The organism is Anaerobacillus alkalilacustris, from assembly GCF_001866005.1.
GTDB lineage: Bacteria > Bacillota > Bacilli > Bacillales > Anaerobacillaceae > Anaerobacillus > Anaerobacillus alkalilacustris.
The window spans coordinates 57,672-519,044 of record NZ_MLQR01000001.1 but is presented as its reverse complement, the minus strand read 5'-3'; the positions used below and the strand labels follow the sequence as shown (position 1 = coordinate 519,044).

The 461,373-nt window shown below is 36.3% G+C and carries 433 protein-coding genes, 40 tRNA genes, 6 rRNA genes, 1 other RNA gene, 13 pseudogenes and 10 other annotated features (2 of these 503 running past the window's edge); of the genes and pseudogenes, 209 read left to right on the top strand and 284 right to left on the bottom strand.

Annotation, left to right across the window (positions count from 1 at the left end; translation table 11 throughout):
* The 6 genes from BKP37_RS02665 to BKP37_RS19875 form a co-directional block, all read right to left on the bottom strand.
* On the bottom strand, positions 1 to 1,013 hold the 5' portion of the coding sequence (locus BKP37_RS02665; RefSeq protein ID WP_425424971.1) for a methyl-accepting chemotaxis protein. It extends 907 nt beyond the left edge of the window; only the first 1,013 of its 1,920 coding nucleotides appear in the window; its start codon is at positions 1,011 to 1,013; its stop codon lies beyond the left edge, outside the window.
* 733 nt (positions 1,014 to 1,746) lie between these two features.
* A complete protein-coding gene (locus BKP37_RS02660; protein ID WP_084034514.1) occupies positions 1,747 to 3,111 on the bottom strand; it encodes an MFS transporter in 1,365 nt (454 codons plus the stop codon).
* 160 nt (positions 3,112 to 3,271) lie between these two features.
* Entirely contained in the window at positions 3,272 to 5,074 is a 1,803-nt protein-coding gene (locus BKP37_RS02655) for a glycoside hydrolase family 2 protein (RefSeq protein ID WP_071308149.1), read from the bottom strand.
* Between the two features lie 203 nt (positions 5,075 to 5,277).
* Positions 5,278 to 6,198, bottom strand: a complete 921-nt coding sequence (locus tag BKP37_RS02650; protein ID WP_084034513.1) for an ArsR/SmtB family transcription factor — start codon at positions 6,196 to 6,198, stop codon at positions 5,278 to 5,280.
* A 923-nt stretch (positions 6,199 to 7,121) separates the two neighbouring features.
* Positions 7,122 to 7,197 (bottom strand) — tRNA-Ala (locus BKP37_RS02645).
* An 87-nt stretch (positions 7,198 to 7,284) separates the two neighbouring features.
* Positions 7,285 to 7,443 (bottom strand): hypothetical protein, encoded by a 159-nt coding sequence (locus BKP37_RS19875; protein ID WP_169823070.1) that lies wholly within the window; start codon positions 7,441 to 7,443, stop codon positions 7,285 to 7,287.
* A 186-nt stretch (positions 7,444 to 7,629) separates the two neighbouring features.
* On the opposite strand from BKP37_RS19875, the gene BKP37_RS02640 reads away from it, so the two are divergent.
* Together BKP37_RS02640 and BKP37_RS02635 are read left to right on the top strand one after the other, a co-directional pair.
* Positions 7,630 to 8,625: a potassium channel family protein gene (locus BKP37_RS02640; protein ID WP_071308148.1), complete on the top strand. Its 996-nt coding sequence runs from the start codon at positions 7,630 to 7,632 to the stop codon at positions 8,623 to 8,625.
* Positions 8,626 to 8,739: 114 nt separating this feature from the next.
* Complete coding sequence (locus tag BKP37_RS02635; RefSeq protein ID WP_071308147.1) at positions 8,740 to 10,290, top strand: GGDEF domain-containing protein; 1,551 nt, start codon at positions 8,740 to 8,742, stop codon at positions 10,288 to 10,290.
* 39 nt (positions 10,291 to 10,329) lie between these two features.
* Here the strand turns inward: BKP37_RS02635 and BKP37_RS02630 are convergent, their stop codons facing one another.
* The gene (locus BKP37_RS02630) at positions 10,330 to 11,685 is read right to left on the bottom strand and encodes a glucose-6-phosphate isomerase (RefSeq protein ID WP_071308146.1); all 1,356 of its coding nucleotides are present in this window, start codon (positions 11,683 to 11,685) and stop codon (positions 10,330 to 10,332) included.
* Positions 11,686 to 11,882: 197 nt separating this feature from the next.
* On the bottom strand, positions 11,883 to 13,049 hold the full coding sequence (locus BKP37_RS02625; RefSeq protein WP_071308145.1) for an iron-containing alcohol dehydrogenase: 1,167 nt from the start codon (positions 13,047 to 13,049) through the stop codon (positions 11,883 to 11,885).
* A 266-nt stretch (positions 13,050 to 13,315) separates the two neighbouring features.
* Between BKP37_RS02625 and BKP37_RS02620 the strand changes: the two genes are divergently transcribed.
* Complete coding sequence (locus tag BKP37_RS02620) at positions 13,316 to 13,543, top strand: DUF378 domain-containing protein (RefSeq protein WP_071308144.1); 228 nt, start codon at positions 13,316 to 13,318, stop codon at positions 13,541 to 13,543.
* 648 nt (positions 13,544 to 14,191) lie between these two features.
* Here the strand turns inward: BKP37_RS02620 and yugI are convergent.
* The 11 genes from yugI to BKP37_RS02565 form a co-directional block, all read right to left on the bottom strand.
* Positions 14,192 to 14,605, bottom strand: a complete 414-nt coding sequence (gene yugI / locus BKP37_RS02615) for a S1 domain-containing post-transcriptional regulator GSP13 (protein ID WP_071308143.1) — start codon at positions 14,603 to 14,605, stop codon at positions 14,192 to 14,194.
* Positions 14,606 to 14,946: 341 nt separating this feature from the next.
* A complete protein-coding gene (locus BKP37_RS02610) occupies positions 14,947 to 16,866 on the bottom strand; it encodes a tetratricopeptide repeat protein (RefSeq protein WP_071308142.1) in 1,920 nt (639 codons plus the stop codon).
* Between the two features lie 580 nt (positions 16,867 to 17,446).
* Complete coding sequence (locus BKP37_RS02605; protein WP_071308141.1) at positions 17,447 to 18,589, bottom strand: DEAD/DEAH box helicase; 1,143 nt, start codon at positions 18,587 to 18,589, stop codon at positions 17,447 to 17,449.
* Between the two features lie 413 nt (positions 18,590 to 19,002).
* Positions 19,003 to 20,178 carry an aminotransferase gene (locus tag BKP37_RS02600; protein WP_071308140.1) on the bottom strand — a complete coding sequence of 392 codons (1,176 nt, stop codon included), beginning with the start codon at positions 20,176 to 20,178 and terminating at the stop codon, positions 19,003 to 19,005.
* Positions 20,175 to 20,687 (bottom strand): Lrp/AsnC family transcriptional regulator, encoded by a 513-nt coding sequence (locus BKP37_RS02595; protein WP_071308139.1) that lies wholly within the window; start codon positions 20,685 to 20,687, stop codon positions 20,175 to 20,177. Before BKP37_RS02595 ends, BKP37_RS02600 begins: the two co-directional genes overlap by 4 nt.
* A gap of 152 nt (positions 20,688 to 20,839) precedes the next feature.
* A complete protein-coding gene (locus tag BKP37_RS02590) occupies positions 20,840 to 21,118 on the bottom strand; it encodes a ferredoxin family protein (protein ID WP_071308138.1) in 279 nt (92 codons plus the stop codon).
* A complete protein-coding gene (locus BKP37_RS02585) occupies positions 21,118 to 22,413 on the bottom strand; it encodes an FAD-dependent monooxygenase (RefSeq protein WP_071308137.1) in 1,296 nt (431 codons plus the stop codon). Before BKP37_RS02585 ends, BKP37_RS02590 begins: the two co-directional genes overlap by 1 nt.
* A complete protein-coding gene (locus tag BKP37_RS02580) occupies positions 22,406 to 23,437 on the bottom strand; it encodes an electron transfer flavoprotein subunit alpha/FixB family protein (protein WP_071308136.1) in 1,032 nt (343 codons plus the stop codon). Before BKP37_RS02580 ends, BKP37_RS02585 begins: the two co-directional genes overlap by 8 nt.
* A gap of 3 nt (positions 23,438 to 23,440) precedes the next feature.
* Complete coding sequence (locus BKP37_RS02575; RefSeq protein WP_071308135.1) at positions 23,441 to 24,265, bottom strand: electron transfer flavoprotein subunit beta/FixA family protein; 825 nt, start codon at positions 24,263 to 24,265, stop codon at positions 23,441 to 23,443.
* Between the two features lie 916 nt (positions 24,266 to 25,181).
* Entirely contained in the window at positions 25,182 to 25,652 is a 471-nt protein-coding gene (locus BKP37_RS02570; RefSeq protein WP_071308134.1) for an S-ribosylhomocysteine lyase, read from the bottom strand.
* A 165-nt stretch (positions 25,653 to 25,817) separates the two neighbouring features.
* A complete protein-coding gene (locus BKP37_RS02565; RefSeq protein ID WP_071308133.1) occupies positions 25,818 to 26,075 on the bottom strand; it encodes a DUF3006 domain-containing protein in 258 nt (85 codons plus the stop codon).
* Positions 26,076 to 26,421: 346 nt separating this feature from the next.
* On the opposite strand from BKP37_RS02565, the gene BKP37_RS02560 reads away from it, so the two are divergent.
* Positions 26,422 to 27,672, top strand: coding sequence for an EAL and HDOD domain-containing protein (locus BKP37_RS02560; RefSeq protein WP_071308132.1), 1,251 nt, complete (start codon positions 26,422 to 26,424; stop codon positions 27,670 to 27,672).
* Between the two features lie 85 nt (positions 27,673 to 27,757).
* On the opposite strand, the gene BKP37_RS02555 is transcribed toward BKP37_RS02560, so the two are convergent.
* The 4 genes from BKP37_RS02555 to BKP37_RS20925 all read right to left on the bottom strand — a co-directional run bounded on the left by BKP37_RS02555 (position 27,758) and on the right by BKP37_RS20925 (position 32,812).
* Positions 27,758 to 28,552, bottom strand: coding sequence for a DUF6612 family protein (locus BKP37_RS02555; protein WP_071308131.1), 795 nt, complete (start codon positions 28,550 to 28,552; stop codon positions 27,758 to 27,760).
* Positions 28,553 to 29,273: 721 nt separating this feature from the next.
* Entirely contained in the window at positions 29,274 to 30,731 is a 1,458-nt protein-coding gene (locus tag BKP37_RS02550; RefSeq protein WP_071308390.1) for an IS1182 family transposase, read from the bottom strand.
* Positions 30,732 to 31,169: 438 nt separating this feature from the next.
* A complete protein-coding gene (locus BKP37_RS02545) occupies positions 31,170 to 32,174 on the bottom strand; it encodes a DUF3231 family protein (protein WP_071308130.1) in 1,005 nt (334 codons plus the stop codon).
* A 320-nt stretch (positions 32,175 to 32,494) separates the two neighbouring features.
* On the bottom strand, positions 32,495 to 32,812 hold the full coding sequence (locus BKP37_RS20925) for a CBO0543 family protein (RefSeq protein WP_071308129.1): 318 nt from the start codon (positions 32,810 to 32,812) through the stop codon (positions 32,495 to 32,497).
* A 408-nt stretch (positions 32,813 to 33,220) separates the two neighbouring features.
* Here BKP37_RS20925 and BKP37_RS19870 point away from each other — a divergent pair, with 408 nt between their 5' ends.
* The 7 genes from BKP37_RS19870 (at position 33,221) to BKP37_RS02515 (ending at position 37,626) form a co-directional block, all read left to right on the top strand.
* Positions 33,221 to 33,358, top strand: a complete 138-nt coding sequence (locus BKP37_RS19870; RefSeq protein WP_169823069.1) for a hypothetical protein — start codon at positions 33,221 to 33,223, stop codon at positions 33,356 to 33,358.
* A 137-nt stretch (positions 33,359 to 33,495) separates the two neighbouring features.
* Positions 33,496 to 33,669, top strand: a complete 174-nt coding sequence (locus BKP37_RS19865; protein WP_169823054.1) for a hypothetical protein — start codon at positions 33,496 to 33,498, stop codon at positions 33,667 to 33,669.
* Between the two features lie 481 nt (positions 33,670 to 34,150).
* Complete coding sequence (locus BKP37_RS20365) at positions 34,151 to 34,354, top strand: hypothetical protein (RefSeq protein ID WP_245712424.1); 204 nt, start codon at positions 34,151 to 34,153, stop codon at positions 34,352 to 34,354.
* 135 nt (positions 34,355 to 34,489) lie between these two features.
* On the top strand, positions 34,490 to 35,140 hold the full coding sequence (locus BKP37_RS20360; protein WP_342707755.1) for a tyrosine-type recombinase/integrase: 651 nt from the start codon (positions 34,490 to 34,492) through the stop codon (positions 35,138 to 35,140).
* 281 nt (positions 35,141 to 35,421) lie between these two features.
* Complete coding sequence (locus tag BKP37_RS02525; RefSeq protein WP_071308127.1) at positions 35,422 to 36,477, top strand: HD-GYP domain-containing protein; 1,056 nt, start codon at positions 35,422 to 35,424, stop codon at positions 36,475 to 36,477.
* A 506-nt stretch (positions 36,478 to 36,983) separates the two neighbouring features.
* On the top strand, positions 36,984 to 37,253 hold the full coding sequence (locus BKP37_RS02520) for an AbrB/MazE/SpoVT family DNA-binding domain-containing protein (protein WP_071308126.1): 270 nt from the start codon (positions 36,984 to 36,986) through the stop codon (positions 37,251 to 37,253).
* Positions 37,246 to 37,626, top strand: coding sequence for a type II toxin-antitoxin system VapC family toxin (locus BKP37_RS02515; RefSeq protein WP_071308125.1), 381 nt, complete (start codon positions 37,246 to 37,248; stop codon positions 37,624 to 37,626). Before BKP37_RS02520 ends, BKP37_RS02515 begins: the two co-directional genes overlap by 8 nt.
* Before the next feature lie 439 nt (positions 37,627 to 38,065).
* On the opposite strand, the gene BKP37_RS02510 is transcribed toward BKP37_RS02515, so the two are convergent.
* On the bottom strand, positions 38,066 to 39,067 hold the full coding sequence (locus BKP37_RS02510) for a DUF3231 family protein (RefSeq protein WP_071308124.1): 1,002 nt from the start codon (positions 39,065 to 39,067) through the stop codon (positions 38,066 to 38,068).
* A gap of 606 nt (positions 39,068 to 39,673) precedes the next feature.
* Here BKP37_RS02510 and BKP37_RS20920 point away from each other — a divergent pair.
* The 7 genes and pseudogenes from BKP37_RS20920 to BKP37_RS02485 all read left to right on the top strand — a co-directional run.
* Positions 39,674 to 39,844, top strand: a pseudogene (locus BKP37_RS20920) (DUF6978 family protein); the annotation flags it as partial.
* Positions 39,831 to 40,094: a DUF1829 domain-containing protein gene (locus tag BKP37_RS20915; RefSeq protein WP_169823068.1), complete on the top strand. Its 264-nt coding sequence runs from the start codon at positions 39,831 to 39,833 to the stop codon at positions 40,092 to 40,094. The pseudogene BKP37_RS20920 and the gene BKP37_RS20915, both read left to right, overlap by 14 nt.
* A gap of 483 nt (positions 40,095 to 40,577) precedes the next feature.
* Positions 40,578 to 42,200 carry an ABC1 kinase family protein gene (locus BKP37_RS02500; protein ID WP_071308122.1) on the top strand — a complete coding sequence of 541 codons (1,623 nt, stop codon included), beginning with the start codon at positions 40,578 to 40,580 and terminating at the stop codon, positions 42,198 to 42,200.
* A gap of 157 nt (positions 42,201 to 42,357) precedes the next feature.
* Positions 42,358 to 42,873, top strand: a complete 516-nt coding sequence (locus BKP37_RS02495; protein ID WP_071308121.1) for a hypothetical protein — start codon at positions 42,358 to 42,360, stop codon at positions 42,871 to 42,873.
* Positions 42,874 to 42,998: 125 nt separating this feature from the next.
* On the top strand, positions 42,999 to 43,256 hold the full coding sequence (locus tag BKP37_RS02490; RefSeq protein ID WP_071308120.1) for a hypothetical protein: 258 nt from the start codon (positions 42,999 to 43,001) through the stop codon (positions 43,254 to 43,256).
* A 13-nt stretch (positions 43,257 to 43,269) separates the two neighbouring features.
* Positions 43,270 to 43,632, top strand: coding sequence for an aspartyl protease family protein (locus BKP37_RS19045; RefSeq protein WP_084034509.1), 363 nt, complete (start codon positions 43,270 to 43,272; stop codon positions 43,630 to 43,632).
* Between the two features lie 181 nt (positions 43,633 to 43,813).
* Positions 43,814 to 44,755, top strand: coding sequence for an anti sigma factor C-terminal domain-containing protein (locus BKP37_RS02485; RefSeq protein ID WP_071308119.1), 942 nt, complete (start codon positions 43,814 to 43,816; stop codon positions 44,753 to 44,755).
* Positions 44,756 to 45,680: 925 nt separating this feature from the next.
* Here BKP37_RS02485 and BKP37_RS02480 read toward each other — a convergent pair.
* Positions 45,681 to 45,911: an ATP-binding cassette domain-containing protein gene (locus BKP37_RS02480; protein ID WP_071308118.1), complete on the bottom strand. Its 231-nt coding sequence runs from the start codon at positions 45,909 to 45,911 to the stop codon at positions 45,681 to 45,683.
* A gap of 432 nt (positions 45,912 to 46,343) precedes the next feature.
* Between BKP37_RS02480 and BKP37_RS19860 the strand changes: the two genes are divergently transcribed.
* Together BKP37_RS19860 and ssb are read left to right on the top strand one after the other, a co-directional pair.
* Positions 46,344 to 46,499, top strand: coding sequence for a hypothetical protein (locus BKP37_RS19860; RefSeq protein ID WP_169823067.1), 156 nt, complete (start codon positions 46,344 to 46,346; stop codon positions 46,497 to 46,499).
* Positions 46,493 to 46,682 (top strand): annotated as a pseudogene (ssb, locus tag BKP37_RS02475) (single-stranded DNA-binding protein); the annotation flags it as partial. The gene BKP37_RS19860 and the pseudogene ssb, both read left to right, overlap by 7 nt.
* A gap of 767 nt (positions 46,683 to 47,449) precedes the next feature.
* Here the strand turns inward: ssb and BKP37_RS19855 are convergent.
* Positions 47,450 to 47,602: a hypothetical protein gene (locus BKP37_RS19855; protein WP_169823066.1), complete on the bottom strand. Its 153-nt coding sequence runs from the start codon at positions 47,600 to 47,602 to the stop codon at positions 47,450 to 47,452.
* Between the two features lie 135 nt (positions 47,603 to 47,737).
* Between BKP37_RS19855 and BKP37_RS02465 the strand changes: the two genes are divergently transcribed.
* The 15 genes from BKP37_RS02465 to BKP37_RS02405 all read left to right on the top strand — a co-directional run bounded on the left by BKP37_RS02465 (position 47,738) and on the right by BKP37_RS02405 (position 59,049).
* On the top strand, positions 47,738 to 48,529 hold the full coding sequence (locus BKP37_RS02465) for a hypothetical protein (RefSeq protein WP_071308116.1): 792 nt from the start codon (positions 47,738 to 47,740) through the stop codon (positions 48,527 to 48,529).
* Position 48,530: 1 nt separating this feature from the next.
* The gene (locus tag BKP37_RS02460; RefSeq protein WP_071308115.1) at positions 48,531 to 48,992 is read left to right on the top strand and encodes a hypothetical protein; all 462 of its coding nucleotides are present in this window, start codon (positions 48,531 to 48,533) and stop codon (positions 48,990 to 48,992) included.
* Positions 48,993 to 49,370: 378 nt separating this feature from the next.
* Positions 49,371 to 49,814: an SRPBCC family protein gene (locus tag BKP37_RS02455; RefSeq protein WP_071308114.1), complete on the top strand. Its 444-nt coding sequence runs from the start codon at positions 49,371 to 49,373 to the stop codon at positions 49,812 to 49,814.
* Positions 49,815 to 49,921: 107 nt separating this feature from the next.
* Positions 49,922 to 50,059 (top strand): hypothetical protein, encoded by a 138-nt coding sequence (locus tag BKP37_RS19850; RefSeq protein WP_169823065.1) that lies wholly within the window; start codon positions 49,922 to 49,924, stop codon positions 50,057 to 50,059.
* Positions 50,060 to 50,519: 460 nt separating this feature from the next.
* Complete coding sequence (locus tag BKP37_RS02445; RefSeq protein WP_071308112.1) at positions 50,520 to 50,984, top strand: MarR family winged helix-turn-helix transcriptional regulator; 465 nt, start codon at positions 50,520 to 50,522, stop codon at positions 50,982 to 50,984.
* A gap of 2 nt (positions 50,985 to 50,986) precedes the next feature.
* Complete coding sequence (locus BKP37_RS02440) at positions 50,987 to 52,714, top strand: ABC transporter ATP-binding protein (protein WP_071308111.1); 1,728 nt, start codon at positions 50,987 to 50,989, stop codon at positions 52,712 to 52,714.
* Positions 52,714 to 54,573: an ABC transporter ATP-binding protein gene (locus BKP37_RS02435; protein ID WP_071308110.1), complete on the top strand. Its 1,860-nt coding sequence runs from the start codon at positions 52,714 to 52,716 to the stop codon at positions 54,571 to 54,573. Before BKP37_RS02440 ends, BKP37_RS02435 begins: the two co-directional genes overlap by 1 nt.
* A 150-nt stretch (positions 54,574 to 54,723) precedes the next feature.
* The gene (locus tag BKP37_RS19845; RefSeq protein WP_169823064.1) at positions 54,724 to 54,900 is read left to right on the top strand and encodes a hypothetical protein; all 177 of its coding nucleotides are present in this window, start codon (positions 54,724 to 54,726) and stop codon (positions 54,898 to 54,900) included.
* Positions 54,901 to 54,979: 79 nt separating this feature from the next.
* Positions 54,980 to 55,120 (top strand): DNA alkylation repair protein, encoded by a 141-nt coding sequence (locus BKP37_RS20910; RefSeq protein WP_084034540.1) that lies wholly within the window; start codon positions 54,980 to 54,982, stop codon positions 55,118 to 55,120.
* Between the two features lie 105 nt (positions 55,121 to 55,225).
* Positions 55,226 to 55,516, top strand: coding sequence for a DNA alkylation repair protein (locus BKP37_RS02430; protein ID WP_071308109.1), 291 nt, complete (start codon positions 55,226 to 55,228; stop codon positions 55,514 to 55,516).
* A gap of 266 nt (positions 55,517 to 55,782) precedes the next feature.
* Positions 55,783 to 56,166, top strand: a complete 384-nt coding sequence (locus BKP37_RS02425) for a GntR family transcriptional regulator (protein ID WP_071308108.1) — start codon at positions 55,783 to 55,785, stop codon at positions 56,164 to 56,166.
* Positions 56,163 to 57,065, top strand: a complete 903-nt coding sequence (locus tag BKP37_RS02420) for an ABC transporter ATP-binding protein (RefSeq protein WP_071308107.1) — start codon at positions 56,163 to 56,165, stop codon at positions 57,063 to 57,065. The genes BKP37_RS02425 and BKP37_RS02420 overlap by 4 nt, the downstream gene beginning before the upstream one ends.
* The gene (locus BKP37_RS02415) at positions 57,046 to 57,780 is read left to right on the top strand and encodes a hypothetical protein (protein ID WP_071308106.1); all 735 of its coding nucleotides are present in this window, start codon (positions 57,046 to 57,048) and stop codon (positions 57,778 to 57,780) included. The genes BKP37_RS02420 and BKP37_RS02415 overlap by 20 nt, the downstream gene beginning before the upstream one ends.
* Positions 57,781 to 58,476: a hypothetical protein gene (locus tag BKP37_RS02410; RefSeq protein ID WP_071308105.1), complete on the top strand. Its 696-nt coding sequence runs from the start codon at positions 57,781 to 57,783 to the stop codon at positions 58,474 to 58,476. It begins immediately after the preceding gene.
* A 150-nt stretch (positions 58,477 to 58,626) separates the two neighbouring features.
* Positions 58,627 to 59,049, top strand: a complete 423-nt coding sequence (locus BKP37_RS02405) for a VOC family protein (protein ID WP_071308104.1) — start codon at positions 58,627 to 58,629, stop codon at positions 59,047 to 59,049.
* 396 nt (positions 59,050 to 59,445) lie between these two features.
* On the opposite strand, the gene BKP37_RS02400 is transcribed toward BKP37_RS02405, so the two are convergent.
* Positions 59,446 to 60,441 carry a DUF3231 family protein gene (locus BKP37_RS02400; RefSeq protein ID WP_169823063.1) on the bottom strand — a complete coding sequence of 332 codons (996 nt, stop codon included), beginning with the start codon at positions 60,439 to 60,441 and terminating at the stop codon, positions 59,446 to 59,448.
* Positions 60,442 to 61,152: 711 nt separating this feature from the next.
* Here BKP37_RS02400 and BKP37_RS02395 point away from each other — a divergent pair.
* The 3 genes from BKP37_RS02395 to BKP37_RS02385 all read left to right on the top strand — a co-directional run bounded on the left by BKP37_RS02395 (position 61,153) and on the right by BKP37_RS02385 (position 64,835).
* Positions 61,153 to 61,920 carry a MerR family transcriptional regulator gene (locus BKP37_RS02395; protein WP_071308102.1) on the top strand — a complete coding sequence of 256 codons (768 nt, stop codon included), beginning with the start codon at positions 61,153 to 61,155 and terminating at the stop codon, positions 61,918 to 61,920.
* Positions 61,921 to 62,468: 548 nt separating this feature from the next.
* Positions 62,469 to 63,932 (top strand): Msr family ABC-F type ribosomal protection protein, encoded by a 1,464-nt coding sequence (locus BKP37_RS02390; RefSeq protein ID WP_071308389.1) that lies wholly within the window; start codon positions 62,469 to 62,471, stop codon positions 63,930 to 63,932.
* A 9-nt stretch (positions 63,933 to 63,941) separates the two neighbouring features.
* Positions 63,942 to 64,835, top strand: a complete 894-nt coding sequence (locus tag BKP37_RS02385) for a macrolide 2'-phosphotransferase (RefSeq protein ID WP_071308101.1) — start codon at positions 63,942 to 63,944, stop codon at positions 64,833 to 64,835.
* A gap of 188 nt (positions 64,836 to 65,023) precedes the next feature.
* Here BKP37_RS02385 and BKP37_RS20355 read toward each other — a convergent pair whose 3' ends face one another.
* A complete protein-coding gene (locus BKP37_RS20355) occupies positions 65,024 to 65,098 on the bottom strand; it encodes a DUF4275 family protein (RefSeq protein ID WP_245712436.1) in 75 nt (24 codons plus the stop codon).
* Positions 65,099 to 65,341: 243 nt separating this feature from the next.
* Here BKP37_RS20355 and BKP37_RS02380 point away from each other — a divergent pair, with 243 nt between their 5' ends.
* From BKP37_RS02380 to BKP37_RS02170, 43 genes are all read left to right on the top strand, one after another.
* Complete coding sequence (locus tag BKP37_RS02380) at positions 65,342 to 65,728, top strand: DUF2500 domain-containing protein (RefSeq protein ID WP_211271414.1); 387 nt, start codon at positions 65,342 to 65,344, stop codon at positions 65,726 to 65,728.
* Between the two features lie 78 nt (positions 65,729 to 65,806).
* Complete coding sequence (locus BKP37_RS02375; RefSeq protein WP_071308100.1) at positions 65,807 to 66,775, top strand: NAD(P)-dependent alcohol dehydrogenase; 969 nt, start codon at positions 65,807 to 65,809, stop codon at positions 66,773 to 66,775.
* Between the two features lie 918 nt (positions 66,776 to 67,693).
* Complete coding sequence (locus BKP37_RS02370; protein WP_139193037.1) at positions 67,694 to 68,701, top strand: 2-oxoacid:acceptor oxidoreductase family protein; 1,008 nt, start codon at positions 67,694 to 67,696, stop codon at positions 68,699 to 68,701.
* Between the two features lie 19 nt (positions 68,702 to 68,720).
* Complete coding sequence (locus tag BKP37_RS02365; RefSeq protein ID WP_071308098.1) at positions 68,721 to 71,030, top strand: thiamine pyrophosphate-dependent enzyme; 2,310 nt, start codon at positions 68,721 to 68,723, stop codon at positions 71,028 to 71,030.
* A gap of 409 nt (positions 71,031 to 71,439) precedes the next feature.
* Positions 71,440 to 71,683: a binding site (T-box leader), on the top strand.
* A gap of 68 nt (positions 71,684 to 71,751) precedes the next feature.
* Positions 71,752 to 73,422, top strand: coding sequence for a 2-isopropylmalate synthase (locus tag BKP37_RS02360; protein ID WP_071308097.1), 1,671 nt, complete (start codon positions 71,752 to 71,754; stop codon positions 73,420 to 73,422).
* Positions 73,423 to 73,782: 360 nt separating this feature from the next.
* Positions 73,783 to 73,992 (top strand): hypothetical protein, encoded by a 210-nt coding sequence (locus tag BKP37_RS02355; RefSeq protein ID WP_139193036.1) that lies wholly within the window; start codon positions 73,783 to 73,785, stop codon positions 73,990 to 73,992.
* Between the two features lie 34 nt (positions 73,993 to 74,026).
* The gene (locus BKP37_RS02350; RefSeq protein ID WP_071308095.1) at positions 74,027 to 74,638 is read left to right on the top strand and encodes a hypothetical protein; all 612 of its coding nucleotides are present in this window, start codon (positions 74,027 to 74,029) and stop codon (positions 74,636 to 74,638) included.
* Between the two features lie 587 nt (positions 74,639 to 75,225).
* Positions 75,226 to 75,792, top strand: a complete 567-nt coding sequence (locus BKP37_RS02345) for a Uma2 family endonuclease (RefSeq protein ID WP_071308094.1) — start codon at positions 75,226 to 75,228, stop codon at positions 75,790 to 75,792.
* Positions 75,793 to 76,408: 616 nt separating this feature from the next.
* Positions 76,409 to 76,651: a hypothetical protein gene (locus BKP37_RS02340; RefSeq protein WP_071308093.1), complete on the top strand. Its 243-nt coding sequence runs from the start codon at positions 76,409 to 76,411 to the stop codon at positions 76,649 to 76,651.
* Positions 76,652 to 77,115: 464 nt separating this feature from the next.
* Positions 77,116 to 77,241, top strand: coding sequence for a hypothetical protein (locus BKP37_RS20635; RefSeq protein WP_281242981.1), 126 nt, complete (start codon positions 77,116 to 77,118; stop codon positions 77,239 to 77,241).
* Between the two features lie 875 nt (positions 77,242 to 78,116).
* Positions 78,117 to 79,394, top strand: a complete 1,278-nt coding sequence (locus BKP37_RS02330; protein WP_071308091.1) for an IS4 family transposase — start codon at positions 78,117 to 78,119, stop codon at positions 79,392 to 79,394.
* A 585-nt stretch (positions 79,395 to 79,979) separates the two neighbouring features.
* Complete coding sequence (locus BKP37_RS02320) at positions 79,980 to 80,462, top strand: phage terminase small subunit P27 family (RefSeq protein ID WP_026673625.1); 483 nt, start codon at positions 79,980 to 79,982, stop codon at positions 80,460 to 80,462.
* On the top strand, positions 80,455 to 81,999 hold the full coding sequence (locus tag BKP37_RS02315; RefSeq protein WP_071308089.1) for a terminase large subunit: 1,545 nt from the start codon (positions 80,455 to 80,457) through the stop codon (positions 81,997 to 81,999). The genes BKP37_RS02320 and BKP37_RS02315 overlap by 8 nt, the downstream gene beginning before the upstream one ends.
* Before the next feature lie 256 nt (positions 82,000 to 82,255).
* Positions 82,256 to 83,980 (top strand): ribonuclease H1 domain-containing protein, encoded by a 1,725-nt coding sequence (locus tag BKP37_RS02310; RefSeq protein ID WP_071308088.1) that lies wholly within the window; start codon positions 82,256 to 82,258, stop codon positions 83,978 to 83,980.
* A 26-nt stretch (positions 83,981 to 84,006) separates the two neighbouring features.
* Positions 84,007 to 84,363, top strand: coding sequence for a type II toxin-antitoxin system RnlB family antitoxin (locus BKP37_RS02305; protein WP_071308087.1), 357 nt, complete (start codon positions 84,007 to 84,009; stop codon positions 84,361 to 84,363).
* A gap of 169 nt (positions 84,364 to 84,532) precedes the next feature.
* Positions 84,533 to 85,756, top strand: a complete 1,224-nt coding sequence (locus tag BKP37_RS02300) for a phage portal protein (RefSeq protein ID WP_071308086.1) — start codon at positions 84,533 to 84,535, stop codon at positions 85,754 to 85,756.
* 3 nt (positions 85,757 to 85,759) lie between these two features.
* Positions 85,760 to 86,446 carry a head maturation protease, ClpP-related gene (locus BKP37_RS02295; protein ID WP_071308085.1) on the top strand — a complete coding sequence of 229 codons (687 nt, stop codon included), beginning with the start codon at positions 85,760 to 85,762 and terminating at the stop codon, positions 86,444 to 86,446.
* Positions 86,447 to 86,460: 14 nt separating this feature from the next.
* Positions 86,461 to 87,651 (top strand): phage major capsid protein, encoded by a 1,191-nt coding sequence (locus BKP37_RS02290; protein ID WP_071308084.1) that lies wholly within the window; start codon positions 86,461 to 86,463, stop codon positions 87,649 to 87,651.
* A 16-nt stretch (positions 87,652 to 87,667) separates the two neighbouring features.
* Complete coding sequence (locus BKP37_RS02285) at positions 87,668 to 87,889, top strand: head fiber protein (protein WP_071308083.1); 222 nt, start codon at positions 87,668 to 87,670, stop codon at positions 87,887 to 87,889.
* 15 nt (positions 87,890 to 87,904) lie between these two features.
* Positions 87,905 to 88,216: a head-tail connector protein gene (locus BKP37_RS02280; RefSeq protein WP_071308082.1), complete on the top strand. Its 312-nt coding sequence runs from the start codon at positions 87,905 to 87,907 to the stop codon at positions 88,214 to 88,216.
* Positions 88,213 to 88,548, top strand: coding sequence for a phage head closure protein (locus BKP37_RS02275; RefSeq protein ID WP_071308081.1), 336 nt, complete (start codon positions 88,213 to 88,215; stop codon positions 88,546 to 88,548). The genes BKP37_RS02280 and BKP37_RS02275 overlap by 4 nt, the downstream gene beginning before the upstream one ends.
* A gap of 4 nt (positions 88,549 to 88,552) precedes the next feature.
* Positions 88,553 to 88,987 carry an HK97 gp10 family phage protein gene (locus tag BKP37_RS02270; protein ID WP_071308080.1) on the top strand — a complete coding sequence of 145 codons (435 nt, stop codon included), beginning with the start codon at positions 88,553 to 88,555 and terminating at the stop codon, positions 88,985 to 88,987.
* Positions 88,984 to 89,328: a hypothetical protein gene (locus BKP37_RS02265; RefSeq protein ID WP_071308079.1), complete on the top strand. Its 345-nt coding sequence runs from the start codon at positions 88,984 to 88,986 to the stop codon at positions 89,326 to 89,328. The genes BKP37_RS02270 and BKP37_RS02265 overlap by 4 nt, the downstream gene beginning before the upstream one ends.
* Positions 89,328 to 90,209 carry a major tail protein gene (locus tag BKP37_RS02260; RefSeq protein WP_084034507.1) on the top strand — a complete coding sequence of 294 codons (882 nt, stop codon included), beginning with the start codon at positions 89,328 to 89,330 and terminating at the stop codon, positions 90,207 to 90,209. Before BKP37_RS02265 ends, BKP37_RS02260 begins: the two co-directional genes overlap by 1 nt.
* 24 nt (positions 90,210 to 90,233) lie before the next feature.
* Complete coding sequence (locus tag BKP37_RS02255; RefSeq protein WP_071308078.1) at positions 90,234 to 90,659, top strand: hypothetical protein; 426 nt, start codon at positions 90,234 to 90,236, stop codon at positions 90,657 to 90,659.
* 11 nt (positions 90,660 to 90,670) lie between these two features.
* Positions 90,671 to 90,847, top strand: a complete 177-nt coding sequence (locus BKP37_RS19840) for a hypothetical protein (protein ID WP_169823062.1) — start codon at positions 90,671 to 90,673, stop codon at positions 90,845 to 90,847.
* Positions 90,848 to 91,115: 268 nt separating this feature from the next.
* Positions 91,116 to 93,176, top strand: a complete 2,061-nt coding sequence (locus BKP37_RS02250; protein ID WP_211271413.1) for a phage tail protein — start codon at positions 91,116 to 91,118, stop codon at positions 93,174 to 93,176.
* A 27-nt stretch (positions 93,177 to 93,203) separates the two neighbouring features.
* On the top strand, positions 93,204 to 94,361 hold the full coding sequence (locus BKP37_RS02245) for a phage tail protein (RefSeq protein WP_071308076.1): 1,158 nt from the start codon (positions 93,204 to 93,206) through the stop codon (positions 94,359 to 94,361).
* A 250-nt stretch (positions 94,362 to 94,611) separates the two neighbouring features.
* Entirely contained in the window at positions 94,612 to 95,421 is an 810-nt protein-coding gene (locus BKP37_RS02240; RefSeq protein WP_245712422.1) for a hypothetical protein, read from the top strand.
* A gap of 91 nt (positions 95,422 to 95,512) precedes the next feature.
* Entirely contained in the window at positions 95,513 to 95,941 is a 429-nt protein-coding gene (locus BKP37_RS02235; protein WP_071308387.1) for a phage holin family protein, read from the top strand.
* Positions 95,925 to 96,620 carry an N-acetylmuramoyl-L-alanine amidase gene (locus BKP37_RS02230; RefSeq protein ID WP_071308074.1) on the top strand — a complete coding sequence of 232 codons (696 nt, stop codon included), beginning with the start codon at positions 95,925 to 95,927 and terminating at the stop codon, positions 96,618 to 96,620. The genes BKP37_RS02235 and BKP37_RS02230 overlap by 17 nt, the downstream gene beginning before the upstream one ends.
* Positions 96,621 to 96,753: 133 nt before the next feature.
* Positions 96,754 to 96,981 carry an SHOCT domain-containing protein gene (locus BKP37_RS02225; protein WP_071308073.1) on the top strand — a complete coding sequence of 76 codons (228 nt, stop codon included), beginning with the start codon at positions 96,754 to 96,756 and terminating at the stop codon, positions 96,979 to 96,981.
* 52 nt (positions 96,982 to 97,033) lie between these two features.
* A complete protein-coding gene (locus BKP37_RS02220; protein WP_071308072.1) occupies positions 97,034 to 98,599 on the top strand; it encodes a recombinase family protein in 1,566 nt (521 codons plus the stop codon).
* Positions 98,600 to 99,031, top strand: coding sequence for a recombinase family protein (locus BKP37_RS02215; protein ID WP_071308071.1), 432 nt, complete (start codon positions 98,600 to 98,602; stop codon positions 99,029 to 99,031).
* Positions 99,018 to 100,589, top strand: coding sequence for a recombinase family protein (locus BKP37_RS02210; RefSeq protein ID WP_071308070.1), 1,572 nt, complete (start codon positions 99,018 to 99,020; stop codon positions 100,587 to 100,589). Before BKP37_RS02215 ends, BKP37_RS02210 begins: the two co-directional genes overlap by 14 nt.
* 498 nt (positions 100,590 to 101,087) lie before the next feature.
* Positions 101,088 to 102,146 (top strand): hypothetical protein, encoded by a 1,059-nt coding sequence (locus tag BKP37_RS02200; RefSeq protein ID WP_071308068.1) that lies wholly within the window; start codon positions 101,088 to 101,090, stop codon positions 102,144 to 102,146.
* A 32-nt stretch (positions 102,147 to 102,178) separates the two neighbouring features.
* Positions 102,179 to 103,015, top strand: a complete 837-nt coding sequence (locus BKP37_RS02195; protein ID WP_071308067.1) for a hypothetical protein — start codon at positions 102,179 to 102,181, stop codon at positions 103,013 to 103,015.
* Between the two features lie 47 nt (positions 103,016 to 103,062).
* A complete protein-coding gene (locus BKP37_RS02190) occupies positions 103,063 to 103,980 on the top strand; it encodes a bacteriophage abortive infection AbiH family protein (RefSeq protein WP_071308066.1) in 918 nt (305 codons plus the stop codon).
* Between the two features lie 49 nt (positions 103,981 to 104,029).
* Complete coding sequence (locus tag BKP37_RS02185) at positions 104,030 to 105,010, top strand: bacteriophage abortive infection AbiH family protein (RefSeq protein ID WP_071308065.1); 981 nt, start codon at positions 104,030 to 104,032, stop codon at positions 105,008 to 105,010.
* Positions 105,011 to 105,697: 687 nt separating this feature from the next.
* Positions 105,698 to 106,282 (top strand): BMQ_0737 family morphogenetic spore coat protein, encoded by a 585-nt coding sequence (locus tag BKP37_RS02180; protein WP_071308064.1) that lies wholly within the window; start codon positions 105,698 to 105,700, stop codon positions 106,280 to 106,282.
* A 293-nt stretch (positions 106,283 to 106,575) separates the two neighbouring features.
* The gene (locus BKP37_RS19525; protein WP_139193035.1) at positions 106,576 to 106,755 is read left to right on the top strand and encodes a hypothetical protein; all 180 of its coding nucleotides are present in this window, start codon (positions 106,576 to 106,578) and stop codon (positions 106,753 to 106,755) included.
* A 165-nt stretch (positions 106,756 to 106,920) separates the two neighbouring features.
* Positions 106,921 to 107,583, top strand: a complete 663-nt coding sequence (locus tag BKP37_RS02175; RefSeq protein WP_483860428.1) for a BclA C-terminal domain-containing protein — start codon at positions 106,921 to 106,923, stop codon at positions 107,581 to 107,583.
* A gap of 73 nt (positions 107,584 to 107,656) precedes the next feature.
* On the top strand, positions 107,657 to 108,091 hold the full coding sequence (locus BKP37_RS02170) for a BclA C-terminal domain-containing protein (protein ID WP_071308063.1): 435 nt from the start codon (positions 107,657 to 107,659) through the stop codon (positions 108,089 to 108,091).
* A gap of 135 nt (positions 108,092 to 108,226) precedes the next feature.
* Here the strand turns inward: BKP37_RS02170 and BKP37_RS02165 are convergent, their stop codons facing one another.
* A complete protein-coding gene (locus BKP37_RS02165; RefSeq protein ID WP_139193034.1) occupies positions 108,227 to 108,472 on the bottom strand; it encodes a glycosyltransferase family 2 protein in 246 nt (81 codons plus the stop codon).
* 345 nt (positions 108,473 to 108,817) lie between these two features.
* On the opposite strand from BKP37_RS02165, the gene BKP37_RS02160 reads away from it, so the two are divergent.
* The 4 genes and pseudogenes from BKP37_RS02160 to BKP37_RS19025 all read left to right on the top strand — a co-directional run bounded on the left by BKP37_RS02160 (position 108,818) and on the right by BKP37_RS19025 (position 110,334).
* Entirely contained in the window at positions 108,818 to 109,012 is a 195-nt protein-coding gene (locus tag BKP37_RS02160) for a hypothetical protein (RefSeq protein WP_071308061.1), read from the top strand.
* 290 nt (positions 109,013 to 109,302) lie between these two features.
* Positions 109,303 to 109,544, top strand: a pseudogene (locus tag BKP37_RS19030) (ATP-binding protein); the annotation flags it as partial.
* Positions 109,544 to 109,915 (top strand): recombinase family protein, encoded by a 372-nt coding sequence (locus BKP37_RS20905; RefSeq protein WP_425424970.1) that lies wholly within the window; start codon positions 109,544 to 109,546, stop codon positions 109,913 to 109,915. The pseudogene BKP37_RS19030 and the gene BKP37_RS20905, both read left to right, overlap by 1 nt.
* Positions 109,816 to 110,334 (top strand): recombinase zinc ribbon domain-containing protein, encoded by a 519-nt coding sequence (locus BKP37_RS19025; RefSeq protein WP_211271412.1) that lies wholly within the window; start codon positions 109,816 to 109,818, stop codon positions 110,332 to 110,334. The genes BKP37_RS20905 and BKP37_RS19025 overlap by 100 nt, the downstream gene beginning before the upstream one ends.
* A gap of 109 nt (positions 110,335 to 110,443) precedes the next feature.
* Here the strand turns inward: BKP37_RS19025 and BKP37_RS02145 are convergent, their stop codons facing one another.
* The 3 genes from BKP37_RS02145 to BKP37_RS02130 form a co-directional block, all read right to left on the bottom strand.
* Positions 110,444 to 111,628 (bottom strand): DUF2812 domain-containing protein, encoded by a 1,185-nt coding sequence (locus BKP37_RS02145; RefSeq protein ID WP_071308058.1) that lies wholly within the window; start codon positions 111,626 to 111,628, stop codon positions 110,444 to 110,446.
* Positions 111,625 to 111,963 carry a PadR family transcriptional regulator gene (locus tag BKP37_RS02140; RefSeq protein WP_071308057.1) on the bottom strand — a complete coding sequence of 113 codons (339 nt, stop codon included), beginning with the start codon at positions 111,961 to 111,963 and terminating at the stop codon, positions 111,625 to 111,627. The genes BKP37_RS02145 and BKP37_RS02140 overlap by 4 nt, the downstream gene beginning before the upstream one ends.
* Before the next feature lie 447 nt (positions 111,964 to 112,410).
* Positions 112,411 to 112,713, bottom strand: a complete 303-nt coding sequence (locus BKP37_RS02130) for a VanZ family protein (RefSeq protein WP_084034506.1) — start codon at positions 112,711 to 112,713, stop codon at positions 112,411 to 112,413.
* Between the two features lie 240 nt (positions 112,714 to 112,953).
* Between BKP37_RS02130 and BKP37_RS02120 the strand changes: the two genes are divergently transcribed.
* The 13 genes from BKP37_RS02120 (at position 112,954) to BKP37_RS02060 (ending at position 129,124) form a co-directional block, all read left to right on the top strand.
* On the top strand, positions 112,954 to 114,108 hold the full coding sequence (locus BKP37_RS02120) for a hypothetical protein (protein WP_071308053.1): 1,155 nt from the start codon (positions 112,954 to 112,956) through the stop codon (positions 114,106 to 114,108).
* A 368-nt stretch (positions 114,109 to 114,476) separates the two neighbouring features.
* Complete coding sequence (locus tag BKP37_RS02115) at positions 114,477 to 115,466, top strand: phosphate/phosphite/phosphonate ABC transporter substrate-binding protein (protein ID WP_071308052.1); 990 nt, start codon at positions 114,477 to 114,479, stop codon at positions 115,464 to 115,466.
* Between the two features lie 72 nt (positions 115,467 to 115,538).
* Positions 115,539 to 116,288 (top strand): phosphonate ABC transporter ATP-binding protein, encoded by a 750-nt coding sequence (gene phnC / locus BKP37_RS02110; RefSeq protein WP_071308051.1) that lies wholly within the window; start codon positions 115,539 to 115,541, stop codon positions 116,286 to 116,288.
* Between the two features lie 16 nt (positions 116,289 to 116,304).
* The gene (gene phnE / locus BKP37_RS02105) at positions 116,305 to 117,150 is read left to right on the top strand and encodes a phosphonate ABC transporter, permease protein PhnE (protein WP_084034505.1); all 846 of its coding nucleotides are present in this window, start codon (positions 116,305 to 116,307) and stop codon (positions 117,148 to 117,150) included.
* On the top strand, positions 117,147 to 117,947 hold the full coding sequence (phnE, locus tag BKP37_RS02100; RefSeq protein ID WP_071308050.1) for a phosphonate ABC transporter, permease protein PhnE: 801 nt from the start codon (positions 117,147 to 117,149) through the stop codon (positions 117,945 to 117,947). The genes phnE (BKP37_RS02105) and phnE (BKP37_RS02100) overlap by 4 nt, the downstream gene beginning before the upstream one ends.
* 428 nt (positions 117,948 to 118,375) lie before the next feature.
* Positions 118,376 to 120,133 carry a sensor histidine kinase gene (locus BKP37_RS02095; RefSeq protein ID WP_071308049.1) on the top strand — a complete coding sequence of 586 codons (1,758 nt, stop codon included), beginning with the start codon at positions 118,376 to 118,378 and terminating at the stop codon, positions 120,131 to 120,133.
* Positions 120,123 to 121,292 carry a response regulator transcription factor gene (locus BKP37_RS02090; RefSeq protein WP_071308048.1) on the top strand — a complete coding sequence of 390 codons (1,170 nt, stop codon included), beginning with the start codon at positions 120,123 to 120,125 and terminating at the stop codon, positions 121,290 to 121,292. The genes BKP37_RS02095 and BKP37_RS02090 overlap by 11 nt, the downstream gene beginning before the upstream one ends.
* Before the next feature lie 31 nt (positions 121,293 to 121,323).
* Positions 121,324 to 122,559: an ABC transporter substrate-binding protein gene (locus tag BKP37_RS02085; RefSeq protein ID WP_071308047.1), complete on the top strand. Its 1,236-nt coding sequence runs from the start codon at positions 121,324 to 121,326 to the stop codon at positions 122,557 to 122,559.
* A gap of 396 nt (positions 122,560 to 122,955) precedes the next feature.
* On the top strand, positions 122,956 to 124,341 hold the full coding sequence (locus tag BKP37_RS02080) for an ABC transporter substrate-binding protein (protein ID WP_071308046.1): 1,386 nt from the start codon (positions 122,956 to 122,958) through the stop codon (positions 124,339 to 124,341).
* A 68-nt stretch (positions 124,342 to 124,409) separates the two neighbouring features.
* Positions 124,410 to 125,339 (top strand): carbohydrate ABC transporter permease, encoded by a 930-nt coding sequence (locus BKP37_RS02075; RefSeq protein WP_071308045.1) that lies wholly within the window; start codon positions 124,410 to 124,412, stop codon positions 125,337 to 125,339.
* Entirely contained in the window at positions 125,336 to 126,169 is an 834-nt protein-coding gene (locus tag BKP37_RS02070) for a carbohydrate ABC transporter permease (protein ID WP_071308044.1), read from the top strand. The genes BKP37_RS02075 and BKP37_RS02070 overlap by 4 nt, the downstream gene beginning before the upstream one ends.
* A gap of 11 nt (positions 126,170 to 126,180) precedes the next feature.
* A complete protein-coding gene (locus BKP37_RS02065) occupies positions 126,181 to 127,635 on the top strand; it encodes a glycoside hydrolase family 32 protein (RefSeq protein ID WP_071308043.1) in 1,455 nt (484 codons plus the stop codon).
* 61 nt (positions 127,636 to 127,696) lie between these two features.
* Positions 127,697 to 129,124 (top strand): glycoside hydrolase family 32 protein, encoded by a 1,428-nt coding sequence (locus BKP37_RS02060; protein ID WP_084034502.1) that lies wholly within the window; start codon positions 127,697 to 127,699, stop codon positions 129,122 to 129,124.
* A gap of 622 nt (positions 129,125 to 129,746) precedes the next feature.
* On the opposite strand, the gene BKP37_RS02055 is transcribed toward BKP37_RS02060, so the two are convergent.
* On the bottom strand, positions 129,747 to 129,944 hold the full coding sequence (locus BKP37_RS02055) for a hypothetical protein (protein WP_071308042.1): 198 nt from the start codon (positions 129,942 to 129,944) through the stop codon (positions 129,747 to 129,749).
* Between the two features lie 628 nt (positions 129,945 to 130,572).
* A complete protein-coding gene (locus tag BKP37_RS02050) occupies positions 130,573 to 131,451 on the bottom strand; it encodes a MurR/RpiR family transcriptional regulator (protein WP_071308041.1) in 879 nt (292 codons plus the stop codon).
* 240 nt (positions 131,452 to 131,691) lie between these two features.
* Between BKP37_RS02050 and BKP37_RS02045 the strand changes: the two genes are divergently transcribed.
* From BKP37_RS02045 to nifV, 26 genes and pseudogenes are all read left to right on the top strand, one after another.
* Positions 131,692 to 133,122, top strand: a complete 1,431-nt coding sequence (locus BKP37_RS02045; protein ID WP_071308040.1) for a 6-phospho-beta-glucosidase — start codon at positions 131,692 to 131,694, stop codon at positions 133,120 to 133,122.
* A gap of 170 nt (positions 133,123 to 133,292) precedes the next feature.
* Positions 133,293 to 134,705 carry an aryl-phospho-beta-d-glucosidase gene (gene bglH, locus BKP37_RS02040; RefSeq protein ID WP_071308039.1) on the top strand — a complete coding sequence of 471 codons (1,413 nt, stop codon included), beginning with the start codon at positions 133,293 to 133,295 and terminating at the stop codon, positions 134,703 to 134,705.
* Between the two features lie 149 nt (positions 134,706 to 134,854).
* On the top strand, positions 134,855 to 135,718 hold the full coding sequence (locus BKP37_RS02035; protein ID WP_071308038.1) for a Cof-type HAD-IIB family hydrolase: 864 nt from the start codon (positions 134,855 to 134,857) through the stop codon (positions 135,716 to 135,718).
* 193 nt (positions 135,719 to 135,911) lie between these two features.
* Positions 135,912 to 136,979 (top strand): dual-specificity RNA methyltransferase RlmN, encoded by a 1,068-nt coding sequence (gene rlmN / locus BKP37_RS02030; RefSeq protein WP_071308037.1) that lies wholly within the window; start codon positions 135,912 to 135,914, stop codon positions 136,977 to 136,979.
* Between the two features lie 168 nt (positions 136,980 to 137,147).
* Positions 137,148 to 138,614: an alanine/glycine:cation symporter family protein gene (locus BKP37_RS02025; RefSeq protein WP_071308036.1), complete on the top strand. Its 1,467-nt coding sequence runs from the start codon at positions 137,148 to 137,150 to the stop codon at positions 138,612 to 138,614.
* Between the two features lie 181 nt (positions 138,615 to 138,795).
* Positions 138,796 to 139,152 carry a lmo0954 family membrane protein gene (locus tag BKP37_RS02020; protein ID WP_071308035.1) on the top strand — a complete coding sequence of 119 codons (357 nt, stop codon included), beginning with the start codon at positions 138,796 to 138,798 and terminating at the stop codon, positions 139,150 to 139,152.
* 21 nt (positions 139,153 to 139,173) lie between these two features.
* The gene (locus tag BKP37_RS02015) at positions 139,174 to 139,824 is read left to right on the top strand and encodes a PspA/IM30 family protein (RefSeq protein WP_071308034.1); all 651 of its coding nucleotides are present in this window, start codon (positions 139,174 to 139,176) and stop codon (positions 139,822 to 139,824) included.
* Positions 139,825 to 139,923: 99 nt separating this feature from the next.
* A complete protein-coding gene (gene liaF / locus BKP37_RS02010; RefSeq protein ID WP_071308033.1) occupies positions 139,924 to 140,655 on the top strand; it encodes a cell wall-active antibiotics response protein LiaF in 732 nt (243 codons plus the stop codon).
* Positions 140,652 to 141,683: a sensor histidine kinase gene (locus BKP37_RS02005; protein ID WP_071308032.1), complete on the top strand. Its 1,032-nt coding sequence runs from the start codon at positions 140,652 to 140,654 to the stop codon at positions 141,681 to 141,683. The genes liaF and BKP37_RS02005 overlap by 4 nt, the downstream gene beginning before the upstream one ends.
* Positions 141,684 to 141,686: 3 nt before the next feature.
* Entirely contained in the window at positions 141,687 to 142,319 is a 633-nt protein-coding gene (locus tag BKP37_RS02000) for a response regulator (RefSeq protein WP_071308031.1), read from the top strand.
* A 274-nt stretch (positions 142,320 to 142,593) separates the two neighbouring features.
* Entirely contained in the window at positions 142,594 to 143,490 is an 897-nt protein-coding gene (locus BKP37_RS01995; protein WP_071308030.1) for an AEC family transporter, read from the top strand.
* A gap of 327 nt (positions 143,491 to 143,817) precedes the next feature.
* Positions 143,818 to 145,272, top strand: a complete 1,455-nt coding sequence (gene nifB, locus BKP37_RS01990; protein WP_071308029.1) for a nitrogenase cofactor biosynthesis protein NifB — start codon at positions 143,818 to 143,820, stop codon at positions 145,270 to 145,272.
* A gap of 64 nt (positions 145,273 to 145,336) precedes the next feature.
* Positions 145,337 to 146,212 carry a nitrogenase iron protein gene (gene nifH, locus BKP37_RS01985; RefSeq protein ID WP_071308028.1) on the top strand — a complete coding sequence of 292 codons (876 nt, stop codon included), beginning with the start codon at positions 145,337 to 145,339 and terminating at the stop codon, positions 146,210 to 146,212.
* Positions 146,213 to 146,253: 41 nt separating this feature from the next.
* Positions 146,254 to 147,684: a nitrogenase molybdenum-iron protein alpha chain gene (gene nifD, locus BKP37_RS01980; protein WP_071308027.1), complete on the top strand. Its 1,431-nt coding sequence runs from the start codon at positions 146,254 to 146,256 to the stop codon at positions 147,682 to 147,684.
* A gap of 18 nt (positions 147,685 to 147,702) precedes the next feature.
* Positions 147,703 to 149,229 carry a nitrogenase molybdenum-iron protein subunit beta gene (gene nifK, locus BKP37_RS01975; RefSeq protein ID WP_071308026.1) on the top strand — a complete coding sequence of 509 codons (1,527 nt, stop codon included), beginning with the start codon at positions 147,703 to 147,705 and terminating at the stop codon, positions 149,227 to 149,229.
* 29 nt (positions 149,230 to 149,258) lie between these two features.
* Positions 149,259 to 150,623 carry a nitrogenase iron-molybdenum cofactor biosynthesis protein NifE gene (gene nifE / locus BKP37_RS01970; RefSeq protein ID WP_071308025.1) on the top strand — a complete coding sequence of 455 codons (1,365 nt, stop codon included), beginning with the start codon at positions 149,259 to 149,261 and terminating at the stop codon, positions 150,621 to 150,623.
* Entirely contained in the window at positions 150,613 to 151,947 is a 1,335-nt protein-coding gene (gene nifN, locus BKP37_RS01965; protein WP_071308024.1) for a nitrogenase iron-molybdenum cofactor biosynthesis protein NifN, read from the top strand. The genes nifE and nifN overlap by 11 nt, the downstream gene beginning before the upstream one ends.
* A complete protein-coding gene (nifX, locus tag BKP37_RS01960) occupies positions 151,919 to 152,281 on the top strand; it encodes a nitrogen fixation protein NifX (RefSeq protein ID WP_071308023.1) in 363 nt (120 codons plus the stop codon). The genes nifN and nifX overlap by 29 nt, the downstream gene beginning before the upstream one ends.
* A gap of 16 nt (positions 152,282 to 152,297) precedes the next feature.
* A complete protein-coding gene (locus BKP37_RS01955; protein WP_071308022.1) occupies positions 152,298 to 152,744 on the top strand; it encodes a DUF269 domain-containing protein in 447 nt (148 codons plus the stop codon).
* A 56-nt stretch (positions 152,745 to 152,800) separates the two neighbouring features.
* Positions 152,801 to 153,595 (top strand): HesA/MoeB/ThiF family protein, encoded by a 795-nt coding sequence (locus BKP37_RS01950; protein WP_071308021.1) that lies wholly within the window; start codon positions 152,801 to 152,803, stop codon positions 153,593 to 153,595.
* A complete protein-coding gene (gene nifW / locus BKP37_RS01945; RefSeq protein WP_071308020.1) occupies positions 153,573 to 153,881 on the top strand; it encodes a nitrogenase-stabilizing/protective protein NifW in 309 nt (102 codons plus the stop codon). Before BKP37_RS01950 ends, nifW begins: the two co-directional genes overlap by 23 nt.
* A complete protein-coding gene (locus tag BKP37_RS01940) occupies positions 153,881 to 154,123 on the top strand; it encodes a nitrogen fixation protein NifZ (RefSeq protein WP_071308019.1) in 243 nt (80 codons plus the stop codon). Before nifW ends, BKP37_RS01940 begins: the two co-directional genes overlap by 1 nt.
* On the top strand, positions 154,120 to 154,449 hold the full coding sequence (locus BKP37_RS01935; protein WP_071308018.1) for a HesB/IscA family protein: 330 nt from the start codon (positions 154,120 to 154,122) through the stop codon (positions 154,447 to 154,449). The genes BKP37_RS01940 and BKP37_RS01935 overlap by 4 nt, the downstream gene beginning before the upstream one ends.
* 24 nt (positions 154,450 to 154,473) lie before the next feature.
* Positions 154,474 to 154,554 (top strand): annotated as a pseudogene (locus BKP37_RS19520) (IS607 family transposase); the annotation flags it as partial.
* Positions 154,532 to 155,653 carry an RNA-guided endonuclease InsQ/TnpB family protein gene (locus tag BKP37_RS01930; protein WP_071308017.1) on the top strand — a complete coding sequence of 374 codons (1,122 nt, stop codon included), beginning with the start codon at positions 154,532 to 154,534 and terminating at the stop codon, positions 155,651 to 155,653. The pseudogene BKP37_RS19520 and the gene BKP37_RS01930, both read left to right, overlap by 23 nt.
* 162 nt (positions 155,654 to 155,815) lie before the next feature.
* Positions 155,816 to 156,934 carry a homocitrate synthase gene (nifV, locus tag BKP37_RS01925; RefSeq protein WP_071308016.1) on the top strand — a complete coding sequence of 373 codons (1,119 nt, stop codon included), beginning with the start codon at positions 155,816 to 155,818 and terminating at the stop codon, positions 156,932 to 156,934.
* Positions 156,935 to 157,413: 479 nt separating this feature from the next.
* Here nifV and BKP37_RS01920 read toward each other — a convergent pair whose 3' ends face one another.
* Both BKP37_RS01920 and BKP37_RS20630 read right to left on the bottom strand, forming a co-directional pair.
* On the bottom strand, positions 157,414 to 158,196 hold the full coding sequence (locus BKP37_RS01920) for a DUF4397 domain-containing protein (protein WP_071308015.1): 783 nt from the start codon (positions 158,194 to 158,196) through the stop codon (positions 157,414 to 157,416).
* A 107-nt stretch (positions 158,197 to 158,303) separates the two neighbouring features.
* Entirely contained in the window at positions 158,304 to 158,426 is a 123-nt protein-coding gene (locus tag BKP37_RS20630; protein WP_281242979.1) for a hypothetical protein, read from the bottom strand.
* A gap of 290 nt (positions 158,427 to 158,716) precedes the next feature.
* Here BKP37_RS20630 and BKP37_RS01915 point away from each other — a divergent pair, with 290 nt between their 5' ends.
* A complete protein-coding gene (locus tag BKP37_RS01915) occupies positions 158,717 to 160,435 on the top strand; it encodes a WG repeat-containing protein (protein ID WP_071308014.1) in 1,719 nt (572 codons plus the stop codon).
* A 215-nt stretch (positions 160,436 to 160,650) separates the two neighbouring features.
* On the opposite strand, the gene BKP37_RS01910 is transcribed toward BKP37_RS01915, so the two are convergent.
* The 11 genes from BKP37_RS01910 to BKP37_RS01865 all read right to left on the bottom strand — a co-directional run bounded on the left by BKP37_RS01910 (position 160,651) and on the right by BKP37_RS01865 (position 169,140).
* Positions 160,651 to 161,331, bottom strand: coding sequence for an endonuclease/exonuclease/phosphatase family protein (locus tag BKP37_RS01910; RefSeq protein ID WP_281242993.1), 681 nt, complete (start codon positions 161,329 to 161,331; stop codon positions 160,651 to 160,653).
* Between the two features lie 194 nt (positions 161,332 to 161,525).
* The gene (locus BKP37_RS01905; RefSeq protein WP_071308012.1) at positions 161,526 to 161,921 is read right to left on the bottom strand and encodes an ectoine synthase; all 396 of its coding nucleotides are present in this window, start codon (positions 161,919 to 161,921) and stop codon (positions 161,526 to 161,528) included.
* A 43-nt stretch (positions 161,922 to 161,964) separates the two neighbouring features.
* Positions 161,965 to 163,248 carry a diaminobutyrate--2-oxoglutarate transaminase gene (ectB, locus tag BKP37_RS01900; protein WP_071308011.1) on the bottom strand — a complete coding sequence of 428 codons (1,284 nt, stop codon included), beginning with the start codon at positions 163,246 to 163,248 and terminating at the stop codon, positions 161,965 to 161,967.
* A gap of 78 nt (positions 163,249 to 163,326) precedes the next feature.
* Complete coding sequence (ectA, locus tag BKP37_RS01895; protein WP_071308010.1) at positions 163,327 to 163,830, bottom strand: diaminobutyrate acetyltransferase; 504 nt, start codon at positions 163,828 to 163,830, stop codon at positions 163,327 to 163,329.
* 346 nt (positions 163,831 to 164,176) lie between these two features.
* Positions 164,177 to 164,395, bottom strand: coding sequence for a DUF5654 family protein (locus tag BKP37_RS01890; RefSeq protein ID WP_071308009.1), 219 nt, complete (start codon positions 164,393 to 164,395; stop codon positions 164,177 to 164,179).
* Positions 164,396 to 164,461: 66 nt separating this feature from the next.
* The gene (locus BKP37_RS01885; RefSeq protein WP_071308008.1) at positions 164,462 to 165,325 is read right to left on the bottom strand and encodes a hypothetical protein; all 864 of its coding nucleotides are present in this window, start codon (positions 165,323 to 165,325) and stop codon (positions 164,462 to 164,464) included.
* Between the two features lie 254 nt (positions 165,326 to 165,579).
* Positions 165,580 to 165,726, bottom strand: a complete 147-nt coding sequence (locus BKP37_RS01880) for a YfhD family protein (protein ID WP_071308007.1) — start codon at positions 165,724 to 165,726, stop codon at positions 165,580 to 165,582.
* 42 nt (positions 165,727 to 165,768) lie between these two features.
* Entirely contained in the window at positions 165,769 to 165,897 is a 129-nt protein-coding gene (locus tag BKP37_RS19020) for a YfhE family protein (protein ID WP_084034500.1), read from the bottom strand.
* Positions 165,898 to 166,191: 294 nt separating this feature from the next.
* Entirely contained in the window at positions 166,192 to 166,743 is a 552-nt protein-coding gene (locus tag BKP37_RS01875; protein ID WP_071308006.1) for a GNAT family N-acetyltransferase, read from the bottom strand.
* Between the two features lie 312 nt (positions 166,744 to 167,055).
* Complete coding sequence (locus BKP37_RS01870) at positions 167,056 to 168,183, bottom strand: amidohydrolase (protein ID WP_071308005.1); 1,128 nt, start codon at positions 168,181 to 168,183, stop codon at positions 167,056 to 167,058.
* Positions 168,184 to 168,234: 51 nt separating this feature from the next.
* Positions 168,235 to 169,140, bottom strand: coding sequence for a TIGR01777 family oxidoreductase (locus BKP37_RS01865; RefSeq protein WP_071308004.1), 906 nt, complete (start codon positions 169,138 to 169,140; stop codon positions 168,235 to 168,237).
* Positions 169,141 to 169,208: 68 nt separating this feature from the next.
* Between BKP37_RS01865 and recX the strand changes: the two genes are divergently transcribed.
* From recX to BKP37_RS01850, 3 genes are all read left to right on the top strand, one after another.
* Entirely contained in the window at positions 169,209 to 170,018 is an 810-nt protein-coding gene (gene recX / locus BKP37_RS01860; RefSeq protein WP_071308003.1) for a recombination regulator RecX, read from the top strand.
* Between the two features lie 153 nt (positions 170,019 to 170,171).
* Positions 170,172 to 171,854 carry an L-lactate permease gene (locus tag BKP37_RS01855; RefSeq protein ID WP_071308002.1) on the top strand — a complete coding sequence of 561 codons (1,683 nt, stop codon included), beginning with the start codon at positions 170,172 to 170,174 and terminating at the stop codon, positions 171,852 to 171,854.
* 561 nt (positions 171,855 to 172,415) lie between these two features.
* Complete coding sequence (locus tag BKP37_RS01850; RefSeq protein ID WP_071308001.1) at positions 172,416 to 172,730, top strand: YfhH family protein; 315 nt, start codon at positions 172,416 to 172,418, stop codon at positions 172,728 to 172,730.
* Positions 172,731 to 172,816: 86 nt separating this feature from the next.
* Here BKP37_RS01850 and BKP37_RS19015 read toward each other — a convergent pair whose 3' ends face one another.
* Positions 172,817 to 172,972: a YpzG family protein gene (locus BKP37_RS19015; RefSeq protein ID WP_084034499.1), complete on the bottom strand. Its 156-nt coding sequence runs from the start codon at positions 172,970 to 172,972 to the stop codon at positions 172,817 to 172,819.
* 44 nt (positions 172,973 to 173,016) lie between these two features.
* Complete coding sequence (gene sspK, locus BKP37_RS01845) at positions 173,017 to 173,166, bottom strand: small, acid-soluble spore protein K (RefSeq protein ID WP_071308000.1); 150 nt, start codon at positions 173,164 to 173,166, stop codon at positions 173,017 to 173,019.
* Between the two features lie 136 nt (positions 173,167 to 173,302).
* Here sspK and BKP37_RS01840 point away from each other — a divergent pair, with 136 nt between their 5' ends.
* The gene (locus BKP37_RS01840) at positions 173,303 to 173,551 is read left to right on the top strand and encodes a YfhJ family protein (RefSeq protein WP_071307999.1); all 249 of its coding nucleotides are present in this window, start codon (positions 173,303 to 173,305) and stop codon (positions 173,549 to 173,551) included.
* A gap of 26 nt (positions 173,552 to 173,577) precedes the next feature.
* Here BKP37_RS01840 and BKP37_RS01835 read toward each other — a convergent pair whose 3' ends face one another.
* Positions 173,578 to 174,558, bottom strand: coding sequence for a metal-dependent hydrolase (locus BKP37_RS01835; RefSeq protein WP_071307998.1), 981 nt, complete (start codon positions 174,556 to 174,558; stop codon positions 173,578 to 173,580).
* A 445-nt stretch (positions 174,559 to 175,003) separates the two neighbouring features.
* Here BKP37_RS01835 and mutY point away from each other — a divergent pair, with 445 nt between their 5' ends.
* Complete coding sequence (gene mutY / locus BKP37_RS01825) at positions 175,004 to 176,089, top strand: A/G-specific adenine glycosylase (protein ID WP_071307996.1); 1,086 nt, start codon at positions 175,004 to 175,006, stop codon at positions 176,087 to 176,089.
* A 2-nt stretch (positions 176,090 to 176,091) separates the two neighbouring features.
* The gene (locus BKP37_RS01820) at positions 176,092 to 176,850 is read left to right on the top strand and encodes an SDR family NAD(P)-dependent oxidoreductase (protein ID WP_071307995.1); all 759 of its coding nucleotides are present in this window, start codon (positions 176,092 to 176,094) and stop codon (positions 176,848 to 176,850) included.
* 435 nt (positions 176,851 to 177,285) lie between these two features.
* Here the strand turns inward: BKP37_RS01820 and BKP37_RS01815 are convergent, their stop codons facing one another.
* From BKP37_RS01815 to BKP37_RS01800, 4 genes are all read right to left on the bottom strand, one after another.
* The gene (locus BKP37_RS01815) at positions 177,286 to 178,224 is read right to left on the bottom strand and encodes a DoxX family membrane protein (RefSeq protein ID WP_071307994.1); all 939 of its coding nucleotides are present in this window, start codon (positions 178,222 to 178,224) and stop codon (positions 177,286 to 177,288) included.
* 474 nt (positions 178,225 to 178,698) lie between these two features.
* Positions 178,699 to 179,850 (bottom strand): LL-diaminopimelate aminotransferase, encoded by a 1,152-nt coding sequence (locus tag BKP37_RS01810; RefSeq protein ID WP_071307993.1) that lies wholly within the window; start codon positions 179,848 to 179,850, stop codon positions 178,699 to 178,701.
* 59 nt (positions 179,851 to 179,909) lie between these two features.
* Positions 179,910 to 180,443: a hypothetical protein gene (locus BKP37_RS01805; protein WP_071307992.1), complete on the bottom strand. Its 534-nt coding sequence runs from the start codon at positions 180,441 to 180,443 to the stop codon at positions 179,910 to 179,912.
* Between the two features lie 244 nt (positions 180,444 to 180,687).
* Positions 180,688 to 180,915, bottom strand: a complete 228-nt coding sequence (locus BKP37_RS01800; protein WP_071307991.1) for a cytosolic protein — start codon at positions 180,913 to 180,915, stop codon at positions 180,688 to 180,690.
* A 131-nt stretch (positions 180,916 to 181,046) separates the two neighbouring features.
* Here BKP37_RS01800 and fabL point away from each other — a divergent pair, with 131 nt between their 5' ends.
* The 6 genes from fabL (at position 181,047) to BKP37_RS01770 (ending at position 186,011) form a co-directional block, all read left to right on the top strand.
* Positions 181,047 to 181,796 (top strand): enoyl-[acyl-carrier-protein] reductase FabL, encoded by a 750-nt coding sequence (fabL, locus tag BKP37_RS01795; RefSeq protein ID WP_071307990.1) that lies wholly within the window; start codon positions 181,047 to 181,049, stop codon positions 181,794 to 181,796.
* Positions 181,797 to 181,978: 182 nt separating this feature from the next.
* Complete coding sequence (locus tag BKP37_RS01790; protein WP_071307989.1) at positions 181,979 to 182,140, top strand: gamma-type small acid-soluble spore protein; 162 nt, start codon at positions 181,979 to 181,981, stop codon at positions 182,138 to 182,140.
* A 528-nt stretch (positions 182,141 to 182,668) separates the two neighbouring features.
* Positions 182,669 to 182,962, top strand: a complete 294-nt coding sequence (locus BKP37_RS01785; RefSeq protein ID WP_071307988.1) for a hypothetical protein — start codon at positions 182,669 to 182,671, stop codon at positions 182,960 to 182,962.
* A 163-nt stretch (positions 182,963 to 183,125) separates the two neighbouring features.
* Complete coding sequence (locus tag BKP37_RS01780) at positions 183,126 to 183,575, top strand: DUF3939 domain-containing protein (RefSeq protein WP_071307987.1); 450 nt, start codon at positions 183,126 to 183,128, stop codon at positions 183,573 to 183,575.
* Positions 183,576 to 183,593: 18 nt separating this feature from the next.
* Positions 183,594 to 184,124, top strand: a complete 531-nt coding sequence (ntdP, locus tag BKP37_RS01775; RefSeq protein WP_071307986.1) for a nucleoside tri-diphosphate phosphatase — start codon at positions 183,594 to 183,596, stop codon at positions 184,122 to 184,124.
* Positions 184,125 to 184,280: 156 nt separating this feature from the next.
* A complete protein-coding gene (locus BKP37_RS01770) occupies positions 184,281 to 186,011 on the top strand; it encodes an ABC transporter ATP-binding protein (RefSeq protein WP_071307985.1) in 1,731 nt (576 codons plus the stop codon).
* 566 nt (positions 186,012 to 186,577) lie between these two features.
* Here BKP37_RS01770 and BKP37_RS01765 read toward each other — a convergent pair.
* The 3 genes from BKP37_RS01765 to BKP37_RS01755 all read right to left on the bottom strand — a co-directional run bounded on the left by BKP37_RS01765 (position 186,578) and on the right by BKP37_RS01755 (position 194,439).
* Positions 186,578 to 187,657, bottom strand: coding sequence for an FUSC family protein (locus tag BKP37_RS01765; protein WP_071307984.1), 1,080 nt, complete (start codon positions 187,655 to 187,657; stop codon positions 186,578 to 186,580).
* A 397-nt stretch (positions 187,658 to 188,054) separates the two neighbouring features.
* Positions 188,055 to 192,524, bottom strand: coding sequence for a glutamate synthase-related protein (locus BKP37_RS01760; protein ID WP_071307983.1), 4,470 nt, complete (start codon positions 192,522 to 192,524; stop codon positions 188,055 to 188,057).
* 619 nt (positions 192,525 to 193,143) lie between these two features.
* On the bottom strand, positions 193,144 to 194,439 hold the full coding sequence (locus BKP37_RS01755) for a glutamate-1-semialdehyde 2,1-aminomutase (RefSeq protein ID WP_071307982.1): 1,296 nt from the start codon (positions 194,437 to 194,439) through the stop codon (positions 193,144 to 193,146).
* Positions 194,440 to 194,848: 409 nt separating this feature from the next.
* Between BKP37_RS01755 and BKP37_RS01750 the strand changes: the two genes are divergently transcribed.
* The 8 genes from BKP37_RS01750 (at position 194,849) to BKP37_RS01715 (ending at position 201,517) form a co-directional block, all read left to right on the top strand.
* Entirely contained in the window at positions 194,849 to 195,847 is a 999-nt protein-coding gene (locus tag BKP37_RS01750) for an ABC transporter ATP-binding protein (protein ID WP_071307981.1), read from the top strand.
* Positions 195,844 to 196,635, top strand: coding sequence for an ABC transporter permease (locus tag BKP37_RS01745; RefSeq protein WP_071307980.1), 792 nt, complete (start codon positions 195,844 to 195,846; stop codon positions 196,633 to 196,635). Before BKP37_RS01750 ends, BKP37_RS01745 begins: the two co-directional genes overlap by 4 nt.
* 5 nt (positions 196,636 to 196,640) lie before the next feature.
* Positions 196,641 to 197,426 (top strand): ABC transporter permease, encoded by a 786-nt coding sequence (locus BKP37_RS01740; RefSeq protein ID WP_071307979.1) that lies wholly within the window; start codon positions 196,641 to 196,643, stop codon positions 197,424 to 197,426.
* 61 nt (positions 197,427 to 197,487) lie between these two features.
* Positions 197,488 to 197,919 (top strand): potassium channel family protein, encoded by a 432-nt coding sequence (locus BKP37_RS01735; RefSeq protein ID WP_071307978.1) that lies wholly within the window; start codon positions 197,488 to 197,490, stop codon positions 197,917 to 197,919.
* A gap of 108 nt (positions 197,920 to 198,027) precedes the next feature.
* Positions 198,028 to 198,498 (top strand): thioredoxin-dependent thiol peroxidase, encoded by a 471-nt coding sequence (gene bcp, locus BKP37_RS01730; RefSeq protein WP_071307977.1) that lies wholly within the window; start codon positions 198,028 to 198,030, stop codon positions 198,496 to 198,498.
* A gap of 403 nt (positions 198,499 to 198,901) precedes the next feature.
* On the top strand, positions 198,902 to 199,849 hold the full coding sequence (locus BKP37_RS01725; RefSeq protein WP_071307976.1) for a D-2-hydroxyacid dehydrogenase: 948 nt from the start codon (positions 198,902 to 198,904) through the stop codon (positions 199,847 to 199,849).
* A gap of 150 nt (positions 199,850 to 199,999) precedes the next feature.
* Positions 200,000 to 200,434, top strand: a complete 435-nt coding sequence (gene perR, locus BKP37_RS01720) for a peroxide-responsive transcriptional repressor PerR (protein ID WP_071307975.1) — start codon at positions 200,000 to 200,002, stop codon at positions 200,432 to 200,434.
* 219 nt (positions 200,435 to 200,653) lie between these two features.
* Positions 200,654 to 201,517, top strand: a complete 864-nt coding sequence (locus BKP37_RS01715; RefSeq protein ID WP_071307974.1) for a nucleotidyltransferase-like protein — start codon at positions 200,654 to 200,656, stop codon at positions 201,515 to 201,517.
* Between the two features lie 397 nt (positions 201,518 to 201,914).
* Positions 201,915 to 202,252 (top strand) — a sequence feature (16S ribosomal RNA rRNA prediction is too short).
* Here BKP37_RS01715 and BKP37_RS20900 read toward each other — a convergent pair.
* From BKP37_RS20900 to gltB, 4 genes and pseudogenes are all read right to left on the bottom strand, one after another.
* Positions 202,250 to 202,345, bottom strand: a pseudogene (locus BKP37_RS20900) (transposase); the annotation flags it as partial. (Overlaps the previous feature by 3 nt.)
* 238 nt (positions 202,346 to 202,583) lie before the next feature.
* The gene (locus BKP37_RS01710) at positions 202,584 to 203,012 is read right to left on the bottom strand and encodes a protein-tyrosine phosphatase family protein (protein ID WP_071307973.1); all 429 of its coding nucleotides are present in this window, start codon (positions 203,010 to 203,012) and stop codon (positions 202,584 to 202,586) included.
* Between the two features lie 513 nt (positions 203,013 to 203,525).
* Entirely contained in the window at positions 203,526 to 205,004 is a 1,479-nt protein-coding gene (gltD, locus tag BKP37_RS01705; protein ID WP_071307972.1) for a glutamate synthase small subunit, read from the bottom strand.
* An 18-nt stretch (positions 205,005 to 205,022) separates the two neighbouring features.
* Positions 205,023 to 209,576, bottom strand: coding sequence for a glutamate synthase large subunit (gene gltB, locus BKP37_RS01700; RefSeq protein ID WP_071307971.1), 4,554 nt, complete (start codon positions 209,574 to 209,576; stop codon positions 205,023 to 205,025).
* Positions 209,577 to 209,709: 133 nt separating this feature from the next.
* Here gltB and gltC point away from each other — a divergent pair, with 133 nt between their 5' ends.
* Together gltC and BKP37_RS01690 are read left to right on the top strand one after the other, a co-directional pair.
* Positions 209,710 to 210,603, top strand: coding sequence for a glutamate biosynthesis transcriptional regulator GltC (gltC, locus tag BKP37_RS01695; protein ID WP_071307970.1), 894 nt, complete (start codon positions 209,710 to 209,712; stop codon positions 210,601 to 210,603).
* A gap of 1,058 nt (positions 210,604 to 211,661) precedes the next feature.
* Positions 211,662 to 212,309, top strand: a complete 648-nt coding sequence (locus BKP37_RS01690) for a M50 family metallopeptidase (protein ID WP_169823058.1) — start codon at positions 211,662 to 211,664, stop codon at positions 212,307 to 212,309.
* A gap of 73 nt (positions 212,310 to 212,382) precedes the next feature.
* On the opposite strand, the gene BKP37_RS01685 is transcribed toward BKP37_RS01690, so the two are convergent.
* The 5 genes from BKP37_RS01685 to ppnP form a co-directional block, all read right to left on the bottom strand.
* Positions 212,383 to 213,771: a PAS domain-containing sensor histidine kinase gene (locus tag BKP37_RS01685; protein WP_071307968.1), complete on the bottom strand. Its 1,389-nt coding sequence runs from the start codon at positions 213,769 to 213,771 to the stop codon at positions 212,383 to 212,385.
* A 149-nt stretch (positions 213,772 to 213,920) separates the two neighbouring features.
* The gene (locus BKP37_RS20895; RefSeq protein ID WP_139193033.1) at positions 213,921 to 214,184 is read right to left on the bottom strand and encodes a glycerophosphoryl diester phosphodiesterase membrane domain-containing protein; all 264 of its coding nucleotides are present in this window, start codon (positions 214,182 to 214,184) and stop codon (positions 213,921 to 213,923) included.
* A 642-nt stretch (positions 214,185 to 214,826) separates the two neighbouring features.
* Positions 214,827 to 214,916: a YjcZ family sporulation protein gene (locus BKP37_RS01680; RefSeq protein ID WP_071307967.1), complete on the bottom strand. Its 90-nt coding sequence runs from the start codon at positions 214,914 to 214,916 to the stop codon at positions 214,827 to 214,829.
* Positions 214,917 to 215,282: 366 nt separating this feature from the next.
* A complete protein-coding gene (locus tag BKP37_RS01675; protein ID WP_071307966.1) occupies positions 215,283 to 215,378 on the bottom strand; it encodes a YjcZ family sporulation protein in 96 nt (31 codons plus the stop codon).
* A gap of 751 nt (positions 215,379 to 216,129) precedes the next feature.
* Positions 216,130 to 216,444 (bottom strand): pyrimidine/purine nucleoside phosphorylase, encoded by a 315-nt coding sequence (ppnP, locus tag BKP37_RS01670; RefSeq protein WP_071307965.1) that lies wholly within the window; start codon positions 216,442 to 216,444, stop codon positions 216,130 to 216,132.
* Between the two features lie 318 nt (positions 216,445 to 216,762).
* Between ppnP and ffs the strand changes: the two genes are divergently transcribed.
* Positions 216,763 to 217,028, top strand: an RNA gene (ffs, locus tag BKP37_RS01665) — signal recognition particle sRNA large type.
* A 307-nt stretch (positions 217,029 to 217,335) separates the two neighbouring features.
* Here ffs and BKP37_RS01660 read toward each other — a convergent pair.
* The 4 genes from BKP37_RS01660 to BKP37_RS01645 form a co-directional block, all read right to left on the bottom strand.
* Positions 217,336 to 218,775, bottom strand: coding sequence for a phospholipase D-like domain-containing protein (locus BKP37_RS01660; protein ID WP_084034497.1), 1,440 nt, complete (start codon positions 218,773 to 218,775; stop codon positions 217,336 to 217,338).
* A gap of 289 nt (positions 218,776 to 219,064) precedes the next feature.
* Positions 219,065 to 219,736, bottom strand: coding sequence for a GTP pyrophosphokinase (locus BKP37_RS01655; RefSeq protein ID WP_169823057.1), 672 nt, complete (start codon positions 219,734 to 219,736; stop codon positions 219,065 to 219,067).
* Between the two features lie 275 nt (positions 219,737 to 220,011).
* Entirely contained in the window at positions 220,012 to 220,524 is a 513-nt protein-coding gene (locus BKP37_RS01650) for a CBO0543 family protein (protein ID WP_071307964.1), read from the bottom strand.
* Positions 220,525 to 220,958: 434 nt separating this feature from the next.
* Positions 220,959 to 221,291 (bottom strand): toprim domain-containing protein, encoded by a 333-nt coding sequence (locus tag BKP37_RS01645; protein WP_071307963.1) that lies wholly within the window; start codon positions 221,289 to 221,291, stop codon positions 220,959 to 220,961.
* Positions 221,292 to 222,468: 1,177 nt separating this feature from the next.
* Between BKP37_RS01645 and BKP37_RS20345 the strand changes: the two are divergent.
* Both BKP37_RS20345 and BKP37_RS01630 read left to right on the top strand, forming a co-directional pair.
* Positions 222,469 to 222,868: pseudogene (locus tag BKP37_RS20345) on the top strand (hypothetical protein); the annotation flags it as partial.
* A gap of 17 nt (positions 222,869 to 222,885) precedes the next feature.
* Positions 222,886 to 224,247, top strand: a complete 1,362-nt coding sequence (locus tag BKP37_RS01630) for an iron ABC transporter permease (RefSeq protein ID WP_071307961.1) — start codon at positions 222,886 to 222,888, stop codon at positions 224,245 to 224,247.
* A gap of 485 nt (positions 224,248 to 224,732) precedes the next feature.
* On the opposite strand, the gene BKP37_RS01625 is transcribed toward BKP37_RS01630, so the two are convergent.
* From BKP37_RS01625 to BKP37_RS01610, 4 genes are all read right to left on the bottom strand, one after another.
* Entirely contained in the window at positions 224,733 to 225,482 is a 750-nt protein-coding gene (locus tag BKP37_RS01625; protein WP_071307960.1) for a sulfite exporter TauE/SafE family protein, read from the bottom strand.
* Positions 225,483 to 225,676: 194 nt separating this feature from the next.
* Positions 225,677 to 225,901 carry a DUF4181 domain-containing protein gene (locus BKP37_RS20890; protein ID WP_071307959.1) on the bottom strand — a complete coding sequence of 75 codons (225 nt, stop codon included), beginning with the start codon at positions 225,899 to 225,901 and terminating at the stop codon, positions 225,677 to 225,679.
* 139 nt (positions 225,902 to 226,040) lie between these two features.
* Positions 226,041 to 226,220, bottom strand: coding sequence for a hypothetical protein (locus BKP37_RS01615; RefSeq protein ID WP_071307958.1), 180 nt, complete (start codon positions 226,218 to 226,220; stop codon positions 226,041 to 226,043).
* 153 nt (positions 226,221 to 226,373) lie between these two features.
* Entirely contained in the window at positions 226,374 to 226,802 is a 429-nt protein-coding gene (locus tag BKP37_RS01610) for a hypothetical protein (RefSeq protein WP_071307957.1), read from the bottom strand.
* A gap of 901 nt (positions 226,803 to 227,703) precedes the next feature.
* Between BKP37_RS01610 and BKP37_RS01605 the strand changes: the two genes are divergently transcribed.
* A complete protein-coding gene (locus BKP37_RS01605) occupies positions 227,704 to 228,663 on the top strand; it encodes an arsenic resistance protein (RefSeq protein ID WP_071307956.1) in 960 nt (319 codons plus the stop codon).
* Positions 228,664 to 229,003: 340 nt separating this feature from the next.
* On the opposite strand, the gene rrf (BKP37_RS01600) is transcribed toward BKP37_RS01605, so the two are convergent.
* Positions 229,004 to 229,119, bottom strand: a 5S ribosomal RNA gene (gene rrf, locus BKP37_RS01600).
* Between the two features lie 223 nt (positions 229,120 to 229,342).
* Positions 229,343 to 230,978: a sequence feature (most likely nonfunctional fraction of RNA operon), on the top strand.
* A 265-nt stretch (positions 230,979 to 231,243) separates the two neighbouring features.
* On the opposite strand from rrf (BKP37_RS01600), the gene BKP37_RS01590 reads away from it, so the two are divergent.
* The 26 genes from BKP37_RS01590 (at position 231,244) to BKP37_RS01465 (ending at position 237,780) form a co-directional block, all read left to right on the top strand.
* Positions 231,244 to 231,320: transfer RNA gene (locus tag BKP37_RS01590), tRNA-Ile, on the top strand.
* A 14-nt stretch (positions 231,321 to 231,334) separates the two neighbouring features.
* Positions 231,335 to 231,410: transfer RNA gene (locus BKP37_RS01585), tRNA-Ala, on the top strand.
* Positions 231,411 to 232,874: 1,464 nt separating this feature from the next.
* Positions 232,875 to 233,469, top strand: a sequence feature (most likely nonfunctional fraction of RNA operon).
* A gap of 237 nt (positions 233,470 to 233,706) precedes the next feature.
* Positions 233,707 to 233,822, top strand: a 5S ribosomal RNA gene (gene rrf / locus BKP37_RS01580).
* Between the two features lie 9 nt (positions 233,823 to 233,831).
* Positions 233,832 to 233,907, top strand: a tRNA-Ala gene (locus BKP37_RS01575).
* 53 nt (positions 233,908 to 233,960) lie between these two features.
* Positions 233,961 to 234,037: transfer RNA gene (locus tag BKP37_RS01570), tRNA-Met, on the top strand.
* Between the two features lie 23 nt (positions 234,038 to 234,060).
* Positions 234,061 to 234,153 (top strand) — tRNA-Ser (locus BKP37_RS01565).
* Between the two features lie 10 nt (positions 234,154 to 234,163).
* Positions 234,164 to 234,239, top strand: a tRNA-Asp gene (locus tag BKP37_RS01560).
* 26 nt (positions 234,240 to 234,265) lie between these two features.
* Positions 234,266 to 234,349, top strand: a tRNA-Tyr gene (locus tag BKP37_RS01555).
* 81 nt (positions 234,350 to 234,430) lie between these two features.
* Positions 234,431 to 234,506 (top strand) — tRNA-His (locus BKP37_RS01550).
* A gap of 14 nt (positions 234,507 to 234,520) precedes the next feature.
* A tRNA-Gln gene (locus tag BKP37_RS01545) sits at positions 234,521 to 234,595 on the top strand.
* 27 nt (positions 234,596 to 234,622) lie between these two features.
* Positions 234,623 to 234,711: transfer RNA gene (locus tag BKP37_RS01540), tRNA-Leu, on the top strand.
* Between the two features lie 184 nt (positions 234,712 to 234,895).
* Positions 234,896 to 234,972, top strand: a tRNA-Arg gene (locus tag BKP37_RS01535).
* A gap of 88 nt (positions 234,973 to 235,060) precedes the next feature.
* A tRNA-Arg gene (locus tag BKP37_RS01530) sits at positions 235,061 to 235,137 on the top strand.
* Positions 235,138 to 235,145: 8 nt separating this feature from the next.
* Positions 235,146 to 235,222, top strand: a tRNA-Pro gene (locus tag BKP37_RS01525).
* A 17-nt stretch (positions 235,223 to 235,239) separates the two neighbouring features.
* Positions 235,240 to 235,313: transfer RNA gene (locus BKP37_RS01520), tRNA-Gly, on the top strand.
* 7 nt (positions 235,314 to 235,320) lie between these two features.
* Positions 235,321 to 235,397 (top strand) — tRNA-Ile (locus BKP37_RS01515).
* A 12-nt stretch (positions 235,398 to 235,409) separates the two neighbouring features.
* Positions 235,410 to 235,484 (top strand) — tRNA-Asn (locus tag BKP37_RS01510).
* A 6-nt stretch (positions 235,485 to 235,490) separates the two neighbouring features.
* Positions 235,491 to 235,581, top strand: a tRNA-Ser gene (locus BKP37_RS01505).
* A 17-nt stretch (positions 235,582 to 235,598) separates the two neighbouring features.
* Positions 235,599 to 235,673 (top strand) — tRNA-Glu (locus BKP37_RS01500).
* Positions 235,674 to 235,713: 40 nt separating this feature from the next.
* Positions 235,714 to 235,789: transfer RNA gene (locus BKP37_RS01495), tRNA-Val, on the top strand.
* A 48-nt stretch (positions 235,790 to 235,837) separates the two neighbouring features.
* A tRNA-Thr gene (locus BKP37_RS01490) sits at positions 235,838 to 235,910 on the top strand.
* A 14-nt stretch (positions 235,911 to 235,924) separates the two neighbouring features.
* A tRNA-Lys gene (locus BKP37_RS01485) sits at positions 235,925 to 236,000 on the top strand.
* A gap of 34 nt (positions 236,001 to 236,034) precedes the next feature.
* Positions 236,035 to 236,115: transfer RNA gene (locus tag BKP37_RS01480), tRNA-Leu, on the top strand.
* A 60-nt stretch (positions 236,116 to 236,175) separates the two neighbouring features.
* A tRNA-Arg gene (locus BKP37_RS01475) sits at positions 236,176 to 236,252 on the top strand.
* Between the two features lie 239 nt (positions 236,253 to 236,491).
* Complete coding sequence (locus BKP37_RS01470) at positions 236,492 to 237,349, top strand: tyrosine-type recombinase/integrase (protein WP_084034493.1); 858 nt, start codon at positions 236,492 to 236,494, stop codon at positions 237,347 to 237,349.
* Between the two features lie 248 nt (positions 237,350 to 237,597).
* The gene (locus BKP37_RS01465) at positions 237,598 to 237,780 is read left to right on the top strand and encodes a hypothetical protein (protein ID WP_071307955.1); all 183 of its coding nucleotides are present in this window, start codon (positions 237,598 to 237,600) and stop codon (positions 237,778 to 237,780) included.
* Between the two features lie 464 nt (positions 237,781 to 238,244).
* Here the strand turns inward: BKP37_RS01465 and BKP37_RS01460 are convergent, their stop codons facing one another.
* A complete protein-coding gene (locus tag BKP37_RS01460; RefSeq protein WP_071307954.1) occupies positions 238,245 to 239,609 on the bottom strand; it encodes a sodium-dependent transporter in 1,365 nt (454 codons plus the stop codon).
* A 925-nt stretch (positions 239,610 to 240,534) separates the two neighbouring features.
* On the opposite strand from BKP37_RS01460, the gene BKP37_RS01455 reads away from it, so the two are divergent.
* Together BKP37_RS01455 and BKP37_RS01450 are read left to right on the top strand one after the other, a co-directional pair.
* A complete protein-coding gene (locus tag BKP37_RS01455) occupies positions 240,535 to 241,527 on the top strand; it encodes an alpha/beta hydrolase (protein ID WP_071307953.1) in 993 nt (330 codons plus the stop codon).
* 3 nt (positions 241,528 to 241,530) lie between these two features.
* On the top strand, positions 241,531 to 242,358 hold the full coding sequence (locus BKP37_RS01450; RefSeq protein WP_071307952.1) for a hypothetical protein: 828 nt from the start codon (positions 241,531 to 241,533) through the stop codon (positions 242,356 to 242,358).
* 15 nt (positions 242,359 to 242,373) lie between these two features.
* Here BKP37_RS01450 and BKP37_RS01445 read toward each other — a convergent pair.
* Positions 242,374 to 242,577, bottom strand: a pseudogene (locus tag BKP37_RS01445) (ATP-binding protein); the annotation flags it as partial.
* 476 nt (positions 242,578 to 243,053) lie between these two features.
* Positions 243,054 to 243,980, bottom strand: coding sequence for an EamA family transporter RarD (gene rarD, locus BKP37_RS01440; protein ID WP_071307950.1), 927 nt, complete (start codon positions 243,978 to 243,980; stop codon positions 243,054 to 243,056).
* A gap of 690 nt (positions 243,981 to 244,670) precedes the next feature.
* Here rarD and BKP37_RS01435 point away from each other — a divergent pair.
* Positions 244,671 to 245,783: a glucosaminidase domain and LysM peptidoglycan-binding domain-containing protein gene (locus BKP37_RS01435; protein ID WP_071307949.1), complete on the top strand. Its 1,113-nt coding sequence runs from the start codon at positions 244,671 to 244,673 to the stop codon at positions 245,781 to 245,783.
* Positions 245,784 to 246,327: 544 nt separating this feature from the next.
* Here the strand turns inward: BKP37_RS01435 and BKP37_RS01430 are convergent.
* From BKP37_RS01430 to selD, 8 genes and pseudogenes are all read right to left on the bottom strand, one after another.
* Positions 246,328 to 246,726, bottom strand: coding sequence for a hypothetical protein (locus BKP37_RS01430; RefSeq protein ID WP_071307948.1), 399 nt, complete (start codon positions 246,724 to 246,726; stop codon positions 246,328 to 246,330).
* An 88-nt stretch (positions 246,727 to 246,814) separates the two neighbouring features.
* Positions 246,815 to 248,122: a B12-binding domain-containing radical SAM protein gene (locus BKP37_RS01425; RefSeq protein WP_071307947.1), complete on the bottom strand. Its 1,308-nt coding sequence runs from the start codon at positions 248,120 to 248,122 to the stop codon at positions 246,815 to 246,817.
* A gap of 94 nt (positions 248,123 to 248,216) precedes the next feature.
* The gene (locus BKP37_RS01420; RefSeq protein ID WP_071307946.1) at positions 248,217 to 248,438 is read right to left on the bottom strand and encodes a helix-turn-helix domain-containing protein; all 222 of its coding nucleotides are present in this window, start codon (positions 248,436 to 248,438) and stop codon (positions 248,217 to 248,219) included.
* Positions 248,439 to 248,448: 10 nt separating this feature from the next.
* Complete coding sequence (locus tag BKP37_RS01415) at positions 248,449 to 248,925, bottom strand: DUF2975 domain-containing protein (RefSeq protein WP_071307945.1); 477 nt, start codon at positions 248,923 to 248,925, stop codon at positions 248,449 to 248,451.
* A gap of 476 nt (positions 248,926 to 249,401) precedes the next feature.
* The gene (locus tag BKP37_RS01410) at positions 249,402 to 249,716 is read right to left on the bottom strand and encodes a hypothetical protein (protein ID WP_084034492.1); all 315 of its coding nucleotides are present in this window, start codon (positions 249,714 to 249,716) and stop codon (positions 249,402 to 249,404) included.
* Positions 249,717 to 250,103: 387 nt separating this feature from the next.
* Positions 250,104 to 251,381 (bottom strand): MFS transporter, encoded by a 1,278-nt coding sequence (locus BKP37_RS01405; protein WP_139193032.1) that lies wholly within the window; start codon positions 251,379 to 251,381, stop codon positions 250,104 to 250,106.
* A 41-nt stretch (positions 251,382 to 251,422) separates the two neighbouring features.
* On the bottom strand, positions 251,423 to 251,743 hold the full coding sequence (locus BKP37_RS01400; protein ID WP_071307943.1) for a DsrE family protein: 321 nt from the start codon (positions 251,741 to 251,743) through the stop codon (positions 251,423 to 251,425).
* Between the two features lie 147 nt (positions 251,744 to 251,890).
* A pseudogene (gene selD / locus BKP37_RS01395) lies at positions 251,891 to 252,874 on the bottom strand (selenide, water dikinase SelD); the annotation flags it as partial.
* 130 nt (positions 252,875 to 253,004) lie between these two features.
* Between selD and BKP37_RS01390 the strand changes: the two are divergent.
* Positions 253,005 to 253,892 carry a LysR family transcriptional regulator gene (locus BKP37_RS01390; RefSeq protein ID WP_071307942.1) on the top strand — a complete coding sequence of 296 codons (888 nt, stop codon included), beginning with the start codon at positions 253,005 to 253,007 and terminating at the stop codon, positions 253,890 to 253,892.
* A 102-nt stretch (positions 253,893 to 253,994) separates the two neighbouring features.
* On the opposite strand, the gene BKP37_RS01385 is transcribed toward BKP37_RS01390, so the two are convergent.
* From BKP37_RS01385 to BKP37_RS01315, 15 genes are all read right to left on the bottom strand, one after another.
* Positions 253,995 to 254,429 (bottom strand): VOC family protein, encoded by a 435-nt coding sequence (locus BKP37_RS01385; RefSeq protein ID WP_071307941.1) that lies wholly within the window; start codon positions 254,427 to 254,429, stop codon positions 253,995 to 253,997.
* A gap of 386 nt (positions 254,430 to 254,815) precedes the next feature.
* On the bottom strand, positions 254,816 to 255,595 hold the full coding sequence (locus tag BKP37_RS01380) for a YhfM domain-containing protein (protein ID WP_071307940.1): 780 nt from the start codon (positions 255,593 to 255,595) through the stop codon (positions 254,816 to 254,818).
* Positions 255,596 to 255,780: 185 nt separating this feature from the next.
* On the bottom strand, positions 255,781 to 256,317 hold the full coding sequence (locus BKP37_RS01375) for a putative periplasmic lipoprotein (protein ID WP_071307939.1): 537 nt from the start codon (positions 256,315 to 256,317) through the stop codon (positions 255,781 to 255,783).
* Between the two features lie 394 nt (positions 256,318 to 256,711).
* A complete protein-coding gene (locus BKP37_RS01370) occupies positions 256,712 to 257,857 on the bottom strand; it encodes a M20 metallopeptidase family protein (protein WP_245712421.1) in 1,146 nt (381 codons plus the stop codon).
* A gap of 81 nt (positions 257,858 to 257,938) precedes the next feature.
* Positions 257,939 to 258,784, bottom strand: coding sequence for a glycerophosphodiester phosphodiesterase (locus BKP37_RS01365; protein WP_245712420.1), 846 nt, complete (start codon positions 258,782 to 258,784; stop codon positions 257,939 to 257,941).
* A gap of 79 nt (positions 258,785 to 258,863) precedes the next feature.
* Positions 258,864 to 259,586: a rhodanese-like domain-containing protein gene (locus tag BKP37_RS01360; protein WP_071307937.1), complete on the bottom strand. Its 723-nt coding sequence runs from the start codon at positions 259,584 to 259,586 to the stop codon at positions 258,864 to 258,866.
* A gap of 29 nt (positions 259,587 to 259,615) precedes the next feature.
* On the bottom strand, positions 259,616 to 259,924 hold the full coding sequence (locus BKP37_RS01355) for a molecular chaperone TorD family protein (RefSeq protein WP_281242992.1): 309 nt from the start codon (positions 259,922 to 259,924) through the stop codon (positions 259,616 to 259,618).
* Between the two features lie 27 nt (positions 259,925 to 259,951).
* Positions 259,952 to 260,239 (bottom strand): hypothetical protein, encoded by a 288-nt coding sequence (locus BKP37_RS01350; RefSeq protein ID WP_071307935.1) that lies wholly within the window; start codon positions 260,237 to 260,239, stop codon positions 259,952 to 259,954.
* A gap of 17 nt (positions 260,240 to 260,256) precedes the next feature.
* Complete coding sequence (nrfD, locus tag BKP37_RS01345; RefSeq protein ID WP_071307934.1) at positions 260,257 to 261,339, bottom strand: NrfD/PsrC family molybdoenzyme membrane anchor subunit; 1,083 nt, start codon at positions 261,337 to 261,339, stop codon at positions 260,257 to 260,259.
* Positions 261,340 to 262,040: 701 nt separating this feature from the next.
* Positions 262,041 to 262,595, bottom strand: coding sequence for a hypothetical protein (locus tag BKP37_RS01340; RefSeq protein WP_071307933.1), 555 nt, complete (start codon positions 262,593 to 262,595; stop codon positions 262,041 to 262,043).
* A gap of 9 nt (positions 262,596 to 262,604) precedes the next feature.
* Complete coding sequence (locus tag BKP37_RS01335; RefSeq protein ID WP_071307932.1) at positions 262,605 to 264,230, bottom strand: sodium:solute symporter family protein; 1,626 nt, start codon at positions 264,228 to 264,230, stop codon at positions 262,605 to 262,607.
* A gap of 16 nt (positions 264,231 to 264,246) precedes the next feature.
* Entirely contained in the window at positions 264,247 to 265,386 is a 1,140-nt protein-coding gene (locus BKP37_RS01330) for a glycerate kinase (protein WP_071307931.1), read from the bottom strand.
* 9 nt (positions 265,387 to 265,395) lie between these two features.
* A complete protein-coding gene (locus BKP37_RS01325) occupies positions 265,396 to 267,159 on the bottom strand; it encodes an alpha-amylase family glycosyl hydrolase (protein ID WP_071307930.1) in 1,764 nt (587 codons plus the stop codon).
* Between the two features lie 454 nt (positions 267,160 to 267,613).
* The gene (locus tag BKP37_RS01320) at positions 267,614 to 268,972 is read right to left on the bottom strand and encodes a glycosyltransferase family 4 protein (RefSeq protein WP_071307929.1); all 1,359 of its coding nucleotides are present in this window, start codon (positions 268,970 to 268,972) and stop codon (positions 267,614 to 267,616) included.
* A 190-nt stretch (positions 268,973 to 269,162) separates the two neighbouring features.
* Positions 269,163 to 270,359: a CdaR family transcriptional regulator gene (locus BKP37_RS01315; protein ID WP_071307928.1), complete on the bottom strand. Its 1,197-nt coding sequence runs from the start codon at positions 270,357 to 270,359 to the stop codon at positions 269,163 to 269,165.
* Positions 270,360 to 270,968: 609 nt separating this feature from the next.
* Between BKP37_RS01315 and BKP37_RS01310 the strand changes: the two genes are divergently transcribed.
* Entirely contained in the window at positions 270,969 to 271,259 is a 291-nt protein-coding gene (locus BKP37_RS01310; protein ID WP_071307927.1) for a hypothetical protein, read from the top strand.
* 318 nt (positions 271,260 to 271,577) lie between these two features.
* Positions 271,578 to 271,737, bottom strand: a sequence feature (23S ribosomal RNA rRNA prediction is too short).
* Between the two features lie 273 nt (positions 271,738 to 272,010).
* The gene (locus BKP37_RS01305; protein WP_071308379.1) at positions 272,011 to 273,378 is read left to right on the top strand and encodes a hypothetical protein; all 1,368 of its coding nucleotides are present in this window, start codon (positions 272,011 to 272,013) and stop codon (positions 273,376 to 273,378) included.
* A gap of 163 nt (positions 273,379 to 273,541) precedes the next feature.
* Here the strand turns inward: BKP37_RS01305 and BKP37_RS01300 are convergent, their stop codons facing one another.
* The 3 genes from BKP37_RS01300 to hmpA all read right to left on the bottom strand — a co-directional run bounded on the left by BKP37_RS01300 (position 273,542) and on the right by hmpA (position 276,498).
* Positions 273,542 to 273,979: a GNAT family N-acetyltransferase gene (locus tag BKP37_RS01300; protein ID WP_071307926.1), complete on the bottom strand. Its 438-nt coding sequence runs from the start codon at positions 273,977 to 273,979 to the stop codon at positions 273,542 to 273,544.
* Between the two features lie 133 nt (positions 273,980 to 274,112).
* Positions 274,113 to 274,646 (bottom strand): dihydrofolate reductase family protein, encoded by a 534-nt coding sequence (locus BKP37_RS01295; protein WP_071307925.1) that lies wholly within the window; start codon positions 274,644 to 274,646, stop codon positions 274,113 to 274,115.
* 616 nt (positions 274,647 to 275,262) lie between these two features.
* Complete coding sequence (hmpA, locus tag BKP37_RS01290) at positions 275,263 to 276,498, bottom strand: NO-inducible flavohemoprotein (protein ID WP_071307924.1); 1,236 nt, start codon at positions 276,496 to 276,498, stop codon at positions 275,263 to 275,265.
* Positions 276,499 to 276,674: 176 nt separating this feature from the next.
* On the opposite strand from hmpA, the gene BKP37_RS01285 reads away from it, so the two are divergent.
* Positions 276,675 to 277,133, top strand: a complete 459-nt coding sequence (locus BKP37_RS01285; RefSeq protein ID WP_071307923.1) for an Rrf2 family transcriptional regulator — start codon at positions 276,675 to 276,677, stop codon at positions 277,131 to 277,133.
* Between the two features lie 274 nt (positions 277,134 to 277,407).
* Positions 277,408 to 278,334 (top strand): RpnC/YadD family protein, encoded by a 927-nt coding sequence (locus BKP37_RS01280; RefSeq protein ID WP_071307922.1) that lies wholly within the window; start codon positions 277,408 to 277,410, stop codon positions 278,332 to 278,334.
* Between the two features lie 242 nt (positions 278,335 to 278,576).
* Here the strand turns inward: BKP37_RS01280 and BKP37_RS01275 are convergent.
* The 4 genes and pseudogenes from BKP37_RS01275 to BKP37_RS01260 all read right to left on the bottom strand — a co-directional run bounded on the left by BKP37_RS01275 (position 278,577) and on the right by BKP37_RS01260 (position 285,120).
* Positions 278,577 to 279,791: pseudogene (locus BKP37_RS01275) on the bottom strand (TolB-like translocation protein).
* A 263-nt stretch (positions 279,792 to 280,054) separates the two neighbouring features.
* Positions 280,055 to 280,975, bottom strand: coding sequence for a hypothetical protein (locus BKP37_RS01270; RefSeq protein ID WP_071307921.1), 921 nt, complete (start codon positions 280,973 to 280,975; stop codon positions 280,055 to 280,057).
* A gap of 252 nt (positions 280,976 to 281,227) precedes the next feature.
* Positions 281,228 to 283,057, bottom strand: a complete 1,830-nt coding sequence (locus tag BKP37_RS01265) for a hypothetical protein (protein ID WP_071307920.1) — start codon at positions 283,055 to 283,057, stop codon at positions 281,228 to 281,230.
* Positions 283,058 to 283,059: 2 nt separating this feature from the next.
* A complete protein-coding gene (locus tag BKP37_RS01260; protein WP_071307919.1) occupies positions 283,060 to 285,120 on the bottom strand; it encodes an efflux RND transporter permease subunit in 2,061 nt (686 codons plus the stop codon).
* 146 nt (positions 285,121 to 285,266) lie between these two features.
* Between BKP37_RS01260 and BKP37_RS01255 the strand changes: the two genes are divergently transcribed.
* Positions 285,267 to 285,833 carry a TetR/AcrR family transcriptional regulator gene (locus BKP37_RS01255; protein ID WP_071307918.1) on the top strand — a complete coding sequence of 189 codons (567 nt, stop codon included), beginning with the start codon at positions 285,267 to 285,269 and terminating at the stop codon, positions 285,831 to 285,833.
* Positions 285,834 to 286,176: 343 nt separating this feature from the next.
* Here the strand turns inward: BKP37_RS01255 and BKP37_RS01250 are convergent, their stop codons facing one another.
* The 12 genes and pseudogenes from BKP37_RS01250 to BKP37_RS01190 all read right to left on the bottom strand — a co-directional run bounded on the left by BKP37_RS01250 (position 286,177) and on the right by BKP37_RS01190 (position 301,945).
* Positions 286,177 to 290,604 carry a coiled-coil domain-containing protein gene (locus BKP37_RS01250; RefSeq protein ID WP_071307917.1) on the bottom strand — a complete coding sequence of 1,476 codons (4,428 nt, stop codon included), beginning with the start codon at positions 290,602 to 290,604 and terminating at the stop codon, positions 286,177 to 286,179.
* Positions 290,605 to 291,339: a DUF6063 family protein gene (locus tag BKP37_RS01245; RefSeq protein WP_071307916.1), complete on the bottom strand. Its 735-nt coding sequence runs from the start codon at positions 291,337 to 291,339 to the stop codon at positions 290,605 to 290,607.
* A complete protein-coding gene (locus BKP37_RS01240) occupies positions 291,329 to 292,840 on the bottom strand; it encodes a replicative DNA helicase (RefSeq protein ID WP_071307915.1) in 1,512 nt (503 codons plus the stop codon). The genes BKP37_RS01245 and BKP37_RS01240 overlap by 11 nt, the downstream gene beginning before the upstream one ends.
* The gene (locus BKP37_RS01235; RefSeq protein WP_071307914.1) at positions 292,825 to 293,853 is read right to left on the bottom strand and encodes a Wadjet anti-phage system protein JetD domain-containing protein; all 1,029 of its coding nucleotides are present in this window, start codon (positions 293,851 to 293,853) and stop codon (positions 292,825 to 292,827) included. The genes BKP37_RS01240 and BKP37_RS01235 overlap by 16 nt, the downstream gene beginning before the upstream one ends.
* 223 nt (positions 293,854 to 294,076) lie before the next feature.
* Entirely contained in the window at positions 294,077 to 294,619 is a 543-nt protein-coding gene (locus BKP37_RS01230; protein ID WP_071307913.1) for a hypothetical protein, read from the bottom strand.
* 49 nt (positions 294,620 to 294,668) lie between these two features.
* A pseudogene (locus BKP37_RS20885) lies at positions 294,669 to 295,912 on the bottom strand (ABC transporter permease).
* The gene (locus BKP37_RS01215; RefSeq protein ID WP_071307911.1) at positions 295,899 to 296,603 is read right to left on the bottom strand and encodes an ABC transporter ATP-binding protein; all 705 of its coding nucleotides are present in this window, start codon (positions 296,601 to 296,603) and stop codon (positions 295,899 to 295,901) included. Before BKP37_RS01215 ends, BKP37_RS20885 begins: the two are co-directional and overlap by 14 nt.
* Positions 296,596 to 297,792 carry an efflux RND transporter periplasmic adaptor subunit gene (locus BKP37_RS01210; protein ID WP_071307910.1) on the bottom strand — a complete coding sequence of 399 codons (1,197 nt, stop codon included), beginning with the start codon at positions 297,790 to 297,792 and terminating at the stop codon, positions 296,596 to 296,598. Before BKP37_RS01210 ends, BKP37_RS01215 begins: the two co-directional genes overlap by 8 nt.
* 216 nt (positions 297,793 to 298,008) lie before the next feature.
* Positions 298,009 to 298,677 carry a YknW family membrane protein gene (gene yknW, locus BKP37_RS01205; RefSeq protein ID WP_071307909.1) on the bottom strand — a complete coding sequence of 223 codons (669 nt, stop codon included), beginning with the start codon at positions 298,675 to 298,677 and terminating at the stop codon, positions 298,009 to 298,011.
* Positions 298,678 to 299,244: 567 nt separating this feature from the next.
* The gene (locus BKP37_RS01200) at positions 299,245 to 299,889 is read right to left on the bottom strand and encodes a response regulator transcription factor (protein WP_071307908.1); all 645 of its coding nucleotides are present in this window, start codon (positions 299,887 to 299,889) and stop codon (positions 299,245 to 299,247) included.
* Between the two features lie 23 nt (positions 299,890 to 299,912).
* Complete coding sequence (locus BKP37_RS01195; protein ID WP_281242991.1) at positions 299,913 to 300,539, bottom strand: sensor histidine kinase; 627 nt, start codon at positions 300,537 to 300,539, stop codon at positions 299,913 to 299,915.
* Positions 300,540 to 300,756: 217 nt separating this feature from the next.
* Positions 300,757 to 301,286: a sequence feature (16S ribosomal RNA rRNA prediction is too short), on the bottom strand.
* A gap of 416 nt (positions 301,287 to 301,702) precedes the next feature.
* Positions 301,703 to 301,945 (bottom strand): hypothetical protein, encoded by a 243-nt coding sequence (locus BKP37_RS01190; protein ID WP_071307906.1) that lies wholly within the window; start codon positions 301,943 to 301,945, stop codon positions 301,703 to 301,705.
* Between the two features lie 146 nt (positions 301,946 to 302,091).
* Between BKP37_RS01190 and pdaB the strand changes: the two genes are divergently transcribed.
* Both pdaB and gerD read left to right on the top strand, forming a co-directional pair.
* Positions 302,092 to 302,853: a polysaccharide deacetylase family sporulation protein PdaB gene (pdaB, locus tag BKP37_RS01185; RefSeq protein ID WP_071307905.1), complete on the top strand. Its 762-nt coding sequence runs from the start codon at positions 302,092 to 302,094 to the stop codon at positions 302,851 to 302,853.
* A 308-nt stretch (positions 302,854 to 303,161) separates the two neighbouring features.
* Positions 303,162 to 303,740 carry a spore germination lipoprotein GerD gene (gene gerD, locus BKP37_RS01180; protein ID WP_245712418.1) on the top strand — a complete coding sequence of 193 codons (579 nt, stop codon included), beginning with the start codon at positions 303,162 to 303,164 and terminating at the stop codon, positions 303,738 to 303,740.
* 96 nt (positions 303,741 to 303,836) lie between these two features.
* Here gerD and BKP37_RS01175 read toward each other — a convergent pair whose 3' ends face one another.
* The 5 genes from BKP37_RS01175 to BKP37_RS01155 all read right to left on the bottom strand — a co-directional run bounded on the left by BKP37_RS01175 (position 303,837) and on the right by BKP37_RS01155 (position 308,035).
* Positions 303,837 to 304,886, bottom strand: a complete 1,050-nt coding sequence (locus tag BKP37_RS01175) for an Mrp/NBP35 family ATP-binding protein (RefSeq protein ID WP_071307904.1) — start codon at positions 304,884 to 304,886, stop codon at positions 303,837 to 303,839.
* A gap of 145 nt (positions 304,887 to 305,031) precedes the next feature.
* The gene (cwlD, locus tag BKP37_RS01170) at positions 305,032 to 305,748 is read right to left on the bottom strand and encodes an N-acetylmuramoyl-L-alanine amidase CwlD (RefSeq protein WP_071307903.1); all 717 of its coding nucleotides are present in this window, start codon (positions 305,746 to 305,748) and stop codon (positions 305,032 to 305,034) included.
* A gap of 125 nt (positions 305,749 to 305,873) precedes the next feature.
* Positions 305,874 to 306,308, bottom strand: a complete 435-nt coding sequence (locus BKP37_RS01165) for a DUF2521 family protein (protein ID WP_071307902.1) — start codon at positions 306,306 to 306,308, stop codon at positions 305,874 to 305,876.
* A 120-nt stretch (positions 306,309 to 306,428) separates the two neighbouring features.
* Positions 306,429 to 307,220, bottom strand: a complete 792-nt coding sequence (locus tag BKP37_RS01160) for a class I SAM-dependent methyltransferase (RefSeq protein ID WP_071307901.1) — start codon at positions 307,218 to 307,220, stop codon at positions 306,429 to 306,431.
* A 149-nt stretch (positions 307,221 to 307,369) separates the two neighbouring features.
* Positions 307,370 to 308,035: a Crp/Fnr family transcriptional regulator gene (locus BKP37_RS01155; protein ID WP_071307900.1), complete on the bottom strand. Its 666-nt coding sequence runs from the start codon at positions 308,033 to 308,035 to the stop codon at positions 307,370 to 307,372.
* 94 nt (positions 308,036 to 308,129) lie between these two features.
* Here BKP37_RS01155 and BKP37_RS01150 point away from each other — a divergent pair, with 94 nt between their 5' ends.
* Positions 308,130 to 308,795, top strand: coding sequence for a 4Fe-4S binding protein (locus BKP37_RS01150; RefSeq protein WP_071307899.1), 666 nt, complete (start codon positions 308,130 to 308,132; stop codon positions 308,793 to 308,795).
* Between the two features lie 180 nt (positions 308,796 to 308,975).
* On the opposite strand, the gene rpsI is transcribed toward BKP37_RS01150, so the two are convergent.
* From rpsI to rpsJ, 37 genes are all read right to left on the bottom strand, one after another.
* Entirely contained in the window at positions 308,976 to 309,368 is a 393-nt protein-coding gene (gene rpsI, locus BKP37_RS01145; protein WP_071307898.1) for a 30S ribosomal protein S9, read from the bottom strand.
* Between the two features lie 19 nt (positions 309,369 to 309,387).
* Positions 309,388 to 309,825, bottom strand: a complete 438-nt coding sequence (rplM, locus tag BKP37_RS01140) for a 50S ribosomal protein L13 (protein ID WP_071307897.1) — start codon at positions 309,823 to 309,825, stop codon at positions 309,388 to 309,390.
* A gap of 162 nt (positions 309,826 to 309,987) precedes the next feature.
* A complete protein-coding gene (truA, locus tag BKP37_RS01135) occupies positions 309,988 to 310,731 on the bottom strand; it encodes a tRNA pseudouridine(38-40) synthase TruA (protein ID WP_071307896.1) in 744 nt (247 codons plus the stop codon).
* Positions 310,732 to 310,746: 15 nt separating this feature from the next.
* Positions 310,747 to 311,544, bottom strand: a complete 798-nt coding sequence (locus BKP37_RS01130) for an energy-coupling factor transporter transmembrane component T family protein (RefSeq protein ID WP_071307895.1) — start codon at positions 311,542 to 311,544, stop codon at positions 310,747 to 310,749.
* Positions 311,545 to 311,546: 2 nt separating this feature from the next.
* Positions 311,547 to 312,413: an energy-coupling factor ABC transporter ATP-binding protein gene (locus tag BKP37_RS01125; protein WP_071307894.1), complete on the bottom strand. Its 867-nt coding sequence runs from the start codon at positions 312,411 to 312,413 to the stop codon at positions 311,547 to 311,549.
* A complete protein-coding gene (locus tag BKP37_RS01120) occupies positions 312,389 to 313,234 on the bottom strand; it encodes an energy-coupling factor ABC transporter ATP-binding protein (protein WP_071307893.1) in 846 nt (281 codons plus the stop codon). The genes BKP37_RS01125 and BKP37_RS01120 overlap by 25 nt, the downstream gene beginning before the upstream one ends.
* 161 nt (positions 313,235 to 313,395) lie before the next feature.
* Positions 313,396 to 313,758 (bottom strand): 50S ribosomal protein L17, encoded by a 363-nt coding sequence (gene rplQ, locus BKP37_RS01115; RefSeq protein WP_071307892.1) that lies wholly within the window; start codon positions 313,756 to 313,758, stop codon positions 313,396 to 313,398.
* A gap of 215 nt (positions 313,759 to 313,973) precedes the next feature.
* On the bottom strand, positions 313,974 to 314,918 hold the full coding sequence (locus BKP37_RS01110; protein ID WP_071307891.1) for a DNA-directed RNA polymerase subunit alpha: 945 nt from the start codon (positions 314,916 to 314,918) through the stop codon (positions 313,974 to 313,976).
* Positions 314,919 to 315,121: 203 nt separating this feature from the next.
* On the bottom strand, positions 315,122 to 315,514 hold the full coding sequence (rpsK, locus tag BKP37_RS01105; protein WP_071307890.1) for a 30S ribosomal protein S11: 393 nt from the start codon (positions 315,512 to 315,514) through the stop codon (positions 315,122 to 315,124).
* Positions 315,515 to 315,532: 18 nt separating this feature from the next.
* Positions 315,533 to 315,898 (bottom strand): 30S ribosomal protein S13, encoded by a 366-nt coding sequence (gene rpsM / locus BKP37_RS01100; protein WP_071307889.1) that lies wholly within the window; start codon positions 315,896 to 315,898, stop codon positions 315,533 to 315,535.
* Positions 315,899 to 315,920: 22 nt separating this feature from the next.
* Positions 315,921 to 316,034 (bottom strand): 50S ribosomal protein L36, encoded by a 114-nt coding sequence (gene rpmJ, locus BKP37_RS01095; RefSeq protein ID WP_003322638.1) that lies wholly within the window; start codon positions 316,032 to 316,034, stop codon positions 315,921 to 315,923.
* A 101-nt stretch (positions 316,035 to 316,135) separates the two neighbouring features.
* Positions 316,136 to 316,354, bottom strand: a complete 219-nt coding sequence (gene infA / locus BKP37_RS01090; protein ID WP_071307888.1) for a translation initiation factor IF-1 — start codon at positions 316,352 to 316,354, stop codon at positions 316,136 to 316,138.
* Positions 316,355 to 316,358: 4 nt separating this feature from the next.
* Positions 316,359 to 316,664, bottom strand: a complete 306-nt coding sequence (locus BKP37_RS01085) for a KOW domain-containing RNA-binding protein (RefSeq protein WP_071307887.1) — start codon at positions 316,662 to 316,664, stop codon at positions 316,359 to 316,361.
* Positions 316,665 to 316,680: 16 nt separating this feature from the next.
* A complete protein-coding gene (gene map, locus BKP37_RS01080) occupies positions 316,681 to 317,427 on the bottom strand; it encodes a type I methionyl aminopeptidase (RefSeq protein ID WP_071307886.1) in 747 nt (248 codons plus the stop codon).
* Positions 317,424 to 318,077: an adenylate kinase gene (locus tag BKP37_RS01075; RefSeq protein ID WP_071307885.1), complete on the bottom strand. Its 654-nt coding sequence runs from the start codon at positions 318,075 to 318,077 to the stop codon at positions 317,424 to 317,426. Before BKP37_RS01075 ends, map begins: the two co-directional genes overlap by 4 nt.
* Positions 318,078 to 318,140: 63 nt before the next feature.
* The gene (gene secY / locus BKP37_RS01070; RefSeq protein ID WP_071307884.1) at positions 318,141 to 319,433 is read right to left on the bottom strand and encodes a preprotein translocase subunit SecY; all 1,293 of its coding nucleotides are present in this window, start codon (positions 319,431 to 319,433) and stop codon (positions 318,141 to 318,143) included.
* Complete coding sequence (gene rplO / locus BKP37_RS01065; RefSeq protein ID WP_071307883.1) at positions 319,433 to 319,873, bottom strand: 50S ribosomal protein L15; 441 nt, start codon at positions 319,871 to 319,873, stop codon at positions 319,433 to 319,435. The genes secY and rplO overlap by 1 nt, the downstream gene beginning before the upstream one ends.
* Before the next feature lie 26 nt (positions 319,874 to 319,899).
* Positions 319,900 to 320,088, bottom strand: coding sequence for a 50S ribosomal protein L30 (rpmD, locus tag BKP37_RS01060; RefSeq protein ID WP_071307882.1), 189 nt, complete (start codon positions 320,086 to 320,088; stop codon positions 319,900 to 319,902).
* Between the two features lie 12 nt (positions 320,089 to 320,100).
* Positions 320,101 to 320,601 (bottom strand): 30S ribosomal protein S5, encoded by a 501-nt coding sequence (rpsE, locus tag BKP37_RS01055; RefSeq protein WP_071307881.1) that lies wholly within the window; start codon positions 320,599 to 320,601, stop codon positions 320,101 to 320,103.
* 17 nt (positions 320,602 to 320,618) lie between these two features.
* Complete coding sequence (rplR, locus tag BKP37_RS01050) at positions 320,619 to 320,981, bottom strand: 50S ribosomal protein L18 (RefSeq protein WP_071307880.1); 363 nt, start codon at positions 320,979 to 320,981, stop codon at positions 320,619 to 320,621.
* Between the two features lie 31 nt (positions 320,982 to 321,012).
* Complete coding sequence (rplF, locus tag BKP37_RS01045) at positions 321,013 to 321,549, bottom strand: 50S ribosomal protein L6 (RefSeq protein ID WP_071307879.1); 537 nt, start codon at positions 321,547 to 321,549, stop codon at positions 321,013 to 321,015.
* Positions 321,550 to 321,579: 30 nt separating this feature from the next.
* Complete coding sequence (rpsH, locus tag BKP37_RS01040) at positions 321,580 to 321,978, bottom strand: 30S ribosomal protein S8 (RefSeq protein WP_071307878.1); 399 nt, start codon at positions 321,976 to 321,978, stop codon at positions 321,580 to 321,582.
* Positions 321,979 to 322,006: 28 nt separating this feature from the next.
* Positions 322,007 to 322,192: a 30S ribosomal protein S14 gene (gene rpsN, locus BKP37_RS01035; RefSeq protein ID WP_011064535.1), complete on the bottom strand. Its 186-nt coding sequence runs from the start codon at positions 322,190 to 322,192 to the stop codon at positions 322,007 to 322,009.
* Between the two features lie 31 nt (positions 322,193 to 322,223).
* A complete protein-coding gene (rplE, locus tag BKP37_RS01030) occupies positions 322,224 to 322,763 on the bottom strand; it encodes a 50S ribosomal protein L5 (protein ID WP_071307877.1) in 540 nt (179 codons plus the stop codon).
* Positions 322,764 to 322,788: 25 nt separating this feature from the next.
* Complete coding sequence (gene rplX / locus BKP37_RS01025) at positions 322,789 to 323,100, bottom strand: 50S ribosomal protein L24 (RefSeq protein ID WP_071308377.1); 312 nt, start codon at positions 323,098 to 323,100, stop codon at positions 322,789 to 322,791.
* Between the two features lie 120 nt (positions 323,101 to 323,220).
* Complete coding sequence (gene rplN / locus BKP37_RS01020; RefSeq protein WP_071307876.1) at positions 323,221 to 323,589, bottom strand: 50S ribosomal protein L14; 369 nt, start codon at positions 323,587 to 323,589, stop codon at positions 323,221 to 323,223.
* 43 nt (positions 323,590 to 323,632) lie between these two features.
* A complete protein-coding gene (rpsQ, locus tag BKP37_RS01015; protein WP_071307875.1) occupies positions 323,633 to 323,896 on the bottom strand; it encodes a 30S ribosomal protein S17 in 264 nt (87 codons plus the stop codon).
* Positions 323,897 to 323,916: 20 nt separating this feature from the next.
* A complete protein-coding gene (gene rpmC / locus BKP37_RS01010) occupies positions 323,917 to 324,120 on the bottom strand; it encodes a 50S ribosomal protein L29 (RefSeq protein WP_071307874.1) in 204 nt (67 codons plus the stop codon).
* Positions 324,110 to 324,544: a 50S ribosomal protein L16 gene (gene rplP / locus BKP37_RS01005; RefSeq protein WP_071307873.1), complete on the bottom strand. Its 435-nt coding sequence runs from the start codon at positions 324,542 to 324,544 to the stop codon at positions 324,110 to 324,112. Before rplP ends, rpmC begins: the two co-directional genes overlap by 11 nt.
* Positions 324,545 to 324,546: 2 nt before the next feature.
* Complete coding sequence (gene rpsC, locus BKP37_RS01000) at positions 324,547 to 325,206, bottom strand: 30S ribosomal protein S3 (protein WP_071307872.1); 660 nt, start codon at positions 325,204 to 325,206, stop codon at positions 324,547 to 324,549.
* Between the two features lie 3 nt (positions 325,207 to 325,209).
* Positions 325,210 to 325,551 (bottom strand): 50S ribosomal protein L22, encoded by a 342-nt coding sequence (gene rplV / locus BKP37_RS00995; protein ID WP_071307871.1) that lies wholly within the window; start codon positions 325,549 to 325,551, stop codon positions 325,210 to 325,212.
* A 20-nt stretch (positions 325,552 to 325,571) separates the two neighbouring features.
* Entirely contained in the window at positions 325,572 to 325,850 is a 279-nt protein-coding gene (gene rpsS, locus BKP37_RS00990; RefSeq protein ID WP_071307870.1) for a 30S ribosomal protein S19, read from the bottom strand.
* Between the two features lie 57 nt (positions 325,851 to 325,907).
* Positions 325,908 to 326,738 (bottom strand): 50S ribosomal protein L2, encoded by an 831-nt coding sequence (gene rplB, locus BKP37_RS00985; protein ID WP_071307869.1) that lies wholly within the window; start codon positions 326,736 to 326,738, stop codon positions 325,908 to 325,910.
* A 26-nt stretch (positions 326,739 to 326,764) separates the two neighbouring features.
* Positions 326,765 to 327,055, bottom strand: a complete 291-nt coding sequence (gene rplW, locus BKP37_RS00980; RefSeq protein ID WP_071307868.1) for a 50S ribosomal protein L23 — start codon at positions 327,053 to 327,055, stop codon at positions 326,765 to 326,767.
* Positions 327,055 to 327,678, bottom strand: coding sequence for a 50S ribosomal protein L4 (rplD, locus tag BKP37_RS00975; protein ID WP_071307867.1), 624 nt, complete (start codon positions 327,676 to 327,678; stop codon positions 327,055 to 327,057). Before rplD ends, rplW begins: the two co-directional genes overlap by 1 nt.
* A 26-nt stretch (positions 327,679 to 327,704) precedes the next feature.
* Positions 327,705 to 328,334 carry a 50S ribosomal protein L3 gene (gene rplC / locus BKP37_RS00970; RefSeq protein WP_071307866.1) on the bottom strand — a complete coding sequence of 210 codons (630 nt, stop codon included), beginning with the start codon at positions 328,332 to 328,334 and terminating at the stop codon, positions 327,705 to 327,707.
* Between the two features lie 68 nt (positions 328,335 to 328,402).
* Positions 328,403 to 328,711 carry a 30S ribosomal protein S10 gene (gene rpsJ, locus BKP37_RS00965; RefSeq protein WP_071307865.1) on the bottom strand — a complete coding sequence of 103 codons (309 nt, stop codon included), beginning with the start codon at positions 328,709 to 328,711 and terminating at the stop codon, positions 328,403 to 328,405.
* 437 nt (positions 328,712 to 329,148) lie between these two features.
* Between rpsJ and BKP37_RS00960 the strand changes: the two genes are divergently transcribed.
* The gene (locus BKP37_RS00960; protein WP_071307864.1) at positions 329,149 to 330,054 is read left to right on the top strand and encodes a nuclease-related domain-containing protein; all 906 of its coding nucleotides are present in this window, start codon (positions 329,149 to 329,151) and stop codon (positions 330,052 to 330,054) included.
* Positions 330,055 to 330,518: 464 nt separating this feature from the next.
* Here BKP37_RS00960 and tuf read toward each other — a convergent pair whose 3' ends face one another.
* The 35 genes from tuf to BKP37_RS00790 form a co-directional block, all read right to left on the bottom strand.
* Positions 330,519 to 331,709: an elongation factor Tu gene (gene tuf, locus BKP37_RS00955; RefSeq protein WP_071307863.1), complete on the bottom strand. Its 1,191-nt coding sequence runs from the start codon at positions 331,707 to 331,709 to the stop codon at positions 330,519 to 330,521.
* Between the two features lie 117 nt (positions 331,710 to 331,826).
* The gene (fusA, locus tag BKP37_RS00950) at positions 331,827 to 333,905 is read right to left on the bottom strand and encodes an elongation factor G (RefSeq protein ID WP_071307862.1); all 2,079 of its coding nucleotides are present in this window, start codon (positions 333,903 to 333,905) and stop codon (positions 331,827 to 331,829) included.
* A gap of 139 nt (positions 333,906 to 334,044) precedes the next feature.
* Positions 334,045 to 334,515 carry a 30S ribosomal protein S7 gene (rpsG, locus tag BKP37_RS00945; protein ID WP_071307861.1) on the bottom strand — a complete coding sequence of 157 codons (471 nt, stop codon included), beginning with the start codon at positions 334,513 to 334,515 and terminating at the stop codon, positions 334,045 to 334,047.
* Between the two features lie 45 nt (positions 334,516 to 334,560).
* Positions 334,561 to 334,983: a 30S ribosomal protein S12 gene (gene rpsL, locus BKP37_RS00940; protein WP_071307860.1), complete on the bottom strand. Its 423-nt coding sequence runs from the start codon at positions 334,981 to 334,983 to the stop codon at positions 334,561 to 334,563.
* Positions 334,984 to 335,092: 109 nt separating this feature from the next.
* Complete coding sequence (locus BKP37_RS00935) at positions 335,093 to 335,341, bottom strand: 50S ribosomal protein L7ae-like protein (protein ID WP_071307859.1); 249 nt, start codon at positions 335,339 to 335,341, stop codon at positions 335,093 to 335,095.
* Positions 335,342 to 335,419: 78 nt separating this feature from the next.
* Positions 335,420 to 339,046: a DNA-directed RNA polymerase subunit beta' gene (gene rpoC, locus BKP37_RS00930; RefSeq protein WP_071307858.1), complete on the bottom strand. Its 3,627-nt coding sequence runs from the start codon at positions 339,044 to 339,046 to the stop codon at positions 335,420 to 335,422.
* Positions 339,047 to 339,082: 36 nt separating this feature from the next.
* The gene (gene rpoB, locus BKP37_RS00925) at positions 339,083 to 342,625 is read right to left on the bottom strand and encodes a DNA-directed RNA polymerase subunit beta (protein WP_071307857.1); all 3,543 of its coding nucleotides are present in this window, start codon (positions 342,623 to 342,625) and stop codon (positions 339,083 to 339,085) included.
* Positions 342,626 to 343,199: 574 nt separating this feature from the next.
* On the bottom strand, positions 343,200 to 343,802 hold the full coding sequence (locus tag BKP37_RS00920) for a class I SAM-dependent methyltransferase (RefSeq protein WP_071307856.1): 603 nt from the start codon (positions 343,800 to 343,802) through the stop codon (positions 343,200 to 343,202).
* 310 nt (positions 343,803 to 344,112) lie between these two features.
* Positions 344,113 to 344,475: a 50S ribosomal protein L7/L12 gene (gene rplL, locus BKP37_RS00915; RefSeq protein ID WP_071307855.1), complete on the bottom strand. Its 363-nt coding sequence runs from the start codon at positions 344,473 to 344,475 to the stop codon at positions 344,113 to 344,115.
* 53 nt (positions 344,476 to 344,528) lie between these two features.
* Complete coding sequence (rplJ, locus tag BKP37_RS00910) at positions 344,529 to 345,044, bottom strand: 50S ribosomal protein L10 (RefSeq protein ID WP_071307854.1); 516 nt, start codon at positions 345,042 to 345,044, stop codon at positions 344,529 to 344,531.
* A 111-nt stretch (positions 345,045 to 345,155) separates the two neighbouring features.
* Positions 345,156 to 345,294, bottom strand: a sequence feature (ribosomal protein L10 leader region).
* Between the two features lie 43 nt (positions 345,295 to 345,337).
* Positions 345,338 to 346,078: a 50S ribosomal protein L1 gene (rplA, locus tag BKP37_RS00905; RefSeq protein ID WP_281242975.1), complete on the bottom strand. Its 741-nt coding sequence runs from the start codon at positions 346,076 to 346,078 to the stop codon at positions 345,338 to 345,340.
* A gap of 197 nt (positions 346,079 to 346,275) precedes the next feature.
* Positions 346,276 to 346,701 (bottom strand): 50S ribosomal protein L11, encoded by a 426-nt coding sequence (gene rplK / locus BKP37_RS00900; RefSeq protein WP_071307852.1) that lies wholly within the window; start codon positions 346,699 to 346,701, stop codon positions 346,276 to 346,278.
* 159 nt (positions 346,702 to 346,860) lie between these two features.
* Positions 346,861 to 347,394: a transcription termination/antitermination protein NusG gene (gene nusG, locus BKP37_RS00895; RefSeq protein WP_071307851.1), complete on the bottom strand. Its 534-nt coding sequence runs from the start codon at positions 347,392 to 347,394 to the stop codon at positions 346,861 to 346,863.
* Positions 347,395 to 347,534: 140 nt separating this feature from the next.
* Positions 347,535 to 347,729: a preprotein translocase subunit SecE gene (gene secE / locus BKP37_RS00890; protein ID WP_071307850.1), complete on the bottom strand. Its 195-nt coding sequence runs from the start codon at positions 347,727 to 347,729 to the stop codon at positions 347,535 to 347,537.
* A gap of 188 nt (positions 347,730 to 347,917) precedes the next feature.
* Positions 347,918 to 348,067, bottom strand: coding sequence for a 50S ribosomal protein L33 (gene rpmG, locus BKP37_RS18990; RefSeq protein WP_084034485.1), 150 nt, complete (start codon positions 348,065 to 348,067; stop codon positions 347,918 to 347,920).
* A 351-nt stretch (positions 348,068 to 348,418) separates the two neighbouring features.
* Positions 348,419 to 349,072, bottom strand: a complete 654-nt coding sequence (gene sigH, locus BKP37_RS00885) for an RNA polymerase sporulation sigma factor SigH (RefSeq protein WP_425424967.1) — start codon at positions 349,070 to 349,072, stop codon at positions 348,419 to 348,421.
* Positions 349,073 to 349,297: 225 nt separating this feature from the next.
* Complete coding sequence (locus tag BKP37_RS00880; protein ID WP_071307849.1) at positions 349,298 to 349,810, bottom strand: NYN domain-containing protein; 513 nt, start codon at positions 349,808 to 349,810, stop codon at positions 349,298 to 349,300.
* 1 nt (position 349,811) lies between these two features.
* Entirely contained in the window at positions 349,812 to 350,561 is a 750-nt protein-coding gene (gene rlmB, locus BKP37_RS00875) for a 23S rRNA (guanosine(2251)-2'-O)-methyltransferase RlmB (protein ID WP_071307848.1), read from the bottom strand.
* Complete coding sequence (locus tag BKP37_RS00870; protein WP_071308375.1) at positions 350,551 to 350,982, bottom strand: Mini-ribonuclease 3; 432 nt, start codon at positions 350,980 to 350,982, stop codon at positions 350,551 to 350,553. The genes rlmB and BKP37_RS00870 overlap by 11 nt, the downstream gene beginning before the upstream one ends.
* Before the next feature lie 8 nt (positions 350,983 to 350,990).
* Positions 350,991 to 352,391, bottom strand: coding sequence for a cysteine--tRNA ligase (cysS, locus tag BKP37_RS00865; RefSeq protein ID WP_071307847.1), 1,401 nt, complete (start codon positions 352,389 to 352,391; stop codon positions 350,991 to 350,993).
* 167 nt (positions 352,392 to 352,558) lie between these two features.
* Entirely contained in the window at positions 352,559 to 353,197 is a 639-nt protein-coding gene (cysE, locus tag BKP37_RS00860) for a serine O-acetyltransferase (RefSeq protein ID WP_071307846.1), read from the bottom strand.
* 275 nt (positions 353,198 to 353,472) lie between these two features.
* Positions 353,473 to 353,697, bottom strand: a binding site (T-box leader).
* Complete coding sequence (gene gltX, locus BKP37_RS00855) at positions 353,693 to 355,147, bottom strand: glutamate--tRNA ligase (RefSeq protein ID WP_071307845.1); 1,455 nt, start codon at positions 355,145 to 355,147, stop codon at positions 353,693 to 353,695. It overlaps the preceding feature by 5 nt.
* 84 nt (positions 355,148 to 355,231) lie before the next feature.
* On the bottom strand, positions 355,232 to 355,708 hold the full coding sequence (gene ispF, locus BKP37_RS00850) for a 2-C-methyl-D-erythritol 2,4-cyclodiphosphate synthase (RefSeq protein WP_071307844.1): 477 nt from the start codon (positions 355,706 to 355,708) through the stop codon (positions 355,232 to 355,234).
* Positions 355,705 to 356,397: a 2-C-methyl-D-erythritol 4-phosphate cytidylyltransferase gene (gene ispD / locus BKP37_RS00845; RefSeq protein ID WP_071307843.1), complete on the bottom strand. Its 693-nt coding sequence runs from the start codon at positions 356,395 to 356,397 to the stop codon at positions 355,705 to 355,707. Before ispD ends, ispF begins: the two co-directional genes overlap by 4 nt.
* A gap of 115 nt (positions 356,398 to 356,512) precedes the next feature.
* On the bottom strand, positions 356,513 to 357,598 hold the full coding sequence (locus tag BKP37_RS00840; protein WP_071307842.1) for a PIN/TRAM domain-containing protein: 1,086 nt from the start codon (positions 357,596 to 357,598) through the stop codon (positions 356,513 to 356,515).
* 196 nt (positions 357,599 to 357,794) lie between these two features.
* A complete protein-coding gene (gene disA, locus BKP37_RS00835; RefSeq protein ID WP_245712417.1) occupies positions 357,795 to 358,874 on the bottom strand; it encodes a DNA integrity scanning diadenylate cyclase DisA in 1,080 nt (359 codons plus the stop codon).
* Positions 358,874 to 360,247, bottom strand: a complete 1,374-nt coding sequence (gene radA, locus BKP37_RS00830) for a DNA repair protein RadA (RefSeq protein WP_071307841.1) — start codon at positions 360,245 to 360,247, stop codon at positions 358,874 to 358,876. The genes disA and radA overlap by 1 nt, the downstream gene beginning before the upstream one ends.
* Positions 360,248 to 360,479: 232 nt before the next feature.
* Positions 360,480 to 362,924 carry an ATP-dependent protease ATP-binding subunit ClpC gene (gene clpC / locus BKP37_RS00825; protein WP_071307840.1) on the bottom strand — a complete coding sequence of 815 codons (2,445 nt, stop codon included), beginning with the start codon at positions 362,922 to 362,924 and terminating at the stop codon, positions 360,480 to 360,482.
* A 25-nt stretch (positions 362,925 to 362,949) separates the two neighbouring features.
* Positions 362,950 to 364,023 (bottom strand): protein-arginine kinase McsB, encoded by a 1,074-nt coding sequence (mcsB, locus tag BKP37_RS00820; RefSeq protein WP_071307839.1) that lies wholly within the window; start codon positions 364,021 to 364,023, stop codon positions 362,950 to 362,952.
* Positions 364,023 to 364,553: a protein-arginine kinase activator protein McsA gene (mcsA, locus tag BKP37_RS00815; protein ID WP_071307838.1), complete on the bottom strand. Its 531-nt coding sequence runs from the start codon at positions 364,551 to 364,553 to the stop codon at positions 364,023 to 364,025. Before mcsA ends, mcsB begins: the two co-directional genes overlap by 1 nt.
* Positions 364,554 to 364,571: 18 nt before the next feature.
* Positions 364,572 to 365,033, bottom strand: a complete 462-nt coding sequence (locus BKP37_RS00810; RefSeq protein WP_071307837.1) for a CtsR family transcriptional regulator — start codon at positions 365,031 to 365,033, stop codon at positions 364,572 to 364,574.
* A 126-nt stretch (positions 365,034 to 365,159) separates the two neighbouring features.
* On the bottom strand, positions 365,160 to 365,873 hold the full coding sequence (locus BKP37_RS00805; RefSeq protein ID WP_071307836.1) for an MgtC/SapB family protein: 714 nt from the start codon (positions 365,871 to 365,873) through the stop codon (positions 365,160 to 365,162).
* A 768-nt stretch (positions 365,874 to 366,641) separates the two neighbouring features.
* Positions 366,642 to 366,757: ribosomal RNA gene (gene rrf, locus BKP37_RS00800) — 5S ribosomal RNA — on the bottom strand.
* Between the two features lie 225 nt (positions 366,758 to 366,982).
* Positions 366,983 to 367,098, bottom strand: a 5S ribosomal RNA gene (gene rrf, locus BKP37_RS00795).
* 98 nt (positions 367,099 to 367,196) lie between these two features.
* Positions 367,197 to 367,459 (bottom strand) — a sequence feature (23S ribosomal RNA rRNA prediction is too short).
* Positions 367,460 to 367,478: 19 nt separating this feature from the next.
* Positions 367,479 to 367,578: a sequence feature (23S ribosomal RNA rRNA prediction is too short), on the bottom strand.
* Positions 367,579 to 367,730: 152 nt separating this feature from the next.
* Complete coding sequence (locus tag BKP37_RS00790) at positions 367,731 to 368,174, bottom strand: SF0329 family protein (RefSeq protein ID WP_071307835.1); 444 nt, start codon at positions 368,172 to 368,174, stop codon at positions 367,731 to 367,733.
* Positions 368,175 to 368,499: 325 nt separating this feature from the next.
* Here BKP37_RS00790 and BKP37_RS18985 point away from each other — a divergent pair.
* A pseudogene (locus BKP37_RS18985) lies at positions 368,500 to 368,884 on the top strand (transposase); the annotation flags it as partial.
* Positions 368,885 to 369,177: 293 nt separating this feature from the next.
* Here the strand turns inward: BKP37_RS18985 and BKP37_RS00780 are convergent.
* Positions 369,178 to 369,378, bottom strand: coding sequence for a cold-shock protein (locus tag BKP37_RS00780; protein ID WP_071307833.1), 201 nt, complete (start codon positions 369,376 to 369,378; stop codon positions 369,178 to 369,180).
* Positions 369,379 to 370,111: 733 nt separating this feature from the next.
* Here BKP37_RS00780 and BKP37_RS00775 point away from each other — a divergent pair.
* Entirely contained in the window at positions 370,112 to 370,642 is a 531-nt protein-coding gene (locus BKP37_RS00775; protein WP_071307832.1) for a GNAT family N-acetyltransferase, read from the top strand.
* A gap of 260 nt (positions 370,643 to 370,902) precedes the next feature.
* Here BKP37_RS00775 and BKP37_RS20340 read toward each other — a convergent pair.
* The 5 genes and pseudogenes from BKP37_RS20340 to BKP37_RS00755 all read right to left on the bottom strand — a co-directional run.
* Positions 370,903 to 371,055: pseudogene (locus BKP37_RS20340) on the bottom strand (sporulation protein YhbH); the annotation flags it as partial.
* A gap of 73 nt (positions 371,056 to 371,128) precedes the next feature.
* The gene (locus BKP37_RS00770; protein ID WP_245712416.1) at positions 371,129 to 371,284 is read right to left on the bottom strand and encodes a hypothetical protein; all 156 of its coding nucleotides are present in this window, start codon (positions 371,282 to 371,284) and stop codon (positions 371,129 to 371,131) included.
* Positions 371,285 to 371,563: 279 nt separating this feature from the next.
* A complete protein-coding gene (locus BKP37_RS00765) occupies positions 371,564 to 372,052 on the bottom strand; it encodes a hypothetical protein (protein ID WP_071307831.1) in 489 nt (162 codons plus the stop codon).
* A gap of 13 nt (positions 372,053 to 372,065) precedes the next feature.
* On the bottom strand, positions 372,066 to 372,551 hold the full coding sequence (locus BKP37_RS00760) for a replication-relaxation family protein (protein ID WP_071308373.1): 486 nt from the start codon (positions 372,549 to 372,551) through the stop codon (positions 372,066 to 372,068).
* A 19-nt stretch (positions 372,552 to 372,570) separates the two neighbouring features.
* Positions 372,571 to 373,923 (bottom strand): FtsK/SpoIIIE domain-containing protein, encoded by a 1,353-nt coding sequence (locus BKP37_RS00755; RefSeq protein ID WP_071307830.1) that lies wholly within the window; start codon positions 373,921 to 373,923, stop codon positions 372,571 to 372,573.
* Positions 373,924 to 374,288: 365 nt separating this feature from the next.
* Between BKP37_RS00755 and BKP37_RS00750 the strand changes: the two genes are divergently transcribed.
* A complete protein-coding gene (locus BKP37_RS00750; RefSeq protein ID WP_071307829.1) occupies positions 374,289 to 374,519 on the top strand; it encodes a helix-turn-helix domain-containing protein in 231 nt (76 codons plus the stop codon).
* Positions 374,520 to 375,042: 523 nt separating this feature from the next.
* Here BKP37_RS00750 and gp17 read toward each other — a convergent pair.
* From gp17 to BKP37_RS00590, 33 genes are all read right to left on the bottom strand, one after another.
* Entirely contained in the window at positions 375,043 to 375,411 is a 369-nt protein-coding gene (gene gp17, locus BKP37_RS00745; protein WP_071307828.1) for a tail completion protein gp17, read from the bottom strand.
* Positions 375,408 to 375,860 carry an HK97-gp10 family putative phage morphogenesis protein gene (locus BKP37_RS00740; protein WP_071307827.1) on the bottom strand — a complete coding sequence of 151 codons (453 nt, stop codon included), beginning with the start codon at positions 375,858 to 375,860 and terminating at the stop codon, positions 375,408 to 375,410. Before BKP37_RS00740 ends, gp17 begins: the two co-directional genes overlap by 4 nt.
* The gene (locus tag BKP37_RS00735; RefSeq protein WP_071307826.1) at positions 375,847 to 376,179 is read right to left on the bottom strand and encodes a phage head closure protein; all 333 of its coding nucleotides are present in this window, start codon (positions 376,177 to 376,179) and stop codon (positions 375,847 to 375,849) included. Before BKP37_RS00735 ends, BKP37_RS00740 begins: the two co-directional genes overlap by 14 nt.
* Positions 376,176 to 376,454, bottom strand: a complete 279-nt coding sequence (locus BKP37_RS00730; protein ID WP_071307825.1) for a hypothetical protein — start codon at positions 376,452 to 376,454, stop codon at positions 376,176 to 376,178. Before BKP37_RS00730 ends, BKP37_RS00735 begins: the two co-directional genes overlap by 4 nt.
* Positions 376,455 to 376,778 (bottom strand): hypothetical protein, encoded by a 324-nt coding sequence (locus BKP37_RS00725; protein ID WP_071307824.1) that lies wholly within the window; start codon positions 376,776 to 376,778, stop codon positions 376,455 to 376,457.
* A gap of 15 nt (positions 376,779 to 376,793) precedes the next feature.
* Positions 376,794 to 378,200 (bottom strand): phage major capsid protein, encoded by a 1,407-nt coding sequence (locus tag BKP37_RS00720; protein WP_071307823.1) that lies wholly within the window; start codon positions 378,198 to 378,200, stop codon positions 376,794 to 376,796.
* The gene (locus tag BKP37_RS20840; protein WP_211271411.1) at positions 378,191 to 379,111 is read right to left on the bottom strand and encodes an HK97 family phage prohead protease; all 921 of its coding nucleotides are present in this window, start codon (positions 379,109 to 379,111) and stop codon (positions 378,191 to 378,193) included. Before BKP37_RS20840 ends, BKP37_RS00720 begins: the two co-directional genes overlap by 10 nt.
* Positions 379,104 to 380,297: a phage portal protein gene (locus BKP37_RS00710; RefSeq protein ID WP_071307822.1), complete on the bottom strand. Its 1,194-nt coding sequence runs from the start codon at positions 380,295 to 380,297 to the stop codon at positions 379,104 to 379,106. Before BKP37_RS00710 ends, BKP37_RS20840 begins: the two co-directional genes overlap by 8 nt.
* 4 nt (positions 380,298 to 380,301) lie before the next feature.
* Positions 380,302 to 382,020 (bottom strand): terminase large subunit, encoded by a 1,719-nt coding sequence (locus tag BKP37_RS00705; protein ID WP_071307821.1) that lies wholly within the window; start codon positions 382,018 to 382,020, stop codon positions 380,302 to 380,304.
* Complete coding sequence (locus tag BKP37_RS00700; RefSeq protein WP_084034483.1) at positions 382,017 to 382,367, bottom strand: P27 family phage terminase small subunit; 351 nt, start codon at positions 382,365 to 382,367, stop codon at positions 382,017 to 382,019. The genes BKP37_RS00705 and BKP37_RS00700 overlap by 4 nt, the downstream gene beginning before the upstream one ends.
* Positions 382,368 to 382,459: 92 nt before the next feature.
* Positions 382,460 to 383,209 (bottom strand): HNH endonuclease, encoded by a 750-nt coding sequence (locus tag BKP37_RS18975; protein WP_211271410.1) that lies wholly within the window; start codon positions 383,207 to 383,209, stop codon positions 382,460 to 382,462.
* On the bottom strand, positions 383,210 to 383,395 hold the full coding sequence (locus tag BKP37_RS00690) for a hypothetical protein (protein WP_139193030.1): 186 nt from the start codon (positions 383,393 to 383,395) through the stop codon (positions 383,210 to 383,212).
* A 90-nt stretch (positions 383,396 to 383,485) separates the two neighbouring features.
* Entirely contained in the window at positions 383,486 to 383,878 is a 393-nt protein-coding gene (locus BKP37_RS00685) for a beta-sandwich lipoprotein (protein WP_071307819.1), read from the bottom strand.
* 26 nt (positions 383,879 to 383,904) lie between these two features.
* A complete protein-coding gene (locus BKP37_RS00680; RefSeq protein ID WP_071307818.1) occupies positions 383,905 to 384,789 on the bottom strand; it encodes a sigma-70 RNA polymerase sigma factor region 4 domain-containing protein in 885 nt (294 codons plus the stop codon).
* A complete protein-coding gene (locus tag BKP37_RS00675; protein WP_071307817.1) occupies positions 384,773 to 385,897 on the bottom strand; it encodes a hypothetical protein in 1,125 nt (374 codons plus the stop codon). The genes BKP37_RS00680 and BKP37_RS00675 overlap by 17 nt, the downstream gene beginning before the upstream one ends.
* Before the next feature lie 634 nt (positions 385,898 to 386,531).
* Positions 386,532 to 387,065, bottom strand: coding sequence for a hypothetical protein (locus BKP37_RS00670; RefSeq protein ID WP_071307816.1), 534 nt, complete (start codon positions 387,063 to 387,065; stop codon positions 386,532 to 386,534).
* A gap of 13 nt (positions 387,066 to 387,078) precedes the next feature.
* A complete protein-coding gene (locus tag BKP37_RS00665) occupies positions 387,079 to 388,455 on the bottom strand; it encodes an SNF2-related protein (RefSeq protein ID WP_071307815.1) in 1,377 nt (458 codons plus the stop codon).
* Between the two features lie 2 nt (positions 388,456 to 388,457).
* Positions 388,458 to 388,733 carry a VRR-NUC domain-containing protein gene (locus tag BKP37_RS00660; RefSeq protein WP_071307814.1) on the bottom strand — a complete coding sequence of 92 codons (276 nt, stop codon included), beginning with the start codon at positions 388,731 to 388,733 and terminating at the stop codon, positions 388,458 to 388,460.
* A 283-nt stretch (positions 388,734 to 389,016) separates the two neighbouring features.
* On the bottom strand, positions 389,017 to 391,398 hold the full coding sequence (locus BKP37_RS00655) for a virulence-associated E family protein (RefSeq protein WP_071307813.1): 2,382 nt from the start codon (positions 391,396 to 391,398) through the stop codon (positions 389,017 to 389,019).
* Positions 391,399 to 391,431: 33 nt separating this feature from the next.
* A complete protein-coding gene (locus BKP37_RS00650; RefSeq protein WP_071307812.1) occupies positions 391,432 to 393,390 on the bottom strand; it encodes a DNA polymerase in 1,959 nt (652 codons plus the stop codon).
* Positions 393,391 to 393,495: 105 nt separating this feature from the next.
* A complete protein-coding gene (locus BKP37_RS00645; RefSeq protein ID WP_071307811.1) occupies positions 393,496 to 395,037 on the bottom strand; it encodes a PcfJ domain-containing protein in 1,542 nt (513 codons plus the stop codon).
* A 13-nt stretch (positions 395,038 to 395,050) separates the two neighbouring features.
* The gene (locus tag BKP37_RS00640; RefSeq protein WP_071307810.1) at positions 395,051 to 395,377 is read right to left on the bottom strand and encodes a Cas9 inhibitor AcrIIA9 family protein; all 327 of its coding nucleotides are present in this window, start codon (positions 395,375 to 395,377) and stop codon (positions 395,051 to 395,053) included.
* A 130-nt stretch (positions 395,378 to 395,507) separates the two neighbouring features.
* Positions 395,508 to 395,669, bottom strand: coding sequence for a Fur-regulated basic protein FbpA (locus tag BKP37_RS18970; RefSeq protein ID WP_084034482.1), 162 nt, complete (start codon positions 395,667 to 395,669; stop codon positions 395,508 to 395,510).
* Between the two features lie 15 nt (positions 395,670 to 395,684).
* A complete protein-coding gene (locus BKP37_RS00635; protein ID WP_071307809.1) occupies positions 395,685 to 396,218 on the bottom strand; it encodes a hypothetical protein in 534 nt (177 codons plus the stop codon).
* Position 396,219: 1 nt separating this feature from the next.
* A complete protein-coding gene (locus BKP37_RS00630; RefSeq protein ID WP_071307808.1) occupies positions 396,220 to 396,801 on the bottom strand; it encodes a hypothetical protein in 582 nt (193 codons plus the stop codon).
* Positions 396,802 to 396,836: 35 nt separating this feature from the next.
* Positions 396,837 to 397,217, bottom strand: a complete 381-nt coding sequence (locus tag BKP37_RS00625) for a DUF3797 domain-containing protein (RefSeq protein WP_071307807.1) — start codon at positions 397,215 to 397,217, stop codon at positions 396,837 to 396,839.
* An 85-nt stretch (positions 397,218 to 397,302) separates the two neighbouring features.
* A complete protein-coding gene (locus BKP37_RS00620) occupies positions 397,303 to 397,899 on the bottom strand; it encodes a DUF2815 family protein (RefSeq protein WP_071307806.1) in 597 nt (198 codons plus the stop codon).
* Positions 397,900 to 398,065: 166 nt separating this feature from the next.
* Positions 398,066 to 399,259 (bottom strand): DUF2800 domain-containing protein, encoded by a 1,194-nt coding sequence (locus BKP37_RS00615; protein ID WP_071307805.1) that lies wholly within the window; start codon positions 399,257 to 399,259, stop codon positions 398,066 to 398,068.
* A 1-nt stretch (position 399,260) separates the two neighbouring features.
* A complete protein-coding gene (locus BKP37_RS00610; protein WP_071307804.1) occupies positions 399,261 to 399,803 on the bottom strand; it encodes a hypothetical protein in 543 nt (180 codons plus the stop codon).
* A 71-nt stretch (positions 399,804 to 399,874) separates the two neighbouring features.
* On the bottom strand, positions 399,875 to 400,084 hold the full coding sequence (locus BKP37_RS00605; protein WP_071307803.1) for a hypothetical protein: 210 nt from the start codon (positions 400,082 to 400,084) through the stop codon (positions 399,875 to 399,877).
* 264 nt (positions 400,085 to 400,348) lie between these two features.
* Complete coding sequence (locus BKP37_RS00600; protein WP_071307802.1) at positions 400,349 to 400,711, bottom strand: hypothetical protein; 363 nt, start codon at positions 400,709 to 400,711, stop codon at positions 400,349 to 400,351.
* A 179-nt stretch (positions 400,712 to 400,890) separates the two neighbouring features.
* Positions 400,891 to 401,064 (bottom strand): hypothetical protein, encoded by a 174-nt coding sequence (locus tag BKP37_RS19835; RefSeq protein ID WP_169823056.1) that lies wholly within the window; start codon positions 401,062 to 401,064, stop codon positions 400,891 to 400,893.
* Positions 401,065 to 401,171: 107 nt separating this feature from the next.
* Positions 401,172 to 401,453, bottom strand: coding sequence for a hypothetical protein (locus BKP37_RS00590; protein WP_071307800.1), 282 nt, complete (start codon positions 401,451 to 401,453; stop codon positions 401,172 to 401,174).
* A gap of 693 nt (positions 401,454 to 402,146) precedes the next feature.
* Here BKP37_RS00590 and BKP37_RS00585 point away from each other — a divergent pair.
* The 4 genes and pseudogenes from BKP37_RS00585 to BKP37_RS00570 all read left to right on the top strand — a co-directional run.
* A pseudogene (locus tag BKP37_RS00585) lies at positions 402,147 to 402,362 on the top strand (immunity repressor protein); the annotation flags it as partial.
* 18 nt (positions 402,363 to 402,380) lie between these two features.
* Complete coding sequence (locus tag BKP37_RS00580; protein WP_071307799.1) at positions 402,381 to 402,812, top strand: ImmA/IrrE family metallo-endopeptidase; 432 nt, start codon at positions 402,381 to 402,383, stop codon at positions 402,810 to 402,812.
* 59 nt (positions 402,813 to 402,871) lie between these two features.
* Complete coding sequence (locus BKP37_RS00575; protein WP_071307798.1) at positions 402,872 to 403,792, top strand: exonuclease domain-containing protein; 921 nt, start codon at positions 402,872 to 402,874, stop codon at positions 403,790 to 403,792.
* A gap of 70 nt (positions 403,793 to 403,862) precedes the next feature.
* Positions 403,863 to 405,410 carry a recombinase family protein gene (locus BKP37_RS00570; protein WP_071307797.1) on the top strand — a complete coding sequence of 516 codons (1,548 nt, stop codon included), beginning with the start codon at positions 403,863 to 403,865 and terminating at the stop codon, positions 405,408 to 405,410.
* Here the strand turns inward: BKP37_RS00570 and yhbH are convergent.
* The 4 genes from yhbH to BKP37_RS00550 form a co-directional block, all read right to left on the bottom strand.
* The gene (gene yhbH / locus BKP37_RS00565) at positions 405,407 to 406,498 is read right to left on the bottom strand and encodes a sporulation protein YhbH (protein WP_071307796.1); all 1,092 of its coding nucleotides are present in this window, start codon (positions 406,496 to 406,498) and stop codon (positions 405,407 to 405,409) included. The two genes, BKP37_RS00570 and yhbH, sit on opposite strands and share 4 nt — an antisense overlap.
* Positions 406,499 to 407,158: 660 nt before the next feature.
* Complete coding sequence (gene lepB, locus BKP37_RS00560) at positions 407,159 to 407,746, bottom strand: signal peptidase I (protein ID WP_071307795.1); 588 nt, start codon at positions 407,744 to 407,746, stop codon at positions 407,159 to 407,161.
* A gap of 193 nt (positions 407,747 to 407,939) precedes the next feature.
* Entirely contained in the window at positions 407,940 to 408,359 is a 420-nt protein-coding gene (locus BKP37_RS00555) for a universal stress protein (protein ID WP_071307794.1), read from the bottom strand.
* Positions 408,360 to 408,705: 346 nt separating this feature from the next.
* Positions 408,706 to 410,601 carry a PrkA family serine protein kinase gene (locus tag BKP37_RS00550; protein ID WP_071307793.1) on the bottom strand — a complete coding sequence of 632 codons (1,896 nt, stop codon included), beginning with the start codon at positions 410,599 to 410,601 and terminating at the stop codon, positions 408,706 to 408,708.
* Positions 410,602 to 410,815: 214 nt separating this feature from the next.
* Between BKP37_RS00550 and BKP37_RS00545 the strand changes: the two genes are divergently transcribed.
* On the top strand, positions 410,816 to 412,690 hold the full coding sequence (locus tag BKP37_RS00545; RefSeq protein WP_425424969.1) for a transglycosylase domain-containing protein: 1,875 nt from the start codon (positions 410,816 to 410,818) through the stop codon (positions 412,688 to 412,690).
* A 58-nt stretch (positions 412,691 to 412,748) separates the two neighbouring features.
* Here BKP37_RS00545 and BKP37_RS00540 read toward each other — a convergent pair whose 3' ends face one another.
* The 12 genes from BKP37_RS00540 to BKP37_RS00485 all read right to left on the bottom strand — a co-directional run bounded on the left by BKP37_RS00540 (position 412,749) and on the right by BKP37_RS00485 (position 426,199).
* Entirely contained in the window at positions 412,749 to 413,306 is a 558-nt protein-coding gene (locus BKP37_RS00540; protein WP_071307791.1) for a DUF5366 family protein, read from the bottom strand.
* Between the two features lie 139 nt (positions 413,307 to 413,445).
* Positions 413,446 to 414,273, bottom strand: coding sequence for a carbohydrate ABC transporter permease (locus tag BKP37_RS00535; protein WP_071307790.1), 828 nt, complete (start codon positions 414,271 to 414,273; stop codon positions 413,446 to 413,448).
* A 47-nt stretch (positions 414,274 to 414,320) separates the two neighbouring features.
* Positions 414,321 to 415,226, bottom strand: coding sequence for a carbohydrate ABC transporter permease (locus tag BKP37_RS00530; protein ID WP_071307789.1), 906 nt, complete (start codon positions 415,224 to 415,226; stop codon positions 414,321 to 414,323).
* A 68-nt stretch (positions 415,227 to 415,294) separates the two neighbouring features.
* Positions 415,295 to 416,566 (bottom strand): ABC transporter substrate-binding protein, encoded by a 1,272-nt coding sequence (locus tag BKP37_RS00525; protein ID WP_071307788.1) that lies wholly within the window; start codon positions 416,564 to 416,566, stop codon positions 415,295 to 415,297.
* A gap of 59 nt (positions 416,567 to 416,625) precedes the next feature.
* Entirely contained in the window at positions 416,626 to 418,722 is a 2,097-nt protein-coding gene (locus BKP37_RS00520) for an amylo-alpha-1,6-glucosidase (RefSeq protein ID WP_071307787.1), read from the bottom strand.
* A 242-nt stretch (positions 418,723 to 418,964) separates the two neighbouring features.
* A complete protein-coding gene (locus tag BKP37_RS00515) occupies positions 418,965 to 419,981 on the bottom strand; it encodes a LacI family DNA-binding transcriptional regulator (RefSeq protein ID WP_071307786.1) in 1,017 nt (338 codons plus the stop codon).
* 204 nt (positions 419,982 to 420,185) lie between these two features.
* The gene (gene trmL, locus BKP37_RS00510; RefSeq protein ID WP_071307785.1) at positions 420,186 to 420,659 is read right to left on the bottom strand and encodes a tRNA (uridine(34)/cytosine(34)/5-carboxymethylaminomethyluridine(34)-2'-O)-methyltransferase TrmL; all 474 of its coding nucleotides are present in this window, start codon (positions 420,657 to 420,659) and stop codon (positions 420,186 to 420,188) included.
* Between the two features lie 364 nt (positions 420,660 to 421,023).
* Positions 421,024 to 421,917 (bottom strand): amidase domain-containing protein, encoded by an 894-nt coding sequence (locus tag BKP37_RS00505; protein ID WP_071307784.1) that lies wholly within the window; start codon positions 421,915 to 421,917, stop codon positions 421,024 to 421,026.
* Positions 421,918 to 422,074: 157 nt separating this feature from the next.
* Entirely contained in the window at positions 422,075 to 422,605 is a 531-nt protein-coding gene (locus tag BKP37_RS00500) for a methylated-DNA--[protein]-cysteine S-methyltransferase (protein WP_071307783.1), read from the bottom strand.
* Between the two features lie 65 nt (positions 422,606 to 422,670).
* Positions 422,671 to 423,813 (bottom strand): tRNA epoxyqueuosine(34) reductase QueG, encoded by a 1,143-nt coding sequence (gene queG, locus BKP37_RS00495; protein ID WP_071307782.1) that lies wholly within the window; start codon positions 423,811 to 423,813, stop codon positions 422,671 to 422,673.
* Between the two features lie 309 nt (positions 423,814 to 424,122).
* Positions 424,123 to 424,845, bottom strand: coding sequence for a helix-turn-helix domain-containing protein (locus BKP37_RS00490; protein WP_071307781.1), 723 nt, complete (start codon positions 424,843 to 424,845; stop codon positions 424,123 to 424,125).
* A 139-nt stretch (positions 424,846 to 424,984) separates the two neighbouring features.
* Entirely contained in the window at positions 424,985 to 426,199 is a 1,215-nt protein-coding gene (locus BKP37_RS00485; protein WP_071307780.1) for a PocR ligand-binding domain-containing protein, read from the bottom strand.
* A gap of 347 nt (positions 426,200 to 426,546) precedes the next feature.
* On the opposite strand from BKP37_RS00485, the gene BKP37_RS00480 reads away from it, so the two are divergent.
* The 4 genes from BKP37_RS00480 (at position 426,547) to BKP37_RS00475 (ending at position 427,727) form a co-directional block, all read left to right on the top strand.
* Complete coding sequence (locus BKP37_RS00480) at positions 426,547 to 426,807, top strand: hypothetical protein (RefSeq protein WP_071307779.1); 261 nt, start codon at positions 426,547 to 426,549, stop codon at positions 426,805 to 426,807.
* Positions 426,807 to 427,061: a hypothetical protein gene (locus tag BKP37_RS19500; RefSeq protein WP_139193028.1), complete on the top strand. Its 255-nt coding sequence runs from the start codon at positions 426,807 to 426,809 to the stop codon at positions 427,059 to 427,061. The genes BKP37_RS00480 and BKP37_RS19500 overlap by 1 nt, the downstream gene beginning before the upstream one ends.
* 234 nt (positions 427,062 to 427,295) lie before the next feature.
* Positions 427,296 to 427,430 carry a hypothetical protein gene (locus tag BKP37_RS20625; protein WP_281242972.1) on the top strand — a complete coding sequence of 45 codons (135 nt, stop codon included), beginning with the start codon at positions 427,296 to 427,298 and terminating at the stop codon, positions 427,428 to 427,430.
* Positions 427,431 to 427,442: 12 nt separating this feature from the next.
* Positions 427,443 to 427,727: a hypothetical protein gene (locus BKP37_RS00475; protein WP_071307778.1), complete on the top strand. Its 285-nt coding sequence runs from the start codon at positions 427,443 to 427,445 to the stop codon at positions 427,725 to 427,727.
* Positions 427,728 to 427,987: 260 nt separating this feature from the next.
* Here the strand turns inward: BKP37_RS00475 and BKP37_RS00470 are convergent, their stop codons facing one another.
* Both BKP37_RS00470 and BKP37_RS00465 read right to left on the bottom strand, forming a co-directional pair.
* Positions 427,988 to 428,176 (bottom strand): hypothetical protein, encoded by a 189-nt coding sequence (locus tag BKP37_RS00470; protein WP_071307777.1) that lies wholly within the window; start codon positions 428,174 to 428,176, stop codon positions 427,988 to 427,990.
* A gap of 330 nt (positions 428,177 to 428,506) precedes the next feature.
* Positions 428,507 to 429,634 carry a CAP domain-containing protein gene (locus BKP37_RS00465; protein ID WP_071307776.1) on the bottom strand — a complete coding sequence of 376 codons (1,128 nt, stop codon included), beginning with the start codon at positions 429,632 to 429,634 and terminating at the stop codon, positions 428,507 to 428,509.
* Between the two features lie 223 nt (positions 429,635 to 429,857).
* Here BKP37_RS00465 and BKP37_RS00460 point away from each other — a divergent pair, with 223 nt between their 5' ends.
* A complete protein-coding gene (locus BKP37_RS00460) occupies positions 429,858 to 430,823 on the top strand; it encodes an RICIN domain-containing protein (protein ID WP_071307775.1) in 966 nt (321 codons plus the stop codon).
* A gap of 689 nt (positions 430,824 to 431,512) precedes the next feature.
* On the opposite strand, the gene BKP37_RS19830 is transcribed toward BKP37_RS00460, so the two are convergent.
* From BKP37_RS19830 to BKP37_RS00450, 3 genes are all read right to left on the bottom strand, one after another.
* Positions 431,513 to 431,662, bottom strand: a complete 150-nt coding sequence (locus BKP37_RS19830; RefSeq protein ID WP_169823055.1) for a hypothetical protein — start codon at positions 431,660 to 431,662, stop codon at positions 431,513 to 431,515.
* A gap of 379 nt (positions 431,663 to 432,041) precedes the next feature.
* Positions 432,042 to 432,126 (bottom strand) — tRNA-Leu (locus tag BKP37_RS00455).
* Positions 432,127 to 432,335: 209 nt separating this feature from the next.
* Complete coding sequence (locus BKP37_RS00450) at positions 432,336 to 433,388, bottom strand: LacI family DNA-binding transcriptional regulator (protein ID WP_071307774.1); 1,053 nt, start codon at positions 433,386 to 433,388, stop codon at positions 432,336 to 432,338.
* Positions 433,389 to 433,817: 429 nt separating this feature from the next.
* Here BKP37_RS00450 and BKP37_RS00445 point away from each other — a divergent pair, with 429 nt between their 5' ends.
* The 4 genes from BKP37_RS00445 to BKP37_RS00430 all read left to right on the top strand — a co-directional run bounded on the left by BKP37_RS00445 (position 433,818) and on the right by BKP37_RS00430 (position 439,298).
* Positions 433,818 to 435,104 (top strand): ABC transporter substrate-binding protein, encoded by a 1,287-nt coding sequence (locus BKP37_RS00445; protein ID WP_071307773.1) that lies wholly within the window; start codon positions 433,818 to 433,820, stop codon positions 435,102 to 435,104.
* Positions 435,105 to 435,208: 104 nt separating this feature from the next.
* Entirely contained in the window at positions 435,209 to 436,144 is a 936-nt protein-coding gene (locus BKP37_RS00440) for a carbohydrate ABC transporter permease (RefSeq protein WP_071307772.1), read from the top strand.
* The gene (locus BKP37_RS00435) at positions 436,144 to 436,974 is read left to right on the top strand and encodes a carbohydrate ABC transporter permease (RefSeq protein ID WP_071307771.1); all 831 of its coding nucleotides are present in this window, start codon (positions 436,144 to 436,146) and stop codon (positions 436,972 to 436,974) included. Before BKP37_RS00440 ends, BKP37_RS00435 begins: the two co-directional genes overlap by 1 nt.
* Positions 436,975 to 437,009: 35 nt before the next feature.
* The gene (locus BKP37_RS00430) at positions 437,010 to 439,298 is read left to right on the top strand and encodes an alpha-galactosidase (protein ID WP_071307770.1); all 2,289 of its coding nucleotides are present in this window, start codon (positions 437,010 to 437,012) and stop codon (positions 439,296 to 439,298) included.
* A 64-nt stretch (positions 439,299 to 439,362) separates the two neighbouring features.
* Here BKP37_RS00430 and BKP37_RS00425 read toward each other — a convergent pair whose 3' ends face one another.
* From BKP37_RS00425 to BKP37_RS00315, 23 genes are all read right to left on the bottom strand, one after another.
* A complete protein-coding gene (locus BKP37_RS00425) occupies positions 439,363 to 440,412 on the bottom strand; it encodes an aldose epimerase family protein (protein WP_071307769.1) in 1,050 nt (349 codons plus the stop codon).
* A gap of 31 nt (positions 440,413 to 440,443) precedes the next feature.
* Positions 440,444 to 441,685 (bottom strand): ROK family transcriptional regulator, encoded by a 1,242-nt coding sequence (locus BKP37_RS00420; RefSeq protein WP_245712415.1) that lies wholly within the window; start codon positions 441,683 to 441,685, stop codon positions 440,444 to 440,446.
* Between the two features lie 398 nt (positions 441,686 to 442,083).
* A complete protein-coding gene (gene galT / locus BKP37_RS00415; RefSeq protein WP_071307768.1) occupies positions 442,084 to 443,607 on the bottom strand; it encodes a UDP-glucose--hexose-1-phosphate uridylyltransferase in 1,524 nt (507 codons plus the stop codon).
* A gap of 22 nt (positions 443,608 to 443,629) precedes the next feature.
* The gene (gene galE / locus BKP37_RS00410) at positions 443,630 to 444,628 is read right to left on the bottom strand and encodes a UDP-glucose 4-epimerase GalE (RefSeq protein WP_071307767.1); all 999 of its coding nucleotides are present in this window, start codon (positions 444,626 to 444,628) and stop codon (positions 443,630 to 443,632) included.
* Between the two features lie 27 nt (positions 444,629 to 444,655).
* Positions 444,656 to 445,819, bottom strand: a complete 1,164-nt coding sequence (locus BKP37_RS00405; RefSeq protein ID WP_071307766.1) for a galactokinase — start codon at positions 445,817 to 445,819, stop codon at positions 444,656 to 444,658.
* Between the two features lie 473 nt (positions 445,820 to 446,292).
* Positions 446,293 to 446,381 (bottom strand) — tRNA-Leu (locus BKP37_RS00400).
* A gap of 27 nt (positions 446,382 to 446,408) precedes the next feature.
* Positions 446,409 to 446,482, bottom strand: a tRNA-Cys gene (locus tag BKP37_RS00395).
* Positions 446,483 to 446,494: 12 nt separating this feature from the next.
* Positions 446,495 to 446,569, bottom strand: a tRNA-Gly gene (locus tag BKP37_RS00390).
* A gap of 4 nt (positions 446,570 to 446,573) precedes the next feature.
* Positions 446,574 to 446,648 (bottom strand) — tRNA-Gln (locus tag BKP37_RS00385).
* A gap of 13 nt (positions 446,649 to 446,661) precedes the next feature.
* Positions 446,662 to 446,737 (bottom strand) — tRNA-His (locus tag BKP37_RS00380).
* A gap of 15 nt (positions 446,738 to 446,752) precedes the next feature.
* A tRNA-Trp gene (locus tag BKP37_RS00375) sits at positions 446,753 to 446,826 on the bottom strand.
* Between the two features lie 12 nt (positions 446,827 to 446,838).
* Positions 446,839 to 446,922 (bottom strand) — tRNA-Tyr (locus tag BKP37_RS00370).
* A gap of 76 nt (positions 446,923 to 446,998) precedes the next feature.
* Positions 446,999 to 447,074 (bottom strand) — tRNA-Thr (locus BKP37_RS00365).
* 49 nt (positions 447,075 to 447,123) lie between these two features.
* A tRNA-Phe gene (locus BKP37_RS00360) sits at positions 447,124 to 447,199 on the bottom strand.
* A gap of 166 nt (positions 447,200 to 447,365) precedes the next feature.
* Positions 447,366 to 447,441: transfer RNA gene (locus BKP37_RS00355), tRNA-Asp, on the bottom strand.
* Positions 447,442 to 447,450: 9 nt separating this feature from the next.
* Positions 447,451 to 447,527, bottom strand: a tRNA-Met gene (locus BKP37_RS00350).
* Positions 447,528 to 447,671: 144 nt separating this feature from the next.
* Positions 447,672 to 447,747, bottom strand: a tRNA-Val gene (locus BKP37_RS00345).
* Positions 447,748 to 447,774: 27 nt separating this feature from the next.
* A tRNA-Glu gene (locus tag BKP37_RS00340) sits at positions 447,775 to 447,849 on the bottom strand.
* A 12-nt stretch (positions 447,850 to 447,861) separates the two neighbouring features.
* A tRNA-Ser gene (locus tag BKP37_RS00335) sits at positions 447,862 to 447,955 on the bottom strand.
* A gap of 3 nt (positions 447,956 to 447,958) precedes the next feature.
* Positions 447,959 to 448,033: transfer RNA gene (locus BKP37_RS00330), tRNA-Asn, on the bottom strand.
* A 10-nt stretch (positions 448,034 to 448,043) separates the two neighbouring features.
* Positions 448,044 to 448,159, bottom strand: a 5S ribosomal RNA gene (rrf, locus tag BKP37_RS00325).
* Between the two features lie 85 nt (positions 448,160 to 448,244).
* Positions 448,245 to 451,357: ribosomal RNA gene (locus BKP37_RS00320) — 23S ribosomal RNA — on the bottom strand.
* 762 nt (positions 451,358 to 452,119) lie between these two features.
* Positions 452,120 to 453,649, bottom strand: coding sequence for a malate:quinone oxidoreductase (locus BKP37_RS00315; protein ID WP_071307765.1), 1,530 nt, complete (start codon positions 453,647 to 453,649; stop codon positions 452,120 to 452,122).
* A gap of 989 nt (positions 453,650 to 454,638) precedes the next feature.
* Here BKP37_RS00315 and mgtE point away from each other — a divergent pair.
* Both mgtE and BKP37_RS00305 read left to right on the top strand, forming a co-directional pair.
* On the top strand, positions 454,639 to 455,997 hold the full coding sequence (mgtE, locus tag BKP37_RS00310; RefSeq protein WP_071307764.1) for a magnesium transporter: 1,359 nt from the start codon (positions 454,639 to 454,641) through the stop codon (positions 455,995 to 455,997).
* Positions 455,998 to 456,496: 499 nt separating this feature from the next.
* On the top strand, positions 456,497 to 457,363 hold the full coding sequence (locus BKP37_RS00305; RefSeq protein WP_071307763.1) for a nuclease-related domain-containing protein: 867 nt from the start codon (positions 456,497 to 456,499) through the stop codon (positions 457,361 to 457,363).
* A gap of 1,157 nt (positions 457,364 to 458,520) precedes the next feature.
* On the opposite strand, the gene rlmH is transcribed toward BKP37_RS00305, so the two are convergent.
* The 4 genes from rlmH to BKP37_RS00285 all read right to left on the bottom strand — a co-directional run.
* Positions 458,521 to 459,000: a 23S rRNA (pseudouridine(1915)-N(3))-methyltransferase RlmH gene (gene rlmH, locus BKP37_RS00300; protein ID WP_071307762.1), complete on the bottom strand. Its 480-nt coding sequence runs from the start codon at positions 458,998 to 459,000 to the stop codon at positions 458,521 to 458,523.
* Between the two features lie 68 nt (positions 459,001 to 459,068).
* Positions 459,069 to 459,227: a CxxH/CxxC protein gene (locus BKP37_RS00295; RefSeq protein WP_071307761.1), complete on the bottom strand. Its 159-nt coding sequence runs from the start codon at positions 459,225 to 459,227 to the stop codon at positions 459,069 to 459,071.
* Between the two features lie 241 nt (positions 459,228 to 459,468).
* Positions 459,469 to 460,689, bottom strand: coding sequence for a S1C family serine protease (locus tag BKP37_RS00290; RefSeq protein WP_071307760.1), 1,221 nt, complete (start codon positions 460,687 to 460,689; stop codon positions 459,469 to 459,471).
* Between the two features lie 113 nt (positions 460,690 to 460,802).
* Positions 460,803 to 461,373, bottom strand: the 3' portion of a protein-coding gene (locus tag BKP37_RS00285) for an MBL fold metallo-hydrolase (RefSeq protein ID WP_071307759.1). Its footprint extends 224 nt past the window's final position; 571 of the gene's 795 nt are visible here — the last part of the coding sequence; its start codon lies beyond the right edge, outside the window — the gene reads right to left on this strand; its stop codon occupies positions 460,803 to 460,805.

Here is a 461,373-nt window from a genome sequence, read left to right as displayed (position 1 = left end):
GATTTCTGAATCCCTTCAATCAGTATGATAGTATTTTCATGCATAGATGCTAAACTTTTGGAAATCTCACCAATTTCATCATTCTTCTTTAAATATTTTTTATCAACCATTGTACGATAATCATAATCGGAGAACTTCGAAACAGTCTGTGATAATCGTGATATTGGATATAATTTGAAATGTAAATAAAACAATGTTGCTGTCCCTACTCCAACAAGCAATATTGTAAAGATTACCGAAGAGATAATAGCATCATCTAACTGTTGTTTTTTTAACTCATCGATTGATACACCAACAAACAAGACACCTTCTACATCACCAGTTACTGACTTAATCGGATAGTAGCCCCCCTGAATTTCCCTTCCGTTCTCTAGGCTAAGTTGTTCTATCACAACTTCACCTTTTTCGATTACTGTTTCAACTATTTCTGGATCTTCTATCTCTATGTCTACAAGGCGAACCTCTGGAGTATTGACAACATCATCACTAGTATCAAAAATGGTCGATACTACACTCTTGTTTCCATTAAAAATTGATACTTCTGTTCCAGTAGCATGAACAAGATAATCAAAATAGGTATTATCTAGGAAATTAGAAATTTCAACAAAACCAACTAAATCATTTTCGGCATTATATATTGGTCCAATTGAACGTAATACCATTCCGTGCTGGTTAACAGACTGACTTTCTAATCTATTTTTAGTCTGCTTTGCATCAATCAAAAAAGGATCAGATTCCCATCCTCCCCGGTTGTTGTTAGAGTAATAAATCGCATTCAATTCAGGTGAATAGATTGTAAGTAAATTCGTATTGAAATTTCTAGCAAAATTAAGGTGATACTTATAAGCTTCCTCTTTTATTTGTGCTCTAATTTCTTCAAGATCGTTACTTGAAAGCTGTTCCTGAAAAAAACTAGAGGTTGCGATCGACTCAACAAGTGCTGCCAATCTTAAATTTTCTTGCTCCATAATTGTGTTAAAAATTAAATAGTTTTTAGCATGACTATCGTGCATTACTTGATTTGAATACTGATAACTTCGATACATCAATGTACCACTAACAATTACNAAAGAAAGAAATAATGAGATTATAACAAATAACGTTACTTTAGCCNTAAGTGATTTTCTCAGCACTTCCACCTCCATCTTTATTGCTGTCTAGTTTTCCAAAGCGCTTTGTTAAAAAAATGATTTCTCCCCCTTCGTATGTTAAGTTAACTACATATCCCTTTCTTTCGAAAGCGCTTTAGTTTCTAGTTTATGTTTATTGATTTCTGTTGTCAATGCTATATGTTGATAAATATAGTAAATTTTCGAAATATCTTAACTACTTAAACTATTAGCCTTATAATACTGAAGCACCCTGGAACACTCTCACCCACTAAGAGGGTGTAACCCCGTTTTTCTGCAAAAATAGGAAATTTATTGTTTTGAATACACTTTGGCTAACACCTGTTTAGTTAATTTAATTCACTGTATGAGCTTTACCCAGAGCTATTTGCAATCTGACTACCGTTTAAATCGAACTTTTCTGTTTCGGGGGTATAATGAAAAATAATGATAAAAGATCAGTGAAGTTAAGTTAGGATCGGGTCCGGTAGACTGATTGATTAAGCGAGAAAGCCACTGGAAAAACGTAACAGAAAAAATAAATAGGAAATAAAACTACCCTTCGCCACAACAGCAAAGGGTAGTTTTGCCTACCTCTCATGAAATGCTCGAACAATTGAGGGGGAGGAACTTAATACTAAGATTTATTATCATTTAACTTTGCAACAACCTCTGTATATGCATCTTCAGTAAATTTGTAGAAATACATAATAATCAAACGAATCAGTGAACCTAATGCAGGGAGTAAGGCGATAACAAAGAACAATCCTTGTAATGTAGCAGGGTTTTGTGCTTGGTTTGGTACATAATTGATTATTGTTAAAATGACACCAGTTGCTCCACCTGCAATAGCAACAGATAGTTTTCCTGTAAAGGTCTGACCGGAGAAAGTAACCGCTTCAGCACGCTGTCCAGTTCTCAACTCTGTAAATTCAATCGTTTCTGCAAGCATAGTTGAAATAAGTGGACCGGTTGCTGTATACAAAATCATCGTAATTGTTAAAAATGCTAGAACGACAGTCGTATTGGTATACCCTGAAAAATAAAAGGCAAACCTGACAACGATATCAATAATTAGAATAGTCATTAAGATATGCTTTTTATAGAAACGTTTCGTAAGCATCGGAATAAAGAAAAACCCGAGACAACTGAGCAAGCTGATAATACCAAATACCGCTAAAAGTGAAGCGTTTCCAAGATTGTAGGTGAAAAAGAATATATTCAATCCTAAAGTAATATTTACAAAGATATTACAGAAAAAAGTAGCTAGTATCATAAACATTGGTTTATTTCCCTTGATGACTTTGATGGCATCACGGATTCGCACCTTAGTCGCTGGTGGTTCAACTCTTTCTCTTGTTTTACGGAACCCATTGATCATTAATGGTAAACTTAATAAAGATAAAATCACAACTGCATAAAAGAAGCCATCATCAAGATTACCACCACCTAAAAACTGTGCAAGTGGCGTAAATAAGAGCGTTGGAATTCCAATTCCGACAAAAACTCCCAAATTAGCAAATGTAACAAGTTTTGTCCTTTCCTGAGGATCTTGGGTCATGACCGCAGACATTGACCAAAAAGGCACATCAGAAACTGTATAAATCAGACCCCATAATATATAGGTCGCTCCAGCAAATAAAACACTGGCTGTCGGCCCTAAATTTAACGGTGCAAAAGCGATAATCGTAATAAATGTGATAAAAAATGGAGCATATAATAGGTACTGCCTAAACTTACCGTGCTTTGAACGTAAAGTATCCATAACCGATGCCATGAATGGATCATTGATTGCATCAAAGGTTCTTGCAATTAAGAAAATCGCACTCGCAGCTAATGCTGAAATCCCTAAAATATCCGTATAAAAATAAAGTATAAAAGTACCAACTAATCCAAAACTGATACACTGTCCCATTCCATAACCAAAATAGGAAAAAACCTCTTTATTACTGATTGGTGTTTTTATTGGTCTCATCTCTTTCTCTTGCATCGGTATACCCATGCTTCTTCCTCCTCGTATAGTAGCTTATAGTCCTCTTTTGAGGGAATTACCATTTAATTAATTGCTCTTTAACAACTCTAGGTTTTCTTTATTAAGATTTCCAATTCGTTATCTTTTTGTACTCGAAATATTATTTCAAGACTTCTTATCAACACTTTCTTTATTCAAAAATAAATCCGCCTGTTTGAAATGAATTTAAAATTCTTCTTATATCAGCAGGGTCAAATTTATAATTGTGGTCTGAATCTAATAAGCCATTAATCTCTTGTTCCACGTCAGTTAGTTGTGTATAACAGAAACCGCAAAACGTATCGTTTTTCATCACTTCATATACTAATTCTTCAAAGCGCCTCAGTGCTTCTTCTTTTGAACGCGGACGGTTGCCATAACCCCAGTCTCCTTCACTGGCTTTGTCTGTCGTGTAGGCAATCCCCCCAAACTCGCTTAACATAATCGGTTGTTCTTGATATGAATACCCATTAGAGAAGTTATATTTTTTGCTGGTTACTGACGGTGCACCATTTTTAGTTGCCTCGTTATCGCCATAATTATTTTTTAGATTTTCACTTGACTGAGAATAATCATGAATTGTTAAGATGTCGGTTAATGTATGTTCCCAACCATCATTGCCTATGACAAGCCTTGTCTTATCCAACGCCTTAGTCAAGTAATATAAAGCGTTCACAAAACTTTGCTGTTGTTGATTCGAGTAAATTTCATTGACACCCCATGATTCATTCATTGCGGTATATGCAATGACACTTGGATGATTATAATGTTTTTTTATCATCTTTTGATATTCATAAGTGACGTTTGCGACCATTTCATCTCCATATTCAAAAGGACTCGGCATTTCAGCCCACATCACTAGCCCAAGTTTATCGCATAAATACATGTACCGATGATCAGCTACTGTTTGGTGTCGTCTCACCCCGTTAAAACCCATTTCTTTTACTTTCCTAAGGTCACTTTCCAACATCTCAATCGTTCCAGGTGTCATAAGGCCTTCACCGTAGTACCCTTGATCAAGGATTAGCTTTTGATAAAAGCGTTCATTATTTAGGAGAATATCTTTGTTATGAATGCTTATCTTTCTCATTCCAAAATAGCTTTCTACTCTGTCATGAACTTTATTATCAACTATTAACGTATAAGTGATATCATATAAGTTCGGCTCATCAGGAGTCCAATAGGCCAATCGAAAGTCTGGTGAAGTAGAGCTTACGTTCAAACATAAGTTCACTTTATTGTTAACAATCATAGCAGAGGCCTTTTGAATCGTTTCTTCAGAAAGGCTAATTTCTACTTGGATCATAGCATCCTGCCTTGTTAAGCCCTCTATCAAAGCTTCAATATGAACTTCACACGTATCAATATTAGGTGTTACTTTCACATCCTTTAAATAGCAATCGCTTACATATTCCAGCCATACAGATTGCCAAATTCCTGTTGTCTTTGTGTACCAGCACAAGAAATTTTCTTCCTTCCATGACTGCTTACCGAGCGGTTGTGTACAACTTGTATGATCTTCCACTCGAATCGTTATAGTAAGTTCATCAACCTCACACTCATCAATCGTAAAAGAAAAAGGAACAAATCCTCCTCGATGTTCTCCAATAAACTCCCCGTTTATCCAAACCATCGTATAATAATCAACGGCTTCAAAATGAAGAAGTATTTTTTCTCCGTTGCTTTCACGCTCTTTTAACTTAACTTGCTTTTGATACCAGACAATCGGTGCTTTAGCTTCGTTTTCCTTGATTCCTGAAAGGGGGCTTTGAAAACAAAAAGGAACCTGAATAGATTGTGTCAAAGTTCTTCCCTTAAACCATTTTTCTTTCACCCCCTTATCTTCTCTGTCGAATTCAAACGCCCACGTCCCATTTAAATCCAACCATTCTCTTCGTTTAAATTGAGGACGAGGATATGATAATTCTAACTGAGTTCTTTCTTGGGTTAACAAATGTACCACTTCCTTCTAATTTAATTACTGAAATAATAATTTTATTACTTTTTTTATCGTTATAAAATCCTAAAAAAAATTCCCTCTTTCATATGTTTTTTAGATTTTCTTGATATTTTTATTGTAACCGCTTTTTTAGTAATAATCAAGGTTTTTTTGTAATAAAATAAGGCCTTTATAAAAAGACCTATAGCTTCAATTAATTATTGTATTGTTATACTCATTAATAATCCTTGTTCATAATTACCAAACTGATTTCCAAATAAATTAAATCCCCCTTTATTAATTGCATCTTCTTTTATTCCAATTTTCAAAGAAATAAAAGGGTATTCTTTTATGCGAAGGTCGTCAATCATAATAGCATTGTTTAATTTCGTTCCATCTAAATAACTACCCTTTTCATTTACTTTAAATCGCTTTAATAAGCCGTATTGTGTATAATTAGTGAGCCACCATTTCGGGGTTAAATATCCCCGCCTCCCACCAAAATCTCCTGGCGAGGTCCAGGTACCTAGCTCAACATTGTTTATCCAAACCGTTATATCCGATGGCCAGTCAAGCTTATGATTCGGGGCTTCTGAACATAGTTCAGCTGACACTTCGATCTCTTTAACTGTTGCTCCATAAGGAACTTTGTTTTGAAACCGATATTCAACGTATCCATCTCGCATAAATAGTAGTTGAGCTTTTTTTCTAAATGGATCATAAAAAGAACGTGGATCATCTTGCAACCCAATATAGTCGTTTTCTCCAACTATTCCGCAGTGAGGTTTTACACAGCAGTCAAAATATTCTCCGATCGGCATATCTACTATTATTTTTTTATTATTTTCTTCAGTTTTTTCCTTCTCAAACAAGTCGATAATTATTCGATCCAAATTTTTAGCATTGACCTTTTGAGTTCCCCTTCCCGGAACAAGTTCAGTCGAAATTAAATTCGCTTCCTCAAGCTTTTTTACATTTGTTGCAGTTGTAGAAAAAGGTAAATTTAGTTTTTCCGCAAGTTCATTTACATTATGTGGCTCCACACTTAGTAACCGTAAAATCTCAAGCCTATGTTTATTAGCAATCGCTTTATAGACAGTTAAAGAATTTTCATCAAACCCTAGATGTATCGACTTCAAACGCATCACCTCATTATTCCCAATTATATTGTAATAAACAGAAAGCAAGGGGATAGTTCTCTTGCCCCCTTCTTTTGTTCGCCGATCAACCGTTTTCTCAAAAAAATATTTTTATAATTTGATAATCTCGGCCGTGGCTTCCTACAATTTTTTACTTAAATCAAGTGTATATGACCTTAACTAACTTGTCCAACTAAGTCTAACCAATCCTCAACAATATTTACCCTACATAATTTATCATCTATAAACGGACTCACTCTTTATTATCGGAACCGTTCCGTCGACCTTTTGGATACTAGAGTAAAAATTGAACTTTTCAGCTAGTTTCATATACTCTATTAAGAGTTATCCAATAATGATTTTTCAAGGTTCTAATGACCTATAGAACAAGAATATCATGAAAATTAGTTACTCTTATCTTAATTTTATCATCAACTAGTTTATATTTTATTATTGGTTGTGGCACAAATGAATTAAAAGAGAAATAATGATGTAGCTATAGGTTGGTAAAACACAAAAAATTTGACATTTTTCCATTTAGGCTGAAAAATACAGACAAAACACTTCTATCTATAAAATAAAGAGGCTGTAGTATGATCAAATGATACCCAAACAAAAGGGAAAGTTATCGTTACAAGTAACATCGATAATTAAGGAATGACCCAGCTTGAAATAAAGACTATAATTATTCGTATACCAGCCTTGCCTTCTTCTTTGATCTATTAGATCATTCTGAGATAGAAGGGTATGAAAAGTTAGAAATCTTCTGAACGTCACTGCAACTCATCGAAGATTATCGTAAATTGTCACTAATAAAAAACGACATAATTCCTCGCTCTATTACGAAAAACTACGTCGTTGTACACAATATGTATGTTGCATGACATGCACTGCTATGGATGAGTTTTTTAGCCACCTAGGGATGGTGGAGACTAGCGGGATCGAACCGCTGACCTTTTGGCTGCCAGCCAAACGCTCTCCCAGCTGAGCTAAGCCCCCGTTTCTTAAACTCAATAAGATGATTATAATGAATACAAATGAAAATTTCAACATATTTTTTTATTTTTTTCGACATTTTTTTAGAATTTACAACAAACCAAATAAAAGGTAATATAAACCCCCTGCAACAACACCAGAAATACCAGCTGATAAGACGTTTTCCTTCGTCAACTTTTTATGTTTTACAAAATCTAATAGTAACCAACCAACAAATATTGTAACCATAAGTACGGTTACTTGAACCATCTATACCACCGCCTATTTACGAGTTTTATCTTGCATATCATACCATAGTAAAATAATCAAAATGAGTTACGGTACTCTCCTCATTTTATTTTTTCAAGAGATAGTAAGTAGATTAATCGGTTTGGACATACTACGTAATACATGTATTTTTTTACAATAACCTTTTACTATAAAGAGGTGATTTACATGAATTTTTCTGCTGTTATCCATACGTACGCTAGGTTTCCAGTTGTTCTTCGATTATTTTTAATCGTCATTGCTTTAATTATTACGTCTGGAATAGCGATGCATTTTATCGAGCCTGAAACGTTCCCTACTCTTTTCGAAGGAGTTTGGTGGGCCATTGTGACCGCTTCAACAGTAGGGTATGGAGATTATACACCAGTTACAGTATTCGGTCGATTATTAGCTTTTTTAGTCATTATGTTTGGGATTGGTGTTGTGTCATTTTTCGTAACGACATTAGCTTCATCTACCATTACAACTCGCAATTCTCTTAAATATGGGGAACTCTCTTTTAAGAAAGATAACCATTATGTTGTCATTGGCTGGAATGAACGAGCAAAAAATGTGATTTTTCACTTACAACAACTTAATCCTCGTCAAGAAATTGTATTGATAGATCAAACAATGAAGCAATGTCCCTTGAAAAACAATATGATTCATTTTATTCGTGGCAATCCATTAGAAGATGCAACGCTAAAAAGAGCCAATATACAGAAGGCACATACAGTTGTGATCACCGCTAACCTTCATGGACAGGAAGCAGAATCTGATGCTAAAAGTATTATTACCTTATTAGCTATCAAAGGGATTAATCCTGACATCTATAGTATTGTGGAAATATTAACTCCCGATCAAAAAAATAATTGCATACGTGCAGGAGCCGATGAAATTATCGAAACATCACTATTGTCTAGCTTAGCAATGGTTAATAGTACGTTATATCATGGAATAACAAAGGTGATACATCAAATTTTGGATCATCAAAATGAACATATGTTGTTATATGAAAAAATTGAAAATAAATTTGTTGGAAAAGCATATCAAGAGTGTATCTCTCAATACGAACATCAAGGTAAATTAATAATTGGAATTTACCGTAAAAACGAAGTATTATTACAACCAACAGCATCCTTCACTATTCAGCACGGAGACCAATTTATAGTCATTAAAAGTTAAAGCTACTGCAGATAGTTAATCAGTGGTAGTCTTTTTTACATTTTCCCATTGAAAGAAGTACTTTAGAAATAGTATAATTTTCCTAATGAATAAGAAATAGGAGAAAACATATAGATGAAAAAAACAATGGCATTTATCATCGGAAGCTTTTCCTTTGTTAGCATTTATTTTCTTTGGTTACTTTTTTCTCCAGAAAGCTTGACTACATTGGGTTCAAGTCTATTTGCTATAACCGCAGTGGTTATATCATTTTTATTACAATTAACAGTATATCGTCATGCCTCTGGTCAAAAACGAAAATTTCTTCTTTTGTTTTTATTAGCAACTTTATCTTATTTGATTGCTGAACTTGTTTGGAAATATCAAGTTACCTATATTTACGAAGAAGAAATTGTTTTTCCGGGACCGAGTGATATTTTTTATTATTTTAGTACAATACTGTTTATTGTTGCCTTTTTCTATCTTGTTTCAACTAATAATCACCGCCTTCAATTTATGATTTATTTATTAGATCTATTAATTATCTACGCAACCATTGTTGTCTTATTATCAGTAGAGTTTTTTGTTCCAGTTTTTAAGGCTAGTGGGTTTACTATATTGGAAACATTTGCTTCAACGTTATATCCTGCTTTAGTTTTATTTCTACTTTTCGCAATAGTAAATTGCTTTATTTTTAATCAAAACACCTTATTTTCTCAGCTAACCATTAAAATTTTCCTTACAGCTATTTCACTTCAAGTGATCGGGGATATGTTATTTGCTATAACACTATATCATTATATTTATACGTATAATAGTCTATTGGAAATATTATGGAGTCTAAGTATATTATTGTTTGGGGTAGCCACGTATAGTTTATCTGAAACTCAGAAAGTAACTCAAGAAAAAACAATACTTTTTCCTGAGCGTTTTAAATGGAATGTTTTTCGAATGATTGTACAAATTGGATGTATATTGGCTCTACACATATTTTATATCCAAACAAATAATAAGATTTATACCTTGTTTTTATTTGGAACTATATTTTTAATTCTTCTAAGGCAAATATTGTCTAGCTATCATATTAATAGACTGCTTGGAACAATCTCAGAAATGAAAAACAAGTTAGAAGAGAAAGTTATTGAACGAACTGAGCAACTTTCAAATAAAAATCAACAGCTGATAATGGCCATCGATAAAATTAATTATATGGCTTTACATGACGACTTAACAAACCTTCTTAATCGTCGTGCACTTTATGAAAATCTTAATAATTTCATGAGAGATTCAAAGCCTTTCACATTAGTTTTTATTGACGTAAATAAGTTTAAACCAATAAATGATTCATTTGGGCATAATTATGGCGATGAAGTGTTGAAGGTGATTGCAAAGTTATTAACAGTAGCCACAAAAGATTTTGGTATTGTATATAGACAAGCCGGTGATGAATTTATCCTCATCATTAACGAAGTAGACCAAACCTGTATTGATGAGGTCATAAAAAGATTGATTCATGACGTAATGAAGCCTGTCCAGATTTTCGATCAAAAATTAACAATAAGTTTAAGTATTGGGATTTCTCAATACCCAAAGGATGCAAAAGAAATTGATGAACTAATAAAATTGGCTGATAAAGCTATGTACAAATCAAAACAACATTCACTCGAATGTTGTTACTCCGAATAAAGCCAGCTCCTTTTTATTTAGGAACTGGCTTTATTTTTATTATTTATTTAAACGTGCTTCTAATTTTGCTTTTTCTTCTTCAAATCCTGGTTTTCCAAGAAGCGCAAACATGTTTTTCTTATAAGCTTCAACCCCAGGCTGGTCAAATGGGTTAACACCTAACAGGTATCCACTAACTGCGCATGCTTTTTCAAAGAAGTATACTAAATAACCAAAGTGATAAGCATTTAATTCTGGAATAGAAACGATTAAGTTCGGTACCCCACCATCTGTATGAGCAAGCATTGTTCCTTCAAAGGCTTTCTTATTTACGAAGTCCATTGTTTTTCCTGCTAAGTAATTTAATCCATCTAAATCACTTGCTGCTTCTTCAATAACAATTTCTTTTTCTACTTTTTCAATATGAAGAATTGTTTCGAAAAGATCGCGACGACCATCTTGAACATATTGCCCCATAGAATGCAAGTCTGTAGAGAAATCAACTGAAGCTGGGAAGATACCTTTTTGATCTTTCCCTTCACTTTCACCATAAAGCTGCTTCCACCATTCAGCAACGAAATGAAGAGCTGGTTCATAGTTAACCATTAACTCAATAGTTTTCCCTTTATTATATAAAGCATTTCGAACTGCAGCATATTGATATGCAATGTTTGTATTTAAGTCTGGATTTTCTAAATCTGTACGAGCTTCAGCAGCACCTTGCATCAATGCATCAATATCAATACCACTAACTGCAATTGGTAATAATCCTACAGCAGTAAGTACTGAGAAACGCCCACCAACATCATCTGGAACAACAAATGACTCATAACCTTCGTCAGTTGCCAATGTTTTTAGTGCACCACGAGCTTTATCAGTTGTTGCATAAATACGCTTACGGGCTTCTTCTACACCATATTTCTTCTCTAAGTAAGAACGGAAGATGCGGAAGGCAATGGCAGGTTCAGTTGTCGTTCCTGATTTTGAAATAACATTTACAGAAACATCTTTCCCTTCAAGAAGATCCATTAAATCTTTCACATAAGTAGAGCTAATGTTATGACCTACAAAGATTACTTGAGGTGTTTTTCTTTCTTCTTTTGTTAAAACGTTATAAAATGTATGATTTAATGCTTCAATTGCTGCACGTGCTCCTAAATATGATCCACCAATTCCAACTACTAACAATACATCTGAATCAGACTTAATTTTTTCTGCTGATTTTTTAATACGTGCAAACTCTTGGCGGTCATAGTTCTCTGGGAGATCAATCCAACCGAGATAATCATTACCTGCTCCTGTTTTATTATGTAATGCTGTATGCGCTGTAGTAATTGCATCTTGTAAATATGTAACCTCATGTTCTTGAATAAAATCTAAAGCTTTGGAGTAATCAAATTGCAATTTTTCACTCATTAATTAAAACCTCCCGAATTTTTTATTTTAGTTTTTCCATAAAGCTAAAATGTCTTAAACTAAGAAAACTCTTCATCTACACTTTATTAAAATAGGACAAACAAATCAAGTTACTTTTTCGATGTAAGCGCTATCACTTGAGAAATATAAAAATATAGTGAACACCGGACTAAGTTAGCCGATGTTCTAGAGTATTGTTATGATAACGATCTCATTAAAATTTCAATTACATTATCTTTATTTAATTTTTTATAATTTCCAAACTCACCTCTAGCCATTGCTTTATCAGCAATTAAATCAATCTTTGAGTCATCAATTTGATAATCGATTAATTTACTAGGTGCTCCAATACTTCTCCAAAACTCCTCTAATCTCACAATCCCTTCTTCTGCAATTTCATCTTCTGCTTTTCCAATAGGGTCTACGTTCCACACCCGAATTGCTAACTGGTTTAATTTTCGTATACTAAGACTTTTCACATGGCGTAACCACTGCGGATAAATAATTGCTAAACCTCCTGCATGTGGGATGTCGTAAACAGCTGATATGGCGTGTTCAATATTATGCGATGCCCAATCTCCTCGAGCTCCCATTTGTAGAAAGCCATTTAAAGCAATTGTACCTGAAAATAGAATTGTCTCACGTAATTCATAACTGTCGAGATGATTAATAAGTTGTGGTGCTGCTTCAATAACTGTTAATAAAACAGATTCACACATTCTTTCTTGTAACGGTGTATTTGTAGCAGGGTGAAAATATTGTTCTAAAACATGCGTCATCATATCGACTATTCCATACACAGTGTGTTCTTTTGGTACAGTAAAAGTATTTACAGGATCTAAGATAGAAAATTTCGGAAACACATGTGGACTTCCCCAACCGTACTTTTCTTTTGTTTCCCAGTTTGTGATAACAGATCCTGAGTTCATTTCTGATCCTGTAGCCGCTAAAGTCAAGACTGTTCCAAATGGAAGAGCATCAGTTGGCAGATGTTTTTTTGTTACGATATCCCAAGGATCGCCATCATACTTCACCCCAGCCGCTATTGTTTTCGTGCAGTCGATAACACTTCCACCACCTACGGCTAGAATAAATTGAATTTCCTCTTGTTTACAAATTCCTATGCCTTTATGTACAGTCGTAAGGCGTGGATTCGGTTCAACTCCACCAAGCTCAAAAACCACTGAACCAATAGTTTCTAATTCTTGGATTACCTTCTCATATAACCCATTCCGTTTAATACTGCCACCGCCATAAACTAAAAGTACCTTATCGCCATACTTAGGAACCTCAGTTTTAATGTGCTGAAGTTGCCCTTTCCCAAAGATTAACTTTGTCGGATTATGAAACATAAAATTTTCCATCTCTTATCCACACCCTTTCCATTTTATTATGTACGTTTCTAAACTCATTCGTAAAGCGAAAGCACTTTTTCTACATACATTTTTTTCTATTTTCAATTAATAAATGTATAAATAACGCAATTATTTGTCATTCTAACAGTAGAAGATGTTAGGATTCTTGTACTATCATCCATGTTTAAAATAGATAATACAAGATAAACTAATACCTATTAACGAAGGTAGGTTCTTCTAAATTTACTTATCCCCCGCTTAAGGAGGTGAAAGAAATGAGTGGAATTCAACGTTTTGCTTTAGTTCTTGCGATTATTGGTGCTATAAACTGGGGCTTAATTGGGTTCTTTCGCTTCGATTTAGTTGCTGCTATCTTTGGAGGGCAAGCAGCAGGATTTTCTAGATTTATTTATGCACTAGTTGGACTTGCTGGCTTATACTGTATTTCCATCCTATTTAAACCTGATGAGGAATTAGAAAGAAGCCCACAGCCAGAAAGGTAATCCATCTTTCAACATGAGGTTGACTGAAATTGTCCATTTACATTGTAACTGTGTTTGTAATGGTATACTTTCAGTCAGCTTTTTTTCATTTCCAGGGGAATAATTTGTCAATTTTTCCATAGAAATGTTTACTTCATGAAGAATTTGTAAAAGACTTTTACCGTTCGACAGCAATTTATTTATCACCATTTTGTTCCAATGGATCCGATATTAAATTGAAGACCTTAGGAACTAAAAAGCTTACATACCAAACAAGAAAAGCGCAAGCGCCTTGGTCACGAGCAGCTGCTCCTGTGCCACTCCGTTTGCTCGTCGCAAAGCAGCTTCGAAGTAATCCAAGCAGTAGCTTCACTGGGGCGACCTTTGACAGATGCCGCTCTTTGGCTTCTTACGTTTACGTGCTTCTGCGTCTTCTAGCATAGCTTCGTAGCAAGCTTCCTGGAAGCAGTGTTTTGTGCGACGAGTAACCGCAGGAGCAAAGCTGCATGAAGCTAATCGACGAAGGATCTCAAGCAGTAATTGAAGTCCGTTGCTTGACTGGGTGTGACCGAGCTCGTAGGCTGCTTGCGCTAGACAGTTTTCAAGTTAGAAATTTATAAATTCTGATAATAATAAAAAAGCAACCGAATGATCGATTGCCCATTTTATTTATTTTTTTGTACGTTTGTTAAGGTCAGCTTGAATTTCGTTTGATTGCTTTAACCAGCTTTTTAACTTTTCTTCAAGTGTATTGAAACCTTGGTTCTTTTCTTGACTTACTTTAGCTTCTACCTTTTTCGGTTTATCAAAACGTGGTTTCGCTTCTGGTCGCTCTGGTGCTGGTACTGTTTCACGAATAGATAATGAAATTTTCCCTGTTTCGCTGTCTATAGACATTACTTTAACTTTAACTTCATCACCAACTGATAGGTGTTCGTTAATATCTTTTACAAACCCGTGAGCAACTTGTGAAATATGAACTAAACCTTGTTTTTCTTCGTTTATAGCAACAAATGCTCCGAAAGGCTTAATTCCTGTAACTTTACCTTCAACTACACTTCCAACTTCAAATTGATCTGACATAAAAACAACTCCTAAATTTTTTTAACTAACTAAGTATAGCATAGATCGATTGAATAAACAAAGATTGTTCTTATAGTAGTTATTCCAAAAAGTGAATTTTATAATTACCAAAATGGAGCTATATAAAACTAAATGTTGTTGAAAATGTTCTTCACCCAACAACATTTAGTAGCATAGTAGCAAAAATAAGCTATTTATGAAATTTACTAACATATAGTTTAAATAAATGACCATCATCTTACAGGTTTCCCAGGAAAATAAGGTCGAACCCAGCTGAAAACATGTGATTTTTAACTAGCATAAAGGAATATAACGTTGATTCTTTGCATTTACTATAAAATTTATCTCACTAATTGGAGTTGCCACTCCTTTTCATCATTGAGTGTAGCTATTAACGCACCTTTTAGTAATAGGCTACCATGATCGGATTTCATATCGTTAAAGTCTGTGTTATCTCTAAGTTCGATAAAAAATAAATTTGCATCAGTAGCACTATGTTTCACAACCTCTTCCTCAGAAAGGGATGTACCTTTTTCCGCTAAGCTATTGTATAACGACAGTTCTTTTTGTGTCAGAGATGTTTTCCATAATTTATTTTCATAAACCTCTTTTATAATAAGTGAAATAAGATCTTTTTTATTTAACTTAGAATAACCTCTAATTTTATAAAATTTCACTATTGAAATAAGTTTATCCTTTGTATATCGTTCGAAGATTTCAAGTAAATCTAGTGGTTCTGTCACGGCTACTTGTCTAATATTTACCGGTTCAACCGCTTCAACTTTCGGCTTTTCTTTAGATATTAAATTATTTAAGTCCATTTCGAACTCTTTCCAACCATCTAATACTAATTCAAACTTTTCCTTTTCTTCTTTTAACACATCTACTGCTCTTGTCTTATCCGTCAACTCCGTAGTTATTTTTATTTTGAGTAAAACAGCTTCAAAAATATCTTCTTTGTTCTCTAATTCACGTGTATCAAATTGGCTTACGTGTTCCATTGCACTTGTCATATCGCCAATATCGAAATAATATTTGCTGTAACCTAAAAATACAGATGCTAACGGAGCAATATTTTTGGCTTCATCAAGAGCGGTTTTCGCTTTTTCAAATTCCTTAATTTTCAGATGAGTATTAGCCAACTGTAGGTATACAGGTAAATAGGTTGGAGCTTCACTTTTCACTTTAGTAAAGAGGTCAATTGCATCAAGATAACTTCCTTCTGAAGCTTTAACTTTCCCTTTTAAGAAAACTTCACCTAAATTTTCGTTTAAAGTTAACTCCACGGGCTGCAGTGATATTAATTGAATTTCGCCATCTAATAAAACGGTAATAGGTTCCATTGCCTCCCCAAAATCCGCCAGTATAGAAAGTAGCGACTTTTTCACCCAATCTTCGAGCTTATTTGTTTTGAGTAAACGTTTTATTAATTCTTTCATCTCTACGCTTTCATTATTTTTTATGTAATTAAAACTAGCTTGTTTTTTTGTTTCTTCACCATCAAATAATGAAGCGACTGCCATAGTCAGTTTAAAACCTTCTTCCTCTTCAGCAAATAGTAATGGTACTGGTATCCCTACTTCCACAAAGAGCTTTAAACTTCTATCTAATAACCTTACTTGTTCTTTGATAGGTGTATGATCATATATCGTTTGAAAAGCTACTCTAGCTTCATCGTAGTGGCCTTCATTACTTAAAGATAATGCCGAACGATATAAAGACATTGGTGATAATTGACTTTTTCGTTCATGGTAAAGCTTTGATAAAGTTTCATCTTCCCTTAGTACAGAGAGCATTTCAACCAACTTTTGAAGTAGATCATAATCAGTATAGGAATCATGCCCCTCACGTTCATGGAATGAATGTAACGCTCTTTGTGAATATGCTTCTGCTTCTTTTTTACGATCTAGTCGATAGAGAAAAATTGCTCCCTGGATATAAGCAAAAACATTCTTATCATCGAGTCTTATAACTTGTTTCACAATTTTTAATGCTTCAAGATAATTATTTAGTAAACCATGGATAACCGCTAAATAATTTTGAGCTGGTATGTATTCGCGATAAATACGTAATGCTGCTTCGAAACTATCTTTTGCTTGGTGAACTAACCCATGATTTAACTCGTTCTGACCTTTTTGATAATAATCAAACACTTGTTTAAATTTTTGTGGCTGTTTCGTTTGAAATTGATTTAGCCGCTCTAATGTATTAGCTATCGATGATGTCTTAATTTTTTTCTTTATCACATGATTTTTCTTCATAGTTGTTAACTCCTTTTTCCGCCCAATACTTTCTACCAACTATATATCATAATACAAATTTAAACTTCTAGCCAACTTAATTTTATTATCCGCTAATTAGCGAAAACAAATAGAGTTGTTCTTTAAAGAAATGCGCAAGCGCCTTGGTTACGAGCAGCTGCTCCTGTGCCACTTCGTTTGCTCAAGAGCAATTGTTTTCCGTGCGACGAGTAACCGCAGGAGCAATTGTTTTCCGTGCGACGAGTAACCGCAGGAGCAAAGCTGCATAAAGTTAATCAACGAAGGATTTAAAGAGGTAATTGAAGTCAGTTGCTTGACTGAAGTGACCGAGCTCATAGGCTGCTTGCACTAGACAGTTTCCAAGTTAGAAAATTATAAATTCTGATTATAAAAAAAAATAGAGTTCGGATTCATCAACTCTATCGAAGTTTATTCTATTTATTACAATTTTTCAGAAGATATGTAGGGCAGCAAAACCGCCACCTCAAAATTAAAGAGAAAAATTTGGTGGAGAATAAGCCGCCCTAAAGATCGCATGTTTCAATCCGCGTGGGATGTAAAAATCCCCCCTGAATGAAAGTTAAGCTTTATTATAAAGTTTTCCGTATGCTAATTTTTTTTCTGTGATTGTTATGCCTAATTTCTTCTGAAATTTATCAATAATAAACAATTCTTTAGGCGTAACCAATGTAAGGACTGCACCAAACTTGCCCATTCTCCCAGTTCGACCAGCACGATGAACATAAGCGTCCTCATCAACAGGTGGATGAAGGTTGATAATATGTGTTACATCATCAACATCTAGACCTCTAGCTGCTAAATCAGATGCTACGACAACCTGTATTTCCCCATTTTGAAGTTGGTGAATTACTTGAGCTCTTTGTTGTTTATCACTTTCACTTGAGAGGGCAGCTGCCTTTATACCTTTATACTGCAGTTTCTTGGTCGTTTCTACCACTTTATCTAAGTGATTCACAAAAATAATTCCTCGTGTTACTTTTAAGCTATGAATAAGGCGCCTTGCCGTATCTATTCGATCACGATCGTCACATTTAATGAACTCGTGTTGTACCTTTTCTGCCTCTATTTTTTCATCACTAGATATAAGTGTTACATTTGCTCTAATTAAAGCTTCAATATCTGTTTTTAATTCATCAGATATGGTTGCTGAGAAAAACATATAGTTTGTTTCTTTATCCATCCGCTTGGAGATTTCAACAAACGATTGTCTCGTTTCTCTCTCTTTTAACATACGATCCGCTTCATCAACAACCACCATTTTACATTGGTGAATTTTCAGTTTTTTTTGTTGAGCAAGTTCAAGAATGCGCCCTGGTGTTCCAACAACCACTTGTGGTTTTTGCTTTTTCAATTTATCAAGCTGCCTTTTAATATTGGCACTTCCAATGAACACATCAATTTGAATGTTCGTTTCTGTTACTAACTCCTCTACCACTCGATAAATTTGCATTGCTAGCTCATGAGTCGGTGCTAAAATCATTGCTTGCAATTCTTTATTGGCTTCATCTACTTTTGATAGCAATGGAAGTAAAAATGCTAATGTTTTTCCAGAACCCGTTTTAGAACGGCCAACTACATGTTCACCTTTTAAGATAGTAGGGATCGCCTCTTGTTGTATTTGTGTCGGTGTCGTAATATTCATTTTTTCTAACCCTTTTAATAAAAACGGGGCAATTTCTAACTTTTCAAACTCTTTCTCCATCTCATTCACCTTTCAATTCAATGTTCATTCTACTTGTTACTATACAGAAAACAAAGTAAAAGAACAAATTTGTTTAAATATTACAGTAAAAATATCATAAATTTCAAAAATTTATGATATTTTAATGTTTAAATAATTAATTTCCGGAAAAGATATAGATGTATACAATTTAGTATTCCCCCTATTTTAGCGAAACTTTTATAGTTTCGCTTTTTTTGTATCCCGGCGTTAGTATTGAATAACTTTTGCTTTATTTATACGTTTTGGAAGTTAGTTTCTGGAATTTACTTTTCACTTTGCAAATCCCTTATTTACTTATCGAAAATATGATTTCACTTACGGAGAGACGTCCTTCGAAAAAATCAAAACACACAAAGAAGCGATTAGCTCGAAAAATGCTAATCGCTCCTAAATTATAGTTTCTCCAAGAAACGTCCAATTCTAGTAACTGCTTCTTTTAAATTATCTAGTGAGGTTGCGTAGGAGCAACGAATATGCCCTTCACCACCACTACCAAAAACATGTCCTGGTACTACAGCCACTCGTTCAGATATTAACAGTTGTTCTGCAAATTGTTCTGATGTTAGCCCTGTATCTTTGATTGATGGAAACGCATAAAAAGCTCCACCTGGTACATGACAAGGAAGTCCGATTTCTTCGAATGACTTTACAAAGTAATTCCTGCGCTGTTTATAACTTTGCACCATCTTATTTACATCTTCCATACCAGTTTGTAATGCTTCAACGGCAGCATACTGAGCCATTGTAGGAGCACACATTAATGTGTATTGATGAATTTTCAGCATTGCGCTTACGATATCACTAGGTCCAGTTACAAACCCTAAGCGCCAACCTGTCATCGCGAATGCTTTTGAAAAACCTGAAATAATGATTGTTCTCTCTTTCATTCCTTCGATATTAGCAATACTCGCATGTTTATTGTCATACGACAATTCTGCATAGATTTCATCTGATAAAACGATCAAATTATGTTCTTCTACGATTTTTGCAATTGCTTCTAGTTCTTCCTTCGTCATCGTTGCCCCTGTCGGATTATTCGGGAAACTTAACATAATTGCCTTCGTTCGTGGTGTAATAGCCTTTAGTAGTTGGTCAGGAGTTAGTTTGAAATTTGTTTCTACTGTCGTCCCTACCGAAACCGACTTTCCACCAGCTAGAGTCACTAACGGTGCATAAGAGACGAAAGTCGGTTCAACGACAATGACTTCATCTCCTGGATCAACAATAGCACGTAAAGCGATATCTAAAGCCTCACTAGCACCTACAGTAACGATAATTTCATTTTTAGGATCATAAGATAGTTGAAATTGCTTCTTCATATACTCACAAATTTCAACTCTTAGCTCCAAAAGACCTGCGTTAGCTGTATAAGCTGTGTAGCCTCTTTCTAAAGAAGAAATACACGCTTCACGAGTTGCCCATGGGGTAACAAAGTCTGGCTCACCAACCCCAAGAGAAATAATGTTATCCATTGATGATGCTAAATCAAAAAATTTACGAATGCCTGATGGTTGAATTTCATTTACAAGTTTAGAAGTTCTGATGTTGCCTTTTACCTTTGATGTCATGGCGTAATCACAATCCTACGATCTTCTTCACCATCGCTAAACACAACCCCATCATGTTTATATTTTTTTAACTGGAAGTGTGTTGTAGTTGAGATAACCGAATCAATGGTAGAGAGTTTATCTGAGACAAAACGCGCAATTTCATTCATTGTCTTTCCTTCAATCACTACAGAAAGGTCATAAGCACCAGACATTAAATACAGTGCACGAACTTCTGGGAAACGATATATTCGTTCAGCAACATCATCAAAACCAACCCCACGCTTTGGTGTCACTTTCACATCGATCATTGCCGTTACTGTCTCAGTCGTCTTAACCTTTGTCCAATCAATAACCGCAGAATAACCTAAGATAACTTTTTGGTCTTCTAACTTTTTAATAATTGCTTGAGTTTCTTCTATCGATAAGTCAACCATTTTTGCTAATGTGTCTACTGCTATCCTTGCATTTTCTTCAATTAGTTGTAAGATTTCTCGCTCTTTAGCTTCCAAAGAAAATCCCCCTTGCATTTATCCTAAAAAAATTCATTTATGCAGTTTATCATATCATAAGTAAAGTACTCAATGGAAATTATTATTTATAAATTCAGAACTTTTGTTGATTATATTTTAAAAAGAACCTTGAGGAACTTTCAAAAGTTCTTCAAGGTTCGCAACTATTATTAAGCCAATCGGAACACTATGCCATGTCCACCTAATGGATATTCCCATTTAATATTATCACTCGGACATCCGATGCGACAGCTCCCACATTCATGACAGCCTTCGTAACCTACAAACATTCGGTCTCCTTCCCACTTATAAACTTCACCTGGGCAAAATAATGTACAAACTTGCCCTTCGCACTTGGCGCATTCTTCTTGGTTTAAAATGGTTAAATGGGATTTCTTGTCTGCTTTATATCGAACTAGATATTGTTTTTCTTCAATTGTTTTCGCCATTATTTCATCACCTTCCAAGCTTGATAAATATCTTTTACGACACCTAACTTACCTCGGTTTGCTGTGAAAGATTTCATAATTTGCGATTGTTTTTCTCTTTTCGGTGTCCCATCAATGGTAAAGAACTGGCTCGCCGCACGATTCATTAAAGGAATATACTCATTTAAATACTGAGGGTTTGCCTCAAACGTATGAGTAAGGTCTTTGTATTTCTTTAAATCTTTTCCTATAAAACTATCATAAATACTAGTACGATAGGAATCTAATGATGCCTCTGAGAAGTCTTTCTTTTCATTAGCCTTAACGATAGCCTCTGCTGCCATTTTACCTGAAGCCATCGCCATATTGGATCCTTCACGGTGAATCGCATTAACTAATTGAGCTGCATCACCAATAACAAGAACACCATCACCTACGAGCTTCGGAATAGCATGATAACCACCTTCTGGGATCAAGTGAGCTAAGTACTCTGCCGGCTCACCGTCTGAAATATAAGGACGGATCATCGGATGATTTTTTACATACTCTAACAACTCGTATGGTTTTACTTTTGCCCTAATCATTCCTGAAAGAGTGGTACCTACCCCGATATTAATGCTATCTTTATTTGTATACATAAATGCTGTACCTAATTGTCCATGTGTGGCATCACCAAAGATTTCAACTGAACATCCTTCATTCCCTTCTAGGTTGAAGCGATCGTTAATCTTTCCTTTTGGCATATTCAATACTTCCATTGCACAAAGGGCTACTTCGTCAGGCTTAAACTCTTTATGGAAACCTAGTGATTTAGCAAGTAATGAGTTTACCCCATCTGCCAAAACAACTACATTTGCATAAATATCACCATCTGGGCGGTCTGTTCGAACACCTACCACTTTTCCATTCTCTTGAATACACTCTAATACGACGGTTTCATTAATTAATAGTGTACCTTGTTCAACAGCTTTTTTCGCAAACCATTGGTCAAATTGCGCACGTAGTACTGTAAAGTTATTGTAAGGCTCCTGGGCCCACTCTTTTCCTTTGTAGCCCATAGACATCATAGACTCTTTTTCTAAAAACCAAAAGCGTTGTTCAACCACTGGCCTTTCAATCGGAGCTTCCTTCCAAAACTCTGGTACAATTTCTTCTGTTTGCTTTCGATATAAAATTCCACCCATTACGTTTTTAGAACCTGGATATTCACCACGTTCAATCATCATTACTTTTAATCCATTTTGAGCACAAATATTTGCACAGGCTGCACCAGCAGGTCCAGCACCTACGACGATTACATCAAATTGTTCAGGCATGAGTTTTGACACCTCCAACATCATTTAACGCTGCTTTGAATTCTTCAGTTAACAATGGAACGATTTCAAATAAATCCCCGACCACTCCGTAGTGTGAAGCATTAAAAATTTGTGCATCTGGATCTTTGTTAATAGCAATAATCGTTTCAGAGTTGTTCATACCTACAACATGCTGGACCGCTCCAGAAATACCAATAGCAAAATAAAGCTTTGGTGTGACTGTTTCACCTGTTTGACCAATTTGGTGTGAATGCCCGATTAATCCAGCTTCCACCACGTCACGTGTTGCTCCAACTGTTGCATTTAATGCGTCTGCTAAATCACAAACTAGTTTAAAGCCAGCGGCATCTTTCACTCCTTTACCAGCTGCTACAATAATATCTGCGTCTGCTAAGTTCACTTTTTTACTAGTGTCACGTACAATTTCTAATACTTTTGTACGTAAATCTTCTTCTTTTAAACTAATCGTCTCCTCAATGACTTCACCTGTACGTCCTGGTTGTGGTTCTAACGCTTTCATTACTTTTGAACGAACGGTTGCCATTTGTGGGCGATGCTTTTTACAAAGGATCGTCGCCATAATGTTTCCTCCAAATGCTGGACGACTTGCTTCAAATAAACGTTTATCCAAATCAATATCAAGCATCGTTGTATCTGCTGTTAAACCAGTCATTACCTCTGTAGCAACAGCACTTGCTAAATCTTTTCCATTAGCTGTAGCACCGTATAGGAAAATTTCAGGTTTATATTTACGAACAAGATCACCTACTGCCTTCATATAAGTTTCAGAACGATACTTATCGAGTATTGGATCATCAATCACATAAACTTTATCTGCACCATATTCGAATAACTGCGGGCAAAGTTCTTTTACATTAGACCCTAGTAATACTCCACATAGATCTACTTCAAGTTTGTCCGCTAACGCACGTCCTGCCCCAAGAAGTTCTAATGAAACTCCAACCACTTGTCCTTCAATTTGTTCAATAAATACCCAGACACCTTTGTATTCTTCTGTGTTCATCGTTTACTTCCCGCCTTTCTGTGCGAATAGTTCACGTTTTTCTAGAACTATTGAAACAAGTTGACTAACTTGAGATTTTGCATCACCTTCAATTAACTTTGCCCCTTCACTCTTAGCTGGCGGCCACATTTTTCCTACAATTGTCGGAGATCCCTTAATCCCTAACTGTTTTCGGTCTACGTCATCAAGATCTGCAACTGTCCAAACCGTCGGCTTATATCTAGCAGCTCTAATCATGTTCGGAAGTGGCGAGTAAGAAACTTCATTTATTTCTTTCTCTACCGTTAATAAACAAGGAGTAGTTGATTGAATAATTTCATAGCCATTTTCAATTTTGCGGCGTATTTCAACCTTCCCTTCGTTTACTTTAACGTTTTCAATTTTTAATACATTTGTAATTGGTGGAATTTCCATTCGTCGAGCAATACCAGGACCAACTTGACCTGTATCACCATCAATAGCGTGTTTTCCACAAAGTACTAAATCAATCGGTTCTTGTTTTTGAATTTTTTCAATTGCTTTTGTAAGAGCGTAACTAGTGGCTAACGTATCTGCACCTGCAAACGCACGGTCAGAAATTAACACCCCTTCATCAGCTCCTATTTCTATACATTTTTTAATAGCATTTACAGCCTGTGGTGGCCCCATGGAAAGTACTGTAACCTTGCCACCATACTCTGCTCTCAGGCGAACAGCCTCTTCAACCGCATGGGCATCATACGGATTTAAAATAGCTGGAGCACTTGATCGATCTAGTGTGTTTGTTTTGGGATTTACTTTAATTATCTTAGTATCGGGTACTTGCTTAATACAGACGACAATGTGCATTGCTTCCCACTCCTAACGTATACTTTTTATTATTAAATTTTTATGTTTAGAAAAATATTGGTCTACATACGAAAAGCATATGTAATTGCTTTTAACACCACTATTTTCTTAAACGATAATTACTAATGAGTGAATGAAATAATAAAAACATTGAATATCTTCTGTGGAGCAATAAGTAAGTTCAATCATTCACTTACTTGATGAAAATAAAAAAGCTTTGACACTAATTGTGACGAACTTGTTTCTAATTTCTGTAAGTCTATCATTCTAGTATCATACTAAGAAGTTAGTTGTGGTGTTGAATAGAGGATAATGTTTGCTTTCAAACAAAAATAACTTGATACAATGAAAGCGATTTCTTAGTTTATTTATACCAAAATAATTGATTTTGAACAACCACATTTTGTATAATTTTACACTGAATTCTATTTTTCCTTACTTTGGTATAGTGATATTTAACAATTAAGTAGTTCAAAAGAGCCGTACTGTTAGTTCCCCTTACCTGTCCGACACCTTTATTACTTTCTTAAAATAATTAATTCTTCATTTTGAAATTTTTATTTTTATTAGTGAGGTTACCAGTACTTTTTCGTATCCGTCACATATTGAACATAATATGAACAAAAAACTACCAGTATGCTTAGAAAATTAAATGTAAGAAGAATTTTTTTGTACTACCAATCAGCTAAGAGAACTCGTTCTAGCTTCGAGAAATTTAGATGGAGTCTCAACTCCACCTGAATGGAAGTTCCCACCTACGCTACGCTTAGAGGTGGGGGTCTATGACCCTTAAGTACAAATCAGTTTGATTAACCTCGATACTCTACTATTTATTATCTATTTCTACTACAAAAAAAGTTCATTCAGAACTAAGAAAAATATCTTAGCTGAATGAACTTCTTAGTAATATTAATCTTTAAAATACAGTACGTAATGTTTCTTTATCATGTGTTAACCAATATTTCATTAGCTTTTTGGCTCCATCTAAATCATGAAGCTTTGCTTGACCGCATTCTTTTTCTGTAGCTGCAGGAACTACTTCTATTTCAAGACTATAATTTAAAGCAGCCTCCATTACATCAATAATTTCATCGATAGAAGGTTCGCCACTTACAATAAGATAAAAGCCTGTTTGACATCCCATTGGCGATACGTCTATCACATCAAAGTGATCATACTTTTCTGTGAATCTACGAATGTTAATTGCTAGTAAATGTTCAAGCGTGTGAATAGCTCCTGGATTCATCGCTTGTTTGTTAGGCTGACAAAAACGTATATCAAATTTATTCACAACACCATCTGTACCTATTTTATGAACTCCACAATGTCTCACAAATGGAGCTTTTACAAGATTATGATCTAATTCAAAACTTTCGACTGAAGGCATTTGTCATCCCATTCCTTTCAACATGAAATATCAATAAGTATTTATTATATAGCAACTATTTAGATTTGTCTAAATAAACTGAATATAACACATACAAAAGATAGAAGTATAACCTACTTCAAAGAAGCTAAAAAGTTCATGTATTTATCCTAACTAATAATAATTTTAACGTTTAAAATTGCTTCGCTGCCTAGATTTTAACAAATTCATTTTATCATTGATTATATTTTTTTGAGAATTTGTTTCATCTTCTAAAAGGTTCATTGAAACAACTACATTACCTTCTAGTTTTACAGAAACAACACTTCCTTCTTTCGCCTTCAGTGGCAGCTTTTCAATTGGTACATTGTATTCAGTCTCATCTTTTCCCACTAGTATAACTGCCCATTTACCATCTAAGATTCGATCAATAATCCCTTTCATGGATTACCACCTCCAGAGTTTCAATTTTACACGTGGTCCTACTTAAAATTTCTTTAAATGAGTGATTTCATAATTACCAAAAACGAACCTCATAAACCTATATTTGGTTAAATTAGTGCGATATTAACTAACTAGGTAGTATACTGTCACTCGATTAATAGCATTATGAAATTCACTCCTTTCATACAACTTTAAACCAATTTTCAGTTTTTTTATTGCATAATATATTAAATTAGATCTTTATACCTATTTCCACTTTGTTTTCAATACTAATTTACTAATATCAGTTAGCATTCATATACACATATGGTAAAATATAGATAAAATAAAAAGCAAGAGGTGAACTATGGAGATTTTCGTTGCTAGACAGCCAATTTTAACAAAAACTGAAGAAGTAATAGGATACGAGCTTTTATATCGAAATAGTCACAACAACGACTTTACTAAAATTGACGGTGATGTAGCAACTATTGAACTACTGTTAAATAGTTTTATTGGCATTGGCAACAAAAAAATTTCTAATGGAAAAAAATTATTTATTAACTTTACTAGAAACCTACTCATAAAACGTGTACCACGTCTTTTTTCTCCTGAAAAAATTATTATTGAAATCCTCGAAGACGTGGAAGGCGATGCTGAAATAATTGATGCTATAAGTGAATTTAAACAACTAGGTTATACTATTGCACTTGACGACTTTTTTCTTAAAGATATTAATAAAAGTTTAGTTACTTATGCAGACATAATAAAGGTTGATTTTGGTCAAACTTCTTACGCCCAACGAAAGATCATTCAAAATATTGCCCAATTCAATAACATTACTCTACTTGCCGAAAAAGTTGAGACAAGAGATGAATTTAATCGCGCATTAATGGAAGGTTATGCCTTATTTCAAGGGTATTTCTTTAGTAAGCCCGTCATTTTATCTACTCAAGATGTTCCTTTTTATACGAACAATTATTTAGGTCTATTAAATGAATTGCATAGTCCCGAACCGTCCATTGATAAGCTTACAGCAATAATCGAGTGTGATCTTTCCCTTTCCTATAAAATATTAAAAATTGTTAACACCATGGATTATTTTACACGTATAAAAATTACTTCAATTAAACAAGCAATCTTAACTTTAGGAATTAATGAATTAATCAACTTAATTGCCATTATCTCTTTAAGTAAGCAAAAAGATAGTTCTTCTGTTTCTAATGAACTTTTGCTAAGATCATTAACTAGAGCAAAATTGTGTGAAGCTTTAGGTGAAAAGTTATATGGTAATACGAAAAAATCAGAATGTTTTATGTTAGGGATGTTTTCATTATTAGACGTAATATTAAAACAACCACTAGAAAAAACTCTTGAAGTATTACCTTTATCTGATGATATAAAATATGCATTACTCGGTTATCAAAGCCCATATAATCTATTATTAGATTTGATTGTTGCAATTGAAATGGCCGATTGGAGCAAACTAAAGTTGATCGCTCCCATCGTTGCTCCTAAAAATTTATCTAAACATTACGAGGATGCTATTTTGTGGGCAACAAAAATTAATAGTAATCTAGATAATGAATACGATAGTGAGAAGGCAATTTCTAAGTAATTCTTATGTAAAGTACCTTTCATTTAATACCATATACTTTTACCTAAAATCAGTGGGGATATAAGTCCCCACTGATTAGTTTAAACTATTTAATTACTTCTTCAGGAAGTACGATTTCATCAACTTCATTATACCCAAATATTGTTGCACTCATTGTCTGTACAGTATGAACTATCTCGTCATCGACTCCCATTTCCATTTCCATAATCATATTTAGTCTTGTTTGGTACAACGTTTCTTTATCAATAAAAATCTCATACTCTATGTTATTTAATTCTAGATGACTAAACAGCTCTAACATTTCTTCAAAATATTCAGTCCCTACCCCACCAAAAAGTTTAGCAATTTCAAGAAATTCTGTACCTTCACCAGTAAGCTTTAGTACATATTCGTTACCTGATTCTGTCAAATCGATCTCATCGATAAAACTCATTAACAAATTTAATTGTTGTTCAGGGCTTATTTGTATTTCTGATATCGCACCAAGCTCTTCTGTTAACTCTATCGGTAACTCAAACCACTCATTTGTCATCGGTTCATACATATAAATACGTTCTTCTACTAAATACATCTCAGTTTCAAATGCGCCCATCATTTCCATATCTGTTTCCATGACCATTTTTTGATAATATGCTAAAGGATTTTGAGTCATCTCAGCATCTATAGTTAAATACATTTGAACCGTTTCTTCTTCATTTATTGTCATCGTCTGTTCACTCTCTATTTTCATGGAGTAACTATTTAGTTCTTCCATTACCTGCAAAGATTTTTTTAGTACATCCTCAGCACTCCTTAAAGTTCCCGAACTCTGACTATTACAAGCAGCCAAAACTATGACCAGTACAATGACTACAACAACTGATTTAAACTTCTTAAGCATAACATCCCTCCAATATTTTGACTCCTATAATACTTACGCTATTCATTTCCAAAAGTTTCAAATTATTTCGGAGACTTACTTTACAGTACTGTAAAGCTAAGGGCCAAGTGCCAATTCTAAGAAGTGTTTGATATAGTGACTGAAAATCAATCGTTCGTTCTTTTCCTTCATCTCCCACCTAAACTTTCAATTGCTTAAGTTTTGAGGCGAGGGGATTACTGCCCCTAAGAGTGGGATAAAGTCTTTAGTGAGTCTCACGTAACCGAATACACAGACGTAGTAGCTTCACTGGGGCGACCTTTGACAGAAGCCGCTCTTTGGCTTCCTACGTGCTTTTAGCGTCTTCTAGCATAGCTTTGAAGTAGGCTTCCTCGAAGCAGTGTTTTGTGCGACGAGTAATCGCAGGAGCAATTGTTTTTCGTGCGACGAGTAATCGCAGGAGCAAAGTAGCATGGAGCATATTCAAGAAGTAATCCAAGAAGACATTTAAGTCAGTAACTTGACTGAAGTGACCGATCTCGTAGGCTGCTTGCGCTAGACAGTTTGCAAGTTAGAAATTTATAAATTCTGATTATGTAAAAAAGACAGCCCTACGATAGAGACCACTGAAAAACTTACGTTTTTAAAAAGTCTTAGAAATTAACAGAGTAAAAAAGACAGCCCAAATTCATTATTTTGAATTTCGGAGCTGTCTTTTTGTGTTATTCGATAATTTGTATCCCTATTTTTTGTTCATTAGTGTCAATATTCTTTTCACATTCACTGTGAAAATAGCCATTGCCCCTTGCAGTTGCATGCCAATTAGACCCGNGGATTCTGCAACATCGTACCCGTGTCTATGTTTTAATTCACTATTTTTAGCTTCTATTTTGTAGCGCTCTTTCGACTTTTCTTTAAAATAGTCGCTCTCTTGAAACTTTATTTGTTCTGTGTGTATGTCTGATTTAATCGTGACAGAATAAGTTTTACTTTTAGCCCCTTCCTTATAACACCCGTCTTTAAAAGGGCATTGCTTACACTTTTCGATATCAAAGTAGTAGGTATGAGCTTGATTGGTAGCTACGCCTTTTTTTCCAGTTCTAGCTTTTCTTATTGCAAGATGACCTGCCTTACAAACATACATACCCGCATCTTTATTAAATTCAAACTCATCCTCTTTTTTGCGAAATCCTTGTGTTACAGAGGGGTTTAATTTAGCTACTAAATGTATTTCATTCGTATTAGCATATTCAATATTTCCTTTTTCCGAATACGCTGCATCACCAATTATTGCTTTTACTTCGAATCCAGCCCCTTTACTTTTTTCAACTAAAGTTTCTAAATGCTTCCCATCATTTTTTTCTCCCGTTGTAATAACTGCAGCTGTGATAATTCTTTCTTCACTCATTGCAAGATGTGTTTTATAGCCAAAAAATGAAGAGTNCGCTGTCTTATGGCCGACACGTGCATCAGGGTCATTGGATGTTTNGAGTTGTTCATTCATATCTTCGAGTGTTTCTTTTAATAGATTCACCTTTTCTTTTACTTTGGGATACTCACGGATTACTTCATTTTTTTCAACTACCTCCATAAGCTTCTGACAATATACAATTTCATCCTCNAGTACATCTGTATTAGATTTGGATGGAAATTGATCCTTCATATTTTCATNAACTTGGTAAATAGCTTTTCGAAGCAACTTAGATTTTTCCATTAATATTTCTTTTGGAGACTTTTGGTTATATCGAGCCTTCGAGTGGGTCGCATCAACGATAACAGAATTACTTTTGATGATTTCCTTCTCAATCGCAATTTCTACGGTTTTATTTATAAGTAAGTCTAAAAGATTTACATCCTTTAAACGCAGTTTACGGAACTTAGTCAAAGAACTNGGATCAATGACTTNATCCTCAGGGGACATATCTAAAAAGTACTTAAACGACATATCGTACTTTGAACGTTCTACTATGTCGACGTCCGATAAATCGTGGATAGATTTTAGAAATAAATATTTAAACATACGAATTGGGTGAACAGCATTTCTTCCATTGTCGTGACAATAATTGCCCTTAAGTTCATTATATACAAAGGAAAAATCAATNAGTTCATTAATTTTTCGAAGCATGTTATCTTTGGGCACGATTATATCATATAGTGCCATATAAGGGCTTAAACTCATTGCTTGTTGATTTGGAATCATCGTTAACACCCACTTCTTATTTGTTAATAAAATAATTCGACAAAAAAGCACCCTTTCCTTCATAAAATAGAAGGAAAGGGTGCTTTTGAGTTTGAAAGGGACTTTTTCAGTGCCCTCNTTAAGTTCATTATATACAAAGGAAAAATCAATAAGTTCATTAATTTTTCGAAGCATGTTATCTTTGGGCACGATTATATCATATAGTGCCATATAAGGGCTTAAACTCATTGCTTGTTGATTTGGAATCATCGTTAACACCCACTTCTTATTTGTTAATAAAATAATTCGACAAAAAAGCACCCTTTCCTTCATAAAATAGAAGGAAAGGGTGCTTTTGAGTTTGAAAGGGACTTTTTCAGTGCCCTCCCGATGATGTATGTTCACTTTTTTATTCATTTTATGATTTACTGAGTCAAGAGTTCATTAAACGGTTTAGGATTATTTTGTTAAACCTACACGATCTTCACTTTGTGGAGGTTCTTCAAACCATCCATTTTTAATCATTAGCTTTGTCCCTTCGTTTGAGTACAATAAAATGTCTTTTGCGGTCATTCCTGAGTCCATAATAAGATCGTTTCTTAACGTAAACATTGTTCCAAAACTGCTACCTACCATACCAAATCCGTTTAAAAGGTAGATGCAGTACATCATTAATTTATTACTAAACGGAGCGATTGTTGAAGTTGTAACCGTACTTCCAACAGCGGCAGAAGGTTGGACATTATTATTGAGAAGATCGTCTTCATACATTTTGATCTGTTTCTTGGCTAGTTCCATTCCTTTTTTTATATATTTTTTTACATCTTGGTTGTTGGTACACTGAGCAAAGCCTGTAATTAACTGAAGTCCAATTAGATTCGATTCAATACCATGATGCATGATACCAATTTCAAGGTCGTTTAATGCTCTTTTATCGTTGAATAGACGAAATCCCTTTAAGTATTCTTTGCTTTGAATGAACTCAGTCGTAACCGGCATCGTTACTTTAGGCGGTAAACTAAGTAATCCATTTTTCAAAAGATATTGGGTAGAGATTTTGTAAGTTTTTTGGGTTAGTGAACTGAAATTTTCGAATATAGAAATAACATCTTCACGATAAGACATATTTAAACAAATGGAGTACATTCCCATACTTATCTCCTTGAATACACGTAAAAACAAAATGTCGAAACCGTTATCATATAATTTAGGAGCTTCTAGGTTAATATCAGCTTTTGTAAAGCCAACAGGAACAACTGCCCCGTCTTCTTCGAATGTCCGTTTTACTTTTTCAACAAGAGGGTCTAATTCTTGCCATACCCCACCCATAATATTTTTAGCTTGTTGGTTATCGGATTTTTCTAAAAAGTATTCCAACATTCTTAAGATGAGGGTTTTTTGTTGATATATTAACCAAAGTACGCCTAGTTCTGATGAACTTAAACTGTTTTTATTTACATTCAATCACTCCAACTCCTTTTTAGTAGCATCTTTATATATTATTGACAGATAGAAAAATCTTATTTATTGCTGAAGAATTTAGAGGACTATTGTTAAATTACTTTGAGGGAATGTATGCATTAGTGAAAAAATGTATTTAAAGTAAACGAAAGCTAATGTTGAGGAAGAAAATTATTTGCTGCGCAGCAACGATACTTGATGCTGTGTCCATTTTCTTGACACAGTTTCATAATAATTAAATATTGTGTGTTATTCATTTGTTTTTTTATTATCATAGTTGGCATCATTAAGATATTTTTTAATTAAATCCAGAACAATAATATTTAATATTTACTGAAAATACGAGTAAAAGAGATTATACCACTTCCAATTCCTTTTAAACTCATCATATTAGTTTCCTTTTCAAGTAGGATTTCAAAAAGGCCTTGTGGTATGGAAAAAAAGAATAAATACAATATTTTTTTAAAAGGTTTTGACTTATATATTGTTTGTCTAAACCAAACAGATAAATACGGACAAACTAAAAATTCATAAACTGCATTGATTTTAAAAACTTGTGGGAGAAATCTCATAGGATATTTTATTCGATTTGTTTCAACTAAGGTTTTATCAAAGACATAATTTTTAAAGCAAGCAACCAACCAAAAATAAAGAAATCCATAATATTGCAGAAGGTCTCTTGAAAAGAGTTGGAAAGGACAGAGTTCCGAAAATAATACCGAAATATATAATAAAACGTTCCACTATAATTCCATAACACCCCCATAACTTTCCTAATAAAATTGCCCCTAATGATAAATAAAGAGATTTTTCCGCATTTAATGTAAATACAATTGAAATCGTAGTTCTAAAGTCCTTAAATAAGTCTTTGTAATTATAAAAACTTGTATACAAAAATTGAATTGAAAGCATTTTCATCGTGGTAAAGTATTAAACTCAATTTAGGAATAATTACCTAATAAAATATCCATTATAAATTTAGTGCATATGTTTTTGTTTTAAAAGTAAATGCACATGTTTTATAAATACATAAAAAAGGAGGGAAATTCGTGACAAAACGTAATGATAACCGAAAGCAACCTCAAACTGGGGGCAGTAAGGGAAGCGACACTGAATTTGGTGCAGAATTGGACAATTTTAGTAAAAAAGCGAGGAAAAGAGCAGCAAGAGAAGCAAAAAGTAAGTAGTAATAAAAAAACAAAAAAACCGCCTTTCCCGTCAGCGGTTTTCTTGTGTAGTAACAAGTTAATAATAACTCGTTACTTATAGAATGTTTCAAATATTGAAAATTATACATAAAATCGAAATCAAGGTGGTAGTAAACGTGACAATTAATATGGACAAAGAAGATGTATTATCAGAAATTCTGCAATTATCTAGAAGTGGTGCAGACATAGATAAGAAAATTGTTAAAAAGTTTCATCCAACATTAATGAGAAATGCATTGCATTATTTTTCTAACTGGGAAAATGCTGTGAAAAATAGCCAAAGTTTTTGAGTAAACATTTGGGTCTGGGACAAAACCCATATCTGAAATGAAATAACCTCACCCGTTCGGTTGAGAGGGAGAAAAACGTAATTCACAATCTAAATAACTCCTTGTTTAACAAAGTGATTAGCAGGCCAAATCGCAAGGTCTGCTTTTAATTTTAAATATTGAGAATATTATACTTAGTAATGTTATAATAAAGGTTTGAAATGACGTAAAAAACAGAACGCATTGTTTAATAAGTGTTATAGAACGAATGCGTATGTTGAATAAGAAATTACGAAAAAAACACCAGATCACTTGCTGCACAGTACAACGATACTGGCGATATACAACCATTGAAAGACGATTACGCTTAGCGTAATCGTCTTTCTTCTTACATCAAGAATATCCTAGCAAGGTACGAAACTACCATATTCCCAAAAATGTATTTTGTATTTGAATAGGTAATCCTTAGTTTACTAATAAAATCTAAGGAGAGTTGAATATTATGAACCAAGGAGAGCAAATTTTATCAGATTTAGTCGCAGCTTTAAAAGAGTTGTATCCTAACATCGAAGTGGAAAATACAAAGAATAAATTGTCTACTGTTCTATCAGAGTATTATATTCGAAGAGTTGAGTTAGGTGAGGTTCATCCTGATCTTGAGGATAAAATACAATTGTTCATTTCGGCAAGAGACTTGAAGGATTAAGCTCTATTACTCTAGATAACTATCTCCTAGAATTAAGTATGTTTACTGACAGCGTAAAAAAGAAGGCTAAGGACATAGCTACAGCAGACATTCGAATGTACCTAAGTCAAGATGGGACCTTAAAAATGAGTACAAATCAGAAAGAAGCTATCTATTATAAAGAGTTTCTTTAGTTGGTTAGTTTCAGAAGAATATATTAAACATGATCCAACTACGAAATTAAAAACTCCAAAAGATGAATATCGGCTTCCTAAATCCTTATCAATCCAAGAACTGGAGATGTTAAGAGAAGCCTGTGAAACAATAAGACAACGTGCCTTTCTTGAAGTATTATATTCAACTGGCTGTCGTTTATCTGAAGTTCATGGGTTAAATAAAGTTTATATCAATCAACAGAATATGAGCACATTAATTATAGGTAAAGGTGATAAACAAAGGGAAGTCTATTTTTCAATTAGAGCAATGTATCATTTAGATAGATATTTAAAAGATCGGAAAGATGATTGTGAAGCCTTAATGATTACAGAGAGAAAGCCTTATAGAAGGTTATCTAAACAAGGAATACAAAGAGAAATAGGAATGATAGTTAAAAGGACAGGTTTGCAAGACAAAGTTAGTCCCCATGTTTTAAGACATACTTTTGCAACATTAACATTAAATAATGGAGCTGAACTCGTAGCCATTCAAGAGTTGTTAGGTCACAGTTCGCCAGATACCACACTTAGGTATGCAAAAATAACTCACGAAAGAAAACGTGAGCAGCATAAAAGATATCTAATTCTATAAGAGTGATTGTCATTAGACTCTTACTGTGCAACAAACTAGTTGGATTACATTTATTTTTTGTAATTCGATAACATAAACACATATAAGAATTTTTCCATTAACTTGTTCGAAAGAATCATTTCCATTTTTTGAAAAAAAGAACAATAATCCGTTATTTTTTGGTATTATTATATGAATATCCGTGATATTGTGAATTTCACCTAAACTAACGAAGCAGAAATCTTTATTAAAGATTATCATTTCTTCTTAAAGTTTTATATAAAATATGGTAATAGTTTTGTTTGAAGGAGGGGAAAAAGATTAATAATTTAATATTAAAGGTCATAGACAACTGGCAAAAACCAAAGGGCAGTTTTTTATTAATATCAGTATTTTTTTTATCTTTTCTTGTTTTCTTGTCTTGGGGAATTGTCTATATTACAGGTGGTACAAAGTATGTTTATTTACACCTTATGTATATACCAATAGTCTTTGCGGCTTTCCTTTTTAGAGTTTGGGGAGGAATAATAACAGCTATTGTTGCAGGTGTATTGCTCGGTCCTCTTATGCCTTTAGATGTTGAAAACAATATACAACAACCATTTATAGCTTATATATATAGGACAATATTCTTTCTAATCATTGGTGTGCTTGTAGGTTTTATGGCAAAGTGGTTGAACATTCGGTTATTAAAGATAAAGGAGGTACTTGGGGAAATATCATTGGTATATGCGCATACATTGAAAAACTATGCAGAAATGGTTGCGGTACGAGATGAACAAACTTCCTTTCATTGCGAACGAGTAGCCTATAATGCTTATTTGTTAGGAAGAGAAGTTGGATTAGATGTTAAAAAACTCGAATCCCTTTATTGGTCAGGTTTATTGCATGACTTAGGGAAAATAGGAATTAAAGAAGCAATTTTATTAAAACCAGGCAAATTAACAGATGAAGAATTTAATGAAATTAAGCTCCATACTGAAATTGGGTACAAGTTGTTAACATCTTTATCACCCAAAATGGAAGAGATTGCTCAAGGAGTACGTTCTCATCATGAAAAATGGGACGGTAGTGGATACCCAGATAAGTTAAAACAAGATCAAATACCTATTTTTGGTAGGATATTGTGTATTATTGATGTTTTTGAAGCATTAACAAGTGAGAGACCTTATAAAGATGCATGGGATCCAAATGATGCAATAAATTTTTTGGAAAAAAACAAAAATGCTTATTTTGATCCAGAGTTAGTTGGTATTTTCAAAAGATTGTATTACGAAGGAAAAGTTTGGGTTGGAAATAACACCTTAGTGAAAAATGAAGTTGATGTTCCAAGAATCTTTAATAACGAACAAATTTAATAGTATTTTTCAATTAATGAGGTTTCAGTAAGTATCAATCTTTCACAATCGGGCACTTATCTGAATGCGTTATTCAATTAAAATGGATGCTTATGTTATGTTTAAGAAGAACAACTAACAAAACAATGACATTTACTGCGCAGTGGGAATAAAGGATGAAACTGTTGATAAATTTATAGAAGTTGTATTTCTAATGGTCTAACGATAAAAGAGGCGTTAAGAAATATCAAGGAGGCTATGGTTGGCTAAATTGAGGTCAAACTTGAATTTGACGATAAACTACCAAAGCCAATCAACGACAAACTCATTGTAGAAATACAAGGTAAATACACCGAAGAAGAAAGACAAGAGTGCTACAATGCAGTAGAAAAAATGAAAGAACTAATTGAATAACTAAATCTTTAATACGTAGTAGACTAAATACTATTCAGGTAAGTTTGCAAAACATCCGAGTAATACTTATAATGAAAGTAATACAATAAAATGAAGTAAGAGGTGAAGCTAAGATGGAATTAGTTAGTGGAAAGATGACGAGTAAAGGACAAATAACAATTCCAAAGGAACTTAGAGAAAAGTTAGGTTTAAGTGAAGGTGACCAATTTAAATTTTTAATAGAAAACGATGAAGTGAGAATAGAGCCGGTTAAGAAAAAATTATTAAGTCAAGCAATTGGAAGAATTACTTCTAAAGAGGAAATCAACCTTGAAAAAGTGAGAGAAATTTGTCACAAGGAAGCGTCTAAACATATTCTATATAAGGGATTGAAACATGAATAAATTTCTAGTCGATACAAATGTTCTTATTCGACTGCTAGTTAAAGATGATCCAATTAAATTTAATACTATAGTGAAGCTTGTAGAGAAGGTTGAAAAAAATGAATTAACTTTGGTGATCCCTACTGTCGTAATCGCTGAATGTTGTTGGTTGCTAAAGTCTTTCTATAAATTGGATAAGACCGAAATAACTGAATATCTACTAGATATAGTTGAATCTGAAAATGTTGAAGTAGAGGAAGATGATGTAATCATTGCACTGAAAATGTATTCGGATAAAAATGTTGATTTTGCTGATGCCCTTCTATCAAGCAAATCTAATACCAAACTTCCTGTTTTAACTTGGGATAAAAAAGATTTTAAAAAGTTGGAATGAGAATACTATATTCCAGAAGAATTATTGTAGTTGCACAGTACAACGATACTGTAAAAGAATTATAATGTTTATAAGGCGATCACTTTTCTAGGTGGTCGCCTTTCGTATTTGACGCATACTGTGAAACAAAAAAAACTTCCTTTTTTATATTGAAAAGAATGTACTTAAAGTAGAGAATTCACTTTTTTTTAATAGGTGATTAGTTCAACAAACGGTCCATTTAATTGAGCTACACTTTATAGGAAATTGGATACTTGTATTAAAGTTTAGAAGAGAGTATGAAGGGATTTTGCCGAAGAAGGAGTAGAAAAAAAGGGACTAAAATTAGTTAAATATAGACAAAACCTCAATTCAATAGATGAGTTTTTTCTAAGTGAAATAATACAAGAACTCCTTATTATTCAGGAGAGCTTGTATTATTTCAGTATTTCCATCTTGATTATTTTGTTAATTGATTCCTATCCTGCATTTGTGGAGGCTCTTCAAGCCAACCATTTTTCGCCATGAGTTTTCCACCTTCCTGCCCATAAGTTAAAATGTCTTTTGCTTCACTAACCATTTTTAATGGGAGGTCACTTCGTAAACTAAATGCTGTTCCTAAAGCACTGCTTCCTAAACCAAAGCTGCAAAACAGACTGGTACAGTACATCATTAGTTTATCTGAAAATGGAGCTAGTTTTGAGTCTGTTGCATTTGCGCCCCATGTTGAAGGTGGTTGAATATCACTCTGAAGAAATAATTGCGTATTTTCAGTTACAATTTTTTTAGCTAATTCCTTTCCTTTTATGAAGTATTTCTTTACTTCAGGTTCATTTGCTACTTGGGCGAACCCCGTTATCAATTGCATTCCAATAATATTTGATTCAATTGCATGATATAAATGTGCGACTTCCACTGTATTCAATGCTCGCTTTTCAGAAAACAAGTTGAAACCACTCATATAATTTGTTCCCTCTACAAACTCCACAGACTTTGGCATAGTTACTGCAGGAGGACGTGGTAAAACATTTTTCTCTTGCAAATAATCCACGCATTCGTCATATACACTTTGGGTAAATGCAGTTAATTCCTTATATAGAAGAATGATATCTTTGCGATATGCCATATTTAGATGCAGCGTATGTAATCCCATGCTTATTTCCTTGACAAGACGAAGAAACATAATATCAAACATGTTGTCATATAGCTTAGGTACGCCAATATTAACATCTTGCTCTGTGTATCCGACAGGAAGGACAGCACCTTCATTTTTGAGGATAGCTTTTATATCTTCAAGATAGTTAATAATTTTCATATGAGTATCTTGCATAATCCCTTTAGCTCGATTGTCATCGGCTTGTTCTATAAAATATTCAAGCATTCTCAATGTCATTGTTTTTTCCTGATAGGTCATCCACAATGTTCCTAATTCACTTGAAGTTAAAGCCTGCTTTTGAGTCATAATATAATCCTCCATAAATTTACTACAAATAGTAAGCACTATTATTGAATCTTAATACGCATTACAATTCACTTTACAAAATTCCCTACCATAAGGCCTGGAATTTAACGTTAATGAGACTAAAAAAATAAAAATTATACCTTTAACAAATTTTCTGTTTAATAACTGAGCAAAGCCTGGGAGAGCTATATTCCAGAGAATAGCTTCTAACTTATCAGTTATAGTCATATTGTCCTTATAATTGTTATAGATTTATTATTTACTACAAGAGAAATAATTATGTAATAAAGTATTGATTCTTCAGTTCTGCTTCAATTAAAGGGTGTCTTATAAGGTTTGAGTAATCACTACTACATCAATTTGTTTGCGATAACTGCTCAAGCCATTTTGAAGCCGTGCTAGAATTGATCAATGATTAGGAGGGGGAACATTTATGGATTTTGAACAAATTCAAGAACTGATAATTCTTTGAAAGTGATTTTAAATGAAGAGCCAGATATTGTTATACCAAATTTAGAGAATAAAGACAAAATTGAATTAAAGAGTAGTAGTTATTTATTTGTTGTAGATATGAATAGAACTGGTCATTAAAAACCTAAATGTACATTTCAATTAAGAAAACAACAACACAAAGATAATCCTATACTACGTTTGGACTTAGTGGGAAGAGCACATCCAAACCCACAAGGTGATTTTCCATTGGCAGGTCAAGAGATTCCTTGTCCACATATACATATCGCTGACCCAGATTATCGTCAGAGTATTGCATATTACTGAGTCCGCAGGTTTTATAGGGAAATCGGGAAGAAGTCAGACATTTGATTTTGCTTTACCTAGAACGAGAAAGGTAAAACCCAAATTAATAAAAGCCATTAATAACCCAACCTCGGAATCATATAAGGACCCATTGCTATCCTTTATAGATGTACAAGAAACCAAAAGTGATCACGTATTTTTGGTACTGGCTAATGATACAAACATAGTTATTTCTGATAAGTTTATTCAATCACTTGAAAATATAATATAAGGGTGATCCCATGGGCCGCTAGGGGATTTTTAACTGGTTCTTTTTATTTCTGTAGAAGTATAATTCTAATTTAAGGAAGACACCCAAATATTTGCTACTTTCACTTAATTCCACAATAAGAATGAAGAATAATAAAAAAACAAAGTCATTCGCTGCCCAGTACAACGATACTGTTAAAAAATTATCTATCCAATGAGGCGGTTACTTTCAAAATAATCGTCTTTTTAAATTTGTCTAAATACTGTGCAACAAACTATTAGGATAAAATTATATTTTTGTAATTCGAAAGCATAAATTCAAAAATGGATTTCTCCATTAATTGATTTGAAGGAATTATTTTAAATTTTTATTGAAACTATGACCAACAATTTGTTATTTATTGATATTATTATTTTATGAAGATTCATTAGATTGTGAATAAATTCACTTAAAGTAACGAGCACTCGATACTTTAATAGTTATAAAAAAGAAATGAGTGATTTGATGAAATCTAATAGTAAATTAAAACGAATGTCAAAGGTGCTATCAATGGCATTTGTCACCTTCATTCAAATTTATTGGTATAAAGTTAGAAAAAAACCTGAAGCTGATTGGGAAAAATTGTGGAATAAAATAGGAGAAAGGTTTCGAAAAACATTATTTGAATTAGAAGGATTGCTTATTAAAATGGGACAATTATTAAGCATTCGTGCGGACTTACTTCCTAATGGGTTTATCCGTCAAATTCAAGACCTTACAGATCAAGTTCCCCCTTCAGAATGGGAGGAAATTGAGGGAATCCTTAAAGCAGAATGGGGAGGTCCCCTGGATCATTTTTTACTTTCCATCGATAAAAAGGCTGTAGCTTCCGCCTCCATAGGAGAGGTTTATAAGGGTATTTTAAAAGATGGTCAACATGTTGCCATTAAAGTACAACGCCCCAATATTCAATCAATCATAAAAACTGATTTCCGTACATTAAGTATTATTATATGGTTTGCCCATAACTTTGTTCCCATGCCAAAAGGTTTTATAAATTTAAAGGTTTTATTTAAAGAACTCAAGGAAGTTATTGAACGGGAGCTTGATTTTTCGCAGGAAAAAAATAACCTACTCTTTTTTCAAGAACGATTTAAGGATGTAGATGGACTAAAAATTCCAGACGTGTATTCCGAGATGAGTACGTCAAAAGTTTTGGTGATGGAGTGGATCGATGGAATAAAGCTTACAGATGAAGAAGGAGTAAGTCAATTAGAAGTTAACCAACGTGAATTGGCGGAGCGTCTTATAGAAGTTTTTCTTCCCCAGTGGCTTGAACCAGGTATGTTCCATGCTGATCCCCATTCAGGAAACGTACTCGTATCAAAGGAAGGACAAATTATATTACTAGATTTCGGAATGGTAGGGGAAATATCTAAGAAGGACGCTACATATTTTCAAGCATTAATAGAGGGCTTACTATCAAAAAATTACCCTAAAGCTGTGGAGTCCTTAACTCATTTAGGATTCTTGCTCCCTGAGGCAGACCCAAGGACGATGGAAAGGCTATTGGCTGAATTATTGTCTTTTCAACCTGCGAAATTGAAAGAAATGGATCTTATAGCATTAAAATTAGAAATGAACGATATGATTCAAGCACTTCCAATTCAAGTGCCAACGAGATTTGTTTTCTTAGGACGTTCTTTCATTACGATGGAAGGAATACTTCGAAACTTGGCATCAGAGGATGATCTCATTAACGTTTTAAAACCAGTTTTTATGGATTGGTTGAGTAAACAAGGGAATAACAAGTGGTCGTTTATATGGTTTTGGTTGCAGTCACAGCCTTTATTTAAGACGGTCCATTCCTTTACTGAATTTCTAAAACTACCTCAAAAACTGGAGAATATTAAGGAAATCGAGCAGCGGAGACATTTTCAATTTTGTATATTTGAAAATTACAAAAAACAATTATTTCAATTAATACTCCTTTGTATTTTCGGAATAGGGACAGGGATATTTACTTCCCATCAACTGATTTTGAAGATTTCCATTGGAGTTTCTGTCATCTCTGGTATCGGATACTTTATTTGCAGTTATAAGTTAAAAAAGTGGATGAAATACATGCATGAAAAACGTAGAGAATAAATTAAAGGTATCAGTGATCAATATAGATTGTGAATAACTGTACTTAAACTATCGGGGTGCGATTGTTCAAAAAGAGCAGTCGCTTTTTCACTTATGAGCAGGTTAATTAAAAATAGCTTTGGGATTAAGTGTTAACATTTATAGAGGAGGTGCTTAATTGAAAAAGTGGTTTATTATACTTATAGCTACGCTATTATTAATCGTTATTACATTTAACTATGTTTTTTCAAAAGGAGAATTTGTTATCGGGTCAACCTCTTATATCGCTATGGATGCCCCAATTGTAAAAGAAAGACTTCCGTTTTATATGGGCTACGCTTTGCATTGGGATGGCCTTGGAAAACCGACTTTAAACAACGTAACATTAATAAAGCAAGATGGAACGGAGCTAAATGAGGACGATATACAAATATCGGTCACTTCAATGATTGATAAAATGGGTGTGACGGGAGTTATTGACGAGGAAAGTGTAATTAAAGAGGGATATATCAATGATTACCTCTTAGTTGAAAACTATAAAGTAGACGATAACTTCCTGCTCGTCTTTCGGGTGGAACTACACGATGCAAACTATGAAAATAACATTAGCCATCTAATTATCAACTACCAAAACTTTGGCTTTCGACAACAGCAAATTCTTGAATTCGAAGGCTTTTTCAAGGAATTAGAATAAAGTTTGAGTATAGTTATTGAAGTAACGGAAGCTTTCTATAATAAAGAAATTATTTTTGGGTGTATTAAAGAAATTTTTGATAAAATGAAAATAGGAAATTACTACTTCTCAAAGGGGGATTATAAATGTTATGGGAAGATGTTCGAAAAGCATATCCAGATAAATGGGTTGTATTTGAAGCAATTGAAGCTCACTCAGATAGTAATTATCGTATAGTAGATGATATTGCTGTAATAGATTGCTTTGACGACTCAATGGACGCATTCCGTCGTCATAATGAATTACACAAACAAAAGCCTAATCGTGAACTTTACTTCTTTCATACATCTAGGGAAGATCTCGAAATACGTGAGAAGAAATGGACAGGACTTAGAAAAATATGATTAAGATAAAAGAATTGTCAGAATTACCATTATAGAAGCTATAGTTACTTTTCGAGGTCAAAGCTTAAAATTAGAAAATGTTTTAATTGATACTGGATCTGCTGGAACAATTTTTAATGTTAACAAACTCGAAGAAATAGGGGTAAAACCAGAATCAAATGATGTAACTCAAACGATTCAAGGAGTCGGTGGACTTGAGTTTGTTTATATTAAAAACATAGATGAAATCTCTATTAACGATGAAATAGCAATTCAAAACTCCCGTGTTGAATTGGGGTCGATGGATTATGGTCTTGAGATTGATGGTATTATCGGCTATGACTTCATGAAGGAAGTAGGTCTTATTATTAACTTACAATACATATCCATAAAGTAAGTCCTCTTTTAAAGGGGACATTTTTATTTTAGCGATTATTAAACATAAGGGTTACAAAAGAAAGTTTAGGTTATGTGAACTGTTACACTTAAAGTAACGGAAGTGATAGCTGAATAAGGGACCATTAGGACTTATTTATTTCGAGCAAGAAAAGAATTTCAAAAGAAGTGGAGGAATCTTCATGAGTGAATATACAGATGATATTTTTGATGAAATGAAGATAAAAAAGGCGATTAAAAAAGGCAAAACGAAGTCAATAATTAAGATTATTTTAGTTTCTTTATTAGTATTTGTTGTTTTTAACATATCAAATTTCGCTATTTCTGCCTATTTTAGCCAAAAGGCATTTAAAGAATGGGATGCTTATGTCAGACTTACTACTCCTAATGGCTTTATAAGTGAAACAATTGATTCAAATGGTTTTCTTGGAGGAATTAGCAATTATAAAGTTTCAAAAGACATGAAAAGAAAAGCGGTTGTAATTGAACAAAAACAATATTCATTTGGTCTTTTTCCATCTATTTTGGTTTCAAGAGGTTCAGGCGGAAGTATTGGAAAAAAAGGCGAAGATTGGCAGTTTGCGTATAAAGAAAATGGATGGAGAGAAATGATGTTTTTTCACCCCAATGTCACTTATAAAAAGTACAATAATGACGAAGAGCTAATTAAAAGTATGCAAGGGGATAAAATTTTCGAGGTTGCGCTCTCCTTTAATAAACCGTATAAACAAAGTGAATTACCTTTTGTTGAACTTCCAAAAATGACTTGGTTCTGGATTAACACCTACACCGATTACCAAATAAAAACATTTCAAGAAGAAGTAATAGAATATGATTGGTCTGCAACATTTATTAGTGAACATGAAGCTTTAGGTTTTTCAACTAATTCAATTTATAATTCAACAACTGATTTGGACTATGAATTTAACAAATTTCTCAAATTACTTCAAACCAGTTTTTCAAGCGAACACAATAAAGCATACAGCACCCTAGATGGCAAAAAAATAAAAGATATAGAAATGTTAGGTATAGTCGTGTATGGAACGAAGGATCAAATCTTAGAAATTATGAAAGAACCTATTATAAAAGCAGCTTCTTTAGGGGGAATCGTTGACAACTATTAGTATTCTTAAGAAATAAATTCATTCAAAATAGGAAATGCTCTCCTGTTTTTATATAGAGAATGAGAGCAATTCAATTAAACAAACGGCTTTACTTTAATAAGGAAGTAGAGCTTTCTTTAATGAAATAATGGGGATCTTTATGGAAAAGAGAATAATTATATTAAATGAAACGTTAGGGTATGCTCCTGTAAGGTTATCCTTTGTACAGCTTTTACTTTAAATCAGCGGATGTTTCTGAAAGACCTGTGAGTGAATTTTTAACTCTGTAAAGGAACAAGTTATTAATTGAAAACTAATAAGCATCCAAACTACCAATAAATTATTTTTTATTTAACAAAAGGGAGAAAAAATTCAACACTGAACCGACTAGACATTGTAGTCGGTTCAGTGAACGTTTGTTTATTTAAAAAGATAGGAAAGCTAAGATTCCTTCCATAGAAACTCTGTCTAGCGAAAGAGAGACTAGAAGACGAGAGAAGTACAAAAGAAGCAAATAGCGGCTTCTTACCAATGGACCACCTTCAACTCATATGTTTACATCTCTCCTAGAAAAAATCACAGTTGATACAATGAAAAACACTATCATATGAATCGTTATATTCAGAACGGAGAAGGAAAGAGTCATCCCTTCAAATAATGGTCGCCCAAGGAAATGCTGTGTTAAGTTTGTGTTGGCAAATAATAAATATTTGCACATTTGTATTTGATAATGAGCGAGCAATTCTAATAGTAATGTGATAGACATTAGTAAAAAAATAATTTTCTACTAAAAATCGATTGATGGAGGCAGCTTCACGCTCTGATACATGGATTGAAAAACCATCTGAAACGATGTCAACTACTTAATCATATTGGGGGAGAAGCGCCAATACTTCTTTTAGCTTGTCTGTTTCTAACACGTGAAATTGATAAAGACTTTCTTGAGTCACACCCGTCTTAATTCTTCTAGCTTTCCATCACTAACCATCCTTCCATTGTCAAGAATAAGAACACTGTCACAAATTAGTTCAATCTCAGCTAATAAATTTCCTGAAATAATAATCGCTGTCCCGTCATTTGCAAGCATTTTCAAGTGTTTTCTGAGGTCTTGAATCCCTGGAGGATCCAGACAATTCGTTTGTTCATCTAACAAACGAATTGCAGGACGATGTAACATGGCTTACTAAACACCTGCATGAATTAACGTCATCGTTACTTAAACGTTACTTAAAAAAACTCATTTCTTAAATCCAAAAGTGGATCAAATATTATTTTCTCCTTCTTCTTGATAAATTTTTGCTGCCGAATCTGTAAGTTCGTCAAAATTATTGGAGTTTGGCGAAATTTGAAATACTATTCAATAAGTGTTTTTACTAAACCTTCCCTACATCTCGCCCTGTCGTTTAGAGAAAAAGGTATTGAGGATGTTAAATTTTTTTGGAATGAAGGACATTCCTAAGTAGATATATATAACGTGTTAAGGAAACGCGATTGGGAACGGACATATGACGAGGTGTGCTTATTAATTTCTGACCTTTCTAGAAAAGGAGAAATTAAGAAACGACCAAACGGTATCCAAGACAATAACAAAGTAATGGGAGGTAATTAAGTGGAATTACGCAGACAGGTATTGATAAAAAAGTTAAATGATTTAGGAGTTTTCGTAAGCACAGATGGTAGATTACTAAGTTCAATGACTCCTGATGAATTAGAGCTTGAATATTGTAGAGTGCAGGATCGAGAGGAGAAAGATAAAAAATGCTAAAAAGAACGGTTGTTGTTGGACGCTTAACGAGAGATCCAGAATTAAGATATATGCCCAATGGGATTGCAGTAGGGACTTTAACGCTAGCTGTGAACAGACCCGTATTCAAATGGCGAGGGAAATAGAGAAGCTAATTTTATAAACATACTCGTATGGCACAAGCAAGCAGAAAGTGTTGCTTCTTAATTTGCGAAAAGAAAATCAAACTGATTTGTACTTTAGGGTCATAGACCCCCACCTCTAAGCGTAGCGTAGGTGGGAACTTCCATTCAGGTGGAGTTGATACTCCATCTGAATTTCCAATGTTCTGGAGAAGCGTGGGGACGGACCTGTTGCTTCTTTCGTTTTGCTAAACGAAGGAAGCGCAAGAACCGCATTATGGATTTATTAATAATACTAATGTTTGGAGAAGGTGATAATCTTATTGATAAACTCGAGAGGGGTGAAATTTAAATACAAATATATGAATTCGGTATGGAAGTAAATGCCTTAGTAAATAGTATGAGTATGCAAGTGGCCAATATGGAAAGTCAAGAAAAGGGAAGAGCCAATTATTCAGAATATGAATCACTATTAGTAGAGATTTGACCTGTAAACACGCGAAGGAGTCGCCAAAATAGCAAGCTGAATAAAATGACAGTTTATTTTCGGACTAATGTTATTTTTGATAAGGGCTGGAGTGAATGTTTGGAAAATAATAGATACATAGAGACAGGGGAGCTGTCGCTACTACATTTTTACTTGTGGAACAAATGACCCGGCCCCTCGTTTCACTTCATCATTTTTTACTACTATAAGAGTACGATGTGTGTTTGCTTTAGGAGTGATGTCTGATTGTTGGGCCGTACCATTCCAGCTCTTGCTTGTAACATAGCTAATTAGGAGCTGAAAAATGTACTTCTTTAACTTCGCTAATAAATCAAGCAGTTAAGTGGTCTTCAAAGAATGGTTTAAGATGCAGAAATATCAATAGATTGACTGCCGTCAAAACCAATGCTCTCTCCAGTCTCTATAATTAGATCTGCTATTCCACGACCACTCCGCCTATTCCATGCATCTAAAAGTTGCTTATAAACTGCATGTATTTCAAGTGTATTATCCATAATTATTTCACTCAAATTCTGTTATTTCTAACTCATTTTAATTCCATTAGGGTCTTGTTTTACTTGATAGGAATATAAGTACCAAATATAGTAAATAGTAACCTTAACTTTAAAAAGTTTGAGGGTATATACATCATGAAAAATTTTAATCCAACAAACAGTGAGCGTCGTTTTAAAGCATACGTAAGTTCTATCGGCACTACACAATTACATCTTCGAAACCCATATATTATTGCTTGGTGGTCAGCAGCTTTTCCTGGTTTTGGGCATCTCCTTTTATCCAAGTATTTAAGAGGTTATGCACTTTTTCTTTGGGAAATTCTCGTAAATAATATGGCTAATTTAAATCATGCGATTGTCTATTCTTTCACTGGGAATATCAGTATGGCAAAGGACGTTCTTGAACCTAGGTGGTTGCTTTTGTATATACCAGTTTATCTCTTTGCAATATGGGACAGCTATCGAACGACTGTTGATATGAATAAAGTATTCATTTTAGCAGAACGAGAAAATGCAGGTTTTAATTCGTACACAATTTCTGCTATTGAAATCAATTATTTAGATAAAAGAAGACCATTGATGGCAGTGGTATGGTCGCTTTTCACACCTGGATTGGGGCAACTATATATCCATCGAGTTATAACAGCCATTTTTACAATGGCGTTTATGGTTGTTTTTGTGTACTTTTCTAATATTCTCATTGCAGTTCATTTCCTTTTTATAGGGGAAATTCCACAAGCAACACAAGTCATTGACCCGCAATGGTTCTTGTTTATTCCTTCTCACATTGGGTTTGCTGCATACGATTCGTATGTTAACACAGTTGAAAACAATAAATTATTTGAAAGTGAACAAAGGAAATTTTTAAAAACGTATTATCAGCAGCATCGTGTAAAGTTCCTAGTACCAGCAGATGGAGTGAAATAAATTGCAAATCTTTTCTACTTTTGAGCATTCAACGTATCTTGAGTTAGCGATAACTTCTTTGGTAAAAGTAGGTGTAAAAAAAGAACATATACTTGCAGTTCCCCTTATCAATCGTGTGGAAGAACGAAGGTTATTTGATACACTTCACCGTGCGGATGGAATTAGCTTATTTGATAAAGGTGCAGCAGTTGGAACTGCATTTAGTGTTATTGGAGCAAGTGTCGGTTTTGTATTGGAGTGGGGTCCTATTTATTGGGGATTAATCGGTGCTGTAAGTGGATTTATTATTGGATTTATCATCGATTACATCATTTTTAAGATTGTTCATAAAAGGAAAAGAGAAGTGAAGGGTAAACAGTCAGAAGTTGTTTTAGTGGTAGAGTGCCCCACTGAACTTGTAGAGAAAGTAGAAGAGGTACTTTGGGACCATTTAGCACTAGGAGTTGCTAAAGTGGATGAGTAATTTTTAACTTAGTTGAATAAATGTTTGGAAAATAAAAATAAAGCTCAGTTAATTTGTAACTGAGTTTTTTGCATAATCAGAATTTATAAATTTCTAACTTGGAAACTGTCTAGCGCAAGCAGCCTACGAGCTCGGTCACTTCAGTCAAGAAACGGACTTCAATTACTGCTTGAGATCCTTCGTCGATTAGCTTCATGCAGCTTTGCTCCTGCGGTTACTCGTCGCACAAAACACTGCTTCGAGGAAGCTTGCTACGAAGCTATGCTAGATGACGCAGAAGCACGCGGAAGCCAAAAAGCAGTTGATTAATGTCAAATGAAATAATGTGGGGAAAAATACTCCACTTGTTAAAAATAATCTGATAGAGGTGCTCTTAAAATGAAACAATGGACAAAGGATATAGAAATAAACGCGCCAATTGATCAAATTTGGCGGCTTTTTGATGGCTCTCTTGAAAATATGCAAAAAATCATGCCTCAAGTAGTTGAACATAAACCAATTAAAATAACTGAAGAAGTAATCGGAAGTGTATATCGCCAAAAATATAAAGAAGGAAAACGTATAGAAGAGTATGATGTAGAAACATTAGAGTATTCAAGTGCACCTAATAAGAAAAGGTTAAAAGTAGGTTTTTCACTTGCTAATATGTTTGAAATAACAGCTCTTTATGAATTGAAAAAAATGAATGATGATAAGACTTCATTTAAATATACAGTGACTAATCGCCCGCTAAAGTGGTATGTAAATTTATTTTTGTTGTTTGCTTCAGAAAAAGTGGTGGTTAATTTTTTAGAACGTGTAAAAAATGTTGCGGAAGCTTAAAAAATAAGTGACGATTGTATTTTTCTTGCGCATCATAGTCATGCACCCATTTTTTCACCTTATCATATATTAACTTTTGTGAAGGCTTATCGAAAGGAAGGGTAAAAATGAAGAAAAATCACACGGGTATATTAATTAAAAGAGAGTTGCAAGCGGTTGGGAATGGATATAAAGTCATTAAAGTTGAAGTTTCAGATTCAACGAAATATTTATATGCTGTTTGCACGCCTATTAAAATGCAATAATCGGGTGGAACACAGGGACAAGTAACACGAGCCAATAAATGGGGAAGCAGTTGATTGCTTCCCCATCTATGATAAATTTTGTAATGAAACAGGGTAACTGGTTTGCTGTTCCGATTGGATTTTTATCCCACTCTTTAGGGGCAGAAATACCCTCCTCAAAACTTAAGGAAATCGAAAAGTTTAGGTGGGGATTAACTGCTCCTAAAGGTCTGATATAGAATAACTTTCATCAGTGGGGGATGAGGGGAAACCCCCACTGATTGAAGTTTAACTTTATTTTGGGACAAAATTGACCAATTCCTGTGACTAAGGAAATGACGATGTATAGAAATGAAAAATTATTAAATGGTTGCAGTCGAATTAGTTTTCAGACTATTTAAATGTTTCTTGTAGTAATATAATAGATAACAAAGTAATTAATTAACTTACTTATCTATTTTCGTACGAGAGGTGAATGGGATTGGAAGAAAAAAGTCAGCAGCAAGCTTACAACCAAATCGATAATCAGACCGTTGAGGATTTAATGCAAGCCTTTATCCGTTTAAAACGAAAACACATAGAGGCAACCAATGATAAGAAAACAAGTGAAGCAAGGGCATTAGTTTTACTTAGGCATGCACCAGAAGAAGGGTTACAAATTATTGAATTAAGCAAAAAAATGTATGTGAGTTCGCCTTTCATTACGCAGTTAATCAATAAGATGGAGGAAAGTGGATGGATCGTTCGTAAAAATGATCCAAAGGATAGACGGATCGTGAGGGTTGTCCTTTCGGATTCTGGCAGGGAGGCTGCAGATGCTGTAAAGGAACAGTTTCATCAACGCTTCATGTCTCTTGCTGAGCATTTAGGACCTGACGATAGCCGCCAATTGTCAAAACTCCTAAATAAAACCTTTCAATTTTTTGAATCAAAAGTAGGTGAGTAATCGTGATATCCATCCTTAAATATTTAAAGACCTATTGGTTTTTTATGGTGATGGTTTTCGTTTTTACCCTTTTGGCTATTCTTCTTGAACTTTATTTACCGACGCTAATGGCAGATGTCGTTGATATCGGTATCGTTAATCAAGATATTTCTTTTATTCTTCATACGGGAGCGTTAATGATTGCATCTGCTTTTTTAGCGATTCTCTTTAACATTATTTCCATTTATTTTTCAACGAAGGTGGCACTTGGTCTTGGAAGAGATATCCGTCGAAAGTTGTTTCTAACAGTGGAAAATTTTTCTTTAAAAGAATATGAAAAATTCGGTCCATCATCACTCATTACGCGAACGACAAATGATATTAAACAGGTTCAAGATGTGATCAATATGATGCTACGAATGATGACCAGAGCGCCTTTGATGCTTGTTGGAGGGATCGTTCTAGCAGTTTCTAGAGATGCTGTTTTATCGCTTGTTTTTTTAGCTGCCTTACCGATTTTAGGCGGTCTGATCTTCTTGATATCAAAAAAAGCATTACCTTTGTTTGGACTTCTACAGAAAAAGACGGATCGATTAAATCTGCTATTAAGAGAGACGTTAATAGGAACGAGAGTGGTTCGTGCTTTCAATCGTGTCGAGTATGAAAAATCTAGATTTAATCAAGCGAACCGTGATTATCGAGATACTGGTATTAAGGTTAATCAGACCATGTCCTTTATGTTTCCTGTGATGATGCTTGTCATGAACTTTACGAGTATTGCGATTGTTTGGTTTGGGGCGATTCGAATTGATCAGGGGATGATGCAAATAGGGAATTTGATGGCCTTTTTACAATACTCCTTAATGATCTTATTTTCATTAATCATGCTTTCCATGGTTTTTGTGATGATCCCACGTGCAGAAGCTTCGGCTAAAAGAATTAGCGAGGTCCTGCATGTAAAGCCAGAGATTATGGACTCGAGTGATGAATTCATAGAAGAAAATGGATTGCGTGGACATTTAGAATTTAAGAACGTGGCCTTTCGTTACTCAGGAGCTGAAAAACAAGCATTGGAAAGCATTTCCTTTACTGCCGAACCGGGTAAAGTGACGGCTATTATCGGAAGTACGGGTGCTGGAAAGACGACGCTTACTCAATTAATTCTACGATTTTATGATGTAGAAAGTGGAGAGATTCTATTAAATGGAGAGGATATACGATGTATGAAGCAGCATACCCTTCGTCAAAAAATAGGGTATGTCCCACAAAAAGCATCCCTTTTTAGCGGGACAATTGCCGAGAATCTCCTTCTAGGTAAGAAAGATGCGACTGAGGAAGAGATTTTTGAAGCTCTTGAAACAGCGCAAGCGCTCGATTTTGTGCAAGAAAAGGAAGATGGTATTTTTGCACAAATCGAGCAGTCTGGATTGAACCTATCTGGAGGGCAAAAGCAGCGTTTATCAATCGCGCGTGCACTTGTGAGAAAACCAGAGCTTTATATTTTTGATGATAGCTTCTCTGCACTAGATTATAAGACGGATGCAAAATTAAGAGAAGCTTTAAAAAAAGCGGCAATGAATTCCACGATTTTGGTGGTTGCTCAGCGAGTGAGTACAGTGATAAATGCGGATCAGATTTTGGTACTAAATGAAGGGAAGCTAGCAGGTATTGGTACCCATGAACAATTGTTAAACGAAAATAATATTTATCAAGAGATCGTGGAATCTCAAAGGACAGAGGAGAGTGCATGATGCAAAAAAATAGTCAGAATGATCAACGTACTCCTTCACAGTCAAGTGGTCCAAAGGCTTTTGGACCTGGTCCCTTCGTCCCGAGTGAAAAACCAAAAAATTCCAAAAAAACCTTTTGGCGTTTACTGAAATATCTTTACCCTAGGAAAAAAACACTGATTATTGTACTAATAGCTGGTTTATTAGCTACATTATTTAACGTGATAAGCCCTAAGCTATTAGGTGATGCGACCTCTTCTATTTTTGAAAGCTTTATAGCTGGTAGTGGAGTGGATTTTCATTTTTTAGGCAAGTTGCTTCTCATCCTGATTCTGCTTTATACTTCTTCCCCGATTTTTTCCTGGTTACAGCACTATCTGATTGCTGGGGTATCTCAAATCACGATAGCTGAATTAAGGCAGGAAGTAAATGAAAAGCTGTCGCGTTTACCGCTTCGTTATTTAGATAAGCATGCACATGGAGATGTTTTAAGTAGAGCGGTCAATGATATTGACAATATCAATACATCCTTGCAGCGAGCTTTAACTCAAATGATCACTTCAATCCTTACAATCATTGGAGTTATTGTGATGATGCTGATCATCAGTCCGATCATGACCCTTGTTGTTTTGCTGATGCTCCCGTTAAGTGGACTCATTGTAAAAAAGGTTGTTACTTTTTCACAGATTCATTTTGTCAATCAACAAAATGAGCTAGGCAGTATGAATGGGCATGTAGAAGAAATGTTTAGTGGTCATCAGGTAGTAAAAGCTTTTGGCTATGAGGAGGATGCGATTAAAAAATTTGATGCGATTAACGATCGATTGTATAAAGCAGGCTGGAAGGCTCAATTTATTTCCGGTATAATGATGCCCTTGATGTCTTTTGTTGGAAATCTCGGCTTTGTAATGATTAGCATTGTCGGTGGGCTGTTCGTGTTAAATGGGAATCTTCGTATCGGTGATGTGCAAGCGTTTATTCAATATTCTCAACAATTCTCCCATCCGATGGCCCATTTAGCGGGTATTGCTAACCTTATCCAATCGGCGATTGCCTCTGCAGAACGAATCTTTGCTTTGCTAGATGAAGAAGAGGAGAAAGAAGAACAGCCCGCTGAAGTGGATCTATCAAAGCTTCAAGGGCATATTTCAATAAGGAATGTTAGCTTTAGCTATGATAATCAATCACCGATTCTAAAAAATATGAGTATTGATGTCAAGGAAGGAGATACGGTTGCTATCGTCGGACCAACAGGGGCAGGGAAAACGACGATGATCAATTTGCTTATGCGCTTTTATGAATTAGACCGTGGGTCGATTCATATTGATGGGATCAACTTAGAAGAATTTTCTCGTGAGCAGGTACGTAGCATGATTGCGATGGTATTACAGGATACATGGTTATTTAATGGAACCATACGAGAAAACATTGCGTATGGACGAGAAGGAGTCACTAAAGAAGAAATTATAGCAGCAGCTAAAAGCGCTTTTGCTGATGATTTTATCCGTACGTTACCTGAAGGCTATGACACGATCTTGGGTGAGGATGCTTCGAATATTTCACAAGGACAAAAACAGTTGCTTACGATTGCGAGAGCGATTATCTCAAATCCAAAAATATTAATTTTAGACGAAGCGACTAGTAGTGTAGACACGCGAACAGAAAAGAATATTCAAAAAGCGATGAAAAAGCTGATGGAAGGCCGCACTAGCTTTGTGATTGCACATCGACTTTCCACTATCCAAGATGCCGATGTCATATTAGTGATGAATCAAGGTGAGATTATCGAAAAAGGAACACATCAAGATCTTCTTAATAAAAATGGCTTTTATGCAGAGTTATACTTTAGCCAGTTTTCAAAGAAGGCTGAAGTTAGCTAATGTATGAAATGTTTGAGGTAATCATGCGTGAAACAAGGGGACAGTTAACTGTTCCTGTTTTTTTATGCTCATATAATGGGAAATAGTGGTAAACTATAGGTGGGTTTTAAGAAGCAGTTTTTCCACACAATTTGAGAGGGGGAGAAATAAATGAAGTATTTCTTATGCGGTACAATAGGGTTCGTCTTATTATTTATTGTTCTAAATTTATTAAATCTTGATGGTTTTGCTATTATTATTGGATTTTTTGAGTGGGCAACTCGTTATGTACTTCCTTGGATAGCGTTGTATTGGTTTGTTCAATTTGTTAAAAGTAAAAAAGAATAGCTATCTCCTATTCAAAAATCCCTGAAAGGACTGAATACATGAAGAATAAGCAGTCTATCGAAAATAGGAATGCAAATCGATTTGTATTGTCAGTACCTTTGCATTTACAAAAAGTGGAGATGTAGAAGATACATCTCGAATTACTAAATTATTAGTGGACGATAAAGAGGAACTAATTAACAAAGCTGTTGGAACTTTTATATATTATCAGAATTTATAAGTTTCTAACTTGGAAACTGTCTAGCTCCAGGCGCCATCGGCTCGATCACTTCAGACCAGTTTCTGACTTCACTGACTTCCTGGATTGCTTCTTTGATGATGCTTCATGCTACTTTGCTTCGAGGAAGCCTACTTCGAAGCATTGCTGTCAGACGCAGAAGCACATAGATTTCGGTCAAAAACCGACCGCTACGAGCAGTTCTTCCAGTGTTTGTCGCCGATAGGCGGGCGCCTTGCGCTTTTCTTGCGTGAAGCTGGTAAGAAAGTTGAAGATCGACTAAAGCAATTTTTGGACAAATATGCAGCAACAATGCCAAGAGTCACTTTACGATATGCGAATGAAAAATTAGATAAACGCACGAAAAAGCATTATATGACTTTAGGCAAATTAATATGACAGAAAAAGTATCCTTTCAAAATCCATAATTATCGTGAGGTCACTTCGAAGAGCTTTTGTTCAGTGGCCTCTTTTCCTTTTGTGGCCCATTACGAACTCTTAATTTTGTAGATAAAAGGGCTTGTTACACCCAAAATAAAATCTATTATTTTTCAATACCCCCCTTGCTAAATTTTCCCCCTATCGTTATAATATACATACACACCGTACTACATTACATCAGTAATGCACTATGTTGGCAATCCTCGCAAGGAGGTGGAAATGAAATGGTTCTTAATCCAAATAGCAATAAGCCTATATATGTCCAAATAGCTGAATGGCTAGAAACGGAAATATTGTCAGGAAACATCAATAGTGACGAAAAAATTTATTCGCAGTATCAATTAGCAGAGATTTTTACGATTAATCCAGCCACTGCTGCAAAGGGGTTAAATATATTGGTTGATCAAAAAATCCTTTATAAAAAGCGAGGGTTGGGTATGTTTGTATCTGAAAATGCAAAAGAAATGGTACTTATGAAACGAAAAAGTGAGACGTTACAACAAATGATAGAGGATCTAGTTTCTGAAGCTCAGCGTTTAGCTGTTTCAGAGGCTGAATTAATTGAGATGATTAAATCGGTAAAGAAGGAAGAGGAGGGAAGGTTATGAATGTCATAGTGGCAAGAGAGCTATCGAAGCAATACGGCAGTGTGAAAGCAATTAAAAACATCAGTTTCACCATTGAAGAAAATAAAATAACTGGACTTATCGGAAGGAATGGAGCTGGGAAAACTACGTTACTAAAAATAATGGCAGGGTATTTACGTGAAACATCAGGGGAAGTACGTGTTTTTAATGAAGAGCCATTTAATCATTTAAAAGTGGCTTCCAATATGGTATTTGTAGATGAACAAATGACGTTTCCTGAAGCATTAAGTCTTGCGGATATTTTAGAGGCAGCAGAAGCTTTTTATGAAAATTGGGATCAGGAACTAGCTCAACGATTGTTTGAGTATTTTTCCTTTACAAAAAAGCAATATCACAGTCACCTTTCCAAAGGGATGAGAAGTACATTTAACATGATCGTCGGTTTAGCTGCGCGTTGTCCATTAACAATTATGGATGAACCGACATCAGGAATGGACTCATCGGTTCGGAAGGATTTTTATCGCGCGTTACTAAAAGATTACATGGAATGGCCCCGAACCATTATTTTATCAAGTCATCTATTAAACGAAGTTGAAGATATTCTTGAGGATATGATACTTGTAAAGGAAGGAGAAATTGCCCTTCATAAGTCAATCGCAGAAGTGAAGGAATATGCAATTGGTCTGAGGGGTAATACAGTGAAAATTAATGAGTTTACGCTGAATAGAGACGTGCTCCACCAACGATCTATCGGGGGAAATACTTCCTATGTCGTTGTGCGAAATGTTTTTTCAAATCAAGTAGTACAAAACATCAGAAATGCAGGAATTGAAGTCACACCAGTATCTTCGGATGACTTATGTGTGTACTTAACGAATTCGACGAAGGGAGGGATTGACGATGTATTTAACCGAAGCTAATGTAGCTGACATTACGAAAAAACAATATAAATACAAAATGAATGCCTATTTAAATGCATTTACAGCAATGATTGCCGTACAAATTGCAGCTCTTTCCTTGTCGTTACTAGGAGTTGGGAGTATGGGTTCACATTCTGAAAATATTTCCTTATCGGCAAAGTTGTTTTCATCCAATTTAGTTATTGGTTTTACGATGATCTGGGGCCTCTATATTGGGGTTACAATGACCACCCGGGTATATCGCAACTGTGATTTTACGTTTGTGACAAACCGATTGACAAGTAACGTATCCAATATTCTGTTTTTAATCACAGCAAGTGTGATTGGCGGAGTAACCTCTATGTTATCCGGAATGTTGTTAAGGGTAGGGATGTTTTTTTATTACGACCAACAATTTATTATTAATGAAGTTATTACTCTCGGACAATTATTCGTTGGAACCATCGTCGCAATTTTATATATAGTACTCCTTGCATCTGTTGGTTATTTTGTTGGTACGTTATCACAGCTTCATAGTATGATCAAAATTGTACTACCAATATTGATTTTTGGAGCATTGTTTTTTGGTGCGGGAAACGATGGAATAGCTACAGCCACTATTCAATTTTTTATTGGAGAAACAACACTTTACCTATTTATAGTAAAGGTGATATTAACTAGTATTGCATTATTTATCGCATCACTATTTGTTTCTAATCGATTGGAGGTGCGCTAAATGGGCTTACTTTTACCACTGCTCGTCGTTTTGTTGATCGCAATCTTGTTTTCTTTCAATGGAAAAAGGCTAAAATTCACTAGTCCTATCATGTACAAAAAAAGAGCGAAGTATATATTAATCATTTATTCTAGTATTTTACTCTTTTCTACAGTGTTGTTTTACTTAATACAACCACAGTTGGTACCGATAAACAAGGAAGATAATCAAGAAATTATTTATGAAATTAATAATTATGTACAAGACTTTTATGCAGCGATAAATGAAGGAGAAACGGAAGCTATTTCCCAACTAGAAAAATGGCAATTTCCGTACACTGGAGATACGATCGAAATTAGTAATAACAACCACCATTTTATTTTAATGGTAGAAAGAAAGAAAACTGAGGATGATACCATTGATGTAACGTACCTTACTACAAAAACATTTATCGAAGGTGTGGAATTTACCGATTATTTAAAGCCACCAACAGTAGAATTGTCAGGAGGTAGAATCATTATTGGAGAGCCACCACCAGTTACGATAAATGTTGCTAAATTTGATAAGGAGTTTACGATCAATCAATTTTATAAAGAAAACCGTTGGATGAACGAATGGAGAAGCTCCATTGGTATGTCCGCTATTTATATTCAAATACCACGTAATGTGGAAGTGATTCAGCAAGAGCATCAGTATATTGAATATGTTGGTGAATGACAAATCAACGTAAAATAATTTGAAATTTGTAGTAACGAGTGGCTTCCAATAATAGTAGAGTTATCCAACACTAACATTAATGTTGAAGTATTACTTTTTGGGGTATAATGAATGAGGTTATCAAAATTTTTTCCAAGGAGCTGCTGAAAAATGTCAATCAGTTTAAACCCATATTTGTGTTTTGACGGCAACGCGAAAGAAGCGGTACATTTTTACGAGAAAGCACTAGGCGGGAAAGTGATGGGCATCATGACGTTTGGAGATATGCCAACGGATCCGAATCATCCGTTGACGGATGATATGAAGGATCGTGTTATGCATGCGCATTTGAAGGTTGGGAACACGGATCTCATGTTCTCCGATACGTTCCCAGGCATGCCTTATCAGCCAGGTGATTCGGTTCAGATTGCCATCCATCCTACTGTAGAGGAAAGTGCGAGAGAAATCTTCGCTGCTTTGCAAGATGGCGGGCAAGTTATCATGCCCCTTCAGAAAACGGATTGGAGCCCCTTATACGGGATCGTTAAAGACAAGTTCGGAGTTACTTTCCAAGTTAATGTCCCAGTGAACTAACAATGCTAGCCCACAGACATTTGCTCCGACAACAAACAAAGCCTCCTTTTCTCGAATGAAAAGGAGGCTTTCTAATATAATCAGAATTTATAAATTTCTAACTTGAAAACTGTCTAGCGCAAGCAGCCTACGAGCTCGGTCACTTAAGTCAAGTTTCTGACATCAATGACTACATGAATAACGTCTCTGAATAGCTTCATGCAGCTTTGCTCCTGCGGTTACTCGTCGCACAAAACACTGCTTCGAGGAAGCTTGCTACGAAGCTATGCTAGAAGACGCAGAAGCACGTAACCGTAAGAAGCCAAAGAGCGGCTTTGCGACGAGCAAACGGAGTGGCACAGGAGCAGCTGCTCGTGACCAAGGCGCTTGCGCTTTTCTTGAGAGTTATTTGTTTTTCTAAGGATTTTCATAATTTGGAACCTGTGGTGGTTGTTCCAACCATTGATTTTCTATCATTATATCTGCACCATCTTCTACATAAGCTCCAATCTCAGCAATTAAGCGACCGTATTGGAATGCTAAGTCATGTCTTGCACTCACTGACATTGCTAGACCGTATTTCCCTATTCCTATTGCAATCATCGCATTAATATGAAACATCATTAATTTATCAGAAAATGGTGACTCATTTGATGGAAAAACAACTGTATCTGCTGCCATAGATGCTGGTAAATCACTAGATTGAAGTAGTAAACTAAAAATTTCAATGTGTTTTGTTGCTATTTTTTTTCCTCTTAGAAAGTAGTCTCGAACCTGTGGAGATTTTGCTACTTGAGAAAAACCTGTTATTAACGACTTACCTATTTCATTAGTTTTCAAATTGCCAAAAATATGTGTTACCTCAATGGCATTTAGGGGTCTTTTCCCTCCAACCAAACCATTTAAGAAATTTTTCTTTTGTATAAATTCAACTTGTTTAGGAATTGGCATGTAAGGAGGTCTTGTAAAAAGTCCTTTGGATAACAAAATTTCAATTGACTTGTCCATAAGTTCAGCTGATTGATTCATATATTTTTTAAATAGTTGCCGTATATCGTTACGAGCCGCAAAGGAAAATGCCATGGAATACGCTTCTACTCCTACCTGCCCCATATAATAAATATAAATGAGATGGAAGTTTTCTGAAAATAATTGTGGAGCTGATAAATTCACATCATCTTTGTTGAAACCATGTGGGAATGGACACTTTACTTCTTTAAAAATAGATGAGATTTCTTCAAGATGTTGTTGAGCTAATTTTTTTGAAAATTCTAGAACTTCTTTTATTTGTTCATCTGTTGTATGTTTTAAATAATAATTGATAACTAGATTTGACATACTATCATTCATATATGTAGACCAAAGTCCCGATAATTCTGCTGAGGTTAAGTTTATATTATGTTCTGTTGCCACGATTATCATCCTTCTTTTTTTTACGAGTGCTATTTATTATAAAATCCTAGCGCTTTAAAATTTTCTAAGTTGGCTTTATTTAGTATTATTTTTTCTTCAAACATAAAAGCTATTTAGTCTCCTGCGTTTGTTTCAAGAATATCTCTATCTAAATTTAGGAATGGTTTTTTATCCTTTAGGACTTATCATTGCAGGTTGTTTTAAAAATCCCCCTCGAAAAATTTCTTTGTTTTCATTGTTAATGTTTACTTACCAATGTATTTTTATGCGAAGCCTCTCTTTAACAAAAGGGGGAAATAACAGTTGGAAGATATCTGTAAAAGTAGATAAAAAAATACATGGATTTTTTATAAAAAATCATGAGTGCATGGTAAAGAATTTAAGCAAATCAGGTTAACGTTTCTAGGGTGCTATTGAACCTTGTTCTAATTTAGAAGAAATGGTTAAAGTGTAATACCTCAACACTAAATGGTTTAATGACATAATCATCAGCAACAAGTTCCATCCCTAAAACTTGATCCGGATCATTATTTCTGGCAGAAATCATTATAAACTGTACAGGATAGTAGGGGCTATCTGGTTTTTCGCTGCCAGAAGTTTTTTTGTTTATAGCGACACTGGGATGATTGAATATCGGAAATACATGAAAAGATTCAGTTGACTTTCACGCATACGTAAAGGTGTAGAGTAAAAGTATCAGGAGGTGAACAAATGGAATACACGATACAGAACCTGGCTCAATTAGCCGGAGTCAGTACGAGGACACTTCGGTATTATGATGAGATCGGGATTCTGAAGCCAGCAAGAATCAACTCGTCAGGATATCGAATCTATGGTCAGAAAGAAGTGGATCGATTGCAGCAAATCATGTTTTATAAAGCATTAGGGATATGTCTTGAAAGGGTCAAAAAAATCATTACTTCCCCTTCATATGACGAAACCGAAGCCTTAAAGGACCACCGGGAACAACTTCTTGGAAAAAGAAAGCAGTTAGATGTTCTAATTGCCAATGTAGAAAAAACAATTGATTCAATGGAAGGGAGAACAATGATGATAGATAAAGAGAAATTTGAAGGTTTTAAGCAGCAATTGATTGATGAGAACGAGGCAAAATACGGGAAAGAGATTCGTGAAAAATATGGCAATGATATGGTGAACCGGTCTAATGAAAAACTTAAGAATATGAAAAAAGAAGATTATGACGAGGTTAGCCGTCTTGCCATTGAAGTTCAGGAAACTCTTGAAAAAGCGTTTAAAACTGGAGACCCATCGGGCGATAGTGCACAAAAAACGGCGGAGTTGCATAAAAAATGGCTTATGTATTACTGGAGTGAGTACAACAAGGATGCTCACGCTGGTCTAGCTCAAATGTATCTAGATGATGAACGGTTTAAAAAGTACTATGAAAAGAAACCAGGGATGACAGAATTTTTAAGAGATGCGATTTTTGTTTATACCGGTACTATGAAAAAAAACTAACCAATTTCTTAATAAGAGGAAAGTTATTGTTGACTTTCTACTAATATAGTGCTAAGGTTTTTATGTCAATTAGTTTAAATTTTAAGGAGGATTATTAAAAAGATGTTACCATCCAGAATTCGGTTCCGTACTTTGAACAAGTAATTTCATACGTTCAAAGGCTCTGCTTGTGTATGCAGAGTAAACGGGATCAGTCTGTCCTTTTTTAATAATCTTCATTTCGCATAGAAATATGCTATATGTAGAAAGGCGGATCATTCTGCCTTTCTTTTTTATACTTTACGTTAAACTTCGCTATAGGAAAGCTAAGTCTAAAGCCAGGAGTTGGCGATAAGCTAGATTTTTTTATGCTTATATATGTGAAAAGTATAAAATCGATGGAGGCTATCGGCCACAGGTATTCCTTCTTTTGTAGTTAAAGTGGGTTTATTTGGTCAGGCGATTGTACGTTAGGATCTATGATAAGGATTGTTATCATCCGTTTACTCAAAATCACAGGCAGTAGCCTGTGATTTTTTATTTGGGTAAATAACGGGAGGTAACGAATGATGGAACAATTATGTTTAGAACTATTGAAAATAGAAATTTCGTATTTAGATAAGGTTGTATTAGACATTGAAAAATTATCAGTTTATCAGTTTGATCGAATTGGGATTGTTGGAAAGAACGGTGAAGGAAAGAGTACTCTATTAAAAGCCTTGGCTGATAGAGTCACTCTTAATAAAGGAAAAGTCAAACGTTTGATAAACGTTGGCTATTTTGAACAAATGACAAAGCCTGTGGAGATAGAAGTCGATGATGAGCTACTAGGAAAACTAGCGGTTCCCAAAACGGAAATTGAGAAATTAAGTGGTGGAGAACAAACACGGATGAAGTTAGCGCAGTTGTTTTCCACCTATCATGAAGGATTATTGATTGATGAGCCCACGACCCATTTAGATGCTGAGGGTATAGATTTTTTAGTTGAGGAATTGAAGTATTACTACGGCGCTCTTGTCCTCGTTAGTCATGATCGTTATGTGCTCGATCAATTGGTGACAAAGATTTGGGAAGTGCAAAATGGAAAAGTTACCGAGTATGCGGGCAACTATACCGCTTACGTTGAGCAAAAACAATTAGAGAGAAAACAGCACAAAGAGCAGTATGAAAAGTATACAAAAGAAAAAAATCGACTACTGAAATCGGCAGAGGAGAGAATGAAAAAAGCAGAAAAGGTTACCAAAGCGAATAAACAAACGACGAAGAAAGAAATAAAGACAAAAGGTAATCGAATGTTCGAAACAAAATCAAAGGATACAAGTCAAAAGTCCATGCAACGTGCCGCGAAAGCGATTGAGCAACGAGTGAAGCAGCTTGATGCGGTGGATGCTCCCAAAAAAGAAAAAGTAGTTCAGTTTCAACAACCAAGAGCACTTCAATTACACAATAAGTTTCCAATTATCGCTGATCGCATAACGTTACAGGTTGGTGAAAAGACGTTATTAAAGAATGCAAGCTTTCAATTTCCGTTAGGGAAGACGATTGCCATAACAGGGCCTAACGGGTCTGGTAAAACGACACTTCTTAAGCACATTTTAAACGGCGGTGAGGGGATTACTCTTTCTCCAAAGATCGAGTTTGGTATGTATGAGCAATTGAATTATCAGTTTGAAAAATCTGAAACCGTCCTTTCATATATGAAAAATAAAAGTGACTATGACGAAAGTAAAATCCGAGCGGTACTACACAATTTGAATATTAAAGGGAATGATTTAATAAAAGATATATGCAAGTTAAGTGGGGGAGAAGCAATTCGACTCGTATTGTGTCAATTGTTTCTAGGACGATACAATGTCCTTGTTTTAGATGAACCAACGAACTTTTTGGATGTTGACTGTATCCTTGCATTAGAAAAGTTTCTATCAGCATATGAAGGAACGGTCCTTCTTGTTTCCCATGATCGAATGTTTGTAGAACGTGTTGCTGACGTTGTTTATTGCTTGGAGGAGCAACAATTAAAATTAAGGAAGTAGGGATTACCGATGAATAAAAAAGTAAAAGAGTTTGCTAAGAGGAATGGAATTATCATTGCGGAAGATTCCATTAAAATCAACGATTCTGGCTTGGACTTTCAAGTCGTTCATGCGGTTGATCATGAAGGGGTTCCATGGATATTGCGGTTACCGAGACGAGAGAATTCGATGGCGAAAGCTGATGTCGAAAAGAAAGTGTTGGATATTGTGAGTCGTCATGTCTCGTTCGAAGTGCCTGTATGGTTGGTATATACAGATGAATTCATTGCCTATAAGCAATTATCAGGTATTCCAGCAGGAACAATTGATCCAACAATTAAAAACTATATTTGGGAGATTGATATAAACAATGTTCCCAAAAGCTACCTTAACTCGCTAGGAAAAGTGTTAGCAGAGCTGCACCAAGTTCCGAAAGAAATGTTGAACATACCGGGATTAAAGGTACAAACCATGACTGAAGCGAAAGCAAGCATGAAAAAACGAATGTCAGTGGTAAAAGAAAAGTATGGCGTTGGTGAGGAGTTATGGAATAGGTGGCAAGCATGGGTGGACAATGACAAAATGTGGCCAATGCATACCGGGCTGATCCATGGTGATGTTCATGCCGGTCATACGTTAATCAATGACCAGGCTGAGGTAACTGGATTAATCGATTGGACAGAAGTTGCTGTAACAGATGTTTCAAAAGATTTTGTTGGCATTAACATGACGTTTGGTGAACAGGTGTTAGAACAAGTTATTGCCTCCTATGAAGCAGCAGGTGGAGTTACTTGGCCTATGATGAAAGACCATATCATTGAGCTTCAAGCAACTTATGCAATTGATATTGCCGAGTTTGCGGAAGTATCGGGTTCAAAAGAATATGTACAAATGGCTAAAGAAAGTTTAGGTGTAGAAAAGTAGCAACACGCAAAAGGCAAAACCATTTGCAAAATAGGGATTCCATCATAATGGTCTCCCTATTTTACTTTGCAAGTAATAGGTTAGGTGTTATTATTCACTTTTTTTAAAGACTGGCTCTTTCGTGATAACGTACTCATCTTTATAGAGAAGTGATGTCACACACCGCAAACTAAAAAATCAAACGATATTTAACAAATTATCCTTTTTTCATGTGTAACGACAAAGGTCCAATTAAACTTTTTATCTACGACGTATAAATATATTCGTTTAGCAGGTCAATAGATTTCATAGTAGAAGCATTTTCAAAAATTAAAGCATCATTCGAATGTTAAAAAAAATATAGTACCTCCATATCTACATATATATTAGGTAGTTTTATTTCCTGAAGACCATAAACCACCGTAAAGACGATGCAACCAAAAGAAATTCATGTGAAAGTTTAATGATCCTAAATTTATGTAACCTTTGCAGCTATTTTAGCGTAAATATTAGAAACGAATTGGAGAGTGATAACTATTATAGATCCTTTTTCTTTTGCCCAATTTTTTATACCTTTAATTTTCATTATTGTGATTGGAGGAATTATTTTTAATGTTGCTAAAGGTGTGTCTGAATGGCATAGCAATAATCAGCAACCTACTTTGACAGTAAATACACGGGTTGTTTCCAAAAGAACTGAAACATCTAGACATATGCATAATCACAATGGGCATCATCATCACCATACTACAACGCACTACTATATTACATTTGAAGTAGAAAGTAGTGATCGGATTGAACTTTCTGTAAAGGGTAAGCAGTATGGTCTTATTGCGGAGGGAGATATCGGAAAATTAACATTTCAAGGCACTCGCTATCATAACTTTGAGAGAATAAGTAACACTCAAAATTAATAATTTGTAGATAAACTATTTGTTAACGGCGAAAGTAGTACAAAAATGCTGCATTAACAAAAAGAGGAGGGGAATTTTGTGAAAGCGATTGTATGTCAGGAATATGGTCCATCTGATGTTCTTCAACTTCAAGAAGTTGAAAAGCCTTTCCCTAAAGATAATGAAATATTAATTAAAATTCATGCGACAGCAGTAAACTCCGCTGATTGGCGATTGCGAAAAGCTGACCCGTTTATAGTAAGGTTTTTCTTTGGTTTTACCAAACCCAAACGAGCTATTCTTGGAGGTGTCCTTGCTGGTAAGGTTGAAGCTGTTGGTAAAGCTGTAACACGGTTTAAACAAGGTGATCAAATTTACGGATCTACTGGTATGAGTTTGGGTAGTTATGCTGAGTACAAATGTCTACGTGAAGATGCTCCAATAGCATTAAAACCGCAAAATCTAAGCTATGAAGCAGCAGCAGCTATTCCGTTTGGGGGAATGACAGCGATACACTTTCTTAGAAAAGTAAAAATCGAAAGTGGACAGAAGGTTCTTATTTATGGCGCTTCTGGAGCTGTTGGAACAGCTGCTGTTCAGCTTGCCAAGTACTATGGAGCAGAAGTAACTGGGGTATGTAGTACCTCAAATCTAGAAATGGTTAAATCATTAGGAGCAGATAAGGTAATTGATTATACAATAAATGACTTTACTAAAAGTGGTGAGAAGTATGATGTTATTTTTGACACGGTAGGTAAGATTTCTTTTTTCGAAACTAAGAGTAAACTTACCAAACATGGCTATTTACTATTAGGTTCGGCTGGTGTTTCTCATACATTATTAGGAGTTGGAACGTCATTAGTAGGCAGCAAGAAGGCGATAGTAGGAGTCGCCCAAGAAAAGTCTGAAGATTTAGTCTTCTTGAAAGAACTTATTGAGGCTGGAAAATATACATCCGTTATCGACCGAACCTATCCGTTGGATCAAGTACCCGAAGCACATCGCTATGCTGAGAAAGGTCATAAAAAGGGCAATGTAGCCATCTCGATTGAACATGAGAAAAGTTAAATGAATGTACGTTAAAAGGGGTTTGATCCCCACTGCGTTAACGATACTGCGGTGGGAACTAGATCCCTTTTTACACTGACCAAAATCGTTAAACTGTACATTGAAATACTGTTAATTTCTACCTGAAATTAACTTATGACCAGTGGTCACATTTTATCCGAAACGCGCGTAAGGATGTGTATTGAAATGGATCAATATCGTTATTCCAGAACTTTAGGCTACTTTCACTCGCATTTGTTAAGTCCTCAGATAATCTTTTTTTGCTTTTATATGCTCAGCAAAGTCGAACACTTTTATTGCATTAACACCGACAGTCAATTTCCATTTTGGAAATTGGCTGTTTTAATTTTTTTGAATTAGGATAGACCAATAGACGATTTAGGGAATGAAGGTGTAAACAAAGATTTGAGAAAATACATTATCATTTATTCTTCGCTAAAGGATTAAAGTATAAGTGGTTCTCAAATTAACCGACGCATCAATAAGTTAGTAACTGAATGGGTGCAAAATCTCTTCTTAAAAAGTGGTTCAAATTCTTCAAGGGAAAAAAGGAAGGGACAGGTACCTTGTCCCAAATGAATTTTAGGTAGCCTAACCTGTCCATCTTTATAGGGCAGTGATGTCGCTCACCGCAAACTAAAAAATCAAACGATAGTTAACAAATTATCCTTTTTTCACAATAAACCTGTCCTATGTTGCACGTTCTGTTGCAAAACAATAAAAAACTGTACTATACCAAAATGTACTATAGACTATATATTTTAAAAGTTACATGCCCTATAAAATTTATTGTAGGAAAAATAATATAAGTTTCTGTTGTTCTCAATTTCGTATGCTGTTACAATAAAGTTGTAATTTTAAAAATATTTTAAATATTTAAGTATCGAAATGTGTTTTTTAGAGATGGGAGGGCTATGTTTGGGAAAGTTACCAAAAGTTAATGAGTTAGGTTTTTATGAAATCCGACTTGAATCGATTGGAGGATTAGGAGCAAACTTAGCAGGAAAAATGCTTTCTGAAGATGGAGTAGTTGGAAATGGATTAAATGGAGTAGGTTTTTCTTCTTATGGGTCAGAGAAAAAAGGATCACCAGTGAAAGCACATATTCGTTTTTGCGATCCTAAAACAAACATTCGAGATAATACACCCATTGAACGTCCCCATGTTATAGGTATTTTTCATGATGCGCTATTTAAAACGATTAACTGTACGAGCGGGATTTATCCCGATAGTACTGTTCTGGTCAATTCACTAAAATCCCCTGACGAATTAATGAAATTAATGAATATTCCAAGCGGAAGCATTGCCGTTGTCGATGCCACTGGAATAGCTTTAGAAGAACAAACGAAAGCAAATACCGCAATGTTAGGTGCACTTTACCGAATTTTAGACTTCCTAGATCCTGAATCAATGAAAAATACCATTCGTCGAACATTTCAAAATAAATACCCCCATCTTGTTGAACCAAACATTCGTACATTTGAACGAGGGTTTAGTGAAGTGGTTTTTCAAACCTATGAAGCGAAAGAGGAAACCGCTTTACAATCATTCTCAAGGCATGAACCTTTCCTTGGATACGAAACACAACCTCTCGGCGGGATGGTAACGAATCCCGGAAACAGTATTTTAAAAGATTTAAGTATTTCTCGTGTAGGAATGCTTCCGCACTTTCATGATGATAAATGTATCAATTGTGCAGCCTGTGATACAGTGTGCCCTGACTTTTGTTTTGTATGGGAAGAAAAACCAGATAAAAAAGGACGTCCGCAAATGTTCCTAAAAGGAATTGACTATCAGTATTGTAAAGGCTGTCTCAAATGTGTTCATGCTTGTCCTGTTGATGCCCTAACAAGAGAACGTGAATACAATGACGGTTATGCTGAAAAAAATCGTGTACCTCATTTATTTGATTTAGCAACGAAATAAACAGAAAGGTGGGAGAGGGATGTCAGTAGAAACTAACAAAGATCATGTGAATGTACCAGGGGAAATTGAACAGAGTATCGTTTTTGAATCTGGAAATGAAATGGCGGCGTTTGCAGCTCACCAAATCAATTATCATGTCATGGGCTATTATCCGATTTCTCCTTCAACGGAAGTGGCTCAGTTTCTTGATAGTATGAAGGCTAAAGGCGAGCATGATATCGTATTAATTCCTGCAGATGGCGAACACGGCTCAGCAGGAATATGTTACGGAGCTTCAACTGGTGGAGGGCGTGTTTTTAACGCTACTAGTGCAAACGGATTTTTGTATATGCTTGAGCAGCTGCCCGTTCAATCTGGAACACGCTTTCCAATGGTTTTAAACCTAGTCAATCGTTCAGTATCTGGACCATTAAATATTCATGGCGACCATTCAGATCTATATTTTGCCTTAAACACAGGGTGGCCAATTTTGATGGCTCGTGAACCGCAAATGGTTTATGATATGAATTTAATTGCGATTAAATTAGCGGAAGATCCTGAAGTTCGCTTGCCGGTTATCGTGTCGTTTGATGGCTATTTTACCTCTCACCAAAAAAGACGCGTACAAGTGTTTAAAAATAAAGAGGATGTACATCAGTTTATAGGTGAACCACCGACAGGGTTTCTTCATGCATTAGATCGAGAAAATCCAGTGACAATTGGACCGTATATGAATGAACCCGATTATATTAATAACTGTTTCCAGCAGTCTGAAGCCATGTACAAAGCAGAAAAAGTATACGAAAGAATTGCTGTGGAATATCGGGAATTAACAGGCAGAGATTATCCTGTTCTTGATCTATATCGAATGGATGATGCTGAAGTTGCTGTATTTATGTTAAACTCCTCAGCTGAAGTTTGTAAGGATGTAGCCGATCGCTTGCGTTCACGTGGAATAAAGGCTGGAGTGATTTCTCCCAATATCATTCGTCCATTTCCGCAAAAACAGCTTGCCGAAGCATTGAAAAATGTAAAAGCCGTAACCGTTGGCGACCGTGCCGATTCTTATGGCGCCCATGGTGGAAATATGGCCCTAGAATTACGAGCAACACTCCAAGTACACGGGAATGTTTCTACCAAGGTGATTAATCGAATTTATGGTTTAGGAGGCAAAGACTTTTTTGCGGACGATGCAGAAAACTTTTTTCAACTAGCGATAGAGGCTGCTGACACTGGCTATATAGAAAAACCATTTGATTACTTTGGCCACACACCTGGGAAGAAGGAAAATGCTCCAAAGAGAGTACTAAATCCAATGAAAAAGGATGATTTGAATTCCGGCTTAATTAAAGTGACGAAAGATGAGAGTACTGGTAGGCTAAAAGTCCGCATCCCGCCTTTACGCAGTTTAACGAAAAAGCCAAAACGAATTGCTTCTGGTCATGGAGCATGTCCAGGCTGTGGAATCTTCTCAGGATTAGAATTATTCTTTAAAGGAATTGAAGGGGACATTGTGACCTTATTTCATACGGGATGTGCAATGGTAGTGACAACAGGGTATCCGTATAGCGCGCATAAAGCGACCTACATTCATAATCTATTTCAAAATGGTTCGGCTACATTATCTGGATTAGTGGAAATGTTTCATGAAAGAAAGCGAAGAGGTGAGTTTGAACAATTAGGACTAAGTGATGACTTTACTTTCGTTATGGTTACTGGTGACGGTGGTATGGACATTGGAATGGGTCCGGCTATCGGGACTGCTTTGCGAAATCATAAAATGATTATTCTTGAATATGATAATGAAGGCTATATGAATACGGGAAGTCAATTATCGTATTCAACTCCAATGGGACATATGACGAGTACTTCAAGTGTTGGTAACTTTCAAAAAGGAAAACCGTTTCACCATAAGGATACGGCACAAATTATGGCTGCAACACATATTCCGTATGTTTTCACCGGTACAGAAGCTTTCGACCGTGATTTATTACAAAAAGCAGCAAAAGCTCAATGGTATGCGCAAAATGAAGGACTTGTTTATGGGAAAATCTTAATCACTTGCCCGCTAAACTGGAAATCAAAAGACGAATTAGGGCAAACCATTGTAGAAGCTGCTGTTAACTCCTGTTTCTTCCCGCTTTATGAGGTTGAACATGGCGTTACGACCATCACGTATAATCCTGAGGAGAAAAAGAAACGAATTGACGTTTCCGATTGGTTAACGCTGATGGGGAAAACAAAGCATTTACTAAAAGAAGATAGTAAGGAAGTCCTTCAAATGTTTAATGATGAGGTAGAACGCCGCTGGAATCAGCTTAAAGCAAAACATGAAAGTCCTTATTTATAAATAAAGTGGGATTAAAGGCAGGACAAAAGGGACAGTATCTTGTCCCAAAAGAATTAGGTAGCCTAACCTGTCCTTTCCAAGAACCGTTCCTGCGAATGTAAATTATTACCGGATTAAAGGAACCTTTTCTGGCTTGGGACAGAGAACTTGTCCATCTTCCCAAAACTAGTTAAAAATATAAACAATTACGAAAAAAAGAAATGAAAAGGCCATTAACAGATGAACCTTTCTTCTGATCCGCTAGATTTTTTGTGTCTTCTATAACCTGTAATTAATAGAATTAGCAACATACTAAAAGCAATAAAAACTACTATCCATTTTGAAATTTGTAAGAACCTGTCCCTCTGTCCCATAAATATAGTATTGACAACTCGAGTTTATCGATATATTATATTATTTAATTTAATAATAATAAGCAAAGATTGGAAATAGTAAAAGGAATTATTAACTTGTCAGAGAGCCGATGGTTGGTGGGAATCGGTAGTTACACCCTTTGAACTCATCCAAGAGCTACTCCCTGAATATAGTCAGTAGGGGATGTCGGTTTTCTACCGTTATCTAGATAGGTGGTGATTGCCACCGAAAATAAGTGGGTTAATATTATTATTGTTAATCAATTAGAGTGGTACCGCGAGTAATGCCTCGTCTCTATATTTTTATAGAGACGGGGCTTTTTTATTTTAATAAACAAACAATTATTAATGAGAAGGTAGGAGTCAGAATGAAAAATACAAATAAATATTCTAGAGGTTACTTTATGCCCCCAGTACAAAGCTTGAAATGGACAGAGAAGGAGTATATTACAGAAGCTCCTACCTGGTGTAGTGTGGATCTTCGCGATGGAAATCAAGCTTTGGTCGTCCCGATGAGTCTAGAGGAAAAGTTAGAATATTTTCAGTTACTTTTACAAGTAGGTTTCAAGGAAATCGAAGTAGGTTTTCCTGCTGCCTCGGAAACCGAATTTGCTTTTTTACGTACATTAATTGAAGAAAATTTGATTCCGGATGATGTGAAAATTCAAGTTTTAACACAGTCAAGAGAACATATTATCAAAAAAACATTCGAAGCGTTACAAGGTGCGAATAAAGCGGTGGTACACTTGTACAATTCCACATCTGTGGCACAGCGTGAGCAAGTATTTAGAAAATCTAAGGAAGAAATTGTTAATATTGCTGTAACTGGAGCAAAAATGCTAAAGAAATATGCTGCAGAAACTGAAGGGAATTTTCAATTTCAGTATTCTCCAGAAAGTTTTACGGGTACAGAAGTCGATTTTGCGCTTGAAATTTGCAACAAGGTACTTGATATTTGGCAGCCCTCAACTGATAACAAAGTAATTATCAACCTACCAGCTACAGTATCAATGTCCATGCCTCACGTTTACGCAAGTCAAATTGAGTATATGAGTGAAAATTTGAGCTACCGTGATAATGTTATCCTATCACTTCATCCGCACAATGACAGAGGAACTGGGGTGGCAGATGCCGAGCTAGGAATGCTTGCCGGAGCCCAAAGAGTCGAAGGAACATTGTTCGGAAATGGAGAAAGAACTGGGAACGTTGACATCGTAACGCTTGCATTAAATATGTATTCACACGGGGTAGATCCTAAGTTGAATTTTGAAAACATCCCTAACATTATTTCCAAATATGAAAAATTAACAAGGATGAAGGTTCACGAAAGACACCCATATGGCGGTGAACTTGTCTTTACTGCATTTTCAGGTTCCCATCAAGATGCCATTGCCAAAGGTATGAAATGGCGTGATGAAGAAGAATGTCATGATTGGACTGTCCCTTATCTTTTAATTGATCCGATGGATATAGGAAGAGAATATGAAGGTGATATCATCCGAATTAACAGTCAATCTGGTAAGGGGGGCATCGGTTATATCCTTCAGCAAAAGTATGGAATTGATCTGCCTAGCGAAATGCGTGAGAGTTTTGGATATTGTGTGAAAAATGTTTCAGATCATCAGCACAAGGAACTTATGCCGAATGAAATCTATGACATTTTCATTAACGAATATGTAAATATTAATACCCCTATAGAATTAATCCGATACAAATACACTCAAAATGGTCATTATGAAACGATCGTATCGATCCGGATGAATAATGAAGAACATGAATTTACTGGTGTGGGAAATGGAAGGCTTGATGCTATCAGTAACGCTCTTCAAACCCAATTGGGTATCAACTATACAGATTTGATCTATAAGCAGCATGCGCTAGAAATAGGCTCAGGTTCAAACGCTGTCTCTTATGTAGGAATTACCGCAAAGAATGGTGCTGTATATTGGGGCTGCGGAATTGACAATGATATTATGACATCCTCAGTAAAAGCCCTGTTTAGTGCCGTTAACAACATGGTATCAAGCTTACAACTATAAATTACAGGATGTTGATGCTGATTTTCTTATTGGTATGAACAAGGGAGTTCAAGGATTTAGATTAAAAATCAACAAGATAGAGGGTAAGGCGGAGTTAATTCAAACCATCTATTTGACCGTCAAAAACTTGTCATCAATCACTTGGAACAGATTTCATATGACAATGAACAAAAGATTGCCTCTCTAATGAAAGCAAATATAGAAGAATAAAATAGTCTTTATGTTATTGAACTATCGAAGCAGGACTAATCAATATGAGGGGGAAACTAAGAATGAAAGTAGCATTTGTTATTTTTGAAAATACAGTTGTTAGAAACAGAGTTGAAAAGAGAAGAAGCCATCTATTTAGAGCTAGGCCAAATGAAAGAGAAGCATAATTTGAAAGGGATAACAAACAAAATAACAGAGAAAGAAAATTTTATTAAATCAAATGAACTTAAGTTAATCAATTATACAGAGGAACTTATTAACTTACAAAAGTTCCATACATTTGTGTATGATAAAGTTATTGGGGAAGGTCAAATCGAGTTAAGAGATTCCTTACAACAGATGATGAACGAGCGGGTTTAACCACGCCGCTACTGAAGATGTAGACTGAGCCGCTTTGGACAATTATGAAGTTGTGAAGCAAGAATTCGAGAGCTTAGACAATGAATACATACGAACCAAAATATTGTTAGAGCAAGACATTGAACGAACAGAGCAATTAAATGATCATCTCGAAAAAACAGTCAATATGAGAGTGTTAGAATTACAACAACGCTTTTGGTCGTATATGTCACAGTTCCAATTTGATGGAGAAATAAGCTGGGAAACGTTTGAAGATAAACGGAAACGTACTTTATTTAGACTGTATATTAAAGCGAGAAAAGAAGGACATAGAGGAGTAATGCAGGATGTAAGTGTAAAAGCAAGAGGCGACAAAGTTGGAAAAGGAGTTTCAGGTGGTGAAGAGTCATTAAGTTCGCTACTAATTGCCCTTGCGCTTTTGCAAAATCTTCAAACAGCTCCAGGCTTTATTGTTTTAGACGAATTTGACAGTGCCTTCGGTGAAAATCGCAAATCAAAAGTATTTGACCTGTACGTCAATGAGTTACAAAGAAAGCTTATCATCCTAACACCAAAGTCACATGAAAGCACGTATTTAAACCGGTTTGACCACGATCCGACCATACCAATTAGTAATGTAGTAGGGTTGAAGAACGCCACGATTTGATAGAACAATGCAGGCCGTTGAAAATTTTCGACTGGCCTGTTTTTTATTTTTGCTTTTGGAATGGAACAAGGCCGTTACGGTAGATGAATGTGGAGCTTCCGAGTCCGTGAAAATTGCCCAACCGAATTATTAAGCAAAATAAGAACCCGCTCAGTCCGCTGAAATGTTCCATCTAGACTTGAAGGTCCCAAAGCCAACTCTGTTACGCCCCATAATCACACAAAATACCGTCTTCACATACCGTTTTTATTTTTCATAAAACAACCACCTTCCTAAAATTTCGCTGTAATATCCCATATAATCCAAAAAGTAGGTGAATCGCCCATCTCAAATACATATCCTTTATTTATGTCTATTATACTTATAAAAGTAGTTAACAATTTAGATAAAATTGTATTCATTTTCAACTTTAAAGAATGTTAGATATTTTTCACTCTGAAAAAGTTCCTATGGATAGGGGTTGGCATACAACGTAAAAATAGAATAAAAGAGGATGTGTGTATTGTAGGATCCTCGACAAGTGACAAGGATTTGTCACTTGATTTATGTTATAATTAGAAAAAAATTAATAGAAATGGGTGGAAGTTTTGTCGATAAGCAAAAATTCTTTTATTACAATAGAGAAATTTTATGCTATGAGAAGTGAAACAGATTGTTTATTAGAGTATATAGACGGCATAATCTATATGTCACCTTCCCCATCAACAAAACACCAGAGGGTTTCAAGCCGTTTACAGCTAAAGTTTGGAAATTTCCTTGAAGATGGTCCCTGTGAAGTATTTGTAGCTCCTTATGATATTGAGCTTAAAAAGGAAGGGATCGAAGGAAATAAAATAGTAATTCCTGATATAAGCATTATTTGTGACAAAAAAGGGTTTACGGAAACGAAATATCAAGGTGTTCCTGCACTTATTGTAGAAATCCTAAGCCCATCTAATCAATCACATGACCTAATTACAAAGCTTAATTTATATATGAAATTTGGTGTCAGCGAGTATTGGATTGTCAATCCAATGCTTGAGTCAATTACCGTTTATGTTTTAAATTCAGAAGGAATGTACGAGCAGTTTGATATTAAAACTGGAAAAGGAAGAGTTTCTTCCAAAGTACTTAGTGGGTTTGAGGTGGCATTAGAAAATGTCTTTTCACAATAATAATGAAAAGGGAACGAGAGGACAGGAATGTTGTTCCACCAAATACTGTAAAATACAAAAGCCATTTTAAGTGACAGTTGATGAGAGTGTCCTAAAACAAAGTGTCTGACACCGTATCACAACTATTTATAGATGGATGTCGAAACCGAACCTCTGTATATAGTTGATGCCAACCATTTTTGAGACATCCTCTTTTTATTAATATTTTTTTGTAGACACCCCATTTCCTATTTTAAGAAATGGGGTATCTCTGTTATTAAAAATATGATTTTAGAAGAAAACGACGGACGGCTCCAGTTTTGGTTAAAACTAAGCAGCCTTAAACAGATATTTGTTTGTTAAACAAACGAGCTGCGTTCTGTAACAGAAGTAGGAGCGCTTTTTCGCTAATGCGCGTTTAAATAAACAAGCTTTACTTCTCTTTACGCTAATAATTGAATATAAAAGAGTAGTAAATAAGGTATGAATTGAAAAGGTTCTTAATACTTATGTTTATAGCAAATACGTTATCTGCCTGTAATAATGAGTTGAAGATGGCTGAAGAGGGACGGCTGCATATTGGTAGTCCACCGCTAATGAAATTTTATCCGAAAACAAAAAAGAAGATATGTTCCTTATGAATGAAGTGGTTTACGTTAATGCCGAAAGAATTGATTGGGTAAAAAAAGCAGATTTGACATTAGGTAATGTAGTTTTAGAAATAGTTAGACAATCAAGTGATGGTAGAGATTTCACCGAAGGTACAGCAACAAAATTACCCGTAGGAACAAAAATATATAAACCGATTGAAAAGGGTGATATTTATATCGCTATTGTAGACGGAAGAGAAATACGATATTTAGGTTTTCGCGAAGGATAAGATATTTCTTATTTAAATAACGATCAGCATTACTTCAACATTTTTGATAAGCACTGCTTATTGTGTTAACGAACAGGTTTGTGGAAGAAGCATAGATTTCTTGTTAGCATATAAGTATATTGAAATAAATTGGGGTGTTTTAACTTTTTTGAATGGAATAAGATAACTGATATTGGTGTAGTTTTCGGAATACAGGTTTTAGAAGTGAAATCAGCTACCAACACACCCAAGTGCTTGTGACAACCTAAAAAGGTACTGTATAGTGCTTAATGATAGAATTGTAGATCAAGATATGGAAGATACTTTGAAAAAAAATACATGCCGAGCTTCAAAAGGTTACTAACCGTTTAGATGGTTTAGAAAACGAGCAGCAAGAGGTGAAAAAAGATCTTTCAAGTATTGTATTAAAGATAACCTTATCAGTGGCTTAGGGTCATACTTTTAACGCATTGAGAAACATATAGATGAAAAAACAAATGTTAAAAGATACATTAGGAGACCATCAGCGTGTTATTGATACTTTATCAGTTCCTTCAATTAAACATGAACGTGAAGTAAAAGACTTTAAGCGAATGCTAAAAAATCAATAAGGACCTACCTATTAGGTTCTTTTTTCTTGTTCTTGAAATAATATCCAAATTGGACAGGATTCCTGTGCTCCCCTTGTACCTTCAAGTAAACGTGTGCTTCAACGAATAGATGGAGTTTGTCGTTCCCAAAAACTCCTTTTTGTGCTAAAGAGGCAATTTCATCAAAAAAATGTCCTTCATAAAGCCGATGATGAAGGACAAAAGAATGTAGAAAAGCAAGGAGGGGTAAGGAGGGGTAAGGAGGGGTAAGGAGGGGTATGGGGTCTGACCCCAATGTCATCAGGCTAAGGATACAAATATTGGAATGTTACTTTGAGGCCACTGAAAAAGTGAATGTTTTTGAAAAACGAATGATTATAGGGGGGCAAAAATGTCGCCCTAACCCTCAAACGAGCCTTAGAAGCGATTCTAGAGGCTCGTTTTTTGAATATTATTTTTCAGATAAAAAAATTTGGACTTTTTCAGCAGTCCGTGTTACTTTCTGCTTCTTTTTTTGTAATGAGCTACTATCAAAGNCAATGTCATCAGGCTAAGGATACAAATATTGGAATGTTACTTTGAGGCCACTGAAAAAGTGAATGTTTTTGAAAAACGAATGATTATAGGGGGGCAAAAATGTCGCCCTAACCCTCAAACGAGCCTTAGAAGCGATTCTAGAGGCTCGTTTTTTGAATATTATTTTTCAGATAAAAAAATTTGGACTTTTTCAGCAGTCCGTGTTACTTTCTGCTTCTTTTTTTGTAATGAGCTACTATCAAAGTCCCGTAAAATAATCATTGAAATATAGAGAAATAACTTGACTTTTGAAAAAACGCCTAACAATCGATTTGAATACCTTTCGTTGGTATATCAAATGTGATGGTGGGGATTTTGATATGGAAAATAAGACTTTTTTAGAGGCAGTACGTGTGACAGAACGGCTTTTGAACGATGTAATATTTATGTGTGAGTCACGGATGAAGTCGACCTACTTTACACGTCTTGGAAACAACAAAATGGACTTTTCAAGCCTTATATTATTTTGTTTGAATTTCGTGAAAAAATCGATTCAACTTGAATTAGATGATTTTCACAAGCTACTAAATCTGCCCGATGTAAGTATATCGAAGCAGGGGTTTTCTGAAGCTCGACAGAAAATATCTCCGAACGCATTTATGAAATTAGTAGACGTTGTGACAGAGTGGTTTTATGAAGATGGCGTCATAAATACGTNTAAAGGGTATAGGCTTTCCGCTATTGATGCCTCTATTTTAGAATTAAATAATTCTGAACGATTAAGAATGGCATTCGGCTTTTGTGAAAATAAAACGAAAAAATTTGCCCGTGCTCTCGCTTCCGGTATTTATGATATCGAAAACAAAATCATGATCGCATCAATAATCACTCGGTACAATACTAGTGAGCGAGATGTGGCCATTGAACTGATTGAAAAACTTAAGGTAATGGGCTTGAAAAATGACCTTATCCTCTTTGATCGGGGATATCCCTCTAGACATTTCATCTCATACTTACACAGTAACACCATTAAGTTTTTAATGCGCGTTTCTTCTTCAACATTGAAAGAAATCAATGAGAGCAAGGGTCCAGACCAACGAATTCAGATAAAAGGTGTGGATGGAGAAGTGATTGCTTTACGTGTTCTACGATTCACTTTAGATTCTGGAATTGAAGAAATTCTCGTTACAAATGTAATGCATGAAGACTGGGGTATTCAAGAATTCAAAGAGCTTTATTTTAAAAGGTGGGGAATTGAAGTTAAATACATGGAATTAAAAAGCAGGCTTCAACTTGAAAATTTTACAGGTGACACTGCCATCTCTGTGGAACAGGACTTTTACGCTTCGGTTTATTTAGGCAATATGATGGCGCTTTTGAAACACGAAGCGAATGAAAAGATTACAGAGGAAAATGACGGAAAAGACCTAAAACATAAGTATGAAGTAAATGCCAATATCCTTGTTGGAAAGTTGAAAAATTCGTTGATTCTNATGTTTCTAGAAAAGCAGCCGGAAAAACGCACCTCTCTCTTCCATCGCATCATGCAAGAAATCGTACGAAATAAGGTGCCTATACGACCTGGGAGAAGTTTTAAGCGTAATATGGGATTGAAAGCAAATAAATATTCACTTAATAGAAAGAGATGTCTGTNTTGAAAATTTTACAGGTGACACTGCCATCTCTGTGGAACAGGACTTTTACGCTTCGGTTTATTTAGGCAATATGATGGCGCTTTTGAAACACGAAGCGAATGAAAAGATTACAGAGGAAAATGACGGAAAAGACCTAAAACATAAGTATGAAGTAAATGCCAATATCCTTGTTGGAAAGTTGAAAAATTCGTTGATTCTNATGTTTCTAGAAAAGCAGCCGGAAAAACGCACCTCTCTCTTCCATCGCATCATGCAAGAAATCGTACGAAATAAGGTGCCTATACGACCTGGGAGAAGTTTTAAGCGTAATATGGGATTGAAAGCAAATAAATATTCACTTAATAGAAAGAGATGTCTGTAAGGATTTTCGTTTTAGCTTAAAAGAGTAACGTGTAAGCTTTTAATAGAATTGGAGAGTAAGAAAACAAGGACTTGTAAAAAAATGACATACAAGCCCCGGGTATCCTATTGCCTTTTTTCCTAAGTTGGTTGATAAACTTTTCTTTAGACTGGATTATATTTTCCTGATTTAGAGGTTTAGATGTAATTTGTAAGTTATTGGCTCTTTAGCCTGATGACATTGAGCCTGTGGCCCAACGGGGAAGGAAACCAAAACCAACAGCGATTAAAGCATTGGAAGGCAATCCGGGAAAGCGAGATCTTAATCAAAATGAACCCAAGCCGGATAAGAAAGCCCCTAGATGCCCAGCTTGGTTAGAACCTGAAGCTAAAAAAGAGTGGCGCAGAATGGTGAAGCAATTGGAGCAGCTAGGAATATTAACAGAAGTAGATATGGCAGCCTTTGCGGGATACTGCCAAGCCTATGCAAGGTGGAAAGAGGCAGAAGAATTTATCACGAAACATGGAACGATTGTAAAAACCCCTTCAGGGTACTGGCAACAGGTGCCACAGGTGTCCATTGCTCAGAGCTACCTCAAAATCATGAATCGTTTCTGTGAGCAGTTTGGGTTAACTCCTTCATCGCGAAGTAGAATTGTTGCCGACAAACCAACGGATGCGAATGATCCAATGGAGTTTATGCTCTTTCAAGGTGGTGGTAAGGGTGTATGATGAGAAAAAAGCACAGCATGCCGTTAACTTTATAAACTGCTTAAAGCATACGAAAGGCCAGTGGCGAGGGGTTCCTTTCGACCTTTTACCTTGGCAAGATCAAATAGTCAGGGATATTTTCGGAACGGTAAAAGATAATGGGTACCGACAATATAATACAGCTTATGTTGAAATTCCAAAAAAGAATGGGAAAAGTGAGCTTGCAGCTGCTCTGGCTTTATTAATGACCTGTGGTGATGGGGAGTGGGGAGCTGAAGTTTATGGTTGTGCATCAGATAGGCAACAAGCTTCGATTGTGTTTGACGTTGCAGTAGAAATGGTAGAACAGTCACCCGCATTGAAGAAACGATTTAAACCTGTTATGTCAATGAAACGACTAGTCTATAAACCTACGAATAGTTTCTATCAGGTTCTTTCCGCTGAAGCGTACACGAAACATGGCCTGAATGTTCATGCTGTTGTGTTTGATGAGCTACATGCTCAACCGAACCGAGATTTATTCGATGTAATGACCAAGGGGTCTGGTGATGCTCGCTTGCAACCTTTGTTCTTTTTAATTACTACGGCAGGTACAGACCGAAATTCGATTTGTTATGAAGTACACCAAAAGGCAGTGGATCTTTTGGACGGTAGAAAAATTGACCCTACTTTTTATCCTGCCATTTACGGAATTGATGATGACGATGACTGGACTGACGAAAAAAACTGGTACAAAGCCAATCCATCTCTTGGCCATACCATTGACATAGAAAAAGTAAGAAATGCGTATCTAAGTGCAAAGGAAAACCCTGCGGAAGAGAACATCTTTAGACAGTTGCGGCTAAATCAATGGGTGAAGCAATCAACTCGTTGGATGCAAATGGAGAAATGGGACGCTTGCGATGAACCGGTTGATTTGGACTTGCTCCGTGGTAGAGAGTGTTATGGTGGCTTAGACCTTTCGAGTACAACGGATATTACAGCTTTTGTACTTGTTTTTCCACCAAAGACTGATGATGAGAAGTTTATTGTTCTCCCTTACTTTTGGATCCCTGATGAAAACATGAAAGTAAGGGTTAGGAGAGATCATGTACCTTATGACATTTGGGAGAAACAAGGCTATATCAAAACCACTGAAGGAAACGTAGTTCATTATGGATTTATTGAGAAATTTATCGAAGAGCTAGGATTGAAGTATAACATTAAAGAAATAGCCTTTGACCGATGGGGTGCGGTACAAATGGTTCAGAACTTAGAGGGAATGGGCTTTTCTGTTGTTCCTTTTGGTCAAGGATATAAAGATATGTCTCCAGCTTCAAAGGAATTGATGAAAATAACGTTAGAAAGAAGAATCGTTCATGGTGGAAATCCAGTATTACGGTGGATGATGGACAACATCTTTGTTAAAACAGACCCAGCAGGCAATATAAAGCCTGATAAAGAGAAAAGCACCGAGCGAATAGACGGTGCCGTGGCAATGATTATGGCTTTAGATCGAGCAATAAGAAACGAAAATAGAGAGAGCGTTTATAATGGTCGAGGGATATTGATACTATGAGTTCAGAACCAGTCATTGCATTTGTTTTCATTGCAAACTGTCCCTAACTAACGTATAATAATAAGAGTTTAGTTTAATAGACAGATAGTTTAATATTTCATATGTGCCTGGGCAACTAGTTCTTTTGATTAGAAACTGGTTGTTTATTTGGTTTAAGATAGATTTTCTTCAATCTCCATTCTGTAAGGCACTTTTTCATATTTTTATCATTAATAAATTTGCAAAGAAATTTGCACTTACAGGAGCGGTGATACAGGTGGCTAAAAAATACTATGCAGTAAAACAAGGCAAAAGAACTGGGATCTTTACTACATGGGATGAATGCAAACAAAATGTACACGGATACCCAGGTGCAGAATATAAAAGCTTTACGAGTAAAGCACAGGCAGAAACCTACTTGACTGGCACACAAGAAACTGGCGATCCGGAAAAAGATAGGGCGGCCGAAAGTGAAGCTGAAGTTGTAGCTTATGTTGATGGTAGCTTTAATGAAGTGAGCAATGAGTTTTCTTACGGTGCAGTTATTTTTTACCAAGGAGAACAAACACATTTTGCTGAAAAATTTAGTGATCCTGACCTAGTTTCCATGAGGAATGTAGCAGGGGAAATTAAGGGTTCAGAAAGAGCGATGGCTTTTGCTGTCGAAAGGGAAGCCAAGAGCCTGACAATTCATCATGATTACGAAGGCATTGCTAAATGGTGTACAGGTGAGTGGCAAGCAAAGAAAACAGGCACTATTGCTTATAAACAATATTTTGACAAAATTAAAAATGATGTAAATGTTAAATTCGTTAAGGTTAAAAGCCACTCTGGTGATGAATTTAACGATTTGGCAGATAAATTGGCTAAGGAAGCTTTTGTGCAAACAGAATCTGTAGAGAACTCAGTAGATAGTGTCTCCGAAAAGCCAAAAAATATTGGTATTTATGTAGATCCTACCGATTTAATAGAGCTAATTAAGACTGCTGGTACTCAAGAATGGGATGATTTTCATTTCATATCCCTGGAAGAGAAGGGCAACGTTAATAAGTGTGATTTCACAGTAAATGACAAACCGTGCTCTTTAAACTTTCATAGTAAGAATAATGGGACAACAACGATGAGCCCAACAGGGAAAAATACGGAATTTTCCTCTGTACTTAAAGAACGGATTATTGAATTGAGTGATTATAAAGATACTGGTGTTTCCAAATCACATACGTTTAGGATTACTCAGGAGTGGTCATATAAACTTGTGGACTTTTTAGAAGGATTAGAAGATATTTCAAAAGACTGTATCCATCATGAAAATCCAAAATATGAACAGTGTAAATTTCTGAGCACCAAAGGTGACCGATTAAACATAAATATCTATGAAACAGGTAAAGTTGTCTTGCAAGGAAAACCGGCTTATCTCTATACGGAAGCAATGTCTTTTCTGTCCTACTGCCCAGAAATCAGTATGACTGACGTTGTTGAAGCTAATAATTCTTTTCATGAAGTGGATGTAAAAGTCGAAGATACACGAACTGAGCTTCAGCGGTTAATGCCAAACACATATGGAAAGATTGACGACACGCTTTTCAAAATTCTTTCCCCTGCAATTGCGCTTAAAAAAATCGGTAGGGAAGTGGAAGATTACTCTTGTTACGCTTTTCCGGCATTGCGTGCTTTGGAAGGGTACCTAATGCACACATTTAGTATAGAGAATATCGTAATTGGGCATAAATATGGAGAGCAATGTGGGAGTCATTTTAAATATGTAAAAAGAAATGATTCACACGTTTTAAAGAAAGACACTGTTGATAGATTATCGAATCATAAAAGCAAAGCAGTACTTGAGGAAGTTTATAATTACTTGAAGAAAAATCGTCATACCTTATTTCATTCGGAACAAATATTATTTACTACTCGCATTTTAGAGGATAAACTAGAAGCAGATCAAATTGTAAATGAAGTCATTGATCTGATTGAACGAACATATACGTATCTTATAGCATAAAATAACTGAGGGAGAAGGTGGTTACTATGGCTAATTTTGATGTGATACAACTTAATAATGCCCCATATGACTACTTGTTTATCGCGACAAGTTTTCGCAGCTCCCTCAGTGATTTAGCAAAGCTAGACAATGTAGTGAGTATAGGGCAAGGTAAGATTTTGGTTGACTTTATGCTAATTCATGGAAACAAAAAGAACCGTTTTGTGGAATGTAATGTTGTAAATGATGCTTGCCAAAGACAATCAATAAAAATTGCAGATTATGTTGACGAAAATATTCGTCAAAAGAGCTCATCGTTTTTTAAGGAAAATGAACAGCTCGTAAAAAACAGTGTACTACCAAAAGCCCTTCAGTACCTAATTACAACTGGTGATGCTATATAGCAAAAAACTGTTGGAAGGCTTGAGTAATGCCTTAATCCAAATAATATTTCATTTGCGGGAGGGGTAAGACTATATGTCTTGCTCCTTTTTTATGAACAAGAATATAATAAATTCGCGCATCTACTGAGAAGTGGGTGCTTTTTTTATGCCAATTTCGGAGGTAAAGCTGATGAAGATACCAGTTATATCAAAACTTTTTCAATCAAGAGCTAGTCCAAAGAACAGCTTTTTAGGAAGCACCTATAGCTTTTTTTTTGGTGGGACAACCAGTGGAAAAGCAGTCAATGAAAGAACAGCTATGCAGACGACGGCAGTGTACGCATGTGTTCGGATATTAGCAGAAACCATCGCCAGTCTTCCGCTGCATCTATACAAATACACTGATAACGGTAAAGAAAAAGCACTGGAACACCGTTTATATAATATGCTCCATGATGAGCCAAACTCCGAGATGACTTCGTTTGTGTTTAGGGAAACACTGATGAGTCATCTTTTATTATGGGGAAATGCCTATGTACAAATCATCAGGGATGGAAGAGGAAATGTGCTTTCTCTTTATCCCTTACTTCCTGACAAGATGACGGTGGACCGAACTTCAACAGGTGAGCTTTATTATAAATACCTAAAGGACAGCGGGACAGTCATTCTTAGAAGTGATGAGGTTCTTCATATCCCAGGACTAGGTTTTGATGGTCTTGTGGGTTACTCACCAATTGCTATGGCCAAGAATGCGATTGGAATGGCACTAGCCACTGAAGAATATGGAGCTAAGTTTTTTGCTAACGGGGCTAATCCCGGTGGGGTGTTAGAACATCCCGGTGTCGTAAAGGATCCTGCAAAAATAAGAGAAAGTTGGAATGCTGTTTATCAAGGAAGCGGGAACTCTCATCGGATAGCGGTTTTAGAAGAAGGAATGAAGTTTCAGAGTATCGGCATTCCACCAGAACAGGCTCAGTTCCTTGAAACGAGAAAGTTTCAAACGGAAGAGATCTGTCGTATTTTTAGAGTTCCACCTCATCTGGTGGCCAATCTTGATAAGGCAACCTTTAGCAACATTGAACATCAGTCCATTAGCTTTATTGATAATACGATTATGCCTTGGGTGACGAGGATTGAGCAATCGATGAAGAAATCATTGTTGAGTGAATCCGAGAAAAGCGAGTATTTCATTAAGTTTAACCTTAATGGTCGCCTTCGGGGAGATGCGGGATCGAGGGCTCAATTTTATCAAATCATGCGACAAAACGGTGTTATGTCTGCTAATGACATCCGTGAGCTAGAAGAAATGAATTTAATTCCGGATGAACAGGGTGGAGACAAATACTTGGTGAACGGGAACTTTGTTGATATGTCAAAGGCTGGTGCTTGGACAGAAAAATATGAGGAGGGATAAACCTTGAATAAATTTTGGAATTGGGTCAAGAACGAGAGTGGAAGGACGCTTCATCTTGACGGAGTGATTGCGGAAGAGTCATGGTTTGGTGACGAAGTAACACCGAAGCAATTTAAGTCTGAACTGACCAATGAAAGTGGGGATATTACTATCTGGATTAACTCCCCCGGTGGCGATGTGTTTGCGGCGAGTCAGATTTATAACATGCTGATGGATTATAAGGGCAAGGTTACTGTGAAAATTGATGGGGTTGCTGCTAGTGCTGCATCGGTCATTGCGATGGCAGGTGGAGAGGTGCATATGTCCCCTGTTTCCATGATGATGATCCATAATCCGATGACCATTGCCTTTGGGGATACTGTTGAAATGGAAAAAGCCATCAATATGCTGAGTGAAGTTAAAGAAAGCATCATTAATGCTTATGAATTGAAGACGGGTCTTTCAAGGACAGAGCTCTCTGACTTAATGGATGCTGAAAGCTGGTTTAATTCCAAAAAGGCAGTGGAAATGGGGTTTGCTGATAAAGTTATGTTTATAAATAAAAGTGAATCAGACTCACCAGAGGAAGGGATCATCTACAGCAAAATGGCAGTAGTGAACTCGTTCTTACACAAACTGCCACAAAAAGAAGAGAAAAAAGGTACCGATATCACAATCTTAGACAAGAGATTAGAACTCTTGAAATATTAAAGGAGGAGATTTGAATGAGTAAAGTATTAGAGCTTCGTGAAAAAAGAGCAAAAGCATGGGAAGGAGCTAAGGTTTTTCTTGATTCCAAAAGAGGAAAAGATGGTCTACTCTCAGCTGAAGATACATCCACTTATGAAAAGATGGAAGAAGAGGTCGTCAATCTTGGGAAGGAAATCGACCGATTGGAACGACAACAAGCAATAGACTTTGAGCTATCAAAGCCAATTAACCAGCCGATTACGTCAAAACCTACTGGGACTGGCGAGCATAAAACAGGACGAGCAACGGATGAGTACAAAGATGCCTTCTGGAAGTCGATGCGAAACAAAAGCAACTTCGATGTTCAAAACGCCTTAAAGGTTGGTACGGATTCTGAGGGAGGTTATTTAGCACCAGATGAATTTGAACGTACACTCATTGAAGCGTTAGAAGAAGAAAATATTTTCCGAACGCTCGCCAAGGTCATTACCACTTCTTCGGGTGATCGCAAAATTCCAGTGGTTGCTTCAAAAGGAACAGCTTCTTGGGTCGATGAAGAAGGGCTTATTCCAGAGTCAGATGACAGCTTTGGTCAAGTTTCAATTGGTGCTTATAAGCTAGCCACCATGATTAAAGTATCTGAAGAACTATTAAACGACAGTGTGTTTAATTTACAAGCGTATATTGCCAAAGAATTTGCCAGACGGATTGGTGCCAAAGAGGAAGAAGCATTCTTCGTGGGAGATGGTACCGGAAAGCCGACTGGCATTTTTAATGCCACAGGTGGGGCAGAACTTGGCATTACAGCATCATCTGCAACGGCTGTTTCTGTTGATGAGATTATGGACTTATTCTATTCTCTACGCTCGCCATATCGTAAAAATGCAGTCTTTGTCATGAACGATGCGACCGTGAAACTGATTCGTAAGCTAAAAGACGGAAACGGGCAATATTTATGGCAACCTTCTATTCAAGCTGGACAACCAGATACGATTTTAAATCGTCCAGTGAAAACATCAGCGTATGTACCAACAGTTGCTACTGGTGCGAAGACGATCGCTTTTGGTGACTTTGGTTACTACTGGGTTGCAGATCGACAAGGCCGTTCGTTCCAACGCTTAAACGAATTGTACGCTGCAACGGGACAAGTTGGATTTAAAGGAAGCCAACGTGTAGACGGAAAATTAATCCTTCCTGAAGCCATTAAAGTACTTCAGCAAAAATAAAGGTAGGTGAGAAGAAATGAGTAACGTCAAGAATTATACAGAACAAGGTGGAGAACGAACCGTTATTGGAGGAACGCTTGATATAACCGAAGATGGAAAACTGACCTTTGCTGGTGTAGAAGTAAGCCCGGCGGTGAATCAAGTGGATAGTACAGCAACAGATGTGGAAGGTCTCGTGGCTGATTTTAATGCTCTATTAACCAAGCTCAAGGAATCGGGTCTAATGGCAAGCGAATAATAAGGAGGGGCAGTGATGGAAGCACTATTGGTTAGGGTGAAAAGCAACCTGATTTTAACCCACAACGAGGATGATGATTTACTACTTGGTTTCATTGCTGCTGCGACCTCTTATGCAGAGAGTTATCAAAAGAAAGCGGATGGATACTATGGAGAAAATCCAATGCACCCAACGACAGAACAAGCGGTCATCATGCTATCGTCTCACTTTTATGAAAGTCGGGACGGTAGCACTGGTGGCTTTTTTGCAGATAAGGTAGAGGCCAGTCAGCAAGTATGGCAAGTTGTAAACATGCTTCTTAGGCTAAATCGGGAAGTGGTTATATGAGTTTTGGAAAAATGAGAACGCTGATAGACATCATTCAAACACAGTCCATTAAAGATAAAGACGGTTTTGCAACTGATCAGGAGAGTGTAATTGCTTCAATCCGTGCTTATAAAGAAGACCGACATGGGAATGAGGCATGGAAGAATCGGGCAAGTTTTTCAACGGCCACTTCTCTTTTTCGCTTTAGAAAACCTCATGGTTTTAAGGTCACAACGTTTTTAAAGATTATTTGTCGAGGGGAACGATATAACATTTTAAGTGTTGAGGATTTGAAGGAAAGAGGAATGTATCTCGAAGTGTTAGCAGAAAAAATTGTAAGTTCAAAGGGGTGAGGGGATGGCACGAGCAACTTTTAAAATGCCGGATGACTTTTTAGAAAAGCTATCTAAGCTTAATAACCAATTTGATCGGATTGTCCCTGAAGTCCTGCAAGCGGGTACAGAACCTATTGTCAAAAAAGCGAAGAGTAATCTGGCTGCAAGGATAGGGGTTGGAACGAAAAATCCCTCTGAGAGTACGGGTGAACTCATTGCGTCCTTAGAAACGACAAAGCCTGTCCAAGACTATAAAGGAAATTGGAACCTGCGTGTTGGAATTCCAACCACCAAAGATAGCAAAGGTGTATCCAACGCCTTAAAAGCAGCGGTCATGGAGTATGGGAAAGCGGGTCAGCCACCTAAACCATGGCTAAAACCAACAAAATCAGCGACAAGAAAAGCTTGCATTGAAGCGATGAAAGAGGCACTGGATAAGGAGATTGATAAACTATGAAGCTATTAGCAGAGTTAAATTCCATTATTCATCCTATGAACATTCCTATCGAAACAGGTTACTTTTCTGGTTTACCTCCAGATGAATACATGGTCCTCACGCCCCTCTCTGATAGGTTTGATTTATTTGCGGATAATCAAGCTCATTCTGTTATTGAAGAAGTAAGAATTTCTGTGTTTTCAAAGAAGAACTATTTGCCTATCAAAAAGCAGCTGACTAAAATACTGCTACAGAAAGAGATCACAATCACTGATAGGCGATACATCGGGTTCGAAAATGAAACAAAATATCATCATTATGCTATAGACGTAATGAAAGAATATGAAATGGAGGAGAATTAATGGCAACGATAGGACTTGACCGTTTATATTATGCCAACATTACGGAAGATGAAAATGGCATTGAGAGTTACGGAACTCCAAAGGTTCTAGCAAAGGCAATGACAGCTGAACTAAGTGTTGAGCTGATAGAAGCCATTCTATATGCCGATGATGGGGCGTCTGAGATTGTAAAGGAATTTCAAAGTGGGACTTTAAATTTGGGTATTGATGACATTGGACCACTAGCAGCTCAAGATTTAACAGGATGTAAGATTGATAGTAATAATGTCGTCGTTTCAAGAAGTGAAGATGGAGGAAAACCTGTGGCCATAGGGTTTCGTGCGAAGAAATCAAATGGACGATATCGCTACTTCTGGTTGTATCGTGTCATCTTCAGTATCCCTACGACGAGCTTGGCGACCAAAGGAGAATCGATCACGTTTAGTAGTCCAACCATTGAAGGGACTGTATTTAGACGAAATAAATTAGACGGAGAAAGCAAACACCCATGGAAGGCAGAAGTAACAGAAGGGGATTCAGGTGTAGCGACATCAACGATTACAGAATGGTTTAACAAAGTGTATGAACCGGACTTTACTCCCGTGGAACCGGTGATCACCATTACGACCCAGCCAGCTGAGCTGACGGAAGTAGTGGAAGGAGATATTTCCGGTAGTCTTTCAGTTGTAGCAAGTGTGAATACAAGTCATCCAATCACTTATCAGTGGTATGAAAACACGACTGATAGCACGGTTGGGGGAACGGTTAGTAATGGAGAAACTTCCGCAAGCTTTAACATTCCAACTGACCTACTTGCTGGAACATATTATTACTATTGTGTACTAAGCTCCGTTGGTGCAACAGATGTTAAAACGGATGTGGCTATTGTTAATGTATCTTAAGAGTTATAGGAAGGACGATGAAAAATGACGAATGAAAATGTAGAACCGAAGCCTCTAGATCTCGACGAAGTAGCGGGTGAAAGAAGTGCAGCTATTGAAATTGGTGGAGAGAAATATAAGCTAATTCTTACGACGAAAGCAACAAAGGAAATAGCGAAACGATATGGTGGATTGGAGAATCTCGGAACAAAGCTCATGGAGAGTAAGGATTTTGAACTGGCCCTGGATGAGGTCGTCTGGCTTGTAACATTACTCGCGAACCAATCTATCCTTATCCATAACATTAGAAACAAGAACGACAAGAAAGAGTTGTTACAAGAAGATGAAGTCGAACTGTTAACAACACCTTTTGAATTAGCCGAATACAAAAATGCGATCATGGTCAGTATGATGAAAGGTACAAAACGGCACATCGAGAGTGAACCAGTAAAAAACGTGGAAGTCGGGTAAGCGATGAAGAATTGTTTATCCGACTTATTTATTATGGTACGGCCCATTTAAACCGTAGGGAAGAAGAAGTCTGGCTCACACCTTTTGGATATTTGCTGGATTTATGGGAATGCCACAAGCAGTTTACTGGGATCGCTCAACCGAAGAAAGAAGTTTCAATAGATGATGTAATTCCGATGGGGATCTAATGATAGCACTCTGAGGAGTGTATTTTTTTATGCCTAAAAGAGAGGAGGTGGAAATGTGTCTGATAATTTTGGTCTAAAGATTGGTGTTGAGGGAGAGAAGGAGTTTAAAAATGCCTTAAGGGATATTAATCGTAACTTTAAAGTACTAGGCAGTGAAATGAAACTCGTTAGCTCTCAATTTGATAAGCAGGATAAATCGGTTCAGGCAGTCACGGCGAGAAACGCAGTACTTAATAAAGAGATTGATGCCCAGAAAGATAAAGTTGGCATGCTGGAAAAAGCTCTAGCAAATGCGGCCTCTTCCTTTGGTGAAAATGATAGACGGACTCAAGCTTGGCAAATTCAGTTGAACAATGCGAAAGCTGCTTTGAATGGGATGGAAAGTGAGTTAGAGGAAAATAACCGAGCGTTAGAAGCAGCGAGTGATGGTTTTGATGAAGCTGGAGATGAAGCAGAGAAGTTTGGTGATGATATCAGCGATGCAGCAGATACTGCAGATGATGCAGGTAGTAAATTTGAAAAACTAGGCTCCATCGTAAAAGGAGTAGCGGTTGGAATTGGTGTAGCCATGGCTGCCATTGGTACGGCTGCAATTACAGCAGGAAAGAAGTTATATGATATGGCCAATGATGCTGCCGCAGCAGGTGATGAAATTGACAAAGCGAGTCAAAGGGTCGGTTTTTCCAAAGAGGCTTATCAAGAATGGGATTACGTTTTATCTCAAAATGGTGCCAGTATCGATACGTTAGATAACGGTATGAAGAAACTCAATAATACGGTCGATGATGCGATTAACGGAAGTGATTCTGCGGCTAAAAGGTTTGAACGGTTAGGCATTTCCATGGATGATCTACAAGGGAAAAGCCGGGAAGAAATCTTTGAAATGACTGTTCGTGGTCTTCAAGGGATGACGAATGAAAGTGAAAGAGCAGCAGTAGCCAATGATCTACTCGGGAGTTCTTCTGTAGAATTATCTGCACTACTCAATCAGACAGCAGAAGGTACGGATGAGCTAAGGCAAAAAGCTCATGAACTTGGTCTTGTCATGAGTGAAGATGCGGTAAATGCAGCAGTCGAATATACCGATGCGATGGATAACTTCACGAGAACTTTCCAAGCGGTAAAGAACAATATTGCTTCAGAATTACTGCCAGGATTTACGATGATTCTTGATGGTTTAACGGGTCTTATTACGGGACAAGAAGATGCTTCAGAAAAGCTAAAACAAGGAGCAGAGGAAACCGTCCAGCAGATTGGAGTGATACTTCCTCGAATACTTGATGTTGTGACAGGGTTGATTTCAGCGATTGCAGAAGTGGCTCCAGATCTAGTAATGGCCCTAGTGAATGGAATTATTGAGAATTTACCGACGTTAATTACTGCTGCAACAGATATCATTATGACTTTGGTGGGCGGCATTATCGAAGCGCTGCCTCAGGTCACAGAAGGAGCCCTTCAGCTGGTGCTTGCTCTCGTTAATGGCATCGTCGAAAATTTACCTTCATTAGTGGAAGCAGCACTAGTAATGGTTGTTACATTGGCAGAAGGGATTGGAGAAGCGATACCTGAACTGATTCCGGTCATCGTAGAAACGATTATGGTCATTGTAAATACGATCATAGGCAATTTGGATAAGGTACTTGATGCAGCTTTTAAAATCATTGAAGGGTTGGCGTTAGGGTTAATTAATGCACTGCCCAGACTTGTTCAAGCTTTACCAACGATTATTTTAACGCTTATCAATTTTATTACTAGTAATCTACCAAAGATCGTTGAGATGGGTGTGAAGTTGATTATCCAATTGGCAGCTGGAATTATTCAAGCCATTCCTCAACTTGTCGCTCAATTGCCACAAGTCATTTCCGCTCTCCTGGTCGGATTAGGCAAAGCGGTTGTATCCATCGGGGCTATTGGTCGTGATATCGTTCGAGGCCTGTGGAACGGAATTGCTTCCATGATTGGTTGGATCAAAGATAAGATTGGTGGATTTGTCGGTGGGATTGTCAGCAATGTGAAAGGCGTCCTTGGTATTCGTTCTCCTTCAAGAGTCTTTGCTGGCATAGGTGAGAACATGGGTGAAGGGATTGGTGAAGGTTTTTCTAGTGCGATGAGAGATGTGGAAAAAGACATGGAAGGTGCCATCCCGACTGATTTTGACCTTGACCTGAATAGTGAAATTGGAGCGACTGCAAAAGGACCGAACGGCTCTTTATTAGATGTAACCATTCCTTTGACTATTGATGGAACACTGTTAACTCGAGTCATTGCACAGCTCCAATGGAACCAAAACACCGTAACCATTAGAAATTTAGGAGTGGCTAAATCATAGCAGTTTTGAAGGGAGGGCAGATGAGCAATGATTGAAATTTATGCAGGAAACACCATGATCCAAACCGTGAAGAAAGTTATGACTGCTAATCTCCGAGAAACGCTCGAAGGGGAGTTTACTCTATCTTTTACGGTACTAGCTAAATCTGCCCTTGCCTTAAAAACAAAACAGCTGGCCAAGATTAATGGGCAGTTCTTTGAAATTGTACAAATTAATAAGTCGATTCAAGGTAGTCTACCAATATGTTCAGTTACTTGTGAGCATGTATCCTACACCTTAAATGATGATCGGTACCAAATTGATGAGTTTGATTTTTCAGGAGATCCAGCTGAAGGGTTGGGGTTGCTACTAGAAGGCACTCCTTTTTCAGTAGGGACGGTTGAATTTATAAATACTATCAATATGAAAATCAACCAATTGGTTAGAAGACGGGCGGCCTTGATGCAGTTCATTGCTCTATTAGGTGGGGAGATTGAGTACGATGGTTATCAAATAAACATAAGGAAACATCGAGGAAGTTTGGAACATAAAGCAGTTATGGATTCAAAGAACGTAACGAATGTTTCCGTTTCTTATGACTCAAGGGAAAATGCCTCTTCCTATGATATTTCTTTCTTTAAATTGTTGAACTTATCCGTTGGTGACAATGTACATATTGTCTTTAAACCGCTTGGAATTAATGTGAAAACGAGAATTATTTCATTAGAATACAATCCTTTTTACCGGTATAACATTCGTGTGGAAGTTGGAAGGTTCAGGCCGAGCATTTCTGATACGTTTTACAGGCTTGAAAGCTCAATGAGTACATTCGAATCATCAATCACTCAGGTCGGTAGTTCTGTCGATGGCCTTCAATATCAAGTGAATCAGCTCGGCATTTCTTATACGATTGTGAAAAGCCTGACTGTTGATTCGAATTCGATTAACGTCACTTATGAAGTGGAAAAAGGAGATACCCATCAGTACCATGCCGAGTACAGCTACACTGTGGACAGTAACGGAAGAATTACGTCGATTACACTCGAAGATATTTTTTCGGAATTACTGTTAAAAGAAGTCTCTAGTTTACTAGTTGATGCAACGAGATTTGAGATTACTTATGTGGATGGGACTACAGCGAATTACAATTATACGACAGATAGCAGTGGAAGGATTACTGCGATTGATAAGGTAGAGGGAGGATAGTTTCATGAGTTATGATCGAAATTTCAATAATACATTAGCGATCTGGACTGCCTTTGGTGGCAGAGGTGAAATTGTTTTACCCATCCCTACCTTGAACTGGCAAAGGAAATATTATTACGATTTTGGTTACAGTCAATATGGAAGCGAAAGACAAATAAACGTCCACGACAACGGGAATGTACAAATCGCTGTGTATTATGCAAAAACACCATATATGTCTTACTACAATAAAACCACGAAGCAATGGACGGTGGTAGATGTATCTTGGTGGGCACACGGTGAACCGGAGATCCTTTATGCTGGTGGTGGCGTGTTCTTAGCCAAAATCACAGGCTTTGCAAACATCATCGCTTCCTTTGACGGCATCACATGGCATAATGCTGGATACTGTGTGGGTGCACAAAATGCGATGACAACTGGTGCTTATGATGTTAGTAGAGGCAGCGGGGTTGTTAGTTGGTGGTACAATCAAACCCCAATATACTACAGTTTTGATTCTTTAACTGAAAGAACGGAATGGCCACTAGCAAGTGGAGGCGGTGTTCCTATCTTTAGATATCTTACTACTCATAAAGGGCAATTCGTCGGTGTAGTTGGGGGAGATCGTTCTATTGCAGCAGCCAGTTCTTCTAGTCCAACATTATGGAACACAACAATACCAGAAGATAGTTACAACAGTCGTTATATGTTTATCCGTTCTGTTAATGGAAAACTGTTTGTGATGAGATGGCGATATGTGAATAACACTTACCATGTAAGGCTTTGTGTGTTGAATGATAGTGCGACCCAATTAACAGAAACCAACCTTTCCCATGTTGGTGATCTTGCTGATAACCGTATCGCTAACCCACAGAATATCATCTGGATGGAAGCTTGGGGGAAGTTTGCTCTTTTTAATGAAAGCATGCTTTATGTATCAGATGATGGAGTGACTTGGGAAGGAGTAGAACAACCGGGGTTCACGACAACGACTTATGATACTTTTGGTGGAGCAATTTATGTTCCAGGAGATGGTTTTTATGTGAAGGCGAGTGGCTTTGTTTATTATGCGCCGTATTAAATAGAAATCTCAGACGCTTAGTGGCCTACCTTAGTCACAGGCGTCTTTTTTATAGATATAACTTAAAAGAGAGTGGGGAGGTAACGTGCCAATTAAAGAACTATGGATATATGTGCAGATTGCGATTGCAGCAGTCGGTGGTTGGTTAGGGTGGTTTCTTGGTGGGTTTGACGGCTTTTTATATGCTCTTATTACCTTTGTGGTTGTTGATTACATCACAGGGATTATGGTTGCAATTATAAATCGGGAACTTTCGAGCGAAATTGGTGCAAGAGGCATTTTTAAAAAGATACTTATTTTTATTCTTGTCGGTGTTGCTCATATCATTGACACTCGGATAATTGGTGACGGTAGTGCGATACGTACTGCAGTCATCTTTTTTTATATGTCGAATGAAGGGATTAGTATTATCGAAAATGCCTCTAGAATTGGACTTCCGGTTCCACAGAAGCTCAAAGATGTACTTGCGCAACTAAACGGAAAATCAAAAGGAGATGAGAAGAATGAACCTAAAAACTAAGTTCATGACAAGGAATGATTGTTATAAGGCAGGGAGAAAAATTACACCCAAAGGAATTATGATTCATTCGACAGCCGCTCCGGGTGTGATGGCTGCGGCTTGGTTTAGTCGCTGGAACAAGTCGTATCAAGCTGGCGAAATCAATCGCCAAGTTTGTGTTCATGCCTTTGTAGATGATAAAGAAGTGTGGCAGTACCTTCCTTGGGATCATCGTGGTTGGCATGCCGGTGGTTCAGCAAATAACACTCATATTGGAATTGAGATTTGTGAGCCAGGTGGTTTTTCGTATTCAGGTGGTTCAAACATGGTTGGTTATAATGTATCAAGGAATGAAGCTTATTTTAGAAAAGCTTGGCAGAATGCAGTAGAGCTTTGTGTCTTTCTGTGCAAAGAGTATAATTTGACGGAGAAAGATATTATCGGTCATGCTGAAGGACACAGACAAGGTATTGCGAGTAACCATGCCGATCCTTTGCACTGGTTTCCTAAGCATGGAGAGGGTATGGATACTTTTAGGGCTGAGGTTAAGAAAGCGCTGGCAAGTAAACAGAAGCCCTCCCCCTCTCAGAAATACTATCGTGTTCAAATAGGTGCCTATTCTATCAAGGCCAATGCAGAAGCTCAGCTTGCCAGAGCAAAAAAAGCGGGTTTTCCCGATGCGTTCATTAAATATGATTAGTTTTATAAGTGTTGAGTACCCGAAGAGTATAAAAAGCTCTTCGGGTTCTTTTTTTGCCTTTTAGGGGTTCGATTCACTGCTTTTTTTGGCATATAGGTGCAGGGGTTTCCTGTAGAAATGGAGGTCAACCTATATGCAAATTACAAGAATCACAGAACAAAATCCACTAATAACTTCAGAACAAAAGCCTATAACCCCTGAACAGCTTCAAAGAGAGTTTGACTACTATAGGGCTGAAAAGCTGCTCCGTAAGATGCTTGAAAAAGAGCTTCTATCTGATGAGGAATTTAACAAAATTATGCTACTCAACCGTAAATCTTTTTCGCCTATATTAGCACAGCTAATGCCCGATAAACCTTGATATAGAGGGCACTCAGAGGTAATATGTCACATACCGGAAAGGAGATGAATCAGTGAGAAAGGTAACGAAAATAAAAGAAAATAACGGTGAACATAAATTAAAGTCCAAACTACGGGTGGCGGCTTATGCCAGGGTATCTACAGAAAATGCAGATCAACTGGTCAGCTTAGAAGCACAAAAGCATCATTATGAAGCCTACATCAAAGCAAACTCTAATTGGGAGTTTGTAGGGATATATTATGATAAAGGGGTTTCAGGAACCAAAAAGGAAAAGAGAACAGAGCTTCTTAGGCTTATCTCAGACTGTGAAAACCGAAAAATTGACTTCATCATAACGAAGTCCATCAGCAGATTTGCCCGGAACACAACTGATTGCTTAGAGCTTGTTCGAAAGCTGACGGATATTGGGGTGTTCATTTATTTTGAGAAAGAGAACATAAATACCCAGTCCATGGATAGCGAGCTGATGTTAAGTATTCTAAGTAGCCTTGCAGAAAATGAATCAGTTTCAATTTCCGAAAACAACAAATGGGCTATTAAAAGAAGGTTTAGAAATGGAACTTACAAGCTATCATATCCACCCTATGGCTATGATTATCTAGACGGTGAGATTGTAATAAATAAAAAACAGGCCGAGGTTGTGAAACGGATTTTTGCCGATGCACTATCTGGCAAGGGTTCGCAAAGGATCGCTCAAGAGTTAAATGACGAAGGAGTACCTACAAAGAGAGGTGGTCAGTGGACTGGAACTACTGTCCGAGGCATTCTTTGTAACGAAAAGTATACCGGCGATTTACTCTTGCAAAAAACCTATACCGACGAGACTTTTAAAAGGCGGGCAAACAAAGGCGAACTGGACCAGTATTTTATTGAAAGCCATCATGAAGCCATCATAAGTCATGCTGATTTCGAGGCGGTAAATGAAGCAATCGAACAGCGTGGTAAAGAAAAAGGGATAAAGAAAGGCAACAATAAATATTTAAACCGCTATCCCTTCTCTGGAAAAATTATATGCGATGAATGCGGCAGTACCTTTAAAAGGCGGATTCACAGTTCAAAAACGAATAAGTATATCGCCTGGTGTTGTTCGAAACATTTATCGAAGATCAAAGAATGCTCTATGATTTATATACGAGAAGATAGAATCCATGAAGCTTTTATCATGATGGTAAACAAGCTGATCTTCTCCCATAAGGTTGTATTAAAGCCACTTCTTCGAAATTTGAAATCCATAGATTATGCAGATAACCTCATGAAAGTCCAAGAGATCGAGTCAAAGATAGAAGAAAACACAGAGCGGGTTAAGGTGCTGGTAAATCTCATGACGAAAGGGTATCTGGAGCCTGCTCTTTTTAATACACAAAAGAACGAACTACGAGTAGAAGCTGAAAAATTAAAAGAACAAAAGAAAGCCCTCTATCGATCAATTAATGGTGGAATGAACAAAGTGACAGAACTACAACAGCTCCTAAAATATGCTTCAAAAACAGACCAGATTGAGAGATTCAATGAGGAGATATTTGAGCAGTTTGTTGATAGAGTGATTGCATTTTCACCAACTGAAATAGGCTTTGAACTAAAATGCGGTGTTACACTGAAAGAAAGGATTGAGAGATAAGTGCAACATGTGCCTTATGGATACAAGATCGAAAATGGAAAAGCTGTCATAGACCATGAAGCAGCATCAAAGATTAAGGAATTGTATCGCCTTTACCTCTCGGGTCTTTCACTTAGTAATGCTGCCAAAGTAGCGGGAATAAAGGGATATCATTCATCGATTGCAAGAATACTTACAAACAAACATTACCTCGGCGATGGCTACTATCCACAAATTATTGATAACGATACGTTTAAACAAGCAGAGACTGAAAAGCTAAGACGGGCAGAGAGGTTGGGAAGAATACGAGAACCATCATCGAAAGAAGAAAACATAAAAAAGTACCGGTTCTCTATGCCAACACCAAAACAGCTTTATGACGATCCTTTTATTCAATCAGAATATGCTTACAGCTTAATAGAAAGCGAGGTGGTTAAAGTTGGCGCTGAATAGAAGTGTTACGGTCATACCCGCACGTGCTCGTAATAGAAATAATGACAAAGAAGAAGCCAAACCGAAACTTCGAGTAGCCGCTTACTGTAGGGTTTCAACAGATAGTGAGGAGCAGGCATCCAGTTATGAGGTGCAGGTGCAGCATTACACCTCCTACATTGAAGGAAATCCTGAATGGGAGCTTGCAGGAATCTTTGCAGATGATGGGATTTCAGGAACCAACACTAAAAAGCGTGAAGAGTTTAATCGAATGATTGAAGCGTGTATGGAAGGCAAAATCGATAAGATTATCACCAAGTCAATCAGCCGATTCGCCAGAAACACGCTGGATTGCTTGAAATACATCAGGCAACTCAAGGATAAAAGCATCCCTGTTTTTTTTGAAAAAGAGAACATTAACACAATGGACTCCAAGGGTGAAATCATGCTAACCATTATGGCTTCCCTTGCCCAGCAAGAGAGTCAGTCCCTAAGCCAAAATGTAAAACTAGGAATTCAGTACCGTTATCAGCAAGGAGAGATTCAAATCAATCACAACCGATTTTTGGGATATACCAAAGATGAAAACAAGCGATTGGTGATTGATCCTGAAGGTGCGGGGGTAGTAAAGCGTATCTTTCGGGAGTACCTTGAAGGAGCAAGTCTACTGCAAATCGCTCGTGGATTGGAAGCTGACGGCTATTTAACTGCAGCTAACAAGACGAAGTGGAGACCAGAGACCATTAAGAAGATATTGCAGAATGAAAAGTATATCGGAGATGCTCTGCTTCAAAAGACTTACACCATCGACTTCCTTTCCAAAAAGCGAGTAGTCAATAATGGTATTGTTCCGCAATATTATGTTGAAAACAGCCACGAGCCCATCATCCCACGTGAAATTTTCATGCAGGTCCAAGAAGAGATGGTAAGACGAGCTAACCTTTATACAGGAAAGAACGGGAAAAAGCGTGTCTATAGTAGCAAATATGCTTTGTCTAGCATTGTGTATTGCTCAGAGTGTGGTGAGATATACAGACGGGTCCACTGGAACAATCGAGGTTGCCGATCCATCGTGTGGAGATGCGTTAGCAGACTTGAGGAAAAGGGTTCTGACTGTACTTCCCAAACGGTGAATGAAGAAGTGCTAAAGGGAGCGGTGCTAAAGGCCATCAACGAGATACTGGCTGTTAAAGATAATTTCCTTTCAACTTTGAAAGAGAACATTGCCATTGTTTTAAATGAAGAAAGTGATAAAACCACAAAAGACATAGATGAAAAGTTGGATAAGCTTCAAAAAGAACTTTTAAGACTGGCCAATTCCAAAGCAGATTACGAGGAAGTTGCTGATGAGATATATCGGTTGCGGGAATTGAAGCAAAGGGCACTGGTTGAAAATGCAGAGCGTGAAGGAAAAAGGCAACGAATCGAGGAGATGACAGCCTTTCTAAATGAGCAACCCTGTGAAATTACAGAATATGATGAGCAGTTGGTAAGGAGGATTATTGAGAAGGTAACTGTTGATGATGATAAAGTGACTGTAGAGTTCAAGTCAGGAGTTGAGCTTGACGTTGAAATATAAGATATTGATCCGACCGCCAATCAAGGGGACTATCACCTGATTGGCGGTTTTATTGTTTATACAAATATATGAAGATATACATAGATAAAAGGGTATAAGGTATGTATAATTATGGTAATAAATCTAGCGTGTCGAGGTGTAAAGTAATGAACGGTGAAACATTATGGAGTAGAGTTATATCAGGACTTTCTTCTTCAGGAGAGGATCTGCAAACTACAACTGGTCTTTGGTTTAGGGCTTCAGTCCAAGGAGAGAAATTGTACATCGACAGCACTACTGAACATACACCATCCTGCAATCTATCTAAGCAAAGGGCTATATCAAAGAAGGATTTTTTGTTTGTTTATTCTTACTATGATCGTTGGGTGAATGGGGAGACGGGAGTTAGACATGAGGTCAGCAGAAAATCAAGAAACACTGCGTATATTTTTTCTCTGATTAGTCGATTTGCTGATTGAGAGTAGGTTTATTTATACATATTAAAAAGTGGGGCTGGTTATGGATATATTTAATAGAACTTATTGGCAGCAAGGTGGTGGCGATGGAGATAGAGTTTACTGCGACATATGCTTTCAGTACGGAGTTATCTTAAACGGACCAGGATATGCTGGAAAGTTGAATATTAATGTTAAAAAGAAGATGCTGTCTGATGGCATCTCCCCGAGGAAGGTATCAGACCTCCAGAGATTTTGCTTTGAAATGCAAGAAGGAGATATAGTTGTTCTTCGTGTTGGAACAAAAGAAATTCATGGCGTAGGGGTTATTGTTGGCGAATATGAGTGGAATAACATATTTTCTGATGTTGATGGTTGGGATATGCAACATTGTCGACGAGTACGATGGCTTTGGAAAGCCGAAGGCAAAACCAAGGCTAAGGAATTTCCTGTTTACACATTGAAACAAGGTGATACAACACAAAAATTAACTTCTGATGATGTGAAAGACTGGATTGATAGCTTGGGATTAGATTTAAAAAAAGAAGTTAAGATACCTGTTTTACCAGATGAAAATACCGAAGAAACAAGTATTGAGGATATTTCTGATTACTTATATGAAAAAGGTGTAGCTGGAAACTCAATAAAAACACTGGTTGACGTCATTGATGATTTACATATGATTGCGAAATGGTACAAGCGAACTCCTGCACCCTCTGAATTTGAAACGGAAGCATATTTGATAATACCTTTATTGCGTGCCCTTGGATGGACACCACAAAAAATGGCTATTGAGTGGAATAGAGTGGATATAGCATTGTTCGATAAATTACCTAGAGAAGATGCAAACCTGATTGCAGTTGTTGAAGCCAAAAGAAAAGGTAATTCTTGCTTAACTGCTTTTTCTCAAGCAGAGGATTACTCGAAAAATAAATCTCGCTGCAACCGACTGATTGTTACTGATGGTTTACGATATGGAGTTTTTATTAAAGATGGAGATGTATATATAAGGCATGCATACATGAACCTCACAGAGTTTAAAGGAAAGTATGAGATTTACGAGTGTGCTGGAATTAAAGAGGCTCTATGGGCGATGACTCCTGATTGGCATTTAGATGTCTAGCTCTATAGTATTTTTGTTTGGGGTGGTTTTTTATGCTTAGTATTGAAGAGTATATTGCACGCAGAAAAAAAGAAGACAAGCTTAATGAATTCGATCTTGATGCACGCACTCAGAATATGAAAATATGTGTAGATTATATCTTTGAGTACTTCAATAACTATCTTAACACTACTGAAGCTGAAGAAAAAACAGTGCTTCACAGCGAGAAGCTGGAAAAATATCGTAAACAGTTAGATGAATATGAGCCTGAAGTTAGAGATTGGGCTGTTAGTATGTATGATGAATATGGAAAGCAGGTCAACAAGTATATAGGTAATATGTTGAAGGAGGATGAGCTGTTTTTTCTTTATAATACTGACAGCGAATTTAGGAGTGTCTCATATGACTGCTATACCAAACTCATTAAGAAGCTTCCATTTCTTAAGGAGCAGACGGAAATGCTTTTTCTCTTTATCAAAGACTATCATAGGGTTCAAAGTCAAAAACATTTTGCCTTTCGCGTGCCAACAATAACTGAAGAGATTAGTGATTGGCTCGAAAAAACTTGGGCGAAGCATCAAGTAAACCTTGCTGCATTTGCTTTTGATTGGATTAACAGATTTCATGATAATGAAGATATTTGGCCTACTTCACATAGGAAAAAGAGTCAGTATTCCTATAGGAAGTACGACTATGATTATAAGCAGAAAAGTAATCTATTTAATCTCAATTCTTTGTATAGAAAAATACCAAAGAAACCATTCATAAAAGGAAAAAAGCAAGTACTTGAAATGCTATTTATGTACTATTGGCTGCATGACATGGAAGGCGATAATGATTATTGGCAGGAATATTTAGAGAAAGTTTTGTCAGCTTTGAAAAAGGATTGAAAAACACAGTGATAATGATAATATACCAAACACAGGAGTTTTGAGAGATGAATTTATTCATTATTGGAAACGGCTTTGACAGAGCTCATGATTTACCTACAAATTATATAGATTTCAGAAAATATTTAGAGCGGGTGGACTGGCACTACTTAACTAACTTGGAAGCACCGTATAATTGTGTTCCTGAAAGTACGCAAGATTATGTTGAGAAGTACTTATGGAGGGAGTTTGAAAATAATCTATCAGAAATAAATGATACTGAAATAATAGATGGGGCCCTGTCTATTGATATGGGACTTGAAAGTGGAGATGTTGGGATTGAAGATACATTAAATGCATATTGGGAAGAGCGGTACGGATATATTCAGCAGTTAAATGATTTTATAAAATCATGGATTGAAGAGATAAATGTTCATGTTAAAAAGAAAACAAGTAAAATAAAACGGAATAATGATCTTTACATTTCGTTTAATTACACATTGCTTCTAGAGGAAGTCTATAAAATTGATAAATCCCAAATTCTCCATATACATGGCTCTGTAGATGAGGATGATATGACACCAATTATAGGTCATGGAAATTTGAGAAGAATCGAAGAAGCTAAAGCATTAGCTGTTGAAGCAGAAAATAACTTTTTGGAGAAAGAAACCAGTATTTTCAAAGCCTTGGTGAATTATTATGAAAGTACTTTGAAGGATGTGACTTCTTATCTGTTTATCCATAGCAACTTTTTTGAGAAGCTCAAATCTGTAGACAGTGTAAATATAGTGGGACATTCATTTGGCGATGTGGATTTACCATATTTTAAGAGGGTTATGGATAGTATCCCAAAAAATGCTATTTGGAATATCTATTTTTACGATGATAATGATGCTAGTGTTTTTAAAGACAAAATCCTTTCGATTGGAGTGCGATCCGAACAAGTTAAAATGCTACAATCTAAGGAGTTTTTTGATAAGGACTAGGAAATTTGGTTAAATACCGATATTGAAATCAAAAGTCCGAGGAGGAAGAATGAAACTCTACATATGTGGAAATGGTTTTGACTTACATCATGGGTATAGAACCGGGTATAGAGATTATCGCGATTTTATATTGAAACATCATTCACATGCATTTAATGCTCTTGAGGACTTTCAGTATTTAGACTTGTCTATTTCAGATAAGTGGAGCGATCTGGAACGATCATTCACGATTAATTATGAGGAATGTATTGATGATGCAATTAATGAATATTACCCGGATTTAAATGACGACAGCGATTCAAGATGGTATGGAATTGATATAGATTTAGAAGAACAAACAAAGTTTATATTCGATTTTACCGGCCGATACTTTTTGGAATGGTTAGTCAATATAGATTTCTCAGACCCGAAAAATGAAATACCTCTAAGTGGAAGTGACTCATATATTACTTTTAATTACACCAGCACTTTAGAACAAGTTTATAAAATTGCGCCGGACAACGTTTTTCATATTCATGGGCACATTGACTTGCTTAACACTCGTGATATGTTTGACTGGTTTACTCCAAGTTTTACAACAATTGAAGAAGCTGAGATTGCTGAACAAGTAAGGGTCGATTTAATCAATAACGATACCGTAAGACAACAAATACAGTTTGGGTCAGTAGAAAATAACATAGAGGTTATCAAAAAAGAAATGGAAGAAAAGTATGGACACAATGATTTCTATACTGTCTCAATTGAACCGGGGATTAACAACATTATTGAATTTTGTAATGCTTCATCAAAAAATTTAGAAAAGAATTATGCCTCGCTAAAGTCTTTTATTATTAGCAAAGATATCGATGAAGTTATTGTGATGGGACATTCTATTATGGGTGTCGATTTTCCTTATTATTCTGATGTAATTGTTCCTATTTTAAGGTGCCGTAAGTGGGTATTTTATTGGCATAGTAAAGATGATCGAGATAACATAGAGTTATTTATAAAGCTGTTCTCACTAAAGAATTTTACATTAGTTAAGTGGTAAGAGGTATCGTGGAAATGTTTCCTTGAACGTCCGTTTTCAGAAAAACGGCGAAAAAGTTATTGATATGTTCCCGCATACGTCGAACTCTAAAATCAGTTCAAGACATCAATGCCATCAACTCAAGCCACGTTGAGACAGTCGCGTTGATAGAGTTGAAATAGCTTGGTATCAATGGTTTTTGAGTATTTGATTGAAAATTGAAGTGTGTTTTATGTTCCCTCGGACTAATGGTTCGGGGGATTTTCTTTTGATGGGGGTCTTACTTTCACGCGGAAAGGAATTAGCTAACTTAGATTTGAAAGTTTTGCGTTAAAGTATAGATTAAATAGAAGAAATGTTAAGTCAGATTTATGAGAGGTTTTTAGGGAGAAGAATAACAATTGAAAAGGGACGACAATTTCATATTTTAGAGGAGCCAGAAGTATATGCTTATACCCTGCCCTAAATCGCAATTCGAATGGAGGATTACTTATAAAGATATGATACATCTTTATAAGCTTTTTTCAATAAACCTCCTAGAATAAAGATTGTATAATATTTGAACAAATTCTTAAGTGAAGCCTCTCTAAAATATGGAAATATTTCTTAAATTAAGAGGGAATTAGATTTTTGTCCAAGCATATTATTTTTGTTTAGAATAAATTATTTTACGCTTTCCTATATTAATCAGTTTATAAAGGAGGCGTTATGTTAAATCTGCCTATTAATCTATGTGATATTTTAAAAGCAAATTGCATTCTTACAAATCAAGAAGGAATTCCTATAGACCCTTTATCACCAGGTTCTATCAGCTGTAAAGAAATACCTCAGAAAAACGGCAGGAAAAATATCAATACGACGTTACCAAACGGTAAGCTCATAACTTTACAAAAAGTATTCGTCCAAAAAAGTGGATTTATTATCATTGAAATTACTGGACCTGGAACCACCTGCCGCAGCCAACCTCTTCCATTTAGTTTTATTGAATCTTTTATACTATGTGCGCCAGAAGGTACAGAACTTGGATGTAATATAACTGAATTTGATTGTATTGCACAGCTAAACTGTCAAAATGGACTTGTTACTTCAGTGGACCTATTTTTCACTCTTTGCCAAGATGTAGAAATAGTTGCAGACACCGTAATTAGTATTCCAGCGAAATTGTGTACTCCGCGTCAAGAGATTAAAATCAACAGTTGTCCAATTACTCTTCCAAATCAATGTCCAGGGGTATTTCCTACTTCTAATACCTCTGCAGGAATCCAAGGAGGAGATTATCTCATACAGTTATGACAGGGTGAAGGTGGGGATTATTTGATGCTTGCTTTTGTAATCCTCAGTAAATTTTTGCTTGTTGTAATTCATAGCTGTAACACGTCCTCTTTGGAGTTATTATAGAACCTTTAGACGTGTCCAGCAAACTCACTACACTCAACAGGATACAACGCCATCGGCATTTATAACATAGTCAATTTGGAGAGAATAAGGAAATACGATTTTCACAGCTCAATTATGACGTCAACCATGTAAAAAATTTATATATTGAAGATGACTCGCTGTTCGTGTCGATTACGAGAGGGTTAGCTGTGACCGATCAGTTTTTGTTTGTGGGAGAAAGTCTCTCACGAAATATGAATACGAAACAATTCAATGAAGCTGTAAAAAACATAATCAAGTGCGGCATTCATATCATTGATCGAGTCAGTCAAGAGAGCTTATTTATTCCGTTACTCTCTGTAGAAGTGTACGGAATTTCACTTTATTAGATTTACGAAAAGTTCAGTATCACGTCCAAATGATGCATTCCTAAATCCGGGAATACCAGTGGTATCAATCGCTGGTATTTTTGAATATTTCGTATTAATTCCGCTCATCCACTCTAACAAAATTAATTTTCATAGAATATACTGTACTAACTTCGGACAAACATTTTGAGCGTCTTGGAAAGGGGGGGGAGGAGAATAGGGACTAGGATAACTAAGAATATCGACACTCTATTTTATATAGCTGTGAAGCAATTAATGATTGCTCAGCAATTGAATGAAGCCGCAGAAAGTGTACAGCGTGCTTTCGATACTGAAGTTTCGGTTGATTATTTGTTAGAAGTTAATGATCGTGTACAAGAAACATTAGAATGTGCAATCGAACAAGAAATTGTTTTGCTGAATATCATGAAAGGAACATTGGACTGCGAGTTTGCTTATATTTATAACGAGAGTGCACTAACGGTACCTGTAGAATCAGATGTCACCTTTGATACGAATGGTATAACTACGGCCGGAATTACGCATACGCCCGGAATCGCTGAGATTTCTATTGCCGAGGCAGGGCATTATAATATTAGCTTCTCTGTGTCAGGTGTGGAAACTAACCAATTTGCCCTATTTTTAAATGGGGTAGAGGTTTCTGGCACGGTATACGGTTCAGGCGCAGGAACTCAGCAAAACAACGGTCAGGCGATCATCGCCATAGCAGCCGGTGATATTCTTACCCTCCGGAATCATAGTTCAGCTGCCGCGGTAACCCTTCAGACTTTGGCCGGAGGCACCCAAACCAATGTAAATACTTCTATTCTCATTGAAAAATTAACCTAGAACTGCCCAATACTAATATAGAATATTTATTTGAAACGATTGATTTATAATATTATAGAAAGCAGGGATATTCATGAGATGCAATTGTGTTTGTTGCAAGTCGTGCGAGTATGCTTATATTTATAATGAGAGCGCACAAACGGTACCCGTAGAATCGGATGTCACCTTTGATACGAATGGTATAACTACAGCCGGAATTACGCATACGCCCGGAACCGCTGAGATTTCCATTGTCAGAGCAGGCAATTATAGTGTTTCCTTCTCTGTGTCAGGTGTGGAGCCTAACCAATTCGCCCTATTTTTAAATGGAGTAGAGGTTTCTGGCACGGTATACGGTTCAGGCGCAGGAACTCAGCAAAACAACGGTCAAGCTATCATTGCCATAGCAGCCGGTGATATTCTTACCCTCCGGAATCATAGTTCAACTGACGCGATAACCCTTCAGACTTTGGCCGGAGGCACCCAAACCAATGTAAATGCTTCTATTCTCATCAGAATGTTAAATTAGGCTGTATTTAATCGGGTGCCTTAATAATGTATTGATAAGCTTAAAATTGAGCGCTGCCGCTTACATCGGATAATTGCGTTAACCGCTCGATCCATTGCTAGTCTTCTGTTGTTTTGGTCAAGAAGACCGATTTCTTTATAGGTCCATTTCCCATTTATCCTCAAATTTTTTGTTGTTGTCATAGAAGGCTTGAGCAAAATTGGAATGGTCAGCTTTCCAGGAAGTACTTCCTGCATGATTGATGAAAGTATTTCTGCACAGCTTCAATATATATCCATTTTGCCATATCCGTAATGAATAATCATTGTCCTCAAAATTTCCCGGCGTGAATCTTTCATCAAGCAAGCCTACTTTCTCGACAACCTCTCTTTTGATCAGCACACAGAAGCCGACCAACTTAAACCTGGAATCCCATTCTTCAACCTGCATTATTCTGATCAAGATAGATTAGAAAATGTACAACCTGCCCTTTTTTACTCTGTATTGTACGATTGAATAATTCAATTCTGTTTGGAGCTGAATATATTCCTCTAAAATATTTTTAAAATGATGAGGTATCTGCCTACCTGGGCGCTGATGACACATTTTAAATGATTTATGTTTGCGATACTCCCATCATTGGAAGCGAGTGTTCTTATTAAACACTCGCTACCATTTAATTTAAGTAAAACATTTGACAATATCAAAATCATACTTATTCTAGTATATCTAAAGGGGGAGATAAGATTGAAGTATCAGCACAATGTTTACAAGAATTGGTTTGGGAGAGAAGATCAAGATTTTGATGTTGGCTTTAATAAAAAATATAAAAATGGTAATTTCACTATAGGTGGTAAGATACTTATTTATGTTGTTGGGGAATTCTTCGAAAATAAATCTGAATCTCAACATCTATTGCGGCTACCAATAAAAAATTTATAGAATAGAAGATAATTCCCCTGCTGTTATAATGAAATTATAAGGGTTGTTCCTGGGTTTAAATCTAATGAATTAACTAGCTTTGGGACATTACTGAAGAACAATATAAAAAATTAGAAGCTATGCTTGTTAATGCGTAAACCTCACCAGCCCCCCGTGTGTGTTGCCACATACACTCTGGACACGTGGAGACAGTCGCGTTGATAGAGTTAAAGTAGCTGTTGGGAATGGGTTTAATGGATTTTAGGTGAAAATCGAAGTATGTTTTACCATTATGGAAAGCTTTTCATAATGGTAAAACACATTTGGCAACTTCAATAGGTATCGCAGCTGCTAAAAAGCGGACAAGTACCTACTTTATCAAATGTAATGAACTTATTTGACTAATATAAGCTTTAAAGAGTGGGGCGGAGTGTTCCGGGATACTAAATTAGCAAATGCCATTTTAGATCGCGTTCTACATCACGCATCAGTAAATAATATTGTTGGTCCTTCTTATAGAATTAAGAATCACTTAGAACCATCTGATAAGTAATTTTTCCCGATTATTTGAATGGAAAAGGACCAAATCGAATTGCAAGGGAACTTGAATCAGAGGGACCAAACTGGAACGGGAAAACAAAATGGTATGAAGGTAGCATCATGAATATGTTAAAAAACGAAAAATACAAAGGCGATGCCCTTTTGCAAAAGACCTACACAGTCGATTATTTAACAAAAAAACGAGTAGCCAATACCGGACAATTCCAAGGTATTATGTTGAAGACACCCCCCCATCCATTATTGATAAAGAGATGTGGGAAGCAGTGCAGCTTGAAATGGAAAGGAAAAAATCTTTTGCAGAAAAACACGGATTTAAAAGAGTGGACTATGGAATGGATGATAACCCCTTTGCAAGTAAAGTGATATGCGGAGATTGTGGGGGTGAATATGACAGAAAGGTTTGGAATTCAAATGATGAAAGGTTTAGGCAGAGAGTTTGGAGATGCAACAAAAGATATGTAGAGAAAGGCAAAAAGGGTTGCGACAACACGCACATCAACGATGAAGTTTTATACCAAATCTTTATTAACGTATTCAACCCCATTTTAGAAAACAAAGACTACTTTACGCAAAAATGGCGAGAAAAGCTTAGTAGTGAGAATCTACTAGAAAAATATAAAGCAAAACAGTTTATTGAGATCATAACGAAAGCCAAGCCAACCACACAGTTCGAGGCAAACTTATTCTTTGCATTTGTTGAAAAAATGACGGTGTTTAAAGAAGAACAAGTAATCGTAAGGTTGCTTGATGGAACAGAAATTGAATGTGAAATTGACAAATAGGAAAAGGGCTTGGAAATGACTCCAAGCCTAAGTTGCTTCCTGCACTAAACGCTATCCGTTCGATATTTCTAATTGTTTATTTCATGATTTATTGATCCTCAATCCCATTCTATTGACCTCTTACTCTAAAATAATAAGCCCATGCTCGTAGAATATTTATTAAAAATATGAACATGACGAGAGGATAAACAGTTGTGTTGAAACGTTCAATTTCAGATATTGAAAAATAGCCTTGTTCCAATACATTTGGAAGCATAAATGAAAAGAAGTTAAAACCGAATATAAGTATTAGAGGCGCAAACATCAATGTATAAATTTTTGCCACACGTATCGCTGCCCGTTGCTTGCTCTCACGATCGTCATTGATCTTAAGTTTTTCCGTTTCATCTGAGTAGGCTTGCCGCCAGACCGACCATTGTGTCCAGGAACTACCTGAGACGTACACTCGCTCCCATCCTGCTTCCCTGTGAAAAGCATGAGCGTTACTATCAGCTCTCCCTTCAAAAAGGACGTTGTATGCATATAACTTCGTGTCCGATTTCTCAAACCGGAACTTAAATCCCCCTTTATGGACGTTGGTAAGATGCCAGCCCGACTTTTCTTTCTCTTCTAGCCAGCTTTCAAGTTTGTCTGGAGCATACATCCAGCCAAATTTAAACTTGTTTAGTCGTTCGCCTGATAGATCTGTTTGTTTCTCTTCAAAATCGACCAATAATTGAGATTGAGTGTTCTCCTCAGATAAACGCCTTGATTCTTTTTTGAGCGTAATGACAGAATAAATCCCTATCAGTGTCACAACGATCTGACCGGCAAACATGATATACGTGAAGATCCACATCGGACTATCGACGCGGGTTACAGTAACCGACTCGCTGCTCAAATAGAGAGGCAGTAACAACCCAACCTGCAAAGCAATAGAGAAAGTGATGTAGATGAAGTAAATCCACCAAAACATTGCGATTTTGCTATTTCTTGATTCTAAATTATCTCGAACAATGGACGTTTTTACTTCTTCTTTTTGCTTAGGATTACCATAAACCGCCCATTTCCCTTGTTTATTCACGACTTCCCAATCGTCTACCTCAAGCGCTTTGGGGAGAGGGTGCTGCCGACTACGATCAAAAGATATAGAAAATGTTTCATGAGATGACGCTTCCTCTGTAAATATAAAACGGCTTAATTTAGGTTGAAAACGAGAAAGAGTGTATCCCTTTTTTGCCATCTCTCCAATCCAATGCTCCGTGCTCTGAATGTGAAAACTCCAAAATGGTTTCCAAATAGATTTTTCACTCATTTCTTATCCCCCCGGTGTGCAATAGCATTCGTATACAACTCTTCAAGTCGGGTCATTTCCCGTTCAATCACCACTTTACCCAGCTCAGTAATCTCATACGTTTTTTTCCGCTCTTCGTTGGCATAAACTACGATTAAATGGTCTTTCAGCATTTTCGTAATCGTCCCGTAGACTGTACCTGAACCAAGCTTCAATCGACCTGATGTAATATCCTCCACATATTTTACGATCCCATAACCGTGCTGCGGTTGTTTAAACAGACTTAATAAAATATAAAAAGCTGTTTCGGACATGGGCACGTATTTTTTGATTACTTTATCAGTATGTGCGGTCATATCCTTCCTCCTTTTTATGTCACGATGTGATATATATCATAACATGAGTATATCACATCGTGACATGCTAGCTACAAAAAAATTCCTGATTTCTACAGCGCCAAAACAATAACGCCGTGGGGATCAGGAATTTAAATTAGTTTTATTGTAAAGACGCAACCTAACGGGTGGTTCTTTTAACACATTCTCATAAATTTGCAACTTTATCAGCATATATCCTTTTCTAGTGGTATGTTTTCCGAATTGTTGTAACAGTTCACCTCTGTGATTTTCCCCCATGGCAAAATACAAAATGATTTTCGCTTTCCACGATGAAAACGCAACCAGTTGCACAACTCCTTCATGCCCAGTTCTATAAAATAAAATAACAGGAACAACCATTCTTTTACAGTTCCTGCTGTTTCACTAAAGATTGCGTTAGTGTAAGTATATCTTTTCACAAGGTTCCTAGTTTTCTGTATAAAAAAACTTATACAGAAAACTCACATTCTTACTTAAAACTTTTAATACTAAAAATAAAATGAACCCAATTACTGCTCCAAATGTATTAAAAAATAAATCATCAACAGTTCCGCTTCGAGTAGTAGTAAAAATTGCTTGGGTTAGTTCAATTGTTAAAGAAAATGCAAAGCCCAAACCCAAAATTCCAAAGAAATTACGAGCAGGTTTGAACAATAATGGTGCAAAAATACCGAAAGGAACAAACATCATTATATTTCCTACTGAGTAAAGCAATTGTTGTTGGAGCATTTATGTTACGACAGTTAGGCTTAGAGCAACAGTTCATTCAATATATTATTCAGTTTAGCTATGCGGAACTCATGAGATTTGACCAGTTCGTTGCGTTCAATGTCTTTGGGCAGCCTGTATTGTACCCATATTTGCTTCTGTCCATCTTCCTGTTGGTTGCTGCTGTGAATGTTCTACTTATATTTCGCATGTATAAAAATCAGCAAATTATGAACTGAAACAGGGAAGGAGGATGGAACGGTGTATAAACAGGAATGTTATAAGATTTTTATGAAAAAGAGTATTTATTTTGTTTTAGCAATCATTGTTCTTTTACTAGTCTATGTCAATTCGCTACCATTGGATATGACGATGAAGGAAGAACTTTTTGAGGAGCTTGAAGAAACATGGGGTCGACCTGTAACGGAGGAGAAGGTCTCCCTTGCGAAGGAGACTATGCATGCTTCTGATGCAGGTGCGGTCTCGAATAATACGTTTGAGTCTAGGGCAACAGATTATGTGCAGTTTCTCGTAGTAAGTACCTCGATGCAAAAAGAAGAACAGAGTGAGCGGATTCGAATGCGTGAGGGGCATCTGGTGGAATTCGCGAATGGAACGTATGAATACAGAGAAGCTTTGAAGGAACGGGATATGTTAATGGAGTTAGGAGAGACTCACGGATTTTACCTAATTCGCTCATGGCGTGGAATGTTCGAATTGATAGAGCCAGTGACTTCTGTGCTTTTGCTGTCTGCTTTGATATTTATTGGCATAACACCTGTGTTTGCAGAGGAATATTCCAAGCGAACGACAGATTTAATATTAGCTACGAAACATGGAAAAAGAAAGCTTGTTTCTGCAAAAATAATGGCTGTAATAACCTATATTGTTACGGTTTTCCTGTCTCTTCAATTGGTGAATAGCATTCTAAAAATATGGAAGTTTGGTGGTGCAGCAGGTTGGGATGCACCAATACAAGGTATATCCTCTGGATTGGACTCCTTTTCCTTCATAAGCTACGACGGATCCCAGTATAGCTTCGAGATATGGCAGTTTTTCTTGATAATTTTAGGTCTGCAGTTGTTAGCGTGTTTAGCAGTAGGAATTCTTGTATTACTTCTTTCGTTTCTTACGAAAAATACGATGCTAGCCTTTTTTATCAGTGGAGTTGTAATGGCTGTGCCAGTTCTGCTCCAGCAGCTTGGAGTAACACGTGGGATACTGGGATATGTAGCTAATTTTAGCTATACAGAGTTAATGCAGGTTTCCAGTATGTTTACGTATTTTAAAGCCTACAACGTATTTGGAATTCCTCTGCTGTATCCAACTCTCGTATTCACTGTATTTGCGATATTATCTGGTGTGTTGGTTTTTCTTATATATCAGCTGTTCAGAAAACGGCAGGTTAGTAGTTAGGTTACTCTGAAAACCAAGGAACTCTAGTAGATGTGGTAGAGCGTTTGGAGATGCAGTGTGATAATCCTGCTGATGACGTGGGACCTGCCCTTTGTCGACTTTTTGTAAGAATTATTAAGAATTTATAAATTAAAAAAATGGAAAAATATCGATGTAGTGTAGAATTTTTTTAATAAATACTTTGCTACATCGCTTTTTTGTCATTAATTGTTAAAATTCAGGTTACATTTAACTTTTATGTAATTATTTACAATTTTAATATAGTTAATAAAAGACAAACACTCCCTTTAAACAGACTTAATATCTTTTCTGTAACATGAGAAAAGTAATAACAATATTTGGGGGATAGGAAAGAAAGGAGACAGATTATGTCGAAATGGTTTTTAGGTTTGTTGTTAGCATTTTTATTAGTCGTTGTTACAGCTTGTGGGGGAGAGAGTGCATCAAAAACTCCGGAAGTAAGTTCAGCTAATGAAGGATCTGAAAATGTAGTGAGCGGTGGCGATGAGCGTAGCGACTGGCCTGATAAATTTATCTTTGGGTTGTTGCCAACAGAGGACCAAGCGGAACTTGCAAAGCGCTATGACCCTCTAGTTGAATATTTAGAAGAATATTTTGGGATGGATGTTGAGCTCTATAATGTAGCAAATTATACAGCGCTAATTGAAGCGATGGCAAACGGTCATATTCACGGTTCGACGTTTGGGCCATTCTCTTATCTATTGGCACACGAAAGGGCAAATGGAGAAGCATTTGCAATTCCAATAAGACAAGAAGGCGGCACTTTAGATGACATTTTTTACTATGCACAAATGATCACATTAGAGGAACATGGGATCAATAGTCTAAAAGATATTAAAGGGAACTCACTAGCTTACGCTGACCCAGCATCTGCATCTGGTCACTTATTTCCAAAGGCAATGCTTATAAACGAATTAGGATTAACGATGGATAATGTTGATGATTTTCCTTCTGATGTTATTTTCTCTGGAAGTCATGAAGCGTCTTTATATTCAGTATTAAATGGTGACGTGAAAACGGCCGGCGTTTGTAGTACTTGTATCGAGAGAGTCTTTGATCGAGTAAAAGATCATAAAAACTTTGATCAGCTAAAAGTATTCCATGAATCAGCTCCAATTCCAGGGGGACCGTATGTCATTCAAGGAGATTTACCTCAATCATTTAAAGATAAGGTAAAACAAGCATTTTTAGACATGAAAGACCACGAGCAAGGCAAAAAGTTCTTAGAAGAAAATGATTACTTAGGTGGTTACGCTGAAGTTGGTCATGAAGTGTACAATGTTGTTCAGGAAACGGCTGAAGCACTTGGGTTAAGTCCAGAAGATCTACTAAACTAGAACTTATGAGGAGGGACGCCCCCTTCCTCTCTTTAAATAATGTTAAAGATAATTATGTGAGGTGTAAGGAATATGTCTGACATCGTATTACAAACAAACTCTTTAGGAATGACCTTTCCAGATGGTACAAGAGCTTTAAATAATATTAATCTGACAATTCGTAAAGGTGAATTAGTATCAATCATCGGCCCGAGTGGTGCAGGTAAAAGTACATTTATGCGCTCAATTAACTTGCTTAACAAGCCGACAGAGGGAACAATCATGTTCGAAGGGGAGGAAGTTTGTAAGGCAAAAGGGAAAAAACTTCGACTTATTCGCCGACAAATAGGGATGGTTTTTCAACATTTTAATTTAATTAAACGTTCACCTACTTACCAAAATGTTTTACATGGAAGGTTAGGTTATATGTCTTCGTTTAAAGGTGGTCTAGGACGTTTCTCTGAAGAAGATACTCGTCAAGCTTTAAATATTTTAAGGAGAGTAGGCTTAGAGGAGCAAGCCTTTAAACGTGCCGACGAACTATCAGGTGGTCAACAACAGCGAGTTGGTATTGCGAGGGCCATTGCTCAGTCGCCCTCTTTGTTACTTGCAGATGAACCAATTGCTAGTTTAGATCCATCCTCATCTGAGAACGTAATGAATTATTTAAAGACTGTTTGTGAAGAAGATGGATTAACTTCGATTGTTAACTTACACCAAGTAGACTTTGCAAAAAAATTTGCAAATCGAATTATTGGTATTAAAGCAGGAGAAGTAATCTTTGATGGCTCACCAAAAGAACTAACCGACGGAATTATTAATTATCTTTATTATAACAAATAGTGGAGGAGGGAAAGACATGGGGACACCGGCAGAAAAAATAATAACTCCTTTGGTAGAGGAACCAAGAAAAGATATGTACGCTGAATTAATGCGTAGGAAAAAAATCTTATTTAAGAATCAGTTATTTATCTGGGCTATCATCATTGCAATGATAGTTTGGGGTTGGACGGGAACGAATTTTAACCTTTCTTTCCTTTATAAAGGGACAACAAACATGGCTGTCTTTATTTTTACTGACTTACTGCCACCCGATATTTCCGCTATTGGCAGTTATATACAACCTGCTTTGCAGACGATTTATATGAGTTTTGTAGGTATGGTTTTCTCTGTTGTATTATCGATTTTCTTTGGGTTTATGGCTGCAAAAAATACAACTCTTCACCCATTGGTTGCATTAGTTAGTCGGTCAATTGTAGCATTTATTCGGGCAACCCCAGCTCTAATTTTGGCGATTATACTAGTGGTTGCGTTTGGGTTAGGTACCTTATCAGGAACACTTGCGTTAGGTATATCTGGAGTTGGAATTCTTGGGAAAGCATTTCCTGATGTTTTAGAAGAAATTGACCAAGGTCAGGTTGATGCTGTAAGGGCTACTGGTGCTTCTTGGTTTCAAGTAATGGGTCAAGGAGTTTGGCCACAATTTAAGACTGGGTTTGTTGCTTGGTCTTTATACAAAATGGACTTAAATATTCGTGAAGCAGCAGTCCTAGGTTTAATTGGCGCTGGTGGGATAGGATACACATTACAAGGTCATATAAATTTGTTCCAATATAATAAAGCTTCTGTTGGAATTGCAATGATTTTCTTCTTAATTTTAATCGTTGAATTTACGACGGCAAAAGTGAGGGAACGATTATTATGAATCAGTTAATAAACAAGAAAAAACAAACAACAAATCAAATGATCGTTTGGCTATTGTTTGTGTTTTTTATTTTTAGCTTACTTCAAGTTGGTATTTTAGACGAAAGAATATTTCAGGCTTTTTCTAGAGTTGAGGGTTTACTACTTGGCATGTTTCCTCCTGTAGTAAATGAACCGATAGATTTAGCAGGTGCAGCTATTGAGTCTTTGCAAATAGCTATTATGGGAACATTATGGGGAATTATTTTTTCAATTGCTCTAGCAATGTTCGCAGCCAAAAATCTAACTCCACATATTAGCATAAGTTATGCTTTAAAAGCTTTTGGTGCATTTGTTCGTGCAGTTCCAGCATTAATTTGGGCTCTACTATTTATAATAGCAATTGGGCTTGGACCAACTCCTGGTATTTTAGCGTTGGCTATTAATAGTATTGGTATGTTGATAAAAGTATATTCAGAAGCAATTGAAGAAATGGATACTGGCTTGATTGATGCTTTGAGGGCTACTGGTGCCTCAAAATTTCAAATAGTTATGCAAGGAATTATTCCTAGTATTATGAGTATATTTATCTCTTGGTCTATCTTCCGCTTTGATATTAACATTCGTTATTCAGCAGTTCTTGGTGTTGTTGGAGCTGGTGGGATTGGTTGGGAGCTAGTTAGAGCATCACGTATTGCTGCCTATGATCAAGTACTAGGAATTACATTAGTCATTTTTGGAATGATTTTGCTAGCAGAACTGCTAACAAGATTTTTAAAAGAAAGAGCAGACTTAGCAACAGCCAAAGCAATGGAATAAACTCAGGGACAAAGGGGAGAGGCACCTTGTCCTTTTTCACCTTACTTAAAACGATTTTATGTACGATATAAATAAAACGGCATGTAAAAGCGTTGAATGAAGAACGGCTCGAAGGTTAAAAGCATTTCTTGGAGTGCTTATACGTCCCGGAATGCTGCTAATATAGGACAATAATAAAAATTTAAACATTAATCAAAAAAATACCTCATGTAAAAAATGTGATTATAATTGAGAAATAGGTAGAAAATTCTAATGAATAATACTCTATCTTTCGAAACAATATCTTTTCTTCTTCCCTTTGCCAAATGCATTTCATTACAACCTCCCCTACCCTTTTTACACATTGTTAATAGAATAACATGTATACTTGTTTAACACGATATGCTACTATTTTTATAATAAAAATTTTTAGAAAAATGGGTGTTTTTGTGAGACTTCAAAATAAAATTCTCATTGCATTTTTGTTTTTCATATTAGTTCCAATATTCATTTTAGGCTTTGTTTCGTATCATGTCACATCATCAACGTTAAAGAATAAAGTAGGAGATGAGACATTATATACATTAGAAGCGATTGATTTAAATATACAAATGGTTATGTCTGAAGTTAATACTCTATCAAATTACATAATCTCTTCTCGAGAGGTTCAAGACTTTATTAAATATAATGATGAACAGTCATTGCTCGATTTTTATAACAAAGGCCAAGCCATTGCAGGACTTCTTTATGGTCAATCTAAACTTGACGATTTAGTTCTTTATAGTGCTATTGGACAAGTTTATAGCTTTAAAAAAACACAAACACCATCATATGGCCAATTTCTAGAATCTGAGTTTTACAATATGATGGTTGAAGAAGAAGGACGGCCTGTTTGGATATCAACTGTTGAAAGTGATAAGTTTGTAAATATTGACCAACCTATTTTTTCACAAGGTCGTGTCATTAAGGATATTCATACTCTTCGTGATATCGGTTATCTCATACTTGATGTGAAGCTAGATCGTTTCGATGAAGTGTTTAAGAGACTTCAGCATCCTAATTCACAGGAAATGATCGTAAATGATAAAGGTGAGATTGTCTATAACCGTAACCACCAATTGATTGGTGAAACAGTTCCTCTCCCAGAAAAAATAATGTTCAAACAAGCAGGTTTCTTCGTTGACGATTGGGAACAAGAGAAGAGTTTAATCACATTTATCCCCGTAACTTTTAATGAGTTTGAGTCTTCTAATTTTTTTCTTATTTCGGTTAAGCCATGGAGCTTTATAACAAATGAGACAAAGTTTATTCGACAGGTGACTATTTTTTTAGTTATTTTTGTTACAGTGTTTGCTATTTGCTTTAAACAGTTATTCTTGAATAGAATTATTTATTTTATTACTGAATTTCAATCTAAAATGAAACAAGTAGAAAATGGGCAATTAACAACAAGAATGAAAGCGTTTGCTATAATGGAGTTAAATCATTTAGCAAAAGGTTTTAATCGAATGGTTGAGGAAATATCAACTTTATTAATACGAGTTAATAACGAGCAGGAACGAAAAAGAAAAGCTGAATTTAAAGTGTTACAAAATCAAATTAATCCACATTTTTTATATAATACATTAGAATCTATTAATTCTATGGCAGTGTTACATGGCAGCAGAGATATTAGTAAAATGACAATTAATCTTGGAAAGCTACTTCGCATTAGTATAAATACTGATGACAAAGTTACAGTCAGTGATGAAGTACGTCATGTAATTAGTTATATGGAAATTCAGAAGGTTCGTTTTGATGAACGGTTTAGGTTTGAAATTGAGATTGATAAACAGTTAGAACATTATTTTATATTGAAGCTTGTTCTACAGCCGTTAGTTGAAAATATTTTAATCCATGCCTTCCACCGTAACAAAACTGATGGTGTTATAAAGATTCGTGGTGGTATCTCAAGTAACAAAGGTTTCTTCTTTATTGAAGATAATGGAGTGGGAATAACTAACGATGTTCTTAGGTTTTTTAACGAATACAAACAAGGTAGCAAAACATCAAGTCAGAAAATTGGTTGTGGAGTGATGAATGTTCAAGAACGTATAAAGCTTTATTATGGTGAACGTTACGGGATCATGATTTGTTCGGAGGAGAACAGAGGAACAACGATGAAACTTACATTTCCGCTAAGTGAGGGTGAAAGAGATGACCTATAAAGTGGTACTAGTTGATGATGAATCGCTCATTCTTAAAAGTATAAGTAAGATTATTGATTGGAAAGCTTTTAATTGTCAGATTGTAGGAACGGCTAATGATGGACAAGATGCGTATTCTCTTATTCATGATATTCATCCGGAAATTGTCATAACTGACATTTGTATGCCAGAAATGACTGGCCTTGAATTATTAAAAAAAGTACAAACACTTCAGGTAAGGCCAGAAGTCATTCTCTTAAGTGGACACAATGAATTTAAGTATGCTAGGGAAGGGCTACAAAATAATGCCTTTGATTATATTTTGAAGCCAATTGATCATGAAGAGTTAGAAAAATGTTTACAAAGAGTCATTGTTAAATTTGAAGATGTTAAGAAAAAAGAATATGAATACCGGAAACATCTGATCTATGAAGCTCTAACAATTGGGAAAGATAACTCTAGTCCTAGCATTGACGATTATCATTATTTAATTGTAGCTTTACAATTAAATAAAACTTCAGCAAGTGATGAACAACAGTTGAGGGAGTGGATAAAGAAAGAAAGAGAAGACCATTTCTCAGATTTATTTTTCTATAAGTTTGAGAGTTCTCGATATGTCATTGTTTATACTCATTCCAAAGAGGATATTAATTTTACAACTACGGTTAAATCAGCTATGCAGAAGTTAATTGAGCAGATAAATGCACATATGAAAATAGCAGTAGGAAAAGGGGGTATTGGGATGAATGGTCTCACTGTCTCATTTCAAACGACTTGTAAATTACTTGAATCTGCAACTTTCTTAAAAATGAATCTAGTTTCAGAAGAGGATATAAAAAATGAGTATCGTACTAAATACTCTCCTGATGCAGCGATTAAAAAAGCAAAGTCATACTTACAGGAAAATTTCACAAAGGAGATTGGTATAGAAGCTGTATGTGAAGTAGTCGATTTAAGCGTGAGTTATTTTAGCGTTTTATTCAAGCAAAAAACAGGAGTGACCTTTTTAGAATATTTAACAAATCTAAGAATGGAACATGCGTGTGTACTTTTAAAAACAACTGATTTAAAAACTTATGAGATTGCTAATATGGTAGGTTATAGTGACCAACGATATTTTAGTCAGGTGTTTAAAAAGCGTATGCATGTTACACCAAGTCAATATCGAACTAGCGATTGATATTCTCTTTATATGAAAAGGGGGGCTCAAAATGAAAACTAAAAACATGATTTATTTTTTGCTTGTTATTTTGAGTGCTTGTTCTGCAAAGGAAGAAGTCCTTTTAGAAGCTGAAAAAAAGCAAATTGAATTTTTTCAGGCAAAACCAGAAACAGTTGAATTTTTTAATGAAATGATTAAAGAATTTGAAATGCAAAACCCCGATATTGAAATTCAACAAGTGAATGTTCCAGATGGCATGGCCGTTTTAAAGACACGTATTGCACGTGGCGATGTTCCAGATATTTTTATAAACTACCCGATTGAGCAAGATTATCTAGTGCGTGCTAAAAATGGATATCTTTTAGATCTTACAGATGAAGATTTTATACGTTATGTAGAACCTGATATTCAAGAACGTTATACAATTGATGGACGGATGTATGGAGTAGCGTTGTCACAAAACGCAGTTGGAGTGATTTATAACACGGACATATTTAAGGAATTAGAGCTCGAAATTCCTAAAACATGGGATCATTTTTTAGAAACATTAGAGAAGTTAAAATTAACAGGTAAGCAGCCGTTTTTATTAGGTAATAAAGAACTTCAAAGTATTAGCGTATTTAATTTAAACTTTATTGCCAATCAATTTGAGGTTGATTATTGGGATCAATTGAATAGAGGTAAAATTAAAATCAAAAATGATCAAAAGTGGATAGACCTTTCCAAAAAAATGTTACAAGTGTTAGAGTTTGCTCAGCCCAACTCATTTAACTATGACTCCGATGCAGTCATTCAAGCATTTGTTAATGGTGAGGGCGCCATGTTTATTGAGGGAGTCTGGATGCTTCCAAGAATCGAAAAATTAAATCCACAAATAAACTATGGTATTTTTCCATTTCCAGTTATGAATGATATTGACAAGAACAACGTACTTGGCGGTGTTGATGGCGGATTTTCAATTTCAGCGGATACGAAATATCCTGATGAAGCAAAAAGATTTTTAGAGTTTCTTCTAAAAAAAGAAAATGCACAACGATTCTCTGATTATGAAGGAAATATTAGTGCTGTAAAAGGTGTGATGATGAACAAAAAAGAAGTAAGGCATTTAGCAGCTCATGTTTTAATAGGGAAAACTGTAAATTGGCCAAACCACTACTGGGTAGGAGGCACAGCTGCTGAAGATGACTTCAGAAGAATTTCACAACAATTCTTTCTAGATCGTGATATTTATAGCTATCTTGAAAGTTTGGAGAAAATGTTTGAGAAATATAGACAGATGAATTAGAAGTAATAAATAATTGTTTTTTCATTAAAATCCTCCATCATTAATGGGGGATTTTTAATTTTTGGAAAATGAGTTATTGAAAGTATAGATGCAAGGTACTTACTGAAGAAAAAAGATTCTATCTAAATGAGTGAATTTTATAATACCAAAAACGAGCCACATCATTCGACGTAACTAGACTTAATATTCTAGTGGCGAGGATTTTTAATGGTGAGAGATTCAGCATTAAAATAATAAAAATTTAAACATAAATCAAAGATATACCACGTTTTGAAAGCGCTTCAATAGAATTATAATAAACTTGTAAAGAAGTTGAAACAAAAGAGGAGGGAACGGTCAAAACACGCAAAAAAAGTTCTTTTAGAAAAATAATACATGAGGAGGGTCAATGAAAATATGAAAAAAATAGCATATTTAGTCTTAGGGTTAGGTTTAATATTTTCATTAATAGGTTGTGGTTCAAATCAGGCTTCAAAAGGGTCAAATGAAAAAATTGTCATTTGGACACAAGCATCAGCAGATCACCCAGAGGGTAGAATGTTTGCTGAACGGATAGAGCGATATAACGAGGAAAATCCAGACAAGCTTCAAGTAGAGATTGAAAACATTACAAGAGCTGGGGCTGGTTCCGGTTATATTGATAAGTTAAATGCAGCGATTACCTCTAGAAATGTACCTGATATTTTTACGCTTGACGGACCGGATGTAGCCGCTTACGTTGATGCAGGAATCTTAGGTGAATTAGATAGTTATATGACACCAGGATTTAAAGAGGGCTTCACTGAAGCGATGATCGATCAAGGAACGATTGATGGAACGTTTTATGCGATGGGTTACCAAGATTCTGGTGTAGCAGTAATGTACAATGAAGACATGATTAATGCTTTACCAGATGATGTTAAAGCGATGGTGCCAGCTGTTGATGAAGATTGGACATGGGATCAATTCTTGACTCTAGCTCGAAAAATAGATGATTTTGCCAAAGTAACAGACGATCCATCTTTTGAGAATTATGAAATTGCCGTTAGTCTATTGTTAACAGACATTCCTGCAGGTGCGTATGAATTGGGAACATACTATTTCACACCTTTACTTTGGGGGAATGACACAAACATTATTGCTGAAGATGGCCTAACAGTAGATGGTGTGTTGAATAGTGAAAAAAGTGTGGAAGCTTTAACGAAATATGCACAATTGTTTGAAGAAACACCACTTGCGAATGCATCAGAATCAGAAAAAACATTTCATACAGGTAAATCAGCCTTATCTGTAAGTGGTTTCTGGTATATCAGCGACCTTGTCAATAATTATCCGAGCCTTAAATTTAAAACTGTTCGTTATCCAAAAATGAGTGAAAATTTTGATGGTTTATATACGCCATCTGGAAGTTGGGCATTTGTTAGAAGTGGTCAAGTGGAAGATGAAGAACGTATTAAGCAGACGATAGAGGTTATGGAGTGGCTTAATAATGACGAAGCACATAAAGAATATTTCCATGCAAATGGTGCTATTCCAGGGAGAATTAATTCTATTGAGGTAATTGATACGAATACTGAAAGTGAATACCATAATGAGGCATGGACGGTATTGAAGTACCAAGTACAAAATACAAATAAGTCTCGTCCGGTATCACCAGGATATCCATATTTATCTGAAACATTTGCAAGAGATGTCATTTTAAGGATTGCTCAAAATAAAGCAACAGATCCTGAGACTATTAAAGGTTACTTAGATGATGCGGTTAACAAAATTGATAGAGAATTTGAGAAGTACCGTAAATAGTCTATAGACGTAAAAAGAGGTGAGGCCTTTGTCTCACCTCTTATGCAAAGGATAAAGGATGTGAAACAGTGGGAAATCTAAATCTTAAACGATATGTCAAAGTGAGAAATCTAAATGAATACTCTAAAAGACGAAATGATACTTTATCAGCATTTGGATTTTTAACTCCTGCGATGGTATTGGCGATTCTCTTTATTGTATTACCGATTATATTAGCATTTACGTATGGATTTACCGATTATTATTTATTAAAGCCAAATGATAAACAATTTAATGGGCTGGACAACTTTAGACGAATGTTGTCGGATGAAGTGTTAATCAAAAGTTTTTATAACACGTTTAAATTTGTTTTGTTTGTTGTACCACTTCAACTTTCAATGGCTCTCGGATTAGCTATGATTGTTAATAAAAGAATTAGAGGAAATAGCTTTTTTAGAACCGCTTATTTTGCACCAGCTGTTTTATCTTTAGTTGTTATTTCGATCCTATGGACAGTAATGTTAAATCCTACTTCTGGATTGATCAATCAAATACTTTCCAATATTGGTCTACCGAAACAACCATTTCTTACAAGTTCTGAGCAAGCGATGTATACAATTGTAGCCATTTCAGCTTGGTCTGGTTGTGGATATCAAATGATGATTTTTTTAGCGGGTTTAAAAAACATTGATTCTAGTTTATATGAAGCAGCAGACATTGATGGTGCAAACGTCATGCATAAATTTTTGTATATTACACTGCCTTCGTTAAAACCGATCATGATGTTCCTTGTCATTACAACTACAATTCAAGCATTTAAACTAATTGTGCAACCAATGGTTATGACAGGTGGGGGACCAGATTATTCAACTATGACAATTTTACAATATATTTACGAATACGGATTCCGTCACAGAAATATTGGCTATGCAAGTGCGATTACCTTAATGTTTACAATTTTCTTAGTTATTGTGTCTATTGTAATTAAAAAGTTATTTAGAGAGGAGCGGGCAGCATGAAGATCGTAAAGAAAACATTATTTTATCTATTGGCCATTATGCTAGCGCTACAATTCCTTGTTCCTCTCGTTTGGATGATTCTATCCTCATTTAAAATAGATGAGGTCATCTACAAGGATGTAGGTACAATCTTTGCAGTGATTCCTAGATTTTCTGATTTATCACTTAAATCCTATTTCGAATTGTTAGGCTACTACAATATCTTTGGAAATTTGTTAAATAGTTTAATCTATGCTTCTATTACAGTTGTATTCGGGTTAACTATTAACTCATTAGCTGGATATGCTCTTGCAAGATTTATTTTTCCATTTAAAGATGCCATTTTAATTTTTATTATTGCCCTCATGATTGTCCCAATTGAGGCAACTATTCTTCCTTTATTTTTAGTTGTGAATGAAATGGGAATGATTAATACGGTTCCAGGTTATTTACTTCCGTTTTTTATTAACGTGATGAACATATTTTTATTTAGACAGCACTTTCTATCATTTCCAGGTGAATTGATCGAATCAGGAAAAATGGATGGATTAGGTGAGATTGGATGTTTCTTTCGAATCGTCGTTCCTGCAAGTTTAAATATGTACATCACAGTGGGGATTTTAACATTCTTAGCTTCTTGGAATGATTTCTTATGGCCGGTTATGGCGCTTTCGAATGCACAATTAATGCCAATTCAAGTTGCTTTAAATGCGATCTTTAGCGATACGTATAATATTTTTACAAGTCATATTATGGCTGCATTAACGATTGTCACGATCCCGATTGTTGTTCTGTTTATTATCTTCCAAAAATACATTGTTGATGGTTCGATGCGAAGCGGCATCAAATAGAGAGGAGTATTATGAATAAATTAGAAAAAGCAAATGAATTTATTAAAAAGAATAAAGAAAAGGTTACAAGTCGACCATATTTTCATTTTACCCCTGAAGTTGGTTGGATGAATGATCCGAATGGATTTACTTTTTATCAAGGGGAATATCATCTGTTTTATCAGTATTATCCTTATGATGTTGTTTGGAACGACATGCACTGGGGTCATGCCACAACGAATAATTTTATTCATTGGAATTATCAGCCTGTCGCAATGGCAAATGATAAAATATATGATGCTAATGGCTGCTTTTCTGGAAGTGCTATTGAAAAGGACGGAAAGTTATACTTAATGTATACTGGTCACATTGACCCTAATCTGGGTTTTGATCGCGATGAAACACAAATTATTGAACAGCAATGTGTTGCGTTCTCTGAAGATGGAATTGAATTTGAAAAGTATCTAAATAACCCTGTTATTGGTGATAAAGAATTACCTGAAGGATATATGATTTGTGATTTTAGAGATCCCAAAGTGATTGAAGTAAACGGTGTTTATTATTGTGTGTTGGCGGTAAGAAACGAACAGAGACGTGGCGAAATTATCATGTTCAAGTCAAACAATCTACTAGATTGGACCTTTCATTCTTCTATTTACCAAACACACTTAGAAGAAAATACCCTTTTAGAGTGCCCAGATTTATTTCGTATCGATGATAAAGATGTGTTAATCTTTTCTGTCATGCCTTGTGATCCTGAATATAAAGAAGAAGTGATCCAAAATACGATCTATGTGATCGGGGAAATGGATTATGAAAAAGGAATCTTTCATGCTGAAAATCGAGGACTTCTTGATTACGGATATACATTTTATGCTCCTCAGTCAACCGAAGGAAAAAACGGAGAAAGGTTGTTGATAGGGTGGATGCACCGGTGGCATCAAACAACACCGCCAAAGGAATATGGATTTAATGGAATGATGTCATTGCCAAGGCAATTAAGTATAGAAGGTGAAAAACTAATCCAACAGCCTTTCATTGATAAAGAGAAGTATTTCAAGCCTTCGATTAAAGAAGAAAGAGTTCAATTAGGGGTAGAAGAAACATTCGAAATTAAAAATAAGGATGTTGGGTATTTGCATATTAGTGTACCTACTTCCAATACGAAACGCTTTAGTGTTGAACTTAATAAAAATGAAGCGAAGTCTACTTGTATAGAAATAGATGTAGAGAACAATAGAATATCATTTTCATCTGATTATGGTAGTAAGGACCGCATCAACATTAGTGATTTCAGCAATGAAAAAGAAGACATGACGTTAGAATTCCTCATGGATCTTCATTCCATTGAGTTATTTATTAACTCTGGAGAAAAGGTAGTGAGCTTTACTTCGTATGATCAGGATAAAGGGAAAAATATTTCTATTTATGGAAGAGAACAGGTGGAATTGAAACAAATTATTTATGGGGAATTTCGTTCTGGATGATTTAGATGGTTATGAACATAGGAAATTGATGGAGCAGTAAAATAGGTAGGAGGTTTTTCTTTTGAAAACGAAATCAACGAACTACACAATTGAAAAGGCAAATGAAGAGTTACAAAAAAATGCTCAAAAAGTGAAGCAATCAAAGTTCTGGTTAGGGTATCATATTGCACCGCCAGCTGGTTGGCTAAACGATCCTAATGGACTTGTGTTCTATAAAGGGGAGTACCATGCATTTTATCAACACTATCCATATGCATCTGAATGGGGACCAATGCACTGGGGCCATGCAAAAAGTAAAGATTTAATTCATTGGGAGCATTTACCTGTAGCTCTTGCTCCTGAATATGACTATGAAGCAGGTGGGTGTTTTTCAGGGAGTGCGGTCGTTTCAGGTGATGAAATGTATTTAATTTACACTGGTCATAATGAACAGCGAGATCCAAAAGAAGTTCAATGTGTTGCAAAATCAACAGACGGAATTCATTTTGAAAAATTAACTGAAAATCCTGTGATTTCAGTTCCGCCAGCTGATGGATCACCTGACTTTCGTGATCCGAAAGTATGGATGCAAAATGATATTTGGAACATGGTCGTTGGTTCTAGTAAAGACGGAATTGGAAAAGCAGTACTCTATCGATCAAAGGATTTGAAGGACTGGGAGTACACTGGAGTAATGGTCGAGAGTGATGGCACACAAGGAGATATGTGGGAGTGTCCGGACTTTTTCTCCCTATCTGACGACATCGATGTATTAATCTTTTCTCCAATGAACATGGAAGGGTCTAAGACAAGATACATGATTGGAAAAATGGATCAAGAAACAGGGAAGTTTGAGGCAAAGAATAGTGGTGAGATTGATTATGGAATTGATTTTTACGCGCCACAAACGTTTCAAGATGATCAAAATAGACGAATTCTCATTAGTTGGATGAATATGTGGAAAAAAGATATGCCGGAACAAACAGATGGTTGGGCAGGTGCATTAACAATCCCACGCGAACTATCAGTAGAAAATGAAAAGCTGATCATGAAGCCTGTTGAAGAAATGAAAAACTTAAGAACCAATCAACTTGTATCTACTTACGAAAAAGAAATAAAAGTAGCCGATCTCTGTTTGGAAATAGAGATGGTAGTAACGTTAGACAGTTCAAGTAAATTAGGATTTATACTCTCATCTGAAATAGGTGAATCTATTGTTGTTGGCTATGATGCAAACGAAAAACAAATTATTACTGATCGAAGAGGGATGCAACAAGGGGAACAAGACCTTTGTCAAGCTCAATATCAAACAGAAAATAATGAAATTACGTTAAGAGCTTACATTGACCGTTCAAGCATCGAACTTTTTGTTGATGGTGGTAAACTTGTCATGACTAATAGATTTTACTTTAAGGGAGATAACATTACACTTTCAATAGAAGGAGAGAAATCAGATATTCAAGAGGTCTCTGTTTGGGAGCTAAAGGCTACAATGGAGAATAAACTATAATCGCTCTGCGGCTTGAAGGAGCAATGACAGCTTTGTCGACGGTTAAAAAATTAAGAAGTATAAAAAATCGGACTATTAGTTGAAGAATAAAAAGTTAATCCCCGGCAAAACTTATCTAAGTGATGCCGAGGATTTTTGTCATAATCAGAATTTATAAATTTCTAACTTGGAAACTGTCTAGCGCAAGCAGCCTACGAGCTCAGTCACTTCAGTCAAGCAACGGACTTCAATTACTGCTTGAGATCCTTCGTCGATTAGCTTCATGCAGCTTTGCTTCTGCGATTACTCGTCGCATGGAAAACAATTGCTCTTGATCAAACGAAGTGGCACAGGAGCAGCTGCTCGTGACCAAGGCGCTTGCGCTTTTCTTAATATATTTATATCGGACAAGAGAGCCGTTATTTGTGAACAAACCAGTGTTTTATCAAATTAAGAGGACACCAGGTTCGCTATTTGGCTATTTTTACTTCTTTTTTAGTAGATTTTTATGAAATAAGGAACCTGGTGTCCTTTTAAACAAGAATATGGTCAAAATCAGCAAAATAAGGGCTTCTGTGTCCGCAAGAAAGCGAACTTTGTCCCCAAGGTAGAAACCTACCCTCATTGCCAGTTGTTTAAAACACTAAACATCTAACCTCAAAAAAGAAATTGCCGCGTTTTTTATTTTTGATATAACATCCTTTTCATTAAACCCTAGAGGTACATTATCATATTGAAGCCTATCTATCATTTCACTAATCTCATACCATACAAGTAAATCATCAGGATAATCTAACTCTGCCGCAACAATTCGAAGAATACTTTTAGCTAAGTGAAACATTTCTGGTTGATTATTAACCTTTATTATTTTGTAAATTTTCTACAACCTTCACGCAACAAACACTTAACTGTTTGTTCGTATAGTAACTACTGCATTACAAGTATGATAAATATTAACAGCAATATAGTTCTGATTGGGAAATAATTTCAGGGAATTTATAAACACATACTTAATACATGCATGAAACAGTTCAAATAACTTATGAAAATTTCTTCCTAGTAATTCTTCTGAGTAGTTTGCACAAATTATTCCAGTCTTCTGGATACTTGTTATCTCCGTATTTTTTTATGTAATCAGAATTTATAAATTTCTAACTTGGAAACGGTCTAGCTCCAGGCGCCCTCGGCTCGATCACTTCAGACAAGTTTCTGAATTCACTGACTTCCTGGATTGCTTCTTTGATGATGCTTCATGCTACTTTGCTTCGAGGAAGCCTACTTCGAAGCATTGCTGTCAGACGCAGAAGCACATAGATTTCGGTCAAAAACCCGACCGCTACGAGCAGGTCTTCCAGTGTTTGTCGCCGATACGCGGGCGCCTTGCGCTTTTCTTGTTTATAGGCAAAACAATTCTCAACGGTTATAACATTTTTAAATAGGAGTATGTTTCGGATTTTAGTTTTTACGTGTTATTTCTCCTGGATTAAAACACTACTTGAAACTCTATGATCAAATCTTTTAGATACATTTGTTTTGTATTCTAAATTGTGCTGGTAGTTTAATTTAAACAAACACGAATACAAAATATCCAAGATAAGGTGAATAGAGTTATTCGTTGAGTAGGAGGCAATTTTAGAGTAAAGTTTCTCACGTGTTGATATAGAAAGAGTACAATCTGAATAGTTCTTTAATGTGTTTTCGCCAATACTTGATAAAGCAATTATGGGTGTCTTTTTATCCCTTAGTATTTCAGCGATTTTCAAAACTTCATCAGATTCTCCTGAATATGAAATTAATATTGCACAGTGATTTGGAGAGGAATTTGAAGCAACAAATATTTGCTCGTCTTGTAAGCTCATAATTTCAACATGTCGACTAATCCGAAGCATCTTATGCTTGAAATCATAAGCCATAAGAAGAGAGTTACTAATACCGTAAACGTTAATAGTTTGAGCTTTATTTAATAAATCAACCGCTTTTTTTAGTTCATCGTGTTTTATTAGGGAAAGAGTATCCTCAATAGTTTCTGTTGCAAGATGGGCAATTTTTGAAGCAATATTCATCAACGTATCGTTTGCTTCAAAAGGGAAATTCGGATCAATGTTAGAAAAGTGTTGGTTTAAGTAAGTAAGTTCCTCAATATATTTTTCTTTGAATTCATTCCACCCACTAAAACCTAACTTTTTTGATAAACGAACTGCTGTTGAAGGTGAAGTGTATGTAGCTTCTGCTAAATCCTTAGTTGAAAGTTTCTCTATATTTTCCTTTTCGTTAAGTATATATTTAGCTAGGATTTCTTCTGATTTAGAAAAAGAGTCCACCGATTCAAGTTTATTTGAAATAATCATAAAAAAAGTACTCCTTTACCTTCATTTTTGAAATGGCATTTCAAAATTTAATCTAAAATAACTATAAAAATTAGAATGGTATTCTAATGTACTTGCAAAGTATTTAAATGTGAATGCTAGTTCTGTACTATTATACTATAGTCAGTTATTGAAAACGTAACCAAACAGAACTTAATAAATTACTATCTTTTATGGACATATTAAAACGTAGTTTCTATACAAAAGTAGGAGGTAAATTTTATGGCTTTTAAAGAGAACTTTTTATGGGGTGGAGCAGTTGCTGCTCATCAATTAGAAGGTGGATGGAATAAAGGTGGCAAAGGTCCTAACGTTGCAGATGTTATGACTGCTGGCGCTCATGGTGTACCAAGAGAGATTACTGATGGGGTCATTGAAGGGAAATACTACCCTAATCATGAAGCGATTGACTTTTATGGTCGTTATAAAGAAGATATCGCATTATTTGCAGAAATGGGCTTTAAATGTTTCCGTACAAGTATTTCGTGGGCACGTATCTTCCCTAATGGTGATGAACTAGAGCCAAACGAAGAAGGATTACAATTTTACGATGACATGTTTGATGAATTATTAAAGCATGGGATTGAACCTGTCATTACACTAAGCCATTTTGAAATGCCTTACCATTTGGCAAAAGAATATGGTGGATGGCGTAGTCGTAAAGTGATTGACTTCTTTGTACGCTACGCAACAACTGTGATGGAGCGTTATAAGGATAAAGTTAAGTATTGGATGACTTTTAATGAAATTAATAATCAGAAGAATACAGCTAATCCATTATTTTCATGGACATGTTCTGGAGTACGTTTTAAAGAAGGCGAAAACAGAGAAGAAGTGATGTACCAGGCTGTTCACCATGAGCTAGTTGCGAGCGCTTTAGTAGTAAAAGCTGGACGTGCTATAAATCCAGACTTCGAAATAGGTTGTATGATTGCTTTTGTTCCTATTTATTCTTACTCTTGTAATCCAGATGACATGATGCTACAAGTTGAATCTATGCATGATCGTTGGTTCTTTGCTGACGTACACTGCAGAGGTCACTACTCATCTTATGCATTAAAAGAGTGGGAAAGAAAAGGCTACAATATCAAAATGGAGCCTGAGGACGCTCAAATATTAGCTGAAGGTACGGTAGATTACATTGGTCTAAGCTATTATATGTCTGATGCTGTTAAATCTGGTGTGAATGAACAAACGGAAGATAAAATTGTTGGATCGAGTGCGAGCGTGAAAAACCCACATGTAAAAGCCTCTGACTGGGGATGGCAGATTGACCCTGTTGGATTACGATATTCGTTAAACTTGTTGTATGAAAGATATGAACTTCCATTATTTATTGTAGAAAATGGATTCGGTGCGATTGATGTTAAGGAAGAAGATGGTACTTGTAATGATGACTATCGTATCGATTACTTACGAGCACACATTCAAGAAATGGAAAAAGCGGTCGAGTTAGATGGTGTTGATCTAATGGGCTACACTCCATGGGGATGTATTGATTTAGTTTCATTTACAACTGGTGAAATGAAGAAACGTTATGGTTTTATCTTCGTTGATAGAGATAATGATGGGAACGGAACATTAACAAGATCTAAAAAGAAATCGTTCGATTGGTATAAACAAGTGATTGCTACTAATGGAGAACAACTTTAGTTAACAGATAAACAAAGTACTAAGTGTCTTATTTGAGAGACCTATGCATGTAAGGCGCTTTTTATAAAAGTTGAAGGTTATATATTTGGAAAATACGAAAATCTACCAGTAATTAGTTTCTTAGTTTTATAGAAGAGAATAAATACAGGTGAAAATATGGGGTGGAGAAAATGAGTAAAATTGAAAAAACGTTTCCAGAAAACTTCCTTTGGGGTGGAGCAGTAGCCGCAAATCAATTGGAAGGTGCTTATAATGTTGGTGGTAAAGGATTGTCAACAGCAGATGTTTCTCCAGATGGTATTTTATATCCTTTTGATGAAGCGATGTCAAAACTAAATTTATACCATGATGGTATTGATTTTTATCACCGTTATAAAGAGGACATTGCTTTATTTGCGGAAATGGGTTTTAAATGTTTCCGTACATCAATCGCTTGGACAAGAATTTTTCCAAACGGGGATGAATTAGAACCGAACGAAGAAGGATTAAAATTTTATGATGATTTATTTGATGAGTTACTAAAATATAATATCGAGCCAGTAGTAACAATCTCTCATTATGAAATGCCGCTAGGTCTTGTGAAAAATTATGGTGGTTGGAAAAACCGTGAGTTAATTGGTTTTTACGAGCGTTATGCAAAAATAGTATTAGAGCGTTTTAAAGATAAAGTGAAATATTGGATGACATTTAACGAAATTAATGTTGTTTTACATGCACCTTTTACAGGTGGTGGGCTTGTATTTGAAGAGGGAGAAAACAAAAAGAATTCCATGTACCAAGCTGCACATCACCAATTTGTAGCAAGTGCGTTAGCGGTGAAAGCTTGTCATGAAATCAATCCAGAAGCAAAAATCGGTTGTATGATCGCTTCAATGCTCACATATCCATTTACATGTAATCCAGATGATGCTTTTGCGGCGATGGAGCAAGACAGAAAAACACTGTTCTTCTCTGATGTACAAGCAAGAGGGATATATCCAGGTTATATGAAACGTTATTTTAAAGAAAATGATATAACAATTGTGATGGAAGAAGGGGATGAAGAAATCCTTAAGCAACATCCTGTTGACTATATTGGTTTTAGTTATTACATGTCGTTTGTCGCAAGCACTGCTCCAGAAGATTTAGAAAAGGCAGATGGGAACTTATTAAACGGAGTGAAAAACCCATATTTACAATCGTCTGAATGGGGTTGGCAAATTGATCCAAAAGGATTACGTACGGTATTAAATCAGTTATATGACCGTTACCAAAAGCCGTTATTTATTGTGGAAAATGGTTTAGGTGCAGTCGATGTTGTCGAAGAAGACGGTTCAATTCAAGATGATTACCGCATTGATTATTTACATGCGCACTTAAAAGAAGCGAAAGAAGCAATTGCCGATGGTGTAGATTTAATTGGTTATACATCTTGGGGACCAATTGACCTTGTAAGTGCCTCTACTGCAGAATTAAAAAAACGTTACGGTTTTATTTATGTTGATCGAGATAATGAAGGAAACGGAACGTTTAATCGAGTGAAAAAGAAAAGCTTCGATTGGTATAAAAATGTGATTGCTTCAAACGGAGCGAGTTTAGACTAACTCGTGAACTACTCACCACTTAACTACGCTTGAGAAGGAGACTTCTTTCAAAAGAACGTTATATTGATAGAGTAGAAAATAAAACAAGTAGTGTGCTTCAGTATTGAGGCACACTATTTTTACAATGAAAAAAGAATAGGGTGAAAAGTGTGAGATTAATAGCAACGGACTTAGATGGAACGTTATTAAATGATCGTGGTGTTGTAAGTGAAGCAAATATACGTGCAATTTTGAGTGCAATTGATAAAGGGATGCAATTTGTTGTTGTCACAGGACGTTCCTATCTGTCGGCTAGTAAGCTTATGCAAGCTGCTGGGATTTCCTGCTCAATTATTTGTTTAAATGGCGCAGAAATTCGCTCTGAAAACGGTACAAAACAATCCAGTATAGCTCTTCGGGACGAGTTATCCCAAAAAATAATAAATGTATGTCAAAGAGAGAATGTTATTTTCAACATGTATACGGATCATGGAAGTTATACAAATAGCCGTGAACGTTTGGCTCAATTAATGTTTGACTTAATGACAACCGTAAAGCCTAATCTTGATACTAAAGAAGCTCAAACGATGACCGAACAACACCTTACGATTGAAAAGGTGAAGACGATAGAAGATCATCATCCAATAAACGATTTGGAATTTTATAAAATAGAAGCTTATTCTAATGATCCTGTCGAGTTAGCTACGGTTTCACGACAACTCGTTAAGGAACCAGAACTAATGATAACATCCTCTGTCCGCCAAAATATTGAGTTTAATGACATAAATGCTCAAAAAGGGTTAGCGTTAAGGAATTATGCTGAGCAAAAGGGCATTCGGATGGAAGAGGTGATGGCGCTTGGCGATAGCTATAATGATGTCTCTATGTTAAAGAGGGTTGGAAGAGCTGTTGCTATGGGAAATGCCGAGGAAGATATTAAAGAAATCTGTCATTTTATTACGAAAAAAAATAGTGAAGACGGTGTAGCTTTTGCTATAGATGAATTAATGAAAGAAATTGGACAAAAAAGCTGAACTTCAATCAGTGGGGGACCTGATCCCCCACCTAAACTTTTTGATTTTCTTACGTTTTGAGGTTGGGATCTTACTGCCCTTTAAGAGTGGGATAAAGTTGTTGCAAAAATCCACCAGTGACGTCTTGTTTGCTAGTTTGTTCTCTTTTAAGTAAAATGTAGGTTGAACTATATGTTTGAAAAGAGGGTAAAAGATGACTAATAAATCCATCTATGGATTAACATTTGAGCAATTAAGTGCCTGGTTACTAGAGTATGGACATAAAAAAGGCCGCGCAGAAAAAGTTTGGGAGTGGCTATATAGAAATCGCGTAAAGAATTTTACAGAAATGGTTGATGTAAATAAAGATTGTATTCAATTATTACAGGATAATTTTGTAATAGAAACGTTAACTGAACATATAAAGCAAGAAGCATCAGATGGAACCATTAAGTTTTTATTTAAGTTAGAAGATGGTCATCTCATTGAAACGGTTTTAATGAGACATCCTTACGGTTTATCTGTTTGTGTAACAACGCAAGTAGGCTGTAACATTGGCTGTAGCTTTTGTGCCAGTGGCTTACTAACAAAAAAACGAGACTTAATTAGTGCTGAAATAGTTGAACAAATCATGAAAATTCAATTTCATCTCGATCAAATAGGACAAGGTGAAAAGGTAAGTCACATTGTCGTTATGGGTATTGGAGAACCATTTGATAATTATGAAAACATGGTAAACTTTTTACAAGTTGTTATTGATCAAAAAGGACTTGCGATCGGTTCGAGAAAAATTACCGTATCGACGAGTGGTATTGTTGGAAAGATTTACGAATTCACTGATCGTAAGTTACACGTTAATTTAGCCATTTCATTACATGCACCAAACGATGAACTTCGTACAAAGATTATGAAAATTAATCGTGTATATCCAATTGAAAAACTAATGGAATCGATTAAATACTTTTTAAAAACAAACCGTAGAATTATGCTTGAATATATATTATTAAAAGGTGTAAATGATCAACAACAACACGCACTTGAACTTGCCGATCTACTAAAAGATATTCCGCAAGGTGCAGCGGTTAACTTGATCCCTTATAATCCCGTCGATGAACACGATCAATACCAAAGAAGTGAACAGAAAGATGTCATAGGCTTCTACGAGACATTGAGAAAGAAAGGCATTATTTGTAGTATTCGCCAAGAACATGGGACAGATATTGATGCAGCTTGCGGACAATTACGTAGTAAGCAAATGAAAGAGGAAAAATCGAATATATAATTATTAACCATTTAACAATAACTAGCACTATTAGTTATTGTTTTATTTTTTATGGAAAAAGATTCTTTAATATTGTAATAAACTAAAGTGTTGAATTGTAGATAGAATTGAATTATAATTCCGAATATAATTATTATTCTTGTAGAGTTTTTTAGGAGGCGTATTATTTTGGAACAAGCGGTCAATTGGCTTAATGGTATTTTATGGAGTGACCCTGTCATTTATATTTGTTTAGCGGTAGGGTTACTATTTTCAGTGTTAACTCGCTTTTTGCAAGTTCGTCACATTAAAGAAATGGTGAAACTGATGTTTCAAGGAAAAAGCTCAAAAGCGGGTATTTCTTCTTTCCAAGCAATGTCAATTGCCCTTTCCGGTCGTGTCGGGACAGGTAATATTGCTGGAACAGCGACAGCAATTGCTTTTGGGGGACCTGGTGCAGTATTTTGGATGTGGGCTATTGCATTTATTGGGGCTTCAAGTGCATTCGTAGAATCCACTTTAGCGCAAATTTATAAAGTGAAGCAAGATGGGCAATATCGAGGAGGACCTGCCTATTATATTGAAAAGGGGATCGGATCGAAATGGTTTGCAGTAGCATTTGCTTTATCAGCGTTACTTGCGATGAGCGTTCTTCTTCCAGGAACTCAATCTAATTCAATTGCTACGGGTTTAAAAAATGCTTTTAACATTACCCCTAATGTTACTGGAATTATTCTTGTTGTAATTATTGGTCTTATTATTTTTGGTGGTGTGAAAAGGATTGCGAATGTAGCCCAACTAGTTGTTCCTTTTATGGCATTAGCATATATATTGATTTCTTTTGTCATTATTGCGATGAATATTTCGGAGTTACCGGGAGTTCTTTCATTAATATTTAAGAGTGCATTTGGTGCAGATGCAGCATTTGGTGGTATGATCGGTATGGCTATCTCGTGGGGGGTAAAGCGTGGTATCTTCTCAAATGAAGCAGGTCAAGGAACAGGACCTCATGCTGCAGCAGCAGCAGAAGTATCTCACCCTGCAAAACAAGGGTTAGTTCAAGCGTTTTCTGTATACATTGATACGTTACTCGTTTGTTCGGCCACGGCCTTTATGATTTTATTTACAGGTATGTATAATACGGTAGGTGCGGATGATACAATCATATATAGAGGCTTAGCTGGAGTAGAGCCAGGACCAGGGTATACTCAAGCTGCCATCGAATCTGCCCTTCCAGGATTTGGATCTTCTTTCGTTGGTATAGCGTTATTTTTCTTTGCCTTCACAACCATTATGGCTTATTACTATATTGCGGAAACAAATATTGCTTACTTAACTTTCGGTAAGAATAACAAGTTGCCAATGTTTCTTTTAAAAGTCGTTCTTCTATTTGCTACTTATTATGGTGCTATCAGGAAAGCAGATTTAGCTTGGACGTTAGGTGATATTGGTGTTGGACTAATGGTATGGTTAAATCTCATTGCCATTTTACTATTAGCAAAACCAGCGTTAGTTGCGCTAAAAGATTACGAGAAACAAAAGAAACAAGGACTTGATCCTGTTTTTAACCCAGAGAAACTCGGGATTAAAAATGCTGATTATTGGGTTAATGAATACGATAAAAATAATAACGACAAAGAAAAGTTAACTAGCTAAAGCAAAAGAGCAGTCACTATTATGGCTGCTCTTTTGCTTTATTTATCTCATTTGGTTTTAGTGTTTTGAAGTAAATACTTACAACGCAATACGCCTCAAGTCTTAGTCAAAATATATCTTAGGGTGATTATGTGGAAGTGCAAATGTAGGTAAGATAGAGTCAAGAAGGGAGGCAAATTACATGAGAAAATTAGGATTGTTTATATTAGCTGGTATTGCTGCGATTATCTTACTTGTAAATATAGGACCGATCGTCCTTTTGGGTCTTAGCTTAGTTATTCTTTACTATGCTTTCAAAGGTTTTATGAAGGCAGATACATCACTAAGTAAAATTGTTTGGGCGATATTTGGGTTAATCTTGTTAACGATAACCGCTTCAAATGTTCCGGCCCTCGTCGGTTTAGTTGCAGCGGTCATTCTTTATTTCGTGTACAAAAAATGGAATGAAGATGGTGTAACATTTTCAAATGCTGAAAAAGAAAAAGATCCATTTGTCAATTTTGAAAAAGAGTGGGAAGAATTAAAAAGAAACTTTTAAAAACAAAGGAGTGCTATAGAGATGTGTAATTTATTTTCGAGAATTAAAAATACGATATCAGCAGATATTCATGAAATGTTAGATGAAAAAGAACAAAAAAACCCAATTGCGGCTTTAAATCAATATTTACGTGAATGTGAAAAGGAAGTAGAAAAAGTCAGAAAGTTAGTTGAGCGACAATATCTATTAAAGGAGCAATTTACTCGAGAATACAATGAAGCACGTCAATTAGCTGATAAGAGAAAATATCAAGTAGAGATTGCATCGCGGGCAGGAGAAATAGAATTAATGCAGTTTGCTATTAATGAACAAACCCAGTTTGAAGAACGAGCACAACGATTGAAAAGTGCTTTAGAGCAAGCGAGTATTCATTTACAAGAATTAGAACAAAAATATGAAGAAATGAAGCATAAATTAAAAGATATGCATATTAGGCAAATGGAATTAATGGGAAAAGAGAACATCACGCGTGCAAACTATCGATTGAATCAAATGTTAGATGGAAATAGCTATACTGGAAAAGTAGGTTCACGTTTCGAAGAGATGGATCGATATCTTGATCGGCTCGAACATCAAGCGAACTCACGATATCATCGTCATACAATAGATGGTCGCATTGCTCAATTGGAGAAACAGTTAAAGAATGAAGAAAATCATTCAATTTCTGAGTGAAAACATGATATATTTTAATAGGTAATAATAGAACGACTAGGGGTGACATGGATATGAAGTGTCAGCCCATTACATATCTTACGAGGAGGAGAGACCGAAATGGATAATCATCAAAAAACAGACTACATTAGCTGGACGGTCTTAATAGGACTACTTCTTCTCGTAGTGGAACTTACTTTTTTTAATAAAGGTTTAATTTTTTCGGTAATTTTTTCAGGGATGTTACTTTACTTTGGTGGGAAAAGGCTTGGTAGTTCAATTGGAAAATTGTTTTTTGCTTTAGGATGTCTTGTTCTTTTTTTCACCACTATTAATATGATCGTTTTTAAATTTTTAGTTTTTGCTATTATAGCTTATATTTTATTTCATTTCTTTAAATCGAAAAGTCGACCGATCATGATTGAGCCAGTTATGAAGGAAAATCTTTCATTTAATGAAGCAAGAGTGATTCGGCGACAATCGTTATTGAAGAATATCTTTTTAGGAAAACAAAAGACTCCGGAGGATATTTTTGAATGGGAAGATGTAAATATTCAAACTGGAATTGGTGATACATGGATAGATTTAAGTAATACGGTTCTACCTAAAGATGAAGCTGTCATTTCAATTCGTAATTTTATTGGGAATATTCAAATTCTCGTTCCGTATGATATAGAGATCAGTGTTTCTCATTCTGTAATTACGGGAACAACAATTATTTTTGATCAGGCTGATGAAAGGTTATTTAATCAAACATTACATTACCGTACAGAAAATTATGCAATCGCTCAACGTAAAATAAAAATCATCACTTCTATGGGGGTTGGAAGATTAGAGGTGAAGAGAATATGAGGATGATTCAGAAACAGTTGCTCTGGAGCATATTGTTTTCTTTACTTCTTTTTTCTTTGTTTATCATTATCTATTTTTTTGCTTTTCCAGTTCAAAACTGGGAGGTACTTATCGAAAGAAAGGTTTTTGATATACCTATATTGATCTTTAGTCCTGGGGTTGCTATTACGATGGGGATTATTTTTGGGTTTGTAAATAGTATGGCATTTAAAAAGAAAGTTGAAATCATGGAAGAGTCACTTTATGAGCTTGAACATGGCCGATTGATTGATGATGGGAAACTTGTTGAGGCAGAGGGACTAGAAACCGTAATTAGTAGAGTCAAAAATATTCATAAGCTGATGGCTGAGCAAGTAAAGGTTGCTCAAAAGCTAGCCAGTGAAAAAGTAATCGATCAAGAAAAACAAATTCAAAAAATTGTTTCAGAGGAGAGGAATCGTTTAGCTAGAGAACTCCATGATTCAGTTAGTCAACAGCTTTTTGCTGCATCAATGTTGATGTCCGCTATTACGGAAACGAAGAATGACACCGGTAGTGGTGAAGTGCGCCAACTTAAGCTCGTAGAAGAAATGATTCATCAATCTCAGCTAGAAATGAGAGCTTTATTACTACATTTACGACCGGTACCGTTGAAAGGTAAGTCGTTGCAAGAGGGTATGAAGGAGTTACTAGGGGAATTAAAGCAAAAAGTTCCAATGGAAATATCTTGGAAAATTGAAGATGTTCCATTAGAAAAAGGGTTAGAGGATCATTTATTTCGAATACTCCAAGAATCTGTATCTAACACACTTCGTCACTCGAAAGCCACTAGCTTAGAAGTTCTGTTGATCAATCGTGATGATTTAATTATTTTGCGTATTGTTGATGACGGTATTGGCTTTGATATTAACGAGGAAAAAGCGGGTTCTTACGGATTATCTAATATGAAGGAAAGGGCCAAGGAAATTGGTGGCACTTTTAAAGTAGTAAGTATAAAAAATAAAGGAACACGTTTAGAGGTTAAGGTTCCGCTAATGAAAGGTGACTAACAAATGATAAAAGTGTTGTTTGTAGATGATCATGAAATGGTAAGGATTGGTGTAACCTCTTATTTATCTGCACAGCCTGATATTGAAGTGGTAGCAGAAGCTGATAATGGTGCCCGAGGTGTTGAACTTGCCTTACAACTTCGTCCAGACATCATTTTAATGGACTTAGTCATGAAGGAAATGGATGGTATAGAAGCAACTAGGAGGATAATTGAGGCGTGGCCTGAAGCAAAGGTCATTATTGTTACAAGCTTTCTTGATGATGAAAAAGTGTACCCTGCATTAGAAGCAGGTGCTACAAGTTATATGCTAAAAACATCGAAGGCAAGTGAAATTGCAAATGCCGTTAGAGCAACATTTGCAGGCCAAACTGTATTAGAGCCTGAAGTGACAGGTAAAATGATGACAAAAATGCGTCAAAAAAAAGTGAAACATCCTCATGAACAGCTAACTGAACGAGAAATTGAAATATTGCTCTTGATAGCTGAGGGAAAAACCAATCAGGAAATAGCTGATACAGTATTTATCTCCTTAAAAACAGTCAAAGTTCATGTTAGTAATATACTAGGTAAGTTAGAAGTAAATGATCGTACACAAGCTGTTATTTACGCATTTAAACATGGCTTGGTAAAATAAATTTGAAACGCAGGAGCTATTCTCGCCCTGCGTTTTTGGCGTGTTAGAATAACGATCTGTTATTTGCGAAGAAGAGTTCTGTCTTGAAAATTGGAAATGAATTTAAAGTTTTATTAGTTTTAAAATTTAGTAGTATAATAAAGTTTATTGAAATAATCAGAAGCTCCTTTATCGTAAACTGTAATTAGATTAATTTCTTACTACATATGAGTAGGTTAAAAAATACGGTATTGTAAAATGAAGTAATTCACAATTGTTAGGTGGGGTTCTTTAGATGACGATCTTTTATCAAGTTGTTTTACCAGTTATTCTTGTGTTTTCTGTGGGTTTTGCTGTACAAAAGTGGAAAAAGGTAGAGTTGAAATCAATTTCAACAGTAGCTATTTATATTATGACACCAGCGCTTGTTTTTCGAACATTTTACGGTACGAAGTTAGATGTCCAACATTTTTATATGGTTGCATTTGCATTGGGACTTTTATGTATTCTTATAGTAATAAATAAAATATATACGAAACTGACAAAACAATCTGCTTCCCTAGAAAGTGGTTTAATTCTTTCAACTTCTTTTATGAATGCAGGAAACTACGGAGCGCCAATTATTTTATTTGCCTATGGTGATGCTGGTTTTGCATTTGCAGTCTCGTTCATGGTACTCCAATCAATTATCATGAATTCATTTGGAGTGTATTATGCGGCTCGTGGAGGAGCAGGTGTCAGGATGGCAATTCGTTCTGTATTTGAAATGCCAACGACATATGCAGTTATCATTGCCCTTTTATTAAAGGCGCTAAACGTCCAATTGCCAAGCAATCTATTAAATACTGTCAATATTATTGCAGAAGCGGCGATTCCAACGGTAATGATAATTTTAGGCATGCAGATAGCAAATATTAAATGGGGAAATTTTCAATGGGGTAGTATAACCTACGGGGTGGTCATGAGATTATTTGTTTCACCATTTATTGCATTTCTCATTACACTTATGTTCCCATTTGATCCACTTCTTGCTAAAGTGTTAATCGTATCGGCTGCGATGCCATCAGCGGCTACGATAGTAATGTATGCTGTTCAGTTTGATTCTGAACCTAGGTTAGTTTCTACTATTACTCTAATAACTACACTAATCAGTATCATAACAATTACTATTCTTATTGGCATTTTAGGTTAATTGGATATATGTTAGAGTTGGAATAAATAACTTACTATTAAAATTTTTTTAATTAAATAGCTGAAGCAACAAAAAAAGGTACGTTTCGACACAGAAACGTACCTTTCGCATTTTGTGAAGTGAAAGCGTTTAATTGTTAAATAAGATAACGGTGCACGTTAGAAAATATCACATGACTTAAGTGTAAACTGTTAACAAAAGCCTAGACTCATTGACTGTATTGGGTTTCGGTAATAATATTTAGCTAATCTTACACAACGTTCTTTAAGTGGAATGGAAGTGTTGTAAGAAAATCTACAAAACTTTGAAGGTGGAAAGGAGGATTATATGAAACTCACGCAAAAAGAGGGGTGTTCGAGTAAAAAAACTCAATCAGGATGTGTGTCAGTGTCAACCAATACTCGGTTTGACTTAGATGAAAAGATTAGTAACCATCCTTGCTACAGTGAAGATGCACACCACTACTTCGCCAGGATGCACGTTGCAGTAGCTCCAGCATGTAACATTCAATGTAACTATTGTAATAGGATGTATGACTGTGCAAATGAAAGTCGACCAGGCGTTGTAAGTGAAGTGCTGAAGCCTGAAGAAGCAGTAAAAAAATCGTTAGTCGTTGCGGGAGAAATTCCACAGTTATCAGTAATAGGTATTGCTGGCCCAGGAGACCCCTTAGCTAATCCTGAAAAAACATTGGCCACTTTCAAAGGAATTCGAGAGCAAGCGTCTGATCTCCGTTTATGCTTAAGTACAAATGGATTGAAATTAATGGATTACATTGATGAAATTCAAGCGTTAGACATTGAGCATGTAACGATTACCATTAATGCGATAGATCCAGAAGTTGGAAAAGAAATATACTCTTGGATTTATTATAACGGTAAACGTTATAAAGGGCTTGAAGCAGCGGAAATCTTAATTAGACAACAACTCGCAGGGTTAGAGGCTTTAACAGAAAGAGGAATTTTATGTAAAGTTAATTCTGTTTTAATTCCTGGTGTAAATGACTTACATCTAAAAGAAGTCTCGAAAGTTGTAAAAGAGAAAGGTGCTTTTCTTCATAATATAATGCCAATCATTGTTGCTGAAGATACAGAATTTGCAAGAAGAGGTATCCGAGAGCCATTAGCAGAGGAGTTAAATGAATTAAGGAGCTCCTGTTCTGGAGACATGAAGATGATGAAGCATTGTCGTCAATGTCGGGCAGATGCTGTAGGGTTGTTAGGTGAAGATCGAAGTGAGGAGTTTACAAAGGAACACTTAGAAACTATGACATCTCGCTATGATCCAATCAAAAGAAGTGAACATCAAGAAGAGCTTTTACAAAAGATTTTCAATAATAGAGCTAGTAGAAAACGAAGGGAGGCGAAAGGGGCATCTTACGCGGGGCAAACCAAAAATCAAATCATTCGTTTTGCGGTAGCTTCAAGGGGAGATGGAAAAGTAAATTTATTTTTAGGGCAAGCAAAAGAATTTATGATTTATGAAGTCGAAAATCAGCAAGTAAGATTTGTAGGCATTCGTAAATTGCTTTCATACTGCAAAGGGAAATCCAGTTGTAGTCAAGATGGAGCAGATACAATGCCGGAAGTTGTTAACACAATTAAAGATTGTCAAATGTTAGTCTGTGCAGGGATTGGTGAAGGAGCAAATAAATTCTTGAATGATCAAGGAATCATTCCAATCGTTCAAGAGGGGGATATTGAAGAAGTATTACTTCAATCAAGTGTGTTTTATCAATATTTTTACCATGGATCTACCTATGCTACAGCTTCCGTTAATTAACTTCATTCACTTAACCAAGTAAGAATTACTAAAAATTATTAAAAAAATTAAGGAGATGATTTACATGCGTCAAATAGCTTTCTACGGTAAGGGTGGTATTGGTAAGTCTACGACTTCTCAAAATACGTTAGTTCAATTAGCAAAAAATTATGGTCAAGAAATCATGATCGTTGGTTGTGACCCGAAGGCTGACTCTACGAGACTAGTATTAAATACAAAAATGCAACAAACTGTTTTATCTTTAGCTGCTGAAAAAGGAACAGTTGAAGATTTAGAACTACATGAAGTAGCGCAAAATGGTTTTGCTGGCATTGAATGTGTTGAGTCTGGTGGGCCAGAACCAGGTGTAGGGTGTGCAGGTCGAGGAATTATCACATCTATTAACTTCCTTGAAGAAGAAGGCGCTTATGAAGGAAAAGACTTTATTTCTTATGACGTATTAGGGGACGTTGTTTGTGGTGGATTTGCGATGCCAATCCGTGAAAATAAAGCCCAAGAAATTTACATCGTATGTTCTGGTGAAATGATGGCAATGTACGCAGCTAACAACATTGCAAAAGGGGTATTAAAATATGCACACAGTGGTGGCGTTCGTTTAGGTGGTTTAATTTGTAACAGCCGTAACACAGACCGAGAAGCAGACCTTATTACAGAGTTAGCAAGACGATTAAATACTCAAATGATCCATTTTGTTCCTCGTGACAATATTGTACAGCATGCTGAGTTAAGAAGAATGACAGTTGCTCAATATGCTCCTGAAAGTCAACAAGCAAAAGAGTACGATATGTTAGCTAAGAAAATTTTAGATAATGATATGATGACAATTCCTACGCCAATCGAAACTGATGAGTTAGAAGGACTATTAATGGAATTCGGTATTATTGAGGATGAAGAAACTCAACTTAAAAAATTAGCAGCAAAAGAAGCAGCTAGTCAGTAATAATCATTGCACATTAAAAGGCACTGTAGAGGAGGTTTCACATGGCAAAGGTGTTGGATGAAAAACAAAAACTAATAGATGAAGTATTAGAAATCTATCCTGATAAAGCAAAAAAAGATAGAAAGAAACACTTTGACATTAATGATGAAGAAAAAATTGAAACATGTAAAGGGGCAATTGTCTCAAATAAAAAATCTCGTCCTGGTGTTATGACACCTCGTGGCTGTTCTTATGCTGGATCCAAAGGGGTTGTATGGGGTCCGATTAAAGATATGGTTCATATTAGTCACGGTCCAGTTGGCTGTGGTCAATATAGCTGGGGAACACGTCGTAACTACGCTAATGGTGTATTAGGTATTGATAGCTTTGGTGCTATGCAAATAACGAGTGATTTCCAGGAAAAAGACATTGTCTTTGGTGGAGATAAAAAGTTAGATAATCTTTGCGATGAAATTACTGAGATGTTCCCATTAGCAAAAGGTATTTCAGTACAATCTGAGTGTCCTGTTGGGTTAATCGGTGACGATATCGAAGCAGTTGGAAAGAAAAAGACAAAAGAATTAGAAATGCCAGTTATTCCAGTTCGTTGTGAAGGTTTCCGTGGTGTCAGCCAATCGCTAGGTCACCATATCGCTAATGATGCGATCCGTGACCACGTATTAGGAACACGTGAATTAGAGGAAACAGGCCCATATGATGTTGCGATTATTGGTGACTATAATATCGGCGGTGATGCTTGGGCTTCACGTATTCTCCTAGAAGAAATGGGGTTACGAGTAATCTCTCAGTGGTCTGGTGACGGAACACTGAATGAATTATCGATTACACATAAGTCTAAGTTGAATTTAATTCACTGTTATCGTTCCATGAACTATATTTGTAAAACATTAGAAGAGCAATATGGTATCCCGTGGATGGAATATAATTTCTTTGGTCCAACCAAAACAATTGAGAGTCTTAGAATGATTGCTGCTGAATTCGATGAAAAAATTCAGGAAAATTGTGAAAAACTCATTGCTAAATATCAAGATGAAATGGATGAAGTTATTGCCAAATATCGTCCTCGTTTAGATGGAAAGAAAGTAATGCTTTTAGTTGGTGGTCTTCGTTCTGGTCATACAGTTGGCGCTTATGAAGATTTAGGGATGGATATTGTAGGAACAGGATACGAATTTGCTCATAATACAGAGTACCAAAAAGCTTACAAAGATACAAAAGAAGGAACAATCATTTACGATGATCCGACTGCACTAGAGTTAGAACTATTAGCGGAGAAGCTAGATATTGATCTCATGGGATCTGGTATTAAGGAAAAGTATGTATATCATAAGATGGGTGTGCCGTTTAGACAAATGCACTCATGGGATTATAGTGGACCATACCATGGTTTTGATGGCTTCAAAATATTTGCACGTGACATGGATATGGCTATTAACAGTCCAACTTGGGATTTAATTAAATCTCCATTTTAAAAAGAGAGGTGAGAAAAGATGACAAAAAAGCTTGAACTAAAAGACCATAATACTTTATTTAAAGATCAAAAATATATTGACCAAGCTGAGAATAAGAAAATATTTGAAACAGCTTGTTCTACTGAAGAAGTTGAAAAAATTAAGGACTACACGAAAACTGAAGAGTATAAGGAAAAGAACTTCGCTCGTACAGATTTAGTCATTAATCCAGCTAAAGCCTGTCAGCCTTTAGGGGCTGTCTTGGCTGGGCTAGGGTTTGAAAAGACACTACCATTTGTTCAAGGTTCACAAGGTTGTGTATCTTATTTCCGTAGCCACTTTGCAAGACACTTTAGAGAGCCTGTACCAACAGTTTCTTCTTCGATGACAGAAGATGGAGCAGTATTTGGTGGAATGCGAAACTTAATCGACGGTTTAGAAAACTGTACGAAAATGTATAAACCAGAAATGGTTGCTGTTAGTACAACATGTATGGCTGAGGTAATTGGTGATGACTTACAAGCCTTTATCGGGAATGCTCGAACAGAAGGAGTAATAAGTGAAGATTTTCCAGTGCCGTTTGCACACACACCAAGCTTTGTCGGATCTCACCTAACTGGTTATGATAGCATGCTAAAAGCAATTCTAAGTAACTTAAGTGAGAAGGCGACAATTGATAAAGAAGTCAAAACTGAAAAAATTAATATTATTCATGGTTTTGATACGTATACAGGAAATTTCGCTGAAACGAAGCGAATTCTGGATCTGTTCGGTGCTGATTATACGTACCTTTGTGACTATAGTGAAAACTTAGATTCACCTGCAGATGGTGATTATAAGTATTACTATGGTGGAACAAAGCTAGAAGATGTACCAAAAGCTGCTCAAGCACAAGGGACTTTATCGTTACAAAAATATTCAACTAAAAAAACGATGAAGTATATCGAGAAAAAATGGAAGCAATCTGTTTCAGTTTCTTCAACACCAATCGGTATCACTCAGACTGATAATTTAATTAAAACTATTAGTGAAATGACAGGTTTACCGATACCTGAAGAACTTAAACTAGAACGTGGACGCATTGTTGATGCTATGACGGACTCTCACACTTACGTACATGGGAAGCGAGTGGCCATGGCGGGAGATCCAGATTTACTACTTGGTTTAATCTCATTCTGTTTAGAAGTAGGAATTGAACCAGTGCACGTCGTTTGTACAAACGGTGATAAGAAGTTCTTAGAAGAAGCAGAAACATTATTAGCTTCTAGTCCTTATGGTCTTGACGCTAAGGTTTATATTGGAAAAGACTTATGGCATCTACGTTCGTTATTGTTTACTGATCCAGTAGATTTTGTTATTGGTAGTACGCATATGAAATTTAATGCCAAAGATGCTGATATTCCTTTAGTGAGAATTGGTTTCCCAATCTTTGATCGTCACCATATGCATAGATACCCTATTATTGGGTATCAAGGAACACTCAATGTGTTAACACAAATTGTAAATACCTTGTTAGATAATCTAGACAAGGATGCTGCTGGATTTAACTTTGATGTAGTAAGATAGGGGTGAGGAAACAAGAGGGGGTTTGAGTGATGAATCATAATGTAAAAGAAGCTTTTCAAGAACCTGCTTGTGAACATAATCACACGCCAAAGGCGAAGCAAGGTTGTGCGAGGCCCAAACCAGGCGAAGCCGCTGGTGGCTGTTCCTTTGATGGAAGCCAAATCACTCTACTTCCAATTACTGATGCTGCTCACATTGTTCATGGTCCAATAGCGTGTGCTGGAAACAGCTGGGGAGGAAGAGGTAGCCTGTCATCAGGCCCTCTTCTTTACCAATATGGACTAACTACTGATTTGTCAGAACAAGACATCATTATGGGGGGAGAAAAGAAGTTAAAGTCTGCTATTAGTGAAGTAATAGCTAGATTTCAACCACCGGCCATTTTTGTTTATGCAACTTGTGTGACGTCATTAATTGGTGATGATTTAGACTTTGTTTGCAAGAATGAAAGTAAGAAGTGGAATATACCGATCATTCCAGTAAATAGTCCAGGTTTTGTAGGAAGTAAAAACTTGGGTAATCGATTAGCCGGTTATTCTTTGCTGCAACATGTAATTGGAACAGGGGAGCCCAAAAAAGTCACAGACTACGATGTAAATGTTATTGGGGAATACAACATCGCTGGAGAATATTGGGATGTTAAAGAGTTATTTGATCAAGTCGGAATAAGAGTATTATCGAAAATTACTGGAGATGGTAGGTATAGAGAAATAACTTATGCTCACAGAGCTAAAGTAAATATGGTTGTGTGTAGTAGGGCATTAATAAGTCTTGCGCGTGAAATGGATGAAAAATACAAAATACCATATTTTGAAGGTTCTTTCTATGGTATTAAGGAAACGAGTTTTTCACTCCGACAAATTGCTTATTTAATTGGGGATCGAACACTAGAAGCCAAGGTTGATGAACTTATTTATGAGGAAGAAGAAAAAGTTTTTTCTGAATTACTTACGCATCGTCAATTTTTAAAAGGGAAAAAAGCAGTTCTTTATACTGGTGGAGTAAAAAGTTGGTCTATTATTTCAGCTTTAAAAGAACTAGGAATAGAAGTAGTAGGTGTAGGTACGAATAAAAGCACATTAGAAGATATATCTAAAATAAAAGAAAGAGTTGGCTTTGACTGTGTTCTTATTGAAAAAGGTGGGGCTAAGGAAATTTTGAATGTCATTCGAAATAAACAAGCTGATATTTTAATAGCCGGTGGTCGTAATATGTATTTAGCGATCAAAGAACAAATACCTTTTTTAGATATTAACCAAGAACGTCATACCGCATATGCCACATATAAAGGTATACGACGACTTGCAAACGACCTAGTTCATTCCATACAACATCCAATATGGAAAATAACTAAGTATAAAGCTCCTTGGGTAGGTGATAACGATGGCTACTAATCTATCAAAAAAGTCAGTTTCTATTAATCCGTTAAAAGTTAGCCAACCTTTAGGTGGAACGTTAGCTATGCAAGGATTTTATAAATCAATTCCAATTATTCATGGTTCTCAAGGATGTGCAGCTTTTATAAAAGCGTTAATGACAAGGCACTTCAGAGATCCGATAAGCATTCAAACCTCAGCACTTCAAGAAATGAACGTGATTTTCGGTGGTGTTGAAAATTTATATGAAGCTATTGATAATGTCATTGAAAAACACGACCCAGATATTATTAGTGTTCTTAGTACTAGTTTAACTGAAGTTGCCGGTGATGATATTCAAGCAAATATTAAGGATTATCTAAAGAAGAATTATCGTGAGAATAGACTAGTGGTAGGTGTTTCCTTACCAGATTTTGTTGGGTCTCTAGAAAGTGGTTATAACCAAACTGTAGATGCGATTGTTAGTGCTGTACTAGAACAAACAAAATCGAAAGTACCAAAAGTAAGGTTAAATCAACGAATTAATTTGTTGGTAGGCTCACATTTAACACCGGCAGATGTAATTGAATTAAAAGATATCATTACATCTTACGGTTTTGAAGTTATTGCAATTCCGGACTTATCCACATCATTATCAGGCCACTTGCTTGAAGGGTTTACGTCATTAAGTCGTGGAGGAGTTCCATTAGATTACTTAGAGCAATTAGTTACAGCAAAGTATACTATTGCAGTTGGAGCAAGTATGCAACCTATTGCAGAGAAAATATTTGCCTATACCGGTATACCTTTTCAGGTTTTCCCGAGTGTGACTGGGTTACTAGCGACTGATGCATTGTTTACATTCCTTCAATCGATAAGTCGAGAGAACGTACCTTTAAGGTATATGTTACAAAGAGAGAATTTGGTTGACGCAATGTTAGATGCGCATTTCTATTATTTAGGAAGTTCTGCTGTAGTAGCATTAGAACCAGATCATCTTTATTCTATTAGCTCGTGGTTACGAGAGATGGGGGTTGAGCTTAATCGGTTAGTAACAACTCATCATTCTCCAGTTATCCACAAATTAGGTGAAGAAGTGGTTATTGGAGATTTAGATGATTTAGAAGAGGGTGCTAGCAAAAATGACGTCTGGATCAGTAACTCGCAAGGAAAACAAGGGGCTATTCGAAAAGAATGTAGTTACTTGCCAATGGGTTTTCCTGTTTATCATATACTCGGCGCTGTGCATGCGACGTCAGTTGGTTACCGTGGAACACTTGAATTAGTAAATAAGGTAGGAAATTTATTAATGGAGAGAAAGGAGGAGCATAATCATGAAAGTAGCTTTTTCTTCAACGAATAGTACGGATATTGATGCTCATTTCGGACAGTGCCCTTTTTTTACAATTTACGAAATAAAAGATAATAATTATTCTCTTTTGGAAATTCGAAAAGTAAATGTTGAGTCTTTAAATGAGATGGACAGAATTGAAACTCGGGTAAATCTTATTAAAGATTGTAAGTTAGTTTTTCTTACACAAATTGGGCCAACTGCAGCGGCAAAAGTTACGAATAGTAAAATAATGCCTGTAAAAGTCACTGAAGATACAACAATATTTGAACAGATGGAACGTCTAGTAAATATGTTAAAAACTAAGCCGCCGATATGGCTGGCTAAAGCTATGGCAAATAGTTAGCTAAAGGAGGCCAACTATGGATAATGCAGGGAATAGTTATTCATTTCAAGATTCTATACTACAAATTATTAATGCCTATGACATGTATGGTGTTTTTCAAAATCTATCTGATGAACAAAAATTAAATCGAGCCTTTTTATTAAGCGCTGATGAAAAGAAACAAATGGATTCCTGTGGACAAATTTCTGAACGTTTAAAAGCCCAAATCAATATTTTTTTTCAAGCAGTTGCTTTAAATGTTGAAAGGAAAACGAACAAGATGGTTAGTAGTATTGTAGAAATGAATAGTGAAGGTTTCGGAAGAGCTCTAATTTATTCGGGGAATTTAATTATGGTCAATAAAGCTATTCGTGGTACTCAACAACTTGCCTTTACAAATATGGAAAGGGCCTGTAAACAAGGTGATAAAATTTCTGAATTAGCTGTAAAAACTTTAGATAGGTATTCCCATCTTACTAGTTAAATTATAGAGGGCTTGATTAAAGATAATAAGATTTCCTATGAATAGAGGTGAGTCAGATGCAGGTGAATTGGAAGCAAAATAGTATACAGGATCCATTTGATCGTTATAGTAGACAGTTAAAGCTACTTGGTAAAGATGGTCAAGAAAAGTTAAAGAAGTCAACTGTTTTTATCGGTGGTATAGGGGGGTTAGGTGGTACGGCAGCTGTCTATTTAGCTGCAGCTGGTGTAGGAAAGCTTATTATTGCCCATGAGGGTGTGATTGTACTTCCAGACTTAAATAGGCAAATCTTGATGGATAACGAAAAGCTAGGCGAAGAGAGAATGAGTTGCGCTATTGAAAGTCTTAAGCGAATTAATCCAGAAGTAGAAGTAGAGGGCTATGCTGAACGTATTGAGTTTCATAAAGCAAAGCCATGGGTTGAAAAGTCTGATATTGTCATCGATGCTAGATATGACTTTCCAGAACGATATGATCTAAACCGTCTAAGTGTTGCATGTGGGAAACCGATGGTTGAAGCTGCTATGTATGGATTTGAACTCTCTTTAATGACAGTAATTCCCGGTGAGACGGCATGTTTAGCATGTATCTACCCAGAGCAAAAACAAGATTGGGAACCATTAGGATTTCCAGTGTTAGGTGCTACTTCAGGGGTGGCAGGGTGCCTTGCTGCTATTGAAGTAATCAAGCTTATTACTGGGATTGCACCACCATATATTAATAAACTTTATCGTTTGAATACATTGACGCTAGAGCCATATACGGTTTCTCTAAAAAGAAATTCAGAATGTACTCACTGTAAGGGAGTAGAGAGGAGGGGGAAGGAACATGAATATAGAGCAGCTACATGATGCTGAAGATTTTTTCCGTTTTTACAAAGTACCATTTGATCCAAAAGTAGTCCGGGTTACTCGTTTACACATTTTAAAACGTTTTAGACAATACCTAGAACAGGAAAGTTTAGTCGAAATTGTATGTGAATCTGATGCCGAAACTTGGAATGAGCAGAGGGAACTTTTTAAGAAAGCTTATGAAGACTTTGTTACCTCATCACCACTCGTTGAAAAGGTATTTCCTGTTTTTCAACAACAATCTGCATTTTTTTCATTAGATATGTTAAAGAAAGGTGATAGCTAATGTTATATAAATACGATTTAGACGAAAGAGTTGTTATCACAAAAGATTTACGTAATGATGGTACAGTTCCTAATTATGAAAGAGGAGAAATAATTGTTAAAAAAGGTACAGAAGGCGTCGTAGTAGACCATGGGTATTTTTTACAAGATATTCTGATTTATTCTGTTTACCTGAGTGGAGGATTTATTGTAGGTTGTATGGAAAGGGAATTGCAATCCCTAGATAAGGAGGAAACGGTATGATCAGATTATCACAAGAAGCAGAAAAAAAAGCAATGGAATTGTTTGATCATCCAAGTAATAAAGGTTATATAGGTTTTCGGATAATAGCAAGGATGAATGGTTGTAATGTTAACTATGAGATGACACTAGCAGATATAAAAAGACCTGGAGATGCAGTTGTAGAACAGGGCTTTATGAAAATATTTATGGATATTGATTCTTTTCATATGCTAACGGGTGCAGTAATTGAATATGTGAAACAAGGGGACAGTGAAGGATTTATGATTCTTCAAAAATCATCTCCGTGTTCCGCATGTAAGGTATCAAGTTTAGGTAATTGCTCGTAAAATTGAAAAAAATTCTCTGATCATAGGTTACAAGGTAAACGAGCACATAAAGATAAGAAGATGATTAAGGAGTTGATCGAGAGTGATTCTAGCGAAGAAAGTTAGACTTCGACCAACAAAAGCGCAAGAACAAAAACTATGGAAATCTGTAGGTACGGCTAGATGGGCGTATAATTGGACATTGAATAAACAACAAGAAAACTATAAGCAAGGTGGTAAGTTTATTTCCAATGGAGACTTGAGGAAAGAGCTAACTGTGCTGAAACAGACAGAAGAATTCAAATGGCTCTACAATGTATCAAATAACATCACAAAGCAAGCTGTAAAAGATGCGTGTGATGCATATAAAAAATTCTTTAAAGCTCAAACGAAGTTCCCTAAATTTAAAAGCAGAAGAAACTCAAAAGCGTCATTCTATAACGATACAGAAAAATTAAAAGTGAAGAAAAATCTTGTTCTAATAGAAAAAGTAGGTTGGATAAAAACGAGCGAACAGCTTCCTACTGATGTAAAGTACAAAAACCCACGTATTAGTTTTGATAAAAAATACTGGTACATTTCAGTTGGGATTGAAACTGAAATTGAGCAAGTCGAATTTACAAACAGCATGATAGGAATTGATGTAGGAATAAAAAAACTAGCTGTTTGTTCCACAGGTCAAAACTTCAAAAATATCAATAAAACGAAAGAAGTAAAAAAGACCGAGAAACGGTTACGTCGGTTGCAACGTAGTGTTTCTCGTAAATATGAAATGAATGAGGAGGGAAACCGTTTTGTCAAAACAAGCAACATTATAAAACTCGAAAAGAAAGCGCAACGACTACACAGACGATTAGCTAATATTCGAACCAATCACATTCATCAGACGACAAATGCTATCGTGAAAACCAAACCTAGCAAAGTTGTCATGGAAGATTTGAATGTGAATGGGATGATGAAAAATCGTCACTTATCCAAAGCTGTAGCGAATCAAACGTTTTATGAGTTCATTCGCCAAATGAAATACAAGTGTCAGAAGTATGGAATTGAATTCGCACAAGTGGATCGTTTTTATCCATCATCCAAAACATGTTCATCATGTGGAGAGGTCAAGAAAGATTTAAACCTTTCTGATCGTACTTACTCATGTGACTGCGGGTTGAAAATTGATCGAGACTTGAATGCGGCTATCAATCTATCAAACTTTGGAAAATTAGCAGTCTAGTCACTCAAAAGACCCTGTTAATATGTAGGGTTCGTTGTACCCGAATTTACGCTTGTGGACTGTCACAACAAACGAGAGTAGCTTCGGCAAAATCGGACAGGCGGAAGCAAGAAAGAAACAAATATTTATAGAGTTTTATAATGTTTTGGCAACGGTTAAAGGATGAAACAGATAAAGTTTTGTGATACTACATTAAGGGATGGGGAACAAGCGGCTGGCGTTGTTTTCTCCTTACAAGAAAAGAAGGCAATCCTATCTTTACTAGCTGATGCTGGTGTTGAACAAGCCGAAATTGGTATACCAGCAATGGGGCTGGAGGAACAAAGAGATATACATTCATTAATTACTATGAATCTACCAATACAACTAATTACCTGGAATCGAGCTACGACTTCTGATATAGATGCATCAGTAAGTGCAGGTGCTAGCTGGACACACTTGTCTATTCCTACTTCAGATGTACAAATGCAAAGAAAGATGAACAGTAATAAAGAAGAGATTATGTATATGATTCAAAAGGTCGTAGAATATGCATTGAATAAAAACGTGGAAGTTTCGGTTGGCTTTGAAGATGCTTCAAGAGCTGATCATCACTTTTTAATTAAACTAATTGAGCAGCTATCTTCTATTGGGGTAAAACGTTTTAGATATGCAGATACAGTATCAGCGTTACAACCTTTTGATATGTATGAAAATATTGAAAGGATTATAAGGGCATATCCAAATATAGAGCTAGAAATTCATGCTCACAATGATTTTGGTTTAGCAACTGCTAACACTTTGGCCGCTGTAAAGGCTGGAGCCAAATGGGCAAGTACAACAATTATGGGATTAGGTGAAAGAGCTGGAAATGCACCGCTTGAAGAAGTTGTAATGGCATGGAAACATTTATATAAAGGAGAAACCGTCATTGATACAAGACTGTTTCATGCTTTAGCTCAAATAGTTTCAGAAGCTTCAGGAAGATTATTATCAGAATCTAAGCCGATCGTTGGATCTATGGTGTATGCCCATGAATCTGGTATTCATGTAGATGGGTTGCTTAAAAGTAGAGAAACATATCAAACTTTCGACCCGGTTGAAGTAGGTCAAGATCATTCTTTTCTATTAGGGAAGCATTCAGGACTAAGCTCTCTTCAATATTTTCTTGAAAAAGAAGGGATTTTAGTAGATAAAAATACTGGGAAAGAGCTTTTAAAGAGAGTTCGTAGTCTAGCTAATCATACAAAAAAAACAATCGAATTGACTGATTTAAAAAATTTGATCAATCAAACTGGATAAGTAGAAAAGTCGATGAAAAAAAGAATGATGTGACAATCTTTAAGGTGTAGTTAATAAAATGTAACGGCACTAAAATTAAACAACCCACTAAGGATTTGTGGTGAGGAGAAATTGATTCAAATTAATATGATAATTGAGTGAATTTCAATAATTACCAAAACTAAGCCACATAAATCTATATAATTTGTGAGTGGTTCGGTGCACTTAGATACAGTATCTTAGTGGGGAGAATAGTGAATTATGAAATTCATTAAATTAGATTAATAGTATTAGGAAAAGATAAAGGCTTTCAATTTATTTTGATGCAGCCTTTATCTTTTGTATTAACAAGACTTAAAAGTAATAATTTTTATTTTCCTGCTAAAGCGCAACGACTGGTCAGGTAACTTCCCCATTTTCGTAAGGTAAATAGCAAATTCGTCAAGGGTCTTCCACCCATCTTTAAACTAGGTAAAGGGCAAAAACTAACGGATAGTAGTTCACGGTTCTAAAATGAGTGCTTCTAACCGTGGTCTTCCTTCATAGATTCCGATTGCCGTAATAGTATAAGCTTCGTTTGCTCTAAGATTAGTGTTTCGAAGTGTTAAGATAACCTCATTTGTTCCAGCTTTTCGAACTTCAAGCGTAACTCTGCCAGGGTCTACTTCTATATAATCTGAAGCATTACCAAAAGAAATGTTTTCAAATAAAATATCTCCATCTTGCACGGCGATGTCTACTGCAGGGGTATTAGGCGATATGTGTAAAAACCTAACTTTAGACTTGTTTCTAGGGATATCGGTTGTATCGACAACAGGAACTAGCTGAATATTATTGAGGCGATCACTAGCAGCAACTGTATAGTTTTGGTCAGCTCCCACTTCAATAGTTTGACTTAGAACCGGATTTGTCGTTTGTCCGGCAGGATAAATTTCTACCTCATAAGATCCTGCTGGAATTTCTAGATAAGGGCTAATTTGATAATATGTCATATTATCAAAAGTTTTTTCGCCATTTACATAAACGTCAACAGCTGGAGCATCTGGTGAGGCGTGAAGTACACGGACCTTCGCAGTTGCTCTGTAATAATTTCTATTTTCTTCAAAATGTCTATAAAGTTGTTGCTGTGCTTGGAGTTGGCAAAGTTGTTGCATACACATGAAGTGCAACTGATAATAGTAAATATGCCTTTGAGGATCTAGATACTTATAATAATTAGCTAGTAAATCGTACATTGCCGCATTTTGAGCAACTATATTTGTAGGTTGATAAAAGTGATACATGCTTCCCTCTCCCTTCATTCATTACATACAAAAGTAAAATATGTATGTAATGGAAAAATGGGACTTTGTCCAACAATTTTTTAGATATTTAGTTGGATAAAGGCAGATCATCGGGAAAATAATGATCTTAATTCTTCTAAATATAAATTAATGTATTCAACTTCTTCTGTTTCATCCTTCGCATTTGTAGGTATTTTGTTAATTTGTTCAATGTATTCGTGTAAGCTCACGGTATCTTCTCCTCTATATATACCAATTTCTTTTTTAAACTTTTCAATATTTAATTTTACAAAATTGATACTTTCCCAATTATATTTTTTGAAAGTCTAATTGTTCTAGAAAATTACGTGTATTTCTTTGAAGCGCTTCGTGCTGATATCATTGTTATCAGTCTTTCTAAAATAACAACCTATTAAACTAACAATTTTTAAAAATTTATAGTTTTATTAATCGAACTAGTAGGCACGAACCTAAACCAATCTCCATATAATACAAAAAACGTTATTAGGAGAAATTATGGATGGACATTAATAATAACTTCTTATACACAGCTTCATTAAAAACAAAGGATGGAACGAAATGGGGGTATATTAATGAATCTGGTGAATTCGAAATTAAACCTCATTTTGATTTTGCAAATGACTTTCAAAGTAATGGATTGGCAGTTGTAAAAACGAAACAACGTTATGGTTGTATTAATGTTAAAGGGAATTTTGTCATACCACCGAAATTTGAAGCTATTAATGAATTTTCTGAAGGGCGGGCGACGGTTGTTTTAGATAATGGCTATCATGTTATAGATGAAAGGGGGTTACTATTAAACTCAAAACCATTTAATTTTATTAGTATGTATCAAGATGGTAGAGCGTTATTTTCAGATATTGATACAGACGGTAAATTTAAATACGGCTATTTGAACAAAGCAGGAAATGTCGTTATCCCTTTACAATATGAAATGGCTAGTGATTTTAAAGACGGTATGGCTGTTGTCAAAATCAAGGAAGATACTTTTTCGCTAATTGATATTAATGGTGGCGAAATTATATCATTTTTTTATAATTATGTAGGAAATTATGGAGAAAATATGCTCTCGTTTCGAAAAAATGTCAAAGGAAAGTATGGGTATGTAAATACAGAAGGAACTATTGTCATTCAACCCTCCTATACTAGTGCACAACCTTTTGAAAATGGGAGGGCGGTTGTAAATGCAGCAGAAGATTTCGGAAATAAGTTTGGTTTAATAAATAAAAAAGGTGCTTACATCATAAAGCCAATTTATAATGATATTACGATCCTAGGAGAACACCGAGTTGCGGTAGGCAAAGCTATAAACGAACAAAGACCATATCTTGGTTCAAAGTATGCTGTTGCAAATTGGAAGGGAGAAGTTCTCACAGATTTTAAATATAATCATATTTCTTTGTTTGATCAGGGAATTGCTTCTGTATCAGAAGATGAAAAAGCTTATTTTATCGATCGTTCAGGAAATAGGGCACGCGGCCTTCCTATTGTGAAAAACGCGGATAGTGTTACTTTAGTTGGGAAGTTAGTTCGTGTTCTTGAAAATACTAGAGTTAGCTACGTAGATAGAAAAGGAAAACTCATATGGAAACAAAATACAATCATTCCTTTAACAAAACGGTATCGTATCCTGGAAAAAAAATATAAACCTAATAAAGATTATGTTTTGTATTATCCTCAACTCGATGGCTTAAAAATTGGTGTCATCGAAATAGTCGTTAATAAAAGGCTAAAACTGTTATCAAAATTTAAAAAAATCGAACAAAACGAGCAACTAGATTATAGCTATACTGGTGATTTTAATGTGACCTTTTTTAAAAAAAATTTGCTCGTTATGGAGTTGTATGGTTATGAGTATTATTTTGGAGCAGCCCACGGAATGCCAAATAAAACTTTTGTCAATATAAATTTAATTAACGGTCGGTTTTATGAGTTAGAAAATCTGTTTAAAAAAGATAGTGATTACGTGGAACGCTTAAGTGAAATTATTGGACATATGATAAAAAATGATCCGAAGTATGACTATGTATTCCCAGGTGCTTATAAAGGAATATCTAAAAATCAGCCGTTTTATGTTGAAGAAGAATTTCTGGTTATTTATTTTGAACCTTATGAAATTGGCCCTTATGCAGCAGGCTTTCCAACATTTAAAATACCATTCTTAAAAATAATGGATATCATCGATACGAAAGGGGAATTTTGGCTTTCTTTTCATTGAACTACCAATATTTTAATCAAACTGATTTGTACTTAAAGGGCATAGGCCCCCACCTCTAAGCGTAGCGTAGGTGGGAACTTCCATTCAGGTGGAGTTGAGACTCCATCTGAATGGAAGTTGTTCTAGTGAATCTAGAACGAGTTCTCTTGAATTTGTTAGCTAAAGGAAGGATGGAGTATAATATATCATCCTTCCTTTTTGAATATTACTTCAATTCAACTCAATAATTTTAATTTTGAAAATACCGGTAAATGGTCAGAAGCATCACTTTTAATTACGTTAGCGCAATCGATAGTAAAATACTTGTTTACAAATATATAATCAATTTTGGATTTAGGTTTTTTAGAAGGGAATGTAAAATCGTTATTAGTGAAGCTACAATCTTGGTATTTTTTCACCATTTTTTTATAACTAGATGAATTAGGTTTTCGATTTAAATCGCCCATAATAATTAGCGGATATGCATCATCAGTTCCAAGGCAAAACTCTATTTGTCTATTGTGTAAGGTAGGGTGAAAGCTAAAGTGACCAACCAATACTTTCAGTTTTCTTTCATTTACATCAACTGTTGCTTCTAAAACAGACCTTGGTTCAGCTATCTTAGTAGACAAGCGAAAAATATTATTTGTGTGTTGAATTATCGGATAAATACTTAATAGGGCATTGCCATATTCCCTTGTTGTGTCCCATTTTAACGAGATAGCTGGTCCATAAACATAGAACATGTTCAATTCACTTGCTAACCAATTTGCTTGATCGACAAAATTACTTCTTCTTGAAAAAGATTTATCGACCTCATTTAAGCCAATAATTGAAGCTTTTGAATTTTTCAGTACTTCAGCAATGCGTTTTAAATTCACTTTCCCGTCCAAGCCACGACCATGACGAATATTCATACTCAATACAGATAATTTGATAATTCTCACCTCAGCAAGTGGAATAGCTATACACATATATTTTGTTCTGGATTTATTTTCATACAGGAATATATTAGTTAAATATTGATACTAAACAAAATGAAATAAATAATCTAAGCTACTAGGGTTAACAAAAACCCTCGCTTGATTAACAAGCGAGGGTAAGTTCCTTATTATTTTTTTGTTTCTTCTACAAGTGGATAAACTCCATTTTCATCGTGGATTTCTTTCCCGGTAATTGGTGGGTTAAATACACATACCATACGCATAGTTGTCTTTGCTCTTAGTAAATGCTCATCATTTTCATCAAGAGCATAAATGCTGTTTGCTGTAATTGGATGAACTTTATTATCTTTTAAAGTAACAACTTCACCTTCACCTTCAATACAATATACAGCTTCAAGGTGATTTTGGTACCAAATATGTGTTTCAGTTCCAGCTTTAATGACTGTGTCATGTACCGAATAGCCCATATTATCTTTCGCTAAAAGTAGACGACGACTAGTCCAGTTTTCACCTTTTACTTCTTGATCTGTTCCGATAATATCTTCTAATTTTACTACTTTCATTACTGTTCCTCCTCGAAAATATCTAGAAAATTTTTATTGTTTTTTATTGTCCAACTAATTGTTTCGATGCTACTAAGCTACGAACACTTTCTTCAATGATTTTAAACCCTTTCTCTAAACCTTCGTTATCAATAGTAAGAGGTGGGAATAATTTGAATACTTCATCTTCAGGTCCAGCTGTTTCCATAATTAATCCATTTTCAAATGCTTTAGCAGCAATTTCACTAGCAAGACCTTCAATCGGAGTACTAATTCCTTGCATAAGGCCACGACCCTTTACTTTCCCGTTAAGTTCTGGATATTTTTCAACGATATTATTTAAAAATTCAGTAATTTTCACTGACTTCTCTTCAATACTCTTTTCAAACTCATCACTTTCCCAATAAGTAAGAGATTCTGTTGCTGTTATGAAAGCAAAGTTGTTTCCTCGGAATGTTCCGTTATGTTCACCCGGATTCCAAATGTCTAGTTCGGGCTTAATTAATGTAAGTGCTAGTGGTAGACCGTTTCCACCAATTGACTTTGATAGACAAACAATATCAGGATTGATACCTGCTTTCTCAAATGAGAAGAAAGTACCTGTACGACCTACGCCTGCTTGCACATCATCAATGATAAGTAATATGCCCCAACGTTTACATACTTCTTCAATACGTTTTAGCCACTCGAACTTTGCGGCATTAATACCACCTTCACCTTGGACTGTCTCGAGAATCATAGCAGCTGGGATGTCAACGCCACTACCGTTATCTTCTAAAAAGCGTTCGAGATACTCCACGGTGTCGAGATTGTTACTAACAAAATTATCGTAAGGCATTGTTACTACGTGTTGAAGAGGAATACCAGCACCTTGTCGTTTTGCAGAATTCCCTGTAACAGATAATGAACCAATCGTCATTCCATGGAACCCGTTAGTAAAAGAAATAACATTTGTTCTGCCAGTTACTTTTCGTGCAAGTTTCAAAGCACTCTCTACAGTGTTTGTTCCAGTAGGTCCCGGGAACATTACTTTGTAGTTCATGTTACGAGGCTTTAGAATTACATCGTTAAATTTCTCTAAGAAATTTGCTTTCGCTTCTGTGGCCATATCAAGAGAGTGGACAATACCATCTTGTGCTATATATTCTAGTAGCTTTTTTTTCATTTTTTCATCATTATGTCCATAATTTAGGGCACCAGCACCTGCAAAAAAATCGATGTACTCCTTTCCGTTAATATCCCACATTTTATAGCCCTTTGCTTTTTTGAATACTGTTGGAAAGCTTCTTACATAACTACGTACACTTGATTCTAATTCCTCAAATATTTTCAAATCATTATTTACCATGTTTAATGAAACCTCCTCGATTTATTAGAAATCATTTTAAATTATAAGGGTATTAATTAAAGTTTTCTTATCTGTTTACTAGGATAAAGGGCCGACTCGAAATGTTAATTCTTCTTCATGACCTTTACCAGGGAAAAGTTCAGCAGAGAAACATTCTTTCACAACACAATTTGTTTGATTCTTTCGTGCGTAACCTCGAAATAATGACTGTGAGGCAATATTAGAAGGGGTAACAGTTGCTTCTAAATATCGTACATTTTTGCAAGCAGGTCTTGAAAGTAACTCTTGGAGCATTTTGGATGCTATACCTTTACCCTGTTGTGATGGATCAACTCCAACTTGCCATACAAAAATAACGTCTTGACGGTCTGGGGGAATAAAAGCAGTTATAAAACCATGTAATTCATCATTTTCTTTTACAACCACACACGTTTCTCTGAAATACTCACACATCATGATATATTTATAGGGAGAATTGAGATCAAGTGTCGATTGTTTTACTAGTTGCCACATTAAGGCTCCATCTGCAACTGTTGGTTTTTCTATCGTTAATGTTTGATTCATATGATAATTGTTTTTCATTGAAGATCACCACGATTGAGAAGATGTCTTTGAATGAAAATATAATTCACTCTCCTTTAAAGTAATTATTATTGCACATAAATAATCATAATTATTTATACAATTATTATCAAACGTGGTTATTAGGGAAAATCAGCGATTATTTACCATCAGTCGTTATGAGTGAACGTAAGGATTAAAATATAATTTAATACTACATCATTGTTCCATTTCCAACTGTTTTCAAATTATGTGAGAAATTTTTACAAATTACTTGTATTTTTGCGGCAGATAAAATTCCTAAAAAAGTTTTTTCTTGAATTTTGAACAATTCTTTATCGGTTTTAAGAAAAAACTGGGCAACTAATTAATTATCTTTATCTAAGTAACTTGCAAATATGCTAGTAACTAGAACGGCGAGCGCTGTTATCATAATAGCAAAAACAAAACGCTCCTTAATTCCTTCTCCTTGAGGAAACCAAGAATTAAATAAGGCTTGTACAGCATCATTCCAAGCAAGGGCAGCCATAACACCAATCGCAGCAGTAAACAGAGTTATAATTTGTTCTATAAATTTTCTACCCATAGTATCACCTCAACATATTTGTATGAGGTAGTTGTAAGAATAGAAGAGTTAATTTGTTATAAAAAATTATTTGATTTTTGTTATGGATCGAATAGCTTCTTTTAACGATGAAACTCTTGAAATCTGTGTGAGCCAATCCTTAGTTTCAATATCTGCTTCTTTTTTTGTGCGTTTATAAAATAATAAAAAAATAGGTTTGAAGTAATGGGATTTGTAATGTATGTCGAAAGAAAAAGTGAAGGTAAGTATTTTTTGAATTAATTTAATATCAGTTATGGGAAGTGTTTTTGCAGCTCGTTTCAGAAATGAAAGTAAATAGGTTTCTTCAGGGTAAGCTTTATAATATTCAAAAATTGTTTCAAGTAATTGATTTTGATTGGATAATTGATGGATTAGTTCAGGTAAGAGATCATCACGACGATGAAGAGTAAGGTAGTAAAATGCTTTTTGTGGGTTGGCTTTTCGTAATGCTTCTCTTAAGGAAGCGTTTATTAGAGATTGATCTGTTTTAAATTCTGTCATCTGTAAATAGAGGAGGCGAGAAGACCAACCGTTGCTTATATCTTCTAAGTGTTCATCTACGAGAAGCTTAATAATATGAATGTTTTTCATTTTTGCATCTTCTTTACTTCGCAGTGCATCCTTTATATCATCTTGGGTCATCTGTAGCTTTGCTTTTCGATCTACTATTTGATTATAACGATTTATTGCTATTACTGATGCGTGGTTTGTTTTTTTATCAAGAAAAAATGAATCACTAAATGAGCCGTCTTTTTTCAGGATAGCGAAAATTACAGGTTTATCGCCAACAAACAATAAAACATGGATTCCGTCTTTGTTACGATTGTCTTGATATTTAATTGTATAAGCCTTTTTTTCGTTTAAATAGACCTTTTTCCCTAGAAGACATTGTGGAAGTTTGTTATTCAAAAAACATCCCTACTTTCTTTTTAAAACTATATTTACTACTATCTTACACAAAAGATGTGGTTATTCCAAGTGCGATTAGCAGCAAAAAAGTTGTATGTAAAGAGTGACTCAATACACACAACTTTTAGCAATGATTTAATTTAAAGTATGCACCTACCAAATAATAAATGCTGGAATTTTCGAAATTTAAATGTTTTATTTTTTTTTTGCTAAAAGAAAAACGCCAAGCAAAGTTGACGTTTCCCTGAAGAATGTTATTTTTTCTTTTTTGCTCTATTGTCAGCTGCTTGTGATCTTTCTTGTGCTTCTAAATCATCTTGATCAGCAAACTCTTGAGAGAATTCTATATCTCTACCATCGCTAATTATTTCTTGATTTGTTTGTTTTTTCCTTTTACCCACTTTAGTTCACTCCTTACTTTTTGCCTTTTGGACTACTCGCAGTTAAGCTTTGTTTTTTCTTGCTCGATCCATGGCACGATCAGCTGCTTTGAAATCTGATAAGTAATGGAATTCCTGAGCCTTACTCATCGTTTTTCTTTCTTCTCTTGCGCGTTGTTTTTTACTTTCCATATAATATAACCACCTTTAGGCTCTAGCTTTTTCTGTTGTAGTTTGCTTATTAGATCGGTTTTTTATACAAGAAAAGTGCAAGCGCCTTGGTCACGAGCAGCTGCTCGTGTGCCAATCCGTTTGCTCAAGAGCAATTGTTTTCCGTGCGACGAGTAATCGCAGGAGCAAAGTAGCATGGCATCTATCAAGAAGTAATCCAGGAAGTCAGTGAAGTCAGTAACTTCAGTCCTTTCGCTCGTGACCAAGGCGCTTGCGCTTCTTATGATTGATCTGTAGGACTGAAGTAAAACTTTACTATGCTTCTTTTAACTCGAATACATCTACTTGTTGTCTGTATTGATATAAAGTAAATTGATCTTTTTCAATTTGAAATAAATCATAAATTTTTGATTCTGGATTAATTTCATTATAAATATCTTTTCGAGTTTCATTTGCTAATGCTGCATAAGGTAATTTTTCTGCGGCCTTTCTAGACCGAACATTCTCAGTTCGAATTCTCATAAATACTGCTTCTATAGAAAGTTCATAAAACAACTCACTAAAAAATGCATCTTTTGCAATGTTATTGTAGCCTTTCCCGTGATATGGTTTACCTAACCATGTACCTAAAAAACCAGCATGATTGTTAATGTCAAATAAATTAATCGTACCAATAGGGTTACCCCACTCGTCTACAATCGTTCGTGAAATGATTTCGCCTCGTTCTTCAGCCTCAATGGTTTGTTTAGTTAGGAAAAGGAACTCTTCATAAGAATTTGCTTTTTGCCGAACAAATGGGAAAACAGCTGGGTCAATCATTAATTCGTACAATTTTTGACAATCTGTTAATTCGCGCTTTTTAATCATCTTTTTTTACCCCTCCACATAGGGGCAGAAAAAGGCCTACCCCTCGAATTTAATGAAATTTCGTATCAAATTCGGGGTGGGAATCGAACCCACTAGGACCAGTAATCTGGTGGCGCAACCAATTGCCTTCCCATTCTTGCATATTCTGTTGTAATAAAACTTGAAAAATTCAAATAAATCATGAAATATTGTCAAATATGTTGTTATTGGTTAATTATATGCACAAAAACGTAAAATAACTTACAAATTTTTGTGAATACTTCAAAATCCTATATCATCATAATAGAATTCGTATAAAAATGGAACCTTTTTTTATATGTTTTTTTTGTAAATTATTACCCCATTTATTATGGTGAAAATTGGGGTGGCCATGTAATGAAATGGATGGTGACTCCAAAGCACAACATCTGCGTCTTTCCCAGCTTCTAAGCTACCAACACGATTTGCGACACCTAAATTTTTTGCTGGATTAATTGTTATACCTTCAAGAGCATTCTTTTCTGGTAAACCTTCTCGCACAGCAATAGATGCACAAATATTTAAATATTGAATGGGTGTATAAGGATGATCAGTGGTAATTGATACGTTTATGCCAAGTTCAGAAAGTACTCGGTACGTGTCCCATGTTTTATTTTTTAATTCAATTTTAGAACGCCTTGTTAATGTTGGCCCAATTGTTACTTGCAATGGATACTCAGTTAATTCCTCTGCAATTAAATGACCTTCTGTACAATGTTCGATTCGCAAATCTAATTGAAACTCTTGGGCAAAACGAACTGCAGCTAATATATCATCAGCACGATGAGCGTGGATTCTAACAGGTATTTCGCGATTAAGCGCAGAAATGATAGGTTCCATTCGAAGATCATTTTTGTTTTGATTTCGCTTAGCTTGATAAAAAACTTCCCTAAGCATTCCCATGATCCCCATTCGAGTAATATCATTTTTATTAGAATTACTATGAACACGCTTAGGATTCTCCCCTAAGGCGATTTTCAATCCTGCTCTTTCTTTTAAAATCATTTTCTTAATGTTCTTTCCCACAGTTTTGATTACTGATGTAGTCCCACCAATCACATTTGCACTTCCTGGCATGACATGCACCGTTGTAACACCATATTTGACAGCATCTTTAAAACCGATATCTAATGGGTACACACCATCAATGGCACGAATGTGAGGTGTTAGAGCATCAATCGTTTCGTTAGCATCATTTCCAGCCCACCCTGTTCCCTCATCATATAAACCAAGATGAGTATGAGCATCTATGAAACCAGGGAGTAAATATTTATTTTCAGCATTTATAACTGTCATATTAGATGTAGGTTCAATGTAATTTTTTATGGCAACTATCTTCCCATCTTTAATTAATAATGAACCTTTTTGTATTTTTTCAGAGGTAATTGGGTAAATTGTTGCATTTTCAATGAGTATTTCCATATCTAAACTCCTTTCCACCAAAATGTGCTTGGAGATAGATCCCCAAGCACATTAATCTAATGTGAAATTTTTTAAGGCATCATTTATATTAGAATATGTAAACTGATAGCCTTGGTTCATTGATTTATTAGGTAATACTTTTTGTCCATCAAGTACAAGGGTGCTCATTTCACCTAATAGTATCTTGAGAAGAAAAGATGGTACGGGAAGCCAATGAGGCTTTTGTAATGTGGTACCTATAGCTTTTCCGAAAGAGCTCATTTGTATCGGTTCTGGTCCTGTTATATTTAATGCTCCGTTAATATTTTCGTTATTTATAGCAAAATAAATCATGTTGACTGCGTCATCGATATGAATCCACGAAACCCATTGGCGTCCAGAACCTATTGTTCCGCCAATTAGTAGTTGATAAGGGAGTAACATCTTCGTTAATGCACCACCCTCTTTTGCTAGAACGACGCCAAAACGTAGTAAAACGGTTCGAACGCCAAGCAATTCTGCTTTTAATGCTTCTTTTTCCCACTTTTGCACTACCGATGATAGAAAATCGTCTCCAACCAGTTGATTATTTTCTGTAAATGTATCGGTCAGTGATGTACCATAAAGGCCTATTGCAGAAGCGTTTAAAAATACTTTTGGTAGTCTGTTCAGTGTTTTCATTAATGAAATACATTTTCTAGTGGCTTCAATTCGACTATGTAAGATACGTTCTTTATGCTTTTTCGTCCATCTTCTATTAATAGTTTCACCAGCGAGGTTAATGAATACATCAATATCGGTTAATTGTTGTTCTGTTTTAGAATCTTTCGACAACCATTTTACGTAGGTGGTGTTCATGTTTGTTTTCTTATTTTGAACATTTCTTGTTAATATATAAATATGGTGTCCTTCATGAGCTAGTTTTTTAACTAAATGAGCGCCAATTAAACCAGTTCCACCAGCAATAACAATTTTCATAATTTACCTCCAATAGACTTTTTGTGTACGAAAAGATACTATTAATTTTAGCAAGGGAAGTGATGGATGTGGCAGTGATTTCAAAAATAACTACCCAAAAGAAAAATTTAGAACGTTACAATATATTTCTAGATGATGGTCATGGAGAACAATATGCATTTAGTGTCGATCAAGGAGTTTTGGTTACATTCCAACTTAGAAAAGGGTTGGAAATAACAAAAGAATTATTAACTGAAATTACTCATGAAGAGATGATAAGGAATGGATATCACCATGCTTTAAATTACTTATCTTATCGTATGAGATCAAAAAAAGAAGTGTTTGATTATTTAATAAAAAAAGAGTTTGATAAAGAAGTTATTTCTATTGTAGTTGATCGATTAATCAAGGAGAAGTACATAAATGACGCTGAATTTGCTAATGCTTTTGTCCGCTCGAGGATTAATTTAACAAACAAAGGTCCAGAACTTGTAAAAAAAGAATTAATTGAGAAAGGAATAAGTAATGTAGAAATTACTGAAAGTTTAAAGATGTACACTTTCGAAGATCAAATAGAAAAAGCTAGTACATTGTTACTGAAAAAAAACTTGAATACTAAGCGGACTTCACGAACAGAATATTATAATAAGATGAAACTATTATTATTATCTAAAGGGTTTACTTATGAAATTGCACAACATGCATTACAGAAATTAATTGAAGAAACGGTAGAGGATTTTGATGCTGAGTGGGATGCTGTAACTTATCAAGGTGAAAAAGCGCTGAGAAAATATAAAAATGAAGATGGTTGGGAGAAAAAGAAAAAAATAAAACAATACTTATATCGCCGTGGATTTACAGTCGATTTAATTGAAAAATTTATTGAAGAGTTTGTCTAAGGAAAGATAAATAAATATGTTTAGGGGAAGCAGAAATTTTCTGCTTTTTTATTTTTCCTTTTAGGACAAGCTAATAGTATTAGGAACATAAAATTCAAATTTTTATGGACTCTGAAATTTAGGATAACTTTGTGTAGAAAAAGGAGCATAATTATGATTACAACTTTAGTAGCACTTACACCAATAATTGCTGTACTATTATTTTTAGTTATTTTAAGAATACCAGCTGTGAAAGCTATGCCAATAAGCCTTTTGGCAACAGCTATATTAGCTATAATTTATTGGAGAGTTCCGGTTATCCAAGTGTTGGCTGCTTCACTTGAGGGAATTATCATTGGTGTTTCAATTTTATACATTGTATTCGGGGCAATTTTACTATTAAATACCTTGAAAATTAGTGGTGCGATTGATACGATTCGAAACAGTTTTTTAGGAATTACACCGGATCGTCGTGTGCAATTAATTATTATTGCATGGCTTTTTGGAGCGTTCATTGAAGGAGCAGCGGGCTTTGGAACTCCAGCAGCAATATGTGCACCATTATTGGTTGCGTTAGGTTTCCCGCCATTAGCAGCAGTTGTGTTAGCGTTAATTGCTGATAGTAGCCCTGTATCCTTTGGAGCTGTTGGTACACCAATAATTGTAGGGGTAAATCAAGGTCTTCAAGAAGGATCAATTATTGCTCCTATCGTTCAACCGTATTTAGGTGATATGAATATGCTAGATTACATGCATATCATTGGTGCTCAAGCAATGAGGGTAGATGTCTTTGTAGGAACGCTAATGCCATTAATAATGGTTTTATTATTAACAAAGTTTTTTGGTGAAAATCGTACGTTTAAGGAAGGGTTAAAAATTTGGAAATTTGCTATATTTGCTGGTTTAGCCTTTACAATTCCAGCGCTCCTTGTAGCAACCTTTTTAGGACCAGAATTCCCTTCAATATTTGGTGGTTTAATTGGTTTGATCATTGTCGTACCGGCAGCTAAAAAGGGATTTTTATTACCGAAAGAATCATGGGATTTCCCTCAAAAAGCTAATTGGCTTCAATCATGGATTGGACGGGAAGAAGAAAGTGAAGCACCTTACGTAAAAAAGAAAGGAATGAAAAAAGAGCTACCACTATTAGTTGCTTGGATCCCATATTTATTAGTTGGTCTTTTTCTTGTACTTACAAGGATAGAGGCAATAGGACTAAAACAGTGGCTATTGAGCTTTAGCATTACTTGGAACAATATTTTAGGGACTAATATTGGGACGTCGCTTCAACCCTTTTATTTACCTGGAACAGTTTTTATTCTTGTAGTATTGATTACATTTTTTGTCCATAGTATGAGTACTAATCAGTTAGCAAGAACCTTCTCATTGTCGGGGAAGGCAATTGTAGGAAGTGCTATTGCTTTATTTACTGCAGTTCCAATGGTCCGTATTTTCATTAACTCTGGATTAAATGATGCAAACTTACAAAGTATGCCGATTGAACTGGCAAATACTGCTTCAGCTTTAATGGGGGGGACTTGGCCATTAGTGGCACCTTTAATAGGCGCCTTAGGGTCATTTATTTCTGGAAGTGCAACATTTAGCAATATGATGTTCTCACTTTTCCAATTTAGTGTCGCTGATCAAATAGCAGTAGATCCAACAATTGTGCTTAGTATGCAAGTATTAGGTGCCAATGCTGGAAATATGATTTGTGTACTAAATGTGGTAGCCGCAGCCTCAGTTGTTGGTTTATTAGGAAAAGAAGGTATGATTATTCGAATGACACTTGGACCAATGTTCTACTACTCATTATTTTCAGGTTTAATTGGTTTGATATTGGCATATTTAGTTTAGATATGAAATGAACACACAGCGACTGTATATGCAGATGCCGTGTGTTTTTTTAGTAAATCGCTACGAGTGAAGTGATCTCTTCAAGTGAAATGTGTAAGTAATAAGTAGAGATTGAGTAACGAAATACAATACGGTATCCAATTAGAATAGAAAAACGGCTAGTGAAGTTCAGAAACACGTAAGTATATGGGAGTGGGAAAAGTGAACTTTTAAAAGCAGCAAGTGTATACCAAATCGTGCAAGAAGAATAAATTCCTAGTCAAAATGAAATTTTTTCAAAGTAAATAAAGGAAATTTGTGTGTAGGATAGAAAAAGTAGCTATTAGAAAGTGTGCACCTTTGTACTTTTGTGAAAAAAGTTATGAATTTATATGCTGATCAAGTAATGAAAGTTTTTGTGTTTATGTAAAATCAGATATAATTAAACTTTATATATTTTTTCAATGGAGTGAATCTCATCATTTATTCGAGCGACATGATAAAGCACTAATTCAACTAGATAGAGTATTTTACTTGAGTAATATCTGTTTTTTGAAATTCATTAAATGGGAGTGGTCTTTATTGGAGAAACGTTATAGTCAAATGACGGAGTTCGAATTACACCAAGAAATCATAAAATTAAATGATAAATCAAAGAAAGCTGAACAAATGGGTATGATAAATGAATTGGCAGTCTATGAACGTAAAATTACGATGGCAAGGTCATACTTATTAAATCCTGATGACTTTAAGGCAGGAGAGACCTATGAATTAAATGACGGCTCGTTATTTCATATATCGCATATGAATGGTATTTTCGCTTGGGGATATAGAATTGGTCATGAGAGTGAGGAAGAAGCCTTTCCAATTTCATTACTACCTAGAAAAGTAAACTAACTAACAAAAAGGCTACCCATAAGGTACCCTATTTGTAGTAAATCAGTTACTACATTTGGAGTATTCGAATGAGTAGCCCTGTACCTCTACGATCTTTTTCGTGTTTGAACTTGAAGAACGTAGTTGTGAAGACTTTGTTCAGTTTCACCATTCACTTGCATAAAAGCATGTTTTGGATTTGCACGTGGAGATTGGAACGGATCTTGATAGTGGGCTCGATGGTCCTTACTATTTTTTGCCAAGATAAGCACCTCCTAGAATAATCCAAACAACGATTTCTAAATAGTTACTTTCGATTTTGATTAGAGTTCATCATTCTTTCTTGTGGATGATCTTTAATTGTGCCATCGGCTCTTTTAGAAGAATATTCTACTTTTGCTCGCGGCTCTCCGTCGAAAGACATTCGATTAGGAAATCCTTTTTCTTTATTACGCATTTGGTGAAACCTCCTTTCAAAGCGGTACGCTATTAGTATGAGTTTTTGATGAAGGATTATTAGTAGTAAAAGTTGGCTGAACTAACACGTGTGAAAAATTTCTGGAATTAAAAATAATTAGTAAAGGATAGTTTGTATGGAAGAAAGATTTGAGCGTTTAGCAAAATTATTAATGAAAAAAAATTGTGACCTAAATGACCAGTTAGCTCGGAATTGGGTGGAAGCTTTATGGGAAGACTTTGAAGCCACTAGAGCAAAAGCTGGACATGATTATGAAGGACAAGAGGTCACAGAAAGCTATGTAAAACAATTTATTCAAAATTATGGTGCGTATCTTCATCAGTTCGCGTCAAAAAATGAGAAGTTCAAGCATTTGCTAAAGTAGGTGTAGAAAAAAAGAGTTGCTACCATTTATTCAGTAGCAAACTCCAATTTTTTCTTTAACGTATCTTGGTTATATATCCAGCCAGTGTATGAGCTTAAAATATTGTAGTTATTGTCAAGCTTTACAATGGCAACGAATGGATAATGACCTTTACTACGATAACGAAGGTCTATAAAACGAACTTCTTGATGATCACCCTCATCAACAATTTCCCAACGATACGATGGAGAAAAAGATAAAAATGCAGATAAATTTTCATCTTTTTTTGCAGCATTAATGATCGGAGTATTTGGTATTGGTTCAAAAGGGTAGCTTTCATGATATTTTATTTGGTCTTTTTCTGCTTGTGCAACATACATCATATCCTTTGTTCTGATAACAACATGCCACCTTCTCCATTTAAACGATGGTGATATAAAAACATGAGTAGCATCATGATGTTCTTTCATTGCTAGTTTATATACTTTATTACGTGCATAAAAACGCCAAACATAATAAAAAATTAAGACGAAATAAAGAGTCAGAAATGTATATCCTTGATGGAAACCAATCTGCCAAAAAATTATTGCTACTATGTGGCAAATAAATATAAATGGGTCAAAAATATAAATAACACCTAAGGCTATCCATTTCTTTTTAAAAGGATATAGAGCTTGAGTTCCGTAGGCATTAAAAATGTCGACAAATACATGCAGAATAACTGCTGAAAATGTCCACGCCCAAAGGTGGAGTAAATTAACACCCGGAATAAAAAAAGCTAAGGCTGCAGTTATTAAAATAGGCCAAAGAACAACAGCGGGAATCGAATGAGTAATACCGCGATGATTGCGGATGTACTTAGCATTATTTCTTAGTTTAAGTACTGTATCAAAATCAGGTGCTTGCGATCCAATTAAGGCACCTAGCATGATAGTTTGTGCCAATAAAGGGTCATTTGCTACAACAGGGTCTAACGTTGCAATGGATCCAACAGCAATGCCCATAACAACATGCGTACCAGTATCCAATAGTGATTGCACCTCCGTTAAAAATTGACGTTGTCTCATCATAGTATCAACATCTTCTTCTAATTTATATTAGTTTTACCCGAAATTATATAGTTTAAAAAGGGGTTTTACAATATGAATAAATTAAATTTACAAATTTTTATAGAATATAAAATTAATGAGACAGAAGTTGATCAATACGAATCTGTTATGCAAGAAGTCATAAGAAAGNTACCGGAGTATAGTGCAGAAAATATACAGTGGTTTGTTTCAACAGATCAACCAAATTTATATGTGGAAATGTTTCAAGTTCCAAATATTGCTCATTATAAAGCATTGAAAAAATTACGAAAATCTTATGAACACCCAATTTTTAGTCAGTTAGATAAGTATATAGAAGGTGGACTAGATAGATTAAACTGTTGGGCATTTCAAACAAAGCAAATTCAAGAATAGAGGAGCAAAAATGCAACTAGATAATATGGCATCAGTGAAAGAATTTCGAAATGATTTAATTAGTTGGTTTAAAGGAAATCAACGCGATTTACCTTGGCGCCAGGATAAGGATCCATACAAGATTTGGGTATCAGAAATTATGCTTCAACAAACTAGAGTAGAAACTGTAATTCCTTATTTTAATGGGTTTATTAAAAAGTTTCCTACTGTTGACGCCCTAGCTTTGGCAGATGAAGGGGATGTTCTAAAAGCTTGGGAGGGATTAGGTTATTATTCTAGAGCAAGAAATTTACAAGCAGCTGTAAGAGAAGTCCATACAAGTTATGGTGGAGTGGTACCGAACTCTAAAGCAGAAATATCTAAGTTAAAAGGGGTAGGTCCATATACTTCAGGAGCAATTCTGAGTATTGCGTTTGATATCCCGGAGCCAGCTGTAGATGGTAATGTCATGCGGGTAATCTCGCGTATTATTGCTAGCTATGATGATATTAGTAAGCAAAAAACTAGAAAAAATATTGAAGAAATAATAAAAATACTTATTAGTAAAGATGATCCGTCTGCTTTTAATCAAGGTTTGATGGAACTAGGAGCATTAATTTGTACCCCTACTACGCCTTCGTGTGCGATATGCCCTGTTCAAAAGCATTGTAAAGCATATGAAGAAAATGTACAAACTCAACTTCCTATTAAAGCAAAAAAGACAAAACCAAAAGAGAAAAAAATGGCTTGTGCTTTTATAAAAAATAAAGATGGGCAAGTTCTTATTCATCAACGTCTAAGCGTCGGTCTATTAGCAAATTTATGGGAATTCCCCAATCTTGAAATTAATGATGAAAAGCCTATTGAGAAGCAATTAACAGACTTTTTGTTAACCGAATTCTCCTTACACACCATTATTGGTGAACAAATTTTCCATGTTGACCATGTTTTTTCACACCTAAAGTGGGATATTAAGATTTTTGAAGTGGAGTTGTTAAGTAGTGGTGAAAAACAGAATGAACGATCTGTTTGGGTATCTAGTTCAGAGATAAAGGCATATCCTTTTCCAGTTTCCCATCAAAAAATAATGAATCATTGCTTGAAAGGAGAAATTTAATTATGGACTTACAATTAGAAGGAAAAGTAGTATTCGTCACAGGTGCTTCAAAGGGGATTGGGAAAGCAATTGCCAAAGCTTTTAAAGAAGAAGGAGCAAAAGTAGCCATTGCTGCAAGGACGAAGCAAGATTTAGAAAAAGCTAGTATTGAACTTGACTTAGATGCTCATTACGAAGGTGACTTATCTGTTAGTGAAGATCGTGAAAATATTTTCCGTCAATTAATTAATGATTTTGGAACAGTAGATATTGTTATTAATAATGTTGGGGGAAGTAATGGAAGTACCACAGTCGAAACAGATCTTTCACTTTTCGAATCAGCGATGAACTTAAATTATTTTTCCGCTGTCCATTTTAGTAAACTGGCTGTTCCAATAATGAAAAATCAAGGACAAGGTGTAATCATAAATATATCATCTATTTTTGGACGCGAATCTGGAGGTAAACCTACTTATAATAGTGCAAAGGCAGCTATGATTTCATTTACTAAGTCCTTGGCTGATGAAGTTATTAAGGAAGGGATCCGAGTCAATGGTGTTGCTCCTGGCTCTATCCTTCACCAAACAGGTAACTGGCAGAAACGACTTGAAGCAAATCCTACACAAATAAATGACTTTGTGGAAAAAGAAATCCCATCAGGGAGATTCGGTACTGTTGAGGAAGTAGCAAACGTTGTTCTATTTCTAGCATCAGAAAAAGCATCATGGGTTGTAGGTGCTACACTTAATGTAGATGGTGGTCAGTCGAAGTCAAATTTTTAGAAAATTGTCTTGTTGCGGAACAGCTTTATCCCACTCTATAGTGCAGTAGGAATCCCACCTAGAATACTTAACAAATTCGATAAGTTTTGGTGGGGGACTTACTGCCCCTAAAGGTTCGATTTAGAAAAACTTTCATCAGTGGGGTGAGATGAAGGAAAACTCCACTGATTGAGGTTCAGTTAAATATAGAGGAATTAGAATGGGAATTTATGTAGACGTATCTCACGTAAATTCCCATTTATGTATGAATTTCATAATATAGATTTCATGTCACGACTCAACCGGAAACAGTTTTAGATTATAAAACTCACTCTATCATCTTAATCAAACTGATTTGTAATTAAGGGTCACCTCTAGGCGTAGGTGGGAACTTCCATTCAGGTGGAGTTGAGACTCCATCTAAACTTCCGATGTTCTAGTGAAGCTAGAAGCTCTCTAAGCAAAACGATAATAAACGAGCAAGGTAGTCGCTAACACAAAGAGAAAGTTTAAAAAAATAAAAATAATTTGATCAATTTTTCGTTTGTGCATTTGAACAGGTGGATTATAAAAGCTTGTATTTTCTATGATAAATGTAATTAATATTATATGAATGATGAAGTGACCAATTATTTCAAGTAGCCCGAACAACATCGTTGTAGTAACAAATATTAACGTAAGTACTAGAGCTAATAATCGGTTTAAAACCCCTACAATAAGGAGATACCCGACAACAAATTCAATAAAAGCACTGATAATTACGAAAGTTACAGGTTCAAATCCAAACGTAGGAACAGCATGATTCAAAATAATATCAATGCTCATTTCCTGGTATACCCACTTTTCTACTGCAACCCAACATAAAGATAATCCTGTTCCAAGATAGAGGGCGGGCATCCCGAAATTATCCCACTTTGTTTTTTGAGTAAATAGAGCAAAAGCAATGGCTAAATAAAAAGCATAATCTAATGTATTAAACCAACCTATATGTAATAATGCATCCATAAATAGGATGATTATTCCTATTGCGCCAATTTTAGTTGCGAGATGGTGAGGAATCAGTAGCGCAATAACTACAATTATGGCAACGATCAAAGAGAATGCTGTCAAATGGATTTCAGGAGCTAAAATTGAGTCCCAAAAAAGTTGTAGTATGATCGCAAATGCAGTTCCGTATTTTAAGATTAAACCTGTGTATGGTTCGAAAGTTGATAACTTTTTGTCAAATGCTTTTACAATTTTAAGCTGCATAATATAAGGAATGATTTGCGGTAAAATTGCCAAAAAGGCTGCGATTAATATAGAAACCAAAAAGAAGTTCAATGTAAGTATATTTTCAATTGGTTCTCTTATTGGTTCGAGTTCAGTAAACCATTTTACATGTAAGCCTTTCATCTTATATCACCTCTACCAATTGAGTATGTCCTAATTACCGCCATTTTACTTTTGTTATTGGTAGAAATTTTTTTTGCAAGGTAAGAAAGTATAAAATTTCTAACTTAGAAACTGTCTAGCTCCAGCGCCTACGAGCTCGGTCACTTCAGTCCTTTTCGGAAGCCAAAGAGCGGCTTCTGTCAAAGGCCTTCCAGTGCCTCTCGCTCGTGACCAAGGCGCTTGCGCTTTTCTTAAAATGAAAAGGATCTTCAATGTAATTTCGTACTATTGTTTTGAAAACGTGTTTTCTAGCATTTGTGCGCAATCCGAACTCAGTTATATACGATTTCCACTGGTTTATGCACGATTTTGAGTAGATTATGCATGATAAATTATTTTTGTGCGATCTTCGTCGTCAATTTACACGATTTAAACTCAGTTATTTTTGCTCCTCCTCCAACTTAGTTATGTAAGTTATTCATGATTTATACCCCTTTAGTATATACTACTCAACCGTTTTGCTGCTTTTCGTAATTGTTCATCACTTTCTACGAGGGCAATTCGAATATAACCTTCCCCATGAGTACCAAAAGCATCGCCAGGGGTAACAACCACACCATTTTCAATAGCTTTAAGTGTGAACTCAAAAGATGTATATCCATCGGGTATTTTAGCCCAAATAAACATGCCTCCAGCAGGAATTTTTACTTGCCATCCCTCGTTTGATAAACTTTCTACAAATGTATTTCGTCTTTTTTCATATGTCTTTCTTTGATCTTCTAAAAATTGATCGCCCTCATTTAAAGCTTTTGTTGCAGCAATTTGAATGGGTAGAAATACTCCGTAATCAAAATGAGATTTTAGTATTGCTAAAGGAGAGAGTAAATTTGCATTCCCAACTAAGTAACCTATACGACTTCCCGCTATGTTGAAGCTCTTGGATAGTGAATTAAACTCGATGGCTATGTCGCGGGACTCAGGTATCGATAAAATGCTTAACGGTCTTCTACCGTCATAAAGTAATTCGCAATATGCAAAATCATGAATAATTAATATCTCATGTTTTTTTCCGAATTCAATTAAGCTTTTGAAAAAATCTTCACTAGCTACAGCAGGGATTGGATTTCCTGGGTAGCTAATTATAAGCATTTTTGCTTTTTTGCAAACTTCTTCTGGGATCTGTTCTAAAGATGGTAGGTAATCAGCCTCTTCAACTAAAGGCATATGGTAAAGTTTACCGCCAGCAACATGAACACTCGCAGAATAGATTGGATAACCTGGATCAGGCACTATCACGATATCTCCTGGATCTAAGTAAGCTAAAGCTAAATGTGCTAAACCGTCCTGTGAACCCATAAGTTGCAGAACTTCTGCTCCTTTTAACGTAACATTAAATTTTCGATTATAGTAATGAGTTACGGCCTCCTTGAATTCTAATGTACTGTTAATGGCATAACCGTATAAATCGGTGTTTAAAGCAGAGGTAGAAAGTGTATTAGTGACAAAAGTAGGTGGTTTCAAATCCGGGCTACCGATACTTAAGTCGATGATATCAACTCCGAGGTCTAACTGTTCTTGTTTATATTGCAATAGTTGATTAAAAATCCCAGTTGATAAAGGAGCTAACCTTTTTGAGTGATTAATCATATTTACCAGTCCTTTGTGAAATTAATTATTACTCATTATTATCGCAAGAAAAGCTCTCGTCAAGGGTTTGTATTAATTTTTTCCACTAGTAGTAGAGACTCAATTAGAAGATTCATTATTTGATCGAAATCATCTATATGATCTTCATTAATTTTTCGATCGAAGCTTAAGATGGTTTTTAAAAAATATTGATGAGCTTCGTTTGGATTCCAAGTGTAATATATTTCTTGAGTTATTATAGGTCGTTTATTCCATTTGTTCTCTAACATTTGTTTGATTATTTGGGGGTTTGAAGAAATGTTTGTTAATGGACCATTTAAAGAAAGCATTAAATGGCACCCACAGTTACTTATTGTTTCTTTTTCTAAGATTTCACCATAGAGGTCTTTAGAATCAGCCTTTAGTTTTACTTTAGCTTGATAATTCTTTGAGCCACTTTTTATCGAGAAAGTAATAACATATTGACGAGACATTGACGCTAGGTCAATGTTGTCTTGCCGATCTACAATAATTATTTCATTATTAAAATCGCGCTCATAAATTTTCCCCTCCAATACAACCTTTAAATTTTCATAAATTGTCGGATCAAACATGGATTTCTCCCCTTTATAAATATAGAAATTTAGCCTGTTTTAAGCTTCCATCTTTTTATAAATAAAACTATAGTCCAAATTAGTATAAAAAAAGGCTGAGTTAAAACTCAACCTTTAAGGATAGAAATCTATACTTTTTATTTATGCCTGTGGTATGAGTTAAACTAACAGTCAGTGGGAAATGAAGGAAACCCCCACTGATTTAAGGTTAGTTTTATTGTGGAGCAAGCTCTTTCATTTTGAACTATTCAAAATGAACTCTTGACCCGTGCTCATAACTTGCTTCGTCTTCCTGAGACATGCTGCCTCGAGACATAATTTCTTTAACGATTTCCATGTGGATTGTTACGCCTTCAGCATTTAAATAAGGAACCACCTGTTGTAAGTTTCGATGAAAATAAGCTAATTCTTTATCTGTCCATTCTTTTTTAGACATCATTGAGAGCTCAGTCATATCACGGCCAACATACATGAACAATTCCCTCCTCAGGCGAACCGTTATTTAATTAAGATGAGTTTTTCTCATCTTTTCTAGTCTTTGTAGTAACAATAATAAGTATTCGGTATAATGTTTGATGTACATACTTTGTAGGAGGCTTATATATGGAACGAAAAGTTGCACTTGTAACAGGTAGCAGTCGAGGGATCGGAAAAGAGATTGCGCTTCGATTAGCAAGTATAGGTTATGATATTGTCATTAATTATGCAAGAAATAAAACAGCTGCAATTGAAACTGCAAAAGAGCTAGAAGCCTTAGGAAGCAATGTACTACTTGTTAAGGCTAATGTTGGAAAAAAAGAAAAAATCCAAGAAATGTTTACTCAAATCGATGAGCACTTTGGGCGGTTAGATGTCTTTGTTAACAATGCTGCTTCTGGTGTGTTAAGGCCTATAATGGAGTTAGAAGAAACTCACTGGGACTGGACAATGGATATTAATAGTAAAGCTCTTCTATTTTGTGCGCAAGAAGCTGCACGAAGAATGGAAAAAACAGGTGGCGGGAAAATTGTATCGTTAAGTTCACTAGGCTCTATTCGGTATTTAGAAAATTATACTGTGGTCGGAGTTTCGAAAGCTGCACTTGAAGCTTTAACGAGATATTTAGCAGTTGAATTAGCTGCAAAAAACATTGTAGTAAATGCTGTTTCAGGTGGAGCTGTTGATACAGATGCATTAACTCATTTTCCAAACCGTGAAGAAATTTTGGAAAATGCAGCAAATAGAACACCGGCAGGGAGAATAGTTACCCCAACTGATTTAACTAATGCAGTCATGTTTTTATTATCTGATGATGCTTCAATGATTAGAGGGCAAACAATTATTGTAGATGGTGGTATTTCTTTATTAGTTTAACTAAACAAATAATGTTTTTTCTACACCATTTAAGGATTCACCAATCATTATTCTCACCAGTGAATTACTATATGTAGCTCGGTTTTGATAATTATAAAATTCACTCCATTAAACAAAAATTAAAATTTTTTTGGATAAAATCATATCGTGAGGAGATATTAATTTTTGTGGAGGTGATAGTGATGAAAAATAATCCATCAAAAACTAATGCACAAAAAGTTAAACAACAAAACCAAGCTTCTACTCAGGGGCTAAGCCAAGAATTTGCTAGCGAAACTGATGTTCAAGAAGTTCGTCAGCAAAATCAACAATCAGCTCAAAAGAAAAGTCAACAACAACAATAATTGAGAAAAGCACTCCTTTAAACGAAGGAGTGCTTTTTCCTGTTTCTATAAGCTTAATCAAATCATATATTTCTACAAAAGTTCTTACGCATCTACATAACTAGTCAAAGGAAACACTTTTAATACATCGAATTATTAGAGTTATAAAAGGATTCTTCTAATAAGAGTGAACAATCCTAAATTGATAGCAATATAGAAATAGCTATTACATAATTTAATGAACTTATAAATTATTAATTTTCGCTACTAGGATACTAAATGTTGTTGGATGAAGACCGTTTCTAATAACATTTAGACTTGTGTAGCTCCATTTAGGTAATTATGAAATTCACTCAATTAAAAACCTATTTTTATCCGAGGATATTGGAAGGGAAAATTATAGTTAGAATGTAATCTAGCTCGAGGTAGCTAGGCTTAACCACTTTAAGTTCTTCACTTTCAGTCTACTTATCGACCGGTATTTGGTGTATGTTCTTCTGGTTTTGCCTACATTCAGTTACCTAGCGCTTTTATTAGGAGGCGAATATAGTGGGACATAATGATTTTGAAAAACTTGTCCAAATTCAAGTAGAGATTGCCGATCAAATAATAGCTATTGAAAATGAGATTGAGTATTATGAAAAATTAGAGAAAGAATTGGTTTTGAAACGAGATAGAGAACTTCATAAAAAAGCATTAGGTTGTAAAGATGAGCAAGTAGAAACAGAGTTTGCAATTCATTATATTCAAGTAAAGCTACAACAAAAAAAGGAGTTATATGATCATTTAAGAAAGGCCTTTCAGCATAGGTCTGAAGAATATGTGCAAACATTTTGTAGATAATAGATTTATTTTATATTTATATTCTGGGCCACCCTAAAAAAGGGTGGTTGTTTCATTTCAAATTTACTTTTAAAACGGTATAATAGATATGATAGAAAAAAAAGCACTAATAAAATGGGGAAATGTTGTTCAAATATTCGAAAGTTTAAGGAGTTGAAATCATTTGTTCTTTAAAAAAAGAAAAAGCAAGCAGAAAGGAGAAGTAAAGGAACAAATCATCAATGTTACAATTGATCAGGTGAGACAAGCGGTTAATGAATATGCGGACGGACTTAAGCAAGGCATCTCACTTCGAACATTAATCTTAGATGATCACTCCATTGATTTTCATTTATTAAAAGGGACGCTAAAAGGGCTGCCTAGTCAACCTTTTTATATGTCCAAAGAAACGTTTGAAATATTTGAAACAGCTGAACTTCCTAAGCAAATTGACAATGTTCAAAAAGCAGTAGATCAGTATATGCAGGAAACAGGTGAAGAACCCATTATTCCAGGGAATCCGGATAGGAGAATCAGCTATTACTTAATTAGGCATTATTTGCATAAAAAACCTGAAGTTGAATTATACCTTGATAAAAGGGATAAAATGGTGACTCATCGGCGTCCTGAATAATACAGAAAGGAGATTAGCATGAGTTTCCCAAAGACAGGAAGCAGCATTCAAGTTCAAAGCTATAAACATAACGGGACGATACATCGAATTTGGGAAGAAACCATTGTGTTAAAAGGGACGTCGAATGTTGTTATTGGTGGAAATGATCGTATTTTAGTCCAAGAAGCAGATGGCAGACATTGGCGAACTAGAGAGCCAGCGATTTGTTATTTTGACTCTGAAAAGTGGTTTAATACAATTGGGATGATCCGTTCAGATGGAATTTACTATTATTGTAATTTAGGAACACCTTTTACTTGGGATCAAGAAGCCTTAAAGTATATTGATTACGATCTAGATATTAAAGTCTTTCCAGATATGACATATGTAATTTTGGATGAAGATGAGTATGAGCAGCATCGTAAATTAATGAACTATCCTAAGGCGTTAGATAGCATTATTCAAAAAAGTATGATGGAACTAATTAGTTGGATTACTCAACGGAAAGGTCCTTTTGATCCTCATTTTGTAGAAATGTGGTATGAAAGATTTCTACAATATCGTGATTAGTTCTGAATTTTTATACGTTGTAATAAAACGTAACCTCGACATTTACAATTAGTCGAGGTTACGTCACATTTATAATCAAAAACACAATCTTTTATTTAGTATTTATGACGGCTAGAGCTGCGGCGCTTACGCTTTTCTAAAAATGGTGGTGATTTAATGGATAGTATAAAACGTTATTTACTTTTTGTAAAACCTTATACGAAGGAAATAATTGCGACAATTTTTATTGGTATGTTAAAATTCGGTATCCCTCTAGCTATGCCACTTATCTTAAAATATGTTATTGATCATATAATTGGAGGAAATCAATCTACTAATGAAAAAATAACAGAATTAGTTTGGTTAATGGGGATTGTTTTTATTATTTTTGTTGTATTACGACCGCCTATAGAATATTATCGTCAGTATTTTGCACAATGGACCGGTAGTAAAATTTTATATGATATTCGTGATCAATTATTTTCACACATTCAAAAACTTAGTCTCCGCTTTTATTCAAATCGTAAATCTGGAGAAATTATTTCAAGAGTAATACATGATGTTGAACAAACGAAAACATTTATTCTTACAGGTTTAATGAATGTATGGCTTGATATGTTTACAATTATCGTTGCTATTATTATTATGTTTACAATGAATGTAAAGTTAACTATAGTTGCAATTGTACTACTACCGTTATATGGATTTTCTATAAAGTTTTTTTATAGCAGACTACGAACGTTAACTAGAGTCCGTTCGCAAGCATTAGCAGAGGTTCAAGGACACCTACATGAAAGACTACAAGGAATGACAGTTATTCGTAGCTTTGCTCTTGAAGATTATGAACAAAAACAGTTTGATAGACGTAATTATAAATTCCTCTCAAAAGCGATCGATCATACAAAGTGGAATGCAAAAACGTTTGCTGTTGTTAATACGATCACCGATATTGCTCCTTTATTAGTCATAGGCTATGCTGGATTTTTAGTTATTAATGAAGATTTAAGTATCGGAGCAATGGGTGCCTTTGTTCTATATATGGATAGACTTTATAATCCGCTAAGGCGTCTGGTGAATTCTTCAACCTCACTAACACAATCAGTCGCTTCTATGGACAGAGTATTTGAATTTATTGATGAAAAATATGATATTGTTGATAGTTCGAATTCAAAAGAATTAAAGAATGTTAAAGGAGATGTATGCTTTGAAAATGTAACTTTTTCCTATGATGAAGATAAAGAGCCAGTTCTCAAGAATATTAATTTGAATATTCGTAACGGAGAAACTATTGCCTTTGTTGGAATGAGTGGTGGTGGGAAGAGTACACTTGTAAGTTTGCTTCCAAGATTTTACGACGTAACTGAAGGAAGAATTCTCCTTGATGGTGAGGATATACGAAACTTTAAAGTACGGTCATTAAGAGACCAAATTGGTATGGTTCTACAGGATAATATTATTTTTAGTGATTCTATTAAGTTTAATATATTAATGGGCAACCCCGATGCAACTGAAGAAGAAGTGATAGCAGCAGCAAAAGCGGCTGATGCTCATGAGTTTATCATGGGATTACCTAATGGTTACGAAACAGAGATTGGTGAACGAGGAGTAAAGCTTTCTGGTGGTCAAAAGCAAAGAATTGCTATAGCTAGAGTGTTCTTGAAAAGTCCAAAGTTATTAATTTTCGATGAAGCAACATCTTCATTAGACACAGAAAGTGAACATTGGATTCAAGTCGCTCTTGAGAGATTAGCAAAAAACCGGACAACTTTTATCGTTGCGCATCGTCTTTCAACAATTACTCATGCAGATAGAATTGTCGTGATAGAAAACGGACAAATTTCTGAAGTTGGGACACATGATGAGTTGCTTAATCGTAATGGAACGTACAGAAAGCTATTTGATGTCTAATCACACATAAGAATGATATAGTTCTTCTTAAAAAATAGGTTTGCATAAAAAGTCCAAATACCTAATATAGGTGTTTGGACTTTTTTAAGAAAGTATAAAAATTTTGAAGTTGGAGGATGTCTAACTCCAGCGCCTATGAGTTCGGTCACTTCAGTCAAGCAACGGACTTCAATGACTTCTTGGATTCCTTCTTTGAAGATACTTCATGCTACTTTGCTTCGAGGAAGCCTACTTCAAAGCTATGCTAGAAGACGCAGAAGCATGCGGAAGCCAAAGAGCGGCTTCTGTCAAAGGCCGACCCAGTGAAGCTACTACTTGGATTACTTCGAAGCTGCTTTGCGACGAGCAAACGGAGTGGCACAGGAGCAGCTGCTCGTGACCAAGACGCTTGCGCTTTTCTTGCAGTATCAGAATTTATAAATTTCTAACTTGGAAACTGTCTAGCTTCAGGCGCCATCGGCTCGATCACTTCAGACCTTCTCTTTCGGTCAAAAACCGACCGCTACGAGCAGGTCTTCCAGTGTTTGTCGCCGATAGGCGGGCGCCTTTCGCTTTTCTTGATTAAATTAATCTTCTCTTTCCTTGATGTTAACTTCATTTTCTAATTTATGATAAGTAAAGAAGCTATCTACTAGTTTATCTAAGTACTCTAATTGATCACTATATTCAACGATTTGAGCAATGACTGGGAAAAGGTGAAGCCATTCATTTGAGTCGATGTCATCCTTTTTATAGAAGTTCATAAAAAGTTCTGTTAATTCTTGTTTACCGAGACAAACTTCTTGAATACATTCTTCTGTTGTTTGAGATTTAACTTTTCCGGCGTACTTAAGAAGAATCCGTTCGTGATAATTCGTTAAATAATCGAGTCGATCTCTTATGAGCATTTGCAATTCATCTGGCATATGGTGTAGTTCATTTTCTCTTCTGTTTAATGCTTTTAAAATTGCTAGTGCTTTATTTGAGGTAACTAACATTTGGCGAAAAAGTACAACTTTTCTCCCTTTTGCATATTTTCGTTTTTTAAAATAATTCCGCTCTTCTTTATATAAAAGAAATAAATTATCGATTTTTACCAACGCTTCTTTTAATTTTGATAAATCTTTTTTGAGCATTTTTTGTTTTGCATCATTTCTTGTTAATAGACGAATCCATTTTATTATATTTTCGGTACAATCAGAAAGTTTGTGATATAGCTGTGTTTCATGTTTTGGTGGAATAAACACTAAATTGACAATAAAAGCCGAAAATATTCCAACCATAATAAGTAGAAAACGAGTTGACGCAAACGTTACAAAATCATCAGTTGGGCTTTCCATAATGATAATAACGGTAGCAACTGCAAGGGGGATAATGGCATTCATCTTTAGTTGGATGTTAATAGCAATAACTATAATTACCACAACACCAACAACAAAAGGATGATGTCCGAACGTTAATACAAATATAACGGCTAGTAATGCACTAATAATGTTCCCTTGGATTTGTTCTATGATCGTTTGAAAACTTTTATAAATCGATGGTTGAATTGCAAATGTGGCGGCTAAGGCTGCAAACATTGGTGGATTCATTTCAAGTAACATTGCAACGTAAAGAGAAAGTGTTATGGATAAACCGGTTTTAAAAATCCGGGCTCCAAGTTTCATAAATTTGTTAATTCCTTTCTTAAATGGATTTCAAAGTATTTTCAGTATATGTGTTTCGTTAATTTAGTATTGATGTTTTAAGTTTTTTGTCAAATATTTATTGTAAGACAAGTAATTTAAGCAAAAGTAGTTAAATGAAATTCACTTAGTTAATGTAAACTTAATCCACCGAAACGTAATATACACTTATTTTTAGAAACAATCAAGATGTAATAATATGATTTCGTTTTCAAAAGTGACAGATAAACGAAATAAGCTAACCGCATAATAATATTTGTAGTTATAGAAAACAAAAGAAAAGGTCAAGTTAAACCAGAATACAATCTAGTTCAACTTGACCTTTTAAATATAGTTAGGTGATATCAAAAATTACTAAAGATTTAGTGGTTTGTTGTAATTATTCTGTAGAAACTGATGGGTCTGCCTGCTCTTTTGTCGGGATTACTTGTAAGAAATGTTCTTCTGGCTCGGCAAGCAACATACCGATTATTTCAGCTTCTTCTGATTGACCATTCTTCGTTAGTATATCTTTGTAAATAGTCAATAGTTCTGTTAAATCATCAATTCCTCTATTTGTTAACGGCTGAATTGTGACGTGAGCTCCTTTTGCAATGCGTCTATGAAGAGCTTCCTTTGTTAGGCCAACTTCAGGTTGGTGACGTAGATAAACAATCCCACCAGTCATCCCTGCACAAATCCATGGACCAGGATCTCCCAGAACAACACCACGACCATTTGTCATATATTCGAAAGCAAATCCTTTTATATTAGAGTGTGTACCAATGTTTGCATAGTAGTCGTTACGAAGGGGCTTTGTTACTCGGCCCCCAATAATCATATCTGCTCCAGAAAGGCGAATGCCTGCTCTCGCATCGGCATTTCCTTGAATAATGAATAGTCCATTTTGAGCGCCATACCCTGCTCCTTTACCGACTGATCCATTATAATATCTACCGTCAGCTCCTTCCGATTTTAAAATTGCAAACGAGCCACCGAAGGAAGTTTTTCCAATGCCGTCTTGAGCCCCGCCTACTACATTAATAGTTACACCAGCGCAATTGTATGCGCCAAGTCCATTTCCAGGAATTGATCCATCCTTAAAAGTTAAGGTTACTTCAGGAAGGTTCCGATAAGAACCATCGAGTTTTCCTCTCACTCGATGACACGAAACGCGACTTCCTAGCACTCGTTGCTCTGCAGTTACAGAAGTGAACTCTCTAGAATGAGAAAGTTCGTCTACGTTTCCATCTAAATATTCAGCCCCAACTGCAAGTGCTAACGCAGTTTTTTCCATTTGCTGATGAGAATCAAAATGAGAAATGTCAGTTATTGAAATGGTTTCTAACATACTAGTTAAATCCATTAATTCTTTGCCACGTACTTGCTCTAGTAAATCTGAGCAGCCGACGAGATCTTGTGTACGTTTTGCACCTAAAGCTGCAGTAAGAATTTTCAATTCATTCCCAAAAGCAGTAAAAAGATTTGTTAATCCATTAACAGCCAAGTCAAACTGCCGAGGAATGAAACGATGCAACCCGTGTTCTTTAGCTTGTTCTTCACTTTCGATTTGTGTTGCAATCCCGACATGACATGTATCTAAGTGACAACCACGACAAGTTGTACAACCAACTGCTATCATCGCTAATGTACCAAATCCAACTCGGTTAGCCCCTAATAAGATAATTTTCATAACGTCAAGAGAGCTTCGCATTCCGCCGTCTGCCCAGATTTCAACAGTATTACGAAGTCCTGCTTCAATAAGGGCGTTATGGACTGCTTTTACTCCAATTTCAATTGGTAGGCCGACATGTTGGATAGCGTGAACACGAGCAGCACCAGTACCACCATCGAACCCACTTAATGAAATAAAATCAGCTCCGGCTTTAGCAATTCCTACAGCGATAGTTCCTATGTTTGGGACGATTGGTACTTTAACGGCTACTTTCGCTTGGTCATTAGCGGTTTTAAACTCTGTAATTATTTGAGCAAGATCTTCAATTGAATAGATATCATGGTTGTTTGATGGTGAGATAAGGTCTGATCCAGTAGTAGCATTACGAGCCGCTGCTACTTTTGCCGTTACTTTAGAACCAGGTAAATGTCCACCTTCACCAGGTTTAGCTCCTTGCCCTATTTTTAATTCGATTAAATTTGTTGAATTAAGGAGCTCTACATTTACCCCAAAGCGACCAGAAGCAACTTGTTGCCCTCTTGTATTCGGGTATTTACCTAACATATCCTTGATTTCTCCACCTTCACCATTTAACGAAATCATATTTAGACGTTCGGCAGCTTCAGCATAAGCTCGGAACGCAATTTCATTTTGAGAACCGAATGACATAGAACTGATAATGAATGGGAGACTATGCTTTTTAATACCGATATTAACATCTTCTGGATTTAATTTCTTCTTTGATTTCTTTATATCTGTTAAATGTCTAATAGAAATAGGATTTTTTAATTCTTGTTCATTAAGCTTATTTTTATAATCCTCGTAAGTTGCGGCACCAGTTGCTAAGTCACCTATAGACTTCCATATACGAGGGAAGAAATGAAAAAGTTTTCCTGGTTTTGATTTGTCGCTATGAAAGTCTTTGTAGCGTGCTAAAGCATCTTCTTTTAATGTTTTAAAGTTAAGAACTACTTCGCTTGACCCTAAGAAATTTACAATATTTAATATATCAGCAATTTCTTTATTCAAACCAATCGACGAAAATAAACGACCGTACCCTCGTAACTCATGTATACCAATTGTAGAAATAATTTTTTCTAGTCCTTTGTTTAATGCGGTGAAAAGCTTAATTGCTGGCTCATCACTTTGTTCAACAACTGTTGCAAACATTAAATAAGGGTTAATAATATCTGCACCTAGCCCAAACATTACGGCTACATCATGTAATGAACGAACACTAGCAGAACGTACAGCGATTGAACAGCCGCGTCTTAGTTCCATTTCTGTCAACCCTTGGTCAATGGCAGAAATAGCTAAATGAGGGTCTAACCACAATTGATCTTCCTTATGTGCTTTTTCATCATCAAGGACAATAAGTGCGGCACCGTTTTTCGTTGCTAAGGCAGCTTCTTCAACTAATCGTTTTAATACATCCTCAATTTTTTCTTCTTTAGAAAAGGAGATAGCAATATAATAGACTTCATTTTTATTTTTAAAGTTTCCTAATACTTGCTCATAAGATGGGTGGTTATTCGCTCTAGCTATAAATTCACCAGGTGCCCCTTCAATTACGAGTGGTGATGCAAGCTCGATAACATGAAATGGCGCATCCGTAAATGGTGATGGACGCTTACCAACAATAACTCGAGTTGAGAAATGTTCCATTTCGCGTTCTCTATCGATTGCTGGATTTGTCACGACTGCTACACTTTCTTTAATAAAATCAGCCAAGTTTTTACGATTCTGATCAAGAGAAGCAAGAGGTGCATCATGGCCTAATGAACGGATTGGTTCTACACCTTTTTCAGCCATTTGCTCCACCATTTGAATGTGTTCACGATTCCATCCAAACGCTGAATAGTAATTGTTTGTTACTTTTATTCTCATTTTATGAGGTGTATTAATGTTCTCTAGTTTTGTACTTAAACGCTTACGACTCCCCGTAAAGTTCAGTCGTTTTTTCATGCGATTATAGACTTCTTCTTGAACTTCATCGTGAAAGTAAACTTGAATATTATCTCCATTCCACTTTAAGGCAACTTTTTCACCAGGGGCAAGTGGTTTAGGTTCAGAAACAAATTCATTAGTGGTTAAAATTCCTTGTTCAGAAGAAAAATAATACGTACTTTTATTTTCTATCATCCAAAGAGGACGCAATCCTAACGAATCTAAGGAAAATATCGCTTCATCTCCATATCTTGAGATGATACCAGCTGGACCTTGGGAAAAATGGCCCCATGCTTCGCGGATGTACGTATATAAATCTTGTAAGTGTTTTGGAAAAGAATTGATTTCATTTATGATAGGTGGAAACATAATTTCAAGAGCTTCAAATAAAGAATAATTATGTCTACAGATGAATGTTTCTAAGATACGGCTTAAATCTTGGGAATCGCTAGCACCTTCTACAAGAGGCACGCCTAGCATGGCTGCTTCGTCACGTAACCTAGCAATTGTATTGATTTCTCCATTATGACCTAAAACACTGAAAGGTTGGACGCGGAAAAAGTTGGATAGTGTGTTTGTGGAATATCGATTATGACCAAGTGTCATGGTAGAAGCTACTAATGGGTTAGATAAGTCTTTGTAGAATTTTGGTAAAATATCGCCTGCGCCCATTACTTTGTAAACAGCAGAGTATTGGCTGAGAGAAGTAACGTGAATATAAGCGTCTTTCTCGATTTCAATAGTTAAGTCAAATAATTTGCTAGAAAGATTTTCGACATTGTGATTTGTAAGTAAAGCTACTTGCCAAAAGTAAGGCTCTTCTCTGCGTCCCAATGGTCCTAATGCATCAGAGTTGGTTACTTGATCAGTTTCATAGACCACCTCTAAGTTAGCTTTTGCAAATTTAACTTTAATGTTATCTTTAGATTTTGTTACATCAGCTTCATTACTTATAAAGAAGTGACCGACAACGAAATTTGGATTATCTACAATATTGGGGTTTTGATTGACTTCACTTAGCTTTTCTTTCCAGAGGGCACGAGGAATATCAATGTGTATACCAACGCCATCACCTTCTTCATTAATAAAGCCTGCACGATGATTCATTTTTACCAATGCGTTAATACAATCATCAATATTCTTCTTTGTTGGGATACGCATCTTTTCAATGGCAGAAACAATTCCGCAAGAGTCATGCTCTTCATTTTTAAAGCCAGTAAAGTTTTCGGGGCTCCATTTAATTTTCATAGTATTTGGTCAAGTACTGACCGTCACCTCCAATAAAAAAGTTAGACTAGCTTTTTAAGAAATGGGATAGAAGCTAAAGTCTATAACATATGATGTATGAGTTTGTTTACGCCATTTGGCGTTATTGTGCGCTCGTTTATTAGATGGACATTTAGGCTGGTTGATTTGAAGCATTCTTAACCAAATATAGAGAGGTAGCTATGTTTTTTAGATTATGAAATTGATGTAATCAATCTTAAAAAAAACCAATACAAGATTGGTAGGTAACGGCAGGAGTATGTTGGTTGAATTGTCAGAATTATAAAATAAGTATATCACGTGTTAATATTTAAATCAATTATTGTATTCATTGGAATGGACGAGCGAAAATTAGTATGTGAAGGGTTAGTAGTGGCAAGTTCGTTTAAATAAAGGGTGTTTTTGATCGGTTTCATTTTCAAATAAAAAAAACTGAAGGGGAACTCGTTCTAGCTTCCCTAGAACATCGGAAATTCAGATGGAGTCTCAACTCCACCTGAATGGAAGTTCCCACTTATGCTACGCTTAGAGGTTGGGGGCTATGACCCTTAAGTATAAATCAGTTTGATTAATATTTTTCAGAGCGATATATCATGTATGTTTATTCATTTTGTAAAGCTCTAAATGCGTTTTCAACAGCTTTTAATGTAAGTGCGATATCATCTTTTGTATGTTCGGTTGTGAGGAACCATGCTTCGTATTTCGAAGGTGCTAAATTGATTCCCTCTTTTAACATTAATTTAAAGAATTTAGCAAACATGTCTCCATTTGTCTGTTCGGCTTGTTCATAGTTAGAAACTTTTTTAGTCGTGAAATAGATAGTTAACGCACCTTTTAGTCGATTGATAGTAATAGGAATTTGATGTGCAATTGCAAGGTGTTCAATTCCCTCTTCTAGCATTTTCCCTAATTGATCTAACTTTTCGTATATTCCAGGCTCTTTTAAAACTTCAAGACAAGCTATTCCTGCGCTAATTGATGCTGGGTTCCCAGCCATTGTTCCCGCTTGGTATGCAGGCCCTAATGGTGCCACTTGTTCCATGATTTCCTTTTTTCCACCATAGGCGCCTATTGGTAGTCCACCACCAATAATCTTTCCTAAAGCAGTTATATCCGGCTCTACGTTTAAAAGGTTTTGTGCTCCACCATACATGAAGCGAAATGCTGTGATTACTTCATCATATATGACAAGCGCTCCTGCCTTGTGAGTAAGTTCGTTAACTTTTTCTAAAAATCCAAAAAAAGGCTCCACAATTCCGAAATTGCCCACAATTGGCTCGACTAAAACAGCGGCAATCTGATTACCCCATTTATGTAAGGCTTTTTCATATGCATCAATATCATTAAAAGGTACGGTAATAACTTCTTGGGCAATACTTTTAGGAACACCAGCAGAGTCAGGTGTTCCGAGAGTCGATGGTCCGGACCCGGCGGCGACTAAGACTAAGTCAGAATGTCCGTGGTAACATCCAGCAAACTTAATAATTTTATCTCTCCCGGTGTAAGCTCGTGCAACACGAATAGTTGTCATAACCGCTTCGGTTCCAGAGTTTACAAACCTAATTTTTTCCATAGATGGTATAGCTTCTTTTAACATTTTTGCATATTTCACTTCTAGACTTGTGGGTGTGCCGTATAAAACTCCATTTTTTGCGGCAGTTGTAATTGCCTCTGTTATATGGGGGTGAGCATGCCCAGTAATTATTGGCCCGTATGCAGCTAAGTAATCAATATATTTGTTTCCATCCACATCCCAAAAGTAAGCCCCTTTTGCTCTTTCCATGAAAATAGGAGTGCCACCTCCGACCCCTTTAAATGAACGTGATGGACTATTAACGCCACCAACGATATGTTCTAGTGCTTCATTATATAGAAGTTCTGATTTTTGAAACTCCATAAATTCCTCCTTAAAACAATAATACTCAAAAGTTTATAAATTTTACTTGACTGAGTTACTATATTTAATTGATTAGCGCATTTTAAACAGAATTAGTTTGTGTCGATGTATTCAATGTAATGATAAAATTTAATAAGTTATAAAAACATTACAGAGATGCCTTAAATGTTACTTCTTTATAATGTCATACATATTTTAGCATGAATGATGACTTACTATGTAACTTTATGCTTTGCTGTTCGATAACCTTGATCATTGTAGTCCTTGTTCATAAATTAGTTCTTTTTTATTTCTAGTTGTTGATCTGAAATTGCTTCGTACCACAGCCTTTCAATTTGCACAGACTACTTGAAGTAATGAAGTCCAACAGTTACACTTAATTCGTTGAAAAATTCAGGGGGAATTAAGAATGGATGTAATAGAGGTAAAAAAATTACGTAAAGAATTTAAGTCTTATTCAAGTCGTTCAGGACTTTCTGGTGCTTTCCGAGACTTGTTTACTAGAAATTACAAAGTTATGGCTGCAGTAGATGATATTTCATTAAATGTAAAACAAGGTGAAATGGTGGGTTATATTGGTGAAAACGGGGCTGGTAAATCGACTACCATTAAAATGCTTACTGGTATTTTGACACCTACATCAGGATCCGTCATCGTCAATGGAATGGATCCTCATAAACAACGAGAAGAGTTTGTTAGAACAATTGGTGTTGTATTTGGGCAACGCTCGCAGCTTTGGTGGGATATTGCCGTTCAAGAATCTTTTAGGCTGTTAAAGAAGGTCTATAAGGTATCTGATAAAGATTATAAAGAGCATATGGGATATGTAATTGAGACGTTAGATATTGGTCCTTTGTTAGATAAACCAGTAAGAAAGCTTTCATTAGGACAACGAATGAGATGTGAGTTAGCAGCTGCGCTCATTCACAATCCACCATTGTTATTTTTGGATGAACCTACGATTGGTCTAGACGTACTAGTGAAGTTGAAAATTCGCAAGTTCCTAAAAGAAATGAATGAAACGTATAAAACTACTGTATTATTAACAACGCACGATCTAACTGATATTGAAGCGCTATGTGAAAGAGTTGTGTTATTAGATGAAGGAAAAATTGTCTATGACGGAAGACTAGATCAATTACAGGCTAATTCTGTTGAATTAAAACAAATTGAATTTCAGTTTTTAAAGGATCTTTCTGAGGAGGTATTACCAAAGAAAGGTAATGTGAAATGGGAAAGGAAAGATCCTTATACTTGGATTGCAATGGTTGATGGAGATGAAACTCAAGTTTCAAAATTAATTAGTGAAGTTGTTGAGAAAGATCCAATTAAGAACATTAAAATTAATGAGATTTCTACTGAGGAAATCATTCGAAAAATATATGAAGAAGGAATGGCGACTTCATGAGTAAATATTTTGAGATGATAAGAGTAAGGTTTTTAATGATGTTGGCTTATCGCACCAATTACTATAGTGGGATATTAATTTATAGTATTAATATAGGTGCTTATTACTTTTTGTGGACGGCTATTTATGGTGGGAAGGAAGAAATTCAGGGGCTTTCCGTCATTCAAATGACTACCTATGTAGCAGTTGCATGGATGGCTAGAGCATTCTATTTTAATAATATTGACCGTGAAATTGCGTCGGAAATTAAAGATGGTAAAGTTGCAATTGAAATGATACGTCCCTACAACTACTTAGGGATGAAAACGATGCAAGGTTTAGGTGAAGGGGTATTTCGCTTAGTGTTTTTTTCCGTGCCAGGGATGTTTATCGTGGCATTTTTATTCCCGTTAAACTTTTCTGCCAATTTAACAACTTGGGGATTGTTTTTTATTTCACTTTTATTTAGCTTTATCGTTAACACTCAGATTAATCTCCTTACTGGTATAATGACGTTTTTTCTTTTTAATAATTCTGGTTTGATAAGAGCAAAGCGAGTTGTTATCGACCTTTTCTCGGGATTACTGTTGCCGATTAGTTTTTATCCAATATGGGCGCAAACAGTAATGACATATTTGCCTTTTCAAGCGATCAGTTATATTCCGAGTATGATTTTCACTGAGGGGTTTGTTGGCCAAGAGATATATTCTGCTCTTATTCTGCAGATGATCTGGGTGGCAATCTTACTAATACCAATTCAATTGTTATGGCTGATAGCTAAAAAACAGTTGATTGTGCAGGGGGGATAGAAGGTATGTTTTATGTGAGTATTTTCTTTCAGTATGCTGCACAATACTTAAAAACAAGACTAACCTATAGAGTGGATACACTTGTAGAAATACTTTCGGACTTACTGTTCCAAGCAGTAAACCTTATTTTCATTTTGGTTGTATTTGGACATACAACTTTTTTAAGTGGATGGAACCGTGAGGAAATTATTTTTATTTACGGTTTTTTCTTAGTCCCTTATGCGATATTTACATCGTTTTTTAATATTTGGGACTTCAATGATCGTTATATTGTTAAAGGGGAATTGGATCGTGTTCTAACAAGGCCAATTCATAGCCTTTTTCAAATTATTATGGAACGCATGGAACTAGAGTCGTTATTCGGTGTGGTCACTGGGTTGGTCATTATGTATTATGCAGGAAGTAGTTTAGGACTATCGATCGCTTGGTATGATGTTTTCGTATTCATCGTGATGGTCCTAGGTGGAGCCTTTATTTATGCTGGTATTTTTATCTCATTAGCAAGCATTGGTTTTTGGTCAGATAGTCGAACCGATATTATGCCAATGATGTATAACATAGGTAACTACGGTAGATACCCAGTCGATATTTATCATCGAGTAATTCGCTATATTTTAACGTGGATCTTACCGTTTGCTTTTGTTGGTGTCTATCCAGCTGCTTATTTCTTAAAGCGTGAAGAATGGTATTATTATGCTTTCTTAACACCAGTAATGGGATTAATTTTTATTATAATATCGATCTGTATATGGAATGTTGGTGTAAAAAAATATCGAGGTGCAGGCAACTAGTTGCTGTTGCCTGTCCTAAATGAAACCACCTGATCATACAATATGAGGAGGTGGTTTTGTTATGAGCAAAGTTGTGCTTTTTTTAGTGATGTTCATATCTGTGGCTGGAATTGTGATGAGTGTATTATTGATTTTAAAACATAAACCTATTTTTCATGGTAAAAGGATTTCAGTTCGGAATTTTGTTATTTTATTTCTTGTGTATGTGACTGTAGCGATAGGTTTTGGTTGTTTATATATATCACTAGAATTGATGGGAGTGCCAGTACTGACTGAAGGAGAAGTTAGGGTAGGTGGATCTTTCTTTCATTTGTTAGAAGATGCATTGTATTTTAGTGCAGTGACCATTTTGTCGGTCGGATATGGAGATATAACACCTTTAGGTATCGGTCGTTGGATAGCGATGGTTGAAGCATTTTTTGGATATTTACTTCCTGCAGCTTTTGTAGTTTCTACTGTTGCTAACTTAAAAGAAAAGATAAGAGCAAACTAGTTGTACATTTGGTTAAGTTTGGTTACCCTTATACTAGTGTAGGATTAATCGTGTATTATTTCATACAAGGTTTACTACTTTACTAATGTTTTAAAATGGAGGGGTAATATGGTATTGGAAATAGGTCAGGTAGCACCTGATTTTACTTGTGAAGCAACAAATGGTGAAACCGTGAAACTTTCAGATTTTCGTGGTAAAAATGTTGTATTATATTTTTATCCAAAAGATATGACTCCAGGGTGTACGACTCAGGCTTGTGATTTTAGAGACTATCATAAAAATTTTGACGAGGTAAACGCGGTTATTTTAGGGGTAAGTCCAGATCCGTTAGATAGACATCATAAATTTATAGAAAAACATGGACTTCCGTTCTCACTCCTTTCTGATGAGAACCATGAGATTGCAGAAGCTTATGGTGTCTGGAAGTTAAAGAAAAATTTCGGTAAGGAATATATGGGGATAGAGCGCTCTACTTTTGTGATCGATAAAGAGGGAGTACTTGTAAAAGAGTGGCGTAAAGTAAAGGTGAAGGAACATGTAGTAGAGGCATTAGAATACGTTAAAAATAATTTGAAATAAGTGAGTTAACTTAATGAATTGTATCATTCATTATTATCGCTACTAAGATACTATATTTAGATACGCAGGTCAGTTCTAACTGGGTATAGATTTATGTGACGTGTTTTTGGTAATGGTGAAATTCACTCAAATGAGGTGGATTTGTACTAAAGTTTTTTAATTCCATAAGTCGAGGCGTCTGTCTATACATTTTTATTCATGGTGAATATAGATAAATTAGGAATTTGTTTTTGGTTTTTCCTCCTCAAACACTTTTAGCGAGAATATACGTTATTCTCGCCTTTTTTAATTTTTGTAGAGCTTATTTGTGAAAATAGAGTAGAGGATTTTGAAAAGATGTGAAAAGCTTACAGATATTCTGGTTTGTTAAAATAAAATTAACTTTTTCGTAGAGGTGTTTATAATGAAGGTAGTTTCGTCTGCTAATTTAAAAACAAGATTAAAAGAAAAATTAGTTTCTACATATCCAGAGGTATCCTTCTACTTTTATAAAAATATTGATGAAGGACTAACTGAGTTATTAGATGCTGATGTTTTAATTACGTATGGAGAGGATCTAACGGATGAAATTATTAAAAAGGTAAATAGTTTAAAATGGATAATGGTTATTTCAGCAGGTTTAGATATGATGCCATTTCAAGCAATTAAAGAAAAAGGCATCTTAGTAACGAATGCAAGAGGTATTCATAAAATACCAATGGCTGAATATACGATCGGCATGATGCTTCAAGTGGCAAGGCAAACTAAGCAATTAATTCAAAATGAACAAGATCATACTTGGGATCGACGCATACCAATGGTGGAGTTGAATCAAAAAACATTGGGCATATTAGGGGCAGGATCAATTGGAGCAGAAATCGCTAAATATGCGCAAGTTTTCAACATGAGAACTATTGGTTTTAATCGTAGTGGTAAAAAAGTCGACGGATTTAATGAAATTGTCACTATTGATAATCTAGAGAAATTAATAAAAGAAAGTGATTTTATTGTATCTGTACTTCCTAGCACTAGTATGACAAATGGTTTATTAAATAAAAAACTATTTGATCTAATGGAAGATGTAATTTTTGTAAATATAGGTCGAGGAAAAAATGTAGTAGAAAAAGATTTGATTTCAGCCTTAAATCAAGGGAAGGTTACTCACGCTGTTTTAGATGTATTTGTAGAAGAGCCACTACCAAAAAGTCACCCATTTTGGGATATGGAAAATGTAACGGTAACACCTCACTTGTCTGGAATTTCATCTCAATACCAACCTAGAGCACTTGAAATTTTTGAAGAGAATTTAAAGTTATTCTTAAAAGGTGAAAAAAATTATTTGAACAAAATAAATTTTGACAGAGGATATTAAATTAGTATATTTAGTTACAAATAGCTTTTAACGTCATTATTTTTTGTGTTAATGGTACAATTATTGACAGTACTTCCTAGTTATAATATACTATTTATAAACATTATAAAATAATAATTTATATTTAATGAAAAGGAGAGGTGTTTGTTTATGACGTATCGTTTACAAGAAGCACTTGATTCCTTGAAGAACACAAAAGTACGTATGACACCTCAACGTCATGCCATATTAGAGTATCTCTTTAGTTCATTTTCCCACCCGACAGCTGATGAAATATATAAAGCTTTGGAGGGGAAGTTCCCTAATATGAGTGTAGCAACTGTATATAATAATTTGCGTGTCTTTAAAGAAGTTGGGCTAGTTAGAGAATTAACATATGGTGATTCGTCTAGTAGGTTTGATAGTGTTACATCTGATCATTATCATGTAATCTGTCAATGTTGTGAAAAGATAGTTGATTTTCATTACCCAGGCCTAGATGAAGTGGAAACCTTAGCTGAGCATGTGACAGGGTTTAAAGTTAAGAGTCACAGAATGGAAATTTACGGTACTTGCCCAGAGTGTTCGAAAAAAGAGCAACATTAATAGCTGACTTAACTACTTTTTGAGTCAGCTCCTTTTATACATACAAATGAGCTTTATTATCTCCGATCTTGGAGTGGATAAGGCTCATTTTTTTGTTGTTCACTCTCTTCTGTCATTTATAAAACTTTCTGGAAATAATATTGATTGTTTTTAGAAGGTTTCACTTATTATAGTGTCGAAAATGTATGATTAATATGCGTTTTTAAGGAGGGTATAACTTTGGAGCAATTAATTAATCATTTATATGATAACAGGATTACTGAAGATACATTAGGGGTATTGTATATAAATGAAATGATGTCCAAGGTAGAAGGGATTCCGAATCTTTCTGCAGTTGTGCTACTAATTGTTGAAAGCGCTAAACCTAACCCTTTAGAACACTATGATATAAAAAATAAGTTGGTACAGTTACAATGGATAAATAAAGATGAATTAGAGAGGGGTTCTGTAAACAGTAGTGACTCTCATCTAATTGATTGGGTACTAAGTGGTATGGTTTTGTTTGAAAAAGATGAATATATAACTATGTATCGAGAAAATATTAATGATTTTCCTTTAATGGAAAGAAAACAAAAAATGCTAACCGAACTTGCGAAGTTAATTCGTAAATATAACTATGGTAAGAAATTATTTCTTAATGGATGTTATTTGGATGCTTTCAATACAATTGTCTGTTCGTTACAACACCTTGCTAAACTCTCGATAATTGAACATGGGTATTATCCTGAGGTTAATGTTTGGAAACAGGTTAAACGCATTGAGCCAGAAATATATAAATTGTATGATGAAATTGTTACTGGTGGTGAAAACTTAGAAAAAAGATTAGAACTCCTTTTTCTAGCGATTGATTTTGCGATAGCATCAAAATCAAAGTTAAGTGCAACCTACTTGATAGAGATATTAAACTTAAAAGAACCTGTGGATATTGAAGGAGTAATAACTCAACTTGAATTTAAAGGGTGTGTGGTTGAATTAAATTTACTTGTCGATTATCTAGTTCAAAAAGGAATAATTGATATAATGAAGGTGAAAACAGATAGTGAAGAAATATTTAGGAGGTTTTACTATGTTAGGTTTAGGTGATAAAAAAGTTATTGACTTTGGTTGGTTTGGTGATATAATAAATCTTGTCGCTAAAAACGACAGTTGCTAGTTGCTTAAAGTGTTAAACACTTATTTTTCAAAAAAAAGTTTTAAAAAGTGTTTGACATAACTCGGTTAAAATGGTATATTTAAAAAGTCGCTGATTTGAACATCGGTTGACGTTATTGAAAAAAGTTGTTGACAAACAAGGGAGAAATTGATAAAATTTAATTCTTGTTGCAATTTGGACAATATTGATTGTTCTTTGAAAACTGAACACACAGCCAAGCGAATTAAAGAGATAGTAAATATCTCGTCAATCAATTTAAATTTTGAGCTTTATCAAACACTTTTATGGAGAGTTTGATCCTGGCTCAGGACGAACGCTGGCGGCGTGCCTAATACATGCAAGTCGAGCGAACTCAATTAAAGCTTGCTTTATGAGAGTTAGCGGCGGACGGGTGAGTAACACGTGGGCAACCTGCCCTGTAGACTGGGATAACTTCGGGAAACCGAAGCTAATACCGGATAATCTTTGGAACCTCATGGTTCTAAAGTGAAAGTTGGGTTTACCTAACACTACAGGATGGGCCCGCGTCGCATTAGCTAGTTGGTAAGGTAACGGCTTACCAAGGCGACGATGCGTAGCCGACCTGAGAGGGTGATCGGCCACACTGGGACGCCTCTCGCTTCGCATCCTTGCCTGATTAGCTCTCGTGTTCTTATGGCAATCGGACCATATAATACTTTATATCTGTATTTTATTACCCAGATTACATGATATTTGATATCATAAACTGCATGACTATTCTTTTTATAGCCGTCCATACTTTTCACCTCACAACTTAAGTATGGACATCGAAGTGTAAGGCTAAAAGCGTATACCGTCTAAAGACGGTGGAGTTAGACCACGCATTTGGAAATTAAAAATTAAATAATTCACAAATCAAATCTTTTCCTAGGTTTAGTTAACAACTTAAAAACATCATAACAAACTATCTTTTCAAATTAAAAGGTCAGACCTACCATTGTAACGGCGAGGATCTGACCTTTATACATTCAAAACTTACCCATTTGGAAATACTCTTTTTAGAGCTTCTTTATTCTCAGATTTAACATTAATCTTTGGACGAGCAGCTTTAGCAAGTTCTTCAGCTTCTTCGATTGAACTTGCTTTACCTAAGGTTAGAAGGGTTCCAACTGCTACCGTACCTGTACGGTTACTACCACCTTGGCAATGGAAGTAAATATTTTTACCTTCATGATAAGACTTAACAACATGATCAATGGACTTTTTAATAAACTCATCTTGATGCCCCGCATCGTCAACAATTGGACTATGTACTCGATGATAGTTAGTCTCTTCTGTTGGTGCCTCTGCTCTTAAATCATAAACAACATCAATTTTTTCATTTTTTAATACATCCTCAACATCATTAGCTCCACCAATATAAATACGATTACTTAACAATTCATGGTAATTCTTTGTTCTCATTTACTTCTCCTCCTAGTATTACGATTATTTACTTTATAGCTTACTTTGTTCATGCTTTTTCAATTAAAATATATACGTAACATATAACAAATTACTTATATGATAAGTTACTTATGCAAGAATATTCAAGCTTGTTTTTGTAAAGATATTGTAAATAAAGCTTCAGCGCCACTCCGTTTGCTCGTCGCAAAGCAACAACCGAAAACTGAGCTCGTAACTGCTGAAGCTAGACGTTGACACCACCTCTGTAATGTTATACACAAGGAAGAAATCTATAGTTTACTAAACAACGAGGAAGGGCGATTTTCAAGTTGGGAACATTGGCTTTTCTATAACATTGTAAAATATTATACTTGAATTCGTTTGCCAATTTTTTCATATGTCCTACGAAATAATGATATAACAACAAAAACAAGCGTACCAATCATAGGAATTGGTACGCTATTTCTATTTCTAATTACTAACTTTTCTCCCAAAACTGAACGATCTAGTATATTCGGGGAGTATTAATCATTACTTAACTACACATTTTGTTAAATATTTGTCTACTTCACGTGCAGCTTCGCGACCTTCATTGATCGCCCAAACAATTAAACTTTGACCACGTCTCGCATCACCAGCAGCGAACACACCTTCTACACTTGTAGTGTGCTTACCGTATTCTGCATCGATCTTTTGGTTAACTGTTTCTACACCGAATTGTGTTAACATTGGTTGTTCCACACCTTCAAAACCAACAGCAATAAAGATGCACTGTGCAGGCCATACTTTTTCTGTTCCAGGAATTTCTTTAAACATTAGTCGGCCGTTTTCATCCTTAGTTTCTTCAACTTGGATTGTGTGTAATTCTTTTGCATTTCCATTTTCATCAGTAACAACCTTCTTAGTTTGAATTAAATATTCACGAGGGTCTTTACCATATTTAGCAGCTGCTTCTTCATGAGCATATGAAACAGTGTGCACATTTGGATACGCTGGCCACATATTGTTTTCAGTTCTTGTTTCAGGTTGTTTCGAAAGAATTTGGAATAATGCTACACTACGTGCGTTTTGTCTTGTTGCTGTTGCAACACAGTCAGCCCCAGTGTCACCACCACCAATAACGATAACATCCTTACCTTCTGTATCGATGAAATTACCATCTTTAAAGTTAGAATCTAGTAGGCTTTTTGTTGCTTTTGTTAAGTAGTCCATCGCAAAATAAATACCTTTCGCTTCTCTACCTTCAAATTTAAGATCACGTGCTTTTCTAGCCCCAATACAGAGCACAACTGCATCAAACTGTTGTTTAATTTCTTCAGCTGTGATATCTACCCCAACTTCAGTGTTTGTAATAAAATCAATACCCTCTTGCTGCATTAATTTAATACGACGCTCTACTACACCTTTATCAAGTTTAATATTAGGAATACCATACATTAATAATCCGCCTGGTCGATCAGCACGCTCATAAACAGTTACTGAATGACCAGCTTGATTTAATTGGTCCGCACTTGCTAATCCTGATGGGCCTGAACCGATAACTGCGACTTTCTTTCCTGTACGATTTTTCGGAATGCGAGGAGTAACCCACCCATTTTCAAATCCTTTATCAATGATCGAGCGCTCAATACCCTTAATTGATACCGCAGGGTTAGAGATCGATACCGTACATGACCCCTCACAAGGGGCGGGACAAACTCGTCCCGTAAATTCTGGGAAATTATTTGTTTTTTGTAGGCGTTCTAATGCTTCCTTCCATCTTCCACGATAAACTAAATCATTCCATTCAGGAATTAAGTTATTAATAGGACAACCAGATGCTGCACCTTGAATAATCATTCCTGTATGGCAGAAAGGAGTTCCGCAGTCCATGCATCTAGCTCCTTGTTCACTTAATACTTCATCAGAGAAAAAGGATGAATATTCACTCCAGTCACTTAACCGTGTTTTAGGATCTCTTTCCTCTGGCTTTTTGCGACTATATTCCATAAATCCTGTTGCTTTTCCCATGATCATTCTCCTCCTTTCTTATTTCACCACTACTTCTAATTTTTTACTTGGTGCTTTTTTCTCTACAGCTGCGTTAGCTTGGAAGGCTTCCATAATTGCTTCATCTTCAGCTAAGCCTCTTGCTTTGTGTTCCTGAATTTTTTCCATCATACGCTTATAGTCTTTCGGAATAACTTTTACAAACTTGCTTGTGATTTGATCCCAGTTTTTAAGAACATGATCGGCTTTTTCACTCTTCGTATAATAGAAATGGTTAACGATCATCTCTCTAACTTCTTTTGTCTCTTCTTTATTTTCAAGAGTCTCGAATTCAACTAGCTCTTTGTTACATAATGATTTAAATTCGTTTACATCATCAGCAAGTACGTAAGCAATTCCACCTGACATACCAGCTGCAAAGTTTTTCCCAACATTACCTAAGATAACGACACGTCCACCAGTCATATATTCACATCCATGGTCTCCAATTCCTTCAACAACGGCTTTCACACCACTGTTTCGAATTGCAAAACGCTCACCAGCGCGTCCGTTAATGTAAGCTTCACCACTTGTTGCACCGATGAATGCAACATTTCCAGCAATAACATTATCACTTGCTTTTAGTCCTGCGTTTGGATCTGGTTTAACGATTAATTTACCGCCTGATAAACCTTTTCCGAAGTAGTCATTTGTATCACCTGTTAAATGAAGAGTCATACCATTAGGAACAAAGGCACCAAAACTTTGACCAGCTGAACCGTTAAAACGAAGTGTGATCGTATCTTCAGGCAATCCTTTTTCTCCATAGCGTTTTGAAACTTCACTTCCTACAATCGTACCAACAACGCGATTAACATTCATAATCGGGAATGTTACATCAACTGGATTTTGATTTTCTAATGCGTCTTGTACTGCTGGCAAGATTTTTTGCATATCTAAAGACTCATCTATCTTATGATTTTGAGAGATACGCTTTGTACGAGGGCCCTCAGCTTGGTAAGTTAATGCAGTTAAATCTAACTGACTCGCTTTCCAATGTTCTTTTGCACCTTCACTTACTTGAAGTACATCTGTACGTCCAACCATTTCTTCAATTGTTTTAAACCCAAGTTCTGCCATGATTTCACGAACTTCTTCGGCAATAAAACGCATGAAGTTGACTACGTGGTCAGGATCTCCCGCAAACTTATAACGAAGTTCTGGGTTTTGAGTAGCAACACCTACAGGACATGTATCTAAATGACACGCACGCATCATAACACACCCTAATACGATAAGTGGAGCTGTTGCAAAGGCAAACTCTTCTGCACCAAGGATAGCCGCCATGACTACATCTTTACCTGTCATAAGCTTTCCGTCTGTTTCTAGTACAACGCGGTCACGTAAACCGTTTAGCATTAATGTTTGATGTGCTTCTGATAAGCCAAGCTCCCATGGTAATCCAGCATGCTTGATACTTGTTTTTGGTGAAGCACCTGTACCACCATCGTATCCACTGATTACAATAACATCCGCAACACCTTTAGCAACACCCGCAGCAATTGTTCCGACACCAGACTCTGATACAAGTTTTACACTAATACGCGCATGGCGATTAGCATTTTTCAAATCATGAATTAACTGCGCTAAATCTTCAATTGAGTAAATATCATGATGTGGAGGTGGTGAAATAAGCCCAACACCCGGAGTTGACCCACGAACCTCAGCAACCCAAGGATAAACTTTGTTACCTGGAAGCTGACCGCCTTCACCTGGCTTAGCTCCTTGCGCCATTTTGATTTGTAATTCATCTGCATTAATAAGATAGTGACTCTTTACTCCAAATCGACCTGATGCTATTTGCTTAATTGCACTTCGACGATTGTCTCCATTTTCATCTACTGTAAAGCGGCTTGGATCTTCTCCACCTTCACCACTATTACTTTTTCCACCTAAACGGTTCATTGCAATCGCTAATGATTCATGAGCTTCTTTACTTAATGAACCATATGACATAGCTCCTGATTTAAAACGTTTCACAATCGATTCTACAGACTCAACTTCGTCAATAGAGATCGACTGGCGTGTTTCATTAAATGAGAATAAGTTACGTAAATATCCAGCTTTTTCTTCATTTGCTGTATTAGAATATTGCTTAAATAAATTGTAATCCCCTTTACGACAAGCCCATTGAAGTGTGTGAATTGTAGTTGGATTGTACTGGTGATGCTCACCATTTTTTCTCCATTGATAGTCACTTCCTGTATCTAATGTTTTATCATACGATTCAACATATCCAGCCTCATGACGATTTTTTGCTTCTTTGGCAATCGTTTCTATATCAATTCCACCAAGTTGTGAAGTTGTTCCAGTAAGGTAACGGTCAATTACACTTGAACCAATACCAACTGCTTCGAAGATTTGTGCACCGCGGTAACTTTGGATTGTTGAAATCCCCATTTTTGACATTACCTTTACAACACCTTCAGTAACAGCTTTTACATACTTTCTTACTGTTTCTTCGTAGCTTAAAGATAAGCTACCATCTAAAGTGGCTGCGTGATACGTTGCATAAGTAAGATATGGATAGATTGCATCTGCTCCATAACCGATTAATGCAGCAAAGTGATGTACTTCTCTAGCCTCTCCAGTTTCTAAAATTAAGCTAACTTTCGTACGAACACCTTTTTTAACAAGGTGATGATGCACTGCACTTACTACTAATAAAGTTGGGATTGCTAATTGGTCTTTGCTCATATCTCGATCTGATAAAACTAGTAAGCTTACCCCTTCTTCAATTGCTTTTTCTGCTTTTTGACATACGTCCTCGAGAGAAGTTTCTAAATCTTCTGAAAACAGTGTGTGAATAGTTGAACATTTAAACTCCGAAGTAACACCATGTTTTAATTGCTCCAACTGATCTTGTGTTAAAATTGGCGTTTCAAGTTGAATTCGATGACAATTATTTTCATTTGGATGAAGTAAATTCCCTTCAGCTCCTAAGTACGATACAGTTGATGTTACGATATGCTCACGAATTGCATCAATTGGCGGATTCGTAACTTGTGCAAAAGTTTGTTTGAAATAGTTAAACAATGATTGCGGACGATCTGATAATACCGCTAAAGGACTATCATATCCCATTGAACCAATAGGGTCTTTCCCTTGTGTAATCATTGGAATTAAATACTTTTTAACATCCTCATGCGTATAACCGAATGCTTTTTGGCGTTGAAGTAAATCTCCAAATTCTTCAGCTAACACTTGTTTTTCTTCTAATTTTACTAATTGCTTATCTAACCATTGTTGGTATGGATGAGCATTGGCCATTTCTGATTTGATTTCCTCATCAGAAATAATACGTCCTTCTTCTAAATCAATTAATAGGATTTTTCCTGGGCTCAAACGTTCTTTGTAAAGAACATTTTCTTCTTCAACATCAATAACCCCAACTTCAGATGAGAAAATAATGTAATCATCTTTCGTTACATAGTATCTAGCTGGACGTAGACCGTTACGATCTAGAATAGCTCCAATTTGTTTTCCATCTGTAAATGAAATCGCCGTTGGACCATCCCAAGGCTCCATGATACAGCTGTGATATTCATAAAAAGCTCTCTTTTCTTCTGAAATATGTGGGTTTTCTGTCCACGGTTCAGGAATTAACATTACTGCTGCATGAGCAGGCTTTCTACCTGATAAAACAAAGAATTCAAGCGCGTTATCTAATACAGATGAGTCACTTCCGCTAGTATCTAAGATTGGAAGTAATTTCGGTAAATCTTCACCAAATACTTCTGAAACAAATTGTTGTTCACGAGCTTTCATCCAATTAATATTACCTTTTAATGTATTAATTTCTCCATTATGGATAAGATATCTGTTCGGATGCGCTCTTTCCCAACTCGGGAATGTGTTTGTACTAAATCGGGAATGTACTAAAGCAAAAGCTGATACAAAAGAATCGTCTTGTAGATCAAGATAAAACGTATCTACTTGTTGAGGTGTTAACAAACCTTTGTAAACGATTGTTCTGCTTGATAAACTCGCAAAGTAAAAACGTAACTCACGTTCATTTGCCCAATGTTCTGCTTGTTTTCTAATAATGAATAGCTTTCTTTCAAACACTAAATCATCTTCGATTTCATCGTTTGCACCGATAAACACTTGACGGATAACAGGACATGTTTCTTGTCCACCTTTTCCGATTTGATTTACATCGACGGGTACTGTTCTCCAACCTAGGAGCGTCTGCCCTTCTTGTTCAATCAATTCGTTTACACGAGCTTCAACTTCAAGACGCTCTGCTTCATTTTTTGAAAAGAATAGCATTCCAACACCGTAACGACCTTTATTTGGAAGATTAATTTCCGGACATGCTTCACGGAAAAATTGATCAGGAATTTGCACCATTACACCAGCGCCATCCCCTGTTAAAGGATCGCTTCCTTGCCCACCACGATGGTCAAGCTGACATAACATTTTAAGTGCTTTTTTTACAATATCATGAGTTGCAAGTCCCTTTATGTGCGCATATAGACCAATTCCACATGCATCATGTTCAAATTCAGGATGATAGAGACCTTGTGCTTTTGGTAAGTTATTAAATGTCATTTTTATCTCCCCTGTTAGTTTTTTTCACGAATTGCTTTACGTAGTTTTTATTTTATGGTATCAAATTAATATATACAATATATGATTTAGATGATATCTATCTAAAATCAATATAAACGAATGGAGTGTGACCATGGAATTACGACAACTACGATACTTTATAGAAGTTGCTGAAAGAGAACATTTTACACAAGCTGCAGAACATCTTCATGTCGCACAATCAGCAATAAGCCTTCAAATTTCAAAACTTGAGGATGAACTTGGCGTGGCGTTATTTGATCGAATAGGACGAAATATTAAACTAACTCCAATTGGGAAAACGTTTTTAATTCATTCAAAGGCAGCGATAAAAGCGATTGATTATGCCAAAGAAAAAGTCGATGAATACTTAGATCCAGAATTTGGCACAGTAAAAATCGGCTATCCAACAAGCCTAGCTAATCATCTACTCCCTACCGTTATTTCCGCTTTTAAAACGAAGCACCCGAAGATTTCCTATCATTTGCGTCAAGGTTCCTATGCTTCGTTAATAGAATCCGTTAAGAGCGGTGAGTTAGATTTAGCCTTTCTAGGTCCCGTCCCTGAAAGTACCGCTGATATTGAAGCTCACGTTCTATTTTCTGAGAACATTTCTGTTTTAGTACCTGCTAATCATCCCGCATCAGACAAGAAAAGTTTGTCTCTTTCCGATTTGAAGCATGATGATTTTGTGTTATATCCAAATGGATATGTATTACGTCAAATCGCAGTTGATGCTTGCAAAGAAGCTGGCTTTGAGCCTAACGTTTCAGCAGAAGGTGAAGACATGGATGCTATTAAAGGTCTCGTTTCAGCTGGAATTGGTGTAAGCCTCTTGCCTAACGGGACATTTTATGACCGAACGTCAAGTTTAACAGTACAAATACCAATTGACACACCAGAAGTTCAACGAACAGTTGGTATTATAACTCCCAAAAATCGATCTCTTGCACCTACCGAAAAAATATTTTTTCAATTCGTAAAAGAGTTTTTTGATTGGGAATTTTAATCAAACTGATTTGTACTTAAGGGTCATAGCCCCCCACCCCTAAGCGTAGTGTAGGTGGGAACTTTCATTCAGGTGGAGTTGAGACTTCATCCGAATTTCCGATGTTCTAGCGAAGTTAGAACGAGTTCTCTCGGTTGGTGCCTTTTCACCTCTTGGACATTTTAGTTACTAAGCCACGCTGCAGAAATCTATACCTAGTTACGATCGTTTCAGCGTAACTAGGTATAGTATCTTTCGGGCAAGAATTATGAATGCGGAAATTCATTAATAATATAGAGAAAGATTATTTTTCCACTCGAGAGACACCTAATGCTAAGTTCGACCAAAGTATTTCTTCAACTAGCTCACTTTTTGTTTCATCACATTTCAACGATTAATACGACTTCCGAAAACTTATTAGGAAACTTTTTACGGTCTTTTATTTTTCGCTTTGTATAAAAATAATCGATAGCAAATCCCAGGTTAAATGAATTGCATTAAGAAGTTTGAATAATAAGTACAAATAGTCCAGCACACTAAAAGAAAAAATCCTGTGGTATTCGTTTAAGATATAGATGCCCCATACCAGGCATTAAAATACCAAACCATTGAAAGTGAAGGTTGATGTTTATCTAAGAAGTTTAAACCTAGTGATCCTAAATTAAAGGGAACGATGGGTGCTTTTTCTTTAGCAGCCAAAATATATAACTTGTTTAAGTCGACAGTTTTGCGATAACTATCCCAAATTGTAATAATGTATACAGGAATATAAAGAAGTATCCACCTTGTATCAAGTACCTCCTTAGCCTTATCAAACTGGCCTGTAAACGTATATACCATTGAAAGATTTAAATTTGACAGAAGATTGATTATAAATTCTCACAAAAAAAGAGTGAACTCGTTTCATCAAGCTGAAACATCGGAAATTCCCACCTACGCTCCATTCGCACTTTTTGGTTACCGTTTTACTCTCGCTACCGCTATTATAGATTCCTAAAATTATAGTGCCCGGTCATTTCCAGATATTTTGTAACATAACAAAATTGACTATAATAAATTGATATGGAGGTGAATTGGACTTGGAACATATTTTTTATTATATAGTAGCTGCCTTAGTCATCTGCCATATCCCTATAGTTAGAAGGATTTTTTGTACAATTAATACGTTAGTTCATGAATCTGGGCATGCGATTGCTGCACTTATAACGAGCGGGAAGGTATACTCTGTTTCTTTATATTTAAATAATGAGGGATTGGCTGAAGTTGGTACTAAATCGTGGCTTTCTCGAGTTATCGTCAGTTACGCTGGATATACAACTTCATCTGTTGCTGCTTTTGTTAGCTTTTACTTTATTTATTCAAACAAACTAGAATTTATTTTTTATGGGTTACTAGGTTTAGCGATCATAAATCTTATCTTATGGGTTCGAAATATTTTTGGCATCATATGGCTTTGTACTTTTATAGGATTTAGTTTTTATATCGACTATCATCATTTATTTGGTTTGAAGGAAGCTCTTGTCTTGCTATCAGCAAGCATCATCCTTATCCACTCAATATCAAGTGCTTTTACAATATTTTACCTTAGTATTTTTCAGCCTTCGCATGCAGGTGATGCTACTAGTCTCAAAATACATACATTTTTGCCCGCATTTTTTTGGGGATTTATTTTTTTGTTCCAGTCATTAATTAGTTTGTACTATGTCATCATCCTTTTTATCTTGTAGGAAACGAAGCAAAAAGACGCTCCTGTACCTTAAGTATAGGAACGTCTTTTTGACCATACAGTTATCCTGGATTTTATTTACTATAAAGACCTATTTTTGGAAGAAAAACTCTAAATGTAGTTCCTTCGCCTAATTTACTTTTAAACTCGATCTTTCCATTATGCTCATTAATTATTTTAAAAGTAGTTAACATACCTAGTCCTGTTCCTTTTTCTTTTGTTGAATAAAAAGGCATCCCTATATTAGGCGCTAAGTCATCTGAAATTCCACAACCTTGATCGATTACTTCTATTAGGATATTTTCTTGACTATAGTCAAAAAGGACAACCTTGATTACCCCACCATCAGTCATAGATTCGATAGCATTTTTAATAAGATTGATAAATACCTGCTTTAATTGATTACTTACGTAGCTAATGCTTCCTACTTTTTCATATTCAAATATAATTTCGATATTCTTCATCAGTGCTTGAGATTGTAACAAAGTCACAACATCGTTTATCGTATCTTTAATATTCCCATTAGTAAATTGAACTGCTTGAGGCTTGGCTAAAAGTAACAATTCACTCGTAATCATTTCAATGCGATTCATTTCATTAAGTAATATTTCAAGGTGAGTCGGATTAACTTCTTTTTCTTTTTTTATTAATTGTAGGAATCCTTTTAATGTCGTTAATGGATTTCTAATTTCATGGGCAATTGAAGCAGATAATTGTCCTACCAAGGAAAGCTTCTCCGCTTTTTCAATACTTTCTTCAGCTACCTTTTGCAAAGTAATATCTTTACAAATTCCATATACGCCAATGACTTTATTCTCTATCGTAATTGGTATATTGGTAACCTTACAATGTATGAGTCTTCCACTTTTATGAATTATTTTACAATAATAAGTTTGCGATAGACCATTAGCTGCTTCATTAAAAAAATACATTGTTTTTTCTAAGTCTTCTTTAGCTATCAGATGGTGAAATGATTGATCTATTAATTCACTTTCACGATAACCAGTTAATTCTTCTAAGGCTTTATTGACACTTATGTATCGACCTTTTATATCAAATGAATAAACGGCATCTGGATTATTCGTAAATAAAGATTGATAATGCTGTTCTCTTTTTATACTTTTTCTTTTGGAAGATGTTATATTTACAAAATATACAGATAGCGTTTCCTTTGATGGGTATGCCCTGAAATCAAACCACTGATTTTTTAAGGGGTAATATAACTCGAAGCTTACCGACTGTTGTTTTTTCATTGCTAAATGAAAATAACTAAAAATAGGCAACTCAATTATTTGAGGAAATTGCTCCCATAAGCTACTTCCAAGCAGGCTTCCTTTTGGTCGATTAAACATATTTTCTGCCACCTGATTTAGATAGATAAAATGCCAATTGGAATCTAACACATAAAACCCATCCGTTATTTTATCTAGAATATCAAGACCATCAATTTTTTTTACATCCATTTCACTTATCCTCCGCCATTACACCTATTCCAATATTAATTACGTTTAATAAGATACTATCGTTATTAATTATCGTTGATTTTATATAAAATATCCAGTCTCCAATTAAGCGGTTATAATAACCGTCTATTATTGAGAGAAATTAAAACCTAACACACTCTTATTAAACCAGTTGAGCTTAAAACGATTTTATATACATCTGCATTAAGAAGTGATCCGGTGCTAATTCCCCTTATCATCCGATTAAAAATATATGTTATAAGCGGAACAAACAGAAAGCCTGTAAAGAACATATAAAGTAAAGCAAAGGTGAGATATCTCTTGTATGAAGCCTTAAAGTCATATAAACTACTTTTTCCTAGCTCAAACACATAATCACCTAACCTTATTTTCGTCACTATTACTATTCCCATTTAATATTTCTTTGAAACCTAATTAGAAAAGCATCTATTTATTAGTATCAAAAAAGGCAGACGCTTAGAATTGTGGTTTCACTTCTAAGTGTCTTATTGATGATTTTTATAGAGACCAATGGAAGTTTACCTTTAGGAGTATCATATGCCAGGATTCAAATTGTTCTAAACGTTCAGGTTCTTTTAGAATATAAAAATCTATCATTACCTTACCTCTACATTCTGTAATTCTTTTACCGCATAAAATGAATCTTCACCTGTGAATTTCATTTTTTTCTAATGCCCTAATCATCGCTGCACGTCTACTGTTTGACCTCTTGCAGCGTTAATAAAAATGACTTTGTGATAGTACTTTATCAGAAAAGATCTTTTTTATCGCACTGCTTCGAAGTAGTGTTTTGTGCGACGAGTAATCGCAGGAGCAATTGTTTTTCGTGCGACGAGTAATCGCAGGAGCAAAGTAGCATGAAGCATCATCAAAGAAGCAATCCAGGAAGTCAGTGAAGTCAGAAACTTGACCGAAGTGATCGAGCCAATGGCGCCTGGAGCTAGACAGTTTCCAAGTTAGAAATTTATAAATTCTGCATATACAAAGAAAAGAATGCCCAATCCTCTTAGATTGGGCATCCCAAGTCTTATTAATTAGTAACCTACGTAAGCAGCACCTACGATAACTAAAAGAATAAACAATACTACAATTAACGCGAAACCTGTTGTTCCTACATGAGACATATTTCAACACTCCTTACAATTTTTATTGTGGAATTACTCCACCTACGAGTACTATATTCACGTGTCAGTCCATGTGATTAGACGAATGTCCTTATTTTTCATGTTTTTATAATTTATTACTAAGTGAAAAACCGCTAAAGGTAACTCTAAAATAAGACTGACAAGTTTAGCACTCAAAAAATTACTTGTTTTCCTTAATTACAATTGATAAAAGCTTATTTCACTAGCATAAGCTTAACTATTCATTGTGAGCTCTTCTTTTCAGAAATAATTCGGTTAAAAAGAGTTATGCACCCTATATATAACGCTTTTGTAGATCCCCCTAGGTTTTCAACATTTTTCGAGACAATCAATGATTGCACTATATTAGTAGCTCACATATGCAGCTCCAATAATAACTAGAAGGATAAACAATACTACGATTAACGCAAAACCTGTTCCTAATCCATGTGGATGTGACATATTAACATACACCCCTTTGCATTTGATTGTGGATGTCTCCACTTACACTTACTGTATTCATTCACAATAAAATGTGCTTACACATTTATAACTTTTTCTATTTTAATTATAATTCCAACAATCAAAAAGCTTATCTGAAAATTATGGGACGAGTTAATTAGCGGGATAATACTACTTCCGTTCGCTTCGGATTCCCACCACCCCACTGGTTTCGGAAATGTATCTCACCCACAAGAAAAGCGCAAGGCGCCCGCCTATCGGCGACAAACACTGGAAGGTCGGCAAGTAGCGGTCTGCTCTTTGACCGCAATTGACGAACTGAAGTGATCGAGCCGATGGCGCCTGGAGCTAGACAGTTTTCAAGTTAGAAATTTAGTAATTCTGATTATGTAAGAAAAGCGCAAGCGCCTTAGTCACGAGCAGCTGCTCCGTAGTAATCCAAGTAGTAGCTTCACTGGGGCGGCCTTTGACAGAAGCCGCTCTTTGGCTTCCGCGTGCTTCTGCGTTTTACAGCAATGCTTCGAAGTAGGCTTCCTCGAAGCATTGCTGCATGAAGCTATTCAGAGACGTTATTCATGTAGTCATTGAAGTCAGAAACTTGACTGAAGTGACCGAGCTCGTAGGCTGCTTGCGCTAGACAGTTTCCAAGTTAGAAATTAGAAATTCTGATAATATGAAAAATCCTCACAAAATATTTGTGAGGATTACAGCTACAGTCCTAATACAGCTCAAGACATTTAATTATTACCCTTTACTCTGCCAAGTATGAGCAACAATAATCAACTACAGAATGAACTTTCAATTGAAATTGTTCATTAGCAGGCACATAAAACACACCGATACCATCAATAACCTTCCAATCTTCACCTTGCAATTTATATTCTAAATGACCAGCTAAAATATCCATTTCTTCTTTAACATCAGTGGAAAACTTATATTCACCAGGTAACATAATCCCTAAAGTCTTTTTTGTACCATCTTCAAATATAACTACGCGACTTGTTACTTTTCCGTCAAAATATGTGTTGGCTTTCTTGATGATCGTGACATTATTAAATTGTTCCATACTTTTTTCTTCCTTTCAATTTCAAAGTACTTTTAATTTACCATAAACATTTGTCGAAATAAATAGAATTCTCAGAAATTAAATACTGTATAAAAATGATTACGTAATCCAGCTTGTGCACAATATTAATCTACGTATATCGAACACATGGTTCCTACAAAAAACGCGTTCATAGAACATCATTCACCAAACTCTCTGCTTTCCTCTCAACATTTCCATATCTCATAATGAATTGCCATTTCCAACCTCAACTACCAAACGATTAATATATACAAGATATAAAAACCATAGTAATATTAACTTATCAAATGAAACACATCGCAATAGACGGGGCGGTAGCGGTGCCTTGTAGCCTACAATCCGCTATAGTAGGGTCGAATTCCTATCGAAGGTCTAGTCATGTGTGGTCAGTACTTTTAATTTGATGTTGAGGAAAAAGTCTTTTACAACGAAAAACCCACGAACGGGTCAGATCCGGAAGGAAGCAGCCATAAAGGGGACACTTTTCTTGTGTAAAAGAGTACTTTTTCTGAGTCAAAGAGAAAGGTAACGCATGGATGGTTATATCGTAGATAGGTTTGCGATTACATAGATAAACAGTAATAAAAGCGCAAGCGCCTTGGTCACGAGCAGCTTCTCCTTTGCCACTCCGTTTGCTCAAGAGCAATTGTTTTCCGTGCGACGAGTAATCGCAGGAGCAAAACTGCATGAAGCTAATCGACGAAGGATCTCAAGCAGTAATTGAAGTCCGTTGCTTGACTGAAGTGACTGAGCTCGTTGGCTGCTTGCGCTAGACAGTTTCCAAGTTAGAAATTTAGAAATTCTGATTATGTAAAATAAACCAAAGGCAGTTCCTTTAAACTTAAAGAAACTGCCTTTGGTTTTTCGTTTCTACAACATAAACTCAAAAAATCGCATGAAAATCGATAAGCCTCTGGTTATAATTGCTTTTGAAAAAGGCACATGTTCCTCAACTACCATAGGATTTTTGTAGTACTCCCCATCCACCTTGACTTTAAGGCTGTCATATTTAAGATGATTATTGATTTTTCTTTCTAGATTATTAGCAAGTTCTTCACTATCAATTACAACCATTGACTCTGTACTTAGGTACGTACTTCTAGGATCTAGGTTAAAAGAGCCTATCAAACTAATTCTACTATCAAATACATAGGTTTTTGTGTGCAATGATTCTGTAGGCCCTTGGTATTCGAATAACTTCACACTTGAATTTGCTATTGTGTCACGGTATCTTAAATAACCAGAAAAGGCTAGCTTATTAGGTGTAGCGGCTAGTGAGTTGGTCAGTATTACGATCTCTTTGGCAGTAATATCATTTTCATCTATATGGTTCAGCATTTTGTTAGTTGGGATTATATAGGGGCTTTGTATGAATATTGATTTTTCTGCTTTTTTCATTAGACGAGTAATTTCATACCACACCCAAGGTTCTTTGTTTAAACGATCAATCGGATTATGGATAAACGTAATTTTGTTGGTTGGTAATGAGCGCTCAATCCAATCAATGTCTTGATACTCAAGCCCACCGCCAATTTCCGTATATCTCCTGAAATCTGAGAGTGTTTTTTTTCCCACTTCCTCTTTTGCTTTCGTTAATTGAGATAATGGATATTTAGAAAAATCATGGTTCCAAACATACTCAAAATAATTCTTCATGTCATTAATAACACTTTCCTTACTATTTGCGGTATCTGTGTTTATAATAATGACATCTCGATCATTTGAGGCACCTTCATACCCATCAGGTGCGAAATATTTATCACCAATATTTCGTCCACCAATCATCGCTAGCTCTTGATCAGCAATGATCAACTTATCGTGCAGCCTATTATTCCACGTCCATGGTCGAAACATATCGAATGGTTCATAAAATTTCAATTCGATTCCAGGGTGATACGATAAAGAATATAGAATCTCTTTTCGATTACCCTTCAAATTATGAAATAGTCCGTCAAGCAATACTCGAACCTGAACTCCCCGATCTGCAGCAGAAATAATACGAGAAAAAAAGATGTCACTAGACTGTCCAGGGTGAATTGTATAATAGGAAATAGTTAATGTATGTTGAGCAGTATCAATCATATGAATACGAGCAATACCAGCTTCATACCTATCATCTACTAAAACGACCCTATCTTGAGAAACTTCTTCTCCCCAAAAACGTTCCACTTCATTTTGGTTAGCGTACGTACATTCAAAATACTGATGAAAATAAAAAATAAGTACTCCAAAAGAAAATGCATATAATACATAAATCACAAATAATCCAGTTCCTACTTTAGATAGTGTTTTCATCCAGTGCTTAATCACGATTCAACACCTCATTTACCGGTTTATTTGGTTAGAATTACTGACCTAACTTATCGTTAGGTGACACTCTTATCATGTTATACAAAAATCATATGAAAAAAAGCTCCCCTTTTGATCCAATAACGTTTCAAATATTTGAAATCTTGTTTTTATCATATTCTTATTAAAGTAATTAGCCCATCAAATTCAATTGATGGGCTAATTAAACCAAATCTTTATTTTACTCTATGGAGATATGATGATAAGAAATAATATGGTAAGTGAAATCGTTCATTATTTATCAAAACACCTATATATTACCCTCAAAACTTACCGCTTCTTTTAATTTATTCATCTCTTTATGGATACTTTCCATTTTCTTATCTAATTGTGCAGTTGAATTAGCAGTATCTTTTAAATCATTTACCAATTTTTGAGGAACTTCTTTATTATAATTATAATAAATTTTGTGCTCCAAACTTGCCCAAAAGTCCATCGCAATTGTTCTAATTTGAACTTCAACACATATATGCTCTACTCTATCTGACATGAAAATTGGAACTTCCAAGATAAGATGCAAACTTTGATATCCATTTTGCTTTGGATTATTTATATAATCTTTATAATCAATTAACCGTAAATCTTTTTGCTTTTGTAACAATTCACTTAACTCGTAGATATCAGATATGAAGGAACAAGTGATACGAATACCTGCAATATCTCGTATGTTTTCTTTTATTGAAGATAATGAGAGATCATATCCTTTTCGATATACTTTTTTTAAAATACTTTCGGGTGACTTCACTCTAGATTTCACATGCTCTATAGGATTATAATCATGTATATACTGAAATTCTTGTCTTAAAATATCTATTTTAGTATTTAATTCATCTAGCGCAAATTTATAAGACATCATAAACCTTGTTAACTCTGTTTTTAATACTTTTAATTCATTTAACTCAATTACACTTTTATAGCTCATTTTTTTCGCCCCTCATCGACTATGAAATTTCTCCAGGATCATGGTTATCAAATGAATATATGGTCGCTGTAATTACATTGTAAAATTCATGTGAACTATACTTGAACATCGTAATTCTCCTCTATAAAACATGATCTGAACAAAAACTTTATTACTATATGCTGCTCTAACAAAAAAATCACTATTTCTTTTTAAGAAAAAGTAAATAGATAGCCATAAAAAGGTAAATACTTAATAAAAAAATAATAAAAATAATTGTTGACATTGGTCACCTTCTACTTCAGATCATTAATGGAAGGATGGAAAAACAGTAACAATATAGCGATAATAGGAATTGCTACTGCAAAAGCAAGCTTGATATTTCTATAATGGATTCTTACGATAATAAAAGTAATGATGTTAAAAATTACGGACCACCAAATATTCCATCCATTAGCAAAGATAAACAAACCTTTCTTAACAAAAAGCCATTCAATTGAGGAAAAATAGACAACCCAAACGAATATGTACAAAATTTGCTTTTTTCCTTTAGGATAATATTGAAGAAAAATCATAATTACTACTGGTACAATTAGAAAAGTAAAGGTTAAATCAATTAGGGTATGATTTAACCAGTCAAGGGTAACGGCTTTATAGACCCATAGAGTATGATTGTAAAATATAAAATTATAGGACAAATTACAAATAATATAAAACTGAACGGTTGGATAAAACTCCTTCCACCTTTTCCAGTCAATAAATATTTTTGCAAAAATCAAATAAACAACCACAACTAAAAGTAGATACATTTACAATTTCCTATTCTTTTTTTAGTTTTAATATAAACATAAATTAACATATTTATACAGTTAAAGACTTTGGGACAAACAGAGTCCAATTAACGCAAGAAAAGCGCAAGGCGCCCCGCCTATCGACGACAAACACTGGAGGGTCGGCAAGTAGCGGTCTGCTCTTTGACCGCAATCTATGTGCTTCTGCGTCTGACAGCAATGCTTCGAAGTAGGCTTCCTCGAAGCATTGCTGCATGAAGCATTGCTGCATGAAGCTATTCAGAGACGTTATTCAAGTAGTTATTGAAGTCCGTTGCTTGACTGAAGTGATCGAGCCGATGGCGCCTGGAGCTAGACAGTTTCCAAGTTAGAAATCTATAATTTCTGATACTATAAAAAAGACATCCACATAATTATGCGAATATCTTTTAGAGTTTAGTTTTAACTTAAAATTAACATTGTTTCACAAGGAAATGTCCTCGTAACACTTCTGTAAGATAATCCATTGGTGTTGTTTCAACTTGGCCGTACCCTTTTTGTGTATATAAATGAGTAGCATTAGGGAGTTCACTTTTTAATTGTTTTCTCAAGCTTTCCCCAGCATCATCAGCATCTACAAGGATATAAACATCTTTGTCTTCTATCGGTAAAATTAATGTTTCTAGTTTCTCATCACTTAATGTCCCATATGTACAAATTATTTCCACTGGCTCATTAAGTACTTGCTTTACACGCTTACGGTCACTTGTTCCTTCTACAATTAAAACTTTTTCATCCATATCCATAGTACCCATCCCCTTCCAATTGTCCCTATTCAACTATTATTATCCCACAAAATAATAACACTTATCATTTCTGGCAATCCTCTAGATGCAAGAATAACCCGATAAACTATTATAGTTATCTTGTCTAACATTTATGAATAAGTATTATCCTAAAAACAAAGGGAAAGAGGTGTATACATGGACGATTTTTTCTCAATTTATTTTCCTTAATTTTTGTCATTTTGATTAACTATCTAGCGAATGCTCCCCCATTTAACGGGCAAACAACTTCTGAGATTGCCATTCGATTAGACGTAATATTTACACCAGCCGGATACGTATTTAGTATTTGGGGATCGATTTATGTTTCAGTGACTATTTGGGTGCTTCGACAACTTCCTAGATCAAGGAGATATCTACCTATCTATATTGTTGGAACACCTTTATTTATTTTAAGCTGTTTTTAATAGTTTCTGGTTATTTTTATGGCATTATGAATATTTCATATTATCTGTTTTTGTAGTGATTGCTTTATTAGTAACTTTAATTATTTTGTATATTCGGATCAAATCTGTCGAGCATAATTTTTCTGATTTGTTACCATTCTCTGTTTATCTAGGATGGATAAGTGTGGCAACAATCGCTAATATTAGTTATGTTCTAGTCGAAATTGGTTGGGTTGGTTTTGGTATTTCTGAAGTTGTCTGGACAATTGTATGCTTATTGTTGCTACTATTTTAGCTATTGTTTTTCGGATCAAAGAAAATGACATCGTTTATCCACTTGTTTTCGTATGGGCTTTTATAGGAATAGGCGTTCAAAATTTAAGTAACGCCCCTCTTGTCGCCTATTCCGCTTTCTTTTTAGCAACCATTGTTTTTGTTATAGCGATATTTGGTAAACGAAAACAGTTAACTTTTTTGTATGTAAGATAAATACACTTAAATCCGCATGCACCTTAGTCATCTTGACAGCGGCATAGTGACTCCTAATTCCCTAAAAAATCTTTTTGAGAGAAACAGAAACTTTCCTCAAAAACAGACACTTTGAAATCAAGCATCGGACATTGGAAATGTTGACTTACTGAAAGAATATACAAATACAAAAGGAGTCCAAATTGGGCTCCTTTTGTCTATCCTATCCATATGGCGGAATTTCTAATTCGAATATTGGCTTTTCTTCGTTGCTTTTACTTCGTAAAAAGACGAAACATAGAGAATACTACCGTTAGTATTTTGAGAAAGAAACGTGTAGAAATTTTCTCGTAAGAGATACGTGTATCACAGGAAAAGCGGTAGGAAAAGTCTTTGAAGTTGGAATTAATACCCCTGAATTCTACGAATACAGCCAACAACAAAAGTCAGAAGAATTCAAGCAGCAGTATAAGAAACGAGCTTCCCAAGAAGGAAAAAACGGGGGGTTACGGTCTAAAAAGCATGGCTACACAAGCAAAATTAACTGCATTAGCAGTTAATTTAAAGAGGATAGCAAGGTTACTATCCTCTTTAAACGCTGTTAATTCCCCATTTTTGTTTCTTATATTTATAGTCTTGAATAAATTTAGCTACCGTAGGGAAATCAAGTTGAAAGTTGGCTAAAAAAGGTGACTTTTTCAGTGGTCTCACCTGTCCCCTTGTCCCATGTAATTTATGCCATACTAGCGACAATTTCTCTCAATCCGCCTGAATTTTTCTTTCTAGCTTACACACGCAAGGTGCTTCAGGAAGAAAGCTACCTGGTAGATGTTTATCAAGAAGTTGTTGGCGTGATAGGATTTATCGGGTTAATCGCCCCCCATATCGTTCGACTAATCGGTATAAAAGGTCATAGGCCGCTGATTATCCATTCCTTCTTATGGGGAAGTGTCATCTTAATTTCAGCAGATGTCGTTGCCCGCCTGATCCAACCTGGGCAGGAAATTCCAGTTGGTGCTATGACAGCATTAATCGGTGGCCCTTGGCTTATGTTTTTAGCTTATCGAACAGCTAAAAAGCAAAAAAGAGGTGAGAGAAGTCTTGGTGGAACAAAAAATCCACTCTCACTCACATGGCTTTTGCCAGTTACGATCTTATGTATAGTCATTGTTTTGTATCTATCATTTTCATTTAACGGAACAACGTGGACCCCTATTTCCGAGTGGAATTCGACGATCATTTGGAACTTTCGTATTCCTAGAACGTTAACTGCTTTTATTATCGGAATGATATTGGCGATAAGTGGTGTATTGTTTCAAGGAGTGCTTAGAAATCCGTTAGCAGATGCGAGCGTCCTAGGTATCACTTCCCTTTCTGGGGCAGGTGCAATGATTTTCCTCGTTCTGTTTCCGTCGCTTTCCGTTAGTTGGCTGACTATTGGTGCCATTTTAGGTGCGACTGTTGCGATCTCAATTATTTTTATCACTTCTTGGAAAAATGGGTTTCAGCCAATATTAGTAGCTTTAATGGGGATTTCTGTTTCTGCATTTGGATCAGCGATCATTCAAATTTTAGTTGTTAAATCAAAATTAGTTGTCGCTGCTGCTCTCGTTTGGTTATCTGGAAGTACGTATGCTAAAGGGTGGAATGATGTTTCCATTGCTCTCATTTTGTTTATCATTCTTGTCCCAATCGCTATCTATCTCACTCGATCATTAAATGCTTTAGCTTTTGGGGATGATGTTGCTACAAGTCATGGATTAGCTGTACCAAAGACAAGGGTGATTGCTCTAATTATAGGCGTAGCTTTAACAACTGCAGCTGTTTCTATTGTAGGGACCATCGGGTTTATCGGTCTTTTAGCTCCCCATACTGCGAGAAGACTTGTTGGCTATTCTCATTTACCGTTAATGATTATCAGTATGTTATTAGGTGGCTTTTTATTAACTTTAGCTGACTTTATTGGTCGTGTTCTGTTAGCACCAAAAGAAGTTCCTTCAGGCTTGGTTGTAGCACTTATAGGTGCACCTTATTTACTTTATTTATTGAAGAAAATAAAATAATAAGAAAACATACATGCGTTTTAAAACGCACAAACCAGCATGAAAGTATTTTACTTTCACAAAAGCATAGACGCTGAAGCTAGGGAGATTCTAACTAAAGAGTTTTCTGGTTACCTAATTTAAAAGGCGATGGGTTTTCTCATCGCCTTTTTCTATATCTTTCACATTATAAAATACTTATTTAGATTTATTACTCCTTCTTTCGTTGTTAAACACATAGTGATATTGATAATAATTATCAATGCTGATTATGATTAAACTTCCAATGAGATATGTCTACTATTCTCGCTTTATAATTATAAATTAAGTTTAATTCCTTTAACTTTTGAGTATTCTTGTAAAACAGACAAGAATTACGTTCCTTTAAAGACTTATCAATCTGATAATTTAGATAAAGCTTTTCGATCCATATTAATCAGAGTATGGATATGAGCTGAACAAATTTGAGTTCAGCTCATTGTTTCTTCGGAAAATAGTGAAAATTTTTAAGCAAGTAATAACCTTATTCCACCAACTGCCGCTAAAATTAAAATTATAACATTAAAGTGTTTCTGAGGCACCTTCGGTAAAAATTTGATACCTAAATACGTACCGATAAGAATAGGTACAATAAGCCACGCATTAAAAAGAAGCGTTTCTCCATTAATAAGGCCAAGCTGCCCATACATAGGCAATTTGATAAGATTCACAGATAGAAAAAACCAAGCACCTGTTCCAATAAACTCTTTCTTTGGTAGTGAAATAGCGATTAGAAATACCGCCATAATTGGACCCGCAGCATTTCCGACCATAGTTGTAAATCCAGCGAGGGGACCCATCACTACTATAAAAGCCTTCGATTCTGGCATATCGTCCATCCACTTTGCTCCCCATCGCTCCCTAATAAACTGAACAACTATTAATGTCAAAACAATAACGCCTAAGATAATTTCTATCGGCCTACTTTCTACAATTGTAAATAATAGCGCATAACCTAATAAAATACCACCAAGAACCCATGGTATTAACGAAAACAACGTACGCCAGTTCACACTTCTACGATAATATGTAACTGCTATAATATCTGCCGTAATTAACATCGGTAATACAATCCCGATAGATTCTCTAGCAGGAAAGATGGTAGCCATTGTTGCTACTACTAGGATCCCTAGAGTTGGTAACCCTGTTTTAGAAACTCCAATAAAAATTGCACATAATACGATAATTAACATATTAGTCCAAGATAAATCCATCATCTGTCTCACCTCCTAACGTGATAAAATTGGACATTCAATCAAATGAGGCTCTTTTTCCAAGTCATTGATTGAAATATTTATTTTAGCGGACCTTTAGAGGGTGGTGATCTCTGAAGAAAGCTTTTCGGTTTCAGTTAGAACATTATGTCCCTTAAGGCTGAGATGAAGCTAAAACTTCGTCGTTTTTACTTTTTTCATTTCCTCGTTATACTTTTTATTTCCGACCTTATCGATTCCTCAAAAATGTCTACAATAAATGATGCAATAGATAAAAATAAAAATACTATACAAAGTGTAAATATAGTGATGATGTATTCATTTTTTGCTCGTTCAAACTTCCACTCCATAAAAGCACGAAAGGTATATAAAACAAAAAAGAAAAAGGCAACTATTCTGGTTTCAAACACTTGGAACAACATTGAACAACACATCCAAGCGTTTTTCATTTTTTAAATACATGTTTGTGACTTTTTACCATTGTTAGTGTTTTTTACACCATCCCAAGGAAGGCCTGTTGTTTTTAAACGCTCCTTACCATCGATACTTCTCTACTTAAATTTACCTCCCAAATATCTCACGATCATCAGTTGCATTTTTCAACAAAACAATCATTAACAAACCAGTGAGGATAGATAATACACCTAAAAATCCATTTTGAAACATAAATAAGTTGATAATACCTAACAAAAATAAAGAAGAGATAATTAACAAATGAACCAGAAATAATAACATTTTCATTGAAATTCCTCCTTTTTTGGGAGTACAATAGTAATTTTCCCTAATCAAACTTAGTTGTTTAAAAGAATATATACATTAGTCAATAAGCATATATTTTCGTATACAACTAATCCTTTTGAATTGGCTGAACTTCTTTTTATTTCCACTTGTAAACTACTTTTTTTCTTCAAAAACTAAGTCTTCTACCATTACTCTACCGCTATCGTACCAATTAATTTGTGTTACCCACTTTTGTCCAATATTATATCCCCCAATAACCCTAGTATCATATAGAGTTAGCTGATATGGATTTTCTAATGTTGGTATAAAATCAGTATCCGAAACTACAGTCGGTTTATGACTATACCACTCTAATATGTGATGATACATAATCTTTGGTTTAATGTTAGCCTCAGGCCCCATATACATGAAATCTAGATTAATGGTAAAGTTCTGTTCCGGCGGTGGCGGTAGTGTAAGATTCATTACAGCTTTCCAGTGCTCTGATTCTGCATAGAAATAATATTTCTCTTCTTCTACACCATTCCCACATGACGATAGTAGCGCTAACAACATAAAGATCCCAATTAGCCTCTTAACCATCTAAACACTCCTTTTTTCATTTTATACTAACATAATATTTAATTACTCTTTTCTTTAGTACAAAATGAAAATTTCGAACTATTCCAAAAAAAACTTTATATTTAAAAAGTAAAATACTAAATCAAGAAAAACAAGTTACCAACAAAGCCAATATAATTTGGAAGCCAGTTGGTCCCATGACGGAAATTGATTTTATTTATATCAAAATAAAACTCCTTCTGAATTCAATGTTCAAGAACAAGTACCAGAGATTTGGGCCTATCATATGAGACAAAAGAAAAAAATTTTAAAATGGCTCTTCTCCTGAATGGGCTCCGAAGAGTGCAAGAAATGCTAGTAGGTCGGTCTTATACTCCAGAAAAATTCGCAGATCTTGATTTTGATTGAGTTAATAACCAGACCATTTGCAATTATTGATAACTTTTTGTCATTTAGAAATCAATATCCCATTCATAAAAGTGTTTAAAATGAACTAATTTGATTTGATACTTACCCACTCTAGCAAAGTACATTGAGTTACAAAAAACAATCAAAATACTCTATTTTTGTTTCTTTTAGTTAGTTCTTTTTCTAAATAAGCAAGCATTACTATTGGGATGCAAAAAAATATTATATATGGTTCATAATCGTATGATTCGGAAAAATATTTTTTAACATACTCCCATAGAGGATGATTAATTGTAAGAAATCACACTAGAGATCGCCAATAACATAGCGCCATGCTAGAAAGCAAATTATTACTTTAATATTTTTGATTTTCGAAATAGCTAACTATGTACATTTAACTTACTCTTTATTAATATATTAAAAAGTTCTGTAAATCTGTGATAAAATGGTAGTTAGTTTTTCAGTTTAATCGAATTCGTTCATTTTTAAATTATTTACCATGAGGTGTGACTTTATGAGTTTAATTGACAAGTTATATTCTTTTATTATTTTGTTTGCCGTTATTATTGGGATAAGTATAGGACAAGTTAGTTTTATTCAGACAAACGCAGATAGCTTAATCGTACCTTTGTTAATAACTATGCTTTATATAACATTTTTACAAATCCCAATTGAAAAAAATAAAAAAGCTTTTAAAAATATAAAGTTTACATATACAGCTGTCATGATAAATTTTTTATGGACACCAGTTTTAGCTGGACTTCTGGGATTCCTTTTTTTATATGACAATCCGGCTCTGTATATTGGGTTTATTATGTTAATGGTTACACCTTGTACAGACTGGTACTTAATCTTTACAAGTATAGCCAAAGGAAATGTTGCCATATCCGCAGCAATTTTGCCATTAAATCTACTGATACAAATTATTTTACTACCATTTTATTTATTAATCTTTGGTGGAACAACTGGAACAATTGAACTAACATTTCTAGTAGAAAGCATTTTATTTGTTTTAATTATACCCTTCATACTGGCTCTATTAACAAAGTTTCTATTAAAAAATAAAAATGAACTTAAAGAAAAACTTTTTTCAAATATAAGTCTGCTACCGTTAATTTTCCTAAGTCTTGCGATTACTGCAATGTTTGCTTCACAAGGACAGTTATTACTAGATAACTTAGGACTTATGTGGAAGATGACAATTCCAATTCTCTTGTTTTTTGTAATAAATTTAATCATTAGCCAGAAGATTGGACACTTAATGAACTTTTCTTACAGGGATAGAGCTAGTTTAAGCCTCACTACTTTAGCTAGAAATTCACCAATCGCTTTAGCAATTGCCATGACGGCATTTCCCGACCAACCATTAATAGCATTAACACTAGTAATTGGCCCGCTATTAGAATTACCACTTTTAGCAATCATTACTCAATTATTATTATTAAATAAAATAGGATCTACTTATAAATTCTGATACTGTAAGAAAAGCGCAAGGCGCCCGCCTATCGGCGACAAACACTGGAAGGTCGGCAAGTAGCGGTCTGCTCTTTGACCGCAATCTATGTGCTTCTGCGTCTGACAACACTGCATCGAAGTAGGCTTCCTCGAAGCAGTGTTGTCAGACGAGGAATCACAGGAGCAAAAGTAGCATGAAGCACCAACAAAGAAGCAATCCAGGAAGTCAGTGAAGTCAGAAACTTGACTGAAATGATCGAGCCGATGGCGCCTGGAGCTAGACAGTCTCCAAGTTAGAAATTTTATACTTTCTTACCTAAAAAAAAGAACACATCCCTATGGAATGTGTTCTTCATTTTACCTAGCAACGTCCTACTCTCACAAGGGGAAGCCCCTAACTACCATCGGCGCAAAAGAGCTTAACGATCGTGTTCGGCATGGGAACGAGTGTGACCTCTTCGCTATCGTCACTAAATCTACTGACTTCAATTACATCATGAGATGCTTCTTAGAATTTGCTACATGCTGATTTGCGACGAGGAAGCTTACTTCGAAGCATTCACTAGTAGACGCAGGAGCAGATTATCTAAATTCTTGTCAGTTTATATTTTTTTTGAAAGAAATCATTCTTTCAAAACTAGATAACATACATTTAAGGTTCTTGAGTGTGAATTCAATTCTTATTTTAGGATAAGTCCTCGACCGATTAGTATCTCTCAGCTCCACATGTCACCATGCTTCCACCCGAGACCTATCAACCTCATCATCTCTAAGGGGTCTTACTGGATTAACTCCAAGGGAAATCTCATCTTGAGGGGGGCTTCATGCTTAGATGCTTTCAGCACTTATCCCTTCCATACGTAGCTACCCAGCTATGCTCCTGGCGGAACAACTGGTACACCAGCGGTATGTCCATCCCGGTCCTCTCGTACTAAGGACAGCTCCTCTCAAATTTCCTACGCCCGCGACGGATAGGGACCGAACAAGTGAAAGTTGGGTTTACCTAACACTACAGGATGGGCCCGCGTCGCATTAGCTAGTTGGTAAGGTAACGGCTTACCAAGGCGACGATGCGTAGCCGACCTGAGAGGGTGATCGGCCACACTGGGACTGAGACACGGCCCAGACTCCTACGGGAGGCAGCAGTAGGGAATCTTCCGCAATGGACGAAAGTCTGACGGAGCAACGCCGCGTGAGCGATGAAGGCCTTCGGGTCGTAAAGCTCTGTTGTTAGGGAAGAACAAGTACCGTTCAAATAGGGCGGTACCTTGACGGTACCTAACGAGAAAGCCACGGCTAACTACGTGCCAGCAGCCGCGGTAATACGTAGGTGGCAAGCGTTGTCCGGAATTATTGGGCGTAAAGCGCGCGCAGGCGGTCTCTTAAGTCTGATGTGAAAGCCCCCGGCTCAACCGGGGAGGGTCATTGGAAACTGGGAGACTTGAGTGCAGAAGAGGAGAGTGGAATTCCATGTGTAGCGGTGAAATGCGTAGATATATGGAGGAACACCAGTGGCGAAGGCGACTCTCTGGTCTGTAACTGACGCTGAGGCGCGAAAGCGTGGGGAGCAAACAGGATTAGATACCCTGGTAGTCCACGCCGTAAACGATGAGTGCTAGGTGTTAGGGGTTTCGATGCCCTTAGTGCCGAAGTTAACACATTAAGCACTCCGCCTGGGGAGTACGACCGCAAGGTTGAAACTCAAAGGAATTGACGGGGGCCCGCACAAGCAGTGGAGCATGTGGTTTAATTCGAAGCAACGCGAAGAACCTTACCAGGTCTTGACATCCTTATGACCTCCCTAGAGATAGGGATTTCCCTTCGGGGACATAAGTGACAGGTGGTGCATGGTTGTCGTCAGCTCGTGTCGTGAGATGTTGGGTTAAGTCCCGCAACGAGCGCAACCCTTGATCTTAGTTGCCAGCATTTAGTTGGGCACTCTAAGGTGACTGCCGGTGACAAACCGGAGGAAGGTGGGGATGACGTCAAATCATCATGCCCCTTATGACCTGGGCTACACACGTGCTACAATGGATGGTACAAAGGGCTGCGAGACCGCGAGGTTGAGCCAATCCCATAAAGCCATTCTCAGTTCGGATTGTAGGCTGCAACTCGCCTACATGAAGCCGGAATTGCTAGTAATCGCGGATCAGCATGCCGCGGTGAATACGTTCCCGGGCCTTGTACACACCGCCCGTCACACCACGAGAGTTTGTAACACCCGAAGTCGGTGGGGTAACCTTTTGGAGCCAGCCGCCTAAGGTGGGACAGATGATTGGGGTGAAGTCGTAACAAGGTAGCCGTATCGGAAGGTGCGGCTGGATCACCTCCTTTCTATGGAGTTAACTCTAGTCGATGCTTTTCTTAGGGAAAAGTACCGCTTGTGCTTTTGTGTTCAGTTTTGGAAGAATAACCTTCCAGATTATATTGTTTGCTGATCTGAATTTAGACCGTGCGTTTACGTCTACAAGTGTAGTTGCAATAAGCTTCATCGACGTAAAATTGCATGTAGTCAATTCACAGAAGCATCTCATGATGCTTTTAAAGTCAGTAGCTTTTTTGAGAGAAAGATCTCATGGTAAAGCAAAAAACTCTGTATGGGCCTATAGCTCAGCTGGTTAGAGCGCACGCCTGATAAGCGTGAGGTCGGTGGTTCGAGTCCACTTAGGCCCACCATACAATTAAGTTTAGGGGCCTTAGCTCAGCTGGGAGAGCGCCTGCCTTGCACGCAGGAGGTCAGCGGTTCGATCCCGCTAGGCTCCACCAAAGAAGTTATTGACATCATTAATCAAATGGTGTTATATTTATCAAGTCGCCTTTTTGGCGCAGAATCGTTCTTTGAAAACTAGATAACAACTAATACATTTAAGTTTTACCGGAAGTCATTATGACTTTGAGTAAATCTTGAGTAGTCAAGAATTCAATTCGACGAAAAATCCTTTTGAAAAAACAGGTATTTTTTTGAGAGAAGCGAGTAGTTCGAGGAAGCAACTGAGGAAATCACCGGAGTGTGCTTAAAGGCACATGAGGATGATTACCGAAGGAAGCTGACGAAGAAATGCGAAGCTTATCGCAAAAAAATTAGGTTAAGTTAGAAAGGGCGCACGGTGAATGCCTTGGCACTAGGAGCCGACGAAGGACGCGACGAACAGCGATATGCCTCGGGGAGTTGTAAGTAAACTTTGATCCGGGGATTTCCGAATGGGGGAACCCACCATCCGTAATGCCGGGCCTTGTACCGGGCCTTGTACACACCGCCCGTCACACCACGAGAGTTTGTAACACCCGAAGTCGGTGGGGTAACCTTTTGGAGCCAGCCGCCTAAGGTGGGACAGATGATTGGGGTGAAGTCGTAACAAGGTAGCCGTATCGGAAGGTGCGGCTGGATCACCTCCTTTCTATGGAGTTAAAACTCTAGTCGATGCTTTTCTTAGGGAAAAGTACGCTGACGCTGTGTTTCAGTTTTGAGAGAATAATCTCTCTTAATAAGTAATTAAGACAATTTAGAAGCAAGAAGTTCGAGGAAGTGACTGAGGAAATCACCGGAGTGTGCTTAGAGGCACATGAGGATGATTAACGAAGGAACTGACGAAGAAATTCGCTGCTTATCAATTGTCAAAGGTAAATTAGAAACGAGTAGTTCAAGGAAACAAGCGAGNCAATCGCCGGAGTGTACATTTAAGGGTACATGAGGACGATTGGGGAGCGCNGTTGACGAAGAAATACGAAGTTTATCATTTGCCGACTCGTTCTTTGAAAACTAGATAACAATAATACATTTAAGTTTTACCGGAAGTCATTATGACTTTGAGTAAATCTTGAGTAGTCAAGAATTCAATTCGACGAAAAATCCTTTTGAAAAAACAGGTATTTTTTTGAGAGAAGCGAGTAGTTCGAGGAAGCAACTGAGGAAATCACCGGAGTGTGCTTAAAGGCACATGAGGATGATTACCGAAGGAAGCTGACGAAGAAATGCGAAGCTTATCGCAAAAAAATTAGGTTAAGTTAGAAAGGGCGCACNTAGTCAAGAATTCAATTCGACGAAAAATCCTTTTGAAAAAACAGGTATTTTTTTGAGAGAAGCGAGTAGTTCGAGGAAGCAACTGAGGAAATCACCGGAGTGTGCTTAAAGGCACATGAGGATGATTACCGAAGGAAGCTGACGAAGAAATGCGAAGCTTATCGCAAAAAAATTAGGTTAAGTTAGAAAGGGCGCACGGTGAATGCCTTGGCACTAGGAGCCGACGAAGGACGCGACGAACAGCGATATCCCTCGGGGAGTTGTAAGTAAACTTTGATCCGGGGATTTCCGAATGGGGGAACCCACCATCCGTAATGGGNTGGTATCCATATCTGAATACATAGGGTNTGAGAAGGCAGACCTGGGGAACTGAAACATCTAAGTACCCAGAGGAAGAGAAAGAAATATTCGATTACCTGAGTAGCGGCGAGCGAAACGGTAACAGCCCAAACCAAGGGGCTTGCCCCTTGGGGTTGTAGGACACTCTATACGGAGTTACAAAGAAACGAAGTAGACGAAGCGATCTGGAAAGGTCCGCGAAACAAGGTAACAGCCCTGTAATCGAAACTTCGTGGATTGTAGGCTGCAACTCGCCTCGCCTACATGAAGCCGGAATTGCTAGTAATCGCGGATCAGCATGCCGCGGTGAATACGTTCCCGGGCCTTGTACACACCGCCCGTCACACCACGAGAGTTTGTAACACCCGAAGTCGGTGGGGTAACCTTTTGGAGCCAGCCGCCTAAGGTGGGACAGATGATTGGGGTGAAGTCGTAACAAGGTAGCCGTATCGGAAGGTGCGGCTGGATCACCTCCTTTCTATGGAGTAATACTCTAGTCGATACTTTTGCTTTAGAGTAGAAGTAACGCTGACGCTGTGTTTCAGTTTTGAGAGAATAATCTTTCATTTTAATAGTTTACTGATCTGAATTTAGACCGTGCGTCTGCGTCTACAAGCGCCGCTTCGTAGTGGGCTTCCTCGATGCTAAGCTGCATGTAGTCAATTCATAGAAGTATTTCACGATGTGATTGAAGTCAGTAAATTTAGTAACGATAGCGAAGAGGTCACACTCGTTCCCATGCCGAACACGATCGTTAAGCTCTTTTGCGCTGATGGTAGTTGGGGGCTTCCCCTTGCAAGAGTAGGACGTTGCTAGATTATATTTATGGGGCCTTAGCTCAGCTGGGAGAGCGCCTGCCTTGCACGCAGGAGGTCAGCGGTTCGATCCCGCTAGGCTCCACCAAAGTTTTTTTGTGAAACGAAGTGGAGCAAAAATAACTTACCTATTTATTTTTTGGCGGCGTAGCTCAGCTGGCTAGAGCGTACGGTTCATACCCGTGAGGTCGGGGGTTCGATCCCCTCTGCCGCTACCAACTTAATTGTTTTGATATGATACGGAGGAATACCCAAGTCCGGCTGAAGGGATCGGTCTTGAAAACCGACAGGCGGGTTAAACCGCGCGGGGGTTCGAATCCCTCTTCCTCCGCCATATTAAATAAGGACCCGTGGTGTAGCGGTTAACATGCCTGCCTGTCACGCAGGAGATCGCCGGTTCGATCCCGGTCGGGTCCGCCATTAATAACCAACCATTTTAATATTTTGGAGGGGTAGCGAAGTGGCTAAACGCGGCGGACTGTAAATCCGCTCCTTAGGGTTCGGCGGTTCGAATCCGTCCCCCTCCACCATTTAGTTTTTACAGGTGAATAATTTAACGCTAGAACAGTGGTAAGATTTATTTTTGAATGTCCTTACTTTACAAAACTATGGCGGTCGTGGCGAAGTGGTTAACGCACCGGATTGTGGCTCCGGCATTCGTGGGTTCGATTCCCATCGATCGCCCCATATTATTATAATAATGGGCTATAGCCAAGCGGTAAGGCAACGGACTTTGACTCCGTCATTCTCTGGTTCGAATCCAGATAGCCCAGCCATTTTTTTTGTTAAGTCTCTAGTAAATTGCCGGGGTGGTGGAATTGGCAGACACACAGGACTTAAAATCCTGCGGTAGGTGACTATCGTGCCGGTTCAAGTCCGGCCCTCGGTACCAGAAAAATTTAAAAGGTAACATGCGCCCTTAGCTCAGCTACGAGCGTAACATCTGTGAAACAACTGCGAGTTGTCTCGACGCAGCCTGCTACAAGGCGGTACTTGTAGAGGAAGAGACAGGATATCTACGGAGCAATACATCGTCCGTTAATCTTCTTGGAATAACATCATCGAATAAACAACATGCGCCCTTAGCTCAGCTGGATAGAGTGTTTGACTACGAATCAAAAGGTCGGGAGTTCGAATCTCTCAGGGCGCGCCATAAAATAGTAGAGGAAGAGACAGGATATCTACGGAGCAATACATCGTCCGTTAATCTTCTTGGAATAACATCATCGAATAAACAACATGCGCCCTTAGCTCAGCTGGATAGAGTGTTTGACTACGAATCAAAAGGTCGGGAGTTCGAATCTCTCAGGGCGCGCCATAAAATAACGGGAAGTGGCTCAGCTTGGTAGAGCACCTGGTTTGGGACCAGGGGGTCGCAGGTTCAAATCCTGTCTTCCCGACCATGCGTTTGATTATTAATGCGGGTGTAGTTTAGTGGTAAAACCTCAGCCTTCCAAGCTGATGTTGTGAGTTCGATTCTCATCACCCGCTCCAAAAGAATGGGCCTATAGCTCAGCTGGTTAGAGCGCACGCCTGATAAGCGTGAGGTCGGTGGTTCGAGTCCACTTAGGCCCACCATACTAGATTTATTCCACAGTAGCTCAGTGGTAGAGCAATCGGCTGTTAACCGATCGGTCGTAGGTTCGAGTCCTACCTGTGGAGCCATATTAAGGAGAAGTACTCAAGTGGCTGAAGAGGCGCCCCTGCTAAGGGTGTAGGTCGTGTAAGCGGCGCGAGGGTTCAAATCCCTCCTTCTCCGCCAGTCGCGGTTTTAATATTGGCCCGTTGGTCAAGCGGTTAAGACACCGCCCTTTCACGGCGGTAACACGGGTTCGAATCCCGTACGGGTCACCAAAGATTTAGATGTAATAAGATAATAAAAATATTTTATGTCGGAGGATTAGCTCAGCTGGGAGAGCACCTGCCTTACAAGCAGGGGGTCGGCGGTTCGATCCCGTCATCCTCCACCAGATTTTTTTTTGTAACTAAAGTGGAGCAAAAATAACTTACCTATATATGCCGGCCTAGCTCAATTGGTAGAGCAACTGACTTGTAATCAGTAGGTTGGGGGTTCAAGTCCTCTGGCCGGCACTCTTATATTTAAAGAGCCATTAGCTCAGTCGGTAGAGCATCTGACTTTTAATCAGAGGGTCGAAGGTTCGAATCCTTCATGGCTCACCAAGTTTTTTTTGCTAAGCAAAATAACTTTTCATACGCGGGTGTGGCGGAATTGGCAGACGCGCTAGACTTAGGATCTAGTGTCTTTGACGTGGGGGTTCGAGTCCCTTCACCCGCATGTTTGTTTCGTAAGTATCTCATATGAATTTTATTTTTTTTTAGGAAGTTAAATGAACATGCGCCCTTAGCTCAGCTGGATAGAGCAACGGCCTTCTAAGCCGTCGGTCGGAGGTTCGAATCCTCTAGGGTGCGCCATTTTTAAGAATGAATTTTTACATTAATGAATTTCATAATTGTTTATTTACACTACTCTGATACTAAATGTTGTTTGATAAATACCGTTTCCAACAACATTCAGTATAGAGCCGAAAATATCCCAAAAAATTCAACATTTGTTGAATTTTTTGGGATATTTTTTTTATTTATGGTATTTGCGCAGAATTTGACAAAGACGAATAATTGAAGTATAGTTTGTTAAAAAGGGGGAGATAGTATTGACAAATAAAAATTCTGAAAAAATTGATATTCTTAATTCTTTTGCAAGCTATCTTCATGAAATGGGAAGATCCGAAAATACAGTGAAAACGTATATTGGGGTTCTTCAATCATTTCTTGACTGGTTATATAGTAATGGTAAATCATCTAGAGATTTAAATAAAGAAAATATACAAGCTTATGTAACTTATCTAGAAACTGAACAAAGAAGTTTAGCTACAATAAAGAAAGTCTTTAATACAATTAACACTTTTGCCAAATCTATTAATCGTATAGAAATTACTCAGGATATTAATATTACACAACAAAATAATATAAATCAAGTCTTTCCGGAATATTTATCTAAAGTAGAAATTGAGGAATTATTACAAAAAATCGAAATTGATAGTAACAAACGTAATACAGCTATAGTATATACGTTGTTAAAAACAGGCATACGGGTATCTGAGCTTTGTTACTTGAATAAAGAAGATATCTCTATAAATAATAAAAATCAAACTGGACAAATGGTTGTTAGAAATAAGAGAGATAATAACGAGAGAACAATTCCCCTTCCTAAGTCTCTAGTTTATCATCTAATAGAATACTTGAAATCAAGAGATGATAAGGAGGAAGCCTTGTTCCTGTCAAACTATCAAAAAAGAATTTCTGTGCGTACCGTTCAACATATGTTGCAACATTATGGAGTCCATCCTCATAAATTAAGGCATACGTTTTGTTACGAGTTGTTACAAAATGGTTTAGATATATCAATTGTAGCGCAATTAGCTGGGCACTCAGATATTAATATTACTAAACAATACCTAAAGTGTATTGAAATTAAACAAATTGATGAAGATGGCCCAAAATACGCATAATAAAAAACATTCAGAGAAATTTACTCTGAATGTTTTTTTATTTCATCCACTCTATCAAGTTAAGGGTTACGCCCCTTAATTTGATAGAGTGACCAGCAAGCAAAACACGATAGTTTGAAGGAAATCTCTATTATACGTGACCATTTTTTTGACATAATATCATTTTTCGATAAGAGATGCTTTTGCACTCCAGCCATAACGTATAATTTTTTTTGTTATTATCATAATAAAAAAAAGGGGGGATACATATGGCAAAACGCAATGGTAAAACTGACGCAGAGCAAAAAAATAAAAGAGGTTTTGACGCAAGTAAAACTGATGCAGAATTCTCAAAAGAATTTGGTAGTGCAGCTGCTAATCGAGCGCACAAAGAAAAAGCAAAAAAAGAAAAGGCTTCGAAAAACGATGGGAAATGGAAAGGCATGCATTAATTTTTCACACTCATAGGGGCAGTAAGATCCCCACCTCAAAACTTAGAAAATCGAAAAGTTTAGGTGGGGTATTAACTGACTCTAAAGGTCCGATAAAAAATAGCTTTCATCAGAGAAAGTTGATGAAAGCTATTCTTATGCCTGTGGTATAAGTTACACTAACAATCAGTGGGGATGAAGGAACCCTCCACTGATTGAAGTTCAGCTTTATTACTTTTTGTTAAATGGTTAGATACTTTTGACACATCAACTAGAAAACCCCACCAAATTTTCTTGAGACTGCTGAAAAAATCCAATTTATTTTATCTGAAAAATAATATTCAAAAACGAGCCTCTAGAATCGCTTCTAAGGCTCGTTTGAGAGTTAGGGAGACATTTTTGGCCCTCCTACAAGCATTCGTTTTTCAAAAACATTCACTTTTTCAGTGCCCTCAATTTTCTTTGGGTGGGGTTTTCAAAAAATATTAGATGATACCTAATGAATCTATAAGAATGATTAAGATTACAATAGGAACGACAAAGCGAATTAAGAAGCTCCATACTTTAAAGAGGGGGAATGAATTTCCCTCTTTTTCAACTTCTTGTTTAACACCGATCGGCTTCCAAATCCACCCTATAAAGATACTTAAAATAAGTCCAGAAAAAGGTAGTAATACTTCTGCGGCTATAAAGTCAAACAGTCCAAAGATAGTGCGATCAAATACCTTGATATGTGATAAGGGACCAAATGATAAGGCACAGAATCCTCCAATTAAGGTAATAACCGCCCCAGTAATAGGTGCTGCTGCTTTTCGAGAAAGTTTAAATCTTTCTTTAACAAACGCAACAACAACTTCTAATAACGAAATTGCAGAAGTTAATGCGGCGACAAAAACAAAGAAGAAGAAAAGTCCAGCAAACAAAGTTCCAAATTGCATATCTCTGAAAATAGTTGGGAATGTAATAAAGGCTAGATCAGGTCCTCTTCCTGGATCAATTCCAAAGTGAAAAACTGCAGGGAAAATAATCAATCCGGCCATAATTGCAACAAGAACGTCTAACAAAACGATCCCACCGCCATTGCGCGTAATACTGCTTTCATTTCGTTTATAACTACCATAAGTTACATACATTCCTGTTGCTACGCTTAAACTAAAGAAAGCTTGGCCTAATGCTGCTAATATAATGCCAGAATTGATGGCTGAAAAATTTGGTTTTAAGAAAAATAGTATTCCTTCTCTAGCATTTTCTAGTGTAAGACTTTTGAATAACAACATAAGGAGTAGGACAAAAAGTGTAGGCATGAGAATGTTGTTCCACTTTTCAATCCCTTTTTTAACTCCTCTTAGGACAATTAAGACAACAACCGTCATTAAGATTGTTTGCCAGACAATAGGCATTATCGGATCAGATATAAAACTACTAAAAGAACTTTCGAAGTCTTTATCACTAGCAATTAACTGTCCGGTAAGTGCTAAAATAAAATAATAAAAGGCCCAGCCAGCCACAACTGAATAAAATGCTAAAATCATAAAGTTAATAATCACACCAATAAAACCATTTATGTACCATTTTGAATTGGGTTGTATTATTTTATAGCTATCCATAGCATTAGCTCGACCTTTACGTCCAATACTAATTTCGCCGATCATTAATGGTAATCCAATAAGTAACACAAAACCTAAATACAATAATACGAAAGCGGCACCACCGCCTTCACCAACGACAAAGGGGAATCTCCAAATATTCCCTAGTCCAACTGCTGACCCAGCTGCAGCTAATAGAAAACCAAATCTAGACCCCCATTGTTCCCTTGGTACTGACGTATTTGATGTTTCTTTTGATGACATTCAAATTCTCCTCTCAATCTCGTGTACGAATCCCTCTTTAGATATACTAGGACTACTAATATAATTAAAAGCGTTAATGTGTTAAAGTTCAACAACTTTTCTAAAATAACATATTTTGGGGTAAGTGACAATAATAAAAATTATTGAGAGACTATGAAAATAGTGTTTCTTACAGTATCGGAATTTATAAATTTCTAACTTGGAAACTGTCTAGCGCAAGCAGCCTACGAGCTCGGTCACTTCAGAGTTTTTCGCTCGTGACCTTGGCGCCTTGCGCTTCACGAAAATTAATCGACATAATGAAAGTGGAGTAATTGTTATAAGGTAATAAAGATAACGCTATTGAAAAACTTTTTTCAGTAAATAATACAATTGATACAAAAGCTCTTTGGGAATATTTTTTTAGTTAAGCCAAATCATGAAATGTTTAATGAGATGAGGGTCATGTAAAGAGAGGAAGAAATTGAAATGAAACTTAATAGTCTTTAGTTTGATTTATGACTGGATGTAGAATAAACGCGAAATAATGAAATTATATGAAAAAAATGTAGAAATTAACAATTTTATTAGTTAAAATATTATATTAGGAATATGATACATTACTTTATATTTTCGAGCTTCATACTAATGAAATATTGTTATTGGTTCGAAAAGAAAATAAGTTACTAATACCAGTCTAAGGGTAATAGCTAATTATACTCAACTTTTATCTTACTTATGAAATAGACACTTACTTTTAGACTTTATAATATAATGAATTTCATAATATAGTATTCTTGACACTAAGGTCCTATATCTAGTTACGTTTAACTGTTCTTACATAGGTATAGATTTATATGGCTTTGTCTTGGTAATTATGAAATCATTTAATTAAACAAAAGTTAGTCGAAATTGACAAAACGATTTAGCTGCGAGGAGTTCCTACATGAATAAATGGTTAAGTGTGCTCATTGATAAAATTGGCTTGCATTTCTTTCATTATAACAAAAGTATGCATACGCAATTCCGTAATGATTTTGATTTGCGCTCTTTTACATCCAATCAAAATCGACGCTCCTTTTATCAATTAAATAAAATACCTAATATATCGTTTGAATTAAAGGATCAAAAATATGATCTGTCAGGTTCTTATAATTATAACAGTCCTATTTACTCTGGAGATACGGATAATGATATGGCAAAGGGTATTTGCTATTTAAGTCAAAATGGCCGTGAACCTGTTCATGTCATTATTGTACATGGCTGGCGTTCAGACTGTTTGAAAAAATTTAAGTTAATCTACTTGAAAGAGATGCAAAAAAAAGGATATAACGTCTATTTCCCGAATCTTCCATATCATTTTGATCGGGCAACTAGTAGTCTATACAGCGGAGAGTATATGATAAGTGCAAATATTTGCAGAACAATAACCGCTATTAGACAAGCTGTTGTAGAGATTAGAGCGTTAATTCAGTGGTTAAAACAAGATAAAGGTGGAAAAGTAGTACTTATTGGTGTTAGTCTAGGAGGCTATATTTCTAACCTAATAAGTTTATATGAAAAAGAGATTGATGTGCTAGTATCTGTTATGTACGCAAATAATCTTTCTTATGAAATTTGGCATACACCTATTGGAAAATATATTAAACAAGACTTACAAAAGCATAATTTTACGTATCACCAATTACAACGATGTTGGTCAATTCTTCGTGCAGATGAGGCACAACCAATGATACCAAAAGAAAAAATATTACTGATTAGTGGGATATATGATCAGTATGTTAGAAAACAAGATGCAAGTAATCTTTGGAATGGTTGGGGGAAGCCACGGCGTCTTCTTTATGCTTGTGGACATGCTGGAATTATCTTTAATCGTAAGCAAATTGCTAAAGATACGCTTGAATTCATTGAAAATTGTATTACTAATGGAAGTGAATAAACGATGTTGTTTTTATTTTTTCTTTTGTGGGGAGTAGGCTTATTATTAATAGTATTTGATTCAAAACGAGATTCAAATCGTTGGGCTAGTGTGACAGCTTTTGCTGGTGGTGCCGGAGGACTGTCTGTAGTTATCGAAGAAAATGTAAAAGTAAGAATGGTTGAGAATATAGGTTGGAATTATATAGATGGTACGTTATCGTTCATTGAGCATTTATTATCTTTCGTTTCGCATTATGTTACTCCATACGGATTCCTTGTTTTTTCTATTGTATATTCTGACCGATTAAACAAATCTTGGAAAAAGTTATCGAAAATAATTCTCCTTTCACCGATATTTGTTATGGGTATGTTTTTTCCAATATACCCTAATCTGATTATTCCGTATGTTGTTGCTAGCTGGTGGGTGACACCTTATATTATATGCGGCATAGTGTTACTTTTATATGCGTATTTTAGGGAACAGCATCCGTCAAAAAAACGTCAACGGTTTTTTGTTAATTTAGCGTTTATTCCGACAATTACTTTCGCATTAATTACTAATTATATTTTACGAAGTATGAACATTGAAGATTTTTGGCGCTATAATTATTGGATTGTCTCCTTTGGAGCGATAGTTTTTTTTATAGGTCTTATAAGATATAGTTTTATGGGACTAAAGCTTCAAGTACATCATCAGCAATATGGATATACAATGCCGGAAATAAAAACAGGAACTGCTCTTCTAAATCATGTGTTGAAAAACGATATAAAAAATATGATTGAGGTAGAAGATTTAATAAAAGAATTGAAGAGCTGTGACCGTCAAGTAGAAATGAACACTTTTCGCTGATTTATTTTGAACATTTCATCCCTTAAAAATGGAAGTTCGGTGTTTCATTCGATAACTATCATCGGTGAACTGGATTATTTCGGCACGATGAATAATTCTATCCAATATTGCAGTTGTAATTGCCGGATCACCGAGAAGTTCTCCCCATTCACTTGGGCCCTTATTTGAAGTCAAAATGATAGAGGAGGAATTATATAAATCGTTAATGTGTATATGAAAGGCAATATCGTTATTTTGTAATTTCACTTCTAAATCTAAAGGCAAAACTAATTGATTCATGTTATAATTTTTAAACATAAGGACACTTCCTTCTGATTAGATTTGGCTTGGTAACTTAATTTTATCAGAAGTTGTCCTTATTTTATTACAAAAATAATCAAAGCCGGTGAAATTTTACTCGTCGTAAAATTTCACCGGCTTTTTCATTTCAGAGGTGGGTTTTGTCCCAGCCTCTTTAATTTACCTAGTAACTTCCTTGTCTCACTGGGAAGCCCCAAACTACCATCGGCGAAGCTACTGACTTCAATCACCTCATGAAATACTTCTTTGATTTTACTTCGTGCAGCTTTGCATAGAGAAAGACCTATTCGGAGCGATACTAGTAGATTAATTTAAGTACAATTATTCGCAATCTCTTTTACATAAAAACAGAAAAGTAATGCCTTTTACAACATCGCCGCTTATTAGTAATCTTGTTAAGCTTCGATTTTTTTCTTTATATGGTATTTACTCTTTTGTCCTCTCTTTGTTACCGAAGAAAAAGTATAAATGGCAAGAGCTGACCAAATAAAGATAAATGCAATTAAATGTGCTTTTGATAACGTTTCGTTATAAAGAAAAACCCCAACTAACAGTACTATTGTTGGCGAAATATATTGAAGAATTCCAAGCAAAGATAGTGTTACCTTTTGAGCACTCATAGTAAAGAATAATAACGGTAGAACAGTTACGATGCCACTCCCCATTAATAGTAAACTTGTTGAAATAGAATCGAAAAATTGTATTTGAGATTGAAACATCAAGTATGTCATAAATACTAACGCAATAGGGGAAATCACCATTGTTTCAAGAGCTAATCCAACTGTTGAATCAGATTTAATTAGTTTCTTTGCTAAACCATAAAATCCAAAGGTGAGAGCCAGACTAAGCGAAATCCATGGAACCACTCCATAATGGAACGTTAGTATTAATACTCCAATTGCCGCTAACACGAAAGCAACAATTTGAGAAACATTCAATCTTTCTTTTAACGCAATTACACCTATTAGCATACTTGTTAGGGGATTTATGAATTGACCAAGACTCGCTTCAACGATCCTCCCTTCGATTACTGCCCACATAAAGATACCCCAGTTTGAACTAATCAGTAGAGAAGCGAGAAAAAGCGACCAAAACAATTTGGGCTTCTTAACAATTCCTTTTATGAATTCAACGTATATATTCCATTTCTTTAAAAGAAACAAAAGTACGAGCATAAAAATAAAAGACCAAAAAACTCGCTGTGCTAAAATCTCTCCTGAAGATATATGTTCAGTGAGTTTCCAATAAATTGGAGTAACACCCCACATTACATAAGAAAGTACTGCAAACACAACACCATCTTTTTCATTATTTAATTTCATTCCTTAGCCTACTTCCTATAAGTCTATTTACTCCCTTGCATATCAATTTATTATAATTGATTTTAATAACAATGACTTTTCAAAAGTCTTTCTGATCCTATATCAAAATCATTCTCCCAATTCCTACTCCGTCAGCTTAAGTACATTCTCACAAAGTGATCTAAAAATGAAGATATTTATTGCGGAGTAAGAATCTACTACGTAATACAAGAGTTAACCCGGAGTCAAAAGAATAACCAATTCATGCAAAAAAGAGCCGCAGTCAAAAACGTTTTATTGAGGTATGCATTTACCTTTTTCCTACAACCCCCTTGTGCCCATTTTTTTCTATATAAAGCTGAACTTCAATCGGTGGGGGTCTTCCTTCATTCCCCACTGATTGTTAGTTCAATTTATACCACGGGCATAAGAATAACTAATCATCAGCTTTCGCTGATGAAAGTTATTCTATATCGGACCTTTAGGGGCAGTTAATCCCCCACCTAAACTTCTCGATTTTCTTACGTTTTGAGGTGGGGGTCTTAGTGCCCGTTTAGAATGCGATAAAACATTCTATGAAACTTCCAATTTTTCACCACTAGGCAATTTCTATTAAACTATTATAATAAACCTTAGCGTTTATTTTTAACGTGATCACTTGTTTGGCTAACAGACAAACAAACATTTAATACATCTTGAAAGGAGTTTTTTATGTCAATTAATAGAATAACAATTACTGTTATCATAGCTTTTTTTCTTAGTTTAGGAGTTTTTCAGCCTTTTTTCATTGTGCATGGACAAACAACAAAGGTAGAGGCTTCTAGCCTATTTCGTCCTCTTCCGTTCGAAGATGCAGAATTAGGAAGAAACTCTCATGCGTATTTAGGTAGAATTCAAGCCCCTACGGATCAAGAAAGAGAAACCTTCGTTAATCAAATTACGGAATACGGAATTCAGGCAAACAAACAACATGGCATTCCAGCAAGTGCGATTATCGGTATGTCTATTATTGAAAGTGGCTATGGAACAACAAGAACGGCCCACTTTGCAAACAACCTTTTCGGCATTAAAGTGTGGGGATTTAACCCACCAAATGCATGGCAGTTAAAAGGGCAGCCTGATGAAGATTTTGATAGAGCAATACCTGTCATCGCAAACTATGAACCTGATCGTATCGTTTTTGATGAAACACAAAGACGAGATAATTGGTACCGTAAATTCGATTCTTATGAGCATTCTGTACAATTCTTAACTGGTACTCTATTAGTCAACCAACGCTATCATTTTGCTATCGAAAACTATCAAAATAGAATTGCAAACGGTTGGGATGTGAAAGATGCTTCAAAGGAATATCTTTATGAAATTGCGAACGCTGGGTACAATCACTTAGGCGGAGATTATTATCGAGATGTAGTCAGCAGACTCATGGATCAATGGGATTTATACCGTCACGATGTCATCGAGGATGATATAAAAGAGGAAGAGACACAGGTCACAGGTGTGTATCACACTGTAGTTTCAGGTGATACTTTGTGGATACTATCTCTTCAATATGGAACAACAGTCGATACTATTGAGTCAGCAAACAACTTAACATCTGACATGTTATTTATTGGACAAGTTTTATTTATTCCTGTCAATCAACCTGTTTCAGAACCAATCGTTACGGAACCTGTAGCACCAACAGAACCTGAACCAACTAAAGAAGAAGCCGTTGTAGTACCTCAACCTGTCGTTGAAGAAGAGCCAGTGGCCGAAAAACCTAGAGGAAACGGCAACAATAATGGCGGAGGTAATAATGGTGGCGGTCCTAAGAAAAGATAGTTGAATTTATCTTTTCTCTGTTCAAAATAATCTAGATTAAAAGAAGATAGTCTTTAGGCTATCTTCTTTTAATTTAGCCCCCCATTCGACAGGTTCCTTTGAATCACGCCCATTAAGTGATTATTCCAATACGAGGAGAATTTATTCCGGATTAATGTAGACTAATTTTGAGTATTACACAAACGGATAAAGGGAAACCTATATTCAAAAATTATACAAATACAGGTGTCCTTAATCCCTAGAAACAACATACTTAAACAGCTAAAAAAAGCAATAAATAAAGCGGAATTTGTAAGGATTTACTTTTACCCTCTACAATAAAAAATGTCGATTGCTTTTCTTTTGATGAAAGCCATTCAAATGCTAAAAGCGTAGGACTAAAAGAAAAATGACAACTCCAATGGGCTGTCATTTTTCTTAAAAAGGAGTATTATGTTTCAAAATGAATTAGCAATAATCATTTCTATTTGCACTAAATTCAATACTACAACAAAAGCAGTATTGCTCCTATTTCAGTAACGCTATTCGTTGAATATGAAATATCTTATCCTTCGCGAAAACCTAAATATCGTATTTCTCTTCCATCTACAACGGCAATATAAATATCACCCTTTTCATTCGTTTTATATATTTTTGTTCCTACGGGTAATTTTGTTGCTGTACCTTCAGTGAAATCTTCGCCATCATTTGATTGCCTTACTACTTCAAAAACTGCATTTCCTAATGTCAAATCTGCTTTTTTTACCCAATCAATTTTTTCAGCATTAACGTAAACCACTTCATTCATAAGGAAAATATCTTCTCTTTTGTTTTTGGATAAAATCTCATTTGCGGTAGGACTACCAATATAAAGCTGTTCTTCTTCACCCATCTTCAATTGTTGCTCATTATTACAGGCAGATAAAGTAATTATTATAAGAAAAAGGATCAACAAACTTTTCAATTCAAAACCTCCCTTTATTTGCTACTAATTTATATTCAATTAATAGCTTAAAGAGAAGTTGAGCTTTATGAAGATCGAAACAAACAATCTAACTTATTCGTCTTTCCTTCTGCATCGTTCCTTTAATACTCAACCGATATCCAATATTCATTATTATGTTATGTAACAAATTTGTTCTCGAAACTCTCATTCTTTTTATGATTGATTTCCATGAATAAAACTCTTTCCTAAACCACATATACCCTTCAAACAAATCTTCTGGAGTCATCTGCTTTGGTTGAAAAGCAACTCTTGTTTTCCCATTATAAGTACTCCAATCATCAGTAAGAAGGCGACCTTCTCTTTTGTACTGTTCATAAACAGGTGTATTTGGTAAAGGTGTCAAAATACTAACGGTAACACCATCGATACCAAGATAATTACATGCTTCAAGTGTCTTTTTAAATACATCCTTTGTATCTGTGTCAAATCCAAAAATAATCCCCGCTTGAATTGAAATACCGTGTTTATGCACATTTTTTATGAGGGTCTCATATTTTCCTACATTATTAATCTTTTTGTTTACACTTTCTAGGCTTTCATTTGAAAAAGATTCAATTCCAACAAAAAAATATATACATCCTGCTTCCTTAGCAAGCTTTAATAATTCATCATCCTTACACCTCTCAAGTGTCACTTGTGCTGCCCAGCGTTTATTCAAAACTTTGAGTTCTTTCATTAATGCTTTGGCATATTTTATATCACCAAAAAAATTATCATCCCAAAAAACAAAATACTTACTTTTAATTTTCCTTATGTCTTCAATCACTTCCTGTATTGGTCGGATCCTAAACGAATCATGATAAATCTGTTTTAAATTACAATATGAGCAATGATAAGGACAACCTCTTGAGGCTATAACGGCCCCTTTTGTAAAATAACGATTATAGATTAAATCCCTTCTAGGAATTGGCATTCCATCTAAAGAAGGTACCTCTCTCATTTTATATATTTTCTTGTTACAATCCCCTTGATAAAATTCAGTTAGAAACTGAGGCCATGAATGCTCGGCTTCACCCACTATTAAATAATCACAATGTTCCATTGCTTCATCTGGTAATAATGTTACATGTGGACCACCGAAAACAACCTTGGCACCTTTACTCCTAAATTGTGCTGACATACGATAACAATGTGAAGCATTTGAAGTATTAACCGTTATTGCCACTAAGTCAAAATCCTGGTCTATTGGTATTTCTTGATTGTATTCATCAACTAAAGTAATCAAATACTTTTCCTCATCTACGAAAGCTGCCAAATACGGCATTGTTATTTGAATAAAATTATTAAACTGCTTTTTTCTAAATCGGTTAATCTCCTTATTTTCAGGAGTAATCATTAAGAGTTTCTTTTTCATTCTTCACCAACTTCTTTTAACTCACTAAATTTGTATTCCCTATACTCTACTTCAACAAAATTGTTGAGTAAGTGATAGTAAATAAATAATTTTGCTACTTTAAAGTATTTTCGTCACTTTTGTACTCTAAAATATCTCCTGGTTGGCAGTCTAAAGCCTTACAAATTGCCTCTAAGGTTGAAAATCGAATCGCCTTTGCCTTTCCGTTTTTCAATATAGAAAGATTAGCCATCGTTATTCCAACCCTCTCTGAAAGTTCTGTAACACTCATTTTCCTTTTAGCTAACATCACATCAATATTGATTACAATTGCCATTTTTTTCACCTCAGACCGTTAAATCATTTTCTGATTTTATATCAATCGCCTCTAATAAAAGCCTTTGAAGAACTGCTGCAAAGAACGCAATTACTATAGAAGCAAAAATAGTGACCATTCCAATCAAAATGACACCGGGTGCATCATCTTTTTCTGCCAAGATGTAAATGAACGGCAAAATCACCACATATGTAATACTAATTGCAAAAGCGCAGTATTTTATTTTTGTTAAAGCCTTAACGGATAATTCTGAAAAAGCTTCGTTTTTATCAATATAAGTTAAAAGTTTAAAAGCGTGATAAAGAGCATAGTAGAAAGGTATTACTGTAACATACATACCCACTATAATAGGATAAAGTATGTGAACATAATTGGAATTCACTGGATTTCTCCCTAATAGAAGTAACCCATAAATACATAAAGCAAGAATTGGCGTTCCGATAAGAAAGACAGCTGTTTTTAATAATAGTGTTGTTCCTTTTTTCATAAAAAGCACCTCACTTATTTGATATCAAATTCAATTTACCATTTAATTTATCGTTTTACAATAAATTTTTATCATATATTATAATGTTTTTATTGTTAATCTTTGTTTTCCTAGACATAATAAAGAGCATTCCTCGTGACAAAGGAATGCTCTATAGACCTAGACAAATCATTTAGTAACATTTTAACAGCTGCACGTTAGCCTCACATTAAAATAAAAGTTTGCTTTCAGATTACAAAAGATCTGATATATCTAGTTCGACATAAAGTCTTCTCTAATTATGCTTCGTTACTTCCATAGAATTTCAGCATGTCGAATTCATTTTGTAAAGGAATTCCTTAATTTTTTTGTTCTAGTAAACTGCTCAATACTAAAACAAAACGTCACTACCAATGTTCCACTATCGCATCGTTTGTTGAATAAGATTTATAAACTTCTTACTCTTTCTTAATTTATTCATGCACTAAATATTTTATCTACACTGCGACAAAAAACAGACTTAATAGAATTAAGATAATCGTAATCAAAGTTAAGGTTCTACCTAATTTTGCCCACAAGTCATTTTTGAACTTATAACCCAGAATCAATGCTGGTAAATAGAAAATAAGCGAATAAAATATTGTATAATGAAATCCTGTGTCACCGTTTGACCAAGGGCTTAATCCAAAAAATCTTAATATACTATCTCCATAAGATTCTCGATTACCGAATGAAACGGGAAATAATATCCCAAATATAAATAGCAATAATGAAATCGAACCTAACCCAACTTTTTTATAATCTTGTTTCAAGATTAACCCCTCATCCAAAAACTCTTTTTTACAATTACTTTTTCGGTACTCATTTAAAACTTCCTTATTCCACAATATTGCTTCGTTTAAGTGTATTTCTTCACAAACAAAGGCAATATTTCTTACACTCTTATATTAACATAATTAGCCATTAACCTTGAAAAACTTTCGAAATAATCATCGAATTGTTTGTAAATTAAAAAAGCAAAGGAATTTACCGACTCCCTTGCTTTTTATAATGCTAATTTACTATCAATAGTGATGTTAAAACTATTGTAAATGTAACTGCTAAATGCGTTTTTCTACCTCAAAATCGAACCCGTTACTAGGTATCACACCGCTTTTTTTACACTTCTAATCACTAACATCCCTTTTCGGAATTTATAACTACATCAAAGGTTTTACCGATTTTTTTCGATGAAACCATATCATTACCGGAATGAGTAATAATGACAACATTCCTCCAGAAAATGATAATATGGCGTAACTTGAACCAGCAACAACCATTCCTGAAAGCGCTCCACCCGAAGCACCTGCTAATGCAATAAAGACATCGACGGTTCCTTGTGTTTTAGCTCGTGTATTCGGTTCGGTTGAGTCTATAATTAGAGCTGTGCCACTTATCAATCCAAAATTCCATCCAATTCCAAGCAATGCAAGAGCAATGACCAAATATAGCATAGAATCACCAGGAGCCAATGCTGCTATTACACCTGAGATTAATAAAGTTATCCCAGAAGCAATTGCCATATTTATTCGTCCAATCTTATCAACAAGAATACCGGTAACAAGTGATGGAAGATACATAGAACCGATATGAATACCTATAACAAGTCCGATTTCACTTAGTCCATGACCATGATGTTCCATGTGTACTGGGGTCATTGTCATAATCGCAATCATCACCATTTGACTTAGGATCATGATCAATGCGCCAACTGAGATGCCTCTTTTATTGCTTTCTTGATTATCCTTTCTTAAAGATTTTCTCTTCTTGTTAGTAATATCGTTCATCACTTTAACAATCAAATAAGGATCAGGGCGAAGCATAAGAAAAATGACTAAACCTGCTATGATAAAGGCACTTCCAGACAATAGGAAAGCACCAGCAAGCTCTGGAATACCGATAGAAAGAGCAACACTCCCCATAACACCGACTAAGTTAGGTCCCGCAAATGCTCCAATGGTTGCCGAAACCATTGCAATACTAATAGCAGTACCACGCTGGTTCTTATTAGCTAAGTCCGTTCCAGCATAACGTGTTTGCAGATTTGTTGCTGTACCTGCACCATATATAAGCAGAGCAATTAAAAAAAGAAATATACTATTTATAATCGCCGCAAGCACAACTCCTAGCGCTCCAATACCACCTGCTAAAAAGCCTGTCACCAGTCCAATTCGTCGTCCAAACGTTTGAGAAAGTTTTCCTACGATAAAAGCAGCACCTGCTGAACCTAATGTAAACAGTGCTGCAGGTAGTCCAGCAAATGCATCTGTTCCCATCATTTGCTGAGCAAGAAGGGCTCCTACTGTTATGCCGGCTGCTAATCCTGCCCCACCAAAAATTTGAGAGATACTCACAACGATAAGTGTACGTTTATATAATCTGCTTTGTTTCTCAGGAGAATCTAAGTAACTTTGTGCTAAATCATGCGAGCTAGACATTATTAAACTCCTTCTTCATAAAAATTTTAACCAGTAATTGCTTAGAATGTTACTACCTTATCCGCCCATTCTACTAATTCAACACAATCATTCATTGTCGAAATTGGACAAACCGTTTGATCCTCCAGCTTTCGGGACTTAATACAAGTACCACAGGCAAATAATATACCTTCACTATCAAGGAAATTGTTCATTTCTTCTGGAACATTATATTTCTCGTGTTTGACTTGCTCACATTCAACAGCTTCACCCATTAAAAAAACCTTTACTTCACGGTCTCTACCTATACAAGCATTGGCAAAACGGAAAGCATTCCAAGCCTTTTCAGGTTCCTTTGTTTTAAGAATAATCCCCAGTTTCATCTCAAGCACTCCCCTTATCGATCAAGTGATTTATTTTCTAATTTAATTGTAAGACTGTTTCTTTAATAAGTGAAATGCATTATTATTATGTTTATAATGCATTTCACGCATAATTAAAAACAAAAAAGCAACCGATCATAGGCTGCTTTACAAAAATGTATGCTTTGTTATAATTTGAACATCGTTTTTTTCAGTTACAGTGCCGATAACGTGACCTGATATTTCTTTGTCCGATAATTTTGTAAGTAACTCATCCACTTGATCTTGTGGAAGAACAATTAATAAGCCTCCCGATGTTTGAGGATCATGCAGTAATAATTCTTCTTCTGAAGTGATGTTTTCTGTATAATTTACTTTTGTTTTATAAGTAGAGATATTATTATATATTCCTTCAGATGTAGCACCCTCTTTTAACAAAGAGAACACATCATTTAAATAAGGAATATTTCTCAAATCAAGCTCAATTGACACTTGACTATGATCGGCTATTTCACACAAATGACCAAGTAAACCAAAGCCAGTAACATCGGTACATGCATGTGTTTCAACTTGTCTCATAGCCAAGGAAGCGTCTTTATTTAACTTTACCATTTCATTAACGGCGATTTCTTGCTGGTCTTTAGTTGCAATCTTTTGGTCGATGGCTGTTGTGTAGACACCTATTCCAATAGGCTTCGTTAAAATGACAGCATCACCGACACAGGCACCTTTTTTCGTTATGAAGCGTTCTCCATATGGGATTTTTCCAGTAACTGAAAGACCATACTTCGGACAAGTATCATCTATCGTATGTCCACCAACAATACTTGCGCCTGCTTCATGGATTTTATCTACTCCACCTTTCAACATTTCTTCAAGATAACGTAACGGAAGTGTGGATGTAGGAAAGCCGATAATATTTAAAGCAAATAACGGCTCTGCCCCTTTTGCATAAATGTCACTTAATGCATTAGCACAAGCTATCGCACCAAATTGATAAGGATCATCTACAACAGGTGTAATAATATCAACAGATTGCACCATTATCTCGTTTTGCCATGAGTACCCAATAGCATCTTCTCCAATCCCAGCTATTAATTGTTTATCAGGCGAAACAGGTATATTACGCAAAACTTGCGTAAGGTCTAGGGACCTAACTTTACTAGCTCAGCCCGAACCAGTTGAATATGAAGTTAATGAGATATGAGGTTTCATTCTAGTTCCTCCTTTCTCTACTTACTATGAATTAGTTTATCATTTTTATTTTGAGAGGTGAATAGCTTTGGAATTTCATCAACTAAAGACCTTCTATGCTGTTGCTACACACCTTAATTTTACCAAAGCTGCAGAAGAACTTTCCTTAAGTCAACCTGCCGTTTCAAGGCAAATTGAAGCTTTAGAAAAGTATTATGAATTACCTTTGTTTTATCGTACGAAGAAAAAAGTTGAATTAACAGATGCAGGGAGACAACTGCTTAAATACGCAATGCAGATTATCTCAATAGCAGATCAAGCAGATAAGGCACTATCTTCACTTACTAACCTAGAAAGTGGTGAACTTAATGTAGGATGCGGATCTACAATTGGTACTTATATCATTACGAATCTAGTTATTGACTTTCAAAAAAAACACCCAAATATAAAAGTTAATCTTATGATTAATAACACATCAACAATTATTGAAAAACTTATGGATAATAAAATTGATATTGCGATAGTTGCTAAAAGATTTTATGATCAGAAATTCAACTTCCAGCCATTTTTACAAGATAAAATTAATGCCTATTGTTCAATTGAACAGAAAGAAAAGTTTAAAGATATACATTCATCTACTGAGTTAAAAAACGAAACTCTACTTTTACGAGAACGTGGATCACACACTAGAGAATGTATTGAAGAGCAATTAAACATTGTTGGTTTATCTCCAAAAATCTTTGAACTAAGTACTAATGAAGCAATAAAACAAGCCGTTTTAAATAATTGTGGAATTGGATTTCTTTCCTCTACAACAGTTCGTGTAGAATTGAAGCATAATCTAATATTTAAAATACCCCTTAAAGATAAGTGCGAAAGGGAATTTTCAATCATTTCCCCAAAAGGAAAATATCTTTCACCAATCATGCTTATATTTAATTCTTTTTTATCGAAAAACATAAGAAGATGCTTTTAAAGAATATAAAGAGTTGTTGATCTGACTTTGATCTACAACTCTCCAACCCATTCTTCTTATCGAGATTTTTCATTGCTGTATATTCTTATCTTTCCCCCTTTGTTAATTCTTCCTTTTTTCCTCCCAAAGCTGTATACGTTCTTCATGACTAACCTCTTTATGTACTTGATGCAGCATCCATATATAACCAAAGGGGTCCATGAATATGGCGTTCGACACTCCGTAGTCTGAGAGCTCAGTCACCGGTTGCACCTCTGTACAACCTAAATCCATCGCCATTGCATAGGTTTCCTTAATGTCTGGGACAGTAACATTAACCCAACTAGTTTTAGGGTCGTCAGGATTTGGTGCGATTAAATGGAATTCTGGGTTTTCATCTAACATATGAAAGTGAACGTCATATAGGGTAAAAACTACCTCATTTTCACCGCGAGGAAAGTTTGAAACCTCCACACGCTCGATATCGAATATTTTTTCGTATAATTCCAATGCTTTTAAGCTATCTTTCACAACTATATCAATTTCTACCCCAACCATAATGGAAACACTCCTTTTACAAGTTAATAAATAACTTTACCTCACCATTTTCCCCAGTTTATCAATTAAAGTATACCAAATTCAATATTATTAGCGCGGTTAATATGGTTTTCTTATTGTACTATTGTACTTCAATCGTTCAATAAGTGAAAACACCCCTAACATCTTCTACACGAATGATAATCAGATTTTTTAAGGTGTTGTGAATTGGCAAATTAATTCAAGTGGAAGAAGCTAAAATAAGAGCAGAATTTATGAAAAAGAAATTAAAACACTACCAAGATGTTTTGAATCAAGTAATTCCTGATGACACCAATCCTCAAAAGCGGAAAGAAAACCACAAGCCGGTTGCTCATTAATTGCTATTAAATCCGAATTATTGCTTTTTAATTTTTATTATTAACAAACTCGTAGATTTCTTTAACAGAACTAATGGGCAGTGAATATATCGTATGTGTGTCTTTTGTGTTTATTATTGTTCCAGAGTCGTTAGTAATCCAAAGAAAATAGCTATCTTTACCGATACTGAATTGATACTGTGGATTTGTCATATTGACAATGCCAGGCTTTTTCTTTGAATTAGCTATTGCTTTTATTAAAACATCAGTTTCTTCAGTTTTTATTAATTCTAAAGAATTTGGAACACTATTAGCGCCTGTTTCGGAACTACTTTCATACTCAATATCTACTAAAAAAGAATAACTAGCATTACCTTGCTCCCAAGTTGCAAAAATTTCAAAAACAGTTCTCCCTTTATGACTTAAAGTGTCTATTTCAGTATATGTGCCTATAACACCACTACTTTCATCCCAAGTCCTCACTTCGTATCTATTAGGAGGTATCTCAAAGTCTATAGAAATAACCATACTAGAAGTTACTTTAAAGGGTTCCTCGTGTTGAACTAAGTTCGGTGGTGCATCAGCTGACGCTTCAATACTTATTGCTTTTCCATTACTGCAACAATAAGTCCAGCTATATGGGCCAAGTACACCCTTCTCCTCCTCTACACCATTAGAAATTGAAACTTTAGGTGGATTCTTCGGGGTACTTTCTTGTAGTTCTTCATTTTCGTTATTCATTTCATTAGAAATTTCAGTTTTATTCGTGCAACCACCTAATATTAATAACAGCACACTTAGAAGAATTAGTAAAAATTTCAATTTCATATTATTCCCCCATAAAAAATTTTACCTACTGTATTTTCAATTAATTAGCCGGATAAGAGGGTTTAAAGTTTCAGTTATTACTCGTTTTTCTTTTCCTCTTCTGCTTGTTAGTAAAAGAGGAGAAGAATTAATATGTAACAGCTCTTACCCTTTAGTAACTCATCAATTAAATGATTGATCACTATTTAATCATTTGTTAGATTGAATCTTTTTATCTCTTTACTTTCACCAGAAGCAGTTACTAGCAGCACAACAATATCAGCTTTTAATGCATTTTCAGTTACATTATCTAAATCTTGATTATCGGCAATGATATAGGTGAGGAAATACTCACCTTTATCATTTGGGTTTAAAAATGCTTGTTGACTCCCACTTGCTCGCCACATGTTTGACTTGTTATTTCCAAACCGGTTTGGTTCCATAAAAGCGAATAAATGATCATGTGCTTCAATATACACTTCCAATTTTTCGTCGTCGATTTTCTCTGAACCTATTTTCTCAACGCCAGTATTTAAAAGGGTAAATCGATAATATAATGCATTTTTGTGAAATGTTTGAACATCTTTATCGTTAGGGTTGTTACTGCTTTTCAATTCGTAATTACTCACTTCGAACTTTACATCTTCTAATTCTATTACACTTTCAAAAGACTTATGTGAATTCTGTGATGAACAAGCAGATAGTAGTATTACGAACATAATTAAGATAATAAATTTCCTCAAAAAATTCCCCTCCTTAATGAACAGGTAAAAAAAATTAGCATTTAATCCATGCTCAAATCTATTGGATAAGACCAACTCTCAATATTGTACAACAAAAAGTAAAATTTTTCCTTGAGTTGAGATATAGAACAATTTGAAAAAGCTAAACTACAATCAATGTTCCCTCATCCCTCACTGATTGTTAGTTTAACTTATACCATGGGCTTAAGAATAACCAATCATCAGCTTTCACTGATTGTTAGTTATTCTATATCAGAACTTTAGGGGCAGTTAATCCCCACCTTAACTTTTCGAATTTTTTGCGTTTTGAGGTAGGGGTCTTCAGGAGATCATGAACAGTCTCGGTTTTTTATGTTATCAAATAGTTTTAAGCTAATATTTGCAGGGAAACGGTTCACAATTCTGCGAGCCCTTTGAAAAGTTCCACTGCGGTTTCGATGATATCATCTCGGAAATCATACTGCACAGTATGGATATGAGGAAAATCTTCTCCGTTCCCAATGTAGCAGATTGCACCCTTTGTCTCTTTTAAATAATGACCGAAGTCTTCGGACGCACGGAATGCTTCCTTCATCTCAACTAACGGAATCCCTCTCTTTTGACATACTTGACGTATCTTATCAGTGCTTTCCTTATCATTTACCGTTTCAGGAAAGACGTCATCATAAGAGAAGCTGGTCTTTAGCCCGTACTGTTCTGAAAGAGAAAGTGAAAGATTTTCAAGATTCTTCTGTAGGCTATCCAATTCTTCTTCATACAACCCTCGAATGGTTAGAAGCAATTCTCCCTTGCTTGCAGATACACCGAACACCCTTTCCCCAACATTTACTTGTACTACAGTACAGAGTACCAATCCTTTGTTGTTTATTGGAGATGTCAACCGAGGAATCGCATCAATAATCTTTGCAATCGCAAATGCTGGATTTACTCCATCTTCCGGTTGACTTGCATGTGCTGGCGTACCTTCCATGTGAATCGTCATCCCCTTGGATGCACAGTGAGCAGTTCCATCAATGACATAAACGGAATTCAAAGCCATACCACTCATATTGTGGAAAGCAAAAATTTCTTCGATGTTATTCTCCTTTATAAAAGATACACACTGAAAAGCACCATCTCCCGTTTCCTCCGCATGTTGAAACAAGAAAAAGATGTTTTTATCTGCACCTTTCTGATCGATTTCAAGTGCAAAACCGGCAAGACAGGCAGAGTGACCATCATGTCCACATTTGTGAGAAATGCCTGGGTTTTTGGAAGCGTACGGAAGCAAGATTGTTTCTTCAATTGGAACTGCATCAAAATCCGCGCGGAACGCAATGTTCATTTTATCTTCACCTGCACGATAAATCGCATAAAACCATTGACCTTTGTCAACAATCTCTAGTTTTGTGTGCGCTTTAAGAAATTCGATTATATGCTGTTTCGTCAAAATTTCTTGGTTTGAGAGTTCTGGATGCATATGTAAATGATGACGTAGCTTTCTTGTTAATTCTAAATTTTTATTTTCCATAGAATCTCTCCCACTTTTTAAAGTCCACAATAAATGCCTTAAGTAGTATCGACACTACTTTAATATTTTCATTGTATAATTGGTTTTAAATTATGCTCAATGATACTTTTTTCATCCAACGTAGTCTGGATAATCAGTAATAATTCCATCAACACCCGCTTTCATTAACGGGCTAATTTGGTCTTTTGATCGAACCGTCCATGACATCATTTTCATATGATGCGAATGGACCTTCTCAACTAACTGTTTCGTTACTAGGCGACGGCTTGTGTTCACATAGTCGGCATACGCTGAGAAATCTTTTAAATAATCATCCGTCAAATACCTTCTTTTCGATATGATGACAGCTGTCGTCATTTCAGGTAATAGTTCACGGATTTTTTTTACAAACTGAAAATTAAATGATTGAATTATAATGTTTGAATTGTTAGACTTATCGAGTTCATTTCCAATCAGTATTGCAGCTAGTTTTTCTTCAATTCCTGGGTACAGTTCAGGTGCTTTCACTTCAATGATAATTCCAATTTTCCCACTAAACTCATCTAATACTTCCTTTAAAGTAGGAATACGTTCTCCGTAAAATTCAGCTCCGAAGTAACTTCCGGCATCTAATTGTTTTAATTGGGCTACGGTTAAATCAGATACATATATTGACTTTCTTGTATTCACATTCGTAGTACGGTTTATGGTTGGATCATGAATGACTACAAACTCACCTTCCTTACTCATTTGTATATCAAGTTCCAAATAATCACATTTCATTTCTACCGCTTTATTAAATGCGGCCATCGTATTTTCAGGTGCATAACCTGCCCCACCGCGATGCGCAATCGTAACATAGTGGTTGGCAGAATTGGAAACAATGGCCATTTTCGTTTTTAGTGAAAATAAACTAGCTAAAAGAATAAAACAAAGTGATAATACTTTAATTAAGTTCATCCATCTTTTTTTACTCAAAAAAATTACTCCCTTTTTATAAACATTCCATTTATTATATACTACACTAATTTAAATCTGTCATTCGCTTAATAAGAAACTAAGAATCGGAATAACCTTCCGAGGAATTCACAGGAAAGGTTCCACCAGGAATGTGCTCATTGAAATACCCATTGTATGTCCTAGCATCGAAGATCACATAGGGATCACTGTCCTCATCTGTCACGTACGTTTCCATAATTAAATCGCCAACATACTCCGGTGTAGTAACAAAATAATTTCCTTTAGATTTCCAAAAAGGTGTCCCCTCTTGATACACCCAGACATTCGTATACCCTAACTCTAATGCTTTATTTGCAGAGGCTGGACTTAAATGGCAATGCAATCCCCCACAATAGAAAATTAACATGGTCTCTTTGTTTTCAGGCAAAAGATGAACGAGACGATCAAATTCTCCATCTGGCATGTTAATAGCACCGTTAATATGACTTTCCTTATAAGGACCTGGAGGGCGCGAGTCAATCAAGACAAAACCCCATTCAGGTGTATATTGATCGTAGGTAGACCGCTCTGTACTTGTTGGTAAAACCGTCCCTACCAACCTCATTAATTCTTCCGTGTCGATATAATTTAAGTGTTCTTCTAATTCAACTGGCTCCGGACCCTGACTAGGTTCTACTTCTATAACGTAAAGAGAAACATCTACCTCCCCTCCGAATACTCCAATCGGCTCATCTACTGGAACTTGGGCTACTTTCGTACAGCCTCCTAATAACAGCAGTATGAAAAAGTTTATTGAAAAAAATATTAGTCTTTTATACACGAGAAGATCCACTCCTTTCTAACATGCAACTACATATCCAAATAATAAGCTTTTAAGAACTCATCGAACACGATAGTTACATACACATAAAATGAACTATTTGCCACTTCTTTCAACTCATCAATAAAGGTCTGTAACCAATCAAGATGATCTGAAATGAACTGGAGAATCGTTAAAGTATTATCGCCTTCATGTAAGAATGCTAAAAACTCTAACAGTAACGTTAAATGATCTGGCGTGTTTTCATAGCCATGGGGAACGGAAATATTATATTGCTTAAATAAATGCTTCATATGAATGGCAGAGTCTCCCATTAAATATCCTTTGCTTTTGGCAATGGATACTTTGGCTGTGGAATCCGCTGTTCAAGGCTTATATAATGACTCTACAGGCGGGGCAAATGGTTGTGTGATTCCCGAAAAGCTATTAAGATATTGTTGCTTTAAATCCTTCGCCTCTAAAGCTTTTTCCTTAAACCTTGGTTTGATATTTACATTGATACTAGAGAATAAAGATGTTAAATCCTCATCAACGATACTAGATGTAATTTCATTAATAAATTGTTCATTTGGATATATATAGAACTCAGCGAAGGTGTACAAAATTTGTTGAAGTTCATTTCGTACGTCTTTTAGATTTCTATTTTTCTTCATCTTCATTCTCCTTTTTATCACTTGTAAATTGGTTTAGCTAATTCTCTTTTCTGAGTAGTATGGACATCATCGTTTATAACGGTACATAAATTTAACCGTTTTTCACCAATCAGGTATAACAAAATACTGCCTCCAATAGCACCAAATATAAGTGCCCATTCGGCCCATGCAATGGACCATGCTCGATATGCTTCAACTTCCATTCCCTTTACAACTTCAAGTGGGATCATTTGACCTGCAAATACTAAATCAATACGCATAAAAAATATGCCCACAATTACCATTGAACCGGCAATAAAAACTCTCGTTGGTGTGAAACCATTTGGTAAACTTAAAATTACTAGTGGTATAACCATACCTAACCCTACTTCAAGGAACCAAAATTGCATGGCAAGAGGACCAGTTAAGGTCACCATATTCGCTTCATATTTTCCTGGAACCGCTCCGTAAAGACCTGTTAGTATCTTCCACGTAGTAAAGAACATTGTAATACCGATAAATAAAACTAGCAGCTTACCAAGACTAGATAAAATATGATCTCCTCGGTAATATAATGTTTCATTATCTTTCACCTTCATAACGACAAAGTACACAATCGCTAATATAGCAACTCCTGACAAAAATGCAGATAAAATAAAGTAGATGGACATATAGGGACCAGTCCAGTAAGGTCTAGCAGTTAAAAATCCGAATACTGCACCTAAGTTACTGTGTGCTGCAATCGCAGAAATTAAAACTAGTAATCCGAAGAAACTAGATTTCTTGTGGTCGTCCTTTATCATATAGAAAAATTCTATACAGAGTAGTACTAGATATACTCCATAGAGTAAACCCATCCAAAAAATAGCAGATTTTAAGTTGGATGTAAATAATATATTAATCATTGCAAACGGGTTTCCTAATTCCAAACCAATAACTACAAAACCCATTAATAGAGTGATAATTGAACCTAAGACGGCACGTTTACCAATTACTTCAAATCTTTTAAACTTAAAAACGTGCCCTAATGAGGAAACTAACGATAAACCTGTCGACGATACGACAAAGAATACATACCCTGCAATTAATCCTCCCCACGGAACATGATTGGTTGTTCCCATCGCTGCTTTACCGTTAATGATTAAATTGCCCGCTCCTGAGAATTCTTAATCAACTAGGCTATAATGCTTTAGCGATGCATTCTGGAATGAGAATTTGGAGCTCTGATTCCCTATTAACGGGGGTCGAGCCAATATCCTCAGAAAAAACGGGGACTATTTTCTCGCAAAATTAAACCATAATCTCTCAGGGGAAGCAGCGGAGGCCTATTAGAAAAGGAGAAGGTGGATCTCATTGTATTAGATGTGTTAATGCCTCAAATGGACGGTTTCTCTACCTGCAAAAAATTAGAACTATTTACAAAGTACCAATCATTATGCTAACAGCAAAAAGTCTTGCTCCGCTAGAACATCGAAAATTCAGATGGAGTCTCAACTCAACCTGAATGGGAGTTCCCACCTACTCTCCGTTTAGAGGTAGGGGGCAACATTGAGGAAATTTCCTTCGACGTAAAGCAGCATGTAACAGTAAAAAACGCAATACTACGAAAATACAAAAGAACACACTCCATTGGAATGCGTTCTTCATATTACCTAGCAACGTCCTACTCTCACAAGTGGAAACCCCTAACTACCATCGGTGAAGCTACTTAAATAGTCGTAAATTCATGTGCAAATATTGATAAAATTTTGCCTGCATTTTTGACTGTAATTTATGATTTTGCGATAGGATACGAAACCCGTTACTAAAAGGCTGCTCTAAGCTATTTTTCTACTAGTTTCATTAGAAAAGCATCTTTAATCCCTAAATCAATTTTTCCTGTTGTTGCATCAACAGCAATAATCTCAATTTTTTCTCCTTGTAAATACCCAATCCAATAAGGGACATATAATACAGAAGAATTGGTAATTTCAATTTTTATATCCTTACGCTTTTTTTCCTTAGCAAAAGCTTCCCAATAGATAGTTTCACGAGCAACTTCTGGATCGGGATCACCTTTTACTGTAAGGAGAGGAAGACCTCCTTTATGAAGAACTTCTGATAACGATAACAATTCTGCTCCATCTGGAAGGATAGCTGTTAAATTTTTTGTCGTTTCTACTGCTACTTTTCCCTTAATAGTGTCTTTTACTTGTTTGCTATGGTACTCATAATCAAAGCACCAATAGGGTAGATATAACATTTCAATGGATGTTAACTTCTTATGATTTTTTTTAAAGAGTTTTTGCCATTTTATGACCAAATTATTTTGATGTTCACTAATTAAACGAACGGCATCTTTTTTTTCTATTACAGCTCTAAGCAAAAAGCTTTCCATTTTCTTCACCTATATTAATTGAATGAAATAAAGAATAATAATCGTAATAAAGAAATATCCAACCATTAATAGTGGCCATTTTTTCATACTCTTTTCATCTGCTTCTTCTTGAATTTGTTCAGCTGAAGCTTGACGCTGTTTTAATGCATCTTGAACTTCATCATCCGCCATACCATAAACAAGACCTGAAAGTTTTTCTTTTTCTGGTGCTTCTGACAGTAAACTTACTGCGTAACCAACGACAACCGAAACGATTGCACCAACTAAGTTATTATACAACCATGAAATATTTGCAAAATTAATCACTGCCCACACTGCGATCATACCAGCAATAATCCCAGCAAAAGCACCCGTACCATTCGCACGACGAATGAAGATGGCTAATAAGAACACACCAATTAACGCACCGTAAAAATATGAACCAATTTTATTAACGGTTTCAATAACTGGACCTAAGTTTCCTGCAAAGAAAGCAAAGATCGTCGCATAAACACCCCAAAAGACAGTTGCCCAACGTGATGCTTTTAAATAATGTATTTCTGAAGCATCTTTCTTAAAGAATTTCGCATAAAAATCACGAATCGATACTGCTGATAATGAGTTTAATGCTGAGTCAAGACTAGACATCGCTGCAGCAAATACACCTGCAATAATTAAACCTGATATTCCTACAGGTAAATAATTTACAACGAACATCGGGAATAACTCATTTAAATTTTCAACATTCGGGTCCCCAACATGTGCATAGAAAGCAAATAATAAAATCCCAATAAATAAGAATAATAGCATTTGAGGGAACATAAATAGACCGCTTATAATTAATGACATTTTACTTTCTTTTAAAGACTTACTCGTTAACACACGCTGAATTTGACTTTGATCTGTTCCAAAGTAAGCTGCATGTAAGAAGAAACCACCTAATACACCTGCCCAGATACTATATTCTACTGATAAGTCAAATGAGAAATCTAAAGACTGTAATAATCCGGCTTCCGATCCGGCGGCTATTGCACCAGCAAATCCACCCGGAATATTTCCAACTAATGTAAAAATAGCTAAACCAGCACCCAACCAAAGAACAAACATTTGAATAACATCCGTCCATATTACTGCAGAAATACCACCTAATACCGTATAGGCAACTGCAATTACTGCCATTAAAATAATGGTAACATTAATATCCCAGCCTGTTACTACTGAAAGAACTAATGCGGGAGCATATAAAACAACTCCAGTTGCAAGACCACGTGCTACAAGGAAAAGTGCAGCTGTTAATGTACGAGTTTTCGTATCAAAACGTTTCTCTAAATACTCATATGCTGTATAAACTTCTGTGCGATAGAAAAACGGTACAATTGTCACCATTAAAAACGCCATAACAAGTGGAACATTAATGAATGTGTTCATACGTTCTAATCCACCTGCATAACCCCATCCAGGTGCCCCAATAAACGTAATTGCACTTGCTTGTGTCGCCATGACAGATAGACCTACCGCCCACCATGGAATACTACGACCACCTAAAAAGTAATCTTTCGTAGATTTCTGATTTTTGCCAAAATAAGCACCAAACAACGCAATCCCTAGTACGTATACAATAAGAACGATAAAATCAATAATAGTGAAATTACCCATAAATAATATTCCCCTCCTAAATAGTCTTTCCTATTAAGATTAATTTTCCAACTCTTTTCGCTGCTTCAAAAAGTAATTGCTGACCGTTATTAATTGCTGCTTCTAAAGACATCGGTTTATTTACAATAGGAATAACGGTTGTTATACCTTCCTGCTCTATTTTTTCTATGTCTTCTCCTACTGTACCCGCAAACGCAATCACAGGAATGTTTAATGGTCTGGCAAGTCTTGCAATACCAACAGGAACTTTACCAAAAAGTGATTGCCCATCAATCTTCCCCTCACCTGTAATAACGAGATCTGTATCCTGTAAGTGTTTCTTAAATTGATTGATTTCGACGATTAACTCAAGTCCACTTCGAAACTGTACATCACATAGCGATTGTAATAAAAAGCCTATCCCCCCCGCTGCACCACTACCGTTTGCTTCAGCCATATTTTTATTCGTTACTTTATTTACAATCTTTGAAAAATGTCTCATTCCTTTTTCAAATGTGCCAAATTGTTCTTCTTTCACCCCTTTTTGAGATCCAAAGACGTAGATAGCTCCGTCTTTACCGAGTAATGGATTTGTCACATCTGAAGCAATGATTATTTTTACACGTTGCAGCCTTGGATCTAATAAACTAGTATCTAGTCTAAAGATTGATTGAAGCTGCCCACCAACACGGTGTATCTCATCTTCGTGCTGATCAAACGCTTTTAATCCTAATGCTTGAAAAAGGCCGACCCCACAATCAACAGTAGCACTACCACCTAACCCTAAAATAATCGTTTCTGCTCCTTTATCAAGAGCATCATTAATTAATTGACCTGTGCCAAAGCTTGAAGCTAAAAGTGGATTTAATTCTTCATTTTTTAATAATGGCAATCCTGAAGCGGAAGCGGTTTCAACAATTGCCATCTTCTGATTCTCAATCCAACCATAATAAGTCTCAATGTTTCTTCCAAGTGGGTCTTCAACTTGACAATAATTTTTTTCCCCTCTAGTACTTAGAAGAATTGAATCTACTGTCCCTTCACCACCATCCGCCATCGGTAGCTCGATGACCTTAATTTGGTCATCGAGTTCCTTTAGCGCATTACTTATCGCCTTTGTTGCCTCAATACTAGTAATTGATCCTTTAAAAGAATCAGGAGCAATAATTACTTTCATACCTTTCACCTATCCTTTAAGCCACATAACTTGGTATGGACTTAACGTTATTTTTGTCTCTCCATCTTGAATAGAAGGTTTGTAACCTGAGATAAGATCCGTAAGTACAGATTTTTCCCTCATATCATTTTCGAATAGGTTCAATAATAATGATTGTAATTCATCTGATACATTAACTAGTACTACTATTTTTTCCTCAGGGTTATCTTTGTTAGTTCGAATAAATGAGAAAACGTGATCGTTTAAAAACAACACTTGCTGCGAACTATTTGGATGAAATGCCTTTTCTTGTGTTCGAGTTTCAATTAACTGTTTCATTTGAGATAATACTTGATATCGAATTGATGAAGTATCTTTTAGTTCTTCTTCTATTACTCCTCTGTCAAGTTTCTCACGATTTATTGAACGGAAACGACCCGTTTCTTCAACACCTTTATAATAATTGCGAGAACCTAATAAGCTATGAATATAAATACCTGGGACACCTACCATCGATAAAAGAACTGATTGAGCCGCAATAAAACGTTTCACTTTTAATTCTTGATGATCATCCGGATGAGATAATGCATCAAAGTAATTAATGTTTAATTCATAAGGACTCTTTGTCCCATCCCCATTGTCTTTATATGAAACATTACCACCATGTTCATGAACTTTATCAATCATCGCTTCTACTTCTTTTTTTGTTAATATTCCTTCTACAGGTCGAACACCTACACCATCATGAGAAGCTAGGAAATTAAAAAATGTTGTTTCTTCAGTTGTTTCTTCAAGATTATGCGCCCATGTAGCTAAGTGATTTGCATTTCCAGTAAGGAATGAATTTAGTGTTAATGGTGGTAACGGAAATTGATAAACCATACGCGCCTCATTGTATCCGTTCCCAAAATAGCTTATGTTATCTTTGTGTGGTACGTTTGTCTCAGTAATTAGGATCGTATCCGGAGCAATCGCATCTGTAATATCTCTGAAAATTTGAATGAGCTTATGAACTTGTTCCAAATGAATACACGTTGTACCCAATTCTTTCCACATAAATCCGATTGCATCTAAACGAATAAGTTTAGCACCCTTACTTATATAGAAAAGTAGTAACTCAACAATTTTCAATACTAGTTCAGGGTTTTCATAATTTAAATCAATTTGATCATCACTAAAAGTAGTCCAAATGTACTTTGTTCCCTCAGATGTTTCAAACTTTGTTAATAATGGTAACGCTCTTGGTCTTGTTACCTTACTGTAGTCAGCATTTGGATCTGCTTCAACGAAGAAATTTTTATACTTAGGATTCCCTTTTAAATATTCTTCGAACCATTCACTCTTTGCAGAAATGTGATTGATTACCCCATCAAACATAAGTTCATAGTCACTTGATAATTTTTCTATATCTTCCCAATTCCCTAATTCAGGGTTAACGGCAAAATAATCTTTTACTGAAAATCCATCATCAGAACTATACGGGTAAAACGGTAAAATATGAACTCCTGTTAAAGTATCTTTAACGCTTTCATTTAAGAACTCATGTAAGCTTTGTAATGGAGCCTTTCCTGCTTCTTTAATAGAATCCCCATATGTAATTAAAATCGTATCTTTTTCAGAAACAAACTCTTCCTTTTTGTTTTGAGTCGGAATAAGTTTTTCATAATCACTCATTAGCTTAATAATACTCTTCAATAAATAGTCAGCTGTTTTTGTATCATAAACAAACTGTAATTTACTCTTGAGAGCTTTTTTACCTTCTTCATTAATCATCGATATGTTTTGTGCTGTCATGCTTTCTCCTCCTTTTAAATGTTGCTTAACTTGTATTTCAATCTTACTAAATAGAAAAAACGCTTACAATGTTACGTATAACAATATTACAGCTATGTTTTTCTTGTTTTTTTGTTACACATAACAATAACCAACAAATCGCATCCTTAACGATATTTACGTAGTATCTATGTATGGTTCAACTAAGCTACGTTCATTGAAGCGTTCTTTCAAGGCAATCGACCCACGTGCTGTTGCACAATAACGACGTAAATCTGATCCCATTCTTATCTTATAGACCTTTTGGCATAGTGAATTTTGGGCTAGTGAGCAAGTTGCACACTCTTTAGGGCGTGAACTTTAGTTTGCTTATTATCCGAAAAAATTTATACTTCTGATCGTACAAAAAACTTCCTAACATCAAATGCGCTAGGAAGTGACAAAATATAGAAACCTTATCCATATCATGTTTAACTCAACGTTTTTTTCCAATATTTGCTACTAGCTTTTCTAGCAAGTTGACAAGCGTGTCATATGAATACAGTCGTTTGGCTTTTTGAAAATTTCCTTCCGTATAAAGCTTATAGGTTTGTTGACTGGAAATGATTTCAGCTATTTGTTTTGCAGCAGCATCAATTTTTTCTTCCGCTACCGTAACAAGACCATCTTCTGTTACAGTATGTTCTTTGCCAAGGGAAACAAAATAGAAGTTTTTATCGGCAATATCAGATAAATAGGTAGGATATTCATAAATTAACATTGGCTTTTTGGCAAAGATCGCCTCAATCAATTGGTTTCCCCACGCTTCAAGAATACTTGGATACATCACAAAATCAGCAATCGAATAAGCATCCCACAAAGAATAAATTTTTAGACCATTCCTATATTGGCGGGTATATTTCACTCTTGAATGTGCAACAATCAACTTCACACCTAGCTCACTAGCTTTATCCTTTAACTGTTCCAAATAATGTGCTGAGGATTCCGGCAATCCAGCTAACACAAAATAAACATTCGATTGTTCGGTAAATTTCCCTCTATAGATTCCTCTTTCAAATAACGAAGTAAGGTAGTTGTTTTGGAAATGTGCAATCGTATCAATGGCAAGTTCGATTGCTTTACGTTCAATAATTCTTGTCGTTTGTAAAAAAACTAAATCATTTTCAGTCATTCCTAGCTGCTGCCTCATATCACGATTGTAATTGTTTACTTCCCATTTTGATTGATAAAAATCAAATACTTTTGGAATGACTGTGGCTTCTATTCCATACCGCTCCTTTAGCTTTTTTTCAGCTAGTTTATTGTTTACGGTATGATAAATGGTCGGTAATTGGGGTGGAAAGAATTGACCTAGCCAATCATGAACAAAACCACAAGTCGGATTCATATAAAAATCTCGTTCCCAATAAAAGTCATGGTGATGTGCCAAAACGTTCACTCTAGTTCTTTTGATCGCCTTCGTAAAAGCACGTCCAGCAGGTAATCCCCACCCTAACGATAAGATATTATGTGGAATTAACAACTCCACTTGCTCGTTTTCAATAATGGTAACGAGCTTTTCCTCAATGATCGTAGAAAAATCAATCATCTCCTCTAAAAGAGCGTTTTCATTTTCATAATCAACTAACCTTTCATACGCATTATAAACGAATTTATGGTTAACTGGATGTCGATAGTTCAGTTCTTCAATAATATACGCTAGACAACTACCAGTACTGCCAGCAATATAGATCACTTCATGACCTAACATCTCTAAAACCACTTTCCATTTTTCCATCTCAAGTGAAACTCCATCGATTTCCCCAACACGAAAGTGACAAAGCTCTATTTTCATGCTAACCACCTTCCTTTCCCTAGCGTATATGACAACTTTTATTTCATATTCAACAAAGAGTATAGAGTAATTTAAACCTCCTTTTTATATGAAGCTACTACTAACTCCTTTTGAGAATATCCATTATTTTATAATTTAATCCAATCCGTTCCAATGGTATCAATAACAAAAAAATGTAAATGATTTTGTACTAACGGTTATTCTCAGAACGAAATAACGCTAGGGCTACATAGAGTAGTACTCCGTCCGTAAATTTCCGTGGATCATAGCCAGTTAAATCTTTAATTTTACGTAACCGATACTGAAGCGTATTTTTATGTATGAATAGATTTTCTGATGCTTCATTAATCGATTGATTATATCGAAAGAAGATGTCTAGCGTTTCAATTAATTGACTTGAATCCTGCTCTTGAACAAAAGGAATCATTCTGTTTATGAAGTCTTGTCGATATTGGACCGGAATTTCCTCGATTAAAATCTCAAGTCCTAATTCATTGTAGAAAACAATCTCATTTTCTTTCTTGGCTTGACGTACTGCTCTCAAAGCTTCCTTATACGATTTCTCTTGATCATTCATATTTTCGCATACCTTTCCAATCCCAATGACTGGCATTAACTCAAACTGTTCAATGATCATTTCGGTTAATTGTTTTAACCTAGAGTATAATGTTTGTTTTTGATGCTTCATATCTCTTTTTGGGTCAACTGAGATAAACAATACAAATTTGGAAGCTTCATGGGAAAGGACAAAATCTTGTTGTTCATACTTAAAGAAATCTTCGATTACATGTAGTACATTCCTCCTAAGCTTCTGATGTTTAAACTCAACTTCCATACTTAGCTGTGAGGTATGTAAGTTTTCATATAGATATTCATGGAAGCCGATAAAATCAATGACTGCAACTACTCTCGGCAAATGGACATTAATTCCGAGCATCCATCCTCTTGAAGTAAATAATTTTTTGTTTTCAATCTTCCCCTTTATCCATTCCTCCAAAAATGAATCTTTAGCTTTCTTCTCTAACATGGCTTGTTCTTCTAAATACGATTCTTTGATTAGAATTTCCGTCATTTTTTTAATCACATTTCCATATTGTTTCGCTTCCTCTTCCGTTCCAGTAAGTCCAATAACAGCAACCACTTTACTTTGAAAACGCACAGGTAGGTTAATGCCTTGCTTGACACCCTTATATTCATCGTCTGTTTGCACGAAATACTCTTGATTTGTCCGAATGACCTCTAATGCACCCTCATGAATCGTTCCAATTCGATTCGGGTCTATACTTGCTATAATACTACCCTCATGATTCATGAGATTAATATTATTTCCTATGACACTTTTCAGTTCATTCACAATCGCTTGGGCCTTTTCTGCAGTAATGATCATAAGACTTCCTCTCCTTTACGTTAAATTATAACGAATTATGAGGTGAAATTTTTATCAAACTATCGACAAAATTTTACAAAACCTGAAGCGTTATAGTGGGGAGTAGCCCCTCTAAGGATGTGAATGTAAGTCATTTCCCCTGGTTAGGTAGTAAAAAGTAATTGCCTTTCTGAAGTAGATAGGTTCCCTTCGAAAACTGCACCATTGTCTGTCGGATCTTTTGCGCCTGACGTATCATTCGATGGGCCATTTTCTCCAACAGAAACATCGTCAGCATAGCAGAAGCTACTTCCATAAATTCCTTTTCGGGTAAGTTCCTACCCACATGAATGGTATAACGACTTGGATAACTATTTCAACGAGAGAACTGGTGAAATTATATTACATATGAAGATGGAGTTTACCCGTGACACGACGGAGAAACTCATGGAGCTATGGTAGAAAGAAGAACGCTGCCCCTCTATTTTTTTTTGTCATAAGATCCTCACCTCCCTCCTACCTAGACAACCACTTCACCGACATTTCATCGTAAATTCATCTACCATTCATATTCGATACCTATACTTATCAGTGTGGGATAACAAATACGAAAAAGGATGGTGTTCGAAATTGAAAAAGAAACTATTTATCTTAGGGTTAGGGGCAGTTGTAACTATGACTTCTTTCGGGACAGTACTAGCTAATAATACGGAGGCACTACCAGTATCAGCGCAAAGTGCCGAGCAGAAGGGTAACGAATTTCAAAAAAGACTTCATTTGAATGAGGCTGATTTTGAGGAGCGATTTGCAAAAATTGCTGAAGCCAAAGGCTTAACGATAGAAGAAATCAAAGAACAATTTGAAGAAAGAGGAAACCGATTCAATGGGGGGGAAAACGAAGCGTCTACAAGGCGAATGTGATGATGAGTTACTAGAGCAACGAGCTGCAGAAGAAGGGCTCACCGTTGAGGAGTACAAGGAAAAAAATTAGAAGAGAGAATAGCCCACAGAGCTGAAAGACTACAAGAAATAGCTGAAAGAAAAGGAATATCCGTTGAAGAAATTCAAAATAAAAGAGGAACATTTAGTAACAATAATAATTTTTCATTATTCTAATACAGAATCACGCAAACGGGCAATCTCCGAAAATTTGGAGACTGCCCGTTTGAAGCGGTATGGATGTATTCACCCGTTACCATTTTATCGCTCCCTAGTGAAATAATAAAATCCCATTCACCCGAACTGTCTCACGACGTTCTGAACCCAGCTCGCGTACCGCTTTAATGGGCGAACAGCCCAACCCTTGGGACCTACTTCAGCCCCAGGATGCGATGAGCCGACATCGAGGTGCTAAACCTCTCAGTCGATGTGGACTCTTGGGGGAGATAAGCCTGTTATCCCCAGGGTAGCTTTTATCCGTTGAGCGATGGCCCTTCCATGCGGAACCACCGGATCACTAAGCCCGACTTTCGTCCCTGCTCGACTTGTAGGTGACCACAGATCTGGCACTTTCCTTGTCATGTCTATTTTTATTTTTATTTCAAACATAATTACAATATCCCATTTATTTATTGAAGAATAGATAGAACTAGAGTAAAGTAAACTTAAGTTTATATTACATGACAAAGTAATGATCTCTGACCGCCGGAAAGGAATTTAGATGTTTTTAATAATGAAACAAAACTTCTTATCGAGTAAACTCTATATCTATTATTCTTTCGTTTTCATCTTACATATTTTTAACGTGTTTTTACAAATAGATTTTCTCAATTATTTTATAGGTATATTAGCTATTCCTATGTTAGTGATTTCGTTTTTTGGTGCTACAACACTTTTTAAAATTCTAGGATTCTCTTTTCTAGGAATTGGTAGTTTTATGTTTTTAAGTGAAGGTCATTCCATTTCACAACTACCGCTTTTTTTTACATCTTCCATGTCCTTGCTGACATTATTAGCAGTTCTACCGTGGATGAATAGTGTAGTAAAATGTGGGAGGTTTGACCAGAAATTAAGGGTATTAATGAAAGCCAATGTGAACAATTTAGGTCAGCTATATCCAAGAAGTACAGCAACTACATACACTTTAGGAGCATTTTTAAATTTATCTGCTATTCCAATTTCTCAGGAAGTGTTAATGAATAGCTTAACGAAGATCAAAACGAAAGTTCAGCAATCGTTTATTACGACGGCAACTTTAAGAGGGTTTTCATTAGTTTTAATTTGGAGTCCCGTAGAAATTCTACTTGCCCTTACGATTCATTCGACCCAAGTAAGTTATGCTAGTTTTTTACCTTGGTTATTACTCCTATCGTTTATAGGGCTCCTTTTTGATTTAGTATGGGGAAGATTTTATTATCGAAAGTTTCCATATGAAGCAACCGGCTCTAATCACACGTTAAATCTAAAAGAACTAGGAATGAAAATTTTTCACTTAATAACTGCTCTATCCTTATTCTTAATAGTAGTCATCTTTACTGGCAATTTATTAAATCAAGATTTTGTGATCATTGTTACCCTTGTTATATTACCATTTTCCGTCATTTGGGCAATTGTCATGAAACGTTGGCGAAGCTTTTGGACAATCGGTTGGAAGACATGGAAAATAAAAACGAACTCGATGCAAAATTTCATCGTTCTTTTTTTATCTTTAGCATTTTTCACCAATAGTTTACAAGGAACTGAATTACTACAATCAATTCAATATGTTTTTATCGCAAACGCAGACTATCCTATTTTGATCCTATTACTGATCCAGTTTACTTTTTTACTATTAGCATTTTTTGGTGTTCATCCGGTAGCAACCCTAGGAATATTAAGCGAAGTTATCACACCATTGTTAACGTTCATGAACCCATTAAGTGTTGGAATTGCCTTAATGATTGGAGCAGTAATTAATGCTTCTATAGGGACTTACGGCCTAGTAGTTACCATAACATCAATAAATACAAAACAAAGCCCATATCGAATTTCCTTAACAAACTTGCCTTTTGCCCTGTTTATGATTGTGGTAGGTACGACGTTAGCTTACCTATTACTTTAATAGGAAAGAGGTATGTTGTCTCACTGTAATATTGGTAAATGACTACTATCAATTTTATTCTTAAACTAAGAATTCACTGGGATGGTTCAATCGTTTCTTTATTTTAGCAAAAATATGAAAGAAGCAAGAGACCCGTCCCTCACTTCCGATGGTTTGCCCCAACTTATTTCAAAGATGCTTTGAAAACATAACTTACTTTAGCATAATCCATTTTATTTTCATAAAAACGATGAGCGTCTGTACGTTGTAATCCTGACGACAACGCAACACTTTTATAATTATTTTCTTTTGCCCACTCATGTACATATGTAAGTAGTTTTTCTCCATATCCTTTTGAACGTTTTGTTGTATCGGCAACTAAATCACATACCCAGACAAATCTACCGTAATATAGCGTGATCATAGGCTTAAAGCCAGTTACTGCAACAATTTCTCCTCTATCAAGTAAAGCAAACATTTTATATCTATCTTTTTCTTTTGCCTCTAAAACTAAATCGAGATATGTCTCTTCATTAAGGTGAGTTCGTAATTGTTTCATTACTGGAAATGCTTTTAAAATCTCGGTTTGTGATCGTAATTCTTTTATTGTTAAAACGTCCATAACTATTCCCCTTTTTCAAATTTTAGCTAGTTTAACATGATCCCTAATTTTGTAATACACCCGTTCACTTGAGTACGATTTTTCACAAATATCTAAACATGTTGTGCCACTGGACTTAACTTGTGAATTCATTTCATTTAGATACTTTATAATGTAGTTCCACAAACTGATTAAAGGTTCTTGTACCTTCTAATAGCAGCTCTAATTGGTAGCTCCCTTCTTTAAATAAAGGAATTCCATTTCCTATTACTGTTGGGGCGACTGTTAAAATAATCTCATCTACTAATTTTTCTTTTACGAAAGATTGAAGTAAATCTCCACCACCAACAATCCAAATATTTTTCCCTTCCTGGTTTTTAAGTTTGTTCGTAAAACTAACTATATCTTCATTTATAAAACTTACATCTTCGGTATCATCCATATTAGACCTTGTAAAAACATAACACTCTTTGTTTTTATATGGAAATTCACCTTCTTCGTGTTTCATTATCCAATCATAAGTTTTTTTCCCCATCAAAATTGTATCCACCGTATCATAAAACTCTGAATAACCATTGTCTCCTTCCCCTTCTACATTAAATAACCAATCTAGTGACTCATCTTTTGTAGCTATGTATCCATCTAAACTCGTAGCAATAAATAATACTAAACTCCGTTTTTTATTCATAATCCACTTCCTCAATCAGGAATATTTGTTCGTTTTTAATGTATCAAAGTAAAACTATTATTTCAATTATCCTACTTTGATACGAAGAAAACCGCCTTATGTGAATCGGCATAGGCAATTTCAACATCTCGTAATACTCGCTTATCGACAAAATGCTGGTCACTATCAGCACGTCGTAGTAAAAAGAAAGCACTTTGTCACGAGCAGCTGCTCTTGTGCCACTTCGTTTGCTTGTCGCAAAGCAGCTTCGAAGTAATTCAAGTAGTAGCTTTACTGGGGCGGCCTTTGACAGAAGCCGTTCTTTGGCTTCTTACGTGCTTCTGCGTCTGACAGCAATGCTTCGAAGTAAGCTTCCTCGAAACAAAGCTGCATGAAGCTATTCAGAGACGTTATTCAAGTAGTTATTGAAGTCCGTTGCTTGACTGAAGTGATCGAGCCGATGGCGCCTGGAGCTAGACAGTTTCCAAGTTAGAATTTTATAAATTCTGATACTGTAAAAAAGAGGAACTGCCATTACAACAGTTCCTCACCTAATACACCCTAACTTTAAAACCTTCGGTGTTATCGAATTTTATTAAATCACTAACTTTATGTTCCTTTTCAATGGTTTCTTTTGTTAGCTATCTAATCCTCCTTGGGGCCCAAAGAATTCAAAATGAATATCCTCATTAGCTACACCCCATTCTTTTAAGGAGCGGTTAATCACTTTCATAAATGGGACTGGTCCGCAAAAATAAAATTCGGCATCATTACTTTCTAAAATAGATTGAAGATAATCAAGATCTATTAAACCTTCATTTTGATAATCTTTTACTGCTCTATCTTCTTGGGCTGGTGCCTCGTAACAGAAAAAATAGTTTGCATGGTTACTTTTTGAAGTAGCTTCGATTACCTCTTCTTTAAGAGCATGATAAAAACCGTTGATCGCTGCATGAATAAAGGTCACCTTTCTTTCAGGATCCTTTTCTACTATTGTCTTAAGCATACTAACCAATGGAGTTTGGCCAACGCCGCCACTAATTAAGACCACTGGTCGCTCAGTTTCCTGATTAAGAATAAAATCACCAGCAGGTGCCGTAATTTCTAATACATCTCCTTCATCTACTTGATCATGGAGGAAATTAGAAACCATTCCATCAGGTGACCCATCGCGCCCTTTTTCACGCTTAACACTTATTCGGTAATAGTCTTTGAAAGGAGAATCAGATAAACTGTATTGTCTAATATGTGTATACTCTTCTCCATCAATCACTGCTTTTATGGATATATATTGTCCAGGCTCAAACTCAGAAATTTCTCCGCCATCCTTTGGCTTTAGGTAGAAAGATGTAATCACATCACTTTCCTTAATTTTGTTTGTTACTACAAACTTTCGATACTCTCTCCAACCGCCCTGTTTTTCTTCAGCTTCATCATACATTTCTTTTTCAACTGTAATAAACACATCTGCAATCACACCATAAGCTTCTCCCCAAGCTTGAATAATGTCATCAGTAGCAGCATCTCCCAATACGTCTTTAATAGCCAATAATAAATGCTTCCCAACAATTGGATAGTGCTCTGCTTTAATAGTTAAACTACGATGTTTATGGGCGATTTGTTTGACTACTGGAAGGATTGCCTCAAGATTATCTATATACATGGCGGCTGCATAAACGGTATTTGCTAAAGCTTTAGGCTGATGTCCTTGTTTTTGATGTGCATGATTAAAAATGTCTAAAAGTTCAGGATGATTTGAAAACATCATTTCATAAAATCTTTTTGTAATGGTTTCACCATGTTCAGCAAGTACTGGTACGGTTGACTTAATAATGTTTATCGTGTCTTGACTCAATGATTTTACCCCACTCATAAAAAAACCCTCCGATAAATTTTAAATATGTATTTTAAATACTTCTTTATTAAAACATCAACCATCCATAAAAGCAATATTTTAGATACATCTTTTAAACCACGATTTATTCTATAGTGTTGAATGTGATACTATTAGAAGGACTGACTATTCATTAAAAAAGAGGAAGATGTTTTATGCAGTTAACGACATATACTGATTATTCGCTTCGGCTACTAATCTTTTTAGGGACACAACCCGAAGGAAAATTATCAAGTATTAAAGAAATTTCCAACATTTACGGCATATCAAATAACCACTTGAGTAAAATAGTTTACGAGTTAGCACAACTAGGACTGATCAAAACCATACGCGGTAGAAATGGTGGCATAAAATTAGCTAAATCACCACGAGAAATTAACATCGGTTGGGTCATTCGTCAGACGGAAGATAACCTTGATTTAGTAGAATGTTTTAATAAGGAGCACAATAGATGTATTATTACTTCAGCTTGTGGCTTAAAACACGTACTTAAAGAGGCATTGCAAGCTTATTTTCAAATTCTTTATACTTATACTCTTGAGGATGTAATAGTGAATTCAGGATCCTTTAAAACTTTATTCCATTCAGAACCAATCGATAAAACCAATTCCTAATTACTTTGGGTTGGTTTTATTTTTGCATAAGAATAACTGAAAAATCATTATCCAAAGAAAGCATATTTAGACGAAAGTCCATATTTTAATGGCTTTTTTATTTCTTTTTTTCGTGATCATCCACATTTTTAATTGACGGTTTATGAAATATGTACTTCAAATGAAGATTTATTAACATTACCTGTGACAATTACTTCAATATTGCAGAAATCCCATTTACGAACGTACATTCACACCTTAAAATAAGAACAAACATTCGATAGAGGTGAGAGAAGTGGGAAAGCAAGAAAGAAATGATCATGACCGTTGGTTTAAACAGTTGATCACAACTTTTTTTGAGGAATTTATTTTAGTGTTTTTTCCAGATGTGTACGAGCACCTAGATTTTCGACATCTAACGTTTCTTAGTCAAGAGGTTTTCACTGACATTACCAAGGGAGATAAAAGGGCTGTTGATCTACTCGTTGAAACAAAGTTAAAAGGCGATGACGCTCTAATCATCGTACATATTGAACACCAAGCGCAATATCAGGATATCTTTCATGAACGGATGTTTATCTACTTTAGTCGCTTATACGAGAAGTACCGCCGCCCTATTGTGCCAATCGCAATTTTTAGCTATGATATCATTAAAGATGAACCGGAAAATTTCACAATTACATTTCCATTTAAAAACGTTTTATCGTTCAATTTTTTCACGGTAGAACTAAAGAAGAGAAACTGGCGTGATTATATCACCCAACCAAACCCTGTGGCCCTAGCTTTACTCGGAAAAATGGGCTATGATCAAAGCGAAAAAGTTAAGATTAAAATTGAATTTTTACGAATGTTACTGAAGTTAGAATTAGATCCCGCACGCCTTGAACTTGTTACAGGCATCTTTGAAAAATACTTAATGTTAAATCCTATAGAAGAACATGAATTACATGAACATTTGAGACAAATACCAAGAGATGAGGTGAATTACATTATGGATTTGATGACTTCATGGGAGAAAAAAGGGTTGGAAAAAGGGTTAGAAAAAGGGCTGGAAAAAGGATTAAAAAAGGGGTTAGTAAAAGGAAGGCAAGAAGGAAAGATTGAAACTAGCGTTATGATTGCAAAAAAAATGCTGCTTAAAAACTATTCTAATAATGAAATTCGCGAATGTACAGGCCTTCCTGATACTGAAATTGAAAAACTAAAGCAAGAAATTGATTAATAGGTAATTGAGAGCACCTTTTTTTGGTGCTCTTTCTTTTTTTGTTAGATCATACAGTTTAATAACCTTAAAATTCAAACCTTACTTTCCCCACCTAAACTTTTCATTTTTCTTACGTTTTGATGTCGGAGTCTTGCTGCCCTTATGAGTGCAAAAAAAAGACACATCCTCAGTTAGAGAGATGTACCTATAAAGAAGTAAGTCGTCTCCTTTTTGTGATCTGGGACTAAATCACTTACTATTCATTCCAGCTCTGGGTAAAAAGCTGGAGCAAAATCTACATTCTCTATCCAAATATATTCCTTATCACTTATTCCATTCTTCACCCATAAATCACCTGTGTTATTCTTTGCTTCCCTTCGAAACCATGTTAGATAGGTACCGATGACTTGAGGGCTTTTATCGAGTTCTTTTTTCTATGGCAAGGTTATTTGCTTTTGCTCTCCTGACTTTAGGTTTATAACATAAAGAGTCGTATACATAGTCGGCATAGGACCTTCCTTCCACTCTTTATTTTCTTTGGCACGAGCTACAATCATTTCATCTGAAGAAATCCAATCTAGATCTACATAACCTGAAGGTGTGTATTGTTTTTGTTTTTTAGCTACCGGAATCTCTGCAAGTGTCGTTTTCTTATTTTCCACAAAAAATCTTCCTTCGCCTGAGATGTATGCTAATTGATTTGCTGAAGGAGACCATTTTATCCAATCTTCATACCATAACATCTTTACAACGGCTTGAAAGTGTTCTCCTTTTGACGATAAAACACATAAAGTATTACTATCATTTGACCAGGATGCTGTCGGAGTAGCTAGAAAACTAACCCACTTACCATCATAACTCCATTTAAAATGTTCTGCTGTTATGGCAAACAAATCAGAGGTGCTCGTCTGGATAGTATAGAAGGACTTTATTTTCTCAGCATCCAGATTTGCATCAACCGGTACTCTAAAGAGTTGGACTTGTCCCCAACCGGTTGGAAGTAAATTTGCTTGAGAAGAAACGATAAAGTCTTGTCCGCTTGGAAACCATTCAAAATCACTAACACCTAATGAGACATTTTCAAACCCTTTTGGTCGCCCATCCTTTATTTTTGTAACATTTAATACAGTGCCTGAAAGGTAGGCAAGTTCATTTTTTATCGGCGACCATTTAAAATTCGATGTTTCTATCATTTCGTATGGCTGATAACTTTCTTGTTTCACTAAATAATAAACGAAGAGGTTAGATTTTTCACCTCTCACCTCCCCATCAATATAGGCTATAAACCGTCCGTCGAATGACCATTTCGGAGAATACACATACTGTCCTTTTGTAAGTTGTGTTTCTTGGTCACCTTTTTTTATCCATAACTGATGGTCACGGACAAATGCAGCTGTTAATGGTTCTTGTGCACTTGCCATCGATAAAAAATTACAGCACAGAAATGTCAGTAATACTAAAACCTTGATTGCCATACCATCCCTCCTACCAATAGTTTTACCTAACCAATTATAGGAATTCGTAGGAATGATATCGTGATTATATTCATCTAGCCACGTTTGTCTCCCTAATAAGTTCAATTCTATAAAAACAAGAATTTTCTGCAGCTATTCTCTATACCGTTCTTTCGTTTAAAATCACAACTTCACAATATCAAGTTAAAACAAAAGACCAAATCATCAGAAACAATTTGGCCTACTAACCCTTCATTCAAAATTCGGTGTGATGCGATTATAAATTATTGAAAATACACTTCTTTTTCGAACGTTTTTCCACCACTATAAACGACTATAAATCGCAAGCTAGTATAATCAAATTTTTCATCTGTAAAATTTTGATACATGTGAATTCCATGTTCTTGTCTATTGTCCTCATCCATCAATTCAGTTGGCGTTAATCTCTCTTCACGTATAAAAATGCCATCCTTGAACTTTTGTATATAAGCTTCTTGCAGATTATTAGTTCTATTAATATATAACGGAGGGGCGGAAACAGAAATATGGTATCCATCTTGATGAATGTCAACAAAAGTTTCAATGGTACCATAATATTGTGATCCTAAATAGCCAAGATCGGATGTATGAATTTCACCACTTTTAACTACATCATCATAAGAAACAGTCACATAATATAAAAGCTTATTTGGATTATTTTTTCTCATACCGTATTCGTCAATGGCTTCTACTACTACTTCTTCTACAGCACTTGACCCATTTCCCATTGTTAACCTCGTATACCACTCCGGCTCTAATTGATGTTCAACAGGAATACTTGCTTCAAATAAACCAAGTCCGATTTCCTCTACCGGTATTGAGTGATAGTCTTGTTCGTCACCATATTTGTAATGAAATACAATTTCAGCATCATCGATCAGCTCTTTTAATTGCCAGTTAAAGCTTAACGTTGCTATATTATCATTAATGCTTTTAGTTTCTATTTCCATTCCAATTGAGCTTATCCAGCTTTGCTCTCTAACAAATTCATCCAAAAGATTGTACATATGAGCTGTTTGACTATCGACACTTCGCGTAATGTCCATTTGCTGATAAGATATAGAATCCAATCTATTTTCCAGATCACTGACTTTTATTAATAATCGTGCATTTATGAATACACTTATCAACAACAGCGCAACAACAAAAAGTTTTAGATGCTTCATCATTTCTCCTCCTCAATATACTTCCTTACTATTATAACGGTTGACCACTTGGAAAAGTTACATTTTTACATTATATTTGAGTACTGTACAATTACCATACGATTATAATTTGAAAATAGTTAATTGTCAGAGTACCCTATAGATTACTGGTGATTTATGAAAACGCATCCTTCCCACAATAAAATATGGGAACCTCAATTAAATCTGAAGCTCCCTTCATTCTATGAGTGTAAACAAAAAATCAATTCTCAATCACCCTCTAAACAAATCTATCAGGCGAATCCAAAATCCTTTTTCTTCTTCCACTTGGATTTCGTTTGTTTCTTGTTCTTCTTTTTTCATACTTTCTGTTTTCATCACAAACTGGACAAGGTTGATCTGCTCATTTTGAGGAGACACAAAGGATACGGCATCGAAATCAGATTTATCATATTCTGCAAGCATTCGATCGATTTCTTCTTGCATTTGTGTAGGTAGTTCGCTTGTTGCTTCATATAGTTGATTTGTGCCATCATAAAGTTCACCTACACCATCCTCTAACGTTGCTGTTCCTGTTGATAGTTCAACAATACCAACATGTAAGTTATGATATGAATTGGATAATTGACCAACACCTTTTGTATAACTAACAAGCCCTGCGTGAAACTCTTGATAATTTGCAGAAAATACCGCTAATCCTTCTAATAGTTGTGTTATAGATTCGAGATCATCCATACCTTCTAATGCAGAGGAAAGTTCATGACTGACAAATGCTAGTGAGTTTCCCATCCCTTCCATAGATCCACTCATTGTTTCTAAGATTTCATCTACTCCGGTAAAAGCTTCATTTGTCACAGAATAAGTCTCTCTGACAATCTGTGCGGCAGTATACGTCTCGATCAATTTATCAATGATTGCAGGATCGGCCCCACTCATATATAAGCTATTCCTATCCTCTTCATTAATCTCATAGCTCGGAATGGCTGCTATTGCATTACCTAATTTGTCATAGGCTAACGTGTAATTCTCCGATAGCTTAGCAAGTCCGTCTGCTGTTTCGAGAATTCCATTCGCTAATTGCGTTAACCCTTCTGGTATATTTTCCAGATCACTTATATCAATTCCACCTGGAATATCATCAAGGGACCTACTAATCGTCGCAAGAGCTTTGTTAATGGAAGTTGAAGCATGAACAAGTTCACCAGATGATTGATCCATTTCACTCATCCCATTTTTAAAATCTAATGAACCGTTTCGAAGGCTACTAACACCTTTGTTAAGATTAGAAACACCACTTCTTAATTCCGCAACACCTTTGTTTATTTCTTTAATCGCATCCGTTAAAGACTTCATTTCTTTCGTCATTTCATCAATATCAGGCGAATCAATAGCAAATGACGAAGGAATCGCAGCAATTTCAATCCCTTCTAACTCGAAATCCAGAACATCAGCTTTAAGATACAATTCTTCTTCGTGATCCGGCATAACCGCAAAAGTGACCTGCTTGTTTTTTCCTGCATTTGCAACCATTCCGTCTGAAATCTCAATGTCATGATACATATCAGGATCAAGTGTTAGCGAAATTTGTAACAGATAATGCTCAAAAAAAACGGGATCAACATTTTCATTAGCTGACGTATTAATCGTTATTTTTATATAACCATCCTTACCCAAAAGTTCACTCGGTGCGATTTTCTTCCCATTTAATTCATAAGAGATTGAAATATCCCATGGCAATTCTCTATCTTTTATGTTTCCTTGATAATAAAACTTTCCTTTAGTGGCATTGATACGAATCGTATCATTATCACGTTCAATCTCTGATAAATCAGTTAAATTTTTAATGCTATCATAGGTCCCATAATCAATAATTGTTCCTTGTTTCGCAACATCTAAAGTGTTTACGACATAGATCTCATGTAGTTCGCCGTTTGCATGTAAATTAGCATATACGACTTCATCCTTCGACGCCAACTCTCCGTCTATTTCAATTGCTTTGGCTGTTATATCTCCCGTTTTTCTATTATTTTCAGCAACAACAAGAAATGACGGCAAAATTAGGCTTATAGCTAGAACAACTAGCAGTATTCGTTTTTTTCTCATCATCATTTCTCCTCATAAAAGTTTGCTTTATAGGTAGTTTTATTAATAAATTTATCCAAAACCAATAGCATCGCTGGTAAGAAACAGAGAACCAAAATAAAAGCAAGCAAAGCTCCTCTTCCAAGCAGTAATCCAATCGAGGATACGATCGGATTGGAGGAAGTAGCCCCTAAAATAAACCCTACACTTGATAATATAGAAGCAGAAATAGAAATAGAAAACGTTTTTTCATCCAATGTTTTCTTAATCGCCTTTAGTGCCGGCATTTCTTTACGATTCTCTTTATACGCCTCTGTGAGTAAAATCGCATAATCTACCGTTGCCGCAAGCTGTACAGTACTAATAATTAAATACCCTACAAAAACTAACGAAGTATTCGTAAAATATGGGATAGATAGATTAATCCAAACGGCAGACTGTATCGTAATGAGTAAGATTAAAGGAATGGAGATAGATTTAAAGGTAACAAGTAAAACGATGGCGATCGTTATGACTGTCACGACATTTACAACGATATTGTCCCTGTTAACCGTATTTTTCATATCGTATAAAGTGACACTCTCACCAAGGCTAAGTGCCTGATCACCATAATAAACATTCACTTTTTCCTGTATCGCTTCTACCACAGAAAAAGGGACGTCTCCTTCCTTACCAGTATTCGTATGAATAATAATCCGACTATAGTTTTCTGAAAAGAATTCATTCGTTATTGATTCATCTAGAAATTCAGGTGGGATAACGGTACCGACTGCACTCACATATGAAATGACACTTGTAACATGGTTCATCTTCAGTAACTCTTGTACTAGTTCAGTCTCTTTTACTAAATTACCCTTAGGAACTAATAAAACGATTGGGGTTAGCTCCCCAAATGCCTCTTCAATCATGTGAAAATCACTACCGGCACGCGTGTCCTCTGGTTGATCGCCGAGACCATACATAAAGTTCGTATTACTTTGCGCCAGAAAGCTCGGAATAAAAATAACAAAAACAATGATTAAGCTCGGAATTTTAATTTTTAAAAGGCGAGCCCCAATTCCTTTGAAACTTGGAACAAAATTTTTATGCTGAGTCTTATCCACCCATTTGTAAAAAAATAAGGTGAACGCCGGCAAAAAGATCATAACACTAACATAACTAAAGAATATCCCTTTGACTAAATTTAATCCAAGATCTGATCCAATCTCGAACTTCATTAGCGTCAATGCCATAAATCCAAAAAACGTTGTTGCTGCACTTGCCGTAATTGCCGGAAAAGATTTCTTCATCGCAAGCTCCATTGCTTCTTCGGGATTATCCGTTTGCTTCCTAGCATCTGAAAAACTATGAAGTAGAAATATCGCATAATCCAGCGAGACAGCCAGTTGTAAAATTGGGGCAACAGATTGTGTAACAAAAGAAACTTCCCCTATAAAAATGTTTGTACCTAAGTTAATAATTACTGAAACTCCAATGGCAACGAGGAAAAATACAGGCTCTACCCAAGACGTAGTTGATAAAACAAGGATCAATATAATAATTGGGACTAACAAAAATGCGGCATAGAGTGATTCTGAACCCGCCATTTTTTGTGAAATAGCTGTATCTAAAGCATCACCAGCCATGGCATTTTCTTCGCCGATTAATTCATAAATCTGATCGGTAATCGCAACTTCATCGCCATCTCTTACACTAAATGAAAAAAGAGCTTTGCCGACCTTATAATAGCTTTCCACCGTCTCTTGGTCTGCCATTTCTAACGGCGTTTTCAAGTCAATGACATTATCTAGCCATATTACATCAGAAACCCCGTCAATTCTCGCGAGCTTCTCTTTATAAACAAGTGCTTCTTGTATGTTTACATCGTTAATCATCACTCTTGTATTTGGTACAGAGGCTGTAAATTCCTCTTCCATTATTTTTATCGCTCGAGTCGATTGGACATCATCTGGCAAGTAATCCACCATATTATAATTAACAGAAACAAAAAATTGCGCCACAGCAGAGATGATTGCGATGAGCACAAAAGTAAATACAACGAGTTTTTTATGTTTGATAAGTCGTGCTGCTATTCCAATAATCATTCATCCTCTCTTGCCCTTTCATGTTTTTCATCTTATCATTATATAGACACGGTGTTGGATATACAACAAACAGTTCATTCTAATTCGTCCAATCCCCAACACAAAGCGAAAGTTTGTTGGATAACAGAAATATAGGAGGATTTAACGTGACTTCTAAAATGGATAGACGCAAAAAATATACCCGAATGGTTTTAAAAGATAGCTTAATGAAACTAATGATAGAAAAGCAAATTTCCAATATTACTGTAAAAGAACTATGTGAAACAGCTGATATTAATCGCTCAACCTTTTACACTCATTATTCAGATCACTATGACCTTCTTTATAAAATAGAAGAAGAAATAATCGATGATATGTACACTACACTTAGCTCCTACAATTTTACCAAAGAGGAAGAAGCGTTACAGATGACAGAAAAAATACTAGACTATATTGCCTTAAACAGTGATTTGTGTCAAACACTCATGAGCGAACACGGGGATCCCTCCTTTCAAACGAGAATCATGAACATCACTCATCAATTTACGATGAAAAACTGGGTCGCAATTAACAATCTTGATGAGAAAATATCAGAATATGTCAGTATGTTTGTCGTTAGTGGAAGTATTCATGTTATTAAATCATGGTTAGATAATGGAATGGATAAATCTCCAAGAGAAATGGCCAAAATCATTAACAACTTTGCAAACAAAGGACTTTCCTCTTTTCGATAAGCAGTAATTGAACTCTTATCTTAAGAAAAGCGCATGGCGCCCGCCTATCGGCGACAAACACTGGAAGGTCGGCAAGTAGCGTTCTGCTCTTTGACCGCAACTATGTGCTTCTGCGTCTTCTAGCATAGCTTCGTAGCAAGCTTCCTCGAAGCAAAGCTGCATGAAGCAAAGCTGCATGAAGCTATTCAGAGACGTTATTCAAGTAGTTATTGAAGTCAGTAGCTTGACTGAAGTGACCGAGCTCGTAGGCTGCTTGCGCTAGACAGTTTTCAAGTTAGAAATTTATAAATTCTGATACTACAAAAAATAACAGCCATTCAATGAATGACTGTTAGAGTTTCTATTAAAACAACGAAATTTGTTCGTCTTCACCAAGCCTAACCATAGCTTCAGGATCATGATCTTTGAAGAATGCTGTTCTAATTTCTTTATTTTTTGTCATGATTAGTGTGTCTCCGTTTGCTGATTCTCTTAAGCGACAGCTATAAATGACAGGGAAGTATTTCCGAATGAACTTCCCTTCAGCGTGAGCAGTTAAGGCTATCATTTGAAACCCTAACTGTTCAGCAATAAAGAATACTGGGTCTAATACATGATCACTCGATGCTTTTCCGAATGGATTATCAACAATGACCGTTCTATGCCTTTTTTGGTTTCCTTGTAGTGGCACTCTTTTTTCGGCTAGATAGTTCAGAATTCCGAGGAACAGCGTCATGTTTTTACTCCACTTTTCTCCTCCCGACCATGCATTTGACCTCTCCCAACTAGTAAGGGCACCGCTAACTTTACCATCATTACTTACTTTCCTACACTTCACACTTATCTCTTTTTCCTTCATTACATTTTTAAGAAGTTGCTTCGTATGGAGCCATTTTTCGATCTGTTTTCGAATTAGCGACTCATCCTCTTTTCCCTCATCATCTTTAAACTCATCTTTGTCTAGTTGAAGCACCATCCAATCGATATGTCGACGAAGCTCTTCCTTCCCTTTTTGTTCATCCCAATCAGGAACAGAAAACACATAAATGTCTTTGCTCTTATCCTCAACTTTAACGCGAGTCTGTCTTGGAATAAGTCTTAATTCATCCGTAATTGTCCGTAAATACAAGTGAAGATGAGAGATAAATTGTTGCAACTGTTTGTCGTGCTCCCGCATGTCTTCCTCAGCAATTTTCACTGTTCGATGAATGCGATCACTCATTTTGGTCTGCCAGTCAAGCATTTTATCATACGTACCTTTATGTTCAATGCCAGAGATACATGTTTGACGAAGCTTGATATCATAAATTGCGTCATTACAAAACCTAATAAATGTCGTTCTTTCCTTGTTGAGCTGCTCCTTCCTTGACATAACTTCCTGTTGAGCAATTGTCATACCTTTTAAAAGTCGAGAGATCATTTCCTTACGTCTATATGAATAATTTTGTTGTGTGTCTTCATCTATCAAACTTTCCTTTACATTCTCATGAAGAAAGGCAAAACGAGCGTCATATTTCTCTAATTCAATTAACGCTTTACCGATCGCTTCCTCATTAGAATGATATTTCTTTTGTTCGCTCACTAAAAACTCATACCGTTCCTGTAGCTTTTTCCTCTCCAAGTCAAGCTTCTCTCTTACTTCTTGAAGCGATTCTTGAAAAATCTCTATTTCATTAAAAAGTTGAAGGAAATCATCCTTACGAATAGTATATTTATCACTAGCAGATCTCCATTTATCTCGGAGATTATCCACTAGAGGTCTTAACGTATCTGTTGTTTTTTCCAATTTACTAATCTCGCTAATGAGTCGAAACGCTTCCTCATTACCATGCGGAGGGAAATCAACAGCCTCTACATTATCAAATTGTTGGTCTAATTGTTTTAATTCATTCGTTAATTCTATAAGCTTCGTCTTAACAGTTGCTAGCTTTTCTTCAATTACTTCTCTTCCCTGTTGCTTATCCTCTAACTTATTTTTCAACGACTTTCGTTCATTTATGAGTACATCAAAACTTTTTAAAGAAAAATTTGGATGTTCATCTATTACTTCTTTATAATACGAATCTCCTTTTAAGTCGTACAATGGCTCTCTTGCTTCCCTTAGTTGACCTTCTATTTCCACAAGTTCTTTTTCAAGATTGGAAACGAGTTTCTTCGATTTTTCAAACTTCTGATTTGCTTCTGCTAATTTCCCTCGAATTCCCCTTAATTCCTTCGTTGAAAAATGAAGTTCTTTCTTTTTTGAAAAGTACTTTCTTCCTTCCACAATTTTGTTCATTAAGCCATTAAAAATATCCTTCGACTCTGAAAGTCGACCACTATAGTCTCTTGTTTCTTTATCAATTTTATCTAGACGATTCGCTAATTCATGTAAGGTTCGCTTTTGTTTCGCTTCTTCATCCGAAGCTATCTTAAGCTGTTCCTTAAGATGAAAATAATGTTCATACGGATATTTTTTTAAAAATTCTCGAATTTTATTTAAAGCAGATCCCCAGCCATGTAACTCAGATTCTTTATTTTTCCTGTTTTGTTTTGCTTCATTTGCCAATGATTGAACTTGTGTTTTCCATTCGTCAAAATTATTTAAGGATAGATTATCTTTCCAGACTTTTGGAAAAACCTTCTGATTCATTTCTTTTCCTTTATCATGAATGAATGTTCGTGCTTCCACCTCAGTGCAAATGTACACTGGATGAGAAAGCTCCATTTCAACAGAATAAAGCTTTTCACGTAATTTCATTACTTCTGTTTCCGTTACAATTATCGTAATCGCCCAATAAGGATACTTAGCGTAAAGTTCCTCTACCGATGTTTCAAGTGAGATAACCGCTTGCTGAACAAATGAGGTTCCTAACTCTAGATAGTTAAATTGATTTCGCCAACGATCTTTCCATCTTTCTAATTTAGGATCTGCTGTAAAAATTAAGTTATTTTCATATTCATCAGCAAACCTAGTCGCTTGTCTTTCTTTATAAAAAAGGTCTTCCTTTTCTATAACTAGCTTTTCAACCTTTTCTTCGATTTGCTTTAAAATCGTATCTTCTTTTGCGTAAATCGAGTCGAAATGCTCCCACCGTGGTTTTAAAACTTGTATGTCTCTTAAAGTCTCTAATTGGACTTCATCAATTAACGTAAGCTGTTGCTTATATTTCGTTGCTTCATCATGGGATTTCTCATACTCCATTTTCACATTAGGAATCACTTCCTGAAGCTCCTTTTTTGTTTGTTCGAGCTTTTTAATATGATTTCCATACGATATGATTGCTTCGTCAAGATCTTGGAGGTCTTTCTCCCATTTTAGAAACTCATCCTCGACTCTTTCCTTCAACGGATTAGATAAAATATGATTTGCAATATCTTGCAGATCTTTTTCATAATGGTTCTTATTACTTTCTATTTCACGCTCGTTTAATTCTAGTTCCTTCAAAAACTCTTGATTTTGCACCAACACCTTATTACTCTGTGCTAATTCTTCTTTTTTTCGTTCCTGTTGACGAACAATTTGATCGATATTCTGTCGAATCCTCGTTTCTTCTTCTACAAAATATCCTTTTAAAAAAGCTGTATTATCTTTTAACCGATCCTCTAACTCTAATGTTTCTTCATCTTTTTCTAGCAAGTCTAATTGATTAGAAAAATGCTTCTGTAATTCTTCATTCGTTTTAATATCCTTCTTCACCTTTGCAACCTTTAGTTGTGCTAAACGGGTTTGTTTATCCGTTTGTTCCGCTACTAACTGATCAAATGCATCTTTCTCTTCCGAATATCGTTCATAGGCCTTATCCCGTTTCTGCTCTAAAATAGAGATCGTGTATGATTGATCCTTTCGATCCCACTCTTTTTGTTCCCCTTGCCAACCATTCAGACTAATTTCTATCTTACTTAAGGCATTCTTCGTTTCTTCTTGCTCATGTTTCGTATAGTTGTATAACGCTTTCCCTTTCATCTTCTGCTCTACAAATCGTTTTTCTGCTTGATATAATTGCTCAAATGATGAGACATAACTTGCAATTTGTTTTTCAACTTGTTTATTTTCTTCTATCACTCGTCGCAATCGCTTATGAGCTTTAAAATGTTCTCGCTGTTTTTCAAAGGTTTGCACAAAATCTGTGGATCCTTTTCCCGCAATTGCTTCTTCTACTGTTGGAATAAGTAACTGATCAACAAGCTGGGAAGTCGTTTTACACCCATCAAAAAAGCTTTCCACACCACCTTCTGAGCTATTAATGACTGTGATTTTTTTCCACTCAGAAGCAATGATCTTAAACCTTTCTTCAATATGCTGATGATAACTTTTAACCGTCTCAAAAGTTTGAGCTTTTAGAGGATAATTTGCCTTCATCGTCGTATAATACTCATTCATCTCATCTCGATTAGCTGGACGCACTTTGCCATTTGCCATCGAACGAACAAATGGCAAATCTTCAATTCGATGCTTGTCCCCTTCTTCGTACTCATACGTATAACGATACGATTTCAATCCTTCTTTTGCCATAAATAATGTCACTGCTGTGAGGCCATAACGTCTCGGTCGTTCATTGATGATCCATTCAATCGCAATGTGTGCACTTGAAGATTCGAGAGAAAGGGTATCCTTCATTTTTCGCTCAGCCAATTCTACGTTTGGGAGAATGGCTTGAATGGCCGTTTGGATAAAAACCGTTTTACCACCGCCATTCTCAAGAAGTATTGCCCCATTATGACTATCAAATAAGAAAAGATCGTCATTATAACGCTTTCCACCACCTTCATACACGACATTTGTGAACCTTATTTTTGAAATAGAAGGCATTTACGCTTCCTCCTTTGGTCGTTCCATTGAATAAATAAATTCTAATATCCCACGGTTGTATTCAAGCTCCATGTAATAGCGTTGAATAATGACCTTGGCTTTTTCAGTCAATTGCAATTCATCATTCCCGATATCTTGAACTAATTCTTGAGCCTCTAAAAACCTTTTAACCGTATGAAGAAAACTAAGTCTACTTATTGTTCTCCCTGTTTGTGCTTTCGCCGTTTCTTTTAAATCATCCAAATCAGACCACTTTTCAATAATTGCACTCCAATTGTACTCGTATTCCTTTTCTAACTCTTTTAAATCCTCTTTTCCAATGGCTTGTAATGTTTCTAGGCGTTCATTTACTTGCAGAAGCCAATCTGTCATCGAAATAAAATCACGAGTGGCTTCTGTCGTTTGATAACTATCATAAAATTCTCCAAATAAAATGATGATCGTCACATACATAAAGTAAATATCTGCATTTACTGTTTTTCCAGTAAAAAAGGTCTTCTTTAACGTATCATTAGAGATATGGAAAGGGGAATTCATTGCAAGCGGAACAAAATACAAACGTTCACCAACAGAAAAAATCGTACAATCTACTTCTCTTGCAAATTGATCTACTAGCCCTCTTACCTTATCTTCTGCTAAATAAACCCTGAGCTCATCGGCTTCACTGTAACCCTTCCTACTAATTTTTGCATATATTTGAAAGGCCATCATCACTTCTTCTTGACTATAATCCATCTTCATCACCTTCTATTAAACGAAGCGTCATATTTTGGATTGAAAATCGCTTCGTAACTCGAATAATTTCTCGTAATTCTACTACTTCAATACGTGTGAACTGGTGTTTCATTAATTCTAAAACTTTTTCAAATACAGCTTCATTACTTTCTTCTGTATTTTCATAAGTAATTGGCGAGCGTTGATGCATGACATACCAAAATTGATAAAAAATTCGTTTATCTAACCAATCTGAGTGCTCTACGGCTAACTCATCTACAACTTCCTTTAACGTTATTTCTTTTTTATCTCCCATGAGCTTTACTATAAGTGACATAAGATCCCCAAATATTTGGCGAACCTCATCATTTTCGATTTGCTGCAACTCATCAAGAGAAAGGTCATCAAAAGCATTTGTCCGTTCCAAACCATCTTTCGTTTCGATTCTTTGTTCTGAAAAAACGATGAATGGTGACCATGTTTCACTTTGCTCAATAGTTAAAAATGGTTCCACTAGTCTTTTTGATGCCTCTAATGGTAATGGCTTACTGACTAGCGCCGTTGTGATCTCTTGTTTAAAGTTAAACGAATCTATTCCTACATAGTAAAGAGCCTCTTGGGCTGCATGTAATGCGGTTGTTTTCAGCTGAATGCTTTCTTTCAATAACATTGTATGAATATGATGCACCTCACCTAGCTCTCGATCAATTTGCAAAATTAACTCATATGCTTTTCGATCTTTCTCAGAGTTCATATCATATGCAAGCCGATTTTTTGTCTCCTTCACAAATGTATGTAACTCACTAAATTCTTCATTTTCTCGTGATAATCGAGAATTTATATCTTCAACCATTAGCTTATAGCGCTCATAGGTCTCATCGGAAATAATATTCCTTTGAATTTCGTGCTTCACGACAGTCATTCGTTTTCTTAACGATTCCACATCTATGTGCATTTCGTCGATTTGCCGAAGAGCACCGACAAATTCACCTTTTTCTAGTTGTTTACGAAGGACGAGCTGGTTAATCGAAAGCTGAAATTCAGTAAAATACTCTTTTGTCGCAAATACAAGTTCTAGACCTTGTTCATCTAATTTATAGTACTGTGTGTTCGTTTTCACATCAGCACGATCAGCTTTTAATAGTGAATATTGTACGGTTTCATGTTGCCTTAATTCCCAATTGTAAAATATTTTTTCGTTCCGCTTACCACTAGGTGGTCGGAACGTTTCAACAATCGTACGAGCAACCTTCTTAAAACCTTCAGGGGTTAGTGATGCCTCGCCTTGATTTAGCTTGTAAAAATATTGGGCCAAATCTTGAATACTCGTTTTATGATTTCTCATTAGCATATTTTCAAAGAAGAATAAAAGCGCTAATAGGCCATAACCGAAGTAATCAATCGGTTGATTATTATCATCCTTCTCTCGCTTGTTTTCTAATCGAAATAGCGGATCAAATAAGGCTAATCGCTGCATACGTTCACGATAGTTTTCCGTTATCCCCTTTAATTCTGTGCCCATGTAGCTTTCCTCCAAATATTTTGTAACTCATTTGTAGCTAGAGCTTCTTGAGGATAATAACCTTTCTCCTGAAAAAGACTAACTATTTTTTCTTTTTCTTCTTTTTCGAAATGTTGTAAAAAATATTGTATTGCCTCTTCATTACTCGTTTGATTTTCTTTTCCTTTGTAAAAGGGCTTCTTTATTAATGCTTGATAAAACTCTGTAGCGAGTGTTACATGATATTTTTCATAAAGAAAGTAATATATCGAAATCCCTTCGTAATCTAGATCTCCAAAATAATAGATTTCATGTTTGTACTCATCTTTCGTTAAACCAAGCTGTTGAGCCAATTGACTAAGACTTGATGCTATTTTCCATCCTGATCCATATATTAACGTTGTACAACTAGTAGAAGATAACAAATCCATTAATCCAAAATATGTTGCTTTATTTTCCACGATGAGATGCTTATGTACTTTTTGAGTAGAAGTTAATCGATGTAGGTTTAGGGAAAACATCAAGGGGTCAGGGGTTTTGATGATTTTTAACTTATCAAATAGATGAATTGTTTCTAGCAGAGCTTCCCCCCCTTTTTCATCGATCCACTTTTCATCCTTCACTAGTTCATAAGAGCGCTCCGAGCTATTCGTAGCCACATTAGGTAGTTCATTCTTTTTTAAATATTCATCAATTTTCATGATCCACGGCTTATCCTCGACCCACTTCTTTTCTGAAGTAGAAAAATAAGCACGTAGTTGTATTGCTGGATGAACATTAAATTGAAGCTTTTGAATAGAGTCTATTAAAGATTGCTTTACTTTTCCTTTTTGGATCCGAAAAGCGTTAGGTAATTCTTTCCAATTTTTATTATGACTCTTTACCGCATGTAAATACCCTTCATCCATTAGTGCAAAAACAGCAGCCGCAAAATCATCATATGTATCACTAGCTTCTGCTAATTTTTCCAACTCAGTAAGTGCTATTGTTGATTTTTTGGCTGCTTCAAGAAACGAAATCATTTTTTTCTTCATAACATCAACTCTTCTTTCTTGATAAAATTTCCATAGTATATATAGTAGACTAACTGACGATTTACTAAACTTATAACGGTATTATATAACAATTTCGAAATTCATTAAAACTACATACTTATACTTCCTTTTATTTTATTAAACCGTACTCCACTTGAAAAGAGCGATAACTTAAATTAAGTTACCGCTCTACGCTTGATTAAAATGGAAATTAGTATTCACTTTATCTCTTTTTTTCACTTGAAAGTAGATTGAATTTAATTTTCTCTTTGAAAATCAACTGTTTATTCACATATAACTTACAAGTTAAACTTACAAAACCACCTAATTTGGCTTCAACTAATAGAGTATGGCCATTTTCCTCAATGACACCAGTTAACGTTTGATACGGTATTATCCACGAATACCAACTTTTTCTTTTTTTCTTAGATACAAGTTTATCGTTTATATACAATTCCTCTTGATTATATTTATTTACAATCTTTATACAATTATTTTTATAGTTTATACACCATGTTTTCTCAATCTCTTCTTTAATTTCTTTGAGCATATCATCCCATGTTTCAATACCCTGTTTATTATCGTCAAAAGCTTCCGGTTTCCTTTTTTCCTTAATGAGACTAATTATCCATTCGAATAAAAAAATCAAGATAAATAGTAGAATTAACATGACAAAAAAACTATCAAAAACTGTCCCCTTCGTAAAAACGCCATAATTATAACCTATCAAGTAAAAAATCGCAAAATAAATTATAAATTTGATCATGAGATAATTCCTCCTTCCTAATCTTATGTTATGAACATATTGTTTTTCTCTATTCATACCTTAATGCATCAATCGGGTTTAACTTGGATGCTTTGTTAGCTGGTATAAAACCAAAAATAATGCCTATTATCATTGAAAATAACAATCCACCTATAATCACTGGAATTGAGATTAACGACGGCCATCCTGCTATTAATGATACTAAAGATGCAATTATCGCACCTAATAGGATGCCGATCATTCCACCTATCAATGTTAGAATGATCGTTTCAATAATAAATTGGAATAAAATTTGTCTACGTGTAGCACCTAATGCTTTTCGAATACCAATTTCTCTCGTTCTCTCGGTCACTGAAACTAACATAATGTTCATTACACCAATACCACCTACAAAAAGAGAAATCCCTGCAATTCCACCAATAATCATAGTCATGATTCTCGTAATTTGGCCTATCGCCTCAGCTATCTCTTCCATATTTAACACATGATGTCAACAACCCACCACTTAACGACCTTTGCGGTCTTTTTGAAGTGGGGGCTTGCGTCTGTCAGAGTTTGACAGTGCTTCTACCCTCGCAGAGAACAACTACGCTTATTCCTACCCAGTAGTGCGAACGAGAATACTCTCCTACCTTAGTATGGTGGAACATAAGGACGGTTGACTTCGCCCCTACTGTAAGGGATATAAACATCCATCGAACCGAAGGCAAAAAGTCCTTTTGGTTTTTCTAATACACCAATAACTTCGACAGGTTGATGACCAATACGAATTATTTCTCCAACCGCACTTTTATCTTCAAAAAGTTCCTCTACTAAAGCATGAGAAATTAATGCTGTTCTACGGCCACCTAAAAAATCTGAAGTTGTAAAAGATATTCCTTCTGTAAGTGATAAATCATGAACATGTAAATACGCATCATTAATACCAAAAATTGCTGCCTCCGATATATCTGTTCGGTATCTTACAGTACTAAATTCTGAACTACTGGCAACCACTCGTTTCACTTCAGGAATTTCCTCAATTGCCTGGATATCTGTATATGAAAATGCCGAATAGAAATCAATATTTGGATTCGCTCTCAATTCTTCCTCTGAAGGCATATAATAAACCTCCATCGTATTACCAGCACCTGTAAGTTCGGATTTCAACAACTGTTCTCCGCCTTGACCAATTGCAACAACAATAATAACTGCTGCTACCCCAATAATTACCCCCAACATCGTTAAAATAGATCGCAATTTATGGGCACGGATAGATTGTAGCGCCATAAGTATGTTTTCAGTTACACCCATACTCAAAATGTTCCTTTCCTTCTTTTCGCTCATTCACAATTTCTCCGTCACGTACAATAATTGTTTTTTCTGTAAATGCAGCAACTTCTTGCTCATGTGTAACAATGAGAATAGTTGTTCCTTCTCGATTTAATTGAGTTAGTAGTTCCATGATGGATTCGCTCGTTTTCGTATCAAGAGCTCCTGTAGGTTCATCGGCTAATATCACCCTTGGGTTATTCACTAATGCCCTTGCTATAGCGACTCGTTGTTTTTGGCCACCTGAAAGTTCATTAGGTAGATGGTGAACTCTATTTGCTAAACCTACTTTAGTAAGTGCTTCTAACGCCATTTCTTTTCTTTCCTTTTTACTAAAACCAGCATAAATCATTGGTAATTCAACATTTTTAAGTGCGGTTAACCTTGGAAGTAGCTGAAACTGTTGAAATACCAAACCAATGAATTGGTTCCTTACTTTTGAAAGTTCAACATCATTATAGGCTGTAATATCAATGCCTTCGAATTGGTACGTTCCGGAAGTTGGCTGATCTAAACAACCGATAATATTCATTAACGTTGACTTCCCAGATCCTGAAGGGCCCATAATCGCAAGAAAATCACCTTGATTTACAAAAAGTGAAATATTTTTTAAAACATGGACATTTTCTAAACCTAATCGATACGTTTTTGAAACGGATTGCAAGTTAATCAAGAACGATCACTTCCATTCCATCATGTAACGTCAACATTGGTTCCTTAATTACCTTTTCGTCTGCCGAAAGTCCTTTAACAATTTCGATGTTATCCCCATAGACAATACCTAGCTCAACTTCCTTCTTATATGCTAAATTTTCCTCTACTACAAAAACGTGGTTCACTCCGCTTTCTTGTAAAATTGCTGATAACGGTATCACCATCGATTTTCTTTCGTCAGTTTTGATTTGCAAAATCATTTGTAAACCAGGTCTAAGCTGATTATTATTTTCAGAATAGATTTCAACTGTGATAGGATATTTAACGGCAACCTCACTTGTGATATGACTATAAGCAACATGACTGACAATCCCTTCCCACTCTTCATTGTGAATCGCATCTGACTGGATCTTCACATGTTGCCCTTCTTTCACAACTAGGGAATCGTATTCAGATAAATTTCCCTTAACAACAAAGCCTTCTGTATTTACGATTTGTAAAATCATTGGACTGCTTTCTGCGTACGCTGTCACCACCGTTTCATTAGCAATAATAACTTTACCCTCTATATTACTAATGACGGTTAATTCCTCTTCGTTTGAATCAATTAATCTTTTTTGCAATTGATGCTGTTTTATTTCTAAATCAATTAGTTTTCTTTCATATTCGAATTGCTGTTGTTGTGTTAAAATTTGCCGTTCTTCAGCTTTGATTTGTTGTTTTTCTACTTCCAACATTGCTACTGCTTCTTCTTTTCCTATTTCTTTCTTTAACTCCGCTTCTTTTTTCTCTAAATCAGCTTTTTGTTTTTTCAAATCAGCTTTCTGTTTATTTAAATTGTTTTCTTGATTTTTTATTTGTGATAAACGTAGGTTACTAGCTTCTACTGTTAATGCATGCTGCTCTTTTTGAAGCAAAAGAGAATCACTTTTATATTTAATTAGCGGAGTGCCTTTCTCTACTATTTCTCCTTCCTCAACTAACAACTCATAAACATTTCCTTTGTCTGGAGAATGATAAATAATTTGTTCATCTTTGACAAGGAGGGTTCCTGGCAACATCACCTCAGTTGCTAAAGTTTTCATCTTAGGATTTACTATTTGAACCTCAAAAATATTTTCTTCTAATGAACGAGCAACCCCTACCGATGTCATAGCTCCTATTAATAAAATAACACCTGTTATGATCCATTTTTTCTTATTCTTCATAAACTCTCCTCTTATAATTACTAGAATCGTACTTGATACAAATCCATCATGCCAAACTCAACGTTACTAACTAACAATGCGATCGATTTTCTTTTTATAATGGACTTCTTTCTAACTTAAGAGACCTGTATACAAAGTCTGTTAGCATTTTGTTTTACATACTTAAAAGGGATTTCGCAACGATACTTGCGAAAAGCCGTATTATGAATAATCCCCTTAACTAATTAATAGAGTAATCATTATGCTAATGAAATAAAATACAATGGAGGCTATCCATGCTAACGCAGCACCAAAATTAGCTACTTTTCTTAAACCTGTCACGGTAACAATTAATTGCCAAATCGAGAATACTTCAATACCGATTAATAATGCCATTAATTCACTTTCTTCACCAAAGAATATCGCTAAACTAGTAAAAGGAATATCTGGGTTCGTTCCAAAAAATGTCGTCATAATCGCGTTAAATAATATTCCTATTCCGCCAATCACTGATACAAAAATCCCTAAAGAAACTAATTGTTTAAACGTAACGGCACTTCTACTAATTTTTGCAATAATAATAAAAACAATAGCAAATAAAAGTGCACTTATAATTGGGATAAATAAACCGAAAAATAAGATTCCTATGCGCATGAACATTTCCATTTCAGCAAAAAGATCGGCTTCCTCAGGACTAAATTGTACAAGTAACCACGAACTATCCATTCCAAAAGCCATAATAGCAGTTCCGATAGTGTAAATAAGTGTTACTAATAGTAACGGTACGAAAATAAGTGGATTAGCTTTTAACTTCTCAAACTGCTCACCCGGATATAAAAACAAACCGAATAACGAAGGCTTCCCTGGCTTTAATATAATTTCATTTCTCTCGTGTAATTCTGACATTCACTACACCCTCTCTAAAATTGTTAATATTTAATAATTGGAAATCTATCTATAATGATACGTTAAAAAAGAATTTTTCGAACCGACAATATGTGGCGGTGTACCGCCATTTTTTGGCGGTCATTGACTGATGTAAGGGATTATCTTCATCTGGAATCAAGAAAAGCGCAAGCGCCTTGGTCACGAGCGAAAGGACTGAAGTGACCGAGCTCGTAGGCGCTGAAGCTAGACAGTTTCCTAGTTAGAAACTTATAAATTCCGATACTGCAAGAAAAGCGCAAGGCGCCCGTCTATCGGCGACAAACACTGGAAGGTCGGCAAGTAGTGGTCTGCTCTTTGACCGCAATCTATGTGCTTCTGCGTCTGACAGCAATGCTTCGAAGTAGGCTTCCTCGAAGCATTGCTGCATGAAGCTATTCAGAGACGTTATTCAAGTAGTTATTGAAGTCCGTTGCTTGACTGAGTGATCGAGCCGATGGCGCCTGGAGCTAGACAGTTTCCTAGTTAGAAATTTATAAATTCTGATTATGTAAAAAAGGATGCCCTCAAATTGAGAGCATCCTCTTTTCAAATCAAAATCTCTGGTATCAACCCTAGCCGGCGTCCTTTTTCAATCACTTCAGATCTAGAACTTACATTCAATTTCTTAAAAGTCCCACTTAAATGCCTTTCTACAGTCCTACAACTCGTAAACAAGTCTTTTGCAATTTGTTCGTTTGTTAATCCTTTAGCGACCTTTACTAGAATTTGTTCTTCTTTTTGAGTTAACTTAATTTTTTTTCCAGTCTCCAGACATGGTTTAAATTCCGTTCTACGAAGTTGATGCAATAATTCTAAAGGGATTACGGCTTGGTTATCAACAACCCCTCTTATTGTACGGATAAGTTGCTGTTTTGAACTCGCTTTACTTAGGAACCCTGAGGCACCTACTTCAATTAAATAGTTAAAATGGCTAGATAAATCATGGCCGGTAAAGATAAGTACTTTAGCTTCATCGTGAACACATAAAATTTTTTTTGTTAATTCTATCCCACTTAATTCAGGCATATGTAAATCCAGCAAATAAACATTATATTTTTTTTCTTTTATTAAATCAACGATTTCTACACTTGATCCAAGAAAGTCAACACTAAAATCAGGTTCACTGTCTAATAATGTTTTTGTACCTTCTCCAACAAGCGAATGATCGTCTACAACAAGAATAGTAATCATACTCTCACCTTCTTACATCCTACTTATTTTAATGGAATTTCCGCTTGAACAATCATGCCTTTATTAGGTTCTGAATTGAATTTCATATGTCCTCCTACACTATGAACCCGGCCTGCCATACCTACTAAACCTATTTTTTTTCGATCTGTACTTATTAAGCTAAGATCTGTGCCTACTCCATTATCTTGGTAAGATAATTTCAAATTTTTATCATTGATTTGAATCAAGATAGTTACTTCAGTGGCTTTTGCATGTTTATTGGCATTATTTAACAGTTCTTGTACAATACGATAAATGACTAATTTATAATCATTATTTAATAAAGGATTTGGGCTTTCCACAATTTTAATATTAAGCTTACTATTAGAACGTAATTTGAACTTCTCTACTAAGTCTTGTAACGCTTGTTCAAGTCCCATTTCCGACAAAAGTGGCGGAGCTAATTCTTGGCATGTTTCTCTCATATTAAACATAATATCTAAAATTTCTTCTTCTAGTTCTGCTACTCTATTTTCTAACTCAGGTTGTTTTTTTGCAGTTACTAGCTTTATTTCTTCAATTTTCCTTTTAAGGATGATAATATCTTGCAGAAAAGAATCGTGGATATCACTAGCTAACTTCTTTCTTTCTCTTTCTGCCCAATGAAAGATTAATTGACTAAAGAACTTGCAATTAGTAGAAGTTAATTTTTTTGATTTTAAGCTCTTGTAACTGCTAAACTAAAATAGACAGTTTCCGACAAATAAATTTGAACACTTATTTACCAAAATATCCTCTAACAGTATGATAGTTTTATATTATTTAACTGTCGGGGGGCTTTGAAAGGTGGAAAAGTGGTTGAAGTATGTGGAAATTAAACGAATGTTAGAACAAGGGTACTCAAAAGCAAAGGTTGCAGAAAAGTTTAATATTTCAAGAGGAACATTGTATAAGTACTTAAACATGTCTCCTGATGTAACAACAGAGCTTTACGACCCGAAGGCCTTCATCGCTCACGCGGCGTTGCTCCGTCAGACTTTCGTCCATTGCGGAAGATTCCCTACTGCTGCCTCCCGTAGGAGTCTGGGCCGTGTCTCAGTCCCAGTGTGGCCGATCACCCTCTCAGGTCGGCTACGCATCGTCGCCTTGGTAAGCCGTTACCTTACCAACTAGCTAATGCGACGCGGGCCCATCCTGTAGTGTTAGGTAAACCCAACTTTCACTTCAGAACCATGAGGTTCCAAAGATTATCCGGTATTAGCTTCGGTTTCCCGAAGTTATCCCAGTCTACAGGGCAGGTTGCCCACGTGTTACTCACCCGTCCGCCGCTAACATTTGAGAGCAAGCTCTCAAATATCCGCTCGACTTGCATGTATTAGGCACGCCGCCAGCGTTCGTCCTGAGCCAGGATCAAACTCTCCATAAAAGTGTTTGATAAAGCTCAAAAATAAAAATTCATTGACGAGATATTTACTATCTCTTTTTGTCTAGCTTCAGACACCATCAACTCGAGACACTTCAGTTCATCAAACGAAGTCCAAAACCCGACTTCTTATTGCTGACCTTCCAGTGCTTTTCGTTGATAAGCGGGTGTCTTCCGCCTTTCATATTCGCTTGGCTGTGTGTTCAGTTTTCAAAGAACAATACTTATCTTTCATCGTTGTCACAAGGACTTATTTTATCAGGTGAACACGATCTTGTCAACAACTTTTTTGTCAAACAAATCAGCGACTTGATTAATATATCATTTCTGATCGATTAAGTCAACTGCTTTTTTGCTAGAGTTAGTCTCTAACAGCAACGTTTTTTACTATATCAACATATGATAATAAAGTCAATATTTTTTTTGCACTTTTTCGCTATGACGAGGTTTCATTCTAATATACTTATAACATTCTTTTGGGGAAGCAAAACGCTTGTATAGACCAAAGATAATTTTATACCTTTCTTCCATTGATCTTTTTACAATTCCATCTATTCTTGAGTCTGTTAAATCCAATAACAATTCTTCTAATTCTCTTTTTAACATATACTCAACTTCTTGAGATTCTTTGCTATTTAACATTACCCCAATCATAATTACCTTCCTTTCAATATATGAGTAAAAGTAACAATCAAAATTTGTACTCATATGAAATTATTTTCTAATTTTGTCCAATTTATTCATAACAATTCAGTTATAAGCATACAAATAATGCAAACAAAGGGACAAGGAGGGCTGGTATGAATTTCATCTGGGTTTGGAATAGCAAAAAAATAAAGCAATATTTAATCATTGTAATTGCCGCATTTTTTACAGCAGGTATTCTGTATGTGGAAAGAAGTCAAATTGCTGTTTTTTCTCCGTCAGCCGAAGCTACTGCTATATATAAGGCTGAGACTAACGAGAAAAAGATCGCCTTAACTTTTAATATTAGTTGGGGTGAAGAAAAAGCTTTACCTATTTTAGATATATTAAAAGAAAAGGGAGTAAATAACGCAACGTTTTTCTTATCTGCTTCATGGGCTGAAAGACACCCGGATATTGTAGAGAGAATATTGAAAGATGGACACGAAATCGGCAATCATGGATACAGGTACGAGAACTATCCTCAATGGGACGACGATAAAATACGTAAAGATATTCGAAGAGCACACCAAACATTATATGAGCTAACTAATAAAACACCAAAACTTTTACGCCCACCAAATGGAAATTTTGATAAAAGAGTTTTAGGGATTTCAGAAGCTGAGAAGTATACAATTATTCACTGGAGTGTAGACTCTAAGGATTATAGTAATCCAGGAGTTGAACAAATTATTAGTAATGTTGTTGACAGGGTTAGCGGCGGGGATATTGTCCTCTTCCATGCTTCAGACCGTGTAAAACAAACACATAAAGCATTACCTGATGTTATTGACCAATTAAAAAAGAAAGACTATTCTTTTGTTACTGTAACTGAATTGTTAGCTAGCACAGATGCTAAAAGTAAAGAAATTAAATAAATTCAACTCAAAAAAGCAACCTTCACCGCTACTGGAGAAAATTAACTTTTTTATAAGGGTACGTCCCATCCTACTATTTCTTAAAACCTAGGAAATAGACGTTAATTATTATTAAAAGGCACTTTTTCTTTGTATAAGAAAAAATGCCTTTTGTATTTAAACCTTACATAAGGTACTTATATTTACTATTCTCAAATAATTAGCTGTAATCTAAAAAGTATTTTTCTTTTTAATCATTTTTTTTGGATAATTTTTGTTTTTTGTTTCATATTAATACTGAAATGATATGGAAAGGGGCGAATACTACCTTGAAAAGCTTTAAGAAGCTCCTCTTACTTTTATTATTACTATTATTAGCTAGCTGCGCTGTAGAGGATCAAGGAAGTCAACCTGACTATGAAAGCACAAAGCAAATGATGGTTGATATGCTTAAGACAGATGAAGGAAAAAAATCTATTCAGGAAGTATTAAGCGATGATGAGGTCAAACAAGAAATCGTTCTTGAACAAGCTCTTGTTAAAGAAACAATTCAACAAGTTCTTACCTCTGAACAAGGAAAGCAATTTTGGGAAGATTTAATGCAAGATCCTGAATTTGCAAAATCTTTAGCGGAAAGCTTACAAACTGAAGTTGAAAAGATATTAAAAAATTTAATGAAAGACCCCGAATATCAAACGATGATGATGGATATATTACAAGATCCTGAAATGGAAAGTGCAGCTCTTGATTTGATGAAAAGTAAGGAATATCGTCAACAAGTCATGAACATCATGACCGACGCATTTGAAAGTCCGTACTTTAAAGCACAAGTCAATGAAATATTAGGTAAAGTGGCAAGTGAACAAATGAAAAAAGAAGCAGCTGAAGAACAAGAAGAAGACGAATAATTGACCGTAGTATTTAAATAATTATTACTCCCCACCCGAAAACCTTATGATAACAAAAAGCTCAACTATGTTAGACTCACAGTTGAGCTTTTTGTGTTACGCTTCAATTTTATCAATAACTTTTTGAGCCATCTTCATATAAATTTGACCAATAGAATGATCTGGTTTATAGATAGAAGGAGCGAAATCTGCTTCATCTATTTCAGGCTGCCCTAGCGGAATTTGGGCCAAGATATCTGTTTGTAATTCTTGAGCTAATCTTTCGCCGCCACCTTGGCCAAATACAAACTCCTTTTCCCCTGTTAGCTGACTTTTGAAATAAGCCATATTCTCAACAACACCTAAAATTTCATGCTCTGTTTTTAGTGCCATTACACCTGCTCTAGCTGCAACAAAAGCAGCTGTTGGATGTGGAGTTGTAACAATAATCTCTTTACTGCTTGGCAACATGTTATGGACATCAAGTGCAACGTCACCAGTTCCAGGAGGTAAATCTAAAATTAGATAATCTAGTTCATCCCACTCTACTTGTGTAAAGAAGTTATTTAACATTTTACCTAGCATTGGTCCACGCCAAATGATTGGAGAATTATCTTGAACAAAAAATCCCATTGATATTACTTGTACACCAAAGCGATTAACTGGATAAATTCTTTCACCTTTAACTTTAGGTTTTTCTTCAATTCCCATCATATCCGGTACACTAAATCCATATATATCGGCGTCAATAATTCCTACCTTTTTCCCTAAGCGTGCTAGTGAGGTAGCTAAGTTTACAGAAACTGTAGATTTACCAACACCGCCCTTACCACTAGTAACTGCTATGAAGGTTGTGCGAACACCTTCGTCTAACAGTGACTTTGGAGATCCATTTAAATCTACACCTAACTTATTCATTTCTTCATCTGTAAGTTGCTCAAGCCGTAAACCAACAGATTGCGCACCAACTTCTTTTACAGTTGATACAATTTGTTGTTGTAACTGCAATTGCTCTTGTGTTCCAGTTTTAGAAATGGCGACTTTAATGCTTACTAAACCATCTTTTATTTTAATTTCACGAATCCCATCAATTTCAACAATGCTTTTATTTAAAAACGGTTCTCGCACTGTTTTTAACGCATCTAAGATTTTTTCTTGTGTAAGCAAAATAAACACCCCTTTATGTATTAGGTTATGTAAATAGTATAACACAGCTTCTTTAATAGTAATGTTACAAAGCTTATGAAAATTAACAATTTATTAAATGTATTAATAGGAAATATTAGTTCGTGTTAAAAAGGCCAGCCTTCTATTAACTAGAAGGAACTGGCTCTTCTGTGTAATACCTCATAATACCTTGATAAATAGAAGCAGCAACCTTTTGTTGGTAAGCCTTCGCATTAAGTAAGTCCGCTTCGCTTGGATTAGATAAAAACCCAACTTCAATTAACGCTCCGGGTATTTGAGCATGTTTTAATAAGTATACATTACCAATCGGTTTTGCTAATCTATTTGTATTTTCAAGGTTATACCTTATTTCTTCTTGAATAAATTTTGCCAATCTTTCGTTTTGATCTAATGACCGATTGTAAAAGGTTTGTGCACCTGACCATTTTGGTGAAGGTATTGCGTTAAGATGGAGCGAAACAAATAAATCGCTGCCTGTTTCATTTACAAGCTGAACTCTTCTTTTCAAATCTTGGACTTTACGATTCCTAACTCCTTTAGTCGTTGGGTCTGCCAAGTCTGTATCTTCTTCCCTAGACATAATGACAAGAGCACCTGCCTCTTGAAGATAATCCCTAAGAATTAAACTAACACTCAATGCAACATCTTTCTCTAAAAGCCCACTATCTGAACTAGCTCCACCATCTATCCCACCGTGTCCGGGATCCACAATAATTATCTTCCCTGATAAAGGTAATGACCATGAAGACCCTGAATCGGTACTTACAAATTGATATTGAATATAAAATAATAAAATGACTAATCCAGCTGCAAAGACTCCACCTTTAAACCACTTGCTCATCCCTTCCCCTCCTATCGTCTCCCATATATTATATTGGGACAAGGAGGAAAATATGAACTTTAATTTAACATCTTTCCGAAAGAAGTATCCCTCTTAAAGCATAATTAAGTAATGAGTATTTCAAATTAGTTTAGCTTCATCCTATACCTTTTTTCACCCTCTTGAAAGCCTTTTTCCCACCAAAAGAGAATAAAACTTTCACACAAAGCAAAAAAATGACCGTCTTGCTCATATTCGAAAAGCCAACCAGAGAGTTGGTCATATAAATGATTTATATGATCATTATATTCTTCTTGGCAGCGTCTTCTTACTATCACTTCTGTTTCTCCGTAATAGCCAAAACGACTAAACTCAGCTCCTAATAAATAGGCGTCTATAGCTAAATCAATGCAGGCATCTTCAGCAAAACCGCTTCCCATTTTTTGGTTTTCGAAAACAGAAGGGAAGTGCATATGAATGTAGCCTCTTATTTTCGATAAAGAGAGCTTCCGCAACACTTGTCTTTCAAAATTCCACTGCTTTTTACGCCTACGATCCTCAAAGGTAGTGATCACATTCACTGTTTATCCCCCCTTTTATGTTAGTTTCAATCAAGGGGGCTTATATAATGCTATGGAAATTGCAACTAAATAGGCAAAAATAGTCTGTTACGGGTTATTTTTCTGATTAGTATTCTTTTTTCATATTTTTTCTGCAATAATTGTGAAGGTTTTAGGGATTCCTTGATCAAAAATTTCAGAGGATTGATTTGGTAACTCCTCTAGCACCTTAATAAATAAGCCTTCATCAGCAATGGATGTGACAATTTCACCAAGAGTCCAATTCCGTAAGTAAACTTTATGATCGGTTGAGATTTTTTCGTTCGCTTCTAAGAATTTAGAGTGAGATACTTCTTTCTCTTCTAGAGTCGTATCGAAATAGTTCCCTGTCACTTTATGCTTTCTAACCTTTGCCGTTGTACCACGAGATGAAATTAATTTCGTAGTTACCGGATGAAAATCTTGTAGGACTAAACGTCCTTTTGTTCCAAGTAGTTTTGAAACTAATTCAAACAACGGATGTAGGTCCTTGAAATAGTGAAGAATCCCAAATTCCATAAAGACAATATCATAATCACTCGTTAGTTCATCAGATGGTAATTGAAGTACGTCTGAGACAATGTAGCGAATTTCTACTCCAGCCTCTTTTGCAAGTTCATTGGCATAAGCCTCATTTTCTATTGAAAAATCAACAACAGTGACACTTGCTCCGAGCAGAGCCAGTGCAACGGCTTTATTTCCATTTGATCCGAGCAAATTTATTATCTTTTTTCCATGTATTGTTTCACCCATATAGTTTAAGACTGATCCAACCCTTTTATGCGGATCCACCTTTATTTTCCTCGCAGCTTCTTCTGGTGTACCAAACCGATTAAGCCAAGCCTGATATGCACCACTGTTCCAAGCCAACAAATTCTTCTCATTAGCATCCATAAATAATCCTCCAAAACAAATTAATATGTAAACATATTACTATATTTTTCTATAACCGGCTAAACTACTCCCAGCAACTAACTATAGATTGAAGTAATTTGGTATAAAAAAAGCTACATTCCTCTTTATTTAAATTAAGGATTGTTTTGTTAATTTAAAACATCCGTTTTTAAAACAGAAATAGAGTTAGTATCAAATAAAATAAGTCCTTCATCCTTCATTTTTCTCAATTCTCTAGATAACGATGTTCTTTGAACACCGATTTTTTCTGCTAGAAATTTTTTAGATACATCTAACTTGACCGTAGTTGAATTTTGCCGATTGCACTCATAAATTAAATAATTAATTATGCGTTCACGTATTGTTTTACTCATATAGTTTTTGATTTTAGTACCTAAAAATAATGTATGTTCAGAAATATATTCCAGGTAAGTTTGCAAAAACTGTTTATTATTACATAATAAATCAAAAAGAACCTCCTTTTTCACTTCCAAAATAACACAAGGTATAGCTGCAGTGATAGTCATTGGGAAATATGGATTTTTAGAAAATAAAAGGTTACCTCCTAAAATATCATCTGAATTAAAGTGACCGATTGTAAGTAGATTTCCTGAATGATCTATCCGTTCAATAACTACTTTACCTGAAAGTATGACTTCCAACTTATCGCATATTTCTCCATCAAAATGAATAATGGAATTCTTTTTATAGACATGCGTTTTAAAACTTCCTGATTTTAAATACTCATCAATCTCTTCAGCTCGCAATGATTTAAGAAAGGCTGAGCTTTCAATTAAAATTGCGTACGAATTCATTATTAACCTCCTAAAGCGTTACCTTAGTAACACCTTTATTATTTTCAACTATATATAATTCCATTATATAACAAGTGAAAGGGGAATTTGTAAAATGAGTAAATTGAAAGTGACAAGTGTTAGAATTGTATTTTTAGCTTTATTTGTCTATTTATTTATAACTGGGAAAGTGATGTTATGGCTCAGCCTTTTTGCAACTACACTAATCGTTGGTTTTTTCTTCGGGAGAATTTACTGCGGATATGTTTGCCCTATGAATACCCTAATGATCCCTACAGAATGGCTTTCAAAAAAATTAAAGCTCCAAACAAAAAAAACGCCAAAGTGGCTAAACTCAGGTAAGTTTGCATGGATTGTCTTATTTATATCTATTTCTACAATGATTATTTTTAATATCGTATTAAATAAGAATTTACCCGTTTTACTAATATTATTGATCATATCTGTATTCATAACTTTAAGATATAAACTTGAAGTATTCCACAACAAAATATGCCCATATGGCATATTACAAAAGCATACCGGACGGTTCGCCCGTTTATCAAGGAGGGTTCAACCTAATAAATGTGTTGGATGTAAACTATGTGAGAAATCCTGTCCCTCTTCTGCAATTAAAGTTTCTAAAGAAAATAAAAAAGCAATGATAAACCCTTCACTATGCCACCAATGTCAAAATTGTTCGTTAGCCTGTCCTAAAGATGCCATCTATTACGGAGCGTCTTCTGATATGAAATTAAAGCAAAAAAAATTTAATATGTAGAAGATCTAATAACTAAGAAAAAGCAAAAGTAGTCATGTAACTAAGATAAATCTTAAAATTCTTATTTCTTTAGGTGAAGTCTAGAAAGCCTGATTAAATCAGGCTTTTAATTATATAAACGATCAACAACAAAAAAGACCCCCAAAGCATAAGCTTTGAGAGCCTTGAAACGTAATGGTATTAACGTTTTGAGAACTGAGGTGCACGACGTGCTGCTTTAAGACCGTATTTTTTACGCTCTTTCATACGTGCATCACGTGTTAAGAAGCCAGCGCGCTTTAAACCAGCACGGAATTCTGGATCTGCTCCTAAAAGTGCACGAGCAACACCATGACGGATAGCACCCGCTTGTCCAGTGTATCCACCACCGTTAACGTTTACTAATACATCATATTTACCTTCAGTTTCAGTTTCTACAAGTGGTTGCTTAACGATAAGCTTTAATGTTTCTAATCCGAAATACTCGTCTAAGTCGCGACCGTTGATCACGATACGTCCTTCACCTGGAACTAAACGTACACGTGCAACAGAGTGCTTACGACGACCAGTACCGTAATATTGTACTTGTGCCAAAGAAAACCCTCCTTATATATTAACCGCGAAGTTCATAAACTTCTGGTTTTTGAGCTTGGTGTGGATGTTCACTACCAGCATAAACGTGTAATTTCATACCTTGCTTACGTCCTAAAGTATTTTTAGGAAGCATTCCTTTTACCGCTAACTCGATCATTTGAGTTGGACGGTTTGTGCGCATTTCAAGCGCAGTTCTTTGCTTTAATCCACCTGGGTGGTTAGAGTGACGGTAGTAGATCTTATCCGTTAACTTCTTACCAGTTAAATGAATTTTTTCAGCATTGATAATAATTACAAAATCACCAGTATCCACATGTGGAGTAAAAGTTGGTTTATTTTTACCACGAAGGATAGAGGCTACTTCACTAGCTAAACGACCTAAAGTTTGACCTTCAGCGTCGATAACGTACCATTTACGTTCAACTTGGTTTGGCTTTGCCATATATGTCGTACGCATGCTTATTTCCCTCCTAAAGCTTTCACATCTAAAATTAATATAGTTTTATTTCAACGTGTCTAAAGTAACATTCTCAAACCCGGGGCTAGTGGGTTTTTGAAATACCATAGATCATCTTATAATATCTCAAGCACAATGTCAACAACAAATGTTACACTAGGATCAGTTGTCATAATTTACTTTCCATAAAAAGAGACCTTGACCTGGAGCTGTAGGGCCTGCAGTTTCCCTATCATTGCTTTTTATTATTTGTGATATCTCATTTGGATCACGTTTTCCTCTACCCACTTCAAGAATAGTACCTACTAGTATTCTAACCATATTACGTAAAAAGCCGTCTCCCACAATCTTAAATTCGATCACATCACTGTTCTCAACTATCTCAAAGGAGTAAATCGTTCTTACTTTATCTTCTTTGTCTGTCTTTGCTGAAGAAAATGAAGTGAAATCGTGAGTCCCCACTACTTGGTTTGCAGCTTGCCTCATTTTTTCAACGGATAGCTGATACGGATAAAAGCAGCGAAAATTACGCATAAAAACGTCTAGCTTTCTACCTTTTTGAACAAAATATCGATACTCTTTACTTATTACGTCGAATCTAGCATGAAACTTTGGTTCAACTTCACGTAGATCTAAAACTGAAATATCAGAAGGAAGAACGGTCTGAAGGGCATTTTGCCATCGCTCCATTTGGATTTGTAATGGCGTATCAAAATGAAGAACTTGTCCTTTTGCGTGAACTAAGGCATCAGTTCTACCTGATGCAAAAATTTTAATTTCTTGACCTTTATGGATCTTTTGTAACCCCCCCTCAATTTCCGCTTGTACGGTTCTACCTTTGGGTTGAATTTGAAACCCATTGAAAAAGGTGCCATCATAAGCAACTATACATTTTATTCTTTTCACTTATTACACAACCTTTTATGATCTTAGTAAAAATAATAGAAATCCTAATATAATAATTAATAAAACTGCTACTGTATCTAGTAATGTCCATTGTAACTCTCTTAATCTCGTTCTACCTTCCCCACCTCTATAACACCTTGCTTCCATGGCAGTTGCTAAATCTTCCGCTCTACGAAATGACTGCATAAAAAGAGGAACTAATAAAGGGATAATTGCCTTTATTCGATTTGCTAGAGATCCCCCTTGAAAATCTACTCCTCTTGCCATTTGTGCCTTCATAATTTTATCTGTTTCTTGCAATAACGTCGGAATAAAACGTAAAGAAATAGACATCATGAGTGCTATTTCATGAACTGGAACGTGAAACTTTCGTAAAGGGCCAAATATGTTTTCTAACCCATCCGTAAGTTGTATTGGAGCTGTAGTTAATGTTAATAGAGTTGTCATCATAATTAGTAACAATAACCTTGATGCTATAAATAAACCTTGAATAATTCCTCCAACATAGACCTCAAACCATCCGAAAGCAAAGAGTAACTCTCCTTCTTTAGTCAGAATTCCATGGAGAATAAACATAAGAACGATTAAGAAGAAAATAGGTTTCATCCCCTTATATATATATCTTAGGGATACTTTAGAAATACCAATCGCAAATATTACAGTTGTAAATAAAACTAGGTATGTAATCCAATTATTAGCTATAAAAACAATCATAACAAATAGAAAAGTTGCTATTAATTTACTTCTAGCATCAAGACGGTGAATAACTGAGTTTCCTGAAACATATTGACCGATAATAATATTTTGTAACACAGTTATTCTAACCCCTTTTCAAGTAGTTTTACTATAGCTTCTACAAGTTTCTCATTTGTAAATAAATGATTAGGAAGCTTTATATCAAAGCGTTCTTCTAACATCATAGCCAACTGAACCGTTTGGGGTACATCAAGTCCAATTTCTTTAAGAAGATCCTTAGAATTAAAAATTTCCTCTGGTGACCCTTGTAATAGTATTTTACCTTTGTCCATAACTACTACAACATCTGCATACATCGCAGCAAATTCCATATTATGTGTAACTAGTATTGTTGTCAGTTTCTCTTCTTTGTGAAGTGTTACAAACAGCTCCATCATTTGTGTTCTACCTAACGGGTCTAAACCAGCTGTAGGCTCATCTAATACAAGAACTTGTGGTTTACTTGCTAAAACACCGGCAATGGCTACACGACGCTTTTGACCACCACTTAGATCGAAGGGCGATTTCTTAAGTACGTCCTCACTTAACTTTACTAATGGTATTACCTCTGCCACTCTTTTTTGAACTTGTTCTTTCGATAATCCAAAATTTAATGGTCCAAAAGCAATATCACTCTCAACCGTTTCATCAAAAAGCTGATGTTCCGGGTATTGAAAAACCATACCAACGTGTTTGCGTAGCTTAGATAAATCTTTATTTTTTTTATTTGCTTGAATTAAATATTCACCAATTTGAATACTTCCTCTTGTGGGCTTTAACAGCCCATTTAGATGTTGTACAATTGTAGACTTTCCTGATCCAGTATGACCGATAATAGCTACAAACTTCCCTGATTCTATATGTAAATTAATACCTTTTAACGCCTCATGTTCAAAAGGGGTTCCAGGCATGTATGTATGGTCTAGGTTTTTGATTTTAATCTCCATAGTTCATTCACCAATTCCTTCTTTGTTAAACAAGCTGTAGGAATATTATAGCCTTTTTCTTTTATAAGTTGTTGTATTTGAAGAGAAAATGGTAAGTCTAACCCCGCTCCCACTAATTTTTCTCCTTGAGCAAAAACTTCTTTTGGTGAACCATAAGTTGAAATTTCACCTTTGTTCATAACAATGATTTTATCTGATATTACGGTTTCTTCTAAATCGTGCGTTATATTAATTACTGTCATTCCTTCTTCTTTATTCAACTGCCATACTGTATCAAGTACTTCTTTTCTTCCCAATGGATCGAGCATCGATGTCGCCTCATCCAAAATTAAAACTGATGGACGCATAGCGATGATACCAGCAATAGCTACTCGTTGTTTCTGTCCACCAGATAAACGATGCGGTTCGTGCTCTAAATAGTTTTCCATTTTTACTTTATGAAGAGCCCAATCAATTCTATTAAGCATTTCTTCCCGTTTAATTCCGATATTCTCCAAACCGAAAGCCACATCATCACGGACTGTCGTTGCCACCATCTGATTATCAGGATTTTGAAAAACCATACCGACTTTATTACGAACCTTCCATACACTTTCTTCATCGTAACTATCTAATTCTTCGACAGTTACAATGTTAGGCTGAGTCGGAATAAGAAGACCATTAAGAAACTTTGCTAATGTAGACTTGCCTGAACCATTGTGCCCAACAATCGAAATCCATTCTCCTTTACAAACTTGCATATGAATATTGTTAAGGACGTTTAAAGACTCTTCGTCATATTTAAATGATAAACCATTTATTCTAATTAACGTGTCACACACCTGCAACTCACCTTCTATTATATATGTAGATTTTATACGAACCCCAACCTATAAAAGAATAGATACCCTTCTAAAGGTTAACTCGATATACATCAAAAAATTGTAAAAAGGACCAGACTAAGATCATAAAATCTTTGTCTCGCCCTTGGAGTTATAGTTTATTAAACTAACTCGATAATAACCATTGGTGCACCGTCTCCACGACGAGGTCCAAGTTTTAAAATACGAGTATATCCACCTTGTCTATCTTCATAACGTGGAGCAATATCAGCAAAAAGCTTTTGAATTGCATCTTGACCTGATTCCTGGTCAGCAACTTCACGACGAACGAAAGAAGCAACTTGACGTCTAGCATGTAGGTCGCCACGTTTACCAAGTGTGATCATTTTCTCAACGATTGAACGAAGCTCTTTTGCTTTTGCTTCAGTAGTTTCGATTCTTTCATTGATGATTAAGTCTGTAGCTAAATCACGGAACAAAGCCTTTCTAGCAGAGCTATCACGGCCTAATTTTGCGTATGCCATTAGAGATTCCCTCCTTTTTGTTTTGAAGTAAGAAGAGATATCATTCTTTTGTAACTCTTCTGTTCATGTAGTAATCAAATCTATCTAAAACTTTGCTAAACTATATGGTCAAGCAAAAGTTTGTCATACTTTAATTATTTAACATGGTTAAACAATCTAAACTATATAAAGTACAGGTTTGTCCTGACTTTTTTCTATATCAATAAAACTATGAATTAATCTTCATTACGAAGACCTAGTCCTAGCTCACCAAGCTTCTCTTGAACTTCTTCTAGTGATTTACGTCCGAGGTTACGAACTTTCATCATATCTTCTTCAGACTTGTGAGTTAATTCTTGTACAGTGTTAATCCCAGCACGCTTCAAGCAGTTATAAGAGCGAACTGAAAGATCAAGTTCTTCAATCGTCATTTCAAGTACTTTTTCTTTCTGATCTTCCTCTTTTTCAACCATAATCTCAGCATTTTGTGCTTGGTCAGTAAGACCGACAAAAATGTTCAAATGTTCTGTTAAGATTTTTGCACCAATAGAAACAGCTTCTTCTGGTCGAATGCTTCCATCTGTCCAGACATCAAGGGTTAGTTTGTCATAGTTTGTTACTTGCCCAACACGAGTATTTTCCACTTGATAGTTAACTCTAGATACAGGCGTGTAAATAGAATCAATTGGAATTACTCCAATAGGCAAGTCCTCTTTCTTGTTTCCATCAGCTGGAACATAACCACGTCCACGACGAGCGGTTAAGCGCATATGAAGATGTGCTCCCTTTGAAAGAGTTGCTATATGCAAATCAGGGTTTAAAATATCAACATCGCTATCATGAGTAATATCTGCTGCTGTAACTACACCTTCTCCTTGAATGTCTAGTTCCAATGTTTTTTCTTCATCAGAATAGATTTTAAGAGAAAGTTGTTTCAAGTTAAGAATGATTGAGGTCACATCTTCTACTACACCTTCAATAGTAGAAAACTCATGTAATACTCCATCAATTTGTACCGCTGTTACAGCTGCACCTGGTAATGATGATAGTAAAATACGACGTAACGAATTGCCTAGAGTCGTTCCGTAGCCTCGCTCAAGTGGTTCAACAACAAACTTACCATACTTAGCATCGTCGCTGATTTCAACCGTTTCAATCTTTGGTTTTTCAATTTCTATCATTAAACAAACCCTCCTTCAAAACGTCGAAACTCCGGCCGACTTGTATTAGTCCAACCGGAATTCCCGATTAGGTAGTTCTGAGCCGTTCATACCTAATTGAGTCAACCTTTGTAAGAACCGTACTTTAATTAATTAATTAAAAAATAACTTCTTACACATTATTGACAAATCAAGGAAATCTATACAATAATTCGATTTCTTTTTTATACTCGACGACGTTTTGGTGGACGGCAGCCATTATGTGGAACTGGAGTAACGTCACGAATCATACTTACTTCAAGTCCTACTGCTTGTAATGAACGGATAGCTGCTTCACGACCAGCGCCTGGTCCTTTAACAGAAACTTCAACTGTCTTCATGCCATGTTCCATAGCAGCTTTACCAGCAGTTTCCGCTGCCATTTGCGCAGCAAATGGTGTTGATTTACGAGAACCTTTAAATCCTAATCCACCAGCACTTGCCCAAGAAATTGCATTTCCTTGTGTGTCAGTGATTGTCACAATTGTATTGTTAAATGTTGAGCGGATATGAGCTACACCAGCTTCAATATTTTTACGAGCGCGACGTTTAGGACGAGTTGTTTTTCCTTTTGCCATTCTATGCTACCTCCTTTACTATTTCTTCTTATTAGCTACAGTACGACGAGGTCCTTTACGCGTACGAGCATTGTTTTTTGAATTTTGACCACGAACAGGTAACCCACGACGGTGACGAACACCACGGTAGCAACCAATTTCAATTAAACGTTTGATGTTTAATGATACTTCACGGCGAAGGTCACCTTCTACCTTGTATCCATCAATAATATCACGGATCTTACCTAATTCTTCTTCTGTTAGATCACGCACACGAGTATCCTCAGAAATACCTGCCTCAGCAAGAATTTCAGAAGCTCTAGTTTTACCGATACCAAATACGTATGTTAAAGACACAACCACGCGTTTATCACGAGGAATGTCAACACCAGCAATACGTGCCATTTTTTATCGCACCTCCTTATTGTTAACCTTGTTTTTGTTTATGCTTAGGGTTTTCGCAAATAACCATAACCGTACCTTTACGACGGATTACTTTGCACTTTTCACAAATCGGTTTGACAGATGGTCTTACCTTCATGTTTTTTACCTCCCTATTACTACGGAGTGTGTTCACGTTTTTCTTTAGAGGATGTTTAAAAAATACGGAAATAGGTTTTCTTTTTTAAACATGCTCTTTATTTATTTGAATCGATACGTGATACGCCCACGTGTTAAGTCATACGGTGACAATTCAACAGTTACTTTGTCTCCTGGTAATATACGAATAAAATGCATACGAATTTTACCTGAAACATGAGCTAATATTTTATGTCCATTTTCAAGCTCTACTCGGAACATGGCATTTGGTAGCGGCTCAATTACCGTACCTTCTACCTCGATTACATCTTCTTTGGCCATGAATTTACTCTCCTTCCATCAGGAAATTATAATCGTTCATAAAAGTGGAAATTGCAAAACGCAACTTCGCATTGGTTACACGTCCAGTTTGTTCAATACTATTTTTCACTTCTGGAGAAATAAAGTCAAACAAATGTAAGTGATTCACATTTTTCTTCTTAGAGCGATCTACCTTTCGTTTATCACCATCAGCGATATACACAAAACGCGAATCCTCTATTTGAATGATACATGCTACTCCACCAGCATCTCTGCCTTTCATTATCCTCACCATTTGTCCGACGTGAGGGTTCGAATCAGGATCCATCATAATTAATCACCATCACCTATGGGTTAGTTAAAATTTCATACCCTGTCTCCATGATTGCAATAGTATGTTCAAAATGAGCACACATTTTTCCATCTGTAGTCACAACTGTCCAGTTATCAGGGAGAGTCCGAACATAACGTTTCCCTGCATTTACCATTGGCTCAACTGCGAGTACCATTCCAGGTTTTAATCTTGGTCCTTTATCAGGTGGCCCAAAGTGTGGAATTTGTGGATCTTCATGTAAATTTTGACCAATACCATGGCCAACATACTCTCGAACAATGGAGAAATCGTACGATTCTACATACGTTTGAATAGCATGGGATATATTAGACAGTCTTACTCCTGGCTTTGCTTCTTCAAGTCCTTTATATAAAGACTGTTCAGTAACGTCTAAAAGTTTCTGAGTTTCAGCAGAAATTTCGCCAACAGCATAAGTCCAAGCTGAATCACCATGATACCCATTGTATTTCGCACCAATATCTATACTGATGATATCACCATTTTTTAATATTTTTTCTCCTGGTATTCCATGTACCAATTCTTCATTAACTGAAGCACAAATACTACCGGTAAATCCATTATAGCCTTTAAAAGATGGAATCGCATCATGTTGCCTAATAAATTTTTCAGCAATTGAGTCTAATTCCTTAGTAGAAATGCCTGGTTGTATATATTTCTTCAACTCTTGATGGGTCAATGCAACAATTTTACCAGCAACACGCATTATTTCAATTTCTCTAGGCGTTTTACATATAATCATGCAGGGATCCCTTCCAAGATTTTTTCAACATCTTCAAAGACTTTTTGAATGTCTTGATTGCCATCAACTCGCTCTAAATATTCTTTTTCAGAATAAAAATCGATTAATGGTTGAGTTTGTTTCAAATTAACTTCTAGGCGATTTGCAACTGTTTCTGGCTTATCATCTTGACGTTGTACAAGAGTACTTCCATCTTTATCACAAATTCCTTCAACCTTTGGCGGGTTAAATTTAATATGATAAGTAGCTCCAGAAGTAGGAGAAACCCAACGACCAGTTAAGCGTTCAAAAAGTTCTTCTTTAGGTACTTCAACGTAGATAACTGAGTCAATTTTACGATCTAGCGATGCTAACATCGTTTCTAAGGCTTCTGCCTGTGCTACTGTTCTTGGAAAACCATCAAGTAAAAAACCTTTGTTGCAATCTTCTTTGCTTAAACGTTCGCGAACAATACCAATTGTTACTTCATCAGGAACAAGGTTACCAGCATCCATAAAAGACTTTGCCTGTTTACCTAAATCTGTACCATCCTTAATTGCTGCACGAAACATATCTCCAGTAGAAATATGTGGAATACCGTACTTTTCAACAATTTTTTCAGCTTGTGTGCCTTTACCAGCACCCGGAAGCCCCATTAAAATTAGGTTCATATATATCCCTCCATCATCCGTTTTAACAACTGGGTTTGGGGAGGATCTCCCCATTTCCCTTTATTACTTAATAAACCCTTTATAATGTCGTTTAATAAGTTGACCTTCAATTTGCTTCATCGTATCCAGAGCTACACCAACAACAATTAACAAACCAGTTCCGCCAATTTGAACAGATGATGGTAAGTTAAGACCTGTTGTAAAAAACACTGGGATAATAGAAATTGCCGCTAGGTATATTGCGCCAACAAATGTTAAACGGTATAAAATTCTAGTTAAGTAAACTTGTGTTGTTTTACCGGGACGAATACCAGGGACATAGCCACCTTGCTTTTTAAGGTTTTCTGCCATTTGCTCTGGATTAACTTGAATAAACGTATAAAAATACGTAAACCCAATAATTAAGGCCGCGTAAACAACCATTCCATATGGGTTTGAGAAATCAAAATAAGTAGTAATCCATCTAGCTACAGTATTATCATCACCTATAAATCCAGCTATAGTTGGTGGAAATATAAACAATGACATTGCAAAAATGACAGGAATTACCCCTGCTGCATTCACTTTTAATGGCAAATGTGTTGAGCCGCCACCTTGTGGTTTTCCAGCAACTAATCGCTTAGCATATTGTACTGGAATTTTTCTTAATGCCTGTTGTACAAAGATAACTCCAACAACAATAGAAAGAAGTATTAGTAACAGTAATAAAACTACTACTATATTTAAGAATAACTGTTCACCAGCATTCTGAATTCTTGTTGCATAAACTTGATTTGCGGCATTAGGAATTCCTGCGGCGATCCCTCCAAAGATTAGGATAGATATACCATTTCCTACACCTTTAGCGGTAATTTGTTCACCTAACCACATTAGAAAGGCTGTACCTGCAGTCAATACTAATGCAATTATTATATATTTTCCAAAACTAGGATTAGGAATTAAGCCTGGAACGAGTCGATTAAAACCAACCGACATTCCAATCGCTTGTATGAAACCTAGTACGATTGTTCCATAACGGGTAAACTGAGCTAATTTACGTCTGCCCGCCTCTCCTTGTTTTGCCCATTCAGCAAACTTTGGTACAACATCCATTTGTAGTAATTGAACGATAATAGATGCAGTAATGTAAGGCATAATCCCCATTGCGAAAACCGAAAAGTTTTCTAGGGCACCTCCACCAAAGGTATTTAGGAAACCAAATGCATTCATTTGATCTTGAAACTGAAGCACTTCAGCGTTTGCTCCAGGAACAGGAATAAAAGCACCAATCCTAAATACAATGAGCATTAGCAGGGTGAAAAAGACTTTACGTCGCAAATCACCCACGCGTAGTATATTGGAGACCGTCTGAAACATTAAATCACCTCAGTTTTTCCGCCAGCAGCTTCAATTGCCTCTACTGCAGAAGCAGAGAATTTGTTAGCCTTTACTGTAAGCTTAACTTCAAGCTTACCGTTTCCGAGGATCTTAATTCCGTCCTTTGCATTACTTACCGTACCTGTTTCAAGTAGTAACTCAGGAGTTACTTCTGTACCATCTTCGAAACGATTTAACTGATCAAGGTTAAGAATCGCATATTCTTTTCGTGTTGGGTTCGTAAATCCACGTTTAGGAAGACGACGATATAACGGGTTTTGACCACCCTCAAAACCTGGGCGTACTCCACCACCAGAACGTGAATTTTGACCTTTATGTCCACGTCCAGCTGTTTTTCCGTTACCAGAACCAATACCGCGTCCTACACGATTACGTTCTTTACGTGAACCTTCAGCAGGCTTCAGTTCGTGAAGTTTCATCTTAGCACCTCCTCAATCTATAAATTTTAAGCTTCTATTTCTTTAACAGTTAGTAAATGAGATACTTTGTTAACCATACCACGAATAGCAACATTATCTTCTTGTACTACTGTTTGATGCATTTTACGTAAACCTAATGTGTTTACAGTTACACGTTGATCCTCAGGGCGACCAATTAAGCTTCTAGTGAGGGTAATTTCTAATTTCTTAGCCATTTACGTTCCCTCCTAACCTAATAGTTCTTCTACGGATTTTCCGCGTAATTTTGCAACATCTTCAGCACGTTTTAAGTTTTTAAGTCCAGTTACTGTAGCACGAACCATGTTGATTGGGTTGTTCGAACCTAAAGACTTTGATAAGATGTCACCTACACCAGCAAGTTCAAGTACCGCACGAACTGGGCCACCAGCGATAACTCCAGTACCTTCACTAGCAGGTTTTAATAATACATTACCCGCACCAAAGTGACCAATGATTTGATGTGGAATTGTTGTACCAACGATCGGCACAGTTACTAAGTTTTTCTTTGCATCTTCAATTGCTTTACGAATTGCTTCCGGTACTTCTTGTGCTTTACCCATTCCAAAGCCAACATGACCGTTTTTATCTCCAACAACAACCAATGCAGCAAAGCGGAAACGACGTCCACCTTTAACAACCTTTGCTACACGGTTGACCGCTACTACTTTTTCTTCTAGCTCCAAAGTATTTGGGTCAATGCGCATTATTTTCCCTCCTTTGTTCTTTAGAATTGCAATCCAGCTTCTCTGGCTGCGTCTGCTAATTCTTTAACACGTCCATGGTATAAGTAACCACCACGATCGAATACAATTGTTTTATAACCTTTTTCAATAGCACGTTTAGCTACAAGCTCGCCAACTTTTTTAGCCGCTTCAACATTTCCGCCGTTTTCAAGATTAAGTTCTTTGTCTAAGCTGTTTGCACTAGCTACAGTTACACCTGCAACATCATCAATCAATTGTGCATAGATATGCTTAGAAGAACGGAATACATTTAAACGAGGACGTTCAGCAGTTCCTGTAATTGTACGACGAACATGTGCATGTCTCTTCTTACGTGCCAGATTTTTGCTTGGCTTCGTAATCATTGAACGTCAGTCCTTTCCGTTATCTTACTATTTACTTACCAGTCTTACCTTCTTTACGACGAACAAATTCACCTTCATAACGAATACCTTTTCCTTTATATGGCTCAGGTAAACGTACAGCACGGATATTTGATGCAAGAGCACCTACACGCTCTTTGTCGATTCCTTTAACGATAACCTTTGTGTTTGAAGGAACTTCAACTTCAAGGCCTTCCTCAGGAGTGATTTCCACTGGGTGTGAATAACCAACATTAAGAACTAATTTTTGTCCTTGTTTAGACGCACGGTAACCGACACCGATAAGTTCTAATTTTCTTTCATAACCTTTCGTTACACCTTCGATCATGTTACTGATGATACTACGAGTAGTACCGTGTAAAGAACGATGTAATTTATTATCAGAAGGACGCTCTACTGTAAGAGTATTTTCTTCCACCTTTACAGTCATGTCAGGATGAACTTCTCTAGTAAGTTCTCCTTTAGGTCCTTTTATAGTAATAGTATTATTATTTAACGTAACAGTTACACCAGCAGGAATTTCAACTGGCTTATTACCAATACGAGACATTCGATACACCTCCGTTTCTTTTCTATATTCTTACCAAACGTATGCTAAAATTTCTCCGCCGATTTGCTGTTGACGTGCTTCTTTGTCAGTAAGAATTCCGTTAGAAGTAGATACGATCGCAATTCCTAAACCACCAAGAACACGAGGTACTTCAGTAGCTTTAGCGTATACACGCAAACCAGGCTTACTAATGCGCTTTAGTCCGGAAATTACACGCTCGTTATTCGCACCATACTTTAAAAAGATGCGAATGATACCTTGTTTGTTATCTTCAATATATTCAACATCGCGAACAAAACCTTCACGCTTAAGGATTTCAGCGACTTCTTTTTTAACTTTTGATGCAGGTAGCTCTAATTTTTCGTGACGAACAGTGTTTGCATTACGAATTCTAGTAAGCATATCTGCAATAGGATCTGTCATGACCATCTGTTTTACCTCCTTCCGTACTTGGAAATTACCAGCTTGCTTTTTTAACGCCAGGGATTTGACCTTTATATGCTAACTCACGGAAGCAAATCCGACATAATTTGAATTTACGAATGACTGAGTGAGGACGACCACAACGTTCGCAACGAGTATACTCTTGCACTTTGAACTTTTGGGGACGCTTCTGCTTAGCAATCATAGACTTTTTCGCCAAAGTTTTCACTCCTTCTTCAATTATTTACCGACTATTTTTGAAATGGCATTCCCATTTGAGTTAGTAATTCACGAGCTTCTTCATCCGTATTAGCAGTAGTTACTACTACGATGTCCATACCGCGAACTCTATCAACTTTATCGTAATCGATTTCTGGGAAGATTAATTGTTCTTTAACTCCTAAAGTGTAGTTTCCACGTCCGTCAAATGCTTTCTTTGAAATCCCACGGAAGTCACGTACACGTGGTAAGGAAACTGAAACTAATTTATCTAAAAACTCATACATGCGCTCGCCACGAAGAGTTACCTTCGCACCAATTGGCATACCTTCACGAAGCTTGAAACCAGCGATTGATTTTTTTGCTTTTGTGATAAGTGGCTTTTGACCTGTAATTTGAGTTAATTCTTCAACAGCTTTATCTAAAGCTTTTGCGTTAGAAACTGCGTCACCAACACCCATATTGATAACGATCTTTTCAACTTTAGGTACAGCCATTACTGAACTATAGTTAAATTTATCAACAAGAGCAGGGACGATTTCGTTTTGGTACTTCTCTTTTAAACGATTCATGTGATTGACCTCCTTTCAGACCTGACTACTTATCTAGAACTTCGCCAGATTTCTTTGCAATACGTACTTTTTTACCGTTCTCAACTTTATATCCTACACGTGTAGGCTCACCTGTTTTTGGATCGATAGGCATAACGTTTGACGAAGCAATCGGCGCTTCCATATTGATGATACCACCTTGTGGGTTTGCTTGTGATGGTTTAGCATGTTTCTTTACCATGTTAATTCCCTCTACAAGCACACGTCCTTTGCTTGGGTATGCTTCTAAAATAACGCCTTGCTTACCTTTATCTTTACCAGAGATCACTTTGACAGTGTCACCTTTTTTTACATGCATTCTAGGTGTTGACATAATCGCACCTCCTTAAAAGGCATTTTCTAAATTAATCCGTTCATCAATTATCAAAATAAGCGTAAAATTTCTTTCTCGAACTTCTTGCTTTTTTTATAATTGTTATTAAAGAACTTCTGGAGCAAGTGATACTATCTTCATGAATTGTTTTTCACGAAGTTCACGTGCAACAGGTCCGAAAATACGAGTTCCACGAGGGCTCTTATCTTCTTTAATAATTACTGCAGCATTCTCGTCAAATTTAATGTATGAACCATCATTACGACGAGCACCTGTTTTAGTACGAACGATAACAGCTTTAACAACGTCACCTTTCTTGACAACGCCACCTGGTGTTGCTTGTTTCACCGAACAAACGATTACATCACCAATATTAGCAGTTTTACGTCCAGAACCACCTAAAACTTTAATACAAAGCACTTCACGTGCACCTGAGTTATCAGCAACTTTTAAACGACTTTCTTGTTGAATCATACGATCTTACCTCCCTTCGGAACCAATACAAGATCTATTTTAATTAAATGATTACTGCTTCTTCAACGATTTCAACTAATCGGAAACGCTTATCCTTTGATAATGGGCGAGTTTCCATAATTTTTACGATATCACCGATTTTTGCAGAGTTATTTTCATCATGAGCTTTATATTTTTTTGAATACTTAACACGTTTGCCGTACAACTTATCAGTTTTGTAAGTTTCTACTACTACTGTAATTGTTTTATCCATTTTATCTGATACAACTTTACCAGTATATTCCTTACGTTGGTTACGCTCAGTCATTGCGCAAACCTCCTTTCAAATTATTCGTTAGTTATACCTAGCTCTCTCTCACGCAATACTGTTTTTGCACGAGCTATCGCTTTACGAACTTCACGAATGCGGGCTGGATTGTCTAATTGTCCAGTCGCTAATTGAAAGCGTAGGTTGAATAACTCTTCTTTCAGTGACTTTGCTTTCTGTTCGATCTCGGCAGTGGTTAAGTTACGGATCTCATTAGCTTTCATTTGCGTCACCACCCACTTCTTCGCGTTTTACAAACTTACATTTTACTGGTAATTTATGAGAAGCTAAACGTAATGCCTCACGCGCCACTTCTTCAGAAACACCTGCAATTTCAAACATAACTTTTCCAGGTTTAACAACTGCTACCCATCCTTCAGGAGCACCTTTACCGGAACCCATTCGAACCTCAAGAGGCTTAGCTGTATAAGGCTTTGATGGGAAAATTTTAATCCAAACTTTACCGCCACGTTTCATGTAACGAGTCATCGCACGACGAGCAGATTCGATTTGACGGTTTGTAATCCAAGAAGCTTCTGTAGCTTGAAGACCAAACTCACCAAAATGTACTGTAGTACCACCTTTTGCTTTTCCGCGCATTTTTCCACGGTGTTCACGACGGTATTTTACACGTTTAGGTAATAACATGATTATTTTCCTCCTTCCTCTTTTTTCGTTCCTTTCGTTGGAAGGACTTCACCACGGTAAATCCAAACTTTTACTCCAAGTTTACCATAAGTAGTGTCAGCTTCTGCCGTTCCGTAATCAATATCAGCACGTAACGTGTGAAGTGGAACAGTTCCTTCGCTATAGTGTTCAGAACGAGCGATATCAGCTCCGCCTAGACGACCAGATACTTCAGTTTTGATACCAAGAGCACCAGTACGCATTGTACGTTGGATCGCTTGTTTCATAGCACGACGGAATGAAATACGATTTTCTAATTGACGAGCAATATTTTCAGCTACTAATTTAGCATCTAAATCAGCTTGCTTAATTTCAAAAATGTTAATATGAACTCGCTTGTTTGTAAGTTGGTTTAAAGCTTTACGTAAAGCTTCTACTTCTGAACCACCCTTACCGATAACCATACCAGGCTTAGCTGTATGAACTGTAACATTCACACGGTTAGCAGCGCGTTCGATTTCAATTTTAGATACAGATGCATCTTTAAGACGTTTTTCGATATACTCACGAATTTTTAAGTCTTCGTGTAGTAAATCTGCATAGTCTTTTTCAGCATACCATTTTGACTCCCAGTCACGAATAATGCCGACACGAAGTCCTATCGGATTTACTTTTTGACCCACGCTTTATCCCTCCTTCTTTTCTGAAACAACGATAGTAATATGACTACTACGTTTGTTTATTCTGCTTGCACGTCCCATAGCACGAGGACGGAATCTTTTTAATGTAACTCCCTCATCAACAAATGCTTCACTAATAACTAGATTGTTTACGTCCATTTCATAGTTATGTTCTGCATTTGCAATCGCAGAGTTTAATACTTTTTCCACTACTGGAGAAGCCGCTTTAGGTGTATGACGTAAAATCGCTATAGCTTCACCAACTTGCTTGCCCCGAATTAAGTCTATAACTAGACGAACTTTACGAGGAGCAATACGCACTTGTTTAGCAACTGCTTTCGCTTGCATATAGAGAACCTCCTCTCGAATTAACGTCTTGTTTTCTTATCATCTGCAGCATGGCCTTTATAAGTTCTTGTTGGTGCAAATTCACCTAACTTATGACCGACCATATCTTCAGAAATGTATACTGGTACATGCTTGCGTCCATCATATACCGCAATTGTGTGACCAATAAATTCTGGGAAGATTGTTGAACGACGTGACCAAGATTTAATTACCTTTTTATCGTCTTTTTCGTTCATTTCAACAACTTTTTTAATCAAGTGATCATCAACAAAAGGTCCCTTTTTTAAGCTACGACCCATGAGTATACCTCCCTTCGCGATTGTGCTACGGTTCCTATGAACCGTAGTGCAATCCCGTTATTTTTTACGACGACGTACGATGTACTTGTCAGAATGTTTGTTTTTCTTACGAGTTTTGTAACCAAGAGTTGGTTTGCCCCATGGAGACATTGGTGATTTGCGTCCGATTGGCGAACGTCCTTCACCACCACCGTGCGGGTGATCGTTAGGGTTCATTACAGATCCACGAACAGTAGGTCTTTTACCTAACCAACGAGAACGACCGGCTTTACCAATGTTCACAAGTTCGTGTTCTAAGTTACCTACTTGACCGATTGTAGCACGGCACTCAGAAAGGATCATACGAGTTTCGCCTGAGTTTAGACGCACAAGTACATATTGTCCTTCTTTACCTAGTAATTGAGCTTCTGTTCCAGCAGAGCGAACTAATTGTCCACCTTTACCTGGTTTTAACTCAATGTTATGGATAACAGTACCTACTGGAATGTTAATAAGCGGTAGTGAATTACCTACTTTAATATCCGCTTTTGGCCCATTCATTACTTCCATACCAACTTGAAGTCCTTTTGGTGCAAGAATGTAACGTTTTTCTCCATCAGCATAGTTAATTAATGCAATGTTAGCAGTACGGTTTGGATCATACTCAATCGTAGCAACGCGTCCTGGAATTCCATCTTTGTTACGTTTAAAATCGATTACACGGTATTGACGTTTGTGTCCGCCACCTTGATGACGCACTGTCAACTTACCTTGGTTATTACGTCCGCCTTTTTTATGAATTGGCGCAAGTAATGATTTTTCCGGCTTGTCAGTTGTGATATCTTGGAAGTCTAAAACAGACATACCACGACGACCAGCTGAGGTCGGTTTATACTTTTTAATCGGCATTGTTATTTCCCTCCTTCACTTAAAACTTAAACACCTTCAAAGAATTCTAGTTCTTTGCTATCAGCAGTTAACGTAACGATTGCCTTCTTACGACGAGGTGTATAACCTGAATGACGTCCAAATCTTTTGAACTTCCCTTTATAGTTCATCGTATTTACGTTAGCAACTTTCACTCCAAAGATCTCTTCGACAGCATCTTTAACTTGAGTTTTGTTAGCACGAACATCTACTTCAAATGTATATTTCTTTTCTGACATTAAGTCAGTTGAACGTTCTGTGATTACGGGGCGCTTAATGATGTCACGAGCGTTTTCCATTACGCTAGCACCTCCTCTACCTTTTGAACAGCTTCTTTAGTAATAACTAGTTTGTCATGCTTTAATACATCAAGAACGTTAATTCCTTCAGCAGTAACAAACGTTACTCCCGGGATGTTTCTAGCTGATAATGCAACATTATCATTGTAATCAGCTGTAACAACTAACGCTTTGCGATCAGCAGATAAACCACTTAAGATCGAAACCATTTCTTTTGTTTTTGGAGCTTCTAAATTTAAACCTTCAAGTACTACGATTTCTTCAGCTACCACTTTTGAAGATAAAGCTGATTTGATCGCTAAGCGACGTACTTTCTTTGGTAATTTGTAGCTGTAGCTACGAGGTGTTGGTCCGAATACTACTCCACCACCAACCCATTGAGGTGATCTGATAGAACCTTGTCTTGCACGACCAGTTCCTTTTTGACGCCATGGTTTACGTCCACCACCACGAACTTCTGAACGTCCTTTTACATCATGTGTCCCTTGACGTAATGAAGCTTGCTGCATTACAACAGCATCATGTAATACACTTTCATTTGGTTCAATACCGAATACTGTTTCAGCTAATTCGATATCCCCAACTTGCGTTCCGTTTTGGTTAAACAATGCAACTTTCGGCATGAGGCATCCTCCTTTCCTATTAACAATTAGTTCGCTTTAACAGCACTCTTGATAGTTACATAACTCTTTTTAGCTCCAGGTACATTACCTTTTACTAATAATAAGTTACGCTCTGTATCTACTTTAACGATTTCTAAGTTTTGAACTGTGATTTGCTCTCCACCCATACGACCAGGTAATAATTTACCTTTGAAAACACGGTTTGGAGCAACTGGTCCCATCGAACCAGGACGACGGTGATAACGTGATCCGTGAGCCATTGGTCCACGTGATTGGTTATGACGCTTAATTGAACCTGCAAAACCTTTACCTTTTGAAGTTCCAGTTACGTCAACGACGTCTCCTTCGCTAAATGTATCTACTTTGACTTCTTGACCAACTTCGTAAGCATCAAATTCAGTGCCACGAATTTCTTTCATGTAGCGCTTAGGATTAGCGTTCGCCTTAGCGGCATGGCCTTTAGCTGGTTTCGTTACTCGCGATGCTTTCACATCATCAAAACCTAATTGAATTGATACGTATCCGTCAGATTCAATTGTTTTCTTTTGAAGAACTACGTTTGGAGCAGCTTCGATAACTGTCACTGGTACCACGTCGCCTTTTTCAGTGAAAACTTGAGTCATTCCTAATTTTTTCCCTAAGATTCCTTTGGTCATGAGTCACACCTCCTGATATTAAGTAATTTATTTGTTTTTGCCATTTGTTTTTTTGCTTGGTCAAACTATTAAAGTTTGATTTCGATATCTACGCCTGACGGTAAGTCTAAACGCATTAAAGCATCCACAGTTTGTGGAGTCGGGTTCACAATATCAATCAGACGCTTATGTGTGCGCATCTCAAATTGCTCACGAGAATCTTTGTACTTATGAACTGCTCTTAAAATCGTGTAAATCGACTTCTCTGTAGGAAGAGGGATCGGTCCAGAAACTTGAGCACCTGAACGTTTAGCTGTTTCAACGATCTTTTCTGCAGATTGATCTAGAATTCTGTGATCATAAGCTTTTAAACGAATGCGAATTTTTTGCTTTGCCATTTGATAACCTCCTTTATCGTCCATTTTATAAACAGACATACTCCGTGAAAATTTCCTCACCACTAGCCATGGCAACGGGCTCGGGTGTGTCAGCAACCTTCCACATCATCGCTGTCAACGACCAACATTATATATTATACATATTTCAAATGAATAAATCAAGTATATATTTAATTTCCTCGGTCGCACTTTTATTATTATATATACATCTTATTACTATTGCAAGTGTTGTCGAAAAAAATTATACAGTGTTACAGTATGGAATTTTTTCCAACAGTTTCGTTTGTTCTAGTTTATGTTATTAGTTAAATATTTAAAGCGCTTCCGTGTTTCTTCTATAATATAATCATTACTTGTTGATATTCTAGATTTTAATTGTTTTTATTGGTAGGGAAATATAAAATATGATTATTTATTAATTGGAGAGGTTGTGACTTATGATTATTAAAACCCGGAATGAAAGTAACGAATTGTTGCTATTTAGGCAATTGAATTTACGGCTGAATTTACTTGAAAAGGATAAACTGTATTATTCATATTTAGAAAAGGGGTATGAAGGAGAGTTAGCTTTCGATAACATAATAGACCATTTAAGAGAAAACTGGCTCATACTTAATGATTTACTCCTAGAAATTAATAACACTACTTTTCAAGTTGATAAGGTATTAATATCTCCTGACAAAACTTATTTATTTGAAGTAAAGAATTATGAAGGTGACTATTATATAGAAGGAGACCGATGGTATTTGACCCCTAAAACAGAAATTATAAACCCCCATGTTCAATTACAAAGGTGTGAATCACTGTTTCGGAGATTACTTAATAAGGTCGGTTTCAATCCTTCTATTGAAGCCTATGTAATTTTTATTAACCCAGAATTTCACCTATATAATGCGCCATGTAATCTACCTATTGTTTATCCAGCCCAACTTAAGCGGTTTATTAAACAAATAACAACTTTTAACCTTAAATTAAATGACACACACAACAAGTTAGCTGATAAACTCTTATCATTCCATCTCAAAGAGTCCCCATTTACTAAAGTACCCAAATATAATTTAAACCAATGCAAAAAGGGCATGATTTGCCCATCGTGTTTAAAAATGTACTCTAATAAAAGCATAAACGGTTTTCTGCTCTGTCAATTTTGTGGTAATAAAGAAGGGATTGAAGAAGCTGTTTTACGAAGCGTTGATGAATATAAGATACTATTCCCAGCGCAGCCAATTACAACAACAATAATGGTCGATTGGTGTAGGGTTGTTTCTAAAAAGTATGTGCAAAAAGTACTAAACGGAAATCTTCAGTTAAAGAGGCATGGACGATCTTCTTACTATATTTAGTTATCGCTTTGGCTCAAATTCACGTACCCTAATACTGATTTCACCTGTTTACCATACTTGATTACGCTCTATTCGTGCACCCTAATACTGATTTCACCTGTTTACCATACTTGATTACGCTCTATTCGTNNACCCTAATACTGATTTCCTCGGTTTACTATACTCAATTACGTTCTATTTACGTACCCTAATACTGATTTCTTCGGTTTACCATACTCGATTACGCTCTATTCGTGCACCCTAATACTGATTTCACCTGTTTACCATACTTGATTACGTTCTATTCACGTATCCTAATACTGATTTCACCTATTTACCATACTCGATTACGCTCTATTCGTTTACCGTTTTCAAACTGTTTCTCGATATATTACACGATTACATTATTTCACATATCCCCCCTATCTCCGAAATTCTATACAAAAAAAGGTAACCCCGAAAGGTTACCTTTTTATTAATCAAAATTACTCAACGATAGTTGCAACTACTCCAGCACCTACAGTACGGCCACCTTCACGAATAGAGAACTTAGTTCCTTCTTCGATTGCGATTGGAGCGATTAGTTCAACAGTCATTTCAATGTTATCTCCAGGCATTACCATCTCAACGCCTTCTGGAAGTTGGATAATTCCAGTTACGTCAGTTGTACGGAAGTAGAACTGTGGACGGTAGTTAGAGAAGAATGGAGTGTGACGTCCACCCTCTTCTTTTGAAAGAACGTAAACTTCTGATTTGAATTTAGTGTGTGCTTTAACAGTACCTGGCTTAGCAAGTACTTGTCCACGTTGGATCTCTTCACGAGATACACCACGAAGTAATGCACCAATGTTATCTCCAGCTTCAGCATAGTCAAGAAGCTTACGGAACATTTCTACTCCAGTTACAGTTGTTGATTTTGGCTCTTCAACTAATCCAAGGATCTCAATTACATCCCCAACTTTAACTACTCCACGCTCAACACGTCCAGTAGCAACTGTACCACGACCAGTGATTGAGAATACGTCCTCAACTGGCATCATGAATGGTTTTTCAGTGTCACGAGGTGGTGTTGGAATGTAAGAATCTACAGCATCCATAAGTTCGAAGATTTTTGCTTCCCACTCAGCGTCTCCTTCAAGAGCTTTAAGAGCAGAACCTTTGATTACTGGTACATCATCACCAGGGAAGTCGTACTCAGAAAGAAGGTCACGTACTTCCATTTCTACTAACTCAAGTAACTCTTCGTCGTCAACCATGTCACACTTGTTCATGAATACAACAAGGTATGGTACACCTACTTGACGAGATAAAAGGATGTGCTCACGAGTTTGTGGCATTGGGCCATCAGCAGCAGATACTACTAGGATACCACCGTCCATTTGAGCAGCACCAGTGATCATGTTCTTAACGTAGTCAGCATGTCCTGGGCAGTCAACGTGTGCATAGTGACGAGAATCAGTTTCATACTCAACGTGTGCAGTTGAGATTGTGATACCACGCTCACGCTCTTCAGGTGCACCATCGATTTGATCATAAGCCATAGCAGTACCTTTACCAGACTTCTTATGAAGAACTGTAGAGATAGCAGCAGTTAATGTAGTTTTACCATGGTCAACGTGTCCAATTGTACCAATGTTAGCATGCGTTTTCGAACGGTCGAATTTTTCTTTAGCCATTTTGGAATTCCTCCTTAAAATAAACGAGAATTATTTTTTATTATTTAGGAAAGGCGACCTTAAATCACCTTCCTTAGCTTACAACATTTTACTCTCAGATACAATAATGTTAATTAATTATTGTCCTGTTTGCTTTTTAATAATTTCTTCACTAATACTCTTTGGTACTTCTTCATAGTGGTCGAAGTGCATTGAGTAAGTTCCACGTCCTTGAGTACGAGAACGTAGAGAAGTTGCGTAACCAAACATTTCAGAAAGTGGAACCATCGCACGAACTACTTGTGCATTACCGCGAGCTTCCATTCCTTCAACGCGTCCACGACGGCTTGTTACGTCTCCCATGATATCTCCCATATACTCTTCTGGAACTACAACTTCTACTTTCATCATTGGCTCAAGAATTGCAGGAGCACAATGTGATTTCGCGTTCTTCAGAGCCATAGATCCGGCAATTTTAAACGCCATTTCGTTAGAGTCAACATCATGGTAAGAACCATCAAATATAGTAGCTTTAAGGTCTAATAATGGATAACCTGCAAGCATACCATTTTGCATTGATTCTTTAATACCAGCTTCAACAGCAGGTACATATTCACGTGGTACTACACCACCAACGATTTTGTTTTCAAAGACAAAACCTTCGCCCTCTTCAAGTGGAGAGAACTCGATCCATACGTGACCATATTGTCCACGTCCACCAGACTGACGTACGAACTTACCTTCAACTTTAGCCGCTTTACGGATTGTTTCACGGTAAGCAACCTGAGGAGCACCAACATTTGCTTCTACTTTGAATTCACGGCGCATACGATCTACGATGATATCTAAGTGAAGCTCACCCATACCAGCAATGATTGTTTGTCCAGTTTCTTCGTCAGTGTGAGTTTTAAACGTTGGATCTTCTTCAGCTAATTTTGAAAGAGCCATACCCATTTTATCTTGGTCCGCTTTTGACTTCGGTTCTACTGATAATGAAATAACTGGCTCAGGGAATTGCATTGACTCTAAAATAACTTGATTTTTTTCATCACAAAGTGTGTCACCAGTTGTTGTATCTTTAAGACCAACACCAGCAGCAATATCTCCAGCATATACAATAGAGATTTCTTCGCGTGAGTTAGCGTGCATTTGAAGGATACGACCCATTCTTTCACGCTTACCTTTTGTTGAGTTAACTACATATGAACCAGATTTTACTGTACCTGAGTAAACACGGAAGAATGTAAGTTTCCCTACATAAGGGTCTGTCATTACTTTAAACGCAAGTGCCGAAAATGGAGCATCATCACTAGATTCACGTGAAACTTCTTCATCCGAATCTGGTAAAGTACCTTTAATTGCTGGTACATCAGTCGGAGCTGGAAGATAATCAAGTACAGCATCTAGTAATAACTGAACACCTTTGTTTTTAAAAGCTGATCCACATAATACAGGATAGAACTCAACATTTGTAGTAGCTTGACGGATAGCCGCTTTAAGCTCTTCTTTCGTGATTTCTTCCCCTTCAAGATATTTCATCATTAATTCTTCATCTTGTTCTGCAGCAGCTTCGATTAACTTTGTACGCCACTCTTCAGCTTGTTCCTTATACTCGTCCGGAATTTCTTTTGCATCCGTACGTGTACCAAGGTCATCTTCATAGAAATACGCACAATTTTCAACAAGATCGATAATTCCTTCGAATTGATCTTCAGCACCAATTGGTAATTGGATCGGATGTGCATTTGCACCTAAACGATCATGCAATGTACTAACTGAATACAAGAAATCTGCACCGATTTTGTCCATTTTATTTACGAAAACTACACGAGGAACACCATATGTAGTAGCCTGACGCCAAACAGTTTCTGTTTGAGGTTCAACACCTGACTGTGCATCTAAAACACCAACTGCACCATCAAGTACACGTAATGAACGCTCAACTTCAACTGTAAAGTCTACGTGTCCTGGTGTATCGATAATATTGATACGGTGACCTTTCCATTGAGCAGTCGTTGCAGCAGATGTGATTGTAATACCACGCTCTTGCTCTTGCTCCATCCAGTCCATTTGTGAAGCTCCTTCATGAGTTTCACCAATTTTATGGATACGGCCAGTATAGAAAAGAATACGCTCTGTACAAGTTGTTTTACCAGCATCAATGTGAGCCATGATACCGATATTACGTGTCTTTTCTAAGGAGAACTCTCTTGCCATAGGTTTCTTTCTCCTTCCTAGTGTTGAAAGTTATTTTTTCTCTATATAGCGTAACAAGCCTGACTTTAGACGTTTAGCGCGAAACTAAACGTCTGTCTGACTTCATGCTATAAAGAAATGATTATTAGTTCGTTTAATCCTACCAACGATAGTGAGCGAAGGCTTTGTTCGCTTCAGCCATCTTGTGAGTGTCCTCACGCTTTTTAACAGATGCTCCAGTGTTATTCGCAGCATCCATGATTTCGTTAGCTAAACGCTCTTCCATCGTTTTCTCTCCACGAAGGCGAGAGTAGTTTACTAACCAACGAAGTCCTAACGTCGTACGACGCTCAGGCTTAACTTCGATCGGTACTTGATAGTTTGCACCACCAACACGACGAGCTTTAACTTCAAGAACTGGCATAATGTTTTTAAGAGCTTGCTCAAAAACTTCCATTGGATCATTACCAGTACGTTCTTGAACTAAATCAAAAGCTTTATATAAAATTGTTTGTGCTACTCCTCTTTTCCCATCAACCATGATACGGTTAATTAGACGAGTTACTAATTTTGAATTATAAAGTGGATCAGGTAATACATCTCTACGAGCTACAGGTCCTTTACGAGGCATTATTTCCCCTCCTTTCAATACTTAAACATATTTTTTTGTTTGCTATTATTTTTTAGCTGGTTTCGGTCTCTTAGTTCCATATTTAGAACGACCTTGCATACGATTTTGTACTCCAGCTGTATCTAGAGCTCCACGTACGATATGGTAACGAACCCCTGGTAAGTCTTTTACACGACCGCCACGGATAAGAACAACACTGTGCTCTTGTAGGTTGTGACCAATACCTGGAATGTATGCAGTAACCTCAATACCGTTAGTTAAACGCACACGAGCATATTTACGTAATGCTGAGTTCGGCTTCTTTGGAGTCATAGTTCCAACACGAGTACAAACACCGCGCTTTTGAGGCGAAGATTGGTTTGTCTGTGATTTTTTGAAGCTGTTATAACCTTTATTTAACGCTGGCGAGTCAGATTTTTTCACTTTATCTTGACGACCTTTACGGACTAATTGGTTAATTGTAGGCATTTATTTTCCTCCTTTCTAAAACATTTACTAAGACCACTGAGCCAGGTGGTTCATTTTTTCCCAAAAGCAACGTTTTTGCCAAAGGATTATCCCTTCAGCAAAAACGTATTTACTTTATTATCGCTACAGTGGCTGCTGAAACATCAATTCCACAAGCTTTTCCAAGCTTTTTCATGGATTGAACTTTTATGGTAGGGACATCCTTTTTCTCCGCTAATGCAATTGCTTTATAAATAACTTTATAATCAGCATCTGTTGCAATATAGAGTTCTTTAACAATCCCATCCTCTAAAGCTTTTAAGGTTTGTTTCGTGCCAATTACTTTTTCTTTAGCCTGCGCTACTTTTTCATAAGACATTGTTCATCCTCCAAAGTATCAGGTGTCTTTGACGCACTTAGACATAGTATCATCCTTGCGCGCTAATGTCAACCTATCTTAGTCATGAAGTACAATTTCTTTTTCATTCTCTTCTACTTCTAGATCTATTAGGTCATCTTGACCTTCAAGCTTAAGGTCGATATTACGGTAACGAGTCATTCCTGTACCAGCAGGAACTAACTTACCAATAATTACATTTTCTTTCAGACCTAGTAACTCGTCACGTTTACCTTTAATAGCTGCATCTGTAAGTACACGTGTTGTTTCTTGGAACGATGCTGCAGATAAGAATGAGTCTGTTTCTAAGGATGCTTTTGTAATACCTAAAAGTACTGGGCGACCTGTAGCAGGTTGACCACCATCAATTAGAACTTTCTTATTGGCATCATTAAATTGTGGGATCTCAATTAATGAGCCAGGTAAAACATCTGTATCACCAGCATCTAATACTCTAACTTTTCTAAGCATTTGACGTACCATTACCTCTACGTGCTTATCGCCAATCTCTACCCCTTGCATACGGTAAACTTTTTGAACTTCTCGTAACAAGTATTCTTGTACTCCATTAATACCCGAAACCTTTAATAGTTCTTTAGGGTCAATTGAACCTTCTGTTAAAACTTCACCAGCAATTACTTCTTGCCCAACAGTTACTTTGATTCTAGCACCGTAAGGAATTGGATAGTTTCTTGTTTCAATCTCTCCTTGAACAGTAACTTCACGCTTTTCAGTAGCATCTGATACATCAATAACTTTACCGTCGACTTCTGATATAACCGCTTGACCTTTAGGGTTACGCGCTTCAAATAACTCCTGAATACGCGGTAAACCTTGAGTGATATCGTCTCCTGCTACCCCACCTGTATGGAATGTACGCATTGTAAGCTGTGTTCCAGGTTCTCCGATAGATTGGGCAGCAATAATTCCTACAGCTTCCCCTACTTCAACGTCAGAACCTGTCGCTAAATTACGTCCATAACACGCCTTACACACACCATGTCTAGTGTCACATGTAAATGCAGAGCGAATCGTTACTTCTTCAATACCTGCATCACCAATTTCTTTCGCAAGGTCTTCTGTAATTAATTCATTTTTATTAATGATTAACTCATTTGTTTCTGGATGGTAAACCGTTTTGAATACTACACGACCAACGAGACGATCGTATAAGCTTTCTATAATCTCTGTTCCTTCTCGAATAGCAGCAACCTTAAGTCCTCTATCTGTACCACAATCATCATCACGAACGATAACATCTTGAGCTACATCAACTAGACGACGAGTTAAGTAACCTGAGTCAGCTGTCTTTAACGCTGTATCCGCTAGACCCTTACGAGCACCGTGAGTAGAGATAAAGTACTCTAATACAGTTAAACCTTCACGGAAACTTGATTTAATCGGTAACTCAATGATACGACCTGACGGGTTAGCCATTAATCCACGCATACCCGCAAGCTGCGTAAAGTTCGATGCGTTACCACGGGCACCAGAGTCACTCATCATAAAGATAGGGTTTAGGTGGTCAAGCGTTCCCATTAACTTATCTTGAATAACATCTTTTGACGCACTCCAAATAGAGATAACTCGGTCATATCTTTCTTCTTCCGTGATTAAACCACGACGGAATTGTTTTACAACTCTGTCTACTTTTAATTCTGCTTCCGCTAATATCTCTTTCTTTTCTGGTAATACGACAATGTCTGCAACACCAACCGTAATACCCGCTTTTGTTGAGTATTTAAATCCTAATGCTTTCATTCTATCAAGCATTTTTGATGTCTCAGAAATTTTAAAGATTTTAAATACTTCTGCAATGACGTTACCTAAGAAACCTTTCTTAAACGGAGACACAACGTCTCTTTCCTGGAAGATTCCCTTTACATTTGAGCTTAGAGGAACAATGTATTTTTCAGGCGTTGCTACCTGAAGATTTGTCATTGACGGCTCATTAATATACGGGAACGTTTCAGGTAATATTTCATTAAAGATTAATTTCCCAACTGAAGTCAATAATAGTTGCCCTTGTTGGTCTTCTGAGAACGTTGTTTTCTTTAACGATGCGACCGGAATAGCTACGCGACTGTGTAAATGTACATAGCCATTTTGATAAGCAATTAGTGCCTCGTTTGTATCTTTAAAAATTGCTCCTTCACCTACAGCATCTTTTCTCTCTAACGTGAGATAATAGTTACCTAATACCATATCCTGTGATGGTGTAACAACTGGTTTACCATCTTTAGGATTTAAGATATTTTGTGCTGCTAACATTAAAATTCTAGCTTCTGCCTGTGCTTCTGCAGAAAGCGGAACGTGAACGGCCATTTGGTCTCCGTCAAAGTCAGCGTTATAAGCAGTACAAACAAGCGGATGCAGCTTAATTGCTCTACCTTCAACTAGAGTTGGTTCAAAAGCCTGAATTCCTAGACGGTGAAGTGTTGGGGCACGGTTTAATAAAACCGGATGCTCTCTAATTACTTCTTCTAGTACATCCCAAACTTCTGGTTGAACACGCTCAACTTTTCTCTTAGCACTTTTAATGTTATGAGCAATCCCTTGAGCTACTAACTCTTTCATTACAAATGGTTTAAATAACTCTAGAGCCATTTCTTTCGGCAGACCACATTGATACATTTGTAGATGTGGACCTACAACGATTACCGAACGACCTGAGTAGTCTACACGTTTTCCAAGTAAGTTTTGGCGGAAACGTCCTTGCTTACCTTTTAGCATATGTGATAAAGACTTTAACGGTCTATTACCTGGACCTGTAACCGGTCTACCACGACGGCCATTATCAATCAAAGCATCTACTGCTTCTTGAAGCATGCGCTTTTCGTTTTGAACAATAATATTGGGTGCCCCAAGATCTAATAAACGCTTAAGACGATTATTTCTATTAATTACACGTCGATATAAATCGTTTAAATCTGACGTTGCAAAACGACCACCATCTAACTGAACCATAGGACGTAATTCTGGTGGAATTACAGGCAGAACATCAAGTATCATCCAAGAAGGATCGTTACCTGAGTTTCTAAATGCCTCCAGTACCTCTAATCGTTTGATGGCTCTTGTACGCCGTTGACCTTGAGCCGTAACTAATTCTTCTTTTAAAGAATCTACTTCTTTTTCAAGGTCAATATCTGATAATAGTTTACGAATTGCCTCTGCACCCATTTGTGCTGTAAAGCCTTTTCCATATTTTTCACGATACGTACGATACTCTTTTTCAGAAAGAAGTTGCTTTGTATCTAGAGGAGTTTCTCCAGCATCAGTCACTACGTAGGAAGCAAAGTAAATAACCTCTTCTAATGACCTTGGTGACATATCCAAAACTAGACCCATTCTGCTTGGTATCCCTTTAAAGTACCAAATGTGTGAGACAGGGGCAGCTAACTCAATATGCCCCATACGCTCACGACGTACTTTCGCTCTTGTTACTTCTACTCCACAACGGTCACAAACAACACCTTTGTAACGAACGCGTTTATATTTCCCACAATGACATTCCCAGTCTTTGGTAGGCCCAAAAATTCTTTCACAGAAAAGACCATCTTTTTCTGGTTTTAACGTACGGTAGTTTATTGTTTCTGGTTTCTTTACTTCTCCGCGAGACCACGATCGGATTTTATTTGGTGAAGCAAGACCAATTTTCATGTATTCAAAATTGTTTACATCAATCAAGGGGTCAACCTCCCTTTCAACTTTCAGGTTCTACGATTATCCGTTAGATTCAGTGGTTTCAAGATTTAAATTAAGTTTTTCGTTCGTTTGTTCTTCATCTTCATCAAGATCACGCATCTCAATTTCCTCTTCATTACTTGATAACATTTTGACATCCATACCTAAACTTTGAAGCTCTTTTATTAATACTTTAAATGACTCTGGAACACCAGGTTCTGGTACATTTTCACCTTTAACAATCGCTTCATATGTCTTAACACGACCAATTACATCATCTGATTTCACAGTAAGAATTTCTTGTAATGTATATGCTGCACCATATGCCTCTAGTGCCCACACCTCCATCTCACCAAAACGCTGTCCACCAAATTGAGCTTTTCCTCCTAATGGTTGTTGCGTTACAAGTGAGTATGGTCCAGTTGATCTAGCATGTAGTTTATCATCAACCATGTGCGCAAGCTTGATCATATACATAATACCAACAGAAATACGGTTATCAAACGGTTCACCTGTTCTTCCATCATAAAGTACAGTTTTACCGTCTCTAGCCATGCCTGCTTCTGCAAGAGTACCCCAAACGTCTTCTTCACGCGCTCCGTCAAATACAGGAGATGCAATATGAATACCTAAACGTCTGGCTGCCATGCCCATATGAAGCTCAAGCACTTGTCCGATGTTCATACGCGATGGTACCCCTAGTGGGTTAAGCATGATATCAATTGGCGTCCCGTCAGGTAAATATGGCATATCTTCTTCTGGCATAATTCTTGAAATTACACCTTTGTTACCATGACGACCGGCCATTTTATCTCCCTCGTGAATTTTACGTTTTTGAACGATATATACACGAACAAGTTGGTTAACACCCGGTGGTAACTCGTCTCCGTCTTCGCGGTTGAAGACTTTAACATCTAAAATGATACCATCTCCACCATGAGGAGCTCGAAGTGATGTATCACGAACTTCTCTTGCTTTTTCTCCGAAAATAGCATGTAATAAACGTTCTTCTGCAGTAAGTTCTGTAACCCCTTTTGGTGTAACTTTACCTACGAGAATATCACCATCTTTTACTTCAGCACCAACACGGATAATTCCTCGCTCATCCAAATTACGAAGAGCATCTTCACCAACGTTTGGAATGTCACGCGTAATTTCCTCTGGACCTAGTTTTGTATCTCTGGCTTCTGATTCATATTCTTCAATATGAATAGAAGTGTATACATCATCTTTAACAAGGCGCTCACTTAAGATAATCGCGTCCTCGTAGTTGTACCCTTCCCAAGTCATAAACCCTACAAGTACGTTTCTACCTAGAGCTAGTTCTCCTAATTCCATTGAAGGTCCATCAGCAAGGATTTCTCCTTTAGTAACAACGTTACCCTCTTTAACAATTGGACGTTGGTTATAACAAGTCCCTTGGTTAGAACGAACAAATTTCAAAAGATTGTAACGATCAAGATCTCCTTTTACCTCGTTACCATTTACATCTATTAAGCGGCGAATTTGAATTTCCCTCGCCGTTACACGCTCAACAACACCTTTGTACTTAGCTACTACAGCTGCACCAGAGTCTTTTGCAGATACGTGTTCCATCCCAGTTCCAACTAACGGGGATTGAGGTTGCAATAAAGGAACAGCTTGACGTTGCATGTTCGCTCCCATTAACGCGCGGTTGGAGTCATCGTTTTCTAAGAACGGAATACAAGCAGTCGCTGCAGACACAACTTGTTTCGGTGATACATCCATGTAGTCAACACGTTCACGCTTAACAATTGTGTTTTCTCCACGGAAACGAGCAATAATGTTATCATCGACAAATGAACCATCGTCTGCTAACTTTGCGTTCGCTTGGGCAACTACGTAGTTATCTTCTTCATCTGCTGTTAAGTAGTCAATTTGTTCCGTAACCTTTCCAGTTTCAGGATCAACACGACGGTACGGCGTTTCCATAAAACCAAATTGATTAACCTTCGCAAATGAGGATAAAGAGTTGATTAACCCAATATTCGGACCTTCCGGTGTTTCGATCGGACACATACGCCCATAATGCGAATAGTGAACGTCACGTACTTCAAATCCAGCACGCTCACGAGTCAAACCACCAGGACCTAACGCCGATAGACGACGTTTATGTGTTAATTCTGCCAATGGATTCGTTTGATCCATGAACTGCGATAACTGAGAACTACCAAAGAACTCTTTAATAGAAGCAATTACCGGACGAATATTAATTAACGCTTGAGGAGTAATCATATTCGCATCTTGAATAGACATTCGTTCACGAACCACACGTTCCATTCTTGACAAACCAATTCTAAACTGATTTTGTAATAATTCTCCAACAGAACGAAGGCGACGATTTCCTAAATGATCAATATCATCCGTATCACCAATTCCATGAAGAAGGTTAAAGAAGTAGTTTATTGATGCAATGATATCAGCTGGAGTAATGTTTTTAATGCTATTATCAACATTACCGTTACCAATTACATTAATAGCCACATCTTCTTCTTGGTTGTTCGGCGCATAAACTTTTATTGATTGTAATGGGACTTGAACATCATCCATAACGCCACCATGTAAAGATACATTTTTAAATCCTACATTGTTTTCTAAATATGGAATTAAGCGATCAAGAAGACGGCGATCAATCATAACTCCTTCTTCCGCTAAAACTTCTCCTGTTTCAGGGTCAATTAACGTTTCAGCTAAACGCTGGTTGAAGAGACGATTTTTTATGTGTAACTTTTTATTAATTTTATAGCGGCCTACATTTGCTAGATCATAACGCTTTGGATCAAAAAAACGAGATTCCAATAAGCTCTTAGCGTTGTCTACCGTTGGTGGCTCACCAGGACGAAGACGCTCATAGATTTCAAGCAATGCCTTTTCCGTACTATCAGTGTTGTCTTTATCTAATGAATTTCTTAAATATTCATCTTCTCCTAGTAGATCAATGATTTCTTGATCAGATCCGAATCCTAAGGAGCGTAGTAGAACTGTAACAGGGATTTTTCTTGTACGGTCTATACGAACATAAACAATATCTTTAGCATCCGTTTCAAGTTCTAACCAAGCTCCACGGTTAGGAATTACAGTTGCTGTAAAACCTTTTTTACCGTTTTTATCAATTTTCTTACTATAATAAACACTCGGAGATCGAACAAGCTGTGATACAATAACACGTTCCGCACCATTGATGACGAACGTACCTGTTTCAGTCATAAGTGGGAAATCACCCATGAAGACTTCTTGTTCTTTCACTTCTCCTGTTTCTTTATTTATTAGACGAACCTTTACTCGTAAAGGAGCAGCGTAAGTAACATCACGCTCTTTCGACTCTTCTACAGAATATTTAGGTTCACCTAAACTGTAATCAATAAACTCCAAAATTAAGTTTCCTGTAAAATCTTGAATCGGAGAGATGTCTTGAAACATTTCTCTTAAACCCTCATCAAGAAACCATTGATAAGAAGCCGTCTGAATTTCAATAAGATTAGGTAAATCTAATACTTCTTTAATCCTAGCGTAACTTCTTCGTTGGCGGTGTCGTCCATACTGAACTAGTTGACCTGTCAACTGATTCACCCCTTAAATCTAGCGTTTTTGTTTTCAATGAAATAACCATCACATGGAATTACATATGACTTTTTATACTTAGCTTTGACACCAAGTCTATTAGGAAAACTAGGTACCTACCCACATTTGCTAAAAAAATGAAGTTAAACAAACATTAGTATCGGTCTTAGTTTTCAAAAAAACAAAACTTTAACAAAGAAGATCTTTATTAAAGGATAAAACTTAGTTTTGACAACAACTTTTTCCTATGTTAAAAAGAAAAAGGTTTTCTCAAAAAAATACAACTCATAAAGGCCTTTTGTTCCAAAAGACCACGTTGTAAAAAAGTTCATTCTCGGATGCGAAAAATGCAACTATGTATTTTTGCTCAAATCAAATTACAAAAGCACGTTCTACTTTTTCAAATTGTGTTATAATTAACAAAAATACTTAAGCAATTGAGAAAATTTTAGATTATATTAGTTTGCCCATAAAATGGTTTTTTATACTCAAAAAACATGTTGACTTTCGAGAAAAACTAGTATAAACGATATTCATACGCATTAAATAACACTATCACAACCGGAAAATAAAGTCAATATTTTTTTGCCTTTATAATATAATAACCTTTTGATTTTTTCTGCACAGTTACCTCTTTGAATAAACTCTCTAGCTTTTCAATGGTAGATGGAGCTCCTTGCTTTTTCTGAATGACGATCCACAATTCCCCCAAATGCTCTAATTGTTCAAATGCATCCTCAAACAACTGATGGACAACTTTTTTACCCGCTCTTATAGGTGGGTTTGAAAGAACAGCAGCAAAAGTATCCCCCTTTACACCACTAAGCAAATTACTTTTTTTAATGGTTACATTATTGATACCATTTAATTTTGCATTTAGTTCCGATAACTCTAGAGCCCTTTCGTTAATATCCACCATAACAAAATGATAATTAGCTCTTTCTTTCGCTAACGTTAAACCTATAGGACCATACCCACATCCTACATCCAATATACGAGCCGTACTTTCTGGAAAACGAAATGTTTCTAAAAGTAATTGTGTACCAAAATCTACTTCTTTCTTAGAAAACACACCCGCATCAGAAGTAAATGACATTTTCATCCCTCTTAGCTGCGACTCCCAACTTCTACGAGAACTTTTCACTGTCGGTTTTTCCGAATAATAGTGATTCGCCAAAATCCATCACACCTTTACTTTTTACACCAATATTCATTATTACTTTAACATAAGAAAACTATACAACTATTTTCTATCTTTACTTATCAACTTTTTCCTAACATAACTTAATTAATTTTATAATAAAGATTTTACGCAACTATAATTCAATATCTTCTTCTCTAACTCAACTTGAACTATACGCATTATACTAGATATAGTTTTACCGCCACTCTATATAACGGAATAGAAAACACACTTCAACAACAAAAAACGAAACATGTTGAGAGCGTAAATAAAAAGCCCGCATAAATGCGAGCTTTTTCATATATTACTTAACTTCTACAGAAGCACCAGCTTCTTCAAGTTTAGCTTTAACTTCTTCAGCTTCTTCTTTAGCAACGCCTTCTTTAAGCGGAGCTGGAGCACCATCAACTACTGCTTTTGCTTCTTTTAATCCTAAACCAGTGATTTCACGAACAACTTTGATTACGTTGATCTTAGATGCACCAGCAGATGTAAGAATTACATCAAATTCTGTTTGCTCAGCTTCAGCAGCAGCACCAGCGCCACCAACCATAGCTACAGGAGCAGCAGCAGTTACACCAAATTCTTCTTCAATTGCTTTTACAAGATCGTTTAATTCTAAAACTGTCATTTCTTTAATCGCTTCAATGATTTGATCTTTACTCATTTTATATTTCCTCCTAAATGTAAGTTTAAATTTAAATAAAAGTTATGCTCGGATTAAGCACCTTGTTCTTCTTTTTGTTCAGCAACAGCTTTTGTAGCCAATGCAAAGTTACGCATTGGAGCTTGAAGAACGCTAAGCAACATAGAAAGTAACCCTTCTCTTGAAGGAAGTTCAGCTAGTGCCTTAACTTCTTCTAATGTAGCATATTGACCTTCAATTACACCCGCTTTAATTTCTAACGCATCATGCTTTTTAGCAAAATCGTTAAGAATTTTAGCCGGAGCAATAACATCATCACTACTAAAAGCAATCGCAGTTGGTCCTACTAACACTTCATCTAGTTGTGTTAATTCTACTTCTGCAGTTGCACGACGTGTCATTGTGTTTTTGTAAACTTTAAAATCAACATTTGCTTCACGTAATTGCTTACGTAACTCAGTTACTTCAGCAACGTTTAACCCACGGTAATCAACAACAACTGTTGATTTACTGCTACGAAGTTTCGTAGCAATCTCCGATATTAATACTTGCTTTTGTCCAAATTGTTGTTTTTGTTCACGAACGCTCATATTTATTTACACCTCCTATGATTATTAGAAAACCACTTGGCTTTCGCCGTAATTTCCCCGCTATCTAATGGTTAGATAGCATTAAAACCATACCGTTTTTTTATGAGGTGATCCTCTATAGGAAAAGCCTCCATATGCCGAGACATACGGAGGCTATTGTTATAGTGATTAGATCAACTTGTAACAACCTCGGTAGGAAATTAAGCGAATGATGCGCCCCTACTGTCTACGGTATGAATTATTCAATTCACAAATGTTAGTATATCTATTTAAAGCAAAAGAGTCAACTGGAATTATTTTGTAGCAGCTGCTACATTAACTTTAACACCAGGTCCCATCGTTGATGCTACAGCGATGTTCTTCATGTATGTTCCTTTTGCAGCTGCAGGTTTAACTTTAATTAAAGTTTCTACAACTGTAGTTAAGTTTTCAACTAACTTGTCTGTATCAAAAGAAACTTTACCAATTGGAGCATGGATGTTTCCAGCTTTATCTACACGATATTCAATCTTACCTGCTTTGATCTCATTAACCGCTTTTTCAACTTCGAACGTAACTGTTCCAGTTTTAGGGTTTGGCATTAAACCTTTAGGACCTAATACACGTCCAAGTTTACCTACTTGCCCCATCATGTCTGGTGTAGCTACTACAACATCAAAGTCAAACCAACCTTGTTGGATTTTGTTAATGTAATCTTCATCCCCAACGTAATCTGCTCCAGCTGCTTCTGCTTGCTTAGCTTTATCACCTTTAGCAAATACTAATACACGTTGAGTTTTACCTGTTCCATGCGGAAGAACAACTGCTCCACGAATTTGTTGATCAGCTTTCTTAGGATCAACTCCTAAACGAAATGCAACTTCAACTGTTTCATCAAAAGATGCTGATGAAGTCTTTTTTACTAATTCAATTGCTTCTTCTACAGGGTAAGCTTTTGTACGATCAACAAGCTTTGCAGCTTCTTGATACTTTTTACCTTTTTTAGCCAATTTTATTTCCTCCTTGATTGTGGTTTTAGCGGTAGTACCTCCCACTAAGAAAAGCGCAAGGCGCTCGCCTATCGGCGTCACACTAATGACTGTATCAACGATTTAGCGCGCTCAATCCGATGGCGCCTGGAGCTAGAAAGCTATCCAGGTTTTAGGACGATTTTGCCCTTAAATAAAGGTTGCGAGGTCTTTGATAGACCTATCCGCAACCTCGCTCATTACCTTCTTGCAAACTGTGAGAATTAGTCTTCGATAACAATTCCCATACTGCGTGCAGTACCTTCCACCATACGCATAGCTGACTCTACGTTAGCTGCGTTAAGGTCTGGCATTTTTGTTTCCGCGATTTCGCGTACTTTATCACGCTTTACTGTTGCTACTTTTTTACGATTCGGTTCCCCTGATCCACTTTGGATACCAGCAGCTACTTTAAGTAATACTGCAGCAGGTGGAGTTTTCGTAACGAATGTAAATGAACGGTCTTCAAACACCGTAATTTCAACCGGAATGATTAAACCAGCTTGATCAGCAGTACGAGCATTGAATTCTTTACAGAATCCCATAATGTTTACTCCCGCTTGACCTAGTGCAGGTCCAACTGGCGGTGCTGGATTTGCTTTCCCAGCAGGAATTTGTAATTTTACCATTTTAATAACCTTTTTAGCCACGCGACACACCTCCTTAAGTCCGTGATGTGGTTAACCGGATCTTCTAAATTAGATCCTCCCACTCGATTTACTTTCATTAGAAAGCTTTGTTCAAAATTCGCATTAAGAACAAAGAAGATTTTATCACTTTGAAAACAAGATAGCAAGTTTTATTTTTAATTAGATTTTTTCTACTTGGGAAAAGTCTAATTCGACTGGCGTTTCACGGCCAAACATATTGACATGAACTTTAATTTTTTGTTTATCTATTTGAATCTCTTCAATGGATCCTACAAAATTTGCGAATGGACCGTCAATTACTTTAACAGACTCTTTTAATTCAAAGTCAATTTCTGCTCTAGGTTCCTCGACTCCCATTTGACGTAAAATAGAATCTACTTCCTCAGGTAGAAGTGCAGTAGGCTTTGAACCTGCACCAGCAGAGCCAACAAACCCTGTAACTCCTGGTGTATTCCTTACTACATACCATGAATCATCAGTCATGACCATTTCAACTAGTACGTATCCAGGAAATACTTTTTTAACGACAGATTTCGTTTTACCGTTTTTCGTTTCTGTTTCTTCTTCAACAGGAACTAAAACACGGAATATTTTATCTGTCATATCCATTGATTCTACTCTTTTTTCTAAATTTGTCTTTACTTTATTTTCATACCCTGAATAAGTATGAACTACAAACCAATTTTTCTCCATAATGAATAGGACCTTACGCCCTTCCCTCCTCTATGGATCAATCCCACTTAGTTGGAAAAACAGACCACTGCCGGTTTTCCGCATACTACTAACTATCCTCTTTATAGATATGAGTAGTATAAACAAAAAGGATAGACCAATTATCCTAAAATAAAGCGAATTAACGAAGAGATACCTAAATCTACGATCGCGAAATATATTGCGATAAATACAACTGTAGCTACTACTACTCCAGTGTACCTTGTTAACTCTTTACGACTAGGCCACGATACTCTTTTTAATTCTTTTACTACATCTCGCAAAAATTCATTTGACTTCTTAACCACTCCAGCCATTAAGCCACCTCCGCCCCTTACACAATACTATTAGCGAATAATTTATACTTGTAAATATGAAACTTTGCACTATGTTAAAAGATTAAGGTGCAAGAAAAACTCGGACAAACCTTCATACCCTTACGTAGCAATTCTTACCATTTTAACCTTTAACAATAAGCTTGTACTATTGATGAGTACTTACGAGATTATTTCGTTTCAAGATGAAGGGTGTGCTCATTACATACTTTACAGAATTTCTTCATTTCTTTACGCTCTGTATTAGAAGAATGATTCTTTTCAGTAGTGTAGTTGCGTGACTTACAGACATCACATGCAAGAACAATTTTCTTTCGCACTATAGATTACCCCAATCTTGTAATTGTTAATATTCACATACTAATCAACCATATCACAGGGCCTTGATAGTGTCAACATACTGTATAATTGTAACCAATATTCGCTTTTTCAAAACTAGATACTGTAAAACAATTAATAAAAAATTGCTAAAATCAATTTTATGATCCCTATAATCGCTTGCGAACAAACTATTAATTGATGATACAACGGATCAATTTAACTGGATATGGTTTTTAAAGTCATGCGCGATCTAACCTAATAAATATAAAAAGTTATGTGCGTTTTCTTTAAGACCTGACCACTGACCAAAATTTTAAAAAGGATAAACAAAAAACAGGGGGAAATCCCTGTTAGATGCTTACACCTTTCAATTCTACATAGCGTTCTAGTTTTCTTTTTACTCTCTGTAATGCGTTGTCAATAGATTTAACATGCCTGTTTAAGTCGACGGAAATTTCCTGGTAAGATCTTCCGTCTAAATAAAGCATTAATACTTTTCTTTCAAGTTCACTTAAGATTTCACCCATTTTCAGTTCAATATCATCGAACTCTTCTTGATTAATGAGTAATTCTTCTGGATCGGTTACACGACTGCCACAAATTACATCAAGAAGGGTACGATCACTTTCTTCATCATAAATGGGACGATCTAATGATACATAAGAATTTAACGGGATGTGTTTTTGTCTAGTTGCCGTTTTAATCGCAGTAATAATTTGCCTTGTTATACAAAGTTCTGCAAACGCCTTAAACGAGGAGAGCTTGTCCCCTTTAAAATCCCTAATCGCTTTGTAGAGTCCTATCATTCCTTCTTGAACAATATCCTCATGATCTGCACCTATTAAGAAGTAAGACCTTGATTTTGCTCTAACGAAGTTCTTATATTTATTAATAAGATACTCTAAAGCACCACTATCTCCTTGCCTAACGTATTCAACTAAGTATTCATCTTCCATTTTCTCGAAGTTAGCATTTTTGATTTCATTGAGGCCTATGCTCACCATAATCCCCCCCTGACCTTTGATGAATTATATTACGTATAAAAAGGTGAATATTTAAAATCAAGTAGCAGCCACAAAAAAATTACATAGCAACAGTTAATCTATTACTTAATCCCTTTTTATGACCAACGATCACGAAAAAATATTAACCGCTTTCCTTTTTCCAAAAAAAAGAATTGTATAAATATAGGAGTATTATATAGCATCGATTTAACAAGCGTCAACCACTCACATGTTGCCTCGACGCCATTTTTCAAAAATTTCTGCCAATTCGTCAGAGATCGCTATTTTCGCCGATTTTCTCGCTTTTTTCGACTTTTTCACTTCTTTCTCTATTCCCTTTTCTATAATAGCCATTTCAGTACGTAATTCCCTAGCAGATTTTCGTAAGGCCCCTCTTCCAAATGTAATTGATTGTTCCACAAAATCAGAAGTAGCAACGTATACTTGCGTATTTATTGTTTTTAATTCATGTACTAATTTTTCAATACGTTCATCTGCAGTCTCATTTTCTCTTGTGTATACAATTTCTAGCCTGTAATTACTGTATTTTTTTCCTATACCAGGTACCATATGGGCATCAAAGACAATAATGACTTTCATACCACTGTAGGCTTGATACTCAGCCATTTTTTCAATTAAATCGTCTCTCGCACCTTCTAAATCATTCTTTTTTAATGCTTTTAGTTCCTTCCAATCTCCGATAATGTTATAGCCGTCTACGAGTAGTATATTGTCCATTTTATTTCAATCCTATTGTGTTACGCTTCCTTAAAACCTCATACATTAAAAGACTTGCTGCTACAGAAGCATTTAAAGAAGTCACCTTTCCCTGCATAGGTATACTGAGTAGAAAATCACACTTCTCCTTAACTAAACGACTCATTCCTTTTCCTTCGCTACCTATTACTAGACCGATAGGCAAATCAAAACTTGCCTGCCTGAAATCTGTATCCCCCTTAGCGTCTGTCCCGGCAAACCATAGTCCACGTTTTTTTAATTCGTCCATCGTCCTTGCCAGGTTTGTAACACGCACAACCGGAACATACTCAATCGCTCCAGTAGAAGCTTTAGCTACTGTTGCGGTTAGTCCAACTGCTCTTCTTTTTGGAATAATTACTCCATGTGCACCACTAGCATCAGCAGTTCGAAGAATCGAACCTAAGTTATGGGGATCCTCGATTTCATCTAAAATAAGAAAAAAAGGATCCTCACCTTTTTCTTTGGCCTTTTGAAACAAATCCTCTAGCTGTGCATACTCATACGCAGCAACTGAAGCTACAACCCCTTGGTGGTTTTCGGAATCGACCAAAGATTCTATTTTCTTTTTAGGTACAAATTGATACTGGATTCCATTTTCTTTTGCTAGATCAATCACTTGGTTTACTTGACCTTTTTGAGATCCTTCTCCAATCCAAATTTTATTAATCGGGTGGCCAGAACGTATTGCTTCTAAAACAGGATTTCTACCGATAATAAATTCACTTCCCATTTTTCACACTCCCTTCTTCTTCTTCCAAAATTTCAAATGTTTTCTCAATAACACAGTCAAGTCTCTCGTATTCATTTAACAAATATAAGTAACCTAATAAAGCTTCAAAAGCTGTACTCTGTCGGTAAGTTTGTAAGTCTGTACTTTTTCGAACATTGCCAGGTTTGGCATTTCTGCCACGCATTACAACATCAATTTCTTCTCTACTTAAAAAATCTGTCGAAAGCAACCTGTTAATGACTATTGCTTGAGCTTTTGCGGACACGTAATTTGTTGCTTTTTTATGAAGTTCGTTTGGTCTTACCTTTCCCGAAGCAATTAGCCGATACCGGACATATGTATCAAGAACAGTATCACCCATATATGCTAAAGCTAACGCATTTAGTTGTTTCAAATCAATTTTTGGTTCTGTTAGTTTCATCATTACGGTTATTCCCTCTTCCAACGCACTCCTTGTGGCGTATCCTCTAAAATAATATTCATATTTTTCAAAGCGTCTCTAATTTTATCTGCAAGTGCAAAATCTTTATTTTTTCTTGCTTCATTTCTTTGTTCAATTAATTTATCAATTTCTTCATCTAGCAGCTCTTTTGCTGATGAAAGATCAAAACCAAGCACACCAGATAATTCCTCAAATGTTTTTAAGAAGTGCTCAAGTACTTTTTTTGATGAATGATCCTCACGCAAATAAAGATTTGCCTTTTTTGCTAAATCAAATAGTGTTGCTATTGCATTAGCACTGTTAAAATCATCATCCATTTCTTTAATAAACTTTTCTTTCTCTACATTTATTTTTCCAATCCAATCGTTCTCATTTTCACCTAAGTTAGCACTCTCTTCAAGTCGATACTGAAGGTTTCTCACTGCCGTTTTCAAACGATCGAAACTACTCTTAGCACTATTTAACAATTCGTCACTAAAATTTATCGGACTTCTGTAGTGGGCCATAAGCATAAAGAAACGTATAATTTCAGGTTCATATTTTTTAATAATATCGTGAACCAAAATAAAGTTTCCTAACGACTTCGACATTTTCTCATTATCAATATTAATATACCCATTATGAAGCCAATAGTTAGCCATCGGTTTACCGGTCATTGCTTCTGATTGAGCAATTTCATTTTCATGGTGTGGGAATGAAAGGTCCTGACCCCCTGCATGAATATCAATCGTGTCTCCTAAATATTTCTTCACCATGGCTGAACATTCAATATGCCACCCTGGTCTTCCTTCTCCCCATGGACTATCCCATGATATTTCCCCTGGTTTCGCAGCTTTCCAAAGAGCAAAATCTAAAGGGTCTACTTTTTGCTGCTCGACTTCAATTCTGGCCCCTGATTGTAGGTCATCAATTGATTGTTGTGAAAGCTTTCCATATCCTTTGAATTTTCTCGTACTGAAATATACGTCCCCATTGACTTCATAGGCAAATCCTTTATCGACAAGACCTTTAATAAAATCAATAATTTCTACCATTGTTTCTGTAACACGAGGATGGACGTCTGCACAACGTACACCTAAAGCAGCTACATCATCAAAATACGCTTTAATAAATCGCTCGGCAATTGTTGGTACATCTTCGCCTAATTCTTTTGCTGCTTTTATAAGTTTATCGTCAACATCGGTAAAGTTAGATACATAGGTTACGTCATAGCCTCGAAATTCTAAGTACCTTCGAACCATATCAAAAATTATCGCCGGTCTTGCATTACCAATATGAATATAATTGTAAACCGTCGGTCCACACACATACATTTTGACTTTGCCTTCTTCTATTGGTTGAAATAGTTCTTTTTGTCTTGACAACGTGTTATAAACTTTAATCGACATTCTTTTACACTCCTTCATTTAATAAAAATTGAAATTTAGTTGAGCGAAGCCCATCGTTGCATTAATTCAGTCACACCAATCTAGATCTAGTTGCCAAGGCACTATTCAACTCGAACTAGAATTTGTCGTTGTAAAACCTGTGTTGTTAATTTCATTTTGAGAAACATTTACGGTTGTTTTAACTTTGCCAGCTCATTTTTAAGACGAATTATCTCAGCATCAAGCTCTTTAAATTTATCTGCAACTGGGTCTGGTAAATTTATATGATCTAAGTCTCTTCTAATTTTCACACCATCTTGCATAACGACCCGTCCAGGAATTCCTACGACCGTAGAATTGGGTGGCACTTCATTAAGTACTACAGATCCCGCACCAATACGTGAGTTTTTCCCTATTTTCATTGAACCTAATACTTTTGCCCCTGATGCTATCAATACATTATCTTCAATTGTGGGATGGCGTTTTCCTTTCTCTTTCCCTGTACCACCTAATGTAACACCTTGATAGATAGTTACATTATCTCCAATTTCACACGTTTCTCCAATTACGACACCCATACCATGGTCAATAAATAAACGCTGACCAATTACTGCACCAGGATGAATTTCTATCCCCGTGATAAAACGTGAAACTTGAGATATAAACCTAGCAAGAAAAAACATTCTTTTTTTCCATAAGAAATGAGCAAATCTATGTGCCCAAATTGCATGAAGGCCTGAGTAAGTAAAAATCACTTCAATTTTACTTCTCGCGGCTGGATCTTGTTCAAACACTACATCAATATCGTTTCTTAACGTTTTAAACAATCATTTCTCCCCCTTCAAGATACAACATACACCGAAAATCGTATTTCTATAGTTTTTTAAATAACGGTTAACAATTAAAGCTTTATTACGGTAAAATCTTTAAATTAAGTGAATTTCAAAGTTTCATTTATCGAGCGGCATCAATTAAATAAACGTATCAAATAGGCGTGTAATAACTATAATATGAAATTCATTAAATTGTATAATATTATTGCTATGTCTTTATCGATAACGAGGTTTTTAACCTCATATAAAAAAGCGTCTCTGTGCATGTGCACAGAGACGCTTTTTAGCGCGGTTCCACTCTGTTTGAGTATGGTATTATACTCCTCTTAACTCTTTTAACGGAGAGTGCCGCCAATACTTACTATGTTTCAAAAACATTTTAGTATTAGACTCAGAGGTGCAATTCAAAGGATGTTCCTTAAGCTACTTTCAGCCTTGGCAGCTCTCTCTAAATAAGAAATATTCCTTTTACTTATCCTCTTCTACGCTTTACAATAATCCGGTTAAACGATTTAATACGATTTCTTTACCTAATAAGCTTATTGCTTTTGGTAAGTCGGGACCATGCGTTTGACCCGTTGTCGCTACACGGATCGGCATAAATAACTGCTTACCTTTATACCCTGTTGCTTTCTGGGTAGCCTTTGTAGCTGCTTTAATTTCTTCAGCTGTAAATGTTTCTAAAGCTTCTAATTGAGTATTAAACTCTTTTAATACTGTAGGAACTTGTTCTTCATTTAAAATTTCTTTTGCCTCTTCATTATACTCAATTTCAGCCTTAAAGAACAACTCTGTTAGTTCAACAATTTCTCCACCATAGCTCATTTTTTCTTGGTGCAATAAAATTAATTCTCTAGCCCATTGTTGCTGTTCTAAAGTCATAGCTTCAGGTAACTTCCCAACCTTTATTAGATGAGGAAGTGCTAACTCAACTACTCGATCGCTATCAGCCTTCTTCATATATTGATTATTCATCCACTCAAGCTTTTGTGTATCAAATACTGCAGGAGCTTTTGAGACTCTTTCTAAACTAAATTGTTCAATGAGTTCTTCTTTTGTGAATATTTCTTCTTCTCCAACAGGAGACCAACCAAGTAAAGCTAAAAAGTTAACGATCGCTTCTGGTAAGTACCCTAAATCTCGATATTGTTCAACAAATTGAATAATCGATTCGTCTCGTTTACTCATCTTTTGACGGTCTTGGTTTAATATTAATGAGGCATGAGCAAACTTTGGCGTTTCCCACCCAAAAGCTTCGAATAATAAAACTTGACGAGGCGCATTCGATAAGTGTTCTTCACCGCGAATAACATGAGAGATCTCCATTAAATGATCATCAACAACAACAGCAAAGTTATACATTGGAATCCCGTCTCGTCTAGCAATAATGAAATCACCAATACCCTCTGCTTCAAATTCTACTTTTCCTCTAATAGCATCGTCTACAATTACTTGCTTTCCTTCCGGAACACGAAAGCGAACAACCGGTTTTCTTCCTTCATTTTCATACGCAGCACGTTGCTCAGCAGTTAAATCACGATCTCGCCCACTATATTTAGGGGTTTCACCGCGTGCCAATTGCTCCTCTCGTTCTCTTTCGCTTTCTTCCTCTGTCATGTAGCAGTAGTATGCTTTTCCTTGGTCCATAAGCTCTTGAATATACTTTTTGTATATGTCAATTCGTTCCATACAGCTATATGGTCCAAACTCCCCACCAACATCTACACTTTCATCCCACTCAATTCCTAACCACTTCATACTTTCCAATAGTTTTTCTTGAGCCGTTTCAACGTTTCTAGCTTGATCAGTATCCTCAATTCGCACGATAAACTTTCCGCCTTGGTTACGGGCAAATAAATAATTAAATAGAGCAGATCTAGCTCCACCTATATGTAAATGTCCTGTTGGACTTGGGGCAAAACGAACTCTCACTTGTTTTGACATGATTAACACCATCCTTTTCTTTCATAATTCTATTCTTATAAAGAAGTGACATCAAGAACATATTTCAAAGCAAAATATCAACTTTTATTTTCTCACTAATAAAACAACAGCTTGGGATGCTATACCTTCTTCTCTACCACAAAACCCTAATTTTTCGGTTGTTGTTGCTTTCACATTTACTTGATCCAAATCAGCCTCCAACAATTCACTAATCCTTCGTCTCATTTCAGGTATATAAGGAGCCATCTTTGGCCTTTGGGCAATAATCGTGCAATCAATATTTCCTAAATTATACCCTTTTTCTTTGACAATTTCCCAAACGTGCGAAAGAAGTTTTGCCGAATCTGCGTCTTTAAAATTAGGGTCCGTATCTGGGAAGTGCTTTCCGATATCTCCCTCACCAATTGCACCTAAACAGGCATCAGCAACTGTGTGGAGTAAAACATCAGCATCAGAATGGCCTAATAGCCCCATTTCATGAGGTATTTCAATTCCACCTATGATCAATTTTCTGCCTTCGACTAATTGATGTACATCATACCCTTGTCCTATTCTTATCATACTAATTCTCCTCGTCTCACTCGCAAAATAGACGATGCAAACACGATATCCTCTCGAGTAGTGAGTTTAATATTGAAGTAGTCTCCCGTAACAATTGAAACAGGTTTCTCTAGCTTTTCCATTAAACTAGCGTCATCAGTTCCTAAAAAATTATTTTTCTCAGCCCATTCATGAGCAGAAAGAATTGCTTGCAAACGAAAAGCTTGAGGTGTTTGAACTGACCATAAACTAGAACGATCTACTGTATGTGATACATATTCACCTTCACTCATTTTTACCGTGTCTTTAATCGGCACAGCGAGTATTGCAGCTTCTGTTTTTTCTGTTTCTTCAACTAGACGGTGGATATGCTCTTCCTTTACAAATGGACGAGCGCCATCGTGTACTAACACGATCTTATCTCCACCCAATGCTTTCAATCCATTTCGAACGCTATGTTGCCTTTCTGTGCCCCCGAAAACTACTTTTGAAACTTTTGAAATTTTATATATATTTGTCAGTTGAGTTATTTGTTCAATTTCATCCTTGTTTGCCACAATAATTATTTCTTCACACCAGTTATCATTTTGAAAAGTGTTTAATGTATGTACGATGACAGGCTTGTCTTCTAAGAGTAGAAACTGTTTGTTTTTATTAAGTTTCATTCTTTTTCCTTGCCCTGCTGCAGGAATCACTACAGAATATTTCATTAAAGAGCTTCTCCATTCAAAAGTATAATCTTAAACTATGATTATTATAGCGAACTAGAGAAAAAAAGGAAACGTTAAGACAACAAATGTTGACCTAACGTTTTCTATAAAATATTTATAATGCCTTTTCTAATAATTTTGGTTTAGCAAATATCATTCTACCGGCTGATGTCTGAAGTACACTAGTAACTATTACATCAATATGCTTTCCAATGTGATCACGACCACCTTCAACAACAATCATTGTGCCATCGTCTAAATAAGCAATACCTTGATTATGCTCTTTACCATCTTTTATCACTTGGACATGTAACTCTTCACCAGGTAAAACAATTGGCTTTACCGCATTTGCTAAGTCATTAATGTTTAATACCGGAACCCCTTGAAGATCACACACTTTATTTAAATTAAAATCATTCGTCACAACAAGTCCAGAAACAAGCTTTGCTAGTTTAACTAACTTGCTATCAACCTCTTGAATGTCTTCAAAGTCACCTTCGTAAATTTCAACATTAATCGATAGTTCTTTTTGTATTTTATTTAATATATCTAGTCCGCGGCGACCACGGTTTCTCTTTAATACATCAGATGAATCTGCGATATGCTGGAGTTCTTCAAGTACAAACTGCGGAATAACTAAAGTCCCTTCTAAAAACCCTGTTTGACAAATATCAGCAATACGTCCATCTATTATAACACTTGTATCTAGTATTTTAAGCTCAACACCATGTCTTTCTTTTACTACTTCATCAATATCCTTCTTTTTATCACTTTTTCTTGAAAATAAATTAATAAGTTCATCCCGCTTCTTAAACCCAACTTGAAAACCTAAATATCCTAATAATAAAGTTAAAAAGATAGGTAGGACTGTACTAACAACAGGGATTGTATTCAAGGGTAATACGATTAAAAATGCAACAATTAATCCAAAAATAATTCCCATTGTTCCAAAAAGAACATCTGTTGCTGGAGCCTTCACTAACTTTTCCTCTACTAAACGAATTAAGCCAACAATATAATCTGTAATCCAAAATGAAGATAAATATAATATAATTGCACCAATTACAGCACCAGAATAAGAATTTGTAACCCAATTAGGCAAACCACCAAAATTTAAAATTTCTATTACGTCTGGTACAAATAGAAATCCCAATGTTCCACCTAAAATAACAAAGAAAAGTTTAACTATCCATCTCACCATCGATTTCACCTCCTTTACCATTATAGACATTCTGAAAAATTTGAAACATTATTATAGAAACTTTTATATATTTTTTTATATACACTATTACGTTTCAAATTCATTATAAGTTTAAAATAACAAAGTGGCAAATTGTTGTCAATTTCCATGAATAAATACCCCATTATAACTTTAATTGAAAACGCAGTCAACATCTTTATATGTGTCGATCTATAAAAAGTTGTTCTTGAATTCTTGTTAAACCCTCTTTTATCTTTCTTGCCCTTGCTTCACCAATTCCTTCTACTTCATCAAGTTCCTCAATAGAAGCTCTCATAATTTGTGTAATATTTTCAAACTTATCTATTAAATTTTCGACTACAAGTGGTGGTATTCTTGGTATTTTATGAAGAATTCGATAACCACGTGGGGTAATCGTATGCTCTGATAAATTTAGATTTTTTGAATACCCTAAGAGCTTAACAATGATTTGATCTTCTAATAATTCTTCATTTGATAATTTCTTCAATTGTTTTAGTATATGCTGTTCGTCTGAGTTTTGATCCTTAATATAATCTTTTATTAACAACCCAGCCTCTTTTTCAATATTAGAAACTAGTTCTTCTAACTGCATTGAAATGAGTCTTCCTTCATCCCCTAATTCATTTACATAATTTAATATTTCACTCTTTATACGTAGTACCATTTCAACTCTGTGTATTACTTGTGATACTTCCTGAAATGTAACTAGTTCTTCAAACTCCAAAGCACCTAAATTCGTAATCCCTTGATCAAGTACTGATTTATATTTTTCAAGCGTCTGAATTGCTTGATTTGCCTTCGTTAATATAACACCAATATCTTTTAGTGAGTAGCGTGATTCTCCTTGATAGAGAGTAATGACATTTCTTCTTTGTGAGATCGATATGACTAAATTCCCAGTTTGTCGCGCCACCCTCTCAGCAGTACGATGTCTGATCCCCGTTTCAGTTGATGGGATTGTAGGATTTGGCACTAATTGAGTGTTTGCATATAATATTCGATCGCCTTCTTCACTCAGAATAATTGCACCATCCATTTTTGCTAGTTCATATAAATAGGCTGGAGAGAATTCACAATTAATAAAAAATCCTCCATCCACAATATTCATCATTTCATTATTATAACCTAATACAATTAACCCACCTGTTTTTGCCCTTAAAACATTATCGATCCCCTCTCGTAATGGAGAACCCGGGGCTACTATCTTTAAAACATCATCAATAAAAGCCGTTTTATTCATAAGATCCAAATTCATTACCCTCCCATTAAGGTATCTAATGCCTCTTTTACTGTTGAAACTCCTATTACTTTTATTCCTTCTGGAATATTCCATCCCCCAATATTCTTTTCTGGAATAATCACTCTTTTAAAGCCCAACTTTGCTGCTTCTAAAACTCGTTGTTCAATCCGAGAGACTCTTCTTACCTCTCCTGTTAAACCAATTTCTCCAATTGCCACATCAGTTGGACTTGTCGGCTGATCTCTAAAACTTGAGGCGATACAAATAGCAATACCTAAGTCTACAGCAGGTTCATCTAAGCGCACCCCACCAGCTACATTTAAATAAGCATCCTGATTTTGTAGTAGAAGACCTACTCGTTTTTCTAATACCGCCATTAGTAATGAAACTCTATTATGGTCAATACCCGTAGCCATGCGCCTTGGATTTCCAAATGTAGTAGGGGAGACAAGTGCTTGTAGCTCAACTAAAACGGTTCTTGTGCCTTCAAGAGAAGCTACGACAATAGAACCAGAAGCACCTTGAGAACGTTCTTCTAAAAATATTTCAGAAGGATTAAGAACCTCTTCAAGTCCAACCTCTTTCATTTCAAAAATCCCTATTTCATTTGTTGAACCAAAACGGTTTTTCACAGCTCTTAAAATTCGGTATGTATGATGCCTCTCCCCTTCAAAATATAATACAGAGTCAACCATATGCTCTAATAACCTTGGGCCAGCAATTGCGCCTTGTTTCGTAACATGACCGACAATAAAAATGGCTATACCTTTTGTTTTAGCAATTCTCATTAAAGCGGCTGTACACTCTCGTACTTGCGAAACACTTCCTGGCGCTGAAGTAATATCTGATATATATACAGTTTGAATAGAGTCAATAATTACTAACGCAGGGTTAATTTCCTCAATCGACTTTTCAATATATTCTAGATCAGTTTCCGCAAGAACAAAAAGCTGATCTGAAGTAATATCTAAACGATCTGCTCGTATTTTTGTTTGTTTGACTGATTCTTCACCTGATATATATAAGACCTTATGATTATTATTTGCCAATTTCGAAGAAACTTGTAATAATAACGTCGATTTTCCTATACCAGGATCTCCCCCAACAAGCACCAATGAACCAGGAACAATTCCTCCACCTAAAACTCTATCAAGTTCAATCATATTGGTACTTAATCTTTGTTCTAAATCTCTTTCGATAGTTGTTATTGACTGTGGCTTTTTGTTAGTCGAGTTCACAGAAGTAACAAAGCCCCTTACTTTATTATCCTGTTCTTCAAACTCTTCAGTCATTGAATTCCAACTTTGGCATCCAGGACATTTCCCCATCCATTTTTTTGATTCGTAACCACACTCTTGACATACAAACTTTGTTTTTCGCTTTGCCATACTAATCCCTTTCTAAGAAACACATGTATATTTTAACATAAAATCCCATTAAACTTTCCGTTAAATATCGAGTATCTTTACTTAATTATATATATAATTAACCATCTATTGTCCAACGTAAAACACTTAGTTTTTCATTTTTAAGAAAAGTGCAAGCGTCAGTGCTTACTAGAATAAGTTATGTCATATCTTTTAAAAACAAATAGCCGGGAACGCTTCCCGGCTATTCTTATTAAGATGTAGTAGTTTTGACAGCAGCTTCTACTACAAATTCATTATCAACTACATCTAACTTTACCTTTTGACCTTTTTGGATTGTACCTCTTAATAATTCTTCTGACAATCGATCTTCTACATGCTTTTGTAAGGCTCTACGAAGAGGACGAGCTCCGTATTCAGGATCATACCCTTCATCCGCAATTTTTGCTAAAGCCACATCTGTTAGTTCGAACTCAATATCATGCTCCAATAAACGCTTCTTTAATGTATCTGCCATTAAAGATACAATTTGTTGAATGTGCGTTTTATCTAATGAGTGGAAGACAATAATTTCATCAATACGGTTTAAAAATTCTGGGCGGAAGCTCTTTTTTAACTCGCCCATTACTTTCTCTTTCATATCTTTATACTCTCGACCCTCTGATTGAGTCGTAAATCCAAGATATTTATTTCGCTTTAATTCACTTGCACCTACGTTAGAAGTCATAATTACCGCTGTATTTCTAAAGTCCACTGTACGGCCTTTAGAGTCTGTAAGACGACCATCTTCTAGCACTTGTAGTAAGATGTTAAATACTTCAGGGTGTGCTTTTTCAATCTCATCAAATAGAATAACGGAATAAGGCTTTCTTCTAACTTTTTCTGTTAGTTGTCCACCGTCATCATGACCGACATAACCAGGTGGTGAACCTACTAATCGAGATGTTGCATGTTTTTCCATATATTCTGACATATCAATTCGAATGACAGCATCTTCATCTCCGAAAAGCGTTTCAGCGACAGCTCTCGCTAACTCGGTTTTACCTACACCAGTAGGTCCTAAGAAGATAAATGAACCAATTGGACGTTTTGGATCTTTTAAACCTGCTCTAGCACGACGGACAGCTTTTGAAATAGCTTTAACGGCTTCTTCTTGGCCAATTACACGTTGATGCAGAATTTCTTCCATCTTTAATAGTCTCTCTGTTTCTTCTTCAGCTAGCTTCGAAACAGGAACTCCAGTCCAACTAGATACAACTTGAGCAATATCTTCGGTTGTAACCTCTGTATTTTCTTGCCCTTGTTTTTCTTTCCATTCTTTCTTTAATGTTTCAAGCTCTTCTCTTAATCTTTGTTCACTATCCCTTAGTGATGCAGCTTTTTCAAACTCTTGACTTTGTACTGAGGCATCTTTTTCTTTCCTTGTTTCCTCTAATTTATTTTCAAGCTCTTTTAAGTTTGGCGGAATTGTATAAGATCTTAGGCGAACCTTTGAAGCTGCTTCATCAACTAAGTCAATTGCTTTATCCGGTAAGAAACGATCAGAAATATAGCGATCTGAAAGCTTTACAGATTCCTCAATTGCCTCATCGGTAATCGTTACACGATGGTGAGCTTCATAGCGATCTCTTAACCCTTTTAAGATTAAAATTGATTCTTCAATGGATGGTTCATCAACTTTAATCGGTTGAAAACGTCTTTCTAAAGCAGCGTCTTTTTCAATATATTTACGATATTCATCTAGTGTGGTTGCACCAATACACTGTAATTCGCCACGTGCTAAAGAAGGTTTTAAAATATTTGATGCATCAATCGCTCCTTCTGCTCCACCTGCACCAATTAACGTATGCAACTCATCAATGAATAAAATGACATTTTGAGCTTGGCGGATTTCATCCATTACTTTCTTAAGACGATCTTCAAATTCACCACGATATTTCGTACCTGCAACAACTGTTCCCATATCAAGCGTCATAACTCTTTTTCCACGGAGAGTCTCTGGAACTTCGTTTGCAACGATTTGTTGTGCTAATCCTTCAGCAATGGCTGTTTTACCAACACCAGGCTCACCAATTAATACTGGATTATTTTTTGTTCGTCGACTCAATACTTGAATAACCCTCTCAATTTCTTTACTACGACCAATTACAGGGTCTAAACCTTCCTCTTTAGCCATAGCGGTTAAATCTCTTGCAAGACTATCTAATGTTGGTGTGTTGACGTTAGCTGCCGCACCACCTTGTTGACTACTACTAGATGTTTCATTACTTCCTAATAATTGTAACACTTGTTGGCGGGCTTTATTTAAGCTTACTCCTAGGTTATTTAACACTCTAGCTGCGACACCTTCACCCTCACGAATTAAACCTAATAAGATATGTTCAGTTCCTACATAAGAATGACCTAATTTTCTTGCTTCATCCATTGATAATTCGATAACTTTCTTTGCTCTTGGTGTGTAGTGAATGGTTTTTGCACCATCTTGCCCTTTACCAATCAAAGTTTCAACTTCATTTTGAATTTTATCAGAACCCAAACCTAAACCTAAAAGTGCTTTTGCAGCAATTCCTTCACCCTCACGAATTAATCCTAATAATACATGTTCTGTACCAATGTTATTATGGCCTAAGCGAATTGCTTCCTCTTGTGCTAATGCTAATACCTTTTGTGCTCTTTCGGTAAATCTACCAAACATCATAATAAACTCCACCTCCAAATATTAGTTAGTTTTTATCTATTTCTAATTTGAGTCTTTCTCTTATCAATTTTGCTCTTCGTTCATCTCTTTTGTCCGCAGATAAAATATCTCCCGCGTATTGCTGTAAGAATCCAGGTTGAGTTAAAATCATTAACTCATTTAAAATACTCGCAGAAATCCCTGTAAGTATTTTCAAATCAATACCCAAACGAACATCTGATAACATTTGTGAAGCTTCTTTTATATCAATGGTTCTAGCATATGCGAGAACTCCATATGAACGATATATTCTATCCTCTAATTGTAGCTTAGAGGATTGTAATAACGTTTCTCTTGCTGCTCTTTCTTGATGAATTAGTTGTAACACTACTCCTCTAAGATCCTCAACGATGTCCTGTTCGGATTTACCAAGAGTAATTTGATTAGAGATTTGAAATAAGTTACCTAAAGCTTCGCTACCTTCACCATAAATTCCTCTTACAACTAACCCTAATTGATTTATAGCGGGTAATATTTTATTTAATTGTTTTGTTAAAACCAAAGCTGGTAAATGCATCATTGCCGAAGCTCTTAGACCTGTTCCTACATTTGTCGGACAACTAGTCAAGTATCCCTTTTTCTCATCAAAAGCATAATGTAACTTTTCTTCAATCCAATCATCAATTCCACTCGCAAGTACTAAACCTTCATTTAGTTGAAATCCAGGAAATAGACATTGTATACGTAAATGATCTTCTTCATTTACCATAATACTAATCGCTTCATCACTACTTAGTAAAACTGCACCTTTTTTTGATTCGTCCGCAAGTTGAGGACTGATCAGATGCTTTTCGACTAGTATCCTTTTTTCATTAGGTTTCATATCATCCATTTCTAAAAGTTCAAAGGGACCATATCTGTCATAATCTTTACCTTCAAAATGTTCTTTTACTTGTTTAACAACTAAATGAGCTTCGTCGGTAGTTGAAATAATCGGAAATGAATAATCCTTTAAGTTTCTGGCTAGACGAATACGACTGCTTAGTACAATTTCAGATTCGTATCCTTCATTTTTCATCCAAGGGCTAATCGCCTCACCAATAAATTTCTCTAGTGACATCAATTATCCCTCCCACTCTGCTGTTTTTTTTCCAAAGCGCGGATTTCATCTCTTAACCTTGCTGCTTCTTCAAATTCTTCTTTCGATATATGATGCCTTAATTCCTGTTTTAGTTGTTCAATTTGTCTGTGTAATTTAATACCTGTACCAATTCTTTTTGGTATTTTACCTATATGACTTGTATTACCACTATGAACTCTTCGTAGCATCGGATCTAGTTTAGAGTTAAAAGTGTGATAGCACTCAGCACAGCCAAATCTACCTGCGCGTGCAAATTGATGGTAGGTCATCCCACATTTACCACACTGTTGTTCTTCTTGTAACGATCGATTGGGAGAGCTCGGTATCTGTTGTTCAAAATTTAATAATCCTGATAATAATTGGTGAATAGAAAAACCATTGGCACCAGGTATATACTCACCCTTATCCTTTGCACAGTGGTCACATAAATGAATTTCAGTTTTTTTACCGTTGAGTATTTTCGTAAAATGTAACGTTGCTTCCCTTTCATTACATTCATGACATAACACGGTAACTCCCCCTCCTTTTTATTTATGTTTTAACGTAGTTATCATAGCTCTTAACAAATCTGATCGCAAATGATCACGATATGGTAAATGTAAATTCAAGACAGATCTATCAATAGCACTTTGTAAAAGTTTTGCTTCTCTTTTCGTTATCGCTTCCTCTTCATAAAGTCGATAAATGATGTCCTCACCACCACTTTGGGTGATTTTTTCACCTAGAAGAGATAGCATATGATCATAGAGGTCGGCTTTATTATGAGCTTTTACTTTAATAATTCTTATAAAGCCACCTCCACCTCTTTTGCTCTCAACTAAATATCCTTTTTCGATGGTAAATCTAGTACTAATTACATAATTTATTTGGGAAGGAACGCATTGAAATCGCTCTGCTAACTCGCTTCGCTTAACTTCAATTAAATCATTATCACTTTGGGTTAAAATGCTTTTTAAATAATTTTCAATGATGTCTGATACATTTTTCACCAAACCCCTCCTCTCGGAAAAAAGTGTTTGACTTTGACTATATTTGACTTTGATTATATTATATCCAATTCTTTAAAATTATCAACTATGTTGCTTCCATTATTTCCATCTATGTTTATTTAAATCCTATAAAGAATATACTTTATGAACTTGTGGTAATTTATACAAGAGGTCAATTGCCGTTAATTTCACTGTTTGGTTAGGATACACAACTTTTAGTTGATACCTTAAAAGTTCGAATTTTTCGGATGTTTTATCTCTTTCTACCATTACCTTTTTTACATTTATTTTATTTTCTTCAAAAATGTTAATAATTGAAAGTAACGTTGTATCTTTCGATTCAGCATGAATAACAATTGCTTCAGTTTTTTCCTTTTTTCTTGAGAATGATTCATCTACTTTATTTAAAAACATCAAACTTAATATTACAATGCCAGTTGTAAATATTGCTGCAAAATACATACCCACCCCGACAGATAATCCTATACCGGCTACAACCCAGATGGAAGCAGCTGTCGTTAATCCTCTTACTGTATAACCTTGGACTAAAATTGTGCCTGCGCCTAAAAAACCTATACCACTAACAACATATGCCGCCAAACGAGATGGATCAAAATTAACATATTGAATGTTTTCTTCCATATAACCTTGAAATCCAAACATAGCTAATAACATAATTAAACATGCACCAACACATACGAGCAAATGGGTTCTAAATCCTGCAGGGTGTTTATGATATTCTCTTTCAACCCCAATGATACCGCCCAGGATTGCGGCTACCACTAATCGAAGCATCATTATAGTTGTATCTGAAGCTATTATTGAATTGAAAATCTCCATTATCATCCCCCTTATCGAATTTATAAACTCTCTATGTATAGCGCTAACTATCGGGAATACCAAAAGACATGCCTTTCAAAAAAAACATTTCATAACTGTTTATCTGATTTTTTTTGGGGTAAAAGACCCCACATCTAAGCGTAGCGTAGGTGGGATGTTCCAATCAGGTGGAGTAGAATTTCCACCTGATTGTCCGATGTTTCAGCTTGCTGAAACGAGTCCACTACTATATGCATTTATTTTCACATTATATATACTTGTCTATTGATGCTAAATAATCCTTCTATAGTTTGTACATCTATTCAAAAAATCTATTAATAAGAACTATTTTCGTGAAAATTCATACCAGTTAGGGGTACTTGTTTTTTGTACAACTCATTGCTTCTCGTATCCGTGTTTATCTTATCGTATTAATATGTAGCAAGGTGTGATTTGGTGGTTTTAGTTAACTTTATTATCTTACTGTACTGAGTTCGGGAACATAACTATAAATATTTAAACAAACATTTCCAGTAGACACATGAAATCCAATGACTTCAGTCTCATTGTGAGTTACTTCATCGAATTATCTACATGCTGCTTTGCTCCTTCGATTACTCGTCGCACGAAAAAGAAATTGCTCCTGCGATTACTCGTCGCACGAAACAAACACTACTTCGAGCTCACTTCAAAGCGGTACTAGAAAACACAGATACAACACCACTTAACCTAAAATTAAGTTCTAAAAACACAAAAAAACACACTCCATTGGAATGTGTTCTTTAACTTACCTAGCAACGTCCTACTCTCACAAGGGGAAGCCCCTAACTACCATCGGCGCAAAAGAGCTTAACGATCGTGTTCGGCATGGGAACGAGTGTGACCTCTTCGCTATCGCCACTAGATAATATATTTAGTTGAAAGAAATCATTCTTTCAAAACTAGATAACATACATTTAAGATTCTTGAGTGTGAATTCAATTCTTATTTTTAGGATAAGTCNAAGTCAGAACCTTGACTGAAAGGATCGAGCCGATGGCGCCTGGAGCTAGACAGTCTCCAAGTTAGAAATTTTATACTTTCTTACCTAAAAAAAAGAACACATCCCTATGGAATGTGTTCTTTAACTTACCTAGCAACGTCCTACTCTCACAAGGGGAAGCCCCTAACTACCATCGGCGCAAAAGAGCTTAACGATCGTGTTCGGCATGGGAACGAGTGTGACCTCTTCGCTATCGCCACTAGATAATATATTTAGTTGAAAGAAATCATTCTTTCAAAACTAGATAACATACATTTAAGATTCTTGAGTGTGAATTCAATTCTTATTTTTAGGATAAGTCCTCGACCGATTAGTATCTCTCAGCTCCACACGTCACCGTGCTTCCACCCGAGACCTATCAACCTCATCATCTCTAAGGGGTCTTACTGGATTAACTCCAAGGGAAATCTCATCTTNAGGGGGGCTTCATGCTTAGATGCTTTCAGCACTTATCCCTTCCATACGTAGCTACCCAGCTATGCTCCTGGCGGAACAACTGGTACACCAGCGGTATGTCCATCCCGGTCCTCTCGTACTAAGGACAGCTCCTCTCAAATTTCCTACGCCCGCGACGGATAGGGACCGAACTGTCTCACGACGTTCTGAACCCAGCTCGCGTACCGCTTTAATGGGCGAACAGCCCAACCCTTGGGACCTACTTCAGCCCATTCGAACACTCGTAATTCTTTCATATGACCTAAAATTTCATTTGGAAGTTGATTATTGTCCTGCTTATCGACTATCATATAGGGAGCACCTCTCTATTGGTTATTTGTTTTCTTGGTCGATAACATCTTACCAAATAGTGGGTGCTTTTTGTATTTCCAAATTTCAAGTCAATAGATATATTTAGTTTTAAATGGCACTAGTAGTACCAAGGTTTCGCTTTTAAAATTTAACTGCGAAACTTGAGTTGATAAATTAGAATATTCAACTAATTTCTCATACACTCGGTCAACATTAAAAATGTTACGCTGCTCTAAAATCTCCATAGAATAATCAAAATCACTTACTTTCCCAACTAACTCTGGAAAACATTCATACAAACAATCGGGAAAAGGGTTACTTGTTTTATTACGAATTTCTTCCCAAAGTTTATCGTGTGCATGTAAAAAATGTGCTGATGAAGCATTAAAGATTTCTTTGTTATCTAATGTAATCCAAATTCTTCTTTGTTCACCTAGAGACGTATTGTACTTTGTTGCATTGATTTTTAACCTTTTTTTTAGTTTTTCGCATATTAAATTTTCTATTGACTTTTTGGTTTTTGTCCAACGCATAAATTACTCCATATTTTCGACTTATTATTTAAATCTAATTCGACTCTTCTGCTTCGTTAGTTGAACAAGCCATTTGAATAAACATTCCTCGTTATACAACGACTCTATTCTTTATTATACATAATAAATTATAAACATACTGCTAATACCTACATAAATCAAATGCCATATACATTAAAGGGGGCTATAGTTGAAAAGTGCGCGCTCCACTTCCGCTAACGCTTATCGTTAGTCTATGTACAATTTTTCACAAAGTTATTAAAACTAGATGTTGTTTAGGTGCACAGTATACGTCAACTAAAAAAGACGATTACTTTAAATGAAACAGCGCTTAGTCTTTAAATATCATTCTGAACGTACAGATAAATCAGGTTTCAAACGAGAGTTTAACTATACGAGTGCGAAGACTGTTCGGGATGCCCATTACGTTCATTGTGTACAAAAGCAAAAGAAGGTAATAATCGAAGATTATGGTGAACGAAAAATGGGAACAATAAAAAGAATATGTGAGAGCGAAGCTTTCAGAAGAAAAAACGAGTTCAATTTATCGTCAACGGAAAACTGATGTAGAACCAATTTTTGGATTCTTAAAGGTTAATTTGCGTTTCCCTCGATTTTCTGTTCGAGGAAAATCGAAAGTTGAAAACTATATGGTCCTTGCACTAATTGCCGTGAATCTACGAAAATTCACGGCTAATAAAACAGGATGAACCAGGGTTAATATAGAAAAACAGAAAAAAGTTTTGTCCCAGCATCTTCTTTTGTTTATTTTAGTATTATGAACGTTATATAATTAAAATGTTTCAACTACCCTCATAATATATCCCAACCACGCACTTTAAAATTTGTTTAGTTATTCTAAAACTAATGTGGTATGCTTTATCTAACCATTTTATCATTTTACTTGTAACATGTTTTCTTCGAGGCTGACAGACATTACTTCGTCAGCCTCTTTTTATTTAAGCACATAAAAAAGGACTCTATAGTAGAGTCCTTTTCATATTTATGCTTTGTTAACGTTAGTTGCTTGAAGTCCACGCTGACCTTGCTCTGTACCAAAAGTTACTCTTTGACCTTCTTCTAAACTTTTAAATCCTTCGCCTTGGATAGCTGAGAAATGTACAAATACATCATCTCCACCTTCGATTTCAATAAAACCAAAACCTTTTTCTGCGTTAAACCATTTTACTGTACCTTGTTGCATGTTTGTTTCCTCCTGTGTGGATTTTCTCCACTATTTATTACTATTGATGTTCAAAATAGATATCAAAGGCGAGAGTTTAAAACGTGTCTTTCCCTATATACCGAACAAAAATAACTTCCTTAATAATAACAGATAAAATTTGGAAAAGCAAATTTTTATTAAATAATTTACTTGATTTCTATTTGCAAAAAGGTTTTGGATAACGATTCCAGGACCCGCTTTTCTCAAGATAGAGGGTGAGTTTAATTGTTTTTCTTCTAGAAATAATGACTTTGATAATATATTGTATACCTAAAACAATGAAGCCCTACCTCTCTTTCATCCCTACGGCTCCAAACTTAAACAGTTAACTAAAATCAAAAAAAAGCTTTAATTAGTGATATTTTTCATCACTTTTTTTATGTAGTATATTGTATCTAATTGTAAAAAAGTCTAGTGTCTGCTTTTAAACTATTCTTTCCCGAGTTTAAATACTTCACAAAGCCACCTAAAATGAAGATCTTTGTTGCGCAGTAAAAGTCAAATGCGAAGAGACGATCACTTAATAAACGTGATCGTCTCCTGATTTTCAACAGTATCGTTGTACTGTGAAACAACTACACCAGTTATAATTTGTTAAAGAAAGTAAAACACTTTATAATTGTCATATACTAAATCTAGAAGGAACTGGACTATGCACAGATAATTATATTTTTTCTTCCGCCAAATAAAAATCAAATTGGAGGTGAAAATATTGATTACAGATTTATATACAGAAAGATTACATCTAAGAAAATTGACAATTGATGATTCATCCAGCTTATTTAAAATATGGTCTGATCCTGAGGTTACAAAATTTATGAACATCAGTAATTTCACTACTGAAGACCAAGCTAAAGAAATAATCACTTATCTTGATAAACTGGCTTTAGACAATAAAGCAATTCGTTTTTCCTTAATAGAGTTAAAGACGAATGAAATTATCGGATCTTGCGGGTACAACAACTTAGATTTTGAGAACGCAAAAGCTGAAATAGGATACGATTTAGCAAAAAAACATTGGGGTAAAGGATACGCATCAGAATTTATATCCACCCTTACAAGTTACGCATTTAATTCTTTAAACTTTAATAGAATTGAAGCTAGAGTTGAACCAGATAACATAAATTCTATTAAAGTCCTGCAAAAGCTAGGCTATACTTTCGAGGGAACATTAAGACAATGCGAAAAATCCAAAGGGAAATTTATTGACCTCAATATATACTCAAAACTAAAAACAGATTAATTAGTTTAGCCTATGTTTCAATGAAATGTAGGCTGCTTTTAATTTCAAGTTGTTGCACATAATCCTTCTACTGCGCAATAAAAGATTCTGTTATAAATGAAAGTTCTTGCAAAGACTGTTTCTACGAGATTACTGTTTTGTTTCATAAACTAAAGCAATCTCGTACCTACCGAATAAGAACCGATTGTTGATAACCTGAATTTAATTATAAAAAAACCTTACTATCAGCCTTGAACTGGTAGTAAGGTTTTTCAATATTATTAAACCATCGCTCCTTCTTCTTCCTTCTTGAAGAAGCTCTTCAACGCTCGATACACATCGCCTTTTTCTTTTAGTATATAATGACGGAATCTTTCGTCGTTAATATTTTTGTAGGCGTTCATAAGTGTACTATGACGGTTGTATTGATACACCTATTCACCATATACACATTTTTGTAATCTTCTTTACTACATTATATGTCGCTTCTTTTAGCGAAATCCACTCTTATATTAAAAGTGTAAAAGGTGCAGCCATCGCAACCGTATTTCCGATACCTACAAGCAGCTGCATGAGTAATGGCATGAGCTGAACAAGAATATAGCCTATGCTTGCATTTTGGATTAAGGTCATACCTCTGTCCTTTTGATTAATCATGAACATAAGCGCTCCACCNATACAGACGATATCGAAAAGAAAAACCGTTTATTAAAAACCATACTTGATAAAGCGACTTATTTAAGAAAAACCGATTGGACAAAACGTGATCAGTTTCAAATTCAACTATTCCCCAAAATTTAAAACCGTTGAAACTTAATAGTATCAACGGTTTTACTTTGTGTATATGGTGTGCAATTATACTGATACACCTATTCACCATATACACATTTTTGTAATCTTCTTTACTACATTATATGTCGCTTCTTTTAGCGAAATCCACTCTTATATTAAAAGTGTAAAAGGTGCAGCCATCGCAACCGTATTTCCGATACCTACAAGCAGCTGCATGAGTAATGGCATGAGCTGAACAAGAATATAGCCTATGCTTGCATTTTGGATTAAGGTCATACCTCTGTCCTTTTGATTAATCATGAACATAAGCGCTCCACCAGTGAGCATTACAAGTGCAATCGGATATGAAAGCGCCTGTATCATGTCAACAAGTGGCATAAACGCTTCTACAATCTTTTCCTTTGCTGCTCCTTTGACATACTCCACAGGTCCTTCTGCATATGCTGTTGATGTAAACATTTTATTTGATATGCTTATGGCAGTTGCCCCGGTTGCAAGCGAGGTCAGAGTCGCTTTTAACCCCTTGGCTTCTGCTTTTTTATTGAACTTTTTTACTGCGCTTTTTATTACTCTCATATCATCTCTTGCCAAGAAATCTGAAATGCTTCCTACCGTTTGCACCTTTGGTTGATAAAACATAGAAACCGCCCCCTTATGTTAAGTCACTGATAGTGTAAATCTGAACATCTAACCCTTCGCACAACTTCTCTAGTTGCTTTCGACGATAATCTGTTGTGGTAACCCAAATCATTTTAAAACTAAGTCTCTGTCTGATTTTCTGATATTTTTCAATCTTAATGCGGTTTTTACTCATTTTTTGCAGGTGGTCTATTTCAACGACGTGGTAAACGTTATTCCTCTGGAACAAGGCATCTGTAACAACAAAAGCTAGATCTTTGTAGCCAACTCTCATTTCATTTTTCCAAGTAACCGGTTGGCCAAGGTGGAGATACAATTCGTTCCTCATGAGATAGTGTTGAACCTGGGCTACTTTCTTTCTAACTTTATTGCAGTTAACTCTCTCCCTTCCTTCCTTGTTTAGATAATATATCTTCTCACCATCTCTAAAGTAGGACAGGTAATGTTCCATTTGTTGTAGAACCCTTCTAGCGTTCCGGTCACTCCCTAACCTGTGCATATGCTGTAGTTGGGAACGGCTAAGATAGTTCAGTTTCTTCAATGACAAGAGTATCTGTTCCTCCCGTTGCTCCCTCTTTACGATTCTGTCCATTCGTCTTGTCACTCTCCTTCGTGCTGCCTTCTTCCTTTCTGGCTCTAATGACAATATGAGGATGTGTCATTTTATCCATTGTTCCGGTCTCTAAGTATGGAAGCTGAACAGTGGTATTCTCCCCTTTATCTTGATATATCGCACGCCCCACAACCTTTGGTAATGACTCTCCTCCGGTTGTATCTAAAACAACCTTAGAAGCGACTGCATCCCTCACTCTAAAGCATAGACGGGCATCTGAATTACGCTTTACCGATTTCGGAACATAATCTTGTGTTGGGTGTTGAGTAGCTGTTATTATTCTAAATCCTTGGCTCCTACCGATCCGTGCTATCTGAGAAATATGATACTCACATTGTTCTTTTATCTTTTTTACTTCTTTATCGGGTTCGTCAGCACTAGAAATCTCCGCAATCTCGTCAATGATTATGAAATGTCGTTCTTTTATCCCAGCTTCTTTGCAGTTTCGAACACCTCTTTTCCTGAATGTTTCCTGTAACTCTTTAATTTTGTTGGTTGCTGACTCTAAGCACTGCAATGCTTCATCTGGCTCTTCTGCATAACTTACGACCTGCTTGCAATCTTTAAATCTAAAAAACTCTACGCCACCTTTTAAATCAATTAAATGGAATTTCACGTTTTCTGTTTGGTTGTTTAGTAGATGGCATATCACCATATCAAGAAAAGAAGATTTACCCCCTCCTGTAGAGCCTCCGACGAGCATATGAGGGGTCTTTTCAAAGTCGTGAGAAATAAAGGTGTCTCTTGTTTCGCCTATTGGTACTTTCCATCCTTTACACTTCTCCAGTAATGTTTCATCCCATTCAATGGCTTCTGGCATCAGCTTGCTGTACACACGTATTTTTAAAGCCCCATCATAAAATAACTCAATTTCCTTTTGAGACTTTTTTTCTTTGAAAAGGTCTTTTAGTTGCTGCAACAAATCTTTTTTGAAATCAATGGTCAAAACGTCATCCAATGTGATATTTAGCAAACTACTTTTGTTGTTAAGTCCATCCTGAAGCTGGTCTCGTTTATTTTGGAAATCCGAGAAACTCAAACCTAAAGGCACTCGATAAACATACTCAAAACCCCAATCATATTTCGTTTTCCTTAACAATTGAATGGTTCGTGTTTTCTTTCCCTCCTTAACAGTAAGCCCCGAATTGGCTGCAATGCGTTGAATTTTAGAATTGTCGTTCGCATTTCCTGACTGGTATAAAAATGTGTATCCGGCCACTCCTGCCATAACAACAGAGGAGCCAATTTCAAAAAACATCTGCACCACCTCTTCTTTAGTATTCTGAAAGAATAGTCCCTCTCGAACGGTAGCAAGAATACTCTCGGAAACCCCTGCGCCTTTGGGGTTTCCTGCGTCCGTTTAAAATGACGCGCAGGACTTCAAAACGGTACTGCTGAACGGTCAAATTCTCGGTAGCGTTTAAAAGCCATTGCGGACATTAAAACGGGGGTAGTGTTGGCTTTTCGTTCGGAAGTTTTTCTGTTTGATAAATGGTATTAGGTACCGCTTGTCCACTATGTCAATTTTTTCTGCAAATGATTAATTTTTTCTAACATCGTTTAAAAACATGACTTTTTGGACATAAATGGGGACAAACAGTATATGAAAGGGGATAAGGAGTCATGGATTGGTTTGGTCTTGGAAAGAAGAGGTCTAAATTAGGTAAGTGGTTGGATCGCCACGGTGTGGCCCAGATTGAAGTGGAAAAAGCTACAAAATTAAGCCGAGGGACTATAAGTAGACTCTGTAATGATGACGAGAACGTTCCTACAATGAAGAATGCCAATAAGATAATAAAGTTTTTAAGAAAACTAGATCCAGATGTTGATTATGATGACTTTTGGAGTATGTAAAACTGTTGCTAAAAAATCTTTTTTGACTCCTGATTTTATCGGCTAAAAAACGAATCAAAAAGGATTTTGTAGGGGTAATTAGTCGGAACGGAAGGTCGGTTTTGAACTCCTGAAACACTTGGTACTATAGGATTCCCACAAGTGAGGTTCACTACCTTGGTAGCTAGGTGAACTGGGACAACTTTTTCTTGTCCAGTTTGTAGCCATTAGTAACTAATGTTGGAAACTAATTATGGTGACTTATGGAGACATTGTTATAGGCATAATTCAAGAGGAGATTCGAGTTAAAACGTCTGAATTTAGAGGTAATTGTCGGCTGGGAAGCTAGCTTTTTATTGCTAAAACCCTTGATATATCAAGTTTCATAGGTTATAAATCTGTGGGCTTACCTATCGGGGGAATTGGGTAATGCTAATTCCCCGACTAAAAATAATGGAGACCAATAATGGTTACTAATTGTAGTGACTATTACGTATGTAGTAACCATTATTGGTATCTGTTGATAGTAACCCAATCCAGAAAACTATGATCTATCAAACACCCTGGCTTGAAAAATAAACTTTCTTCTTTTGATTTTCTTGTCATCGTCCGTTAAAGCAAGCCTATTCTCCAAATAAAATGTCGCTGCAAACCCATCATTTGAACACGTTGTTTTGTCGATATCTTTGATTTTTTCCATTAGTAATTCTAATTCAGTGGTATCGCCATCCTTGGGACGCGCCCATCCGTCTATATCCACTGTAACTACCTCTAACCCTCCGCCATCAAAGCTACTCGTAGGGAAATCGAAAACAATATAAGGATACTGGGCGTTATCAGGGGCGTCTTGATAATAAACACGTGGATGGAGAGCATTCAACAGCGACAGTAGCTCTTTTCGAAGTTTAATCAATCTTCCGGCCCCTCTCCACTTTTATATTCTTCTTCAGCTATTAAACCTAGCGCTCGGTTCTCATCTTCAATAGCACTTAAATACTTGCCTTGTATGCGCTGCATTTCATCTATATTTTCCATTACTGTACTTCGGAGTATGTTTCTTGCAGGTTGCCCTTTTGTGCCAAGCTCTTGATGGGCACCGTACCAGGTGTCATGTTTGAAACCGATAAGGAGATCTGCGTCCTTTTTTCGGACCCAATATTGCGCTGAGTTATATAAACGCCTATTTCTCTTCATACCTCGTAAAGGTTTAAGCTTCTCAATCATTCGTTTTCGAATAAGTTTAGCGCAGTCACGTAATGCAGCTCTCGTTAGTTCCGCTATCGTATACTTTGCTCGGTCTACGTTAGATACAAATTCAACACCGTCTTTACGGATCTTGGTGACAGATTTAGGAAGAGCCATTATTAACCACCCCTTGGCACACAAGTTCTAGCTTTTCGAATTCCCCTACGCCCTTTGATTTACTAGGGGCAAAGGTTCGGGTTACATTATACCGCCTACCCTCGAATTCTACCTCATCTTGACCCGCATATTCGAATTTATTAACCTCGAAAACTAACTCAGGTCTTAACCCATGGGCGGCTGCTGAATAGTGTTCAGAGCGTGTAACAGATTTAACATCACATAAGATAAAGGTTTCCGTTTCTTCCTGAATGGTATCACCCATACTATTTGTAGTATACGATTTACTTATAAGCGTTAATTCATGGTCAAATGTCATGACTTAGCACCTCCATTGTGGATAATGAGATTGTGCATTCTGAACTGTAAGTGTCTAGGTAGCGACCCTTCACTATCTCTACTTTGATAACGCCATGTAGCATAATCCACACAAAAAAGAAGATGACTGGAATTGTCCTTATCAAGGACAACTCCTTTCTCATCTTCAAGCTCCGTAATAACACCTTCAACAATGGCCGCGATGTAGTTATCCCTTACCATTGAACGGATACCCAGTCTTTCTTTAACTAATTCCATAACCGATAAAACATTCATCTACTCCACCTCTTTTAGAAGTTGTTCGATGTGATCGATGACTCCCTTACGATTCTCACTCTCTGTTTCCTCTTGAAGAAGCAGTCCAAGGACATCTTTACCAAGGTCAGCGGTTACATTCTTTTTTATGTCCTTGACGTTGGATTTAAGAGGTGAGTCTGTTTCATTAGACTCACCTTTTTCCACTAACTCAATTAGTGGATCCCCTTCTACCAAAGTAATTTCTTGAAATCTTTCTTCTGTGATGTTAATGGTTTTGCCTACTGGTTGGATGACCTTGTTTTGTTTATCAAGGAAACTCCTTAATACTTTAACCGTAACCATTTAGCTTTCGCCCCCTTAAGCGTTCGCAGTGTCAGCTGCAAACGTCACATCTGTTGCAGACGGTGGTGTTTCTAAATCTTCTTGGCTAATGTTAATTGCAACAAATGCCTCTCCCATAACAGGACGGCCATCATATCGAGCAGTCCCACGGAATACCGTATTATCTTCGATAAATTGTACGTGTTCAGATTGCGCTAATTGCGCGCCTGCGCGCTCTGCTAATAAGTAAAGTGAGCCATACCCACCAACAACCACATTCTCAGGAATAAAGTCTAGAATTACTACATCCCCGCCAACGATAGGCATCGTGTTATTTTGTCCAGAAACAATGGCGCCTGCAGCGTTAATGGAAAGAGCCTTAGCTTGTAATGCTGCAAACGTATCTGAACTCATCGCCCAAAACTTTGAACCGTTGCTGTAATTAGCTTTTGCTTTTCCTAGCTTTAAAATCAAATCTTTATAAAAATCTACGTCCTTGGTTGCTGCTGGGTCAATTAGGAGAAGGTTAGACTCATGAAGATCTGTCCATTCTCTTTCATTTGTACCCCAGTATGAAGGCTCAGAAGTCTCAGCAAGACGAGTTACAATCCCCACTGGCATTTTAGTGCCTTTACCGTAAAGGATAGCTTTATCAACTGCTAAACCGATTGCTTGCCCTAGAATATCCATGATTTCATTGGCTAGCGAAATATCTGAGTCCTCTAACAGTGAGTTTGGAACAGCAATGTATCCACCTACTTTATACCCGTCCACTTCGATTTGATTGAAAGCAATGCTTAACTCATTAAGTTTACCAATCATTTCAGTCCAGATACCTTCTGGGATTGTTCCTACGATATTCTGTCTAGCTTTACCTGTCACAGGTTTTAAAGATACACGTGAAATTAACTTTGAGTAACGGTGTAAATTGTCACGTAATAAATCTAACATTACGTCTGGAATATTTAACTCCCCACCAGAAACAGATCTCTTTTCTTGCATAATGCCTCGAGCGCGTGTTAAGAATTCTTGAACCTCATCACGTTTGACTAGCTCTTCTGCTTGAGTACGTTGCATACCACCGAAAAATTTAAATCTTTTCATACTTCCGCCTCCTAATTTTTGTGTTCTTTCTTTCTCTTCTTCATTTTGCTTTGGTGTATTTTTAGGCTCTTTATTATTCAGCTGCTCAAGTTCGCCTTCTAACTCAGCAATTTCACCTTCAAGTTTGCTTTTCTTTTCATCAAACTCTGTTTTTTCTTCATCTAGCTTAGTAATACTTTCCTCAACTACTGCAATCTCCTCATCGGTCTTTGCCTCTTCGATAGCAGACTCAAGCTCAGCAGAACGGGTCTTAAAACCTTCCTCTTTTGTTAGTAGCTCCGTTAATAACGCACTTCTCTGTTCAATTTTTTTTGCCAACATGATTTGTTTTAATGCCATTGTTTTAACCTCTCCTTCAGATTGTGTTTTCTTTGTTCCAGTTGCCTTTGTTTATGCTGGGCTAATTCAGCCTTACGTGCTTGCACCCCTGTGTCAGCATAAGCTGGAAAGGTAACCACTGAAACTTCATGTAAATCTATAGCTTGGATTACCCACTTCACGCTGCCATCTTCACGGTGAATGGTTTCTTCTTTGGTAACATTAAAGCCAAAACTACATTGATCTACGTCACCGCGCTTCACACGTTCATATAAGTTGACCGCGTCAGAATCGTTAGGGTTAATCTTGATACTCCCCCAGAGACCTCTGCTGTCGATACGTAGTTCTAGGGTGCCTGCTTTGTTACGGCCAAGAACAAACCTGGTGTCATGATTGATTAGGGCGCGAATATCATTACTGAGTGTATTATCAAAAGCTCCCAAGGCTATTTCTTCAAATGCTCCTGGCCATAACTCTGTCTCAGAATTAAAAACTGCAAAATAACCTTCAATTACCATAGCCCCATCTTGTTCAGCTCTTGTTTTCAAATCTGTTACAACACTTCTAGTCTGCCGTTCTCCAAGTCTATCACTCAAATCTCTCACCGCCTTTCGTACCTCGTTACCTTCAAGAAACAGATTTTTATCGTCTAAATAGTAGTTTGCAAACACTTTCCGACAGTCATTGCCGTATTTCTCAATGGTTTCAGGTATGTTCTCGTTAACAGCATCGAAAGTAAGCCCTTCATTTTCACACCACTCCACCGCCTGTTCGAGCAACTCTCCACTTCTACAGGTCCAAAGGATAATTTTGTCCCCAGCTTCTTTGAGGTCTTTTACAAAATCAATAGTTTCCTGAATAGGGCTGCCTATGTCCGGGTATCTATTCACACAAAGAGTTCCATCAAAATCGATAGCGTAGATTTTACTCATCCTTATCACCGCCATTCAATTTCTTTTGGTCCCCAATCATGCCCGCTGGAATGTAATTTTCGAGTATGACTCGTTCAGATAATCCTTCTCTTGGAGACATTCCAATCCAATCTCTAACTTCGTTACCATCCATAATCCCTCGTACATATAAGTTAGAGCCTACATCCGCTAGTTCTTTAAGGTCGTAAGCATAAAGGGAACGTGGGTTAAATTTAAAATACATTTCTGAGGAATAAAGAAGCTTTCTAGTAAGCTCTTGCTCCATTCCTTTGGCGATAGGTAGCAGCGTTGACTTAATAAAATTGTTATATTCATCTTTATTGAAGTCTCCAACCCCAACAAAAAATGGCGGCACTCCTATGATGCTCGCCACCGTTCTTTTATCAAGTTGTACGGAATCATTTAACGCTAAATCATTAAGCGATAATGGTTTCACCTGCTCGACTTTGACAAGATCCGCTGGGATAACCCAGGGTTTGCCACCGCCTGTCTCTGAAATGTATTTCTTTAAGATTTCATCTCGCCCTTCTTCACTTGCTAACTCCTCTGTCATGGCGTCAACTGCAACGATAATAGAAGGCTTCCACTTATCAGACATAAAGCTATTTTTAGTTTTAGTAGCTTGCTTTAAGTTGTTAGCAACATCTTTCAAGACTACTTGAAAGCCTTGTCCGATATACGGCCTTTCAGGGTCAGGGTTAATGGTAAAATGCAAGACTTCGTCGTAGCTGTATCTATGTCCTCGATACACGACCTCGTAAGCATCTTCTGTATCAAAAAAGCTAACCCCTGAAGGTTTGAGTGGTACCAGGTCGTCAATTAACCCGCCTTTTATTTTAGGGTGGACAACGCTATTCCCCTTTCCATCTAAGAGCATGGTGTAGACGATATTGTAAACCCAAGCTTTCCTTGTCATTAACCGGTACGGGTTAACGTCAATTTTACGAGCTAGTGCATTTCTTACTCTTATGTCACCATCGTCAGTATTCTCCATAAGATGGATGGTCATTGTACTAATAAGCTCTGCAATCTTGTGTACGGCTGTTCTTATTTCAGGGTTATTCGAAAGTCGAGTGTATCCAGAAACTGAAATGGATGTATCATCTCCACCCATAAATAGCCCAATACTTGATCGTGTTTGCGGTTCCGACCTGATTTTACTCTTATTTCTGTTTTTCCTAGCCACCGTATCAACCCCCTTTCAACCATTGGTTCGCACTTGTTGATTTCTCTATATTTTCAAGCATTCGAATAGCCCCGAAAACAGACGCGTCAAATATGTCAATGCGATGTTCAGGCATGACTTTTTCGTACTGAATCATATCATCTGTTTTCTCAATAGCTGAGACGTTTTGAACACAATATTCAAATGCTTGGGAATGTAAATAATAAAATTGTCCGTCTTTTGTCTTCTTCTCAATCCTTCTAAACCCCTCAGACTTTTTATAGAAGTACTGGGGTTGGTCTACCATGGAAAAGCCTTTCTTTTTCATCTCTACGAAAAACTCACGACTAAACTTTCTATCAAATCCTACCTGTTTTATCTTGAAGCCCATATTCTTCATACGGATGAACCAATTCACAATATCTGAATGGTTTACTGTTGCTGTATTACACATATCGAGCCAGCCATCATCTTTCCATCCAAACAACGGGATGTTATCTTCTTCGGCCTTTCTAGTCGCCGCTACGATTGGGAACCATGCGTGTGTGATTGCTATGTCTACTCCTTTATAATTCCCGTATAAAGCAGCTGCCGTTAAGTCATGCATTTTAGAAAGGTCGGCCCCGCCATACCAATCTATTTTCAACTTTACTAAATCTTTCAATGTCCACGTGTATTTACGATCAGACAGCTTAAATTCATCGATGTTGAAATAAGCTTTCATAGCTGACGTATAAATGTTTAATGATTTGGCTAAAAAATCTTTTCTTTGTTGTGGATCGTTTTGGGCCTGAAGAGCATCATTAATCATGTCTTCCGCACGAATCGTCACACCGTAATTTGGGTTGGCTTTCTCATGTTGAACAGGGTCTGTATATTCGACGTTACCTTTGTCATCTTCGTCAGCTTTCGCGATATAAACGAAATATGCTTCGTCACTAACTACCCCGTCCAATATTTTTTTACAATACTGCAAACGCTGAAAACAAAAACTCGTCATATCGTCCCCAGCTGTTGTAATCCCAATCATTAACTTGTTTGTGTAAGCCTTCATTGCTTCCTTGATGATGTTGTATTGCTTCGGTGTTTTATAGGCGTGCAACTCATCGGCGATAGCTACGTTACAGTTGAGCGAGTCTTGGGCATCCGGGTTAGCTGCTAAAGCTTCGATGTATAATGAACCATCCCCTAAATCACCTTCGATGAAGTGGCCATGGTTATTATCTAAAATCCTAAAATTACCCGCTTCACCCATTTGATTTAAGTTAAAGTTAATAAAGTTGAAACTTTGTAACGATTGTTTTAACGCTGCCCCAACGATGTAGATTTTTGAGCCGGATTTTCTCTCCAGTAAAGCTAGCGCCCAAGAAAGAGCAGCTACGAATCTTGTCTTTCCATTTTTACGAGGAAGGAATATGAAAGCTTCTTTGTATTTACGGATAATAGATCCCCGTTGGAAAAAACCTAATAGGTTGTAAATCACAAATTTTTGCCACGGCTCCAATAAAAAAGGCTCTCCACGTAATGGAGTGCCGTCCAACCTTTCGCCCTGGTCATGGACAAAGGTTTTTTCAATTATTTGAATAACAAATTCTGCGTCCTTTGGATCGAAATCATACTGTTTATTATTCAGGTCACTTAAGAACCGTTCACAGGATTGGATTATCTCCCTGCCTGCGATTTTTTCTTTATTAACGATACTGGTAGCATACTCCATTACCACTTTGTAGTTTTTGTGTTTCATTCTAATTTGCTCAACATCCCTGCGAGTTTAGATTTTTGTTCAGTCTCTATGGTAACCGTCTCAAATGATTTAGGGTTCAGGCAAAGGCGGTCGGAGTATGCCAAAATGTCCTTTCTTAACGTCTCTAGGGTTGCAACAATCGGTGATTTTTTTGCACCGCCTGCAGCCGTAAAAGATTCGTATTGATAGCCGCCTTCTTCAAACTCATAATTCAGCCTAAAATATTGGTGAACCAATTCAGAATATATGTCAATCATGCGATTATACTGAGTTTTATGCGTACCGAGTTCTTTCATGTCCGCAATCGTTCGACGTTTGATTGTTTCCTTAGATGGGACTTTTGCCACCGCCTCCACCTCCTAAAAAAAATATTTTCGACGTACTCGGAGTCACAAAAAATTCCAACTCCAACGGTTCTTAGGGTTTATATTTTTAAATCTTAGGTAGGGGGGATTAACTTATCTGCTAATCTATCCATCCACTCTTTACCTTTATCCGTAAACCCTCTATCAAATCGATTATGCATTTTCTCATGACATCTATTACATAAACTAATAAGATTATCGTTATTGAATGCAAGCTTCGGATGTGTCTCCATTGGATACACATGGTGAACCATATCAGCCTGTGTAGCTTTACCATACCTTCTACACTCTCTGCATTGATACTCGTCTCTCTTCAAGATTGCGATTCGTTTGCTTCTCCATTTCGTTGAGGTGTAGAACTTATTAACCTTCTTACCTTCGTAGGGTCCTTTCCTCTTAAAGCTCCCCTGTGGTTTCCTTACATCTTTTCTGTACCAATCGTCAATTACCTTAAAGACCTTTTCTTTATCCGTTCGATTGCTTTCCTCTAATCGCCTCAAACATTCTTCTTTAGGTGTATCTATCTTCACATACTCAACATCAGCGCATCTTAACAAATTCTTTAATTCGTCTGTTACGAAGGTTGTTATGATGTAAGCTGTATCTATTTTAGTTTCAGTTTGTAACCTAACTAAAATTAGATTGCGAATGTCTACGACGTAAGCAACAAGATTTAAGTTAGCCGTTTGATAAGGTAGTCCAGTAAGACAGGCCATGATGTCGTCAAAATCAAAAGTCAGGTCATTATCTTTCCTATGCTTTTTGACAAAGGTCGTCTTACCGCTAAGAGGTGGCCCCCACACAACTTTCACTTTGGTCCCCACTTACTTCCTCCTCATGGCTCCGCCTTTACCCCGGCAAAACCTATCGCGATTCATCCCCATTAGATCCGCCCAATTTACTTTTTCTTTCTTCTTTTTGGGTTTAGGTTGCTGGGGTTTTGGCTTACTTTTTCTCATAGAGTTCATCTGGTCTCGTTGTTCGTTGCTAAGATGATCAGATAGTTTCATAGAATCACCTTCTCCCATAAAAATAAAAAAGAACACCTGGTATTCCAGCTGTCTATACGCGTTCATATTCTAATCGTTCTGCGACATTCTCTACTTGCTTGTCTGCAAATCTATATCAGGAATGATAGATTCCGGTCGGAACAACACACGGTAATGGAATGGGTCTGCATATGATGCATCGGTTTGTTCTACGAAAAAACTAACATTGTCACTTAATCCGAGATAATGTTTCTTGTATGAATCATCGCCCACTTTACAAGTTACGCTCAACCTACCTTCTTTATCGTTATTCCCGATTGAACATAGGCCTTCAATGGTAAGGAGATATTTGTCGGTTATACCGTTAAAAAAGACCACTCTTCTCTGTATCTCAAATGAATCAGCAGATTTTGAAAGGTTATGTGACACGGTATCCGCTTCCGTACATCCCACCAAAATAATCGCCATAATACTTACAAGAATTATTACGAATTTCTTTTTCATTTTTACCAACCCTTCGATTTTATTTGTTACGCATATACCTCTTTATAGCAAGTTACTTCACTCGGTATCGTTTCTGGGTATTTCTTTTTGATATACCTCATTGCCTTTTCCTTAATGCTACTGTCAGGTTTTGATGTAAGATACGTGTACGTTGGATAGTCCAGTAGTTGTTGAACCATATAGGCACTCGTATTTAATAAAATAGCGATATCATTTTCCTGCAATACATTGGAATAGTGCCGGGATAAATAACGTATCTTACCGAAGTCCTTTATCGGTATTTCCTTATGATTGATGATTTTTTCCTTCTTTTTTCGTTCCTCTGTAGGCTTTGAAGCATAATCGACGATGATTTCGTTTTGGTATAAGTGGGATTTAATTAACCCTTGTCCTCTACGCAATATTCTTTTAAGCTTTGCCTCTTGAATTTTATATTCTTTCGATAAGTCACCCAGTTCTTTTGCAGTAAATAAATAATCCATATTTATTTTTTTCAAAAGATTGGACTCTTCGAATAATGCTTCTTCTGCAATTTGTTTAATTTCAAAATAAAGTAGGCTGTCTTCATCCGCTAAAGTATTTTCAATACTACCTTCTCCATTATCAAAGAGTTCACTATTCAAGCTAGTCGTCTTCTTAGATCTATTAGCACCTTTTTTAAAATAAACGCGATAAATTTCTGTTTTTACGTGATAAAAAGCTAGACCCTTGAAGTCCTCTTCACGATTCAACTCGTATTTATTTATGGCATGGACTAATCCTAAATACCCCCAACCTTTGACGTCATCTATATCGAGGTCTAAATACCGATATCTATAGGCGTAATAATTTACAACAAATTCGTATTTGGTTACTAATTCTGTTTTTTCATCTTCAGATAAAGGCATGAAAGATTTATTCTGCTTGGGCATCTCTTTCACCCCCACTCTCTTTTTTACCCATAAATCGATTAAAGCCTTCTACTGCAGCTTGCTTTTTCTCTTCGTTCAGATGTTGTCCAGGTGCTAACGGCGGTGTAGTCGCAGCCTGTTCAGGTGTCCATCCAAGTAGATTGGTTCTTTGGATGTAAGTTGTATACTTAATGCCATTTTTTAAAGCTAACTCAATCCACTCTTGGTCATCACGTTTTTTACGAAGTTCATTTGTTGGGATCGTTGCAGCCTCTTCCATACTAAACCCTATTTCAACCCTGTGTTTAAAAGTTTGTGGGTGAATGTTATTCTTTTTAGCTAATGCGAGATACTCTTTGTACCCATCAAGTTGTTCTAAGTCATTTTTTCTAACTGGTTTTGTTATTGCCTCTTGAACAGTCCATCCATGTTTGTAAACCCTCGCTTCTAATGCGGTATCTGGAATTCCATTTTCCCTTGCTATTTCTCGGTGGTGCGGTGTAATTCTAAACAAATACTTAGGGTTATTGGGGTTTTTTAAGGCTAGTTCATTTGTAACCTCGATTAAGGCTAAGCTTTCTTCTTTAGCCCGTTTAACGCACTCTTCATTAGGGGTTACTGGCGTTGTGGCCGCTTCTTCTAAAGACATAAATTTTTCATTTACACGCCACCAAAAACCTTTAGCGGATAGCCCGTTCTTTCTAGCTATCTTACACCAATGCCTATACTCGTCACTTTGTCTTCTCAAAGGAGTAGTAGCAGCCTTTTCAGGTGACCAATGATAGCTACGAATTCTTTCTAGAAAAATACTTCGGCTAATCCCGTTCTTCTCAGCTACCGGATACCACTTCGTAATACTCTTTGGCTTTGGTTTTCTGACAGGTTCTGTTGCAGCTCTCTCAGGATCCCAACCCCGTTGGACTCTTTGAAAGAAATTCTTATAGTTAATTCCATTTTTGTTTGCTAACTCAATCCAGTGTTGATTTTGTTCAGATTGTTTAAACGGTTTATGTATTTCAATGGGAGTGGTGGCCGCTTTTTCTGGAGACCATCCTTGTTCTTTAATCCTGCTCATAAATTGCTTACGTGTTATTCCATTTTCTTCTGCAATTCTTATCCAGTAATCCATTTAAGCGCCACCTCCTCTAAAGTTTTTTAGGTAAAGCCTGCTAGAGGGTTCGAACCTCAATCTGTGTACCACTTACACGTAGTAGGCATGAAAATATAAATATACACACAGAAAAACGCCCATCACTCGGAAGAAATCGGCGCAAATCAGAACTAGGGACCAACCAAGAGAAACCATCACGAGATACAGTCTATGAATTTAAGTGATGGACGCCTCCTGTGTGTATAAAAAAAAGCCGGACCTTCTAACCCTTCGCTTGGTCCAGCTGGTTGTGTCATATTGTGGTATGACAGCAGCGTTTTTTATTGTAAGGTTCGACCACAACTCGCCTTACGGGTTTTCGCCTATCTTATTTACTACCTAGGATTTAGCTTCGTACCGCGTATTACAAAGCCGTAACTAAAATAGACTATGTGCATCTCTCGCCAGCCTCTTCATGCACTTGACTTCCCCTATATTCAGAAGCACCCCCAAAAACTTTAAAACGGCAATAAAAAACACCCTCATAGAGTTAGTGCTTGTCCACTAACACGTTCCAGAGAGTGCTTTTAAAAAAGATTATGTGGTTACGTACAATTATTTCACACTATCATAGTAACACGGTCAAAGTGCCCTGTGAAGTGCCCTACTTTTGCTATGTGTGTAATTGCAACCCGTCTACCCCAAACATCAACACCGCCAAGGTTTCGCAAGCTTTATCGATGTCTTTATAAACGGTTCTTAAATGCAGAAAGTGCCTTTCCGCAACTTCTTTTGCAGTGAATTTTTCTTTAGAGACGTACATGTCATACACTATTTCATACCGTCTATTCTCTTCTGTATTATTTGATTTTTCACACATAAATTTATACACTTCAAGCATTTTGTTCATGTATTTAACCATGGTCAAGGTATGTTCTTTAGACCTTTTTATACTCTTAATCGCAAATTCATCTGTATCGATATCGTCCAGTTCTAACTTCTCATCAAGAATTGCGATATCTTGTTCAACATCTTCACAATGCTTTACGAAAGAACGGTAATTTCTCAGTAATAATTTAATGTTTCTCAACCTTCGGTCATACTTCCTTTTCTCTTGTTCCTTTTTTTGTTGCTCCAGGTGTTCAAGCGCTGTTCTTACGGCTACTTCTGTAATGACCTCTAAGTCCTTTGGGCTTAACTTTAGCATGACGCACTCACCTCTATTCATCTTTAATTCTTTCAATTCTCGCTTTTACAGCCTGCATAAGTGCTTCTTGGCCATCAGCTTTCCTGTCTAAAGCCGCAACAGCTTCCTCGTCCATCGTTCCTTCTGCTACTAACCGTAACACAACAATGCTTTGCCTTTGTCCCTGTCTGTGTACCCTCGCATTAGCCTGTTGGTCCTCTTCTAGGCTCCAAATTTGGTCATACCATACAACGGTTTGACAGTTAGATTCTTGAAGATTTAATCCATGTCCGGCACTTTTCGGATGGAGTAGTAGCAAAGGGATTTCGTTATTGTTCCAAGCTCGAATATCCTCGTTACCGTCTTTTCCTTTTCGCAATATCCTTGCTTCTGGAAAACGGTTCTGAATTCTTTGTAAGGAGTGCTTAAAGTTATAGAACACCATCACAGGTTTTCCATTTGCTGCTTCAATGGTGTCCTCAAGTGAATCAAGTTTAGCTTCATGGATCTCTTTCACTCCACGATCCTCGTCATACACAGCTCCAGAAGCCATCTGTAAAAGTTTATTTGAAAGTACAGCTGCTGTTGTAGCAACAACGTCTGAATCTTGGTATTCAAGTAAAAGTTCTTTCTCCAACTTTTTGTAAAGAGACTGCGCTTTGTCATTTAGCTTTATTGTTACAGTTCGGTCAATCCTAGGTGGAAGGTCAAGCCAGTCTTCTGCTTTCATACTTACAGCTATGTCGGATATCGCTTCGTAAATCCTATCTTCAGCTTCTTTCTTTTGGTGCCATTTATAAACAATATGGCCGTCACGTTCTCCCGGTACAAAGAACCGATCACGGTACCCCGTTATGGTTTTTCCTAACCTTTGTCCTTGGTCAAGTAAATATATTTGTGGCCATAAATCTATTAAACTGTTAGGTGCTGGGGTACCAGTAAGCCCTATTATTCTTTTAATCATCGGTCTTACTCTCCGTAATGCTCGAAAGCGTTTGGACTGATGGTTTTTAAAACTGGAAAGCTCATCGATTACAACCGTATCAAAATCCCATTTTGTACCGAGTTCAGTCACTAGCCAAACGACGTTTTCACGATTGATTACGTATATATCCGCCTCATCTTTCAACGCTTTTCTTCTTTGTGCTGCACTGCCTAATATTTTTGAAACTCTAAGATGGCTTAGGTGGTCCCATTTTTCTATTTCTCTCGCCCAAGTGTCATCTGCCACTCGAAGCGGGGCTATCACTAGCACTCGTCCTGCTTCAAAATAGTCATTCAGTAAAAGGTCTACAGCTGTGAGTGTAGATACGGTTTTACCAAGTCCCATTTCTAACAGAAGCGCAATAGCGGGTGTATCAATTATCCTCTGTGTCGCGTATTCTTGATATTGGTGTGGTTTATACTTCAACCTTACTTCACCTCCGCTATGAAGCTATCTATATCTTCCTTGCAATCTATTTTATAAACTTTATGTCCTAATTGTTTAAGAGTCTTAAACCATTTCCGCTGCAACGGTGATAGTGGCTTACCAGGTGCTTTCATCTCGACATACACCGTGTGGCCATTTGGAAGAATAACGATTCGGTCGGGTACTCCTCGATTGCCGGGTGACACCCACTTAGGCGCTTGCCCACCGATCCGTTTTACTTCTCTCACCAAGTGTTGTTCAATTTTTGACTCTCTCATAACTCACCGCCTAAATATTGGGTTTACGTGATTGCCACCTCGCGCACGTACTACATGTATTACGTGTTAGCATACGGGCGCTCTTATTACATATACGTCTATTTATATGCTATTTATATATTTATTCTTAATATGATAATTAAGGCAACACTAGCAACATACTATTGAAACCTTTGCCGTATAAGAGTTTATTGAGTTTCCGTTAATGGCAACGGTACGGAAACAACGTCAACATTAACGGCAACTCTTGGCAACTGGTCGGCAACCACATTAAGGCAACAAACTACTCATGGTTAACAGCCCATTTTTCTTCTATACTTACTTCTCTTTCAAATACTCTTTGAACGCCATAACCAGGTACTCTTGCTTTGCCTTTTCGCTCACTCCACCCAGGTACGCGTCTTAAGATGTCCATAACTTCTTTCGAGTCCCAGGGCTTTAAATCCCCTCTTTTTTTACCAAAGCACTCTACCCATATTTGGGCTACACAGACACGAACCCTTAAATCGTCAGTAGCTCTGCCCATATCATCCTCAATGGGCGTATCCAACCATTCCTGAATAATGCCTTCTCTTGAATCGACTTCCATATGTGAAGCTTGCTGCTTCTCTGCTTCTATTCTGGCTTCATTATCAAGTTGTAGGGACTCTCCCGCCTTAAACCACGTCAGAACCTCTGCCCATATCTGCCCTACCACTTCGTCGGTTAAATGCTCCCAATGGCTGTGTTTAGCACTTTCAGGTTCAATTTCGACGGGCCAAAAACGTCTATTCCCTGTTGAATCCCTAAGAAAATCTCTTGTATTCGTCGTACCAAAAAAGACGCATTTACGTGGAAAATCAGATACTTGTCTGTCATAAGCCACACGGTACCGGTCTTCTGTTTTCGATAAGAATGCCTTAACCTCTTCAACCTCTGATTTCTTTAATGCAGATAGTTCTCCGATTTCAAAAATCCATCCAGCTTGCAAATGTTCTCCGGCTTCTTTATTTTCAAAAGTTCTTAAGGAGTCACTAAACCATTCACGACCAAGTTTAGCTAGCAAACTACTTTTACCAGCACCTTGAGGCCCTACTATAACTAGCATTTCGTCAAACTTGCAACCAGGCACATACAGCCGGTTAATCGCTGCTAATAACGTTTTCCGGGTAGCTTGTTTAACATAGTGCGTATCTTCAGCACCGAGATAGTCAATAAACAGCCGTTCTGCTCGCTCTTGGCCATCCCAATTTACACTTTCAACATAATTCTTAATCGGATGGAAAGCGTTCATATGGACAACTTCCGTAAAAGCATTTTGTATCGTCTTTGCACTATTTATTTTGTAAGTCTTTGCAAACCAATGCTGGAGACGTTTATCATCCGCGGCAAGCCAAGGTTCATATGAACGACTAGGGCGTTCTTTACCTCTCCACGGCAACGGTTTGCATATGACCTCTGTATTTCCAAAAGCGTCATATGCAAGGACATCCTTCCAAATATCATTAGTTAGGAACAATTCAACATTATTTGCCGTTGGTAAAGGTAAACCTGTTTTTGGGTGCGTATCTAATTTATCTTGCCAAGCATCGGGATCAACGTCCTCGTCTTCATCTGAGTAATCCATCCCTGCAAAATCGTCATTTAGCTCAGCTAGCTTCTCGCGTTTTACTTTCTTATCTTTTGAAGCAAAAGCGAGCATAGCCGTATAGCTAGGTAATTTAGTAATATTCGTTTTTTCACTTGCTCTGTCATCTAGTTTTCCAAACTTGTGGATCCTAATAAGGTCAAAGGAATTAACCTCCATACCGCTAATCGGGTCACTTTCATGGTGACTATAAGCGAATGTATCCTCATCATAAATAACTAATCCACCGTAACTACTTGCACCTATATGGGTATACCTCGTTAAGCTGTCGTCCACCGGTTCATATGCGTCAGATAAAAACTCAGCAATAGCCTCACTAATCGAGTAACATCTACAAAATGTTCCTACTAACCCTTGTTTTGACCTCGGGTCCTCCATCTTATTAGCCGTTTGCCGTTGTACTTTGTCGTCTTTATGTCTTGGCCATTGAAGTGGATCCTTCCAATCCTCATATTCATTTAATAACTCCTCAACTGAAACAAGGTCACCTTCATTTTCAATAAAAACGTGTTCCGCATCCTTACTACAACTTGGAAGATACATGAGGCGGTGAACGTGAAAGGTCGTTTTATCGAAATACTCCATACCAATCTGTTCAGCAAGTTTCCGGCTTACGGCTGCGTATTCATCGGGGTTCATAGTGCGACTCGTTGGCACAATCAACCTGTATTTTGGTTTATCAGGTCTATGGCTATGGGTGGAGTAAATCACGTAAGCAGATCCACCCAGAACGAGTTCGACAGCGAATAAGAAATCTAGGTCATGGGGGTGATCAGCATCTAACGTAATTAGGCTTCTGGTATCTACGTTTTCTTTTTTTCGTCTACCCCCGCGGACCAATCCACCTACATAGGCAGGACCGTCTTTCACTTTCCCTCGAGCGATATTATGCATTTTGTCATATTGCGCCATGGTCTCTTTTGTCCGACGAATCTTTTTTAATCGTTCTACAAATTCTTCCCATGTAAGGTATTCTGTTTTCCAGTTTGTATCGGCGCGGTGTTTCCCAAAACTGATGTCTAATTCGATATCATGCACCCTTACGCCACCTCCTCACTTACTCGAGTAAATCTAATCCTTTTGATAAAAATCACATTCAAAGCCTGCAGCATCTAACGGTAGCCCTGGTGCCCAATCAATAGGAGCGCTCATAACAGCGGCTACGTGTTCAACTGACCCAGTACCTATTGGTACATCTAGAACAACCTCATCATGTACGTGCATGGCTGTTTTATATCCTTCTTTATCTACTCTCACTAAACTTTCTGCTAAACAATCACGTGCAATTGCTTGTACAAGGTTCTCGACTAATCGACCGCCATAAGTGCGGTTACTTACCCATTTTTTCGTTTGTTGGTCCATACCATCAAAAACAAGACCGTCTTTATTGAATTTAGTATCCGGTTTAACCCTTGGATTAACATAAGCTAAACTACGGCCACTTGGTAAATCAGCAAACAACATATTAGACTGATATCGGTACCGCACACCGTGTGCTAATTTAACCGTTGTTTTCTCTCGTACTGCCGTAACGGCTGCTTCTTCTGCAGCATACCAAAGCTTCACGATATTTCGATTGGCGCGTCTCCATTGTTTTACAAGCATAGGTAGCTCCTCTTCTGGAATGCCACTTTGTAGCGCCCCCATTTGAATGAGGGCGTTTGGCCCACCTTGATACCCACAAGCGAGCGTTGCAACCTTCCCCTTAGCACGTAATTCATAATTTTCATGGCCTTTTTTAATCGACTCGAATGGCACTTTAAACATTTGTGCAGCTGTTGCTTCATATATCTTTCCATGCCCTTTAAACACGTCTAATACCCAGTGTTCATCTGCCAACCACGCGATAACTCGTGCCTCGATTGCTGCAAAGTCAGATACAATAAACCGGCACCCTTTAGACGGGATAAACGCTGTACGAATCAACTGACTAAGTACGAAAGGTGGGGCGCCGTATAACATTTCTAGTAAATCAAAATCTCCATTTCTTAAAATCTCTCTTGCATTCTCTAAATCAGGGATTTTGTTCTGAGGTAGATTTTGAGTCTGTATTAAACGCCCTGCCCAACGCCATGTACGATTAGCACCGCAAAACTGTAGAATCCCTCTTGCTCTTTCATCTGAGCAAACTGAGCGCTCCATAGCTTTGTATTTGTCTACGCTGGTCTTAGACATTTCCCGGCGTAAATTTAAAACTCTAAGTACATCATCATTGGGTGCTTGTTCAAGTAGTGCCGGCATATGGTCCTTACCTAAACTATCCGCTTCTAACCCATTCTCAGATAACCAACCTTTTAACTGGTTTAAGCTATTCGGGTTGTCTAAACCTGTTAAATCTTTTGCCTCTTGCATGAGACGAGCTTCATATTCTGCATCACACTTGATAGCTTGTTGGAATAAGACGGGGTCTAGCCGTATGCCGAAGTCGTTAATACGTTGGTCCAGCGCCCATAACTCCCATTCTTGGATAGGGACGGAATGCCATTCAAGTTTTCTCCTAACTTCCCTCTCAACCACAACATCTTGAAGGTTATAATCTTTATACTGCTCCCATTTCTCAGGGTCATGGTGTGGGTAGTTCCGTGTCCTACCCCCATTTACTTTGGTAGGTTTGCACGGAACACTGAAATACTTAATTAGATTTTTACCTCTAGCGTCTTTGGCCACATCAAGATTTAACACTTTGGCCACTCCGTCTAGATTATTAGGTAACCCCATCGCTAAAGCATGAACAGCAGTACACCGCCATTGCCTTGGGTCACACTCAATGTTGAAATGTTTCGTTATACAAGTTCGTTCAAAATTAGCATTAAATGCAGTTTTTAATACATTTGGTTCCGTTAAGTCTTGCGCAACCTTCTCCGGTAAATCTTCGAAGGCAGTTAAATCAATAACCTGTACTGGGTCATCATCATAGGCGTATGCGAATAACAGTATTTCAAAATCTTCTGCTTCTACATATCGATACGCTCCACTCTTTATTAGGTCGATACTCGAATAAGTTTCAAGGTCGATCTGCAGAACAGTCATAGCAATCCTCCCAACTAGGCGATTTTATTAAGCTTTTCTTAGAAACATAACTATTAAATAAAGTAGTAATATTAGAAACAAGTAAACCATTAAACTATTAACCCCTTACGCTGTTTGTATTACTTTTTCTTTTTTAGATTTCTTGGCCAACTTCTCAGCCTTAAAATGATCAATGAATTTTTCTACCTGCTTGGTAGGTGCTACATTTTTATTGCCGTAAGCCTGCGTAATGGTGTTATTTTTAATTTCTATCGTGTAGAAAGGCTTGTCCGGCATATTAAGTTTTCGAATGAAAAATAAGTTTGTTTCTCCATTTGCATACCGTTTAGCATATCCACCAACGCAGTGGTTAAGTGCGTTTCCTTCTTCAATCAATTCCAATGTTGATTTAGCAGGTCTAATTAACAAACCTTTAAATGTGAAGGTCAGAGCCTCTAAAACCTTGAGACGCTCTTCAATTTTTTTATTTAACTCCTGGTCTTCCTTATACTTCACCCTTTTAATCGTTTCCTGGTGTGCTTTGTATAGATTAGTAGGGTATAGAATACCTTCTTGGTTCAAATCCATTTCAAGTTTTCTGCAATCCGCTAAGTAGTCCTTCCATGTTGTTAATACATCTTGTGGACGGCTAAACTGTTTCTTAGATTTACCGTAATATTGTTTCTTCATATAGTGGTAAATTTGTCCTATCGTTGCGTACCGTTGAAGTTTTTGCAGTTCCTCGTAGTAATAGTTCGGTATCATTGTATTTAACTGATATGCTTCGCCCATCGAAATGTTAGAGCCATCTCTTTTAGATTGCTGGAAGAGATGTAGCATAAAGGCGTCAACTGAGTAGTTCATCTCCCTTAAATCTTTGATGGTTTTGAGTTCTTGTTTTGTAACTTTCAACACTTTGTGTAATGTTTTCCCTCTCCAGTTAATCGAACGATACATTTGTAAGCCCACTAATTTGTCATTAACGAGGTTCGAAAGCCCTAACTTAGTTAGATACTCAATGCATGGGTATTTAGCGTATAGGGCAAAGAATTTAACCATATCCTCATGGTAAAAGTGTTCCCATTGGCTGTATTGAAACATAGTACCTTTTACAGCGCTTGCGATACTGCCCCTAGAATAATGGCTTCTTTTGTGCTGCATAACACTGTTGCTAATTGAGAATACGGATTTCCTTTCTTTCCACCCGCCGCCCCATGAAGGTTCAATCATTCTACACTCTCCCGGCTTGAAGAAGTACATCACTTGTACACTAAAATCTGTTTGTACATTATGGTAACCGCCACTGTAATCGCGCCTTACATACAACCCTCGAGCTGTAATAGCTTCCGGGTCAATTAGTGACTTTTCATACCAAACAAGGTACGCATCGTCTGCAAGATACTTTCGTCCTCGTCCACTGTCTTTAACAGTGCATTCAGACTCACAATGTTTGCAGTAGACTACTTTATTGTGTTTATAGTTATCTGTGAGATAGTGTCTTTTACAATGTGTACAATACCCCCATTGCCTCTTTGCACCATCACGTTTAGTAAAGATGTAACGGCTCCTTCTAAGCACTTGGTCAATGACGTAATCATTGAGTTCTTTGCTAATTTTAGTAGGTAAATGCGCGAAAAACTCTTTCTCTTGTAATTCAGTAAGCTTCACAACACGCTCCCCCTTACTTGAGTAAATCCTCAAACTCGAAGTCAAGTTCTTTTTCAGTAACAGGTTTAGCTACCTCTTTTTCTCCAATGCCAAAATATTTAAGAACGATATCAAACCCCTCTTGATCTGTTAATACTGCGACATTCCCAACCTTCTTTTTAGAAGCTTCTGCGCGCATTACCTCAAGGCTTTTTGCAATCGACTTATCTTTGGCCAAAACTTTCTCTGAGCTGTCAGGATCCTCTTCTAGGTGTTGAAGAAGAAAATTACCCACCACTTGAATGTAAGAATTGCTGGCGTTCTTTTTCATCTCTTCTCTGATTTTTTCAGTTGCTGCCATGATATCGTTTTCCTCCATCCTCGTTTTAGTAGATTGTGGATTTCATAATTTCGTAGAGGCTCGTGGATTACTCGTAGCTTCCTATTTTCATAGCGATATAGAGTCGTCCACTTAGCCCCTTTTTTCGTTCTCATTCATCAGAACCTCTAAATTTGTCCTGTAATTCCTCTAATGTAAGTTGATAGAGGTCACGACCGTCATGGTGTTTATACACGCCCATTTCAAGTAACCGCTCGATTAATTCATTCTTTTTTGCTTCTACCGCAACCACCAACATACTCGCTTGATTCATAGACTAACGACCTCCTTACTTAAGTAACTCTTCAAAATCTGGTTCGCTTTCTTCTGCAATGATTATTGCTTCTGGGATACCCACAATGCCGTTCAAATTCTCACTGATGTCATAAAGAGCGAGGTTTCCCGAAGCAACTTTACTTGTGTAGTTGAGTATAAATTCACCTTTATAGACTTCACACCCCAGTTGGAAACCATCTAACTTCTTAAGCATTTTCTCGTACAATTTATAGTTGATTACAATCCCGCCGACACTGACAGGTAACATATGCGTAATAGAAAAACGTTGGGAAAATTCGTCGCGTTCTGCTGATTTTTGCTTGATTTTCTCTTCAAGTTTTTGAACCTCTGATTTTTTACCTAATATTTCTAGGTCCACCTCGTCGGTTCTACCTTTTTTAGGGTGTTGCTTTTCGTAAGCCTTTAGCGCCTTCTTTCTATTTTTAAGGTCGTCCTTTAGGCCAGCTACATAATCCCGTTTAGATTTAATTAGTGATTGCAGTTCCTTCTTCACGTCTTCGAGTGAACCATTCACGATCTTTAACAACTCAATACCTCCTCACTGGTGAGATCAAAGTTTTTACTCGTTCATCTGGGTCAGTAATTAACATGGGAGACATACTACCAGCGAGTCTGAAATAAACCTTATCCACCTTTAAATCTTTGAAAACTAACAAACATTTATATAGATTAAAAACATTTAAAGAAATTGGATTAAAATCACTGCTAATTTTGCCTTTAAGTGTTAAAATGTAACTTTGATGGGGTGTTCCTAACACTTTATAAGTTAAATCATTATGCAACGTCCCTATTTGACCGATAGTGGCGTATGCAGCTTCTAGTGATTTAATGTGTCTAGCGAGATGGTTCATGTCCAGTTCAATCTCGCTGGAATAGTTCAGATTTATTAAATACTTTAGATTTGGGTACTTACCAACTATCTTCTTACCTGTTTTATGGTGTCTGATTACTGCTTCTTTAAGGTTGTGCGCTTTTGGAATGTATAAGAGTACATGGCTATCAGTCACCCCTATTGAGCCGTCCTCGTCGTAATAAATCCCTTCTAACTCCTTACGACCACCCTCTGTTAACACAAAATTTCTAGCGTGCTTAGTAACTAGCTCCAGCAATAGCTACACCCCTATTTTGGATTTTAACGATACGGTTAATAAATACTTGCTTCTTTCACTTCTAAAGCCCACTTGCGACCTTCCTTTGTATTTAACCAACTTTCAATCTTCTTTGTTTGGTTTACACGTGTAGCACCTGAAAGCTCTTTAAGTTCATTTAATGGTAAGTATTTATGACCTTTCCCATGGATTTTCACTTCATAAATACCCGAAGTTTTACCTTTTCTTTTGCTTGTCATATATGCGACACACTTAATTCTGTGGTCCTCAAGTACTTTCCACCCACATTTACAAGACCGTTCAAATACATTATCTTCAATAATCAAGGTCCCTTCTCCGTTACCGACTGCACTGCTGCCACAATCAGGGCAATTAGTGTACTTTTTCATTAACTCCAAAGATGTATCTAAGTTCATTTTCATCACCTTTCTATCAGATCTTTACTTCGCCCGGATAGTTCTTATTAAAAAGGGGACTCTACCGAATCCCCTCAATTTGCACTTAGTTCATGAAGTCCTCATCATCTTCCATGCCATCCACTTCAAAGTCCTCATCAGCGAACTCATCATTCACACTTGCTCGTCCACCTAAGAACTCTCCGTCTTGGACCTTAACAACATTGTTTAGACCAGCTGCGATACCTCGATTCCCTTTCGCATCGAATGGGTAGAGGTTAAGACTTACTTTTGCATAGCAACCGCTATAAACTTCTGTTGTATCCGTGATTTCTTGAAACTTCGTTTTCCCATCAGCGCCTTTACCAATCGGCTTTGCTACACCTGGTTTGTTTTTGCTCGTAGCATTTAAGAAGTAATGGCCAGCGTACGCTTCATCGTCTGGGCGCTCTTCATCACCATCACGTAGTGGGGTTTTGCAATTAGCAGGAATTTTACCTCCCCATTTACCTTTGCCGAGTTCTTTTGCAGCATCCGTAGCGGCTTTAATCTTACGCAACGTTTCTTTATCAGTTTTTGGAATTAAGATAGCGCAACTATACTTTTCGTCTCCACCGTCGATGGAATTTGGCTCAAAAACGTGTACATATGAAAGTCTTACTTTCCCTGTGATTACTTTTGTTGTATTGTTGTCAGTTGTCATTTGATTTTTCTCCTTTTTATTTGAGTTTTTTAATGGGCATTTCTTGTGAGGTCTATTAAAAATATCTGGGTATAGCCCTAATTTTTGATTGATGCCGCAATAATGTTGGTAGCTTACGTACCCCACTTTTTTAATCTTTATATGTTTGCAATCTCGACAAAGTAATTTAGTCAAAGATCTCGTCTCCAAAGTCACCTTCAACACTATTTAACTCGAGGCGAGTATCAGTTTCAGGAACTAATACAGGTTTACCGGGTGGCTTAAGAATTAATTTACCTAGCATTTTATTAAACTCTTTTTTGCCTATATTCTTTTCTAATGCGCTTATGCCAAGTAACTCTTGAGGCTTCAAGAATTTTTTAGGTTCCAACTGTTCGGCTTCGAAGATTTTAATAGCTTCTTCTTTATCCGTAATCGTCCTATTACTTCTACCTTCAACAAGTTTCCATTGAGGTATCAGATTACCTTTTAGTGCTTGATTGTGAGCATATTCTTCAACATCTTTAGCCCAGGCTTTTAGCTGCTCTGTGATAAATAGGATCGAACCTACCTCATCACTGGTGAGTAACGCTGGATCTTGAAACTCGTAGGCTAATGCTTCCATGTTAGCGTCAGCACGCGCTCGACAATTCCCCTTCACTTTGCACCAACGGCAGTGTTCCCCAGCTTTAAATTCCCCTTCACCATCAAAAGCCTGTTTAGCTAATGGTTTTACTTTGGTTTCAGCCCATTCGAGTAAATCCTCTACCAACATCGAGGCGGTGCTTACACTATCCAGTCTTGGCTGTATAATTGTCATTCGCACTTCGGTAATGTTGTATAGAAAGTTATAAGCTGACCAAGCACCTAAACCGTAAAGTTTCATTTGTGAATTACCTTCCGCACTGACAGGGACTCCCTTGCCATATTTCAAGTCGATAATTTCCATAACACCATCTGCGATCAGCACGACGTCACCTGTCCCATATCCTTCAGGAACCCATTCTGAGAAATCAAGTCTTTCCTCCAGTAAAGCTATAGCGTCTACTGATCTTGCTTTGGCTTCCATGAAGCGTTCACTAACAACTTCAACATACTCTTGAACTGCATTCTCCATTTCAGCGTTGTAGAACTCATTCTTTTTAATCTTCTTTAACTCACGGTCAAGTCTCTGACGTTCTTTTGAGTCACAGATCAAGATGCGCCTACGAAGATATACCTCTGATAGTTCATGGGCTACTGTACCCTCTTCTGCATACTCGCTACGCGATTCAGGTACGCTTTCTTCAAGCCTTGCACTTGGTGGGCAGCTCAACCATCTACTCGCCCCACTGGCTGATAAAAGGGCGTGTGCGCGTTCTGAATGCTGTACAGCACTCATCCTATAAATCCTCCAACCTTGCTAAGAACTCAACACGCTTGTCCTCTGGAACATCTGAGATGGATTTACTTTCAAACTCGTCAAGTAAAGCTTTAATTGCTTTTTTAGCTTCAGGAGATGTCGCCTTCTCTTGTGCCTTGGCGCGTAGATCCACAACACTTGGAACGTCATCCGTTGAAGGGTCTTCTTTTTTATTTGCTTCTTCTTGAGCTGCAATCCCTTTGTCGTAATCCTTCTTAGTGATTTCTTTGCAAAGTTCAAAGTCAGCGTCTGTTGGCACAAGGTCCCCTTTTTTAAATGCAAGGTAAGAGTCACTCTCTGGGTGATGGAAATATGAAGCTTTTGTAAATTTCTGCGGCTCTTCTTTATCTGCTTTTTCCTCTTGCTTATTATTTGAAGTTGGTTTTGTTTCGGTTTTATCTGAGTTGTCGGTCTCTACAAAAATCCCTCCGGTATTTGGAGTTAAAGTAGCAGCTAATTCTAAAATCGTGCTTGCTAATTCTTCTGCAGAATCAACATTGACTGAAACTGTAATTTTACTCATAAGTGCCTCCTAATTGTGATATAATATCGTTGTAAGGTTTTACACAGTCGTCTCTACCAAAGGCGACTTTTTTACTTTTCCTCTATCTCTATAACATCATCTACATCAAACTCGTCTACTTCTGCATTTCTCCCAGCTTCTAGCCAGTCAATAGCGTTTTCTAAATGCTCATTTTGTTCACGTTCTGATAAAGCATCAAACTCTTGCTCAGACATATTTAACTCAACTTGATACGATACTCGTAAACGAACTTCACCTGAAACGGTGATTTTCTTACCCATGTTCTCACCTGCCTTTCTTATGTATAGGTTCGTTGGCTCCCTTTGAGCGCTTTAAACTACGGTAGTTTTGCATTGACTGTCTACCAAACAGTGCATTGATTAACATGATGTTTTCACATCGCTCGAGCCACGACTAGAAAGTGAGGTGGGGGCCCTCCTTTCAATGTATTTGCCATGACTCCAACGACAAGAAAACTTGTCGCACTTTTGTTAAAATGATAAGCTTTAAGTATCAACGTCCAAATTGATATTCATAAGTTGTGATTATGAAGCGTGAACTGTTCCAGCAGTTTGCGCTTCTATTCGTTTTAATGGGTTATTCTCAGCTTGGAACCTAGCAAGTTCTTTTTCTAGTGTTTCTGCTATAACCGTGTACTGTTTTGCTAGTTTCAAATTTCCATTGTTTACTAGATTTTTAGCCTTCCAAACTACTGCCCAAGTCATTAGACGCATTCCCATTCCATCAAATTCAGAGCAATAGTGGCGCGACTTTATTTCTTCAAAAGCAAGATCGAATTGCTTTTGTTCAGCTTCATTTAGTGTTTTCCTAAAAAAGAACATTGAGTTGAACAGTTGTCCAATTTGCACATTGGTTAGTTTTAATAACGCAGGTGTAGCTAATTTCATAATTTTCTCTCCTTCGACATAGTTTTAGTTATTCGATTTCTTTCTACATAGTTCTAATAAGAGGGGTAACTTACCGACATCTTTCACCGGCAATCCTTTTAAGTCAGCACAAAATTTCGCCATTCGTTTCAAAAAAAGTTGAGGTATGGACCTCAATGATGTTCGAAAAGTAGTTAGTTTTAAACCTTATAACAGTCGTGAACTGCTTCTGCTATTTCCTTTAAAACTGGGTTGCCCTTTTCCCATTCATCCCTAAACCACTGCTTTCTTTCTTCTAAATCCATTGTTACGAGAGGCGAGTGGACTATCACTGTAGTGTTGCCTATTTTGTGTTCCTTCTTTGGTATCTCCATGCCCGCATTCCCCCTTGATACATCCTTATGCGAACGAGCATTATTAATTGCGGACATATTGCCATCACCCCCTAAATTAAATTAATTTATTTGGAAAAACTAAGTGACTAGGCTGTACCCAACTGCTCTTTTAATTTTTCAAGAACGTCACCCGGTATTTTTTCACGATAAGCAGCAACTTTTAAATCTAAAGGATCTATTCCAACTGCAACTGCTAAAGCCTCATTTAACTTATCACCAGCTGGTGGGATTCTTCCGTTCTTTAGCCTACTTAGGTACTCAATCGTAGGTCGACTGCCTGTGTTCTTTTCGATGATTTCAGCAATTTTTTGAAGCTTCAACCCACTTTCAATGATGGCTTGGGCTAAAATATCTGAGTAATTCCTCATTGATGTTATCACCTCACTTAAACGTGATTATTTTACATCACTTTTATTTGATTTCATAATATCACTTTATTTTACAGACGTCAACAAAAAGTGACAAAAAAATATCACTATGCGGATATTGACATAAATATATCAAAAATAAGATAATTAGAAAGGGAGGTGGATTAGGTGACATATGCAGAATTATTGAAGAAATACATAAAAGAGTCGCGCTACACTTTAGAAGAGATTTCAGGACTTTTACTACAGAAAGGGTTATCCGCAAGCAGAGAACACCTCAGTAGATTACAGAACGGTAAAGTTCCTCCCGCCTCTGATGAAATAAATAAAGCAATTGCAGATATAACAGGCGGTGACGCAGAGGAGCTTATATGGTGTGCATACATTGAGAAGGCACCAGAAGAAGTTAAAAATAAATTATCGAATATAAAGAAAGAACAACGAAACAGTGAAAACCATTTAGGTTCAACTGTAGTGGACGATGCGACCACAATTCCTAAAGGTACTAAAATTCAATATGCGCTGGCTGAAATAGTACTGGAACGAGACTCGACAATAAAGGGCATAAGAGAAGAATTAAGCAGTAAATATCCAGAGCTTAATTCACCGGCGGCGTCCTTTGTGTACTCTGCCCCAGAAAAAATCCTTATGCCCGTTGTCCAAGCTGGCAAAAAAGCTGGACCCGTTAAAACTTTTAGTGAAAAAGATGAAAAAGATATCGCTAAGCGCATGGAAGAAATTAAAAAGGATTTATCTAGTGATGGGGGTTTAAGTTTTCTTGGAGAGCCGATGAGCGAAGAAGCAATTGAATCTCTTATAGAAGCAATGGAGTATGCCGTTCGACAAACACAACGAATAAATAAGAAATACATCCCTAAAAAATACAGGAAAGACGATGAAAATAACTAGGGATGTGAGGCGATTAACTTGAACTGGATAAAGCAAATTGTTGTTGAATTGATAAAAAAGCACAATACGAACGACCCATTCGAACTCGCTTCCATCCTAAACATACACGTTGTTCCATGGAACCTACACGAAGAAATTAACGGATTTTATAAATACGATAAAAGGAATAAATACATCTTTTTTAATTCAAATTTAAGCGTAGAGATGCAAAGGTTTGTGTGTTCTCATGAGTTAGGTCATGCTTTAATACATCCCAGATCAAACACACCATTTTTAAGAAATAATACTCTATTTTCAATTGATAAAATCGAAGTTGAAGCTAATGCCTTTGCAGTAGAGCTTTTAATGGAAGATAGCACACTAATAGAATATAAAAATTTAACACTTCAAGATGTTTCAAGAATTTGTGGGGTACCCCAAGAAGTCGCCCATCTGAAAACTTTTTATTAACAACAAGACACGTACAAATGAGAAAATTTGCGTGTCTTTTTTATAAGGGAGGAGAAAGTATGGATTTTGTGTGTATTGATTTTGAAGTGGCCAATAATATGAACCGTTCAAGTGTTTGTGCTTTAGGTATAGTTGAAGTTAAAAACGGGGAGATTTTCAAAGAGGAGTATCTTTTAATAAAACCTACGGATATGTACTTCGACCCGTACTGTGTAAATATCCACGGAATTACACCTGAAGACGTAGCTGATAAGCCATCTTTCGAAGAAATCTGGAAAGATATATCTCGTATGTTTGATGGTAGTTTAGTAATTGCGCACAACGCAAGCTACGATATGAGTGTACTTAGGCACTCTTTGGACGAAATCAATGTTGAGTACCCTTCACTTTTCTATAACTGCACCAAAAATATCGCTAAGAAAACTTGGTCTGGTTTACCGAGTTATTCATTAGATGTAGTTGCCAGACACTTAAATATCACCTTTAAACACCACCATGCTTTAGAAGATGCACGAACAGCTGCCCAAGTGTATCTTAATGCTTGCAACTACAATGAAGTTGTTTCACATGATGGTCTAATCGATAAATTAAAGGTTGTTCAAGGATCTTTATTCTCGAATGGTTACAGTCCTGCAAGGATTAGAGAGAAAAAAGTTAGTAAAAGGATCGATATTAGCGAGCTAGTCGCTGCAGCTACAGAATTAGACGAGGACCACCCGTTTTATGGTGCTACTTGTGCCTTCACTGGTACCCTCCAATCTATGGCCAGAAAAGATGCTATGCAGCTAGTCATTGACCGTGGGGGCGATTGTACTAACGGAATTAACAAAAAGACAAATTATCTTATAATGGGTGACCAGGACTTTGCTCGTTTTACAGATGGTAAGAAAAGTACAAAATTAAAAAAGGCCGAGGATCTTATTAAAGATGGCCAAGAACTAGAAATCATTTCTGAACAAGATTTTATATCCTTACTATAATGTTCCGTTAGGGGCATTTCTTTTTAAGGCTTGGTGTATAGACAAGTTAATTATGTAGAGAGGTGAGTGTATGTATAGACCTAAAAGGTTAGATATCGATGTGTATCTTAGAAAAAGCCGTAAAGATATTGAAGAAGAAAAGACTGCAGCTAATGATGGAGTTGATTATGATACGCTATCTAAGCACCGCAAGCAACTATTTGCAATTGCCAAAAAGGAAGACCACAATATCTTGGAAATACATGAAGAGGTTGTATCCGGTGAGTTTATATCTGAACGACCTAAGATTCAACAACTAATAAGACGTTTGGAAGCTGGCTTAGTTGAGGCTGTTCTTGTGATGGATTTAGACCGCCTAGGACGTGGGGATATGCTCGATCAAGGATTACTAGATAGAGCTTTTCGTTACTCGGGAACAAAGATTATCACCCCTACCGAATATTACGATCCAGGGGATGAGTCATGGGAGTTGGTATTCGGTGTTAAATCACTTGTGGCCAGACAAGAATTAAAAGCCATTACAAGGCGCTTACAAACAGGTAGAAGGAATTCGGTCAGTGAAGGTAAATCAGTCTCTAAAAAGCCGCCCTACGGATATCTGAGAGATGAAAAATTAAGATTATACCCGGATCCTGATACTGCGTGGGTTGTAAAAAAGATGTTTGAAATGATGAAGGCGGGTCACGGTAGACAAACCATTGCACAAGAATTAGACAAGCTGGGGGTATCCCCGCCTGAAAAGAATACATGGGCGCCGTCAANAATAACCGCCATTATTAAAAATGAAGTCTATCTAGGGCATATGATTTGGGGGAAAGTGAAGTATCAAAAGCGGAACGGGAGTTATGCCCGTAAGAAAATGCCTAAGTCGGAATGGATTATAAAAGAAAATGCACACGAACCGCTCGTCACTCAGGACTTATGGGAAGCTGCTAATAAAGCTCACACCGGTAGGTGGAGACCTTCCACAGTTGAATCAAAATCACTATCTAACCCTTTGGCTGGAATCCTCCAATGTGAAGTATGTGGATACACTATGCTCTATCAACCAAGAAAAGACAGACCGAGTAACATGATACGTTGCAACCAATCGAGTTGTAAAGGGGTTCAGAAAGGGGCTTCACTTCATTTAGTAGAAGCTAGAATACTTGAGAGTCTTCAAGAATACGTTGACCATTTCGAAGTCCATGAAGAAACTAAAAAGAAAACTGAAAACACCTCAGTAATTCCACTGAAGGAAAAAGCAATTGAGAAAAAGAAAAAAGAAATTGCGGAACTAAATGCCCAAAAGAATAACCTTCACGATTTACTCGAGCGTGGGGTGTATGATATTGATACGTTCGTGGAACGACAACAAAACATTGTTGAACGGATTAAAAAACTCCAAGATGAGATTAACACTCTCCAGAAGGAAATCCATAAAGAGCAAATTGAAGAGAAAAACGTCCATGAGTTTGTACCAAAAGTTAAAAGTGTACTGGAAGCATATCGGCATACAGACGATATCGAAAAGAAAAACCGTTTATTAAAAACCATACTTGATAAAGCGACTTATTTAAGAAAAACCGATTGGACAAAACGTGATCAGTTTCAAATTCAACTATTCCCCAAAATTTAAAACCGTTGAAACTTAATAGTATCAACGGTTTTACTTTGTGTATATGGTGTGCAATTATACTGGTTTACTTCACCATACCCAAACATGCTTGATATTTCCATTAATTCGTTAACGAGCTTTAAGCAACGTGCATTATCGGACGTTAGGTTATCACCATCAGAAAAGTGGAACGGGTAAATGTTATATCTTGAAGGCTCATATTTTAAATTTATTAATTCTAATGCCTTTCGGTAAGCACTTGAGCAAATCGTACCTCCGCTTTCACCCTTTGAGAAGAAGTCTTCTTCAGATACTACCTTTGCTTCGGTATGATGTGCAATAAATTCAATGTCTACTGTTTCATATTTCGTTCGAAGAAAACGTGTCATCCAAAAGAAAAAGCTACGTGCCATATATTTTTCCCATTTCCCCATTGATCCTGATGTATCCATCATTGCTAATACAACAGCTTTAGATTCAGGCTTGACGATTTCATTCCACGTTTTAAACCTTAAGTCATCGTTGTGAATTGGTGCGATTCCAGGTTTACCTTCCATTGCATTTCTCTTAAGAGCTGATAGGATTGTGCGCTTTTTATCAATATTACCCATTAATCCTTTTTTACGAATATCGTTAAATTCAATATCTTCAACAATAATATTATCCTGCTCTTTTTGCTTAAGATTAGGTAGTTCTAATTCCCTAAATAACATGTTTTCTAGCTCCATAATTGAAACTTCTGCTTCATAATAATCATCCCCAGCTTGGTCGCCGGCACCTTGGCCTTTTCCAGGACCTTGCTTTTGATCTCCACTTCCGTCTCTTGCTACAACATCTCCTAATTCGCTGTCTCCATCTCCTTGACCTACATGTTTGTTTTTATCATAGTTATAGCGAATTTTATATTCATCTAGAGATCTTATTGGGATTTTTATGACGTCTCGGCCGTTGGACATAATAATATTTTCTTCACTAACTAAGTCTGGTAAATTTTTTGTAATTGCGTCCTGTACTTTTTCCTGATGCCTCTGCTGATCCTGGTATCCTTTACGGTGAAGAGACCAATTCTCTTGGGAGACAACATAATTTTTGTCATTACCGCCTTTCATCCATAATTCCCTCCTCTTTGTCGAATTTATTCCATTACCATTAAATTTGGCAGGAATATAGAGCTTAACCATTTTTACATTACTAACTAAGACTTAATAATATTTCTTAAGTTTTCAATAAATTTTTTTTGGGTTTTAATCACATTTCAGTTATTCCTAGCATATAAATAACTCGACGGAATATGGTTGTGTGAATTCCTAACATGTCTGAAGAGAAAAATATCTTATTTACTCTATCCTATGCAGAGGCTTACTAGAGTTGACAAGAAATTCTGATATTTCTTCAAATTATTGTTTGGACAAGTATCCTAATCAATGAATAAAGGAGATTATTAAAACGTAATAATCTGGACATGCCGATGTCACCTTTGACCGCAAACTATGTGCTTTTTGCGCCTGACAGCAACGCTTCGAAGTAGGTTTCCTCGAAGCTGTGTTCCGTGCGACGAGTAACCGCAGGAGCAATTGTTTTCCGTGCGACGAGTAACCGCAGGAGCAAAGTAGCATGAAGCATCATCAAAGAAGCAATCCAGAAGTCAGCGAAGTCAGAAACTTGACTGAAGTGATCGAGCTCGTAGGCTGCTTGCGCTAGACAGTTTCCAAGTTAGAAATTTATAAATTCTGATTATAAAGCAAAAGATCGCACATGGGGTGCGATCTTTATTTAAGTTTTCGAAATTCTTTAATTGGCCAGTATGCAATATCAGCTTTCCCTACAATGTCATCAAAGGAAATAAAACCAATTTGTCTACTATCAACACTATTACGGCGATTATCACCTAATACAAATAAATGATCTTTCGGTACATATTTTTCTCCTGTCAATTCTTCTAAAGTAAAATCATGTGTATATGGATACCTTTTGTATACATCCGTTATTTCCACTAAATAAGGTTCATCTACAGCTATGCCGTTTACATATAGAACATCATCTTTATATTCAATGAAATCCCCTGGAAGACCAATAACACGCTTAATATAATCTGTAGTTTCGTTAGCATGAAACACAATCATATCGAATCTTTCTGGTGCACCTATACCATATCCAATCTTATTTATTATCACTCTGTCACGATCTTGGATTGTCGGCATCATGGAAGAACCATAAACGATATAGTTAGTAAACAAAAAGCCTCGTATCGCCACTACTAATACTAGTACAACCACTAGTGTTTTCGCCCAACTTATGATTTCTTTTTTTACTTTTTTCCTTTTTTCTATATTTTCTAATCGTCTATTTATTTCCATTTGTCCACTTCCCAAATTTTTAATAAGAAAAATATTAAATATGCGCACGATCAATTTTCTGAAAATTATTAATATGCTCATTTTTACCATTTTTTATTTATTTAAACGTGGGTTAAATGAAAAATGAACGTTCGATCCAAGAATTGTCTAAGATAAAAAACACCTATCAAAAAAAGATAAGTGTCTCTATGTATTACTTTACGATCATAACAGGACAGTTTGCTCGCTTAGCCACTTTGTGACTAACACTTCCTAAAACCATCTCTTGAAGAGTGTTCAGTCCGCGACTTCCAATAACAACTAAATCATATTGATTTTCATTAGCAAATTTCACAATAGTCGGCCCCGGTTCTCCATGAACTAAATGAAATTTATGAGAGATGTCGTCTTTTACTAACAACTCCTCTATCGGTCTAAGTTTTGCTTTTCTTTGCTCAGTTATAGCTTTTACATCAAAATTACTTAATACATCAGATTTTGATGTTGAACCATCAATAACATAAATAACTTCTATACTACTTTCATTAGATGTTTTAGATATTGCCAAAGCTTTTTCTGCTGCACGAATAGAATGTTCAGAGCCATCTGCAGCTAACAAAATTTTTTTAAACATCGTGATCCCCCTCCCTTTTTAACCAACTCTACTATATCTACTCGATAACATACATTATCGATTTCTCTCCAAGTAATTGTTTCTTCATACAGCGCTACATCTCCTACTATACTTAATAAATTTTAATAATTTTTTCTCGACTTGAAACAAGCTAATACTACAGATTTTTTATCTTTTTAAGAATGTACCAAGGTCAAAGGAATACTTGAACAACAGCATACCTTTGAAAGTAATAAGAGGAAGGGGAGTAGACTTTAATAATTAACCACTTTTCTAGCATAAAAAAGTTGACTCTATAGTATCAGTCCTTATAAAAAGTTCTGATACTATATGTCAACTTCCCCATTTATCTATTTAACAAACTACCTACATAACGAAGTAATTCATTGGCCGAGACAGAATTGTACCCATGATCATCAATAAGTCTTGCAATCACTTCGTTAACCTTCTTCAACTGATTTTCGTCAGGTGTTTTCGTGGACGTAGTGATCTTGACAACGTCTTTAAGATCAGCAAATAATTTCTTCTGTATAGCTTCTCTTAAGCGCTCGTGGGAATTATAATCAAATCTCTTTCCTTTACGAGCATAAGCCGAAATTCGAATGAGTATTTCTTCCCGGAATGCTTTTTTCGCATTTTCTGAAATGCCAATTTGTTCTTCAATTGAACGCATAAGCTTTTCGTCTGGATTCATCTCATCTCCAGTTAATGGATCACGCAGTTTATTTTTATTACAAAATGCTTCAACATTATCTAAATAGTTATCCATCAACGTCTTAGCAGACTCTTCATAAGAATAAACAAACGCTTTTTGAACTTCTTTCTTTGCAATTTCATCATATTCTTTTCTTGCTACAGAAATGAAATTAATGTATCTTTCACGGTCTTCTTTAGATATAGATGCATGTTGATCTAATCCTTCTTTTATAGAACGTAATACATCCAATGCATTAATTGACGATAGTTCTTTGCGAATTATTGCCGAGGAAATACGATTAATGACATAACGTGGGTCGATTCCTGTCATACCTTCATCTTGGTATTCCTTTTTCATTTCCTCAACGTCTTGTGTATTGAATCCTTCGACAGTTTGCCCGTCATAAAGTTTAAGTTTCTTGAGAACATCTACGCCTTGTTTTTTTGATTCTTTGAGCCTTGTTAAAATAGTAAAGATAGCAGCAACCCTTAATGCATGTGGAGCAATATGAACATCGGAAATATCACTATCTTTAATCATCTTCTTATAAATCTTTTCTTCCTCAGAAACTCTTAAGTTATAAGGGATTGGCATAACAATAATTCTCGAATGAAGGGCTTCATTTTTCTTATTTGAGATAAATGATTTATACTCTGCTTCATTCGTATGAGCTACGATCATTTCATCTGCTGAGATTAAAGCAAATCTGCCGGCTTTAAAGTTCCCTTCTTGGGTTAATGATAATAAATGCCATAAAAACTTCTCATCACACTTCAACATTTCTTGGAATTCCATTAAACCACGGTTAGCTTTATTTAGTTCACCATCAAATCGGTAAGCACGTGGATCTGACTCTGAACCATACTCAGCAATGGTTGAAAAGTCGATGCTTCCAGTTAAATCCGCTATATCTTGAGACTTTGGATCTGATGGACTGAATGTACCAATACCAACACGGCGATCCTCTGAAAGCAAAATTCTTTGGACGATCACTTCTTCAATTACACCGCCATACTCCTGTTCCAAGCGCATCATGTTGAGAGGAGAGAGGTTTCCTTCTACCTTTATTCCATATTCATTATAAAAATCTTCCCTTAAATGATGAGGGATTAAGTGCAATGGATCTTCATGCATTGGGCAGCCTTTAATTGCATAAATAGCACCATCTTCAGATCGAGAGTATTTCTCTAAACCTCTTTTTAGCATTGAAACTAAGGTTGATTTACCGCCACTAACAGGTCCCATTAGTAATAAAATACGCTTTCTAACATCTAACCTTTTAGCCGCTGAATGAAAATATTCTTCTACCAACCTCTCGATAGCTTCTTCTAATCCATAGATTTCATTGCTAAAGAACTTATAACTTCTCTTACCATCGATCTCTTCAACGCCAGCATCCTTTATCATATTATAAATACGAGAATGTGCTGTTTGCGCAACCTCAGGCTTCTCTTTAATGATTTCTAAATATTCACGGAACGTACCTTCCCAAGTAAGTCGTTTCTCTTCTTCTCGAAACTCTTTAAGTCTATCTAAGATACTCATTAAATCCTCCTCCCAGTCTATCTGCTTAAATTACGTACTTGATTAATACTATGCGCTAAATAACTTGTTCATTCACTATTCACCCTTTTCCTTTTAAAAAAAATAACAGTTCTAAAGACTAAAATGCTAAAATAAAAGGTAGTTTTCATTATTAATCGCTACCAAAGGACTAGAAAAATCAAGTCTAGTGGTAGTAAGAATTTTTTTAGAAAGAGTGAGTTTGTTGGGCAAAAGCATAGGTTTTTTTCTTGTTTTAATCTTTATTAGCGTATTTTCATTTTCCTTCATTGGTTTTTCAAATGAGTTAAGTCAAATTCAGACTGTTGAAAGCCTTTTAGAAGAAAAAGTAACTACTAATGATTTTTCTTTACATGATAATAGCTATATATATGATTCAAACGGGAATATAATTTCTGAAATTTACAAAGAGGAAAATCGTATTTATATATCTTATGATGAGATACCAACTTACTTTATCGAAGCAATTATTGCCACAGAAGATCGACATTTTTTTTCACATAAAGGTTTTGATATAACAGGTATTGCTAGAGCTTTTTTGGTGAATGCTGAAAACCAATCAATTGAGCAAGGCGGAAGTACCCTCACACAACAGTTAGTTAAAAATATTTATTTAACAAATGACCGTACTTACAATCGTAAACTTACGGAATTGTTGTACGCCTTTCAGATTGAAAAAATGTTTTCAAAAGAAAAAATACTTGAACTTTATCTAAATGCGATATTTTTCCAAAATGGCGTATATGGTATCGAAGCTGCTAGTCAATTTTATTTATCGCGTTCTGTCAGTGAACTTTCCTTAGCTGAAGTAGCCTATTTACTTGCGATACCTAACAATCCGACTCATTATAATCCTTTTATCAACCCCGGTAATACAACTGAAAGAAAAAACTGGATATTAGCTAAAATGCTAGAACTACAATTCATCACGAAAGAGCAGCACAATGCTGCTAGAGATAGAAAAATAACATTAAACCCATCAAAAAAAATCGATCTCTATCCAGATTACGTAACCTATATCCATTATGAATTTGAACAATTAGTTGGGGAAAAAGAGGGATATAATCAAAAGATTGAACGTGCCTCTACAAATGAGCATAAAAATCAATATATAAGCCGTCGCAAAAAGCGTGTAGAGGAACTTCTTTCAAGCGGCATTCACATTCATTCATCACTTCAACCAAAAAAGCAGGAAAATATTTACCAGGTCATCGCTCAGCGCATCCCCAATCAAAGTATACAAGGTGCTGCCGTCATAATTGATCATCGCTCAAACAATATTGTTGCTATTAGTGGTGGAAAACAATACAAAAAGTTTGATTTACATCGTGGGTTTCAGGCATTTCGCCAACCTGGATCATCTATAAAATCATTACTAGTATTTGCTCCTTATTTATCAGAAAGGAATAGTTCAATTAATAATTTCATTAATGCTTCGGCTTTTTGTAAGAATGGATATTGTCCAAGAAATTACGGTGGGGCTACCTATGGAAATGTAAGGTTAGAAACTGCCTTTAAACATTCTTACAATACAGCTGCTGTTCGAATGCTTGACCAAATAGGTATCGAAACTGCTTTTTCTTACTTTTTTAAATTGGGTTTTACAAAAATAGTTGAAGAGGATTTCAACTTACCTTCAGCATTAGGTGGACTCACATATGGCGTGAGCCCGTTAGAAATGACAACAGCCTACACTACATTTGCAAATGAAGGGATGTTCCAAAAAGCAAGGGGCATTGAGAAGGTGTTGGATGCAAACGGAAAAGTATTACTAGAGTGGGATAAAAATCCACAGCAAGTATGGAATAAAGAAACCAATTCTAAAATGAGAAGTTTACTAAATAAAGTCATCACTGAAGGAACAGCAAGAAAAGCTTACTATAACTCCGGAAATAATTTTATTGGAGGGAAAACAGGGACAACCAACACGTTTCATGACCTTTGGTTTATCGGACTTAATGAAGAGTATACAACAGGAGTTTGGGTTGGGTACGATCAACCGAAAAGCCTAGCTCACATAAATTCACGTGCTCCTCATTTACTCATTTGGCGCGATTTGATGGGAGACTAAATCAAAAAAAAATGTAGAATATTAGATTATTCGATAAACTAATATTTTACATTTTTTTCTATATTGGTAAACTTGCTAGAAAACTGTTATAAAGTTTGGTCATGGCATATGAGACTGAAAGAACAAATGCAAACCAAAAAAAGACGTGAAAAAAAACCATTCCTATTAAGCCAATCGAAGATAAAGAAGAACTTACCTTATAAACAAAGAAAACAAAGTAACTAAGAGTAACTACTATTATAATGAACAGAATAAACATTATATGATAAAACAAAAATAATGATACGACACTACCTACTAGGTAAAGCCAAGACCCTGAACGAATTTTTGTTAGTTCAACTCCCTCTTTATCATTTGAAAAAAATAGAAGTGAAAGTTCAATCATTGTATTAGCAATCAGCTTTAAAGCTGCAAATACCATGAAGAAAAATAATAAGAGTAAAAATAATAAGGTTAATTTTATCCCACTTTCAGAAAACACTTCCGTCATTCCTTGGTAAATACCTAAATCATACAGCTTTTGAATAATGATTCCTTCGACATATAAAGATAAGGAAGTGCTAAACAGAATAATTGAAATTAACGGGAAATGGCTAGTTAAATACGCATTTTTCAAAAAAATCCTTCCTTTTTCTAAAATTACTTTACTATCATACAATAAATTTCTATGTTTCGATACAAAAGCAGTAATGGAATAAACACATATGCAAAAAAAGCTATTCTTACCAAATAAATGGTAGAATAGCTTTTATCCTTTATTTATCTCCTCTAAATGAAATTCCTTTAATAAAATACCGATTAAAGAAAGCGTAGATAATAAGAACTGGTAACGTGAATACCATTGATGCAGCCATAATGAAATTCCAGTGTGTTACATATTGATCTTTGAATAGGTTTAACCCAACTGGTAAGGTAAACATCGACACATCTGACATAATGATTAATGGGCGCATAAAGTCATTCCAAGATGCCATGAAAACAAAGATCGCTTGTGCTGCTAGAGCTGGTTTTGCCATCGGTAATACAATCCTAAAGAATGTTCCGATCCGTGAGAGGCCATCAATTTCCGCTGCCTCTTCAAGCTCCTTAGGAAAGTTAATGAAAAATTGCCTCATCATAAAAATGAATGTTGCATTCACCATCGCTGGCACAATTAACCCATGATAAGAGTTTAACCAACCTAGATGGTTTAAAATTAAATAATTAGGTATCATCGTTACTTGTCCTGGGATCATGAGCACAGCTAATACCATAATAAATAATCCCTTTTTTCCTGGAAAGCTAAGCCGCGCTAGTGCATAACCCGCCATTGAATTAAATAACAAATTTAATCCTGTTCCAATGACTGCCACAATCACACTATTTAATAACCAACGTGGAAAATAACGTTGCTCTACAAAAATAGAACGATAATTTTCAAAGGTGAAATCTCTTGGAAAAAGCGTCATCGCTCCGCTTAAAATTTCTTCTAAACTTTTAAACGAAGATGATAATGCCCATAAAAATGGTAACATCGTAATAATTGCATAGGTCGATAAGATGACATAAAGAATAGCTCTACCGATTCCTACTTTTTTCTTCATAATTGGACCTCCTTACTCACCTAATTTGTTAGGGAGCAGCCTATAACTTAATAGAAAGATTCCTCTTTTTGCATTTTTCTTTGAATTAAAGTAGCTGTTAAAATGATAAATGCAAGGATAAATGCTATTGCAGCAGCATATCCCATTCTTCCTGAAGTACCAAATGCATATTGATAGATTAAAAGTACAACTGTTAACGTTGAGTTACTTGGTCCACCCGAACCACCAGAGAAAATGTACGACTGATCAAATAACTGAAACGTTCCAATAAGTCCCATAATAACAGCAAATGAAGTAACCGGTCGTAATAGTGGAACAGTAATATACCAAAACTTTTGAATGCCATTTGCACCATCAAGTTCAGCTGCTTCATACATTGAATCCGGAATATCCTGTAGGGCCGCTAAGTAAATAACCATAAAAAACGGTGCTGTTGACCAAATGTTCATCATCATGATTGCATTTAAAGCAACAGACGGATCATTAATCCAGTTGTATGTCGGTAAGCCAACAAATGCTAGAATATTGTTAATTAGTCCTTCTGGATTATACATCCACATGAAGATCAACGTTAATACTGCTGAAGAAGTTAAAGTCGGTAAAAAGTATACAATTCTAAAAAACTTTTCACCTTTCATACCAGCATTTAACGTCGCTGCTAGAATAAGGGCAAGTGCCGTTTGGATCGGCACAACAACAGCTACGTATTTAGCTGTATTCATGATCGCAATTTTGGCACGAGTATCATCTACAACTCTCGTAAAGTTATCAAAACCAATAAAGTTAAACGACATTCCACCTAATAATTCCACACGATGGAACGCTAAAAATATTGCATAGAAAATCGGTGCAACGACAAACAATCCTAATACAAAAATTGTTGGCGACATAAACGTATACCCTTGCCCCGCTTCTCGTACCACTCGTTTATTCCACTTTTTCCCTGTTCCCATATCGGAAGCTCCTCTCTTTCAAAAAGGGAGTTAGGGAGAGACAACCTCCCCCCTTTTTAACTCAGTTATTACTCAATTTCACTATTAGCGACGCGCTCTGCTTCTTTTAACGCATCTTCTAAAGATTTCTGTCCTAAAAATGCACTTAAAAATTCGTTATTAAAATTGTTGTTGATAATCGGTAAATTCGTATCATCTGCCCAAACCGTTGCATACGTTGTAGCATGTGCAAATGGTGCGCGAATTTCATCTTCAAATAAACCTAATTCTTCTGCTACACTTGCACGGCTAGGGAATACAAAGCCTGATCCTGTCCACTTTTTCATTCCTTCTTTTCCTGTTAACCATGAAATTAATTCCCACGCTTCATCTTTATACTCTGTATTTTTATTCATAGCATAAGCAACTGTAAATGCCATTGAACCCTTGTTATCATCGATCATAGGAATTTCCGCTGTAGCATAGTTTGTATTCGGGAACGTATCTTCTAAGAAGGATATCGTCCAGTTCCCTTCGAACATCATAGCCGCACGACCTTGACCGAACATCTCCCCACCCCAGTTTGCTCCTACATCAGCTGGAGAAGCAGCTGAGCCGTCAACGTTTCTCATATCAATTAATGTTTGTAACGCTTCAACAACCTCGGGTGTTCCAAAGCTTGCACGGTTGTCAGTTGCTATCTTTCCACCTTTAGACTCAGCAAGAAACACGTTACGAGCTAAATCAGGAACAATCCCAAAGCCATGAACTCCAGTTTCTTCTTTTAATATTTTTGCATACCCAACTAACTCTTCCCATGTTTTGGGGGCACGCTCTAATCCAGCCTCTTCAAATAAGTCAAGGTTATAAAATAATGCTAAAGTTGACGTATCTTTAGGGAAACCGTAAGTCACACCATCATACTTAAATGCATTTAATAGTGGATCCTCAAAATCTACTACATCAAAATCTTCTGTTACATACTCATCTAACGGCTCAAGAACTCCAGTTGCCATTAATGCTGGCGCTTCAAATGCATCAAGGAAGAATACATCAGCAGCTGTATTTCCAATTAAACGTGTACGGAGTACATCCATGTACTGGTCAGCAATAATATCAAGTTTTACTTTAATATGTGGATGCTCTTCTTCAAATGCTTTTAATGTTTCTTCAAAGATACGTTGTTCTGTCGGAGATGATCCCCAAGAACTAAGCGTTAACTCAACAACTTCATTACCTTTTTCAGTTGAACCATTTGCATCAACTCCGCTCTTTTCATCTGTTCCACAACCTGTAAGTAATCCACCAAAAGCGATTGTTGCCGCTAAGCCGATTGACGTTAACCATTTGCTTTTTTTCATTGTTTTAAACCCCTCTCATTATGTTTTGTATTGTATTAGGAGAAGTTTCTCCTGAATTGCTAAGCTTCGATAATGATTTCTTGCGCTGTCGTATTTTCTAATACTTCAACAGCTAATGTTTCACTGCTTCGCTTAACTTCTATCGAAAGTACCCCTTCACCAATTTGCACATTTAAAAGTTTAATTTGATCAGTACCTTCTGGTAAAAACGGACGAACATAAACTTTATTATTTAATGTATCAGGAAATAGTCCAACCATTGATTGTACAAATACTAGTGGAGTCCCAGCAGCCCATGCTTGTGGAGAACATGCAACAGGATATTTAACGGCTTTTCCAAGTTTTGCATCATACCCACAGAACAACTCAGGTAAACGATCATATTCAAATGAATGAGAAGCTTCAATTAAACCGTTCATAACTGTTGCAGCTTGCTCTTTGTTATTTGTCCTACTCATACCTAGAATAACTAAACTATTGTCATGTGGCCAAATCGAACCATCATGATAACTCATTGGATTGTAACCAGCTTCACCTTTCCCCATTGTGCGAATACCATATCCAGAGAACATTTTGTCAGAAACAAGCACATCACTAACACTCTTTGCTTTTTCGGCATTTAACATGCCTGACATCAAAATGTGTCCTGGGTTTGTCGTCAACGTACCCACTTGCTTTTTATCTTTATCAAGAGCTAACGCATAAAATGAAACATCTTCCATCCAGAATTCTTCTTCAAACCTTTCTTTTAAGGTTTGTGCTTCTGTTCTTAACGCTGTAGCTTCTTCTACCTTACCTAGCTTTTCGTATATGGAAGCAATTCCTTGTTTTGCTTGATAAACATAGCCCTGTACTTCTGATAAAGCAATCGGTGTTTCTGCATATTCTCCATTACGGTGAACAATTGAGTCACCAGAGTCTTTCCACCCTTGATTCGCAATTCCTTTTTCCGCTTCTTGGTGATATTCAACGAATAAATCCCCATCACGATCCCCGTACCGATTAATCCACTCTAAAGCTCTTTCAACGTTCGTTTCAAGCTCTTGGAACAATGCTGTGTCCCTAGTCCAATTTACATATTCTGTAAGTAATACAAGAAATAGTGGCGTCGCATCGATTGTTCCGTAATAAGGTGTAAATGGAATTTGGCCTGTATTCGCTAACTCCCCAAAACGAATTTCATGCATGATCTTCCCTGGTTCTTCATCACGCCATGCGTCTTTCTTCGTTCCTTGGAAGGCTGCCATCGTTTTAAGCGTTCCTTTTGCTACATCTGGTGAGAACGGTAACATTTGCAGGGCAGCAATTAAGCTATCACGGCCAAATGGGACACCAAACCATGGTAAGCCTGCAACTGGAAATTTTCCATAGCCTAAATCTGTTAATAAAACTCTAAGATCGCCAATCCCACGATCAACTAAACGTTGTAATGCCTTATTATTTGTTTCTACCTGTGTTGTTTCCTCTTTCCACTCAGCTGTCGAAACTTTTAATTTTTCTAAAGCCACTTTAGGCTCTACAATTTCTGGCATTTCATCGTTAATGGATGGAATGACCATAAATGCGATTGTTTCTTCTTCTTCATGGCCTAAAGACAGATTAAAGTGTACATCTCCTGTTTCTGTTACTTTCGTTTCATCTTTATCCCAACGGATGATAGAAGCTCGTTTAACATTGTCTGCTCCTTGATAAGCGAAAGATATTTCTTGTTTACCGACTACTTGTCCTGTACGCTCACCAACATCACCATTTTGAAATCCACGAACAATAAACATGTCGTTAAAGTCAACATCAACATGAAGACTTAGTTCAAAGCTCACTGGTTTAGGAAAATAATTTTTTGCTTTTAGTAGCTCGTAACAAACATCATTATGGATAAAGCGAGTTCTTGTTAATTCGACCGACTCTCTCCAAAGAATAAGTTCGCCATCTCTCTCCATATGCGGGTTTGTTAACATAATCGTTGCATAGTAATTCTCATTTGCACTAGATGATAATAATATGGGTTCCTCACCATTGATCTTTAAATCTAGCTTACTTAAAAAACGTGTGTCCTTTGTATAAAGTCCTAATCCATATGGGTGATTTTCAGGAATATTCCCACTTGTGTCAGTTAGTAAAAATAAGTCATTTTCCTTAATTACGCGGTAATCCATTTTATATTAAAACCTCCTACTATTCCTTCATTGCAACGCTTTCGGAATAGTTATTTATTTTCACCGAAACGTTTCGGATTTTTTATAAAAAAAGTTCGTCATAGTTTACTAATAAAGAATTTTTTTTCTAAAAGTTAACATGACGTTTTTTCCAAAACGTTTCGGATTTCAAGTAAGAAAATTGGCTTATAAATTAAGCCTTTTTATCAACATCTTCTGGAAAAACTACAAGAACTCTATAGTTACCTTTGTAATGGAGCAGTTGTTTCTCGTATGATGAGATGGTTATCAAGCATTTTCATTCTTCGCTGATCTTTTCCTTGTAACATATCAATTAGCAATTTAGCAGCTTCATAACCTATTTGATACTTATCTTGTGCAATCGTTGTAAGCGGCGGATCCACATATGCTGCTAAAGTAATATCATCAAAGCCAACAACCGACAAATCTTCAGGAATATGAAAACCTTTTTTCTTTGCTGCTTTCAAAACCCCCATCGCCATAAGGTCACTCGCACAAAAAATCGCTGTAATTTCAGGATGTTCCTCTAAGAGCTGTAAAGCCACTTCTTCAGATTTTTGTTCCGAAAATGCTCCATCAACGACATAGTTCTCATTGAAAGTAATTTCTGCATCCTTCAGTACCTTTTTATAACCCTTTAATCTTTTTCTACTTATTAACGCCTGATCGGATCCATTAATCATCGCAATATTACGATGTCCGTAATTGATCAAATGCTTCATAGCCATTTGTGCTCCGAACTCGTTGTCTGTAGTTACATAGCCAACATTGGTTCCTTTCATCTCAATATCGATTAACACACTTGGAATATTACTATCAATTACTTCTTTTAAATAAGGATCATCTTTCTTCATTCCTTGAATGATAACACCTTCGACTTGTCTTTCGCGCGAAAGCTGTGCATAACTTTTCTTTTTTTGCTTAGCGGTATTTGTATTAAATAAGATTAAGTCATAACCAAGATCACCAAGGCTATCATTGATCCCACACATTACTTCAAAAGTAAAGTTATCTTTAACTCCTGATCGATTTAATTCAGAAACTAGTAAACCAACTGTATTCGTTTTATTCATAACAAGACTTCTCGCTAATGCATTTGGGCTATACTGTAGTTGTTCAGCAATTTCTTTAATCTTGGTACGTGTTTTTTCATTCACATCGCTATAGCCATTTAACGCCCTGGAAACAGTTGTAACTGACACCCCTGCTGCTTTAGCTATATCTTTAATAGTAGCCATTTCCACAACCCTCCAAAACGTTTCGGATCTTTTTCGTTATTAGAATAACACATTAAAAAAGCGTTTACAATAGTTTTTTAAATTAAATCTGATTAATTTGAAATTTTCCCAAATATAATCCTCTTATTATGATATGATACCTACTTCAATTATATAAATAAGATAGAAAAGGATAGAGCTGACTAAACTCGTCAGCTCTTTTGTTTAAGTTAAATCCGGGAAATTCCGTTGACGTAATGCCTCATACACTAATATAGCTGCAGTATTTGAAAGGTTTAAAGAACGAATTTTATCTGATTGCGGAATACGTAAACAACGGTCTATATTCGCATCTAATAAATCCTTAGGTAAACCTGTTGTTTCACGACCAAATACGAAGAAATGATCACTCTCTAAATTACTATAATCGAAATCAGTATAATTTTTCTTTCCTACTGTTTCGATAAAGTAAAAGTTTGCCTCTGGGAAAGTTTCAAATAATTCATCCATCGAATCATAATAATTAATTTTTACATTTGGCCAATAGTCGCACCCTGCTCTTTTAAGCATTTTATCGTCTGTTGAAAATCCTAATGGCCGAATTAAATGTAATGACGTATTAGTCCCTGCACAAGTACGAGCAATATTTCCTGTGTTTGCTGGGATTTCGGGTTGATATAAAACGATATGTAATCCCATTTTTTCACCTCTATTTCTTAACAAATTATCCTTTTATTATACTTAGGAAAACTTTGGCTTTTCACCAAGTCCTAACTAGCGGAAAGCTTTAGTTTTAATTTCTTAAAGCGCAAAGAAAAACTCCCACTGAAGGAAGTCTTTTTATTATAGCATTTCCAACTAGTTAGGAAAAAGATAATTTTTTTAACGTATTATAGCCAGTAGTCTCCTTCCTCTAAAATATACCCATAAAAAAAGCTGTATATAGTTGTGTTTTGCTGATTACAACTATTACAGCTAGATTAACTTAATTTAATATATTTCTATTAAAATTCCTAATATACAATTATAGTTACAGCAAACCGTTCGTAATTATGAAATTTACTCATTCACTAATAATGTGAAAGAATTTATACTTTATATTCGGAGTCCAGGCAGTAGAATCTTCATAAGCCCAATACCTCATTCGACTATTTGTTGTTTGTGCATTAACTAACGGCATATTATTCTCATCTTTTGCAACAACAATTGTTGTGTGTTGCCATCTACCATCTCCACTAAAATCATAACAAATAACGTCACCTTTTAGTAATTCTTCAGGTTTTGATACTTCTTTAGCTCTTAGGCCAGCTTTTGAACCACTTAAATGCCACCGTAATGAATGTGCAACTGCCCAACTAAAGCTCCAATTTTTATTACGATACCACCAACCTTTGTTACGTTTTGGATGACCCGTCATCGGAGTACCACCTGCATGGATACACTGGGAAACAAAGTTAGTACAATTATTCTCAAATTTTTTATAGTTAGGATTGTAATCATCCCACCATCGTTCAGCATAACGTACAGCTTCTAGCCGTGAGTATGCGTATCTATATTCTCCTTCTAAACCGTGGCGCTCTTGGGTTGATAGTACCTCATTATTCAGTAATAGTTTTTCATTTAAACGGCAATAATCATCGATTAATTCTTCTGCTGAGAAAATTGCCCGCCTTTCTTCTTGCTTTTCTTCCATATAAAATTTACTTTTTTGTTTTATGAGCTGTTGATAATGTACTATATAATCAACTTGTCTCAGACCATCAATTTTTTGTGAACTTATGACCCTACCATCAACAATCGATTTAACTATTTTAGCTCCCCTATTTTCTAAACCATCCTGTTTTCTTTCGTAAGATCGTTGTTCATCTTCTCTTATAAAACCATTTCTTACAACATTCATAGTATATGAACTATTTAACGACTTAATATGTTCTTTTAGCCCATTCAACCAGCTCATTAAAACCTCTCCTTTGACGTTTTTTCTGCTAATTAAATGTATGTTCAGTGAAACAGTTACATGATGTTTATCCGAGAACTTTCCAACTTCATCGATCGTTTACCCAAAATAGCCTCAATAAGTACGAAAAAAAAAGGACTACGTAAACGTAATCACTTTAAGAAATTTTTTTTATTGAACCTTCAATTTCTAACAATATTTCCTTTTTCTCAACACCGCCACCATATCCAACGAGAGCACCATTGCTCCCTATCACTCGATGACATGGAATAATGATTGGAAGAGGGTTTTTATTATTTGCCCCACCAATAGCTCGAACTGCTTTAGGAGCTCCGATCTCTTTTGCTATTTGTTTATAAGATTTTGTTTCACCATATTCAATGTTTCTTAATGCTTCCCAAACAAGGCATTGAAATTTCGTCCCTATCAAATCAATTGGTAAATCAAATGTAACTCTTTTTCCTTTAAAATACTGAGTTAGTTGAGTAATGACTGGTTTTACTTTTTCATGGTTTAAAGACAATTCACCTTTAATAAAATTTCTTTTCATCCAGACTTTTATATTGGTTAAAGCCTGTTCTATGGATCCAAATTCGATTAAACAAACCCCTAAATCACTGCAAACAATCGTTAACGGACCAAGTGGGCTATCCATTTCATCATAGAAAATGGCCAATCTCTTTTCCATACTTTCCCCTCTTTTCAATCCAGTCTTGTCTTAATAGTACTTGACAATAAAATCCTTTTCCACGGTTAAATATTGTGATTTTCAAGCAAATTCAGCCCTTTTTCAATCTCACGTAGCACATCTGCATCTTTTTCTCTCTCTTTCGCCACTTTTAGTATTAATTCGGATTTTTCTGCTGCTATTTTACCAATTGCCCAAGCCGCCGTACCTCTAATTACCGGTCGAGGATCTTCTTTTAGCAGCCTTTCAAGACCTGTAATAGCATTGACATCTTTAAAGTGTGCAAGCGCAATAATTGCATTTCTCTGGAGTGGTTTTTTCCCACGCCAAGCTCCGGATAGAAGACCATATGTTTCTTTGAATTGGCGATTACTAATAAATAATAGTTCCTTTAGTAATGGTTTTACAACTTCAGGATCTGGTTCCATTTCATCATGTAAATGAAAGTCCTTCCCTTTGTTTTCTGGACATACTTGCTGACATGTGTCACATCCGTATATTCTGTTTCCAATTTTTTCTCTATATTCATCGGCCAAAAACGTTTTTGTTTGTGTTAAAAAAGCAATGCACTTATTTGAGTCCAACTGTCCACCTTGAACGATAGCACCTGTGGGGCAAGCATCGATACATTTTGTACACGAACCACATTGCTCAGTAATTGGAGTATCTGGTGGCAAAGCTAATGTAGTAATAATTTCTCCTAAATATACATACGACCCAAACTCTTCAGTGATAATTGAACAATTTTTACCACTCCAACCAATCCCAGCTCTTTGGGCCACTGCGCGATCAGATAATTCTCCTGTGTCGACCATTGAAACCACCCTAGCATTAGGTGCTTTTTCTAAAATAAAGGCTTCTAATTGCTCCATTTTACGTTTTAGAATTTTATGATAGTCTTCTCCCCAAGATGCTCTACAAAATAAACCTCGCCTTGCACCTTTTGTACTTAACGGCGCATGTTTCATCTTTGATGGGTATGCTAAAGCTATTGCAATTATCGACTTTGCCTCCGGGAGCAAAAGTTCCGGGTGAACTCGTTTATCAATATCAGGTTCTTCAAACCCTGATTGATACCCTAAGTCTTGTTGGTTTATTAGCTTATCTTTGAGATCAACGAAGGGATCAGCAGATGCAAAGCCAATTTTATCAATTCCGATACTGATACTATATGCAATGATTTCTTGTTTTAGTTGGGCTAATGTCACCGTAATCCCTCCTTTTATTTTATAATGTATCTTACTTAATGAATTCTATAATTGTTTAGTTTCTCGTTTGATTACATTTTCCCATTCAAGCATTTGTGGTATACATTTCCAAACAAACTTAAATAATAGAAAAAGTAGTGAACTCTTAAACTCAGAGCCACTACTCTATTAATTTCAGTAAACTTACAATTAGCACAGATACTTATTTTACTGATGTTATAAGATCAAGTCAATGACTTCATTTTCCCATAAAGTTTTGTGGGGGTCCTGGCCCTTAAAAAAGATAAACAAATAACCTTATGTTCTTTTCTAACTCCAAGCTGTATGTTTATTCCTGTATTGACTAGGTGTCATACCTTCTACCTTTTTAAATACTTTAGTAAAATAACTTGGTTCAGTATAACCTAATTCAAACGATATATTAATAATTGGAATTTCAACATTTCTTAATAACTCTTTGGCTTTTTCAATTTTTCTTTCGGTAACATAAGTAACAAAATTTTTACCTGTTTCTTTCTTAAATACTTTACTTAAATAATACGAACTAATCTCAGTTTTACCTGCTACATATGAAAGTGTTAAATCCTCATGAATATTACTATCAATAAAGTCTATTATTGAAGCAACTTTGGTTTTTATTTTTCTTTTATTTTCATGTAAAGGTTCATCACATATTTCTTTATTAATATTAGCAAGCAATAAATTGGGCCTTAAAGGCTTCAATATATATTGTGATACTTCTAATTTTTGAAAAGTTTCACGTATATAATGATCGTTCGTCAATGTATAAACAATAATCTTTTGCCTCGGTTTTTTTTCTTTTATAATTTTCGTGCAGGTTATTCCATCTAATTCAACTAAGCGAGTATCTAAAATTAATAAATCAATGTTATTATTGTCTATAAGCTGGATTGCCTCTCGCCCAGATTCAGTATCGAAAACTGTTATTTTTTTTTGAAACCGCTCCTCTAAAAGTAATCTCAAGCATTTCCTTTGTATAGGCTCCAGGTCAGCAATAACAACTTTTTGCATCCTATTCCACTCTCTCCTTATAAAGAAAAGCGCAAGCGCCTTGCTTGCCCCGATTATTACATTCGCGGCTATGCGTTGGAGCTAGACATCTTTCCAACTTAATAATGATACTTCTTATCTTTAAAACACGTAACTTAATTTAGTTGACATAAGGAATTACAATTGTTACAACAGTTCCTTTGTTCTCACTACTTTCCAACCTTAGGCTAGCTCCTCTAGAGCACCTCTCTTTCAAACGTTGTTGTAGCATTTTTAAACTGCTTGTAGAAGTTGGAGCATCATTATTTAAGCTTAGAATACTTTCTACTATCTGTTTAGACATACCTATACCATCATCTTCAATAGAAATTACCAATTCACCATCTTGGGTTTGAACACTTATTTTTATCATTCCAAAACCTGGCTTAATCTCCAACCCGTGAACAATTGCGTTTTCAACGATTGGTTGTAATAACATTGATGGTATTAGCAGCTTTTCAGCTTCATCAACTACACTAATTTCATAACTTAACCTATTTCCTAATCGAGTTTTTTGAAGAAATAAGTAGTTCTCTATATAAGACAATTCTTCTTCTATTGATACATCTTTACCAACGTTCGTCATTAAATACTTGACTGTATCACTCAAGGTAAATGTTACTTCACCAGTTTTTTTAGCCTTTTCTAAAAAAGATAGATTGCCAATCGTATTTAAAGTTTGAATAATAAATTGTCGATTGTCCTGTGTTTGCATTATTTTAAGCTCAGCAGTATTCAGTGCAGATTGTAAACTATCTATATCACCATCTGATTGAACTAATCGCAAGGATTGTTGCTGCAACTCTTCTTTGGCTGCATTTACATAACCCTTTTCAGCTATTTTGTTCGCAATCGTAAACATTAAATTTGCTGCTGATTTAATCTTTTTAAATGGAACGATCGGAATTTGTGTATATGCCTCAATTAGTTCTACGTCTTCTTCAATATTAATGACTTCATCAATAATACACTTAATATTTGGTACTTCCCCCGAACTAACTACTTGACCACCCATAATTGCTCCTAGGTACTGACCATCGACAACAATTGGTGCCGCAAAAGCAATAAATCCAGAATGGCACAAAAATATATACGGTTTGCCCGTTCTCGCAGCTTCTAGCCCTGCTCTTGAATCACACTTTTCACATAACTCTCGAGTCTCTTCACGGCTCCTTATTATATGACAGTACTTCGAACAACCACTATGTCTAGTAATTGGTTTTCCCCGAAAATCAACTGTAATTGCAGCAAATCCTGTTGCCTCTGAAAAATCATCTTGTATTCTTTGTAACGTTTTTAAATCAACTATATTTTCAAGATGTAATAAAGTCTTCATAATCGTTGCCTCTCTCCAAAAAGGGGTCTTTATTAATTAACACTACATCGTTTAATTAAGTAAGTAAACACGTTTCCAGCCCCAAATTCCGACGATTTTATGATAATATCATTTTTTATAAAATTCATAATTGTGTATCCACGACACAAAGATACTATATCTAGTTACATCAAACCCTACTGAGACTTGATACTTGTTTATTGTACGTTATTAGAAGTCACCCTCCCTTGATTAATAACTCTTTACATATAGTCGATCACAAAATAGACGTATATTACTGTCCAATTCATTGCACCTTTCATAGTTATATATAACGGATACCCTACAGAATGGAGTGGGAAACAAATATGAATTGGAAGTTACTGAAGAAAAAAATTTCCAGTTACAAAAAATATAAAATCGAACAGCTAAAGTCGAAACAATCCTCAGACGGCTCTTGGAGATTTCCTTGTGAAAATAGTCCATTAACAGATGCATATATGATAATTACTTTGAGGGTACTAAAAGAGGACAATGAAAAATTGATTGCATCACTTGTAAATAGGCTTTTAGCAACACAATTAGAAAATGGTGCTTGGAAGCTTTATGCTGATGAAACCCACATTTAATGAAAACATTTAGAACAAAAATTTGTAATCCGGTTATTGCCGTAAGAGTTTATAAGTGCCTTTCTGCGTGCACGTATCAAGAGTTACGTACCTCCGCAGGATCATATGCAGTAGTAGATAGATTAGCACAATGCTGTGAAGTAACGATAACACCAGAAACAAGAGATTATGTAGCAAGGTGGTTAATGAATTGTGGGGTTGATCCAAGAAACCCTCATCATCGTAGATCGATGTGGAGTTTCGTAAATTCATAAATCGAATATTTAATCACCATGGGGGGGACGATTTTCTGAAACTAAGGATTATCGGACTACTCATGGTTTGAATGTATTTAACATTATTCTACATATACTAAACACTTCTATCTAATAACACAAAACCTTAATTTAGGACAACAAACTTTGCACAACTAACAATGACAATACATACAATTTATTAATGAACTATTGAATTCGGTACTTTTAAGTGATGAGTGAGGTGAAACCTTCATGACAGATACTCAATATTATGTTTTATTAGGCCTGGTTATATTTTTATTTATTACATTTTCATTAAATATTACAGATGAGCCCGAAGAACGAGGGATACCTGCGGAAATACTTCCTATCATTTTAGAAAGTTAGGGAGGTGAGCTGATGACTACGAGAGGTTTTGATAGTTTTTCAAAAGGAGAAAAAGAAAATTTCAAAAAACTAATTGACAGCTATAAGCTATCCCCCCAACAAATTGCGGTTGTAGCTGCAGTGCTATTTAACGCCTTATATGTTCAATCAATTCTTGTAGATAAGGACCAAACTGTTGTAATACTATTAGAAGGGTCTTTAAAGAGAAAAAATAACCCTGGAATGGAAAAGCTCTTAAATGAGGTGAAGGGATTAAGTATTGGCGAATTAATGGAACTATTGCAATCCAAAAAATAAATCGGAACCTATTTAGGTGTAGAAATTTTATTTTAATCTTAGAAAATTTGTGAAGCTAGATATTTTTTTACCATTAACTTAATACATGACAATTCACAAGGATAAAAGCTGTTTCAAAATTACTTATCGTACGAAAAAAATAAGTAGTTATTGTTCAGCCTTTATTTTTGTAGAAAAGGAATCTTAACTGTATATTGACTCGTTATTATTCTAAAAAACTTCAAGAAAATAAAATAATTTAACGAGTACTACTCGTTAAATTATGTATTTAGCACATTATAATTAAGGTTTAATAGATTAATATTTCTTTTTTGAGTAACAGCTTTAATCATTTTTAATTCGGTATCCAATTCATTCGTTAAACTTCCAGTTTCAATGTTTTTTTTAATTTCTACATAGAATCGAATTAACAAATCATTTGGTAATTTTTCATAAAAAGAATCTGACATATTATTACCTCACCTTCTTTTTTCCGAATATCTTAATAATACAAAATCTACCCACATATGTAAACGCTTTAATTTGTTTTCCATTTCTAAACTACATAACTTATTGAATTTCATAATCCATCATTCTCGCCACTAAAATACTATAACTAGTTACGCCGAACCGTTCGTAACTAGTTATGGATTCATGTAGCTGGGTTATTATAATTATGAAATTCACTCAATTGCATCCCACAATGAAAATTACAATCATTTCTTTTTTTTTGTAATATTAAATTCGCTTTTAAACTACCAAGTCAAATGACTTGGTTTAGTATTCAAAACCTATAGTGGCTATGTAATACTAAAAAATTTTTTAGTAAAATAAGGCTGTGACTCATTATTAAATGCCACTCCAACCCCTAAATAGAGAAAATCTACCTTAAGGATATTTTCTCTGTGTCCTAAGGAATTCATTAGTCCCTCGTGTGCAAAGATACTACTAATTTGACCGTATGCTAAGTTTTCACCAGCAGTCATAAATTCAATATTATCTTCTGCCATTCGTTCAAACGGAGATTGACCTTGTAAATTTGTATGACTGAAATACTGGTTTTCTGCCATGTCCAAGCTATGCTTCCGAGCCGTTTCTCTCACATGATCATCCCATGTTAAAAGAGGCAAATCATGATTTCTTCTAGAAGCATTTGTTAAATCAAACAACTGATATTCAAAGCCTTCTTGTAGCTGCTGGCTTGGTTCGGAATATATAGCATTTTTCTTTTGTTCGAGTTCTTCATCGATAATTTTGATAGCGGTAACTGTGTTGTTTTCGTGCTGATCATAAAAAATCGTCACATAGCTGTTGTCAAGATTGAATACATCATATTCACCATTACTATTCATACGAAAATTGAACAAACGGTATTGTATGAAAGTTTCAGGAGTCCCAAGTTGCCGTTGCACTAATTGTATAGGACTACCTAGACTTATTTCTGTCGAAGAGGAAATCAAATCCTGATTCGTATAAAGGCCACGAACAATATCCTCTTCATCATAAGCAACCATGATAAAATTTTGATAGTTTTCGTGATAGGCATCCCAACTTATATCATATTCATTTATCGTGCTTCTCTTGGGACTACCACCTATTATCTGCTCCACTTCAGCTCTTGAATTCCCCAGTTCAATATTATGAATAGAAAACAATCGATCTCTAGGGTCTACTAATTCTGGTGCTTGGATGAATGTATCACTAGATTCTAATTGTGGATGATCAGAAGGTTCGAGTAGAGAATGTAATTGCTGAGTAAGGGTATCTAACACATAATTGATAGTTGGGTCTTCTTTGAACTGATCTACGGTATCATGAACTGAAGCCCAAATAGATGAAGGATCTAGTTGTTGAACTGGCTCTTCCCATAACGGCTTTGAAACATATCCAAAAAACAACATGATTACTAGTAAAATAAACCGTATCACAACTACACTCCTATTTTAGTTATTTAATTCTATTTATTACCGGACATTATTCATTTTAATCATACCATCAAATTGTAAGCTATTCTCTTTTGAAGTATCCGCATAAGAAATAGCATTTTATTAATACAAATATAAAAACAGTGGATTTCACTATACAAGCACTTTTTCCTAATTTTTCTATATGATAATATACATTATAAAACGGAGGAGGAGATTCACAACAATGCATAGTTTTGAGCCCCCTTTTTATTACCAATGTCCTTACTGCAACGGAACCTCATATTACGGTGACACTCGAAATTACACTCTCAATCCTTATCAAAGCTATCCTTTTCAAACATACCCAACTTACCAAAATAACTCTTATAACAGACAAAACTTCTATTATCGTGAAAGTACCATAAGTCTGCAAAATACTGCAAAAACACAATGGGAAGGTCACTATCTTGATATAGATGGTAATTCCGGTGAGGTTATCTTATGGCCACGTCTTGGTAGCGGAGCGTACTGGAAATTAACAGACCATGGCGATAATATTGTTAGTCTGCAAAATACTGCAAAAACACAATGGGAAGGTCACTATCTTGATATAGATGGTAATTCCGGTGAGGTTATCTTATGGCCGCGTCTTGGTAGTGGCGGGTATTGGAAAATAACAGACCACGATGATGGTAGGGTTAGTCTGCAAAATACTGCCAAGACCAAATGGGAAGGATATTACTTAGATTTAGATGGTAATACTGGTGAAGTAATTTTATGGCCTCGATTGGGTAGTGGCGGATACTGGAAAGTTACGAGAGCTAATGGACCCACAAATGGCCCTGATTGTTCTGTAACAGGTGGTAAAGGGAAAAAGTTAGACTCAGGAACAGTGGGTATCAGGGATGTCCTTGATTTGGAATATTTAATTTACGAGTGTGCCATTGAAGTAAAGCCTTTGATAGCAAACATTAATACTGGTGGTACTTATTCTCTTAGCGCCACAAATAGAGGCGCAACAGCTATATGGCCTATAATTCCAGAAGCATCAAGGTATGTATTCTCTGTATATGTTGAGAATAAAACGCTCTGGGTTGAATTAGAGATGCAACATAGGACTTTGCAAGGTGGTTTGCCACCGAAATTTGTTTGGAGAAAAACTTGGGGGGCAAAAACAAGAGTTGGATCATGGTCTGGACTAAAGTTTTAAGTGAAAGTTTGGGAGCTAGTTTTGCTCCCCTTTTTTTGATTAGAGGAAATGCAAAAATATTGTGTGATTATTCTTCATTTAATATTTAGTACCTTATTACTCAATTTACTTCATTCCTTTCTCTCAAGTTGTTTTTGCAACCAAGTTTTCCATAGCAGATAACTCATTTTAAAATTTATTATTAATCTCTAATTCTAAACTTTCTTAACAATTCCACTTCTTTATCTTAAGTACATTCTTTACAAAGTAACTTAAAAAAGAAGACATTTGTTACGCAGTATTTAATCAAATACGAAGAAGAAACGATCACTTTATAAACGTAATCGTCTCTGAAATTTCTCAACAGTATCGTTGTACGCAGCATTTGACATTGTATTGTTAGTTTTTCTTAGACAACATAAGCCCCCGTTAGGTCTATAAATTATTTCATTGACCTTGCAACTTGCAACATTTTATTTCTTGATAATGTTTTAAAAATTTCTGTTGGAGCTTACTGTTGTATCCAAAATAACGGCTGGTCTATTGATTCTGCTAATTAAATTTTTAGTGAGGAATGGTTATCTGATGACAAGTTTTTTGTCACCGAATCTGAAATTAATGGGAATAATAAACTCTATCATCAATCGAAAAAAGAACTTCGAATAAGAAAAACATAGGAGATTTTAGTCTTCCTATGTTTTCAATTCAAATTATTTATCTGTTTGTTTTTGCTTCTTTTTCAAATACTCCGCACGTATTTTTTCAAGTTGCTGCTTTTTATCAAATTTGGCAGGCTTCTGTTTTTCATGAAACTTTGTCACAGCTACCTGACCTTTGGCATCCAATTGATATTTTCCCACTTTGTTCACCTACTTTTCTTGTCTTTAAAGAGAATTCTTAATTTAGCATTTGTAAGAATCTATTCAACAAATATAATATACCTTATTTTACTGAAGTAAACCTTATTACTTTATTAGATAATAGAACAGATTTCAGCAACTAAATGGAATTTAATTTAAATTGATTATGGGCACTTGTTGTTAGACGGTATTCGTGAAGGGGCTCAATCGTTAATTCATTTGTACGCCTTGCCATTTTCTAATTCCACCTTATATTTTGACAGGTACGCACACGATTTTTTGAACACGATATTTTTATAAGAGTCGTTTTTTAGACAAATAAAAAACGTTCCCTACAAATTGTAAGAAACGTTGATATAACAGCATTTAAATTATGTAATGGTACCGGTGGTCGGGGTCGAACCGACACTCCAGAAGGAACACGATTTTGAGTCGTGCGCGTCTGCCAATTCCGCCACACCGGCATATGTTATAACACTAATTAATTAAAACACAATCAGTTAAATATGTCAACATAACAATATACAAACTTGCATAACACGAAAGATCATCTATTTACTTTTAGAATTTAACATCACCTTTCCAATGAAACGACTTTAATAGATATAATCATAATCTATCGAAAACGCTAAGGGTAGAGTCATCCCTCTACCCTATCCTCACTTTAAGAACACTATTCATTAATGTTACCTCCACACGATTCCCTTATTACCAACTTAGTAGGTAATACAAGTTTCACAGGAACTTCACGACCACGAAGTCGTTCTAAAATTAACATAACCGCCGAACGCCCCATCTGTTCTGTAAAGATTTTTGCTGTTGTTAAAGGAGGGTGAACGTAAGCCGCTACCTCAATATCATCAAAGCTAATAATTGCTACATCCTCTGGAATCCTGACCCCCGCTCTATGTAATGCTCTTATAGCACCAATCGCCATCGGGTCACTACCTACAACAAACGCTCTCGGGAGATTACCTTTTCCTATCGCCTCTTCCATTAAATGATAGCCAGATTCAGTTGTCCATTCACCAATGTAAACATTCTCCGGATTATAAAGCCCCTTTTCATTCATCACTTTTTCAAACGTCTCTCTTCTCACTTTCCCATTATCCGACCCCCTCAAGATTTCTCCATCTTTTAATGAAAAAGTTAACGGCGGCTCCAGACCACCAATATATCCAATATCTGTATAATTTATATTGAAAAAATACTCTAAAACTTTATTAGTTGCACCTTCAAGATTCGTTAAGACAGAATCAAACCTCTCTTGATCAGGGGAATCGTCGATAAAAACAACTCGATCAGAGTTTGGGTAGAAATGCGCTACATCCTCTGGCAAAATATTACCTACAACAATCAAACCATCTAAATAGCTAAGTTTCTTATCTGATTGATCTTGTCTTATCCGTATTAATAACGGCGTTTCAATACCTAATTCCTCACATTGCTTATCAATCCCCTGACGAATGGATAGGAAATAAGGATCTTCATATTCATGTTCGATTGTACAGAACATCAATACACCTAGTTTTGTATCTTTGTGTTCATGGTTCGTTTTATTGGAAGATCTCTTTTTTACTGGCACGTAATTATATTTTTTAGCAATGCTAAGAATTTTTTCTCGTGTTTCTTTCATAACCGTTAATGTCTGGTCATTATTTAATACTCTCGATACTGTCGCAGCAGATACTTGAGCTTCTCTCGCTAAATCTTTAATTGTAATCACGGGTAAACACCTACTTTTTATTTAGTAAACCAATTAATTATTTTACTTAATATTAACAAAATATTACTACGCTGTAAATCTATAATCCATATTCAATATAAACTTTCTTTATTGGCATCACTGCACATAAAAATCCAACCATCTACACATATAAGAAATGACCACAGTTCCTCCCCCCCCAAAAAACACTTAAGTAAACTTTTAACAAAAATAGAAAAAACTATTGAAAGCGCTTAATTTTTCTGGTAGACTTCTAAACAAGCGAAGTAAACATTACTTAATAACGCGTTTTAATTTACTAATCTTTTCACTACAAAGGGGGAGTTAGTTAATAAATTTAATTAACTTATGTAAAACGCCATTAATAATATTTTAACCACTAGTCAAAATTATTTCGCTTAAACCTAATAAATATTCGAGGGGGATATTATGAAAAAGTTATTCGGTTCTATCATTACGTTCGCATTAATTTCTGTCTTAATGATTGGTTGTAGTAGTAATAATGAAGTTTCTAACAATGAAACAGATTCAACAGATGCATCAAATCAAAAGCAAGTAACACTCGAACTTTTTACAACATTAGGTAGTGATTTAGAGCAAGAAGCTTTTGAAACTGTTATCGCAGCATTTACAGAGGAATATCCACATATCAAAATAGATGCAAACTATCCAGGAGGTGGTTACGAAGATCTTTTACGTGTAAAGATGGCAGCTAACGATATGCCTGATTTATTCGATACTCACGGTTGGTCACAACTTCGCTACGGAGAGTACGTAGCTGACTTACAAGACATGGCTTGGGTAGAGCACCTCGATCCAGCTATGGACCAAATTTTAAAAGATGAAACTGGTAAGGTTTATGCTTATCCATTAAACCAAGCGAAGGATGGCTATATCTATAATGCAAGTTTACTAGATGAGTACGGAATTGAAGCACCTACTACTTTTGATGACTTTATTGAAGCTCTAAAGACAATTAAGGAGAAGAGCAATGGCGAAGTCACACCTTTATTTTTTGGCGGTGGTGAGAGTTGGACGTTGGCACAATTCGTCGACCAGATGTTAACTCCACTATTAATTACACATCCTGACAATGCTTTTGGTGACCAACTATTAGACGGATCTTTTGACTGGTCTAACTTTACGTATCTAGCAGAAAAATTTAAAGAAATTCACGATGAAGGTTTATTAAACACCGATGTATTAACAGCTAGACATTCTCAAGCAGCTGAATTACTAGCACAAGGTAAGGTCGGATTTTTATTCACAGGAGCTGCTATCGGTATGGATGCAGTTAGTTTCAACCCTGATTTAAAAGTAGGTATTGCACCTACACCTGCCGTACACACTGGTGACACACCAAGTTGGATTGGTGGAGAGCGCTTTACACTAGCAGCATGGAAAGCTTCAGAGAAACTTGAAGAAGCAAAACTATTTATTGATTTTATCTCACAACCAGAACATGCGAAAGCACTAGCTGAAGCAACTTCATTACCAGCTGCTTTAACAAACGTTTCTACTGACAACTATTTTAACGAATACTTTGATACATTTAGTGACATTGAAATCCAACCATACTTTGATCGTGTCTTCTTACCAAGTGGAATGTGGGATGTCATGGCAACCACTTCAGCTGAGCTACTTGCTGGAACAATGACACCTGAACAAGTAACTAAAGTGATGGAAGATGAATATAACCGATTAAGAAATCAATAATCTGGGAAATATCTAGTTAACTTATGCCTAAAGAGGCAGGAATAATTTTCCTGCCTCACACCATTTAACTAGCTTTCTATCAATCTTTGTAAGGAGTTGACAAGATGAATGAATTGGTTCAAAAAGAAAAGTTATCTGTTCCTACGACAGTTCAACCAAAACAAAAACTAAACAAGAATAAAGAATCCTCACTTTGGTGGATGTACCTACCCGCTATTCTAGCAGTTACTGCATTTATTATCTATCCTTTTTTAAGTGGTATAAAGATCACTTTTACAAATTGGAACGGTTTTTCTCAAAACTACGATTGGGTTGGTTTAGATCAATATCGAAGAATGTTTTCAGATCCAACTACATGGCTTGTAGTTAAAAATACTCTACTATACGGTATTGGAAGTACAATCCTTCAAAATGTCATTGGGTTAGGATACGCTTTGCTCTTAAATCAAAGCATCAAAATGAAGACGTTAACACGTACAATCGTTTATCTCCCTGTTATTATTAGCCCACTCATTATGGGTTATATATGGTATTTCTTCTTTGCTTACCAAGGTGGAGCCCTAAATGATGCTTTTAATTTCTTTGGTTTTAACTCAGTCAATGCATTAGGAAACCCTGACTTAAATCCTTGGATCATCGTTTTCGTTAATACGTTTCAGTTTGTTGGAATTGCAATGATTATTTATTTAGCTGGTTTACAAAGCATTTCTAAAGATTATTATGAAGCTGCACAAATTGATGGTGCTTCAGCGTGGAAGCAATTCAAAAATATTACACTACCACTACTAGCGCCTTCTATCACAATTAATATCGTATTAAATGTTATTGGTGGTTTGAAATTGTTTGATGTTATCGTCGCTTTGACTGGCGGTGGCCCAGGTAATGCATCTCAATCGATGTCAACGTTTATGTATGACCTTTATTTTAAACGACAAGATGCTGGCTACGCTGCAACCCAAGGTGTATTCATGGCCTTTATCATACTTATTATCAGTATAGGTGCTCTTATTTACTTAAAACGTAAGGAGGTTGAAGCCTAATGGATCGCCTTGGTAGAAAAAAGAAAACCATATTAACATCGATTGCATTATTTATCACTTTATTCCATTTAATTCCTTTCTATATTTTACTTACAACGGCTTTCAAAACGCGCGGTGATTTCAGTTCAAAGTGGAGTCTCCCTGATTACTTAACCTTTGAAAACTTTGTTTCAGCCTGGGAAAGGGCAAATTTAGGAACTGCTTTAATGAACAGCGTTTTAATTACAAGTGGAGCAGCCATTCTATTAATCTTCTTTGGTTCAATGGCTGCCTATCCACTCGCTCGTCGCAATACAAAATTAAACAAAGTAGTATTACTACTATTTGTATCTATCATGGTTATACCACCTTTAGCAGCATTAGTACCTTTATACCAAATGGTTGTTAATATCGGTATGTTAAATACTCGAACCATTGCAATTTTAAATAACTTTGCAGCTTTTATTCCATTAACGATCTTTTTATATGCCGGATTTATCAAATCAACGATACCTAAAGAATTAGAGGAAGCGGAAAAAATAGACGGTTGTAGTACTTTAGGAATATTCTTTCAGATCGTCTTTCCTTTATTAAAACCAGTTACTGCATCTGTGTTAATCATTTCATGTGTATTTATTTGGAACGATTATCAATTTGCTATTTTCTTCTTACAAAATAAAGAGGTTCACACACTTACAGTTGCACTCGCAAGCTTCTTTGGACAAAATCAAAATAATTTAGGACTAGTTGCCGCAGCGGCATCTATGGCAATGTTACCAATGACTATCTTATTCTTACTTCTACAAAAGTACTTTATCGCTGGTTTAGCATCCGGTTCTGTAAAAGGTTAATCATTACTAATCTATGACTCAGGGGGATTTTTGACATGCCGATTTATTTTAATGAAAATACAAAAGAGTTTCATTTACAAGCTAAAGATGTTAGTTATATTTTTACGGTATTAAAAAACAATCACTTAGGGCATTTATATTACGGAAAGAAAATCCAACACCGTCCTAGCTTTTCTCACCTCTTTAAAACACAACCACGCGCTGGCGCTTCTTGTGTCTTTGAAGGTGATTTAGAATTTTCATTAGATAGTATTAAACAAGAATTTCCATGTTACGGCACATCTGATTATCGTGAGCCTGCTTTTCAAATCGTACAAGAAAATGGTAGTCGCATTACTAATTTTGAATATAAAAGCCACTCTATCTTTTCTGGAAAGCCCAAATTAGATGGGCTTCCAGCTACTTACGTAGAAGATGACCACGAAGCAACAACATTACAAGTATTATTATATGATGAGCTCATTGATGCTGAAATTCATTTACTTTACACTGTTTTCGAAAAATATAATGTCGTAACAAGAAGTGCAAAGTTTATTAATAACAGTAATCAACAACTTCAATTAAATCGTGCTTTAAGTATGAATGTTGACTTTTTCGATTCCGATTATGAAATGATCCAGTTATCTGGATCATGGGCAAGAGAACGCCATGTAAAAACGAGAAAGTTACAGCCTGGGATCCAAAGCATTACAAGTACACGTGGATCAGCTAGTAGCGGACAACAAAACCCGTTTATTGCCTTAAAACGAACATCAACAACAGAATTCCAAGGGGAAGTATACGGATTTAGCCTTGTATATAGCGGAAACTTCCTAGCTCAAGTAGAAGTTGATCATTACGATGTAGCTCGAGTTTCACTAGGAATTAATCCATTTGATTTTAGTTGGTTACTAGACCCAACAGAAAGTTTTCAAACACCTGAAGTCGTTATGGTTTATTCTGATCAAGGTTTAAATGCTATGAGCCAAGTTTACCATGAGTTATATCGCTCAAGACTTGCTAAAGGGAGATGGCGTGATAAAAACCGTCCTGTACTTATTAACAATTGGGAAGCAACATATTTCGATTTTAATGAAGAGAAAATCGTTGAAATTGCGACAGCTTCTAAAGAATTAGGTGTTGAATTATTTGTTTTAGATGATGGCTGGTTTGGAAAACGTGATGATGACACTACTTCACTCGGGGACTGGTATGTCGATGAAGAAAAGTTACCAAATGGAATTAAAGGTTTGGCTGAAAAAATTACGGCTCTTAATATGGAATTTGGTCTTTGGTTTGAACCTGAAATGGTTTCGAAAAAAAGTCAACTCTTTAAAGAGCATCCGGATTGGCTCATTCATGTTCCAGGTCGAGCAAATACGCATGCACGCAACCAACACGTCTTAGATTTTTCAAGAAAAGAAGCGGTTGATTACATTTATGAAATGATGGCAGAAATATTACGTGAAGCTCCGATCACGTATGTAAAATGGGATATGAATCGTTATATGACTGAAATCGGCTCACCAGCTTTAGCTGCACAAAGACAAAGGGAGGTCTCACACCGATTTATTTTAGGGGTTTATGACCTTTATGAAAGATTGACAAGCGAATTTCCAGAAGTCCTATTTGAATCATGCGCTAGTGGTGGTTGTCGCTTCGATCCAGGTATGTTATACTACGCTCCACAAACATGGACGAGTGACGATACCGATGCAGTTGAGCGCCTAAAAATTCAATATGGAACATCCTTTGTCTACCCACTTAGCGCGATGGGAGCACACGTATCTGCCGTACCAAATCATCAAGTACACCGATTTACGAGTCTGAACATGAGAGGAAATGTTGCCTTCTTTGGAGTGTTTGGTTATGAACTTGATCTAGCAAAAATGTCAGACGAGGAAAAAGAGTTGGTTAAAGAACAAATTGCCTTTTATAAAGAAAACCGTTCTTTATTCCAACGTGGAACCTTCTATCGACTTTTAAGTCCATTTGAAAATGACGGAAATGAAACAAGTTGGATGGTTGTTTCAGAAGACCAAACGGAAGCCATCGTTGGATATTACCGAGTACTAGCAAAACCTAACCCTGGCTATAAACGACTGCTGCTAAAAGGTTTAAATGAAGCTTTTGAATATAAATTAAATGATCTTCCTGTTTCTATGCTTGGAGATGAGTTAATGAATGTTGGACTTCAACTCGAAAATGAATATTCTGGTGCATCGTTATCCGAAGTTAGTAAGTCTCAATCTGGGGACTTCTCATCAAGAATTTACAAGTTAACAGCGATTAACTCACCTATTCATCAACAAACAGCCTCTCAAGAAAAATTGGAAGTAAATTAACGCAAAAGTAAGGCTTCCTACAATTTTGTAGAAAGCCTTACTTTTTTCTTTGAAAGATTATACTTTAGTTGGAAAATCCAAATGAATACTTAGTTTGAGAGAAATACTTCTCGCCTTTTTCAAGCACAATAGATGGAAAATGGGGGTGGTTAATGGCGTCTGGTACTCCTTGAGTTTCTAAGCATAACCCTAAATATTTTCTAGACTCGGTTTGACCGATTTTGAAATGATCTTGTAGTTGAGTACCAGTGTACAGCACAACACACGGTTGATCTGTTTCAATGACTAGACGACGTCCACTTTCTTCATCTATTAAAATAATTTCTTCCTTATTATTTTCATTTAATAGAAATGGGTGATCATACCCTTCCCCTGCTAGTTGATTTTGTGGATGTGAAGAATAAGAACCATCAACAATCTTTCTTCCTTCTCGGAAATCAAATGGTGTTCCTTCAACAGGTAAATGTTCACCGGTAGGTAGTAATTCATCATTTAACTCAATAAATTGATCACTCTTTAGTTGTAATTGATGATTTAATATATCGCGTTTCGCATTTCCACTTAAGTTAAAATACGTATGGTTTGTTAGATTAACGATCGTTGTCTTATCTGTTTCACCTTCATATGTAATGGTGAAAGCGTTATCCTCTGATAATGTATACGTAACTTTTACTTCTAGGTTTCCTGGATAGCCCTCTTCACTATCCTTACTTAAGTAAGTAAATATAACCGATCCTTCATGTTCATTTTCAATGACCCTTGAACTCCAAACAACCTTATCAAAGCCTTCTATACCACCGTGCAAATGGTTATTATCATTATTAGTTGCTAATTGATACGTCTTCCCGTTTAACTCGAACTGCCCTCTAGATATTCTTCCTGCCACACGACCGCATACGGCACCGAAGTATGGTGAATAATTTTGATAATCTTCTAACGTATCGAATCCTAATACGACATTTTCAGTGTTTCCATTTACATCAGGAATCAAGATCTTGGTGATGATGCATCCATAGTCAATACACGTTACTTCCATTCCATGGCTATTTTTTAGGGTATAAGCATAAATTGATTTGCCCTTTAATTTAGCAAATAAATCTTTTGTTATTTTCATATCTTACCTCTCCCTTCTAACTATTGCATCACTAAAATTCTATAGTAAGTTGACCTTTTCCTACCGGATCTGCACTAAATAAGTCAAACAGAACTAATGTAACTGCTCCAATAGAAGTGGCGTAGTTCCCTAATTTAGAAGGAACAATTTCTGTTTTTCTTGCATCTTCTGTTAGTGCTCTTGAAGCGATAAGGCTTTGGATAGGATCTAAAATATAAGATCCTGCTTTAGAGACCCCACCACCTATGATCACTCGTTCAGGATTAATAAAGTTAACTAAATTCAATATCCCCACACCTAATGATTTACCTGTTTGAACTAAGATATCTTTAGCTACTATGTCACCTTTTTGTGCATATTGAAAAATCAGTTCACCAGTAATTTCATCTTTATTAACTACATCTTGAAGTAAAGAAGACTTGCCATTCGAAAGTTCTTCCTTTGCTTTTTCAACTAACGCTCGGCCACTTGCAACGGTTTCCAAACAACCGTAGTTTCCACACGTACATTTCGTTCCATTAATATCAACAATCGTATGCCCTATTTCTCCGGCAATATTATTTTTCCCATGGTACAGTTGCCCGTTCATAACAATACCAGCACCTATACCAATTCCAACATTAATGCAGACGAGGTTTTCAAATCCGTAGCCATTTCCAAACCAGGCTTCACCTAGGGCAAATGCTCTCGCATCATTTTCTACATAAACAGGTAAATCAAACTCTTCTTCCAATTCTTTTTTTAACGGAATATTTGTTAGTTGTAAATTTGGAGCAAATAATGCTACTCCTTGATGATGATCAACCATTCCATGCATTCCAATTCCAATTCCTAATAACTTTGTTTTTTCTACTTTTGAATTTGCAATTAATGACGTAATCACATTTTTTATATTACTTAGTAGATCTTCCTTACTCAAACCTTTTTGAAAATTAATGCTAACACTTTCTTCAACTTCCGCATTTAAATCCGTTAATACTCCTCTAATTTTTTGACCACCAATATCTAAACCAACGACATAAAAACTTTTCGAATTCATTGATAGCAAAATAGGTTTTCTTCCACCTTTCGATTCACCTACTTTGCTTTCTTTTACAAGCCCGACTTCCAATAGCTCATTCACAATATTTGTAACTGTTGGTGGTGTTAAATGAGCCTTCTTCGCTATTTCTGCTCGAGAAATTTGTTTATGCTTACGGATTAAATGCAATATTACCGAACGATTCATTGATTTCATTAATTTAAAACTACCTGTAAGCTGTGAACTCGACACATCGTTCCCCCCCTTTCTCTATAATATAAGAAAAGTTCAAGCGCCTCGGCCACCTGCGAAAGCTAATGATGCCCTTTTACATAAAGCGTACCCTTTGGCTTCATATAAAGGGGCAAAGTGCCCTCGAGCGGGTAAGCGCTAAAGCTAAAAAACTTTCCAACTTCAGAATTTTTCTTATCTTTAAAGTATAAACCCTCTTATAAAATATATTAATAAATATTTTATAAGAGGGCATACCTTAATACAAACAAATGCCAGCAAAAGTTTTTTAGATTAACTACGTGATTTTCTAAAACCACATCACACTCTACCTACTAGGATGACAGTATAACTCAACGAAAGCATAATTTTAGTAACGTTATAGCTGTAATATAAACTTCCATATGGTGCGACAATACTTACACTTCAGACGCTTTCTTAATAAATTTTACAAAGGCTTCATTACCCGCTTCATCTCTCTTAAATACACCTGCATGTTCAAGAATAGTTGAGAAAATTTTACCTACCTCATCCTTTACTATTTGCTGAACATTATTTTCATTAAGATTACTATACTTTGCTTTAATTTGGTTTGCCCAATCTAGATGCTTACTAATATCTTCATGGCCCCTTATCTCATTCACGTAGTCCTCATTCAATAAAGCCTTAGCAAGCAATTGAAGCTCTTCTTTTAGTCTGCCTGGTAAAACTGCTAAACCCATAACCTCAATTAATCCAATATTTTCTTTCTTTATATGATGAACCTCTGTATGTGGATGGAAAATCCCCATTGGATGTTCATCGTTCGTACGATTATTCCTTAAGACTAAATCTAGTTCAAATAGTTCTCCCCTTCTTCTAGCAATTGGTGTAATTGTATTATGAGGCGTATCCTCAGAAAAGGCATAAATATCAACATCTTCATCGGAATATTGCTTCCAAAATGAAAGAATATGGTCTGCTAACTGTACAACACTATCCTTATCCTCACTTTGAAGTCTAATTACTGACATCGGCCATTTAACAATACCAGCAGTAACATTAGGAAACTTTGAAAAACTAAATGTTTCTTGCATCTCTGCTTTAGCCATCGGGAATTCGTGGTAACCACCCTGGAAATGATCATGGCTTAATATCGATCCACCGACAATCGGTAAATCCGCATTCGAACCTAAGAAATAGTGTGGATATTGTTCAACAAATTCAAGCAATCTCGAAAAGGTCTTTTTTGATATCTTCATTGGTACATGATTTTCTGAAAATAAAATAGAATGTTCATGATAGTATACATATGGAGAGTATTGTAAATACCAAAGCTCATTCATAAGTGTTACCGGTATTGTACGCAAGTTTTGTCTTGCAGGATGATTTACACGACCCACATACCCAACATTCTCTTTACATAGTAAACATTTTGGGTAAGAACTTTGTTTTAGGTGTTTTGCTGCTGCAATTGCTTTTGGATCTTTTTCTGGCTTTGATAGGTTAATTGTTATTTCGATATCACCATATTCAGTTGGACTATACCAATGCTCATTTTTTGCAATTCGGTCAGTTCGAATATAATGACTTTGTTTTGATAATTGATAAAAATATTCCGTTGACTCTTCAGGACTATTTCGATATTTATCTTCAAAGGTTCTAATGACCTCGGAAGGTCTAGGAACAAAACACCCCATAATTTTCGTATCCAATAAATCACGATATGTGACGGTATTTTCTTGTAAACAACCATTAACAGCAGCCCAATCAAGAATTTCTTCTAAAATTTCTATAGGAGATTCCAGATTCTCACTTTCAATCTCAACATCTACTACTTCTTCAAGGCCTAATATATCTAATACCGAATTTCGGGTATAATCTTTATCCCACTGACTTACTAAATTATTTTCAATCGCAAATTGAATTAACCTTTCGATCTGTAAGTGAATATTTACTGACATGACTACTCAGTCCTTTCCAAAGTTAGTTTGACTGTTTTGGATAACCATTAGGATTTTTCTTAAACCATTCCCAAGCACTTAAAATGATTGTTTCTAAATTTGCATATTTGGGACTCCACCCTAGCTCTTTCATCGCTTTTTCTGATGATGCTACTAATTTCGCAGGGTCACCAGCTCTTCTAGGAGAAACAATCGCAGGAATAGGATGATTAGTCACTTTTCTCACCGCTTCAATAACTTCTTTAACACTAAATCCATTTCCATTTCCTAAATTATAAATAGCACTTGTTTCTTCTTCATTCAATTTATTTAACGCTAAAATATGGGCGTCTGCTAAATCCGTTACATGGATGTAATCTCTAATACACGTTCCATCTTCCGTATCATAGTCGTCACCGAATATTGAAATTTCCTCACGTTTTCCAAGAGCTACTTGCAAAATAATCGGAATCAAATGTGTCTCAGGAGAATGATCCTCCCCTAAAATCCCCTTCATATGAGCTCCTGCCACATTAAAATAGCGTAAAATGACATGTTTAATCCCATGAGCCTCATCTGCCCACTTTAGCATTTTTTCTACAGCCAATTTCGTTTCCCCATAAGGATTTGTAGGAATTGTTGGATCTGTTTCTAAAATTGGGATGTTCTTTGGCTCGCCGTATGTTGCTGCTGTCGATGAAAAGACGATTTTCTTCACACCGTGCTTTTCCATTACTTTCAACAGACACAGCGTCCCATAAACATTGTTATCATAATACTTTAATGGAGCTGTTACACTTTCACCAACTAGTGAATCAGCTGCAAAATGAATGACTGCATCAATTTTAAATTCATTAAAAACCGTATCAAGAAATTTTTCATCTCGTAAATCACCAACGCATAATGTTGCTTTTTCTAATACAGCATCTCTATGACCATTTTGCAAATTATCAACAACGACTACATCTTCACCACGATCGAGTAATTCTGAAACTGTGTGACTCCCTATATAACCTGCACCACCACAAACTAAAATTGCCATTTTATTCTCCTCCTTAATCAACTAATCTTATATCTTCCTTGCTCCATCACCAATTTGAACAACATAAAAATCAGCAGTTAGATTAGTTTTTTCCTTATAAATTTTACCGACATTTTCAATAAACTCATCTACTTTTTCGTCTTCAACAATGCTAATTGTACATCCACCAAAACCAGCACCTGTCATACGAGAACCGATGACTCCCGATTGAGACCATGCAGCTTCAACAAGGGTATCTAACTCAAAGCCAGTCACTTCATAATCGTCTCTTAAAGAAGTGTGCGATTGATTCATTAAATCACCAAAACCTTTAATATCACCATTTTTCAAGCGCTCAACCGCCTCAATTGTACGTGCATTTTCATATACTGCGTGTTTGGCTCTTTTTCTATCAATCTCATTTGTAATTGCAACTTTAAGTTGTTCAAATTTCTCTACAGTTAAATCCCCTAAAGAGTCAATAACGACAACTTCCTTCAATTGATTAAGAGCACGTTCACATTCTGATCGTCGCTCATTATATTTTGAATCTACTAAACCTCTTCGTTTATTTGTATTGGCGATTACTAACGACGCACCATCTAATTTAATTGGGCTGTACGTATATTCTAACGTCTGACAGTCTAAAAGAACTGCATGATCTGTTTTCCCCATACCGATGGCAAATTGGTCCATAATACCGCAGCTCACACCAATAAATTCATTCTCAGCTTTTTGACTTAATTTCACCATGTCCACCATATTTATATCAAGATCAAAAAGTTCCTTTAACATCACTGATGTTACAAGTTCAACCGATGCTGAAGAAGATAAACCTGCACCGTTCGGTATATTTCCGAACAATAGAACATCAAACCCAGAATAAATATTTAGTCCAAATTCCTTGAACATCTTAATAACACCTTTTGGATAATTTGCCCAATCATGTTCTTCTACATATACTAACTCATCAACGTTAAAAATAACGGTACCAACCTCATCAAAGTTTAAAGAGTACATTTGCACATTTTTATCTGCTCGTTTTCTAGCAATTATATATGATCCTACACTTAGTGCACATGGAAAAACATGTCCACCATTATAATCTGTATGTTCACCAATTAAATTTACCCTCCCTGGAGCAAAGAAAGCTTCCAACTCACCACCTGCCCCGAAAACCTTTTCAAATTGACTAATTAATTTTTCTTTCATCCATAACACTCCTTTATTTATTGGTAAATTCATGTACTTTGTTCAATCTTTATCTGTTTAATAGTAATTCAGAATGATTAATACTTAGTTGTACGACAATCGAATACTAAGATAATATTAATTAAGTTTTCATCCGTAACTTCGTTAATTAAATTAATTAACTAACGTAATTGTAATCGTTTTACTATTAATATTCAATAAGTAAAATTAAAAAAATTATTGAATTACTACAAAAATCTTTTACCTATCTGTTAGTATGAAGCGAGACAGCCAAAAAAAGTCCTCTTAGTGTTACCTAATATTGCTAATTTACTAATAAACAAGAAAAGCGCAAGCGCCTTGTTCACGAGCGAAAGGACTGAAGTGACCGAGCTCGTAGGCTGCTTGCGCTAGACAGTTTCCGAGTTAGAAACTATTAATTCTGATACTACAAAAAAACCTTAACCAAAATTGGTTAAGGAAATTTTTATGTATGGTACCGAGGGCCGGACTTGAACCGGCACGATAGTCACCTACCGCAGGATTTTAAGTCCTGTGTGTCTGCCAATTCCACCACCCCGGCAAAACTAAATAGACTTACAATAGAACTTGGAGGCGGCACCCGGATTCGAACCGGGGGTGAAGGTTTTGCAGACCCGTGCCTTACCACTTGGCTATGCCGCCTCAGTATTAAATTGGAGCGGAAGACGAGATTCGAACTCGCGACCCCCACCTTGGCAAGGTGGTGTTCTACCACTGAACTACTCCCGCAAAATGGCTGGGCTATCTGGATTCGAACCAGAGAATGACGGAGTCAAAGTCCGTTGCCTTACCACTTGGCTATAGCCCATTAATTAATAAAATGGGGCGATCGATGGGAATCGAACCCACGAATGCCGGAGCCACAATCCGGTGCGTTAACCACTTCGCCACGACCGCCATATTAACTTTGAATGGCAGGGGCAGTAGGAATCGAACCCACACTGGAGGTTTTGGAGACCTCTGTTCTACCGTTAAACTATGCCCCTATAAAATCTAAATGGTGGAGGGGGACGGATTCGAACCGCCGAACCCTAAGGAGCGGATTTACAGTCCGCCGCGTTTAGCCACTTCGCTACCCCTCCATATTATATAAATATACATATCATTAAGAAATACGTCAAGATATACGAAGAATATAATTCAATATTACAATACACCTGGTGCCGGCCAGAGGACTCGAACCCCCAACCTACTGATTACAAGTCAGTTGCTCTACCAATTGAGCTAGGCCGGCATATATAGGTAAGTTATTTTTGCTCCACTTTAGTTACGCAAAAAAACACTGGTGGCTCGGGACGGAATCGAACCGCCGACACGAGGATTTTCAGTCCTCTGCTCTACCGACTGAGCTACCGAGCCGTTTAATTAAGTTATTTCCCCGCTGCGTTTAATATTCCTGTGCTTCTTCCTCTACAAGCTAAGCTTCGTAGCAAGCTGTGTCGAAGCAACTCGCAGCAATTTCAAAGGTGCTCTGCTCGTCTCTACCGACTGAGCTACCGAGCCATAGTTTTTTATTTGTTTTAAATGGCGGACCCGACCGGGATCGAACCGGCGATCTCCTGCGTGACAGGCAGGCATGTTAACCGCTACACCACGGGTCCAAGATAATTTGGTTGCGGGAGAAGGATTTGAACCTCCGACCTTCGGGTTATGAGCCCGACGAGCTACCAGACTGCTCCATCCCGCGATAATAAAGATATAATGTTTTGTGCTTGCTTTTGATGTAACGACTCGCTCTTCCTCTACTAGCAATGCTCTGTAGCTGTTGCGTCGAGCTGCGGGGCTTATCCTTCGAAGCTAACTCAATGTGCTCCATCCCGCGATAATAGTATGGTGGAGGATGACGGGATCGAACCGCCGACCCCCTGCTTGTAAGGCAGGTGCTCTCCCAGCTGAGCTAATCCTCCGAGGTAATACATGTTTATAAGTAATTTTGGTGACCCGTACGGGATTCGAACCCGTGTTACCGCCGTGAAAGGGCGGTGTCTTAACCGCTTGACCAACGGGCCATATAAAACGAGTGGCGGAGAGCGAGGGATTTGAACCCTCGAGACGGTTTTACACCGCCTACACGATTTCCAATCGTGCTCCTTCGGCCAACTCGGACAGCTCTCCATATGGCTCCACAGGTAGGACTCGAACCTACGACCGATCGGTTAACAGCCGATTGCTCTACCACTGAGCTACTGTGGAATAATATATAACCTAGCAACGTCCTACTCTCACAAGGGGAAGCCCCTAACTACCATCGGCGCAAAAGAGCTTAACGATCGTGTTCGGCATGGGAACGAGTGTGACCTCTTCGCTATCGCCACTAGATAATATATTTAGTTGAAAGAAATCATTCTTTCAAAACTAGATAACATACATTTAAGTTTCTTGAGTGTGAATTCAATTCTTATTTTAGGATAAGTCCTCGACCGATTAGTATCTCTCAGCTCCACACGTCACCNAGGGGGGCTTCATGCTTAGATGCTTTCAGCACTTATCCCTTCCATACGTAGCTACCCAGCTATGCTCCTGGCGGAACAACTGGTACACCAGCGGTATGTCCATCCCGGTCCTCTCGTACTAAGGACAGCTCCTCTCAAATTTCCTACGCCCGCGACGGATAGGGACCGAACTGTCTCACGACGTTCTGAACCCAGCTCGCGTACCGCTTTAATGGGCGAACAGCCCAACCCTTGGGACCTACTTCAGCCCCAGGATGCGATGAGCCGACATCGAGGTGCCAAACCTCCCCGTCGATGTGGACTCTTGGGGGAGATAAGCCTGTTATCCCCAGGGTAGCTTTTATCCGTTGAGCGATGGCCCTTCCATGCGGAACCACCGGATCACTAAGCCCGACTTTCGTCCCTGCTCGACTTGTAGGTCTCGCAGTCAAGCTCCCTTTTGCCTTTGCACTCTACGAATGATTTCCAACCATTCTGAGGGAACCTTTGGGCGCCTCCGTTACTGTTTAGGAGGCGACCGCCCCAGTCAAACTGCCCACCTGACACTGTCCCCGAACCGGATCACGGTCCTAGGTTAGAATTTCAATACAATCAGGGTAGTATCCCACCGACNCCTCCACCGAAGCTNGNGCTCCGGGTTCTCAGGCTCCTACCTATCCTGTACAAATTGTACCAAAATCCAATATCAAGCTACAGTAAAGCTCCATGGGGTCTTTCCGTCCTGTCGCGGGTAACCTGCATCTTCACAGGTAATATAATTTCACCGGGTCTCTCGTTGAGACAGTATCCAAATCGTTACACCATTCGTGCGGGTCGGAACTTACCCGACAAGGAATTTCGCTACCTTAGGACCGTTATAGTTACGGCCGCCGTTTACTGGGGCTTCAATTCAGAGCTTCTCCNNANGGATAACCCCTCCTCTTAACCTTCCAGCACCGGGCAGGTGTCAGCCCCTATACTTCGCCTTGCGGCTTCGCAGAGACCTGTGTTTTTGCTAAACAGTCGCTTGGATCTATTCACTGCGGCTCTCTCGGGCTTTAACACCCTATCAGAGCACCCCTTCTCCCGAAGTTACGGGGTCATTTTGCCGAGTTCCTTAACGAGAGTTCTCCCGAGCGTCTTAGAATTCTCTTCTCGCCTACCTGTGTCGGTTTGCGGTACGGGCACCTCTCACCTCGCTAGAGGCTTTTCTTGGCAGTGTAGGATCAGGAACTTCGCTACTTAAATTTCGCTCGCCATCACAGCTCAGCCTTAACGAGAAGCGGATTTGCCTACTTCTCAGCCTAACTGCTTGGACGCACATATCCATCAGTGCGCTTACCCTACCTTTCTGCGTCCCCCCATTGCTCAAACGGTGAGGAGGTGGTACAGGAATTTCAACCTGTTGTCCATCGCCTACGCTTTTCAGCCTCGGCTTAGGTCCCGACTTACCCTGAGCGGACGAGCCTTCCTCAGGAAACCTTGGGCTTTCGACGGAGGGGATTCTCACCCCTCTTTTCGCTACTCATACCGGCATTCTCACTTCTAAGCGCTCCACCAGTCCTTCCGGTCTGACTTCACAGCACTTAGAACGCTCCCCTACCACTGACACCTNAGGTGTCAATCCATAGCTTCGGTGATACGTTTAGCCCCGGTACATTTTCGGCGCAGAGTCACTCGACCAGTGAGCTATTACGCACTCTTTAAATGGTGGCTGCTTCTAAGCCAACATCCTGGTTGTCTGGGCAACTCCACATCCTTCTCCACTTAACGTATACTTTGGGACCTTAGCTGATGGTCTGGGCTGTTTCCCTCTTGACTACGGATCTTAGCACTCGCAGTCTGACTCCCGAGGATAAGTATTTGGCATNCAATCCATAGCTTCGGTGATACGTTTAGCCCCGGTACATTTTCGGCGCAGAGTCACTCGACCAGTGAGCTATTACGCACTCTTTAAATGGTGGCTGCTTCTAAGCCAACATCCTGGTTGTCTGGGCAACTCCACATCCTTCTCCACTTAACGTATACTTTGGGACCTTAGCTGATGGTCTGGGCTGTTTCCCTCTTGACTACGGATCTTAGCACTCGCAGTCTGACTCCCGAGGATAAGTATTTGGCATTCGGAGTTTGACTGAATTCGGTAATCCTGTGGGGACCCCTAGTCCAATCAGTGCTCTACCTCCAATACTCTTCCCTCGAGGCTAGCCCTAAAGCTATTTCGGGGAGAACCAGCTATCTCCGAGTTCGATTGGCATTTCACCCCTACCCACACCTCATCCCCGCACTTTTCAACGTGCGTGGGTTCGGGCCTCCATTCAGTGTTACCTGAACTTCACCCTGGACATGGGTAGATCACACGGTTTCGGGTCTACGACCACGTACTCATTCGCCCTATTCAGACTCGCTTTCGCTGCGGCTCCGCCTCATCAGCTTAACCTTGCACGTAATCGTAACTCGCCGGTTCATTCTACAAAAGGCACGCCATCACCCGTNAATGGGCTCTGACTACTTGTAGGCACACGGTTTCAGGATCTCTTTCACTCCCCTCCCGGGGTGCTTTTCACCTTTCCCTCACGGTACTGGTTCACTATCGGTCACTAGGAAGTATTTAGCCTTGGGAGATGGTCCTCCCGGATTCCGACGGGGTTTCACGTGTCCCGCCGTACTCAGGATACACTCTGGAGGAAACGAAGTTTCGATTACAGGGCTGTTACCTTGTTTCGCGGACCTTTCCAGATCGCTTCGTCTACTTCGTTTCTTTGTAACTCCGTATAGAGTGTCCTACAACCCCAAGGGGCAAGCCCCTTGGTTTGGGCTGTTACCGTTTCGCTCGCCGCTACTCAGGTAATCGAATATTTCTTTCTCTTCCTCTGGGTACTTAGATGTTTCAGTTCCCCAGGTCTGCCTTCTCATACCCTATGTATTCAGATATGGATACCANCCCATTACGGATGGTGGGTTCCCCCATTCGGAAATCCCCGGATCAAAGTTTACTTACAACTCCCCGAGGCATATCGCTGTTCGTCGCGTCCTTCGTCGGCTCCTAGTGCCAAGGCATTCACCGTGCGCCCTTTCTAACTTAACCTAATTTTTCCGTAATAAGCTGCGGATCTCTTCGTTGGCTTCGCTTTTCTGCGCTGCTCATGTATCCTTAAACATACACTCCGCTGCTCGAAAGCTCGCCGCCTCGATCTCCTTGCTTCTTNCGAAAAAATACCTGTTTTTTCAAAAGGATTTTTCGTCGAATTGAATTCTTGACTACTCAAGATTTACTCAAAGTCATAATGACTTCCGGTAAAACTTAAATGTATTATTGTTATCTAGTTTTCAAAGAACAAGTCAACAATTGATAAGCAGCGAATTTCTTCGTCAGTTCCTTCGTTAATCATCCTCATGTGCCTCTAAGCACACTCCGGTGATTTCCTCAGTCACTTCCTCGAACTTCTTGCTTCTAAATTGTCTCAATTACTTATTAAGAGAGATTATTCTCTCAAAACTGAAACACAGCGTCAGCGTACTTTCCTCTAAAGAAAAGCATCGACTAGAGTTTTAACTCCATAGAAAGGAGGTGATCCAGCCGCACCTTATATGAAAGGCAATATCGTTATTTTGTAATTTCACTTCTAAATCTAAAGGCAAAACTAATTGATTCATGTTATAATTTTTAAACATAAGGACACTTCCTTCTGATTAGATTTGGCTTGGTAACTTAATTTTATCAGAAGTTGTCCTTATTTTATTACAAAAATAATCAAAGCCGGTGAAATTTTACTCGTCGTAAAATTTCACCGGCTTTTTCATTTCAGAGGTGGGTTTTGTCCCAGCCTCTTTTTATATAGGCATGAATTTATACTTCAACTAATATACGATTCTTTTTCGAATTTGTTCGTTCTTTACTCACCAATCCTAGTGTCTCTGCTGTTGAAGTATGAATTTCCTGCAGAAGATCTGGGTTTTCCATTAGCGATATGCCATAAGAAGGAATCATTTCTTTTATTTTTGGTTCCCACTCTTGCATATGTTCAGGGAAGCATTTTTCTAAAACCTCAAGCATGACGTGAACGGCAGTAGATGCACCTGGAGAAGCACCAAGCAATGCTGCGATTGAGCCATCAGCAGCATTAATCACTTCTGTACCAAATTGAAGTGTTCCTTTGCCGCCATCATCAGTATCTTTGATAACTTGCACACGTTGGCCTGCTACCAAAAAATCCCACTCTTCGCTTTTGGCGTTCGGGATAAACTCACGTAACTCTTCCATACGCTGTTCTTTCGATAACATAACTTGCTGAATCAAGTATTTTGTCAATGACATCTCTTTTGCGCCTGCCGACAACATCGTTAAGAGATTGTCCGGTTTTATAGAAGTGACTAAATCGAACATTGAACTAGATTTTAAGAATTTTGGTGAGAAGCCAGCAAATGGTCCAAATAACAACGATTTTTTATTGTCGATAAACCGTGTATCAAGATGCGGAACAGACATTGGCGGAGCACCAACTTTAGCTCTGCCGTAGACTTTTGCATGATGCTGCGCTACAACATCCGGATTATTACACACCATAAATATTCCACTTACTGGAAATCCCCCAATGTGTTTTCCTTCAGGAATACCGGATTTTTGCAGTAAATGTAGGCTTCCTCCACCGCCTCCGATAAAGACGAATTTTGCGGTATGCCGTTCAACAATACCGCTACCCGAATTCCGCACTTTCACTTCCCACAAGCCATCGCTAGTACGTTTAATATCACTAACACTATGTTGGTAGTTTACATCAACATTTTTACTATCTAAGTAGTCAAACAACATACGCGTTAAAGAACCAAAATTGACATCCGTTCCGCAGTCGATTTTGGTCGCCGCTATAGGTTCATTCGATGCGCGGTCTTGCATAATAAGAGGAAACCATTCCATCAGTTTTTCCGGATCATCGGAAAATTCCATCCCTTTGAAAAGAGGATTTCTTGTCAGTGCTTCAAAACGCTTCTTTAAAAACGTTACATTTTGTTTTCCTTGCACTAAACTCATATGAGGCAATGGCATAATAAAGTCCTCTGGATTATCTATCAGCTTACTGTTTACAAGATAAGACCAAAATTGCATTGAAACCTGAAACTGTTCATTAATTTTTATAGCTTTAGTAATATCTACAGATCCATCTGGTTTTTCATCCGTGTAGTTCAGCTCACACAATGCGGCATGCCCCGTTCCGGCATTATTCCATTCGTTCGAGCTTTCCTCTCCTGCGTTTACGAGCTTCTCAAATACGGTAATTTTCCAGTTCGGTACTAATTCTTTCAGAAGTATCCCCAAAGTCGCACTCATAATTCCGGCTCCAATTAAGATAACGTCTGTTTTAGTTTCTCTGTTGCTCATTTTTACCTTCCTTATCCCCTATATTTAGAGTAGGCGCTCCTACTTACTGGTCACACAACTTTACTCTCGATCAATTATAACCTTATTATATTGTATCAGTATTGTTAGAATATTAAAATATTTATTTACTATTATTTAATACTTATAATCTATTTAATAGCTGGAAATAAGTGAGAAGTGCACCCACAAGTCCCTTGAAAAAAATAAAGCCTTACTTGTGGGACGATCGATTCACCAAAAGATATAGGGATTAAAACATGAGACTTAAGCCCACTCAATGTATGGTCAAAGGCGATATATAGCTTAGTAGAGCTCGATTTTAGTAATAATGAAATTCACTCAATTAAAAGGACATTAATGATTAAATATTATTGAACCTTCAAAACGGCATTACTTAACAATACCTAATAACACCGATAAAGTAACACTAGTTTATAAGTACATATTTTAGGATTAATAATTATTCTTCAACAAATCTTAAAGTTGAAGAATAATTATGATAAACTTTCTAATGGTAGCCCTGGCGAATTTCTCGTGTAATGTTTTAATTTTATGGAAAACTATTTATAGTGAGGTCAATATGATTGTTACAGTAGTTACACTTATTCCCGGTTAGTCTTTCGGAGGCAACCATTATAGTTTGTATGAAACAAGAAAAGCGCAAGCGCCGCAGCTCTAGACGTAATAAGCTGGACTGAGTCGAGTGAGATATAGGAGAGTCGAAAGTCGTTAGACTTTCGTTCTCGACTTATCGTAGACGAGACGAAGGAAGCTTTCTAGTCGATAGGGCGCTGAAGCTAGACAGTTTCCAAGTTAGAAATTTATAAATTCTGATTATGCAAAATACTGCTTTACGCTTTTCTTTCTTACTTTACATACCTGTGACTTTAGGTGGAATTCTAATAAAACAAAAAAGAAATTTATACACTTTTCGGTATGTTTTTTAACTACACTTATCATCTTAATTTTTATAGAACGGAGGGATTGTTATGTCTTTAGCCATGACTGAAAATGAAATTTTACTAGCACTTATTCAATCCTTAAAAGAAGGAAAGAAAACGAAATTCCAAGAAATAATAGATGAATTGCAGCCTTACGATATGGCACAGCAATATCTTAACATTCCAAATAAACACCGAAATAAGTTTCTGCTATATTTATCCATTGAGCAACTTACTGATTTAATGCAACAATTAGTTAAAGACGACCAACTAGAAGTTCTTCAAAAATTAGGAATTGAAAAAACAACAAAAGTTCTAGACCTTATGGAAAACGATGATTTGGCATCCTTACTTTCCGAACTAGAACCAGAGAAGATAGAAGAACTACTTTCAGAAATGAAAAAAGAGGAATCTGAAATTGTTCAAAATCTAATGAATTATCCACCTGAAACAGCCGGTAGAATTATGAACAATCGATATGTCTGGATTCCGAAACATTTTACAATTCGTGAGGCCGTTGACAAATTGAAGCATTTCGCTGAACTTGCAGAATACTTAAACTACCTTTATGTTATAGATGAGCAGAAAAAGTTAGTAGGGGTTGTCTCTTATAGGGACCTTCTACTAGCAGACCTACAAGATAAAATTGAAGAAATTATGTATAGTAGAGTTGTGATGGCAGATGTTTATACAGATCAGGAAGAAGTTGCGAAATTAATTACTCGTTATGACTTTGTATCCTTACCAGTTGTGGAAGAAGATAATAGGTTAGTTGGGGTTATCACAGTCGATGACATAATCGATGTTGTTATTCAAGAGGCAAATGAGGACATAGAAAAATTATCTGCATCTGGTAAAGCGATTGATTTTAACACAAAACCATTAGTCGCTGCATATCGACGTCTCCCTTGGCTCATTTTATTATTATTTATTGGTCTTATATCAGGTGGTATAATAAGTAGCTTTGAAGAAACATTAGAAGCAGTAGTAGCCTTAGCATTCTTTATGCCCCTAATAGCAGGTATGACAGGAAATACTGGTACTCAATCACTAGCTGTCGTGGTTAGAGGATTAGTTTCGGAAGATTTAAATATAAAGCAAGTTGTTAAATTAGTATTTCGTGAATTATGGGTAGGCATCATCATTGGGATCACTTGTGGTATCTTAATTTCCATTATTGCGTTTGTTTGGCGTGGAAATTTCACACTTGGCCTCGTGGTAGGCAGTTCATTACTAATTACATTAATTATTGGTACATTAGCAGGGACGATCATTCCCCTAATCCTATATAAGTTAAAAGTTGACCCTGCCGTGGCATCAGGACCTCTTATCACAACGATAAACGATATTTTATCGTTACTCATATACTTCGGTATTGCTACAGCGTTTATTGTAAGACTAATGTAAAACTAAGCTATTAAACACTTTTATTTTTAACAGTCAAAAAGATTTTAAAATAAAAGTAAGACGACTTTTTCTCCTTTAACTGGGATATAAGTCGTCTTTGTATTTAGTTTTATCATTCGTCTAGTAACTTCAAGTACACTCGCATAAAGGCTTCCTTTTTTTGATTTATTAGTCAGGCTAGTTATTCTAATAGCACTTTATTGATAATCAATTCTATTCTCTGCTTTTCTACTATTGGTAGTACCGATCACCATTCCCCCTCTGATATAACAATTTTATTTGATATAGCTCTCCGACATCCTTTGTTATCTAATCCGAACTTTTTAAATAACCAAAATCCTTTCAAAAATTTATCGGTTACTCTGTATTTTTTGGGCCTCTGGTTAATAATTTTTTATTAATTATTCAGTATATTATGTATAATAGATTCGAAGTATTAAAAAGGAAAGGATGATGACTATGCCCATATAAATCCCGTAATAAATCTGCTGAACTACTTATTCTGGAATACTTAAATACTCGAATGAGTTTGTCCGAAAAAGAGAAGCAACACTTTTTCAATCTTAAAAAGGGGTATGATGGCGAGAAGATATTTGATGCATTGACAGAAAAAATTCAGTGTGAATGCTTAATATTAAATGATTTGCTACTCAAACAAAATAACACCATATTTCAAATCGACTCACTAATAATTTTTCAAGAATCCATCTACATTTTCGAAGTGAAAAATTATGAAGGTGATTATTATTACGAATCAGAGAGATTATACAAGGCCCCCAATTTTGAAATTAATAATCCACTAATCCAATTGAGTAGAAGTGAATCTCTGTTACGTCAGTTACTCCAAAATCTTGGATTTAGTTTACCGATTTATGCTTATGTCATTTTTATCAACCCCGAATTCACACTATACCAAACACCCCTAAACAAACCGTTTATTTTTCCGACTCAGATTAATAGATATTTAGAAAAATTAAATAAAATATCTTCAAAGTTAAATGAAAAACACAAGGTTCTAGCTGATCAATTAATTTCATTGCATATAAATGACTCTCCCTTTAAACTATTACCCTCTTATGATTATGACCATCTGCAAAAAGGAATCTCTTGTGCCACGTGCTCCTCATTTTCAATTACTATTGAGGGAAGGAAATGTGTTTGTAAAAAATGTGGACACGAAGAAGTGGTTGCAACTTCTGTACTGCGAAATGTGAATGAATTTAAGCTTCTTTTCCCTAATCAAAAAATTACTACAAATATCATTCATGACTGGTGTAAAGTGGTGAATTCTAAAAAGAGGATAAGAAGAGTTTTAGAAAAAAATTTTACTATAGTCGGGGTACATCAATGGTCTTATTATGAATAAAATCGATTTTAAAATTATCATTTATTTATAAGGTCCCTTTTTGAAAGACTATATCCTAGCCCTTTTTTGCAAATTTTGCCTTCAGATACACTATGAAGGCCTTTCCTCTTGGTTCTAGTTTGAAATTTGTCCTTCATCTCTACTATGAAGGACATTACCCTTATTCTTTTTTGCACATTTGTCCTTCATCTCTACTATGAAGGCCTTTCCTCTTGGTTCTAGTTTGAAATTTGTCCTTCATCCCTACTATGAAGGACATTACCCTTATTCTTTTTTGCAAATTTGGCCTTCATCTCTACTATGAAGGACATTACCCTTATTCTTTTTTCCAAATTTGTCCTTCATCCCTACTATGAAGGACATTACTCTTATTCTTTTTTGCAAATTTGGCCTTCATCTCTACTATGAAGGACATCGCTCTTATTCTTTTTTGCAAATTTGGCCTTCATTCCTACTATGAAGGCCTTTCCTCTTGGTTCTAGTTTGAAATTTGTCCTTCATCCCTACTATGAAGGACATCACTCTTATTCTTTTTTGCAAATTTGGCCTTCATTCCTACTATGATGGACATCACTCTTGTTCTTTTTTGCAAATTTGGCCTTCATCTCTACTATGAAGGCCTTTCCTCTTGGTTCTAGTTTGAAATTTGTCCTTCATCCCTACTATGAAGGACATTACCCTTATTCTTTTTTGCACATTTGTCCTTCATCTCTACTATGAAGGCCTTTCCTCTTGGTTCTAGTTTGAAATTTGTCCTTCATCCCTACTATGAAGGACATTACTCTTATTCTTTTTTGCAAATTTGGCCTTCATCCCTACTATGAAGGACATTACCCTTATTCTTTTTTGCAAATTTGGCCTTCAGATACACTATGAAGGCCTTTCCTCTTGGTTCTAGTTTGAAATTTGTCCTTCATCCCTACTATGAAGGACATTACCCTTATTCTTTTTTCCAAATTTGGCCTTCATCTCTACTATGAAGGACATTACCCTTATTCTTTTTTCCAAATTTGTCCTTCATTCCTACTATGAAGGACATCACTCTTATTCTTTTTTGCAAATTTGGCCTTCAGATACACTATGAAGGCCTTTCCTCTTGGTTCTAGTTTGAAATTTGGCCTCATTGGTCTACTTCTGGGATCGAAATAGAACCTCATTTACTTATGGTACGGTTCTCCCCGATTAATCCGAAACGCCCGGTACACTTGCTCCACCAAGAACAATCTCATTAACTGATGCGGAAATGTCATCTTAGAAAATGACAACGCTGCATCAGCGCGCTGCATAACTGCTGCGCTTAATCCAAGAGAACCTCCAATAATAAAGGTTACTTTACTGCGTCCGTAAGTCGCAAGCTTGTCTAGTTCCTTAGCTAGCTTTTCTGAACCCCACATTTCTCCTTCGATCGCTAACGCAATGACGTATGCATCTTGAGACACTTTAGTTAAAATACGCTCTCCTTCTTTTTCTTTTACTTGAAGCATTTCCGCTTCACTTAATTGTTCAGGAGCTTTTTCATCTGGAACTTCCACGATTTCTACCTTCGCATAAGAACTTAAACGCTTTATATATTCATTAATTCCATTTTTCAAGTATTTCTCTTTTAACTTACCTACCGTTACAATTGAGATATTCACAGTTTTTTTCCCCACCTAGAAATGTTATCCACATAGTTTATCCACATATCCACATAAATCGTATTTTTTTATCCACTTATTTTGTAAATAGCCTTGTCTGTACAAAAATGACACGTTGTGGATAACTCGTTTTTCGCTTCTATTTTTTCTAATACCGGAGCAACTTCTTGTTCATCAACAACAATATCCATTGCTAGTTCGACATGATTTTCACAACAATAATACACGTTCTTCTCTCCTTCGACGATAAATATTCAAATTCGCAATCATTACCTCATTTTAACTGTTTTCCACAGCATTATCCACAGATGATTAAATTTCATAAAAATTATTGCTATTTCTGTTTATACACAACTATTACTCCACATTTTAGTTTTCCACAATCAACAGGCAAATAATAATGAAATAGGTATTCAACACAAAAGAAAGCCTATCAGCAAAATAAACTGGTAGGCTTTCTACTATTAACTATAATGTTTGCTTTGTTAACGTGAAGGTCACGGTGTGCTTCTTACCATCTCGATAAAAAGTTACTTCGAGGTCGTCACCAATATTCTTTTTCGTATACAAATGTTTACGTAAATCATGTGTATCTTGAACTTTTTGTCCATCTAGCTCTACAATTACATCATACTGATCTAGACCTGCACGATCTGCTGGACTCATTGGTTCGACTCTTTCTAATATAACACCCGCTTTCACATCATCAGGTAACTTAAATGTTTCTTTCCAATGGTAACTTGGTACTTCTGAAAGAGAACGAATGACAATTCCCATTTGCGGACGTTGAACTTCACCGTACTGCTCAAGATCTTCAATAACAGGAACAGCAATAGCACTAGGAATAGAAAAACCAATTCCTTCAACAGACCCGGCAATTTTCATAGAATTAATCCCAATTACTTGTCCTTGGATGTTTATCAGAGCTCCACCACTATTACCTGGGTTAATAGCTGCATCTGTTTGTAATACCTCTGCTTCCCAGTCAACACGTCCATCTTTATTTAAATCAACTGGAACACTTCTTTCAGTCGCGCTAATAATTCCTTGTGTAACCGTACGAGAAAACTGTAATCCTAATGGGTTACCAATAGCAATCGCAGGTTCTCCTACTCTCAATAGCTCGGAATTACCGAATTCTGCTACTGTTTCAACATCGTCTGCTGAAATCCTTAGTACGGCTAAATCGGTTATAATATCTGCTCCAAGTAGTTCTGCTGGAACTCTTGAACCATTACTTAAACTCACTTCTATTTGTTGTGCTCCATCTATAACATGCTGATTTGTCACTACATATGCATGACCATTATTTTTCTTATAAATAACACCTGAGCCTGTTCCTTCTCCTTGGGAGGTTGACCAAAAACTTGATTGTTTTAAGTTAATAACACCTACAACTGCATCTGAAACACGTTCTACCGCTTCTGTTATATCTGAATTAACGGTTATGTTTAATGTACTATCTACCTGTGAGGAAGCTGGTATCGGTTCTAGTGAAGTAGTTTCAGCGCTTTGGCCTTTTGGAACTACTTCATAAGGTAGCAACCCGTAGCTGGAGAGAAATGGAACAGAAAAGATGACAAGCAAAGCTCCAACTACTGAACTAAAGAAAGCTGTAACTCCTATACTTTTTACATTTTTTCGTTTACTTCTTGTTTCTGTTTGATAATGCTCATCGTAATATCCCACCTGGTACCCTCCTTATTATTTTATCCAAAATATAATTTACCAAAATTCATGAAAAAATCCAGTATTTCATTTAAGATTTTTTTATTTTTCCTGTATTCCCGAAAATTGAAGTTTTAAACCTCAACTAACTCAGTGGGCTTAGCTGGATCTGTATCAAATAACTTTAGAGATTTTCCTACTTCTAACCCTTGTTCAGCTAACGTCTGTTTTACAGTCAAGTGAGCCAAATCCTTCATATTATTGTCTTGACTTAAATGTGCTAAATACACACGAGTTGGTTTTGTTCCAATAACCTCTGACATAGCAATCGCTGCATCTTCATTGGAAACATGCCCAACATCACTTAAAATGCGCCTTTTTACACTCCAAGGGTATTTCCCCATTCGTAACATATTCATATCATGGTTCGATTCAAAAATATAGACATCTGAATCTTTAATTGTTCCCTTCATTCGTTCACTGACATATCCAGTATCAGTAATAACTGAAAGCTTTTTTCCTTCATGATGAAATACATAAAACATCGGCTCTGCTGCGTCATGTGAAACACCAAAAGACTCAATATCTAAGTCTTCAAAACTTTTTGTTTCTTCCATATGAAAAATAAACTTTTGATCAGTTGAAATGTTTCCTAAAGCAGGCTCCATTGCTTTCCAAGTTTTTTCATTGGCATATATCGGAATT

Excerpts from the sequence above, each read along its gene's own strand:
- BKP37_RS00470 (WP_071307777.1), bottom strand. The coding sequence starts at position 428,176 with ATGTCAGATTCTTTTTATGAAAAATTACCAAATGATTTGTTAATTCGA.
- BKP37_RS02130 (WP_084034506.1), bottom strand. The coding sequence starts at position 112,713 with ATGCTCCAACAACAATTGCTTTACTCAGTAGGAAATATAATGATGTTT.
- BKP37_RS01425 (WP_071307947.1), bottom strand. The coding sequence starts at position 248,122 with ATGAAAAAGAAACTCTTAATGATTACTCCTGAAAATAAGGAGATTAAC.
- BKP37_RS01765 (WP_071307984.1), bottom strand. The coding sequence starts at position 187,657 with ATGAAACTTGGAGCCCGGATTTTTAAAACCGGTTTATCCATAACACTT.
- rplX (WP_071308377.1), bottom strand. The coding sequence starts at position 323,100 with ATGCATGTAAAAAAAGGTGACACTGTCAAAGTGATCTCTGGTAAAGAT.
- BKP37_RS01300 (WP_071307926.1), bottom strand. The coding sequence starts at position 273,979 with ATGGACGTTTTAACAATAAAAGAATTACGATCACAAACCGAGATTTTA.
- BKP37_RS00500 (WP_071307783.1), bottom strand. The coding sequence starts at position 422,605 with ATGGAAAAGAGATTGGCCATTTTCTATGATGAAATGGATAGCCCACTT.
- BKP37_RS00575 (WP_071307798.1), top strand. The coding sequence starts at position 402,872 with ATGGATTTTGTGTGTATTGATTTTGAAGTGGCCAATAATATGAACCGT.
- BKP37_RS02520 (WP_071308126.1), top strand. The coding sequence starts at position 36,984 with ATGGAATTAGTTAGTGGAAAGATGACGAGTAAAGGACAAATAACAATT.
- ectA (WP_071308010.1), bottom strand. The coding sequence starts at position 163,830 with ATGAAAAACAATTATCATATGAATCAAACATTAACGATAGAAAAACCA.
- BKP37_RS01955 (WP_071308022.1), top strand. The coding sequence starts at position 152,298 with ATGGATAATGCAGGGAATAGTTATTCATTTCAAGATTCTATACTACAA.
- BKP37_RS02565 (WP_071308133.1), bottom strand. The coding sequence starts at position 26,075 with ATGAAAGGGATTATTGATCGAATCTTAGATGGTAAATGGGCAGTTATA.
- BKP37_RS01380 (WP_071307940.1), bottom strand. The coding sequence starts at position 255,595 with ATGAAATTGAAATTTTTACTAATTCTTCTAAGTGTGCTGTTATTAATA.
- rplP (WP_071307873.1), bottom strand. The coding sequence starts at position 324,544 with ATGTTATTACCTAAACGTGTAAAATACCGTCGTGAACACCGTGGAAAA.
- BKP37_RS01420 (WP_071307946.1), bottom strand. The coding sequence starts at position 248,438 with ATGGCAATTGTAATCAATATTGATGTGATGTTAGCTAAAAGGAAAATG.
- BKP37_RS01415 (WP_071307945.1), bottom strand. The coding sequence starts at position 248,925 with ATGAAAAAAGGAACAACACTATTATTAAAAACAGCTGTCTTTCTTATC.
- BKP37_RS00620 (WP_071307806.1), bottom strand. The coding sequence starts at position 397,899 with ATGACAACTGACAACAATACAACAAAAGTAATCACAGGGAAAGTAAGA.
- BKP37_RS02085 (WP_071308047.1), top strand. The coding sequence starts at position 121,324 with ATGAAAACTAAAAACATGATTTATTTTTTGCTTGTTATTTTGAGTGCT.
- BKP37_RS02005 (WP_071308032.1), top strand. The coding sequence starts at position 140,652 with ATGAGGATGATTCAGAAACAGTTGCTCTGGAGCATATTGTTTTCTTTA.
- BKP37_RS20625 (WP_281242972.1), top strand. The coding sequence starts at position 427,296 with ATGACAGATACTCAATATTATGTTTTATTAGGCCTGGTTATATTTTTA.
- nifN (WP_071308024.1), top strand. The coding sequence starts at position 150,613 with ATGGCTACTAATCTATCAAAAAAGTCAGTTTCTATTAATCCGTTAAAA.
- BKP37_RS02015 (WP_071308034.1), top strand. The coding sequence starts at position 139,174 with ATGTGTAATTTATTTTCGAGAATTAAAAATACGATATCAGCAGATATT.
- BKP37_RS00755 (WP_071307830.1), bottom strand. The coding sequence starts at position 373,923 with ATGTTTTTTGAAATTGGCTCCTCTGTTGTTATGGCAGGAGTGGCCGGA.
- radA (WP_071307841.1), bottom strand. The coding sequence starts at position 360,247 with ATGGCAAAGCGAAAAACAAAGTTTGTATGTCAAGAGTGTGGTTACGAA.
- BKP37_RS02510 (WP_071308124.1), bottom strand. The coding sequence starts at position 39,067 with ATGACTCAAAAGCAGGCTTTAACTTCAAGTGAATTAGGAACATTGTGG.
- BKP37_RS02270 (WP_071308080.1), top strand. The coding sequence starts at position 88,553 with ATGGCACGAGCAACTTTTAAAATGCCGGATGACTTTTTAGAAAAGCTA.
- BKP37_RS00705 (WP_071307821.1), bottom strand. The coding sequence starts at position 382,020 with ATGAAACACAAAAACTACAAAGTGGTAATGGAGTATGCTACCAGTATC.
- lepB (WP_071307795.1), bottom strand. The coding sequence starts at position 407,746 with ATGGAAATAAATAGACGATTAGAAAATATAGAAAAAAGGAAAAAAGTA.
- rlmN (WP_071308037.1), top strand. The coding sequence starts at position 135,912 with ATGACTAATAAATCCATCTATGGATTAACATTTGAGCAATTAAGTGCC.
- mcsB (WP_071307839.1), bottom strand. The coding sequence starts at position 364,023 with ATGTCACTAGAGAAATTTATTGGTGAGGCGATTAGCCCTTGGATGAAA.
- nifE (WP_071308025.1), top strand. The coding sequence starts at position 149,259 with ATGAATCATAATGTAAAAGAAGCTTTTCAAGAACCTGCTTGTGAACAT.
- BKP37_RS02630 (WP_071308146.1), bottom strand. The coding sequence starts at position 11,685 with ATGAGTGAAAAATTGCAATTTGATTACTCCAAAGCTTTAGATTTTATT.
- BKP37_RS01210 (WP_071307910.1), bottom strand. The coding sequence starts at position 297,792 with ATGAAGAATAAGAAAAAATGGATCATAACAGGTGTTATTTTATTAATA.
- BKP37_RS01325 (WP_071307930.1), bottom strand. The coding sequence starts at position 267,159 with ATGACAGCACAAAACATATCGATGATTAATGAAGAAGGTAAAAAAGCT.
- BKP37_RS02570 (WP_071308134.1), bottom strand. The coding sequence starts at position 25,652 with ATGCCTTCAGTCGAAAGTTTTGAATTAGATCATAATCTTGTAAAAGCT.
- rplE (WP_071307877.1), bottom strand. The coding sequence starts at position 322,763 with ATGAATCGTTTAAAAGAGAAGTACCAAAACGAAATCGTCCCTGCTCTT.
- BKP37_RS01400 (WP_071307943.1), bottom strand. The coding sequence starts at position 251,743 with ATGAAACTGGGGATTATTCTTAAAACAAAGGAACCTGAAAAGGCTTGG.
- BKP37_RS19845 (WP_169823064.1), top strand. The coding sequence starts at position 54,724 with ATGAAGTATTTCTTATGCGGTACAATAGGGTTCGTCTTATTATTTATT.
- BKP37_RS01725 (WP_071307976.1), top strand. The coding sequence starts at position 198,902 with ATGAAGGTAGTTTCGTCTGCTAATTTAAAAACAAGATTAAAAGAAAAA.
- BKP37_RS01800 (WP_071307991.1), bottom strand. The coding sequence starts at position 180,915 with ATGTATGTTGGCCGTGATATGACTGAGCTCTCAATGATGTCTAAAAAA.
- rplD (WP_071307867.1), bottom strand. The coding sequence starts at position 327,678 with ATGCCGAAAGTTGCATTGTTTAACCAAAACGGAACGCAAGTTGGGGAT.
- ispF (WP_071307844.1), bottom strand. The coding sequence starts at position 355,708 with ATGATAAGAATAGGACAAGGGTATGATGTACATCAATTAGTCGAAGGC.
- BKP37_RS02170 (WP_071308063.1), top strand. The coding sequence starts at position 107,657 with ATGAGATGCAATTGTGTTTGTTGCAAGTCGTGCGAGTATGCTTATATT.
- BKP37_RS00625 (WP_071307807.1), bottom strand. The coding sequence starts at position 397,217 with ATGAACTTAGATACATCTTTGGAGTTAATGAAAAAGTACACTAATTGC.
- ispD (WP_071307843.1), bottom strand. The coding sequence starts at position 356,397 with ATGAAATATTCTGTAGTGATTCCTGCAGCAGGGCAAGGAAAAAGAATG.
- BKP37_RS02180 (WP_071308064.1), top strand. The coding sequence starts at position 105,698 with ATGTTAAATCTGCCTATTAATCTATGTGATATTTTAAAAGCAAATTGC.
- BKP37_RS02515 (WP_071308125.1), top strand. The coding sequence starts at position 37,246 with ATGAATAAATTTCTAGTCGATACAAATGTTCTTATTCGACTGCTAGTT.
- BKP37_RS01150 (WP_071307899.1), top strand. The coding sequence starts at position 308,130 with ATGAGTAAATTGAAAGTGACAAGTGTTAGAATTGTATTTTTAGCTTTA.
- rplO (WP_071307883.1), bottom strand. The coding sequence starts at position 319,873 with ATGAAACTTCACGAACTGAAGCCTGCTGAAGGTTCACGTAAAGAACGT.
- BKP37_RS00870 (WP_071308375.1), bottom strand. The coding sequence starts at position 350,982 with ATGAAACTAACAGAACCAAAAATTGATTTGAAACAACTAAATGCGTTA.
- BKP37_RS02395 (WP_071308102.1), top strand. The coding sequence starts at position 61,153 with ATGGAATACACGATACAGAACCTGGCTCAATTAGCCGGAGTCAGTACG.
- BKP37_RS02340 (WP_071308093.1), top strand. The coding sequence starts at position 76,409 with ATGAATGAAGTGGTTTACGTTAATGCCGAAAGAATTGATTGGGTAAAA.
- ppnP (WP_071307965.1), bottom strand. The coding sequence starts at position 216,444 with ATGGAACAATTTAATAATGTCACGATCATCAAGAAAGCCAACACATAT.
- BKP37_RS01680 (WP_071307967.1), bottom strand. The coding sequence starts at position 214,916 with ATGTCTCATGTAGGAACAACAGGTTTCGCGTTAATTGTAGTATTGTTT.
- clpC (WP_071307840.1), bottom strand. The coding sequence starts at position 362,924 with ATGATGTTTGGTAGATTTACCGAAAGAGCACAAAAGGTATTAGCATTA.
- disA (WP_245712417.1), bottom strand. The coding sequence starts at position 358,874 with ATGAATTTGGATCTTATGAATAAAACGGCTTTTATTGATGATGTTTTA.
- BKP37_RS02195 (WP_071308067.1), top strand. The coding sequence starts at position 102,179 with ATGCTTAGTATTGAAGAGTATATTGCACGCAGAAAAAAAGAAGACAAG.
- BKP37_RS01655 (WP_169823057.1), bottom strand. The coding sequence starts at position 219,736 with ATGAGCTATAAAAGTGTAATTGAGTTAAATGAATTAAAAGTATTAAAA.
- BKP37_RS02660 (WP_084034514.1), bottom strand. The coding sequence starts at position 3,111 with ATGGGTATACCGATGCAAGAGAAAGAGATGAGACCAATAAAAACACCA.
- rarD (WP_071307950.1), bottom strand. The coding sequence starts at position 243,980 with ATGAAATTAAATAATGAAAAAGATGGTGTTGTGTTTGCAGTACTTTCT.
- BKP37_RS02260 (WP_084034507.1), top strand. The coding sequence starts at position 89,328 with ATGGCAACGATAGGACTTGACCGTTTATATTATGCCAACATTACGGAA.
- BKP37_RS00535 (WP_071307790.1), bottom strand. The coding sequence starts at position 414,273 with ATGAAGAAAAAAGTAGGAATCGGTAGAGCTATTCTTTATGTCATCTTA.
- BKP37_RS01265 (WP_071307920.1), bottom strand. The coding sequence starts at position 283,057 with ATGAGAAAAAAACGAATACTGCTAGTTGTTCTAGCTATAAGCCTAATT.
- BKP37_RS02605 (WP_071308141.1), bottom strand. The coding sequence starts at position 18,589 with ATGGAGAAAGAGTTTGAAAAGTTAGAAATTGCCCCGTTTTTATTAAAA.
- BKP37_RS02500 (WP_071308122.1), top strand. The coding sequence starts at position 40,578 with ATGAAATCTAATAGTAAATTAAAACGAATGTCAAAGGTGCTATCAATG.
- BKP37_RS01740 (WP_071307979.1), top strand. The coding sequence starts at position 196,641 with ATGTTTTATGTGAGTATTTTCTTTCAGTATGCTGCACAATACTTAAAA.
- BKP37_RS00725 (WP_071307824.1), bottom strand. The coding sequence starts at position 376,778 with ATGGTTACGGTTAAAGTATTAAGGAGTTTCCTTGATAAACAAAACAAG.
- BKP37_RS01405 (WP_139193032.1), bottom strand. The coding sequence starts at position 251,381 with ATGTCTAGCTCGCATGATTTAGCACAAAGTTACTTAGATTCTCCTGAG.
- BKP37_RS01155 (WP_071307900.1), bottom strand. The coding sequence starts at position 308,035 with ATGAATTCGTACGCAATTTTAATTGAAAGCTCAGCCTTTCTTAAATCA.
- BKP37_RS02255 (WP_071308078.1), top strand. The coding sequence starts at position 90,234 with ATGACGAATGAAAATGTAGAACCGAAGCCTCTAGATCTCGACGAAGTA.
- BKP37_RS02045 (WP_071308040.1), top strand. The coding sequence starts at position 131,692 with ATGGCTTTTAAAGAGAACTTTTTATGGGGTGGAGCAGTTGCTGCTCAT.
- BKP37_RS02575 (WP_071308135.1), bottom strand. The coding sequence starts at position 24,265 with ATGCACATTGTCGTCTGTATTAAGCAAGTACCCGATACTAAGATAATT.
- BKP37_RS00425 (WP_071307769.1), bottom strand. The coding sequence starts at position 440,412 with ATGAAAATAACAAAAGATTTATTTGCTAAATTAAAGGGCAAATCAATT.
- BKP37_RS01250 (WP_071307917.1), bottom strand. The coding sequence starts at position 290,604 with ATGCCTTCTATTTCAAAAATAAGGTTCACAAATGTCGTGTATGAAGGT.
- BKP37_RS02560 (WP_071308132.1), top strand. The coding sequence starts at position 26,422 with ATGGAGATTTTCGTTGCTAGACAGCCAATTTTAACAAAAACTGAAGAA.
- BKP37_RS01905 (WP_071308012.1), bottom strand. The coding sequence starts at position 161,921 with ATGAAAGTAGTAAAATTAGAAGATATTATCGGAACAGATCAAGAAGTA.
- BKP37_RS02275 (WP_071308081.1), top strand. The coding sequence starts at position 88,213 with ATGAGTTTTGGAAAAATGAGAACGCTGATAGACATCATTCAAACACAG.
- gltX (WP_071307845.1), bottom strand. The coding sequence starts at position 355,147 with ATGTCAAAACAAGTGAGAGTTCGTTTTGCCCCAAGTCCAACAGGACAT.
- BKP37_RS00720 (WP_071307823.1), bottom strand. The coding sequence starts at position 378,200 with ATGGCATTAAAACAAATCATGTTGGCAAAAAAAATTGAACAGAGAAGT.
- rpsG (WP_071307861.1), bottom strand. The coding sequence starts at position 334,515 with ATGCCTCGTAAAGGACCTGTAGCTCGTAGAGATGTATTACCTGATCCA.
- BKP37_RS01840 (WP_071307999.1), top strand. The coding sequence starts at position 173,303 with ATGGAAGAAAGATTTGAGCGTTTAGCAAAATTATTAATGAAAAAAAAT.
- BKP37_RS02490 (WP_071308120.1), top strand. The coding sequence starts at position 42,999 with ATGTTATGGGAAGATGTTCGAAAAGCATATCCAGATAAATGGGTTGTA.
- BKP37_RS01685 (WP_071307968.1), bottom strand. The coding sequence starts at position 213,771 with ATGGATGTAAAAAAAATTGATGGTCTTGATATTCTAGATAAAATAACG.
- BKP37_RS01770 (WP_071307985.1), top strand. The coding sequence starts at position 184,281 with ATGGATAGTATAAAACGTTATTTACTTTTTGTAAAACCTTATACGAAG.
- BKP37_RS02485 (WP_071308119.1), top strand. The coding sequence starts at position 43,814 with ATGAGTGAATATACAGATGATATTTTTGATGAAATGAAGATAAAAAAG.
- BKP37_RS01605 (WP_071307956.1), top strand. The coding sequence starts at position 227,704 with ATGAGTTTAATTGACAAGTTATATTCTTTTATTATTTTGTTTGCCGTT.
- rplV (WP_071307871.1), bottom strand. The coding sequence starts at position 325,551 with ATGCAAGCGAAAGCAGTTGCTAAACAAGTGCGTATTGCTCCTCGTAAA.
- BKP37_RS01435 (WP_071307949.1), top strand. The coding sequence starts at position 244,671 with ATGTCAATTAATAGAATAACAATTACTGTTATCATAGCTTTTTTTCTT.
- BKP37_RS00460 (WP_071307775.1), top strand. The coding sequence starts at position 429,858 with ATGCATAGTTTTGAGCCCCCTTTTTATTACCAATGTCCTTACTGCAAC.
- BKP37_RS00790 (WP_071307835.1), bottom strand. The coding sequence starts at position 368,174 with ATGCGTTGGACAAAAACCAAAAAGTCAATAGAAAATTTAATATGCGAA.
- BKP37_RS01320 (WP_071307929.1), bottom strand. The coding sequence starts at position 268,972 with ATGAAAATAGAGCTTTGTCACTTTCGTGTTGGGGAAATCGATGGAGTT.
- infA (WP_071307888.1), bottom strand. The coding sequence starts at position 316,354 with ATGGCCAAAGAAGATGTAATCGAGGTAGAAGGTACGGTAATTGAGCCG.
- rplJ (WP_071307854.1), bottom strand. The coding sequence starts at position 345,044 with ATGAGCGTTCGTGAACAAAAACAACAATTTGGACAAAAGCAAGTATTA.
- BKP37_RS01455 (WP_071307953.1), top strand. The coding sequence starts at position 240,535 with ATGAATAAATGGTTAAGTGTGCTCATTGATAAAATTGGCTTGCATTTC.
- BKP37_RS01645 (WP_071307963.1), bottom strand. The coding sequence starts at position 221,291 with ATGGATATGGATGAAAAAGTTTTAATTGTAGAAGGAACAAGTGACCGT.
- BKP37_RS20365 (WP_245712424.1), top strand. The coding sequence starts at position 34,151 with ATGAACCAAGGAGAGCAAATTTTATCAGATTTAGTCGCAGCTTTAAAA.
- BKP37_RS00760 (WP_071308373.1), bottom strand. The coding sequence starts at position 372,551 with ATGCACAGGTTAGGGAGTGACCGGAACGCTAGAAGGGTTCTACAACAA.
- BKP37_RS01870 (WP_071308005.1), bottom strand. The coding sequence starts at position 168,183 with ATGGAAATACTCATTGAAAATGCAACAATTTACCCAATTACCTCTGAA.
- BKP37_RS02090 (WP_071308048.1), top strand. The coding sequence starts at position 120,123 with ATGACCTATAAAGTGGTACTAGTTGATGATGAATCGCTCATTCTTAAA.
- BKP37_RS02070 (WP_071308044.1), top strand. The coding sequence starts at position 125,336 with ATGAAGATCGTAAAGAAAACATTATTTTATCTATTGGCCATTATGCTA.
- BKP37_RS01385 (WP_071307941.1), bottom strand. The coding sequence starts at position 254,429 with ATGGTTGGGGTAGAAATTGATATAGTTGTGAAAGATAGCTTAAAAGCA.
- BKP37_RS01865 (WP_071308004.1), bottom strand. The coding sequence starts at position 169,140 with ATGAAAATTGTTATTGCTGGTGGAACTGGTTTAATTGGCGCTCATTTA.
- perR (WP_071307975.1), top strand. The coding sequence starts at position 200,000 with ATGACGTATCGTTTACAAGAAGCACTTGATTCCTTGAAGAACACAAAA.
- BKP37_RS02280 (WP_071308082.1), top strand. The coding sequence starts at position 87,905 with ATGGAAGCACTATTGGTTAGGGTGAAAAGCAACCTGATTTTAACCCAC.
- BKP37_RS02595 (WP_071308139.1), bottom strand. The coding sequence starts at position 20,687 with ATGCAAGGGGGATTTTCTTTGGAAGCTAAAGAGCGAGAAATCTTACAA.
- BKP37_RS00490 (WP_071307781.1), bottom strand. The coding sequence starts at position 424,845 with ATGCAAAAAGTTGTTATTGCTGACCTGGAGCCTATACAAAGGAAATGC.
- BKP37_RS01260 (WP_071307919.1), bottom strand. The coding sequence starts at position 285,120 with ATGATTATTGGAATAGCAGCACGACTTATCAAACATAAAAAACTCGTT.
- BKP37_RS00530 (WP_071307789.1), bottom strand. The coding sequence starts at position 415,226 with ATGGGAACAGGGAAAAAGTGGAATAAACGAGTGGTACGAGAAGCGGGG.
- BKP37_RS02410 (WP_071308105.1), top strand. The coding sequence starts at position 57,781 with ATGGGCTTACTTTTACCACTGCTCGTCGTTTTGTTGATCGCAATCTTG.
- liaF (WP_071308033.1), top strand. The coding sequence starts at position 139,924 with ATGGATAATCATCAAAAAACAGACTACATTAGCTGGACGGTCTTAATA.
- BKP37_RS01920 (WP_071308015.1), bottom strand. The coding sequence starts at position 158,196 with ATGTATCACTTTTATCAACCTACAAATATAGTTGCTCAAAATGCGGCA.
- BKP37_RS01110 (WP_071307891.1), bottom strand. The coding sequence starts at position 314,918 with ATGATAGAAATTGAAAAACCAAAGATTGAAACGGTTGAAATCAGCGAC.
- BKP37_RS01890 (WP_071308009.1), bottom strand. The coding sequence starts at position 164,395 with ATGGGTAGAAAATTTATAGAACAAATTATAACTCTGTTTACTGCTGCG.
- BKP37_RS01735 (WP_071307978.1), top strand. The coding sequence starts at position 197,488 with ATGAGCAAAGTTGTGCTTTTTTTAGTGATGTTCATATCTGTGGCTGGA.
- BKP37_RS02115 (WP_071308052.1), top strand. The coding sequence starts at position 114,477 with ATGTCGAAATGGTTTTTAGGTTTGTTGTTAGCATTTTTATTAGTCGTT.
- BKP37_RS00435 (WP_071307771.1), top strand. The coding sequence starts at position 436,144 with ATGGATCGCCTTGGTAGAAAAAAGAAAACCATATTAACATCGATTGCA.
- BKP37_RS00660 (WP_071307814.1), bottom strand. The coding sequence starts at position 388,733 with ATGAGAGAGTCAAAAATTGAACAACACTTGGTGAGAGAAGTAAAACGG.
- BKP37_RS01940 (WP_071308019.1), top strand. The coding sequence starts at position 153,881 with ATGTTATATAAATACGATTTAGACGAAAGAGTTGTTATCACAAAAGAT.
- mutY (WP_071307996.1), top strand. The coding sequence starts at position 175,004 with ATGCAACTAGATAATATGGCATCAGTGAAAGAATTTCGAAATGATTTA.
- BKP37_RS02480 (WP_071308118.1), bottom strand. The coding sequence starts at position 45,911 with ATGTTACATCGTCCTGCAATTCGTTTGTTAGATGAACAAACGAATTGT.
- BKP37_RS02230 (WP_071308074.1), top strand. The coding sequence starts at position 95,925 with ATGAACCTAAAAACTAAGTTCATGACAAGGAATGATTGTTATAAGGCA.
- BKP37_RS02435 (WP_071308110.1), top strand. The coding sequence starts at position 52,714 with ATGCAAAAAAATAGTCAGAATGATCAACGTACTCCTTCACAGTCAAGT.
- BKP37_RS02200 (WP_071308068.1), top strand. The coding sequence starts at position 101,088 with ATGGATATATTTAATAGAACTTATTGGCAGCAAGGTGGTGGCGATGGA.
- BKP37_RS00685 (WP_071307819.1), bottom strand. The coding sequence starts at position 383,878 with ATGAAAAAGAAATTCGTAATAATTCTTGTAAGTATTATGGCGATTATT.
- BKP37_RS00880 (WP_071307849.1), bottom strand. The coding sequence starts at position 349,810 with ATGGACAATATACTACTCGTAGACGGCTATAACATTATCGGAGATTGG.
- cwlD (WP_071307903.1), bottom strand. The coding sequence starts at position 305,748 with ATGAGCAAGTGGTTTAAAGGTGGAGTCTTTGCAGCTGGATTAGTCATT.
- gltD (WP_071307972.1), bottom strand. The coding sequence starts at position 205,004 with ATGGGAAAAGCAACAGGATTTATGGAATATAGTCGCAAAAAGCCAGAG.
- BKP37_RS01820 (WP_071307995.1), top strand. The coding sequence starts at position 176,092 with ATGGACTTACAATTAGAAGGAAAAGTAGTATTCGTCACAGGTGCTTCA.
- rpsH (WP_071307878.1), bottom strand. The coding sequence starts at position 321,978 with ATGGTCATGACAGATCCTATTGCAGATATGCTTACTAGAATTCGTAAT.
- BKP37_RS19850 (WP_169823065.1), top strand. The coding sequence starts at position 49,922 with ATGAAGAAAAATCACACGGGTATATTAATTAAAAGAGAGTTGCAAGCG.
- BKP37_RS00430 (WP_071307770.1), top strand. The coding sequence starts at position 437,010 with ATGCCGATTTATTTTAATGAAAATACAAAAGAGTTTCATTTACAAGCT.
- BKP37_RS00690 (WP_139193030.1), bottom strand. The coding sequence starts at position 383,395 with ATGAAACTATCTGATCATCTTAGCAACGAACAACGAGACCAGATGAAC.
- BKP37_RS01230 (WP_071307913.1), bottom strand. The coding sequence starts at position 294,619 with ATGATCAAATTTATAATTTATTTTGCGATTTTTTACTTGATAGGTTAT.
- gltB (WP_071307971.1), bottom strand. The coding sequence starts at position 209,576 with ATGACATTTAATAACTTACCAAAAGCACAAGGTCTCTATCATCCTGAA.
- BKP37_RS00505 (WP_071307784.1), bottom strand. The coding sequence starts at position 421,917 with ATGAGCTGGTTGAATGGGCTAAAAGAACATATTAAGTCGTTAAATAGT.
- BKP37_RS01085 (WP_071307887.1), bottom strand. The coding sequence starts at position 316,664 with ATGATGGATCCTGATTCGAACCCTCACGTCGGACAAATGGTGAGGATA.
- secE (WP_071307850.1), bottom strand. The coding sequence starts at position 347,729 with ATGGCTGGAGTGGTTAAGAAGTCAAATGAATTTTTGCGAGATGTAGTA.
- BKP37_RS01745 (WP_071307980.1), top strand. The coding sequence starts at position 195,844 with ATGAGTAAATATTTTGAGATGATAAGAGTAAGGTTTTTAATGATGTTG.
- BKP37_RS02430 (WP_071308109.1), top strand. The coding sequence starts at position 55,226 with ATGCTACTTTGCTTCGAGGAAGCCTACTTCGAAGCATTGCTGTCAGAC.
- BKP37_RS01125 (WP_071307894.1), bottom strand. The coding sequence starts at position 312,413 with ATGGAGATTAAAATCAAAAACCTAGACCATACATACATGCCTGGAACC.
- BKP37_RS00405 (WP_071307766.1), bottom strand. The coding sequence starts at position 445,819 with ATGAAAGAAAAATTAATTAGTCAATTTGAAAAGGTTTTCGGGGCAGGT.
- BKP37_RS01465 (WP_071307955.1), top strand. The coding sequence starts at position 237,598 with ATGGCAAAACGCAATGGTAAAACTGACGCAGAGCAAAAAAATAAAAGA.
- rpsJ (WP_071307865.1), bottom strand. The coding sequence starts at position 328,711 with ATGGCAAAGCAAAAAATTCGCATTCGTTTAAAAGCTTATGATCACAGA.
- BKP37_RS00485 (WP_071307780.1), bottom strand. The coding sequence starts at position 426,199 with ATGAAGACTTTATTACATCTTGAAAATATAGTTGATTTAAAAACGTTA.
- BKP37_RS00675 (WP_071307817.1), bottom strand. The coding sequence starts at position 385,897 with ATGGATTACTGGATAAGAATTGCAGAAGAAAATGGAATAACACGTAAG.
- BKP37_RS01335 (WP_071307932.1), bottom strand. The coding sequence starts at position 264,230 with ATGGGTAATTTCACTATTATTGATTTTATCGTTCTTATTGTATACGTA.
- gltC (WP_071307970.1), top strand. The coding sequence starts at position 209,710 with ATGGAATTACGACAACTACGATACTTTATAGAAGTTGCTGAAAGAGAA.
- BKP37_RS20635 (WP_281242981.1), top strand. The coding sequence starts at position 77,116 with ATGAAAAAACAAATGTTAAAAGATACATTAGGAGACCATCAGCGTGTT.
- BKP37_RS00765 (WP_071307831.1), bottom strand. The coding sequence starts at position 372,052 with ATGTTTTATCAACCAAAGGTGCAAACGGTAGGAAGCATTTCAGATTTC.
- rplB (WP_071307869.1), bottom strand. The coding sequence starts at position 326,738 with ATGCCGATTAAAAAGTATAAACCGACCTCAGCTGGTCGTCGTGGTATG.
- BKP37_RS01295 (WP_071307925.1), bottom strand. The coding sequence starts at position 274,646 with ATGAATAAAAAACGGAGTTTAGTATTATTTATTGCTACGAGTTTAGAT.
- ectB (WP_071308011.1), bottom strand. The coding sequence starts at position 163,248 with ATGGTAAATAATGATTTGAAAATATTTGAGGAATTAGAATCAAGTGTA.
- BKP37_RS20840 (WP_211271411.1), bottom strand. The coding sequence starts at position 379,111 with ATGAGTAAAATCTACGCTATCGATTTTGATGGAACTCTTTGTGTGAAT.
- rpsS (WP_071307870.1), bottom strand. The coding sequence starts at position 325,850 with ATGGGTCGTAGCTTAAAAAAGGGACCTTTTGTTGATGATCACTTGATT.
- BKP37_RS01285 (WP_071307923.1), top strand. The coding sequence starts at position 276,675 with ATGCAGTTAACGACATATACTGATTATTCGCTTCGGCTACTAATCTTT.
- BKP37_RS01810 (WP_071307993.1), bottom strand. The coding sequence starts at position 179,850 with ATGATTAATCACTCAAAAAGGTTAGCTCCTTTATCAACTGGGATTTTT.
- BKP37_RS02185 (WP_071308065.1), top strand. The coding sequence starts at position 104,030 with ATGAAACTCTACATATGTGGAAATGGTTTTGACTTACATCATGGGTAT.
- BKP37_RS01760 (WP_071307983.1), bottom strand. The coding sequence starts at position 192,524 with ATGAAAATTAAATGGAGCCCCGAAAACTTTACTGGCTTTAAAAATGAA.
- BKP37_RS00555 (WP_071307794.1), bottom strand. The coding sequence starts at position 408,359 with ATGTTTAAAAAAATTTTGTTAGCTGCAGATGGCTCTGAACATTCTATT.
- BKP37_RS02620 (WP_071308144.1), top strand. The coding sequence starts at position 13,316 with ATGAGTGGAATTCAACGTTTTGCTTTAGTTCTTGCGATTATTGGTGCT.
- BKP37_RS00640 (WP_071307810.1), bottom strand. The coding sequence starts at position 395,377 with ATGGCAGCAACTGAAAAAATCAGAGAAGAGATGAAAAAGAACGCCAGC.
- BKP37_RS02405 (WP_071308104.1), top strand. The coding sequence starts at position 58,627 with ATGTCAATCAGTTTAAACCCATATTTGTGTTTTGACGGCAACGCGAAA.
- BKP37_RS01910 (WP_281242993.1), bottom strand. The coding sequence starts at position 161,331 with ATGAATATTCGTCATGGTCGTGGCTTGGACGGGAAAGTGAATTTAAAA.
- BKP37_RS01330 (WP_071307931.1), bottom strand. The coding sequence starts at position 265,386 with ATGAAAGTAATTATTGCTCCTGATTCTTTTAAAGGATCAATTACTAGT.
- BKP37_RS20895 (WP_139193033.1), bottom strand. The coding sequence starts at position 214,184 with ATGGGAATAGTAATAGTGACGAAAATAAGGTTAGGTGATTATGTGTTT.
- BKP37_RS01615 (WP_071307958.1), bottom strand. The coding sequence starts at position 226,220 with ATGAAAATGTTATTATTTCTGGTTCATTTGTTAATTATCTCTTCTTTA.
- BKP37_RS02355 (WP_139193036.1), top strand. The coding sequence starts at position 73,783 with ATGAAAGAGAAGCATAATTTGAAAGGGATAACAAACAAAATAACAGAG.
- rplQ (WP_071307892.1), bottom strand. The coding sequence starts at position 313,758 with ATGGCATACGCAAAATTAGGCCGTGATAGCTCTGCTAGAAAGGCTTTG.
- nrfD (WP_071307934.1), bottom strand. The coding sequence starts at position 261,339 with ATGGGAACAACCAATCATGTTCCGTGGGGAGGATTAATTGCAGGGTAT.
- map (WP_071307886.1), bottom strand. The coding sequence starts at position 317,427 with ATGATTATATGTAAAACGCCTAGAGAAATTGAAATAATGCGTGTTGCT.
- BKP37_RS01160 (WP_071307901.1), bottom strand. The coding sequence starts at position 307,220 with ATGGATGCTAATGAGAAGAATTTGTTGGCTTGGAACAGTGGTGCATAT.
- BKP37_RS01235 (WP_071307914.1), bottom strand. The coding sequence starts at position 293,853 with ATGAAGAAAAAAATGATTTCGTTTCTTGAAGCAGCCAAAAAATCAACA.
- yhbH (WP_071307796.1), bottom strand. The coding sequence starts at position 406,498 with ATGAAAGGCGGTAATGACAAAAATTATGTTGTCTCCCAAGAGAATTGG.
- BKP37_RS02250 (WP_211271413.1), top strand. The coding sequence starts at position 91,116 with ATGCTGGAAAAAGCTCTAGCAAATGCGGCCTCTTCCTTTGGTGAAAAT.
- rpsM (WP_071307889.1), bottom strand. The coding sequence starts at position 315,898 with ATGGCACGTATTGCTGGTGTTGACATTCCTCGTGATAAACGCGTGGTT.
- BKP37_RS00960 (WP_071307864.1), top strand. The coding sequence starts at position 329,149 with ATGATTATTAAAACCCGGAATGAAAGTAACGAATTGTTGCTATTTAGG.
- BKP37_RS01995 (WP_071308030.1), top strand. The coding sequence starts at position 142,594 with ATGACGATCTTTTATCAAGTTGTTTTACCAGTTATTCTTGTGTTTTCT.
- BKP37_RS02140 (WP_071308057.1), bottom strand. The coding sequence starts at position 111,963 with ATGACCGCACATACTGATAAAGTAATCAAAAAATACGTGCCCATGTCC.
- BKP37_RS02020 (WP_071308035.1), top strand. The coding sequence starts at position 138,796 with ATGAGAAAATTAGGATTGTTTATATTAGCTGGTATTGCTGCGATTATC.
- BKP37_RS01805 (WP_071307992.1), bottom strand. The coding sequence starts at position 180,443 with ATGTTTGATCCGACAATTTATGAAAATTTAAAGGTTGTATTGGAGGGG.
- BKP37_RS19500 (WP_139193028.1), top strand. The coding sequence starts at position 426,807 with ATGAAAACATTTAGAACAAAAATTTGTAATCCGGTTATTGCCGTAAGA.
- BKP37_RS02390 (WP_071308389.1), top strand. The coding sequence starts at position 62,469 with ATGGAACAATTATGTTTAGAACTATTGAAAATAGAAATTTCGTATTTA.
- nusG (WP_071307851.1), bottom strand. The coding sequence starts at position 347,394 with ATGGAGAAAAATTGGTTTGTAGTTCATACTTATTCAGGGTATGAAAAT.
- BKP37_RS02465 (WP_071308116.1), top strand. The coding sequence starts at position 47,738 with ATGAAAAATTTTAATCCAACAAACAGTGAGCGTCGTTTTAAAGCATAC.
- rlmB (WP_071307848.1), bottom strand. The coding sequence starts at position 350,561 with ATGGGAAGTGAATTTATTATCGGTAGAAATCCTGTTTTAGAAGCAATA.
- BKP37_RS02415 (WP_071308106.1), top strand. The coding sequence starts at position 57,046 with ATGTATTTAACCGAAGCTAATGTAGCTGACATTACGAAAAAACAATAT.
- rplN (WP_071307876.1), bottom strand. The coding sequence starts at position 323,589 with ATGATTCAACAAGAAAGTCGTTTAAAAGTTGCTGATAACTCAGGTGCA.
- BKP37_RS01710 (WP_071307973.1), bottom strand. The coding sequence starts at position 203,012 with ATGAGAACAAAGAATTACCATGAATTGTTAAGTAATCGTATTTATATT.
- BKP37_RS00780 (WP_071307833.1), bottom strand. The coding sequence starts at position 369,378 with ATGCAACAAGGTACAGTAAAATGGTTTAACGCAGAAAAAGGTTTTGGT.
- BKP37_RS02065 (WP_071308043.1), top strand. The coding sequence starts at position 126,181 with ATGAATAAATTAGAAAAAGCAAATGAATTTATTAAAAAGAATAAAGAA.
- rpsQ (WP_071307875.1), bottom strand. The coding sequence starts at position 323,896 with ATGACTGAGCGTAACCAACGTAAGGAATATACTGGTAAAGTTGTATCA.
- BKP37_RS01450 (WP_071307952.1), top strand. The coding sequence starts at position 241,531 with ATGTTGTTTTTATTTTTTCTTTTGTGGGGAGTAGGCTTATTATTAATA.
- nifX (WP_071308023.1), top strand. The coding sequence starts at position 151,919 with ATGAAAGTAGCTTTTTCTTCAACGAATAGTACGGATATTGATGCTCAT.
- BKP37_RS00805 (WP_071307836.1), bottom strand. The coding sequence starts at position 365,873 with ATGGAGATTTTCAATTCAATAATAGCTTCAGATACAACTATAATGATG.
- nifW (WP_071308020.1), top strand. The coding sequence starts at position 153,573 with ATGAATATAGAGCAGCTACATGATGCTGAAGATTTTTTCCGTTTTTAC.
- BKP37_RS02385 (WP_071308101.1), top strand. The coding sequence starts at position 63,942 with ATGAATAAAAAAGTAAAAGAGTTTGCTAAGAGGAATGGAATTATCATT.
- BKP37_RS02305 (WP_071308087.1), top strand. The coding sequence starts at position 84,007 with ATGGCTAATTTTGATGTGATACAACTTAATAATGCCCCATATGACTAC.
- BKP37_RS00590 (WP_071307800.1), bottom strand. The coding sequence starts at position 401,453 with ATGAGGAATTACTCAGATATTTTAGCCCAAGCCATCATTGAAAGTGGG.
- BKP37_RS02425 (WP_071308108.1), top strand. The coding sequence starts at position 55,783 with ATGGTTCTTAATCCAAATAGCAATAAGCCTATATATGTCCAAATAGCT.
- rpmC (WP_071307874.1), bottom strand. The coding sequence starts at position 324,120 with ATGAAAGCTAATGAGATCCGTAACTTAACCACTGCCGAGATCGAACAG.
- BKP37_RS01815 (WP_071307994.1), bottom strand. The coding sequence starts at position 178,224 with ATGAAAGGCTTACATGTAAAATGGTTTACTGAACTCGAACCAATAAGA.
- BKP37_RS00735 (WP_071307826.1), bottom strand. The coding sequence starts at position 376,179 with ATGACATTTGACCATGAATTAACGCTTATAAGTAAATCGTATACTACA.
- BKP37_RS19875 (WP_169823070.1), bottom strand. The coding sequence starts at position 7,443 with ATGGTTCAAGTAACCGTACTTATGGTTACAATATTTGTTGGTTGGTTA.
- BKP37_RS01460 (WP_071307954.1), bottom strand. The coding sequence starts at position 239,609 with ATGTCATCAAAAGAAACATCAAATACGTCAGTACCAAGGGAACAATGG.
- BKP37_RS20890 (WP_071307959.1), bottom strand. The coding sequence starts at position 225,901 with ATGTTGTTCCAAGTGTTTGAAACCAGAATAGTTGCCTTTTTCTTTTTT.
- BKP37_RS00520 (WP_071307787.1), bottom strand. The coding sequence starts at position 418,722 with ATGGATTACCGCGTAATTAAGGAAAATGACTTATTTTTACTAACTGAC.
- trmL (WP_071307785.1), bottom strand. The coding sequence starts at position 420,659 with ATGGGATTACATATCGTTTTATATCAACCCGAAATCCCAGCAAACACA.
- BKP37_RS00475 (WP_071307778.1), top strand. The coding sequence starts at position 427,443 with ATGACTACGAGAGGTTTTGATAGTTTTTCAAAAGGAGAAAAAGAAAAT.
- BKP37_RS02050 (WP_071308041.1), bottom strand. The coding sequence starts at position 131,451 with ATGATTATTTCAAATAAACTTGAATCGGTGGACTCTTTTTCTAAATCA.
- BKP37_RS00525 (WP_071307788.1), bottom strand. The coding sequence starts at position 416,566 with ATGAAAAAAAGCAAATGGTTAACGTCAATCGGCTTAGCGGCAACAATC.
- fabL (WP_071307990.1), top strand. The coding sequence starts at position 181,047 with ATGGAACGAAAAGTTGCACTTGTAACAGGTAGCAGTCGAGGGATCGGA.
- BKP37_RS00600 (WP_071307802.1), bottom strand. The coding sequence starts at position 400,711 with ATGAAATTAGCTACACCTGCGTTATTAAAACTAACCAATGTGCAAATT.
- BKP37_RS19020 (WP_084034500.1), bottom strand. The coding sequence starts at position 165,897 with ATGGAAAGTAAAAAACAACGCGCAAGAGAAGAAAGAAAAACGATGAGT.
- BKP37_RS01915 (WP_071308014.1), top strand. The coding sequence starts at position 158,717 with ATGGACATTAATAATAACTTCTTATACACAGCTTCATTAAAAACAAAG.
- BKP37_RS02300 (WP_071308086.1), top strand. The coding sequence starts at position 84,533 with ATGAAGATACCAGTTATATCAAAACTTTTTCAATCAAGAGCTAGTCCA.
- BKP37_RS00440 (WP_071307772.1), top strand. The coding sequence starts at position 435,209 with ATGAATGAATTGGTTCAAAAAGAAAAGTTATCTGTTCCTACGACAGTT.
- BKP37_RS02285 (WP_071308083.1), top strand. The coding sequence starts at position 87,668 with ATGAGTAACGTCAAGAATTATACAGAACAAGGTGGAGAACGAACCGTT.
- BKP37_RS02265 (WP_071308079.1), top strand. The coding sequence starts at position 88,984 with ATGAAGCTATTAGCAGAGTTAAATTCCATTATTCATCCTATGAACATT.
- BKP37_RS01875 (WP_071308006.1), bottom strand. The coding sequence starts at position 166,743 with ATGATTAAAAAGCGCGAATTAACAGATTGTCAAAAATTGTACGAATTA.
- BKP37_RS01855 (WP_071308002.1), top strand. The coding sequence starts at position 170,172 with ATGATTACAACTTTAGTAGCACTTACACCAATAATTGCTGTACTATTA.
- BKP37_RS02455 (WP_071308114.1), top strand. The coding sequence starts at position 49,371 with ATGAAACAATGGACAAAGGATATAGAAATAAACGCGCCAATTGATCAA.
- BKP37_RS00315 (WP_071307765.1), bottom strand. The coding sequence starts at position 453,649 with ATGAGCAACAGAGAAACTAAAACAGACGTTATCTTAATTGGAGCCGGA.
- rplL (WP_071307855.1), bottom strand. The coding sequence starts at position 344,475 with ATGAGTAAAGATCAAATCATTGAAGCGATTAAAGAAATGACAGTTTTA.
- BKP37_RS01950 (WP_071308021.1), top strand. The coding sequence starts at position 152,801 with ATGCAGGTGAATTGGAAGCAAAATAGTATACAGGATCCATTTGATCGT.
- BKP37_RS01625 (WP_071307960.1), bottom strand. The coding sequence starts at position 225,482 with ATGATGGATTTATCTTGGACTAATATGTTAATTATCGTATTATGTGCA.
- phnE (WP_084034505.1), top strand. The coding sequence starts at position 116,305 with ATGGGGACACCGGCAGAAAAAATAATAACTCCTTTGGTAGAGGAACCA.
- rplR (WP_071307880.1), bottom strand. The coding sequence starts at position 320,981 with ATGATTACGAAGCCAAGCAAAAATCTGGCACGTAAGAAGAGACATGCA.
- rpmJ (WP_003322638.1), bottom strand. The coding sequence starts at position 316,034 with ATGAAGGTAAGACCATCTGTCAAACCGATTTGTGAAAAGTGCAAAGTA.
- hmpA (WP_071307924.1), bottom strand. The coding sequence starts at position 276,498 with ATGAGTGGGGTAAAATCATTGAGTCAAGACACGATAAACATTATTAAG.
- BKP37_RS00740 (WP_071307827.1), bottom strand. The coding sequence starts at position 375,860 with ATGGCTCTTCCTAAATCTGTCACCAAGATCCGTAAAGACGGTGTTGAA.
- mgtE (WP_071307764.1), top strand. The coding sequence starts at position 454,639 with ATGTCTTTAGCCATGACTGAAAATGAAATTTTACTAGCACTTATTCAA.
- BKP37_RS01270 (WP_071307921.1), bottom strand. The coding sequence starts at position 280,975 with ATGAAGCATCTAAAACTTTTTGTTGTTGCGCTGTTGTTGATAAGTGTA.
- BKP37_RS02635 (WP_071308147.1), top strand. The coding sequence starts at position 8,740 with ATGAAAAAAACAATGGCATTTATCATCGGAAGCTTTTCCTTTGTTAGC.
- BKP37_RS19855 (WP_169823066.1), bottom strand. The coding sequence starts at position 47,602 with ATGGATAATACACTTGAAATACATGCAGTTTATAAGCAACTTTTAGAT.
- BKP37_RS01935 (WP_071308018.1), top strand. The coding sequence starts at position 154,120 with ATGATCAGATTATCACAAGAAGCAGAAAAAAAAGCAATGGAATTGTTT.
- phnC (WP_071308051.1), top strand. The coding sequence starts at position 115,539 with ATGTCTGACATCGTATTACAAACAAACTCTTTAGGAATGACCTTTCCA.
- BKP37_RS01350 (WP_071307935.1), bottom strand. The coding sequence starts at position 260,239 with ATGAAGAAAAATAGAAATCTAAAAGACGTACGAAATGAACTTCAACAA.
- BKP37_RS02640 (WP_071308148.1), top strand. The coding sequence starts at position 7,630 with ATGAATTTTTCTGCTGTTATCCATACGTACGCTAGGTTTCCAGTTGTT.
- galE (WP_071307767.1), bottom strand. The coding sequence starts at position 444,628 with ATGGCAATTTTAGTTTGTGGTGGTGCAGGTTATATAGGGAGTCACACA.
- BKP37_RS18970 (WP_084034482.1), bottom strand. The coding sequence starts at position 395,669 with ATGAATCAAGCGAGTATGTTGGTGGTTGCGGTAGAAGCAAAAAAGAAT.
- BKP37_RS01075 (WP_071307885.1), bottom strand. The coding sequence starts at position 318,077 with ATGAACCTAATTTTAATGGGGCTTCCGGGTGCTGGTAAAGGCACACAA.
- BKP37_RS01675 (WP_071307966.1), bottom strand. The coding sequence starts at position 215,378 with ATGTCACATCCACATGGATTAGGAACAGGTTTTGCGTTAATCGTAGTA.
- phnE (WP_071308050.1), top strand. The coding sequence starts at position 117,147 with ATGAATCAGTTAATAAACAAGAAAAAACAAACAACAAATCAAATGATC.
- nifD (WP_071308027.1), top strand. The coding sequence starts at position 146,254 with ATGGCAAAGGTGTTGGATGAAAAACAAAAACTAATAGATGAAGTATTA.
- BKP37_RS02585 (WP_071308137.1), bottom strand. The coding sequence starts at position 22,413 with ATGCCTGAACAATTTGATGTAATCGTCGTAGGTGCTGGACCTGCTGGT.
- rpsK (WP_071307890.1), bottom strand. The coding sequence starts at position 315,514 with ATGGCAAAAGGAAAAACAACTCGTCCTAAACGTCGCGCTCGTAAAAAT.
- yknW (WP_071307909.1), bottom strand. The coding sequence starts at position 298,677 with ATGTCAGAATTACACGAGAGAAATGAAATTATATTAAAGCCAGGGAAG.
- BKP37_RS00680 (WP_071307818.1), bottom strand. The coding sequence starts at position 384,789 with ATGCCCAAGCAGAATAAATCTTTCATGCCTTTATCTGAAGATGAAAAA.
- BKP37_RS02245 (WP_071308076.1), top strand. The coding sequence starts at position 93,204 with ATGATTGAAATTTATGCAGGAAACACCATGATCCAAACCGTGAAGAAA.
- ntdP (WP_071307986.1), top strand. The coding sequence starts at position 183,594 with ATGAGTTTCCCAAAGACAGGAAGCAGCATTCAAGTTCAAAGCTATAAA.
- BKP37_RS00610 (WP_071307804.1), bottom strand. The coding sequence starts at position 399,803 with ATGAGTAAAATTACAGTTTCAGTCAATGTTGATTCTGCAGAAGAATTA.
- rpmD (WP_071307882.1), bottom strand. The coding sequence starts at position 320,088 with ATGGCTAAGAAATTAGAAATTACCCTCACTAGAAGCTTAATTGGTCGC.
- BKP37_RS00605 (WP_071307803.1), bottom strand. The coding sequence starts at position 400,084 with ATGGGTAAGAAAATCACCGTTTCAGGTGAAGTTCGTTTACGAGTATCG.
- rplW (WP_071307868.1), bottom strand. The coding sequence starts at position 327,055 with ATGGAAAACGCTCGTGACATCATTAAGCGCCCCGTAATCACAGAACGT.
- BKP37_RS01315 (WP_071307928.1), bottom strand. The coding sequence starts at position 270,359 with ATGATCATTACTGCAGAAAAGGCCCAAGCGATTGTGAATGAACTGAAA.
- tuf (WP_071307863.1), bottom strand. The coding sequence starts at position 331,709 with ATGGCTAAAGAAAAATTCGACCGTTCGAAAACGCATGCTAACATTGGT.
- BKP37_RS02080 (WP_071308046.1), top strand. The coding sequence starts at position 122,956 with ATGAAAAAAATAGCATATTTAGTCTTAGGGTTAGGTTTAATATTTTCA.
- BKP37_RS02580 (WP_071308136.1), bottom strand. The coding sequence starts at position 23,437 with ATGAACACAGAAGAATACAAAGGTGTCTGGGTATTTATTGAACAAATT.
- rpsL (WP_071307860.1), bottom strand. The coding sequence starts at position 334,983 with ATGCCTACAATTAACCAATTAGTCCGTAAAGGTCGTCAAGATAAAGTG.
- BKP37_RS02600 (WP_071308140.1), bottom strand. The coding sequence starts at position 20,178 with ATGACATCAAAGGTAAAAGGCAACATCAGAACTTCTAAACTTGTAAAT.
- BKP37_RS01650 (WP_071307964.1), bottom strand. The coding sequence starts at position 220,524 with ATGTATCTACTTTTAGTTGTGGTTGTTTATTTGATTTTTGCAAAAATA.
- fusA (WP_071307862.1), bottom strand. The coding sequence starts at position 333,905 with ATGGCAAGAGAGTTCTCCTTAGAAAAGACACGTAATATCGGTATCATG.
- BKP37_RS01790 (WP_071307989.1), top strand. The coding sequence starts at position 181,979 with ATGAAAAATAATCCATCAAAAACTAATGCACAAAAAGTTAAACAACAA.
- bglH (WP_071308039.1), top strand. The coding sequence starts at position 133,293 with ATGAGTAAAATTGAAAAAACGTTTCCAGAAAACTTCCTTTGGGGTGGA.
- BKP37_RS01340 (WP_071307933.1), bottom strand. The coding sequence starts at position 262,595 with ATGGAAAGCTTTTTGCTTAGAGCTGTAATAGAAAAAAAAGATGCCGTT.
- bcp (WP_071307977.1), top strand. The coding sequence starts at position 198,028 with ATGGTATTGGAAATAGGTCAGGTAGCACCTGATTTTACTTGTGAAGCA.
- BKP37_RS02555 (WP_071308131.1), bottom strand. The coding sequence starts at position 28,552 with ATGCTTAAGAAGTTTAAATCAGTTGTTGTAGTCATTGTACTGGTCATA.
- BKP37_RS02360 (WP_071308097.1), top strand. The coding sequence starts at position 71,752 with ATGAAAAATACAAATAAATATTCTAGAGGTTACTTTATGCCCCCAGTA.
- BKP37_RS02145 (WP_071308058.1), bottom strand. The coding sequence starts at position 111,628 with ATGAGTGAAAAATCTATTTGGAAACCATTTTGGAGTTTTCACATTCAG.
- BKP37_RS02590 (WP_071308138.1), bottom strand. The coding sequence starts at position 21,118 with ATGGCGAAAACAATTGAAGAAAAACAATATCTAGTTCGATATAAAGCA.
- BKP37_RS00445 (WP_071307773.1), top strand. The coding sequence starts at position 433,818 with ATGAAAAAGTTATTCGGTTCTATCATTACGTTCGCATTAATTTCTGTC.
- nifB (WP_071308029.1), top strand. The coding sequence starts at position 143,818 with ATGAAACTCACGCAAAAAGAGGGGTGTTCGAGTAAAAAAACTCAATCA.
- BKP37_RS00650 (WP_071307812.1), bottom strand. The coding sequence starts at position 393,390 with ATGACTGTTCTGCAGATCGACCTTGAAACTTATTCGAGTATCGACCTA.
- BKP37_RS00515 (WP_071307786.1), bottom strand. The coding sequence starts at position 419,981 with ATGGCTACTATTAAAGATATAGCTAAAGCAGCAGGGGTGTCAGTTACA.
- BKP37_RS00670 (WP_071307816.1), bottom strand. The coding sequence starts at position 387,065 with ATGCTAAAGTTAAGCCCAAAGGACTTAGAGGTCATTACAGAAGTAGCC.
- BKP37_RS02420 (WP_071308107.1), top strand. The coding sequence starts at position 56,163 with ATGAATGTCATAGTGGCAAGAGAGCTATCGAAGCAATACGGCAGTGTG.
- cysS (WP_071307847.1), bottom strand. The coding sequence starts at position 352,391 with ATGTCGATTAAAGTTTATAACACGTTGTCAAGACAAAAAGAACTATTT.
- BKP37_RS00480 (WP_071307779.1), top strand. The coding sequence starts at position 426,547 with ATGAATTGGAAGTTACTGAAGAAAAAAATTTCCAGTTACAAAAAATAT.
- BKP37_RS02610 (WP_071308142.1), bottom strand. The coding sequence starts at position 16,866 with ATGAAGAAAAATCATGTGATAAAGAAAAAAATTAAGACATCATCGATA.
- BKP37_RS01305 (WP_071308379.1), top strand. The coding sequence starts at position 272,011 with ATGAAACAAAACTTCTTATCGAGTAAACTCTATATCTATTATTCTTTC.
- BKP37_RS01755 (WP_071307982.1), bottom strand. The coding sequence starts at position 194,439 with ATGGAGTTTCAAAAATCAGAACTTCTATATAATGAAGCACTAGAACAT.
- BKP37_RS01245 (WP_071307916.1), bottom strand. The coding sequence starts at position 291,339 with ATGGATTATAGTCAAGAAGAAGTGATGATGGCCTTTCAAATATATGCA.
- BKP37_RS02365 (WP_071308098.1), top strand. The coding sequence starts at position 68,721 with ATGTCAGTAGAAACTAACAAAGATCATGTGAATGTACCAGGGGAAATT.
- pdaB (WP_071307905.1), top strand. The coding sequence starts at position 302,092 with ATGAATTTCATCTGGGTTTGGAATAGCAAAAAAATAAAGCAATATTTA.
- BKP37_RS01240 (WP_071307915.1), bottom strand. The coding sequence starts at position 292,840 with ATGGGCACAGAATTAAAGGGGATAACGGAAAACTATCGTGAACGTATG.
- BKP37_RS00840 (WP_071307842.1), bottom strand. The coding sequence starts at position 357,598 with ATGGTGAGATGGATAGTTAAACTTTTCTTTGTTATTTTAGGTGGAACA.
- BKP37_RS00750 (WP_071307829.1), top strand. The coding sequence starts at position 374,289 with ATGGATTGGTTTGGTCTTGGAAAGAAGAGGTCTAAATTAGGTAAGTGG.
- BKP37_RS01200 (WP_071307908.1), bottom strand. The coding sequence starts at position 299,889 with ATGATTACTATTCTTGTTGTAGACGATCATTCGCTTGTTGGAGAAGGT.
- BKP37_RS02290 (WP_071308084.1), top strand. The coding sequence starts at position 86,461 with ATGAGTAAAGTATTAGAGCTTCGTGAAAAAAGAGCAAAAGCATGGGAA.
- rplF (WP_071307879.1), bottom strand. The coding sequence starts at position 321,549 with ATGTCTCGTATTGGTAATAAGCCAGTTGAAATTCCTGCTGGTGTAACT.
- BKP37_RS00615 (WP_071307805.1), bottom strand. The coding sequence starts at position 399,259 with ATGAGTGCTGTACAGCATTCAGAACGCGCACACGCCCTTTTATCAGCC.
- BKP37_RS00550 (WP_071307793.1), bottom strand. The coding sequence starts at position 410,601 with ATGAGTATCTTAGATAGACTTAAAGAGTTTCGAGAAGAAGAGAAACGA.
- sigH (WP_425424967.1), bottom strand. The coding sequence starts at position 349,072 with ATGGTGAGCATAGGCCTCAATGAAATCAAAAATGCTAACTTCGAGAAA.
- secY (WP_071307884.1), bottom strand. The coding sequence starts at position 319,433 with ATGTTTCAGACGGTCTCCAATATACTACGCGTGGGTGATTTGCGACGT.
- BKP37_RS01750 (WP_071307981.1), top strand. The coding sequence starts at position 194,849 with ATGGATGTAATAGAGGTAAAAAAATTACGTAAAGAATTTAAGTCTTAT.
- nifV (WP_071308016.1), top strand. The coding sequence starts at position 155,816 with ATGAAACAGATAAAGTTTTGTGATACTACATTAAGGGATGGGGAACAA.
- nifK (WP_071308026.1), top strand. The coding sequence starts at position 147,703 with ATGACAAAAAAGCTTGAACTAAAAGACCATAATACTTTATTTAAAGAT.
- BKP37_RS02055 (WP_071308042.1), bottom strand. The coding sequence starts at position 129,944 with ATGTTTCACTTAGCTAAAAGTATTCTTCGAATTGTTGCGGCAGAGTTA.
- BKP37_RS01610 (WP_071307957.1), bottom strand. The coding sequence starts at position 226,802 with ATGGTTAAGAGGCTAATTGGGATCTTTATGTTGTTAGCGCTACTATCG.
- BKP37_RS00730 (WP_071307825.1), bottom strand. The coding sequence starts at position 376,454 with ATGAATGTTTTATCGGTTATGGAATTAGTTAAAGAAAGACTGGGTATC.
- BKP37_RS02625 (WP_071308145.1), bottom strand. The coding sequence starts at position 13,049 with ATGGAAAATTTTATGTTTCATAATCCGACAAAGTTAATCTTTGGGAAA.
- BKP37_RS02225 (WP_071308073.1), top strand. The coding sequence starts at position 96,754 with ATGCAAATTACAAGAATCACAGAACAAAATCCACTAATAACTTCAGAA.
- sspK (WP_071308000.1), bottom strand. The coding sequence starts at position 173,166 with ATGCGTAATAAAGAAAAAGGATTTCCTAATCGAATGTCTTTCGACGGA.
- BKP37_RS01190 (WP_071307906.1), bottom strand. The coding sequence starts at position 301,945 with ATGATTGGGGTAATGTTAAATAGCAAAGAATCTCAAGAAGTTGAGTAT.
- BKP37_RS00935 (WP_071307859.1), bottom strand. The coding sequence starts at position 335,341 with ATGTCTTATGAAAAAGTAGCGCAGGCTAAAGAAAAAGTAATTGGCACG.
- BKP37_RS19835 (WP_169823056.1), bottom strand. The coding sequence starts at position 401,064 with ATGGAGATACCAAAGAAGGAACACAAAATAGGCAACACTACAGTGATA.
- nifH (WP_071308028.1), top strand. The coding sequence starts at position 145,337 with ATGCGTCAAATAGCTTTCTACGGTAAGGGTGGTATTGGTAAGTCTACG.
- BKP37_RS02000 (WP_071308031.1), top strand. The coding sequence starts at position 141,687 with ATGATAAAAGTGTTGTTTGTAGATGATCATGAAATGGTAAGGATTGGT.
- rplC (WP_071307866.1), bottom strand. The coding sequence starts at position 328,334 with ATGACCAAAGGAATCTTAGGGAAAAAATTAGGAATGACTCAAGTTTTC.
- BKP37_RS00770 (WP_245712416.1), bottom strand. The coding sequence starts at position 371,284 with ATGTTCATGATTAATCAAAAGGACAGAGGTATGACCTTAATCCAAAAT.
- yugI (WP_071308143.1), bottom strand. The coding sequence starts at position 14,605 with ATGTCAGATCAATTTGAAGTTGGAAGTGTAGTTGAAGGTAAAGTTACA.
- galT (WP_071307768.1), bottom strand. The coding sequence starts at position 443,607 with ATGTCAGTAAATATTCACTTACAGATCGAAAGGTTAATTCAATTTGCG.
- rplM (WP_071307897.1), bottom strand. The coding sequence starts at position 309,825 with ATGCGTACGACATATATGGCAAAGCCAAACCAAGTTGAACGTAAATGG.
- BKP37_RS02190 (WP_071308066.1), top strand. The coding sequence starts at position 103,063 with ATGAATTTATTCATTATTGGAAACGGCTTTGACAGAGCTCATGATTTA.